Annotated in this window: 417 protein-coding genes, 3 tRNA genes, 13 pseudogenes and 1 other annotated feature (1 of these 434 running past the window's edge); of the genes and pseudogenes, 176 read left to right on the top strand and 257 right to left on the bottom strand. The window is 65.1% G+C overall.

From position 1 onward, the window contains the following. The 3 genes from ACQY5K_RS15670 to ACQY5K_RS15660 form a co-directional block, all read right to left on the bottom strand. Positions 1–2,399 carry the 5' portion of a helicase-related protein gene (locus tag ACQY5K_RS15670; protein ID WP_428117113.1) on the bottom strand. It extends 772 nt beyond the left edge of the window, so only the first 2,399 of its 3,171 coding nucleotides appear in the window; the start codon lies at positions 2,397–2,399; its stop codon lies off the left edge, out of view. A 4-nt stretch (positions 2,400–2,403) separates the two neighbouring features. Further along, positions 2,404–3,105 (bottom strand): hypothetical protein, encoded by a 702-nt coding sequence (locus ACQY5K_RS15665; protein WP_428117111.1) that lies wholly within the window; start codon positions 3,103–3,105, stop codon positions 2,404–2,406. Between the two features lie 164 nt (positions 3,106–3,269). Continuing rightward, positions 3,270–6,293: an Eco57I restriction-modification methylase domain-containing protein gene (locus tag ACQY5K_RS15660; RefSeq protein WP_428117108.1), complete on the bottom strand. Its 3,024-nt coding sequence runs from the start codon at positions 6,291–6,293 to the stop codon at positions 3,270–3,272. Positions 6,294–7,419: 1,126 nt separating this feature from the next. On the opposite strand from ACQY5K_RS15660, the gene ACQY5K_RS15655 reads away from it, so the two are divergent. Both ACQY5K_RS15655 and ACQY5K_RS15650 read left to right on the top strand, forming a co-directional pair. Beyond that, on the top strand, positions 7,420–10,569 hold the full coding sequence (locus ACQY5K_RS15655) for a choice-of-anchor R domain-containing protein (protein ID WP_428117105.1): 3,150 nt from the start codon (positions 7,420–7,422) through the stop codon (positions 10,567–10,569). Between the two features lie 87 nt (positions 10,570–10,656). Continuing rightward, positions 10,657–11,277 carry an IS30 family transposase gene (locus ACQY5K_RS15650; protein ID WP_428117103.1) on the top strand — a complete coding sequence of 207 codons (621 nt, stop codon included), beginning with the start codon at positions 10,657–10,659 and terminating at the stop codon, positions 11,275–11,277. 189 nt (positions 11,278–11,466) lie between these two features. On the opposite strand, the gene ACQY5K_RS15645 is transcribed toward ACQY5K_RS15650, so the two are convergent. The 13 genes from ACQY5K_RS15645 to ACQY5K_RS15585 all read right to left on the bottom strand — a co-directional run bounded on the left by ACQY5K_RS15645 (position 11,467) and on the right by ACQY5K_RS15585 (position 22,716). After that, positions 11,467–12,129 (bottom strand): DNA-3-methyladenine glycosylase I, encoded by a 663-nt coding sequence (locus tag ACQY5K_RS15645; protein WP_428117101.1) that lies wholly within the window; start codon positions 12,127–12,129, stop codon positions 11,467–11,469. A 296-nt stretch (positions 12,130–12,425) separates the two neighbouring features. After that, positions 12,426–13,403 (bottom strand): hypothetical protein, encoded by a 978-nt coding sequence (locus tag ACQY5K_RS15640; RefSeq protein ID WP_428117099.1) that lies wholly within the window; start codon positions 13,401–13,403, stop codon positions 12,426–12,428. Between the two features lie 556 nt (positions 13,404–13,959). Next, the gene (locus ACQY5K_RS15635; RefSeq protein ID WP_428117096.1) at positions 13,960–15,003 is read right to left on the bottom strand and encodes a TIGR03617 family F420-dependent LLM class oxidoreductase; all 1,044 of its coding nucleotides are present in this window, start codon (positions 15,001–15,003) and stop codon (positions 13,960–13,962) included. 98 nt (positions 15,004–15,101) lie between these two features. Continuing rightward, positions 15,102–15,329, bottom strand: coding sequence for a hypothetical protein (locus ACQY5K_RS15630; RefSeq protein WP_428117094.1), 228 nt, complete (start codon positions 15,327–15,329; stop codon positions 15,102–15,104). A 47-nt stretch (positions 15,330–15,376) separates the two neighbouring features. Next, the gene (locus ACQY5K_RS15625) at positions 15,377–15,844 is read right to left on the bottom strand and encodes a VOC family protein (RefSeq protein ID WP_428117091.1); all 468 of its coding nucleotides are present in this window, start codon (positions 15,842–15,844) and stop codon (positions 15,377–15,379) included. A gap of 63 nt (positions 15,845–15,907) precedes the next feature. After that, positions 15,908–16,426: a UGSC family (seleno)protein gene (locus ACQY5K_RS15620; protein WP_428117089.1), complete on the bottom strand. Its 519-nt coding sequence runs from the start codon at positions 16,424–16,426 to the stop codon at positions 15,908–15,910. Positions 16,427–16,554: 128 nt separating this feature from the next. Then, the gene (locus ACQY5K_RS15615) at positions 16,555–17,334 is read right to left on the bottom strand and encodes a hypothetical protein (RefSeq protein ID WP_428117087.1); all 780 of its coding nucleotides are present in this window, start codon (positions 17,332–17,334) and stop codon (positions 16,555–16,557) included. A 111-nt stretch (positions 17,335–17,445) separates the two neighbouring features. Then, positions 17,446–18,510, bottom strand: a complete 1,065-nt coding sequence (locus ACQY5K_RS15610; protein WP_428117085.1) for a hypothetical protein — start codon at positions 18,508–18,510, stop codon at positions 17,446–17,448. Positions 18,511–18,568: 58 nt separating this feature from the next. Further along, positions 18,569–19,345 (bottom strand): TIGR00266 family protein, encoded by a 777-nt coding sequence (locus tag ACQY5K_RS15605; RefSeq protein ID WP_428117082.1) that lies wholly within the window; start codon positions 19,343–19,345, stop codon positions 18,569–18,571. 92 nt (positions 19,346–19,437) lie between these two features. After that, complete coding sequence (locus ACQY5K_RS15600; protein ID WP_428117080.1) at positions 19,438–20,589, bottom strand: amidohydrolase family protein; 1,152 nt, start codon at positions 20,587–20,589, stop codon at positions 19,438–19,440. A gap of 108 nt (positions 20,590–20,697) precedes the next feature. Next, complete coding sequence (locus tag ACQY5K_RS15595; protein ID WP_428117078.1) at positions 20,698–21,597, bottom strand: vWA domain-containing protein; 900 nt, start codon at positions 21,595–21,597, stop codon at positions 20,698–20,700. Beyond that, positions 21,494–22,297 carry an HpcH/HpaI aldolase family protein gene (locus ACQY5K_RS15590; RefSeq protein ID WP_428117075.1) on the bottom strand — a complete coding sequence of 268 codons (804 nt, stop codon included), beginning with the start codon at positions 22,295–22,297 and terminating at the stop codon, positions 21,494–21,496. Before ACQY5K_RS15590 ends, ACQY5K_RS15595 begins: the two co-directional genes overlap by 104 nt. Before the next feature lie 110 nt (positions 22,298–22,407). Next, positions 22,408–22,716, bottom strand: coding sequence for an NIPSNAP family protein (locus ACQY5K_RS15585; RefSeq protein WP_428117073.1), 309 nt, complete (start codon positions 22,714–22,716; stop codon positions 22,408–22,410). A gap of 436 nt (positions 22,717–23,152) precedes the next feature. Between ACQY5K_RS15585 and ACQY5K_RS15580 the strand changes: the two genes are divergently transcribed. Further along, positions 23,153–24,334 carry a Fic family protein gene (locus ACQY5K_RS15580; RefSeq protein WP_428117071.1) on the top strand — a complete coding sequence of 394 codons (1,182 nt, stop codon included), beginning with the start codon at positions 23,153–23,155 and terminating at the stop codon, positions 24,332–24,334. A gap of 29 nt (positions 24,335–24,363) precedes the next feature. Here ACQY5K_RS15580 and paaK read toward each other — a convergent pair whose 3' ends face one another. After that, on the bottom strand, positions 24,364–25,662 hold the full coding sequence (gene paaK / locus ACQY5K_RS15575; protein WP_428117069.1) for a phenylacetate--CoA ligase PaaK: 1,299 nt from the start codon (positions 25,660–25,662) through the stop codon (positions 24,364–24,366). Positions 25,663–25,805: 143 nt separating this feature from the next. On the opposite strand from paaK, the gene ACQY5K_RS15570 reads away from it, so the two are divergent. The 3 genes from ACQY5K_RS15570 (at position 25,806) to ACQY5K_RS15560 (ending at position 28,228) form a co-directional block, all read left to right on the top strand. Continuing rightward, positions 25,806–26,948: an LLM class flavin-dependent oxidoreductase gene (locus tag ACQY5K_RS15570; protein WP_428117066.1), complete on the top strand. Its 1,143-nt coding sequence runs from the start codon at positions 25,806–25,808 to the stop codon at positions 26,946–26,948. Positions 26,949–26,964: 16 nt separating this feature from the next. Further along, positions 26,965–27,600 (top strand): hypothetical protein, encoded by a 636-nt coding sequence (locus tag ACQY5K_RS15565; protein ID WP_428117064.1) that lies wholly within the window; start codon positions 26,965–26,967, stop codon positions 27,598–27,600. Positions 27,601–27,949: 349 nt separating this feature from the next. Beyond that, positions 27,950–28,228, top strand: a complete 279-nt coding sequence (locus ACQY5K_RS15560; RefSeq protein WP_420445017.1) for a hypothetical protein — start codon at positions 27,950–27,952, stop codon at positions 28,226–28,228. 862 nt (positions 28,229–29,090) lie between these two features. Here ACQY5K_RS15560 and ACQY5K_RS15555 read toward each other — a convergent pair. Genes ACQY5K_RS15555 through ACQY5K_RS15545 form a run of 3 tightly spaced genes read right to left on the bottom strand, consistent with a single transcriptional unit; the run spans position 29,091 to position 30,942 of the window. Further along, positions 29,091–29,366 carry a HepT-like ribonuclease domain-containing protein gene (locus tag ACQY5K_RS15555; protein ID WP_428117061.1) on the bottom strand — a complete coding sequence of 92 codons (276 nt, stop codon included), beginning with the start codon at positions 29,364–29,366 and terminating at the stop codon, positions 29,091–29,093. Next, positions 29,363–29,755 (bottom strand): nucleotidyltransferase family protein, encoded by a 393-nt coding sequence (locus tag ACQY5K_RS15550; RefSeq protein ID WP_428117058.1) that lies wholly within the window; start codon positions 29,753–29,755, stop codon positions 29,363–29,365. Before ACQY5K_RS15550 ends, ACQY5K_RS15555 begins: the two co-directional genes overlap by 4 nt. A gap of 26 nt (positions 29,756–29,781) precedes the next feature. Beyond that, positions 29,782–30,942 carry a pyridoxal phosphate-dependent aminotransferase gene (locus tag ACQY5K_RS15545; RefSeq protein WP_428117056.1) on the bottom strand — a complete coding sequence of 387 codons (1,161 nt, stop codon included), beginning with the start codon at positions 30,940–30,942 and terminating at the stop codon, positions 29,782–29,784. A 100-nt stretch (positions 30,943–31,042) separates the two neighbouring features. Between ACQY5K_RS15545 and ACQY5K_RS15540 the strand changes: the two genes are divergently transcribed. Both ACQY5K_RS15540 and gluQRS read left to right on the top strand, forming a co-directional pair. Beyond that, entirely contained in the window at positions 31,043–32,254 is a 1,212-nt protein-coding gene (locus ACQY5K_RS15540; protein WP_428117054.1) for a nitroreductase family protein, read from the top strand. After that, positions 32,251–33,198: a tRNA glutamyl-Q(34) synthetase GluQRS gene (gene gluQRS, locus ACQY5K_RS15535; protein ID WP_428117051.1), complete on the top strand. Its 948-nt coding sequence runs from the start codon at positions 32,251–32,253 to the stop codon at positions 33,196–33,198. The genes ACQY5K_RS15540 and gluQRS overlap by 4 nt, the downstream gene beginning before the upstream one ends. Positions 33,199–33,204: 6 nt before the next feature. Here gluQRS and ACQY5K_RS15530 read toward each other — a convergent pair whose 3' ends face one another. The 3 genes from ACQY5K_RS15530 to ACQY5K_RS15520 all read right to left on the bottom strand — a co-directional run bounded on the left by ACQY5K_RS15530 (position 33,205) and on the right by ACQY5K_RS15520 (position 36,345). Then, positions 33,205–33,747, bottom strand: a complete 543-nt coding sequence (locus ACQY5K_RS15530) for an ABC transporter ATP-binding protein (RefSeq protein ID WP_428117049.1) — start codon at positions 33,745–33,747, stop codon at positions 33,205–33,207. 118 nt (positions 33,748–33,865) lie between these two features. Continuing rightward, on the bottom strand, positions 33,866–35,446 hold the full coding sequence (locus tag ACQY5K_RS15525) for an acyl-CoA carboxylase subunit beta (protein ID WP_428117046.1): 1,581 nt from the start codon (positions 35,444–35,446) through the stop codon (positions 33,866–33,868). 47 nt (positions 35,447–35,493) lie between these two features. Further along, positions 35,494–36,345, bottom strand: a complete 852-nt coding sequence (locus ACQY5K_RS15520; RefSeq protein WP_428117043.1) for an LLM class F420-dependent oxidoreductase — start codon at positions 36,343–36,345, stop codon at positions 35,494–35,496. 553 nt (positions 36,346–36,898) lie between these two features. Between ACQY5K_RS15520 and ACQY5K_RS15515 the strand changes: the two genes are divergently transcribed. Together ACQY5K_RS15515 and ACQY5K_RS15510 are read left to right on the top strand one after the other, a co-directional pair. Next, positions 36,899–37,189 carry a type II toxin-antitoxin system Phd/YefM family antitoxin gene (locus ACQY5K_RS15515; protein WP_428117041.1) on the top strand — a complete coding sequence of 97 codons (291 nt, stop codon included), beginning with the start codon at positions 36,899–36,901 and terminating at the stop codon, positions 37,187–37,189. After that, positions 37,186–37,593, top strand: coding sequence for a PIN domain-containing protein (locus ACQY5K_RS15510; protein WP_428117039.1), 408 nt, complete (start codon positions 37,186–37,188; stop codon positions 37,591–37,593). The genes ACQY5K_RS15515 and ACQY5K_RS15510 overlap by 4 nt, the downstream gene beginning before the upstream one ends. 46 nt (positions 37,594–37,639) lie before the next feature. Here ACQY5K_RS15510 and ACQY5K_RS15505 read toward each other — a convergent pair whose 3' ends face one another. Next, positions 37,640–38,755 (bottom strand): LLM class flavin-dependent oxidoreductase, encoded by a 1,116-nt coding sequence (locus ACQY5K_RS15505; RefSeq protein ID WP_428117036.1) that lies wholly within the window; start codon positions 38,753–38,755, stop codon positions 37,640–37,642. A 239-nt stretch (positions 38,756–38,994) separates the two neighbouring features. Between ACQY5K_RS15505 and ACQY5K_RS15500 the strand changes: the two genes are divergently transcribed. Further along, positions 38,995–39,738, top strand: coding sequence for a helix-turn-helix domain-containing protein (locus ACQY5K_RS15500; protein WP_428117034.1), 744 nt, complete (start codon positions 38,995–38,997; stop codon positions 39,736–39,738). Positions 39,739–39,797: 59 nt separating this feature from the next. Here ACQY5K_RS15500 and ACQY5K_RS15495 read toward each other — a convergent pair whose 3' ends face one another. Genes ACQY5K_RS15495 through ACQY5K_RS15485 form a run of 3 tightly spaced genes read right to left on the bottom strand, consistent with a single transcriptional unit; the run spans position 39,798 to position 43,038 of the window. After that, positions 39,798–41,018, bottom strand: a complete 1,221-nt coding sequence (locus ACQY5K_RS15495; RefSeq protein WP_428117031.1) for a CoA transferase — start codon at positions 41,016–41,018, stop codon at positions 39,798–39,800. A 26-nt stretch (positions 41,019–41,044) separates the two neighbouring features. Then, complete coding sequence (locus tag ACQY5K_RS15490; RefSeq protein WP_428117028.1) at positions 41,045–42,295, bottom strand: CaiB/BaiF CoA transferase family protein; 1,251 nt, start codon at positions 42,293–42,295, stop codon at positions 41,045–41,047. Between the two features lie 23 nt (positions 42,296–42,318). Next, positions 42,319–43,038: a lysophospholipid acyltransferase family protein gene (locus ACQY5K_RS15485; protein ID WP_428117025.1), complete on the bottom strand. Its 720-nt coding sequence runs from the start codon at positions 43,036–43,038 to the stop codon at positions 42,319–42,321. 146 nt (positions 43,039–43,184) lie between these two features. Here ACQY5K_RS15485 and ACQY5K_RS15480 point away from each other — a divergent pair, with 146 nt between their 5' ends. The 3 genes from ACQY5K_RS15480 to ACQY5K_RS15470 all read left to right on the top strand — a co-directional run bounded on the left by ACQY5K_RS15480 (position 43,185) and on the right by ACQY5K_RS15470 (position 45,617). Further along, positions 43,185–43,355 (top strand): hypothetical protein, encoded by a 171-nt coding sequence (locus ACQY5K_RS15480; RefSeq protein ID WP_428117022.1) that lies wholly within the window; start codon positions 43,185–43,187, stop codon positions 43,353–43,355. 159 nt (positions 43,356–43,514) lie between these two features. Then, complete coding sequence (locus ACQY5K_RS15475; protein ID WP_428117020.1) at positions 43,515–44,699, top strand: aminomethyltransferase family protein; 1,185 nt, start codon at positions 43,515–43,517, stop codon at positions 44,697–44,699. Positions 44,700–44,723: 24 nt separating this feature from the next. Beyond that, on the top strand, positions 44,724–45,617 hold the full coding sequence (locus ACQY5K_RS15470) for a MaoC/PaaZ C-terminal domain-containing protein (RefSeq protein ID WP_428117017.1): 894 nt from the start codon (positions 44,724–44,726) through the stop codon (positions 45,615–45,617). On the opposite strand, the gene ACQY5K_RS15465 is transcribed toward ACQY5K_RS15470, so the two are convergent. From ACQY5K_RS15465 to ACQY5K_RS15445, 5 genes are all read right to left on the bottom strand, one after another. Then, positions 45,598–47,253, bottom strand: a complete 1,656-nt coding sequence (locus ACQY5K_RS15465) for a M1 family metallopeptidase (RefSeq protein WP_428117015.1) — start codon at positions 47,251–47,253, stop codon at positions 45,598–45,600. The genes ACQY5K_RS15470 and ACQY5K_RS15465 overlap by 20 nt on opposite strands. Positions 47,254–47,359: 106 nt before the next feature. After that, complete coding sequence (locus ACQY5K_RS15460) at positions 47,360–48,037, bottom strand: dienelactone hydrolase family protein (protein WP_428117012.1); 678 nt, start codon at positions 48,035–48,037, stop codon at positions 47,360–47,362. A gap of 132 nt (positions 48,038–48,169) precedes the next feature. Then, positions 48,170–48,601: a type II toxin-antitoxin system VapC family toxin gene (locus tag ACQY5K_RS15455; protein ID WP_428117009.1), complete on the bottom strand. Its 432-nt coding sequence runs from the start codon at positions 48,599–48,601 to the stop codon at positions 48,170–48,172. Beyond that, entirely contained in the window at positions 48,598–48,894 is a 297-nt protein-coding gene (locus tag ACQY5K_RS15450; RefSeq protein ID WP_428117006.1) for a transcriptional regulator, read from the bottom strand. The genes ACQY5K_RS15455 and ACQY5K_RS15450 overlap by 4 nt, the downstream gene beginning before the upstream one ends. A gap of 516 nt (positions 48,895–49,410) precedes the next feature. Further along, positions 49,411–51,429 (bottom strand): HNH endonuclease, encoded by a 2,019-nt coding sequence (locus ACQY5K_RS15445; protein ID WP_428117003.1) that lies wholly within the window; start codon positions 51,427–51,429, stop codon positions 49,411–49,413. A gap of 340 nt (positions 51,430–51,769) precedes the next feature. Between ACQY5K_RS15445 and ACQY5K_RS15440 the strand changes: the two genes are divergently transcribed. Together ACQY5K_RS15440 and ACQY5K_RS15435 are read left to right on the top strand one after the other, a co-directional pair. Next, positions 51,770–51,988, top strand: coding sequence for an antitoxin (locus tag ACQY5K_RS15440; protein ID WP_428117000.1), 219 nt, complete (start codon positions 51,770–51,772; stop codon positions 51,986–51,988). After that, positions 51,979–52,401 carry a PIN domain-containing protein gene (locus ACQY5K_RS15435; protein WP_420445046.1) on the top strand — a complete coding sequence of 141 codons (423 nt, stop codon included), beginning with the start codon at positions 51,979–51,981 and terminating at the stop codon, positions 52,399–52,401. Before ACQY5K_RS15440 ends, ACQY5K_RS15435 begins: the two co-directional genes overlap by 10 nt. Before the next feature lie 1,583 nt (positions 52,402–53,984). On the opposite strand, the gene ACQY5K_RS15430 is transcribed toward ACQY5K_RS15435, so the two are convergent. The 8 genes from ACQY5K_RS15430 to ACQY5K_RS15395 form a co-directional block, all read right to left on the bottom strand. Beyond that, a complete protein-coding gene (locus ACQY5K_RS15430) occupies positions 53,985–55,136 on the bottom strand; it encodes an amidohydrolase family protein (protein WP_428116997.1) in 1,152 nt (383 codons plus the stop codon). Between the two features lie 121 nt (positions 55,137–55,257). Next, positions 55,258–56,040: an alpha/beta hydrolase gene (locus ACQY5K_RS15425; protein ID WP_428116994.1), complete on the bottom strand. Its 783-nt coding sequence runs from the start codon at positions 56,038–56,040 to the stop codon at positions 55,258–55,260. Positions 56,041–56,204: 164 nt separating this feature from the next. Further along, entirely contained in the window at positions 56,205–58,139 is a 1,935-nt protein-coding gene (gene dcm, locus ACQY5K_RS15420) for a DNA (cytosine-5-)-methyltransferase (RefSeq protein ID WP_428116991.1), read from the bottom strand. A 41-nt stretch (positions 58,140–58,180) separates the two neighbouring features. Next, entirely contained in the window at positions 58,181–58,975 is a 795-nt protein-coding gene (gene drmC, locus ACQY5K_RS15415; protein WP_428116988.1) for a DISARM system phospholipase D-like protein DrmC, read from the bottom strand. Then, on the bottom strand, positions 58,965–60,758 hold the full coding sequence (gene drmB, locus ACQY5K_RS15410) for a DrmB family protein (RefSeq protein ID WP_428116985.1): 1,794 nt from the start codon (positions 60,756–60,758) through the stop codon (positions 58,965–58,967). Before drmB ends, drmC begins: the two co-directional genes overlap by 11 nt. Then, a complete protein-coding gene (drmA, locus tag ACQY5K_RS15405; protein WP_428116982.1) occupies positions 60,755–64,156 on the bottom strand; it encodes a DISARM system helicase DrmA in 3,402 nt (1,133 codons plus the stop codon). Before drmA ends, drmB begins: the two co-directional genes overlap by 4 nt. 152 nt (positions 64,157–64,308) lie before the next feature. Next, the gene (locus tag ACQY5K_RS15400; protein WP_428116979.1) at positions 64,309–67,575 is read right to left on the bottom strand and encodes a DEAD/DEAH box helicase; all 3,267 of its coding nucleotides are present in this window, start codon (positions 67,573–67,575) and stop codon (positions 64,309–64,311) included. A 232-nt stretch (positions 67,576–67,807) separates the two neighbouring features. Next, positions 67,808–68,473 carry an O-methyltransferase gene (locus ACQY5K_RS15395; protein WP_428116977.1) on the bottom strand — a complete coding sequence of 222 codons (666 nt, stop codon included), beginning with the start codon at positions 68,471–68,473 and terminating at the stop codon, positions 67,808–67,810. 140 nt (positions 68,474–68,613) lie between these two features. Between ACQY5K_RS15395 and ACQY5K_RS15390 the strand changes: the two genes are divergently transcribed. The 5 genes from ACQY5K_RS15390 to ACQY5K_RS15370 all read left to right on the top strand — a co-directional run bounded on the left by ACQY5K_RS15390 (position 68,614) and on the right by ACQY5K_RS15370 (position 75,063). Further along, positions 68,614–70,239, top strand: coding sequence for an acyl-CoA carboxylase subunit beta (locus ACQY5K_RS15390; RefSeq protein ID WP_428116974.1), 1,626 nt, complete (start codon positions 68,614–68,616; stop codon positions 70,237–70,239). Positions 70,240–70,250: 11 nt separating this feature from the next. After that, positions 70,251–72,482, top strand: coding sequence for an acetyl/propionyl/methylcrotonyl-CoA carboxylase subunit alpha (locus ACQY5K_RS15385; protein WP_428116972.1), 2,232 nt, complete (start codon positions 70,251–70,253; stop codon positions 72,480–72,482). 64 nt (positions 72,483–72,546) lie between these two features. After that, complete coding sequence (locus ACQY5K_RS15380) at positions 72,547–72,747, top strand: hypothetical protein (protein WP_428116969.1); 201 nt, start codon at positions 72,547–72,549, stop codon at positions 72,745–72,747. Between the two features lie 9 nt (positions 72,748–72,756). After that, positions 72,757–73,905 (top strand): SulP family inorganic anion transporter, encoded by a 1,149-nt coding sequence (locus tag ACQY5K_RS15375; protein ID WP_428122732.1) that lies wholly within the window; start codon positions 72,757–72,759, stop codon positions 73,903–73,905. An 84-nt stretch (positions 73,906–73,989) separates the two neighbouring features. Next, entirely contained in the window at positions 73,990–75,063 is a 1,074-nt protein-coding gene (locus tag ACQY5K_RS15370; protein WP_428116966.1) for an alpha/beta hydrolase, read from the top strand. Between the two features lie 13 nt (positions 75,064–75,076). Here the strand turns inward: ACQY5K_RS15370 and ACQY5K_RS15365 are convergent, their stop codons facing one another. Genes ACQY5K_RS15365 through ACQY5K_RS15345 form a run of 5 tightly spaced genes read right to left on the bottom strand, consistent with a single transcriptional unit; the run spans position 75,077 to position 78,602 of the window. Next, on the bottom strand, positions 75,077–75,814 hold the full coding sequence (locus tag ACQY5K_RS15365) for an MFS transporter (protein WP_428116964.1): 738 nt from the start codon (positions 75,812–75,814) through the stop codon (positions 75,077–75,079). Next, the gene (locus tag ACQY5K_RS15360; protein WP_428116961.1) at positions 75,768–76,040 is read right to left on the bottom strand and encodes a type II toxin-antitoxin system HicB family antitoxin; all 273 of its coding nucleotides are present in this window, start codon (positions 76,038–76,040) and stop codon (positions 75,768–75,770) included. The genes ACQY5K_RS15365 and ACQY5K_RS15360 overlap by 47 nt, the downstream gene beginning before the upstream one ends. Further along, positions 76,037–76,783 (bottom strand): amidohydrolase family protein, encoded by a 747-nt coding sequence (locus ACQY5K_RS15355; RefSeq protein ID WP_428116958.1) that lies wholly within the window; start codon positions 76,781–76,783, stop codon positions 76,037–76,039. Before ACQY5K_RS15355 ends, ACQY5K_RS15360 begins: the two co-directional genes overlap by 4 nt. Before the next feature lie 11 nt (positions 76,784–76,794). Continuing rightward, the gene (locus ACQY5K_RS15350; protein ID WP_428116955.1) at positions 76,795–77,814 is read right to left on the bottom strand and encodes a zinc-binding dehydrogenase; all 1,020 of its coding nucleotides are present in this window, start codon (positions 77,812–77,814) and stop codon (positions 76,795–76,797) included. Positions 77,815–77,849: 35 nt separating this feature from the next. Next, positions 77,850–78,602, bottom strand: coding sequence for a crotonase/enoyl-CoA hydratase family protein (locus tag ACQY5K_RS15345; RefSeq protein ID WP_428116952.1), 753 nt, complete (start codon positions 78,600–78,602; stop codon positions 77,850–77,852). Between the two features lie 73 nt (positions 78,603–78,675). Between ACQY5K_RS15345 and ACQY5K_RS15340 the strand changes: the two genes are divergently transcribed. Together ACQY5K_RS15340 and ACQY5K_RS15335 are read left to right on the top strand one after the other, a co-directional pair. Beyond that, positions 78,676–79,893, top strand: coding sequence for a cytochrome P450 (locus tag ACQY5K_RS15340; RefSeq protein WP_428116950.1), 1,218 nt, complete (start codon positions 78,676–78,678; stop codon positions 79,891–79,893). Between the two features lie 17 nt (positions 79,894–79,910). Continuing rightward, positions 79,911–81,224, top strand: coding sequence for an MFS transporter (locus ACQY5K_RS15335; RefSeq protein ID WP_428116948.1), 1,314 nt, complete (start codon positions 79,911–79,913; stop codon positions 81,222–81,224). A gap of 8 nt (positions 81,225–81,232) precedes the next feature. On the opposite strand, the gene ACQY5K_RS15330 is transcribed toward ACQY5K_RS15335, so the two are convergent. The 5 genes from ACQY5K_RS15330 to ACQY5K_RS15310 form a co-directional block, all read right to left on the bottom strand. Beyond that, positions 81,233–81,514 carry an HU family DNA-binding protein gene (locus tag ACQY5K_RS15330; RefSeq protein ID WP_428116945.1) on the bottom strand — a complete coding sequence of 94 codons (282 nt, stop codon included), beginning with the start codon at positions 81,512–81,514 and terminating at the stop codon, positions 81,233–81,235. 82 nt (positions 81,515–81,596) lie between these two features. After that, the gene (locus ACQY5K_RS15325) at positions 81,597–82,175 is read right to left on the bottom strand and encodes an ABC transporter permease subunit (RefSeq protein ID WP_428122730.1); all 579 of its coding nucleotides are present in this window, start codon (positions 82,173–82,175) and stop codon (positions 81,597–81,599) included. A 115-nt stretch (positions 82,176–82,290) separates the two neighbouring features. Then, positions 82,291–83,079: an ABC transporter permease gene (locus ACQY5K_RS15320; protein ID WP_428116942.1), complete on the bottom strand. Its 789-nt coding sequence runs from the start codon at positions 83,077–83,079 to the stop codon at positions 82,291–82,293. 37 nt (positions 83,080–83,116) lie between these two features. Beyond that, the gene (locus tag ACQY5K_RS15315; protein ID WP_428116939.1) at positions 83,117–83,314 is read right to left on the bottom strand and encodes a hypothetical protein; all 198 of its coding nucleotides are present in this window, start codon (positions 83,312–83,314) and stop codon (positions 83,117–83,119) included. After that, positions 83,280–84,062: an ABC transporter substrate-binding protein gene (locus ACQY5K_RS15310; RefSeq protein ID WP_428116937.1), complete on the bottom strand. Its 783-nt coding sequence runs from the start codon at positions 84,060–84,062 to the stop codon at positions 83,280–83,282. Before ACQY5K_RS15310 ends, ACQY5K_RS15315 begins: the two co-directional genes overlap by 35 nt. Positions 84,063–84,355: 293 nt before the next feature. On the opposite strand from ACQY5K_RS15310, the gene ACQY5K_RS15305 reads away from it, so the two are divergent. Then, positions 84,356–86,857, top strand: coding sequence for a CoA transferase (locus ACQY5K_RS15305; RefSeq protein ID WP_428116934.1), 2,502 nt, complete (start codon positions 84,356–84,358; stop codon positions 86,855–86,857). Between the two features lie 41 nt (positions 86,858–86,898). Continuing rightward, positions 86,899–87,309, top strand: coding sequence for a RidA family protein (locus tag ACQY5K_RS15300; RefSeq protein WP_428116931.1), 411 nt, complete (start codon positions 86,899–86,901; stop codon positions 87,307–87,309). 54 nt (positions 87,310–87,363) lie between these two features. Here the strand turns inward: ACQY5K_RS15300 and ACQY5K_RS15295 are convergent, their stop codons facing one another. Continuing rightward, on the bottom strand, positions 87,364–87,813 hold the full coding sequence (locus tag ACQY5K_RS15295; RefSeq protein WP_419921077.1) for a VOC family protein: 450 nt from the start codon (positions 87,811–87,813) through the stop codon (positions 87,364–87,366). Positions 87,814–88,044: 231 nt separating this feature from the next. Here ACQY5K_RS15295 and dtd point away from each other — a divergent pair, with 231 nt between their 5' ends. Next, positions 88,045–88,482 (top strand): D-aminoacyl-tRNA deacylase, encoded by a 438-nt coding sequence (gene dtd, locus ACQY5K_RS15290; RefSeq protein ID WP_428116927.1) that lies wholly within the window; start codon positions 88,045–88,047, stop codon positions 88,480–88,482. Between the two features lie 27 nt (positions 88,483–88,509). On the opposite strand, the gene ACQY5K_RS15285 is transcribed toward dtd, so the two are convergent. Both ACQY5K_RS15285 and ACQY5K_RS15280 read right to left on the bottom strand, forming a co-directional pair. Further along, positions 88,510–88,929 (bottom strand): Zn-ribbon domain-containing OB-fold protein, encoded by a 420-nt coding sequence (locus tag ACQY5K_RS15285; protein ID WP_428116924.1) that lies wholly within the window; start codon positions 88,927–88,929, stop codon positions 88,510–88,512. 40 nt (positions 88,930–88,969) lie between these two features. Next, positions 88,970–90,136 carry a thiolase domain-containing protein gene (locus ACQY5K_RS15280; protein ID WP_428116921.1) on the bottom strand — a complete coding sequence of 389 codons (1,167 nt, stop codon included), beginning with the start codon at positions 90,134–90,136 and terminating at the stop codon, positions 88,970–88,972. 96 nt (positions 90,137–90,232) lie between these two features. Here ACQY5K_RS15280 and ACQY5K_RS15275 point away from each other — a divergent pair, with 96 nt between their 5' ends. Beyond that, positions 90,233–92,692: a CoA transferase gene (locus ACQY5K_RS15275; protein ID WP_428116919.1), complete on the top strand. Its 2,460-nt coding sequence runs from the start codon at positions 90,233–90,235 to the stop codon at positions 92,690–92,692. Between the two features lie 77 nt (positions 92,693–92,769). Here the strand turns inward: ACQY5K_RS15275 and ACQY5K_RS15270 are convergent, their stop codons facing one another. The 9 genes from ACQY5K_RS15270 to ACQY5K_RS15230 form a co-directional block, all read right to left on the bottom strand. Then, on the bottom strand, positions 92,770–96,246 hold the full coding sequence (locus ACQY5K_RS15270) for a DUF499 domain-containing protein (RefSeq protein WP_428116916.1): 3,477 nt from the start codon (positions 96,244–96,246) through the stop codon (positions 92,770–92,772). Positions 96,247–96,269: 23 nt separating this feature from the next. Next, positions 96,270–98,039, bottom strand: coding sequence for an ABC-three component system protein (locus ACQY5K_RS15265; RefSeq protein WP_428116913.1), 1,770 nt, complete (start codon positions 98,037–98,039; stop codon positions 96,270–96,272). Next, the gene (locus ACQY5K_RS15260) at positions 98,036–98,281 is read right to left on the bottom strand and encodes an ABC-three component system middle component 6 (protein WP_428116910.1); all 246 of its coding nucleotides are present in this window, start codon (positions 98,279–98,281) and stop codon (positions 98,036–98,038) included. The genes ACQY5K_RS15265 and ACQY5K_RS15260 overlap by 4 nt, the downstream gene beginning before the upstream one ends. Continuing rightward, on the bottom strand, positions 98,278–99,186 hold the full coding sequence (locus ACQY5K_RS15255) for an ABC-three component system protein (RefSeq protein WP_428116907.1): 909 nt from the start codon (positions 99,184–99,186) through the stop codon (positions 98,278–98,280). Before ACQY5K_RS15255 ends, ACQY5K_RS15260 begins: the two co-directional genes overlap by 4 nt. 628 nt (positions 99,187–99,814) lie before the next feature. After that, a complete protein-coding gene (locus tag ACQY5K_RS15250; RefSeq protein ID WP_428116905.1) occupies positions 99,815–102,559 on the bottom strand; it encodes a DUF1156 domain-containing protein in 2,745 nt (914 codons plus the stop codon). After that, positions 102,556–106,176 carry a helicase-related protein gene (locus tag ACQY5K_RS15245; RefSeq protein WP_428116902.1) on the bottom strand — a complete coding sequence of 1,207 codons (3,621 nt, stop codon included), beginning with the start codon at positions 106,174–106,176 and terminating at the stop codon, positions 102,556–102,558. The genes ACQY5K_RS15250 and ACQY5K_RS15245 overlap by 4 nt, the downstream gene beginning before the upstream one ends. Positions 106,177–106,436: 260 nt before the next feature. Then, on the bottom strand, positions 106,437–108,458 hold the full coding sequence (locus tag ACQY5K_RS15240) for a BbrUII/HgiDII family restriction enzyme (RefSeq protein ID WP_428116899.1): 2,022 nt from the start codon (positions 108,456–108,458) through the stop codon (positions 106,437–106,439). A gap of 5 nt (positions 108,459–108,463) precedes the next feature. After that, entirely contained in the window at positions 108,464–109,591 is a 1,128-nt protein-coding gene (locus ACQY5K_RS15235) for a DNA cytosine methyltransferase (RefSeq protein WP_428116896.1), read from the bottom strand. Between the two features lie 50 nt (positions 109,592–109,641). Continuing rightward, positions 109,642–111,303: a class I SAM-dependent methyltransferase gene (locus ACQY5K_RS15230; protein WP_428116893.1), complete on the bottom strand. Its 1,662-nt coding sequence runs from the start codon at positions 111,301–111,303 to the stop codon at positions 109,642–109,644. A gap of 212 nt (positions 111,304–111,515) precedes the next feature. Here ACQY5K_RS15230 and ACQY5K_RS15225 point away from each other — a divergent pair, with 212 nt between their 5' ends. Beyond that, entirely contained in the window at positions 111,516–112,016 is a 501-nt protein-coding gene (locus tag ACQY5K_RS15225) for a hypothetical protein (RefSeq protein ID WP_428116890.1), read from the top strand. A gap of 31 nt (positions 112,017–112,047) precedes the next feature. Here ACQY5K_RS15225 and ACQY5K_RS15220 read toward each other — a convergent pair whose 3' ends face one another. Then, a complete protein-coding gene (locus ACQY5K_RS15220; RefSeq protein ID WP_428116888.1) occupies positions 112,048–114,534 on the bottom strand; it encodes a CoA transferase in 2,487 nt (828 codons plus the stop codon). Between the two features lie 222 nt (positions 114,535–114,756). Here ACQY5K_RS15220 and ACQY5K_RS15215 point away from each other — a divergent pair, with 222 nt between their 5' ends. Genes ACQY5K_RS15215 through ACQY5K_RS15205 form a run of 3 tightly spaced genes read left to right on the top strand, consistent with a single transcriptional unit; the run spans position 114,757 to position 116,175 of the window. After that, complete coding sequence (locus tag ACQY5K_RS15215; protein ID WP_428116884.1) at positions 114,757–115,143, top strand: hypothetical protein; 387 nt, start codon at positions 114,757–114,759, stop codon at positions 115,141–115,143. Then, a complete protein-coding gene (locus ACQY5K_RS15210; protein ID WP_428116882.1) occupies positions 115,103–115,546 on the top strand; it encodes a hypothetical protein in 444 nt (147 codons plus the stop codon). Before ACQY5K_RS15215 ends, ACQY5K_RS15210 begins: the two co-directional genes overlap by 41 nt. Beyond that, positions 115,543–116,175, top strand: coding sequence for an alpha-ketoglutarate-dependent dioxygenase AlkB (locus ACQY5K_RS15205; RefSeq protein WP_428116879.1), 633 nt, complete (start codon positions 115,543–115,545; stop codon positions 116,173–116,175). The genes ACQY5K_RS15210 and ACQY5K_RS15205 overlap by 4 nt, the downstream gene beginning before the upstream one ends. A 67-nt stretch (positions 116,176–116,242) precedes the next feature. On the opposite strand, the gene ACQY5K_RS15200 is transcribed toward ACQY5K_RS15205, so the two are convergent. Both ACQY5K_RS15200 and ACQY5K_RS15195 read right to left on the bottom strand, forming a co-directional pair. Continuing rightward, complete coding sequence (locus tag ACQY5K_RS15200; RefSeq protein WP_428116876.1) at positions 116,243–116,968, bottom strand: type 1 glutamine amidotransferase; 726 nt, start codon at positions 116,966–116,968, stop codon at positions 116,243–116,245. A 57-nt stretch (positions 116,969–117,025) separates the two neighbouring features. Then, the gene (locus tag ACQY5K_RS15195; protein WP_428116874.1) at positions 117,026–118,165 is read right to left on the bottom strand and encodes a serine hydrolase domain-containing protein; all 1,140 of its coding nucleotides are present in this window, start codon (positions 118,163–118,165) and stop codon (positions 117,026–117,028) included. A 115-nt stretch (positions 118,166–118,280) separates the two neighbouring features. Between ACQY5K_RS15195 and ACQY5K_RS15190 the strand changes: the two genes are divergently transcribed. Continuing rightward, a complete protein-coding gene (locus ACQY5K_RS15190) occupies positions 118,281–119,210 on the top strand; it encodes an LLM class flavin-dependent oxidoreductase (RefSeq protein ID WP_428116872.1) in 930 nt (309 codons plus the stop codon). 36 nt (positions 119,211–119,246) lie between these two features. Continuing rightward, complete coding sequence (locus ACQY5K_RS15185; RefSeq protein ID WP_428116869.1) at positions 119,247–120,935, top strand: AMP-binding protein; 1,689 nt, start codon at positions 119,247–119,249, stop codon at positions 120,933–120,935. A 12-nt stretch (positions 120,936–120,947) separates the two neighbouring features. On the opposite strand, the gene ACQY5K_RS15180 is transcribed toward ACQY5K_RS15185, so the two are convergent. The 3 genes from ACQY5K_RS15180 to guaB all read right to left on the bottom strand — a co-directional run bounded on the left by ACQY5K_RS15180 (position 120,948) and on the right by guaB (position 124,513). Beyond that, the gene (locus tag ACQY5K_RS15180) at positions 120,948–122,930 is read right to left on the bottom strand and encodes a putative glycoside hydrolase (RefSeq protein WP_428116866.1); all 1,983 of its coding nucleotides are present in this window, start codon (positions 122,928–122,930) and stop codon (positions 120,948–120,950) included. A gap of 51 nt (positions 122,931–122,981) precedes the next feature. Then, a complete protein-coding gene (gene queF, locus ACQY5K_RS15175) occupies positions 122,982–123,350 on the bottom strand; it encodes a preQ(1) synthase (RefSeq protein WP_428116863.1) in 369 nt (122 codons plus the stop codon). 83 nt (positions 123,351–123,433) lie between these two features. Continuing rightward, complete coding sequence (gene guaB / locus ACQY5K_RS15170; RefSeq protein ID WP_428116860.1) at positions 123,434–124,513, bottom strand: IMP dehydrogenase; 1,080 nt, start codon at positions 124,511–124,513, stop codon at positions 123,434–123,436. Between the two features lie 28 nt (positions 124,514–124,541). Between guaB and ACQY5K_RS15165 the strand changes: the two genes are divergently transcribed. Next, the gene (locus ACQY5K_RS15165; protein ID WP_428116857.1) at positions 124,542–125,426 is read left to right on the top strand and encodes a YceI family protein; all 885 of its coding nucleotides are present in this window, start codon (positions 124,542–124,544) and stop codon (positions 125,424–125,426) included. 138 nt (positions 125,427–125,564) lie between these two features. Continuing rightward, positions 125,565–126,443: a haloalkane dehalogenase gene (locus tag ACQY5K_RS15160; protein ID WP_428116855.1), complete on the top strand. Its 879-nt coding sequence runs from the start codon at positions 125,565–125,567 to the stop codon at positions 126,441–126,443. Between the two features lie 24 nt (positions 126,444–126,467). Here ACQY5K_RS15160 and ACQY5K_RS15155 read toward each other — a convergent pair whose 3' ends face one another. After that, positions 126,468–127,700 carry an LLM class flavin-dependent oxidoreductase gene (locus ACQY5K_RS15155; RefSeq protein ID WP_428116852.1) on the bottom strand — a complete coding sequence of 411 codons (1,233 nt, stop codon included), beginning with the start codon at positions 127,698–127,700 and terminating at the stop codon, positions 126,468–126,470. A 99-nt stretch (positions 127,701–127,799) separates the two neighbouring features. Between ACQY5K_RS15155 and ACQY5K_RS15150 the strand changes: the two genes are divergently transcribed. Together ACQY5K_RS15150 and ACQY5K_RS15145 are read left to right on the top strand one after the other, a co-directional pair. Then, positions 127,800–128,723, top strand: a complete 924-nt coding sequence (locus ACQY5K_RS15150; RefSeq protein ID WP_428116850.1) for an NAD(P)-dependent oxidoreductase — start codon at positions 127,800–127,802, stop codon at positions 128,721–128,723. 84 nt (positions 128,724–128,807) lie between these two features. After that, on the top strand, positions 128,808–129,518 hold the full coding sequence (locus ACQY5K_RS15145; protein ID WP_428116847.1) for a pyridoxamine 5'-phosphate oxidase family protein: 711 nt from the start codon (positions 128,808–128,810) through the stop codon (positions 129,516–129,518). 15 nt (positions 129,519–129,533) lie between these two features. Here ACQY5K_RS15145 and ACQY5K_RS15140 read toward each other — a convergent pair whose 3' ends face one another. The 3 genes from ACQY5K_RS15140 to ACQY5K_RS15130 all read right to left on the bottom strand — a co-directional run bounded on the left by ACQY5K_RS15140 (position 129,534) and on the right by ACQY5K_RS15130 (position 130,839). Next, positions 129,534–129,974, bottom strand: a complete 441-nt coding sequence (locus ACQY5K_RS15140; protein WP_428116844.1) for a GFA family protein — start codon at positions 129,972–129,974, stop codon at positions 129,534–129,536. Positions 129,975–130,213: 239 nt separating this feature from the next. Then, the gene (locus tag ACQY5K_RS15135; protein ID WP_428116841.1) at positions 130,214–130,600 is read right to left on the bottom strand and encodes a type II toxin-antitoxin system VapC family toxin; all 387 of its coding nucleotides are present in this window, start codon (positions 130,598–130,600) and stop codon (positions 130,214–130,216) included. Next, complete coding sequence (locus ACQY5K_RS15130; RefSeq protein ID WP_428122727.1) at positions 130,597–130,839, bottom strand: type II toxin-antitoxin system Phd/YefM family antitoxin; 243 nt, start codon at positions 130,837–130,839, stop codon at positions 130,597–130,599. The genes ACQY5K_RS15135 and ACQY5K_RS15130 overlap by 4 nt, the downstream gene beginning before the upstream one ends. Positions 130,840–131,031: 192 nt before the next feature. Here ACQY5K_RS15130 and ACQY5K_RS15125 point away from each other — a divergent pair, with 192 nt between their 5' ends. Beyond that, entirely contained in the window at positions 131,032–131,346 is a 315-nt protein-coding gene (locus tag ACQY5K_RS15125) for a hypothetical protein (RefSeq protein WP_428116839.1), read from the top strand. Positions 131,347–131,603: 257 nt separating this feature from the next. Here ACQY5K_RS15125 and ACQY5K_RS15120 read toward each other — a convergent pair whose 3' ends face one another. The 5 genes from ACQY5K_RS15120 to ACQY5K_RS15100 form a co-directional block, all read right to left on the bottom strand. Then, the gene (locus ACQY5K_RS15120; RefSeq protein WP_428116836.1) at positions 131,604–132,026 is read right to left on the bottom strand and encodes a hypothetical protein; all 423 of its coding nucleotides are present in this window, start codon (positions 132,024–132,026) and stop codon (positions 131,604–131,606) included. 227 nt (positions 132,027–132,253) lie between these two features. Beyond that, positions 132,254–132,787: a hypothetical protein gene (locus ACQY5K_RS15115; RefSeq protein WP_428116834.1), complete on the bottom strand. Its 534-nt coding sequence runs from the start codon at positions 132,785–132,787 to the stop codon at positions 132,254–132,256. 193 nt (positions 132,788–132,980) lie between these two features. Beyond that, complete coding sequence (locus tag ACQY5K_RS15110) at positions 132,981–133,406, bottom strand: type II toxin-antitoxin system VapC family toxin (RefSeq protein WP_428116831.1); 426 nt, start codon at positions 133,404–133,406, stop codon at positions 132,981–132,983. After that, positions 133,403–133,687: a type II toxin-antitoxin system Phd/YefM family antitoxin gene (locus tag ACQY5K_RS15105; RefSeq protein WP_419921104.1), complete on the bottom strand. Its 285-nt coding sequence runs from the start codon at positions 133,685–133,687 to the stop codon at positions 133,403–133,405. Before ACQY5K_RS15105 ends, ACQY5K_RS15110 begins: the two co-directional genes overlap by 4 nt. A gap of 400 nt (positions 133,688–134,087) precedes the next feature. After that, entirely contained in the window at positions 134,088–134,993 is a 906-nt protein-coding gene (locus ACQY5K_RS15100; RefSeq protein WP_428116828.1) for a hypothetical protein, read from the bottom strand. A 105-nt stretch (positions 134,994–135,098) separates the two neighbouring features. On the opposite strand from ACQY5K_RS15100, the gene ACQY5K_RS15095 reads away from it, so the two are divergent. After that, complete coding sequence (locus ACQY5K_RS15095; RefSeq protein WP_428116826.1) at positions 135,099–135,638, top strand: DUF488 family protein; 540 nt, start codon at positions 135,099–135,101, stop codon at positions 135,636–135,638. Between the two features lie 313 nt (positions 135,639–135,951). Here the strand turns inward: ACQY5K_RS15095 and ACQY5K_RS15090 are convergent, their stop codons facing one another. The 3 genes from ACQY5K_RS15090 to ACQY5K_RS15080 all read right to left on the bottom strand — a co-directional run bounded on the left by ACQY5K_RS15090 (position 135,952) and on the right by ACQY5K_RS15080 (position 137,309). Further along, positions 135,952–136,128, bottom strand: a complete 177-nt coding sequence (locus tag ACQY5K_RS15090; protein WP_428116823.1) for a hypothetical protein — start codon at positions 136,126–136,128, stop codon at positions 135,952–135,954. Positions 136,129–136,250: 122 nt separating this feature from the next. Continuing rightward, a complete protein-coding gene (locus ACQY5K_RS15085; RefSeq protein WP_428122725.1) occupies positions 136,251–136,961 on the bottom strand; it encodes an SDH family Clp fold serine proteinase in 711 nt (236 codons plus the stop codon). A 147-nt stretch (positions 136,962–137,108) separates the two neighbouring features. Further along, on the bottom strand, positions 137,109–137,309 hold the full coding sequence (locus ACQY5K_RS15080; RefSeq protein WP_428116821.1) for a hypothetical protein: 201 nt from the start codon (positions 137,307–137,309) through the stop codon (positions 137,109–137,111). A gap of 168 nt (positions 137,310–137,477) precedes the next feature. On the opposite strand from ACQY5K_RS15080, the gene ACQY5K_RS15075 reads away from it, so the two are divergent. Next, positions 137,478–137,897 (top strand): hypothetical protein, encoded by a 420-nt coding sequence (locus tag ACQY5K_RS15075; protein ID WP_428116818.1) that lies wholly within the window; start codon positions 137,478–137,480, stop codon positions 137,895–137,897. A 140-nt stretch (positions 137,898–138,037) separates the two neighbouring features. On the opposite strand, the gene ACQY5K_RS15070 is transcribed toward ACQY5K_RS15075, so the two are convergent. The 7 genes and pseudogenes from ACQY5K_RS15070 to ACQY5K_RS15040 all read right to left on the bottom strand — a co-directional run bounded on the left by ACQY5K_RS15070 (position 138,038) and on the right by ACQY5K_RS15040 (position 148,154). Beyond that, positions 138,038–138,484: an IS30 family transposase gene (locus ACQY5K_RS15070; protein ID WP_428122722.1), complete on the bottom strand. Its 447-nt coding sequence runs from the start codon at positions 138,482–138,484 to the stop codon at positions 138,038–138,040. After that, positions 138,397–138,978, bottom strand: a pseudogene (locus ACQY5K_RS15065) (IS30 family transposase); the annotation flags it as partial. The pseudogene ACQY5K_RS15065 and the gene ACQY5K_RS15070, both read right to left, overlap by 88 nt. After that, on the bottom strand, positions 138,975–139,271 hold the full coding sequence (locus ACQY5K_RS15060; RefSeq protein WP_428116816.1) for a hypothetical protein: 297 nt from the start codon (positions 139,269–139,271) through the stop codon (positions 138,975–138,977). The pseudogene ACQY5K_RS15065 and the gene ACQY5K_RS15060, both read right to left, overlap by 4 nt. Positions 139,272–139,669: 398 nt before the next feature. After that, positions 139,670–142,225 (bottom strand): type ISP restriction/modification enzyme, encoded by a 2,556-nt coding sequence (locus ACQY5K_RS15055; RefSeq protein WP_428116813.1) that lies wholly within the window; start codon positions 142,223–142,225, stop codon positions 139,670–139,672. A 6-nt stretch (positions 142,226–142,231) separates the two neighbouring features. Next, entirely contained in the window at positions 142,232–143,101 is an 870-nt protein-coding gene (locus tag ACQY5K_RS15050) for a hypothetical protein (protein ID WP_428116811.1), read from the bottom strand. Further along, a complete protein-coding gene (locus tag ACQY5K_RS15045) occupies positions 143,101–146,397 on the bottom strand; it encodes a helicase-related protein (protein WP_428116809.1) in 3,297 nt (1,098 codons plus the stop codon). The genes ACQY5K_RS15050 and ACQY5K_RS15045 overlap by 1 nt, the downstream gene beginning before the upstream one ends. A 59-nt stretch (positions 146,398–146,456) precedes the next feature. Next, a complete protein-coding gene (locus ACQY5K_RS15040) occupies positions 146,457–148,154 on the bottom strand; it encodes a hypothetical protein (RefSeq protein ID WP_428116806.1) in 1,698 nt (565 codons plus the stop codon). A 143-nt stretch (positions 148,155–148,297) separates the two neighbouring features. On the opposite strand from ACQY5K_RS15040, the gene ACQY5K_RS15035 reads away from it, so the two are divergent. Next, positions 148,298–149,158 carry a gamma-glutamyl-gamma-aminobutyrate hydrolase family protein gene (locus tag ACQY5K_RS15035; RefSeq protein WP_428116804.1) on the top strand — a complete coding sequence of 287 codons (861 nt, stop codon included), beginning with the start codon at positions 148,298–148,300 and terminating at the stop codon, positions 149,156–149,158. Between the two features lie 56 nt (positions 149,159–149,214). Here the strand turns inward: ACQY5K_RS15035 and ACQY5K_RS15030 are convergent, their stop codons facing one another. Together ACQY5K_RS15030 and ACQY5K_RS15025 are read right to left on the bottom strand one after the other, a co-directional pair. Then, positions 149,215–150,576, bottom strand: a complete 1,362-nt coding sequence (locus ACQY5K_RS15030; protein WP_428116801.1) for a Fic family protein — start codon at positions 150,574–150,576, stop codon at positions 149,215–149,217. A gap of 75 nt (positions 150,577–150,651) precedes the next feature. Next, on the bottom strand, positions 150,652–151,671 hold the full coding sequence (locus tag ACQY5K_RS15025; protein ID WP_428116799.1) for an LLM class flavin-dependent oxidoreductase: 1,020 nt from the start codon (positions 151,669–151,671) through the stop codon (positions 150,652–150,654). Positions 151,672–151,883: 212 nt separating this feature from the next. Here ACQY5K_RS15025 and ACQY5K_RS15020 point away from each other — a divergent pair, with 212 nt between their 5' ends. From ACQY5K_RS15020 to ACQY5K_RS14995, 6 genes are all read left to right on the top strand, one after another. After that, the gene (locus ACQY5K_RS15020) at positions 151,884–153,581 is read left to right on the top strand and encodes a flavin-containing monooxygenase (RefSeq protein WP_428116796.1); all 1,698 of its coding nucleotides are present in this window, start codon (positions 151,884–151,886) and stop codon (positions 153,579–153,581) included. 178 nt (positions 153,582–153,759) lie between these two features. Next, positions 153,760–154,491 (top strand): hypothetical protein, encoded by a 732-nt coding sequence (locus ACQY5K_RS15015; RefSeq protein WP_428116794.1) that lies wholly within the window; start codon positions 153,760–153,762, stop codon positions 154,489–154,491. 6 nt (positions 154,492–154,497) lie between these two features. Further along, positions 154,498–155,163 (top strand): RES family NAD+ phosphorylase, encoded by a 666-nt coding sequence (locus tag ACQY5K_RS15010; protein WP_428116791.1) that lies wholly within the window; start codon positions 154,498–154,500, stop codon positions 155,161–155,163. 202 nt (positions 155,164–155,365) lie between these two features. Beyond that, positions 155,366–156,538 carry a thiolase C-terminal domain-containing protein gene (locus ACQY5K_RS15005; RefSeq protein ID WP_428116789.1) on the top strand — a complete coding sequence of 391 codons (1,173 nt, stop codon included), beginning with the start codon at positions 155,366–155,368 and terminating at the stop codon, positions 156,536–156,538. A gap of 113 nt (positions 156,539–156,651) precedes the next feature. Further along, positions 156,652–157,071, top strand: coding sequence for a Zn-ribbon domain-containing OB-fold protein (locus tag ACQY5K_RS15000; protein ID WP_428116787.1), 420 nt, complete (start codon positions 156,652–156,654; stop codon positions 157,069–157,071). A gap of 269 nt (positions 157,072–157,340) precedes the next feature. Then, positions 157,341–159,173, top strand: a complete 1,833-nt coding sequence (locus ACQY5K_RS14995) for a xanthine dehydrogenase family protein molybdopterin-binding subunit (protein WP_428116784.1) — start codon at positions 157,341–157,343, stop codon at positions 159,171–159,173. A 2-nt stretch (positions 159,174–159,175) separates the two neighbouring features. On the opposite strand, the gene ACQY5K_RS14990 is transcribed toward ACQY5K_RS14995, so the two are convergent. Then, a complete protein-coding gene (locus tag ACQY5K_RS14990) occupies positions 159,176–159,592 on the bottom strand; it encodes a hypothetical protein (protein ID WP_428116781.1) in 417 nt (138 codons plus the stop codon). Positions 159,593–159,899: 307 nt separating this feature from the next. Next, positions 159,900–161,066, bottom strand: a complete 1,167-nt coding sequence (locus tag ACQY5K_RS14985; RefSeq protein WP_428116779.1) for an MFS transporter — start codon at positions 161,064–161,066, stop codon at positions 159,900–159,902. A 214-nt stretch (positions 161,067–161,280) separates the two neighbouring features. Here ACQY5K_RS14985 and ACQY5K_RS14980 point away from each other — a divergent pair, with 214 nt between their 5' ends. From ACQY5K_RS14980 to typA, 3 genes are all read left to right on the top strand, one after another. Next, positions 161,281–163,680: a CoA transferase gene (locus ACQY5K_RS14980; protein WP_428116776.1), complete on the top strand. Its 2,400-nt coding sequence runs from the start codon at positions 161,281–161,283 to the stop codon at positions 163,678–163,680. Positions 163,681–163,794: 114 nt separating this feature from the next. Continuing rightward, a complete protein-coding gene (locus tag ACQY5K_RS14975; protein ID WP_428116774.1) occupies positions 163,795–165,327 on the top strand; it encodes a carboxylesterase/lipase family protein in 1,533 nt (510 codons plus the stop codon). 331 nt (positions 165,328–165,658) lie between these two features. Then, a complete protein-coding gene (gene typA, locus ACQY5K_RS14970) occupies positions 165,659–167,533 on the top strand; it encodes a translational GTPase TypA (RefSeq protein ID WP_428116772.1) in 1,875 nt (624 codons plus the stop codon). On the opposite strand, the gene ACQY5K_RS14965 is transcribed toward typA, so the two are convergent. From ACQY5K_RS14965 to ACQY5K_RS14950, 4 genes are all read right to left on the bottom strand, one after another. Further along, entirely contained in the window at positions 167,530–168,783 is a 1,254-nt protein-coding gene (locus tag ACQY5K_RS14965) for an LLM class flavin-dependent oxidoreductase (protein ID WP_428116770.1), read from the bottom strand. The two genes, typA and ACQY5K_RS14965, sit on opposite strands and share 4 nt — an antisense overlap. 45 nt (positions 168,784–168,828) lie before the next feature. Then, a complete protein-coding gene (locus ACQY5K_RS14960; RefSeq protein ID WP_428116767.1) occupies positions 168,829–169,980 on the bottom strand; it encodes a serine hydrolase domain-containing protein in 1,152 nt (383 codons plus the stop codon). A 160-nt stretch (positions 169,981–170,140) separates the two neighbouring features. After that, positions 170,141–170,758: a hypothetical protein gene (locus tag ACQY5K_RS14955; protein WP_428116764.1), complete on the bottom strand. Its 618-nt coding sequence runs from the start codon at positions 170,756–170,758 to the stop codon at positions 170,141–170,143. Positions 170,759–170,814: 56 nt separating this feature from the next. Beyond that, positions 170,815–170,943 (bottom strand): RNA polymerase sigma factor, encoded by a 129-nt coding sequence (locus ACQY5K_RS14950; RefSeq protein ID WP_428122721.1) that lies wholly within the window; start codon positions 170,941–170,943, stop codon positions 170,815–170,817. A 405-nt stretch (positions 170,944–171,348) separates the two neighbouring features. Here ACQY5K_RS14950 and ACQY5K_RS14945 point away from each other — a divergent pair, with 405 nt between their 5' ends. From ACQY5K_RS14945 to ACQY5K_RS14925, 5 genes are read left to right on the top strand one after another with little or no spacing between them, the layout of a single operon-like run. Continuing rightward, entirely contained in the window at positions 171,349–172,731 is a 1,383-nt protein-coding gene (locus tag ACQY5K_RS14945) for an ABC transporter substrate-binding protein (protein ID WP_428116762.1), read from the top strand. Positions 172,732–172,789: 58 nt separating this feature from the next. Continuing rightward, positions 172,790–175,624, top strand: coding sequence for an ABC transporter permease subunit (locus ACQY5K_RS14940; RefSeq protein WP_428116760.1), 2,835 nt, complete (start codon positions 172,790–172,792; stop codon positions 175,622–175,624). Between the two features lie 24 nt (positions 175,625–175,648). Beyond that, a complete protein-coding gene (locus tag ACQY5K_RS14935; RefSeq protein ID WP_428116757.1) occupies positions 175,649–176,413 on the top strand; it encodes an ABC transporter ATP-binding protein in 765 nt (254 codons plus the stop codon). A 13-nt stretch (positions 176,414–176,426) separates the two neighbouring features. After that, positions 176,427–177,797, top strand: coding sequence for an ABC transporter substrate-binding protein (locus ACQY5K_RS14930; protein WP_428116755.1), 1,371 nt, complete (start codon positions 176,427–176,429; stop codon positions 177,795–177,797). A 56-nt stretch (positions 177,798–177,853) separates the two neighbouring features. After that, positions 177,854–180,700, top strand: a complete 2,847-nt coding sequence (locus ACQY5K_RS14925; RefSeq protein ID WP_428116753.1) for an ABC transporter permease subunit — start codon at positions 177,854–177,856, stop codon at positions 180,698–180,700. A 76-nt stretch (positions 180,701–180,776) separates the two neighbouring features. On the opposite strand, the gene ACQY5K_RS14920 is transcribed toward ACQY5K_RS14925, so the two are convergent. After that, positions 180,777–183,176: a xanthine dehydrogenase family protein molybdopterin-binding subunit gene (locus ACQY5K_RS14920; protein ID WP_428116750.1), complete on the bottom strand. Its 2,400-nt coding sequence runs from the start codon at positions 183,174–183,176 to the stop codon at positions 180,777–180,779. A 3-nt stretch (positions 183,177–183,179) separates the two neighbouring features. Beyond that, positions 183,180–183,947 carry an SDR family NAD(P)-dependent oxidoreductase gene (locus ACQY5K_RS14915; RefSeq protein WP_428116747.1) on the bottom strand — a complete coding sequence of 256 codons (768 nt, stop codon included), beginning with the start codon at positions 183,945–183,947 and terminating at the stop codon, positions 183,180–183,182. A gap of 144 nt (positions 183,948–184,091) precedes the next feature. Here ACQY5K_RS14915 and ACQY5K_RS14910 point away from each other — a divergent pair, with 144 nt between their 5' ends. The 3 genes from ACQY5K_RS14910 (at position 184,092) to bfr (ending at position 185,733) form a co-directional block, all read left to right on the top strand. Further along, positions 184,092–184,769 (top strand): metal-dependent transcriptional regulator, encoded by a 678-nt coding sequence (locus ACQY5K_RS14910; protein WP_419921133.1) that lies wholly within the window; start codon positions 184,092–184,094, stop codon positions 184,767–184,769. A gap of 153 nt (positions 184,770–184,922) precedes the next feature. After that, a complete protein-coding gene (locus tag ACQY5K_RS14905) occupies positions 184,923–185,153 on the top strand; it encodes a (2Fe-2S)-binding protein (protein ID WP_428116743.1) in 231 nt (76 codons plus the stop codon). Positions 185,154–185,259: 106 nt separating this feature from the next. Beyond that, on the top strand, positions 185,260–185,733 hold the full coding sequence (bfr, locus tag ACQY5K_RS14900; RefSeq protein ID WP_428116741.1) for a bacterioferritin: 474 nt from the start codon (positions 185,260–185,262) through the stop codon (positions 185,731–185,733). Here bfr and ACQY5K_RS14895 read toward each other — a convergent pair. The 5 genes from ACQY5K_RS14895 to ACQY5K_RS14875 all read right to left on the bottom strand — a co-directional run bounded on the left by ACQY5K_RS14895 (position 185,730) and on the right by ACQY5K_RS14875 (position 192,792). Continuing rightward, entirely contained in the window at positions 185,730–187,064 is a 1,335-nt protein-coding gene (locus tag ACQY5K_RS14895) for a hypothetical protein (protein WP_428116739.1), read from the bottom strand. The genes bfr and ACQY5K_RS14895 overlap by 4 nt on opposite strands. A 197-nt stretch (positions 187,065–187,261) precedes the next feature. Then, entirely contained in the window at positions 187,262–188,164 is a 903-nt protein-coding gene (locus tag ACQY5K_RS14890) for a hypothetical protein (protein WP_428116736.1), read from the bottom strand. Positions 188,165–188,205: 41 nt separating this feature from the next. Continuing rightward, a complete protein-coding gene (locus tag ACQY5K_RS14885) occupies positions 188,206–189,423 on the bottom strand; it encodes a hypothetical protein (RefSeq protein ID WP_428116734.1) in 1,218 nt (405 codons plus the stop codon). 207 nt (positions 189,424–189,630) lie between these two features. Next, on the bottom strand, positions 189,631–190,923 hold the full coding sequence (locus ACQY5K_RS14880) for a DUF3179 domain-containing protein (RefSeq protein ID WP_428116731.1): 1,293 nt from the start codon (positions 190,921–190,923) through the stop codon (positions 189,631–189,633). Between the two features lie 105 nt (positions 190,924–191,028). Further along, complete coding sequence (locus tag ACQY5K_RS14875; protein WP_428116728.1) at positions 191,029–192,792, bottom strand: hypothetical protein; 1,764 nt, start codon at positions 192,790–192,792, stop codon at positions 191,029–191,031. Between the two features lie 95 nt (positions 192,793–192,887). Here ACQY5K_RS14875 and ACQY5K_RS14870 point away from each other — a divergent pair, with 95 nt between their 5' ends. Further along, positions 192,888–194,840, top strand: a complete 1,953-nt coding sequence (locus ACQY5K_RS14870; protein ID WP_428116726.1) for a flavin-containing monooxygenase — start codon at positions 192,888–192,890, stop codon at positions 194,838–194,840. A 55-nt stretch (positions 194,841–194,895) separates the two neighbouring features. On the opposite strand, the gene ACQY5K_RS14865 is transcribed toward ACQY5K_RS14870, so the two are convergent. The 3 genes from ACQY5K_RS14865 to ACQY5K_RS14855 all read right to left on the bottom strand — a co-directional run bounded on the left by ACQY5K_RS14865 (position 194,896) and on the right by ACQY5K_RS14855 (position 196,975). Then, positions 194,896–195,543, bottom strand: a complete 648-nt coding sequence (locus ACQY5K_RS14865) for a hypothetical protein (RefSeq protein WP_428116724.1) — start codon at positions 195,541–195,543, stop codon at positions 194,896–194,898. Further along, entirely contained in the window at positions 195,521–195,829 is a 309-nt protein-coding gene (locus ACQY5K_RS14860) for a hypothetical protein (RefSeq protein WP_428116722.1), read from the bottom strand. The genes ACQY5K_RS14865 and ACQY5K_RS14860 overlap by 23 nt, the downstream gene beginning before the upstream one ends. Before the next feature lie 336 nt (positions 195,830–196,165). Beyond that, entirely contained in the window at positions 196,166–196,975 is an 810-nt protein-coding gene (locus tag ACQY5K_RS14855; RefSeq protein ID WP_428116719.1) for an enoyl-CoA hydratase/isomerase family protein, read from the bottom strand. On the opposite strand from ACQY5K_RS14855, the gene ACQY5K_RS14850 reads away from it, so the two are divergent. From ACQY5K_RS14850 to ACQY5K_RS14830, 5 genes are all read left to right on the top strand, one after another. Beyond that, on the top strand, positions 196,945–198,336 hold the full coding sequence (locus ACQY5K_RS14850; RefSeq protein WP_428116717.1) for a trimethylamine methyltransferase family protein: 1,392 nt from the start codon (positions 196,945–196,947) through the stop codon (positions 198,334–198,336). The genes ACQY5K_RS14855 and ACQY5K_RS14850 overlap by 31 nt on opposite strands. 39 nt (positions 198,337–198,375) lie before the next feature. Next, positions 198,376–199,437: an LLM class flavin-dependent oxidoreductase gene (locus ACQY5K_RS14845; RefSeq protein ID WP_428116715.1), complete on the top strand. Its 1,062-nt coding sequence runs from the start codon at positions 198,376–198,378 to the stop codon at positions 199,435–199,437. A gap of 50 nt (positions 199,438–199,487) precedes the next feature. Then, positions 199,488–200,393: a phenylacetaldoxime dehydratase family protein gene (locus ACQY5K_RS14840; RefSeq protein WP_428116712.1), complete on the top strand. Its 906-nt coding sequence runs from the start codon at positions 199,488–199,490 to the stop codon at positions 200,391–200,393. Positions 200,394–200,541: 148 nt separating this feature from the next. After that, entirely contained in the window at positions 200,542–201,345 is an 804-nt protein-coding gene (locus ACQY5K_RS14835; protein WP_428116710.1) for an IclR family transcriptional regulator, read from the top strand. 9 nt (positions 201,346–201,354) lie between these two features. After that, positions 201,355–202,635 (top strand): alanine racemase, encoded by a 1,281-nt coding sequence (locus ACQY5K_RS14830; protein WP_428116707.1) that lies wholly within the window; start codon positions 201,355–201,357, stop codon positions 202,633–202,635. A gap of 49 nt (positions 202,636–202,684) precedes the next feature. Here the strand turns inward: ACQY5K_RS14830 and ACQY5K_RS14825 are convergent, their stop codons facing one another. Genes ACQY5K_RS14825 through ACQY5K_RS14815 form a run of 3 tightly spaced genes read right to left on the bottom strand, consistent with a single transcriptional unit; the run spans position 202,685 to position 206,753 of the window. Continuing rightward, on the bottom strand, positions 202,685–204,166 hold the full coding sequence (locus ACQY5K_RS14825; RefSeq protein ID WP_428116705.1) for a M81 family metallopeptidase: 1,482 nt from the start codon (positions 204,164–204,166) through the stop codon (positions 202,685–202,687). Between the two features lie 32 nt (positions 204,167–204,198). Further along, on the bottom strand, positions 204,199–205,797 hold the full coding sequence (locus tag ACQY5K_RS14820) for an N-acyl-D-amino-acid deacylase family protein (protein WP_428116702.1): 1,599 nt from the start codon (positions 205,795–205,797) through the stop codon (positions 204,199–204,201). A 2-nt stretch (positions 205,798–205,799) separates the two neighbouring features. Next, on the bottom strand, positions 205,800–206,753 hold the full coding sequence (locus tag ACQY5K_RS14815) for a mannonate dehydratase (protein ID WP_428116699.1): 954 nt from the start codon (positions 206,751–206,753) through the stop codon (positions 205,800–205,802). A 136-nt stretch (positions 206,754–206,889) separates the two neighbouring features. Here ACQY5K_RS14815 and ACQY5K_RS14810 point away from each other — a divergent pair, with 136 nt between their 5' ends. The 10 genes from ACQY5K_RS14810 to ACQY5K_RS14765 all read left to right on the top strand — a co-directional run bounded on the left by ACQY5K_RS14810 (position 206,890) and on the right by ACQY5K_RS14765 (position 218,211). Then, a complete protein-coding gene (locus ACQY5K_RS14810; RefSeq protein WP_428116697.1) occupies positions 206,890–207,762 on the top strand; it encodes an SMP-30/gluconolactonase/LRE family protein in 873 nt (290 codons plus the stop codon). Between the two features lie 39 nt (positions 207,763–207,801). Next, the gene (locus ACQY5K_RS14805; RefSeq protein WP_428116695.1) at positions 207,802–209,277 is read left to right on the top strand and encodes a M81 family metallopeptidase; all 1,476 of its coding nucleotides are present in this window, start codon (positions 207,802–207,804) and stop codon (positions 209,275–209,277) included. A 261-nt stretch (positions 209,278–209,538) separates the two neighbouring features. After that, positions 209,539–210,831, top strand: coding sequence for an aspartate aminotransferase family protein (locus ACQY5K_RS14800; RefSeq protein ID WP_428116692.1), 1,293 nt, complete (start codon positions 209,539–209,541; stop codon positions 210,829–210,831). 34 nt (positions 210,832–210,865) lie between these two features. Continuing rightward, a complete protein-coding gene (locus ACQY5K_RS14795; RefSeq protein WP_428116690.1) occupies positions 210,866–211,687 on the top strand; it encodes a phytanoyl-CoA dioxygenase family protein in 822 nt (273 codons plus the stop codon). A 257-nt stretch (positions 211,688–211,944) separates the two neighbouring features. Next, complete coding sequence (locus ACQY5K_RS14790) at positions 211,945–213,513, top strand: ABC transporter substrate-binding protein (protein ID WP_428116687.1); 1,569 nt, start codon at positions 211,945–211,947, stop codon at positions 213,511–213,513. Between the two features lie 35 nt (positions 213,514–213,548). Further along, complete coding sequence (locus ACQY5K_RS14785) at positions 213,549–214,514, top strand: ABC transporter permease (protein WP_428116684.1); 966 nt, start codon at positions 213,549–213,551, stop codon at positions 214,512–214,514. Next, entirely contained in the window at positions 214,511–215,500 is a 990-nt protein-coding gene (locus tag ACQY5K_RS14780; RefSeq protein ID WP_428116682.1) for an ABC transporter permease, read from the top strand. Before ACQY5K_RS14785 ends, ACQY5K_RS14780 begins: the two co-directional genes overlap by 4 nt. Beyond that, positions 215,500–216,504: an ABC transporter ATP-binding protein gene (locus tag ACQY5K_RS14775; protein WP_428122720.1), complete on the top strand. Its 1,005-nt coding sequence runs from the start codon at positions 215,500–215,502 to the stop codon at positions 216,502–216,504. Before ACQY5K_RS14780 ends, ACQY5K_RS14775 begins: the two co-directional genes overlap by 1 nt. Continuing rightward, complete coding sequence (locus tag ACQY5K_RS14770; RefSeq protein ID WP_428116679.1) at positions 216,501–217,289, top strand: ABC transporter ATP-binding protein; 789 nt, start codon at positions 216,501–216,503, stop codon at positions 217,287–217,289. Before ACQY5K_RS14775 ends, ACQY5K_RS14770 begins: the two co-directional genes overlap by 4 nt. A gap of 151 nt (positions 217,290–217,440) precedes the next feature. Then, a complete protein-coding gene (locus ACQY5K_RS14765) occupies positions 217,441–218,211 on the top strand; it encodes an SDR family NAD(P)-dependent oxidoreductase (protein ID WP_428116676.1) in 771 nt (256 codons plus the stop codon). Positions 218,212–218,418: 207 nt separating this feature from the next. Here the strand turns inward: ACQY5K_RS14765 and ACQY5K_RS14760 are convergent, their stop codons facing one another. The 3 genes from ACQY5K_RS14760 to ACQY5K_RS14750 form a co-directional block, all read right to left on the bottom strand. After that, a complete protein-coding gene (locus ACQY5K_RS14760; RefSeq protein WP_428116674.1) occupies positions 218,419–219,336 on the bottom strand; it encodes a succinylglutamate desuccinylase/aspartoacylase family protein in 918 nt (305 codons plus the stop codon). Further along, positions 219,333–220,421 (bottom strand): pyridoxal-phosphate dependent enzyme, encoded by a 1,089-nt coding sequence (locus ACQY5K_RS14755; RefSeq protein WP_428116672.1) that lies wholly within the window; start codon positions 220,419–220,421, stop codon positions 219,333–219,335. Before ACQY5K_RS14755 ends, ACQY5K_RS14760 begins: the two co-directional genes overlap by 4 nt. A gap of 123 nt (positions 220,422–220,544) precedes the next feature. Then, positions 220,545–221,135, bottom strand: a complete 591-nt coding sequence (locus ACQY5K_RS14750) for a DUF4432 family protein (RefSeq protein WP_428116669.1) — start codon at positions 221,133–221,135, stop codon at positions 220,545–220,547. 34 nt (positions 221,136–221,169) lie between these two features. Between ACQY5K_RS14750 and ACQY5K_RS14745 the strand changes: the two genes are divergently transcribed. Further along, complete coding sequence (locus ACQY5K_RS14745) at positions 221,170–221,943, top strand: acetoacetate decarboxylase family protein (RefSeq protein ID WP_428116667.1); 774 nt, start codon at positions 221,170–221,172, stop codon at positions 221,941–221,943. 28 nt (positions 221,944–221,971) lie between these two features. Here ACQY5K_RS14745 and ACQY5K_RS14740 read toward each other — a convergent pair whose 3' ends face one another. Together ACQY5K_RS14740 and nagA are read right to left on the bottom strand one after the other, a co-directional pair. Then, the gene (locus ACQY5K_RS14740; RefSeq protein WP_428116664.1) at positions 221,972–223,105 is read right to left on the bottom strand and encodes an aminotransferase class V-fold PLP-dependent enzyme; all 1,134 of its coding nucleotides are present in this window, start codon (positions 223,103–223,105) and stop codon (positions 221,972–221,974) included. Next, positions 223,102–224,322 (bottom strand): N-acetylglucosamine-6-phosphate deacetylase, encoded by a 1,221-nt coding sequence (gene nagA, locus ACQY5K_RS14735; protein ID WP_428116661.1) that lies wholly within the window; start codon positions 224,320–224,322, stop codon positions 223,102–223,104. The genes ACQY5K_RS14740 and nagA overlap by 4 nt, the downstream gene beginning before the upstream one ends. A gap of 293 nt (positions 224,323–224,615) precedes the next feature. Here nagA and ACQY5K_RS14730 point away from each other — a divergent pair, with 293 nt between their 5' ends. The 3 genes from ACQY5K_RS14730 to ACQY5K_RS14720 all read left to right on the top strand — a co-directional run bounded on the left by ACQY5K_RS14730 (position 224,616) and on the right by ACQY5K_RS14720 (position 227,773). Next, positions 224,616–225,485: a phytanoyl-CoA dioxygenase family protein gene (locus tag ACQY5K_RS14730; RefSeq protein ID WP_428116659.1), complete on the top strand. Its 870-nt coding sequence runs from the start codon at positions 224,616–224,618 to the stop codon at positions 225,483–225,485. Positions 225,486–225,598: 113 nt separating this feature from the next. Then, positions 225,599–227,266, top strand: a complete 1,668-nt coding sequence (locus tag ACQY5K_RS14725; RefSeq protein ID WP_428116657.1) for an RNA-binding domain-containing protein — start codon at positions 225,599–225,601, stop codon at positions 227,264–227,266. A gap of 114 nt (positions 227,267–227,380) precedes the next feature. Then, complete coding sequence (locus ACQY5K_RS14720; RefSeq protein WP_428116654.1) at positions 227,381–227,773, top strand: nuclear transport factor 2 family protein; 393 nt, start codon at positions 227,381–227,383, stop codon at positions 227,771–227,773. A gap of 108 nt (positions 227,774–227,881) precedes the next feature. On the opposite strand, the gene ACQY5K_RS14715 is transcribed toward ACQY5K_RS14720, so the two are convergent. The 8 genes from ACQY5K_RS14715 to ACQY5K_RS14680 form a co-directional block, all read right to left on the bottom strand. Then, positions 227,882–228,115: a hypothetical protein gene (locus tag ACQY5K_RS14715; protein ID WP_420445177.1), complete on the bottom strand. Its 234-nt coding sequence runs from the start codon at positions 228,113–228,115 to the stop codon at positions 227,882–227,884. Between the two features lie 272 nt (positions 228,116–228,387). Beyond that, a complete protein-coding gene (locus ACQY5K_RS14710) occupies positions 228,388–228,624 on the bottom strand; it encodes a hypothetical protein (RefSeq protein WP_428116652.1) in 237 nt (78 codons plus the stop codon). A gap of 185 nt (positions 228,625–228,809) precedes the next feature. Further along, on the bottom strand, positions 228,810–229,085 hold the full coding sequence (locus ACQY5K_RS14705; protein ID WP_420445179.1) for a type II toxin-antitoxin system RelE family toxin: 276 nt from the start codon (positions 229,083–229,085) through the stop codon (positions 228,810–228,812). Beyond that, complete coding sequence (locus ACQY5K_RS14700) at positions 229,082–229,351, bottom strand: type II toxin-antitoxin system Phd/YefM family antitoxin (protein ID WP_428116649.1); 270 nt, start codon at positions 229,349–229,351, stop codon at positions 229,082–229,084. The genes ACQY5K_RS14705 and ACQY5K_RS14700 overlap by 4 nt, the downstream gene beginning before the upstream one ends. A gap of 127 nt (positions 229,352–229,478) precedes the next feature. Beyond that, entirely contained in the window at positions 229,479–230,825 is a 1,347-nt protein-coding gene (locus tag ACQY5K_RS14695) for an ATP-binding protein (RefSeq protein WP_428116647.1), read from the bottom strand. Positions 230,826–230,933: 108 nt separating this feature from the next. Further along, the gene (locus ACQY5K_RS14690) at positions 230,934–231,713 is read right to left on the bottom strand and encodes an SRPBCC family protein (RefSeq protein WP_428116645.1); all 780 of its coding nucleotides are present in this window, start codon (positions 231,711–231,713) and stop codon (positions 230,934–230,936) included. A gap of 169 nt (positions 231,714–231,882) precedes the next feature. Further along, positions 231,883–232,353, bottom strand: a complete 471-nt coding sequence (locus ACQY5K_RS14685) for an ImmA/IrrE family metallo-endopeptidase (protein ID WP_428116642.1) — start codon at positions 232,351–232,353, stop codon at positions 231,883–231,885. 106 nt (positions 232,354–232,459) lie between these two features. After that, positions 232,460–232,750, bottom strand: coding sequence for a HigA family addiction module antitoxin (locus ACQY5K_RS14680; RefSeq protein WP_428116640.1), 291 nt, complete (start codon positions 232,748–232,750; stop codon positions 232,460–232,462). A 126-nt stretch (positions 232,751–232,876) separates the two neighbouring features. Between ACQY5K_RS14680 and ACQY5K_RS14675 the strand changes: the two genes are divergently transcribed. Then, positions 232,877–233,848: a hypothetical protein gene (locus ACQY5K_RS14675; RefSeq protein WP_428116638.1), complete on the top strand. Its 972-nt coding sequence runs from the start codon at positions 232,877–232,879 to the stop codon at positions 233,846–233,848. A 256-nt stretch (positions 233,849–234,104) separates the two neighbouring features. On the opposite strand, the gene ACQY5K_RS14670 is transcribed toward ACQY5K_RS14675, so the two are convergent. Further along, positions 234,105–236,558, bottom strand: coding sequence for an AAA family ATPase (locus ACQY5K_RS14670; RefSeq protein ID WP_428116636.1), 2,454 nt, complete (start codon positions 236,556–236,558; stop codon positions 234,105–234,107). Further along, positions 236,552–236,734 carry a hypothetical protein gene (locus tag ACQY5K_RS14665; protein WP_428116633.1) on the bottom strand — a complete coding sequence of 61 codons (183 nt, stop codon included), beginning with the start codon at positions 236,732–236,734 and terminating at the stop codon, positions 236,552–236,554. The genes ACQY5K_RS14670 and ACQY5K_RS14665 overlap by 7 nt, the downstream gene beginning before the upstream one ends. 249 nt (positions 236,735–236,983) lie before the next feature. Between ACQY5K_RS14665 and ACQY5K_RS14660 the strand changes: the two are divergent. Beyond that, positions 236,984–237,289 (top strand): annotated as a pseudogene (locus ACQY5K_RS14660) (helix-turn-helix domain-containing protein); the annotation flags it as partial. Between the two features lie 38 nt (positions 237,290–237,327). Beyond that, positions 237,328–237,864, top strand: coding sequence for a DDE-type integrase/transposase/recombinase (locus ACQY5K_RS14655; RefSeq protein ID WP_428122717.1), 537 nt, complete (start codon positions 237,328–237,330; stop codon positions 237,862–237,864). 28 nt (positions 237,865–237,892) lie between these two features. Here ACQY5K_RS14655 and ACQY5K_RS14650 read toward each other — a convergent pair whose 3' ends face one another. Further along, on the bottom strand, positions 237,893–239,998 hold the full coding sequence (locus tag ACQY5K_RS14650; RefSeq protein WP_428116631.1) for a choice-of-anchor R domain-containing protein: 2,106 nt from the start codon (positions 239,996–239,998) through the stop codon (positions 237,893–237,895). A gap of 428 nt (positions 239,999–240,426) precedes the next feature. Between ACQY5K_RS14650 and ACQY5K_RS14645 the strand changes: the two genes are divergently transcribed. Beyond that, a complete protein-coding gene (locus ACQY5K_RS14645; protein WP_428116629.1) occupies positions 240,427–240,630 on the top strand; it encodes a hypothetical protein in 204 nt (67 codons plus the stop codon). A 317-nt stretch (positions 240,631–240,947) separates the two neighbouring features. Here ACQY5K_RS14645 and ACQY5K_RS14640 read toward each other — a convergent pair whose 3' ends face one another. Beyond that, positions 240,948–242,408: a hypothetical protein gene (locus tag ACQY5K_RS14640; protein WP_428116626.1), complete on the bottom strand. Its 1,461-nt coding sequence runs from the start codon at positions 242,406–242,408 to the stop codon at positions 240,948–240,950. 176 nt (positions 242,409–242,584) lie between these two features. On the opposite strand from ACQY5K_RS14640, the gene ACQY5K_RS14635 reads away from it, so the two are divergent. Then, on the top strand, positions 242,585–244,303 hold the full coding sequence (locus ACQY5K_RS14635; RefSeq protein WP_428116623.1) for an SIR2 family protein: 1,719 nt from the start codon (positions 242,585–242,587) through the stop codon (positions 244,301–244,303). Positions 244,304–244,318: 15 nt separating this feature from the next. On the opposite strand, the gene ACQY5K_RS14630 is transcribed toward ACQY5K_RS14635, so the two are convergent. Further along, the gene (locus tag ACQY5K_RS14630; RefSeq protein WP_428116621.1) at positions 244,319–244,957 is read right to left on the bottom strand and encodes a hypothetical protein; all 639 of its coding nucleotides are present in this window, start codon (positions 244,955–244,957) and stop codon (positions 244,319–244,321) included. A 1-nt stretch (position 244,958) separates the two neighbouring features. Further along, on the bottom strand, positions 244,959–246,056 hold the full coding sequence (locus ACQY5K_RS14625) for a hypothetical protein (protein ID WP_428116618.1): 1,098 nt from the start codon (positions 246,054–246,056) through the stop codon (positions 244,959–244,961). Positions 246,057–246,242: 186 nt separating this feature from the next. Here ACQY5K_RS14625 and ACQY5K_RS14620 point away from each other — a divergent pair, with 186 nt between their 5' ends. Further along, the gene (locus tag ACQY5K_RS14620) at positions 246,243–247,727 is read left to right on the top strand and encodes a hypothetical protein (RefSeq protein WP_428116615.1); all 1,485 of its coding nucleotides are present in this window, start codon (positions 246,243–246,245) and stop codon (positions 247,725–247,727) included. Positions 247,728–247,761: 34 nt separating this feature from the next. Further along, the gene (locus ACQY5K_RS14615) at positions 247,762–247,932 is read left to right on the top strand and encodes a hypothetical protein (RefSeq protein WP_428116612.1); all 171 of its coding nucleotides are present in this window, start codon (positions 247,762–247,764) and stop codon (positions 247,930–247,932) included. Positions 247,933–248,381: 449 nt separating this feature from the next. On the opposite strand, the gene ACQY5K_RS14610 is transcribed toward ACQY5K_RS14615, so the two are convergent. From ACQY5K_RS14610 to ACQY5K_RS14600, 3 genes are all read right to left on the bottom strand, one after another. After that, positions 248,382–248,825, bottom strand: coding sequence for a hypothetical protein (locus tag ACQY5K_RS14610; protein WP_428116610.1), 444 nt, complete (start codon positions 248,823–248,825; stop codon positions 248,382–248,384). 209 nt (positions 248,826–249,034) lie between these two features. Further along, the gene (locus ACQY5K_RS14605; protein WP_428116606.1) at positions 249,035–249,943 is read right to left on the bottom strand and encodes an IS982 family transposase; all 909 of its coding nucleotides are present in this window, start codon (positions 249,941–249,943) and stop codon (positions 249,035–249,037) included. Positions 249,944–250,030: 87 nt separating this feature from the next. Next, complete coding sequence (locus ACQY5K_RS14600) at positions 250,031–250,381, bottom strand: DUF6338 family protein (RefSeq protein WP_428116603.1); 351 nt, start codon at positions 250,379–250,381, stop codon at positions 250,031–250,033. Between the two features lie 882 nt (positions 250,382–251,263). Between ACQY5K_RS14600 and ACQY5K_RS14595 the strand changes: the two genes are divergently transcribed. After that, positions 251,264–255,088, top strand: a complete 3,825-nt coding sequence (locus ACQY5K_RS14595) for a hypothetical protein (protein WP_428116601.1) — start codon at positions 251,264–251,266, stop codon at positions 255,086–255,088. 74 nt (positions 255,089–255,162) lie between these two features. Here ACQY5K_RS14595 and ACQY5K_RS14590 read toward each other — a convergent pair whose 3' ends face one another. From ACQY5K_RS14590 to ACQY5K_RS14565, 6 genes and pseudogenes are all read right to left on the bottom strand, one after another. Then, entirely contained in the window at positions 255,163–255,297 is a 135-nt protein-coding gene (locus ACQY5K_RS14590) for a hypothetical protein (RefSeq protein ID WP_428116598.1), read from the bottom strand. Between the two features lie 54 nt (positions 255,298–255,351). Further along, a complete protein-coding gene (locus ACQY5K_RS14585) occupies positions 255,352–256,545 on the bottom strand; it encodes an ISL3 family transposase (RefSeq protein WP_428116595.1) in 1,194 nt (397 codons plus the stop codon). Between the two features lie 130 nt (positions 256,546–256,675). Next, positions 256,676–256,996, bottom strand: a pseudogene (locus ACQY5K_RS14580) (integrase core domain-containing protein); the annotation flags it as partial. A 7-nt stretch (positions 256,997–257,003) separates the two neighbouring features. Continuing rightward, on the bottom strand, positions 257,004–258,395 hold the full coding sequence (locus tag ACQY5K_RS14575; protein ID WP_428122714.1) for an IS30 family transposase: 1,392 nt from the start codon (positions 258,393–258,395) through the stop codon (positions 257,004–257,006). Further along, positions 258,394–259,395, bottom strand: a pseudogene (locus ACQY5K_RS14570) (IS3 family transposase); the annotation flags it as partial. The pseudogene ACQY5K_RS14570 and the gene ACQY5K_RS14575, both read right to left, overlap by 2 nt. Continuing rightward, positions 258,979–259,093 (bottom strand) — a sequence feature (AL1L pseudoknot). It overlaps the preceding pseudogene by 115 nt. A 146-nt stretch (positions 259,396–259,541) precedes the next feature. Next, on the bottom strand, positions 259,542–261,053 hold the full coding sequence (locus tag ACQY5K_RS14565) for an IS1182 family transposase (RefSeq protein ID WP_428116593.1): 1,512 nt from the start codon (positions 261,051–261,053) through the stop codon (positions 259,542–259,544). 71 nt (positions 261,054–261,124) lie between these two features. Here ACQY5K_RS14565 and ACQY5K_RS14560 point away from each other — a divergent pair, with 71 nt between their 5' ends. The 3 genes from ACQY5K_RS14560 to ACQY5K_RS14550 all read left to right on the top strand — a co-directional run bounded on the left by ACQY5K_RS14560 (position 261,125) and on the right by ACQY5K_RS14550 (position 263,869). After that, the gene (locus tag ACQY5K_RS14560) at positions 261,125–261,457 is read left to right on the top strand and encodes a transposase (RefSeq protein ID WP_428116591.1); all 333 of its coding nucleotides are present in this window, start codon (positions 261,125–261,127) and stop codon (positions 261,455–261,457) included. 280 nt (positions 261,458–261,737) lie between these two features. Next, positions 261,738–263,003, top strand: a complete 1,266-nt coding sequence (locus tag ACQY5K_RS14555; protein ID WP_428116588.1) for an AAA family ATPase — start codon at positions 261,738–261,740, stop codon at positions 263,001–263,003. A gap of 125 nt (positions 263,004–263,128) precedes the next feature. Further along, positions 263,129–263,869 (top strand): hypothetical protein, encoded by a 741-nt coding sequence (locus ACQY5K_RS14550; protein WP_428116585.1) that lies wholly within the window; start codon positions 263,129–263,131, stop codon positions 263,867–263,869. 272 nt (positions 263,870–264,141) lie between these two features. Here the strand turns inward: ACQY5K_RS14550 and ACQY5K_RS14545 are convergent, their stop codons facing one another. The 5 genes and pseudogenes from ACQY5K_RS14545 to ACQY5K_RS14525 all read right to left on the bottom strand — a co-directional run. Next, positions 264,142–264,921 (bottom strand): M48 family metallopeptidase, encoded by a 780-nt coding sequence (locus tag ACQY5K_RS14545; protein WP_428116583.1) that lies wholly within the window; start codon positions 264,919–264,921, stop codon positions 264,142–264,144. Continuing rightward, positions 264,918–268,166, bottom strand: coding sequence for a type I restriction endonuclease subunit R (locus ACQY5K_RS14540; protein ID WP_428116581.1), 3,249 nt, complete (start codon positions 268,164–268,166; stop codon positions 264,918–264,920). The genes ACQY5K_RS14545 and ACQY5K_RS14540 overlap by 4 nt, the downstream gene beginning before the upstream one ends. Further along, on the bottom strand, positions 268,163–269,368 hold the full coding sequence (locus ACQY5K_RS14535; protein WP_428116578.1) for a restriction endonuclease subunit S: 1,206 nt from the start codon (positions 269,366–269,368) through the stop codon (positions 268,163–268,165). Before ACQY5K_RS14535 ends, ACQY5K_RS14540 begins: the two co-directional genes overlap by 4 nt. Next, the gene (locus tag ACQY5K_RS14530) at positions 269,361–271,748 is read right to left on the bottom strand and encodes an N-6 DNA methylase (protein WP_428116576.1); all 2,388 of its coding nucleotides are present in this window, start codon (positions 271,746–271,748) and stop codon (positions 269,361–269,363) included. Before ACQY5K_RS14530 ends, ACQY5K_RS14535 begins: the two co-directional genes overlap by 8 nt. A gap of 394 nt (positions 271,749–272,142) precedes the next feature. Next, positions 272,143–273,162 (bottom strand): annotated as a pseudogene (locus ACQY5K_RS14525) (IS110 family transposase); the annotation flags it as partial. Positions 273,163–273,670: 508 nt separating this feature from the next. Here ACQY5K_RS14525 and ACQY5K_RS14520 point away from each other — a divergent pair. Continuing rightward, complete coding sequence (locus ACQY5K_RS14520; RefSeq protein WP_428116573.1) at positions 273,671–274,762, top strand: transposase; 1,092 nt, start codon at positions 273,671–273,673, stop codon at positions 274,760–274,762. A gap of 170 nt (positions 274,763–274,932) precedes the next feature. On the opposite strand, the gene ACQY5K_RS14515 is transcribed toward ACQY5K_RS14520, so the two are convergent. Together ACQY5K_RS14515 and ACQY5K_RS14510 are read right to left on the bottom strand one after the other, a co-directional pair. Continuing rightward, the gene (locus ACQY5K_RS14515; RefSeq protein ID WP_428116571.1) at positions 274,933–275,580 is read right to left on the bottom strand and encodes a DUF6338 family protein; all 648 of its coding nucleotides are present in this window, start codon (positions 275,578–275,580) and stop codon (positions 274,933–274,935) included. Between the two features lie 169 nt (positions 275,581–275,749). Then, complete coding sequence (locus tag ACQY5K_RS14510) at positions 275,750–276,223, bottom strand: hypothetical protein (protein ID WP_428116569.1); 474 nt, start codon at positions 276,221–276,223, stop codon at positions 275,750–275,752. A 150-nt stretch (positions 276,224–276,373) separates the two neighbouring features. Between ACQY5K_RS14510 and ACQY5K_RS14505 the strand changes: the two genes are divergently transcribed. Further along, on the top strand, positions 276,374–276,601 hold the full coding sequence (locus ACQY5K_RS14505) for a hypothetical protein (protein ID WP_428116566.1): 228 nt from the start codon (positions 276,374–276,376) through the stop codon (positions 276,599–276,601). Between the two features lie 303 nt (positions 276,602–276,904). Here ACQY5K_RS14505 and ACQY5K_RS14500 read toward each other — a convergent pair whose 3' ends face one another. After that, on the bottom strand, positions 276,905–278,116 hold the full coding sequence (locus ACQY5K_RS14500) for a helix-turn-helix domain-containing protein (protein WP_428116564.1): 1,212 nt from the start codon (positions 278,114–278,116) through the stop codon (positions 276,905–276,907). Between the two features lie 246 nt (positions 278,117–278,362). On the opposite strand from ACQY5K_RS14500, the gene ACQY5K_RS14495 reads away from it, so the two are divergent. Beyond that, positions 278,363–278,590, top strand: coding sequence for a hypothetical protein (locus ACQY5K_RS14495; protein ID WP_428116561.1), 228 nt, complete (start codon positions 278,363–278,365; stop codon positions 278,588–278,590). Positions 278,591–278,767: 177 nt separating this feature from the next. Here the strand turns inward: ACQY5K_RS14495 and ACQY5K_RS14490 are convergent, their stop codons facing one another. The 3 genes and pseudogenes from ACQY5K_RS14490 to ACQY5K_RS14480 form a co-directional block, all read right to left on the bottom strand. Then, positions 278,768–279,190, bottom strand: coding sequence for a hypothetical protein (locus ACQY5K_RS14490; protein WP_428116559.1), 423 nt, complete (start codon positions 279,188–279,190; stop codon positions 278,768–278,770). After that, positions 279,148–279,363: a hypothetical protein gene (locus ACQY5K_RS14485; protein ID WP_420445215.1), complete on the bottom strand. Its 216-nt coding sequence runs from the start codon at positions 279,361–279,363 to the stop codon at positions 279,148–279,150. Before ACQY5K_RS14485 ends, ACQY5K_RS14490 begins: the two co-directional genes overlap by 43 nt. A gap of 230 nt (positions 279,364–279,593) precedes the next feature. After that, positions 279,594–279,764 (bottom strand): annotated as a pseudogene (locus ACQY5K_RS14480) (macro domain-containing protein); the annotation flags it as partial. A gap of 22 nt (positions 279,765–279,786) precedes the next feature. Between ACQY5K_RS14480 and ACQY5K_RS14475 the strand changes: the two are divergent. Further along, positions 279,787–280,134, top strand: a complete 348-nt coding sequence (locus ACQY5K_RS14475; protein WP_420445205.1) for a hypothetical protein — start codon at positions 279,787–279,789, stop codon at positions 280,132–280,134. Beyond that, entirely contained in the window at positions 280,131–280,634 is a 504-nt protein-coding gene (locus tag ACQY5K_RS14470; RefSeq protein WP_420445206.1) for a hypothetical protein, read from the top strand. The genes ACQY5K_RS14475 and ACQY5K_RS14470 overlap by 4 nt, the downstream gene beginning before the upstream one ends. A gap of 163 nt (positions 280,635–280,797) precedes the next feature. Here ACQY5K_RS14470 and ACQY5K_RS14465 read toward each other — a convergent pair whose 3' ends face one another. Both ACQY5K_RS14465 and ACQY5K_RS14460 read right to left on the bottom strand, forming a co-directional pair. Further along, a complete protein-coding gene (locus ACQY5K_RS14465) occupies positions 280,798–281,817 on the bottom strand; it encodes an ISL3 family transposase (RefSeq protein ID WP_428122712.1) in 1,020 nt (339 codons plus the stop codon). A gap of 16 nt (positions 281,818–281,833) precedes the next feature. Beyond that, positions 281,834–281,992 (bottom strand): hypothetical protein, encoded by a 159-nt coding sequence (locus tag ACQY5K_RS14460; protein WP_428122860.1) that lies wholly within the window; start codon positions 281,990–281,992, stop codon positions 281,834–281,836. A gap of 411 nt (positions 281,993–282,403) precedes the next feature. Here ACQY5K_RS14460 and ACQY5K_RS14455 point away from each other — a divergent pair, with 411 nt between their 5' ends. After that, complete coding sequence (locus tag ACQY5K_RS14455; protein ID WP_428116556.1) at positions 282,404–282,631, top strand: hypothetical protein; 228 nt, start codon at positions 282,404–282,406, stop codon at positions 282,629–282,631. Positions 282,632–282,934: 303 nt separating this feature from the next. Here ACQY5K_RS14455 and ACQY5K_RS14450 read toward each other — a convergent pair whose 3' ends face one another. After that, a complete protein-coding gene (locus tag ACQY5K_RS14450; RefSeq protein ID WP_428116554.1) occupies positions 282,935–284,125 on the bottom strand; it encodes a helix-turn-helix domain-containing protein in 1,191 nt (396 codons plus the stop codon). A 141-nt stretch (positions 284,126–284,266) separates the two neighbouring features. On the opposite strand from ACQY5K_RS14450, the gene ACQY5K_RS14445 reads away from it, so the two are divergent. The 8 genes from ACQY5K_RS14445 (at position 284,267) to ACQY5K_RS14410 (ending at position 291,376) form a co-directional block, all read left to right on the top strand. After that, entirely contained in the window at positions 284,267–284,497 is a 231-nt protein-coding gene (locus tag ACQY5K_RS14445; RefSeq protein WP_428116552.1) for a FitA-like ribbon-helix-helix domain-containing protein, read from the top strand. Beyond that, positions 284,494–284,883 (top strand): type II toxin-antitoxin system VapC family toxin, encoded by a 390-nt coding sequence (locus ACQY5K_RS14440; RefSeq protein ID WP_428116550.1) that lies wholly within the window; start codon positions 284,494–284,496, stop codon positions 284,881–284,883. Before ACQY5K_RS14445 ends, ACQY5K_RS14440 begins: the two co-directional genes overlap by 4 nt. A 60-nt stretch (positions 284,884–284,943) precedes the next feature. After that, positions 284,944–285,354 carry an RDD family protein gene (locus tag ACQY5K_RS14435; protein ID WP_428116548.1) on the top strand — a complete coding sequence of 137 codons (411 nt, stop codon included), beginning with the start codon at positions 284,944–284,946 and terminating at the stop codon, positions 285,352–285,354. An 80-nt stretch (positions 285,355–285,434) separates the two neighbouring features. Further along, a complete protein-coding gene (locus ACQY5K_RS14430; RefSeq protein ID WP_428116546.1) occupies positions 285,435–286,484 on the top strand; it encodes a hypothetical protein in 1,050 nt (349 codons plus the stop codon). A 49-nt stretch (positions 286,485–286,533) separates the two neighbouring features. Beyond that, positions 286,534–287,682, top strand: coding sequence for an NAD(P)/FAD-dependent oxidoreductase (locus ACQY5K_RS14425; RefSeq protein ID WP_428116544.1), 1,149 nt, complete (start codon positions 286,534–286,536; stop codon positions 287,680–287,682). Between the two features lie 39 nt (positions 287,683–287,721). Then, positions 287,722–288,501 (top strand): ABC transporter ATP-binding protein, encoded by a 780-nt coding sequence (locus ACQY5K_RS14420; protein ID WP_428116542.1) that lies wholly within the window; start codon positions 287,722–287,724, stop codon positions 288,499–288,501. 6 nt (positions 288,502–288,507) lie between these two features. Next, entirely contained in the window at positions 288,508–291,021 is a 2,514-nt protein-coding gene (locus ACQY5K_RS14415) for an ABC transporter permease (protein ID WP_428116540.1), read from the top strand. Positions 291,022–291,112: 91 nt separating this feature from the next. After that, complete coding sequence (locus ACQY5K_RS14410; protein WP_428116537.1) at positions 291,113–291,376, top strand: type II toxin-antitoxin system Phd/YefM family antitoxin; 264 nt, start codon at positions 291,113–291,115, stop codon at positions 291,374–291,376. Here ACQY5K_RS14410 and ACQY5K_RS14405 read toward each other — a convergent pair. The 3 genes from ACQY5K_RS14405 to ACQY5K_RS14395 form a co-directional block, all read right to left on the bottom strand. Beyond that, positions 291,330–291,533, bottom strand: coding sequence for a hypothetical protein (locus ACQY5K_RS14405; RefSeq protein ID WP_428116534.1), 204 nt, complete (start codon positions 291,531–291,533; stop codon positions 291,330–291,332). The genes ACQY5K_RS14410 and ACQY5K_RS14405 overlap by 47 nt on opposite strands. 64 nt (positions 291,534–291,597) lie before the next feature. After that, a complete protein-coding gene (locus ACQY5K_RS14400; RefSeq protein ID WP_428116531.1) occupies positions 291,598–292,095 on the bottom strand; it encodes a macro domain-containing protein in 498 nt (165 codons plus the stop codon). Then, positions 292,095–292,307 carry a DarT ssDNA thymidine ADP-ribosyltransferase family protein gene (locus ACQY5K_RS14395; protein WP_428116529.1) on the bottom strand — a complete coding sequence of 71 codons (213 nt, stop codon included), beginning with the start codon at positions 292,305–292,307 and terminating at the stop codon, positions 292,095–292,097. Before ACQY5K_RS14395 ends, ACQY5K_RS14400 begins: the two co-directional genes overlap by 1 nt. Positions 292,308–292,348: 41 nt before the next feature. On the opposite strand from ACQY5K_RS14395, the gene ACQY5K_RS14390 reads away from it, so the two are divergent. From ACQY5K_RS14390 to ACQY5K_RS14370, 5 genes and pseudogenes are all read left to right on the top strand, one after another. Further along, a complete protein-coding gene (locus ACQY5K_RS14390; protein WP_428116527.1) occupies positions 292,349–293,080 on the top strand; it encodes an SDR family NAD(P)-dependent oxidoreductase in 732 nt (243 codons plus the stop codon). Between the two features lie 43 nt (positions 293,081–293,123). Then, positions 293,124–293,732: an enolase C-terminal domain-like protein gene (locus tag ACQY5K_RS14385; protein WP_428116524.1), complete on the top strand. Its 609-nt coding sequence runs from the start codon at positions 293,124–293,126 to the stop codon at positions 293,730–293,732. Positions 293,733–293,849: 117 nt separating this feature from the next. Then, positions 293,850–294,518 (top strand): annotated as a pseudogene (locus ACQY5K_RS14380) (TauD/TfdA family dioxygenase); the annotation flags it as partial. A gap of 1 nt (position 294,519) precedes the next feature. After that, positions 294,520–295,017, top strand: a complete 498-nt coding sequence (locus ACQY5K_RS14375; protein ID WP_428116521.1) for an SDR family NAD(P)-dependent oxidoreductase — start codon at positions 294,520–294,522, stop codon at positions 295,015–295,017. 121 nt (positions 295,018–295,138) lie between these two features. Next, entirely contained in the window at positions 295,139–295,618 is a 480-nt protein-coding gene (locus ACQY5K_RS14370; RefSeq protein WP_428116518.1) for a hypothetical protein, read from the top strand. Between the two features lie 65 nt (positions 295,619–295,683). Here ACQY5K_RS14370 and ACQY5K_RS14365 read toward each other — a convergent pair whose 3' ends face one another. Next, on the bottom strand, positions 295,684–297,024 hold the full coding sequence (locus ACQY5K_RS14365; protein WP_428116516.1) for an MFS transporter: 1,341 nt from the start codon (positions 297,022–297,024) through the stop codon (positions 295,684–295,686). Positions 297,025–297,203: 179 nt separating this feature from the next. Between ACQY5K_RS14365 and ACQY5K_RS14360 the strand changes: the two genes are divergently transcribed. Beyond that, the gene (locus ACQY5K_RS14360; RefSeq protein ID WP_428116513.1) at positions 297,204–298,082 is read left to right on the top strand and encodes an LLM class F420-dependent oxidoreductase; all 879 of its coding nucleotides are present in this window, start codon (positions 297,204–297,206) and stop codon (positions 298,080–298,082) included. A gap of 12 nt (positions 298,083–298,094) precedes the next feature. On the opposite strand, the gene ACQY5K_RS14355 is transcribed toward ACQY5K_RS14360, so the two are convergent. From ACQY5K_RS14355 to ACQY5K_RS14330, 6 genes are all read right to left on the bottom strand, one after another. After that, positions 298,095–298,280, bottom strand: coding sequence for a cupredoxin domain-containing protein (locus ACQY5K_RS14355; protein WP_428116512.1), 186 nt, complete (start codon positions 298,278–298,280; stop codon positions 298,095–298,097). 60 nt (positions 298,281–298,340) lie between these two features. After that, positions 298,341–299,126 carry an enoyl-CoA hydratase/isomerase family protein gene (locus ACQY5K_RS14350; protein WP_428116510.1) on the bottom strand — a complete coding sequence of 262 codons (786 nt, stop codon included), beginning with the start codon at positions 299,124–299,126 and terminating at the stop codon, positions 298,341–298,343. Positions 299,127–299,318: 192 nt separating this feature from the next. Then, the gene (locus ACQY5K_RS14345) at positions 299,319–300,374 is read right to left on the bottom strand and encodes a hypothetical protein (RefSeq protein ID WP_428116508.1); all 1,056 of its coding nucleotides are present in this window, start codon (positions 300,372–300,374) and stop codon (positions 299,319–299,321) included. A gap of 163 nt (positions 300,375–300,537) precedes the next feature. Then, complete coding sequence (locus ACQY5K_RS14340) at positions 300,538–301,740, bottom strand: acyl-CoA dehydrogenase family protein (RefSeq protein WP_428116506.1); 1,203 nt, start codon at positions 301,738–301,740, stop codon at positions 300,538–300,540. Between the two features lie 50 nt (positions 301,741–301,790). Then, a complete protein-coding gene (locus tag ACQY5K_RS14335) occupies positions 301,791–302,975 on the bottom strand; it encodes a CaiB/BaiF CoA transferase family protein (protein ID WP_428116504.1) in 1,185 nt (394 codons plus the stop codon). Between the two features lie 12 nt (positions 302,976–302,987). Further along, the gene (locus tag ACQY5K_RS14330) at positions 302,988–303,401 is read right to left on the bottom strand and encodes a hypothetical protein (protein WP_428116502.1); all 414 of its coding nucleotides are present in this window, start codon (positions 303,399–303,401) and stop codon (positions 302,988–302,990) included. Positions 303,402–303,750: 349 nt separating this feature from the next. Between ACQY5K_RS14330 and ACQY5K_RS14325 the strand changes: the two genes are divergently transcribed. From ACQY5K_RS14325 to ACQY5K_RS14300, 6 genes and pseudogenes are all read left to right on the top strand, one after another. Next, entirely contained in the window at positions 303,751–303,951 is a 201-nt protein-coding gene (locus ACQY5K_RS14325; RefSeq protein WP_428116499.1) for a hypothetical protein, read from the top strand. A gap of 80 nt (positions 303,952–304,031) precedes the next feature. Beyond that, a pseudogene (locus tag ACQY5K_RS14320) lies at positions 304,032–304,265 on the top strand (amidase family protein); the annotation flags it as partial. Positions 304,266–304,312: 47 nt separating this feature from the next. Continuing rightward, the gene (locus ACQY5K_RS14315) at positions 304,313–305,446 is read left to right on the top strand and encodes an amidase (RefSeq protein WP_428116497.1); all 1,134 of its coding nucleotides are present in this window, start codon (positions 304,313–304,315) and stop codon (positions 305,444–305,446) included. A 127-nt stretch (positions 305,447–305,573) separates the two neighbouring features. Continuing rightward, positions 305,574–305,879 (top strand): putative quinol monooxygenase, encoded by a 306-nt coding sequence (locus ACQY5K_RS14310; protein ID WP_428116494.1) that lies wholly within the window; start codon positions 305,574–305,576, stop codon positions 305,877–305,879. Positions 305,880–306,245: 366 nt separating this feature from the next. Continuing rightward, positions 306,246–306,521, top strand: a complete 276-nt coding sequence (locus tag ACQY5K_RS14305) for a DUF1778 domain-containing protein (protein WP_419921203.1) — start codon at positions 306,246–306,248, stop codon at positions 306,519–306,521. Continuing rightward, the gene (locus ACQY5K_RS14300; RefSeq protein ID WP_419921204.1) at positions 306,518–307,006 is read left to right on the top strand and encodes a GNAT family N-acetyltransferase; all 489 of its coding nucleotides are present in this window, start codon (positions 306,518–306,520) and stop codon (positions 307,004–307,006) included. Before ACQY5K_RS14305 ends, ACQY5K_RS14300 begins: the two co-directional genes overlap by 4 nt. A 70-nt stretch (positions 307,007–307,076) precedes the next feature. On the opposite strand, the gene ACQY5K_RS14295 is transcribed toward ACQY5K_RS14300, so the two are convergent. Both ACQY5K_RS14295 and ACQY5K_RS14290 read right to left on the bottom strand, forming a co-directional pair. Continuing rightward, entirely contained in the window at positions 307,077–307,478 is a 402-nt protein-coding gene (locus tag ACQY5K_RS14295) for a type II toxin-antitoxin system VapC family toxin (protein ID WP_428116490.1), read from the bottom strand. Further along, positions 307,475–307,759, bottom strand: a complete 285-nt coding sequence (locus ACQY5K_RS14290) for a CopG family transcriptional regulator (RefSeq protein ID WP_419921206.1) — start codon at positions 307,757–307,759, stop codon at positions 307,475–307,477. The genes ACQY5K_RS14295 and ACQY5K_RS14290 overlap by 4 nt, the downstream gene beginning before the upstream one ends. A 139-nt stretch (positions 307,760–307,898) precedes the next feature. Here ACQY5K_RS14290 and ACQY5K_RS14285 point away from each other — a divergent pair, with 139 nt between their 5' ends. The 4 genes from ACQY5K_RS14285 to ACQY5K_RS14270 are packed head-to-tail and all read left to right on the top strand — an operon-like array spanning position 307,899 to position 313,444. Next, on the top strand, positions 307,899–308,441 hold the full coding sequence (locus ACQY5K_RS14285; protein WP_428116487.1) for an FxsA family protein: 543 nt from the start codon (positions 307,899–307,901) through the stop codon (positions 308,439–308,441). Between the two features lie 18 nt (positions 308,442–308,459). Next, positions 308,460–310,259: a 2,3-epoxybenzoyl-CoA dihydrolase gene (gene boxC / locus ACQY5K_RS14280; protein WP_428116484.1), complete on the top strand. Its 1,800-nt coding sequence runs from the start codon at positions 308,460–308,462 to the stop codon at positions 310,257–310,259. A 4-nt stretch (positions 310,260–310,263) separates the two neighbouring features. Then, complete coding sequence (gene boxB / locus ACQY5K_RS14275; RefSeq protein ID WP_428116481.1) at positions 310,264–311,679, top strand: benzoyl-CoA 2,3-epoxidase subunit BoxB; 1,416 nt, start codon at positions 310,264–310,266, stop codon at positions 311,677–311,679. A 25-nt stretch (positions 311,680–311,704) separates the two neighbouring features. After that, on the top strand, positions 311,705–313,444 hold the full coding sequence (locus ACQY5K_RS14270) for a benzoate-CoA ligase family protein (protein ID WP_428116478.1): 1,740 nt from the start codon (positions 311,705–311,707) through the stop codon (positions 313,442–313,444). A 193-nt stretch (positions 313,445–313,637) separates the two neighbouring features. On the opposite strand, the gene ACQY5K_RS14265 is transcribed toward ACQY5K_RS14270, so the two are convergent. Continuing rightward, positions 313,638–313,799 (bottom strand): VOC family protein, encoded by a 162-nt coding sequence (locus tag ACQY5K_RS14265; protein ID WP_428116475.1) that lies wholly within the window; start codon positions 313,797–313,799, stop codon positions 313,638–313,640. 227 nt (positions 313,800–314,026) lie between these two features. Here ACQY5K_RS14265 and ACQY5K_RS14260 point away from each other — a divergent pair, with 227 nt between their 5' ends. Both ACQY5K_RS14260 and ACQY5K_RS14255 read left to right on the top strand, forming a co-directional pair. Beyond that, a complete protein-coding gene (locus ACQY5K_RS14260; protein WP_428116472.1) occupies positions 314,027–314,917 on the top strand; it encodes an alpha/beta fold hydrolase in 891 nt (296 codons plus the stop codon). 41 nt (positions 314,918–314,958) lie between these two features. Next, on the top strand, positions 314,959–315,540 hold the full coding sequence (locus tag ACQY5K_RS14255) for an NADPH-dependent FMN reductase (protein WP_428116469.1): 582 nt from the start codon (positions 314,959–314,961) through the stop codon (positions 315,538–315,540). A 176-nt stretch (positions 315,541–315,716) separates the two neighbouring features. Here the strand turns inward: ACQY5K_RS14255 and ACQY5K_RS14250 are convergent, their stop codons facing one another. Continuing rightward, on the bottom strand, positions 315,717–316,835 hold the full coding sequence (locus ACQY5K_RS14250) for an HNH endonuclease (RefSeq protein WP_428116467.1): 1,119 nt from the start codon (positions 316,833–316,835) through the stop codon (positions 315,717–315,719). Positions 316,836–316,947: 112 nt separating this feature from the next. On the opposite strand from ACQY5K_RS14250, the gene ACQY5K_RS14245 reads away from it, so the two are divergent. From ACQY5K_RS14245 to ACQY5K_RS14235, 3 genes are all read left to right on the top strand, one after another. Further along, positions 316,948–317,283, top strand: a complete 336-nt coding sequence (locus tag ACQY5K_RS14245) for an FAD-dependent monooxygenase (RefSeq protein ID WP_428116464.1) — start codon at positions 316,948–316,950, stop codon at positions 317,281–317,283. Next, the gene (locus ACQY5K_RS14240) at positions 317,267–317,563 is read left to right on the top strand and encodes a hypothetical protein (RefSeq protein ID WP_428116461.1); all 297 of its coding nucleotides are present in this window, start codon (positions 317,267–317,269) and stop codon (positions 317,561–317,563) included. The genes ACQY5K_RS14245 and ACQY5K_RS14240 overlap by 17 nt, the downstream gene beginning before the upstream one ends. A 261-nt stretch (positions 317,564–317,824) precedes the next feature. After that, on the top strand, positions 317,825–317,947 hold the full coding sequence (locus ACQY5K_RS14235) for a hypothetical protein (RefSeq protein ID WP_428116458.1): 123 nt from the start codon (positions 317,825–317,827) through the stop codon (positions 317,945–317,947). Between the two features lie 62 nt (positions 317,948–318,009). Here ACQY5K_RS14235 and ACQY5K_RS14230 read toward each other — a convergent pair whose 3' ends face one another. Further along, positions 318,010–318,192, bottom strand: coding sequence for a hypothetical protein (locus tag ACQY5K_RS14230; protein WP_428116456.1), 183 nt, complete (start codon positions 318,190–318,192; stop codon positions 318,010–318,012). A gap of 257 nt (positions 318,193–318,449) precedes the next feature. On the opposite strand from ACQY5K_RS14230, the gene ACQY5K_RS14225 reads away from it, so the two are divergent. After that, the gene (locus tag ACQY5K_RS14225) at positions 318,450–319,676 is read left to right on the top strand and encodes an IS110 family transposase (protein WP_428115133.1); all 1,227 of its coding nucleotides are present in this window, start codon (positions 318,450–318,452) and stop codon (positions 319,674–319,676) included. Between the two features lie 168 nt (positions 319,677–319,844). Here the strand turns inward: ACQY5K_RS14225 and ACQY5K_RS14220 are convergent, their stop codons facing one another. Then, entirely contained in the window at positions 319,845–321,377 is a 1,533-nt protein-coding gene (locus ACQY5K_RS14220) for a DUF3179 domain-containing (seleno)protein (RefSeq protein WP_428116453.1), read from the bottom strand. 100 nt (positions 321,378–321,477) lie between these two features. Here ACQY5K_RS14220 and ACQY5K_RS14215 point away from each other — a divergent pair, with 100 nt between their 5' ends. After that, entirely contained in the window at positions 321,478–322,215 is a 738-nt protein-coding gene (locus ACQY5K_RS14215) for an SDR family oxidoreductase (RefSeq protein WP_428116450.1), read from the top strand. Positions 322,216–322,584: 369 nt separating this feature from the next. Here the strand turns inward: ACQY5K_RS14215 and ACQY5K_RS14210 are convergent, their stop codons facing one another. The 12 genes from ACQY5K_RS14210 to ACQY5K_RS14155 all read right to left on the bottom strand — a co-directional run bounded on the left by ACQY5K_RS14210 (position 322,585) and on the right by ACQY5K_RS14155 (position 334,692). Further along, the gene (locus tag ACQY5K_RS14210; RefSeq protein WP_428116447.1) at positions 322,585–324,270 is read right to left on the bottom strand and encodes a cell wall-binding repeat-containing protein; all 1,686 of its coding nucleotides are present in this window, start codon (positions 324,268–324,270) and stop codon (positions 322,585–322,587) included. A 417-nt stretch (positions 324,271–324,687) separates the two neighbouring features. Further along, positions 324,688–325,317: a hypothetical protein gene (locus tag ACQY5K_RS14205; RefSeq protein WP_428116444.1), complete on the bottom strand. Its 630-nt coding sequence runs from the start codon at positions 325,315–325,317 to the stop codon at positions 324,688–324,690. Positions 325,318–325,467: 150 nt separating this feature from the next. Then, the gene (locus ACQY5K_RS14200) at positions 325,468–325,986 is read right to left on the bottom strand and encodes a hypothetical protein (protein WP_428116442.1); all 519 of its coding nucleotides are present in this window, start codon (positions 325,984–325,986) and stop codon (positions 325,468–325,470) included. A gap of 85 nt (positions 325,987–326,071) precedes the next feature. Then, a complete protein-coding gene (locus ACQY5K_RS14195) occupies positions 326,072–326,413 on the bottom strand; it encodes a hypothetical protein (RefSeq protein WP_428122858.1) in 342 nt (113 codons plus the stop codon). Positions 326,414–326,690: 277 nt separating this feature from the next. Next, a complete protein-coding gene (locus tag ACQY5K_RS14190; protein WP_428116440.1) occupies positions 326,691–329,408 on the bottom strand; it encodes a cell wall-binding repeat-containing protein in 2,718 nt (905 codons plus the stop codon). A gap of 69 nt (positions 329,409–329,477) precedes the next feature. Next, complete coding sequence (locus tag ACQY5K_RS14185; RefSeq protein ID WP_428122710.1) at positions 329,478–329,621, bottom strand: winged helix DNA-binding protein; 144 nt, start codon at positions 329,619–329,621, stop codon at positions 329,478–329,480. A 59-nt stretch (positions 329,622–329,680) separates the two neighbouring features. Continuing rightward, positions 329,681–330,046 carry a hypothetical protein gene (locus ACQY5K_RS14180; protein WP_428116437.1) on the bottom strand — a complete coding sequence of 122 codons (366 nt, stop codon included), beginning with the start codon at positions 330,044–330,046 and terminating at the stop codon, positions 329,681–329,683. Further along, entirely contained in the window at positions 330,043–330,234 is a 192-nt protein-coding gene (locus tag ACQY5K_RS14175) for a hypothetical protein (protein ID WP_428116435.1), read from the bottom strand. The genes ACQY5K_RS14180 and ACQY5K_RS14175 overlap by 4 nt, the downstream gene beginning before the upstream one ends. After that, positions 330,234–330,398 (bottom strand): hypothetical protein, encoded by a 165-nt coding sequence (locus ACQY5K_RS14170; RefSeq protein ID WP_428116432.1) that lies wholly within the window; start codon positions 330,396–330,398, stop codon positions 330,234–330,236. The genes ACQY5K_RS14175 and ACQY5K_RS14170 overlap by 1 nt, the downstream gene beginning before the upstream one ends. A gap of 10 nt (positions 330,399–330,408) precedes the next feature. Then, a complete protein-coding gene (locus ACQY5K_RS14165) occupies positions 330,409–331,071 on the bottom strand; it encodes a helix-turn-helix domain-containing protein (RefSeq protein ID WP_428116430.1) in 663 nt (220 codons plus the stop codon). Continuing rightward, positions 331,068–331,862, bottom strand: coding sequence for a TIGR04255 family protein (locus ACQY5K_RS14160; protein WP_428116428.1), 795 nt, complete (start codon positions 331,860–331,862; stop codon positions 331,068–331,070). The genes ACQY5K_RS14165 and ACQY5K_RS14160 overlap by 4 nt, the downstream gene beginning before the upstream one ends. Positions 331,863–332,013: 151 nt before the next feature. After that, positions 332,014–334,692, bottom strand: coding sequence for a cell wall-binding repeat-containing protein (locus ACQY5K_RS14155; protein ID WP_428116425.1), 2,679 nt, complete (start codon positions 334,690–334,692; stop codon positions 332,014–332,016). A gap of 1,068 nt (positions 334,693–335,760) precedes the next feature. Here ACQY5K_RS14155 and ACQY5K_RS14150 point away from each other — a divergent pair. From ACQY5K_RS14150 to ACQY5K_RS14125, 6 genes are all read left to right on the top strand, one after another. Then, entirely contained in the window at positions 335,761–336,657 is an 897-nt protein-coding gene (locus ACQY5K_RS14150; RefSeq protein WP_428116423.1) for an IS1595 family transposase, read from the top strand. 198 nt (positions 336,658–336,855) lie between these two features. Then, positions 336,856–336,999, top strand: a complete 144-nt coding sequence (locus ACQY5K_RS14145) for a hypothetical protein (protein WP_428116420.1) — start codon at positions 336,856–336,858, stop codon at positions 336,997–336,999. Next, entirely contained in the window at positions 336,996–337,229 is a 234-nt protein-coding gene (locus tag ACQY5K_RS14140; protein WP_428116418.1) for a hypothetical protein, read from the top strand. Before ACQY5K_RS14145 ends, ACQY5K_RS14140 begins: the two co-directional genes overlap by 4 nt. A gap of 54 nt (positions 337,230–337,283) precedes the next feature. Continuing rightward, a complete protein-coding gene (locus ACQY5K_RS14135; protein ID WP_428116415.1) occupies positions 337,284–338,822 on the top strand; it encodes an IS1182 family transposase in 1,539 nt (512 codons plus the stop codon). Between the two features lie 267 nt (positions 338,823–339,089). Further along, positions 339,090–340,130 carry a DNA methyltransferase gene (locus ACQY5K_RS14130; protein ID WP_428122708.1) on the top strand — a complete coding sequence of 347 codons (1,041 nt, stop codon included), beginning with the start codon at positions 339,090–339,092 and terminating at the stop codon, positions 340,128–340,130. A gap of 155 nt (positions 340,131–340,285) precedes the next feature. Beyond that, entirely contained in the window at positions 340,286–341,449 is a 1,164-nt protein-coding gene (locus ACQY5K_RS14125; RefSeq protein WP_428122705.1) for an ISAzo13 family transposase, read from the top strand. 145 nt (positions 341,450–341,594) lie between these two features. On the opposite strand, the gene ACQY5K_RS14120 is transcribed toward ACQY5K_RS14125, so the two are convergent. Continuing rightward, positions 341,595–342,755: a hypothetical protein gene (locus ACQY5K_RS14120; protein ID WP_428116414.1), complete on the bottom strand. Its 1,161-nt coding sequence runs from the start codon at positions 342,753–342,755 to the stop codon at positions 341,595–341,597. 606 nt (positions 342,756–343,361) lie between these two features. Continuing rightward, complete coding sequence (locus ACQY5K_RS14115) at positions 343,362–343,562, bottom strand: hypothetical protein (RefSeq protein ID WP_428116412.1); 201 nt, start codon at positions 343,560–343,562, stop codon at positions 343,362–343,364. Positions 343,563–343,870: 308 nt separating this feature from the next. Between ACQY5K_RS14115 and ACQY5K_RS14110 the strand changes: the two genes are divergently transcribed. Then, on the top strand, positions 343,871–345,067 hold the full coding sequence (locus tag ACQY5K_RS14110; RefSeq protein ID WP_428114698.1) for an ISL3 family transposase: 1,197 nt from the start codon (positions 343,871–343,873) through the stop codon (positions 345,065–345,067). A 201-nt stretch (positions 345,068–345,268) separates the two neighbouring features. Here the strand turns inward: ACQY5K_RS14110 and ACQY5K_RS14105 are convergent, their stop codons facing one another. Together ACQY5K_RS14105 and ACQY5K_RS14100 are read right to left on the bottom strand one after the other, a co-directional pair. Then, positions 345,269–346,372 carry a helix-turn-helix domain-containing protein gene (locus ACQY5K_RS14105; RefSeq protein ID WP_428116411.1) on the bottom strand — a complete coding sequence of 368 codons (1,104 nt, stop codon included), beginning with the start codon at positions 346,370–346,372 and terminating at the stop codon, positions 345,269–345,271. Further along, the gene (locus ACQY5K_RS14100; RefSeq protein ID WP_428116410.1) at positions 346,372–346,986 is read right to left on the bottom strand and encodes a hypothetical protein; all 615 of its coding nucleotides are present in this window, start codon (positions 346,984–346,986) and stop codon (positions 346,372–346,374) included. Before ACQY5K_RS14100 ends, ACQY5K_RS14105 begins: the two co-directional genes overlap by 1 nt. 366 nt (positions 346,987–347,352) lie before the next feature. On the opposite strand from ACQY5K_RS14100, the gene ACQY5K_RS14095 reads away from it, so the two are divergent. After that, positions 347,353–347,787, top strand: coding sequence for an IS110 family transposase (locus ACQY5K_RS14095; protein WP_428116407.1), 435 nt, complete (start codon positions 347,353–347,355; stop codon positions 347,785–347,787). A 127-nt stretch (positions 347,788–347,914) separates the two neighbouring features. Beyond that, positions 347,915–348,340 carry a transposase gene (locus ACQY5K_RS14090; RefSeq protein ID WP_428122703.1) on the top strand — a complete coding sequence of 142 codons (426 nt, stop codon included), beginning with the start codon at positions 347,915–347,917 and terminating at the stop codon, positions 348,338–348,340. Positions 348,341–348,395: 55 nt separating this feature from the next. On the opposite strand, the gene ACQY5K_RS14085 is transcribed toward ACQY5K_RS14090, so the two are convergent. Beyond that, complete coding sequence (locus ACQY5K_RS14085) at positions 348,396–349,013, bottom strand: hypothetical protein (RefSeq protein WP_428116405.1); 618 nt, start codon at positions 349,011–349,013, stop codon at positions 348,396–348,398. Positions 349,014–349,347: 334 nt separating this feature from the next. Here ACQY5K_RS14085 and ACQY5K_RS14080 point away from each other — a divergent pair, with 334 nt between their 5' ends. Then, on the top strand, positions 349,348–350,511 hold the full coding sequence (locus tag ACQY5K_RS14080) for an ISAzo13 family transposase (protein WP_428122603.1): 1,164 nt from the start codon (positions 349,348–349,350) through the stop codon (positions 350,509–350,511). Positions 350,512–350,520: 9 nt separating this feature from the next. Here the strand turns inward: ACQY5K_RS14080 and ACQY5K_RS14075 are convergent, their stop codons facing one another. Beyond that, complete coding sequence (locus ACQY5K_RS14075) at positions 350,521–351,066, bottom strand: hypothetical protein (protein WP_428116402.1); 546 nt, start codon at positions 351,064–351,066, stop codon at positions 350,521–350,523. 298 nt (positions 351,067–351,364) lie between these two features. Between ACQY5K_RS14075 and ACQY5K_RS14070 the strand changes: the two genes are divergently transcribed. Further along, a complete protein-coding gene (locus ACQY5K_RS14070) occupies positions 351,365–351,538 on the top strand; it encodes a hypothetical protein (RefSeq protein WP_428122855.1) in 174 nt (57 codons plus the stop codon). A 97-nt stretch (positions 351,539–351,635) separates the two neighbouring features. Here the strand turns inward: ACQY5K_RS14070 and ACQY5K_RS14065 are convergent. Beyond that, positions 351,636–351,833 (bottom strand): annotated as a pseudogene (locus tag ACQY5K_RS14065) (DNA-processing protein DprA); the annotation flags it as partial. 8 nt (positions 351,834–351,841) lie between these two features. Between ACQY5K_RS14065 and ACQY5K_RS14060 the strand changes: the two are divergent. Together ACQY5K_RS14060 and ACQY5K_RS14055 are read left to right on the top strand one after the other, a co-directional pair. Next, positions 351,842–352,114 (top strand): hypothetical protein, encoded by a 273-nt coding sequence (locus tag ACQY5K_RS14060; protein ID WP_428116399.1) that lies wholly within the window; start codon positions 351,842–351,844, stop codon positions 352,112–352,114. Positions 352,115–352,180: 66 nt separating this feature from the next. Beyond that, positions 352,181–352,597, top strand: coding sequence for a hypothetical protein (locus ACQY5K_RS14055; protein ID WP_428116397.1), 417 nt, complete (start codon positions 352,181–352,183; stop codon positions 352,595–352,597). Between the two features lie 402 nt (positions 352,598–352,999). Here ACQY5K_RS14055 and ACQY5K_RS14050 read toward each other — a convergent pair whose 3' ends face one another. From ACQY5K_RS14050 to ACQY5K_RS14010, 9 genes are all read right to left on the bottom strand, one after another. Next, positions 353,000–353,281 carry a hypothetical protein gene (locus ACQY5K_RS14050; protein ID WP_428116395.1) on the bottom strand — a complete coding sequence of 94 codons (282 nt, stop codon included), beginning with the start codon at positions 353,279–353,281 and terminating at the stop codon, positions 353,000–353,002. A 394-nt stretch (positions 353,282–353,675) separates the two neighbouring features. Beyond that, positions 353,676–354,059, bottom strand: a complete 384-nt coding sequence (locus tag ACQY5K_RS14045; protein ID WP_428116393.1) for a type II toxin-antitoxin system PemK/MazF family toxin — start codon at positions 354,057–354,059, stop codon at positions 353,676–353,678. Positions 354,060–354,061: 2 nt separating this feature from the next. Next, complete coding sequence (locus ACQY5K_RS14040) at positions 354,062–354,706, bottom strand: type II toxin-antitoxin system antitoxin SocA domain-containing protein (RefSeq protein WP_428116390.1); 645 nt, start codon at positions 354,704–354,706, stop codon at positions 354,062–354,064. Between the two features lie 364 nt (positions 354,707–355,070). Then, positions 355,071–355,310: a hypothetical protein gene (locus ACQY5K_RS14035; RefSeq protein WP_428116388.1), complete on the bottom strand. Its 240-nt coding sequence runs from the start codon at positions 355,308–355,310 to the stop codon at positions 355,071–355,073. Positions 355,311–355,362: 52 nt separating this feature from the next. Further along, entirely contained in the window at positions 355,363–356,469 is a 1,107-nt protein-coding gene (locus ACQY5K_RS14030; protein WP_428116385.1) for an ISL3 family transposase, read from the bottom strand. A 34-nt stretch (positions 356,470–356,503) separates the two neighbouring features. Next, positions 356,504–356,968, bottom strand: coding sequence for a DNA-processing protein DprA (locus ACQY5K_RS14025; RefSeq protein WP_428116383.1), 465 nt, complete (start codon positions 356,966–356,968; stop codon positions 356,504–356,506). A 415-nt stretch (positions 356,969–357,383) separates the two neighbouring features. After that, positions 357,384–360,110: a cell wall-binding repeat-containing protein gene (locus ACQY5K_RS14020; protein ID WP_428116380.1), complete on the bottom strand. Its 2,727-nt coding sequence runs from the start codon at positions 360,108–360,110 to the stop codon at positions 357,384–357,386. 309 nt (positions 360,111–360,419) lie between these two features. Further along, a complete protein-coding gene (locus tag ACQY5K_RS14015; protein ID WP_428116377.1) occupies positions 360,420–363,287 on the bottom strand; it encodes a cell wall-binding repeat-containing protein in 2,868 nt (955 codons plus the stop codon). A 276-nt stretch (positions 363,288–363,563) separates the two neighbouring features. Then, positions 363,564–364,349, bottom strand: a complete 786-nt coding sequence (locus tag ACQY5K_RS14010; RefSeq protein ID WP_428116375.1) for a hypothetical protein — start codon at positions 364,347–364,349, stop codon at positions 363,564–363,566. A 533-nt stretch (positions 364,350–364,882) separates the two neighbouring features. Between ACQY5K_RS14010 and ACQY5K_RS14005 the strand changes: the two genes are divergently transcribed. Further along, positions 364,883–365,206 (top strand): transposase, encoded by a 324-nt coding sequence (locus ACQY5K_RS14005; RefSeq protein WP_428116373.1) that lies wholly within the window; start codon positions 364,883–364,885, stop codon positions 365,204–365,206. Positions 365,207–365,509: 303 nt separating this feature from the next. Here the strand turns inward: ACQY5K_RS14005 and ACQY5K_RS14000 are convergent, their stop codons facing one another. Further along, entirely contained in the window at positions 365,510–366,235 is a 726-nt protein-coding gene (locus ACQY5K_RS14000; RefSeq protein ID WP_428116371.1) for a hypothetical protein, read from the bottom strand. Between ACQY5K_RS14000 and ACQY5K_RS13995 the strand changes: the two genes are divergently transcribed. After that, a complete protein-coding gene (locus ACQY5K_RS13995; protein ID WP_428122701.1) occupies positions 366,155–367,033 on the top strand; it encodes a transposase in 879 nt (292 codons plus the stop codon). The genes ACQY5K_RS14000 and ACQY5K_RS13995 overlap by 81 nt on opposite strands. A 407-nt stretch (positions 367,034–367,440) precedes the next feature. Here the strand turns inward: ACQY5K_RS13995 and ACQY5K_RS13990 are convergent. Continuing rightward, positions 367,441–368,422, bottom strand: a pseudogene (locus tag ACQY5K_RS13990) (transposase). A 368-nt stretch (positions 368,423–368,790) separates the two neighbouring features. Here ACQY5K_RS13990 and ACQY5K_RS13985 point away from each other — a divergent pair. The 3 genes from ACQY5K_RS13985 to ACQY5K_RS13975 all read left to right on the top strand — a co-directional run bounded on the left by ACQY5K_RS13985 (position 368,791) and on the right by ACQY5K_RS13975 (position 371,218). Beyond that, positions 368,791–369,876, top strand: coding sequence for an IS110 family transposase (locus ACQY5K_RS13985; protein ID WP_428116368.1), 1,086 nt, complete (start codon positions 368,791–368,793; stop codon positions 369,874–369,876). A gap of 114 nt (positions 369,877–369,990) precedes the next feature. Next, entirely contained in the window at positions 369,991–370,179 is a 189-nt protein-coding gene (locus ACQY5K_RS13980) for a hypothetical protein (protein WP_428116365.1), read from the top strand. Next, entirely contained in the window at positions 370,163–371,218 is a 1,056-nt protein-coding gene (locus tag ACQY5K_RS13975) for an SDH family Clp fold serine proteinase (protein ID WP_428116362.1), read from the top strand. The genes ACQY5K_RS13980 and ACQY5K_RS13975 overlap by 17 nt, the downstream gene beginning before the upstream one ends. A 530-nt stretch (positions 371,219–371,748) precedes the next feature. Here ACQY5K_RS13975 and ACQY5K_RS13970 read toward each other — a convergent pair. Next, positions 371,749–372,657 carry an IS982 family transposase gene (locus ACQY5K_RS13970; RefSeq protein ID WP_428116359.1) on the bottom strand — a complete coding sequence of 303 codons (909 nt, stop codon included), beginning with the start codon at positions 372,655–372,657 and terminating at the stop codon, positions 371,749–371,751. 133 nt (positions 372,658–372,790) lie between these two features. On the opposite strand from ACQY5K_RS13970, the gene ACQY5K_RS13965 reads away from it, so the two are divergent. Next, entirely contained in the window at positions 372,791–373,384 is a 594-nt protein-coding gene (locus ACQY5K_RS13965; RefSeq protein ID WP_428116356.1) for a hypothetical protein, read from the top strand. 63 nt (positions 373,385–373,447) lie between these two features. Next, positions 373,448–373,702, top strand: coding sequence for a hypothetical protein (locus ACQY5K_RS13960; RefSeq protein ID WP_428116353.1), 255 nt, complete (start codon positions 373,448–373,450; stop codon positions 373,700–373,702). Positions 373,703–373,841: 139 nt separating this feature from the next. On the opposite strand, the pseudogene ACQY5K_RS13955 reads toward ACQY5K_RS13960, so the two are convergent. Both ACQY5K_RS13955 and ACQY5K_RS13950 read right to left on the bottom strand, forming a co-directional pair. Continuing rightward, positions 373,842–374,145 (bottom strand): annotated as a pseudogene (locus ACQY5K_RS13955) (transposase); the annotation flags it as partial. A 337-nt stretch (positions 374,146–374,482) separates the two neighbouring features. Beyond that, the gene (locus tag ACQY5K_RS13950) at positions 374,483–375,658 is read right to left on the bottom strand and encodes a S16 family serine protease (protein WP_428116350.1); all 1,176 of its coding nucleotides are present in this window, start codon (positions 375,656–375,658) and stop codon (positions 374,483–374,485) included. Between the two features lie 16 nt (positions 375,659–375,674). Here ACQY5K_RS13950 and ACQY5K_RS13945 point away from each other — a divergent pair, with 16 nt between their 5' ends. Next, the gene (locus ACQY5K_RS13945; RefSeq protein ID WP_428116348.1) at positions 375,675–375,905 is read left to right on the top strand and encodes a hypothetical protein; all 231 of its coding nucleotides are present in this window, start codon (positions 375,675–375,677) and stop codon (positions 375,903–375,905) included. 37 nt (positions 375,906–375,942) lie between these two features. After that, positions 375,943–376,581, top strand: a complete 639-nt coding sequence (locus ACQY5K_RS13940; RefSeq protein ID WP_428116345.1) for a hypothetical protein — start codon at positions 375,943–375,945, stop codon at positions 376,579–376,581. Here the strand turns inward: ACQY5K_RS13940 and ACQY5K_RS13935 are convergent. The 4 genes from ACQY5K_RS13935 to ACQY5K_RS13920 all read right to left on the bottom strand — a co-directional run bounded on the left by ACQY5K_RS13935 (position 376,578) and on the right by ACQY5K_RS13920 (position 381,119). Beyond that, positions 376,578–377,858, bottom strand: a complete 1,281-nt coding sequence (locus ACQY5K_RS13935) for an ABC transporter substrate-binding protein (RefSeq protein WP_428116343.1) — start codon at positions 377,856–377,858, stop codon at positions 376,578–376,580. The genes ACQY5K_RS13940 and ACQY5K_RS13935 overlap by 4 nt on opposite strands. Positions 377,859–377,889: 31 nt before the next feature. Further along, entirely contained in the window at positions 377,890–378,894 is a 1,005-nt protein-coding gene (locus ACQY5K_RS13930; protein ID WP_428122699.1) for a rod shape-determining protein, read from the bottom strand. 771 nt (positions 378,895–379,665) lie between these two features. Then, positions 379,666–380,145 carry a molybdenum cofactor biosynthesis protein MoaE gene (locus ACQY5K_RS13925; protein ID WP_428116340.1) on the bottom strand — a complete coding sequence of 160 codons (480 nt, stop codon included), beginning with the start codon at positions 380,143–380,145 and terminating at the stop codon, positions 379,666–379,668. Next, positions 380,142–381,119, bottom strand: coding sequence for an NAD-dependent epimerase/dehydratase family protein (locus ACQY5K_RS13920; RefSeq protein WP_428116337.1), 978 nt, complete (start codon positions 381,117–381,119; stop codon positions 380,142–380,144). Before ACQY5K_RS13920 ends, ACQY5K_RS13925 begins: the two co-directional genes overlap by 4 nt. Positions 381,120–381,165: 46 nt before the next feature. Between ACQY5K_RS13920 and ACQY5K_RS13915 the strand changes: the two genes are divergently transcribed. Then, on the top strand, positions 381,166–382,362 hold the full coding sequence (locus ACQY5K_RS13915; protein ID WP_428116335.1) for a zinc-dependent metalloprotease: 1,197 nt from the start codon (positions 381,166–381,168) through the stop codon (positions 382,360–382,362). On the opposite strand, the gene ACQY5K_RS13910 is transcribed toward ACQY5K_RS13915, so the two are convergent. The 9 genes from ACQY5K_RS13910 to ACQY5K_RS13870 all read right to left on the bottom strand — a co-directional run bounded on the left by ACQY5K_RS13910 (position 382,363) and on the right by ACQY5K_RS13870 (position 391,514). Then, positions 382,363–383,850: an MFS transporter gene (locus ACQY5K_RS13910; protein ID WP_428116332.1), complete on the bottom strand. Its 1,488-nt coding sequence runs from the start codon at positions 383,848–383,850 to the stop codon at positions 382,363–382,365. Positions 383,851–383,922: 72 nt separating this feature from the next. Beyond that, positions 383,923–384,639, bottom strand: a complete 717-nt coding sequence (locus tag ACQY5K_RS13905; protein WP_428116329.1) for a response regulator — start codon at positions 384,637–384,639, stop codon at positions 383,923–383,925. Then, positions 384,636–386,126 (bottom strand): sensor histidine kinase, encoded by a 1,491-nt coding sequence (locus tag ACQY5K_RS13900; protein ID WP_428116326.1) that lies wholly within the window; start codon positions 386,124–386,126, stop codon positions 384,636–384,638. Before ACQY5K_RS13900 ends, ACQY5K_RS13905 begins: the two co-directional genes overlap by 4 nt. Next, positions 386,123–386,833 carry a phosphate signaling complex protein PhoU gene (phoU, locus tag ACQY5K_RS13895; RefSeq protein ID WP_428116323.1) on the bottom strand — a complete coding sequence of 237 codons (711 nt, stop codon included), beginning with the start codon at positions 386,831–386,833 and terminating at the stop codon, positions 386,123–386,125. The genes ACQY5K_RS13900 and phoU overlap by 4 nt, the downstream gene beginning before the upstream one ends. A 31-nt stretch (positions 386,834–386,864) precedes the next feature. Continuing rightward, the gene (pstB, locus tag ACQY5K_RS13890) at positions 386,865–387,665 is read right to left on the bottom strand and encodes a phosphate ABC transporter ATP-binding protein PstB (protein ID WP_419923486.1); all 801 of its coding nucleotides are present in this window, start codon (positions 387,663–387,665) and stop codon (positions 386,865–386,867) included. A gap of 212 nt (positions 387,666–387,877) precedes the next feature. Beyond that, on the bottom strand, positions 387,878–388,816 hold the full coding sequence (pstA, locus tag ACQY5K_RS13885) for a phosphate ABC transporter permease PstA (protein WP_428116321.1): 939 nt from the start codon (positions 388,814–388,816) through the stop codon (positions 387,878–387,880). Between the two features lie 139 nt (positions 388,817–388,955). Continuing rightward, entirely contained in the window at positions 388,956–389,891 is a 936-nt protein-coding gene (gene pstC / locus ACQY5K_RS13880) for a phosphate ABC transporter permease subunit PstC (RefSeq protein WP_428116319.1), read from the bottom strand. Positions 389,892–390,041: 150 nt separating this feature from the next. Then, a complete protein-coding gene (locus ACQY5K_RS13875; protein WP_428116316.1) occupies positions 390,042–391,061 on the bottom strand; it encodes a PstS family phosphate ABC transporter substrate-binding protein in 1,020 nt (339 codons plus the stop codon). Positions 391,062–391,229: 168 nt separating this feature from the next. After that, a complete protein-coding gene (locus tag ACQY5K_RS13870; protein ID WP_428116314.1) occupies positions 391,230–391,514 on the bottom strand; it encodes a hypothetical protein in 285 nt (94 codons plus the stop codon). A gap of 167 nt (positions 391,515–391,681) precedes the next feature. On the opposite strand from ACQY5K_RS13870, the gene ACQY5K_RS13865 reads away from it, so the two are divergent. Beyond that, entirely contained in the window at positions 391,682–392,104 is a 423-nt protein-coding gene (locus ACQY5K_RS13865; protein WP_428116311.1) for a WhiB family transcriptional regulator, read from the top strand. A gap of 78 nt (positions 392,105–392,182) precedes the next feature. Here ACQY5K_RS13865 and tatA read toward each other — a convergent pair whose 3' ends face one another. From tatA to ACQY5K_RS13820, 9 genes are all read right to left on the bottom strand, one after another. Continuing rightward, on the bottom strand, positions 392,183–392,380 hold the full coding sequence (gene tatA, locus ACQY5K_RS13860; RefSeq protein WP_419921716.1) for a twin-arginine translocase TatA/TatE family subunit: 198 nt from the start codon (positions 392,378–392,380) through the stop codon (positions 392,183–392,185). Between the two features lie 151 nt (positions 392,381–392,531). After that, positions 392,532–392,810: a WhiB family transcriptional regulator gene (locus ACQY5K_RS13855; RefSeq protein WP_419921715.1), complete on the bottom strand. Its 279-nt coding sequence runs from the start codon at positions 392,808–392,810 to the stop codon at positions 392,532–392,534. A 184-nt stretch (positions 392,811–392,994) separates the two neighbouring features. Beyond that, positions 392,995–393,534: a TadE family type IV pilus minor pilin gene (locus ACQY5K_RS13850; RefSeq protein WP_428116308.1), complete on the bottom strand. Its 540-nt coding sequence runs from the start codon at positions 393,532–393,534 to the stop codon at positions 392,995–392,997. Further along, entirely contained in the window at positions 393,459–393,746 is a 288-nt protein-coding gene (locus ACQY5K_RS13845) for a hypothetical protein (RefSeq protein ID WP_428116306.1), read from the bottom strand. Before ACQY5K_RS13845 ends, ACQY5K_RS13850 begins: the two co-directional genes overlap by 76 nt. Positions 393,747–393,838: 92 nt before the next feature. After that, positions 393,839–394,486: a type II secretion system F family protein gene (locus tag ACQY5K_RS13840; RefSeq protein ID WP_428116303.1), complete on the bottom strand. Its 648-nt coding sequence runs from the start codon at positions 394,484–394,486 to the stop codon at positions 393,839–393,841. Beyond that, positions 394,483–394,605, bottom strand: coding sequence for a hypothetical protein (locus tag ACQY5K_RS13835; protein ID WP_428116301.1), 123 nt, complete (start codon positions 394,603–394,605; stop codon positions 394,483–394,485). Before ACQY5K_RS13835 ends, ACQY5K_RS13840 begins: the two co-directional genes overlap by 4 nt. Then, the gene (locus ACQY5K_RS13830) at positions 394,602–395,246 is read right to left on the bottom strand and encodes a type II secretion system F family protein (RefSeq protein WP_428116298.1); all 645 of its coding nucleotides are present in this window, start codon (positions 395,244–395,246) and stop codon (positions 394,602–394,604) included. The genes ACQY5K_RS13835 and ACQY5K_RS13830 overlap by 4 nt, the downstream gene beginning before the upstream one ends. 69 nt (positions 395,247–395,315) lie before the next feature. Beyond that, a complete protein-coding gene (locus tag ACQY5K_RS13825; RefSeq protein WP_428116295.1) occupies positions 395,316–396,431 on the bottom strand; it encodes a CpaF family protein in 1,116 nt (371 codons plus the stop codon). Positions 396,432–396,441: 10 nt separating this feature from the next. Next, positions 396,442–397,074, bottom strand: a complete 633-nt coding sequence (locus ACQY5K_RS13820) for a hypothetical protein (protein WP_428116292.1) — start codon at positions 397,072–397,074, stop codon at positions 396,442–396,444. A gap of 171 nt (positions 397,075–397,245) precedes the next feature. On the opposite strand from ACQY5K_RS13820, the gene ACQY5K_RS13815 reads away from it, so the two are divergent. Continuing rightward, positions 397,246–397,341: transfer RNA gene (locus ACQY5K_RS13815), tRNA-Sec, on the top strand. 238 nt (positions 397,342–397,579) lie between these two features. Here ACQY5K_RS13815 and ACQY5K_RS13810 read toward each other — a convergent pair. Both ACQY5K_RS13810 and ACQY5K_RS13805 read right to left on the bottom strand, forming a co-directional pair. Continuing rightward, on the bottom strand, positions 397,580–398,440 hold the full coding sequence (locus ACQY5K_RS13810) for a metallophosphoesterase family protein (protein WP_428116290.1): 861 nt from the start codon (positions 398,438–398,440) through the stop codon (positions 397,580–397,582). 46 nt (positions 398,441–398,486) lie between these two features. Beyond that, positions 398,487–399,437 (bottom strand): sigma-70 family RNA polymerase sigma factor, encoded by a 951-nt coding sequence (locus ACQY5K_RS13805; protein WP_428116287.1) that lies wholly within the window; start codon positions 399,435–399,437, stop codon positions 398,487–398,489. A gap of 142 nt (positions 399,438–399,579) precedes the next feature. Here ACQY5K_RS13805 and ACQY5K_RS13800 point away from each other — a divergent pair, with 142 nt between their 5' ends. Continuing rightward, entirely contained in the window at positions 399,580–401,355 is a 1,776-nt protein-coding gene (locus ACQY5K_RS13800; RefSeq protein ID WP_428116284.1) for an NAD+ synthase, read from the top strand. 58 nt (positions 401,356–401,413) lie between these two features. Here ACQY5K_RS13800 and glnII read toward each other — a convergent pair whose 3' ends face one another. Next, positions 401,414–402,427 (bottom strand): glutamine synthetase GlnII, encoded by a 1,014-nt coding sequence (gene glnII, locus ACQY5K_RS13795; protein ID WP_428116281.1) that lies wholly within the window; start codon positions 402,425–402,427, stop codon positions 401,414–401,416. Between the two features lie 256 nt (positions 402,428–402,683). Between glnII and ACQY5K_RS13790 the strand changes: the two genes are divergently transcribed. Next, positions 402,684–404,015 carry a glutamine synthetase family protein gene (locus tag ACQY5K_RS13790; RefSeq protein WP_428116278.1) on the top strand — a complete coding sequence of 444 codons (1,332 nt, stop codon included), beginning with the start codon at positions 402,684–402,686 and terminating at the stop codon, positions 404,013–404,015. Positions 404,016–404,102: 87 nt separating this feature from the next. Beyond that, positions 404,103–404,783 carry a winged helix-turn-helix transcriptional regulator gene (locus ACQY5K_RS13785; RefSeq protein WP_428116275.1) on the top strand — a complete coding sequence of 227 codons (681 nt, stop codon included), beginning with the start codon at positions 404,103–404,105 and terminating at the stop codon, positions 404,781–404,783. 71 nt (positions 404,784–404,854) lie between these two features. On the opposite strand, the gene ACQY5K_RS13780 is transcribed toward ACQY5K_RS13785, so the two are convergent. The 7 genes and pseudogenes from ACQY5K_RS13780 to erpA all read right to left on the bottom strand — a co-directional run bounded on the left by ACQY5K_RS13780 (position 404,855) and on the right by erpA (position 409,376). Beyond that, positions 404,855–405,010 (bottom strand): hypothetical protein, encoded by a 156-nt coding sequence (locus tag ACQY5K_RS13780; protein WP_428116273.1) that lies wholly within the window; start codon positions 405,008–405,010, stop codon positions 404,855–404,857. 39 nt (positions 405,011–405,049) lie between these two features. Continuing rightward, entirely contained in the window at positions 405,050–405,397 is a 348-nt protein-coding gene (locus tag ACQY5K_RS13775; RefSeq protein WP_428116270.1) for a RidA family protein, read from the bottom strand. A 24-nt stretch (positions 405,398–405,421) separates the two neighbouring features. Further along, positions 405,422–405,889 (bottom strand): pyridoxamine 5'-phosphate oxidase family protein, encoded by a 468-nt coding sequence (locus ACQY5K_RS13770; protein ID WP_428116267.1) that lies wholly within the window; start codon positions 405,887–405,889, stop codon positions 405,422–405,424. A 76-nt stretch (positions 405,890–405,965) separates the two neighbouring features. After that, on the bottom strand, positions 405,966–407,246 hold the full coding sequence (locus tag ACQY5K_RS13765; protein ID WP_428116264.1) for an ATP-binding protein: 1,281 nt from the start codon (positions 407,244–407,246) through the stop codon (positions 405,966–405,968). A gap of 103 nt (positions 407,247–407,349) precedes the next feature. Then, entirely contained in the window at positions 407,350–408,789 is a 1,440-nt protein-coding gene (locus tag ACQY5K_RS13760; protein WP_428116261.1) for a 2Fe-2S iron-sulfur cluster-binding protein, read from the bottom strand. Between the two features lie 48 nt (positions 408,790–408,837). Beyond that, positions 408,838–408,978 (bottom strand): annotated as a pseudogene (locus ACQY5K_RS13755) (2Fe-2S iron-sulfur cluster-binding protein); the annotation flags it as partial. A gap of 62 nt (positions 408,979–409,040) precedes the next feature. Then, on the bottom strand, positions 409,041–409,376 hold the full coding sequence (gene erpA, locus ACQY5K_RS13750; protein WP_428116259.1) for an iron-sulfur cluster insertion protein ErpA: 336 nt from the start codon (positions 409,374–409,376) through the stop codon (positions 409,041–409,043). A gap of 164 nt (positions 409,377–409,540) precedes the next feature. Here erpA and ACQY5K_RS13745 point away from each other — a divergent pair, with 164 nt between their 5' ends. Next, complete coding sequence (locus tag ACQY5K_RS13745) at positions 409,541–410,722, top strand: Mrp/NBP35 family ATP-binding protein (protein WP_428116256.1); 1,182 nt, start codon at positions 409,541–409,543, stop codon at positions 410,720–410,722. Positions 410,723–410,732: 10 nt separating this feature from the next. Here ACQY5K_RS13745 and ACQY5K_RS13740 read toward each other — a convergent pair whose 3' ends face one another. Next, a complete protein-coding gene (locus ACQY5K_RS13740) occupies positions 410,733–411,581 on the bottom strand; it encodes an NUDIX hydrolase (RefSeq protein ID WP_428116253.1) in 849 nt (282 codons plus the stop codon). Between the two features lie 120 nt (positions 411,582–411,701). On the opposite strand from ACQY5K_RS13740, the gene selA reads away from it, so the two are divergent. From selA to selB, 3 genes are all read left to right on the top strand, one after another. Beyond that, complete coding sequence (gene selA / locus ACQY5K_RS13735) at positions 411,702–412,991, top strand: L-seryl-tRNA(Sec) selenium transferase (protein WP_428116250.1); 1,290 nt, start codon at positions 411,702–411,704, stop codon at positions 412,989–412,991. A gap of 151 nt (positions 412,992–413,142) precedes the next feature. Next, positions 413,143–413,215, top strand: a tRNA-OTHER gene (locus tag ACQY5K_RS13730). 91 nt (positions 413,216–413,306) lie between these two features. After that, positions 413,307–415,022, top strand: coding sequence for a selenocysteine-specific translation elongation factor (gene selB / locus ACQY5K_RS13725; protein ID WP_428116248.1), 1,716 nt, complete (start codon positions 413,307–413,309; stop codon positions 415,020–415,022). Between the two features lie 75 nt (positions 415,023–415,097). Here the strand turns inward: selB and ACQY5K_RS13720 are convergent, their stop codons facing one another. Both ACQY5K_RS13720 and ACQY5K_RS13715 read right to left on the bottom strand, forming a co-directional pair. Beyond that, a complete protein-coding gene (locus ACQY5K_RS13720) occupies positions 415,098–415,364 on the bottom strand; it encodes a WhiB family transcriptional regulator (protein WP_428116246.1) in 267 nt (88 codons plus the stop codon). A 65-nt stretch (positions 415,365–415,429) separates the two neighbouring features. Continuing rightward, the gene (locus tag ACQY5K_RS13715) at positions 415,430–416,875 is read right to left on the bottom strand and encodes an NfeD family protein (protein ID WP_428116243.1); all 1,446 of its coding nucleotides are present in this window, start codon (positions 416,873–416,875) and stop codon (positions 415,430–415,432) included. Between the two features lie 66 nt (positions 416,876–416,941). Here ACQY5K_RS13715 and ACQY5K_RS13710 point away from each other — a divergent pair, with 66 nt between their 5' ends. The 3 genes and pseudogenes from ACQY5K_RS13710 to ACQY5K_RS13700 all read left to right on the top strand — a co-directional run. Then, positions 416,942–417,340, top strand: coding sequence for a response regulator (locus ACQY5K_RS13710; protein ID WP_428116241.1), 399 nt, complete (start codon positions 416,942–416,944; stop codon positions 417,338–417,340). A gap of 125 nt (positions 417,341–417,465) precedes the next feature. Then, positions 417,466–417,542 (top strand) — tRNA-Pro (locus ACQY5K_RS13705). A 59-nt stretch (positions 417,543–417,601) separates the two neighbouring features. After that, positions 417,602–418,187 (top strand): annotated as a pseudogene (locus tag ACQY5K_RS13700) (NAD(P)-dependent oxidoreductase); the annotation flags it as partial. An 85-nt stretch (positions 418,188–418,272) separates the two neighbouring features. Here the strand turns inward: ACQY5K_RS13700 and ACQY5K_RS13695 are convergent. Together ACQY5K_RS13695 and ACQY5K_RS13690 are read right to left on the bottom strand one after the other, a co-directional pair. Next, a complete protein-coding gene (locus ACQY5K_RS13695; RefSeq protein WP_428116238.1) occupies positions 418,273–419,292 on the bottom strand; it encodes an aspartate-semialdehyde dehydrogenase in 1,020 nt (339 codons plus the stop codon). 167 nt (positions 419,293–419,459) lie between these two features. Beyond that, positions 419,460–420,686, bottom strand: coding sequence for an aspartate kinase (locus tag ACQY5K_RS13690; RefSeq protein WP_428116235.1), 1,227 nt, complete (start codon positions 420,684–420,686; stop codon positions 419,460–419,462). A 109-nt stretch (positions 420,687–420,795) separates the two neighbouring features. On the opposite strand from ACQY5K_RS13690, the gene ACQY5K_RS13685 reads away from it, so the two are divergent. The 5 genes from ACQY5K_RS13685 to ACQY5K_RS13665 all read left to right on the top strand — a co-directional run bounded on the left by ACQY5K_RS13685 (position 420,796) and on the right by ACQY5K_RS13665 (position 426,512). Continuing rightward, positions 420,796–421,770, top strand: coding sequence for a peptidylprolyl isomerase (locus ACQY5K_RS13685; protein ID WP_428116233.1), 975 nt, complete (start codon positions 420,796–420,798; stop codon positions 421,768–421,770). Positions 421,771–421,835: 65 nt separating this feature from the next. Next, positions 421,836–422,543, top strand: a complete 708-nt coding sequence (gene aat, locus ACQY5K_RS13680; RefSeq protein ID WP_428116230.1) for a leucyl/phenylalanyl-tRNA--protein transferase — start codon at positions 421,836–421,838, stop codon at positions 422,541–422,543. A gap of 58 nt (positions 422,544–422,601) precedes the next feature. Then, entirely contained in the window at positions 422,602–424,587 is a 1,986-nt protein-coding gene (locus tag ACQY5K_RS13675; protein ID WP_428116227.1) for a protein meaA, read from the top strand. Positions 424,588–424,664: 77 nt separating this feature from the next. Continuing rightward, positions 424,665–425,129 carry a hypothetical protein gene (locus ACQY5K_RS13670; RefSeq protein WP_428116225.1) on the top strand — a complete coding sequence of 155 codons (465 nt, stop codon included), beginning with the start codon at positions 424,665–424,667 and terminating at the stop codon, positions 425,127–425,129. Positions 425,130–425,141: 12 nt separating this feature from the next. After that, a complete protein-coding gene (locus ACQY5K_RS13665) occupies positions 425,142–426,512 on the top strand; it encodes a DCC1-like thiol-disulfide oxidoreductase family protein (protein ID WP_428116222.1) in 1,371 nt (456 codons plus the stop codon). 39 nt (positions 426,513–426,551) lie between these two features. Here ACQY5K_RS13665 and ACQY5K_RS13660 read toward each other — a convergent pair whose 3' ends face one another. From ACQY5K_RS13660 to ACQY5K_RS13640, 5 genes are all read right to left on the bottom strand, one after another. After that, positions 426,552–427,688, bottom strand: coding sequence for a CaiB/BaiF CoA transferase family protein (locus tag ACQY5K_RS13660; protein ID WP_428116219.1), 1,137 nt, complete (start codon positions 427,686–427,688; stop codon positions 426,552–426,554). A 137-nt stretch (positions 427,689–427,825) separates the two neighbouring features. Beyond that, a complete protein-coding gene (locus ACQY5K_RS13655; protein WP_428116216.1) occupies positions 427,826–428,041 on the bottom strand; it encodes a hypothetical protein in 216 nt (71 codons plus the stop codon). Between the two features lie 61 nt (positions 428,042–428,102). Continuing rightward, positions 428,103–429,659: an acyl-CoA carboxylase subunit beta gene (locus ACQY5K_RS13650; protein WP_428116214.1), complete on the bottom strand. Its 1,557-nt coding sequence runs from the start codon at positions 429,657–429,659 to the stop codon at positions 428,103–428,105. A 189-nt stretch (positions 429,660–429,848) separates the two neighbouring features. After that, positions 429,849–430,178: a type II toxin-antitoxin system PemK/MazF family toxin gene (locus ACQY5K_RS13645; RefSeq protein WP_428116211.1), complete on the bottom strand. Its 330-nt coding sequence runs from the start codon at positions 430,176–430,178 to the stop codon at positions 429,849–429,851. Further along, positions 430,175–430,450 carry a type II toxin-antitoxin system VapB family antitoxin gene (locus ACQY5K_RS13640; RefSeq protein ID WP_428116208.1) on the bottom strand — a complete coding sequence of 92 codons (276 nt, stop codon included), beginning with the start codon at positions 430,448–430,450 and terminating at the stop codon, positions 430,175–430,177. The genes ACQY5K_RS13645 and ACQY5K_RS13640 overlap by 4 nt, the downstream gene beginning before the upstream one ends. Positions 430,451–430,587: 137 nt before the next feature. Here ACQY5K_RS13640 and ACQY5K_RS13635 point away from each other — a divergent pair, with 137 nt between their 5' ends. After that, positions 430,588–430,947 carry a VOC family protein gene (locus tag ACQY5K_RS13635; protein WP_428116206.1) on the top strand — a complete coding sequence of 120 codons (360 nt, stop codon included), beginning with the start codon at positions 430,588–430,590 and terminating at the stop codon, positions 430,945–430,947. A 51-nt stretch (positions 430,948–430,998) separates the two neighbouring features. Here the strand turns inward: ACQY5K_RS13635 and ACQY5K_RS13630 are convergent, their stop codons facing one another. Continuing rightward, positions 430,999–431,919, bottom strand: coding sequence for a 5'-3' exonuclease (locus ACQY5K_RS13630; protein WP_428116203.1), 921 nt, complete (start codon positions 431,917–431,919; stop codon positions 430,999–431,001). Between the two features lie 417 nt (positions 431,920–432,336). On the opposite strand from ACQY5K_RS13630, the gene ACQY5K_RS13625 reads away from it, so the two are divergent. Further along, complete coding sequence (locus ACQY5K_RS13625) at positions 432,337–433,275, top strand: DNA-methyltransferase (RefSeq protein ID WP_428122696.1); 939 nt, start codon at positions 432,337–432,339, stop codon at positions 433,273–433,275. On the opposite strand, the gene ACQY5K_RS13620 is transcribed toward ACQY5K_RS13625, so the two are convergent. Then, positions 433,199–433,840 (bottom strand): hypothetical protein, encoded by a 642-nt coding sequence (locus ACQY5K_RS13620; protein ID WP_428116200.1) that lies wholly within the window; start codon positions 433,838–433,840, stop codon positions 433,199–433,201. The two genes, ACQY5K_RS13625 and ACQY5K_RS13620, sit on opposite strands and share 77 nt — an antisense overlap. A gap of 128 nt (positions 433,841–433,968) precedes the next feature. Between ACQY5K_RS13620 and ACQY5K_RS13615 the strand changes: the two genes are divergently transcribed. Beyond that, complete coding sequence (locus ACQY5K_RS13615; protein ID WP_428116198.1) at positions 433,969–435,507, top strand: AMP-binding protein; 1,539 nt, start codon at positions 433,969–433,971, stop codon at positions 435,505–435,507. Between the two features lie 6 nt (positions 435,508–435,513). On the opposite strand, the gene ACQY5K_RS13610 is transcribed toward ACQY5K_RS13615, so the two are convergent. After that, positions 435,514–437,028, bottom strand: a complete 1,515-nt coding sequence (locus ACQY5K_RS13610; RefSeq protein WP_428116195.1) for a trimethylamine methyltransferase family protein — start codon at positions 437,026–437,028, stop codon at positions 435,514–435,516. A gap of 299 nt (positions 437,029–437,327) precedes the next feature. Between ACQY5K_RS13610 and ACQY5K_RS13605 the strand changes: the two genes are divergently transcribed. From ACQY5K_RS13605 to menH, 3 genes are read left to right on the top strand one after another with little or no spacing between them, the layout of a single operon-like run. Next, positions 437,328–439,427: an isochorismate synthase gene (locus tag ACQY5K_RS13605; RefSeq protein ID WP_428116193.1), complete on the top strand. Its 2,100-nt coding sequence runs from the start codon at positions 437,328–437,330 to the stop codon at positions 439,425–439,427. Positions 439,428–439,435: 8 nt separating this feature from the next. Further along, positions 439,436–441,217: a 2-succinyl-5-enolpyruvyl-6-hydroxy-3-cyclohexene-1-carboxylic-acid synthase gene (gene menD / locus ACQY5K_RS13600; RefSeq protein ID WP_428116191.1), complete on the top strand. Its 1,782-nt coding sequence runs from the start codon at positions 439,436–439,438 to the stop codon at positions 441,215–441,217. Continuing rightward, complete coding sequence (menH, locus tag ACQY5K_RS13595) at positions 441,214–442,023, top strand: 2-succinyl-6-hydroxy-2,4-cyclohexadiene-1-carboxylate synthase (protein WP_428116188.1); 810 nt, start codon at positions 441,214–441,216, stop codon at positions 442,021–442,023. The genes menD and menH overlap by 4 nt, the downstream gene beginning before the upstream one ends. Positions 442,024–442,145: 122 nt before the next feature. On the opposite strand, the gene ACQY5K_RS13590 is transcribed toward menH, so the two are convergent. Continuing rightward, the gene (locus tag ACQY5K_RS13590) at positions 442,146–442,748 is read right to left on the bottom strand and encodes a TetR/AcrR family transcriptional regulator (protein WP_428116186.1); all 603 of its coding nucleotides are present in this window, start codon (positions 442,746–442,748) and stop codon (positions 442,146–442,148) included. 67 nt (positions 442,749–442,815) lie between these two features. Then, positions 442,816–443,781 (bottom strand): ABC transporter substrate-binding protein, encoded by a 966-nt coding sequence (locus tag ACQY5K_RS13585; RefSeq protein ID WP_428116183.1) that lies wholly within the window; start codon positions 443,779–443,781, stop codon positions 442,816–442,818. A gap of 267 nt (positions 443,782–444,048) precedes the next feature. Between ACQY5K_RS13585 and menC the strand changes: the two genes are divergently transcribed. Then, a complete protein-coding gene (gene menC, locus ACQY5K_RS13580) occupies positions 444,049–445,080 on the top strand; it encodes an o-succinylbenzoate synthase (protein WP_419921668.1) in 1,032 nt (343 codons plus the stop codon). Positions 445,081–445,098: 18 nt separating this feature from the next. Here menC and pyrE read toward each other — a convergent pair whose 3' ends face one another. Continuing rightward, positions 445,099–445,698 carry an orotate phosphoribosyltransferase gene (pyrE, locus tag ACQY5K_RS13575; RefSeq protein WP_428116179.1) on the bottom strand — a complete coding sequence of 200 codons (600 nt, stop codon included), beginning with the start codon at positions 445,696–445,698 and terminating at the stop codon, positions 445,099–445,101. A gap of 158 nt (positions 445,699–445,856) precedes the next feature. Then, positions 445,857–446,963 (bottom strand): class I adenylate-forming enzyme family protein, encoded by a 1,107-nt coding sequence (locus ACQY5K_RS13570; protein WP_428116176.1) that lies wholly within the window; start codon positions 446,961–446,963, stop codon positions 445,857–445,859. Positions 446,964–447,030: 67 nt separating this feature from the next. Here ACQY5K_RS13570 and mtnA point away from each other — a divergent pair, with 67 nt between their 5' ends. Together mtnA and ACQY5K_RS13560 are read left to right on the top strand one after the other, a co-directional pair. Beyond that, positions 447,031–448,155, top strand: coding sequence for an S-methyl-5-thioribose-1-phosphate isomerase (gene mtnA / locus ACQY5K_RS13565; RefSeq protein ID WP_428116173.1), 1,125 nt, complete (start codon positions 447,031–447,033; stop codon positions 448,153–448,155). Continuing rightward, positions 448,149–450,179 (top strand): bifunctional aldolase/short-chain dehydrogenase, encoded by a 2,031-nt coding sequence (locus ACQY5K_RS13560; RefSeq protein ID WP_428116171.1) that lies wholly within the window; start codon positions 448,149–448,151, stop codon positions 450,177–450,179. The genes mtnA and ACQY5K_RS13560 overlap by 7 nt, the downstream gene beginning before the upstream one ends. Positions 450,180–450,624: 445 nt before the next feature. Here ACQY5K_RS13560 and ACQY5K_RS13555 read toward each other — a convergent pair whose 3' ends face one another. The 8 genes from ACQY5K_RS13555 to ccrA all read right to left on the bottom strand — a co-directional run bounded on the left by ACQY5K_RS13555 (position 450,625) and on the right by ccrA (position 459,465). After that, the gene (locus ACQY5K_RS13555) at positions 450,625–451,212 is read right to left on the bottom strand and encodes a hypothetical protein (RefSeq protein WP_428116168.1); all 588 of its coding nucleotides are present in this window, start codon (positions 451,210–451,212) and stop codon (positions 450,625–450,627) included. 190 nt (positions 451,213–451,402) lie between these two features. Then, the gene (locus ACQY5K_RS13550; RefSeq protein ID WP_428116165.1) at positions 451,403–452,332 is read right to left on the bottom strand and encodes a hypothetical protein; all 930 of its coding nucleotides are present in this window, start codon (positions 452,330–452,332) and stop codon (positions 451,403–451,405) included. A gap of 118 nt (positions 452,333–452,450) precedes the next feature. Beyond that, a complete protein-coding gene (locus ACQY5K_RS13545) occupies positions 452,451–454,157 on the bottom strand; it encodes an ABC transporter ATP-binding protein (RefSeq protein WP_428116163.1) in 1,707 nt (568 codons plus the stop codon). Continuing rightward, complete coding sequence (locus tag ACQY5K_RS13540) at positions 454,157–455,191, bottom strand: ABC transporter permease (protein ID WP_428116160.1); 1,035 nt, start codon at positions 455,189–455,191, stop codon at positions 454,157–454,159. The genes ACQY5K_RS13545 and ACQY5K_RS13540 overlap by 1 nt, the downstream gene beginning before the upstream one ends. Beyond that, positions 455,188–456,306, bottom strand: a complete 1,119-nt coding sequence (locus ACQY5K_RS13535; protein WP_428116157.1) for an ABC transporter permease — start codon at positions 456,304–456,306, stop codon at positions 455,188–455,190. The genes ACQY5K_RS13540 and ACQY5K_RS13535 overlap by 4 nt, the downstream gene beginning before the upstream one ends. Positions 456,307–456,411: 105 nt before the next feature. After that, positions 456,412–457,485, bottom strand: a complete 1,074-nt coding sequence (locus tag ACQY5K_RS13530; RefSeq protein WP_428116155.1) for a BMP family ABC transporter substrate-binding protein — start codon at positions 457,483–457,485, stop codon at positions 456,412–456,414. Between the two features lie 141 nt (positions 457,486–457,626). Further along, positions 457,627–458,028 (bottom strand): methylmalonyl-CoA epimerase, encoded by a 402-nt coding sequence (mce, locus tag ACQY5K_RS13525; RefSeq protein ID WP_428116153.1) that lies wholly within the window; start codon positions 458,026–458,028, stop codon positions 457,627–457,629. 75 nt (positions 458,029–458,103) lie between these two features. Then, entirely contained in the window at positions 458,104–459,465 is a 1,362-nt protein-coding gene (gene ccrA, locus ACQY5K_RS13520) for a crotonyl-CoA carboxylase/reductase (protein WP_428116150.1), read from the bottom strand. A 251-nt stretch (positions 459,466–459,716) separates the two neighbouring features. Here ccrA and ACQY5K_RS13515 point away from each other — a divergent pair, with 251 nt between their 5' ends. Next, the gene (locus tag ACQY5K_RS13515) at positions 459,717–460,898 is read left to right on the top strand and encodes an acetyl-CoA C-acetyltransferase (RefSeq protein WP_428116148.1); all 1,182 of its coding nucleotides are present in this window, start codon (positions 459,717–459,719) and stop codon (positions 460,896–460,898) included. Positions 460,899–460,924: 26 nt separating this feature from the next. On the opposite strand, the gene ACQY5K_RS13510 is transcribed toward ACQY5K_RS13515, so the two are convergent. After that, entirely contained in the window at positions 460,925–461,365 is a 441-nt protein-coding gene (locus ACQY5K_RS13510; RefSeq protein ID WP_428116145.1) for a hypothetical protein, read from the bottom strand. Between the last annotated feature and the right edge of the window lie 8 nt (positions 461,366–461,373).

The following is a 461,373-nucleotide window of genomic DNA, read 5'->3' as shown; positions in this document are numbered from 1 at the left end:
GTGTCGGTGACTTCAATCTCCATTCCGTAAGGTCGCGCTGCCACAATCTTGCGCTGAATCGCCGCTTCGAGCCGAAGGATCATTTCGAGATCGCCAGGTTCGGGGAGCATCGACACCAGTGACACCGTGTCATGCGGGCTCTTCAGCCGAACCACCCGGCCGTATCGCTGTACGACGCGCTGGGGGTTCCACGGCATGTCGTAGCTGACCACCGCCGCCGCCTGTTGGAGGTTTTGCCCCTCCGAGAGCACGTCGTTGCTCAGCAGCAAGTCGACTTCGCCGTCGGGCGGCTCGTAGTCGGGGCGAATGACGGTCACCGGGCAAAAGCGAGCCAGCAACCCGGTGCGTTGATCGGGATCAGTCTCGGCGCCGATCACGGTCACGCGTTCGCGCCCATCAGCGGCGTCTGGCAAGTGCTCGTCGAGATAACGGACGGTGTCGGCGAAGGTCGAGAAAACGACGACCTTGTCCGATGGCACCTCGCGAAGCACTCGCTTCAGCAGTTCCAGCTTGGGATCTCCTGCTGCGTCGAGTGCGTCGAGTGCGTCAGCACACGCTTCCAGCACGTCACGGTCGCCAGCGACATAGTCTCGGTACGACTCCAGGAAATCCTCAGTCGACTCGGATACGAATTCGTCCATTTCGTCGTCGAGCCAACCGGCGAGGCCCGACTCGTCGAGGTCAGCCAGAGTCGCCTGCCGGAGCGACTCGCCGCTGAGGACATATCCGTTGTCCCATGCTTCGAGGAACACGTCATGAGCCGCGAGCATTCGACGCACGGTCAAGAGGCACGCATGCCAGCACGACTCGAATCGCTTGAGTACCGCCGATTGCAGCAGTGCGCTGAGCACCGCTTCTCGGCCGGTCTCAGAGTCATCGCGTCGGTACGCGCTGGGCCGATAGCGGGCCATCGTCAGCTGGCCGAGACTGTCGGTGATGGTCTGCACAAGATCGGGGAATGCGGCATCGAGGTCGTAACGCTCTGTGGACAGCTCTGGTTCAGGGAATGCAACAGGTGTCCCGTCGGGAAACGTTGCACCCGGGTAGTGCCGCTCAATGAAGTGCCGGTCTCGACGCACGCTGACGAGATCGGCCAGCTCGAACAGAACGTCAGGATCGAGATTCTCGGCGTCTCGCTCGTTGGCACCAGCTCGGATGAACAGATTCCGAAGCGACGGAATCCCCCATGCTGCAAACGCGCGGTCATGACGGGCGAACGTCATGACCAAGTGGTATAGGTCCCACAGACCGTTGTTGATGGGTGTGGCACTCAACAGCGCTAGATCCTTCTGAACCCCGCCAAGCAAGCGCGACATAGCACGGTACCAAGTGGTCCCCGGAGTACGAAGCGCATGCCCCTCGTCGACGACTACCAATCGGTAGGCGTCCTTGTCGCTGTGGAGGTGCAGTTGTGGGTTCGCAGTTCCTGAGGTCGCGAGTTGTTCGTCTGATGCCAGCTGGTGGAAGCTGACGACCTCGGCAGGCAGACGAGCCCGCGTGAGCCGACCGCGCCAGTGCTCGACAAGCTGTGCCGGAGTGACGACGAGCGCGTGGAGGCCCCGGCGCAAGGCGTATTCCTCGACCAGTGCAAGGCCGATCTCGGTCTTTCCGGTTCCGACTCCGTCGGCGTAGATCACGCCGTGGTGGCGTTCGAGTATGCGCAGCGCTCGGTTGAACCCGTCCCGCTGGAACGCGGCTAGCTCAATGGCACCGGGCGAAGGGCTTTCAGGTTCATCCGTCTCCCCTCCGAGCAGTTCCACGAGTGCCCGCAGGTACACCGTCCGAGGATTGACGAGGCCGATGTCGGGATACAACAGCTCCCGCAACTCCGCCTTGAAGTCGACGGCTTCTTCCCAGAGTGCATCGAACCACGACACAGCCCGGCCTGCGACGTTCGGGCTGTAGTCGACGAGCCCGAGCTCGAGGTTTGAGAACAGGCCAGCACGCGTGAGATTCGCCGAAGTGACAAGCGCAGCCCGGGCATTCTCGGCATCACCGAAGAGATACGCCTTGCCGTGCAGGAAGCGCTTTGTGTAGCGGCGGACCTGGACGTGATCGTCATCCAGCCAGGTGTCGAGTGCGGCCAGCTGCGCCGCTGCCCTGCTGGGCGGGAACCGAGCCAGGTCCCGGTCGTGGCGCAGGCCGGCGAGTGTCGTCTCGAACAGCGTGTTGGGGAACTGCGCTCCGAGCGCCGGCGCGGGAGTGGCACCGATCAATAGACGCACCTGTCGGCCATCGTCGACTGCTGTTGCGAGATGCGCGAGCCCGCCGAGACTGACAAATCCGGTGGCCACCGACAGGCCGTCATCGACGCTGATGTCGTCGAGAAGGAATGTGAGCGCTTCGGCGTGGCGAGTCGAGTCTCCGAAGTTGTCGAGCAAGTCAGGACGGGACGGCACGGTCTCAGCTCAGTTCGAGCAGCCGCGCAACAAGAGCCTCGCGGTAGGCCGGCGCCACAGCATCAGTGGTGAAGTCGGCAAGAATCGTCTCCAGGTCGTCATGGGTGAGTTGCCACGCCCGTGCGACACGCGCGTCGATGTCGATGCGCAGGTGCTCGCGCTCGTCGGCCGCCAACGGGCCGTATTCGACACCAACGGCCGTAGCGAATTGTGCGAAGCGGTCATCTACCGCAGAGAGCCGAGCCGCAGCGTTGGCAACGGCCGAGTAGGCGGCGTCATCAAGATTGGGTACGACCAGCGACTCCAGTAGAAAGAAATTCATGTTGATCTCGACGTAGCGACGCACCTGCCAGTCAAAGGGCAGGCTGTTGATGATGCCGAGACAGGCAGCTTGGGTCATCTCGTCGCCGTCGACGAATGCGATATACGGCGCTTTGTTGGTCAGCAGGACCTCAGGGGGAACCAAGCAAGCGCGGGCAGTCCTGCTGTCGTCGGAGCGCGACACATCGCGGAATGCCAGCCGGGCGCGTTCGAGTTCGGAACGAACCGCTCTTCGACGCACCGCCAACTTGACATGGTCAGCGATGAGCGAACCGCTGCCTGGTCGGGGCTTGCGAATCTTCTTGAGCACTGCAGCACTGGCCGGGCACTTGCGGGCCGCCGCGCCGTGCGGTTCGTACTGGTCGAAGCTCTCGCCCTTCCACAACTGTCGACCCCCTCTGGCACTTCGCCAAAGGGGCTTGTCTTTGGTCTCATGCAGCTCGGCTACGCCGAAGCACATCCATCTTCCGCCCGAACCAAGGGGAAATCTCGAACCCGTGCGCAACTTGGCCAAGAGGTCAGCTTCGGCCTGCGACCTCAGACGCGGCGTCAGCCAACCGTCGCCAAGCGATGCGACCGCCACAGGCACCCCGATGACGCAGCCTGAGCTGCCCAGGCCTCGTTCGAATCCGCGATCCCGAGCATCGCAACAATGTGCCCAGCGGGCGGCCGTTGGCTTTGGGCGGTGACGAGTGCGACGCCGAATTGCGGGTGAGTCTCAAACGCCCACAGCCGCCGATTAATCAATGTGTCGATTCGGCGAGCCGTCATCTCGGTATAGAGCCAGTTGCGAAATCCCTCCGAACCTTGCGTCACGAACGCCGACCTCGGCAACACCACGCCGATCATCCCGCCCTCCCGGACGAGATTGCGGTACCGCTGGCAGAAGTACTTGTAGAGGTCGGGGTCGCCGCCTGTCGAAACGTACTCACCTGCCTTCAGCGCGGCCCGCTCGACACCGAGTCGCTCTCGCTCCTCTTCCAGCATGCTGGCGAGTTCGGGTCGATCATCGAGAAGTTCGTCGATCGCCGCTTGTCGCTCGCGGTTGGGGAGGCCTCGAAGCCCAGGCAAGTGCAATCCATAGAACGCAAGTTCTTCAACCGTCACTTCTTCCCACGGCGGATTGCCTACGACAGCATCGAAGCCGCTGCGCTCGCCTGCGAAGACCTGCGGAAACTCCAGCGGCCAGTGCAGGAAACGGTGCTCTGCTGCAAGCCGGGTCGCTGTTTCAAGTTTGCTGCGAATGTCATCGCCCATCGTGCCAGCGATGACATCGGAACCCGACACCTCCGCCGCCTCCCGCGCGCCGACAACCTCGAAACCCTCGGCCGTCCACAGGTCGAATAGGCGTCGCATGCCGGCGGTTGCTACCGCGGTCTCGGCGTCGGCAGCCTTGCTTGCCTCAACTTCGCTGGGTGTGCGGTCGTCGATCTCAGCTACTCGCTCCGCTGCCTCGGAGGCGTCCGCCAGCGCCGTTCGCAGTGACTGCTCTTGGAATGTGCCCTCCGGCACAACACTGGATGCTGAGGCGACACCAATGAGCGCATTCCCGACGACGACGTTGCGGCCCAAGTACGCCAGCGACAGTCCGGGGACGAATGTGGCGAGCCACAGCGACAATGTGGCGATCTCAGCGCCCATTGGACTCACATCGGTCCCGTACACACAGTGCTTGAGCAGCAACCTGCGCAAAAGGGCCGCGTCGGTGGCCTCGACGCCCGCTCGCGCTTGGGACCGCAGGCCATTGATCGACTCTCGGATCTTCGGCAACGGCGTTTCGGCGAGGAACGTAACCGTGCTCTCGGCGAGTAGGTCGATGACTTCGACCAAGAAATGCGCGCTGCCGCAGGCAGGGTCGAGCACCGCGAAGTCGAGCAGTCGATTGGCTGCGGCGACCGGGTCGTCCTTCGCAACGTGCCGTACCCCGTCGAGGTGACTTTCGAATGCAGGCAGGACCGCCTGGCGCACTAGATGCTTCACCAGCGGCACCGGCGTGTAGTAGACGCCACCGGACTTGCGACCGCCCTCGTGGGTTTGCCACAACAACGATCCTGAGACGATTTCAGGCTCGTCGTTGACGGCGGCGACGTATCGCTCTTGTCTGAGGTCGTACCGCAGCGGACGATCTGCCACGGTGAGCTGCAGACTCAGCAGCGTCTCGTAGATGTGACCGATGTGAGCGATCTCCAATGAGGAGTAGTCGACGCCGCGGCCCGTCTCTGCATCGATGCCGACCGCTGTCAATACCTCGGCAAAGCAACGGTCGTCGAGTTCGATCTCCTCGAGGAGCGCTGCACCCTCAAAATCTCTGTTTGAGAAGAGAGCGCCGTTGTAGGCGGGCACTCCCCACGCCGGGTTGCCAGTGCGGAGTGCTCGAACCAGCGTACCGAAGCTGGACCACAGACCGGTCGAAGCGTCGCTGACATCGTCTTGTGTCTGTTGCGCTTCAGCCACGAGTTCGGCCAGCGAATGCCGACGGTAGGTCGCGTCATCAGTCGGCAAGTAGCGCGAGCTCTCGGCGTAGAGCACGAACAGCAGCCTGAACAGCAGGGTGAGTGCTGCGCGCTGAAGCTCCTGCCTGAATTCATCGTCATCAAGGTCAGCGCCAGTCTGAGCCACCCAACGCTCAAGCCCGGCTGCCAGCGCGGGTAACGCATCGTGGCGAATGGTGCGGTCGAGTCGGCGTCGCAGTGCCGAGCCAAACGACTGAGCCTCATCCTGCAATTCGGTGAAGCCACCCTCAGCCAGGTAGCGAGGGGCGAGCAGTGCGAGGTATGCGCGGCGTTCGTCGCCGAGCAACTGAGCGTCGAGGTCCAGCCATTCCGCCGTCGAGGCTGCAGGGTCGCAGTCAAAGAGGCGATAACGATTCCGGCAGGCAAGCAGCCCGTATCGAGCACCTCGTGACCGGCAGTCTGTTGCCAACACGCCTTCAGGCGGGCGACCGACATCGTCAAGTCGCATGAAGTCGCTCGGATCCGCCTTGGGATGCACTACGGCCACGGGACTGCCGTCGAATCGAAGCAAGTACCCACGCGGCTCGAGGGTTTCGATCTCGTAGCCGAGCCCGGCGGGCACGGAGCGCCAATCGCCGTCCCAGCGCACGTCTTGAAGCGCTTCGGCAGCGAAGAGGCCGAACGTTGGATCATCCAGAATGCGGTGCTCGAGCATGTGCCGGGTAAGCAATCCCGACACCAGCAGACCTCGGCCTGCGAGACGCACAACTTCGGTGGCGATGTGACGCGACGCCTCCAGCGACGGCATGGCCGCTGCCCGTTCGATTGCGGACGCAAGCCCTTCGCAATCCATTGAACGAAATGGCTCAGTCGCTGCGCGTGGGCCGAGTACCAGGACGCTCCCATCGGTCTTCGAGTCGTCGAAGACGAGCAGGTATCCCAACTCCGAATTGCCGACCCGTTCGCGCCACCGGGCACGCATGAATGTCTCGCCGGCCTTGGATGCCATCGCGACTTCGAGGTGACCGAAGCGGACCGTCCGTGATGCGCCGGGGCCAGGCGGCACCTCCTGTGCCACTCTGCGCGCCACCAGCCGGCTCAGCAGCTCATCGGCGTTCACGGGTCGCAAGGGTACGTGCCGTCTGACAGCGAGTACCTGACCGTCCATGACCCTCCTCGCGAGCGCTCATGCATGCGCATGCGACAGCGGGAAGTGCCAGCTCCGAAACTAAAGACCTTGAGTGTCACGACCAAATTGATTTCGACAAGACGTGGGCCACGAAAGGCAGAATCGCACGCCGAGTTCGATGTCTCGGGCCGCTCGCGTGTGGCTCATACAGCTTCGACACATGGACGCTGGCATCAGCCCCTGAGGGGAGCCGGGTTGCCTGACCACGACCTCACCGCTTCACCGATGCCCTGAACGGCAGGGCGGGGCACAAGTGGAATCACCTGGCTGACACTGGTCGCTACACGGTGCTGGACAGAAATCGACGCCTAGCTACGCTGCGTCTCCTCCGGACTCCTTCACTCCTCCCCGACGATGTGCGGACACCCGATTTCAACGCGGCAGCCGCGAGCTCGGGGAATCAGCCCGAGACCGTTACCTGTGCAGTCGTTGCGACTCGCAGCGAAGCGAGGCTGTGGCTCGAGCGAACTCATTCCGGCGAACTGGAGGGCGTCGGAACCGTATCTTGGGGATCGACGGCCAAGCAGCGATTTCGAGCTGCGGTGGCGGGGACCCCCAACACCCAGACGAGCAAGGCGCTTGTCATCTTGGATTGGCTGCGCCGGAAGCTGCCCTCCGACCATCCGGCACACACATTTGGACGCAGTTGAACGCGGCAGGGTCACGAACCTGGGGCGTCTCGCAGGCGATCCTTATGTACGAAGCCGCGTGGGCTTCGAATTTGCGGGCGACACTATTTCTCTTCGTACCGAAGTCGACACCGTCGTGGATCGGCTCGCGCAGGTCGTCAAAGACTTGGCGACTGGGACCACCGCTAGAGCTTGCCGTCGTTGCCCGGGGTTGGTTTGCCGCGGTAGCTTTCTTTTTTGATGCAGAGGTCTTTGACTGAAGATGTTGCGGTGAATCAAGCGGTGAACGACTCGTCTTGTCCGCGCTATGAGAGCCGGGGGCGGGCCGGCTCGACGGCGCGGGACCGCCTCTCTCTCCCCCATCTCGTTGGCAGCGCTATCCGCGAGCCGATCGGACTGCTGGGCGGCTCGCGGACGCCGGTCTCGCGGTGACTCGCGCCATCCGCAACGGCCGCGCCCGCCCGCGCCGGCCGACGGGTGCGCTGGCCGCGTTCCTGCTGCTGCTCACGACGCTGGCTATGGCCACGCCCCCGGCCCAGGCGCAGGCGCAGACCACGGTGACGCTGGTGTCGAACGCCGGCCAGACTCTTAGCGGAGGATTCAGCAATTATTTCCAGGCGCAGAGCTTCACGACTGGGAGCAACACCGGCGGATACACGCTGTCTGAGGTCCGCATTCATCTGAACGATGCAGCACTTCAATTTTTCGGTCATGGGACGGCGGTCAAAATCCGGGAGAACAACCGCAGTGACCAACCAGGCGATGAGGTCGCTCTGCTCACGAACCCGGCCACCCTCACCGATGGCGCCGTGAACACCTTCACGGTGCCGGCGAACACCACCCTTTCGGCGAGCACGGTCTACTGGGTGTCCGTCAACGACGGCGTCACTGGAATACCCACCACGAGCTTCAGTTTTACGAGCAGCAACGCTCAGACGGGTCTGGCGGGCTGGTCCCTCGCCGATACACGGTTATCGTGGGCTATTGCGGATAACAATTGGGAAAGTCCGCATGTATTGCTGCTGTCCATGGAGCTCAAGGGCTACGCGAATGCGCCGCCCGCCAACAGCGCGCCGGTGTTCTCGGCCTCTTCGCTGGCGCGCAGCGTTGAGGAGAACGCGGCGGCGGGCGTGAATGTGGGCGCGGCTGTTCCGGCGGCGACCGACGCGGATTCGGGCGACACGCTGACTTACACGATGGAGGGCGCGGACCGCGGCTCGTTCAGCTTCGATGCGGCGACGCGGCGTATCAAGACGAAGTCGGGCGTGAATTATGACTTCGAGATCAAGAACAGCTATTCGGTGACGATCAAGGTCTCGGACGGCACGGCCAGCGGCACGGTGGCGGTCACTATCGCCCTCACCGACGCGGCCGAGGCGCCGTCGCGGCCTGTCGCGCCGGCGGTGTCGGCGACGTCGGGCTCGACGACGAGCCTGGATGCGAGCTGGAGCGCGCCGGGCCGCGACGGGGGACCCGCGCTGGTCGGCTACGGCGTCCAGTATCGGGCGGGTTCGAGCGGTGTGTTCATGTCGTGGTCGCATTCGGGGACGTCTACGTCGGCGACGATCACGGGCCTGTCCGCCGGCACGGCCTACGAGGTTCGGGTGCGGGCTCTCAACGGGGAGACGCCCAGCGGTTGGTCGCCGTCGGGCTCGGGCCGCACCGGCCCGCCCGCCGCCAGCCCGCCCACCCGCAGCGTGCCGTTCTTCCCGGTGCCCGACACCGATGGCGGCGGCGGCAGGGCCAGGCCGAGTCTTGTGGATTTTGAGTGGACGGTGGAACATGACATCGAGAGCCTCGACGGCGGTCAGGGCCGGCCGACGGGTTCGTGGTCCGACGGTGCCGTTTTCTGGATCGCCGACAGCGACGGCGACGGCGAGGTCTACGCCTACGGCCTGGGCACGGGCGAGCGGGTCGAGGGGAGCGAGTTCGTGCTCGACGACGCGAACCGCGCCCCTCGCGGCTTGTGGTCCCGGACGGGGACCGTCTGGGTGTCCGACAGCGGCCAGGACCGTGTCTTCGCCTACGATCTCGACAGCGGCGACCGCCTCGCCGAGCGCGAGATCGCGTTGGATCAGGCCAACGGCGATGTGCGCGGCATCTGGTCCGACGGCGGGACCTTGTGGGTGCTGGACCGGGCGCGGGCGCTTTTCGCCTATGACCTGGCGGGCGGGCATCTGCTCGCGCGCTACCTGCTCGACCGCGCCAACAGCGATCCCCGCGACCTGTGGTCCGACGGTGTCACTGTCTGGGTCTCCGATCATGGCGCCGAGCGTCTGTTCGCCTACCGGCTGCCCGTCGTGCCCGCGCAGCCGGGCGCGGTCAGCGCCGCGCAGGCCGACAGCGGCGAGCCGCGGCTTCTCGAGCGTGTCCCTCGTGAGGAGTTCGGGGAGCTTTCCGGCGCCGGCAACAGCAGTCCTAGCGGGATCTGGTCCGACGGCGACGTCATGTACGTGGTCGACGACAGGGACCGCCGCGTCTACACCTACAACATGCCCGACGCCATCGACGCGCGCCTCGCCGCGCTCTGGCTCAGCGGCGTCGACTTCGGCGGGTTCGACCGCGACCGCACCGACTATGTCGCCGTCGCCGAGGGCGTGACCGAGACCGTCGTGACCGCCGAAGCGACACAGCGCCGCGCCGATGTCGAGATCAAGCCCGGCGACAGCGACGCCGACGGCGGCCACCAGGTCGCGCTCGGCGGCCTCGCGCAGATCACCGTCACGGTGACCTCCGCCGACGCCAGCCGCACCAAGACCTACCGTGTCGCCTTCTTCGCTGTGCCCGCGGACGTCGACGCGCCCGGGCTGCACCTGGCCGGCGCACACCCGTGGGTGGCATCGGACTGCTCCGGCGACGTGCCGATCATCGTGGCCTCCGACGCCGACGCGCAGTCGGACATCTACTCAGCAGTCACCCTGGCAGGGATCATCGGCACGGACTGCATAGTGCTCGCCGGCGCCCGCGAAGCGTCCATGCCCCAAAGCCAAGCCGCACGGCTCGCCGCAGCAGCACACGGCGGCTACGTCGTCGGCGGCCCAGCAGCAGTGCCCCCCGCCAAGCTCGGTGACCGCGATATGTCACGAATCTGGGGCGGCAACCGGTGGTCGACTGCGCAGAAGGTCGGCGATCAAGCGATCCGACTGGCCGGAGGCACTCCCGCGGAGGCGTCTGCTGCCCAACCGGCGCCGCTGCCCGCAGACGTCGGCGCGCCAGGGCTGCACCTGGCCGGCGCACACCCGTGGGTGGCGTCGGACTGCTCCGGGGACACGCCCATCGTGGTGGCTTCGGATGCCAAGGCACAATCCGACATCTACTCAGCAGTCACCCTGGCAGGGATCATCGGCACCGACTGCGTGATACTGGCCGGCGCACGCGAAGCGCCCATGCCCCACAGCCAAGCGACACGGCTGGCCGCAGCAGCAGATGGCGGCTACGTCATCGGCGGCCAAGCCGCGGTGCCCGCCGCCAAAATCGCCGACCGCGACCGCATTACCCGCATCGCCGGCCCGAACCGCTGGCGGACCGCCCAAAAAGTCGGACACCAAGCACGCACACTCACCAACAGCACCCAATAAACCACGGCGAACTCCATCGGTGGTTGCAAGTGAACGGTCATGATGGCCGTTGCCAACACATGCAGCCGACCGATGGAGGTGTCGAGTATGGCAGCGAGGCTGATGCTGGCCGCGGCGGTCGATGAGCGCTTGAGGCTGCGCTGGTCGCCGCACGCCGCGGCGGCGGACCTGCGCGAGGCGGGTATGAGCGTGTGCGCGGAGACCATCTACCGGGCGTGCTACGCGAACGACGCGCGCAGCGGCCTGGCCGCGGGCTCCTGGGCGAAGCTGCCGCGGCGCTGCCGGCGCCGTCGGCCGCGCAGTGTCGCGCAGGCCCAAAAGCCCAGTCCGCTGGGGCAATACCGGCCGATAGCCGACCGGCCCGACGACGTCGAGGACCGCACGCAGCCCGGCCACTGGGACCGCGACCTCATCGTCGGCAAAGCGAACCTCACCGCCGCGGTCACGATTGTGGAGCGCACCAGCCGCTACGCGGTCACCGCGGCGCTGCCCGACGGCTACGGCGCGCCGGCCGTCGCCGCCGCGGTCACCGCGGCGCTGGGCCGTCAGCCCGCAGCGCTCGTGCGCACCCTCACCTGGGACCAAGGCCGCGAGATGGCCCGCTGGGCCGACGTCGAAGCAGCGCTCGGCATCGAGGTGTTGTTCTGCGAGCCGCGCTCGCCGTGGCAGCGACCCACCAACGAGCACACCAACGCACTGCTGCGCTGATGGCTCCCCAAAGGCACCAATCTCGACATCGCACAACTGCGCCTTGCGGTCATCGAGGACAAACTCAACCACATGCCCCGCCGACTCCACCACTGGCAATCAGCACACGACACCTACACACAACTCACTTGCAACCACCGGTAGAGCTTGCCGACGCTTGCTCGACAAGGGTGTGATCGCCATCTGCTTTCAGTCGAACCCAGCGCCCACCGGCCGCGAAAGCGCATCTCGTGCGGTCTCAATGACAGGCCGGCGGTGGCAGCCCTCGATGTGATCGTTGACGATGCCTGACGCCTGCATGAGGGCGTAACACGTGGTGGGACCGACGAACCGCCAGCCCAGCTTGCGGAGCGCCTTGCTGAGTGCCGTCGAGTGCGGTGTCGACGACATCGACATGAGTGCTTCGTGGTCGACAACAGCGGGACGTTCGGCCAGGCTCGGCTCGAAGGACCAGAAGAAGGCCGCGAGGCTGCCGTGCGCCTCAACGGTGTCGAGCGCCGCACGGGCATTGTTGATCGTGGCCTCGATCTTGCCGCGGTGCCTCACGATGCCTGCATCGCCCAACAGCCGCCGGATGTCGGCATCGCCGAAACTGGTCACCGCCTCGAAGTCGAACCCGCTAAACACCGTTCGGAAGTTCTCCCGCTTGCGCAGGATTGTCAGCCAGGAGAGCCCGGACTGAAAGCCCTCCAGGCACATCTTCTCGTACAGACGCACGTCGTCAACCACGGGCACGCCCCACTCGATGTCGTGATACGCCTCGTAGTCGTCATGGCCTTCACCCCACCAGCACGCCTGAGTCCCATTGGCCCGCCGGCGCAGGCCGGGTGGCACCTCGGCTGGCTCGTTCACGCGGTACTGGCTGCGATAGGTCGATGGCCGTTAGCGCTCGCGCCGCACTCCCTTGAATGAACCACCGGATTTCTTTGCCTTGACGAAGCGCCCAGATGAAAGGTCGCGCTTGACCCACAGATTGGTACGCGAGTTTTGCACCTGAGAACGATTGCGTACGGCGCCGACGCGTCCTTGACCCGGTTCACCATTCTTGGCCATCGTCGTCCCCTCGATCCTCGCGTGCGTTCACCGATGTACGAATCTTGGTGTCTCGCGACCGACACACTTCGAGCGCACCGGTGTATCAGATTCGATCATAAGAGAGGGGTGTCACGAGCAGCGTCCTTCCAAGCGACAGTCTCGGATTCCTCATCTTGAGTCGGTTCTTCATCCGATACGAGCGCGCGTACTGCCCATCGTGCCACCAAGACGCAGCAGACGAGTAGCACGACGGCAACAATCGCTCCCCTCAAGACGCGCTGCAGGCGCTCTGCAACACCCGTCGCGGGTCGCGATAACAAGATGGAGCCAGCGATCGGAACCACGAGCAGTGCCGGTGCGTCCGCGAACAAGTTCTCAACGTCGACGAGGAACGCCAGTACGAATGAGAATATTCCGAGTCCGACGAGCAACCAAAGAAAGACTCGCATCGGTGTCCGGAGGGCCATCCGGACACTCATGTCCAAGAAGGCGGGCACGTCGTCGCCAGCGGCGTACACCGAGATCGTGTCGTCAGTCCAACGGACAGCGTCAACGGTCGGGATCTTGACCCTGCGACCATCGGGCGCTCGAAGGTGGGGTCGCGCGGCCAAACGGACGCCATGATCGTTGAGATGAACCTCAGCGTGCCCGGACTGCGCGTCACCGAGCATCACTCGCTGCGCCGCAGTGTGTTGTGCCCGAATCCACTGGGATCGCTGTGCAACAGGATCGTGCCATGGTCGCTTGGTCGAGAGCTGAATCTTCGTCGGCACATCCACTGGAATAGTCGTGTCGACGATCACGTCCCAGTGTTGGCCGTATCCCGCGATCTCGAGTTTGGTCTTGTCGTCAACTGCGTCGACCATTTCCCCGAAGTCGGCGACCCAACTGGACACTTCATCGATGTCCTCTGGACTCGATTCTGTGAAGGGAAGACACCTCAACAGGTTTCTTGCGACCGAGTCCTTCGTCCGCCGGACTGGTGACGCAGCCCCGATTCGTTCCTCGATCGGTCGCGCAGCAGCGCGCAGGTCGCGAACTACATCCTCGGTGACGTCGAAACCGAGTCCGTCCGTCAGGTACTCGGCCATCCGCCTTTCACCCCACCGATTGCCCAGCGTGGCGTGCGCTTGCCAGATGGATGGGCTATACGCACTGATGGCGTAGATCAGTGGATCTGCAACAAGAAGGCGATGATCTCCACACCGCTCGGCAGCCGCCCACGCGACATATTCAGTCTGCAATCGAGCCAGCTGGTGCTTAAGCAGCAAGGCGCAATGCTGGCCAGCAACACCTTGAAGATCCACATCCAAGAGCACGCCCTTAGGCCGAGTCGTCAACGGCAACAGCAACCGGACGTGATCCCCCGACCGGCAAGACGGCCACGAAGCTTGTATTAGATGAAGCGGCAGTCTGATCTGGTACGAGGATGTGACTCGAACGTCATCGGCATCGTCGATGACAAGCTTCTCAACTACGCGTTCACGCCATGCCGTGGGATCGGCCAAGAGGCGAAACGTCAGGTCATACTCGTTGTGCAGGTGCGTTATGGGCACTGCGCTCGGGACAGACACCATGGACGTTCCAGAATTTTGGCTAGTGCTGAGTACTGCACGGAATTTGCCGACGCGTCAACGCTCGTCCGAATCACGCGCTGGCGACGGCGACTGCCTCTGCGATTGCTTCGCTGGACGGGGTGGGGCCGTAGAACATCATCGTCGTGCGGTCGGCGAAGGTGTTGCGTTGCGCGATCTGGCTGCCCACCTCCGACGGGGTGCCGGACACGACGACGAGATCGAGCAGATCATCGTCGATGAGATCGGTCATCTCTCGCCAATTGCCCTGCTTGGACAGCGTGTTGAGCTGGGGCTGCAGCCCGTCGTAGCCGTGGTGGTCGAGCGTACCCGCATAGGCAGGCGTCGATCCGTAGAACGCAAGCTGCCCGGCCGCCGATCGACGCGCCTTGTCGATCTGCTCGTCGTTCTCCCCCATCGCGACGATGGTCAGGCAGGCAACGGTGACATCGCCGATGTCACGCCCTGCGGAGGTCGCACCCGCAGCCAGCGCCGGCAGCGTGACGTCGTTCATGAACTGCGCCGTGTGGAAGGGATGGACGAAGAAGCCGTCAGCGGCGGCGCCGATCACCTCGACCATGCGGGGGCCGACGCCGGCGACGTAGATCGCCGGGGGATCCATGTCGATCGGGCCCGGATTGAAGAACGGCGTCATGAGGGTGTGGGTGTAGAACTCGCCGCGGTGGTTGAGCCGCTCGCCGGTCTCGAAGGTGTGCCAGATGGCGCATACCGCCTCGATGTACTCCCGCATCCGCTCGGCGGGGCGTGACCAGGGCTCGCTGTATCGCTTGGTGATGTGTGGCTTGATCTGCGTGCCAAGGCCGAGGATGAATCTCCCGCCGCTCATCCGGTGCAGGTCCCATGCCGTCACAGCGCAGGTCATCGGGTTGCGGGCGAAGGCCACAGCAATCGCTGTACCCAGCTCGATGGTCTCGGTGCGCTCCGACGCCAGCGCCAGCGGCAGGAACGGATCGTGCGATGCCTCGAACGACCAGGCCGCCGACAGGCCCATCTCCTCGAACTGAGCTGCTTCGTCCGCGCAGCCGCCCGGCGTTGAGGCCGTCGTCGCCCCGTCAATGCGGTGCGACGGCTGCGAAGTGTTGTGTGTCGTCGTCACGTGCTGCGTCCCTTCTGTGGCAGTCCGCAGCATCTTGCCGCAGCAGGGCGGCCCGCGCTGCGGTGCCCGTGCGAGCTACAGGGGGCGCAGCGGAGTGGCTACAGCAGTTCGCGTCCGAGGAGCTTGCGCTCGAGGCTGTACTTACGGGCACCCAGGACACCGATGATCCCGGCGATGGCGAACCACAGCAGCGGCACCTCGCCTCCGTGGCCGCCGAAGCCTGCGCCTGCCGGGAAGATGTGTGGCCAGATGCCGTTCGGGGCGTGAACGTCGAAGTACGCCCAGATCATCTGCACGACGAATGCACCCGCAGCAAGACGGGTCAAGATCGCGCCGGGAACTCGCGTCGGGGCTCAGCTCGATCTGGGGCCCGTCAGTCGCCTGACATCTCGGCCATCGCGGCGTCGGACCGTCGAGCCATCTCATCAGGGTCGATGTCCTCGACGTGGGTCGCGATGTGCCAGTGATGGCCCCACGGATCCTCGATCGTGCCGGAGCGGTCGCCGTAGAACTGATCGACGACGGGTCGCACTTCAGTCGCCCCGGCGGCCAGCGCTGCCCCAAATGTTGCATCGACGTCTTCGACGTACACGCTCATGTTGACCGGCGTCCCGCCCAAGCGCTTTGGCGAGCCGAACCCCATCTCGGGGAACTCGTCAGCAACCATGATGAGCGAGTCGCCAAGTGTCAGCTCGGAGTGGCCGATCTTGTCGCCCATAGGAATTCGCATGCGCTCGGCCATGCCGAGCACCTCGGTGTAGAAGGCGATCGCGTCGGCGCCGCCGTCGACGCTCAGCGCGACCGAAATGCGGGGATAGTCGTCGGGAATGGGTTGCACCATGGCCAATTGCTCCAGTGACGTGCGCGCCCGGCAGATCGGGGCGAGCGGAGTTGCGGCGCGACGCTACCGGGCGAGGAGAACCTCGACGGCTTGCGCAACGGCCACCTCGGCACGGGCAGCCAGCCCCGCTTCGTCGGCGCTGGAGAGGGGATGCTCGATCACCGTGAAGGGGTGCTTCGGCACGCCTTGCACGCGCGCCATCAGCTCAGCCGCATCGACGAAGGCACTTGTCATCACGCTGACTGCGGGCACCCCGGCCCGCTCGGCGGCAACGGCGTCGTGCAGACTGCACGACGAGCAGCTGCCTCAGTCGCCCACCCCGGCCAGCACGGCGTCCCAGCCCAGCGCCTCGGCCAGCAGCTCATGCTGCGCGGGTGCGCTGTAGTTCGTCTTGGTGCGGCGGATGACCTTTGCCACGCCGTGGTGGTCGCGCAGCAGCCGTTCGACGTGATCGAAGAATGGCCGGGTGTTTTCCTTGCCGTTGGAGATCACGCCTACGGTCGTGCCCTTCAAGGTGGCCAACCGGGCCGGTGCGGCGAAGCCGGCAGCGTTCTGTTCGTGGGTCGGATTCAGCAATTCCACGACAACCTCCCGGCGCTGTTTGGGTGTGGCGGCGGCGGCGCGACCTGGCACGACGCAAGCGCTTGATTGCACACATGCTGCCATGGGTTCGCAGCCGAGTGGGCAGCCGATCAGACAGGACGGCTGGCTCAAGTGCTGACGCGCTCGAACCCGGCAATCAGGAAGTCGAGGACCGCAGCGGCAGGATCCGCTGCGGAGATGATCTGGCTGTACTGCAGCGAGGCGCCTCCGAAGGCCGGGTCGCCCCAGTACGGATCCGAGCGGTCCACATCTGCCCAGGGTCCGACGTACACGTAAGGATGCGTGTGGGTCGGATCTCCCGGCGACAGGCCGTAGGTAGCGCGGGTGCCTGCATCGGCATCGCCGATGGACGTGGCGATGTCGAAGTGTCCGGGCCACAGCTGCACCTCGTCGGCATTGACGGCACCAGGGGCTGTGCACAGCTCCTCCAGTACCGCCTTGCCGAGCCGGAACCAACGCGACAGATGGTGGCCCATCGCAGGGCTCACCGACAGCCATCGGTCCACGTCGCCCAACTCCGGACTGTCGTGCTCACGCGCTTGCGTGCCCGGCTCGATCCCGACGAAGGAAGCTGCCGCCCGCAGCGTCGTGATGTGAGCACTGCGCTGGGTACCGGCCTCGTCTGCGAAGAGCTGATCGCCGACGATCCACACACGGCATTCCATCTCCCCCGCTCGAGCCATCTGCACTTCGAACAGCGGTGTTCCGAACCCTTCGGTCAGGCTGCGAAGACCGAATCGATCCGTGGCTATGCGCCGGGCTTCGCCGAGCACCGCAAACGCCAGCCGGTGGTAGTCCTCGAGTGACGCTAGGTAGTTCGCCGGCAACTCCGTGAACAAGCCCTCGAATGGTCGATGTTCGGCACCTGGGACGCCCATAGAGCTCACGACGCCAGTCTGACGCGGAACGCGGCCCAGCCGGTCACGCCCTGTCGCATTCGCTTCAGTACCGAACACCCGATGAGCTTCTGCTCGTCGATCGGCATGATTGCTCGGCCTCTAGCGGATCTCGCAGTCCACGCATGCCCCGACTGCAACTGTGGCGGCACGGCTGCGGGTGCCCAGCCACGGCGGGATCACCGCAGCAAAACCGCCCGCCGGTCCGCCCGCGGCGACGACGAGGAGGTCCTGCGGTGCTTCAAGCGCTGGGTACTCGCGATCGGCCCGGTCCTTGACGACGGCACCCTTGCCGACGCCAGCCCAGTCACCGCGGCGCACCCGAGCGCGTTCGAAGACGCACTGTGCGATGTCGGCCTTTGTCCAGCCCGCGTTGTCGAAGTGAGTCCGCAGCTGCGGTGGCACCACGACGACGTAGTTGCCGGGCCAGATGGAGTAGTTGAGCTGGTTGGCCCTGGTCTCGGCGGCGATGGTTTCGCACAGCTCGGCCGGGTCGGTCGTCCACTCGTTCATGATCTGGCGCGGCGCCATCGAGGCCACCGCCGTCACCGACGACACTTGGGCGCGCTCTGCGATCGTGGTTCCGAGCCGCTGGTCGCCCAGCGACACCCATCCGGTTGCTTCCTCGTCCTCGGCGATGCAGTAACCGAGCTTGCCGGGGTGGCCCAGCGTCGAGCGGTCGATGCCGCCCGGCCGCACGTCGAGCACATTTGCCAGCACGAGGCGCACCGCCCGGCCGATGACCGCTCGCGACCGGTCGGCTCCCCCGAGCACGCTGAAGGTGGCATCCATCGCCAGCTCGCGCCTGATGGGGCCGTTCACGATCAGCAGCACGGCGCAGCCGCCGGTGGAGGCCGTTGGCCCGTGGAGGCCGAATTCCGGCTCCAGCATGGCGGTGAGCGCAGTGACCACGACCGGAAAGTGCGGGGGCAGGCAGCCCGCCATCACGGCGTTGATGGCGGCCTTCTCTGCGGTGATTGCTCGGGCTCTCACGGGCTCGATGCCGATGAGGTGGTCCGGCGCCAGCATCGCCCACTCCAAGCAAGCCGCCACTGCGTCGGCGGTGGGGGGCACCACCGGCAGGCCGTCTGTCCAGCCGCGTGAGTGATACGCCTCCTGCGCGTCGGCAAGGTCGTCGACGTTGATACGGCCCGACATCAGCTGCATGGCCGTGACCCTATGGCGACTACACGAACCGGACAGCCGGTGAGAGCGCTGTGCGGCGTTAGTTGCGCTCCAACAGACCCGAGAGCAAGCCGCGTGAGTCGTCCGACATCGGTCCCGCTGCGTTGGCGAGCACCCGAGACGCCAGTCGTTCGAACGGCAGCGACTGCAGCCACACCCAGCCGGTGCCCGACACAGTCGCGAGGAACAGGCCTTCGCCGCCGAAGAACATCGACTTCAGATTGCCTGCCCGTTCGATCGTGTAATTGAGCTGGGGCTGAAGCGCCACGAGGCAGCCGGTGTCGAGCCGGATGGTCTGATCGTTCAGCTGGATGGCCTTGATCGAGCCGCCTGCGTGCAAGAAGGCCATACCGTCGCCGGAGAGACGCTGAAGAATGAAGCCCTCACCACCGAACAGCCCTGTGCCGACGCCACGCTGCCAAGCGATGTCGAGCTTGGTGCCGAGGGCCGCGCACAGGAAGGCATCGCGTTGGGCGATGAGCTCGCCTCCCATTTGCGCCAGGTCGACGGGGATGATCTTCCCCGGATAGCCGGCGGCGAAGCCCACCCTGGCTTTGCCCCGAGCGCCGGTGTTGGTGAAATGCGTGAGGAACAACGACTCGCCCGAGATGACGCGCTTGCCGGCGCCTTTCAGCTTGCCCCACATGCCCGAATCGGGTTCGGATCCGTCCCCCATCACGGACTCGAACGTGATGCCTTCCTCGATGAACATCATCGCGCCAGCCTCGCCCACGACGGTCTCGCCGGGGTCTAGCTCGACTTCGACGAATTGCATGTCGTCGCCGAAGATTTCGTAGTCGACTTCGTGGCTCTGCATAGCTGCTGAGGGCTCCTCGTTCGCAGGATGTGCGCACGCGGCGCACGCTGTCCACCGTACCCCTCTGATTAACGCCCTCTGAGGCGCTTCGCTCAGGCGGCAGCGGCTGTTGCGAGGCGATCGCCGCCGACAGGCAGTCTCGACAAGTCGATGCCGTAGAGCTCGGCGCTGTTGTTGCAAAGGATGTCGTGCGTCTGGGAGGGCGTGAGGTGCGCTGAGTGTTCGTCGAGCAGTTCCTGGCTCCACGGCCAGGTGCTGTCGGAGTGCGGGAAATCGTTCGCCCACAGCAGCCGCCGGTGGTTGACGTCGTTGACCATCTTGAACGCCACCCAGTCGTCCTGGAACGTCGTGTAGATGTGCTCGCTGAAGTACTCGCTGGGGAGCTTGGAGAGCTCCTGTCCCGGCGGCAGCCAGAAACGGTGGCGCTTGTAAGCGTGATCCATCCGGTACATGTAGTGCGGCACCCAGCCAGCGTCGGCCTCCACGCAGACGACCCGCAGCCCGGGGTTGCGCTCGAACACGCCGCCGAATACCAGCGTGCCCATGATGTCCTGGTTGGCCCGGATGATGGTCATGAAGGCGTTGGCCTTCGGGCCGCGTGTCCGGCCTTGGCCGCGGCTCGTGAGGATGTGCCACGACACCGGCAGGCCCAGGTCGACGGCGGCTTGCCAGAACGGGTCCCAGCGGGGGTCGTCGAAGTCGAACTCGGTGTGCGGATTGCCCGACATCATGACGCCGCGCATGCCGACTTCTGACATCGCAACGATGTCGTCAATGGCTTCCTCCACCGAGCGCAACGCCGTTTGCCCCACCGCCAGCAGGCGGTCGGTGTCCACCGAGCAGTAATCGGTGATCCACCGGTTGTAGGCGTCCATCGCCGCCTTCTTGTAGTCAGGGTCTTTGTGGTTGCACAGCACCATGCCGACTGACGGGTAGATCACCTCGGCTGAGACACCGTCTCGATCTTGGTCGGCGGTGCGGGTTGTTGAGTCGTAGCTGCTGCGCGGCAACTCCTCGTAGGTCGCGTTCCGCTTCAGCTCCTCGGGCTTCTGGCCAGCCGCGGCAATGAGCCCCATGTCGATGGTGCGCTTCATGCCGTCGATGACGTACACGTCGCCACGCTCTTCGGTCCACTCGACGTGCGGCGCCACGTCACGCCACTTCGGATCGATGTAGTCCGTGTAGCAAGTACGCGCCTCCGCGATATGCGAGTCGGCGGAAATGATCGGATAGTCGACGTCCACGTTCCCCTCCTGGTCTGGCCCCGCCGCGGAGCGTACTTTGCCGTTGCGAGCCGCGACCGGGCCGGCCTGGCGCAACGATCGGACGGGCCCGTGTTTCGACCGGACGGGTTAGTCCCTCCGACCGCGGCGCTGCATCGCTTCCTCGGCCTCGCGGACGCCACCGAAGTAGTCGTCGCTGCGCACGGAACGCTCGCTGGGAGACATCGAGCGTCGTTCTCGCTGAGCTCGGCTCAATGAGACGAAGGCCTCGTCCACGCCCTCGTCGGACGCTTCGTAGTTCTGCACGCTGCGCGGATCGACCCCCAAGCGGGCGCTCTCGTTGTAGGAGTCCTGGTTGGCGCCCATGAACACGAACGCCCAGCCCTGCTCGCGCCTGGCGTTGATCAGCTGATGGATGTCGGCGGCGGAGTAGTCAGTGCTGGCATTCTCGTAGCCATCGGTCACGATCACGACTGTCTGATCTTCCGGCTTCTTGTCGGCCTTGCTCCGCTGCTTCATCCGCCGGTCGGCCCGTCCGATCAACGATCCGACAGCGTCGAACAGCGGTGTCAGGCCTCGTGGCTGGTACCGCTCCAGCGCGTGCGGCTCGACCTTTTGCACCGAGACTGCGTCGACGAGCACTTCGAATGGATCAGTCGAATCGAATTGAGCGATCGTCAGCTTGCACTTGCCAGGCTCAGCCGCCTGTTCGGCGATGAACCGGTTCACTCCCCTGACGACAGCGATTTCCAGCCCGTTCATCGAACCTGAACGGTCGAGCAGAATCCATACCTTCGACCGGTCTGAAGCCGATCCCTTCTTGGCGCCCGCCGACGCGCCATCTCGCAGACCGCGCCGAATGCAACTCAGTCGGGAATGAATTCCAAGGCGCCCAGGGGAGGTTGAACGGGCAGCGCCCGAGGTGTCAGTAGATCTTGGAATCGGCGCCAGAGTCGGCGGCGCCGGTGCCGGACTCGCGGGCAGTGCGCAGGTCGCGGGCCATGCCGCGGCCGAGTGCCGCAGCGTCACCAGCGATGGTCTGCATCCGGAAGCCCTTGCCGCGGCGATCAGCCGACAGCGCCGCCGTCGAGTGAATGCCGGCAACAACGCCATGGGCTGCGCACCGCTCGGCGATATGTTCCAGCGCCGCCTTGTAGTCGGCGTGGTCATCGGTGTAGCCGGGGCCATAGCCATAGCTGATCGACAGGTCGGCGGGGCCGACGTAGATCGCGTCCACGCCGTCGATCGCCAGAATGTCGTCCAGCGCCTCGACTGCCTGCCGGGTCTCGATCATGGGGATGCAGGCCGTGGTGGCGTTCGCCACCTCGAAGTAGTTCTCGCCCGCGGCTGCGCGAGCCGCCACGAGTATCGGGCCGAAGCTGCGGGCGCCAAGCGGCGGGTACTTGCAGGCGGTGACCGCAGCTTGGGCCTCTGCGACGGAGTTGACCATCGGAATGACCACCCCGCGGGCACCTGCATCCAGCACCCGGCCGATGATGCCGGGCTCATTCCACGGCACGCGCACGATCGGCGTGCCGCCGCCCATCTCGATGGCCTGCATCATCGTCACCGCAACCCGGTAGTCGGCGACGCCGTGCTGCATGTCCACGCAGACGTAGTCGAAGCCGGCGCGCCCGGCGATCTCGGCTGAATGGCTGGAAGCCATCGAGAGCCAAGTGCCCAGCGTCTCGGCTCCCGAAGACCAGATATCCATCATCTTGTTCGGCATCAGCGTTCGCTCCCGCGTCGGGTCGTGAATGAGGAGTCTGCCAACCGGCCGTCAACCGGTTGTCGGCAGTCGGCCAAGTCTGGCGGGGCCAGGCCCCAAGGATCTCGGCGTCAGTCGTCGAGGATGCTGTGCAGGATCGAATTCTCCTGCGTCTCCACCAGCGGCGCGATCTCGGCCACGAACTCCAGCCACTGAGGATCCTCGAACAGCGCCTTGCGCTTGGCCGCCCGCTCCTCGAGCGTGTCGTAGCGCCACATGTGGATGATGTCGTTGAGATCACCGACGCCGATCGTGTAGTACCCAACGGGCTCGCCGAGGTACTTGCGCTGCGCCTCGTAGCCCTTCTCCTTGTAGATCTTCACCCAGCGATCCGCCGCCCCAACCTTGAGCCGGTACCGCCGCATCTCCACAAAGCTCATGACTGTCTCCTTCGACGCCTCGTGCTCAGAGCTGCCTGCACGACGAAGCGTCGTTCGGCCGCCGCACCGTAGCGCGCGGCAAAGCAGCGCGGCCTCGCAAGTCACGCACACCTACGGGTCCACGTCGTGACCTGACCACCCACAACACAGGGATGAGCGAGGTCAAGTGACGTGTCTGCACGGGCGCAACCCACGAAACGGGCTTGGATGTCGTTCCCGTCACCGCAGTCTTATCCAATGTTGTGGCCTCAAGCTTTATAGCTGTTTGCGTTATCTCGCACAGTTTGACAACGCAAGAAAAATACGCACACAAACAAACATTCAGCCTCAACGTTTAATACTGGCTATCGTAGGGGCGAGTTGTTTGAGTCCGTGCGGCGCCAACGATGCGCCACACAGCACGGGTCCCAGCGCAGACGAACAAGAGGGGCATCGCATGTCCACAACTCGACTCCGCAGCCCGGCCGGCGAATACGTCATCACCTCAGTCGGCGGCGAGGAAGTGCGGGCGTTCGTGCCTGCACCGCTGCCACCCGACCCGCCGCTGCAGATCGACGGGCCGCTGATCACGGCGCTCGACGAGGCAAGTCGAGCGCTCGGCCGATTCGACGGAGCGATCCGCTACCTCCCCAACAAGGACCTGCTCATCTACTCGTACATCCGCAAGGAAGCTTTGCTGTCGTCGCAGATCGAGGGGACACAGTCATCGCTGTCCGATCTCATGCAGCACGAACTCGATGCGGCGCCGGGCGTGCCACTCGACGATGTCATGGAAGTCTCGACCTACGTCGCCGCAATCGAGCACGCTGCCGCACAAATAACGGACCCGTCAGGTCTCCCGCTCTGCAATCGGCTGCTGCGACAAGCTCATGGGATCCTGTTGTCCACCGGGCGGGGCGCGGACAAGCACCCCGGCGAGTTCCGCACCTCTCAGAATTGGATCGGCGGAAAGCGGCCCGGCACTGCAGCATTCGTGCCGCCGCCGCCACTTGAGGCGCAGAAGGCGATCTCCGACCTGGAGAAGTTCTTGCATGCGGACGACGGCCTCCCTCCACTGCTGCGCGCCGGCCTCGCACACGTGCAGTTCGAAACCATCCACCCCTTCCTCGACGGCAACGGCCGCATCGGCCGCATGCTCATCACGCTTCTGCTGCTTGACCGCAATGTGCTGTCAACGCTGGCGTTCTACCCGAGTCTGTACCTCAAGCAGAACCGGTCGGATTACTACGAGATGCTGAACCGAGTGCGGTTGGAGGGCGACTGGCATGCGTGGCTGCTGTTCTTCCTAGAAGGCATCCGTTCAACGGCTGAAGCCGCGCTCAGCACGACGCAACGCCTCGAAGCGATGGCGGGGGACGATCGCAACGTCATCGAGCAGCACACGGGCAAGGCGGCGGGCTCGGCGCTGCGAGTTCACGCGACACTGATGCAACGACCTGTTCTCAATGTCGAAACCAGTGCCCATCTCGCCGGCCTCTCATGGCCCGCTGTGAACAACGCTTTGACGCGGCTCAGCGATCTCGGCATCGTCTCCGAAGTGACCGGGCAACGTCGCAATCGCGTCTTTGTGTACTCGGGCTATTTGGCCGTTCTCGAAGAGGGGACCGAGCCGTTGTAGAGCCGTAACGGCACTCGCGCTGAAGCCGGTCAGTCTCGAAGATCGCGCACGCGCATCGCCTTGCCCGCGGAGCGCTCGATTGTTTCCGGCGCCACCGTGCGCACATCCACGGCTATGCCGATGCGCTGGCGCACGGTGCTGGCGAATTCGGTGGCGATCGCTTCGTGATCGCCAGCATCGGGCTTCGGTTCCAGGACGGCAGTGATGCCTTCGAGGCGGCCGCGCTGGTGCACCTCGAGCACGAAGTGCGGCGTGAGGTGGGGGTTCGACGACACCAGTTCCTCGAACTGGCTGGGAAACACGTTGACACCGCGGATGATGAGCATGTCGTCGGTGCGGGCAGCAACCCTTCCCATGCGACGCATGGAACGAGCCGTGCCGGGCTGCAATGAGCAGATGTCCCTTGTTCGATACCGGATCACCGGCATCGCAACCTTGGTCAGCGACGTGAACACCAGCTCGCCGGTCTCGCCCTCGGGCAGTACCTCGCCCGAATCGGGGTCGACGATCTCGGGATAGAAGTGGTCCTCCCAGATCGTCGGACCGTCCTTCGTCTCGACGCACTCGTTCGCCACGCCGCCGCCGATGACCTCCGAGAGGCCGTAGATGTCCACGGCGTCGATGCCGAACACGTCCTCGAGCTCGGCCCGCATCGCCTCCGACCACGGCTCCGCGCCGAAGATGCCGACCCTCAGCGAGGTCGACGCGGGGTCGATGCCCTGCTTGCGGAACTCGTCGGCCACCACGAGGGCATACGACGGCGTCGCACACAGCACATCGGCGTCGAAGTCCACGAGCAGCTGCACTTGTCGAGCCGTCTGGCCCACCGACGCCGGCACCACCGTGCAGCCGAACTGCTCAGCGCCATAGTGCGCGCCCAGCCCACCCGTGAACAGGCCGTAGCCGTACGCGACATGGACGACATCGCCGGGCCGCACACCAGCCGCCATCAGTGAACGTTGGAAGACATGGGACCACATGTCCAAGTCCGACTGGGTGTAACCCACGACGGTCGGTTTGCCGGTCGTACCCGAGGAGGCATGAACCCGCAACACCTGGGATCGGGGCACCGCGAACATCCCGAAGGGATAGTTGTCTCGCAGCTCCTTCTTCGAGGTGAACGGGAACCGATGCAAGTCCTCGAGACTGTGCAGATCTGATGGATGCACGCCCGCTTCGTCGAACAATTGCTGGTACGTGGGCACATGCGCATAGGCATGGGCCAAGCTCCACTTCAGCCGCTCCAGCTGGAGGGCTCGAATTTCCGGGATCGGGGCGTTCTCGATGGGATGAAGGCCCCGTCCCGCAATGGGTTCGAACTTTGCCATGTAGCGGTTCCTTACGCGATTGGGTGGTGCCGGGTTGGTCAGTCGACAAGCTGGGCGATTGCTGAGCCAGTCAGTTTCCTAGTGTTGCAGTCTGTGCGCCCGCTCCCGCCGAGCGCCGCGCGCCGAAAGGACCCTCAATCCGGATGACCGACTTTCGCTTCACGATCCTGGTGGTGCCCTACATGCGCCGTCGCGGCGAGCAGATCGGCCTCGCCGGATCGATGCCAGAGCGCTGGCAGACCCTCATGGACCATGTGCGGACTCAGATGCAGTTCGCCGAGTCGGTGGGCTATGACGGTTTTGCGATGACCGAGCAGCACTTGCAGGTGGAGGGCATCGAGACCACCACCAACCCGCTGTTTTGGGACTACTTCGTGGCCCAGCACACCGAGCGGATGCGCGTCGGGCAGCTCGGCATGAACCTCACGGCTGTGAATCCGATCCAGCTTGCCGAGAACATCGCCATGCTCGACCACTTCACCGGCGGGCGGACCTTTGTGGGGTTCTCGCGGGGCAACACTCCCCGCTGGACAGGCACTTTCGGCCAGCACTTGGGCATCACGTCCACCGAATCCGACAAGTCAGAGCTGGACCAGCGCAACCGCCGGGCGCTCTATGAGAACTGGCACCTCGTCAAGTCGCTGTGGACCCAGGAGAAGGTGTCCATACAAGGCGAATTCTGGCAGGCCCCGCCCGAGATGGAGTGGCACTTTCCACCCACCGACGACTTCGACCCGACTGCGGTCGATGAGAACAAGATGTTGCGCGAGATCGGCATCGTTCCCCGGCCGCTGCAGCAGCCGCACCCGCCGGTGTACGCACCGTTCAGCTACAGCATGGAGACGTCGAAGTTCTGGGCCCGAGAGGGCGGCAAGATGGTCAGCTTCGTCGCCCCCGAGCGGCAGAGCTTCATCGGCACAGCGCTCGACATCTATCTCGAAGAGGCTCACAACTCGGGGCGTGATACCACAGCGGCCGATGCGCTGGCGATCGGCGGTCATCTCACGATGGGCCGCACGCCGGCCGAAGGCGCCGACTTGTACGCGGGATTCGAGGAGCTGTTCAACTGGGCCTACAACGCTCCGCCCTATGTCGTGCCGATGGGACGCGTGTGGCGCGGCAGCCGCGAGCAGGAGCTCGATCATGTCTCCTCGCTGCACGAGGAGTTCGGCGTCACCGAGTTCTTCTTGTGGCACCACGTCGGCTACTTCACCCAAGACCAGGAGCTGGCAATGCTGAACGAGTTCGCCGAGGGCGTGATCGCCCCTCTTCGGGCCCGTTCCTGAACCGGGCCGCCGCATCGTGACCGAAGCGACAAGCCCAAGCTCCGGAGTGGCGGCGTTGGACAGCCGCCGCCGGGCCGTGGCGGTGGCGGTGGCGTTCAAGATTGCGCTGGCGCTGTGCTTCGTGGTGGCGATCGCGGTGCCCCTCGACCACCTCGAGGGCAAGGGGATGCTGTTCCGATTCCCCCTGTTCATGCTCTCGGCTGTGGTGGTGCCGCTCGCATGGCGCGGACGATTCAGGCCCTACCCCGCAACCGCGGATGTGCTGATCGTGGCGCCCTTTCTCATCGACACGCTCGGCAATCTGGCATACGTGTACGACACGTTCGAAGCAACCGATGACGTGCTGCACACGCTCAACTGGATCCTGCTCGTCGGTGCGTTCCATGCGTGGCGCTACCGCCGCGGCGGGACCAGCCTGTCGCGCGCCGATGCCTGGCTGCTCGGCGCCAGCCTGGGAGCACTCGCCATCGTGGGCTGGGAAGCAGCCGAGTGGATCGTGGCTGAAACCGGCGCCGGCGGCGGACTGGATCTCACCTACGACGACACCGTCGCCGATCTCGTGCTGTCCACCGGCGGCGGCATGATTGGATCAGCAATCGCGGTTGCCCTGTTCCCACCCCCACGCGCCAACTCAAGTATTGAAAATTCATAAAATAACTTGAAAGGAGCTATTGGCTGTTGTAGAGACTGCGGGTGTCTCCGACTCCGCCAGCTCATCGTCGATGTCGCTGTCAGATTCGCGCCGACAGGTAGCGTGAGGTGGAACCCCATATTCGACCCGCCGCCCGCAAGCACGGCATCAGCGACGCCGACATCCTTCACGCCTATCGAAACGCCTTTGATGCACATGAGATTGAGGACATGACCATGATCATCGGAGGGGATCGCTCGGGTCGACCCATTGAACTCGGCGTTCGGCGTCTGGAGCCGATCCCAGAAATTGTCCACGCAATGCCAGCTCGGCCGAGATTTCTGCGGCATCCCTGGAATGGTGCTCGGTGATGAGGCCCACCATCGACGAGCTCATCGACAATGGCGATTGGGACGAAGTCGCGCGACGCTTCGAAGGCTTCGATGTCGAGCGGGCCGTTCACCGCCCAATCTCAGACTGGTGGCTCCGCTGTGCCGCCGGCGACCCCAAGAGTCCTGACGATCTGCTTCGAACCAAGGTGGCTGCCGCCCGCGCCGACGGCGTCTCATGGCAGCGCATCGGCGAACTTCTGGGCGTGCCCGAGGCAGAAGCCCAGCAGCGCTACGACTCGCCCAGCAAGCCCTCCTGATAACAACCACCCTCACAGCAGCACAACACGACAAGGCTCGCGGCCAAGCGGCTCAAGCTGCTCTACCAGCCTCCCGACGCCCTACGTGCGTCCGCAGCACTCGACGAATGAAGTCCACGTTGCTAGCGGCACGTTGCGAGTCGATGCCGTTCAATAGCCCGGTCAAGCGCCTGAGATTGTCGACTTCGTGCTCGGTGACTTCTTCTCGGTATGCGAAATGGGCCCATTGGTGCCTCAAGCGCAACAACTGGAGAAAGAAGCCGGAATGCCGGAATGATGGAAAGCAACTCTGCACCTGGGCCCAGTTGTCCTCAACAAACTTCAACCAGAGTGCGGGATCCCGAGACTGTTCTGGGTACTGACCCAGCGCGCGCCGCGCTACTTCACCCGCTGCTTCATCGCGTAGCGACTGGCGAAGCCACGCTATGTCGCGAGGGCTGAACTCGCGGACCAAGCGCGTCTGAAGCGCCTCGCCGAGGATTCGCATAGCTCGCTCGATGAGGTCGCGTTCGTCGTCGACGAGCGAATAGGGCCAAACTGACACCAAGGTGTCTCGTCGCATGCCGGTGATCCCGGTGCCAAGCCGAGCATTGAGTTGACGACCTTCTGCGGCCAGTCGCCTTGCTCGTCGCCTTCGCGATATCCGCTCCGGTATTTCTTCTTCGTCCGATGGCTGAGCCGGAACAAGACGGCGGGAAACTCGTTGCGGGGATCATTCCAATCGTTCTCTGCAACCACGATTGCCCAAGACCTCCTTGACCGGCGCTGGTGAGATTCGCAAGCGAATCAGCAGTTGCCAAGCCGCCGCGCATAGTAGGGCCGCGCATCAGGTCAGAGCGAGTGGAGGCAATCGAAGTTGTCGTCAAGGACTGCGTCCAACATGCGCTATACGAACGGCGCGAGACGCCGGCTCCCGTGGTTGCTGCTCGTCATCGGCGGATCCCAGCGGTCGCAAGACACGGTCATGACGACTGGAGTGCCATACGATCGCTTCGCCGATGATCTCAAGCTGTCTCTCAGCGGCGCTCTGGAGAATCCAGCTTCGGTCGAATTCCGCGCGGCCCAGCGCCGCAATCTCGACCAGCTTGTTGCACGCATCGAGAATGTCGTGGACACGCTCGGCGTCGCTGCGAGTCACAGAAGTATTGCGTCCTCGAACATTCCCCGGTGGCTCTCACGCACTGCCGAAGAATCAACAACGTCGACATGCTGGCCGAGCAATTCCGTCGAGTCCACTTGCAGGCCTGCAATGTCGAATAGGTCAGCGTCGTCGTCGAATTCGACGAGGAAGTCGTAGTCGCTCCGGTCCGTGTCCTCGTCTCGGGCCACCGAGCCAATTAGCGATATCGACCGCGCCTTGGCGCGTTCCGCGGCGATGCGGATCGCTGCCCGGTGAGTCTCGAGCACGGCGTAGCGACGGTTCACATTTTCGACTGTACCGGCGCAGTTGCCGACGATCGCCCGCAACCAAAGCAGCTCGGAGCGGTGCCGCCGCTCGACACGGTCACGGTCGGCGTGCAGTGCCACACCGAGACACCCATCGTGCAGGTCGGTCAGAGCGTTCTGAGGCGTTCGATAGCTGCGTCGAGGACGTCGTGCTGCTTGCAGAAGGCGAAGCGGACGAGGTGACGGCCTTCGGCGGCGTTGTCGTACATGACCACGTTCGGCACTGCGGCCACGCCGATCCGCTCTGGAAGGCCCCAGCAGAACTCGATGCCGTCTTCGTGACCGATCGAGCGTATGTCGGCCGTGATGAAGTACGTACCGGACGGCTCGAACACTTCGAGGCCGGTCGATCGCAGGCCTGCTGACAGCCGGTCCCGTTTGGCACGCAAGTCCTCGGCCTGGGCCTTGAAGTAGTCGTCGCCGAGGTCGAGTCCGGCGGCGATGGCGTGCTGGAACGGTCCGCCGCTGACGTAGGTCAGCCATTGCTTGGCGGTACGAACGGCAGCCACCAGCTCGGGTCGGGCGCAGACCCAGCCGATCTTCCAGCCCGTCACCGCGAATGTCTTGCCGCCGCTCGAAATGGTCACAGTGCGATCGGCCATGCCCGGCAGCGTCGCGATCGGAATGTGCTCGCCATCGAACACGAGGTGCTCGTACACCTCGTCGGTCACCACGATGAGGTCTCGCTCGATGGCAACCTCGGCGATGGCCTCCAACTCGGCCCGGCTGAACACCTTGCCGGTGGGGTTGTGCGGGCTGTTGAGCACCAGTAGCCGCGTGCGCTGTGTCACCGCGGCCGCCAGCTCGTCGGGATCGAAGCTGTAGTCGGGCGGGCGCAGGGTGACAACCTTGCGCACCGCTCCCGCCATGGAGATGACTGCGCCGTAGAGGTCGTACCAGGGCTCGAACGTGAGCACGTCGTCGCCCACCTCGGTCAGCGCCAGGATGCTGGCCGCCAATGCCTCGCTGGCTCCCGCCGTGATCAGCATCTCGGTGTCCGGGTCGACGTCCATGCCCCAGAAGCGGGATTGGTGCCGGGCCACGGCGTGGCGAAGTTCCGGAATGCCGATGCCCGGCGGGTATTGGTTCGCGGTGCCGCTGCGAATCGCCGCCACGGCTGCTTCAAGCACTTCGGTCGGTCCGTCGGCGTCAGGAAAGCCCTGCCCCAGGTTGATGGCCCCGGTGCGCACAGCCAGCGCAGACATCTCGGCGAAGATCGTCGACTGGTAGCCCTGCAGGCGAGAACTCAGGTAAGGCAGCCGTGCCACGCTGTGATCGTACGACGACGGTCAACCAAGACGGCCCAAAACTCAGCGCTGCGGAGATTCGACTCGGTATCACGACGATAGGCAGGTAATAATGGCGGCCATGCCGACACCAGAGCTGAACCCCCATGTACCCGCCCGCTATGACACCGCCGGGGTTGACCTTCCGTCGGTGGACGGCGTGCTGTCGACCACCCGCTCCGTACGGCTGCGGCTGGACCTCGAACGCGATGTCCCCCACGACGTCGTGCTCGACTGCATTGACGTCGCCGAGCAAGGTCCCGGCGGCGGCAACCAGGCCAGCCGGCGTTGGCTGCTCGTCCGCGACCCTGCCCAGCGGCAGGCAATTGGCGAAATGTACGGGTCGATTGTGGGCACCTTCATGGCACGTGGCCGCGATGCCACAGCGGGCACCGGCCATCCGATGGAACAGGTGATGAAATCCGCCTCGCATCTCGCCGAGCATCTCGGCGAGGTTCCGGTCATCGTCATTCCGTGCGTGTGGGGTGTGCACGACGACAGCGGCAAGCCCGGGCTGTTCGACTCGGTGCTGCAGTCGGCGTGGAGCTTCTGCCTCGCGGCTCGTGCACGCGGCATGGCCACCGCGTGGACCACTGCGATTCTCAACAAAGAAGACGAGCTGCGCGAACTGCTGGGCATTCCCGATGGGGTCACCCCGGTAGCGCTGCTGCCGCTGGCCTACGCGAAGGGCACTGAGTTCGGGGCCGTCGCGCGGCGGCGCGCCAACGAGATCGCCTATATCGACGGCTGGGGCCGCACCTGGGAGCACCGGGGGGACGAAGCAACGGCTCGCGCCATGGGCGAAGGACCCGGTGCCACGTTCGAGATGGACATCGATGCCTCGCCCGAACGTCTCTGGGAAATCGTCAGTGACATCAGTGTCGGCGCCAATTTCTCCGAGGAATTCGTGGGGGCCGAGTGGGCTCCCGGCTACGACTCGCCCGCTGTTGGTGCGAAGTTCATCGGTCACAACCGGCATCCGGCGATCGGCGAATGGGACATGGAGCTGACCGTCACCGAGTGCGAGCCCAACGTGCTGTTCGGCTGGGCCACCGGGGACAGCGACGACACCGCCGGCGCTCGCTGGCGTTACGAGATCGACCACCTGCACGGTCAGCGCTCTCGGCTGCGCCACACCGTCCGTCTCGGACCGGGCCCATCGGGTCTCACCGCCGCCGTTGAAGCGATGCCCGACAAGGAACCTCGCATCATCTCGCGGCGCCAGAGCGAGCACCTCGCCAACATGAAGCGGTGCATCGAAGGCATCAAGGCGCTCGCCGAGGGCAGCGCTTGAGCGAACCCTCGACAACTGGCCGGTGGGCCCCGAGCCCGACCGGCGATCTGCACTTGGGAAACCTGCGAACGGCGCTGCTCGCGTGGCTGTTCGCGCGCAGCGCCGACGGCGACTTCGGGTGGCGCTTCGAGGATCTCGACAACGCAGTCCGGCCGCAGTTCTACGACTCGCAGCTGCGCGATGTGGCCGCGCTGGGTCTCGACTGGGACGGCGAGCCGATCCGCCAGAGCGAGAGGCGCGAGCTGTACCGGGACGCGATCGCCGACCTCGAACGTCGCGGGCTCACCTACGAGTGCTTCTGCACCCGGCGCGAGATTGCCGAAGCCGCGACTGCGCCCCACGGCCCCGCACCCGAGGGGGCATATCCGGGGACCTGCCGAGCGCTCACGGCGGCCGAGCGTGCCCATCGACGATCGGCAGGTCGCCCAGCCGCCCTGCGGGTTCGCGTCAACCCCGACGATGCACTCGAGGGCCGATCAGTGACGCTGGTCGACCGTCAACTCGGCTCATTCTCTGGCACAGTCGACGACTTCGTGCTGCGCCGCGGCGACGGCACACCCGCGTACAACCTCGCCGTCGTCGTCGACGACGGTGACCAAGGCGTTACCGAGGTCGTTCGGGGTGACGATCTGTTGCCGTCGACGCCACGCCAGGTCCATCTCGCCCGGCTGCTGGGCATCGACGCTCCCGCGTACGCGCACGTCCCCATGGTGCTGGGACGAAGCGGCCAGCGTCTGGCGAAACGGGATGGCGCGATCACGCTCGCCGACCGCCGCGCGCTCGGCGAGACAACGCTTGACGTGCTCAACCTGCTCTTGCACAGTCTCGGCATCGAGCCCATAGCAACCGCGCAGGAACTGCCAGCGACTGCTGCGGTGTTCCAGCCAGCCGCACTGCCCACCGACCCATGGACGCTCCCGCTGGAGCGCACCACAGTCGCGTAGCCGGATCTACCAGTGCAGTTCGGACAGCGCGGTCTTGAAGTCCAGCTCGCCCGTCGGCTCATCCGCCAGGAGGACCGGGTTGCCGGTGGCGAGCGCACGGGCAATCGCGACGCGCTGCTGCTCGCCGTCTGAAAGCTCGTGCGGGAAGTGCCCCAGCCGGTGGCTCAGACCCACGGACTCGAGCACGTCCTCAGGCTGCGCCACCCCGCGTTTGCCCGCGACGTCCGTGCCGAACTCGACATTCTCCGTCGCGGTCAGACCCGGGAACAGATTGAAGCTCTGGAAGATGAAGCTCACCGTCTGGCGCCGCAGCGCAAACAGCTCGCTGCGCGACGAGGCGGTGATGTCACGCCCTGCGACGGTCACCTGGCCAGCCGACGGTGTGTCCAATGCCCCGATGATGTTCAACGTTGTGGTCTTGCCGCTGCCTGACGGACCGAGCACGACGACGAACTCGCCTGCCTTGACGTGGAGATCGATGCCATCGAGAGCAGTCACCAAAACCGGTCCGACTTGATAGTGCTTGGTGACACCCTCAAGATCGATCAAGACTCATCCTCTCCTCGTGCGAACCCGAACGCGTCTGGGTTCGCACCGGCACTCGGATCACTGCAACATGCGCGCTGGCTGTCCGACGAATCGACGCAGAACGCCTCGGCGCGGCTGGTCAGCAGCTTGGCCAGTAGCTGAGCGCTCGCTGCTCGGGCGGAGGCACCGGGCGGTTGGCCAGCATGCGAAGGTCGTCGATCAAGACCTTGCGCGTGTCGGCAGGATCGATCATCTCGTCGATACGCATCGTGCCCGCGGCTTCGTACGGATTCGTGGCTTCGGCAACCTCCGCTACGAGCCGCAAGCGCTCCGTCTCACGCTCGTCGGGGTCGGTGATGCGGCTCAGCTTCGAACCGAATGCGACGTTGACGCCCACCTCCGGATCCATGAAGCCGATCTCGGCGCCGGGCCAGCAATACACACCGTGGCTGGGCATCCGGGAGCCATTCATCGCCTGCCACGCCAAGCCGAACGCCTTGCGAAGGCACACGGTCAGCGTCGGCGTGGACGCGTTCTGCAGGGCGTGCATCATGCGCATGCCCCAGTGGAGCATCAGGTCGTGCTCGACGCGCTTGCCGACCATGAAACCCGGGACATCTACAAGGAACACCATTGGGATGTTGAACGAGTCGCACACGGTGGCCATGCGGATGATCTTGTGGCAAGCCTGCGGGTCCAGCGTTCCGGCCTGGAACATCGGATTGTTCGCGATGACGCCGACCGCGTACCCGTCGAGCCGTGCGAGCGCGCACACGACGTTGCGGGCGTAGCCCGGCTGCAGTTCAAAGACCGACTCGGGATCGCAGATGCGGCCAACGACCCGGCGCATGTCGTAGCCGCGTGTGCGGCGTGCGGGCACCATCGCGGCGAGTTCGGGGTCGGCGCCGTCGATGCCACGCGGCTCGGCGCGCGGCGCCGGCTCCCACGCGTTCGACGGCATGAACGACAGCCATCGACGGATCGCCGTGTAGGCCTCCTCGTCAGTATCGACCCCGAAGTCGATCTGCCCCGTGATTCGGGCATGGACGTCCACGCCGCCGACGTCCTCGAACGAGATCACCTCGCCGGTGGCGATCTCGAACACCTTCGGCGAGGTCACCGCCAGGCACGACCCGCGCACCATGACGACGTAGTCGCTGAGCGCCGACACGAACGACGAACCGCCGAACGACTGGCCGCAGATCATCGTTGCCATCGGCACTCGGTGGCGCCGACGAGCCATGTCGAACATCCCGCCCGGCTCGGAGATGCCCTCGGAGCCCATGAGATCGGGAATGCGACCGCCGCCGGTCTCGCCGAAATGGACGATGGGGATGCCCATCGCCAACGCCCGCTCGTAGAGGCGCTCCTCCTTGCGGGTGCCGATGATGGAGCTCGAACCGCGCAACACGGTGATGTCGTCGCCGAACACCGCGACAGGGCGCCCGTCGACGTTGCCGTGCCCGCCGATCTTGCCGTCACCAGGTGTGATGTCGCGCATCTCGGGGCGGATCGATCGGCTGAACGTGCCGAGCTCGCGGAACGTGCCGTCGTCGCAGAAATCGTCGATGTGCTGGCGGACCGTGCGATCGCCTTCCGCTGCCATCGCCCGAACCTTGGAAGCACCGCCCATGTCACGCCGGATCACTTCGGCGCGTGCGTCCAGGTCGGCTACTCGCTCCGCGTGACTGATCGCGTCACCGTCGCCGTACTCAGGCATCGCTTGTCTCCTTTGGATCCGGTTCAGTGGCGCGCGTCGTCGGGGTCTCAGGCGTCCGCATAGTCAGCCAGAATCTGGCCGTACGTCTCGCCGAGCTGGGCGGGACGGCGTCCCGGCACCATCACCTGGCTGACACCGAGTTCGACCAGTTGGTCGAGATGCGCTCGGTCAGTTCCGCCGGTCGTCCACATCTCAACATCTCCGGGGTCTCGTCCCGCCGCCTCCGCGTACCGGCGGACCGACTCGAACAGCTCCTCGAGCACCTCCGTAGGCCGTTCAGCGGGGAAGAACACGTCGCCGAGGTCACCTGCTCGCCGTGCAGCGCGGTCGCTGTGGCCGCCGACCAGTATCGGCACCGGCTGCTGGATGGGCTTGGGTTGGCAGTACACGGGGTCGAAGTCCACGAATTCGCCGTGAAACTCGGCTTCTTCTTCGGTCCAGAGCACCCGCAGCGCTGCGAGGTACTCGTCGGTGCGGGCACCCCGGCGATCGAACGGCACGCCGAGCGCTTCGAATTCCTCGCGAAGCCATCCCACGCCGATGCCGAAGTCGAAACGGCCGCCGCAGAGCCGGTCGAGCGAGGCGATCTCTTTGGCCAGGATCAGCGGGTTGCGCTGCGGCAGGATGAGAATGCCGGTCGCCAGGCGGATCCGTGTGGTGACGGCTGCGGCGAATGCCAGCCAGATCAACGGGTCGGCATGGTCGAGCTGGCTTGCTCCCTTGAACAGCTTGCCGCCCTCGTCGTACGGATACGTCGACGAGTACGACTTGGGCACCACTGCGTGCTCGATCGCCCACAGCGAGTCGAAGCCGACTTCCTCGACGGTCCGAGCGGTCTCCAGCGCGGCAGCGCCCTCGACGTTGCCCATCAAGTTCGCCGATATCAGTCCGAATCTCATCTGAATGCCCCCGTTCACGGCGCTCGGTCGTCGCGGCGGCGCACATCATGACCGATGTACGCCGCGCGCACCGAGCGCAAGAAATTCACTTGCCCTGCCGAGGCCACCGAACTGGCATTGCGACGAATGACCGACCGGGAATTCCTGCGCCGGCTGCGGCGTTACGCTCGCAAGCGTTGACTCACGGTTGAGTACACGCCTGATCGCGGCAAGGGCAGCCATGTCAAGGTTCAATTGGGCGACAAGGCCACGACGTTGTCGACAGGCGAACTGCAATCCGTCACGCTTCGCTCCATGTTGAGACAACTCGACATCGACAAGAGAGAGTTCTGACAGTTGAGATATGTCTATCCCTGCACGGTCGTGCGCGATCAGGGAGTCTCTGTTGCCGATCTCGGCCGCCGACTCGGCATCCGTGAGTCCAAGGCCCGGCGCTGACCCGCCGCCGTTCTGTTAGGCGGCCGCTTCGGTGGCGGCGAGGCGGTCGACGCACTTCGAGATGCCTACGCAGAAGTTGCTACTTGTAGCTACTTCTGCGGCTACGCTCGCGTTCATGAGATCCGTGGGCATCAAGGTGCTGAACAGCCGGCTCAGCGAATACGTACGTCTCGCGGCTGGCGGCGAGACGATCTTGGTGACTGACCGCGACCGCGTCGTCGCCGAGATGGGACCGCCGCGGGCGACCAGGAGCCCGCTCGTAGCCGACGCCTTTCTGGCCGACCTCGTTCGCACCGGAGTGCTGACGCCACCGCTCGTGCAGACGACAGCTCCGCCGCCCTCACAGCCGGTAGCACCGTTGACCGAGATCCTCCGCGACCTGGATGGGGTCAGAGGCGACCGATGATCTACCTCGACACATCAGTTGCGCTTGCGCAGCTGCTCAGCGAGGATCGTCTGCCGCCCGAATCCCTCTGGCAGCAGACGATCGTGTCCAGCCGGCTGACCGAGTACGAAATCTGGACCCAATTGCACGGTCGCGGCTTGGCCGAGTCCCACGGCGAAAATGCTCGGGTGCTGCTCAGCCAAGTGGGGTTAGTTGAACTCGCTCACCCAGTTCTCGCTCGGGCGCTGGGAGCTTTTCCGGGTCCGACGAGGGTGCGCACGCTCGACGCTTTGCATCTAGCGACATGTGCCTTCTTGGGCGATGCAGGTCAAGTCGTGGAACTTGCCAGCTACGACCGTCGTATGAATGACGTCGCCCGAGCGATGGGCATCTCGATTTTTTCGGATTCCCCGAGCGAGGCGTAGCAACGGTCTCACGCAGACCGGGCGTTCCAGATGCGCCGCCGTTCTGCTAGGCGGCAGCGACGGCTGCGGCCTCGGTTGCGGCGAGGCCGACCGGTGGGGCCGTCCATTCCTTGACCACGGGGAGCACCTCGGTGGCGAACAGGTCGCGGTTGCGCCGCGCCTCGGTCCACGACATGCCTGCGAAGGCCAGGTTTGGGAAGAAGGCGGCCATGCCGATCTTGTCCTTGATGACCTGGAGCTTCTCGAGCACCTGATCTGGCGTCCCGTACGGCATGAGGCGAGTGAAGTCCTCGGCTGCGCCGCGGGCTCCGTGGCGGTCGATGTACTTCGAGATGCCCTCGTAGAACTCGTAGCCCTTGACGCCCTCGTGCGGTCGCTTGGGGCCGAACTCGTAGTGCTTCATGACGGTGCCGTAGTAGTTGCCGATGTGCTCCATCGCCTTCTCTTCGGCACGGTCCGCTTTGGTGTCCACCCAGCAGAACCCGCCGGACAGCGGGGGGGGCGGCGGTGCCGTGTGGTGCTTGGCCCACTCGCCGTGATAGGCGGCGAAGTCGGACTCGACGATCTCCCATGGCTTCTGGGGGATCACGAGCAGGCCGATGCCCAGCTGCGCCATCAGCGGCATGCCTTCGGGTGAGACGGCCGCGGCGTAGGTGCGGCCCTTGAACGAGTGCTCGGGAGTGGGACGAATGTCACGGCGGGGCTGGGTCACGAACTCGCCGTCGTGCTCCACATAGCCTTGGTCAAGGCCGTCGATGAGCATCTTGGCGTACTCCAAGAAGCGCTCACGGCTGGTGTTCATGTCCACCCGGAAACCCTCGTACTCGACGCGGGCCAAGCCGCGTCCGATGCCGAGGATCATGCGTCCGCCCGAGAGGTTGTCGAGCATCGTGACTTGCTCAGCGACGCGCATCGGGTCGTGCCAGGGCAGCACGATCACCGCAGTGCCGAGCTGCAGGTTGGTGCGTCCGGCGACCCAGGTCAGGAACTGCACCGGATCGGGGCACATCGTGTAGTCGGTGAAGTGATGCTCCACTGTCCAGATCGAGTCGAAGCCGAGATCCTCGGCTTCCTCGACCATGCGGATCTCCTGGTCCCAAACCTCACGGTCCGAGAGTGCGTTCTCCGGGTTCTGAAACACAGCTGAGTATCCGACGTGCATGGTGTGCTCCCCTTTCGGATCTTCCCGAAGCTGCCCTCTAGTACGCGCTCGGGTGATCCAGCGATGCTGGTGACACTGAGGCTACGCCACAGCACTGCGAGCGTGCCGAGGCCGCTGCTGCACACATCGGCGTCATCCGACAGACTGTGCGCCCCAGAGTTCGGGTTGCTGGTCGACCCGAGCTGTCAATGCAGCGTCCGATGTGACGGGCGCAGCGACGGACCCAGAAGGGACGTGTCATGGAGACCACAGCAGTTGCTCGCAGCATGCGGGGATCGGTGGGAATGCTGGCCATGGACTGGCTCATGGACCCGTCCACGCTGGAAAAGGCTGCCCAACGCGGCATGGCAGAGGGCATGGGCGCATATGCAACCGGCCGGCTGGGCGTTTTGGGCGAATGCCCTGTCGACAATGTCATCGGCGCAGCGTTCTTCTGGGCGCCGGAGAAGATGCGCTCGATGGTGGCGCAAGGACGTGCGGTCATGAAGCCGTCCGAAGGAGCGCGGATCTGGGCCGACATCTGCGCCGAGTACGGCAGCAAGCGGCTTGTCGGCATGGAAGGTGCTGGGCGGCTCGGCGAACTGCTCGAGCGCGTGGTGGATTCGGCCGCTCCGCAGGGAGCTCCCACCTTCGTCGGCTGGCGCGACCTGCCTCGGCCCCCCGCCGGGGGGCCGGCTCACGGCTTCTTCATGGCCCAGGTCATGCGCGAGCTGCGCTTCGGCCGTCACGCTGTCGCGGTTCAGGCGCTCGGCATGGGACCGCTTGAGGCGATCCTGTCGGGTCCGGCAGGCGAGTGGAATGCCGAGTTCTTCGGCTGGGAGCGGCCGTATCCCGATGTCAGCGACCTGTCCGAAGCACGTGAAGAGATCGAGGCCCTGACCGACAAGCTGCACGCGCCCGATTTCGAGTGCCTGACGCCCGACGAGCGTGCCGAGGTGCGCGAGCTTGCCAAGGCGGCCCGCTTCCACAACCCCGACGAATAGCCGAGGTTGGGTTGGCTGGGGCTGGGCCAGCTGAGACTGAGCCAGCTCGGGCTCGACGCTCAGTCAGCGAGCAGGTCTTGGTGCTCTCCGAGGCGGGGGGCTCGCGCCACTTGCCATGGTGTTGCCGAGAACTTGTAGGGCGCGCCCGGATACGTCACGGTCGTGCCGTCGTGATCGACGGTCACCGGGAAGCCGCGGGCCACGAAGTGCTCGTCGACGAGCATCTCCTCTGGCGAGTACACGATTCCGCAGGCGAGTCCGAGCGTCTGCAGGCCGACGAACAGCTCGTACGCACCCAGGCGCTCCGCCAAGAAGTTGATCGTGTCGCGGCCGGCGCCGAACACTTCTGCGGCGAGCGGGTCGGCATCGAGGTGGAGGATGTCGATCAGCTCGTAGTCCTCGCCCAATGACAGCAGTTCGGTGTACGGGCACTCGTCGGCGAGACCCAGTTTGGCCACCCAGCCGGCCAGCGCAGCGAACTCCGGTCCGCGGCGCGGCGGCACACCGGTGTTGAGCCAGCGCCCGTCGACGCAGCGCACCTGTGTTGGCTCGGAGATCTTCGGAAGGGCGTGGCGGCCCGTCTGGCGCTGGACGTTCACCTGCTGATTCAGCCACCAGTAAGTCGCGAACTCACAGGTCGCGTTCGCGGCGGCGAGCATGGACACGTCGATGAGCTGGCCCCGACCCGAGTCTTCACGCCACAACAGCGCCGCCATCAGCGTGGCGACGGCGTAGTGACAGGCCATTTGCAGGCCCTGATTCCCGCCGCCTCGAACCGGCGCGATGGTGTGGTCGTCGTAGCCGCACGACCACACGGGGCCTCCTTCGGCAAGCACCGTGAGGTCGGTGGCCGGCGGGTCGAGTCGCTCGCGCCCGTTGTGGGTGATCGAGACCCAGACCAGCCGCTTGTTTGGCTCGGTCTCGGCAGCACCACCGAGCTGGTGCCAGTCCAGACCGAGATCGTCGAGACGTCCCTTCGGCTCGGCTTCGAGCACCACGTCAGCAGTTGAGGCCAGCTGCTTGAAATCGGTCGCTCCGTCCGCGCTGTCGAAATCAAGGACCACGGAGCGCTTGGAGGTGTTGTAATGCCACCACCACAAGGCGCCTTCAGGGTCTGCGACATCGTCGGCGTATGGCTCGTAGGCGCGCATCGGTGATCCGCCGGGCGGCTCCACCACGACCACATCAGCGCCCATATCGGCCAGCAGCTTTCCGGCCAGGGCACAACGCTCCGACGTCAGCTCGATAACCCGAAGTCCGTCCAGGGGCCGAGGGCTCACCGGTCCAGCGGTGCCAAGCGAAAACATCAGATGACCCCGTCGGCAGCCAGCGCTGCGATCTCGTCGTCGCTGCGGCCCAGCACCTCGCCGAACACGTAGCGGTTGTCCTCGCCGAGGCACGGTGCGCCGCGCCCGATCGCCCAGTCGGTTTCTGAAAGGCGGACCGGCAAACCCTCGACGCGAGCATCGCCCACATCGCGATGCGGCACGGTGACCCACAGCCCCCAGTCGGAGGTGCGGGGGTCGCCGTCAATGCGCTCACTGGGTCGCAGCACCGGCGCGGCGGGTACACCGGCGGCGAGCAAGAGCTGCGTCGCGTCGTGCTTGTCGCGGTTCGCAGCCCACGTGCCCACCAGGCGCTCCAGTTCGTCTTCGTATGCCAGCCGACCGGCCAGCCGTGACCAGCGCTCGTCATGGGTCCACGGCTCGTCGACCACCTCGGCGAAGCGCTGCCAGTCCTCCTCGTTGCGGACGGCGATCGCCACCCACTCGTTCTCGCCGTTGCACGCCCAGATGCCATGCGGTGCCATCGCAGGCGAGTGCGATCGGTTGCTGTTGGGCATCCGGTCGCGCCGTGCGGGCCGATCGTTGACCGTGAAGTCGAGCGTGGCTGCGCCGTGCAGCGTGCCTGCCGCCTCGATGCAGGCAAGGTCCACCCACTGGCCCTCGCCGGTGCGCCGCCGGTGATACAGCGCCATGCCAATCGCGATGGCCATGTAGTAGGCGCCGGTGTGATCCATGAACGAGTAGCCCCATCCGGCGGGCGGCAGATCGGGCAGTCCCGACTGGAACGTGAGCCCGGATACTGCCTGCGCTATCGGTCCCCATGACCGGAAGCTGGCGTACGGGCCGTGGGCTCCGAATCCGTTGTTCGAGACGTAGACGATGTCGGGCTTGATGGCCCGCAGCGCCTCGTAGCCGAAACCCAATCGGTCCAGCACCCCGGCGGCAAAGTTCTCGGTGACGGCGTCGCTGACTGCGACAAGGTCGGCGAGCAGTTCTTTCGCCCGATCATCTCGCAGGTTCAAGGTGATGCCGAGCTTGCCTGCGTTGTGGTTGTTGTACGAGCCGCCGGCTTCGATGCCGCGGTGCTCTCCGACGAACGGCTGGGTGCCTCGCAGGATGTCCCAACGGCCCTGCCGCACGGGGTCTTCGATGCGGATCACCTCCGCACCGAGCGCGGCCAGGATCTTGGTGGCACCAGCACCAGCGAGCTGCCCCGTGAAATCGCAGATGCGGATACCGGCCAACGCTCCGGGCTCGGGCTTCGGCCACACCGGTGAACGGTGATCGGGTGCGATCACGGCACGAGCTTGCGCATCGGCGTGCCCCTACGGCCGGGCTCATTCGCCAGAGACCGTGCTCGTTGCTGGCAGTCGCCCAGCGCGACTCGCAACGTCTGCGTCCACGCCGTCATGTCGGCTCGCCGGGCGCGTCCGCCGTCGGTCCCTGTCGGCGGTGCCAGGGGTTCGCCGACCACGATCGCCACCTGTGCTCGTTTGGGAAACTTCGCACCGCTGGGCATGGCCTCGCGTGTGCCTGCGACCCCCACGGGCAGCACCGGTGCCCCCGACTTGGCAGCAAGCCACGCAGTGCCGTCAAAAATCGGGCCGATGTCGTCGGAGGGCTGCCGCGTTCCTTCAGGAAAGACCAGCATCGCCTCGCCGTCGCGGAGCAATTGCAGTGCTGAACGCATTGCGTCCAGATCAGCCTCGCCACGTCGCACCGGGAAGGTCCCGATCGAGCGCATGAACCAACCGAGCGGCTTGGGACGGAAGAGTTCCTCTTTGCCCAGATAGCGCACCCGGCGATGAGTAAGGCTCCCGATGAGCGGGCCGTCGAGGTGGCTGCGATGAACCGGCGCATAGATCATCGCGCTGTCGGCCCGCATCCGCTCCTGCCCTCTGGCACGCACCCGGAACATTCGGTACAGCACGATGCGAATGAACCCGCGCGTCGCCTTCCACGTCTGTATCCCAGCGAATCCATCAGCGTCCAGCAGTCCCTTGAGACCGCTCACGTTCCATCTGCTCAACCGTCTCGCCACACGGTGATTCTGGCGTTTCGAACGCGCCGCGCGACGACTTGGGAACCGCGCAAGAAATGTATGCAAGAAATAGCGAATACCGCGAACGCTCCGGCCACAGTCAGACCTACAGTGAAGTCATGACCCGAATGACGATCCCCGATCATGCCGAGATCCGTCGGCAGCGGATCGCACGTCGGCGTCGGATCGACGGACACACCGTCTGCACCCGCCCATCGCAGCCAAGCGAGCTGTGCCGGCGCATGCTGAAGGTGCTCACCGCCGTGCGGCGCCCGCCTTGGGGTTACTGAGGCCGACGATCCCGCCGACTGCCAGTCGGCGGGACCTCGCCGCATCACCACCTGAGAACACAGGGACATTATGGTCTGAGCCCCAGCCACCGAGCGTGCCGCGCTCGGAATTGCGTCGTGTTGATGAGCCCGGCGCTCGTACAGCACCGGGGGGCATCGATGGCAAGGGGCCGACACTTCTACATCGAGTCGTTCGACACCGTGCAGTTGAGTTCCTACCGGGTCGAGCAATCGCCCTTTGCGAGCCGGTACGCCACTGATCAGACGATCTTCGGCGTCTACTGCAATCGGCTGTATCCCCTCAAGGCCAGCCGTGGTGAAGACCCCATTCCGCAGTATTGGAAGCTGCGGGAGGGCGTCCTGTTGTATGACGTTCCGGAGAAGCCGCTTGAGGTCAGCGGCCCAGACGCTGTGAGGCTGCTCGAGAAGGTCCTCACCTGCAGGGTTGAGACGCTCGCGGATGGCCGCGCGCGTTACGGCATCGCGTGCAGTGACGACGGCACCGTCGTGATGGATGGCGTGCTCATGCGCCTCGGGCCGGATCGCTATTGGTATGTCATGGCGAACGGCGAGTTCACGAGCTGGCTCACCGCAAGCGCCATTGGCTTCGACGTCGAAGTCTCGGATCCCAAGTCACGAGTCCTACAGATTCAGGGACCGAAGTCGCTTCAGGTCCTTGATGCAGCGATCGGTGGTGGCCTCTCAGCCGAGTTCAAGTATTTCCGTGCCGGGTTCTTTGACGTCTGCGGCCAACGACTGTGGGTGTCGCGCACTGGGTGGACTGGTGAGGTGGGAATCGAGATCTACTGCAATAGCGGTCCGGCGCCGACCGATCATGAGGCCCTCTGGGACGACTTGCTCGCCTGCGGCGAACCCTTCGGACTGGAGTTCAGCTCGTCATCTTCGATGGGGATTCGACGCATCGAATCCGGGATCCTCGACAACGGGAGCGACATCGAGCCGGATCTGACGCCGTTCGGTGCAGGCCTTGGGCAGTTTGTCCGACTCGACAAGGCCGACTTCATCGGCAAGACCGCTCTGGAAGAGGCCAGTCGCCGCCAGCTCTTGTTCGGCCTGGTGTGCGCTACCACCGCACCGGACGCCGGAATGGAGATCCACGACGGGAATGGCCCGGTTGGACACATCACGATCGGCACGTGGTCGCCCACGCTGGACACGGGCGTCGGCTATGCGCGCTTCGACCGGCCGTTGCTTGACGACGACTGGTACGCCAAGACGGTCTTGTTGGTTGACCACGACGGCCAATCGCACGAGGCGATCGTCGACACGCTGCCGTTCGTCGACAAGGAAAAGCAACTCCCCCGCGCCGTGTGGAGCGGTTGACACTGGGTTACTACGCTCGACGCCATGCCGGTACCAACAGACATGGTGGGAGAGACCATCGGGCCGATCACACATGATGTGGACGCCCGCTGGACGATGGCCTACGCAGCGTCGCTGGGCGACACCCACGATTGCTACTTCGACACGCTTGCCGATGACGGCGTGGTGGCACACCCGATGTTCGTGGTGTGCCCCGAGTGGCCGGTCATCGTGTCGGGACGTGAGGTCTCGGACCGCTGGGGCATCACACCCGACGAGATCCGGCGCTCAGTGCACGCAACACACGACCTGACGATTCACCGTCTCATCCGACCAGGTGACCGGTTGACCACCAGCCTCACCTATTCCGGGGTCGAGCAGCGCAAGCCGGGCACGTTCCAGACGATGCGGATCGACACCGTCGACGCCGACGGCGAGCCCGTGGCAACGACGTACCAAGGCGGCATGTATCTCAATGTCGCAACCGCTGGCCCTGATCGCCCGGATGCCGAAGCGCCGGCTGAACCCGAGTTCGGCGACCTGCCCGCCGAGCCGATGGCAGAGATCGCCGTGCCCGTGGCTCACGGAGCGGCACATGCCTACACAGAGTGCGCTCGCATCTGGAACCCAATCCATACTGACGCGGCAGTTGCGGAGAAAGCGGGACTGCCCGCGATCATCCTGCACGGTACCGCCACGCTGGCGCTCGGCGTGTCGGCCGTCGTCGACGCAGTTGCCGGGAGCGACCCGAACCGGGTCCGCCGCATCGTCTGCCGTTTTCGCGCCATGGTGCTCATGCCGTCGACGATCACGGTCCGGATTCACGACGTGACGCCAGTGACCGGCTTCGGAGACGCCACCGAAGCAGTTCGCTTCGACGTGCTGAACGCCGAAGGCGGCCCAGCGGTAGACCGCGGCGTCATTCTGTTATCTCGCTGACGGGCGGAGGGTCGCCCAAGGTCGACGGCACGTCGGTGTCGTAGAGCCACGCCCCGACCAGTCCCACGGCGCCCGCACCGGCCAGTTCTTCCACGACGGCCAAGAACTCGGCGGTGTTGGTCGTGCCCCCGGCTGATGATTCGTAGTGGCGTCGCAAGATGTCGAAGAACACGTCGTCGCCGACGCGGCGGTGCAGGGCGTGCAGCGTCAGCGTCGCCCGCCGATACACCGAGTTGAAGTCGAACAGCTGCGCCACCGCGATGCCGCCCGGCGGTACTGCTCCCGCAAGCGTCGCCCTCTCCAGCTCCCGAGCCATGAGAGCGTCCAGATCCTTGCCTTGCACCTCAGCCAGGTACAGGAAACTCATGTAGTGGGCGAAACCCTCGTGCAGCCAGATGCCGCTCCAGTCGTCGACCGTCACAGAGTTGCCGAACCACTGGTGAGCGAGCTCGTGGGCGATGATCTGCGGGTCGAGCGTCTGATCGCCGTGCAGCGACAGCGTCTGATTCTCCATGGCGAAGCCGAGCGTGAACGGCATCACGATCGTGCCGTAGGCGTCGAATGGATACCGGCCGAGCACACGCTCGAAGTACTCGACGGCACCGGGTGTGATCGCCAACGCCTCAACAGTCGACGTTGACGCAGCGTCGCTGAGCGAGCGCCCGATGTAGTCGCGGATGAGCAGATCGTCGCGCAGTCGATACTCGTGCCGTTCGAACTCGCCGACGTAGACCGCTGCGAGATACGTCGCCATCGGGTCGTCGGATTCCCACGTGACGGTTCTGCGACCGTCAACCACGGCCTCGTGTGTGAGCAGGCCGTTCGATGCCGCTGTGAAACGTTCGGGCACCGTGATGCGGATGGTGAACGTCGCCTTGTCGGTGGGATGATTGTTCGACGGGTACCACGACATGGAACCCGATGGCTCACTCGCTGTGAAGATCACCTCGTCGACCGAGAACCATCCGATCCGTTCGAACAGCACTCCGGGATCCTCGATTCGCTCCGGCGTGCCCGCATAGGCGACCTCGGCGGCGAACCTCATGCCGGCAGGGATCGGTTCGGCAGGTCGGATGACGAGCTCGGATTCATAGCGAGAGAACTCTGCAGCGGCGCCGTTCACGGTGACAGTGCTCACCTCGAGGCCCGACAGGTCCAGGTTGAACTCCAGCAACTCCTCGGTTGCGATCGCTCGCAGCGATGCCACCGCGTCGATGGTGTTGGCAACCGGGTTCACATCGAATTCGAGGTCGTAGTGCGTGACGTCGTAGCCGCCATTGCCCAGCCACGGATAGAAGCTGTCGCCGACGCCAGACAGCGGTGTCGGCGTTGTTGGCTCCGACGCGGCCTCGACGTCCGACGTGGCGTCCGCATCGGTTTCGGTTTCCGCCTGCGCTTCCGCTTCCGCCGACGTCATTGCTGTTACAGCCGTCGTCGTGGTCGCGGACGGCGAGACGGTCGTGGTGGGTGCCGTCGTGGTGGGTGCCGTCGTGGTGGGTGCCGTCGTGGTGCTGGCGACTAATGGCGCCACTGTCGCCACGGGCGCGTGTGTGGTCGCGGCCGTGGATTCGACACCACCAGCGCTGCACGCCGTCGCCGCCAGCGCAATGACAAGTGCGGACGCCAAGCTGCGCATCGGCGACATCATCGCAGCGGAATTCGGCGACGCGCGTTCACGCCCGCCGATACATCCGCAGGCAGGAGCGCTTGCGGACGCTTCAGATTCCTCCGGCAGGGCCGGGCTAGCTCAGGTGCTCAGCAAAGTGAGCGAGCGTGCGCTGTTTGGCGGTGCCCGCGGCATCAGCGTGGAAGCTGGCGCGGGCATCGCAGTTGAAGCCGTGATCGGCGCCGTCATAGACATGAACGGCAACGTGGGGCCAGCGCTCAGCGATGGCATTCACGTTTTCCAGCGGGATGCCGTGATCTTGCGAGCCGAAGTGAAGCTGAAGCGGCGCGGCGGGCCGCTCTTCGAGGTGCGGCAGAATCTGGCCGCCGTAGTAGCCGGAGGCTGCCGCGATCTGGTCGGACAGACGGGCTGCCGCCACGTAGCAGACTGTCCCGCCCCAGCAGTACCCGACGACGCCCACCTTGCCGCCTTCGGAGGCACAGGCCGCTGCGGCCGAGACGTCAGCCATCACCTGTTCCATCGTCAGGTCGTCAAAGGCAATCTTGCGGCCCACATCGATGCCTTCGGCGTTGTAGCCCAGCTCGACTCCCGAGCGCACCCGGTCGAACAGCGCCGGCGCTACCGCGAGGTAGCCGTCTGCGGCATACCCGTCAGCCACGCTGCGAATGTGGTCGTTCACACCGAAGATTTCCTGCACCACCACGACGCCGCCCTTCGGCGCACCCGCAGGCTCAGCCCGGTAAGCACTCAACGTCACACCATCAGAAGCTGTCAATTCGATCGTCTGTCCCATGGCGCAAATGTCTAGCGGACCCGCCCCGTCATAGTCGGTGCCGCGGCCCTGGAACGTCGCAATATCGTGCGATATCCGCAGCTAACGGAGGTCCGAACGCAGTTGACACGGGGTCCGCGAACTTGGGCGCACTCACCACAGGAGCATGAGACCTTCGACGGCGGCGGCATCGGTGAGCTGCTCATCAAAGCAGCCGAATGGACATCTGCCGATGAGGCGAGATGCGGCCAGCGCCGAGGCAAGCTGCACAGCGTCGTAGGCGCGAAGCGGGTGACGGGCTACGAGGTCGATTGCTGAGCGGAGGATGTCTTCGCCTACCTCGATGAGGACGGTGTCGCTGTCCTGGGTAGAAGCGGAGATGTCAGTAAGGAATCGCCGGCACAAGATCTGAGCGTCGGTTGCGGAGATTTCACCGACGCGATGCTTGCGCCATAACGCGGCAGGGACCTCCACAGCAGCCAGGTCGCTGGCGAGCACCGGCTCCGACACGGCTTGCACCAGGTCGCTTTCCGGCTCGTCGGCGTAGCGCTTGACGAGAGCGGATGAATCGAGGAATACCGTCACCGATTGGCGCGAACCAGTTCAGACAGCGGTGTTCCCTGACCGGCTCGTCGGCGGGCGGCGGCGACCGCGTCGTCGTCGGGTCGAACCGTGTCGCGAGCTTCAAAGTCTGAGAGAAGTCCAGCGAGTCTGAGACGCGATCTGATCTCCTCGATTGCGTTCGATGAGAGTGAGGGGTCAGTTGCCGCCTGCGCTATCCAGGTGAGGTACTCGTTCATCGAGATGCGCTGTTCCTGGGCACTCATCTTTATGCGAGCGACGAGTTCCTCGTCTGCTCGCCAGGTGATCTGCTGCATGACTGCATGATAGCACTCATGCATTCATAACGGATTGCGACCCGGGAGTCTGTCGATCGATTGGCCAGGTAGTTCGCGTGTTGGGGCCGCGCGCGATGCTGATGCAATACAGGACAGTGCGTGTCCGGCGCGGGAGTTGTCGGGCGTTTCGCGCTTTGGCGTGGGGTGCGGGTGTCGGTCGGGCGGGTCGCTCGCCTGCGGTCGCTGTTTCGTCGGCGGTGTTCGGATCGCCAGGAGAATCGATTGCGTTCGCCGTGGTGTTGCTGAGGGCCGTGGCTGCTGTGCTCAGGCCGCCAAGAGGGCGTGCGGATAGGTGGAGCGGCTTTCGGCATGCGCCTGGTGCCGTAACCGGCAGGCTTGTAGAGCTGCTGGTCAGAGGGTTGAGCCAGCCTGCGCAGTCAGACGCGTTTCCGCAGGTCAGCGCCTATCCACTAATGCTCCAAATGAGTCTCGTGTGAACTTGGCGTGGGTGTGGGGCAGTTGCGGCGGCGAGGCGGCGGACCCTGCAGACGGTGTTCAGGCTGCTGGCTGTGTCTCGTGTGGCGTAGTGGCGGTCCGTGATTTGTGTGGTGTGGCGGCGGTCGGTACCGGTGGTCTGTGCGGTGTGGCGGCGGTCGGTACCGGTGGTCTGTGCGGTGTGGCGGCGGTCGGTACCGGTGGTCTGTGCGGTGTGGCGGCGGTCGGTACCGGTGGTCTGTGCGGTGTGGCGGCGGTCGGTACCGGTGGTCTGTGCGGTGTGGCGGCGGTCGGTACCGGTGGTCTGTGCGGTGTGGCGGCGGTCGGTACCGGTGGTCTGTGCGGTGTGGCGGCGGTCGGTACCGGTGGTCTGTGCGGTGTGGCGGTGGTCACAGCGGGCGGCGCGGCTGGGGGCAGTAGCAGCAGTTGTGAGGTGTCGGCGGGTGCTGGCTGGTGTGGGGTGCGATGTTTGGGTTTGCGTGAGCGGGCGGGGTTCGGTGGCTGTGCAGGGTCGGGGGGCATGAGCCGGTAGCGGCCGTCGCGCAGAACTACGTGCCAGTTGTGGTCGTGGATGCGGTCGTGGCAGGACCAGCACACCAGCACGAGATTGTCGACGTGTGTCTTGCCGCCGCTTTTCCACGGGATGACATGGTGCGCTTCGCATTCGAGCGGCAGCGCGCCGCAGCCGATGCAGGACCCGTCGCGGGCGATCAGAGCGCGGCGCTGGGCGGCGGTGGCCGCCCGTTGTGCGACGGTCTCATACAGCGGGGTGAGCGTGTCGCCGAAGATCTCCACCCACACATCGGAGTTGCACGCCAGCCGCGCAAGGGCGCCGGGAGGAATCGGGCCGACACCGCAGATCTCTGCGAACCCACCGGGCTGATCAGTCAAAGCGGCCAAGTCGGCGCGCACGATGATCTCCGCGGCGGCCTTACGCCCCACGGCCGGCGGCACTGCCGAGAGCGCCGGCTCGGACTGATCGATCCCTTCGGCGTGGCCGTGTCGGCCCGGTCGTGGGCTGTCAGTGTCGGGCGGTCTCAGCAGGTCCGGCTGCGGCGGGAGGTTCGTGTCCGGTCGCTGGTCGGCTGGTCCGGCCGGTGCTGAGGGTGTGCGAACGCCTTGTGGTGTTCCAGGCGGCGGCACCTGACCAGCAGCGAGCCGAGCGGTCTGTGCTGGCGGTGTGCGAACGCCCTGTTGTGCTGTTGTGCCAGCGGATTGTGCTGTTGTGCCAGCGGATTGTGCTGTTGTGCCAGTGGATTGTGCGGCTGTGCCGGCGGCCAGGAGCGTGTCGAGCGCGTCGGCCATGCGCTGGTCTGTGGTGCGCTGCTCTGTCGCGGGCCCAGCAGCACCGCCGCCGCCGCTGCCGTTGCTGTCGTTGTCGTTGCCGTTGCCGTTGTCGTTGTCGTTGTTGTCGCCGCCAGCGGCCCGGTTGGGGTGCTGGGCTCGGCGGCGGTCGGCTCGGCGGTGTTGTTCGGCTTGGCGGCGCAGCCGCTGCTGGATGCGGGCGCCGGTTTCGGCGTCGAAGCTGCCGCGCATCTGCACCGACCCGTCCTCGCCGTTCCAAAAGCGCACATGACGGTTGCGGCGGTTGCGGCGATGCTGCGCCGCGAGATCGGCGGCGTCTTGATGCTGGGCTTCCCAGCGGCGAGCGGCATGGGCGAACTCGTCGGCTGGCAGAGTCTTGGCGAGCCCGATCAGCCCAGGATCGTGTTGCACTGCGCCGGGGCTGGTCTTGCGCGCTGCGCGCGCGAGCCTGGCCGCGTTCTCCAGGCTGATCTGGCCCGCCGCGACACCCTCGTCCGCGTCGGGGATCGAGGCAAGCTCGGCGCCAGTGCGCACGTTGCGCGCGGCGTCGGAGCGCGACAGGCCGCTGTGCTCGCTCAGCAGCCCTGCGCCGCCGTCGCCGTGGTCCTCGCGGCGGGCGACCAGCGCGGCGGCTTTGGTCTCGAGCAGCTCGACGCGGCTGCGCAGCTGCTTGGACAGCGCCAGGGAGCGGCGCAGCTGATCGCTGGAGGCGGCGTCGACGGCGTCAAGCGCGGAGGTGAGGTGCCCGAGTGCCTGCTCCACGTGAGAGAACATGTGTTCACTCTACGGGGAGAGTGTCACAAACACACGTTCTCGACCCAATCCGATCATTACAATTACTTTACATACCTTTTCATAGTACGACATTGCTGCACATTGGCACCGGCGAACCGCCCCCGGCCGCGGCGGGACCAGCGACCGACAGCACACCGCCAAACCCGACACGATCCTGCACCACACCTCGCCAGCCGAGGCCCACCCCCAATAAACAGCCCGAACACACTGTCGAGTCCGGTACGACACCCCCGACTCCGCGCCAAAATGCGAAGAGCCGGTTGTCGGGTCGGAGAGATTTAGATATCGTACGATATCGTCCAGATGAAGAGGTTCGAACGTGGCTGACATCTTGATTCGTGACGTTCCCGACGATGTTGTCGCGGCCGTCGATGCCAACGCAAGCAGGGCTGAGCTTTCCCGAGTCGAGTACCTGCGTCGAATGCTCGAACGCGAATGCGCACGTACACCTGAAGTGACGGTGGAGTCCTTTCGCAGGCTCGCGGAGACCTGCGCCGACGCCAAGGACCCCGAATTCATCGCCTCCGCATGGCGGTAACCGAGTGGCTTATAGACACTTCGGCGCTGGTTCGGCTGGAAATCGCGATCGACGCAAGTGAGTGGACAAAGCGAGTCCAGCGCGGACTCGTGCGGATCGCGACTGCGACGAGGCTGGAACTCGGCGTAGCGGCTCGTTCAGCCGAAGAACTTCGTCGGCGGTTTGATGAACCTCCGCTCAGCATGATGCCTGTCGAGTATCTGACACCGGCAGCGGAGGACCGGGCAGTCGAAGTGCAACTGGCGTTGGCGCGAGCTGGTCATCATCGTGCGCCGTCGATACCGGATCTCTTGCTCGCTGCATCGGCGGAACTCGCGGGACTGACCGTCCTGCACGTCGACAAGGACTTCGAACTCATCGCAGAGGTCACCGGCCAGCCCGTCGAACGGCTTGCGATAACGCCGAGTTTGTGAAGTCAACCGGAGCTGGACGGTTCGGCTGAAGCGTCACTCGCTTCGTCGAAGGCGTCAGCCAGCCATCGCAACCGTGCCGCCACCACCCTTGGGGCAGCCGTCGGCAAGTAGTCCCTGTTCGGATGCTCGCCACGGAATCCGATCGCGTCAAGCCACGGGTTCGCGAGCAGTTCAAGAGCAGCGTCGACGTCCCAAGCCGTGATGCAATCCCGTTCTGGCTCAGGGCGAATTGCACGACTTGAGCTGTGGCCGTCGCCGAACCGCTCTCTGCCACGTTCGACACCGCTCGGCATGCACCGACGAGCAAGCCACGCCGATGCTCATGTTCGGCGCGAGCGGCCTCAATTGGCACAAGATCTACTGTGCCGCCGCGAGGCTGGTCATTCTCGTCGGCGAACAATGCTTGATACTCGGGCAGCGGTAGCGGCACCAAGGCGTGCCTGGCAACAAGTTCGGCGAGCAATTCGGCGGCAAGCACGCCGATCCGTGCGCTCGTAGCGAAGTCGAGTAGCTGACCACTCGGTTCCGGACCGACCAAGAGCGCATACTCAGCTTGGTGCAACTTCCGATGCTTCTCGATCGCAGGCCACGTGACCTGACCAGATGTGAGCTTGCCCTTACTGACCGCTTTCGCATCGACGACCGCTTTGTATCGCCAACGATTCGCTGTGCGGTCGTCACCGTCGGCAGGCTGGCGAACCCCGCTGACCAACACGTCTGTTTGACCCGCTCCCGACAGCAGTTGTGCCTCGAAGCCCAAGAACGCAAAGGCGTCTCGCACCGCTTCCTCGAACTCCTTGTGCCTAGCTCCATCGTTCGCGCATTGGATCAAACGTTGAGCGATATCAGTTGCCAACGATCGGGGCGATTTCGGCTCGGGGCGGATTGGATGGGATTCATCCGTCGGCAGTTCTCCGCCTTCTGTCCCATTGCCCTCGTGAACGGAGCCCCCATCCCGGGCGGGAGGTGGCACTCCAAGATCGTCGACACTCACCGTCGTCACTTCGTTGGGCCGGTACAGCTTGATTCGATCGAGAAAGGAAAGTCCTGCGTCGGTTGCCTGGTACGTATTGCCGGGCTTTTGCTGTGCGAAGCCAGCGGACCTCAACCATCCGAGTCGGTACGCGATCTGCGAGTCCTTCTGCCATCCGAAGCCGTATCTGTCGTTGGCAGTCTTGAGTAGTGACTTTCGTGTTCGCGGTAGTCGCACCTCGTGAATCAACTCACCGACGAGCCTCAGGTTCGCGTGCATGGTTCCGACGACGAAATCCGCGCGCCGCGTTTCTAGCCAGCGAGCGCTGGGCGAGGTGAGGGCGATGCGGTCTGGAGTCTTCTCTAAGAGGCCGTACTTCTGCAGCCCCTGGATCTGAACTAACGCCACATAGGCATCCAGCGAGTAAGCCGCCATGTAGCGCTGCTGTAGTTCATCTTGATCCAGCCGGTCATCGCGGCACTGCTGCAGAATCCAAGCCAAGGTGTCGAAGTACCGCTCGTACCCACCGGCAAGCGGCAGCACGCCATTTGCGCGCTGCTCCCACGGTTTGACCTGGGGCAGCTCCGCGGCGAGGTCGTCCGTCAAGGGGTTATGACAAACCCATGAAGCGGCGTGCGTTGGTGTAGACGACCTCGTTTCGCAGGCTGCTGACCTCGTCGTCGAAGCCTTCGAAGGTCTCGTTCAGCTCGGCGAGCGCGCCGGGGAACGTGCAGTCGTAGTGGGGGTAGTCCGAACCCCACACGACCGTGTGCGCGAGGCCCATGGCCGCTACCTGCTCGAAGGCCTCGCCTTCGCCGGCTTCCATGGTCACGAAGCACTGCTCGGAGAAGATCTCGGTGGGGTCGCGCTTCAGCCTCGGCACCAGATGGCCCATGGCTTCTTTGTGCTCATCGAGACGGTCCAGCCAGTACGGCAGCCAGCCCAGGCCCGACTCGAAGAAGCCCACTCGCAGCATCGGATGGTCGTCGAGAACGCCCGAAGCCACCATCTCCATCACCGAGGCCATCTGCTCGAACGGATGGCACACCATGTGGACGTAGAACTGGTTCTCGTAGCGGGTCTTGGCGAAGCTCGGCATTCCCGAGCCGAAACTGCCGTGGATAGCGACCGTCAGGTCGTGATGCTCGGCTGCGGACCACACTCGATCCATGTCCGGGGAGAACAGCTCTAGGCCGCCGTAGCGCTCCGGACGGAAGGTGACCCCCGTCAGACCGGCGTTCGCGACCTCTTCGATGACCGCCACGGCGCCGTCCACTGACTGCAGCGGGCACACGCCCACGCCGAAGAGACGGTTCGGATCTTCCGACACGAAGTCGGTCATCCAGCGGTTGTAGGCCCGGGCGTTCTCGACGGCGACCTCGGCATCGTTGATGTCGCCCGAGATCAGCATGAGCGACGGAAACATCAGCGCGGCGGCGAGACCTTCGTCGTCCATCACCGACAGGCGTGCGGCCGGGTCGTAGCTGCCCGGCACAATGTCATCCCAGGTGACTTTGGTGCCGTACGCATGCGGGATGCACGCCGGCGCGATGCCGTTGCGCAGCTTCTTTCCTTCAGCGAACGCGGCATCGGTACCGTCGTCCATGATCCGGCACTGCATGATCTGGTCGCGGAACTTCGGATCGGCGTATTCCTGCCACACCGACGGCGGCTCGGCGATGTGCGCATCCGCGTCGTACACCGGCACCTTGCCGTTCGTCGCCAGCGGCCCAAGTCCCTTGCGTGTCTCCGTCATGGCCATGTCACGGCCTCCCCGTTGCCCCAGTGGGCCCATTCTGCCCCACCCCCGCAATCGGTGCGGAACGAAGACGGGTCACCGCCGTTCGGGATGCCGCCGAGGATCTGGAATTTTGAAGCTGAGATCAGTCGGCGTACAGCGCCCGGAGACCTCGGCTGACAGCCGGGCCGACCACGGTGTTGTGATTCTCTCCGGGGAAGACGTGCCAGGTGAGGTCGATGTTGCGGTAGCCGCGGGCCGAGAACTGGTCGTGGAACTTGGCTTGGGGCGAGTATTCGTCGGTCTCGTTCTCCCCCATCGACATGAACACCTTCACGTCCGGATCGCCGCCGGCCGCAGCGTGCTCGGCTTCGAGGCGGAACATGACCTCGTAGTCCCACCACACCGACGGGCTCGCAAGCAGGTAGCGGGCGAACATGTCGGGTGCGTTGAACAGCACGTGCAGGCCGAACAACGCCGTGAACGAGTGGCCCACGTAGGTGGTTTCGCCGACGTGGTAGCGGTCGCGCAGCAGCGGCAGCACATCACCGGCAAGCCACTGTCGAAACGACTCGGCCCCACCCGTGTCGGCGGCAGGCGCACGGATGCCGGTCATCGGCGGGGCCTCGGCCGGGGTCACCGTGTAGTCGATTGCTCGCAAGTCGAGCATCTCGCGCATATCGGTGGTGTCGTGCGCAATGCCAGCGACCACGCAGCGGGGCGTTTCCCGTGACATCGACAGGATGCGGGTGGTGTCCACCGCAGTGCCGAAGGTCCACGGCGCATCGCAGCAGACCACGAGCGGGTACGGGTTGGCGGCGTCGGCCCGGTAGCCCATCGGCAGCGCGACCCAGAGCTGGTAGCTCCGACCGGCGTCGGCTCGATGGAGGATGTGAGTCTCGATGGGCCAGGCGCCCGATTCAGCCACGGCGGGGATGTTATTGGCGGCGCGTGATCATCGTCAGGCCGTCGCCGATCGGAGGTGAGGCAGTGCTCGAATTGCCTCCATCTGCGTGATCGAAAACTCTCACCTCGGTATGTACGGAGGGATCGCCTCCTGCCCACAGTTGGTGTCGAACATAACGAATGAGCTCAGCTACCGCGTAAGCGCATGTTCTTCTTGGCCCACGCGCAGTGAGTCGCGAGCGGGCACTCCCCGCAGCGTGGGTTCTTAGGTGTGCAAAGGCTCGCACTGAGTTCTATGACTCCGGCCATCGCAGTCCGTGACTCGTCGGGTCCGAAGCCGCCCGCACCTCCGAGCAACCGAGTGACCGCTAGCCGGCCACTACCTCCCGGACGGCTCTGTTCCGGATTCGATCCAAAAATGCGGGATGCCACCCTCAGGGCACCTTGGCTCACAACGACCGGCGTAGGACCGCTGCTCGGGTCAACCAACGCCGCCACTGCAGCCATCCGAGGAGTAACGCCCGGTCCATCCGCAAGCGAGTTGGCGGTCGTCAGGCCATCTCGGTTGTCGATGTACCACTGAGCGAGGTCGACGACGAGGTCAACACGGTGCGCCCGGCCAATCGAGCAGGCCAATTCTGTGAGTCGATCGAGCGATTCGATCGTGAGTTCAGGTCCATCTAGCTTCCGGCACAGCGGCCAAGCTTCTTGAATCGCGTTGCCGCGGGCTTGACCCAACAGCATCTGCGCCTGCAGCGCCGACCACATCGTCGGTGCCTCGAGCCACGGCACGACGAGGCGTTCCTTGTTCTCGAACCAAGTCGCAACACTCTGACCGAGTTCCATTGACGAGACGGCCGCTGGTACAGATCCCTCGAGCGCCCGTCGAATCGACCGGCCTACACGCTCGGCAAGCCTCGGCGGAACTGCGTTTCCGATCTGACGAAACGCTGCCGAGGGTGGTCCCGCGAATCGAACGCGGTCCGGAAATGTCTGCAGACGCGCAGCCTCGCGGATAGTGAGCGTCCGAGGCTGATCGGGATGGATGTACCAATAGCCATCTCTTGCCATGTGAGCGGTGACGCTTCGGCTCGGCTTCTGCCAGTCGAGTCGCTTGTACTTGTCATCGAAGATGTCATCGCGGTATCGCTTCAACGCATCATCAATGTCGGAATACCGCGTCTCAGGCGTCATCGAGTCGAAGATCAATCGATCGTCGTCTCGCACTGGTCGCGTGATGTGGTCGTAAACGCGCGACCGATCGGCGCCGCTCGTACCTCTGCGGGCACGCCGCAAGAACTGGCACCTCTTCGTTGGTGCTCTGTACGGCAGCAACCCGTCGGCCGCCTCGGGCGGCCGCCAGCCGCCCTCTACGACGGGCAAATCGCCAATGGCTTGGCGCACCGTCACGGGATCGCGTAGAGATGGAGGCCACCGAAATCCGAGTCCATCAGCCAGTGCCACCAGCAGAAAACGCTGGCGAATCTGAGGCACGCCGTGATCACGCGCACGCAACAGCCTCGTGTGGACCGAATAGCCGTTGGCCTCAAGCTCCCCGACCAAACTGCGGACAACGACCGTATCGGCGGAAGTGGCCATGTCGGGAACATTCTCAAGCAAGACCGCACGGGGCTGCACCCGAAGCACAACCCCCAGAAATGCCTGCCACAAGTCTCGCCGGACGTCGTATTCCGGTCGAACTCCTGTCCGAACAAGGCTTCGAATCTTTGACACGCCAGCCTTGGAGAAAGGCTGGCACGGCGGCCCACCCGCGATGAGGTCGACGCCGAGTTTCGAAATCGTCGCAGCAACCTCGGCAACGGAATCTTGATCGTTGAGGTCTCGGCAGAGAGTGAGGCCGGGGTGAAGCCCCGCGTACGTTTCAAGGGCCACGGTGTCGCTGTCCACTCCGACCACGACGTCGTAGCCCGCATCGGTGAGACCGAGACTTAGGCCGCCAGCGCCACAAAATAGATCCGCCGCTAGGGGGCGCTGTAGCGCTCGGGAGGCGACCCACTCTTGGACAGCAACTACAGAGTCAGCTGCAGCCGGGTGCGGCGCGACCGAAATCCTGGGGCCTCGAACGGTGTCGACCCGCCGAACTCGCGGCAACACTTCCATCGGGACCGGACTGTAGGGCGTATCGGTTCTCTGTCGGTGGTTCACCACACATCCTCGCGAACGAAGGCCCCGCTCGTGATGAGGCGGAGGACGTGATCATGGGCCTGTTGTGCGGGTCGGCCAACGAGCCGTGCGCCGAGTTCCAGGTTCCCGCTCATGCCGTGGCCAGTGAGGTTTGCCGACGTGACGAGGAGATCGCGCCGATCGACGATGATCACCTTGGCGTGGAGCTTTGCAATCCGGTCGTCGTCGTCACCCCAGCTATACACATCTGGTCGTAGCGCCTCCACGGGCCATCTCGCCCGGAGCTCACCGTAATTGTGACCCGGTCCCGAGCCATCGGGGTCGTAGTTGCGGTCGATAACGAACGTGACCTGGGCTCCACGCCGACGGGCCGCCACCAATCGGTCCAGAACGGCGCGGACTCGAGCGTGGCCCAGCCAGACCGAGTATGACAACAGGATCACGTGCGACTTCGCCGCGTCGAGCATCTCACCAATGACTGGGGGAGTACTGCGCAACGGCGAGCCCGGGGGCTTGTGACCGGTCCATACAAGCTCCGCTTGCGTAGCGCTCTCCTCGACGGAGTGCTTGACCTCAAGAAGTGATCGCAATACCCGCGACAGGCGCGAATCACCGTTGGGCTCTTCGCGCCATGCGCGCAGCAGGCTCATTGTCCTGTCAAGCGACGACCCACCGAGTGCAACGTGTTCCGCGACGCGTGCCCTACTGGATGTCGGGTCGACAAAACCGTCTTGGAGAAAATCAATCAGCTGCCTCGTTCGTTCGGTTGGCTCGGCGAGGACAAACGCAGCAGCAGCCGATTCAGGCTCCACGGAAGTACCATCGGCCGAAGCGCCCTAGCGTCTCCACGAGAACCGCTCGGTCGAGGAACCGGTTGCTGGCCTCACAGGACGTTTCTGCGAGGAGTAAGCAGGCGTGGCACGCAGCGCCGTTCAGACCTACGGCACCGCTGAGCTCGTCAGCACCACAAAGGGGATCCTGCGCACACAACTGTGCGTCCTGGAGCGCTTCGACCAGCACGGCTCCAAACCGGTCCGGTTTCGCTTGGTCGACGAGACCGCCGAGGGACCCTTCTGAGTCGGAACTGGCTGTATAGATGAGTAGCCCTGCCATCGGGTCATCCCCAGATGCGCTGTAGATCCGCTCACGCAGTGCAGATGAGGAGTAACCCGCGTCGAGGCACAGTCGTCGAATTAGGGCGTGCGCCAGAGTGTGGAGAAGTATGTAACGCATTCCGGGGAATGGCCGCCACTGTGTCGCGTCGTCGGAGCGGCCGGCTTGATGCTCGTCAAACTTGACCGATAGCTCTCGCGCTCTGGAAGCGATCTCGGGCCTCTCCTCCCAACGATTGAGCGCTTGCTCATCAAGGGATAGGAAGATGCCCTCTCCTCGTAATTCCACGGCGGGTCGCCACGTCACATTCTTAGGCCCCAAGGGAGCCACGTCGATGTCGAGCTTGGCAACGTCCGCGAGGTCACCAACGTCGATACCTGCCTCTATGCGGGTGAAGCCCCGCAAGGCACGCACCTCGCGTAGCCGCGTCGCCGCTCGTACCGTTGCGAGCTTGCCGGCTTCGGTTCCCGATGGAGTGTCGATGCGGCGCACTTCGAACTCGTGCGGTGGTTGGGCCGGCTCGGGCGGATCGAGGAATGCTCGGTACTCGTCCGGTCGGAGGCGTTCGATCTCGGTCACCTCACCGCGGGCGGCGGCCAGCAGTTCTTCGGGACTGTAATTCAACAGGAGGTCGCCCAAGAGATCGAGTTCTGCTGCCTGTTCGATTCTGTCAACGGTGCTGAGCTTGACGAGCGTGTCCAAGTAGGGCGCGATCGCCATCTGAATCGGGTCCGAATACGGCGGAATCGACAGCGCTGAGGCGGTTACCGAGAAATAGGCGTTGGATGCACCGCGCAAGACGACCCGTGGGTCCTCCCCGCAGGCGGCCTCGTAGTCCGATGGCCCAAGCCAAGGCCTTCTACCGCTGCAGTCCTGGAGCTTGCCCCGTTCAAACACGCCTCCCATGCGACGGTTTGCGTCGCAGCGCTCGCAACTGACAACGAGATCGTTGACGCTGCCCGACCTCCCCTCATCGTCCAATCGAAGTGGACCACTGCAGTGCCCTTCATCTTCAACATGCACCCACCTGTGCCATGGGAAGTCGTCCAAGTGACCCTTCGGGCAGGCGGTCATGAAGCGAGCGGGGAAGGCCGACACTCTGGTCTTGCCGCTGTGGCGGTCATCGCGGGGACAGCGAAACTCGCCGACAGGCGGCCCGACCCACTGGAAACTCTCTTTTGGCGCCAACAATCGGCACTTGCCGACGGGGCAGACGAGCCACTCGGGAAATACGTACGCCGGCACACCGCCAAAAGCAGCGGGACTAGGGCGGGGAGGCCGAAACAGACTAGAGGCTTTCAGGAATGCTTCCAGTCTGGGTTCTATGATGCGATCGCTGCCCTTTACCTTCCATTCGTCAATCCCGGCAATCACGACGGAAAGCTCTGGTAGATCGACAATGGCCCCCGGACCGTGTTGGCTAACAATTTGGGTCGGACGCAACTTGCCGACCTTCGGGTGACGGGCCGAGGAAGAGCTCATGCGGTGCCGTCATTCCGGTCGAGCAAATGAATATGCACTTCGCTTTCGATCTCGCGTAGCGAGCCGGGCGCCACGAACGCCCCGAGGCCGTCGCCATCTTCCTGTTGGTCAATCAGCCAGCGGCTGTCAGGTGCAGGGCTTCCGCCGCGGCCCCGCCGCGACCACGGTAAGTCCCCGTCCGCTTTCTTGTCGACCCACTTGTCGACTAGCCCGAGTAGCTCCGCTTTGGTCTCTGCAGCTTCGTCAGCAGCAATCATGTGGGCGGCGCGATCACATACCAAGTCGATGGCTTGCCGAACCCAATTGTTGGCGGGGTCGAAATTGCCCGCCGCATTCTCGGGAGCCATGCCCGGATCGCCTTGGCGGACGAGCGAGGCAAAAACGCCGGCTAAGCCCTTGTCGCGTGCCCTCGACGAAAAGGGCGTGACGGAGGCGGGTTCCACGTGCCGGTACAGACCTTCGTGGTAGCTGCGGAATCGCTCGTAGTGGCTGATGTCGCGAGGACGTGTCCAATTGTAAACCGTTACAACTAGACCCGGCGTTTGACGGCCGACTCGGCTGGTGGCCTGTATGTACTCGGCTGTCGTCTTGGGTTGACCGTTGACAACCATCAGTCCTAAGCGGTCGATGTCGACTCCGACGGAGATCATGTTGCTCGCGAACAGTACGTCGACGGGGTACATGCCCCGCTGTGGGGTGCCCGCTGGGAATTGCCGCTCAAGTCGACCTAGGATTTCTGGGACCTCATCGGCGGTCTTGTTGCTCGTCAGCTCGTGGCGCTCGTACAGGAGTCGGTTGGCGAACTCCTCCTTCGACTGGGACGCGAGTACGCGAATCCGACCGGGGACGTCATCCTCGGCCAGCCGGACGGCGCCACCAAGCTCCCTAAGGCTGTTGAAGTAGCCGATGAGCGTCATGTAGGCATCGCCGGCCTCGGGGTCTCCCTCGTGAAGCCGTCTTGCCCTCGACAGCAATGTTGCGTAGGCCCGAACCAGGGCTGTCTTGACGGACTTGCCGGGCGCGAACACTCCCAAGTACAGGCGGCCAGGATCCTGCTCAGGCTGAGCTTCCATACCGAACCAAGAATCGGTGGAGTCCAACCCGAGAGGCGGGAAGATCATCAGGGAACGGTGAAACAAGGAGCCGACCTGTCGATCAGCGCGACGGATCGTGGCCGTTGATGCCACAATCTTTGGTGGGAACCGCTGTCCCTCCTCTTCCACCGATGCCAGCCCGTCCACCGCCGTCTCATAAAGGCCGACGAGGGTGCCGAGCGGTCCCGAAATGAGGTGGAGTTCGTCTTGGATGACGAGATCGGGTGGCTCAAACGGCTCGACATCAACTATCTCGGCTTGCGGCCACCCGCGTCCATGGTCGGCGTTATGGCGACTAGCAGGGTGCTTCTCGCCGGTCGAGATGTAACCGTGACGCTCGCAATGGCGCTGAACTCGGCCGAACAGCGACTGGACCCGGCCGTTCCACGCCATTTGAGCGAACTTGTCGACTGTGGCGATAATCAGTGATGGGGTGTGTCGGTAGACCTGCTCGTCGACTGTGTGGGCCGGAATCCCGTCTAGTCCCCAGTCATTCGCGGGAGCGAATTCGCAGCTGTCATCTGAGCAGTAGATCTTAACTCGTTGCTCGTATTCGTCAGCGAAGTACTCAAGGGGACCGAGTTGCGCTCCGCACCACGGGCAACTGAGCAACTGAGCTGGTGTTCCGCCCCGAATTCTCTTGTCGTCGCGCCATTTGTCCAGCGCCTCCTTCGCTCCGTCGTCCCAATTGCTCCCGTTGTTCGAGAAGTGGTTCGGAGTGACGCTCGTGCCTACCCAAAGTCCTATCGAGAATGGCTCGCTGCCCCACACGCCCTCTTGCGCTCGGAGGAGTTCACATGCACAAGCCAGAGCGGTCGCGCGCTGGAACTGTTGCACCGTAAGCAGCCGAAGCGTGTAGCGCATGAGAACACCGACGCCACCGTCGGCTCGATAGCCCGGAAGATGTGTGCGGATACGTCGAAGCGCAAGGACGAATGCGGCCAATCCGAGATACGCCTCCGTCTTGCCACCGCCGGTCGGAAACCACAGCAGGTCACATGCTCTCCGGCGCGGATGCGTTCGGTCGACGAGCGGCGGAAGGTTCATCAGGAAGAATGCGAGCTGGAACGGGCGCCAAGTGGCGGGGACGTCATCGGGGCTGCCCGGCGCCTCCCCTCGTCGGCGTTGAAGTGCTACCGCGGAATGGGCTCGTTGCAGAGCCATCGCCCGATTCGCGAAGCAAAACGCCCTACGGGCGAGCAGTGATGTCTCGTCGTCGGAGCGGCAAAGTAGTCGGATTCCCTCTTCGATACGTTGGTGAACTCGACGACACCCGTCAATGTGCTCGTCTGCTTGCTCCCGGAGACGAGCATCGAGGCTATTGACGCGGCTCGCCAGACCTTCGACCCAGTTCCCGTAAGCATCCGCGAGCGGGGACAACAACTCCTCCAGTTGATCGCCCGGCAAACCTTCCGAATGGCTCCCACCGAGCTTCCGCATGTCGAGCCCGGGGTCGTCGCCCCCTCGGGGGTCAACCCTCGCCAGCTCGTAAATCGGCAAAACCGTCGTTCGCACTTCGGTGGCACCGGCGCCACCCTGCGCATCCCAATCGGCCGCGCACCCGTGTCCAACTGCGCACTCGGGCCGTTCGCGGAAGAGCAATTCGTCCGCGCGGCGATCGGGGTCCAAGGCGTCGAAGTCGAGAACATCGTTCAGGGACCGTGATTGGAACACCGCGAAACCATCGGGATGACGTGCAAGCAGCGTCGGCTGAAACAGCCACTCGCTGTCGTCTGGCCGGCCGGGATTCGTGGAACGGACCCGGTTGACGAGAAACACCGACACAGCGCGGCGCTTTCCGTCAGGCAGGGTCCGGCAGAGCCATTGAATCTCCACGCCGCCATCGACCTCAAGCCGGTCCGGGTCGGCGACTGCGATAGTCAATCTGTGAGTGTGCTCCGTGCGGGCCCATTCGACGGCCTCGACGGTAGCTCCATCCCTCCTCTCGACCTCACGCTTGTGTTCGGCGTAGGTGCCCCAACAGGCAGTGATTTCAATTTCTTGGATCGAGCAGTCGATCGTGAAGGAAAGACCGATGCTCGAGGGGTTCATGGCCATCGAGATCGGTGAGGCATATCCCGCGTCAGCGTTCTCGTCGCCCGCTCCGATGTCGGCGGTGCCCTCGTCCTCTTCCTGTCCGACCTGTGTGCCTGCCGGGGCGAGCCGACCTACGAGGTACTTGCCAGTAGGACGCTGACGCAACGTCTCGTCGGGCCCATCGAACGGGCCCAGCAGCTCGCGGCTGAGCGTGTCGACGAGATCATCCCGGATGTCTCGCTGTGCCTCGATTCGTGTGTCAGCCATGTGGGTGCCTTCCAGGCTTGCCGTCGGACCATGAATCTGTCATCCCTCGGGGTAGCTGACCTCCGACCTCGCGGCATTGGTCTCTACACGGATCACATCGCTGCGTATGCACAACCTGCAACTGGATCCTCACTTTGGCACCCGTGCCTTGCTCATCTGGAGATTTGCGCGGCGGGGCTCGCCTGCGCTGCGATGCGGGCGACCGAGACGAGCTGATAGTCAATGACAGGTCGTCGATACTTCTCGAGCTCCGACGTACGCCGAGCTCGGTCAACGGAGAGCTGCTCCACCATGCGTTCCGCGTCTGCAAGATTCTTCTCCCAAATTGGCAGGATTCTTCGCGCACCTTCATCGGTGCTCGCGCGAAGCCGGTCGAGGGTGTCGCGAGTGCTGGCGAGCTTGTCGGCCGCTGCTCGTTCCCGATGCCTAAACCATGCTTGAAGCCGTTCCCACTCACGGTCGACTCGTCTGTCCGCCTCCTCCGTCACAACCGTCTGGCGCTCTTCAGCGAGACGGTCAACGTGAGCCTCGGCCGCAGCAGCTGCTCTCTCAATGCTGTCGACCGAGATTTCATCTCGAGGGATATCGCCTTCTCCCCGACGGCTGAACAGGGCGCCGCGGCTTACAAGTGCAGAGCCGACCTCGGTGCTGACCTGCCCGTTGTCGGCTACAAATACGGGCACGAGGTCCGAGCGGGGCTGGATTCCGGAAGTGTTGACCTGATGCACGAAGAGCCAGCCCATTCCCTCCGGTAGGTCGTCGGCAGACTCGAGTTGCCAAGACCCGGTAGCTCCCTCGTAGCTGTCCTCCAAGACATCGCTCACGATTGCTTCGATGATGGGGTGCCCGAAAGCGAAGAACTCGACATGCTCGACGTCGCGGAGCGCGCTCGGATGAAAGACGGCCCACCGCTTGGGGCTCAGGGCAAAGAATTCATGGAGGTGGTCACCACGAAACGGGTCGTGGAAGGTCAACTCGAACTCGTCACCGCGCGCCTTGATGTAAGTGCGCACGTCAGCGAGGAGTGCGGCTATGAACGCCTGTTGCGCGGCCGGGCTCAGTCCATGGTCCCGCCCGGCAATCTGCTCGGCGATCTCCCGGCTGTAACTCTTTACGTCCATGACGAAGTCGCGAAGCTGTGCTTCGGCCCGCCGGGCATTCTTGACTTGATCCTCGAGTCGACGTCCCAGAGCGTCTAGCGCGGCGTCGCGTTCGGAGGGCCCCCGGCGCAGGATCTTGCGCAGGTCGTCCTCGGCTTCACCAAGGATCGGGTCGAGACCCCCGACTGTTTCCTCAAAGGCGTTGATGCGCCTATCAAGGACATCGAGCACCCGTTCCTCCACCGTGTCTTCGGCGTACAGATTGAATACTCGGACTACGTGTTCCTGACCGATGCGATCGAGACGGCCGATGCGTTGTTCCACGCGCATCGGGTTCCAAGGCAGGTCGTAGTTAACCAAGTAGTGGCAGAACTGAAAGTTTCGGCCCTCCCCTCCCGCCTCTGTCGAGAGCAACACCTGTGCGCCGCTACCCAAGCGGAATGCCTCCACGGCGTCATCCTTGGCCCGCGGCTTTAGCTGTCCATGGAAGACGTTGACCCCGATCTGATGCCCTGCCGGGCTTGCCCGCTCAAGCAGCTCCTCAAGGTACTTCTGAGTCTCCCGGAACTCAGTAAACACGAGGACTTTGGTTTCTTGATCCTCTTCAAAGAGGATCGTCATGCGCCGGACGAATTCCTCGCCCTTCGAGTCGATGGGAAGTGCAGTCAGCACTTGCACTAGCTCATCGAGCTCGGCAGCCTCTGTTTCATGGAGGTTCGCCTTCGCGACCGCGTCCGCAGCCTCGTGCTCTTCGAAGAACTGCTCGAGCTCGGCGGCCGACGCGCGTACCGGAGCGGCCTTGTCCAAGAGGCGATCGCGCCTACCTGCCAGCGACTGACTGAGCGCGCGAATGCTGCTAGCCATCAGTTTTTGGAACAACACCATGACGAAGGCATGGGCGTTCTCCTGCGCCGATTCGGCGAGCGCGAATCCATTCTGGACATAGTCCTCAACGAGACTCAGTGCCAAATGTTCTTCATCGGTGAGTCTGACTCCCCAGCGATAAGCGCGCCGAGGCATGAAGCCTCCGACCACACTCTTGCGGTTGCGGATGAGGATTTCCGAGAGGAGGTGGCGGTCCGATAGATCACGGCACAGCGCTATGCGTCCGTCGTCCGAATCTTGGAGCCGTTGTCGGACTTCGTGTTCGGGTAAGTCGAGCCAGCGGCAAATGCGTTCGATCGTCGTCGCTGGGTCCTCGCCAGGAATGGGATACGTCTCGCTGAGCTGCTCAACGAGTTGGCTCAGCCCCCGCGCCGCGTGCCGGTGCTCCTCGAAGTGGTGCTCGCTCGGAAACAGGACCGGATCGAGCAGTTCAATCAGCGAGTACAGCTCGTGCGTCTGGAGTTGCATCGGTGTCGCAGTCAGGAACAGGATCGAGCGTTTCCCAAGGTGGGCGGGATCTGCGAGCTCTCGCACGAGGCGGTACAGCCGTGTTGTGCTCACTCCATTGCCATGACGAGTAGATCGGACGTGATGGGCCTCGTCGACGATGATCAGGTCCCAGTCGACTAGCCGAACCTGCTCGGAGCGCGTGCTACTGGTTATCCACGCGTCGGACACTAGGACGCTGTCGTACCGAGTGAACGGGTTGTCGGTAAACCCCTCTGTCTTCTCAAGGTAACGGACCGTGTCTGTATCGAGGATCGAGAAAACCTCGTTGAACTTCGTCTTGAGTTCGAACTGCCATTGGCGCCGGAGATTCGGTGGAACAACGATGAGGCAACGTTTCACGATTCCGCGGGTACGAAGCTCCTTCAGAATCATGCCGGCCTCTATCGTCTTGCCGAGGCCGACCTCATCGCAGAGCAAGAAGCGATGCGGGTAACTCGTAACGACACGATGCACCACGCCCACTTGGTGCGGTTTGACGTCGACCCGGGTGTGCCCGAGCGACACGAGGTCGTCGTGGAGGTGCGCGAGACGGTGGTGACGCGTCACCAGTCCAAGCCGGAACTTCTTGTACGAGCCGATCTGACCGTTCCTGAACTTCGCTACGGGGTCAAGATTCTGGTTCGGGCGTAGTGCTGCCTCGGGGACCGTTCGCAATCCACTCAGGAACTGGACCCGCCACTTCGGTGGCTCATCGCCGATTGGTTCTAGAAGGAGCCCGGGTTCGTCCGCCCCGATTCGCACCACCATCGATGGCAGCTCCACGCGGCGGAGGCTGCCGCTCTTCCAATTCACCATAGGGCTGAGGTCGATGCCGGGGTCCCAGCGCACGGTGGCTACAGCGCCATTCAACTCGTCAATAACCCCATAGGTGCCTGGCTGACTAGTGAATTCGACCAGCGCTCCCGTCACCAATTGCGCATTCATTTCACCCGCCCTCTCAAGACGTCAGCCTCGTCGCGGTAGTAGCAGCGTGGTGTGACACCTACGCCGAGTGACAAGGCTTCTGCACTCGAGTTTGATGTCGGCCACCAACTCGGCCCTCGATGAGCGATCTCCGTCGCGCACGACGGTTCCATGAGAGCAAGTGCCGCTCGGAAATCTCCGCTGTCGATGTCCAATTGCAGCGCGTGAATACATCCAGAACCCAACCGACGACCTAGGCGCCCGGACGATAGCTGATCATCGTCAGGCCGTCGCCGATGGGGAGCATCACGCTGCATGCCCGGTCGTCGGCTGCGACACGGTCGTTGAATGCCCGCATGGCTGCTGTGCCTTCGTCGTCTCGGGCGGGATCGGCAACCGTTCCGCCCCACAGCACGTTGTCCACGAGAATCACGCCGCCCGGCGACAGCCGGCCGAAGATCTCCTCGTAGTAGTCGACATAGCTGGATTTGTCGGCGTCGATGAACGCCAAGTCGATCTGGGGTTCGGTCGGCAACGCACGCAACGTTTCCAGCGCCGGTCCGATGCGCAGGTCGATGCGATCGGTCACGCCTGCTCGCTCCCAGTAGCGGCGGGCGACCGATGTCCATTCCTCGGACACATCGCAGCAGATGAGCTCGGCACCCGGTTCGAGCGCACTTGCAACGCACAGTGCTGAGTAGCCCGTGAACGTGCCCAACTCGACAGCAAGCCGGGGGCGCAACGCCGTCGTCAGCACGCCCATGAACGCGCCCTGCAGTGGGCTGATCTGCATGCCCGCGACTCGCCCGAGCGCTGCCGTTTCGGCGATCAGCTCCCGCTGGACCGCCGTCGGCTGCAGCGAGTGCGCTGCTGCGTACGACGCAACTCGATCTTCGACGAAGGCGCTCTGGCGGGACACGGCGACGAGGGTAGGTCGCACCGGCGGCGGCCCCAAGATCGCAGAGCGCGGCCCGCGCAGTAGGCATTGGCCGGAACGGTCAAGCAGACTGCGAAGGTTCGCGTCTGCGTTCGCGCTGATTGCCTACACACGGGAGTCACATGCCGGTACTGCGATCACACATCGACACGTCTTCTGAGTGGTTCGCCAAGAACTGCAAAGACATGCGCGAACAGCTCGCCGAACTCGACGAGCTGCACCAGCAGGCAGCAGCGGGTGGCGGGCCGCGGGCGATGGCCCGCATGCGCAGCCGGGACAAGATGCCGGTCCGCGAACGCATCTCGATGCTGGTCGACCGCGACTCGCCGTTCTACGAGATCAGCTCGCTAGCCGGCTACTGCTCCAACTACGCCGTCGGCGGCGGGCTGGTGATGGGCATCGGCGTCGTGAACGGCGTCGAGTGCATGATCGAAGGCAACGATCCGACGGTGCTGGGCGGCGCCATCACGGTGTTCGCCGGCCGCAAGATCATGCGAGCCATCGAGATCTCCCGGGACAACCGGATGCCGTACATCCAGTTCGTCGAATCGGCCGGCGGCGACCTGCGAGGCAACGACGACCCCGAACGCCAGATGCGCGAACAAGAGAACCACTTCGCTGAATCCGGCCGGCTGTTCTACGACGTCACCGAGCTGTCGAAGCTGAAGATTCCGTCGATCTCGGTGGTGTTCGGCAGCTCGACGGCCGGCGGCGCCTACCAGCCCGGGATGAGCGACTACAACATCTTCATCCGCAACCAGTCCAAGGTCTTCCTGGGCGGGCCGCCGCTCGTGAAAATGGCGACCGGCGAGGACTCCGACGACGAGACACTGGGCGGGGCGCAGATGCACGCTGAGATCTCGGGCCTCGCCGACTACCTTGCCGAGGACGAAGCGGACGCCTTGCGCATCTGCCGGGAAGTGGTGGCCCATCTCAACTGGCGCAAGCACGGTCCCGGCCCGACGATGCCTGCGGACCCCCCGATGCATGACCCTGAGGAACTGCTCGGGCTGATGCCGCGGGACCTCCAAGCCATGATCGATTGCCGCGAGGTCATCGCCCGCATCACGGACGGCTCCCGCTTCGAGGAGTTCAAGTCGCGGTACGGCACCACGCTCATCTGCGGTTGGGCCTCCGTACACGGCTTCCCCGTCGGCATCATCGGCAACAACGGACCGCTGTTCAGCGACAGCTCCGAGAAAGCCACCCAGTTCATCCAGCTCTGCAACCAGCAGGACATCCCGCTGCTGTTCCTGCAGAACATCACCGGCTACATGGTGGGCAAGGACTTCGAGCAGGGCGGCATCGTCAAGAACGGCTCGAAGATGATCAACGCGGTGTCCAACTCGATGGTGCCCCACATCACCATGATCTTGGGCAACAGCTACGGGGCAGGAAACTACGGCATGTCAGGCCGGGCGTTCAACACCCGCTTCACGTACCTGTGGCCGACCGCCAAGATCGCCATCATGGGACCCAAGCAGATCGCCGGTGTGATGTCGATCGTGCGGCGCGGCCAAGCCATGCGGCGCGGCATCGAGTTCGACGAGGACGCCGACCGCAAGATCACCGAGCAGGTCGAGCACTTCCACGAGCTGAAGTCACTGGCCGCCTACGCCAGCGGGCGAGTGACCGACGACGGGGTCATCGACCCGCGCGACACCCGTGACGTGGTGGCGATGTCGCTGTCGGCGTGCCACAACAACGAAGTGAACGGCGCCGACGGCTTCGGTGTCTTCCGGATGTAGGGGCGGCTGCGATGAGCGAGAACACTCCAACACAGCAACGCCCGCTGCGACGGCTGCTCGTTGCCAACCGCGGCGAGATAGCCCGCCGGGTCTTCCGCACCGCGAGCGCCATGGGCATCTCGACGGTCGCCGTGTATTCCGACGGCGACGCCGACGCACCGTTTGTCACCGACGCGGACCTGTCGGTGCCGCTCGGCGGACGAACAGCGACAGAGTCGTACCTGTCGATCGACAAGGTGATCGCTGCCGCTGTGCGCAGCGGCGCCGATGCCGTGCATCCGGGCTACGGCTTCCTGTCGGAGAACGCCAACTTCGCCACGGCTGTGATCGAAGCGGGGCTGATCTGGGTGGGGCCGCCGCCTGCGGCCATTGCAGCGATGGGCGACAAGCTGGCCGCCAAGGAGACCATGGTGGCTTCGGGCGTCCCGACGCTGCCGTCGGTCCCGGTGACCGACAACATGTCCCCCGACGACCTAGCTGCTGCGGCTTCTGACGTCGGCTATCCCCTGCTGGTCAAGGCTTCGGCTGGCGGCGGCGGCAAAGGCATGCGCATCGTGGGCTCGGCGAGTTCGCTCGCGGATGCTGTGGCGGCGGCCCAACGCGAAGCCGCGGGAGCCTTCGGCGACGACACGGTGTTCCTGGAACGCTACCTGCCAGCGCCTCGCCACGTCGAGATCCAGGTGCTGGGTGACACGCACGGAAACGTCGTGCACTGCTTCGAGCGGGAATGTTCGATCCAGCGACGCCACCAAAAGGTCATCGAAGAGGCACCGTCGCCGGCCGTGACACCGGCGCTGCGTGAGCGCATGTGTGCTGCTGCTGTCGCGGCGATCAGCACGATTGGCTACCACTCGGCTGGGACCGTGGAGTTCCTGCTGGAAGGCAGCGGCGACGACGCTGAGTTCTGGTTTCTCGAGGTCAACACCCGTCTGCAAGTCGAGCATCCGGTCACCGAGGAGATCACCGGTCTCGACTTGGTGCGTGAGCAGATCCGCGTCGCAGCCGGCGAGCCGCTGGGCTACGAACAGGCCGACCTGGCGATCAACGGCCACGCCGTCGAGGCCCGCCTGTACGCGGAGGATCCCAGAAACGGATTCCTGCCCGCAACCGGCACTATCGAGCTGTGGGTGCCCGCAAGCGAGCCCGGGGCACGCTTCGATTCAGGCATTGAGATGGGTTCCGTGGTGGGCACCGAGTTCGATCCGATGCTCGCCAAGGTGGTCATGACGGCACCGACGCGTACCGAGGCTGCGCTCGGCTTGGCATCAGCGCTCGACCGCACCCGGTTGGGCGGCGTTGTCACCAATCGCGATTTCCTCTCTGCGGTGCTGCGCAGCGACGAGTTTCTGGCTGGCGACACCACCACTGATTTCATTGACCGGACAGGGCTTGCGACCGCCTCACCGCCCGGCCGCGGCCTGTTCCTGCATGCAGCGGCGTCAGCCGTGGCGCTGGTGTCGCAGGCCCGCAATCGTGAGCTAACGACTGCGCTGGGCTTCATGACATCGGGGTACCGCAACAGCGTCATGCCCGACGAAGTGCTGCCGCTCACGGCACTTGATCCCGCGGCAGGCGATGTCGATGTGAGCGTTGCCTACCGGCGTCAACGGGACCGCAGCTACCGGCTGCGCGTAGGGCCGCTGCGGACCGACGCTCCGTTTGCGCCGCCGGAAGATGGCGAACCCCAACCGAGCGACGGCGAGGCCGACGACGGCGACGACGGAGGCGGGGACAACGGCGACGAGGGCCTGCCGGACTCCAGCGAGTTCGTCGTGCGGCCCCATTCGATCCAGATCCACACCATCGTGGACGACATGGCCGGCGGGGTGACCGACGCACCCCCCGCCGAGCAATTCGACGCCGAACTCGACGTCACTGTGCTCAATTCCTCTGGCAGCGGGATGCGAGGTACCTGGCAGATCAGCCGTCGGGGTCACAACTGGTACGTCACCGGGCCGCTCACCGGTTCAGCGACGTTGCGGGAGCGGTCTCGATTCCCCGACCCGGACGCCGAGGCTGTTGAGGGCGGACTGGTCGCGCCGATGCCCGGCAAGGTGCTGATGGTCAACGTCTCCGAAGGAGACCGGGTGAGCGCTGGCCAGGTGCTGGTGGTGATGGAAGCCATGAAGATGGAGCACCAGATTGCCGCACCGGCCGACGGCGGAGTGAGCGAGGTGCGCGCTGCCGTCGGTGATCAGGTCGACAACGGCGAACTGCTCGTGGTCATCACGGCAGACGAATAGCCGAGACACCCCGTCGAATAGCGTCGATCTGGTCGGCGTTCGAGGGGGGTCGGACAGCTTCGATATGAGCTACGACCTGCAATCCCTTCGAGGTGATGTCAGCGACGGGCTGGCCGCGGCGGCCATCACGATCACGCCCGCAGCGACCTTCGGCGTCGTGTCAGGACTTGGGGCGGCCAGCGGCATCTACGGCGCGATCGCCGTCGGACTGTTCGTGGGCGCACCGGTCAAGATCACCAAACCCCTCACCGCGATCCGGGATTAGCCCGACGCGCTGAGCGACCTGAACGCCAGTGCGCTGGCGATCGCTGTGGTCACGCTCGTCATCGCGATTGCGTGGCCGCGCAGACTGCGGCGCTCTGTTCCCCCGACGGTTGCAGGCCTCATCTGCGGCACGCTGCTCAGCGTCATCTGGCTGGGCGACGTGCCCACCATCGTTGATGTCCCCACAGGCCTGCCCGAGCTCCAGCAGCCGGTCTTGGCGTTCGACTTCCTGGCGAGTTCATTGGTACCGGCACTGACGATTGCATTGCTCAGCACCGTGCGCGGCCTGCTGTCCTCGCTCGCCGTCGACGCTCAGACCCGCACGCAAACCGACGCCAACCGTGGCTTGATGAGCCTCGGAGCCGGGAATGTCGCGGCCGGGCTCACCGGTGGGCTCCCGGGGCACATGACATTCGTCACGACCGTTCTGAACATCCGGCTCGGGGCAACGACGCGTGTCTCGGTGGTTGTACGCGCTCTGGCGCTGCTGGCAATCGTGCTGGGGCTTGCGCGCTACCTCGAGTTCGTTCCCCATGCGGCCCTGGCGGGCATGCTGGCCGTGCTCGGTTGGCAGATCATCGACTGGCGGTTCCTGGCACGTGTCGGGCGCGTCCAGCGAGAGCACCTGCTGATCATGCTCACGACGCTGAGCATCACTGTCTTCGTCGACTTGGTCACAGCGGTGGCGGTCGGGCTGATCGTGGCCGGCATGATCGGCGCCCGCCAACTGGAACGGCTGCAGCTCGACAGCGTCGTCTCGGTGCCCCTCCTCGACCAGATCTTCCTCCACGGCCAGACGCCCGACATCCACGGCATTGGCCCCTACTCCGCACGTGTTGGCATCGTAAAGCTGCGTGGCAGCTTCACCGTCGCCTCGTCGAGCAAGCTCATCCGCACGATCGGCGACGACATCGTCGGCCACGAAGTCGTGATCTTGGATTTCTCCGAGACCGACTACATCGACGACAGTGCCGCCCTCGTCATCGAGCAGCTCATCGACACCGCTGCCGGCGGCGACGCACAGTGCATTGTCATGGCGCTTGACGGCATGCCTGCCGCCACGCTCGAATCGCTCAACGTTCTGCGCAAAGTCCCTGACGAGCACATGGTCGCAACCCTTGATGAAGCCCGGGAAGCGGCCAGGCAGTTGCTGGATTAGACGCGACGCGCAGCAACAAGCCCCGGGGCTACTGTCGGCGCGACCCGGGCGGCGACGTGCCACCTGGCGGAGAGGGGACCACTCATGGGCGCGACGCAAGTACATCGACCGGGACGACTCGGCGACCCGGACATGACGCTGGGCACCGACCCGCGAGCCGATCGCCGGATGGTCGCCGCAATGGTCGGGCTTGGCCTCGACGGTCATGGCGAGCCCACGCCGGTCAACGCTGACTCGCCCCTCGAGAGCATCTACGACTACTGCAACGTGGGCGAGCCGGGCTTCCAGATGATGTTTGACATGCTGTACCAGGGCTTGGCGCCGATCGAGGGTGTCGAGCGAAACGACGTCACGATCACGGGCCCCGACGGCAACGAGATCAGCCTGTACATCCACCGTCCCGCCGGCGTGGCCGGACCGCTCCCGGCCGTCTTCCACATTCACGGCGGCGGCATGGTGATCCTCACAGCAGCCGACGCCAACTTCTGCCGCTGGCGCGACGAGCTGGCCGTGCTGGGCCTCGTGGCCGTAGGCGTCGAGTACCGCAACGGCGGCGGATCGCTTGGCAACCACCCCTTCCCGGCCGGCCTCAACGACTGTGGCACTGCGCTGGAGTGGGTCGCGGCCAACAAGGCCGACTTGGGCATTTCCACGATCACTGTGTCGGGCGAGTCCGGCGGCGGGAACCTGACGCTGGCGACCACGCTCAAGGCCAAGCGCGACGGCTATCTCGACGTCATCGACGGCGTGTTCGCTCAGTGCCCGTACATCTCGGGCATGTACGCGAATCCGCCCGCCGACCTGCCGTCGCTGCACGAGAACGACCAGTACTTCCTGGGATGCGAGAACATGGGCGCACTCGTCAAGGCGTACGACCCCGCCGGTGAGAATGCGACCAATCCGCTGGCGTGGCCGATGCACGTCAGCGTCGAGGAGCTGGAGGGCATGCCTCCCCATGTCATCTCGGTCAACGAGCTCGATCCGCTGCGCGATGAGGGACTGACGTACTACCGAAAGCTGACTGCTGCGGGGAACACGGCAACGGCTCGGACCATCAACGGCACGTGCCACGCAGGCGACGTCATCTTCCGCGGCGCAATGCCCGAGGTGTACGCCTCCACTGCGGCTGCGCTGCGCGACTTCGCCTACTCCCTATAGCTATCGCGCTCGCTCAGCTAGAACGCGTTCGGGCCACGGGGACGCCATCGCGCCGGGGATAGGCCGTAACGAACAGCAACGCTTGGGCGGCAAACAGAACAAGCGCCAACAGCCACACCCAGCGCATCCCGTCGAGGAACTCGGTGGGAGATGCGGGTCGGCCGACGACGCCGATGGCCATCTGCCGTCGCTCGATCGGAAACGCCGTCAGCAACAGTGCCAGGCCAGACGGGAATTGCAGCGCCCCTCCCAGGGACCGCAGCACACGAGCCGCTATCAGCAACTCGGCCGAAGCTGCGAGTCCTGACAGCAGCGATCCGACGGCGAAGATTGCCAGCCCCCACAGGAACATCCTTCTTCGGCCGAATCGATCAGCCATCCAGCCTGCTGGCAGCAGCACCGACGCGACGCCGATGTTGTAGGCGGTGATGACCCACGACAGCGAGGCCGCTGACGCGTCTGGGAATGCTTGAGCGATCTCATCACGAGCCAGCGCGATGACGGTGATCTCGAGCGCCACCATGAAGCCAACGAGCGACGTGACGAACAGTGTTCGGTACGCAGCTGCGTTCGAGGTGGCGTCGGGATTGTCCAAGGTCAGGCCACCGAGGGCTGAGAGACTTCGGACAGCGGCTGACTCGACGCATGTGTCGTGATCGACGACGACCTGCCTGGCCAGCTGGGAATCGAGATCACCCGGCGACTCACTGTTGGGCCAAATAGATTTCTTGCCGCTCTTGAGCCTGGTCACGAAGTCTCGCCAGCTCGTCGATATCGACGTTGGCAACATCGAAGTGTTCGTCGAGTTCCAATTGCCAAGGGTCGTCGTCGACAGTGACGGCGATGGCTTCACGAACGTTGGTTGCCGCCTCGTCAAGAGTTCGACAGAACGTGTGCACGTCTGCCATGCCTTCGATCTCGACGAGCCATGCGTCATCATCGGCATCCCGACGGTATGTCACCGCATACGCCGTCATCGCTTCAGCCATCCTTTCCCGAGACACGGTTCAAGCTGGCGCTCGATGTGGGGCGGCAAGTCCCAGCTGGCCACGATGCGGCGCAGGTCAGTGAGGGGGCCGCAGTTGGGGTAGACGCTCCCGAACAGGATCTGGTCGGGCAGTTGGCGAGCCAGCGCGGTCACGTAGTCGTCCGAACCGGGAAAGCCGTAGTGGACGTACTGGCCGGGCACGATCACGACGTTGGGCTGCCTGTAAGCGACGCCCAGCGCTTCACGCACGTACGGCCAGCCGCCGTGCTGGATCGACACAGTGAGGCCCCCGAAGTCGGTGGCGACGTGGTCCACGTACTCGGGTCGGCAGTCGTCCTGGTACGGGCCCAGCAGGCAGCTCATGGTCGTCGACACGATGAGTCCCAAGCGCTGCGCCTCTTCATAGATCGGGCAGAGCTCCCGGTCGTTGAACCGGCGGCTGAGGGGCGCTGTGGACGGATCGACCGTGACACCCCGCATGCCCAGCGCAGCGAGTTCCCCGACCGCGTTGACCGCTTCGTCGACATCGCTGGGCTCGACTGAGCCGAAACCCACGAAGTGGTCGGGATGCTCGTCGACGATCTGCACGAAGCTGGGACAAGGCTCAAGGCCCATCCGGTCCAAGTAGTGGTAGGTCGCGGACGGCGTCCAGCTGCGAGCGCCAATGGGCCGGAAGCGGAAGTCGATGACAGCGATGTCGTCCACGTCCGCGGCCGTCCCGAGGGAGGTCACTGCAATGCTGCTCAGACCGGCGCGTCAGCGGTGATGACAATCTTGCCGAAGAAGCGGCGCTCCTCCATGGCCCGGTGCGCCTCGACGCCATCGGGCAGCGGCACCAGGGAATCAATGACGGGTACCAGCTCGTGCGACTGCACCATCCGTAGCAACTCGTCAAGGTCGTCGCGTTTCCACCCGTTGGAACCTCGGATGTCCATCTCGGCGGTCCAGATGAATCGAAGGTCAGTCGGCGGGTTGTAGCCAGCGGTAGCGCCGCAGGTCAGGAGGCGCCCGCCCTGGCGCACGCATCGCAGCGAACGGGCCCAGGTGTCGCCACCGGTGAAATTGACCACCACGTCGTAGCCGCCCCCACCGAACAGGCCGCCGGTTTGTTCGCGGCAATAGCGGGCAATGTCGACCTCGGCATAATTGATCGTCTCGTCGGCGCCCAGGTCAACAAGGCGCTGGCACTTCTCGTCGGTGCCCGCTGCAGCGATCACTCTCGCACCCCGCAGCTTGGAGATCAGCAACGCGCTGGTGCCCACTCCCCCACTGGCGCCCAGGATCAACACGGTGTCGTCCGGGCCGACCTCGCCGCGGGTGATCATCATCCGGTGGGCAGTGCCATAGGCCACCGGCAGGCACGAAGCATCCTCGTAAGAAACGTCATCGGGCAGCGGGATCAGCTGCGTGTCGCTCACGGTGACGTACTCGGCATAGGCGCCCCACAGGGTGTCGCCGATCATGGAGAACGTGCCGCTCCCGCGGTCCCAATGGACCGGGTCTGCGAGCACCCGGTCGCCCACCGACCATCCCTCGACACCCGGACCGAGCTCGGCGACCTGCCCTGCGGCATCACAGCCCGGGATGCCGGGTAGCGGCACCTTGATCCCAGGCATGCCGCGGCGAGTGAACACGTCGTGGTAGTTGAGCGAGCAGGCCCGCACCGCGATCCGTACTTCGCCGGGTTGCAGCTCGGGCGTGTCGATGTCGCGATACGACAGCACATCGATATCGCCGTGCTCCGAGAAGACGATTGCTTTCATCGTTGAGCCCCTATTCGCCGACCGTCATCGGTCTGTCACACCCCCGAGGCGCGGTCTCGTTCGACCGATGCGTCCATCTCGGCAAGTACGTCGCCTCGCAGCGCCCGCACCGTGCCGGCGTAAGCACGGGGGTCGAGCGTGTCGGCCAGCTCCGCAGCTACCTCGAGCGCCCGTTCGACGACCGCATCCGGAGCCACCGCCTCGTCGAGGAAGCCGGCTTGGGTAGCGCCCACGCCGTCCAGCAGGCGGGCGTTCGCCACGCAGCGCTGCAGGTGACGCCTGGACAGGCGTTCGGTGGAAATCGTCATGGCCCAGTCCGGCAGCGTCAGCGCAATTGCCACTTCGTTCAGCCCGATCTTGACGGGCGCATCGGGGCCGACGCGATGGTCGCAGCCCAGCAGCAGCAACGCTCCCGCTGCGACGGCATGTCCGGTGCACGCTGCCACCACGGGTACCGATGAGCCGTAGGCCCGCCGCACCATTGCGCCACCCGCTGACACCAGATCGGTCATCGCAGCACGGTCGCCGCCGCGGATCACGTTGAGGTCGAACCCTGCAAAGAACGCCCGTTGGTTGCCGGCGATGACCACCGCACCGATGCCGTCGTCGGCCTCGGCTGCATCGATCTGCGCGTCCAGCGCGGCCAGCATCGGTACCGAGAACGCGTTCGCCTTGCCGTCGTCCACCTTGACGAGCAGCACGTTGCCGTATTGCTCAGCCGAGACCGTGCCATTGCCTGATTCCCCATTGCCCGATGTGCCATTACCCGATGTGCCTGCGCCATTCATCGTGCGAATGCTACGGCTGCGCCTCCCAGCGTGCCCGAGCCGAGGCCGGTGCAGGTCTGGTTAGGGTGCGCCCATGGCCGTGCCGGTTGCCGAAGTGGAGATGCCCGAACTGGAGCTCGATCCGGTGACGTGGGAGGAACAGCGGCAGTTGGCGCTCGGTCTGCTCGAGAACGGCAACTGGATTGCGCGGACTCCGCTCGGCTACGTCATCACTCGCTACGACGACGCAACCGCCATGCTGCGTGACGGCCGCTGGTACTCCGCGATCGGACTGATCGCGGACATGCAGGGCTACGACGACCCAGATTTCAGGCAGCGCAGCAGCCGCAACATCTTGGCAATGGAGGGTGACGAGCACCACCGACTCCGGCGCCTCGTCGGGCCCGCTTTCACACCGAAATCGGCGGAGCGGCTGCGGCCCTTCATGGCCGAAGTGATCGACGAGTTGCTCGACCCCGTGTGCGCACAGGGCAGCGCCGAGTTCGTGAGCCAAGTCTGCGAGCCATACCCGATTCCGATCATCTGCGAGATGCTGGGTGCTCCTCGCGAGGACTGGAAGCTGTTCGGACGCCTGGCGACGGACATCTTCCGCATCTTCAACGGCAACCTCCACCGGGACGGTCCGGCCATCGTCGCAGCGCAGAACGAGATGGAGGCCTACATGACGGCGCTCATCGCCGAGCGCCGGGCGGCGCCGCGTGACGACCTGCTGTCCGACCTCATCGCCGTGTCCGAAGCAGGCGATCGGCTGTCGACAGAGGAGTTACTGTCGCTCGCCAACTCACTGCTGCTTGCGGGCACCGACACGACTCGCAACCAGCTCGGGTGCGCGGTGGCGCTGTTCGCACAGCATCCCGACCAGTTGCGGTTGCTCGCAGATGACCTGTCGCAGGCGCCTGGTGCCGTCGAAGAAGTCATGCGGTATCTCGGTGCGATACGCGGCACCGCTCGTTACGCCAGCGAGCCGATCACCTACCGCGACATCGAGTTCCCGGCCAACACCTTCATCTTCCCGAGCCTTGTGGGCGCCAACTACGACGGCGAGAAGTTCGTCGAGCCCACAGACTTCGACATCACGCGCCGTTCAGGCACCCCCCACATGACCTTCGGCAGCGGCATCCATCACTGCCTGGGAGCCTTCCTGGCCCGGGCAGAGCTGCAGGAGGCGTTCAAGGCCATCGCCCGTCGAATGCCGAACCTTCGCCTCGACGGCAACGTCGAATGGAAGCCGCTCTCGAACGGGATCTGGGGTCCGGCGGTTCTGCGGGTCAGGTTCACGCCGGGGCACTGACCCCAGCCACTCGCCAGATGGGCCGCTTGCCCGACGCCTTCAGGGTCACGCCCGCCGCAGCCGGATTCGGCGATCCCGTGCCGGCGCTAGGCCCGGCGGCAGCTGCGGATGCGGTCGGCGACGCGGTCGACTTCGACCGTGTGCGCTGGGGCCGCGTCGTGCTCGTGGCCTTCTCCGGGGTGGTGTCGCACATCTTCGGTCGGGCCACCATCGGAGTACTGCTCCCCGCCATGGCCCCCGAACTCGGGCTGAGCGACACGCTGGTCGGCGCGCTCGGCTCGACGAACATGGGCGCCTACTTCGCCGGTGTGGTGATCGTCACGTTCAGCGCGGGCCGCGTCGAACCGTTCACGCTCTTGCGGGCCGGCATCGTCACGTCGACAATCGGCCTCGCTGTGGTGGGAACGGCGTCGTCTCCGTTCGCCTTGGTGATCGGAACTGCACTGGCGGGCCTCGGCGGCGGAGGCATCTGGCTCACCGCTCCCGTCATCGCCAGCGAGGGAGTGCCCGCGGCTCGGCGAGGCGCAGCGCTCGGCGTGCTCACCGCCACCATGGGCGCAGCATTCATCGGCGTTCCCCTCGCAACTGCGGTGATGCGCAATGTGGCTGGCAGCGACGCGATCTGGCGGCCGCTGTGGCTGGGCGAGGCAGCGATCTCGATACTGCTGCTCGTTGCGCTGACGCTGTTCGTCAAGGCGGGCCGAACCGAACGGGTCACCGCCGTCGGCGGACTTGCAGCGTTGCGGCAGATTCAGGGCTGGAAACGGGCCGTCGTGGCGTACATGGCGTTCGCCTATACGACGACGTCGTTCGCAAACTTCCTGGGTCTGGCACTTGAGCGCGACCACGGCTTCGACCGCTTGGCCGCCACGCTCGTGTTCTCCGGCATGGGAGCAGGTTCGATGGTCGGCGCTTTGGCGTTCGGCCGTCTCAGCGATCGGATAGGCCGGCCCGCCACGATGGCGACCGTGATGGCCATCAGCACATGCACCGGGGTCGTGATGGCGGCGCGCGTTCCCAATGCGGTGATCATCGTCGCCGCCGTGGTGGTCTTCGGGGGCGCGTCATTCGCCTACCCGTCGCTCACCGCCACGTTCGTGCGCGATCACGTCACAGATCGCACGTTTGCGGCTGTGCTCGGCACGATGACGATGTTCTATGGCCCCGCGTCGGTCATCGGTCCAGCGGCGAGCGGTTGGCTCGCCGACAGGACAGGCCACTACGACGCGACCTACGGAGTCATCGCAGTGATGGCCTTGACATCGTGCATCTGCATGTCGACGATGCGCCGGTCTCGGAGTGCGGCGCCGCAGACGGCGCCGTATAGCTGAGCGCTGACTCAGCCCTCCATCAGCTGCTTCTTCATCGCAGCAGCAGTCGAGAGCTTCAGCGAGCGGCTCGGTCCGATCTCGATGGACTCGCCGGTCTGAGGGTTGCGGCCCATACGCGCACCGCGCTCGGACATCGAGAATGCGCCGAATCCGGGCCACGTCACCTTGCCGCCAGCCTTCACTTCCGCTGCAACGAGATCGAAGAACGCCGACAGCGCCTTCTCTGCGTCGCCAGCCGTCACACCGGCCCGAGCGGCCACCGCCTTGATGGTCTCTGCCTTGTTCGCCACGGTCCTGTACCTCTTCTCATGGGAATCGGATTCTCACCTCAGCACACAAGAGTGCCGAAGTGGTGGATTTCGAGGGCAGTGTCTAGCGGTGCGAGCACTCGGACGCACCCTCAGCCCCGCTCGCGCTGCTCGGGTGATCTCGTACTTCGGCCTTCACGTCGAAGGCGTCTCGCACGCCGTCGCCCACGTAGTTGACCGACAGGGCAGTGAAAACGATCGCCAAACCGGGGGCCCACACGAGCCATGGCGCGATGGTCATGAGCCCCTCATTGCCTCCGAGCATGTTCCCCCACGTGGCGCCATGCACCGCACTGATGCCCAAGCCGAGAAAGCTGAGAACTGACTCGCCCAAGATCGCCGCAGCCACCGCGATCGACACAGCGACGGTGATCTCGCCCACCAAGTTCGGCAACAAGTGCCGAAACAGGATGCGCGGAATCCCGGCACCCATCGCTCGGGCGGCAGCGCGATCAGCGTGTCTGTGACGCGTATCAAAGCGGCGTCGACAAACCCGCCCCGGTACCCGGCGACAAGGCCGACAAGCGTGCCCATCACGGACGCCAGAATCGCCACCGACACACCGACCAGCAGGGAGATCCGCCCGCCGTGGAGCACGCGGCTGAGCGTGTCGCGTCCCGGGGTGTCGGTACCGAGCAGGTATTCGCGGCCCGGGCCGGCGAGGAGATCGTCGAGGTGCTGTTCGTTCGGCGGGTACGGCGCGATCAGATCCGCGCCGATGACGGCAGCAGCGATGAGCACGAGCACCGCCAGAGCCACTACCGAAAGCCGATGCCCAGGGCGGCCTGGGTCGTCACAGGTATCAGGGCGTTGCGCACTCCGTGACGCAACACCACCACCCGTTCTGAGAGACCCTTGGCGTACGCCGTGCGCACGTACTCGGCGCCAAGCACGTCGAGCAGACCCGCACGCATGTAGCGGCTGTAGACGGCGATCAGTTGCAGGGACAAGGCCATGGTCGGCACGGCGAGGTGACGCGCACGGTCGATCAGATCGAACCCTTCTTGATCCGGCGAGTAGATGCCCGCTGTCGGCAGCAGCGGCGGCGCGACGCCCAGCCAATTCGCAAGATAGAGCCCGAAGAACAGTTGCAGCATCAGGCCCAGCCAGAACACTGGGATCGAGAGACCGAAATACGACGTGGTGGTGGCGGCAATATCGATGAGCGAACGGCGGCGCGCGGCCCCGAGCGTTCCGACCGCGATGCCCACCGCCAACGACAAGGTCACCGCGACAGCGACGAGCACCAGCGTGTTCGCCAACGCTGTTCGCACGAGCAGCCAAACCTCAGCTCCGTTTTGCACCAGCGACGTGCCGAGATCTCCGGTCACGAAGTTGCCCAACCAGTGGAAGTAGCGGGTCCAGAACGGCAAATCGAGTCCCAGCGCCTCGACGTATGCGGCGCGGTCGGCAGCCGAGATCCGCGGGTTGACAGCGAAGGCCGCCGTCGGCTTCGTGATGTTGTCTGCCGCCCAGAACGCGCCCAGCGAGATCACGGCCAGGATCGGCAGCGTGACGACGAGCCGTCGGAGCGCATACCGAGCCACGAGCCGAACTCAGCCTGAAATCGAAGCCGTCACTGGTTCATTCACCGCTGAGTGTCCAGTCATACATGTCGAAGAATCCGCCGTAGGGACTCGACACGTACGCACCAGCGCCGGATACAACCGTGGCATCCCAGGCCAGCAAGTTCGGCAGCACATACAGCGGGATCCAGGGCATGTCATCGGCAAGCAGTGCCCCGAGTTCATGGACCTTGACCAGCCGGGCAGCCGGATCCACCTCCGCGTCGCTTGTTGCCGGCCACGGTGTTCCAGGCAAGCACGAGCTCTTCGCCTTCAGAATTCACCCACAGGCCGTCAGGATCAGGTCGGGTCCAGCCTTCGGCTTCCAGCAGCTCAGCAACCTTGGCGGCGTCGGGGAGGTAGCGCGCGAAGTCGTCGTTGCACCACTCGCCGAAGCCGGGGTTCCAGCCGGTGCATTGCAGCACTTCGGGGTCCGGGACGATCGAGCCGAGTGCTACGTCCGCGATGCGCTCCCGGTCGAGGGCGTACGCGAGTGCTTGACGCACGTTGCGAGTGACATCGAATCGTCGATCCGGCGCGTCCGGGTTGATCCAGAGCCCCTCGATGGATGTCCCTGCGCCGACCGCGAAGGTCAGATCGCCGGTGATGCGCTCACGGGCGCCCGGAAACGGCTGCGGGAAGGCGGCCATCGCCTCGCCGGTCTGCAGTGCGAGGATCTCCGAGTCGGTGTCTTCGCGAGGCGCCATGACGACCTCGTCCAACAGCGGGACGCGATCCGCGTCCCAGTAGTCGTGATTCGGCACAAGGATCTGCTGCTCGGAAGACCACGAGTGCTGGATCCACGGTCCGCCAGAGATCGTGATCTCGTCATTCCACTGGTCGGCGATGTCGGTGTCGGGTCCCAGTTCATGTGCCGGCAGGACCAAGTCGAACAGCGTCTGCCACGGGGCATACGGCTCGCTGAACGTGATCACTGCGGTGTGCGGATCGGAGTGCTGCTGCACGCCGAAAGCCCAAGAGCCATCGCCGCCACGACAGCGCACCAGCACCAGCGCCAGCGCCTCGCCGGACGAGAGCCAGCCAGCGGCCCGGCTGACGACGTGATGTCACGTACGTCACCGTGAATGGATGTCATGACCGCAAAATAGTGGTGACGTGTGACACGCCATGGGTACGCAGCGGCGACACACCGGCTGCATTCGGCGCTGCGCTCGTCGGCGGCGAGTACCCGTACAAATAGGCACCTACGGGACTTGTCTGGCAGAGTTTGCGAACTTGCGCCGGACGCATCGGCGCCGTGACGGGACGGAGACACTCCGAAGTGCTGGACGGGCTGCGCATTCTGGATCTGACCGACGACCGCGGGCACATGGCCGGGATGCTGCTGGCGCAGCTGGGCGCCGAGGTCGTGCTCGCCGAGCCGCCCGACGGGCATCGCGCCCGCCACCGGGGCCCCTACGTGGACGACGTGGTCGACGCGGAGCGGTCGATTGAGTTTCTGGTCTACAACCGAGGCAAGCACTCGGTGGTCATCGAAAACTCGGCTCAGATCGCCGAGCTGGCAGCCCACTGCGACGCGGTCGTCTCCTGCGACGCCTTCGACGTCGACCTCGATGCGCTGCGTGCCGCCAATCCCCAGCTCGTGACCGCCTCGATCACGCCGTTCGGCCAAACGGGTCCGAAGACCGGCTGGGCGGCAACCGACCTCACGATCGCCGCCTCAAGCGGCACGATGTCGCTGACGGGCGACCGCGACCGGGCACCGGTACGCATCGGCTCACCCCAGACCTGGCACAACGCCGCGGTCGACACCGCCGGCGCGATTCTCATGGCGCTTCACGAGCGTCAGAGCTCGGGGCTCGGCCAGCACGTGGACACCTCGGCCCAGCAGTCGTTCGTTGACTGCACGCAGTTCCAGATGATGGCCGTGCTCACCGGCGGCGAGGTGCCGGTGAGGCTTCCGGGAGCCGTCAATCTGGGCGGCTTTCTCATCCCGTGGGTGTACGGGTGCGCAGACGGCCATGTGACCGTCACGTTCCTGTTCGGCCCGATGATCGCACCCTTTACGAGCCGGCTCCTGACGTGGGTCTGCGAGGAGGGCTACTGCGACGTCGAGCTGCGGGACAAGGACTGGGTCGACTTCGGCATGGCGATCTTCGAAGGCCGCGAGTCGATGGACACGTTCGACCATGCCATCAAGTGCCTGACCGCGTTCGCGGCCTCGAAGACGAAGGCGGAACTGCTGGAGCGGGCACTGTCGGACAACCTGCTGATCGCGCCCGTCACGACGACGGCCGATGTGCTCGCTCTCGATCACCTGGGTGTGCGCGACTACTGGCAGCACGTTGAGGCGCCCCGAGCCAGCGGCCCTGCGCCGGTGCGACTGTGCGGCGCGATGGCCAAGACGACCGGCGACCCGCTCGCAGACCTTGCGGCCGCACCGCGTCTCGGCGAGCACACCGTGCGGCACCTGACAGCCGATGGAACGGCTGGACCGGCGATCACGTCGCGTCCCCGGTCAGAGCTCATCCCCACCGGGCGATCGATGAACCGCCCCCTCGAAGACGTCAAGATCCTCGATTTCATGTGGGCGCTGGCGGGTCCCGGTGCAACCCGAACTTTGGCTGACTACGGCGCAACCGTCGTCAAGGTGGAAAGCGAGTTGCACCCCGACGTGCTGCGCGGCGTCCATCCGTTCATCGGCGAGGAAGGCGGGCAGGAGAACGCGCTGCAGTTCCACTCCATCAACGCAGGGAAGCTGGACCTGACGCTCGACTTGTCGCTGCCCGAGGCCCGAGAGGTGATCCTGGACCTCGTTGCGTGGTGCGACGTGCTCACCGAGTCCTTCTCGCCGAAGGCGATGGAGAATTGGGGCCTCACCTACGACGTGCTGCGCGAGGTGAATCCCAATCTCGTGATGTTCTCCAGTTGCCTCATGGGCCAGACGGGGCCAATGCGCATGTACGCGGGCTTCGGCACGATGGCGGCCGCAATCGCCGGGTTCTATCCGGTGACCGGCTGGCCCGATCGCATCCCGGCGGGCCCGTTCACCGCCTATACCGACTACATCTCGCCGAAGCTGGGCGTGATGCTGATCCTGGCTGCGCTGGCCGAGCGTGATCGCACGGGCCGGGGACAGCACGTCGATTTCTCCCAGATGGAGGGGGCGCTGCACTTCCTGGCGACCGAATTCGCCGACGAGGAGATCAACGGACGCACTGCTGGTCGCAGCGGCAACGCGGATCGCCACATGTGCCCCCACAGCGTCTATCCCGCGGCCGGCGACGACCGCTGGGTCGCGATCGCCTGCGAGACCGATGCGCAGTGGGGCGCGTTGGCCGGACTGCTTGTGGGGGCCGCCGGCGAGAACAGCGATCTGGGGCACGCTCTGTCGGCGATTGGCGCAGGCGCTGACGTTGCGGCCCTGGACGTTGCAGGTCGCCAAGCCCGCAGCGACGCCATCGACGCGGCGATCACCACGTGGACCGAGCCCCAAGAAGCAGCCGCCATCGAGGCGACGCTGCAGCAGTGCGGCGTGCCAGCTCACCGGGTGAACGACGCTGCCGATCTCATGGCTGACCCGCAGATCGTCGCCCGCGAGCACTTCTTGTCGGTACCGCACGCCAAGCACGGCCATACCTGGGTGGAGGACAGCAATTTCGAGCTGTCGCGCACTCCCGGCCGGCCGCTGTGGGGCGGTCCGATGTTCGGCGAGCACAACATGGAAGTGCTCGAAGGCATCCTCGGTTATGAAGCCGAGAAGATCGCCGAACTCGTCATCGCCGGCGCCATCACCTGACAGCGCAGCACGGCGTGCCTGCCGCGCCCCACAATGTCGGCATGAACAACGACAGCAACGTTTCCGGCGCCGACAGGCAGAACATCTCGAGCGGCGGGCCGCTTGAGGCCGTCGCGGGTTATTCGCGGGGGGTGCGCCTGGGCAACCATGTCGCCGTTTCGGGCAGCACAACGCTCGGACCCGATGGCGTGGCGCACCCGGGCGACTGCTACGCGCAGGCGAAGGCGATCTTCGAGCTCATCGAGAGTGTGCTCAACGAAGCGGGTGCCCAGATGAGTGACGTCGTGCGGACAAGGTCGTTCGTGACCGACATCGCCATGACCGAGGACTTCGTCCGTGCCCACGGGGAAGTCTTCAGCGACATCCGCCCTGCTTCGACCCTCGTCGAGGTGTCGGCGCTCATCCATCCCGACCTCGTCATCGAGATCGAAGTCGACGCGATCATTTTCTGATACTTGTGGCACACGTTCGCCGACGCCCCGTTGCGCCGCGACGGATGAGTCCGACTACTCAAACAGGTCAGAACGCGAGCCGACAGGGTGGCGGCCGGGCTCGGGGTTGGGGACGAGCACTTCGCACTCCATGGCGTCAGGGTCCCGGAAGAACAGGCTGAGTTTGCGCCCGAAGTCCGTGACGGTGCCGTCGGTGGCGCCAGCGTCCATCAGTTGCCGCCTGATGTGGCCGAATTGGTCAAGATCGGCGGCACGAAGACCGATGTGATCAAGTCGGCCGCGACCGAACATCGGCGTCTGGTGCTCGGCCTGGTCGTTGCCTTCGATCTCGAACACGTTGAGCTCGGTACTGGGTCCGACGTTGATCACGGTCATGCGAGGCCCGCCGGGGTATTCCTCGCCGTCAAACTCGATCGTGGCCCCGAACATGTCGATGTAGAACCGCTGCAGCGCGTCCGAATCTCCAGTGATGACCGCTACGTGGTCCAGTCCGAGTGTCTGCATTGCACTCTCTTTTCGTTGCTGGCGGCTCCGCCGCTCAGAGCGCTTGGCCTGCTTCAGGTTCGGGGGTGCTCGCCGCCGCCATTGGGGGCGTTTGCGATGCTGAGCCTTTGGCCGTGGTGAGTGTAAGCACTGCATTGCGCAGAGTGGCTGTGACGACGGGAGCCGATGCCCTCGACGGCGTTGCCTATCGAGCGCCTCTGACTGCGATCAGTCGAAACCTACGCTGAGCGGGTGCGAGCTCTGGTTCAGCGGGCTTCTGAAGCCCGCGTACGCGTCGACGGTGAGGTCATCGGCGAGATCGGCGCCGGGCTGTGCTGCCTGGTGGGCGCAACGCACGACGACAGCCGGGAGACGGCGCGCAAGCTTGCGGGCAAGATCTGGAACCTGCGCATCTTCGCCGACGAGAACGGCCAGATGAACCGGTCAGTGGCCGACACCAGCGGCGAAGTGCTGGTGGTCAGTCAATTCACGCTCTACGGCGACACGCGCAAAGGCCGGCGGCCGTCGTTCGTCGCCGCGGCCGCTCCCGACCTCGCCGCTGAGCTGATCGACGAGCTGGTCGCCGAGTTGCGACGCCTGGGCGCCACGGTTGCAACCGGCTCATTCGGGGCCCACATGGCAGTCGAGTTGACGAACGACGGTCCAGTGACGCTGATGCTCGAAGTCTGAGCCGAAGCGCTGAGGCGTTGGACAGGCTCAGGCAGGGGTGAACCGGAGCAGTGCGGGGCCTTCTGGAGTGGGGTCGAAGACTGCCTGCACGGCCTGGCCGATGTGGACCGTGTCGGGGTCGCAGCCGACGATGTTGGTCACCACGCGGGGGCCTTCTTCGAGCTCGACGTAGGCCAGCACGAACGGGGTCGCCTTGCGCCACGAGCCGGGGATCCGCCGGGTGACGGTGCAGCTGTAAACGATGCCACGCCCCGATGCGGTGAACCAGGTCACTGACGTCGAGCCGCACTGGTCGCAGTGGTCGCGCGGGTACCACACGACGTGGTCACAGTCGTCGCAGCGGGGCAGCTCCAAGCGTCCCTGCGCCGTCGCGTCCCAGAAGCGCTGCGTTTCGAGGTTCGCGTGCGGCGGCGGCACCGGCAGGCCCGACGGTCCCAACTCGCTCACAGCGGCCACCTCATTTCGATCTGGCTCACTTCGATATGGCTCACAGCGATCGGCCCATCACGACGGTGGCGCTTGCCATGCGTGTCGCGAGGCTGCCGCCGGTGCCGTGTGCCAACGCCAGCTCGCAGTCGGGCACCTGCACCGCAGCGTGCGCCTCGCCGCGCAGCTGCCGCACGGCTTCGACCACCTTGGTCATGCCGCCGCGATTGGCCGGATGGTTGTTGCACAGACCGCCGCCATCGGTGTTGAACGGCAGCACGCCGCCCGGTGACTGCAGGGCGCCGTCGGACACGAAGCGCCCGCCGTGGCCCTTCTTGGCGAAGCCCAGATCTTCGAGGGTGATCAGCACAGTGATGGTGAAGCTGTCGTAGATGGACACGTAGTCGATGTCGGCCGGGGTGATGCCGGCCTCGGCGAACGCCAGCGGGCCCGAGCGCGACGCGCCGGTGTGGGTGAGGTCGATGCGCCCGCCCGAGGTGTGCTTGATCGACGTGCCCGTGCCCAGCACAGGAATGCAGTGGCGATCAAGCGATGCCGCTACAGCTTCGGAGACCAGCACCAGCGCTCCGCCGCCGTCGGTGATGACGCAGCAGTCCAGCCGGCGCAGCGGATCGGAGATCATCGGCGACGAGACCACCTCGTCCACCGTGACAACGTCTTGAAGGAACGCGTTCGGGTTGTGTTGTGCGTGCGTGGACGCGGCCACCTTCACTTCGGCGAGCTGCTCGGACGTCGTGCCGAACTCATGCATGTGACGTGCCGCGGCCAGTGCGTACCCGCCGGGCACCGACATGCCGAACTGGTTCTCGAACGACGCCTCGGGCGCAGAGCTGAAGCGGGCACTGCCGCCTGGCCCTGCCCCGCCGGTGCGGGGTTTGCCCGCCAGCGTGATGAGCGCAACGTTGACCTGTCGGGCGGCAATGGCGGCCGCAGCGTGCTGGACGTGAACCAGGTACGCCGAGCCGCCCGTCTCGGTGTCGTCGATGTAGGTGCAGTCGAGGCCCAAGTATTCCACCATCGACAGCGCACCGAAGCCAGGAGCGTCACCTGCGGAGTAGTACGCGTCGACATCTGCCAGCGAGAGCCCCGCATCGGCCAGCGCTCCTGCGGCCACCTCGCCGTGGATCTGCGGCAGCGTCCGATCGGGCAGTTCGCGCCCTGGATGCTCGTACACCCCGGCGATGCAGGCCTTCCCTCGAATGGTCACCGGCGGCACGCTAGCCGCCCCCTGTGAAGCGATGCCCGAACGCGACGCGTGCGGGGTCGTCGGTCTGGGACCGGACCGGGCGTTAGCTTCACGGCGATGCTGAAGCCATATCGAGTGCTGGACCTCACCGATCACCGGGGCGCAATGTGCACCTCGATCCTTGGCTCGCTGGGCGCGGACGTGGTCCTCATCGAAGGCCCCGACGGCCGGGGGCGGGACCACCGCCAGCAAGGACCCGACGGCACGTCGTTGGGATGGTGGAACCTGCGACGCGGTGCGCAGAGCTGTGTCATCGATGACCGCAGCGAGCTGCTGGAGCTGGCGGCCGGCGCCGACGCGCTGATCGAATCACCTGATCCAGGCCTCGGTCTCGACTACGACGAGCTGCGCGCCGTCAATCCAGGCCTCGTGCACACCACCGTCACCGCCTTTGGCAGCACCGGCCCGAAGGCCCGATGGGCAGCGTCAGATCTCACCATTGCCGCGGCGGCTTGCAGCGCTGCCATTACCGGCGACACCGACCGGGCACCGCTGCGCATCACGGCGCCGCAGAGCTGGCTGCACGCCGGATCGCATGCCGCGGTCGGCACCTCGCTCGCGCTGCGCCAACGTGACCGCAGCGGCTATGGCCAGCACGTCGACATCTCCGCACAGCAGGCGCTGATGCAGATCGCGTTTCCTGGACATGTCCACGCGCCGAATGGGTACCCGTCGGCGCGGCGGACATCGGGCGGCATCCTGATACTCAACTTCCATCTGCAGTTCGTGTACCCGGCGCAGGACGGCTACGTCTCGATCACGCTGCTCTTCGGTGACACAATCGGCCGCTTCACTGCCCGGCTGATGGACTGGGTGCACGAGGCAGGCTGCTGCGACGACGAGCTTGCAGCATTGGATTGGGTCGACTTCGGGATGCGCCTGTTCACCGAGCCCGACAGCGCACCAGCGCAGCTCGAGTTGACCAAGGCCGCGATCACCTGCCTGACCAGCTCGCACACACGAGCCGAGCTGTTCGCGGAGGCACAGAAGCGTGAACTGCTGCTCGCGCCGGTGTACAGCCCGGCGGAGCTGACCGGAGTCCAGCACTTCAACGAACGCGGCTACTGGGACACGATCGACGATCCGGCCTGGGGCAGCGTCGTCACCCCCGGTGCGTGGTGCAAGCCCAGCCGCACACCGCTGCGCTCGCTGGGCGGACCTCCCGAACTCGGCGCCCACACCGAAGCGGTGCGGACGATGCCTCGCTCCGCGCTGCTGGACGCCGCGCAGGCGCTGCGTGATGCGAACCGCGATCCCGCAGCGCCGCGGCCGCTCGACGGCATCAAGGTGCTCGACACCAGCTGGGTCTATGCCGGGCCGTTCACCACGCGGGTGCTCGCCGATTTCGGCGCGACCGTCATCAAGGTGGAAGGGCCGGCTCGTTTCGATGCCGCTCGGGGCAGCGGCGGCGGGCTGCGCGGCGACATGGGGCCTGACGCGTCGATCCAGTACGGAACGCTCAACGCGGGAAAGCTCGGCGTGACCCTGGACCTGAATGTCCCCGAAGGCCGCGACGCCTTCTGCGATCTCACCGAGTGGGCGGACATCTACGTGGAGTCGTATACGCCCGGCACGCTGGACGACTGGGGCATCGGGTGGGAGACGCTCTCGAAGCGCAACCCGAGTCTCATTCTGCTGAGCACCAGCCTGATGGGCCAGACCGGGCCGCTTGCCACGTTCGCCGGCTTCGGCAACCTGGCTGGCGCCATCACCGGCTTCTACGAGATGACCGGGTGGCCCGACCGTGCCCCCGCAGGACCGTTCCTGGCCTACACCGACTACGTCACGCCGCAGTACATGGTTCCGCTGCTGATGGCCGCGCTCGATGCTCGTGATGCCGATCCTGAAGGCCGCGGCCAGCACCTCGACTTCGCACAAGCCGAAGCGGCAGTCCACTTCCTGGCAACCGAAGTGCTCGAGAACACGGTCAACGGCGCTGCCGCGACTCGCATGGGCAACGCGGATGCGTTCATGTGCCCCCATGCGATGTACCCGTGCGACCCCGGTGACGCAGACCCTGACAACCCGCTCGAACCGCCGGACCCGTGGATTGCCGTGGTGTGCGAGACCGAGCACCAGTGGGAATCACTGTGCCGCCTGCTCGAGGCCGACGGCCAACCCGCGCCGCCCGAGCTCGGCGGCCTCAACGCAGCTGGACGACTCGCCCGCAATACCGAGATCGACGCCGCTATTGCCGCCTGGGCCGCCGGGCGCACCCCTGCTGCAGCCGAAGCTGCGTTGCAGGCCGTCGGTGTTCCGGCGCATGCCAACCAGAACGGACTGGGCTGCTTCGCGGATCCGCAGCTCATCCATCGAGGGCATTGGATGGACGTCGAGCATCCGGTGCACGACCGCATGATCGTCGAGGCCCCCAAACTGCAGCTCAGCGCGTCACCCCACGTCGTGGCCCGTTCGGGCCCCAGCCTGGGCGAGCACAATGACCTGGTCCTGCGGAACGTCCTGGGCTACGACGACGACCGCATCGTCGAGCTCGCCGTCGCCGGTGCTATCGGCTGACTCATCGGTCTTTGTCCGCGGTCTCAGTACCCATCGGAGACGCCCAGCGGACTGCCATGCTCGAAGGCCTGGCGCGGTCAGTCCGAAGTGAAACCGGTGCCTTCTTCAAAGCCGAGGACCCGCGTGTTCTCGTTGACGTTGCGGATGACGTCACTCGTGAATCCGCCCGGCTTACGGACCTCGACGTCGACACGGACAACGACCTCTGCGTCAGGATGATTGAGTACGTGGGTGAGGACCTCGTCACTCACCTGCGTGAATGCTCTCGTGGGCCGTTCGGGATCCAAAACGATGGAACCTCGAAAGACACTGAGTGTCGGCCGAGGTGGATCCGTCGAGATACCAGACTCACCGTCATCGCCATCCGCGTCGCTCGGAAAAAGGCTGTCGCCGCTGGTCGCTGAGCCGTCGCCATCTTCGGTGACGCCCACTCCGCCACCACTGCGTTCGGTGCCGTCCGTGGCAACTGCCTCGCGGTCTCGCTGCTGCTGGGCGGTCGCGAGGTCGGGACGGACGATGAGCGTCGATGGCGTCAAGACTTCTGCCCGCTCACCAGGCGTGCTTAGGCCCAAGTAACGACTTGCCGTGTCGTCGTAGGAGACGGCTGTGGCGAATCCTTCGGTCGTCCAAGCGAAGCCTTCTGGTCCGCTCGCTGCGGTGGACATCAGCACGTCTTGATCGCGTAAGCGAGGCAGATACACGTACCGCGCCATGTCCTCCCAGAGCACTGACACCGCGACATGGCCGTCTGCCCAACGCGAGGCCAGCACGCCGTCGAGCTCCTGGCGAAGGATCACCGGAGGGAACTGAACGCCCAACTCGCCGTCATTCACCAGCCTCCGGGCGGCGCTCTCGGCCATGCGCACCACAGGCGGAGTTCCACTGAGTAGGTGGTCATTGGTTCGCCTGCGGCCGCTCCGCTCGCCAACGGAGTTGTCCGAGTCGAGTTTCACCACTTCGAGCGTGACCGGACCTCGCGGTTCTTCTTGCTGCGGCACGAGGAGATAGCGGTACGCCTCGGCAATGCGCAAGCCGGCGGTCTGGTCCGATCGATCTCGCTGAGTCTCTGCCAGCTTCTTCTGCTGCGCGTCGAGGTTCAGCTCTTCGTGACGGCCGCAGATTCCGTCCCAGGCCAAGTACTCGGCCGCCGCCTGCTCCAGAGCCTCGGCGGCCCGTTGCTCAGGAGCCGCGAACACCAGCATGTTCCGGTACTGCCGAGGCCCGGCACCTCGCTGCTCCAGTATTTCCCGCGCCGCAGACAGAGCAGGCGAGTCGTCAGAGTTCAGCGTCAGCGTCGACCCGGGCTCCAACACCACCAAACGCGCGCGCGGCTCGTCGGCAACATCGGTTCCGCTTGCCGGGGCTACATGAACGCTGGCAAATGCGTCGGAATGCTCTCCACGTCGGCCGCCGCGCTCGCGCAGCCTCCGTACGATCTCGACCTGCACCTCGTACCGGTCTCCTTCGAGCAGATTCTCGATCTCATCCCGGGCAGTACGCGTGACGTTTTGCTGCCGGTCGAACCAGTACCGGTCGCGGTCCACATACAGGTACGGCGCTTCGGCGGCGAGCCGGCTCAGTGCGTCGGAGATCGGCCCGGACGGGTCACCGGCGAAGGTGGCCCCCAGACGCACCCGACGCATCTCCAGTCCCTGATTCGGGCTGCCGACTCTGGGCGTCGCTCCGATGAAGATGGTCCGAGCGACCCGGCGGGTGGCGTGCAATGCACCGAGGTGCGGGGTGGCTCGGTCGATGCGGGCTGCGTGCGACTCCTGGCCGTCCACGTCGGCGGCGATGACCGGATGCCAGTAATCAGCCAGCCTCCCAGCCAACTCGTTGACAACCCGGTCATCGCCCAGGGGGATGGAGCACGGCAGTATCAGCGGGGACTTATCGTCGCTGGCCCAGAGCGAATCGATGGTCGCGGCCATCAGTCGCAACACGCCGCGGGTGCGCTGAAATCGGTCGATCGAGGACCAGTCCTGATACAGACGGTCGAACACTTCGGGGTGAATCGGATAGGCCGACTTGATGCGCTCCACGTAGGCGATCTCGGAGCACTCGGCAGGGAAGTCGGCGCGTTGAGATCGGTACAGCCGACCGAGGGCTTCCGCTGCCTCGTCCCGATGCACGCTCGCATCGTCGGCCAGCGGCTTGAAGAGCCGTCGGCGCACGATCTCGTAGGTCTCGTCGCCGCTGGCTGGCTGCCACGTTTCCGCGAGCCGGTTGGTGACGTTGGTCAGGCGCCTCAGCGCCTCACGTCCAGCAGTTCCGCCTACCTCCAAGCTCGATGCCGCGAAGTTCTCATCATCGGCATCAGCCTCCTCGGAGGCAGGTATGGACACCACGAACAGCGCCCCATCGGTTGCCTTCGTGGCTTCCGAGAGCGTCTGCGCAAAGCTGAACTGGGAGTCGAAGCTGCCTCCGGGAAGGTCGGTCCGCTCGTATAGCTCGCGGGCGTAGGCCACCCACTCGTCGATGAGGACCAGACACGGCGAGCACACGGTGAGCACATCTCGGATGGCCTCACCAGGGTTCGTACGGTTGCGGTCGCTCTCGGCGACAAGCTCGTACGCCGCCGTGCCGCCGAGCTGCCACGCAATCTCGCCCCAGATGGTGTTCACCTTGGTGCCATCGGGTTTTGTGTGCACCTCTCCGGCACCGAAGCGGTTGCCGACCACCACTGCGCAGTTCACTTCGGGCAGGGTGTCGACACCCGCCTCACGAACGAGGTCCGCGAGCTCGGGCGGCATCTGCGACAGGTCGATTCCCGACATCAGGTGGTAGAGGGCAATGAGGCTGTGTGTCTTCCCTCCGCCGAAGTTGGTCTGGCAGCTGATGACTGGTTGTCCGCCGCGCCCGCTCACTCGATTTACAGCCAGAGTCAGCAGATCGCGCAATCCCGCGGTCAGATACGTGCGCTCGAAGAAGCGGCGGGGGTCGGCGTATTCCTCGCTGCCCAAGCCTTGGCGCACCATCTCCAAATCAGCAGCGAACTCGGCGACGCTGAACCGTCCCGAGTGAATGTCATCGTGAGGATGGATGACCTCACGCCACGGCTTCAAACCTGACGGCGCCGAGTCCAGCACGTTAAACACAGCGCCCTTCTTCTCCTCTGAGTCCTGGGTTTGTGCACGCTCGTACTGAATACGGTTCAGGTCGTACAACATTGCCTGCACCTTGGGTGCTTCCGCCGGCGCAACAGCCTCTATGAGCGTGAGGATCCCACTGAGCGTGTATTGGGTGTCGTGCAGCTGGAAGCGCTTGTTGTGCGCCCAGTCATTCCGCTTGTCGCGCAATGTAAACACGATATTACGCGCACTTCTCGGCAACTGGCGCTCAAACGTTCCCCGCCAACAGTCGGCAATCACCCGCAACAGAAACAATGGGTCGTCAACGGAATACTCTCCGACCGGTGGTCGCGCTGTCGCTGCAAAACGAGCCGCCCAATCAGCACCTCCATTTGGTCCACGCGCCATGTGCCGATCAACGAACGGCTTCAGACACTGCGCTAATATGCCAAACGCATCCCCAACCCGGGCCCGGTTACTCATTTCCGCCATTATGTGCGTCCCCTTCAATCGAACTGGAAGCCGAAGAGACCGCCGGTCTCAATAGCGTCGGTCAGACGCACCTCGTTCACAAATGGGCCAAAGTCGAATCCGCTCGGAAAGTCCGGGACCATGTCGCTGTTGAGGGTGACGATGTACTGAAATCCGTATTCCTCAGCCAGTCGCGCACCCAACTGTAGCGAGCTTGCAATCTGACGCTCGTCCACTCCATCAAAGATATGGCTGTCATGCACCAAGAATCCGGGACCGATGTTTCGCTCTTGGAGCAGCGTTGTCACCACAAAATCAAAGCAGAGAATCTGCATATTGTGGATTCCGGCGCTTTCTTTGCTCGAGATCTTCACATCAAACGTTGGACCATTTCGCGATGTATCAACAACGAGAAGTCCGTGCCGCTCTTCGTACAATTCGCTTGAGAACTCTTCAAACCGCGCAATCGCTAGATCCAATCGCTCGCGGCGATCATTGTGATCCCCAATCAGCCTGACCGCTAGCTCAGATCGGCGATTATCGAGCCGTACCTTTCCGCCCTCGATCTTCTGAGCGAGTTCAAACCGCACTTCCAGCTGCTTAACCTGTGCTTGTGCACCAGACACCTCCGCCTGAAGTGCGGCGTATTCCTCTAACGCCCCACCTGAATCGAGGACTCGCATGAGATCAGATCTGCGATTTTCCAAGCTCGCCGACTCGACTCGCCTCGACTCCATTCGTTCGCGCGCAAGCTCGGTTTCGCGCTGCAGGTAGAGCCGGCGATTTCGTAGGACAGAATTGTGGAATTCGTGAACTGAGTCATAGGTATTGTAAATGTGCGCGGGCAGCACAACATTGACTTGGCTCCACATACGCTCAAGCTGCCCGACATCAGGAGGCTGCTCATCGAGCAACATTTCTTCCATTTGCCGGATGAGGTCGCGATCAATTGCGGCTTCATCTCGGAGGTCGCGCAATCGGGTCGTCAGTTGATCGGCTTCGGACACCAATTCTGCGTACTCGTTGACTACTTGGAACTGTTGAACCGCGGCGTGCAACCGTCGAACTCGGTCCCGCGCGACAATCAGTTCGGAACGCAAGTCAGCTGAGCGACCAAGAACGTTTCCAAATTCTGGGCTACTTGCAGCCTTTTGCAGTGCCTTAAGTTCTTGCTCCTGTTTGCGAACCAACTGGACGTCACGAGCGATTGACCAGTCGAGGTCCAAGAAATACGAGATACATACTTGGCGGTCCCACGGCTGCTGCATCCTTGAGTGATCAAATGCCCGTTGAAAACCGTCGTCATGCTGCCGTCGGATCAGATACGACAGCAGAGATCGCATTGTTGGCGAATATGTAGGAGAGTCCTTGTCAAGACCGAACCACGATGAGCCAAGTCGCTCCTTCCATTGCTCAAGACCCAACTCATCACCGTCTGGTCTCGGGGCAGGCGTGCTGTCACCGAAGATCGATTCTTCCGTGTAAGCCAGACCCGGCACGCGCTGCGATACATACAACTTATTCGGCAGAATGCCGGTCCGTGAAACCCACAAGCTCTCGTCACCCACGTTGATCTCGGAAGTGAAGACGCAGGAACGAAGCGGCTCCCGTCGAAACACTGACGAATTCGGTGCATTACCACCGAAGAGAAAATGCAGCAGTCGGATCAGGCTGGATTTACCTGAGCCATTGCGAGTTTGGTGGTCCGATGCCTCGCTCGTCCGGTCGGCCAATACGACATTGAGCCCGCTGCCGAACTCTAACTGCTTGAAACGGGTGTCGTTGCTCGCAACAGATCGGATCATCTCGAATTCCGCACCAGAAAATTGTCGCTACCGAGCTTCACCACTCCTAGTGCATACAGCATGTCAAGTGTCAAGATGAACCAATCAAAACCGACCTCTCTCTTACCAATAGTCGACCGGCGTTCGCGCAGAATTTCCCACAGCCCTGAGACCGTCATAGGCTGCTGCAATGCATCTATAATATCGCCACCAATTGTGATCAAAGCTCGATCTGGGTGGATTCCCTTTGTGGGTAGAATCACTGTTTCATCTCCTCGGGGTTTTCGAAGATGTCACATTCCTCAAAGAAATATGCAATCGTGGCCCCAGCCGCGGCTTGCCTTTTCAAACTGCTCACTGGAGGCAAGATCCACGCTTGTAGCTCAGTGATGACTTCATCAGGTGTAAATGCTACGTTCCTAAGCGATCGATACTTGGAAGCAAATCTTGCCGCCAAGTCATCTCGGTATGTCGGCCGCGCGACCTGCTCCACCAGATAGCGCCGAACTTGGTTCGTGTGTCGCATTGCTTGAAGCAGATAGTCTTGCGAAATGGGATCGAATTGATTGCGTTCGAGCTTGTCATGTGGAACGGGATTGATCTGACCGATTTCGGCAGGAATGATGTCCTCGATTGCGCTCAATAGCTGTACTATATCAGCGATTTCGATAACCAGAAAATCTGCAGGCCTCAAGGGCGGGCCGAGCAGGTCTGCAAGATCCTCATCTGAAAGACCCATCACCAGATGCATCAGTGGGCCATACCCCCACGGTTCACAAACGTGGTGTGAATCACTTGACTCCGAAGCGTTGTGCAGAAAAGCGAGCGCGTAGGGAGGCAAGCCTTCGCGTGAATTGTGGATAAATGTCCAAGTGTCAAACCGGCCTCCCCAGTGTTCAATCGCTCCGTTGTAGTCATCTTCCAGCTTCTTTAACAAGTCACGCTTATTGAAATGCTTGGGAGCGTAGGCCTGGAAGAAGCGTCGCTGAGAAGGCAAGAGGCCGTCGCACTTGCGATCACCCTCGGAACCCGCCGCTGCGACGGGAAGAAAATCCCCGGGGAAAGCCAGTTCCAACACGATTCGTACGAAACTCTCGAATTCGGAGCCCTGCTTTTCGGCATAGGCGAGCCGGAAGTGCATGCGCCAGGCAGCGCGCTCGGTGCTCATGGCACCCGCTCCGCGAGTTGCGGCGACTGCTCAGTCGTTGCTTTATGAGCTAGCAAACGCATGTCGTTGTGGCCATCGAATCGAGGTGAGTAAGAGTGGGCACATGACATGCGCGCAGCGCGAGAGTGCGGCATTTGGGCCGACGGCACAGTCCCACGGTCATAGAACACGGGAAGGGTTGAGGGCGAGGGCGATTCGCGCGCCATGCGCCGGTCTTCTCTGGCTCTCGGGGCGTTGCCTACGGTGGTCGCGCTCCATGGCGGCGTGATTCTGCCCAATTCGTTCTGCGGTGTCCTCGCTGGGTTTGCGGGAGCGGGTGACCCGGTCATGCAGTGATTCTTCTTCGCGGCGCAACTCGGGAACGAATGGAGGCCTGAAGCTCATGGGTGCTCCCCTCGTTTGCGTCGCTATGGCGGTGCGGTCATGCCGGCGGGCGCCAAGTCCGCTCGCCCACAGGGACACGACCCTCCGCTCGCTGCACAGGCTACGCGAGGCGTGTGATACCGGCGCTGTCGACGAAGGTGGAGGGGGCTCTGAAAGGGGCTCGGCAGGCACCGTTGGCATCCGCCCATGCCGACCGTCGGCAGCAGGCGGCGGATGAGCCGAGCGCCAGCTTAGCGGGCCCTGCCTAGCGTAGGTCAAGGGCGAGGTCGGAGGGGCCTGTGGCCTGACGGAGGAGTTCGGGCCAGGAGGTGACGAGGGCGTTGTAGGCGAGGGCCTCGGCTTGTGCGTTCTTGCGCTCGCAGATGTGGAAGAGGCGGTACGCGAGGTCGCGCGGGGCGTCGTCGCCTGCGCCGGCGCGCCGCAGGAGAGCGGCGGCGGCCTGCTCGCCGCCGGTCATCAGGGCATGGCGCAGATGGTGCGTGGTCTCCCAGACGGTCCGACGGCGATCGGTAACGGGATCCCAGTGTTCGTCGAGCTCGTCGGCGCTGAGCAGGCGGCACTCGTTGCCCTTCTGCCACAGGATGCCCGCCTCGACGAGGCCCGCTATGGAGGTGTTCTTGGCCTTGCACAGCGTGTCGGCCTCGCCGGCGGGACCTGTCTCGTGGCCGTGCTGGGCGTACCACGCCAGCGCCCAGCGGGTGTCAGCGTCTAACTCGCCGTCCTGTTCTTCCAGCACCGCGTCAAGGGCGCGGTTGATCTCGGCGAGCGCATCGCGGACTCTCATGGTGCTGCCGTCCGCCTCGACAACCCTCGAATAGCGGGAGAACACCGCCATGCCTGGGCCGATCGACGACTGCGCCAGATCGACGGGGGCGATGTTCTCGGCCTGCAGTTCAGCAAGCGCTTCGGGGAGTTCCCGTCGCAACGCCGTGAGAAAATCACGTCGGCTGACGACCGGCGCGTCGTCAGGCCGACGGCGGCACACCAAGATGATCGAAGAGGCCAGCGAGGCCCGTCCGACTTCGCGAAGTCCGTAGGTTTGCTCCGTGCGAATCGGCCATGTCCGCACGATGGACGCGCCGCTCTCCAACAGCCCTTCCAGCATCGTCTCCCAGCCGGTCGATGCTGTGCCGGAGGCGTCAGTCTCAGACTGCTTGAACGCGTAGAAAACGGTGTAGGGGTAGCGGTCGTCGTGAACACTCCCGATGGCGCGGAACGCTTGGCGCAGGCCACGCTCGAAGTACTCGGCGGCTGCGTCCCAGCCGTCATGGCGCGCCGGTTCTGCGATCAGTTCCTGTTCCTTGGGAACCTGGAGCGTCCCAAACAGGTCGGGATGGATGTCTGAGAGGCACCGTCTCAGCCAGATATAGAAGAAGTCGGAGAGATCAGCGTACGGGATGTTGTCGTAGTACGGCGGATCGGTGCAGACAACAGAGCCGATCGTGCTGACACTGACATCGCGGGCATCTCGCTGAAGTGCGGTGCCGCCGATTGCCGCGGGCGTCCGGCGCAGGACTTCCACCAGATAGTCCAGCTGGCCCAAGAAGTTGCCCGACGATGTCGAGAACGGATTGCCCTCGGCGTACACCCAGATCATCGGCAACGCAGGTCGGGCGAAGACTTGTTGAATCTTCTCACCACCAGGGTCCCAGAAGCACTGGGAGGAAGTGCGGTTTGCGAGACGACCGAGTGCGAGAGCGAGGTAGTGAGTCACGGCATCGGCGTAGGCAATCGGACCGCCGCCGCCCTCGTCGAGGCGACGGACATCGCCGTCGAACCCTGCCTCGACGGCATCAGCAATCACCTGCTCACGAACCTGCGGCAGCAGCGCCGTGAACTTGCACATCGTGGTCAGCTGACGAGGCGTGAACAGATCGGCCCATGTCCGCAGGCCGTAGTTGGGCGTCGTCACAGCGCGGGGGTTGTGCGGTAGGTCACCGCCAGGCGCGTCGTCTGGCGTCGGGACTAGCGAGGCCTCAAGGTGATCCTCGGAGGCTTCGACATAGAAGCGACCCCGAGCGCCCGCAGCCACAATGCACACCAGCTGCGAGCCGAGGCCACCCGCTTGGGCCTGTTCGCGGACCTCCTTGAGGGGTACCGAAGTGCCGCACACCAGGCACGTTGCGCCGCGGCGGGTGACGGTGCCCTGCTTGGGGCAGCCCGAGCCATGGCGGACCCTGAAATGCACTCGCTGCGTCGCTGCGTCAACTTCGGGCGCCAGCCATGCCTCGCGGTTCTTGCGCCGTGACAGGGCGAAGGAGTTGAGCAGCGGCATCCGCGCCTCGCACGCTGGGTTGCTGCACGGCACCGTCCGCGCCCAGAGCCAAGCAATAACAGTTGCGGCATCGTCGCCGGGAATCTCCACGGTCGGGTACAGCCCGATGAGGCGGTCATGCGCGAGGTCGCGCAGCACACCGCCGTAGTGCCGCACATCCTCAGCCAGCCCGGTCGCTCCTGGGTAGTTGGCTTCAACCGCCAAGGTGCCACGCCGTTCGCAGATCGGTTGGCGACCAGCGAACTTGGGGGGAATCTCAATCAGGGCCTTGTTGATGAGCACCGCGACCGGATTGAGGTCGCCGGCATGAGCGATAAGACCCAGCCGTTGGGCCTCCAGCGGGATGCTGCCGCCACCGGCGAACGGATCCAGCACTGAGGGCATGTCGCCATCGCACGACTTCGATATCTCCGCTCTGGCCGTGGAAAGTACCTCCTCGTTTGACGAGTTCTTCCACTGCACAAGGTCTTCGATGATCTTGAACAGACGCTGGCGTTCTTCCTCTTGGTCCTCGGCTGTGGGGAACCGATCAGGATGCGCCGAAGGGTCATCCACAAGCTGGGCGAACAACACGGCTCGGCACGCCGCCAGCGGGCGTCTGGCCCACCACAGATGCAGCGTCGACGGATGGCCGTGACGTATGGACTTCTCCCGGGCCGAAGCCGTGTTGATCGGACCAAGAGGGAGGGCGACTTCGATGAGCTTCTTCTTCACGCGCTGCGCTCCGGGGTTGGCTGTGTGAAATCCGATGGCTCACGGCCGCGTGCCCACAACGAGGTCCAGTTGAAGTTCACGCTGGTGACCTCGAACAGGTTGTCCTTGGAACTCACGTCGAGCGGCCCCGGCAAGTAGCGCACATTTTCGCCGCCGTCCGGCACGACTTCTACGAGCGCAAGTATCCAGCGGTCGGGCTCGTTGAGACTGGTGAGTATCTCGTTGCGACTGACGGTGACTGTCGTCGCGCCGGTCACCCTGCCCTTGACTTCCAGGTAGCGGTAGCTGGTCACCGCGCCTGCGGTCTGGCTCGACCGGATGTCGAAACCGGGATGGTTGGAGCGTTCGTCGTTGAGGTCCACCGCGTCCCAGCCTGCGGCGTGTTCGGCGGCCAGCACCGCGGCGATTGCGCGACGTTCGGTCTCGCGCTTCGACAGCTCGTCGCCGACGACCTGTTCGGCTGCCCCTGACCCGGACGGCAAGAGCTCCGCTAGAAGGCCCGCAGGCACTACGAAGGCGCCGCCCACCACCCTCGGCGGCAGTGCGCTCACGGTCCGCTCGCGTTCCAGCGCCGCGAGTCGCGTCTTCAGGCGAACCGCGTACTCGTCGGCGCGACGGCGTGCGGTGTCGGCGTTCATCTTCGGCACCCGGCCCGCCTCGACATCGAGCTGCAGTTGCGCTGCCCGGTTGTCCCAGTAGTTGATCTCTTTGGTCAGCCGCCGATACACCGCCTCGCGCGTGCGTTCCACCCGTGAAACGGTGCGCGCTCGCACGGACGCCAGGTGCTCGGGTGCGGACACATTGATGGCGTGGTCCATCCCCAACATCTCGGCGCTGGCGCCCGCAGAGCGTTGGTGCTCCACCAGATGCGCTACCGCTGCCGCCTCGGACTCGCTCGCTGGGCGATAGTCCAGGTATCGGGCATGCGAACTCGCTGTCGGCTCGCCTGCCTCGGGAATCTCCGCGAACTCGAAGCGGCGGCTCACCACCGTGTGCGGTGCCTTCGCGGAGGGCCGGGAATCGGCCACCTCGTGCTCCAGCATCACCATCACCCTCGGCGCTGTGCCCGCATCCGCGTCGTCCACCAACACCGCACCGCGACGGATCTGGTCGCGATGGTTCTCCAAGGTCAAGTCCACAACGGCGTCCAGCAGGGGATGACCGGGTGCCAGCAGGTCGGCGTCGGGCACACCGGTGCCCTCGGTCAGGTCCTTGTCGAACGTGACACGCGTGTAGCGCTCCAGCAGCGCAGGCGCACCCTGCGCAGCCACCGTGCGGCTGTGCTGACGCACCGACAGGGGCACTCGTCGGATCTGAAACCGGCCCGGCTCGACCTCGCGCATCGCGCCGCCCAACTCGCCGAAGGCCGCCTCGAAGAACGCACGCACGTAGTGCGGCTGGATGCGCCGCAGCGCCGCTTCGTCCATGTCGCGCCGAATGCGATCCAGGTCGGAGTAGCCGATCACCTCCGATGCCAGCACCGGATCGGTAATCGCTGCGGCCACCCGTGCCGGCACGTCGGCGTCAATCACCTCGTCGAGACGACGGCGCACTTCGGGGCGGTCGCCGTACCGGATCGCCTCCAACAGCAAGCCGCGCAGCTCCCGGCCCGACAGCACCTCTCCGAGCACGTCGTAGACCTGCCCGTCGAAGGTCTCACGCATCTGCTCGATCTTCTCCAGCAGACGCACGTACACCTGCGCCTCGCGGGTCTCATCGGCCACGAGGTTCCACATGTGGCACACCTCGGTCTGCCCGATCCGGTGGACCCGCCCGAACCGCTGCTCGATCCGGTTCGGGTTCCACGGCAGGTCGTAGTTGACCACCAGGTGAGCCTGCTGCAAGTTGATGCCCTCGCCCGCGGCATCCGTGGCCACCAGCACGAGCACGTCGGGGTCTTGCATGAACCGGTGCTGGATGCGGCGGCGCTCGTCACGGCCCGTGCCGCCAGAAATGAACACAACCTCCTCGTCGGTACCCAGGAACGTCCGCAACCGGTCCACGAGGTAGTTCAGCGTGTCGCGATGCTCGGTGAACACGATCAGCTTGCGCCGCTCTCCCGATGCGGAGTGCATTTCGGGAGCGTCGCTCAGCGTGCGCGACAACTGGGCCCACTTGGTGTCGGTGCCCTCGGAACGCAACCGGAACGCGAGCCCTTCCAATTGCCTCAAGGTGCCGACCTCGGCCTCCAGCTCCGCGATCGTCACCGCTGCGGTGGCCGCATCGACCACTTCGGCGTCGACTTCGGCTTGCTCGGACTCGTCGAGTTCGTCGTATGCATCGGGGTCCAACACCGCCGAATCACCGCCGTCCGCGGCCAACAGGCGTGACAGACGCTCTTGGCGGCCCGACAGCCCCAGCCGCGACGCTCGCACCGCTTGCCGCTCCTCGGCGATCCGGCCTTCCAGACGACCGCGACGCCGAAGCAACGACTGATAGATCGCCTCGGGAGACGATGCCAGGCGCCGCTGCAGCACCGTAAGTGCGAACCCCACCGTGTTTCCCCGACGACCGTCGCCGCTGTCGCGAATCCTGTCCGCCGCGTTCATCTGCTCGCGGACGTACGACGTCACCTCGTCGTACAACGCCATCTCCGCCTCCGACAGCCGATACCGAACCGTCGAGGAACGGCGCTCGGGAAACAGTGGCCGACCCTCGAAGGTCAGCAGCCGTTCCTTCACCATCCGGCGCATAAAACCGGAAGGGTCCGTCGCGTGCACGCCGTCGCGGAACGGGCCCGCGAACTGGTCGCCGTCTAGCAGCGCGCAGAACAACTGGAAGTCTTCCTCCTTGCCGTTGTGCGGAGTTGCTGTCATCAACAGCAGGTGCTGCGACGTAGCGCCCAAGAGCTCACCCAACTGATACCGGAGTGTCTTACGAATCTCGTCGCCCCAGAAGTGCGCCGCCATTCGGTGCGCTTCGTCGACCACCACCAAGTCCCACTCGGCGCGACGCAAATACGGCTCCAGTTCTTCGCGGCGTCGAGCGATCTGATCGACACGCGCGATCAGCAGCCGCTTGCGCTCGAACACGTTCACGCTCGCAATGGCGTCGAGGTCGTCCTTCGTCACCACATCGAAATGAAGATCGAACTTGTCCCTCAACTCTTCCTGCCACTGAGCTGTCAGATTGCCGGGAACCACGACCAGTGCCCGCTCCAACGCCCCACGCAACATCAGTTCCTTCATGTACAGGCCCGCCATGACGGTCTTGCCAGCCCCAGGATCGTCTGCAAGCAGGAAGCGCAACGGCTGACGCGGCAGCATCTCCCCGTACACCGCCTCGATCTGGTGCGGCAGCGGGCGCACACGGCTCGCGTCCAGCGCCAAGTACGGGTCAAAGAGGTGCGCCAAGCGGATGCGTCGGGCCTCAGCGGCCAGCCGGAACAGCCGACCGTCACCGTCGAAAGTGAACGACCCACTGGTTTCGGGGGCTACCGGACGCAGGGTCGCCTCGTCGGCGCGGAATACCACCCGTTCCCCGAGCGTGCCGTCAGCACGACGGAACGTCAACGTCAGAGCCTGGGTGCCATGCCACTGGACAGCTACGACCGCTACGGGCGCGCCCGGCTCCACGCCGCGTAGCTGCGCGCCTGTACCGACGTCCTCCAGCCTCACAACCGCCGAACCGCCCGAGGTACGCTCGCCGCTGTCCGCCGCGTCACCCCGCGCATCAGCAGACCTTACCCGCAATCGTGAGATTCGCCGCCTGGAAAGGGCTGTGCCCGGTCCGCCATCACACCCGGAGACTGATCTCTATGCGCCGTCATCGGGCGAACAGTATCTGCCCGGTGACAGCAACCGTAGGTGCCTGCTGAATCGCGACGCATCTTGATGCTGCCAAGTGCACTCAATTCACGTTTGACTATAGGAGCCGATCACTCTGGAGGCGATTCTGTGTCTTCTTCCAGCGACGACAGGAGCTGTTCCAGTTGGTTGGCCTCTTTGCTCTTTTCCAAGTATGAACGGTATTGGCCGCGGGCGTTTGCAATGAGTTCTTCGTACAATACGAAGCGGCCTCCAAACGACATGAACGCATTGCCGGTATAGCCGGAGTCGTCTAGGAAAGTATGCTTATGCACGACTCGTGGGTTAGATCCGAGCACAAATACAACTTCAACCTTCTCATCCCCTCGACGCTGATCTTGGAGAATTGATGTCAATCCATCAAAATATTTCTGACCCTGCATCGCGAGCTCTTCGACAGTAAGATTACGACCGCTGCGTTTCAATTCGATTATGACATGCGAGCCCGCCGATTTCCGGTAACGGATGTCGAGCCGTCCTCTGATTTCGTTGTCTTCGTCGTCGGTCGCTAAAATGCCAGGATCGACCCTGCGTAGATCTTCCTCCATGTGTATATCCTCGGTTGCCCGTTCCCACGCAGGGTCCAAGAGATAGAGATTTTCGAAGAGGTGCTCCTGCACCACACGCTCCAGATCGTTTTCGTCGGCAAGGTTCTCTAATTGGCGAATGGATTCGACACGCCCGCGTAGGATGTCCACCCAAAGGCTTGCCTCGTACTCGCCTTGGGCACCGAGGAGTCTAAGGAGTTCTTCAGCGTTCACGCTTGCTAGCTTGTCGAGTTCCTGTGTGTTCTCGCGCAATCCAATCCGAGCGAAAGCGAGCACACCATGCCTGTACAGGGATGCTCTTTGAGATCTCTCGTTTTCGGAATCCATTGGAAGCGCAGCTATGGTTGAAATGATCTTGTGCGCGGCTTCCTGTTGCCACGGCGGCAATTCGTCGTGCCATTGCTTCAGGATCGGGAACTGTTCGAATGCATCCTTAGCTTTACGCTTGGGCCTCTCCGCGTTCCATTGATCCGAAGCTTTCTTGAAGGCTTCTCGCAAGAACGCGTGCAAAGCCTGGACGCGCGAATCGTCTTCGATGAGCCGTTGGCGGTCACTCGTCGCGATGTCGTCCTCGGTGTCAATATCTAAGAAATCGGCCTCAATTTGACCCGTAACGTAATTCGCAAAAACTCTCGAAAAGTCGAGCTTGTCAATGATGCCCTCGTGGATCGGTCGCTTCCTCGCCAAGATCATGATGTTCTTGAGCGAGCCCACCCCATCTTTGTCAACCAAGTCCGATGGCGTAGGAGCCGTCCCGATCCATCCACGCACTTCCCGGTCATCTCGACCGTCAATTTTGTAGTCCTCCAATACGAATCGCTTGACGACTGCTGGGAGAGCGTTTGCTGGGAGGCGCAGTTCGCCAAATTCCCAGATGTATTCCAACCGTTGAAGGTCTTGCCGATCGGCGTGCGAGAGTTGGCTACCGTCGATTTCGATCTTGAAACCACCTTCCGATCGCGGCGTTTGGTCGAGCACATCAAACCGGCGCGCAAGTCGCTTACGGAGTGCAGCAGCCGTAATGGACACACGCTTGCTCTTCAAGCGCTTCATGATGATCGTGGTACCGGAGTCAAAATACTCCGCCGGCACATCAACCTCAGGAGGGCTATACACCTTCTGCTGTTTGATGTGCTCTTTCAGATCATCAACAATGATTGTGCATCCAATGCTCACGCTACCCTTGTTCGAGTAGACGACCACTTCATCAGCAATTGAGAAGATGCTCAACTTCCCAATGCCTTTGCTACCCATAAACGGACGTTCCCACTTCTCCGAATGAGAGCCTTCAACCTGCCGTTTTTGGTATCCCGTGACGAGGAATCGGTCGTCGAGTTCGTCTCGTGTCATCCCATGGCCGTCGTCAGCTACAACTACGCTGGATTCGTCGTTCTTCCATTCGATTCGGACGAGTGTTGCGTCCGCGTCGTAGGCGTTCGCGACCAGTTCGGTCAGTACAGCGGCTGCGTTGCTGTACAGATTGATTCCAAGCGATTCCAGAACGGCCATGTCGATCGTCATGGTGAGCGGTGGTGTCTTATTCATAGCGGTCACTCTTCCTTGAGGCTGGCCACAAAAGCGCGGCCGATTGCTTCCGCAAGCGGCGGCGGCACGGCGTTGCCTATGTGCCGGCCCAGTGTTGTGAGACGTACGTCACCCTCTACCGAGACGAACTGGTAGTCCTCGGGGAAGCCTTGGAGTATGGCAGCTTCGCGCAACGAGATCGCTCGGTCTTGCTCGGGATGGCCAAAACGGCCGGCACCAAAGTTGTGGAAGTAAGTCGTGACGGTCGGAGACGGCCTGTCCCAGCGCATTCGGGCGTAGACGTTCCTGAACGCAGCTCCCGTGGTACGCCGGTGACATGCGGCTCGCAATTCTTCTGGCCAGTCATGCCAAGTGCCGCCGGGCTTGGAAACAGCAATACGCCTCAGATTGAGCTGCGACAGAGCGCGGCTGCGATGCATCGGGTCGGCCTCGTCAGCGGTGCCTGCCTCGATCGGCGGAAGATGCCCTATCGCCTGAGCGACCGTCTTCGGCGGACAGTCACGCTGCGCCCCGTCGGGGACATTGACGTGCCCCAGCAGGGAACCCACGAGAACCAGACGTCGGCGTGTTTGGGCGATTCCGTATTCCGTGCACGGGCATATCCGATAGTCGATGGAATAGCCGAGTCGGCGCAGCCGAATTGCGAAGTCTTGGAATATAGACTTGCCCCGAATCCTTGGTACGTTCTCGGTCGTGACAAGTTCAGGGCGCGTCTCTTCAACCAATCGTGCGAGTTGCCGCAAGAGTGCCCATCGACTGTCATTCGAAGAACTCGTTCCTTTGCGGTAGGACGAGAATGGCTGGCACGGAGCGCATCCGGCCAAGAGTCTTACCGCGCCGTCGGGCCAGAGATCGGACAATTCCGCGGATGTGACCTCACGAACATCCCGCTCAATGAACCGGGCTCCGGCCACGTTCGCCTCGAAGGGGAACCGGCAGGAGCCATCGAGGTCGACGCCGGCTACGACTTCGATGCCCGCCGCAGCCAGACCGCTGGACAAGCCTCCGATTCCGCAGAAGACGTCAACTGCGGCGATGTGCCCCCCGGGCGGAGGAGCGGTCCTCGGGCCGTCGGACGGTGTGAGCGCTGCACGGCGGTCTCGGATTACAAGCTGCTGCTCTCGCTCGCCCATCGACAGCCCCCTTTGCGACGCACCTCGGCTGTCATCAGCCTCCGGTGACTCTATGCAAAGAATGCCCATGTTTCGCCCGCCTCCAGCAGTCCTGGAGGCGGCACCATAATTCGCTCCATCTCGGATGGCTCGAACTTTGTCAGGCCTCCTGCGTAGGTGCGGCCGCCTGACAGGGTTGCTCGATCTCGAAGCACCCTCGTCAAGCTGCACAGCGCCTCTTCTGACAGCGATTCCATCGGATAGATGCCGTGCACGGTGTTGAGGTTTCTTGCAGCCGCAAGGTTGCGCACGAAGGCAGGCGGCCGCCGCGCCATGTAGGTGGCAAGGAGCGGAGCCGGGCTGCGCAGCTTGACGGACCACCATGGTTTCCGGTGTCGAGCGATGTAGCCACTGGCAGCACCCGCACGGCGGGCCGCTCTCAAGAACCGCTCCACAAGCGCCTTGGCGTCAGCGTCAAGGATGTCCAAGTCCTCGGGCAGATCAATCACCGCCCTCAGATCGCCGCAGCCGGCTAGTACGCCCGACACTGAGTTGAAGAGCTCCGAGGCCTTCGTCACAGCGGGGACCAGCACCGACGAGGGCAGCCGCGGGTCGCCCTGCTTGGTTACCCACGTCGCATTTGCGCCGGTGACAGCCCCTCGGTGCACCCGGCAGAAATCGCCCAGCGCGACAAAGCCACTGGGAATGGACACACGGGGTTCCAGCAGCGCGGACCAGCGGCGCTGCGCACGCAATTCTCCGGGGCTGAAGCTCTCGCCTCCGGCCAAGCCCCGCAAGTCTTCCGTATCGGTGATCTTGCGCACCCGAACCCGCTGCTGTGTCTCACCGACATCAAACGCCATGACGGTCGCCGTCGTGACGGCGTCTGCGAAGGCTTGGGTACGCGCGTCGAGGATGTGAATTGAGAGACCGCCCAACGGCCCGGCGAACAACTCCCGCGCAAGCTGTCCATAGCCAACATCGAGCCACTCGGACGAAGTAACGAATACGCCGAAGTCGCCCGTTTCGGCGAGATGCGCCGTAGCCAGCAAGAAGTGCACATGCAAGCCCGCGAGCGCTGACGCCTTCAGACCTAGATCAGCAGAGCGCTCTCGCAACCAGGATTTCCACCCTGGCGCAATGTCGTGGTGGCGTACGTAGGGCGGGTTGCCGACAAATGCCGTTGGGCTGGGAATTGACGGCAATCGCAGCGCGCGATAGTCAGTGGTGTCCACCACCGACCGCCCGTCGAAGCCCAACACGGTCAGATTTGCGCGGGCTGTCAGTGCTGCGAGCGGATCGATCTCAACCGCCATGAGTTGCGCCTCGGGCAAGTACCGGCCGACCGCACAGAGGAACCTCGCAGAGCCAGCGCCGGGATCCACTACCCGTGCTGCCCGCTTGAAGTGAGCCAACCATTCCGACATGGGCCCGACCAGCGCCGCAGGCGTGTACGTGGCGCCTAGCTTGCGGCGCTGCGCTGTCGAGCGGAGCCTGGCGAAAGACGCGCCCAACGGATCGTCTCCTGCCCGGATCGCAGTCGCCAAGTCTTCGAGCTCGCGTGGTGGTAGCGACTGACCCGCAGCTTCAATGAGCTCGGACTCCGCGCAACTCACCTCTGCGAGATCACCGCCGCGAATCAGGGCCCAAGCAGCAGCGCAGAGCGCTCGTTCGTCCCCAATTCCGGTGTAAGCGGGACTGGCAAGCGGGGCGTCCGTCAGGGTCAAGACCATTTGCTCGCATGTTCGCATACCTCACCTCCGCAATAGCGGAGGACATCCTCCGCGTTTCCACTTATCATCGCCAAGAGGTGTGACAACGATTGTTCGCTGTCGCGCCGGCGCCACGTGACGCGGCAATACTCGGCCACCTCGGTTCCTCCTGCGGGAGGCCGATAGATCAACACCTGAGTTGGGTGTTGCGAGACGCAGCGAGGAATGAACACATGAACGCTGGCGAGCGGCTGCAAACCATCCAGACGATTCACGACTCGCAGTTGCGGATCGTGCTTTCGGTGACGGGCGGCGGCGTGCTGGCGCTGAGCGACCTGCTGACGATTCCGGGCGGCTCGCGCACGATCCTCGAGGCCGGCGTCCCGTATTCGGTGAAATCGCTCTACGAGCTGATGGGCTCCGACCTCGAGCCGCATGTGTCCGACGAGGCCGCGCTCGCGATGGCCGACGGCTGCCTGGCCCGGGCGCAGTACCTCGTCTCGACACCGAGGCCCGGAACCGAGCCGTGGCCACTCGCCGGAATCTCGTGCACAGCTGCGCTTGTGACTGATCCGCCGCGACGGGGCGAAGACCGGGCACACATCGCAGCCGTGACCGACTCAGGCACACGCATCGACCGCAAGATCACCTACGGGACTGACGATCGGATCGCCCAGGACCGCGAGACTTCCGACGCACTGCTCGAGCTCATCGCGGAGATCGCCACCAGCTGAGCATCCACTGCCCTGCCGCCCGGGCACTGGATCAACGGAACAAGCCGTCGCCGATGCCCTCGGCGATCTCCTCGGGCGCATAGCCGGCATCCGCCCATACGTCGAAGTTGTGCTCGCCCAGGTAGGCGGGACTGAGATGGCGCGGGAACCAACGCTGGCCGTTCCACAGCCCGGCGAAGGCATCGACGGTGCGCTCGCCGAACACTGCATGGTCCACGGGTTGCCAAAAGCCACGAGCCGCGTGCTGGGGATCGTCGGCGAACAGCTGCTGAGAGCTCTGCACCGGTCCCGCAGGAACGCCCGCTGTTTGCAAGGCATCGGCTGCCTCGACAGCAGTGCGCCCCGCTGCCCATTCACCGAGCACTTGGTCGATGACCGTGCGGCGATCGCGACGGCTTTGCTCGGTGGACAGCGTCGGATCGTCGAGTCGGAGGTCCGCCAACAGCTCCGAGAGCCCCAGCCACTGCGCCGGCTCGGTCACCGTCACCGCTACGAAGCCGTCACTGCACGCGTACACCTCGTTGGGCACGTGGTCGGCAATGCCGTCGCGGTTGCCTTCGGGCCGGGGCGGCGACACGCCGGCCGACTGGCGGATGATCGCCGCGCCGATCGCGTACGTGCCCACTTCGAGCTGCGCCATGTCGATGCGCTGCCCCTTGCCGGTGCGTTCGCGGGCATACAGCGCACCGACCGTCGAGACCGCTGCGGCAAAGCCCGCCAGGTGGTCATTGAGCGAGAAGCCCGGACCGACGTCGCCGCGGTCGGCGAAATTCGTCAGGTGCGTGATGCCGCACACCGCGTGCACCGTCGGCGCATACGAGATGACATGCCGCCACGGTCCGTCGTGGCCGCAGCCTGACATCGTCACGTAGACGAGTCGCGGGTTCCACTCGTGGACGGTTTCCCAGTCGAGACCCCACGCGTCCAGCACTCCGGCGCTGAAGTTCTCGATCAGCACGTCGCAGGACTCGATCAGCCGCCGGGCCGCAGCCAGCGCGTCGGGATGCTTCATGTCGAGTGTGGCGCTGCGCTTGGAGCGGTTCCACACGAAGTAGTAGGGGAAGTCGGGCGAGTTGACGAGCGTGGAGCGCTCCTCGCTCTGAATGCGAATCACGTCGGCACCCAGATCTCCGAGCAGCTTCGTGGCAGACGGTCCGGCGAGCACCCAGGTGAAATCGGCGATCCGTATCCCGTCAAGTGGTCGCCGGTCATTGGCGCCCTCACTCAACGCTGCACTGACCGGGCTGCGGCTGGCCCCATTGCGGGCCTCACTCGCCGGCGCCGCCCATGACGCCAAGATCTCATCGAGAGGCGTGTCGAGGGCGGCCGGCGGGCTCGGCGGGATCGATCCAGACCTGCCGGCGTCGCTCCAGCGCACCAGACGGCCCGGGACGCGCACCGGGCCCGCCCCGCCTGTCGCTGCCCCTGCGGGCACATGCGAGCCGTTTGCAGCAGTCCTCCCTGGCGCCGCGACCTCGGCGAAGAACTCCCGGTAAGCAAACTGCGGGTTTGCGGACACCTCGGCAATATCCAGCACGCCACCGAAGGCGACATGGCGCTCCTGCGCCTCCCACCACACCTCGCGGGCGTCACGGGGCGCTATCCAGCGGCGGACAGCATCCATGACCTCGGTCACGTCCATCAGCACGTCCGGTGGGTCCGCGCCGACCCACCGCGCCACGTCGTCAAATCCGGTCTCGACCATCCATTCGAACAGCAGATCGGGTGTCGGGGTCGGCGTGATCATGACGTAGCCGCCGTCGCCGCCTCGACACTCGGCAAGGTCGTATGCACCAAGCCAATGCAGAGCGCCCTGCCGGGGAGCCACCTTGGGCAGGGGCAACACGTCGTCGAAGAAGTACTGCATGAACAGGTTCTCGATCGAGCCAGTGACCGTCTCGTGAATGGACAGGTCGACGTGCGCGCCCCGACCCGTCGAACGTGCCGACAGCGCCGCCGCGACGCATGAGGTCGCCGCCACGAACCCCGCGTAGTTGTACGCCTGCCGGCCCCACACGTTGAGCGGGCGGTCAGCCAGGCCCGTGAGCGCCATCATCCCGCCCATGGCGGCTGATACCAGATCGGAGCCCAGCCACTGCGCCCGCGGGCCCGTGCGCCCGAACGGCGTGATCGACACTTGCACCAGCGCTGGGTTCTCGGCGGCCGAGTCCGCGTAGTCGATGCCCAGTTCGGCCAACCGCCCGGGGCATTCGGTTTCGATCACCAGATCGGCTGCCGAGGTCAGCCGCCGGTAGGCGTCGCGACCCTCGGCAGTGCTCACGTCCAACCGGCAGCGGCGCTTGCCGCCGTCGTACCACCAATCGGCCACGCCACCGAGCGCGGCCGAAGCCCGATCAGCCAGCGGCAAACCCGGCGAACCAGTGCCGACCCGCACCACGTCGGCGCCCAGTTCGGTCAGCAGCTTCGTCGCGAAGCGGCCCGAATCGCCGGTCAAATCCACGACGCGCAACCCTGACAGCGCTCCCTGGACAGGCGGAGGATTACGCGGCGGGCTCATGACGGCCCGAAACTAGCCTCACGGCCGCTCTTCGAATCGGGCTAGACAACCAGTGTTGTATGTACCATGCTGCAGTCCCCACCGATGGGAATTAAAGCAGTACTTCGCTTGACGCGAGTCCTTTGACCGCATGAAGGTCGCGCATGAGACAATCTCGGCCAAGTGTGCTGTCGGCTTGGCTGGGCAGCTGCAGACGTGTGCCGAAGATGCGAGAGGATCCGGGTGGCTGTCGACTACAACGGTGTCTTCGAGGCGGTTATACAGGGGCCATGGCTCGATATCCCCGAGGCGCAGCGGAACGCCGCTTCTTCTGATCGCCACGGGCAGCTGCCGAGCGACGCTCCCGATGCATATGCGCTGCATGATTGTTTCAACTACCAGCGAGGCCACGCAGACGTATTCCGCGAGGTCTACAAGAAGTCTCGCCACGTTCCGCCACGGAAGGGCGAACGCCTGCGCGTGATCGACATTGGGGCCGGTGCGGCCACGGTCGCAATCGCCCTTGGCGAAGCCCTCGGCCGGAAGAAGCTACAGACGCCTCGATTACTTGGCCTTCGACCCAAATCCCATGATGCGAAGCCTTGGCGAGCAAGTATTGGATCACCTTGATGCCGACTTCAGATCGGCGAAGTATGTCGAATCGCTCGACACCATCGACTTCACCGATGGAGATCGGGTGCTCTTCACGTTCGGCTACGTGTCACACCAAGAGACTGTGTCGTCGCTGGACATTGACCAGTGGGCATCCCTGATCGAGCGAGCTGTCACCCAAGTCAATCGCGCTATCGAGTTGATCTACACCACGGCAGGAAACACCTACAGCCTCGAGTCCAAGCTTCCCGCGCTTGGCGAGAAACTCGAGGAGGCTGGACTGCAGCGAACCTCCGATCCCGTCTGCGTCCAAGTTCCCCGGAAGTTTCCGGCACTCGGCAGCCGCGATGGGCGCGTACAGTGGAAGCCAGATTCCGACCTGTGGAAGGTGCAGGCGCAACGCTGGGTCTTGCGGGCATGAGCATGCAGCTATCGCTACTCGCTGAGGAAACAACAGTTGCTCCCACCGGACTCGTGTACCACGAGCAGTTCTTGACAGCGCCGGAGGAGCTAGACTTTCTCGCGCAGATCGACGCCTCCGAGTGGCTTACCGACCTCTCCAGACGGGTGCTTCACTTCGGATTCAAGTACGACTACTCGAACCGCAGGCTTGACGAGTCAGCTCGCATCGGTGCGTTTCCCGCATGGCTGACGAGTCTCGCATCCAAGGTCTACACCGCGGCATCCGAAGACGTGCAGCGGCTGCTCGAGGCTCAGCAGCCTTTCGAACAGGCAATCGTGAACGAATACCAGCCCGGACAGGGAATCGCGCCTCACATCGACAGAGACTGCTTCGGTCCGGCTGTCGCGACCGTGAGCTTGGGATCGGCGATCAACATGGATTTCTCCCGAGACGCGACCGGCGACGAACACGTTCAGCGGCTGGAGCCACGCAGCCTCCTCCTGTTGCACGGAGAAGCACGCACCACCTGGCGTCACAGCATCGCAAAACGACGCAAGGACGAGTGGCACGGTCAGGTATTGGAGCGCAAGCGGCGCGTCTCCATCACGTTTCGCACTATCGCTGATCTGATACCTGCGCAGACCTGACGCCACGGACGAACTGCTGAAGTGGGAGTTCGGGACGGAGTGCTGGTGAGAACGCAGGCGCCCGCCGTTAACTCGATTGACAGCTCGCGGCCGCCATGAAATTTCGGTAGAGCTGCTCGGCGTCGGTGGCGAAGCCGTCCATGGCGCGGTCGGCGTCAGCGGCGAGGGCATCGAGCGAGCCAGGGCCGAGGGTCGACTCCAGGGCGTTGCGGTACGCGTCGATCTCGCCCCAGTTGCGCACCGTGTCGTCCTCGACCTCCACGTGATACTGCATCGACCACGCCCATTGCCCAACCCGCATCGCCTGTACCCGGCACTCCGGGGAGCCGGCCAGCACAACCGCTTCGTCGGGAGGCTGGGCCACCTGCACCGAATGCCACTGCAGGGCGTGCTGGCGATCGCCCATCTGGTTGAAAATCGGGTCGTCGCGGCCTTCGGGGGTGAGATCCACGGCCAGCACCCCGATCTCGGGCGGGCGCTGAGGGCCGCACGTTCCTCCAAGGGCGTCGGCCAGCAATTGGTGCCCCAGGCACAGCCCGAGGAATGGGCGCTGCAGTTCGCGCACCCAGCTGCGTATTGCCTGCTTCTCCGGCACCAGCCACGGGCAGTCCTCCACGTCCCACACGTCCATCGGGCCGCCCATCACCCACATGGCGTCGTAGTCCTCCAACGGCGGGATGGGCTCGCCCTCGTCGAGCTCTACCGCAGTCCATTCGACGCCGTCGGACCGCAGGAAGTCGCGTAGCCGGCCCGGGTGCTCGCAGTCGATGTGCTGGAGTACGAGAAGTCGCATCGACCCCGTTGCTACCACGCCCGGGGGTGGCTGTTCACGCCCTTGATGGGCCTGCGATCATTCCGGCGTCGTGCACAGACCGGCAAGGCTGCCAATCGCCGTATCGCGGCGCGGCTGGCGTACCTCGTGCTCGTCGTAGCCGTTGGTGGTATAGCCGAACGACAGGCCAGTAGCCGGGTCGGCCCAAGCCAGCTGCCCGCCCGCGCCGTTGTGTCCGAAGGCCATCGGCGAAACCGTGCGTCCCAGCCCGCGCATGTTCGACATCCCGTCGTCGCCTGCCAGGAAGAGCCCGATCGAGCGATTGGCGGGCATGCCCATCGGGTCGGGCAGGGTGTTGCGCACCTCACCAGTGCCGATGGCCAGCATCTCGGGATCCCACAGTCCATCCGGATTATGCAGCAGGCCCTGGTAGAAGAGCGCCACGTCGACCGCGGTGCCGAATGCCCCACCGCCGGGCACGCCGACTTCGCGCACCGACGGCTCGTTGAAGCGCAGGATGGCCTCGTTGGTGACCTCGGTCATCGGCAGCTCGCGGACGCCGAACGTCGCCTCGAGCTCGTCGGGTGTGGCCGGCTCGCCCACAAGGATCAGCTCGGCGATGCCGTCCTGGTCCTCAGGTGCCAAGCCCAGCATGCGAGGCAAGCCCAACGGCCCGGTGACCCGGTTGTGCACCTCGTCGCGGAAGTCGTTGCCTGTGACCGCGTTGATGATCTCAGCGAGGACCCAATGCGCGGAGGTGGGGTGGTACTCGTACCTGGTGCCCGGCGCCCAATTCAACCGCCAGTTCGCCATGGCCGCAAGCCGCGACTGTGAGGTATCCCACCGCGGCGGCTTCAGCGGAGCATGCGGGAAGCCCGACATGTGAAGCATCACCTGTTCGACGGTGATCTGGTCCTTGCCGTTCTCGCCGAAGGGCGGGACATAGCTGGCCGCAGTGGCATCGAGCTCTACCGTTCCCTCACTGAGCAGCTGCCACATCGTCGAAGCCACGAACGGCTTGGTTGCGGAGAAGATGCAGTACCGGGTGTCGTCAGTGGCGTCGCCGAAAGTGGCCTGCGCCACGATCTCGCCCTCGAAGCCGACGGCCACACCGCAGCTCGGCAGCAGACCCGATTCGATCTCGCGTTGGCATCGATCAATCAGCGCGTCGATGCGTGATTGCTGGATGGTTCCGTTGGACGATGTCGCAGTGCTCACGGCCTTGGCCTAGCACCCGCGGCTACCGTCTCGCTCGATTCGGGGATCGCTGCCGCACAAGGGGGAAGCAATGAGCAATGGCCCAATGAGAGACGACCCAATGAGAGACGACCCTATGAGAGACGACACCGCAACCAATGAGACGATCGAGTTCGGGCTGGCAATTCGCCGCAGCGACGACATCGCCAGCCAGGCCCGCGAGATCGAAGCGCTCGGCTACGACTACGCGACCACCGGCGAGCACGTGTTCTTCCATGTGCCGACGTCCAATGCGTTCATCTCGCTCGCAGTCGCGGCGGGTGCCACCACAACGCTCAAGCTGATGTCGTCGATCACGCTCCTCCCGCTGTACCCGGCTGCGCTGTGCGCCAAGCTGGCTGCGTCGCTGGATGTGGCCTCGGGCGGGAGATTCCACCTCGGTGTGGGGGTCGGCGGCGAGATGCCGTCGGAATTCGAGGCCTGCGGCGTACCGGTGCGCGAGCGCGGCGCTCGCACGAACGAGGCGCTCGAGATCATCCAGCGGCTGTGGACCGAAGACGACGTCACGTTCGAGGGCCGCTTCAACACGCTGTCGGGTGTCACGCTCGCGCCCAAGCCGGCCTCGCCGCCGCCCATCTGGGTGTCCGGCCGCCAAGACGCCGCGTGGAAACGAGCCGCTCGCTACGGCGACGGCTGGCTGCCGTACATGTACACGCCCGAGCGTCTGGCACAGTCGATCGAGGCGATTGCGGGGTACCGCGAGGACGCGGGCAACCCCACACCGGTGGAATCGGGCATGTTCGTGTTCTTTTGCTGCCACGAGGACAATGACACCGCCGTGCAGTACGCCGCCGAGCGACTGTCCAAGCAGTACGCCCAGGACTTCTCCCGACTCGTGCACAAATTCGCCATTGCCGGCGACCCGGACCGCTGCGTCGCACGCCTTCGTGAGTACATCGATGCGGGGGCACGCACCGTTGTGCTCAGCGCGGCCTCGCCCATGCACTACATAGAGGAGAGCGAGCGCTTCATGGCCGCTGAAGTGCTTCGGAGGATCCGCGGCTAATAGCAGGCCTCACCGAGGCGCAGGAGGGAAGACCCCATGACGTCGAAGCGGTTCTTCGAGACGATGCTGGAGGCCGAGCGCATCGACGAATGGACAGCATCAGGCGGGTGGGCGGATCGGCTGCTCGACGAGCGCATTGTGCGGTGGTCCGCCGAGCGACCCGACGACCCGGTCATCACCGACCGCTTCGGCACGATGACGTGGGGCGAGTTCGGCGACGACGTGGATGCTGTCAGCCGGGGACTGCTGGAGCTCGGCGTCCGGCCCGGCATGATCGTGCAGCTGCAGCTGCCGAATTGGCGCCACTTCCTCATCGCCACCCAGGCGTGCGAGCGAATCGGCGCCGTCGTGAACCCGGTTGCGCCGATCTTCCGGCACAACGAGGTCACGGTGATGAGCGAGCTGGGGCGCCCCGTGCTCGTCATCACAGCGGACAGCTACCGCGGCTTCGAGCTGGGCAAGATGCACGCCGAGCTGCGTGAGCGGTGCGACTGGGTGACCGAGCTGGTCATCGTGCCCGGACCGAGCGCCGATGCCGACGCCGAGCCCGACCTGCCCGGCGATGCGATGTCGTGGCAGGACCTCATCGAGGAAGGCCAGTTCTCGTCATACGACCGGGCGGCTGTGGAACTGCTGCGGCCGGGGCCCAACGACGTGTGCGAGATGATGTTCACCTCGGGCACCACTGGGATGCCCAAGGGCGTGATGCATACCCACAACATCCTCGCAGTGTCGGTGGATGTGTTCTTGGACCGGGTGTGCGCAGGCCTCGAGCCCCATCCGGGAGCAGGCGCGCCGCAGGCCTACGTCTGTCACATGGCCTCCACGCTCGGCCATCAGACCGGCTACTTGTACGGGATGCGGCTGCCGCTGCACGCCGGGGGCCACGTCGTCATGCAAGACGTGTGGGACCCGACCGAGTTCGTCGGCCTGATCGAGAAGCATCGGATCCAGCTGTCGATGGGGGCGACGCCGTTCCTGGCCGATGTGCTGGCCGTCGACGGGCTGGCCGAGCGGGACCTGTCCTCGTGGAAGCGATTCCTGTGCGCGGGCGCAGCGATACCCCGCCCAGTGCTCGAGCGTGCCACCGAGCTGCTGGGTGACTGCACGGTCATGCCGGGCTGGGGAATGACCGAATGCGGCTTGCTGACGGTGGGCATGCCCGATGATCCGATTGAGCGCCGCGTCACCGACGGACGAGCAGTGCGCGACAACGAAGTACGCGTGGTCGACGAGGGCGGCGCACCCATCCTCGATGCTGAAGGCGACTTGCAGTGCCGGGGAACGTCGCTGTTCGCCGGCTACATGGCAGGCCGGGACTTCACCGCCCAGCACTGGACCGACGGCTGGTTCGACACCGGTGACCGGGCGATCATGGATGCCGACGGCTACATCAGCATCGCCGGGCGCAGCAAGGACCTGGTGATCCGAGGCGGTGAGAACGTGCCCGTCAAGGAGATCGAGGACGTGCTGATGCGCCACCCGGCGGTGGGCGTGGCGGCCATCGTCGCGAAGCCGCACGAACGGCTCGGCGAGATCGGCTGTGCGTTCGTGCAAGCCGCCGGCGATCCGCCCTCGTTGGCCGACCTCACCGCATTCCTGGACGAGCAAAACGTCACGCGGCAGTTCTGGCCCGAAGACCTCGTGATCGTCGACGAGTTCCCGATGACGCCCAGCGGCAAGATCCAGAAGTACCGCCTGCGCGAGACGTTCGACGAGGCCTAGCGCCAGCTAGCGCTACGAGACAGGGAGCCCTTCGGTGGTGTACGTCACCGTGGGGTCCCACAGCAGCCAGTCGCTGATGCCGAGATCGGCTGCCGCGTCGATCTGGGCACGAACTTCTTCAGGGCCGTAGTTGACACGCATCGAGAAGTCCTGCAGCCAAGGAACCACGGCAGTGTTGGTACCCGCGAGCACATCCTGGAAATCGGCCAGCGAGGCGTAGGTGATGTCGTAGGGCTGCGCTTCGGGGTGCGCTACGCCGTACTCTCCGCGCCCCCAGTGCGACGGATACACCATCGGCGCCACGTAATCGACGTGGTCAGACATCGCTCCGATGTCCTGTGCGATGAATTGGCCCCGTCGAGCCGAGATGCCGAACACCGACACCCCGTGAAACACTTGCATCTCACGCAGCATCCTCCCGGACTCGGCCAAGAAGCTGACGATGATCGGTGACGGGTCGCCGCCGTCCCAACCGGGGATCCGCATGCCGGCGAGGTCGCCCTCGGGTCGGCGCATGTAGTCCCACAGGATGTCGTCGATGCCCGCAGCGGCTGCCTCAGCTGCAATGTCGAGGTTGTACTTCCGCACGGTGTCATTGTTGAAGTTGGAGAAGCCGTTGTAGTTCGACAGCGGACGGCCGTCGGGCGTCTGCAGCACCCAGTCGAGATTGCCGGTGCTCACCGCGTATCGGGTGAGCGTCGGATCGCGGAACGCCACGATGCGGCCGATCACCCGCACGCCCATGTCGTGTAGCTCGTCGATGGCGGTCCGCAGGTCGAACAACTCCTTCGAGGCGCCAATCTGGCGCGCAAGCGGAATTGATGTCGTGTGGCCGATGTAGCCGCTCTCGTCTTTGAGGTCGAGCTGGACAGTGTTGATCCGACCCTGCGCGATGAGGTCCACGATGCCCGAGCGCAAGCCGTCGTGGTCCCATGCGGCGGCGCTGACGTGCACACCGGTGGTGTGTGGGTAGCCGATCGGCACGATGATGTCGAATTCGGTGGTGTTGCCCGCGGCATCGGCAGCCCGCACCGCCAGCGGCCCGCCGGGCGGACCAGGCAGGGTGAGACTGAACGATCCCGTGGAGGTGTCAAGCACCTGGTCGCCGATCTGCAGCGACACTCCCGCCTCGATGGGCCCCGCGAGCACCAGCGGCTCGCCGAGCGGCACCGGATCGTGAACCTCAGGCAGGTCGACCACGGGGGGCGTGCCATCCAGGGTGAACGAGATCGCTGCGCGCTCGATGCCGAAGAATCGCCGGTTGACATCCAGCGTGACTTCATGGAAGCCCTCGGTCAACCCCGGCACCTGCCATACGATGCGGTCCTCGTATCTCTGCACACCGCTGACCGGCAGCCCGTCGAGCAGCATCTGGGCGGTGGCGAGATCGCCGCCTGACACCGTGAACTCCAGCACCGAGCCTTCGAGCTCGCTCGGTCGCAGTATGGAACTAGCGGTGATGCCCGAGATCGTGATCTCAGTGACGCGCAGCGCCCCCACGGCTACGAACCCGACGCCGATCGTCGCCGCGAGCAGCAAGATCACTGCAATCGCTCGGCCGCCGCGCCAACGTTCGCGAGGACGCCCCACGGCACTGATGACGGCACGATCGGCCACTCGGCGCGCACGTCGACTCAGGCCGTCGGCATACAGCGGCGCCTCGGTCTTTGGTGGCCGCCACGGATAGCCCCAGCCCTGCGCAGGATCCGCGCCCGTTGGCGCCTCGACGCCCTCAGGCACGCCAGCAGGGTCGTTGCCCACTAGCGACGGCCCCACCTCGAACCCATGCGGCGTCAGCGCCCATCGAGTGCCCCGCAGCCCGGGCACCGATCCTGCGGGGGTCGCGATGCCGGAATGCTGCAACGTGCCCAACGAGGCTTGCACGGCCTGGCTGTTCAGAAATACGGCCGCGCCGATCTCCCCGATCTCAGCCGACCCCCCGCGGACCAACAGCTCCCGCAGAATTCGCCTGTCGGCAGGCGCCAACAACGGCATCCAAGCAATTGTATTGATGCCGGTGCTCAGGGTTTCGTCACCCGCCGAGCGTCAGTCGAGCGCCGCCTGTGCCCGATGGCGCGCGGTGACGACCGTGGTGATGCCGCCACGAACGAGCCAGCGAGTCTCCACGGTGGCCTGCTTCGGCGCGACAGAGGCGACGAGATCGTCGAGAATGCGATTGGTCACGGCCTCGTGGTGGACAGGTTCGTCGCGGTAGCTCCACAGGTAGAGCTTCAGCGATTTCAGTTCGACAATCTGTCGATCCGGGATGTAGGCGATCTCGACGGTGGCGAAGTCGGGCTGGCCGGTAACGGGGCACACGCAGGTCAGCTCCGGCGTCGTGCAGCGCACCTCGTAGTCGCGCTCGGGATACGGATCGTCGAGGGCTACGAGGTCTTTGCATGGTTCGCTCGGCATCGCTGTTCTCCTGGAGCTGTTTGCCGTTCAGCCAGCCACGGCGATGCCGGTGCCGGTCAGTCGGGCACGCGGCGCCGCGCCGCTCACATTGACAGTGTGGCGTGAGGCGTGTTCTCGGCAAGGCCGAGCGGTGTGACGGCCACGAACTCGGTGCGTTCGAAGAACTCCGCCAGATTGCGGGCGTTGGTGTAGCTCATGGCGCTGCGCAGCCCCGCCATCAGCTCGCCGATCAGCTTGCCGGCCTCGCCCCGGTACGGGACTGTGCCCTCGACGCCCTCGGGGGCGCGCTGCTCGAAGTATTCGTCGTCGATTTCTTCGCCGTGCCGTTCGGCTCGCGCCTCGATCGCTTCGAAGCTGGCCATGCCCCGGATGCGCTTGCGCAGACCATGCGGGCCCTGCTCGACCTCACCCGGGCTCTCCTTGGTGCCTGCCAGCATGCTGCCGATCATGACGGTGGCGGCACCCACGGCGAGCGCCTTGGCGATGTCGCCCGCCGTGCGGATGCCGCCGTCTGCGATGACGGGCAGGGCGAGTCCGGCCTCGGCCAGGCCCACCACGACGCTGTCAGTAGCGCTGAGCTGCGGCACCCCGACCCCGGCCACGAGACGAGTGGTGCATACCCCGCCGGGGCCGACGCCGACCTTGATCGCATCGGCGCCGGCTTCGGCCATGTCGATGGCGCCGTAGGCAGTGGCGACGTTGCCGGCGATGACGTCGGTGTCGCCGAAGTGGTCCTTGAGGCGTCGAACACCGTCGATGGCGTGGTCGGCGTGACCGTGCGCGATGTCGAGCACCAGCACGTCCGCCGATGCCGCGACGAGTGCCTTGGCCCGGTCGAGCATGTCGTGGTCGGTGCCGACGGCCGCGCCGACAACGAGCGTCCCGTCGTCGGCCTCCTTCACCGCAGCGATCTGCGCAGCCTGCGCACGGATCGGCATGAAGCGGTGCACGATGCCCGCACCGCCGAGACGAGCCATCGCGATCGCCATCTCGTGCTCGCAGACGGTGTCCATGTTCGCAGCGATGACCGGCAGGTCGAGTTCGATGTTGCGGGACAGGCGAGTGCGCACCGAGACGTCGCTGCGGCTGCGAATCGACGAGCGCTGCGGCACGATCAGCACGTCGTCAAAGGTCAGTCCGGTTCTCAGGTCGCGCAGTTTCATGAGCGGCTCCAAGCTACCGTGAGCCGCCATGACCGCCCGGCGCAGAACTCTCGTGACCGTGGTTGTGCTGCTGGTGATCGTCGCTGCCGCAGCAGCGGTCGGCGTCTGGCGAGTGCTCGGCTCCTCGCCTTCCGAAGTCAGCTTGGAGGAGGCTGTCGCCGACGCCGAGCTTGTACAAGAAGACGCCACGCCGGGTTCGACGACCACGGTGGCTGCCGCAGGTGATCAGAGCAGTGACGAAGCACCCGAGGGCGGGACCGGCGATCATGACAGAGACCAGGAATATGTAGTAGTCGTCCCCGAAGACAGCGACACCGATGCAGCCTCTCCTTCGGACGACGTTGCCACGATCGATGACATCAACGGCGGCTGGGCTGTCGAAGCCGAGACGGGTTCTGTCCCATTGGAAGAGGCCACCGGCTCGTTCGCCGGTTTCCGAGTCGACGAGGAGCTGGCGAGCATCGGCGCGTTCACTGCGGTGGGGCGCACCGGCCACGTCAGCGGCACGATGGAGATCGTCTCAGAGCACGTGACGTCAGTGGAGATCGAGGTCGACCTCACCAAGCTCCAGACCGACGACAGGCGTCGGGACGGAGCGGTCCAACGAGCTCTGGGCACTTCCCAGCATCCAACCGCCACGTTCTCGCTCACTGAGGAGCTTCACATCGAAGGCGCTGCGGTCGAAGGGACAGCAATCATGCTGTCGGCGCCCGGCGATCTGACCGTGAACGGCATTACCCGACCCGTCGTCATCGACATCCAAGCGCAGCTGGTGGGCAGCGTCATCGCCGTGGTGGGTTCTGTCGAAGTCACGCTCGCCGATTTCAACGTGACCGTGCCGCAGGTGCCAGTCGTCCTCTCCGCCGAAGACCACGGCATCATGGAGTTCCAGCTGTTGTTCCGGCGCCGTTAGGCGCCGGAACCATCAGACACAGCTGCGCCGTTAGGCGTCGGAACCATGAGACACAGCGGCGCTCTGCCTAGGGACGGGTGCGTCGTTCTAGCGGGTCGGGCATGATGTGGCCCGATCCGGCCGAACGAAGGAGCACCCATGGCAACCCTCTCTGCGGAACCGCTGTCCAAGTCCTACGCCACCGTCAATGGCAAGCGGATGGCGTACCACGATTCCGGATCAGGCGACGCGGTGGTGTTCCTGCATGGAAACCCGACGTCGTCGTACCTGTGGCGCAACATCGTTCCCCATGTGAGCCCGCTCGCCCGCGTCGTCGTCCCGGACCTGATCGGCCAGGGCGACTCGGACAAGCTGGACGACACCGGCCCCGACTCGTACCGCTTCGTCGAACACCGCGAGTACCTCGACGGGCTGCTCGAGGGGCTCGACCTGGGCGACAACATCACGTTCGTCATGCACGACTGGGGCTCGGCGCTGGGCTTCGACTGGGCGAACCGCCACCGCGACCGCGTGGCTGGCCTCGTCTACATGGAGGCCATCGTGTGCCCCATGACCTGGGACGAATGGCCCGAGGCCGCTGCGGGCATCTTCCAGGGCTTCCGCTCCCCCGCCGGCGAGGAGATGGTCATCACCAAGAACCTGTTCGTGGAGGCCGTGCTGCCCGGCTCGATCCAGCGCAAGCTGACCCCCGAGGAGATGAACGAGTACCGCCGCCCGTTCGTTGAGCCCGAGCATCGGCGCCCCACGCTGACGTGGCCGCGGCAGATCCCGATCGAGGGCGAGCCGGCCGATGTGACCCAGATCGTGACCGACTACGGCGAGTGGCTCTCAAGCTCCGACGTGCCGAAGCTGCTGATCAATGCCGACCCCGGCGCGATCCTGAACGGCCCGCAGCTGGAGTACTGCCGCACCTGGCCGAACCAGACCGAGGTGTCCGTGGTGGGCAATCACTTCTGCCAAGAAGACAGCCCCGACGAGATCGGCCAGGCGATCGCAGACTGGCTGCAGACCCGCTAGCCAGTCGTTCAATCAGGTACGGCGCTAGCTCAAGCCGACTGCTTGGCGGGCGCGGGCCTCGCGCTGCTTTCGCTCGATCTGTTCGCGCTTCTCCACCGGCGTCTGGTTGGTGATCAGCTGGTAGATGTCGGTGTCGATGTCGTCCAGGAGTACCTCGCCGGCCAGCACGGCTGACTTCCAGTCTTGGTGCTCGGCGTCGCGTTCGTGGAATTCGCCCATCACCTCGTCGGCGAACAGCTCGAGGCTCGAGCAGATGTCGGTGTGAGTGTTCTTGCCGGCTTGGTTCAGCAGGATGAGCTGGTCGACGTGAGCCTCCTCATACATCTTCAGCTTCTGACGGATCGTGTCGGGTGAGCCCACGAGGCCGACGTTGTTGCTGGCCTTTTGCCCCTTGGGGGACTTCTTCCACTCCTGGTACTCGTCCCACAGATTGACCGAGCCGGGCTCCACTGGGCCGTGGGAGTTGTAGAACACGAGCGAGAACTGGAAGAAGGTCCAGCCTTCGGCCTTGGCCTGTGCCTCCTCGTCGGTCGGTGCACACATGAACGGGCTCACGACGGCCACGCCCGGGTTGGTCTGGTAGTCGCAGAGCAAGTCGAGGTGGTTGAGGTAGTTGTTGTAGTAGGCGTTCACCCAGGCCCGTGCGGCGTCGGCAGACACGAACGAGAAACCGAGCGCCCCCATGCCGCGCTGTGCGGCCATGACGATGGTGTCGAGCTGGCTGCATGCCACCCACAGCGGCGGGTGGGGCTTCTGGTACGGCTTGGGCACGACGTTGCGGGCGGGGAATTTGAAGACTTCGCCGTCGTAGCTGTGGTTCACCTTCTGGAACATCGGCATGAGGCAGCGCACAGCGTCTTCCCAGACCTCGCGCTTGTCGCGGAATCGCCGGTCGAACGGGTGCAGTTCGGTGACTGATGAGCCTTCGCCAATGCCTAGCTCGACCCGGCCGCCGCTGACGAGATCGAGGGTGGAGACCCGCTCGGCAACCCGGGCAGGGTGGTTAGTCGGCAGCTGCACGATGCCATGGCCGAGGCGGATGTTCTTGGTGCGCTGGCTGGCGGCGGCCAGGAACACCTCAGGGGCCGAGCTGTGGCTGTATTCCTCGAGGAAGTGGTGCTCGACCTCCCAAGCGTAGTCGTAGCCGAGCTTGTCGGCGAGCTCGATCTGGTCAAGCGCCTGCTGGAACAGCACGTACTCGGAGTCGTCGTTCCACGGCCTCGGCAACTGCAGCTCGTAGAAGATTCCGAATTTCATGACGTGCCCCCTCGATGACCAGCGCCGGGAATCCTACGCGTGCCGCTTCCATACACTTGTGTTCGGACTCGTTCTTTCGTTGTGGAATAATCACGACCGGTGACAGCGATCGGGTTCATCGGCCTGGGCACGATGGGCGGGCCGATGTGCGCACGCCTGGCGGCAGCCGGCCATTCGGTCCGTGCGTTCGACCTCAGTGCCGATGCGCTGGACGCCGCCGTGGCGGCCGGCGCCGACGCCGCAATCTCGGCCGTTGACGCTGCGACTGGGGCCGATGTGCTGTTCACATCGCTCCCCGCGCCCGCCGACGTCGAGGCGGTGATGGCACCCGGCGACGATGACGGTGACGGCGCGTTGGCCGCTCTGGCGTCTGGCTCAGTCTGGGTGGACTTGACCACGAGCCGTCCTGATTTGATCCGGCGCTTGGCCAGCGAGGCGCCCGACGGCGTCCATGCCGTGGACTCGCCGGTCACCGGCGCGGTTGACGGTGCCCGCAACGGTTCGCTGGCGCTGTTCGCAGGCGGTGATCGGTCGACCATCAAGCATGTGCGTCCCGTGCTGGAGCATCTGGGCAGCGTCATCGAATGCGGCGCTCTGGGCACGGGCTGCGTGGTGAAGCTGGTCACGAACCAGCTGTGGTTCGTGGGTGCAGCCGCGCTGGGCGAGGCACTCGCTGTCGGCGTCGCGAACGGCGTGCAGCTCGGCGAACTCTGGGAGGCGATCAAGCACAGCGTCGCTGACAGCTTCGTGGCCCGCCACGATGCGCCGAGCATCTTCGCCGGGCACTACGACCCGTCGTTTTCGCTCGCCTTGTGCGTCAAGGATCTGGGCTTGCTGGCGGAGCTGGCGGAATCGGTCGGCGCAGACCTGCCGATGACCACCGCGGCCCGCGACGCGTTCGAGCGCGCCGCGGAGCGCTATGGCCTCGACGCGCCCGAGCTGAGCGTGGCTCGCCGTATCGAGGACGATGCCGACCTGTCGTTGCGGCTCGACGGTGACTGGGTGCCGCACTGGGAGGCATGACATGAGCGTCACAGCGGCCCGCGGTGAGCCGAAACTTGGGCAAACCAACGTGACGGGCGTTGGCGCGCGGCGTACCGTTCGACCGTGAGCGAATCGACTGGGGTTTCGACCGAATCAGCCGTCAATGGCGCGCAGGCTCCCTCGGCACGAACCAAGTTGCGGCGTATGGCAGAGCGCGGCCGCTACGGCCATGACGACGTAGTGGAGATTCTCGATGCCGGGCTGATTGCCCACGTCGGCGTCAACACGCCTGACGGGCCGTTAGTGCTGCCGATGGCCTACGGCCGCGACGACGAGAACCTGTACCTGCACGGAGCGCTCGCGAACCACTTGCTGAATTCGGGCGGGGGTGCCGAGATCTGTGTGACGGTGACGCACCTCGACGGCTTGGTGATGGCTCGCACGCCGTTCCACAACTCGATGAACTACCGCTGCGTGGTGGTGCGAGGACTCGCACGCCGCATTGACGACGCCGCAGCCAAGGAACGTGCCCTGAAGCTCGTGACCGACCACATCGTCGCCATCTGGGACACCTCCCGGCCGCCAAGCGATGCGGACCTGCGGGCGACGCTTGTACTGGAACTGCCGCTGACCGAGGCATCGGCAAAGGTGCGAGCCGGAGACCCCGTCGACGACGCCGACGACATGGCCGGCAACTGGTGGGCAGGCGTGGTTCCGCTCACGACTCGCTTCGAGCTGCCCACCCCCTCAGCCGACCTCAACGAGGGCATCCCCACCCCCACCGCCATCGCCAGCGTCGCCAACCGCACCCCCGACACCCGCCACTACAGCTAGCGACATCGGGGCTCACTAGCCGTGATCGGCTGACTCGCTGCTCCGGGTGGGGACCGCTGGGTCGAGGTGGTAATAGTCGGCGGCATCGTCGACGAAAATGGCCCGCTCGGTGTGCAGGCCCGTGGGAAGGTCAAGAGCGCCCGCGCAGATAGCGATGGTGTCGACTTGGTCGGGCTGGCCCTCTTCCACCTTCCAAAAGAGCGATCCGCCGCATTCCCGGCAGAAGCCGTAGGCCACGTTGGGGTCGTCGGCAGGGTGGTGCCAGGCCAGGGTGGCGTCCGACACAAGCTGGAGGTCAGCGCGCTTGCATCCCGTCGCGGCCATGTAATGGCCCGTCCAGCGGCGACAGCGCCAGCAGTGGCAGTTCCACACCTGACGGATCGGTCCGTGCACCTCGTAGCTCACGCCGCCGCACAGGCAATGGCCCGACGGCACTCGCTCGGCCGCCTCGTTCATGGCAGTCCCTCCGTGATCTTGTTGGGGCACCGGTAAGGCCGCGATTGTTGCATCGCCGGGCACTGGAAGTCGCGCCCTGCGCTAGTTGTGACAACCGGGGACGTTGTCCGTGGGTTGGCGGTGTTGGTGGGTCCGTTCATTTCGCCGAGGCCAACGTCGACCTCTTCTGGCACCAAGTCGCCGACGCCGAAGGCGTCACGCTGCAAGTCGAACCGTGCGACAGGTCGTGAGGCAGACGATCAGATGACCTGGATAGGGCCGGGGTAACGACCGATGACGCTGTCGGCAGTAAGCAGCGTCAGCCCTTCGGCGTGGGCCTGCGCGATCAGGAGTCGATCGAACGGGTCGCGGTGAATGTCAGGCAACACGTCGACCGCGGCGGCGTGCGCTCCGGTGACGGGGAGTTCGACGTACCCGTGTTCAAGCAAGCCTCGCCGAAGTACACGGGGATCGACGCTGAAATCTGCGCGGCCGAGACCGTTCTTGATTGCGACTTCCCAGATCGACGCGGCGCTGAACGTCACTGCAACAGCGGGATCCTCGAGCATCTCCAGCGTGCTCTGCGAGAGGCGTTCGGGTTCTCCGGCCGCCCAGAGCAGCACGTGGGTGTCCAGGAGAAGGCTCACTCGGGACCTTCGAACAAGTCGGAGATTTCTTGATTGCCCATGCGGTCGAAGTCCTCTGGAACGGCGATGCCCGATAGGAATCCGGTGCGGCGCGCCGCAGTCGGGTTGGGTGCAGTGATCGACATCACCTTGACGAGCGGTTTGCCTGCGCGAGCGATCACGAACGGCTCACCCTCACTCGCTGCCTGAACCAGCCGCGAGAGATGCGTCTTGGCCTCATGCATGTTGACAACTCGCACGTCCAACTCCGTATTCAAACCTAGTTCAGTCACCTTAGTCTAGTTCCCTTCTGCCCAAGCTGCCGTCTTGCTGGCTGGGCGACCGAATCAGGCCGACGGAGGCCGGGACCCTTGATGATCGCAAAGTCATCCGGCAGCGCGGCAACCGATATTCCGATGGTGGATGGGGAGGGTGCGCTTACGCTGCACAGTGTGAGCACAGGAGCCGAGACCGGGGATCCGACAACGATGCTCGATGCGCTCCACAAGGCAGAGCGATGTGACGTTCCGTTGACGGAATCATGCCGGGAACTGATGCGCGCTGCCCGATTGTCCGGCGCGTCCTGGGATCAGATCGGTGACGCCGTCGGTCTGACGGGAGCGCAAGCCCGCAGTCGTTTCGTGCGGTCATCTGCCGCGGCATCTATCTCATCTGGGAATTCGGCAGACAATCCCGGCGACGACGAAGTGATGGCACTCGCTGTGTCCGAGTCGAAGGCGGTCCGACGCCAGCATGTCAACCGCTAAGTCGACCGCTGGACAATGCGAGCGGTACGAGGCCTCCAGCCGTGCTTGTATACGTCATTCACCGTGGACGTAAACAAGAACCCTCGACCGAACCTGCGAGACCGAGACTCGTGGGCGACGCTCGCGGGCTTCGGGCCAGCGGGTCTGAGCATCGAGCCAGGAATGGTCGACGAGATCCTCTACGGGCTCGATTCAGCACCGCGTGAACATGACTCTTTGGAGGCGCGTGATCAGCCACCTCAGGGTGGTGATCTTGGTTAGCTCGGCGTCCAGTAGCGGATCGGACTCTGGTCGCCACGGGCGAAATTGAGCGTGCGTCCGGACGGTCCGACCCATTCGTCGTAGATCGGACCTTCGGTCACCAGCGTTGCCGAGAAGGCCCAACGTCTGTCTTCCGAGCGCTGGAACCAGTCGCCAATCTCCACAACTGCTCGCGTGATGCCCTGATGCACCGCGACGGCGTGGCGGATGCCCTCGCACCGCACCCGCTCGGGGCGAATCCTCCACCACGCTCTCGTGGAGTCGACCAGATCGCTGGACGACATGTCGTCTCGATAGCCGTGACCGGCTCGAAACGTCCCGGACTCGATTTCCTCTCGCATGATCTGCCAAGGCTTCAAGCGAATGAGGATTACCGGGCTTGCGCTGGCATCGGCCGAACCACTCTTGCGTGTGCGCATCAACTCTCCCGAGGACCCACGAACAACGGATCCCGTCGCAACCAGCGAGACACTATTCGCCCGACTTGACAAGCTTACCCAGTGGTCGATCCAGCGCACGGTAGGGGCTTGGAAATCACGTGATGGCGGTTCAGACCCAGAAGCGAGCGGACAGGTATCGAGACGCTGCGGGGTCGATCACCTCCGTGGGGTTTGCGTCGGGTGATCGATTCGTCAGCACCAAGCGTTCAGGCCAGCGCGTCGTACCTATCAGTCGGCTCTGATGCCTTCACATAGGCCTCGCAACGCCTCACACGTCGTAGAAGACATCGCTGATGGCTCGAGCTGTCCGCCTCGAGCCGCCGCCCGGAGGCCAGGATCGGGTCGTCGAACGCCGACGGCGCCAAGGCTTCGAGTTCGTCGGTCCTCAGTCTGACTTCCAAAGGCTTCCAGAGCGACCAAGCGACCTGAATCCACCAGAACTCATTCGACGGCTCGTCAACCTCGACGCCGTTTTCGTCACCCGGGTACGGATCGCAGACCGCAAATCCGTGCGCGACGATCCCCCCGAAGTCGCCGTGACGAAAGAGAAAAACCTCGCTGCCTGCCTCAATCTGCCGGAAGTTCGTGCCCAGCGTCCAACCATTCATGAACCCGCCGGTCGTGGCCGTAATCAGGACCCGCGCGTAATACTCCTCTGCTGTCAACTCCCAATCGTCCGGGTTCCACGTCAGCAGGCATGCACGACCGTCGGGAATCTCGTCGAGCAGGGGAAGGCTCATCGTCAACTCATTCGTCCAGCTTCAGCGGCTACAAACAGCGCGACTCTTGGGTCTGCCGTTTACCCGCACACTTCCCATTGCGCTGGCGGAAGCATCGTTCCGAGACTTGTGGCGCTCAATTGCGCGGGGTCCGATGTTCGAGATGGATAGGCACCGCTCAGCAAGCAGTTCACTCGGTTAGGCGAGCCGTTGCTCAGTGGATGACGACGGCAAGTCCTTCGCGCTCGGCTGCTTCGGCGAGACGTCGGTCCAGACTCACGAACTGCAAAGGGGCACCGAGCTGTTCTTGAACATGCAATGCCGCGCCGAGCTGGGCGGCGTCGGCCGCCCGAAGCGGATGCCGTGCCAGCACCGACATCGAACGCGACCGCACGGCCAGCATCTCGACCACTTCGTGCCATGTCGCGCTGAATCCGTCCAGGCGACTCATGACGCTGCGGCGCTGCTCCCGCGACAGATCGCCATCGCGCGTACGCCGCTCTACGGCGCTGGTGATCTCTACTCGCGTCCATGCCCAGGTAGCGATGACGCCGTCTTCACGCAGCCACGACCGCGCTGCGTCAGTTGTCGGCTCGGCAACGAAGAGCGGTACGAGCGCCGAGGTATCCCAGTACCTCACGCACGATCCTCTCTCTCCTCGGCCAACGCGTCGGTGAGGCTGGTGGGGATCTGCAAGGGAGGTTCGTCGAGCACGGCCGCGGCATCTCCCTGCCCCGCTCGAAGCACACCCAACTTGATCAATCGGCTGAGATGCTCGTCCTCGGGCTCCGCGGGGGGAACAAGCCTCGCAACCGGCGTGCCGCGATCGGTCACCTGCAGCTCACCGCCTCGCCGCACCTCACGCAGGTAGCGGGACAGGTTCGCCTTCAGTTCGGAAACAGACACCGTACCGGAACTCATATGACTAGGTTAGTCAGATATAAATGACCTAATAGGCCGCGACAACGACAGCCGAGACTGCGGTGATGTGGCCGCGTCAGCTCGAATCGGGTTGAAGGACGCGGATCGGTTGAGTTCCGAGAAGGTGCGCGAGGTCGATGCCGGGATCGTTTACGAATTCGGGTGGTTCGCAGACCGGAACGGCGCGAATCGGAGGCGACTGCGGCCGTTCGGCGGATGCCCACTCGCAAGACACCTTCAGGTTGGAGGTGTAGCTGAGGCGCGAAGCCGGTGCCAAGACGCCCTCGCCATTCCTGCGAGCTCGATGATCGAGAAGCGTGTCGACGAGCGCCTGAGCGCGTCGCCGTGTCGGGCATGAGAAGACACCAGTGTCGACAAGCGACGCTTGGAGCGGCACGCGTCACAACCCGAGCGCATCCATGAAGGCTTTGGCCTCATGTTCGCTGATGGTGTCGTCCCTCAACTCGTCGATGGTCGACACGGGGGAAACGCCCTGCTCTTCTGCGAACTCGTGGACGGTCTTCGTTGTCCAGAAGTCTGACACCGGCAGACCGAGCTCAAGCTGGTCCGCTCGCAAGATCTCGATGAGGTCGACTGCGACCACTTCCGAAGTGCGTTCGTTGTAGGTGATATGCCCTTGGAGACGAGTCTTCTTGCGCAGTGCATCCTTGACCGACGCGGCCTGGTCATCGTCAAACCTCACTACGACCGAGGCACCATCGGCAGATCGCAAGCGTGCCGAATTCCTCTCAAAATCAGCCTCGTAGAGGATCCCGATTCGTTCACCCGCAGCATCGCTTCGTTCACGACTGCGTGCGGTACCGGCCAATCGGGTGCGAGCGTCTCGGTCGAGGACCGCATCGGGTCGAGCGTGTGACGGCATGATGAATGTCAACGACTCGTTGCGTCCGCCAATATCCAGTTCACTGGCCAGTTGATTCCACGCCGCAGCCGTATCGCTGTAGCCAGTCTCCGATCCCTCCAAAACGGCGAGTGCTGTCAGAGCCGTCGCTTCACCAAGCGGTGTGTCGTCGAGGTCCAGCGCATGCGTTTCGTCCAGCGAGTCGGGCAGCTCGAACTCAAGCACCAGACTGCCTTCTGAAATGCCGTGCAGCTGCAGCCGGACTGCCTCAGCAATCCCCTTCGGCAGCGGTCCTCTCAACCCAGGCTGGCGTCCGGCGATTATCGAGGCCGTTCGGTTCATAACTGCGTTAGCGCCCAGAATGAGGCGCGCAACGTCGACCGCGTCCGCCTGACCGAGGCTGGCTCGCTCCCGCGCGAGGCGAAGCACCAATCGGGTTCCCACGTGCTCATTGTCGCATGCGGCAGTCACAGCGCAACCTCAGCGCCGACAACAACGCAAGTCGAACGGCGTGCCACGCTAACGCAGCGACCAGAGAGGGTGGCCGAAGTGAGCAGCGCTGTCGAGTTGTGGACGATCGGCCATTCCAATCACGGGCCGGAGCGCTTCGTTGAACTGCTGCAACAGCACAGCATCGAGGCAGTCGCCGACGTCCGTTCGCAGCCTTACAGCCGGTTCTCGCCTCACTTCAGGCAAACGGCACTGCGACAACTGCTGGCCGAGGCCGGTCTCGGCTATGTGTTCTTGGGCCGCGAGCTGGGCGGCCGGCCCCCTGAGCCGATGCTGTACGACGACGCCGGCAATGTGCTCTACGACCTGCTCGCTCAGACACAGCGCTTCGTCGGTGGCTTGCGACGTCTGCTCGACCGTGCGGAGAAGCAGCGTGTGACCATGATGTGCAGCGAAGAGGACCCGGCGCACTGCCACCGGCGGCTGCTCGTCACCAGGGCGCTGCTGGCGGAACAGACCCCGCCGACCGTGATGCATATCCGAAGCGACGGCCGCCTCGTCCCGGAATCTGAGCTGCAGCGTTGCGACACGAACTCAGAGCAGCAGTTGACCCTCTTCGGGGACGACGGCGGCGAGTGAACGTCAGCGGCGCAGGTCGTCGCGAAGGGCTGTCACTAGCGCAGCAAGGTCTGCGATCGTCCCGTCTCGTGCGACTCGCCGGACGGTGTATCCAAGCTCCTGATCTTCGGCAATCTTCTCTCGGGCGAATTTGATCGCATCGTCAACGCACAGTCCGCGGTCCAGTGGCCGAGCCGGCGCTTTGCCGGCTGCTCGCCCCCCGGGTCTGGTTGAACGACGAACAGCCCCGGTTCGCGGCATTGGCGGCGGTTCGAAGCGGACGCACGAGAGATGTCAACCGGCCTGCTCGAAGGACGACAGCAGCGAGCGAATTTCAACGGCGCAGATCGTCGCGGAGAGCCGTCACCAAAGCTGCAAGGTCGGCGATCGTTCCATCACGAGCCACTCGCCGGACGGTGTAGCCGAGGGCTTTGTCGTCGGCGACGTTCTCACGTGCGTATCTGATTGCATCATCCACTTGGACGCCGCGATCCAACGGCAGGGCGGGCAAACCTCCAGATGCTCGTTGTTTCGGCATTTCAGCGCAATAAACGGCCTTGGCCCTGCGTCCCGTTCGGCAGTACCGGACCGCCGCCAGCGAGCGTCGTGTCGGTCATCGGAATACCTCCTCGGTCAGCGCTTTCCCGGTCGTGCGAATTGGAACGACACTCGGCGGCCCTCGATCATGTTCTCTCGGGGCTGAGGACCGAGCAGGAACGCGTAGTGGGCGTGAAGCCGCCACAAGAGGTCCCACGTCGATGAGTGTTGCGATAGGTATTCGGTAGGGATACCAAGTTCGTGTGCTCTGGCGTGCCCGATGGTGGCCGAGTGCATCGCAGAGCTCTGGAGGCTCTCCGTCAAGGCCTTGATTTCGTCGTCATCCGGTGGTGTGTGACGGAGTCGGAGGACTTCTGGGACAAGTTCGTCGGTACGTCTGATCGCGTCCTTCGCAGTCTGGTAGGCGACAGCATCTACGTCTGCCAATAGCGCGGCGTACAGCTCAAACGCGTGCGGGTTGTCACGAGTCTTACCGTCAAGATCATCTACGAGTTCGACAATCCCCTTTGCCGGGAAGTACTGATCTCGGTGAGGCAAGAGAATCTGAGGGTCGACGGGTCCAAGCGCAGACGTGTCACTCATAACGACTGCCTCAGCGGCCAAGGCCAAGAGCGTCGCGGCCGATGCAGCTGTGTCCGGGACAATCACGCGGAAGTCGTCGCGTTCGGCGTGGCACATCGTCGCCATACGGATCGCGGCTTCGGCATCTCCGCCAAATGAGGTCAACATGAGATCAAGAGGCTGACCAGGCCGTACGTCGTTGATTGCGTCCGCAAACGGTGTCACCACTGCAGAGAGGATTGGCCCCCAGAAGACGACGAGGGCGCGACCCGTGGAGTCCTCGTAAGCGCGAATCTAGATTGCCGCGCGTAACGGGCAGCTTCAGTCGCCCTGAAGAAGGCGCTCTGCGACGGCGTGCCGTCCGGCTGCGCCTCATCGGACATGCAGTCGCTCCGAACCGAGATCAAGTTCGTCACGCACCCGCCAGCGGCGCTCATCTGGCTTGATTTTGGCGTATCGACGCGCCACTCGCTCCGCCGCCTCCTCGCGGGCACGCCGCGCGCGAGCTACCCGTTCAGCGAGCGTCGGCTCGTTCCTGCGTTCCTCGGGCATGATCGGCAAGGTCTCAGACATCGGTGCTCCCTATCGAGCGGAGGCGCAAGGCGTGCAGCGCACCGCTGTTCTGGTGTCAAGGGTAGGCAGACCGTGTGACAGACAAGTGTCGGATGCACTCGCGGAACGGATGAGAATACAGGCCGACGGGTTCGTGAGACCATTGTTCGCTCCGTATCCTGCGCGGCAATGACTGTCGGTTTGGTGGAGCGTCCCCACTTGGAGAACTGGGCTAGCTGGCCCGAAGCGCAGTCGCTGTTGCCGGAACTGGTTCGACGCCTGGTCGTCGAGATGACTGAAGGAGCTGCCGACGCCCATTTTCCGAGCGGCAAGGGCGTTCATCTCGGCGGGTTCGACGGGCGCGTTCAGGGAGTACCCGGTTCGATGTGGGTGCCTCCAGGCTCGTCCGTGTGGGAATTGTCGACTGAGGCACGGCCGGGCCCAAAAGCTGGTGAGGGCTTCGAGAATCGCCCCAGTGCTCCCGCGGGTTGGGTCAAGCGGGACACGAGCTGCGTGGCGCTGTCGTTGCGGGCGTGGTCAGACACGGATACGTGGGAGGCCGACCGGGTGGGTCGCGGATGGAAGTTCTGTCAAGGCACTCGGGCTTGACCACCTCGTCAGTTGGCTCGCAGAGGCACCACTCACAGAGCTGTGGCTGGCTGATCAGCTAAAGCTCCGATCAGCACAACTCACGCCGGGGCCCCGGTGGTGGCAAGAACGACTCGACCGCACAGGAGGGTTGGCAAGCTCTATCGGTGGTTGCGACGGAGTCGAGTGTAGATGTCGTGTGCTGATGCCCAGTGGTGGAGTCGGCGGGGCATGTGGTTGAGGTTGTCCTCGATGACCGAGAGCCGCAGCTGTGCGATGTCGAGGCTGGTGCCTTTGGGGAGCCATCGGCGCAGCAGTGCGTTGGTGTGCTCGTTGGTGGGTCGCTGCCACGGCGAGCGCGGCTCGCAGAAGAACACCTCGATGCCGAGCGCGGCTTCGACGTCGGCCCAGCGGGCCATCTCGCGGCCTTGGTCCCAGGTGAGGCTGCGCACCAGCCCGCCAGGCTGGCGGCCCAGCGCCGCGGTGACCGCGGCGGCGCGCCGTAGCCGTCGGGCAGCGCTGCGGTGACCGCGTAGCGGCTGGTGCGCTCCACGAGCGTGACCGCGGCGGTGAGGTTCGCTTTGCCGACGATGAGGTCGCGGTCCCAGTGGCCGGGCTCGGCACGGTCCTCGACGTCGTCGGCCCGGTCGGCCAGCCGCCGGTATTGCCCCAGCGGGCTGGGCTTTTGGGCCTGCGCGACACTGCGCGGCCGACGGCGCCGGCAGCGCCGCGGCAGCTTCGCCCAGGTGCCGGCGGGCAGGCCGCTGCGCGCGTCGTTCGCGTAGCACGCCCGATAGATCGTCTCCGCGCACACGCTCATGCCCGCCTCGCGCAGGTCCGCCGCCGCTGCGTGCGGCGACCAGCGCAGCTTCAAGCGCTCATCGACCGCAGCGGCCAGCACCGGGTCGCGCGCCAGCTTGGGCGTTCGCTCTCGTCGCGCCCTCGCGCACGCCCACGCGTCCCCAGCACGGGCGTCATAGCCCGCCCGCCCGCCGCAGCGGGCCAGCTCGCGATGCACCGTGGACCGGTCACGGCCCAGCCGCCGCTGCGTCCGCGACGCTGCGGCCCGCCCCCAGCGACGACTCGATGAACACCCGCTCATCCAAACTCAGCCTCGCTGCCATACTGGACACCTCCATCGGTCGGCTGCATGTGTTGGCAACGGTCATCATGACCGTTCACTTGCATCCACCGATGGAGTTCGCCGACGTATTCCAGTGCCGACCATTCTCGTTCCGTAGGAACGCTGTTGTCGTTCCCCTTGCGCCATTCGACGCAAGCTGCGCGTCCCAGATGTGTTGCGCCGCATATTCGCAGAGTGATCCGAGCAACGCCATTTGCGCCGTGATCATCAAGCGAGAGATCACCAGGAAGCTTGACCTTGAATTCGCTCACGCACTTCACCTCAAGCGGTTGCGCCGAATTCCGACGAGACTCGATCCGAGCGACCACCCACCTGGCAACCCGACTCTGCACAAGCCGTCGAAGGCTGACGAGAAGCCGTGACTGCCTTGCGGCCCTCAATAACTGCAACAACCTCCGACGGAGGACGCGCCACAACCGTCCCGACGAGGCCAGGATCACGGCCCCGAGAATGATCGCAAGCACCTGAAGCACAAGTAGCTCGCGGAAGCTCATGAGGAACCGGACGCAGTGGTCCGCCCCATTGCCGATTCTCCACTGACCGCATCCATCGCTGATGCGTCGTGAGCCCCGTGATCATTCGGCCATTCGCTAGCCCTTCTGCGGTGCATGCTCGCTACCGAATCTCGCGGACCCACGGTGGCCACCTTCTAGAGCCGAGGGGGTTTGCGTGCGGCGGGAGTGGGGGTCGGGAGATCGGCGGCGGGGATGAGTGGACCGTCGACAATACGGTCGAGGAGATCGGCGGCTTGTGGGGTGACCTCGACGGTGTGTTCGAGGATCGACAGCAGTAGCAGGAGCTCTTTGGTCTGGGTCCAGCGGGTCGGGCGGATGTCGTCGAGCTCGCTGGATTTCTTGCCTTTGCGGTTCTTCATCCGATAGCCGAGCCATGACGGCAAGACTCGGAGACCGGAGACTTCGAAGTCCCAGACCTCCTGACTGACCGGGGCGAAAATGCCGGTGCCTACGGTCAACCGCTCGGTGTCCGGGTCATAGCGACAGTTCTTCAGGTCTTGAGGCATCGCAGTGACGGGTGCAACTTCACTGGCGCGACCAGCCGGCAGCTTGACGTTTGACTTCGGCGCGAAGCGCTCGCCCCAGGTGTGCCACCACAGAAGGTCGCGTCCGAGAGTGACAGCTTCATCGAGGAGGGCGGTGTCAACGGTGATCGGTATGCGCACTGGTCCGGCTAATTCTGCAAGTTGGTCGCCGAATCGGTCGCTGAACGCTGCGGTGCCTCCGAGTCCGTAGACGTAGGCCATGAGATCTTCGACCGTCACAGTCGTGTCGAACACGTCGCCGAGAACCGTCAAGATTCCTTCGGTGATGTTGCCCGTCTCGCCCGCAGGGCCGCGATACAGCGGCATCACGTTCTTGGCCCCATAGGAACCGCGGAAGTGGTGGAGGTCGGGCACGTAGGGCGAAACGGTAAGCACAGGACCCCAGCCGAGCTTGGTTGATGTGAGCGTGGTTAAGAACACTTGACTGCGACCACGAACCCGCCACAGATCGGGCCGCGAGCGGTCTGCAAGCCGGTTGTCAGCGATGATCCATTGGCGGTCAAAGCTGCGATAGCCGTAGCGCTCAATGCCCTCGGGTGAACCGTCGCGACCGATGGCATTCAGCGACCGCAGTCTTCGACCGCCGCCCGCTATGGGCTGCGGTGTGGCGACCGCGTTCCGGGAGTCGGTCGCGCGCATGAGCTCGTTTCGTCGTCGTGGCACAGACGAGAGCAGCGTCCTCCAGCGCCTCTGGAGGACGCTCTTGGACTCGGCGATGGGCCACGTGCGCTTGAGCTGGCACCCGGAGTGACTCCAGGGAAACAGGCCGGTTACTTCGGGCCAGTCGTGATACTCGTGGGCGCTCAACGGGACGAGGCGGTCCAAACCCTCACCGCTAACTCGTTCGGACCAGCTGACGAGCTTCATGCGGCGCAAGCGAGCGAACTTGTCGGTTCTGTCACCTTCGACACGCAAGTACCGCACTACGCAGTCTTCGCCAGGTGCAGCGCTGGTTCGGACGCCGACAGCGATCGCAACCGGCGTCTGGATGTCGAACACGTTCTCTTCCGTGAGGGCGCCTCGGCCCTCGCCCCCGAGATCGACGATCCACAACTCGTCGAACCCATGACGCACCAAGTTCCGCACCCCGCCCATTGAGATGCCGTCGAGATACGACGACGCCGTGATGAATGCCACCACGCCGGGCCCCGGCGGCAGTTCAGTGGCCTGCCACACCGCCCAGCGCCAAAAGTAGACGTAGTCGTTGTAGACGTTCTTGAGATGGCTGCCGAGTCCGGCCTGGCTCATCGGTTCGGTAACCGCTCGCAGCAGGGGCGAACCCTCGACACCGGGAGTCTCGAACCGGACGACACCGCCCTTTCGCTTGCCGGTATCGCCCAAGGCTTTCTGTTCACGGTCGTATGGCGGGTTGCCGATCACGACCGTGAAGCGCTTCTGAGCCTTGAGGTCCGCAGCGGCCCCGCCCTCGACGGAGATCGGGTCGACCATCGTGCCGAGTTGGCCTTGGGCTGCCTGATGCTCGAGAGAATCAGTGAGCAGCACGTTCACATTCGCATCGGCAACGCCGTGAGTGTGAAGCTCCAAGGCCACCTTGAGGTGCGCTATCGCGTACGGGCCAAGCATCAGCTCAAAGCCATGCATCTGCGGCAGCACATGGAGGCGCAAGTACTCCGGCCAGTCGGTCTCACTGCCACCGCCCGACAGGAATGACTCGCGGGCTTGGCGCAGCCAGGCCACCAGGAAGGTGCCGGTGCCCGTGGCCGGATCGATCATGGTCACGAATGGCTGATCCGCGGGCACTCCGTCGGGCACGTCGAAGCCGTTGCACTCGGCGGCCTCGGCCCAAGTGGAGGAGTCGGCGATGCCCATGGCGAGGCCGAATCGCTTGCGCAGCACCTCGTCGACTGCGCGCACCATGAAGTCGACTACTGGCTGAGGCGTGTAGAACGCACCGGCGTCGGCGCGCAGTTTGCGGTCGTACCGCTTCAGGAATTCTTCGTAGAAGTGGATGACCGGGTCGCCGCCCTTCGCGGTCGTGCCGAACTGGTCGAGGATCGCTTCGACGTTGCTGACCCGCAGATCGGCGATGAGCTGGTCGAGGCCGCTGCCGGCGAGATCGAGCACGCTGGCCTCGTCGTGCACCTGCTCGAAGAAGGCCTCCAAGAACGGGTTGGACAGCGGCACCGTGGACTACACGGGCGAGGTGCCGAAGTCTTCCGGCGAGGTGACCCGGTTCGATAGCAATCCGTAGACGAGCGTCTGCGCGCACATGTCGGCGAAGCGGGCAGCGTCCACATCGGCGATCAACTGCGAGCGAACCGTGCCGAGCATGGCCGTGAACGGACCCGATCCGGCCTCAGCAGCCAACGCTTCAGCGATCTGGTCACGGAGGTCGCCAGCGCAGGCAGCCATCTGCTCCGCCAGTCGGGAAGCAGTCGAGATGGCGGCACCGAGCGGCAGCTTGAACGCTTCACGCCACTGCGCGGTCCATGCGTCGGCGATTGCCTGATCGTCGGCAGGCCATGCCAGGCGTGGCAGCAGCTCGTGATGCAGCCGCGCCAGGTGGTGGTCGCTGCCTTGGCGAGGCCGCCACGCCAACGAGCGGATCTCGTCTGCGCGCCCATCGCGGTTCCACAATGCCAGCAGGTGCAGCTGCACCGTCTGGTCGCCCCCTGTGGTCACCACGAACAGCAGATTCTCCGCGTCCCAACGCGGTCGGTCATCGCCCGGTGCCCGTTGGCTCCGCCGGCGGGCGAATGCTTGGGCCACCCGCCGAAACTGTGTGACGGGCAGCCGTTCGCGGTCGAACTCGACAAAGAAGATGCCCCACGGCTGGTCGGCGCTCAGCGGACGCAGTTGGCGCAGCCGTCGCAGGCTCGACATTTCAGCCGGATCGATGCCGACCTCATCTGGCAGCCACTCCCATGTCAGGCGTTCTTCGTCCATGTCTGCGACATCGAGCGGCCAACCGAGCTCATCGGCCAAGTATTCGAAGAAATCGGCCTGGGTGCGAATGCGCCGCAGCACCGAACCGCTCAACGCCGGCCGTGGCTCGGACATCAGTTCAGCTCCATCCAGCAGTCGAGGCGGGGCCTTGGGGCGCTGGTGGGAACCTGTGCCGCCTTCTCGTATCCGTTCGTGATGTGGGCGAGCACGCGGTTGCGCACCTTGACCAGCTCGGCCGGATCGAGCTTCGTGCGACGCGGCGTTGCCGGCGTGGAACGGATGCTGCGCGCGATCTCGCCGATGTCTTGGTGAGCCTCATGGATCGCATCAGTGTCCGCGTCATAGAGGTACCAACGGGTTGATCCCGCTTCGAGCGCGAAAGTGCGCGTCTCGGTGTCGAGAGCGGGCAGCGTGTAGCACAGGAACACACCTCGGGCGCCTTCGGCGTTGCCATCTCGGGGTGAGGCCGTGGTCCCGGGCGATTGCGGGTCGGACGACTTCCAGGCCGGCAGGAGCGATTCGTGCCCACGGCCTGAGAACGCTCCACCGGGCAATTCCTCAAGTCGTTCGGCGAGGCCGGGGTGTTCGCGAAGCAGATCTTGATACTCCAGGTGCATCTGCTCGATAGGTGTGACCTCGCCTTCGTAGCCGGCGTTGAACTCCTTCAGCGCGTCGTAGTCGTCCTCCGGTTTCAGCAGCTTGCGGCCCTCGATCCCGAGCGTGCGCGAGATCAACAGCGTCTTGCCGCTGACCCGGCGATACAACTTCAGGATCCGATCGAGGTCCTCGGGAGGCAGGAAATTCCAGAACTTCACCTCACCGCGTTCGCTGGCGGATCCCGGGTTCTCGGCAGCAATGCTGTCCTCGATTGCGGGATTCATCCGGCGGTCCACACGCCCGATGCGCTGCATGAGCCGAACGGGGTTCCAGTGAATGTCGTAGTTGACGAGCAGAGTTGCGTCCTGAAGGTTCAGGCCCTCTGACAGCACGTCGGTCGAGACAAGCACGGTGATCTCGTCACCCGGTCGCAGCTCGGCTGGCGATGCGCCGTTGTAGTACGGCGCGAACCGGCGAATCACCTCGGCGCGGTTCTTCGACGAGCCACCGTCGAGCTGTTCGACGCCGGAGATTCCCGCCTCGCGAAGGTGCCTCGCAACGTAACGCGCGGTGTCCGCGAACTCGGTGAACACGAGCACTTTGCGTCCCCGCACCTCGTCGTTTTGCAGAAGCTCGATGAGTCGACGGAGCTTGTCGTCGTCGTCCGGCCGAAATTCCTTGGTGCGTGCCAAGAACTGGGCAATCCGGTTCAGGTCGTGGCGGACCTCGACCAAGATGGCCGAGACGTCGTAGTCGTCTCGGCTCAAGACTTCTGCCGATTCCTTGAATTCCTCTGGGACGATGTCCTCGCTGTCGGGATCGTCGCCGTCGTAGTCGTCGAGACCGAGATCAAGCTGCAGTTTCGACCGGAAGCCGATGATCTCTTGGTTGTCGAACTTCCACTGGTCCAACTCTGCGAGCTCGCGGCTGCTGAGAACGTTGGCCTCGACGAACGCAAGCAGCTTGCGCATGAGCGTGTCCAGCGACAGCGTGAACGCATGGACGCTGCTCTCAAAGCGCTTGAGAAACATGGAGCGGATGAGGCCCACCACCTGTTTCTGGCGGTTCTCGGCTAACGGGTCGATGTCCGTGCTGTCGCCGACGTAGTAGTGCAGGGGGTAGTAGATGGCGAGCGTGAACAGCGGGTGCTCGCGCTTGAACGCCTCTTCGAACATGTCCAGCACTTCGCCGTAGGACTTTCGGATCGAGTACTCCGCGACCTTCGGCGGATGCCGGCGAGGGAACATGGCCTCGCTCGCGCCCTGCGCCTCCTGACTCTTCCGGGCGTATGCGCGGCTGCGCTGCACGACCAGTTCTCGTGAGATGGCGCCGGCGCCGGCTTGTCCGATGCTCTCGTCGACGGGACTGAACAGGGCGAGGTGTTCCGGATCACTCTCACCAAGCTGTCCTTCGAGAGCACGCTCCATGTTCCGGAAGTGGGCCGTCAGGTTGTTGACGCCGAGTGTCTGAGCGAAGTACCTGTCGTCCGCCGCCGTGAACAACTCGATCATGTGACGCAGGTCCGTAATCCGGTTGTTGATCGGCGTAGCCGTCAGCATGAACACCTGCTTGGGACGATGCCCGTCGCCGCGTATCGCGGTCTGGGGATCGGGTGCGCCATTGATGAGGTCAAACATGCGCCAGTACCGAGATCTGGTGTCGTCGCCGCCTGAACCTTCGTAGATGCCGCGCAGGCCCCGGTTGCGGAAGTGATGTGCCTCGTCGATGACGACCACATCGGCGAGCGCCGCGATCCGCTCGAACCTCTCGGGGTAGACGCCAACGCGGGTGAGGTCGGTGTGGCTGAACACGGCAAGACTCGAGTAATCGGAACTGCCGTCTATTCCGCCGATGTGATCCAGCCACTGGTCGAGATGTGGTTTCCAGACAGCTTCGACGGCCGCCTTCGGAGCAAACAGCACGACCCGTTTGTTCTCGAGGAGAACGAGTCGCTCGATGAGCATCAACCCCACGAAGGTCTTGCCCAGGCCGACGCCGTCGCACAAGAACGCTCCGCCATGTTGGCGGGCGATCTTCATCAGTGACCAATACGCCTCACGCTGATACTGATCGAGCTGTTCGAATACCTTCGACTGGGTGCGATCCCACTCGGCGGCGGCCAATTCCTGGCCCCGGAAGTACTCGTGCAGCGCCTTGGCGTACACGATGAACGGCGTCAGCTCCGCGGTGTGGCGAGTGATGGTCCGCAGAACCTCTTCTGTGACGGGCTCGGCCTGGGCCCAGTGCTCATCGAACCACGACTGAAGCTGCGCTACTTCGGCACCCACCTGCACCTGAATGTTCAGCTCAATGTTCTGCGTGAGACCCGGCCGGGTGAAATTGCTTGAACCAACGAGCGCCCGGGCGCCAACCACTTCGAGCTTGGCGTGAGTGATGTACGTCTTCGCGTGGAACTTCGACTTGCGGAGTACCCGGCATTCGATCTGGCCGCTCTTCAGCGCCTCGACGATTGCGTCCACGCCCGCCAAGAACGGATTCCGATCCTTCTCGCCCTCCAAACTCCCGTCCAGGCGGCCCATGCGTTCGGAGAGCGCCTCGACAAACGCCTGCTTGGTCCGCAGCGAAACTTCCTCGCCCATGAGGATGCGGATCTTGCCGAGCTGCTGCCAGTGCCCGTCCAGCTCCAACAGCGAGCCGATCTCGAAGAATCCGGTCGCAATATCGAAGCTGCGGGAGATGCCGCACCACTGCCGCAGGTACTCCAGCCCCGTCCAGCCTGACACCGAATTGTCGACGATGAACAGCTCGCTGCCGTCGGGAGCACCGCTGCGATTCGGAGCCAGACCACTCACCGGCGCGACCATACCGGCGACATGTAACACCTACGGTGCTTGTACTCCAGCGCGGTGGGTTAGTTGTCCTCGCAGATGGCTGACATCACGTCGGCAGCGAGAGCATTGGCGACAAGCTGCGAAGCCGCGAGTACCTCGCCGTAGCGACCGTCGCACTGGAACCACACGCCGATCCGTTCGGAACTGCGGCGGATGCCGGGCAATTCCGAATGCGGGTTCTCGACGGCGTCGAAGAAACGACGCGGCTCGCTTCGCTCGAGTGCGATCCAGGCCTCGATCATCGTTCCGCCGGCCCGGCCCCGGACCGAGAACTCAGCTTCGACCTCAACCGAATGCTGGACGGCGACCACGTCGTACCGGGCCTCCCGCAGGACCGCCTCGACAACATCCAGCATCGCCCAGTATTCCGGCGAACGCGTCGGTGCGGGAACCACGATCGAGTACGCCCAGTGGCTGGCAGGCGTATCGGAGCCGTGGAATAAGAGGCGCTGGCCGTCAGCGTTCCACTGCAGCGTCGGCACCACGCTGGGCGAAGCCTGCTCGAGACTCTCCACCGCAATCACATGCTGATCCCCGGGATACAGCCCCGGCAGGTCACTGACCACGATCGTCGTTCTGCCGTCGAACCAGTCCCGGAATACTGCGACTCGCGAACCATTTGGGGACCACGATGCACCGCGCCCAACTACGCCTGCGAGCCGCTCGAACCCAACGGCGTCATTCAGTCGCAACTGCATCAGCGAGCCGCCCGAGCGATAGCTGACCGATTCGCCATCAGGAGACCAAGACGGCGCGGACTCGTGCTCACCGCCGGCAGTCAACTCTTGCTCACCGCCGGTGTCGACATCCACCACCACGATGTACTGGTCGAATTGACCCGTGGCAGATTCCTCGCCGGCGCGTGCTCGGCGTGAGAAGGCGATCCGCGTCCCGTCAGGTGACCAGGCCGGATCTTGGTCCAAGACCACACCGTCCGTGACTTGAGCGAGACCGAGGGCATCGGGCTGGACAATGTAGATGTGGCTCGCTCGCTTCCCGTCCACAATCGCGCCCTGCGAGAAAGCGATCCACTGGCCATCGGGTGACCACACCGGCGCACTCAGACCGTGCTGAGCGGTGAGAAACGGCAGGTCGCTAGTGCCATCGGCATCCGCCACCCACAGCGTGCTCCCAACCCGGAACACCATTGTCCGGCAGTCCGGCGCCCACGACAGGTAGTCAACGCCCTCCGGTTTCGTGCTGGCAAACCGCAGTGGAAGCTGGAATCGGGTCGCCGAGAAGCTGCCGGCACAGAATTGCGCGGGCGGACCAGGCTCATCGGACCGGTCTCGGCTGGGGATGTGCGGCTCCACACCCGAGACCGGGTGCTCTGGTTCACCAAAAGCCCGCGACGGCTCTGCACCGGTCTCGTCGCCGGCGCCTGCTCGCTCGTCGCCTGAGATGTCCGCCTCCGGCGGCGCCGGTGTGTCCGATTCGGCTGTCGTCGCCTCCGGCGCCGCTGGATCATCGGGAGAGGATCCGTCCGCGCTCTCGACGTCTGCATCTTCTGTCGGCTCGGCATCGTCGCTAAGACGGTCCGGACCAAGCTGGGAATTGACGGCAACCGCGGCAATGAGCAGGACGCCGGCAACAGCAGCGACCAGCCACCAGCGCTTGCGAGGCCCATCAGTGCCCTGCCGGATCTCGACCGTCGACGACCCGCCATCGATCGGCTCCAGCGGTACCAGCACCACCGGGTCTTCGGGCTCAGCAGGCACTTCTGGATGCCACCTGTCGTCTCTCCCGGACCCGCCCGCCGCTGCGATTCGGGCATAGCACCACCATGGGCCCGACCGTACTGGCGCACACTGGTGAGCGAACCGTCAGAGGGGGTTCAAAACGGCTCATCTAAGGTGGACGGGTGCCGAAACCGCTGATCGGGCTTGTCGGACGCCGACGCAAGGGATCACGAATCGGTGGCTTCCCGCCGGTGTTCACCGATGTCGACGTCGACCTGTACATCGCCCACTACGCCCAGGCCGTGAACGCGGCGGGCGGCATTGCGGTTTACCTGCCGCTCGACGCTGACCCCACAGACATTGCGCCCCGACTCGACGGTGTGCTGCTCACCGGCGGCGAGGACGTGGCTGCGAGCCTGTACGCCGACCGGCTGGTCGCCGAAGCTGGGGACGGGTCCGGTGTCAGCGCCCCGAACGCCTTCGACACGCCCGACGACGCCGTCGTGTCAGACGGACAGATACCGCTGCGCGACGCCTTCGAGCTCGAGTTGCTCGACGTCGCCGTGACCGCCGACGTGCCAGTGCTGGGCATCTGCCGCGGCATCCAGTTGATGACGGTCGCGGCCGGCGGCACGCTGCACCCCCACCTGCCCACCCACGCATTTGTGGACGGGCCGCCCGACGCAACACCGCACGTCGTGACCACCACCGAGGGCAGCGAACTACGACGCCTGTATGGACCCGAGGTCGCCGTCAACTCACTGCATCACCAGGCTGCCGACCAGCTCGGCGACGGCTACATCGCCACCGCTCACTCCCCCGACGGGATCATCGAAGGCATGGAGCACGCCGAGCTGGCGATCATTGCCGTGCAATGGCACCCCGAACTGATGACCGGCGCGCTGGCCGACCCGTCATTCCGCTGGCTGGTCGATCACGCCAGCCGTTCAGCGCCGCCCGGGACACGCCGTGTCAAATTCAAGCGAGCAGCGGAGAACTTGAGTTTGGGAACGCAGAATGCACGTCGCGTTCACATCTGGTAGCCCAAATTCAAGTCATCTTCGCAACACTTGAATTTGAGGTCGCGAACCGTCGACGGTCACGAGTACGCCGTCACTGAACTTGCGATCGCTTGCGCCACTAGACCCGCGACTGCGCTGGGGCGGTGTCGTCTTATTTCACCGTCGGGCATCCGGGCGATCCACTGATCAACGTCGGGGAGCTGGAGCGTCAGTTCCGCTACGCCCGGCGAACTCTCGTCAATTTGCGACCACGCTCTATAACCGTCTGGGTCTGGAACCGACCAGAAGATTGCCGGGCCACCGCCGATGCCGTGCCAGTTCTTCATTGCGTAGCTGCGGTATCCGGTCCACGCCAAGAACCGGCGCTCGGCGACGCCAGGTACTTCTGCATCAAATCGAACGAGCCATGAATTGCCGGACGAGTCATCTTCAGCGAGCGCCCGGTAGTCATCAGCCGTCAGTTCGGCGTCGTACCACCTGGTGGAGACGTGGCCGACCTCGCCGAACATGTCGTCGAGTTCGTGCTCGACGAGCGAGAACAGCAGGCGTACCGCGTCATTCCATATGGCCGTGCGGCGAATCTGAGCCTGCCTCAATTCTGCACGTACGCGGTCGTACCCCTGCTGAGCCGCGGCAACTCGCTCAAGGTCACGCAACGCGTCTTCGGCACGCTGAAGGATCAGCCCCGCGATCGGCTCGAGGTCTCCGCCAAGATCCGACTCGGCCAACGCGTCGTAGTAGCGCAACCGATCCTTACGACGGATGATGACGCTGGGGAACCCACCACGGATCAACTCGAGATTCAAGACCGCTCGCGCTGTACGTCCATTGCCATCCAGGAATGGATGGATGTGGGTGAGCCACGTGTGCAGGATGATGGCGCGCACCAGCACGGAAGCCTTGTCGTTGCTGTTCGACCACCGCTCCCACTCCTCCATGCCGGCCATCACCCCTGCCCATGTAGACGGCGGCGCATGGGGGGAACCAGAAATGATGACCGGTTGGGACCGAAACACGCCAGCACCGGGCATTCCGCCCAGCACGAGTTCATGCAACCGGCGGACATCCTCGAAAGTTGTCGGACCGTCACTCCGCGCTAGCTCCACCATGCGTTCCAAGGCGGCGGACAGATTCATCGCATCTTGGGAGTAGACGGCATCGTGGCCTGGGATCGTCATCCCACCTTCAATCGCCAGCCTCGTCTCGCCGACATCGAGCGTGCTGCCCTCAATGGCGTTCGACTCGGCAATCTGCTCGAATCGCTTGTCCCCGAAGTACGCCCGCAGTGTCGCCTCAGTCAGTTTCCCTTCAGATCGGAGGAGCGCGACGCTTGCGTGAAGCTTGGACACTTCCTCGGCAACCCACTCACTCGTTGCCTCCATGCTGTACGGGGTGCCGTCGAGGCTGATCGTCGTGAGCGGTGCGTTCGGCATTGCCATCGGTTTCACGGTACCGGTCGCCCGACGGCGCACCCGGACTGCTAGTGAGTCAACCGGACGAGAAAAACGGACTCGTTAGCCCTCGACGGCAGCGCGCACCCGCGGGATGACATTGCGAGCGAGCCGTTCGAGCGACGAGTTGAACAGCGACGGGGCCATGCCGGGCGAGGCACCCCAGGTGCACACGTCGGTGAAGCCGAAGCGCGTGATGAAGTCGACCAGCTCGGCGACGCAATGGTCCTCGTCGCCGACAATCCAATTCTGGGGAATCGCGCCCTTCTCCAGGTCGAAGGCAGTGAACGTGTCGGGCGTCTCGGCAAAGAACTTGGCGTACACCCCGAGCCGGTAACGCTCCGCCGGCTTGATCGGGTTCCACTCGCGCTCGGCGTCATCGGTCACGAAGACCGAGCGGATGATGCCCACGCGATAGTCGTCGGGGTCACGTCCGGTCGCCCGCAGCTCCGCCTTCCAGGGCTCCATCACCACATCGGGGGCACCCTGGGGCAACAGGTGCGTGTCGAACCGAGCGGCCCGCACGGCCGCTTTGGAGCTCATGCCCGCTATCCACAGCGGCGGTCCGCCCGGCTGCACCGGCACCGGCGTGACTAGCAGGTCGTCGAACTGGTAGCGCTTCCCATGGAAACTGAACGGCTCGCCCTTCCACGCCAATCGCAGGATCTGCACCAGCTCCTCAGTCAGCGACACCCGGCGGGACTGCGGGATCCCGAAGCCTCGGAACTCGTGGGCCGCATAGCCCATCCCGATGCCCAGCTCAATGCGTCCGTTCGAGATGTTGTCGAGAATCGCGAGGTCTTCGGCCAGCCGGATCGGATGGGCAAACGGTGCCAGCAAGATGTCGGTCGACATGCGGATGTTCGACGTGCGAGCGGCAACAGCCCCTGCTACCGGCACGAAGTTGGGGAGGTGGCCGTCATCGAGGAAGTGATGCTCGGTGAACCACGCCAGATCGAAGCCGAGCTCGTCGGCCATCTCGAGCTGGTCAAGTGCCTGGGCGTACATCTCCTGCAGCGACACCTTGCTGCCGGGCGGGCTGCGAAGATCGTGGACGACACCGAATCGGAGTGGCTGGACCATGGCCGGAGATTAGGGCCAAGCCGGCAAGCTCGGGCTGGAAGGCCTCGGCCGACCCGCCGACGCCGTGACGTCTGAATTTTCCTAATGCCGGTTCGACTATTGTGGGGAGGCAGATCAATCGAGCGCATTTGGGCGGGCCGGGACGGCTTCGCCGATTTCACGCCGCCAGATCCGGCGACGCGCCGAACGATTTCACCGGGGGGAATCCAGACATGGCAGCAGCAACGACCAACGGCACGGCGAACGGCAGCACCAGCGACGAGCCCAACTACGAGGTCATCATCATCGGTGCAGGCGTCGCCGGCATCTACCAGATGTACCGACTCGCTGAACGCGGCGTCCAAGCGACAGTGCTCGAGATGGGCAGCGACCTGGGGGGAACTTGGTTCTGGAACCGCTACCCCGGCTGTCGCTTCGACTCCGAGAGCTACACCTACGGCTACTCGTTCTCCGACGAACTGCTCGACGAGTGGCACTGGCAAGAGCGCTTCTCGGGCCAGCCCGAGAACCTGCGCTACCTGAATTACGTCGCCGACAAGTTCGACCTGCGCAAGTACATGCAGTTCGACTGCACCGTGGAAACGGCGCACTTCGACGACACCCACAACATGTGGCGGCTGCACCTTGCCGACGGTCGCGACCTGTCCTCGCGCTTCCTGCTCACCGCCTTGGGCCTGCTGTCGGCGCCGACCTATCCACGCATCGAAGGCGTCAACGCCGACGGCACCGACGTCTTCGGGGGCCCGTCGTTCCACACCTACCACTGGCCGGCTGAACCGGTCGAGATCAAGGGCAAGCGGGTCGCGGTCATTGGCACCGGCGCTACCGGCGTGCAGGCCATCGCCGCCATCGGCGAGCAGGCCGAGCACCTGACGGTGTTCCAGCGGCGTCCGAACTGGTGTGCACCGCTGCACAACAGCGAGATCTCCGACTCCGAGATGGCAGGCATCAGGGCCCGTTACGACGAGATCTTCGACAAGTGCGCCCGCACCCCTGGCGGCTTCGAGCATGAACCAGACCGTCGCGGCTTCTGGAATGTGCCGCCCGAAGAGCGTCGGGCGCTGTGGGACAAGCTGTACGGGGAGCCGGGATTCGGCATCTGGATGGCCAACTTCCGCGAGATCTTCTTCGACGAGGAGGCCAACGCGGAACTGTCGGCGTTCATTGGCGACAAGATCCGCGAGCGAGTCGACAACCCGGTAATCGCCGAGAAGCTCGTCCCCAAAGACCACGGCTTCGGCGTGCAGCGGGTCCCGCTGGAGACGCGCTACTACGAGACGTACAACAAGGCCAATGTGAACTTGGTGGACATCCAGGAAACACCGATCACCAAGATCACCCCGACCGGCATCCAGACCACCGAACAGCACTACGAGTTTGACCTCATCGTCTATGCCACGGGCTTCGACGCCATCACCGGCGCCTTCGACCGCATCGACTTCCAGGGCAGCGGCGGCCTGAAACTGAGCGACAAGTGGGGAGACGGGCCGGTCACCTACATCGGCTTGATGGTCAACCGATTCCCCAATCTGCTGACCATCGCCGGTCCACAGAGCGGCTCAGCGTCGACCAATTACCCACGTGGCATCGAGATCGGCGTCGACTGGGTGACCGGGATGCTCGACCACATCTGGGCGAACGGTTACACCCGCTTCGAGGCCAACCACGACGCCGAACGGGACTGGACGAACCACGTCGTCGAGATGTACTCCATGATGCTGATGCGCAAGGCCCAGGGCTGGTTCACGGGCTACAACTCGAACGTCGACGGCCACGAGAAGGGCACCATCCGCTACCTCGTGTACAACGGCGGCGCGCCGAAGTACAAGCGCCGCATCGACGAGATCGCCGACCACGACTACGAGGGCGTGACCTTTGGCACCGAACGTTCGCCGGTCGCCGTCGGCTGAGCCAGGACCTATGCGTCACACGACTCATGTTTCGACAATTGCCGACATCGTCGTGACATCCGTGGCCTTTGCGACGGCCTGACAGCCAAGCACCGGTGGGATTCGGTATTCCCGGCGACAGTCTGACGTTCCTGACGATATAATGTGGTAGTGGATCCGTCAGCATAGGACATGTTCTGTGACGAATGAACTGAAGGCACACGAGCAGTTCCTAGAACTGAGCGCCCAACTCAGCGACAAGGAATTCGCGGACGCGGTCGTGTCGGCTGCATCTGAACGATACGCAGACCGCTGGCGCTGCATGGCAGCAATCTTGGTCGCGCTCCAAGATGAGTGGCCAGCGGCCGATGCGGACTATTTGGACGCAGCCGCACTCGTCGCTGCGAGTCACCGAGCATTCGTCGATCGCGCGCCGTACCTTCGAAATCTGCTGCTCTTCGTCGCGGCCCAAAGCGATATCGCCCACCAACTTGGCGGCGAGCCGCGAAGGGTTCTCGACCACATCGAACAGTCGCTCATGAACCGCACGAGGCTCCAGGGCGAGGCAATCCGTGCCATCTGGGACGAGCCAATGCTGCAAGCACGGGATGCGGCCACGGCACTCGGGTCAGAACCGACGAACCGGGAGCGAGTTCGCCAGCACCGTTTGCGTTCGGAGTTGCTCGGGTTGCGTCACGGACGGGGCTACCTATATCCAGCGTTCCAGTTCGATCCCGAACGACGCTGCGTTGACACCACGGTTGGTGCGGTCAACCAACACTTGCGCGCCGTTGACGACCCGTGGGGTGTCGCATCGTGGTGGTTCAGCGTCAATGACCGCCTCAATGCCCGCCCTTGCGAACTCGTGGCAGCCGACCGCGACGACGATCTGCTTGCCGTCGCGAACGCCGTCACCGAGCCCGTCGGGTAGGCGGGATTGCCGCCAGAGCAGGCACCGTCGGCCCACTACGACGGCACGCCGCACCGATTCCGTCTTCTGAGCGGCACTCGTCTGACTCGGCTGCACAGCGCCGAGTTCTCCGTCACGGAATTCAATCCGACCGTTGCTCGCAACCCTTTGCAAGGTGGGCGCTTCGACTCGTCGCCTGACGATCCGTACTCCTTCTTGTACGCCGCGCTGGACGATCGCACCGCCGTTTCCGAGACGCTGCTTCGCGACCTCCCATTCGATGACCGCGGCGCCCGTTTGTTGCCGCGCGCCAAGCTCTCAGGCCTGCGAATCGGCTGGATGAACGCGGCCGTCGATCTGGACCTGGTCGACCTGCGCTCCGGCCGTTCGTTGGCGGCTGTCGGGCAAGACACCTGGTTGGCCGGCGGGCCAGCATCGGCCTATGGGATGTCACGACGCTGGGCAGCGGCCATTCGATCATGGGCACCATGGGCGAGTGGCCTCGCTTGGCGCTCCCGACGGGAACCCGAAGGCTTCGCCTTGGTGCTGTTCGGCGACCGTGTCTCAGACGACCGTCTCGAAGCGACCGAAGATGCCTCACCACTGCCGATTGGCGAGCGAGATCTCAGTACGGGCGTTGGGGCTCTCTACCTCGAGCAGATTCTGGCTGACTACTGCGTTGCCCTGATGTGATGATCGGCTACTGAGTGTCACACTGGCAGCGGTCCGCTCCGCGGTGGCAGTGCAGCTTCGACCCGTCTCTCGGCTCTGGCCGTCACCATCTGCAATAGGCCGCTATTGACACGGTCAGGGCCGACGCGATGCCGACTGTGCAACACTCGATGCGATCGCTGTTCGGGGACTCGGTCATCCGCTTCAGCAGGTGAGGTGAATCGTGGACATCTCCGGAGCCGCTGCCATCGTCGGCGTTGCCGAGACCGATTACATGCGAGGCACCTCGCAGAGCGTGCCCGAATTGGTGCTGGAAGCGACCATGGCCGCCATTGCGGACGCCGGGATCGATCCCAGCGAGATCGACGGCATCCTGCCGCCGCCGGGCTTCATCTCGTCCGAGGAGATCGCGGCCAACCTCGGCGCCAGCGACATCCGCTACGCCGTCACGGTGCACATGGGGGGTGCCAGCCCGGTGGCTGCGCTGCAGTCGGCGACCATGGCCATCGCTGCGGGCATCGCCACCAATGTCGTCATTACGTTGGGCTGGAACGGCTACTCGGCGATGCGGCCACGCCCCGGGACCCGTCCGACCAAGCGCCGCCTGGAGCCGGGACCGTTCGTGGACGTGAGCCGCAATTTCTATGCGCCCTATGGCGTGCGCTCGGCGGTGCAGTGGTACTCGATGTACATCCAGCGCTACGTCGACCTGTACGACGTGGCGCCCACCGACGCCGCCCAGGTGGCACTCGCGTGTCGTGAGCACGCGCACCTCAACGACAAGGCGCTCATGGGCGGCCGGCCGATGACCATGGACGACTACCTGGCGTCGCCGCTCATCACCGAGCCGATGCGCAAGTTCGACTGCTGCTTGGAGACCGACTGCGCCGCGGCAGTGGTGCTGACATCGCCCGAGCGGGCGAAGGACCTGCCGCACACGCCGGTGCTGTGGCTGGGCGGTGCCGAAGGGCACCCCTATCCCGCCGACGAGATCACCAACCGCCCCGACATGCTCCGCCTCGGCCTCGATTCCGCAGCGCCGCGGGCGTTCGCAATGGCAGGCGTGCAGCCCGCCGACATGGACTTCCTGCAGATCTACGACTGCTTCACCTACGTGGTGCTGATGGAGCTTGAGGCCATCGGCATGTGCCCGAAAGGCGGTGCAAAGGAATTCGTGGCCGACGGAAACATCTCGCTCGGGGGCCGCTATCCGATGAACACCCATGGCGGCCTGCTCTCTCAGGGCCATGCATGGGGTCTCAACCACGTTGTCGAGGCGACACGTCAGCTGCGCCACGAAGCCGGAGACGCCCAAGTGCCCGACGCCGAGGTGGGCCTGGTGACCGGCTACGGCGACCTCGGCGACGGCAGCATCGCCGTGCTGGCCCGAGGCTGAGGACCCGACGCCATGAGCGCTATCCGATGAGCCCAGTCCCGATGAGCCCAGTCCCGATGAGCCCAGTCCGATGAGCCCAGTCCCGATGAGCCCAGTCCGATGAGCCCGATCCCGTGAACACAGCCAAGCCAGCCCGCAAGTACGTGCCCCAGCCGGAGGGGCTGAACCTGGAGTTCCATCAGGCCTGCCTGGCAGCGGGACTGCTGTGCCTCCAGCAGTGCTCGGGCTGTGGGCAGTTCCGGCACCCGCCCCGCTGGTACTGCCCGTCTTGCCACATTGGCAACTACGGCTTCGCGCCGGTGAGTGGCATCGGTCGCATCTACTCCATGGCCGTCAACCATTTCACCGTCGATCGGGGCTGGGTCGACGAGTTGCCGTACATCACCGCCGTCGTGGAACTCGACGAGGGCCCTCGAGTGGTCGGTTCGTTGCGTGGCGTGCAGCCGGGCGAGGCGAGTCTCGGCCAGCAAGTGCACGTCTCCGTCGAGCCTCGAGGCGAAGAATTCGCCTACATCTGCGTCAACACGGTTTGAGAGGCCCGTCAAGGCAGCTTGACCGGTCAGCGCTGACTACCCTCCGGCCGTCGCGAACTGGGGCCTCAGCTCGGTTCCGTTTCGCCGCCTGATCATCACACGACGCCGCGTTCGGAGAGTCTCCCTGCATATGAGCATGCTCGGCACCCGCGTAGAACGCAAAGAAGACCCTGAACTCCTCACCGTACGAACCGCTCGACCCGCTGCTGGACACCGCCGAGGCTGCGCTCAACGAACGGCTGCTGTTCCCCGGGGCCGAGACCAACACGGTGTTCGCCATCCCGTCGGGCCCCCAAGACGGGCAGGACCCCTTCGCCGACTGCGAGGTCACCGTCGAGCTGGCGTTTTGCAACCCTCGGATGACAGCGGCCCCTATCGAGCCTCGTGCTGCGGTTGCCTCCTGGGACGCAGACACACAGCGGCTCACCTATTGGGCCTGCACACAGTTCCCGCACCAGACCCGGGACACCCTGTCCGCGTTCTGCGGGCTGGAGCCCAGCCAGGTGCATGTCATCACGCCCGATGTCGGCGGAGGCTTCGGTGCCAAGAACGCCCAATACGTCGAAGACTTCGTGGTGGCCAGCCTTGCCTGCCGCCTCAAACGCCCGGTGCGCTGGGCTGAGACACGCTCGGAGGCCATGGTCGGCTTCACGCACGCTCGGGCAATCTCGTATGCCGCACGCCTTGGGGGCACCTGCGACGGCAACGTGACGGCATACGAGGTGGACGCACTGCAGGACGCCGGCGCCTACCCGATGATCGGGTCACTGCTGCCCATGTTCGTCCGCACGATGGCGACGGGCGTGTACGACATCTCGAACGTGACTGTTTCTACGAACTCGGTCACAACGAACACTGCGCCGGTGGGCGCGTACCGGGGAGCTGGACGCCCGGAGGCCGCTTTGGCGATCGAGCGAATGATGGACCTGTTCGCGGCCGAGATCGGGATGGACTCCGGCGAGTTGCGCCGCCGTAACTTCATCGCGCCCGAGGCGTTCCCGTTCAAGACCCCGACTGGCGCCGATATGGATTCCGGCGAGTACGCCAAGGCCCTCGACGCCGTGCTGGAAGCTGCGGATTATCCCCGCCTGCGAGCCGAGCAGGAACGACGCCGCTCGGAGGGCTCAGCGAAGCTGCTCGGATTGGGTTGGAGCGCCTATGTGGAGATTTCGCACCCGATGGGCGCCCCGGAGTTCGGCAGCTTGGAGGTCCGGGACGACGGATCGGCCCTGGTGCTGACTGGCTCGTCGAACCACGGGCAGGGTCATCACACCGCGTATGCGCAGATCGCGAGCGACCTCACCGGCATTGCGTTCGAGCGGATCGAAGTGCGCCACGGGGACACCGACGCGGTCAAGCGTGGTGGCGGTACCGGCGGTTCCCGCTCGCTTCAGACCGGCGGGGCCGCGGTCTTCGAGGCAGCGGAGGCGGTGGTTGAACAGGCCAAGGAGGTCGCGGCCGCGATGATCGAAGCCGACCCGGCCGACATCGTGCTCGATGTCGACGCAGGCACATTCGCCGTTGCGGGCACACCGGCCCGTTCGCTCGACTGGGCCCAGATTGCGACCCATGTCAACGAGTCCGACGGTCGTGAGCTGCAAGCCGAGAGCGACTTCCAGCCACCGGCGGCCACCTTCCCGTTCGGGGTGCAGCTCTCAGTCGTGGAGGTGGACCGTGATACCGGACAGGTCACCCCGCTGCGCCATGTGACGTGCGACGACGCTGGTGTCATCGTCAACCCGATGATCGTGGAAGGCCAGGTGCATGGCGGTGTCGCCTCTGGCATCGCCCATGCACTCGGCGAGGTGTTCGTCTATGACGACGACGGCAACCCGCTGACCGGCAACTTCATGGACTACGCCATCGCGTCAGCAGCGGAGCTGCCCAGCTTCGAGCGGATCCCGCTCGAGACCCCGACCGATCGCAACCCGCTCGGTGCCAAGGGCATCGGCGAGTCCGGCACTATCGGCGCCACACCCGCGGTACAGAACGCCGTGGTGGATGCGCTGTCGCACCTCGGCGTGCGCCACGTCGACCTCCCCTGCACCCCCGAACGGGTCTGGCGGCACTTGACGCCCTCCGGGCAGCCGTCTGGGTCGTAGTTCTAGGCGAACGCCGGCAGGCCGATCCCGTCGAGGTGCTGGCTTGTCAGGTTCAGCATCGTCGTGCCGCGCTCGCGGGAACGCGGCACAGGGTCGTGTGGCCAAACAAGACCGAGCGCGTCGTTGAGGCTGTCAAGAATCTCCGAGAGGCGACCTGTGAGCTCGGGTGCACCGATCGAGACGAGCACTCCGAAGGAAATCGAGAGCTCCCCGGTGCTGGCCTGCCCCGACACCATGGGATCTATGAGGCTGTCGTCGTCGTGGAGATGGTCCGCCGTGCCGCTCACGAAATCGACAAATTCGTCGTACGTGAGAGGTCGAGCCCCGTCAGCGCCGACACGGCTGAGGGTGCCGGTGATCGTCACTTCGGTATGAGGTCCGCTCGCCTTGCCCACCACGCTCATCTCCTGCTCTTGCATCGGTTGATCTTCGCTCGGGTGTTGTTGATGCCTCGCCGGTCTGAGGGTGTGGACCCAACTGTAACGACGCACTGGCAGTCGCATGGGCACAGGGCCAAGAAGTGCTTCTTCATCTTCTTCACCCGCCAACCGCGGTCTTCCGCTTCTCGCAACAGCGACTCGTAATCTTGATTGGTGTGCCGTGATCGCTGAGGCATCAGTGCCTCCTCGGTCTGCCAGCCGCTCATTCGGACCGCGTGAAGCTAGTCATGGGGTCGCTCACAGGGCAAAGCAATTTGCCGGGATCGCTGATGTCGTCGCCCGCGGTTCAGGGCTGGCCGCTGGTGTCCAGCCGGCTGGCCAACACGGCCACGACGGCGAGACCGCCAACCGCGGCCGAGGCGAGATAGGCGGCGGCGGGGCTGACTGAGAACACGGGAAGCCAGATGATCGCGCCCAGCGCGTGACCCCCGAATCGAAGCGACAGGGTGAACGACAGCGCGCCGGCGCGGTTGTCGGGGGCAGCAACCGAGGCGAGCGACTGGAAGCTGACCACCACGGACTGCGTCGCGGCACCGGTGACGAACCACAAGATCGCCAGCGACCATGTCGTCTGTGCGGCAGGGAGCAGCGCCACGAGTCCCGAGCAGACAGCGATCGCGATGGTGGCCGCTTGTCTCCCGCCCAAGCGGTCGAGCATGATCCCCCACGCTGGTGCAGCAAACATGCCGGCCAATCCTCCGCCGAACAAGAGCCAGCCGACCTGTGAACCCGTCAATCCGATGACATCGCGGCCACTCAAACCGACCAGGACCCTTGCCCCGACGGGTCCAAGTGCACTCAGCAGCGCGGTGGCCGCTAGCAGAAGCGTCGGGCGGCGAAGCAGGGAACGCAAACGAGGCGGTGAGCTCAACGCCTGGAGCGAATCTGATGCGCCGTCATCGGCGGCGTTCGGCAGCAGCAACGCAATGGCCACACCGATGACGGCCGTCGCCACATAGGCCAAGCGCCAGTTCACGTCGGCGCCGTAGCCGCCCACAACCGGGGCAGCCAGCTGACCGAGCGCTTGACATGCTGCGTACCGGCCAACAATTCGGCCGACGCGACCCGCTGGTGCCGTCTCGGTCAGCGTCGCCAGCAGCAGCGGCGTGATGAACGCATTCATCGAGCCTTGTCCGACCCGGGCCGCCAGAAACCACAGGTACGAAGGCGCCACGGCGCACGCAGCAGTCGCTACCGCGTACAGCGCAACGGCAGGGCGCAATACCCGGGCTCGACCCCAGCGGTCGGCAATCGTGCCCGACACCAGCAAGAGTCCCGCGAACGGCAGCAAGTAGCACCACAACGCCCACCCGATCTGGCCCGTCGTAACCGAGAATTCGGTGCGCAACTCAGGGATCATCGGCAGTATCACGAAGGTGCCGAGCGGCCCCATCATGCCGCCGAGGTAGAGCAGCACCCGGCGCCACTCTCCCCTCGCCACCCGTCCGTCCATAAGCGTCCGCACGCTAGTTCCGAGCCGTCGAACGAGGTCGCTCAGCATTGGTTGCCGGTGCCTGCCCGACGGGCGCTGCGGCTCTTGGGACCTCGCGCCTAGCATCGCTCGCACGGCATCCCGGCGGGGCCCGTCTGCTCACGGGGGGAGAGCGAGCGACCCCGCCGGGTGCACACCACAGCCCAAACCGACCGAGTTCGCGAGGGGATTAGGCATGACGGCAGAAGCATCGATGCCGTCTCGTCAGACGACGCCCGCACTGCCCAATGCCGGACTGGCTCATGTGCGGGTGCTGGAGCTTGCTGGAAACGTGGGGGTTGCCTGGGCAGCGAAGCTCTTTGCCGATCTGGGCGCCGATGTCATACGCGTTGAGGACGGAAACGACATGGTCCGATCGCGTCCCCACAATGTCCACCGGTGGCTGAACTCCAACAAGCGATCCGTCCAGTCATTGACCGATGACCTGATCGGCAGCGCCGACCTGGTGATTCACGATCGCCGCGAGCTGGCTGACCTGACGCGGCACAACAGCCGGCTCGTCGTGCTTGCCATCACCCCGTTCGGGCTCACCGGGCCCTACGCGCACTACGAGGCCGCCGAGATCAACGCCATTCACGCGTCCAGTTGGGGGAATCTGTCACCGGGTGGTGCCACCGATCCAGACCTGCCGCCGCTGAAGGCGCCGGGCCATCACGCCAACATCAACGTGGCCACCGTTGCCGCGGTCGTGGCCCTCGCGGCAGTGGAGCGAGCCGCCGTGAGCCGTCAGGGCGAGCACATCGATTTCTCGGCCGTCGCCGCGGCGGCCAAGATCACCGAAGTCGCTCCTGCCGCAGTCTCGTTCTTGGGCGTGGAGGCCTCCCGGCTCGGCACTCGCACGGTGGTGCCGTGGGGAATATTCCAATGCGCTGACGGGCTGCTGCAGCTCATCTGTCCCGAGCAATCCCAGTGGGAGGCGTTCGTCGAACTCATGGGTTCCCCTGAGTGGGCTTCGCTCGATGTGTTCGCCACGGGACCGGATCGAACCCAGAACTCCGATCTCGTCAACATGTATCTCGCGGAGTGGTTCGCCGACCAGCACGTCGACGACATCTACCACGCCGCCCAGGCTGCACGTATTGCCGTGACACCGGTGAACACGATGGCTCAGCTTGAAGCCGATGGCCACTTTGCCGAGCGCGGGTTCTTCGCCACAACGCCCGACGGGCTGAAACTGCCGGGGCCCGGTTTCCAGATCGATCAACCGTGGTGGAATCTCGCTGCGGAAGCACCGGATGCCGGTGCCCACGAAGGCGAAGGCTGGCTACACAGAACGGCCGTCATCGACCATGCCGAAGCCCCCGCGGGAACCAACAGCACCCCGGCAGCAGCACTTGGGCGCCGTCCGCTGGAGGGAGTGCGGGTGTGCGACTTCACCTGGATCTGGGCCGGTCCTTTCTGCACCCAGGTCTTGGCCCACCTCGGCGCTGACGTCATCAAGCTCGAGTCCTCCGATCATCTGTGCATGTTCCGGCGGCTGCCGCTGAGTCCGCCCGACAGCCCGCCGTCGCATGACACCTCGGGCTTGTTTCAGATCTACAACACCGACAAGCGCAGTATCAGCATCGACTTGTCCCATGCGGACGCCGCGGAGGTCGTTGCACGGCTCGTCGCCGTCAGCGACGTGGTCATCGACAATTTCGGCGTCGGTGTCATGGATCGACTCGGGTTCGGTGCCCCCCAATTGCGTGCAATCAACCCAGACGTCGTCATCGCCTCGCTGTCCGGTTATGGAAGCACCGGCCCCTGTGCGGAATATGTGGCGTATGGACCTGCTGGCGGAGCACTCGCGGGGCTGTACGCCTCCAACGGCTACCAGGGCGGTCCCGCGTTCGAGACCGGTGTAGCCATCGGTGATCCGTGCACGGGGATCACCGCTGCATGGGCGGTGGTGGCATCGCTCGCCGCTCGCCGTCGCACCGGCATCGCCGCCACGATCGACGTCGCTATGGCGGAAGCCGTCGCGGCCACCGTCGGCGAAGGCTGGATGCAGTACCTGACCGAAGGCCGATCGCCGGCTCCCATCGGCAACCACGACCCGATCTGGTCGCCCCACAACTGCTACCGGGCCCAGGGCGACGATCAATGGGTCACGATCGCCTGCACCGACGAGCCCATGTGGCATTCGTTGTGTGCAGTCATGGACCCCGGCCTCGCGCATCGGCCGGGATTCGCAGACGCTGCGGATCGCAAGCGGAACGAGGCCGAACTGGACGCGGAAATCTCGGCGTGGACAAAGACACGGGATCGCTGGCACATCACCGAAGAGCTGCAAGCCGTCGGCGTGACCGCATTCCCCTCGCTGTCATCGCACGAGCTGTGGACTGGCGACGTCCACTTCGAAGCCATCGGAATGCTTGAACGGCCCCCTCACCCGCTCACCGGAGAACGTGTGGTGCCCGGCGTCCCCTGGCGCTTGAGGGACGGCCCCAACGGACTACGTCGCCCGGCACCCCTGCTCGGCGAGCACACATTCGAGATCCTGACCGATGTGTTGGGATACGCGCCTGATGTCGTGGACGAGCTGATTGCCCGACGAGTGGTTCGGGAGCCCGCCGCGGCGCAATCCGATTGACAGCGCGCGCATAGTGTGACCCTCGAAACCATGCGATCCTCGCCGCTGGCTTGGCGTGGAGGATCGCCGGGACAGTTCCGCGGGGGCAGCCCCGCACACCAAGGAGGGGCCGACATGGCCGCAGAAGTAGCGATCACCTCAGGACGACTGGCTGGTGCTGACGACCAGGGCGTCCACGCCTACAAGGGCATTCCCTATGCGGCGCCTCCGGTGGGCGACCTGCGCTTCCGGCCGCCAGTCGCGCCAGCCGGCTGGGACGGCGTGCGCGACGTCTCGGCCTTTGGCCCTGTGGCATTGCAGCAGCCCATGCCCGGAATCTTCGGCGAGCTCGGCACGCCGCCGAATCCCGCCGGCGACGACTGCCTGCGGCTGAATGTTTGGACGCCTGACCCGGGTGCGGGCGGGATGCCGGTGCTGGTGTGGATCCACGGCGGCGCCTTCTACGCCGGCAGCGGCGTGGACGACGTGTACAACGGTGCAGCCTTTGCCCGCGACGGCGTCGTCTGCGTGACCATCAACTACCGCCTCGGCGTGCAGGGTTACTGGAACCTGGCCAACCACTTCCCAGCTTTGGCCCAATCCGGCAATATCGGCATGCTCGACCAGATCGCGGCGCTGCGCTGGGTGCAGGAGAACATCGCTGCTTTCGGCGGCGATCCCGGCAAAGTCACTATTGCCGGCGAATCCGCTGGCGGTATGAGCTGCTCGACGCTGATGGCGATGCCCGCGGCGAAGGGCCTGTTCCGGGCCGCCATCCCCCAGAGCGGTGCCGCCCACAACGGCCTCAGCGCCGACACGACCTCGCTCATCGGCGGCTACGTGCTGGACGCGGTCGGCGTGAAGCCGGGAGACACCGCAGCGCTTGCAGCGGTCAGCAACGACGATCTGTTGGCTGCACAGATCGCGATCACCGACGATCTGGGCGCGACACGAGACCCGGTGAAGTACCGCGAGGCAGCGGCGGTGCCGATGGCCTTCCAGCCCGTGTACTTCACCGAGGAATTGCCGCAGCGGCCGATCGACGCGATCGCTGCCGGTTCGGCAACCGATGTCTCGGTCATGGTCGGCTCGACCAAGGAAGAAGCGCTGATTTTCGTGGTCGACCTCAAGGAGATGTTCAACGAAGAACTGGTGCAAGCCACCGTGGGAGCGGTGTTCGGCATGGCCGGCAAGGACGGCGACGCGGCGTTGCAGCTCTACAGCGAGAACCGGCCCGGCGCCGCTCCACACGAGCTGGCAGCGGCCATCGAGACCGACCGCATGTTCACCGTGCCCGCAATTCGCATGGCCGACGCCCAAGCCGCGCACAACTCCGACCTGTGGCTGTACCGATTCGACTGGGACAACCCTGAGCGCGACGGCGAATGGGGCGCGCACCACTTCATCGAGGTGCCGTTCGCATTCGACCAGGCCGACAACGACATGGGTCGCGGCTTCGTCGGCAGCAACCCGCCGGCCGACCTGATTGCGGCCACGCACGACGCATGGGTCCGGTTCGCCACCGACGGCAATCCCAACCACGGCGGCCTGCCCGACTGGCCGCGCTGGGATCCGAGCAATCGCCCGACGATGCTCTTCGACGACGAGTGTCGGGTTGCCAACGGCCCCGGCGCCTCAGAGATCAGCCTCTGGGACGGCGTGATCTAGCAGTTCCGCAAAGACAAACGCCTGCCGGCCACCGGCCGCCGGTCATTGCTTGGACTGCAACGTCGCAGTGCATGAATCGCAACGTTCGCAATGCATGGATTGCGATTGTGTTGTTGCGTTGTTTGCACGTGCTCACGTCTTCACGCAGTGCGGAGGTGCCGTTGGCTCGCGCCCGTAGAATCTCTTTGCTGAGGCCATTGAATCCGGCAGGAATCGGAACCTCCAGATTCGGTGGACGTTCGTCCCGCGCTTTGGGTCCTCCACATCCGCTGATCTCCGGTGGGCCCGCAGTTCAACATTGCGTGGGCGCGATCTCCGCACGAGGCTCACCATGACCGCATCCTCACATCTCACCGAGCGCGCAGACCTGCGCAATGTGGCGATCATCGCTCACGTCGACCACGGAAAGACCACCCTCGTCGACGCCATGCTGTGGCAGTCGGGGGCCTTTCGCGCCAACGAAACGGTTGCCGAACGGGTCATGGACTCGATGGACCTCGAACGCGAGAAGGGCATCACGATCCTGGCCAAGAACACCGCCGTGCGCTACGTGCGCGACAGCGGCGAGGAAACCAAGATCAACATCGTCGACACGCCGGGCCACTCCGACTTCGGCGGCGAGGTGGAACGAGCCCTGACGATGGTGGACGGTGTCCTGCTGCTGGTGGATTCCAGTGAGGGCCCGCTGCCGCAGACGCGGTTCGTGCTGCGCAAGGCGCTGGAGCTGCATCTGCCCGTCGTGCTGGTGATCAACAAGATCGACCGGCCGGACGCTCGCATCGCTGAGGTCGTCGACGAGGTATACGAGCTGTTCTTGGACCTCGACGCCACCGACGACCAGATCGATTTCCCGATCGTGTACACCAACGCCCGCCAGGGCACAGCAACGCTCGACCTCGGCCAGCCAGGCACCGATCTGCGGCCCATGTTCGAGTCGCTGCTCGAGACCGTGCCGGCCCCCTTGCACGACCCCGAGCGCTCGCTACAAGCGTGGGTCACCAACCTCGACTCAAGTCCATACGTGGGGCGCATCGCGATGTGCCGGGTGATGCACGGCACCATCAAGCGAGGCCAGAGCGTGGCGTGGTGCCGCACCGACGGCACGACCACCACCGCCAAGATCAACGAGCTATACGTCACCGAGAGCCTCGACCGGGTGGATGCCGACGAGGCCAGCGCCGGGGAGATCATCGCCATCTCGGGCATCGAGGACATCACCATCGGCGAGACGCTCGCCGAGCTCACCAACCCCGAGCCGCTGCCCCTCATCACCGTGGACGAGCCGAGCCTGTCCATCACGATCGGCATCAACACCTCTCCGATGTCAGGTCTCGACGGCGACAAGGTCACCGCCCGCCTCATTGACAACCGCCTCGAAGCCGAGCTGATCGGCAACGTGTCGGTGCGGGTGCTGGACACCGAGCGGCCTGACACGTGGGAAGTCCAGGGGCGCGGCGAGCTTCAGTTGGCAGTGCTGGTGGAGATCATGCGCCGCGAGGGTTTCGAGATGACCGTGGGCAAGCCCAAAGTGGTCACCCGCACCATCGACGGAAAGCTCCACGAGCCCACCGAGCGCGTCACCATCGACATCCCCGAGAGCTTCGTCGGGGCGGTTACCCAACTACTCGGCGAGCGCAAGGCCGACATGGTTGCCATGTCCAACCACGGCACCGGCTGGGTTCGGCTGGACTACATCGTGGCGGCACGGGGCCTCATCGGCTTCCGCACCGAATTCCTGACCGAGACTCGGGGCACCGGCCTCATGGCCAACGTGTTCGAGGGCTACACACCGTGGCTCGGTGAGCTTCGCACCCGCCACTCGGGATCGATCGTCGCAGACCGCAAAGGCTCGGTCACCGGATACGCCGTGGCTGGGGTGCAAGAACGGGCGTCGCTGTTCGTGGCACCCGGTGACGAGGTCTACGAAGGCATGGTCATCGGCGAGAACCCGCGCTCCGAGGACATGGACGTCAACATCTGCCGCGAGAAGAAGCAGACCAACGTGCGGGCTGCTGCATCCGACGACACCATTCGCTTGACGCCACCGCGTGTCCTGTCGCTCGAGCAAGCGCTGGAATTCATCGGCGACGACGAATGCGTCGAGGTGACCCCGAACGCCATTCGCCTCCGCAAGACGGTCTTCGACGCCACCACCCGCGGCCGCGCCCGCAAACGCCTCCAGCGAACAAGCCTCGCCGAGGGTTAGACGCTGGGGTTGGCCGGGACAGCCAGCTCCAGGCGCGGGGCCAAGTCGATGTTGTGGAAGTTCTGGAGCCGCTCGATGGTCTCCGCGTAGCGCTCGCGCTTTCTGGCCTCGCGCTCGGGGGCACGCTCGGCGAACTCGGGCATGACTTCCCGGGCGAACAGCTCCATTGACTCGCAGATGTCCTCGTGGCGGTTCCGGCCCGCCTGGCTGACGAAGATCAACTCGTCGACGCCGACGTCTTCGTAGGCGCGGACGAAGTCGCGAATCTGGTCAGGCGTGCCGATGCAGCCCCGCAGCGAGTCCAGCCCGCCTTCCTCGATGCCCGTGCCGTCGTCCGCCCTGGCCTCGTCGACCTGGGCGTTCAGCTTCTCGAAGCCCATCTCGGCGCGGTTCTGCTCGAACTCGGTCCAGATGTCGGTGCGCCCCGGCGTGTGGGTGCCGAATTGGTAGTAGTGCAGCAGCGAGTAGGCGAAGAAGTGAAAGCCGTCGAGACCACGGTCCAGGGCGGTCTGCTCGTCTTCGTGGCACATGAAACCCGTCGTCACCGCGATGTTCGGGTTCGGCGCCAGGCCCACCGGGTCGGTACACGCCTCAAACGCTGCGTAGTAGTCAGCCACCCACTGCTTCGCTTCCTCAGGATTGATGAACGCGAAGCTCAGCGCCCCGATGCCCCGGCTGCCCGCCATGAGGATGGTGTCGCGCTGGCTGCAGGCCACCCAGATCGGCGGGTGCGGGCGCTGTACGGGCTTGGGCACCACGTTGCGGGCCGGCATCGAGAAGAACTTGCCGGTGTGCCCCTCGTACGGTGCCTGCGACATCATCTTGGCGATCTCGGGGACTGCCTCTTCCCACATCGAGCGCTTGTCGGCCCGCTCGAGCTCGAAGCCCAGCAACTCCATGTCGCTCGACGTCTCGCCGGTGCCGAACTCGACCCGACCGTTCGAGATGATGTCGAGCGTCGAAATGCGCTCGGCCACCCGCGCCGGGTGGTTGTAGCCGGGCAGCACCGGCACGATGCCGTGGCCGATGTGGATGTTCTGCGTGGTCGCAGCGCACGCTGCCAAGAACACCTCGGGCGCGGACGAGTGCGAGTACTCCTCCAAGAAGTGATGCTCCACCTCCCACACCGTGTTGAAGCCGAGTCTGTCGGCGAGTTGCACCTGTTCGAGGGCCTCGTGAACGACCCGGGCCTCGGCGCCTTCATCCCACGGGCGCGGCAATTGATGTTCGTAGAAGATGCTGAAACGCATGGCGGTTCCCTGTGTCTTGCCGGAGGTTGTGCGCCGTTGGGCTGATCAGCCGGCAGCGGCGACGCTGGCGAGCGCAGAGTCCACGATGCGATTGCCTCGCGGATCGCCGGTGATGGTGCCGACCATGCTGTTCATGACGTAGGCAATCGACGTCCGCACGTCGAAGTCCACCAAGGCGATCGATCCGCCCCAGCCGCCCCAGAACATGTGGTTCGGGTTGGGAGAGGTCACCCAACCCTCGAGGTCGCGAGCAAATCCGATGCCGTGACGCAACCGCATGTACAGCACGTCGTCGACGTTGTCGATCTGCTCTTCAAGCGCCTTGCGAGCCCCGGCTTCGGACATGATCCGGATGCCGTCCACCTCGCCGCCGCATGCCAGCATCGAGTGGATCCGGGCGATGGAGCGGGCATTGCCGATGCCGCCCGCGGCAGGGATCTCGGCATCCCGCCATTCACGCGTCTGCGGCTCGGTGGCGTCGAGCAGGCAGCTCATCAGCGTCTGAGCACAGACCGAGTCCATCTCGACCTTGACCCCGTTCATCTCGAGATCCCCCGGCAGCACGACAGGCGGAATCAACTCCCCCATCCGGTGATCCTCTGAGGCCGGCAGGCTCATGTGGAAATCAGCACCCAGCGGCTCGGCAATCTCATCGCGGAACCAGTCAGCCATGCGCTTGCCGGTGATGCGGTACATGATCTCGCCCTCGAGGTTGCCCTGGGTGACGGCGTGATAGCCCGACTTGGTGCCCGGCTCCCACCACAATTCCTGGGCTGCGAGCTGGGTTGCGATGGCGTCGAGGTCGTACAGGTCGGCGGCGGTCACCGGCGGCACGTACCCGGGCAGCCCCGCTGTGTGCGACATGACATGGCGGACCAGCACGCCCTCTTTGCCGGTCTGTGCGAACTCGGGCCAGTACCGGCACACGGGAGCGTCGAAATCCAGCTCGCCCCGGTCGGCGAGCGCCAGCATCGCTGTTGCCGCCATGGTCTTCGTGGTCGAGTACACGTTGACGATCGTGTCGCGCTCCCACGGCTCGCCGTTGGGGCCAGCGTCACCGGCCCAGATATCCACCACGGACTCGCCGTCAACAGTGACGGCCGCCGCTGCCCCCACCTCGAGCCCCTCGTCGAAGTTCTGCACGAAGGCGTCTCGGACCGCCTCGAAGCCCTCTTTGCACGTCCCGTGGATCTCCATGACCTGTCCCCCTTGCGGTTCCGGCCCACCGGGCCAGCACTTCAAGGGCTCATCTTTGCAGCCGCGGCGAGTGGCCGCCCCTGCTGCTCTATCGCGCTCTCGACGACGGTGCGGCTCAGTTGACCGGCGCAGTGATCGGCGGGGCTTCGCCGAAGTCAGCTCAATCCGTCACGACACTGAAGGTTCCGGTGCCATCAATTGTGGCGCTGTAACTGACCCTCCGGATGAGGTCATCGCCGTCGACCCAGACGTCGAGTTGAATGCTGTCGAGCTGGGTGGCCGGCTCCTGGCTCGTCATCATCATGAACATGCCGAGCGACATCAGGAAGCCGGCCCCTGCGCCGGCAGGCGTGGTGTGGGTGCGGTAGCGAGCCACAGCGAACCCGTCGAGGTCCTCGCTGCCCGCGTCTACGAAGTCATAGAGACCGCCAGGGTCGTCGATCGCGACGCCGAACGTCAGGTTGGACTGGATGGGTCCTCCGGAGCCCGGTGCATCTGGCTCCCATGCGACCGGAACCAGACCCTCCCATGGTCCCTCCGCAGCCGAGCGGTACGCCTGACCGTCGACGATGACCTCGGTGTGGGAGTCCATCTGTGGGATGCCCATTTCTGGCATCGCCGGTCCAGGTGTCATCCGATACTGGAAGTTCCCGCCCGAAGACGTCGCCTCGACGGTCAATTCCCACGGTTCAGCGAAGTCGTCGAAGTCGAACGTGACCGTCGTCTGCGAGGTGGCGGACTCGCTCACCTGAATCGTGGCCTCGACGGCCTGGTGCACCGCAGCAGTCGCGTCGCGGCCGGTGCCGGTGTCATAGACGATGATTGTCGTCGCTGCTACGAGTGCGATGACGACGGCTGCAGCCGCTTGCGAGCCCGGTGGACACGGATCGCCGAGGCGTTGGGCGAGATGCCCAGAACCTGTCCGATCTCGGCATGGCTGAGTTCCTCCCACGCCACAAGCATGAGCACTTCGCGATCGGCCGCGGACAGCAAACCCAGTGCCGTTCGGAGCCATCGGGAACGTCCTCGCGCCGGCGCCATGCGGTCAAGAACGTGTCGGCGACGACCTCATCGGCGATTGCGTGGTCCATCCGGCGGCGGGCGTACGCCAGCAACGGCCGGTACGTCTCGGAATAGACGCCCCGGAACCATTCCGGGTCGTGGGCACCGGGCATGCAGACAGCCATCATGGCTGTCATGTCCGGTTCCGTCTGACTCTTTCACCGTGGCAGCGCGAGGCTGCAGGCCCCAACGGCAGCCAGGCGCGGCGTGGCATAGGATCACCTGAGTTCGTCCAGCGCAGTGTTCTGCTACGCCGGAGCCGCCGTCGGCACCGAGTCGGGCGGATGGACTGGGATCGGGGACTCCATGAAATCACCACTGCTTCGACTGCTTGCCCTGCTCTTTGCATTCGGCCTTGTTGCCGCCGCGTGCGGCGACTCGGATGACGATGCAGCCGACGACGCCCCGGCAGCCACCGCAGCCGACGACGACATGGCCGACGACGACATGGCCGACGACTCCGGCGACGACATGGCCGACGACGACATGGCCGACGACTCCGGCGACGACATGGCCGACGACGACATGGCCGACGACTCCGGCGACGACATGGCTGCCATCGACCGGACTGGCGAAGTCATCAAGATCGGCTACGTGAACAACGAAGGCGCGGCTTTCGCCCTGCCCGAGTTCCGCACCGGCGGCGAAGTGGCCATCGGGTTCATCAACGACAACGGCGGCATCAATGGGGCGATGATCGAGACCGAGGTCTGCCTGTCCGATGGCACGCCTGAAGGCGCCATCAACTGCGCCAACCGACTGATCGAAGCAGACGTTGTGTTCGCCTACATGGGCATCGAGGTGGCGTCGGAGGCCGCGATCAACCTGTGGGTCGAGGCTGGCATCCCCTACATCTCGTCTCACGCGTGGGGTCTCACCGAACAGAACAGCCCCGGCTCGTTCCTCCTTCACTCGCCCGCCGGTGCCTATGCGGTCGGCCCGGCAAAGACGTTTAGCGATCTCGGCATCAGCCACATCGCCGTCATCATGGAAGAAACGCCGGCAGGTTTGGCGTTCATCGACTCGATCGGCGCCCCGGTGCTCGCACACCACGGGATCGAGTTCGAGCGTGTCGTGGTTGACCCCGCTGCTCCTGACTGGACAGCGGCGGTCGCCACGGCACAAGCAGCGGGCGTTGAAGGCATCTGGGGCCAGCTCACCGAGCCCGGCTGCATCGGCATGGTCGGTGCCGCTGCGGCCAGCGGTTACGACAAGCCGGTGTTCGCCGGCTCGTGCAGCTTCTACATCCCCGTTCTGGGTGCGGCCTCGATCGGCACGTACACCCAGAGCGACGTGTTCTTCCCGTCAACGGCTGAATTCGCGTCGCCCGAGATCCAGGCGCAGCTCGCCGAGTACGCCGACCTGATGACCGCAGCCGGATACGAGGACCACATCGAAGGCTTCGCCGTTGCACCGTATTCCTCGTGGCGTGCTATCGAGATCATCCTTGAGACGATCGACGGTCCGATCACCGGCGAATCGGTGCTCCACGCCTTCAGGAACGCCGGTGAGACGCCCGGCTGGTTCGGCTCGAATCATCAGTGCGGCCAAGAGCCCTGGCCGGCCTCAACATCTGCTTGCAAGTCAGCGATCGCTGTGTGGCAGGTCGCCGAGAAGGATGACGGCACCGTCGGGCGCGTCCTGGTTGGCGACGGCTTTATCAACGCCTTCGAATTCAGCGGCTTCTAGCCAGGAAGCACCGCGCAGCATTCTGACCATCGAGAACTGAGCCTCCGGCCCTCGCGACGTGCAGCAATACCTCCTGTTCGCCATCGTCGGGCTCGGTTTCGGCTCCATCTACGCGGCCATCTCGATGGGCGTGGTCATCACCTACCGCGGCACCGGCATCATCAATTTCGCCACTGGCGCGATGGCGATGTGGGGCGCCTACGTCTTCGATGAGCTGAACCGCACTGGGGATCTTGTGTTCCCCGTGGTCATCATCCCCCACAGCGTGAGCCTCGGTGACGGCTTGGGCTCGGTGCCGTTCGCACTGGCGATGGTGCTGGCCGTGCTGTCGTGCAGCCTCATCGGGCTGATGGTGCATATCTTGGTGTTCAGGCCGTTGCGGCGAGCGCCGATCTTGGCGCGCGTCGTGGCATCGGTCGGCGTGCTGCTGGCGATCCAGGCGCTGATCGTGATGCAGTTCTCCAGCACACCTCGAGCGGTCGCCCCGATCCTGCCCAATGAGCCCGTCAGTCTCGCCGGCATCAACTTCTCACGCGACCGCCTGTGGATCACCGCCATCGTTGTGGTGATCGCAGTCGCATTGTGGGCGTGGTTCCGATTCACACGATTGGGCCTCGCCACGAGAGCCTCCGCGGAGAATGAACGAGCCATCAGCCTGGCCCGCTACTCGCCGCAGGTCCTCGCCGGCTCCACTTGGGTGCTGTCGGGCACAGTTGTCGGCTTCATTGTGATCTTGACCGCCCCGACGGTGATCCTGAATCCGCTGACCTACGTGCTCGCCATCGTGCCGGCGCTGGCTGCTGCGCTCGTCGGGCGGCTCTCGTCGATCGCGATCACGGTCGCCGCAGCGCTGGGCTTGGGGGTCGTCCAATCGATCGTGGTGTTCCAGACCACCAAGTCGTGGTGGCCCGACTGGGCAGTGACCGGACTTGGCGACGCAGTGCCGTTCGTGGTCATCGTCATCGCGCTCTTCGTGGTCGGTGATTCGTTGCCGAGCCGCGGGGCAGTCGAGTCGGACCCGCTGCCCGAGGTGTACCGGCCGAAGATGCGTCCTGCGGTGATCGTGCCAGTGGTGATTGGCGCCGGTGTGTTGGCCACGCTGACCTCAGGCAGCTATCGCTACGGGGTCATCACCAGCATGATCGTGACGATCATCATGCTGTCGCTGGTGGTGCTCACCGGTTTGGTCGGGCAGATCTCGCTGGCACAGGCCGGCATCGCCGGCACCGCTGGATTCGCGCTCAGCAAGCTCGGCGATGCCGCGGGCATCCCGTTCCCGATCTCGCCGCTGCTGGCAGCACTGGTGGCGACGGTCTTCGGCGTGCTGGTCGGCATCCCGGCACTGCGCATCCGCGGTGCTCAGTTGGCTGTCGTCACCCTGGCCGGGGCTGTAGCGCTCGAGAAGTTCATCTTCCGCAACGCCAGGTTGGCCGAAGCAGCCGGGAATCCAATCTCGGATCCGACACTGTTCGGCTTCGACATGGGTGTGCGCGAGGGACGCACCATCGCACGCGTCGAGTTCGCCTTCCTGGTGCTGATCGTCGTGACGGTCTGCGCGATCCTCGTCGGGAACCTGGCGCGCAGCGCGACCGGTCGACGATTCCTGGCGGTCAGATCGAACGAGCGTGCTGGCGCATCGGTGGGCATCTCGATTGCGAACACCAAGCTGCTGGCGTTCGGCATCGCCTCGTTCCTGGCCGGGGTGGGCGGCGCGTTCATCGGGTACAGCCGCGGGCAGCTCTCGGCGGACAGCTTCTCCGTGCTGGTCGGGCTGAGCTTCTTGGCGTTCGCCTATCTGGGCGGGATCACCACCGTCTCAGGAGCAATCGTTGCGGGGACCTTCGCGCCCCTGGGCCTCGGTTTCGTGATCTTCGACCGCGCCTTCGACCTAGGAGCGGCATACCAACTCCTCGCGGGCATCGGCCTGGTGCTCACGGCAATCTTCAACCCTGAGGGGATCGCAGGCGCCAACCGCAAGAACTTCGACAAGCTGAAAGCGGTGCTCGCCGCTCGAGCAGCCGCGAAGGCCGCTGGGGCAGATGGCCCAGACGCGTCTCCTTCGAGCAGCGCTGAACACACCGCTTCGGCTCCCCGGGCCATTCCCGCCCTTGCGGCACGAGATCGGCCGAGCTTCGACGATGCGCCCAATGTGCTCATTATTGACCGCCTGACGGTCCGCTATGGCGGTCTGAAGGCAGTCGATGAAGCGTCGCTGCAGGTCCGTGAAGGCCAAATTGTCGGGCTGATCGGGCCGAACGGCGCCGGCAAGACCACGATGGTCGACGCGCTGACGGGCTTTATTCCCTCTGAAGGGCGGATCGAGTTCTGCGGAACCGAGCTCACCTCAGAGCTGCCGTACCAGCGGGCGCGCATGGGTCTGTCGCGCACGTGGCAGTCGTTGGAGCTGTTCGGGGATCTCTCGGTGCGCGAGAACGTGCAAGTCGCGGACGAACGAGCCTCGATCCGGTCCGTCCTCGCTGACATGGTGGTACCGGCGCGCCCAGCGGATCTGTCCCGTGTGGATGCTGCACTGGAGCTCTTGGGACTCTCCGACGACGCCGACGCCCGGCCGGGCGACCTGCCGCTGGGCCGCCAGAAGCTGGTCGGCGTGGCCCGGGCACTGGCCGGATTCCCCCGAGTGATGCTGGCCGATGAGCCCGCAGCCGGTCTCGACACCGCCGAGAGCCGGACGCTGGGCCGAGAGATCGTCGACATCGCCGCGGGCGGTGTGTCGATTCTGCTGATCGACCACGACATGGGCCTCGTGCTGGAAGTCTGCGACTACATCTACGTACTCGACTTCGGCCAGATCATCGCGCAGGGCACCCCGGCGGACATTCGTGCCAACGAAGCCGTCATCGACGCCTACCTTGGTTCCGAGATCCACACATGAGCCCGCTCGCATGAACCCAATCGCATGAACCCAAGGGAAGCCCCGGCCCCGAACGCCAGCGCCGCCACGGCGCCTGCGCTGGACGTCCGGAACCTGGTTGCCGGTTGGGGTGGCGTGCCGGCCGTGCGCGACCTGTCCCTGCACGTCCATCCCGGCGAAGTCGTGGCGCTGCTGGGACCCAACGGCGCGGGCAAGACCACCACGCTGCTGACGATTGCAGGGATTCTCAAGCCCATCGACGGCGAGATCGATGTGCTGGGCACGCCTCTCGACGGTGCCAGCGCACATCAGGTGGCCCGCAGGGGCGCCGCGTTGCTGCCCGAAGATCGGGGCATCTTCTTCCAGCTCAGCGTGGCAGAGAACCTGCGCTTGCACCGCCACCGTCGCAGCGAAGTCAGCGAGGCTGACGTGATCGGCTGGTTCCCGGCCTTGGGCGAGCTGCTCGACCGCCGGACGGGACTGCTCTCGGGTGGCGAGCAGCAGATGCTGGCACTGGGTTGCAAGCTCATCGCCGATCCCAAGCTCTTGATGGTGGATGAGATGAGCCTCGGCTTGGCGCCGATCATCGTGGAGCGCTTGTTGCCTGTCGTGCGGCGCATCGCAGACGAGACCAGGGCTGCGGTGCTGCTGGTGGAGCAACACGTGCACGCGGCGCTTGCCATCACCGACCGGGCGTACGTGCTGAACCATGGCGAGTTGGCGCTGTCAGGCACCGCCACCGAATTGGCACAACGACCCGAAGTACTCGAAGCCAGCTACCTCGGCGAGCGAACGCTTGACCACGAGTAGCGTCGAGAACGTTATGAAACCTCGACTGCTTCCATGGCTGGCACTCTTGTGCGCGTTCGGCCTCGTCGCTGCCGCATGCGGCGGCTCGGACGACGGCGCCGATGGCGAACCATCAGCCCCGACCGTTGCCGAGGAGGCTCCCGACACGACGGACGCTGTCACCGTGACAGATGACGATCCCGACGGCGATGACGGCACGACAGGAGACGGCGGCGACACGACAGGCGACGCGGCGGGCGACGGCACGACCGCTATCGACCGCACTGGCGAGGTCATCAGGGTCGGCTACGTCAACAATGAGGGAGGCGTGATTTCGCTGCCCGAATTGCGCACCGGCGGCGAGGTGGCCATCGCGACCATCAACGCGTCGGGCGGCATCCACGGGGCGATGATCGAGCCGGTCGTCTGCTTGTCCGACACCACTCCCGAAGGCGCCATCAACTGCGCCGTCAAGCTCATCGAGGAAGACGTCGTTCTGGCCTACATGGGACTCGAACTTGCGTCAGAAGCAGCGATCCACCTGTGGCTCGACGCCGGCATTCCCTACATCTCGTCCAACTCGTGGGGCCCCACCGAGCGGAACAGTCCTGGCGCCTTCCTGCTGCACGCGGCGTCTGGTGCATACGCCGTCGGCCCGGCCAAGACGTTCGCCGAACTCGGCATCGACCACATCGCAGTGATCTCCCAGGACTCGCCCACCGGCTTGGACTTCCTGGACAACATCATCGCGCCCGTGCTCAGGCACAACGGGATCACCATGGAGCGCGTCGTGGTCGATGCCGCTGCTCCCGACTGGACCGCAGCAATCGCCGCAGTGCAGTCAGCAGGGGTCGAAGGCGTCATGGGGCAACTGGATGAGTTCGGCTGCATCGGCATGATCGCTGCAGCCGCCGCTAGCGGCTTCGACAAGCCGATCTTCGCCGGCTCATGCACCGCCTACATCAATCTCCTGGGCCCCGCCGCAGTGGGCACCTACACCCAAGGCGATCTGTGGATCCCTTCCATCGCGGAATTCGCACCGCCCGAGATCCAGGAACGTCTCGCGGCGTTCCGGCAGGAAATGGAAGCCGCGGGCTACGGCGGCCACGCCGACGGCTTCGCAATCGCCCCGTATTCGGCATGGCGCGAGATGGAGTTCATCCTGGAGATGATCGAAGGCCCGATCACGGCCGAATCGGTCACGGCGGCATTTGCCAACGCGGGCGAGACTCCCGGCTGGCTCGGGCCCAACTTGCGTTGTGGCGAAGCGCCATGGCCGGCGGAATCCTCGCATTGCGGCTCAGAGATCATGGTCTGGCAAATCATCGAGCGCGACGACGGCACGCTCGGTCGAGTGCCGGTCGGCGACGGCTTCTTCGATGCCTTCGAGTACAGCGGCTTCTAAACGCGAGCTGCCACTACGCAGAACACATCCAGACATGAGGGGCCGGCCCGACAGACGTGCAACAGTACCTCCTCTTCGCAATCGTCGGGCTCGGATTCGGCAGTATCTATGCGGCGTTGTCGATGGGCGTGGTCATCACGTACCGGGGCACCGGCATCATCAACTTCGCCACTGGTGCGATGGCGATGTGGGGGGCGTACGTCTTCGATGAGCTGAGCGACACCGGCGATCTCGTGCTGCCGGTGGTCATCGTTCGACACCGCGTCAGCCTCGGCGGCGGTTCGGGTACGGTGCCGTTCGCGACGGCCATCGTGCTTGCCGTGCTGTCGTGCAGCCTCGTCGGCCTGATGGTGCATTTTCTCGTCTTCCGGCCACTGCGACGCGCCCCGATCCTGGCGCGTGTCGTGGCGTCAGTCGGCGTGCTGTTGGTGATCCAAGCCCTGATCGTGATGCACTTCACGAGCTCAGCCCGCGTCGTCAGCCCGATCTTGCCGTCCGAGCCCGTCAGCTTCGCTGGCATCAGCTTCTCTCGCGATCGCCTGTGGCTGACCGCCGTCGTGCTGGTGACGGCGGTGGCGGTATGGGCGTGGTTTCGCTTCACACGCCTGGGGCTCGCCACGAGAGCTTCCGCCGAGAACGAGCGAGCCATCAGCCTCGCCCGCTACTCGCCGCAAGTCCTCGCCGGCTCGACGTGGGTGCTGTCAGGCACGGTCATCGGATTCCTCATCATCTTGACGTCGCCGATAGTGACCCTGAATCCCCTGACCTACGTGCTGGCCATCGTGCCTGCTCTGGCCGCAGCTGTCATCGGCCGTCTGTCGTCGATCGGCGTCACGGTGACGGCCGCGCTGGGCCTCGGCGTGTTCCAGTCCATCATCGTCTACCAGACGACGAATCCGTGGTGGCCCGACTGGGCGATCACGGGGTTGTCCCACGCGCTGCCGTTCGGAGTCATCGTGATTGCGCTGTTCGGGTTGGGCGAATCGCTGCCCACCCGGGGTGCGGTCGAGCCCGACGCCTTGCCAGAGGTGATCCGGCCCAAGATGCGCCCGGCAGTCATTGCGGCAGTAGTGCTGGCGACGGGTGTGTTGACTGTCGTGACCCAAGGCAGCTACCGCTTGGGTGTCATCACCAGCATGATCATGACCATCGTCATGTTGTCACTGGTGGTGCTGACGGGATTGGTCGGGCAGATCTCGCTGGCACAAGCGGCGATTGCGGGGGCTGCCGGCTTCGCGCTCAGCAAGCTGGGCGACTCGATGGGCATCCCGTTTCCCATCTCGCCGCTCTTGGCGGCGCTGTTGGCGACCGTCTTCGGTGTCTTGGTCGGGATCCCGGCTCTGCGCATTCGGGGGGCGCAGCTGGCGGTCGTCACGCTGTCTGGTGCCGTCGCGCTCGAAGAGTTCGTCTTCCGCAATCCCTCCATCACCGGCATGTTCGGCAATCCCATTTCGGATCCGACCCTGTTCGGGATGAACCTCGGAGTGCGCGAAGGTCGAAACCTCGCCCGTGTGGAGTTCGGGATCCTCGTGCTCATCGTGGTGACCGTGTGCGCAATCGCGGTTGGGAACCTGGCCCGCAGTGCGACCGGGCGCCGATTTCTGGCCGTGCGATCCAACGAGCGAGCCGGCGCGTCGGTCGGGATCTCGGTTGCCAAGACCAAGCTGCTGGCGTTCGGCATCGCCTCGTTCCTCGCTGGCGTGGGTGGTTCGTTCATCGGCTACAGCCGCGGCCAGCTGTCCGCGGAGAGCTTCGCCGTGCTCATCGGCCTGAGCTTTCTGGCACTCGCCTACCTGTGCGGTATCACCAGCGTCGCCGGGGCGATCATTGCGGGGGCCTTCGCCCCCTTGGGCATCGGCTACGTCGTGGCCGACCGCGCAGCATCCTTGGGGCGGTGGTACCAGTTCCTGGCAGGTACCGGGCTGGTGCTGACCGCCATCTTCTTTCCCGAGGGCGTCGCTGGCGCCTACCGGGCGAACCTTGCGAAGCTGCGGGCCATGCGCGCCGCGCGGCGCGCCGTGGCAGCTGCTCGGGAGGGCAGCCGCAGCACCGCCGAGTTGCCTGACGCCGGCACGGGGTCGGGTGAAAGCCCCGTTCCCGCTGGGCTTGCCATCGAGGAGCGCCCGGTGCGCCGGCCGAGTTTCGATACAGCGCCGGCGGTGCTCAATGTCGAAAGTCTCTCGGTGCGTTTCGGCGGTCTCAGGGCAGTCGACGCAGTATCACTGCGTCTACGCGAAGGCGAGATCGTCGGGCTGATCGGGCCCAACGGTGCCGGCAAGACAACGATCATCGACGCGCTGACTGGTTTCGTTCCGTCGCGGGGCCGTATCACGTTCGTCGACCGCGAGCTGGCGAGCGAGGCACCGCACCATCGGGCGCAACTCGGCCTGACGCGAACCTGGCAGTCGGTGGAATTGTTCGGCGACTTGTCGGTGCGCGAGAACGTTCAGGTCGCCGATGAGCGGGCTTCGATCCGTTCCGTGCTGGCCGACATGGTGGTGCCGTCGCGGCCATCGGACCTGTCGCGTGTTGATGCTGCGCTGGCGTTGGTGGGTCTTACCGACGATGCGGAGGTGCGGCCCCACAATCTGTCGCTCGGCCGTCAGAAGCTCGTGGGCGTCGCACGCGCGCTGGCTTGCTCCCCCCGGGTCGTGCTGGCCGATGAGCCGGCTGCGGGCCTGACCAACGCCGAGAGCCGGGCGCTGGGTCGTCGGCTGACCGACGTGGCGTCCGGAGGCGTTTCGATCCTGTTGATTGACCACGACATGGGCCTCGTTCTGGAAGTCTGTGACTACATCTACGTGCTCGACTTCGGCCAGATCATCGCGCAGGGCACTCCGGCGGAGATCCGGGTCAACGAGGCTGTCGTGGATGCCTACCTCGGCTCTGGGTCCCCGGCGTAAGCACGGCCGCAATCCAAAATAGGCGACGCGTTGGCGCAGCAGCCACCGACGCCGAACGGCCGCCGGCACCCAGTGGCTACCGGCGCGCGGCGGCGAGCGCGGCGTGGACGCGGGAGGGGCTGAGGGGCAGGTCGTCGATGGTGATGCCGTAGGGGGCGAGCGCGTCGCAGACCGCGTTCGCGATGGCCGCGTACGGGCCGAGCGTGCCGCCCTCTCCGACGCCGCGGATGCCGTTGAGGTTGTGGGCGGGATCGGCAATGTGGCCGAGCTCGATCGGCGGCACGCAGTCCGCCGAGATCGCCAGATAGTCCATGAACGTGCCCGACAGCAGCTGCCCGTTTCTGTCGTACACAAAGTGCTCATAGAGCGCCCCGCCGACGCCTTGGACAATGGCGCCCTGCACCTGGCCGTCCACGATCATCGGGTTGATCGCACGCCCGGTGTCCTCCACGCACACGATCCGCTGCACATCCACTTCACCAGTGCCCGGGTCCACCTCGACGATGGCGGCCTGAGCGCCGGCGGCAAACGTTCCGGTGATCGGATCGTAGAAACGGGTGGATTCGAGGCCCGGCTCGGCACCCGGGGGCAGGCGCTGCGGCTCGAAGTAGGCGACAGCGGCGACGGTGGCCAGCGAGACCCCCACTGCCGGGGCGTCGGCGGTGTGGATGAAGCCGTCGTCGATGGTCAGCCACTCTGGCTCGGCTTCGAGCAGGTGCGCGGCGATGGTCAGCACTTTGGCTCGCACCGTGCGTGCGGCGAGCGTCGCCGCTCCCGAGCCGATGACTCCCTGGCGACTGGCGAAAGCGCCGAGCCCGAAGGAGATCCGGTCGGTGTCGCCCATCTCGACGGTCACCTGATCGATGTCGACGCCCAGTTCGGCTGCCACCACCTGCGCCATCGTGGTTTCGAGACCTTGGCCTTGTGAGGTCACGCCCATCGCCGCGGTGACCGCGCCGGTGGGGTCGATGCGCACGCTGGCCGACTCGTGGCCGGTTCGGAACGGCAGCCTCGGCCCCGCCGAGGCCTTCTGGCCGAGTCCGGTCAACTCGTTGTAGCAAGCGAAGCCGATGCCGAGCAGCCGACCGTCACCGCCTGGTGCCGTTGACGCCCGCTGCAGAGCGCGGAAGTCGTCGTAACCCACGCGTTCGACAACTCCTTCGAGGCAGTCGAGGTAGGTGCGCGAGTCGTGCACCAGGCGTGTGGGCGCGGTGTACGGCAGGTCGTCGGGCGCCACCAGATTGCGGCGGCGGATGTCGAGCGGGTCGAGGCCCAACGTCGCCGCGGCATCGTCGAGGAGACGTTCCATGACGAACACGGTGGCGGGCCGCGCCACGCCCCGGTACGGACCCGTCGGCGTGGTGTTGGTCGCGACACCCAGCACGTTGCAGCGGTAATGGCCCAGCTTGTACGGCCCGGTCAGCAGCCCGCCTGCCATGAGCGGCTCAATGCCCGCAGTCCACGGCGGCGCGCTGTAGGCGCCCACGTTGGCGTGCAGCACCGCGTCGACGGCGATGAGCGTCCCGTCAGCATCGAAGCCCGCCCGCACGATGTAGTGGTGATCGCGAGCGTGCAGCGCTGTGAGCATGTGTTCCGAGCGGGTCTCGATCCAGCCGACTGGGCGGCCCAGCCGTCGAGCCAGCTGCGCGATCACGGCATCTTCGGGATACAGCACCGCCTTGATGCCGAAGCCGCCGCCCACATCGCCGACCAGCAATCGCACGGCGCTGTCGGGGACGCCCAGCACCTTTGCAAGTCCGTTGCGGTGCAGGTGCGGGACCTGTGAGGTCGCATGCAGCGTCAGCTTGGTTCGTTCGCGGTTCCACAGCGCCACCGCGCCGCGGCCTTCCATCGGTGCCCCGCCGTGGCGGTTCGTGCGGTACTCCCGCTCGATGACCAAGTTGGCGGCGGCGAGTGCGGTGTCGACATCGCCGGCGTCGAACAGTCGCGTGACGATGAGATTGTCGGGTGCAAGGTCGTGCACTGGATCGGCCGGATCGGCGGCCGCAGCGACAGCGTCGACATGGCAGGTCAGCTCTGCGTAGGTGACGTCGACCAGCTCGGCGGCATCGGCGGCCAGCGCAGCGCTCGTGGCAACGACGGCGGCCACCGCCTCTCCCTGGTAGCGGACCTTGTCTGCCGCCAGCACCGGCTGCGGCGTTGCCACGTGAGTTCGCAACGCAGATTCGGCCACCAGCGCCATGGGGGCGAAGTCCGGGTCGCTGCCAGTCGCGACATCAATCACACCGAAGGCATCGAGCGCCGCTGAGGTGTCGATGCCCACGATGCGAGCGTGCGCGACCGGGCTGCGCACGAACGCGACAGCGAGCTGCCCGTCGTAGCGGACATTCGCGATGTAGCGACCTCGGCCCCGCAGCAGCCGGGCGTCCTCACGCCGCGGGACCGACTGGCCGAACGGGGCCCCCCTCGTCGGGACCATCTCATCGAGCCGGAATGACTCGTCGAGTTGCGACACCGATCAGACCATCGAGTAGCCGCCGTTGACCGACACGGTCTGGCCGGTGGTCCAGCCCGACAGCGGCGACGCCAGCAGCAGCACCATGGGCGGCACATCAGCAGGGACGCCCACCCGGCGCAGCGGGTACATCTTGGCGATGCGGGCCATGCGTTCGTCGTCGGCGTTGCCGGTGTGATGGGCGAACCGCTCCGAACGCACCAGGCCCAGCGACACGGTGTTGGCTCGGATGCCGTTGCGCCCGAACTCCTTGGCCACCGACTTCATGAGGCCCATTGTCGACGCCCGAGTGGTGGCCACCCCTGCCAGTCGGCTCTCCCCCACCCGGCCCGAGTCGCCCATGAGCGACACGATCGAGCCCGCCACGCCCGCATCGACCATGTGGCGCACGACAGCTTGGGTGACTCGCAACGTGCCCATGACCGTCACGTCTGCCATGCGCTGGAGGTCGTCGGGGTCGATGTCGAGGAATGGGCCGGTTTCGGTGTAGGCCGCGTTGTTCACGAGGATGTCGATGCAGCCGAACTCGGCGACGGTCTCGGCGACCATCCGCTCGACATCGTCCTGGCTGGTGACGTCGCAGCGCAGCGCAAGCGCAGCCCGACCCGCCTCACGAGCCGCGGCCGCACTCTTCTCAGCGCCCTCGCTGGAGGCGTTGTACGCAAACGCGACGTTTGCGCCCTCGGTGGCAAATGCATCGGCGATGGCTTGACCCAGGCCCTGCCCGGCGCCGGTAACCAGGACGTTCTTGCCAGCCAGCTTCAGATCCATCGCGTGCTCCGTTCGGTCGCCTTGCCGCCCCGGGCGTCGGCACGCAAGTCTGCCCTGCGCAGCAGCAGCGCTCACGCGCAGAGTGGTACCGGAGGCAGTAAAGGGGGTGCAGGGACCCGCCGGGCCACCGCTATGGTGGCGTTCATGGTGTACAAGCCGGTGGAATACCACCCGGCGTTCGAGGAGTACTCCGAGACGGTGTACGAGCTGGCCGAGGACGGTGTCGACGTCATTCAGGCGCGCATCGCCGAACGGCTCGACGTGTCGCGCCCTGCTGTGTCAGAGATGATTCGCCGGATGCAGCGCGAGGGCCTCGTCACCGTCAACGATGACGCCCGTATCAGCCTGACTGCCGACGGCAGCGAGATCGCCACCACGGTGGTTCGCCGCCATCGGCTCGCAGAGCGCTTCCTCACCGACATCTTGAAGCTGAGCTGGGCCGATGCTCACCACGAAGCCGGCCGCTGGGAGCACGTGATCTCTCCGGTGGTCGAGAAGGCGCTCGTGGATGTGCTCGATGATCCCAACACCTGCCCGCACGGCAACCCGATCCCCGGAACCGACTACTCCGCGCCCGTCGACGTCAAGGCGCTCGCCGACGTCGGGCAGGCTGAGGCGTTCACGGTGCAGCGCATCCCCGAAGAGCTCGAGTTCGAGCCAGGACAGCTCGAATTCCTGGAGTCATCGGGCCTCATGCCAGGAAGGCACGGGACGCTCATGTCGATGTCGCCGGATGGCACCGCCACCGTCGAGATGGCAGAGGGAGCGGTGGGCGTGAGCGCCTTCACCGCTGCCCGCATTCTCGTTACCGCCGACGTCTGAGATCCGACGGGCGCGAGCGCCGCACTTGCACGTCTGCGTGACGGGACAGGCATTTGCACATCAGGCGTTAGCAATGCCTAACATGGGCTATCAAGGTCGGGTGTGCCGCGGAGCGGTGCACGCTGCAGCGTTCCGCCGGAGGCCTGAGATTCCATGATCGTCTGCCAGTGTCTTGCGACGAACGAGGCCGCCATCCGGCACCTCGCCGCGCAGGGTGCCGACACGGTGTCCGACGTGGCCATGGCGTGCGGCGCCGGCGCCGACTGCGGCAGCTGTGTCGCCATGATCCGCGCTGTGCTGGACCAGTGCCGTGTGGACCCGATCGACCCCGAGCACGCATCGGTGCACTCGATCGCCTTCGACACCATCGCCGTCGGCGTGTAACAGCGGCGCTGGCTCGCGCCTGCGCCGCCCCAGCGCAATGCCCCAGCGCAATGCCCCAGCGCAATTTCGCGTCGGTCATGTCACAGCAGGCGCATAGGGTGTAGCCATGCAGGGATCACCCGAGGTCATCGAGTTCTTGAACGAAGCACTCACGGCCGAATTGACGGCCATCAATCAGTACTTCGCAGCCTCGAAGATCGCCGCCAACTGGGGATACGGCCAGCTGGCGTCCAAGTATTACGAAGAGTCGATGGGCGAGATGCGCGATGCCGAAAAGCTCATGGAGCGCATCCTGATGCTCGACGCCCTGCCCAACGTGCAGCGCCTCGGCACCGTGATGATCGGCGAGACGGTCCCCGAGCAGCTCTCACTCGACCGCCAGCTCGAAGAGGGGGCCATCGAGCGGTACCGCGACGGCATCCGGCTGTGTCTCCAAGCGGGCGACGCCGGCAGCCGCGAACTGCTCGAGAACATCCTGGTTGGCGAAGAAGAACATCTCGACTGGGTCGAGACCCAGCAGAGCCTCATCGCCGACATCGGCGTCGAGCGCTACCTGCAATCCCAGATGGGCAACGATTAGGGATCGACGCTCGACAACTTCTCGTATTCCAGAAGCTTGAGTCCGAAGACCAAGGCGTTATTCTCACTCGAATCACCATGGTCTTCAACGAATCGTCTGGACAAATCCATCACGCCGTCGATTGCGCTCGTAGGAACTTTGCCGAGTGCAGACGCCAGCAACAATTCGGCCAACAGCAGCCGTTGCTCCTGCATCTCGTGGTAGTTGTTTAGCAATTCTCGTATCAACCGGTTGCCGTCGAGCGAATCTCGCCCCCACCAACACTCTTCGGGTTGCAGCCAACGGAACACTGAACAGACGATGAGCGGATCGAAGTAGGATCGCAGGATCGCCGGTATCTCAAATTGACGCCATTCCGGGACAGCGTTCGACGCAGCATGTATGTAGCGTTTGCTCTGCACGGCCGAGCCCACAGCCACGAGAGTGGGCATCGGGCTCAGCGATTCCCCAAATAAGCTGCCCGGCCGCATCTGCGAGTGCAGACCCGAACTGAGACCCCAAAACAGTGGCTCCTCATCATCTGTAGCCACGATTCCTCCATCAAGGAACGCGCTCCGTCTCATGTAGAATTCGGAGTTGGTAAGCTCACTCGCCTTGCTCAACCCTCCAAGATAGTCCTTCTCGGCTCGAAAGGGCGAAGCCTCAAAGGGCAGTAGGCTCTCGTACACAGCAACGAAATTCGCGCTTCCGAACGGATTGACAATCGTGCTTCGGTCACGGTCAGACTCCGGACGCACATGAACAGCAAGGACGCCAACACGTACGGCTGGAAGATTAGCGTCCCGTCGGACACCTTGTACTGCCGCCAACGCACGATTAAGAGCAGTCCCAGTCACGACTCCAAGCACGAGAATGCAGATGCAGTTTGACTGCTTGATCAACTCGCGTTCAGCATTCTGTCCAAAGCCATGTAGATGGTGCGCTTTCACAAGTGGCACTTGCGGCATGACCGCATCGATCAATTCGAGGACAAGTTTTTCGCCTTGCCCATCTGCTCGCTCTAGTTCATTCGATAGACCGACGGCCAAATCTGCGTCCCCGATGAAATCAGCCGTGCCTTTGCTCCTGAAGTGGCCAATCCGCTCCGCGACAGACTCGATAATATTGGGCCGCGCTGTCAAACGAGAACTTGCTTTGGCGACGTCAGAAGATTGTGCCAAAGCCCGTCGAATCAGCGGATCAAAATCAATACGTACTCCCATCGTGAAACCATGGGGTCTGTGAGCCGCGGTTGAGGGATGCGCACGCACATCGAACCCCACAGCGGATGCCTCATCACAAAAACGCCAAAAATCACGTGCCTCGTCGGCGAAGCGGATGTCGGGCATCACCAATTCAGGGTCAGGGAGAACAAGCCCACCGAATGAACGGGGATCGATTTGCGCAATCCGAGCGCGTTCAACGGACTGGCAGAATCTACAACGATCGGCTGGGTGCTCGCCCTCCGCGAATGCCGGGTCAGCCTCGCACAGCCAAATCGACGTCTTGCTAACTAATTCGCCCAACGAAGCACCGAGGTGGTGCGGGTTTACGACGAGTTTGTCGACGAATGTATGCAGTGCCCAATCAAATGCTCCATGTTCCCAAGTGCCGTGAGCAGTCGGTCTCGCAATGCTCCGGATGAACTCACTGAGAGTAGTGCAAGGACGGGTGATTGGTCCCTCGCAGCATCGCGAATGGCCCTCGCAAATTCCGACATCGTCGCCGGATACGTCGAAAGCGTAATGACGGAACCTAGTGCATGCCCTTCGGCAGCGAGCATCCGCTGCAGAGCGAGCACTATGGACATTACTGTCGAAGTGTCAATGAGAATTCCGAGGCGATCTGTTCCGTGCTCCAACAGCCACCACGCCAACACTTCGGCATCGCGCGGCGAGCGGATTGCGTCGGCGAGCCGCACGAAGGTGCCACTGTGTCGGCCGCTCGGAAGGCGATAGTGGTAGTGTTTCGGCGTCCACATCGCCCTTCCATTGCGCAACAGACTTGCCAATTCAACTTCCCGGCAGGCGAGCAACACCTCCGAATCATTCGATGCACCGCTTGGTTGGGCGAGCGCGCCACGTCCCCATTCGATGCTGGGTTCAGAACCCACTGACGCATGCACAAAGCCCGCAGACGCGTGAATCCTTTGGAGTTTGAACGCGCGAGCGATTTCATCCAGTGCCCGGTCGACCCCAGATTCATTCGCAGGAAGTGTCACCGGCCAACGAAACACGAATTCTGTCACATGCCCGAGGCCTACTGGGGAAAGACGGCGCAGTTGCTGCAGCGCTCGGGGAATCTCGACAGACTGTTGAATGTCGAGATCGACGAACAACAATGAGTTTGGGCGACGTGCAGGCGCACTCTCAAGTACGACACCGCGCGCAGACAGGCGTGCGTACATCGATTGCACGAAAGCTCGCGTGAGCCTCTCCGCAGCTGCCTCCATCGTGCGTGAACCAGTCGGCGAGGGATTGCAGTCTTTAGCAATCAGAGGGGGATGACGACATGGACGGTCGTGCCCATGAATTCAAGTTGGGAATCATACTGTACATCTACGACCGTAGGCTTCACCGATCGTTTGGCTGAGCGCCTAGCGCGTAGCACCTCAAGGTGCCCGTTTTCGTCTAGCGAACCGCTTGTCAGCCACAGCTCGCCTCCGAACGTATCCACAACATCGACGACTCGTTCATATCCTTGGCCAGCCGCTTGTCCGAAGCTTGGGAGTTCAGCTGAGACGAGTCGATAGATAATATCTCGTGCACTCGTATGCGTGTAGGCGGAGTTTGCTCGGAGTTTCGGCAGCAGTGTGCGAACGATGCCATGCCCCATGTCAGCTACAACGAAATGTAACCGATTCGAACTCCTGGTTCCTCCACGAGTGGCATAGAACTGAACATAAGATCGTTTACGGGCAAACGGGATGCTCTTGCATGTTGTCTCAAGCGCCTCAAAGGCATGTTGCAAGTTTGAGACCAACTCATAAGTGATGTCGTGGATTGCAGTTATCAGAGCATCTGCGCTGTGATCGGCACTGGTGCCGCCCTCAGTGACTGCCTCCGATCGCGTATGGTGGCTCACGAGGCCTTCGATCCAGGCGCGTGCTTGATGATCGGTCAATTCCGTGTCTAGATCTTGCTCGTTTGCATGCAAGTGCGGGTTCAGGAAGGTGAGGAATTCGCGGTCCTTCAGTACGTCGGGATCTAACGCATGTGGGAACATCCTGCGGCTGAAATTGGTATCAGTTGGCGACCAATATCCCGCCCAATCCTCGGCAGGCCAAGCCGACTCCTCAGAGCCATGATGAATGTCAGTGGTGTCGGCAGCACGTTGTTTGATAGCGAACGATAATCCTGATCGGTCGAACGCCTTACGACCCCGTGGTTGAGAAGGCGGACGAATGGACAGGCGCGTCGTAGCGAATTCTCCGAGCAACTCGTTGGAGAGGATTTCTGCCCAATGCGAATCGATTCGTTCGGGCGATGTCTTGCAAAGCTCGCGAAAATCAAGTGTCAGCCATGTTTCGTCCTCGATCCGAGCGGTGGATCGAATGAACTCAACAATGTCGTAGACGTCACTTGCCGACTTAAGTCGACGTACAATCTTCGACTGCTCAGTTTCTGCGGTCCGCGGAGAATCGCTCAGGCCAGCAGAGCCGCCCTCCGCAACCATACGCTCGCTGGTTTCGCTGGCTTGTGTGAGAGACATGTGCTTCAGGATGAACTCTCTGCGTTGGCTTCTTGTCGGCCGTTGCCTCTACAGCTCGCGATCATCTTCGCACGAAGGCCGACCGCGTCGAGGGAGGCTCTGCCTATCACGACCGAAACGTGGGGGCAACTTCAATTCATATGGGCAAAGTCATCGCTGACGCCCTGGTCCTGGCTGCCCCGGATCCGGCGGTGAATCCGGGCTCGTCTACGGGCCGCCGATGATCTCGATATCGGGGTCGAAGGCTGCGGCGGCAAACCAGAACGTGTCGAGGTGCTCGATGGGTTCGAGCAGGGTGCCGGCCAGCGGACCATCGACGGCGCGGCCCAGCACTGTCCACGTCGAGCCGGTCTGATCGTCAGTGAACGCTCCGATGCCGGCCGAGCTGGCAGCGTCGGCTTTCCGGCTGAACGTGAGCACCTCACCGTCGACGGTCGCGTTGAACACGCCGGTGCCGCCCACGTCTCGGCCGAACGCCACTTGTGAATCCTGGATCGGTGTGGCCGTCCCGGGAAGGTGGAACGCCACCGCAGTCACGCCGCCGACCTCGGTCGCGATGACACCTTCGGCAGCCAGCGCGTCAAGCACCACCGCAACGCCTTCGCCGCCGTGACGGATGGCCACCACCCGCGTCTGCGCGCCGAGACGAGGATCGGGAGTGCCCAAGAACAGGATCGGACTGCCGTCGGGGTCGTCGTAGCCGGCATACGGGTTGGAGCCATAGGAGCGCCCCGAACCAACAGGACGCGACAGCACGAGGCCATCGGGATGCTCCGCAACGAAAGTCTCGAACGACACCGTCGCGACGGGAATCAGTTCAAGCTGTGCGCCGGTCAGCTCGCCGGCGACGGCCTGGCCGGTGAAGTGGGTCCACAGGCTCTCGGTCTGGCGGTCGTACATGATCAGCGACGAGTTGTAGAGCCGGCCTGACGTCCCGAAGGTGAACGTGCGGCCGTCGAGCTGCCGGTAGTACCCGATTGCCGAGTTGCACAGCGGGCAGTAGGTGACGGTGACGGCTTCGCCGTTGACGGTGTCGTTGACGATCTCGTGCCAGATCATCACCTGTGTGGGGTAGGCCCGCGCGTCGCCTCCGAGGTTGATCGTCACCACCGCTTCTTGCCGCTCCAGCCAGTCCACCTCGGAGGCACGCTCGAAGTCGGGCGAGTCGATGGGCGGGATCCCGTCCGGCGGCGGGCCGCCAGAGATGATTTCGGCCGGGTCGATGAGCGGATCTGGCAGCAGCGGCGCATCCGCGCCCTGACGCAACGCCGAGACGGAAAAGTCCTTCGGATCGCCGGGAATCTGGGCGACCTCGAGCGGCACCAGCGGAGCCGCCATGGCCTCCGTCGTCGTCGAAGCCGGTGCGGTGGTCGCCGCAGACGCGGCCTCGGCAGTCGCTGCCGCCGTGGCCTCGGGGGCCGACGCCTCGTCGTCGGATGAGCCGGCACAGCCCAGCAATCCGATGGCGAGACCGCCGAACAAGAGCATCGGAACAGCCACAGAAGCAATCCGCCGCGGTGCCGATGACCTCAGCCGGGCTGATTGCTGCTGTCGATTCGCCATCAGGCGACGCTACTTCGGCAACCCCGAGCCGACGGGCGCGCGCTAGGCGGCGGGCAGGGCGCACCTGCGGTCCGGGAGGAACCACAGGGCCCATGCGCCGGCGGGCTCGTCGACAAGATGCCGGGCGTTTGTGCAGCGCTCGTCGAGGCCATCGTGTGCGATGACGAACTCGGAGCACGAGGTACGACCCGAAGTCAAACTCACCCGTTCGTGGCGGATCGACGGCAGCTCCATGCGGTACAGCCACATCGCGTAGCTCGGCACCATCGTGCGGTCATGGGCGAGGCAGCTCAGCCCACCAGCACGGAAAACGTCGGCGACTTCGGCGGCGGCGGTCACCTGATCCCGGGCGATGTCACCGACGCCCGCGAGGTGACGGTGGTTCGACACCGTGGCCGCCGACGCGAGCGTGAGCACTGCGGCCACCACGGCTGCACACGGGAGCATTCGCGTTCGGCTGAGATCGGAACGGCGGGCCTGCGGCGGCTCGGGTTGAGACTCCGGATCGGTCGCTGCGTTCGGCTGTCGCAGCGCGACGGCCATGAGCGCGATGCCTGCGAAGGTAAGCACGACGGCGGCCGAGGCAACCGCGGCGAGGCGACCGTCGGCGAGCGACCACGCTGGGCTGAGCGACAGGGTCATGATGCGTCGCGGTTCACCGTTGAGCATTCCGGGCACGCCCAGCACGGCTGCGTAGGCGGCCAGCGCCAGCGCCGCTGCGGTGATGAGCATGTGTGTGTGGCGGCGCGAGCGCTGCGTTGAGATCCATGCGAGTGCGACGACGGCCAGCGGCACTGCCCAGGGATCGACGTAGCGCCCGTACAGCACCGTGTCGACGCGGTCGCTGCCGACCAGCGTCCACCCGCCCAGCAGCACTACCGCCAGCGCGCCCACCGACACGAAGACCGCAACCGCCGCCACCGGGCTCTCGGGCGCACCGCGACCCCGCAGCAGGCGCACTGCCGCCACCATGCCGATGCTCAGCCCGACGAGCCCCAAGCCGACGGTGCCGCCGCCCAGCGCCAGGAGCTGCCCGGACACTGTCGCCACCGTTTGCCAGCCGCGGTCGAGCTCGGCGGCGTCGCTGAGACGAGCGATCGGCCAGGTGCCGGTCAGCGAGAGCGCCAATGCGGTCGTTCCGCCGCCGACCAGCAGACCTGCCGCCAGCCCCAGCCACGTGCGGCGTCCGGTTCGGGTAACCGCAGCCGTCACCACGACGGCGACAACCAACACGACGGCGCGCGCATGCAGCGCGACTGCCAGCGTCGCGACCAGTCCCGCCACCGCCCATGAACGCTGGCTCGAACGGCTCGTTGCGGCCAAGCCAGCACGGGCGATGGCCACCGCGATCGCGAGCAACGCCAGTACCAGCAGCGTCTCGGACCACGCAATGCGGGACGCGCTCGACAGCGACGGGTGCATCGCCGCAATCGCCGCGCCCGCAGCGCACACCCACCAGCGACCCGACATCCGCCAGCCAAGCCAGCCGGCAACCGCCACTGCCGCTGTGGCGGCCATCGAGTTGGCGACCAGCGCGATGTAGTGCACCGATTCGCCCTGTGTCGGCAGTTCCGAAATCTGCGCCACCCACACGAGCGGCGCCAGCAGCAAGCCGAAACCCGGCTGAAATGCCAAGTTCTCGGGTGCCAGCCCGTTGCTCCCGAGCCACTGGGCGATGCTCAGGTAGGCGGGCACGTCGGGCACCGCCACAGGTCCGCCCGCCGAGGAGGACACGAGCAGATGGACGGTGAGCACCCCGACCAGGGCTCCTATCCCCAGCGTGGCCGCAACGACGTCCCGTCTCATGTCGTCGTGAAGGCTGTCACAGCGCCCGGCGCCTGCCGCACGCCTGCGAACCAGCACCGCCCCGGCGCGATGAACGGTACCTCGCTTAGCATCGCATGAGCACTGAATCGAATGAAGTCGGGGGACTCATGGCGCAAAGTGAGATGGCAACGGACACGTTCACGCGGCCGGCGATCAGCATTGATCCCGAGACCGGCTTGAAGATCTTCAACACGCGTGCGGCGAAGGCGTCGGAGAAGATCCAGGGCAAGGGCTACTCGGTCAACGCGGACGAGCACCTCAAGGAGCTGCCACCGCCTCCGCCAGGCGCTGTGTTCAACGCCGAAGAGCAAGCCAAGTACCGGGAGTTCAAGGAGATCCGCCGGGGCGCCGCCGACTACATGGCGATGGAGGGCGAGTTCAAGCGCTACCTCGAAGACGTGTACTCCGAGCCGCCGGTCGAGCGCGACGCGCTCACCGACGAGTGCGAGGTGCTGGTCATCGGCGCCGGGTTCGCCGGGCTGCTGCTGTGGCACAAACTGCGCGCTGCCGGTATCACCGATGTCCGCTTCTGCGAGAAGGGCGGCGATGTCGGCGGGACCTGGTACTGGAACCGGTACCCGGGCATTGCCTGCGATGTCGAGTCGTACAGCTACCTGCCGCTGCTCGAGGAGATGGGGTACATCCCGTCGATGAAGTTCGCTTCGGGCTTCGAGATCCTCGAGTACTGCCAGACGATGGCCTCCAAGTTCGGCTTCTACGACCATTGCCTGTTCCACACGACGGTCGACGCCACCGAGTGGGATGAGGACACCGGCCGCTGGACGGTGATCACCGACCGCGGCGACGCCATGAAGGCCCGCTACGTCATCTTGGCCAACGGCATCCTCACCAGCCCGAAGCTGGCACGCATCGACGGCATGACGAAGTACCAAGGCGAGTCGTTTCACACATCTCGCTGGGACTACAACATCGACCTCGAAGGCAAGCGCGTCGGCATCATCGGCACGGGCGCTACCGCGGTGCAGGTGATCCCCGAGATCGCCCAGGTGGTCGGCGAGCTGTACGTGTTCCAGCGGACGCCGTCGTCGATCGACGTGCGCGACCAGCGAACGACCGACCCCGACGAGATCGCCGAGTGGAGCAAGGAGCCGGGTTGGGCGCGGGCCCGCCGCAAGCGGTTCGCACGCATCTCGTCTGGCCGTACCGCCATCAAGGCCAACGACGACTACCTGGCCGGCCGAGTGGCGGACTTCAAGGAACGCAAACAGCACGAGCGCAAGCTGTCGCCCGAAGAGCTGGTGCAAAAGCAGCTCAACACGAATTTCCGGATCATGGAGCAGATCCGGGCCCGGGTGGACGCCATCATCGAAGACCCCAAGACGGCCGAGGCGCTCAAGCCCTACTACCCCTACGGCTGCAAGCGCCCCACCTTCCACGACGAGTACCTGCCCACGTTCAACCAGCCGCACGTGCATCTGGTGGACACTGCGCCGATGGGCGTGAGCGAGATCAACGAGCGGGGCGTGGTGCACGACAGCGTGGAATACCCGCTGGACGTGCTGATCTACGCCACCGGATTCCAGTGGATGGCTACTGCAACGTTCAACATGATCAGGGGCCGCGACGGCATGACGCTCAGCGAGAAGTGGCAGACCGAGGGCACCAGGACGTTCCTGGGCCTGCACAGCCATGGCTTCCCGAATCTGTTCATCGTGTCTGGGCCCCAAGGCGGCGGCGGCAGCTTCAACTTCACTGACGCCATCGACCAGCACGGCGACTACATCATCTGGATGCTGACGCAGATGCGTGACAAGGCGCTCAACGTGGTCGACATCACCCCCGATTCAGAGGCGAAGTACGCCGAGCACTGCCGAGTGGCCGACATCACCACAGCGCCGCTGCGTGACTGCCTGTCGTACTACAACGGTCACGGTGACGCGCAGCCGGGCAGCTTGGCGTACTACGGCGGCGGCTACTGGCACAAGTTCCGGATTGCTGCGCAGGAATCGCTCGACCCCTACGTCTTCGAATTCAAATCCGACCGGGTAGCCCAACCCGCCGGCTAGCGCCGACGTGCCGGACCTATCTGCGTCGATGAGCAACTGTATCCGCGGTCCTCGTTCAGCTGCCTTCGATGTCCTCGGCTTCGTCTGCGCCATCGATGCCTTCGAGAAGCGTCGACGCGGCAGTCCAAAAGACCTGACGCGCTAGCAGCCGCTCAGACTCAGTGAGCCATCTGTCCAGTTCGACACCGGAGGCCTTCAAGAGCCAGCCGTCTGCGCGCTGGGGCAATCGGCGACGGGCGGGATCGAGATTGCTCCGAAGCTGTTCGTGCAATGTCGAAATCTCATCCGGCGACGCCTGTTCGAAGAATTCGGCGGCGACGCGCTCCGATGTCGAGTGAATCGCATCTTCGTCGGCGTCAGTCGTGGACCTGTCCTGCCATGAGGGCGAGAACCGGTCCTCCAGCTGTCGCAGCTTGCCGGACTGTATGGCTGACGTGCCTGGCCGCCCACCGCTGTGACGCCGGATCAAAACGTCAGTGAGCTGTTCTCGCTGCAGCACGTAGATCGAATCTGCAGCTTGACGCAGGCTTGCGGCCTGGTTGCTGACATTCGGCTCGATACCAATGAGGTTGACCCGAACACCGAAGTCTTGGGCGGCGAGGACACCCTCCAGCAAGTCTTCATCGCCAGCCAACAGGAAAACATCGCCGACGCGGCCCGACTGGGACAACGTGAACAGGTCACGATAGATCAGCGAGTCCACCCCCCTTTTGGACTCCCTTGTTGGTCAGGCGACCAAGTCTGAGTCTGACGCCTTGTAGATCGGCGACAAGGTTCTGTTCGTCAGTCGGACGTCGTTCGTGCGCTGCGTCGTACCAGTAGATGCGCAGCAACCGCCCTTCGGAGCGCTCGCCGGCGAACCGCAGGAGGCGTTCACGAAGCTTCGAGGGATTCAGAGTTAGTTCATGTCGCGCCTTGGTGCCGTGGACCAGCAGACCGCCCTCGGCGTACACGTACCCGGCATCAACCAGAATCAGAAATGAATTCATGGATCTCCCAAACAAATAAAAGCGGGAGCCATTTGCGGCTCCCGCTCAGCACCTCATCGGAGGCGCCAGTTCTATGTGCCGGGCCGTAGAGCCCGGCGAGACACCTCATCGGAGGCACCAGTTCTATGGACGACAGCCTAGCGACGCAGCCGCTTTGGGCGTGACAGCCCCGCAGGCGATTGGTGCGATGCCATGCTTTGCGGGGACTCGTCATCACCATGCGTGGATGACGCCACGCGCAGTGTGTGACATGCCAATCGATGTCGGCACAGTGCGCCGTCGGACGCTCCGCCGCGACGCCTCAGGGCGTCTCCAAGACGGGATCGCGACTGCACGTCAGCGGTTGGACCATTTGACCTGGCGGCGGTGCAGGAACGACCGCATCGCTTCCTGGCTGTCCGCGGTGAGCGAGGTCATGATCTGAGTGCGGTTCTCGAGGTCGATGCCGGCGCGCAGGCTGCCGATCTCGAGGTTCGACCACATGACTTCTTTGGTCATCCACACGCCGAACGGGCTGTTGCCGACGATCTCGGCAGCGACACCGAGGCAGGTGTCAATGAGCGCATCGTCACACACCACGGCGCTGACGAGACCGATGCGGTCGGCCTCGGTTGCATCGATCACCCGGCCGGTGAGCATCAGCTCCCACGCTCGGGAGGCACCGATGAGGCGGGGCAGCATCCAGCTGACGCCAATGTCACAGCCGGAGATGCCCAGGCGCACGAACGCCGTGCCGAACTTGGCCGACTCGCCGCAGTAGCGGATGTCGGACGCACAGGCGATGGCGAACCCGCCGCCTGCTGCTGCGCCGTTGATCGCCGCAATGATCGGCTGGCGCACGTCACGCATGTGATGCACCAATCCGGCGATTTCCTGCTGGATCGCCATGCCGCGCTGCGGCCCGCCGTGGGATTCGGTGCCCGGCACGACGCCGTAACCGGTGAGATCAAGCCCGGCGCTGAAGCCGCGGCCCGCTCCGGTGAGCACGATGGCGCGGGCGTCATGGTCGGCGTCGGTGGTGCTGAGGGCATCGTGGAGATCGCTCACCAGTCCGTGCGTCAGCGCATTGAGCCGTTCGGGTCGGTTGAAGGTGACGCGCGCCACGCCCTCCGCCGGTGCATCGATGGTCAGGTTCTCATACGACATGGAGCGTTTCCCCATTGGTTGGGTTGCGGCCGTTGTTCTGCGAGCTGCGTGGTGTCCGCACAGTAGCCAGAGGTGCCGCGGCGCTCTTGGGCCGTCCCGCAGAATGTGCCGATGGCCGAACCGGACGACGCGGGACTTACGGTGCGACGCGGCCGGTCGGCCCGAGTTGCTTCGCGTGCTGCCGGGCCAGATCCGTCAGCGGGACTGCACACGCCGCGCCGACGCATCCCGCCATACGAGCTGCTCGACGACGAGGCGCTGGATCGGCTCGAGGCGCACGCCGACTGGATCCTGTCGGAATCGGCGTCGAGTTCCGTGGCGACGACGAGGCGCTGGAACTGTTCCGAACCGCCGGGTCTGAGGTTGTCGGGGTGCGTGTGCGCTTCGAGCCCGGCTTGGCCCGGCAACTGTGCTCGACGGCGCCCGAGCGGGCCACCGACTCGATTGCAATGGCCCGGATCGTGTTCGGCGCCGAATACATGGCGTCGCACTGCGTGATCCAGGGCAATGTGAACGTCAACTCGCCGCTGGTGTGGGACGACACGATGAGCGGTGCGCTCAAGGTCTACACCGGAGCGAACCAAGGCTGCCTGATCTCACCGTTCATCATCGGCGGCGGCATGGGGCCCGTCACCCAGCCGGCCCTGATCGCGCAGGCGCATGCGGAAGCCATGACCGGCATCGCCCTCACCCAGCTCGTACGGCCCGGTGCGCCGATGATCTACGGCAACTTCCTGACCACGATGGACCTCAAATCGGGCGCGCCCACGTTCGGCACCGCCGAGTCGACGCTTGCCACCTTCGCCATCGGCCCGCTGGCCCGGCGCTTGGGCATGCCGTTTCGCTGCGGCGGTCACTACACGGCCTCGAAGGTTGCCGATGCGCAGGCCATGCAGGAGTCTGCCGATGCGATGACACCAGGGCTGCTGGCCGGTTCGAACTTCATCCTGCAGGCGGCCGGCTGGCTCGAAGGCGGGCTGACCCTCAGATACGAGAAGTTCGTGATGGATGCCGACCGGTGCGGCATGCTGCACCGCCTGCTCGAAGGCCTCATCGTCGACGACTACGAGCTCGGAGCGTCGGCGTCCAGCGAGGCCGGCCCCGGCGGCAACTACCTGGCAACTGCCCACACGATGGCGAACTTCGAGACAGCCAACTTCGAGTCGGCGCTGTGCGACGCCCGCTCGTTCGAGCAATGGTCCGAAGAAGGCAGCCTCGACATGGCCCAGCGTGCCAACCAGCAGTGGAAGCAGATGCTCGCCGACTATGAGCCTCCCCCGCCGCTCGATCCGGCCGTCGGCCGTGAGCTGCAGGCCTTCGTCGACGACCGCAACGCAGCCGTACCCGACGCCTGGTACTGAGCCCGGCTCGGTCTCACACCTTCGAACTAACTTCGGCGCATGACGCAGTCGCTCAGGTTTGGGGTCGTGCACGACTTCCGGTGTCCGCCGGGCAGTGACGTGACGATGCCGCAGGTGTATGGCGAGACGTTCGACCAGGTGGTGCTGGCCGAGCAGTTGGGCTTGGAGTTGTGCTGGTTCACCGAGCACCACTTCATGTCCGACGGCTACCTGCCCAACTTCGTGCCGGTGGCGGGCGCGGCCGCGGCGCTGACAACCACCATGCGGTTCTCCACCGACATCTGCTTGATGCCGTTCCGCGACCCGGTGCGCCTGGCCGAAGACCTCGCCGTGCTCGACAACATCTCGGGGGGCCGCATGGAACTCGGCGTCGGCATGGGCTATGCGGCGCACGAGTTCGCCGGGTTCGGCCTGCCGCTTCCCCGACGCGTCTCGCTCACCGAGGAAGGGCTCGACATCCTGCAGCTGGCCTGGTCGGGCGAACCCTTCAGCTACGAGGGCAAGCGATACACGTACCGAGACGTGCGAGTCACGCCCGATCCGGTGCAAGACGGCGGTCCCCCGCTGTGGATCGCAGCGACGAGCGAGGCGGGCGCGCTGCGGGCGGCCCGCTTCGATACGAACCTGCTGCCGCAGGGACCGAAAGCGGCCGTGCTCGAACCATGGAAGCAAGCACTGGCCGCCGACGGGCGCGACCCCGGCGACAAGCGCGTGGGCATCATCCGCGGCGTGTACGTCACCGACGGGCGCGACACCGCTGACGATCCGACCTGGGAGGCGGTCGCCGCCGCAGAGCGCTACCGCCGGAATGTGTACATCGGCATCATCAAGGCCAGTGCCGACCACAAGTCGACCGCGGCCGAGCGCTCGGCCCGGACCGGCCCTCGTGTTCCCGATCCGCTGAACCCGCTGGTGTGGACTGCCGGCGATGCCGACCATTGCGTGGCCGAGCTGACCGACCTGATCCGCGATCACGACGTCACCGACCTGGTCAGCTGGGGCGGCCCGCCCGGGCTGCCGCCGTCGGTGATGAACGCCTCACTGGAACGCTTCGCGAACGACGTGGTCCCCCGCATCCGCGAGAATCTCGCAGAGCGATAGGCGGGAAACTCGACAGTGCGACACTTCTCACGGCACAACAGGGGGGCCTCATGACCGCCAACCGACCTGCAGGTCATGTGCCCAACGTTCCCGCGTGGAGCGTCATCGGCCTGCCTGAATGCACCGCGTTCTCCATGATCCATGCGCGCGGTTCCCACAGCGATGTCACTCTCGGGGAGCTGAGAGCCGAGCTGACTTCGGGCCCGGACACGCCCGACCATCTTGAGCGGGCTCGCATCGTCAACGTCGGCGCCGACATCGGCAACGACACGGCCGTGTTCCTCGGCTATTGGACCGATCCCGAGTCGTACCGCAGATGGGCGAAGCGCTCCGAGGCGCTCAACCGGGCCGGTGTGCTCGTCGAGACCGCCTTCATTCCCGGCGAACGGTGGGAGACGATCCACTCGACGCCGAAGGAAATGCCCGGTGTGCGCAACCTGCTGAAGGTCGAACGCACCGATATCCACGAGTACTGGGGGGCGGCCCGCGACCGGATGCCAGCCAGCGCCGAGGACGATCTGGCCGCCGAGCCGGGAGAACCGCTGCCCGGCAACCTGTGCTTGATCCGTTCGGGCCAGATCTGGGCACATTGCGAGGAAGCCGAGCGGGCGCTGTACTTCGCCGATGTCGAGCCGCACCTCACTGCGGGGATCGACTTTCTCGCCGAGCATCCCGAGACCGGCTGCATCTCGAGCCGGCTCCTGCGGGAACAGACCATCGACGGCGAAGACTTGGAATCGACGAGCTTCGTGGGCTGGTTCACCGATCTCAAGTCGCTGGAGGACTGGTCGAAGTCTCACCCGACGCACCTGGCGATCTTCCATTCGTTCTTGGGGATGGTGGGTGAACTGGGCGCCGAGGTCAAGCTGCGTCTGTGGCACGAGGTGGCCGCAGTCCCTGCCGGTGGTGTCGAGATCTCGGGAACGGAGCCGTCGCCGCTGACCGCTGTCGCGTAGCTGAGGTACATCGCTCCACCTGCACCCGGCCGACCAGCGGTTGAGCTTCGGTATCGTCGGATGACTACCTATCGACTGGGCCGCTTTCTGAGCGAACGATTCGAACCGGGCTGCCACGCAACGAATTCAAACTCGAGGAATTCAGACGATGAACAAGAAGACGTCCTCGGAGTCGGGCAACACCGCGCCGGAAGGTTCATCGAACACCTATCCCATTCGAGCCGTGGAACGAGTGTGCGACATCCTCGACCTCCTGCAGCGGTCACGCGAAGGGGTTTCGCTGCCTGAGACCGCGGCGGTCACATCACTGCCGAAGAGTTCGGCATTCCGGTACCTGTCAGCTCTCGAGGCTCGGGGTTATGTCGAGCGCGATGAGCAATCCGCTCTGTACCGAGTCGGGCTCGCCTTCCAACCGCACAACACACGTCAGCTCGAGACATTCCTTGCGCAGGCCGACGGTCCGCTCCAACGACTCCGCGATGACACCGGCGAGACCACGAACTTGGGCACGCTCCATGGTTCGACGGTCGTGCACAATCTCGTTTTCGAGAGCAGCCAGATGATGCGCTTGGCGGCCCGGGCCGGTGATCGCGCCCCGATCCACTCGACAGCCCTCGGCAAAGCGATGGCGGCCGAACTGCCCAAGGATCGTGTTCTGACGATCCTGAACGCCGTCGAGATGACGCCCTTTACCGACGCCACGATCACGACGCCCCAGGCGTACTTGTCCGTGCTCGAGATGGTTCGACAGCAGGGGTATGCGATCGACGACTGCGAGAACCAGGCCGACGGTCGATGCGTCGCGGTGGCACTGCAAGGAATGCCCTTTCCCTGTGGCATCAGCGTGAGTGCGCCAGCGCGGCGGCTCACCACCGACATGGTGCCGGCGGTCGTCAAGAAGATCCGCAGCGTCGGCAAGCGTCTCGTTCGTGATTTCCTCACTGAACGGTGAGACATCACCATGGGTCCTGAATCGCAGGCAGTAGTCGAGGCGACTTCCGACACACCGCAGCCATCGTCGTCCAACTCAAAGGGTTTGCCGCTCGCCTCGGGTGCCGGGACCGGGTGGTGCGTGTTCGATGCCGACGTGCCATACCCGATCGCGTTGCTGTTCGAATCGGCGATCGATCACAACAGCAAGGCGATGAAGGGTTTCTGCGAGCGCAACGACGTTTCTCTGGCACCCCACGGCAAGACGACCATGGCACCGGCGCTCTTCCGTCGCCAGCTCCGCGATGGTGCCTGGGCCATCACCGCTGCGACGACGTGGCAGGCCAAGACCATGAGGGAGGCCGGGGTCGACCGGGTCCTCATCGCCAACCAGGTCGTTGTCCCGGCCGAGATCGAATGGCTGGCGAAGTCGCTCGATGAGGGTTTCGAGGTGTACTGCTATGTCGACTCCGGTGAGGGTGTCGACATCATGAATGAGACCCTGGCCCGCACCCAGCCGGCCCGCCGACTGCCGGTGCTGCTCGAGCTGGGGATTACGGGAGGGCGCACCGGCGCACGCAGCATCGCCGACGGCTTGCTCGTCGCCGCGGCTGCCGAAAGGTCTCCTTACCTCGCTCTCACTGGAACCTCCGGGTTCGAGGGAATTCTCGGGCCGATGGGCGATCGGCCCGTCCAAGAGGGGGTCGATGAGTTTCTCGATCAGATCGTCGAGCTGACGCACGCGGTCGATGCCAAGGGTTGGTTCGAGCCGACGCCCGAAGTGATCGTCACCGCCGGCGGCAGTGCGTACTTCGATCAGGTCGTCGACCGTTTCTCATGCGTCGACATCGAATCTCCTCTTCGAGTGGTGCTCCGCAGCGGCTGTTACATCAGCCACGACGACGGTTCGTTGCACGAGGTTTCCCCCATGGGTGTGACCCCACGAGCCGGCCGCGATGATCGGCTCGTGCCGGCCATCGAAGTTTGGGGTGCTGTGCTCTCACGGCCTGAGCCCACCCGAGCCCTGGTGGGCATCGGCAAGCGCGACGCCTCAACTGATGGCCTGCTGCCGATTCTCAAGAAGGTCCGTCGTCGCGGATCCACAGACATCGAGACCGTGGCGGGGGCTCGGGTCGTCGAGATCAACGATCAACACGCCTATTTGGACCTCGAGCCAGCCGATCCTCTCGCAGTCGGTGACCTCGTCGGCTTCGGCATCTCGCATCCGTGCACCACATTCGACAAGTGGCGCGCAATCCCGATTGTCGACGACAACTATCGAGTCATCGAGATCGCCGAGACACTCTTTTGACGGTCGAGATCAGCGCTGCCAGTACTGAGCGCTGCCAGTACGAACGGGTTCAGTACCGGGTGTCGCGCTCGTAGGGGAACATCGGTCGACGTCGATACGCGTAGTCGAGAACGCTGACATCGGCGCTCGTGCAGCCAGGGGTGTTCAGCCGGATCATCTCGGCTGCGATCGGTTCGTACGCCGCACGCGGCGAGTGAACGCCCTTGGCAACGATGATCGGCTGCGTCGCAGGGTCGAGGCCGGCGCTGATGAGTTCGGCTCGACTGGTGTTGCCCCGAGGATGTGACGTCAACAGCACCATGTGATCGTCCTGGGTGTGGACCAGCGCCCGTGGACCGGCGTCATAGAACCGGAAGCCGCCGTGAGTGGGTCCGGCATCCTCGAACTTCCCGTCATCGAGCATCCGAACAACCCCCCGAATAGCGACCGCGTCGCCATGGAGGTCATCGGTCTTGCCGCCCACGTCCAATTCGACGTCGGCGCCGACACCGGCATCCGCACAGGCGGCAACGGAAGCCGGATCGCACAACGAATGGAACAATCCGCGCACTGCGAGACGCTGCGCCGCCGCCAGGACATGGGTGGAGTCACCCGGGCTGCCAGCGCCGACGTTGTCACCAACGTCGAGGAGGACGACGGGGCGGGCATCAGCGGTTGCGGCGCGACGAAGCGCTGTGTCGATCTCAACCCCATCGCCTTCGAGTTCGGTGCGAACCTCCCAAGCGGCGCGAGCGAGTTCGCGAGCGATCTCGCCGGCAAGATCGGCATCGCCGTCGGTGACCGCCAAGAAGGCCATCCCCATCTCGGGAACATCGGCATAGGGGAAGCCCTCGGCGATGCTGACCGAAAGAACACCGGGTCGGGTCGCGGCCTGCGCCGCCATCGCGACGAGTTCGGCCATCGGCGAGTCGGTCGTCCCCTGACGCAAGATGTTCACCGCCAACGGCGGCTTCTCGAGCGCCATGACCGGATGAATCTCGCCGCGAACGACGCGGAATGCCAGATCAGCGCACTCTCGAGCACGCAGGCGAGGGTCGAGATGCGGGTTGGTCATGTACGTATTGACGACGGTGGCGCATTCGACCATGCGCGTCGAGACGTTGGCATGCATGTCATAGGTGACAGCGATCGGAACGTCGGCCCCAACGAGTCGCCGCACGCGTTCGAGGATTTCGCCGTCGGCGTCACGGTGGACCTCAGACGCGGCGGCACCGTGAAGCGCCAGGAGAACCGCATCCCAGGGGCCGTTGTCATCGAGAGCGGTCAGCAGTCGCTCCGCAATGGTTTCCAACGCCTCAGCGGTGATCGTTCCCATCGGATTGAGGTCGAAATACACCAACGGCACGAGTTCGACATCTGCGTCCGCCTCCGCTGCTTCGATGAAGCCCGCCAGGGTGGCCTGTGACTCGGCGTACTTTGCGATCAGACCGTCACCAACGTCGGGTCCGCTGGCCAGGAACTGCTCGAGGCTGGCGGACACCGGAGCGAACGTGTTCGATTCGTGGTGGAAGCCGAGGGTCGCGACGCGCATGAGATTCCTTTGGTGTGAACAGAGACGACCGACTAAGCGATTGCGCTGCTCGAGCCCCTTCGCAGGACTCGGCCAGGGCGATCGGTGCCGATGACTCCATGATCCAACACAACCGAGCCGTCGACGATCACCACGTCGATGCCAGTCGGCGGATCGGCGATCTGGCCGAATTCGGAGTTGTCGATCACTGTCTCGGGGTCGAAGATCACGACGTCGGCGACCGCTCCGATGGCGAGGGTCCCGCGGTCGGACAGTCCCAGCCGCCGAGCCGGCTCGGCGGTCATCTTGCGCACCGCATCGCTCAGTTCGAGCACTCGCCTTTCGCGGGCGTACACACCCAGAACTCGAGGGAAGGTACCGAAGTTGCGCGGATGCGGGCAGGCCGTGGGTTGGTCAAGCGGAATTGCATTGCCGTCCGAGCCGATGACCGACAGCGGATGAGCCAGGAACTTCTCGACGTCGTCCTCGCTGCGATAGAAGAGCACCACGGCCAGCTCGTTGCCGTACCGCTCGCACAGTTGCAGGGTCAGTTCGTACGGTTCGATCCCTTCGCTGGCCGAGAGCTCGTCGAGCGTGTTTGCGATGCCGTAGCCATCTGGACAGCTGCTCACGACGAAGCGGTCCCACAGCCAGGGAATCCCGTCGAACCAGCCCTCGGCCATGTCGTCGAGGGCACGTTGGCGTACTGCGGGGATCGCCAGCCGGGCGCGCATCGCTTCGGTGCCGCCTGCGGGCAGCCACGGCGGGAGGTACTGCGTCAACGACGACGATGAGGCGTCGTAGGGATAGACGTCGAAGAAGATGTCGATGCCTTCCGCGCGGGCCTCGTCGAACATGGACAGAAGTTCTGCTCCGTGACCCCAGCGTTCCGGGCGGTTGATCGCCAGATGACTGAACTCGACCGTCACGCCGGTCTGCCTGCCGATTTCGATCGCCTCAGCCACCGATGCGCGTTCGTCGGGGGCGATCGCTCGTGAATGTGTGGCATACAGCGCGCCGCGGGCGGCCAGGACTCGAGCCAGTGCTGCTACCTCGTCGAAATCGCCGTACGAGCTGGGCACGAGGGTGAGCCCGGTGCTCATCCCGAAGGCTCCTTGTTCCAGCGCGCGATCGAGGTCGCGTTCCATCCGACTCATTTCCGCGGCGGTGGCCGGTCGCTCGTCGACGCCCATCGCCGCCACGCGCAGCGTTCCGTGACCGGCGAGCGGCGCGACGTTGATCGACAAGCCCTGGTCGTGCAACGCATCGGCATAGCCATCGAGATCGGTCCACCATGGCGTCAACGGGGCCGTGGCCCCTGCGAGGTGATCGGCGTGAAGGTCGAGTCGTTCGGGTTCGATCGGGAAAGCTGCGAACGAGCAGTTGCCCACTACCTCGGTCGTCACGCCCTGGCGCAGTTTGCTCTCGCCGATGCCGTCCGCGACCAGTGTGAGGTCAGAGTGTGTATGGATGTCGATGAAGCCTGGGCACACGACCCGACTGCCGGCATCGATGGTTCGGACCGCCCGCGCATCGGCATCGATGCTGCCGAGAGCGGCGATGCGGCCACCTGTGATGCCGACGTCGCCGGGTCGTGCCGGGGCTCCCGTGCCGTCGATCAGCGTGGAATCGCGGATGATCAAATCGAACATGCTCAGAGGTCGGTGGCATCGAGGAGGCCGCGGATGTACCCGAATGCAAAGAGGCGCCCGAGCATGGTGTAGCCGGGTTCACCATCGTCCTCGCCGACCAGCTGGGGGACGTGGTCAGGTCGTATCGGACCATCGAACCCGACCTCGCGATACGCACGCATCGCTTCGGCCATGTCGGTGTGGCCCGTGTCCTGCCACGTCTCGATGAAGGACTCTGCGGTGCCCGTGACATCACGGAAATGGACATAGGCGATGTGGTTGCCGAATTGCCTGATGGCAGCCGGAATATCGATGCCCATCTCGGAGAATGTGCCCTGGCAGAAGGCGATCGCATTGGATGGGGACGGGACCAGGCCGACGAGCCGCTCGAACCCGTCGACGCAATGCATGACCCGGTCATTTCCCAACAGCGACGGGAGCGGCGGATCGTCGGGGTGCATGGCCAGCACGACGCCTGCGTCCTCGGCGACAGGAATGATCTCGGTGAGGAACGCTTCGAGGTTTGTCCAAAGCTGCTCGCGCGTGGCCCCCGGCTCGAGCGAGGCCCGAAACGGCTCGCGGCCAGGGATTCGGGCGCTCTCGAGGTCGTTGAGGTCGAAGGCGGTCACCTTGGCCCCACCCCGTTCGAGCGCGTCGACGCTGGTGCGGATCCAGTCGGTTCCGGCCATGAAGTTGTAACAGATGAGCGGAACGCCGATCTCGCCGAGATGCCGGGCGAGGGCCTTCATCTGGTCCATCTCGGTGCCGTCGTCGTGGCCGAGCTTGATGCGTTCAATTGGCAGGAATCCCTCGACGACGCCCAACCGCATTCCATAGGACTCGATTCGGGCCTTGACCCCGTCGAGCAGGGTGAGATCGGGCCCGGGGTACCGGGCGACGACCTCGTCCACGCCGCATTGGGCAGCCAGGGTCAAGTTCTCGTCCGAAAGCGGCGTCAATACCGAGGCAAGTTTCATCAGCCGTCGCTCAGAATAGGTAACAGACGGCGGTTGAGTGCTCTTTGGCGGGGCGGCTCGATGCGGCGCTTGGCCAAGCCTGCAAAGACGAGCGTTGTCGAGGCTGACGTTGTCAAGGCTGTCCTAATGTGACGACGTGACCCCTGACGTTGTCGTGGACTGTGCCTGCGACCTCGGGGAAGGGCCCACCTGGGACGCTGCCCGGCAACGGTTGTTGTGGCTCGATATCGACGGCCAGGTTCTCCATCAATTGGACAGCTTGGGACGTCATACGGCTATGGACCTCGATCAGCGTGTCAGCGTCATCGTGCCCGATGTCGAGGGTCGCCTTGTTGCCGTAGCCGGCCTAACTGTGGCTCGGATCGACGAGGTCGGCCACGTCGGCCCGGCGATTGCCACGCTGCCGCCCGATGGCGACGGCCTCGCAAACGACGGTCGATGCGACCCGATGGGACGCTTGTGGGTCGGCACCGTCGATCGCTCCACAGAGCCGAAGGCGGGACTGTTCTGTGTCGAGGCCGATGGGTCCCTCAGACGGCTCCGAGGCGGCGTGGCCATGTCGAACGGGGTCGACTGGAGCCCCGATGGCCGCATTTGCCATTACGTCGATTCGCTCACCTACCGAGTCGACAACTTGTATCTCGACGACGAGGGCCTGCCGATTCGGACCGAAACCCTTGTCGATGTCGACTCGATACCCGATGGCCTCAGCGTCGATGCCGAAGGCTGCGTCTGGGTGGCCCTCTGGGATGGCGGCGCTGTTCACCGGTACACACCGCAGGGACAGCTCGATCGTGTGGTTGAGGTACCCGGCGGCTTCATCACGAGTTGTGCCTTCGGGGGCCCCGAGGGGACCACGCTGTTCATCACGAGCGCTCGCGGCGGCCTGCCGGAGGCCGAACTGCGGTCTCAGCCACACGCGGGCGCGCTCTTCGCGCTCGATGTCGGCGTGCCGGGCCGCGGGTATACACCCTTCGGCGGTGTGGCTTCGAGCCAAGCTGGCCGATGATGAGCGCCTCACATGAGAGTTTCGGCTAGGTATTCAGACATGCGCATCGGGCTGATTCAGATCACTCAGGAAACGAGCAGCTTCAACCCGACGCTGACGACGCTCGCCGATTTCGAGTCGTTCGGGATCTACGAAGGGGCCGAGATCCTCGAGCGTCTGCACTCTGGCGGCCCCGTCGGCGGCTATCTCGACGCCATCGGGCGCTGCGGCGTCGAGGTCGAGACTGTTCCCATCATTCGTGGCAACACTCGATCGGGCGGCCGGCTGTCGACGGAAGCGTTCGAGTTCTTCGACGCCAAGGTTCGAGACGGGCTCGGTGGTGCGGGAGAGCTCGACGGGCTGGTCATGCTGCTGCACGGGGCGGCCTCGGCTGAGGGCATCGACGACGTCGAAGGAGCCCTCCTTCGCACGGCCCGCGGCCTCGTCGGGTCGTCACTTCCGCTGGCGTTGATGCTCGATCACCACGCCAACGTGACCCAGGAGATCATCGACCACGCCGACATCATCGTGGGATTCCGCACCCAACCACATGATCAGTTCGAGACCGCCCGTGACCTGACCCTGCACGCGGTGCGGCTCTTCGCCCGCCAGATCATCCCCGTGGTGGCGTGGCGAAAGCTGCGGATGCTCACCCATCAGGAGCAATACCTCACCTCGCGCGGCCCGATGAAGATCCTGTTCGACCGGGCGAGGGAGATGGAGCGTGACACGCAGGTGTTGGCCGTGTCGCCATTCCCGATGCAGTGCTGGCTCGATGCCGACGAAGGCGGGTGGGCGATCATTGTCGTGACCGACGACGATCCAACTCTGGCCGAATCTCTCGCCGAGGAGCTGGCCGAGCTCGCTTGGTCGATGAGGACCGACTTTCAACGCACGGAGAGCCGGCCAGTCGACCAAGCCGTCATTGATGCTGACCGAGCAGAGGGGGGCCTGGTCATCCTCAGCGACACCGGTGACTCGGTGCTGGGCGGTTCGGGGGGCGACAGCACGGTCATCCTCGAGGCGATCTTGCGGCTCGGCATTCGGGGACGCGCACTCGTTCCGATGATCGACTCTGTCTCCGCCCGTCGACTGTCACAGGCCGGCATCGATGCGACCGTGACGGTTGCGTTGGGCGGTCGCTCAGCCCCCTTCTTCACGCCGCTCGAGGTGACCGGCGTCGTACGGGCCGTCTCCGACGGCATCGTCGAGTTGACCGGCCATACGCAGACCCGGATCGAGATGGGGCACACGGTGGCCTTCGAGGTCGGCCCGGTGACGCTGTTGGTGAGCGAATTTGCCGGTGTCGCGGGCATCGATCCGGCTGTGTATCGCCATGTGGGGTTAGAACCGGCGGAATATCAGATGGTCGTCATGAAGACCGCGTCCAACTTCCAATACATGGCCCCGCTCACGTCGGCGATCATCCGAGTTGCCACGCCCGGCCCGACACAGTCCGACATCGCAGCGCTGGCGTGGCAACGAGTTCCACGACCGATCTTTCCAATGGAATCACTGACGACTTGGCGCGGCTGAACCGATCGCGTCGCAGCTGCATGCCGTCATGGGTGTGGGCATCGACGAATCCCGGCGCGACCACCAGCCTTCAGCGCCCGCTTGCTTCTCGCCCACGAGGAACGCTGGTTTCAGAGTGTGGAACCTCCGTTGCAGTCATTGATATGGTGTGTTGCGACGCGCTCAGTTGCGCGCTCGCTTCACTACTCGACCACGGCGCGTGTGAGTCAACGATCCCATCTCGGGCGAGACCTGAACCGTTCATCGCAACAAAGGTGGCAGATGTCAACCGAGGCCATTCCCTGCTACGACCAGAGCCGGCAAGAGCACGCTCGGCGCAAGAAGGTGATCGCTGGGGGCGTCAACTCGAATGTTCGTTTGCACGGCACGCCCGTGCCGCTCACCATGGTCCGTGGCGACGCAGCGCTGCTGTGGGATGTCGATGACAACGTCTACATCGACTACGCGGCCGGCATGGGCCCCATGGTCCTTGGCCACAACCACCCAGCGGTGACCGCCGCTGTGAAGCAGTCGCTCTCGACTGGCCAGCTCTTCGCTGGGCAACACCCGCTCGAAGCCGAGTTCGCCGAAACCCTCGTCGGCGCGCTGCCTTGGATCGAGAGCATCCGGATGGGCATGAGCGGAACAGAGATGGATCTGTTGGCCGTCCGAATCGCCAGGGCAACGACCGGCCGACGCAAGGTTGTGCGTTTCACCGGCCACTATCACGGTTGGCTCGATCCGCTCTTCGTCGACATGGCCGTCACCGCTCCGCCGATGGGACCCGTGCCGCTTACAGCGGGTCAGTCGGCCTCGGCTGCGGCCGACGTGATCTTGTGCGAGTGGAACGACATCGCACAGGTGGCCCAAGCCCTCAAGTCCGGCGATGTGGCATGTGTGCTGATGGAGCCGGTGATGTGCAACACCGGGCTGATCCCACCGTCGGCGGGCTATCTCGACGACGTCAAGACGTTGTGCCATCAGCACGGAGCGCTGTTCGTCGTCGACGAGGTGATTACCGGATTCCGCCTGGGACTCTGCGGTGCCCAAGGCTTCTACGGAATCCGCGGAGACATCTCGATCTATGCCAAAGCGATCGCGTCTGGGTTCCCGCTCGCCGTGCTCGGAACCAGCGCCGAGCTGCTCGCCGGTGTCGGTCGTGGAGAGATCAATCACTCCGGCACCTACAACACGGGTGTCTCTTCGGTGGCGGCGGGCGTCGCCACGCTGCGGGTCCTGATCGACAGCAACCCGTACCCAGAGATGGATCGCCTCACTTGTCGTCTTGTCGATGGCCTACGCCAGCTGGGTCACGAACTGGGGGTCGGCCTCGCCGTCGATCACATCGGCGGTTCTTTGTGCCAGACCCGTTTCGGAACACCTGGAGCTGTGGCGTCGCGAGCGGACTTTGCTGCCAACTCCGACAATGAGCTTCTCGCCTGTTTCCTGGCGAGCCTCCAGGATCACGGAGTGAGACCGACGAGTCGGGGCTTGTGGTTCGTGTCGGCCGCACATGACGACGCCCTGATCGACAAGACCCTCGCAGCTGCCCGACACGCCCTGAGCCGGTTGTAGTTGCGATCGTCGGGGATTCGAGAGCGGACCGCAGATGAGGCAGTCGTACGAAAAAGACGGCTACGTCTTTCCGCTCGAGGCGATGACGCCACATCGCGCGGCCGAGTATCGGACGATGTTCGAAGCGGTCGAGGCCGCGCACGCCGACGACGCCCTCATGAGCAGAATCTTGCGGGGAAACCCGAACATCGTGCTCCCGTTCATCGACGAGATCATGCGCCTGGCGTCGGTGCTCGAGCCGGTGAAGGCGATTCTGGGCGACGACCTGTTGGTCATGAGTGCCAACTTCTTCATCAAAGAGCCCGCGACGCCCGCGTTCGTGAGCTGGCACCAGGATCTGACGTATTGGGGATACGACGACGCACACGAGGCGACCGCGTGGGTCGCGCTCAGCCCGTCGACAACCCAGAGCGGCTGCATGCGGTTCATGCCAGGAAGTCATCGGTGTGAGATCGTCGAGCATCGCGACACCTTCGACGAGTCGAACATGCTCTCGCGAGGTCAGGTGGTGGCGGTCGAGGTGGACGAGGCGGACGCGGTCGATGTGACGCTTGCGCCCGGCGAGATGTCTGTGCACCACGGCCGGTTGTTCCATTCGTCGAATCCAAATGCTTCTGCCGACCGACGCATCGGGTTGGCCATTCGGTATGCCGCCCCATCGATGCGGCAGGTGTCGGGTGTGGCGACGTTCGCACATCTCGTGGCGGGCGAGGACAGATACGGGCACTTCCGGCTGTTGCAGCCGCCCACAGATGTGCTGGCGCGCCGCGACGTCGCGAACGCTCTGGAGGCGATCGCATTGCAGGAACGGATCGGTTACGAAAGCGCCGCTGACCGAGGCAAGCGCATCACCTGATTGTGGGCCCACGGCGTTTGACCGGGGGTGATGATAGAACTACGGTTCTAATCAGTGAAACTCAGGTTTCAGTGATGACGCCTCTCGAGGCGGCAGGAATGCCACCGAGAGCGGCCGTCAAGGGCCAACACTGTTTGAACAGTCACTGGCAACGACGTGACAACTCTGGCGTGAAGACCCAATTCAACGAGCTGGCCGGTGCAATCCTGAACGGATTGTGAGGCAGCGTGAATACACGATCCAGAAAGGATCACCTCATGAGGAACTACAAACGAAGTTGGCTGATTCTCAGTGTGCTCATGGCGTTCGCACTGGTCGCAGCGGCGTGCGGATCAGACGACGACGGTGGTTCGACCGCAGATACGGCCGCTGCCGCCCCCGATGAACCCGCTGACGCCCCCGATGAACCCGCTGACGAACCGGCCGAAGTCCGGGAGTTGACTCTCGCGGTCGCGCAGGAGCCGGCGAACTGGGATTACGTCACGAACGGAGCGACAGCCATCAAGACGCCGCTCCTCTACAACGTCGTCGAGACGCTCGTGGAGAAGCAAGCCGACGGCAGCGTCGCTCCCATGCTCGCCGAGTCATGGGACGTCAACGCGGACGGGACCGTCTACACGTTCACGATCCGCGAAGCCAAGTTCCATGACGGCAGCGATCTCGACGCCGTTGATGTGGCCTATTCGCTCGAGTACAACCGAGGGGGCGAGGGGGACATCACCACGCCGTTCGACGCCGTTGACACGATCGAGGCGACCGACGACCGAACGGTCGTCGTCACGCTCACCCAGCCCAGCCAAGCGTTCCTCAATGGCATGGCCCGGATCAGTTCAGCAGTCGTGCCCGAAGGCACCGGCGACGACATTGCCCAAGGCCCCGTCGGTACTGGCCCCTACGTGTTCATCGAGTGGAAGCCTGACGTCTCGGTCGACATGGATCGGTTCGCCGACTACTGGGGTGACCAGCCGTTCTTCTCCGACGTCACGTGGCGCTTCATCACCGACGAGACAGCGAGCCTGAACGCATTGCTCGCAGGGGACATTGACGGCGTGGCAGGAATCCTCGGCGAGGGCATCGATCGCGTCGACGAAATCGACGCGGAGGAAGACTTCAAGATCCTGACTGTCTCAGGATTCGAGATCTCGTACCTCAGCCTCAACGCGACGGCGGAGATCTTCCAGGACCCGTTGGTCGTCCAAGCGGTCAACCATTCGGTAGATCGCCAGCCGATCGTCGATGCCGCGTTCGCCGGACTCGGGAAACTGACGTGCACCTTCGTCAATCCGCCGAACGAGCCGTGGGCGAGCGACTACTGCCCCTACGAATACGATCCGGCGAAATCCCGCGCACTGCTCGAGGAGGCCGGGGTCCCAGGCTTGGTGATCCCGTTCAAGTACCTGACGATCGCCGAGTTCCCGCCGATTCAGGAAGTGGTGACTGCACAGCTGACCGAGGCCGGCTTCACCGTCGAGCTCGAAGGCCGTGAGCTCACCACCTACATCGATGAGATACTCGGCGAGACCGCCGACTACACGTTCACATCGTTGAGCGGTCCGAGCACGATCGATGCCTGGAAGTGTCCTGGCTTCTTCACCCTGCACTGCGACCCGGTCTTCGATCAACTGCTGAACGACGGGGACGCGGCCGTCGACTCCGCGGTCACGACCGAACTGCGGCGACAAGCGGTGGAGATGCATGCCGACGCCGGCTTCCTGATTCCGATTGTTGCGAAGCTCCAAGCTGTCGCAGTGCGTGCCGACCTCGAGGGTGTCAAGCTGTTCACCGCTGGTAGTGAATTCGACCTTGGTTACCTGACCCTCGAGTAAAACGAGGAACCAGGAATCACGGAATAGGACGATGAATGGTTCGAGTTCTGGTTCGCGCCATCGCCTCGTTGCTGGCGTCCGCCTTCATGGGCTCAATCATCGTCTTCCTCCTGTTGCGGATGCTCAAGGGTGACGTCGCAACCGTCATCCTTGGGCAGACCGCAACGCGCGAAGCGCTGGAGGCGCTACGCGCCGAGATGGGGTTGGGCGCACCCCTGTTGCAGCAATACCTGGAGTGGATAGGCGGCGTACTCCAAGGCGATATGGGTACGTCCTATGCCGCAGAGTTCGACATCGCCCACGAAATCTGGGTGCGCGTGCCCTTGACCTTCACGTTGGCTTTCGCGTCCTTGATCATTTCGGTGATCGTCGCTCTCGTGCTCGGCACCTTCTCGGCCATCCATGTCAAAGACTGGCGTGGCACCTGGGTGGACATCCTGTCCCAGATCGGCATTGCAGTTCCGTCGTTCTGGTTGGGCCTGTTGATGGTCACCTTATTCGCCGTGCACTTGGGATGGCTGCCCGCAGGTGGATACGTCCCGCTCACAGAAGACTTCGTGAGGGGTGTCAAATCGTTGACGCTGCCTGTGTTCGCTCTTGCGATACCGCTGAGCGCAGTGCTCGTTCGCTACGTGCGGTCAGGCATGCTTGAAGTCTTGGACGAAGACTTCATCAGAACGGCCCAGGCCAAGGGTCTCACGCTCCGACGAGCTGCGTGGCGCCATGGGATTCGGAACGCTTCGATTCCGCTCGTGACCATCACCATCCTTCAACTGGGCTCGTTGCTGGCAGGTGCGGTGGTCATCGAAAACGTGTTCACCTTGCCGGGCCTCGGCCGCATGTTGGTCGTGGCCGTCGGGGGGCGCGAGCCATTGTCCGTCCAGTCGCTGGCGCTCGTGCTCATGCTCATGATCCTGACGCTGAACTTCCTGATGGACATCGCCTACGGGCTCTTGGATCCGAGGATCCGCGACAGCGGTCGATCAGCCCCCATGGCATGACCGACCAACCTCCATCGCCTGAGGTTTCGGCGCCTGAGGTTTCGGCGCCTGAGGTTTCGGCGCCTGAGGTTTCGGCGCCTGAGGTTTCGGCGCCTGAGGAGTTGGCGCCGGATACCGACGAGCTCGAGGTGTTCGAGCGCGCCGGCAGCGCCTCGAAACGGTGGGTCCCTCCGCAGCTCGTGATCGGGGGCGTCATCGTTGCCGTCATCGTCGTCGTCGGTCTCATGTCGCTGTTCTGGACGCCGTACGACGTCGACAAAGTCGACGTCCCGAACCAGTTCTTGCCCCCGGGATCCGACGGCTATCTCCTCGGCACCGACAAGCTCGGTCGCGACATGACGAGCCAGATCATGGCCGGCGCACGAAATTCGTTGCTGGTCAGCGTTGTCTCGACGATCGCGTCGATTATTCCGGGCGTGCTGTTCGGTTTGGTTGCCGCCGGAGCCCGCCCCTTCCAGCAGCGGCTCATGAGCCGCGTGACCGACATCGGCATCGCCCTCCCCGGCATCTTGGTGGCACTCGTTTTGGCCACGTCGCTCGGACCGGGTAACACGACGGCGATCATCGCCATCATGTTCTGGCTCATCCCGACGGTTGCCCGAGTCACCATCGGGCCAGCGCGCCAGATCCTCTCACGCGACTTCGTCGAGGCCTCGCAGGCGTACGGCCGGACTCGAAAATTCATCCTCTTCCGACACGTCCTGCCCAACATCGGCCCGCTCATCATCGTCCAGGCATCCGTCATGTTCGCGATCGCCATCCTCGTCGAGGCCGCGTTGTCGTATCTCGGCATCGGTGCGCAACGACCGACCCCGTCGTGGGGACGTCTGCTGAAGGAAGCCCAGCCACTCCTTGATCAGGCCCCCTATCTCATGATCATCCCCGGGGTCTCGATCATGGTCGCCGTGATCGGCTTCAACCTCCTCGGCGATGGCCTGCGCACCTATCTCGATCCGCAGCAGACCACCAAGGGTGCTGGTGTGTGATGCTCGAAATCAACGATCTGACCATCACGATCGGGGCACACCAGATCGTGTCGATCGAGCATTTGTCGATTCCGGCCGGTCGGCGCCTCGGGCTCGTCGGCGAGTCCGGGTCGGGCAAGACGATGACCGCGATGAGCATCATCGGTCTTTTGCCCCGCGACGCGGTGGTGACCGGCTCCATCACATTCTCAGGCGTCGAGATGGTCAACCGCTCCGAGCGTGACCTCTCGAATATTCGAGGTGCAGAGATCGGCGTCATCTTCCAGGACCCGCTTCGGGCGCTCAACCCGACGATGCGAGTCGGCAAACAGGTCGCGGAGGCGTTGCGACTCCACAACACGGTGCCCTCCAATCAGGTGAAAGGGCGAACCCTGGAACTGTTCAAGCAAGTCCAGCTGCCTGAACCCGCGGTCTTGGCTCGCAGATATCCCCATCAGCTGTCAGGAGGCCAACAACAGCGAGTTCTCATTTCCATGGCCATCGCCTGCGACCCCAAGCTGCTGATTGCCGACGAACCGACGACTGCACTGGATGTCACGGTTCAGAAGGAAATCCTGGAACTGCTGGCGCGCCTGAGCGCCGACAGAGGCATGGCGGTTCTGTTCGTCAGCCATGACTTGGGCGTCATCGAGGTGATCTCGGATCACGTCGCAGTCCTCTACGGCGGGAGCCTCGTCGAGACGGGTCCAGCCGACGACATCGTTGCCTTGCCGCGCCATCGTTATACCGAGGCGCTCATCAGCGTCAACCCCGGCCACCCCGAAGACATCAGCGCCTCCCTCGGCAAACCGCTCGTCACAATCAAGGGCTCCGTGCCCCCGCTGGGTGCGTTCTTGCCGGGCTGTCGATTTCGAGGCCGCTGCCCACACGAGATCGAGCAGTGTGCAGTTGAACCGCCGATTACCGAGATGACGAGTGAGCATTCATTCAAGTGCTGGAACCCCGTTGACTCGACGATGCCCATTGGTTCGGGCGACGCTGAACTGGCGAGCGAGCGCCAATGACCGTTCTGCTCGAGGCCGACGAGCTCTTCTTCGACTATCACGCTCACCTGCGGCGGCGCGACCCCAACGCGGATTGGACGCTGCGAGACATCAACGTCACGATGACTGCAGGCTCGACGGTCGGCATCGTTGGCGAGTCCGGATCCGGCAAGTCGACGCTCGTGCGGCTCTTGTGCGGCTTGCTCGTTCCCTCGAAGGGTCGCATCACGTTCGACGGCCGATCAGTGACGGAATGGCTGTCCGAGGATCGTCGCGAGTTTCACCGCCGCAACCAGATCGTCTTTCAGAGCCCTGCCAGCTCGCTCGACCCGCGGTTGCGCATCAAGACGTCATTGTCCGAACCGACGAAGGCGCTGGAACGACGCAAACCCGAGGCAGCGCAAATGCGGAACTGGCTCCAGGATGTGGGACTGAGCGGCGAGGTTCTCTCTCGCTATCCGCATCAGCTCTCAGGTGGACAACTGCAACGGATCGCCGTGGCCCGGGCGCTTTCGGTGAGACCTGATGTTCTGTATGCAGACGAGCCCACGAGTGCCCTTGACGTGTCTGTCCAGGCCCAAGTGCTGAACCTGTTGATGGGGTTGAAGCACCGCCATGGGTTGACGCTGGTGCTCGTTTCTCACGATCTCGCCGTGGTCGCGCGCGTGTGCGAACAAATCATCGTGCTCAAAGACGGGCACGTCGTCGAGGCCGGTGGGACCGCTGAGGTGATGACCGATCCCAAGACCGACTACACCCGCACGCTGGTGGAGGCCTCTCGAGCCACGAGCTTGGTGAGGACCTAAGAGGTCGCAGTGGGAAGGTCACGGTTCGGGAAACGACTGTCGCGCCCTCTTTGTGCAAATTTGCCGTCTGTGGCGGCATTTCTGCGCAAAGTCGAAGCAGTCGGGGCTGGCAGGCATCACCGCCTATCCGCTCGTGCACTCGGAGGTCGAAATGGGAAGACTTGACAATCGCGTCGCACTGGTGACCGGAGCGTCGCGTGGCATCGGTGCCGCGGCCGCTGAGGCGTTCGCCCGCGAGGGCGCCAGTGTCGTCATCAACACCATTCCCGACGAACGAATGGATGCCATGGCGTCCGAGGTCGTGTCGCGCATCACCACCGCGGGCGGTGCCGCCATCAAGGTGGTGGCCGACATCACTGTCCCAGCGCAAGTCGAGGCGATGGTCGTCGACGCCCAGAAGGCCTTCGGCGATGTCGATGTGCTCGTTGCCAACGCTGCATATGCGAAACGCTCGGCGTGGAACGAGATTTCAGTCGAGCAATGGGACCGCACGATGGCGGTCAATCTTCGCGGCGCGTTTCTGTGCTGCCGGGCCGTGCATCCAGGAATGCTCCGCAAGGCACGAGGAAGCATCATCACGGTGACGAGTGTCACCGTCGACCTGGGCATGGCGGGGAGCCTCGACTACGTGGCGTCGAAGGCGGGGGTCATCGGTTTCACTCGGGCCTTGGCTCGCGAGGTCGGCCCGGATGGGATCCGGGTGAACAGCGTGATGCCCGGCGCAATCAGAACAGAGTACGAAGTCGAGCTCGAGACAGAGACAGAGGATGAACTCGCCAAGCGGCTGGCCGAACTCCAGTCCCTTCCGCAACGGGGCTATGCCGAAGACCTCGCGGGCACATTCGTCTATCTGGCCTGCGACGACAGCGCCTTCGTGACCGGCCAAGTCGTTGCCGTGGACGGTGGTTGGATTCACCACTAGGCGAGTTCGGCCCGGATGATCGCCGTTGACACGTGCTCTGCGTGACCGGCCTCTGCGGATGTCGCTCTAGCGGCCGCTTGGATAGGCGACGTCTCGGAAAGTTGCTGTCACGCTTTCTGCGTGCAAATTTGCCGTCTGTGGCGGCATTTCTGCGCAAAGTCCAAGCCGTCGGGGCTGGCGGGCATCGCCGCCGATCCTCTGAGGCTCTCAACCGTCAGCGGTAGCCAGGCAGACGACGAGATCGTCGCGGACCACCGGTGGGCGTCTCTTGACGGCCATCACCCAGGCGTCGTCGGGAGCGCGCACCTCCTCGAGTACCTGCCCGCCGGTCGCCACGACGGTTCCCAGCAATTGACCGGCTTCGACCTGCGCTCCACCCGCCAGATCCGTCAGGAACTGGCCCTCGTGACGAACCGAGATCATGTCGCGATCCAGATCGCCTCCGCCGGTGACGTCGATCGGTGCGGTGGCCGGTTCGGGCGGTGCGCCGGTGACCATGTCCATCATGGCGAGGACGCGTCGAACGCCGGTGACGTAGGCGTCGACCGATGCGGGGCTCACCGGCCCGCCACCGGGGCACTCGACGTAGACGGCCTGATCGACCACGCTGACCGAACGGCCTTCCGTGCGGCCCGGGTGACGCCACAGGAACTGCGCGCCGAACGCCGAGGCGGCCTGTTTGGCCAGGGAGTCAGCCGTGATCGTGTCTGCTTGGTAGCCAGCCAGGAACGGCATGTCGTAGTCCTGCCCCGACGTGTGCAGATCAATCAACAAGTCCGCTCCGGAGAGCACCTCGGTGAAGAGGTGGTGTGCAATCTGGGCGGTCGCACTTCCGCTGGAATCTCCCGGAAAGACCCGTGCCAGATTGCCGCCATCGATGGCGCTGGTGCGACTATCCGCGGAGAATGCGGCCTCGTGACAGATCGGCACGATCGCGACGCTGCCGCGGGTCAATCGGGTCTCGTCGATCGCCAGCCGGCCTGCCGCCAAAACGCCTTGGGTCTCATCGCCGTGGATTCCGCCGAGCACCACGACGTTGGGACCGTCTTCGGCGGCCGAAGCAGTCCACACGTCGAATCCGCCACCGGTTCCTGCGGCGACCCTTCGCTGCGTGTGATCGATCATGGCGAGACCTCGAATTCTGCGAGCACGGACGCAATGTCGCCGGTCGCGATGTGGCGCGGAGGGTTGTCCCCACCGAGTCGTGCGGCCGACACCGCATCTTTGTGCCCTGCGCCGGAAAGGATGACGACCACGTCGTCGTCGGCCGCAATCCGGTGCGCTTCCAGATCGGACAGAACCCCGGCGAGTGCGGTGGCGCCCGCCGGCTCGACGAACAGCCCCTCGTGACGGGCGAGGATCCGCTGGGCATCCCAGGCTTGTTCGTCGGTCACCTCGACCACGTGCCCCCCGGTATCGGTGATCGCCGCGGTGGCGTCGAAGTCGAACAGGACCGGCACTTGGAGCCCGGAGATCGTGGTGGTGAGCGCCTCGTCGAGCGGATCGAGCGTGCCTGCGAGCGCTCGATTGAGCGTCGGGCAGCCGGTGGGTTGCACGCCGATCAAGCGCGGAATCTCTTGGCCCGCGCCCACTCCCACGCCCATGCGCCGGTAGCCCCGCCAAATGGATGCGAGCAGGCCGCCGCCGCCTATCGGAACATAGATCGCAGTTGCCGTGGCACGTTGTTCGATCAGTTCGAACGCAATCGTTTCAGCGCCGCGCATGGCTTCGGGGGCGTAGCGCGCACCGGTGAGGAACGCGAGCCACCCTTGCTCGGCGGCCATTGCGGCGATGCTCTCCGCCACGTCTAGCGCCCCGCCGGTGGCGGAGCCGAGTTCGGCGACGATGTTCGTCGTGGCTCCGTGGGCCAAGATTTGCTGCAACTTGCCATCGACGATGCCCGAGATGGTGAACAAGATGACGGGGTAACCGGCTCGGGCGCCGTAGGCCGCGATCGCAGCCCCACCGTTGCCTGAAGAGGTGCCGATGGCACCGACAAGCCCGTCCCGGGCAATGATTGCGCTCGACATGGCCGCGATTCGGTCCTTGAACGAGCCGGTGGGGTTCTGAAACTCGGCCTTAAAAGAAACCGTGGGGCCACCGGGCTGGCCCAGCCGCGAGCAGGTCGCGTTCAACAGTGGTGTGTCGCCCTCGCCGAGGCTGACCAACACCGACGGATCAATCCCGAGAAGCTCGGCAAAACGCCACATCGCGGGATGGTAACCGAGGGGCAAAGATCGAACGATCGGGAGGATCGACGGATCGACGAGCCTCGGTGCCCGGGCGCCCGGATCCTGGGCATCCATGCGCTCGGCGTGTGTGCGAGCCCCGGGTCAGCTGTGGCGTCGAAGATGCTCCGCGACTGCGTCCGATCCGCTGTGGGCGCCGATCACGAGGTCGTACTCCCGTGATTCGCCGGGTTCGAGCACCACAAGCTCGCCCTTGGCCCGGACGTCACGACGTCCGGCAGTTCCGTTGGTGCTGGGTTCCAATCCGACGACATAGCTGCCTTGGCCGAGCATGCGCCACAGGACGAGATACGGCAACGTGTCGCAGCGGTAGTGCTCGTACACCGCGAGGTCCTCTTCAGCGTTGACCACCGTCGCCAAGACGCGGCCGTCGGCTCCGGCGCTGGGCCGTATCTCTGTGACGTCCTCGGCGACACCCGGCTCCGGAGGACCGAAGCGATCCCAGCCGGGCGTCAACACGTGATCACGGCTCGCTACGGAGGCGTGGCCCACGTCGAACGCACGGTCGACAATGATCTCGAATGCGAGGCCGGCGCCGCTGCGGAACTCCAACAGGCGCGTGCCGCGCCCGGCGCCGTCGGCGAGCGTCACGAGCCGGACACCGGCCACCTGCGACATCTGACCGACGTGGGCCAGCAATCCGGAGCGATCGAGCGGTTGACCGTAGACGTCCATCAGTTGGCAACTTGGGCGCAGGTGTGGGCTACGGTTGCGCACTTTCGACACGCCCGAAGCAGCCGATCCGATGGCCATTCCTCTCGACCAGATCACGTCGATGCCGGCGTTCTCGCCGTACTTTCCGGCGCCACCGGCGCGCTATCGAGGTGCCAAGTTCCAGCACGTCTACTTTCGGGCGAGCCTCGACGCGATCGACAGGGTGCTGCCGGAGTGCTTCGAGCCGAGCCCCGACGGCATGTGTGCCGCGATCGGCCTGACCGTGCCGTGGTCTGCCAACTACGGCGCGTTCGACGAGAGCGTGCTGTCGGTGAAGTGCACCTATGACGGCACCGAGGGCTGGTTCGCACCCGTCGTGTTCCTCAACTCCAAGTCCAGCATCCCAGCGGGCCGCGAGATCTACGGCACGCCAAAGGTGTACGCGGACTTCGAGATCGGGTTCGATGAGCGTGTCATGTACACGAACACGATCGTCGGCGGAACGACGCTGATGAGCGTCCGTTCGACGATGCATCGAGAGGCGACAGCCGACGAGATGCCGCCGGGCGATCCGGCTTGGCGGCTCAAGGTCATCCCGCGCGCCGACGGCAACGGCCTCGACGTAATGCAACTGATCGACGTCACCAACACGACCACCGACGTGGTGGTGCATGTGTGCAGGGCGGGCGACGGCGTAGTGCAGTTCAACCCCTCGCCCGTCTACGACCTGTCGGACTTCACGCCGCTCGAGTACTTCGGCGCTTACTACATCGAGCTGGACATGACCGAGAACTGGGGCGAGATCGTCAAGGATTTCTTGGCGGATTGATCTGCGTTCTTGGGGCTCGTCGGGCTCGTCAGGCCGCTCTCTCGATGACGGCGAGGAACCGGTCGAGTTCTTCTTGGGTGTTGTAGAAGGTGGGGTCGCAACGGATGCCGTCGAGAAAGCTGCCGCAATAGATGCGTTCGGCCTTCAGCTCCAGGTGAACTTCGGCGGCATTGGGGATTCTGAAGAACACGATGCCCGCCCGATCGGCGGCCGGCAGCGGTGTCCAGATCTCGACGCCCAGCCGGCTCAGCGCGTCCAATAGATACTGCGTCAGGTCCCTGATTCGCCGTTCGATGAAGGGTCGTCCGATCTCGTTCAACAGATCGACGCCGGCCAAGGCTCCTGCGACGCCGACAAGATTGGGGATGCCCCCTTGGAATCGGCTCGCTTTGTCGTGCAGCTCGCAATTGCGTACGTCCCACTCGTCGACGTTCGCAGCTGACATCCAGCCGACGGTGGGCGGCGTCGCACCAAGATGCTGATCGGCCACGTAGAGGTATCCGACACCTGTGGGTCCCATCAGCCACTTGCTCGTGGTGCCGGCCAAGAAATCCACGGGTGTTGCACCGACGTCGACGTCGATCACGCCCAGCGCTTGTGCCGCGTCGACGACGAGCGGAGCCGCGGCGGCCTGAGTCATGTTCGTCAGCGGTGCCAAGTCGTATCGGAAACCGCTCCCGACGGTGACAGCACAGATGGAAACGCATGCGGTCTCGGTGTCGATCGTCGCTTCGATGTCTTCGAGGGCGACACGTCCGGCTCGTTGCTCGACGAACCGAATATCGGGTATCGCAGACTTGCTTGCGAGCCACTGATACGTGCTCGACATGAACGCCAGATCGGTGAGCACCACGTTCTGCTCGGGCGTCGGGGCGAGAATCTGTGCAGCGAGATTGAGACCGGCAGTCGTGGATTCGGTGATCACGATGTTGTCCGAGGTGGTGTGGAGCAGCCCTGCCAGCCGCTCCTTCAGCAAACCGAACCGTTCGTATCCGACGTGGAAGGCATCTTCGCCGCCTCGTGCGCATTCGTCGACGACGTTGTTCATCGCGGCGGCCACCGGGCGGGCGAGCGGATGAATGCTGCCGTTGTAGAGATACGTCCAGTGGTCCACGACCGGGAACAAGTCGCGCAGGTCGGAAATCGTCTGCTCGTCGGTCATCGGAACGCCTCGGGTTCGGTCGAGTACACGAGCCGACCCCCGACAAGGGTGTGCTCGACGTTGCCATCGGGGTCGAGCACCGCGATGTCAGCGTCCTTGCCCGCAGCGAGACTGCCTTTGCGGTCGAATATCCCGAGTGTTCTCGCGGGTGCTTCCGTTGCCATCACCAGCGCGACATCGACAGCAACCGAAGCGACGGCTGCGAGATTCCGGACGGCGCTCGACATCGACATGACGCTCCCGCAGAGCCAACCGCCCGCAAGCCTCGCCACATCTTCGTCCGCGCTCGTCACCAGCTCCTGGCCGTCGCTCATCCGATGGACGCCGGGTTCCAGACCGGCTGCGTACATCGCGTCGGTGATCAACGTCAGCTTGGCTGCGCCTTTGCACCGCAATGCAAGCTTCACCAGTGCGTCGTTCACGTGGGCACACGTCGAGTCGCACACGATGTCGGCTGTGAGGTCGTCGTCGAGGAGTGCGAGTTCCTCCAGTCCGACTCGCCTGGTTCCGTCGTAGCTGTTCGAATTCTGCAGTTGCCTGGGTTCCATGGCGTTGAAGAGATGGGTGACGTGCGAGGCGCCGGCGGTCCGAGCCGCTGCATAGTCAGCCGGTGTCGCGTCCGAATGGCCCAGTGACACGACGGCGCCTGCGGCAGCAAACCGTCTGATCGCCTCGATCGCCCCGCCTTGTTCCGGCGCGATCGTGACCATTGCCAGCGCTTCGCCCGACGCTTCGAGCAGCATCTCGACAGCATCGGGGGTTGCCTCGACAACGAAATCGGGACGCTGGGCGCCGTATCGGGGATTGAGGAATGGTCCCTCGAGGTGGACGCCTCCGATGGTGGCGCCATCGCTGACGAGCCCGGAGGCGGCTCGGATCTTGGCGGCCGAATCGACCATCGCGGATAACTCGTTCGTCATCAGCGTCGGCAAGAAATAGGTGCACCCGCCGCTCGTGACATGTTGGGCCATGCCGACCGGGTCGTCCTCGGCGTAACAGCCACCCGACCCATGGATGTGCACGTCGATGAAGCCAGGCGAGATGATCCGATCGGGTACGTCAACGCGACGTGCGTTCGCCGGAATCTCGATCCCGCTGCGCTGGCCTGCGGCCAGAATCTTGTCGCCTGCGATGAGGACGACGCCCTCGTCGGTGACGGTTCGATCGATCAGAACTCGGCCTGCGATCGCCAGCGGGCGCACAACGTCTGCCGACATCTACTGGCCGCCCATGGGCGAGCCGTACACCTCATCGGGCGGCGGCGACACGTTGGACTCGCCCATCACGCATCCCCCCCGGAACTCACCTTGCTTGGTGCCGGCCCTCACGCTAAGCGACGAGCTTGGCGGCGATGCCCGACAGCCCCGCCGTTCTCGACTTTGCGCAGAAATGCCGCCACAGACGGCAAATTTGCACAAAGAGTGCGCGACAGCAGCTTTTCGAGACGTCACCTATCCGCGTGGCCTCCAAACGACAAGCTTGGCTGCGGCATCGGCCCTATGGTTTGGGAATGACGACCGTCATGACTCGTGTGGACGTGGCGTCGTACGAAGAACAGGGCTATCTGGTCGTACCCAACGTCCTGTCCGAATCGGAACTCGAACCGATCCGCCGCGGGCTCAAGCAACTGGTCGACAAGGCGTCGGCCGTATCCGAGAACGACGACGTGTACGACCTCGAGGACGACCACACCCCGGCGGCCCCGAAGGTCAGGCGGATCAAGAACCCTGACGCAGTCATGCCGAGTGTGGCGGCGCTGCTTCGCCATCCTGTGTTGCTCGATGTGCTGACCCAACTGCTCGGACCAGGAGTTCGTTTCCAGACCAGCAAGCTCAACATGAAGGCTGCCCGCGGTGGCTCAGCGGTCGAGTGGCATCAGGACTGGGCGTTCTACCCGCACACCAATGACGATCTGCTTGCCGTCGGGGTCCTGCTCGATGACGTTGACGAGGCCAACGGGCCGCTGTGTGTGCTGCCAGGAACTCACCGCGGTGTGATCTTCGACCACCATGCGAATGGATACTTCAGCGGAGCCATCGACCCGGTCCAGAATCCCGTCGATTTCTCGACGGCGGTCCCGTTGGTTGGCACCGCGGGTTCGATGACGTTTCACCACGTGCGAGCCGTGCACGGCTCGGCCCCGAACCGGTCGGCGCGCCCACGGAATCTGTTGCTGTTCCAGTTCGCAGCGGTCGACGCGTTTCCGCTGGTGCATCCGATCGGCGACATCGCCAGCTTCGATCGGATGATCGTTGCCGGCGAGCCCACCATCGAGCCACGGGTGACGGCAGTGCCGGTTCGGTTGCCGCTTCCGCCTGCACCCCTAGAAGGCTCGATATACGAGATTCAGCGGGCAATGGCAAACCGGTTCTTCGTCTGAAGGTTCGCGTCGCCGGCTCAGCGAACCCGCCAGCGGTAAACCACGGTTTACAAACTTATACGCACTGCGATATCCGAATTCGTAAAGCGTAAACGAATGCGTATAATCACCCCATGGCACCTCACGATCTCGAAGAGTTGGTCGCCGGTGGTGAGACGTACACCGTCGAATTCAAGCGTGACGTCAATGACGACGAACTCACCGAGGCTGCGGTGTGTCTCGCAAACGGCGACGGTGGTTGGCTCTTGATCGGCGTCGAAAATGACGGAACCACCGTCGGGGCTGCTCCTCGGCACGGAAGCACGACCCAGAGCCCGCGGGTGGAGGCTCTGGTGGCCAACAAGACCTCGCCCCCTCTCATGGTCGAGGTGAGTGTCGAACAGTTCGACAGCGTCGACATCCTGGTTGTTCGGGTGCCCAAGGCACCCTCTGTTGTGGCAACGACCTCGGGCCGTTATGTGCGACGCGCGATCGATGTGGACGGCAAGCCGCAGTGCCTGCCCATGCTCCCCCATGAGGCCCAAGCCCGAACCTCCGCGCTCGGAGTGCGCGACCTGTCGACCCTGCCGTTGGCCGATCTTTCGGTCGACGACTTGGACACCGCCGAACTTGACCGCTTCCGTCGCCTCGCTGCGGGAGGCGGCGATGCGATTCTGGCCGAACTCTCCAATCGCGACCTCCTGTCCGCGCTGGGACTCCGATCCGTTGAGGGGGTTCCTGCGCTCGGGGCGGCGTTGCTGTTTGGAACCGCCGATGTCTTGACGACGTTCGCGCCGACACACGCTGTCGTATTTCAAGCTCTCGACGAACACGATGCCGTCCAAGCCAACGAGACCCTGCCCGTCCCGCTGCTGCGAGCAATGCTCGAGCTTGCTGACGCAGTGAGCCGCTACAACCCAGAAGAAGAGATTGACGATGGGCTCTTCAGGCTCGGTCTCCCGCGCTACTCCCAAGTCGCCGTCCGAGAGCTGATCGCCAACGCTCTCGTTCACCGCGATTACTCACTCAGCGGACAAGTCAGAGTGGCCATCGAAGGAACCACCCTGTCAGTGAGCAGTCCTGGCGGCTTCCCTGATGGCATCACCATCGACAACCTGCTCACTGCGCCACCGCAGGCACGCAACCCTTTGATTGCCGACGCGTTCAAGCGAGCCGGACTCGTCGAGCGAACGGGGCGCGGCGTGAACCGCGTCTACCGGTATCAACTGGCGCTGGGGCGGCCCCAGCCGGATTATTCGCGGTCTACCCGAGCATGGGTCGAAGCGCAGGTGCCGGCTGGCGCGGCGGATCGAGAGCTCGCTGCGTTTGCCGCCGCCGCGGCACGGGACAACAACGCGCTCAATCTCCAGACATTGCAGGTGCTGCACGAAGTGCGCGCTGAGAGCCGGATCACCTCCGTGCGTGCGGGCGAGCTGTTGCACCTCGCAGCCCAGCAAGCGAGGTCGGTGCTCAACGGCCTCGCAGAGCGCGGACTGCTCGAAGCCCGAGGCGAGGGCAAGGGACGCACCTATCACCTCGCCGCAGAGCTCTATCGGCAGATGGGCGAACCAGCCGCGTACGTCCGGACTCGCGGCTTCGTCTCGATTCAGCAGGAACAGATGGTGCTGACGTACGTTGCCGAACACGATTCCATCGGACGAGCAGAAGCCGCCGATCTCTGTCGTCTCGGGCCCGATCAAGCATCACGCCTTCTGCGCAGAATGGTTGAGGCGGGCGCACTGCGCATGACAGGCGCACGCCGAACCGCCCGCTACCACGATCCGGCGTCAGCCATTGGGTAAGTCGACGCGGTCGTAAGCGCCCGTTGAAAAGTTGGCCGCCACGATTGCGCTGAGCGCCGTGACGGGGTGGCTGGACAGCGGCCGGGATGCAGGCAGGTGCCGTAGGGTCACGCCATGGATACTGCTGACCGCCTCGAACTGCACGAGCTGCCGGGCCGCTACGGCGACATCATCGACGACCGCGACTGGGAGCGGCTGGGGACCATCTTCACCGACGACGCCGTGTTCGACCTGACCGATCTGGGTGCGCCACGGCTGGAGGGCTTGACGGCGATTCGGGATTTCATGGCCGACGAGGCCGAGCATCCCCGCACCCACACGATGACCAACATCTACGTGAACGAGACGGCGGACGGTGTGGAACTGAAGTTCCGGATCCTGGCGCTGCTCGGCGGCGGCAAGGTGGGCACCGCGTCGTACCACGACCTGGTGGTGCGCACGCCCGACGGCTGGCGCGTCAAGGACCGCATGCTCAAGCGCCGCCGCACCCAGGTGTACCCGGACTGAGACGGTTCGGTCCTCGGGGACGGGGTCAGTCGGTGGCTGGAGCGCGGTCGGCGAGCCACTGTCGCCAGCGGGGCTCATCTCGCGTCGGAACTCTTGCAGGCGAGATGGTTACGTCAGCGCAGGCTCGAGCCGGATGCTGCACACTCGTACGCCTGGAACCGACTCGACGGCCTGGCGCGCTGAGCACAGCGCTTCATCGAGCGACGGTGCCTCGCGGTCGAACTCGACGGTGTTGTGGCCGATAGTCGCATCGGTGCAACCAGCCTCGTAGAGAGCTTCGAGTGTCTCCCACCTCAGCAAGTCCGTCCCGTCGGTGACGATCTCAAAATGGTGTGTGGCCATCAACCGTCTTGCCTCCGCCCGCACTTGCCGATCAGCGACAGCAGCCTACGCGCCTCGTTGCCAGCGCTGGCCGGCGTGCTCGATATCGACTTGCTGCACTCCCTGTGCCCTCGCGGGCAGCGCGCTATCCCCAGGCGTGACCGGCGCGGCCCTTGGGTCGCTTGATGGTCCAGCCAGCAACCACGAGTGCCTCGATCGCCTTGCGCACATCCTTGTCCGGATGTTTGCCTTGCGACACAGATTGAAACTACACAAAACATACTGACAATCACTCATGGTTTTGGGGCAAGACTTCTGCTGGACCACACTGCCGCGTCGACACGGTGTTCGAGTTGACCGACTTGGGTGTACGTCGTGAGACTGTTCGCCTTGGCGGAGACGGCGTTCTCGCCGATGTATCCCTGTCTTGCAATCTCGTCGATGATGACGGCATAGACATCGCCGGCAACGTTCGGCTCGTCGCCGCCTGGGTCGTCCCCGCATCCGGCGAGGCCCAATCCAAGCAGCATCGCAACGACAAGGCCGAGCGGCCAGGGGCGGAACCCAATGCTGGCTCGTTTCGGATTTCGGCGGTCGTCGACACGTCATTCGCCGGTTCGGTGCAAGCGAGACAGGTGGTTCATGATGCGCTCTTCCTGCTGCGAGCCGCTCGTCAGATGCGCGTATCGATTGTCCGTTCCGGACCTGCGGAGCGTCAAGATCGGCAAGCATCCCGTCGATGAGAGATGCGGACCACCTCAACCTGCCGATTCGCTTCATCGATGCGGTAGATCACGCGGTACGTCCCCAAGCGAGCGCCCCATAGCCCATCAAGTTCGTCCCGCAGCGGCACACCGATACGCCGAATGGCATCGGTCAACGGCCCCGTGATCAACTCAATGGCAGCGGCGGCAACTGGCTCCGGAAGCCGTTCCGCAAGTTCCACTGCTGCTGGCCGCGCGACCACGAGGTCGTACGACTCGCCCATCATTGGGGCCGAAGCGCCCTGACAGCTTCCGCTCCGCGCACGACATCACCTTCGTCCATGGCTCGCAGACCCTCGGCAATCTCGGCCATCGCATCCGGGTCGGACAGGATCGCCAGCGTCTCCTCCATCGACCCAAGATCCTCGGGACTCATGAGGACGGCCGCAGGCGTTCCGTTGCGAGTGATGACGATCCGTTCGTGGTGGCTGTGGACTCGCTCGACGAAGTCAGAGAAGCGGTCCCTCACTGTTCTCAACGATTCAGTGGACATGGTCACAATTGTGCCACACGTCAGCCCGTCTTCGGAGCGAGGTCGACGAGCCAGGCGCGCCAGCGCGGATCGCCTGTTGGGGGATGGAAGCAGTCGAATGGAGGGTCGGCGCTCTCGACGGCGAGGGTCAGCTCGTCAGCATCTTCGGCGGCACGCTCGGTCCCGATGATGTCCAGAGTCGGTCGATGGGAAGCACGTACAGACGATCGCCGAGCTTGAGGGCATGAGTGCCGGTGTGCAGCAGTACGCCTGCGGCGAATGTGCCGGGCTCGGTTTGATCCGAACGGTCACGCAGCCAAGCGACATCGCGCAGCTGGCTCGGGGCCGGCGAAGCGGACGCCTTTACCTCGACGGCGACGACGCTGCCATCGGTTCGTTCAAGCACGATGTCGACTTCGCGGCCGGTGTTGTCGCGGAAGTGGTACATGTCGATGGCTTCATCAGCAGCGGAGATCTGTTGAGCGATCTCGTTGACGACGAATGTCTCGACAAGCGGGCCGGTCATCGTGGCGGTCGGCGTGCGCAATCCGCTCGCATCGAGGCGCAGCAACGCTGCCGCCAATCCGGTGTCAGCCATGTGCAGTTTCGGACGTTTGATCGCTCGGCGAGCACGGTTCCGCGTCCAGGCCGGCAGCTCATGGATCAGAAAGACCGTGTGCATCCACCCGAGGTAGCCCTCGACGGTGCGACGATCGAGGCCGATGCGCCGAGCCCAGTCTGAGAGGTTTACCTCGGTGGCTGTGCTGGCCGCCGCAAGCCGGATCAGCCGGGCGAGCGCTGGACCTGCTCGCAGGTCGCCCAAGTCGACGACGTCTCGGTTCAGCACCGTCGTCACGTAGCTGTCGAACCAGCGCCGTCTCGATGTCCCCGTCAGCTCGAACGGTTCGGGATAGCCGCCACGACACAGGAACCGCAGGTAGGCGTCCCGTGCCGTGCCCGCGGAGGTTCCCAGCCGCACATCGTCCCTGAACCAAGCTGTGATGGCTGATTCGAAATCGGCTGCGACAATGCCGGCACGGCCGGGTGCCGCCGGATCGTCGACAACGTCGGCATGGGCAGCGATTTCCCTTTGCGACAGCGGCCGCAGCTGCAGGATCGCCGCACGGCCAGCCAGCGATTCACTGATGGTCGGAACGGTGAGAAAGTTTGTCGACCCTGTCAGCAGGAAGCGTCCCGGCCCACCCTGGTCGTCGACTGCCATTTTCACAGCACGGACCAAACGATCACCTCCGAGCTGAATCTCGTCGATCACCAGCGGATGCGGCTGGTTGTGCAAGAACGTCTGAGGGTCGTCGAGAGCAGCCGCCCGCACCAGCGGATCGTCGAGTGTGGTGTAGGTGCCTCCCCGTTCTGCAGCGACAGCTTGTGCCAGCGTCGTCTTGCCGCACTGCCGGGCTCCGTGCAGCACCACAACCCGGAACGTGTCGAGCGCGGCGCCGATCTGCGGCTTCAGGTCACGCGGGACCATCTCCATACACGAAGCCTACCGCCAAATCACCACTTCGACAGATAGTTGATGTATAAATCAACATCTTGTCAATGTCTAAATCAACTCCACCGTTATGATGAATTAGCCAGGGCCCTACGGCGACTGTGCAGGCGGGGCCTGTTCAGCGAGCCAGGCGCGCCAGCGCGGGTCGTCGCGCTCGGCCGCTGCGGCGCCGTCGGGTCCGTAGAGGTAGAGCCAGACCGAGACCATCGTGAACCCGCCGCCGTCCTCTGATGTGAGGAAGGCGGTGCCGGGCGCTGGTTCGTCGACCAGCAGGGTGATCCGGCGGGGGGCAGTGTCGATCACCGTGCCTGCCAGCTTCGCCACGTCGTCGGCTGCCACTTCGAGGCGATCGCCGACCTCGGGCATCTCGTCGATGCCCAACCCGCCGGTGAGGATCGCCCAACCCTCGTCAGGGCTCACCGGCCACATGACCATCGGCAATGCGGACGTTGCGGCCTGTCCGGCGAAGTGCTCCAGGTGCAGCCCGAGGTTGGCCATGAACAGCTTCCAACCGTCGATCATGGCCTCGTACTGCGGGTCGTCGACGCCGAAGCCGGCGTTGTGCAAGCTCACGGTGCACGTGTTGTCGTCATGCGGTTCGATGGTCCACTCGAACGTCAGCCCATCGACGCCTTCGCCCCCGTCGAAGAGCACCCGGTGCGGCGGCTCCCACGCCGCCACCCGGCCGGCAATCTGCATCTCGGGCTCGGGCCCGAACGACGCCGTCGCCGCTCCCCCGGCCTTCTCTTCGATGGTGTGCGGCACATACCACGACGAGATCCCCGGCCCCGTCGCCACTGCCCGCCACACCGTCTCAACGTCGCCGATCACCTCGACCGAAAGATCAATCACCCGTCCCGTATCCGCCATGCCCACAGCCTGCCTTACGATCCCCGACGGCACACCCGCTTAGCGAGGGAACGGGGGACTCGGCGCTGGTTTGCTGGTCAATGTCATCGCCCGAACTGCTGAAGCCGGTACGACCATCAGCTGCCGGGGACTGCTGGTCCACGCAGAGTTCGCCGTTGCCCCAACAAGCTCATGGCTTGGGGGGGAACTCGAAGGGCCAGCGCAGGTCGTTGCCCTCTGAGCGTTTCCACCAGCCCATGTACTGCAAACGGCCGACAATAATGCCTGGAGCGATGCCGATCGCCGTAGCAAAGCGTTCAACGTCCTCATTGGTGTGCAGCGTTCCCAGAGTGGCCTCGTGCTCACGAGCAATGAGCACCTGCTGCGCGTAGGCATCGGCCTCCTTCTCCACGCCTCCGGCCTCCTGCTCCTCCCCATCGTTTATGAAGGTGCCCTTCTTCGAGTGCAGCAACACATGGCCGATCTCGTGAAAGAGCGTGAACCAGGAGATGTCGTGGCGCTTGTGGCGGGTGCTGATCTGAACAAGCGCCTTGCTCGGCGAGAGCCATCGTGTTGCGCCGTTGAGCCGCGTCCTCGCTATCTCCGGTTCGACAACAAACGCGACGCCAGCGCTCGCGCAAAGAGCCTGTGCCGTCCGCACCCACGTTCCAGGGTCGCGCTCGTTGGTGAATCCGCGAAGTTCGTCAACGACATCAAGAAGCGCTGCATTGCTGAATGGAGCGCAATCGATCTTGGTTGCCTCAATCTCATCGTTCCTGTTCCGCGCAGTACGTGAGGTGCGAGCGGTAGGACATCTCCAAGCTGTTCCAGAGGTGTGCCGGTACGCCGGTGACCCGCTCCAGCCCCAGCGCTGTCTCGGTAGTGATCGGTGCTGCGCCCTTCACGATCTGATTGACGTGCTTGGCCGACAGCCCCGTACGAGCAGCAAGCTCGGCTTGGGTCATGTCGCGCTCGTCAAGCCATTCCGCCAACGTCTCGCCCGGCGGGAAGACCGTGTCGGGTTCGTAGGCATAGCGCGGCTTGCTATGGGTGCCCATGCTGATTTCTCCTGAATGTCGTCATCAGTGGTAGTCGTCAACGTCTGAATCGTCAACGTCTGAATCGTCCACAGTCTGATCCGTCCGCTGCTCGTCCAGCGATACCCGAGTATCCGCATCGAAAAGATGAAACGGGGCCTACTGGTGCGCTTCAACGAACCGCTCTCCTCCGGCGAGGACCCCACCGTCGACCTGGTGGTCGCGCTCAACCGCGTCGAGGCCCCCGGCCTGTGGATCCCCAACCTCGACCGCAACCGATGGGACCCGAGCCATCCCGAACGCCACGTCGAACTGTTCACCTCGGGCTGGCCGCAGCTGCGACAGACCCGCCAGCACGTGGTGAGAGTTGCCAAGGCACATGCGAAACAGTTCAGCGAGCCTGCTGTCTGCTCGTTCAACATCGCAGCGCTCGCTTGGGAGTGCATCGAGTTGGCCGAACCGCTGGATCGGGCCCTGCAACAATTCTTCGACTACGCCGCCACCTCGCTGGCCCAGCACTTGACGGCGGATCCCGCAGGGGTCAGCGCTCCCATCAAAGTCGCTGACCGCAACCGCGCGGTGCAGCGCTTCCGGACGGTCGCCGACGCCCGAGATCTTGCCATCGAGGCCGGCGACGATGACGCCAAGGTCTACGAGATATTGGCTGCTGCGGGAGTCTTCTGGAAGCTCGTCGGACCACCGCCGTCCACAGTCGCCACCATTCATCAAGCCATCACAAGCGGTGACCCCAGGTCGATCACCAAGACCGGCACATTGGTGGCAGGGATCACTTCCGGCACAACGTCCATCAAGCCAACTCGTTCCTACGGTGGCCAGCATGTCGCCGCACATCGCCGTCGGAGCTCAGGGCCGTGGTACGGCCGCTTTGCCGATCGTCTTCGATTCGAAGGCGACACGAGGCGCCATGTCGTCGGGCTGCGGGTTCCGCGTCGGCCACACCACGGCGGTGTCAGCAGCCCGAATCCCAACAAGAGACGAAGGCTCGGATATAGGCGGTGGCGGTGCCGGAGAGCTTGCACCAGTCCCGTAACGCGTCGGCGGCGCACTCGGGGCCGTTGTCCATGCGCAGATGCCCCGGTGCGCCCCGCCGTCTCCTAGTTCATCATGGACAGCGACTCCTCCAGCGCAGTCGATGCTTGGTCGCTCGACACGCAGGAGGAGTCACCGCTCCCAAAGGTGGACGGATCAAGCCAGGCCAGAAGACCCCCGACACCACCGCGCATTTCAGTGAGCGCAAAACGCGACTACCGATGACCGCTCACAATCCGTCCTCGCGCTCCTCGGCCATTCGGACATCCTACTTAGAACACTTGTTCGTGTCACCGAAGATGCTGGCGCACGTAGAAGGAGTCCGCTACTTGTCCACGAGACTGAACTGTTGGTGTCCGCACCCGCATCTGAGGGACTCGGGCGGAGAACCGGCTTGGCCCGACAGGTGGAGCCACGACTCACATTTCTCGCAGGTGAAGATCGCGAGGAATGCCCGACCTGCTCCAACGACGGGTTCGAAGTCCTGCCGACCGAAGTTCTCCCACTGGTTGTAGTGAACGGCCGGGTTCACGGCCCACGACTCGCTCTCCTGAACCAACTTCGCGTCGTTAAACTCTTTCTGAGCTGTCTTGACTTTGTCGCTGGCATCTTCATTGTTCCAGGAGTTGGCCGCTCGAGCCGCGTCCTTCAAGAGCTTGCCGTAGCGGGCCTTCACAGCGTTGAGGAACTCGCCAAGACCCCAGCCGCCGCTGGCGCGGTAGGGAACCTGTGCACCGAGTTCTTCGGCGATCTCGGCGAGGGACTGTTCCATGTTCCTGCGCAGCCTCGCGGCGGCCGCGTTCACATCTCCCTGATTGAGGTCCTGGCCGATGCGTTCCCAGACGTCAGCACCCTCCATCATCGAGGGGCCGTCGTTGACGTTCCAGGCGACGAACCGCGCTTGCTGCTTCTTGGCGACGAGGCCCGAACTGACCATTTTCCTGGCCCAGACCTCGTCGTGGGTCGTCACGATGAACTGCACATCCGGAAACTCGGATTTCAGCATCGAGCAGAACTGGTGACGGTGACCCACGTCGACGGACATCACGACGTCATCGAGTACTGCCAGTCGAAAGTCTGCCTCGAGTTGTCGTTCCATGAGCGCGAGGTACAGACACACGCCCATGCCATCCTGGTGGCCTTCGCTGTGGTAGGCGGCGGGCGGGAACATGCCTTGGCCATAGAAGTCCACAGACAGATCAAGCTTCTGCCCGCTCGGCGACAGGTTCGCCTTGAAACTGTCCTCGTCGCCGGCGTTGAGGCATCGATACAGGCCTGCGAAGCGCTCCCCGACATCGGCGTAGATCGAGGCCAATCCGGTGTCGAGTGCGGCACAGTACGTGTCGTGCACTGCCTTGGCGGCCGTAGCGGCCGCCACGGCACCAGCAGCCGCTGAGCGCGCTTGACGGAGAGCTGACCATCTCTCCTGGGCGATCGTGACAAAGCTGTGTGCATTGGCGACGCCGCTCTGATCTGGCCTTTCGTCGACTACGGAGCTGACCGCCTTTGCTGCGTCGTTCGCAATCGTGCGCATCGACTCAACGCGAGTTCGAAGCTGGTCCAACTCCTCGACGGTGACTATCGAGGCCAAACGCTGACTCGCGCCGGCGAACAGATTCCGCACCGAGTCGAGGTCGTTGTTGGCCTCACCCGCTCCCACTCCCTTGCCGACAGCAGCCAACGGGACGACGACGTCTGACACGACAATTTGGAACTTGGCCGCGGCGGCGTTCGCGGCAGTCGACCGCGCATTGTCGAGTGACGCGGCATCCTCAGAGTGCCTCAACTTCTCTCGGAGATGCTCCTCAAGCGCGGCCTGATCGGTCCACCGCGTGTCGCACAGCGGGCAAACGGCGCCATCTACAAGACCGAGCCCGGACTCGACGAGCGACCGCGACGCCAATGCGATATGTAGGCCGTCGTAAGCCTCGTAGTTCGCGATGCGGGATTGGAGGGTGTCCAGTGCTTCGGCTGCCGAATTGAATGCACCGTCCATCGCGGCTCGGGCGGCGGCGATGTCAGCGGCGGCGGACGACTTGTTGAACGCGGGTTCTGTCTGGTCCCCCGAGGCAACCCCGGCGGCGAGATCGGTGTCGGGTCGCAGTTCGGGCAGCTCGTCGAGATCCAGGATCAGGCGCTGCAGATTCACCGACTCGCGAACCTGGTCAATCAGCAGCTCCGGAGTATCGATGTGCCGCCTGAGCGAGTCTTCGGCGGTACGGACCCGTTCCGCCGCACTATCGCTGGCAGTCTTCGTCTTCGTCTGGGCCGAACGCAAGACTTTCCTGATCTCGCCGAGCCGCTCAAGCCGAAGCAGAGCCTGGATCTCCTCCGACCGCTTACCGGGCTCAGCCAAGACGTACTGGATGATCTCGCGCCGGGAGAGGACCAACTCGGGGTGTAGGGCCACACGATCAACGGCGTCTCTCACCTCCGGCACGTCAGGTTCGAGCTTGAAGGACTTGGGGTCCGCAACGGACCGGGAGAGGGTTGCCGACTTACCCGAGTGCGGCTCAGTGACTTTCAGTTCGACGACGGCACTGCCAGGGTCGTCCCGGTGAAGGACGTGGGGTCCGTGGTGCCGCAGCGAAACCCCGCCCCGTCCCGGCCCTCGCAGTCGAGCGATATTGCCCGTAAGAGCGAAATCCAGCGCGTCCACCACACCGCTCTTGCCGGACCCGTTTGGCCCCAGGACAATGAAGCTGTCGCCATTGGGCTCGATGCAGAGGTCGCGGATTCCGCGGAACTCGAGAATGCGGAGCCGGTCGATGGTCAGCATCCGGCGGCACCCCGCGTTGCGTCAGTAATGAGTGACGCCAGCTCGTCCGCGCTGGATGGACCGTCAGATGAGCTGAACGCTTCGCCTAGCTGTGCGGCCAGCTCATCTGTGATGCAGTCGACGTCGGCGAGACGTATGAGAAAGTCGTCCAAGATCTCTCGTTGTAAGTCCGACACAGCTGGCCTCGCGTTCTTGTCCGGAAGCACAGAGGCTAAGGGCCAGTTGAAATCACATGCACTTGATTTCTCGCCGGGTGTCGCCAGTGATGCCGCTCCCTGAGTGGCCAAGTCCAGCCCAGCTGGAAGAACACCGGGGATCGAGGTCTGCTAGGTGTTGTGGACATAGAGGTTGGTAGCAGCGTGATGGGTTGAGCCTCCTGTGCGAGCGTGGTGTTGACGACAACCACGAACACAACAGGAGGCTCGATGTCGCACGCTAATGCCAGGTTGACGCCCGCTGGGCGGCGGGAGATGGTGCAGCGGATCGAGGCGGGCACGACCCAGGCGGAGGTGGCCCGCCAGATGCATCTGTCGAGGGGCACGGTGGCGAAGTGGTGGGGCCGGTGGTGCTCTGAGGGCGAGGCGGGGCTGGCGGACCGTTCCAGCCGGCCTCATCGGTCGCCTCGGCGCACGGACCCCAAGGTCGCCGAGCGGGTGTGTCGGCTGCGCCAGAGCACCAAGCGCGGCCCGGTGTATCTGGCGGCGCGCACCTGGGTGCCCCAGGCGACGGTGTGGCGGATTCTCAAGCGCAACGGGCTGAATCAGCTGTCGTGGATGGACCGCCCCACCGGGGCGGGGGCTGGCGGGTCCACGGACGGGGCACGCCCAACGCCAAGCGCTCCAGGCGCCGCCGCAGACGCCTCGGTTACACGTACCTGCACGTCGCGATTGACGACTACAGCCGGGTCGCCTACGTCGAGGCCCACGACAACGAGACCGCCGACACGCTGTTGGGGTTCTGGCGGCGAGCCCAGGACTGGTACTGGTCCAACAACATGGCCGTAGACGAGGTCCTCACCGACAACGGACCGAACTTCACCTCGAACAAGTTCGCCGAACTGCTCGCCCAACGGCGAATCAAACACCGCCGAACCCGCCCTTACCGGCCCCAGACCAACGGCAAGGCGAAGCGGTTCAACCGCACCCTGGCCGACGAGTTCCTCTACAACTACCGATTCAGATCAGAGACCGACCGCAGGGTCCGCCTGCGGCGCTGGGTCCACGACTACAACTGCCACCGACACCACACCGCAGTAGGCGGCCCACCCGCATCACGCGCACACAACCTCACGCGCACCGACATCTAGCAGCGAGGCGCCGTTCGGGGGGTCAGTTTCAGTCGGTGGGTGCGGTGTCGAGGGGGACGGGGTTTTTCTGGCTGGCGCCGGGGGAGGCGTATATGCCGATTTGGATGGAATAGTTGGTGGAGTCAGGCTGGAAAAACGTCCAGGGGTCGTTGGTGATGGTGCGGCTCCTGGTTCTGGCGTCTGGGTGGATTTGCCACCCCGATTTGGCGTCTGCGGTGGCGTTGATGACCCCGTCGAGGTAGTAGGCGCCTGTGTCTTTGTTCGGCTGCATGGAGAACACCACCCAGTACCAGGTGCTGGCGGTGAGGTTGGCGGGGATGCCCGACGGCACCCAGAACGACTCCTCGTAGTCGTCGAAGCTGGTTCTTGGCCCCCAGACGTCGGCAGGGGTTTTGAGGGTGAACAGCTCGGTGCCGGGGGCGGAGGAGGCGTCGGAATATATCGATACCTTCGCGTTGGCCGCGAACGCCGACACCTCGGTTTGTGAGACGGCGGCCTCGATGCGGTTCAAGACATAGCCGCGGCTGTTCGGGCCGGTGTAGAACGGCACCGTCCGGTCCAGCCCGAGCCTCCGGTCTCCCACGTCCTGCGTCGAGTCCGTCGTGCCATGCGTCACCCGCACCCTGGGCAGGGCCGAGGGGGTGGCCAAGTGCAAGGTGGTGGCCATCTCCTCTATGTGGGACACGTCGTCTATCTTCAGCTTGTACGCACCGGTATAGGTCCTATTTTCCAGCTCGTAGTCTGATCCTGATTTGACCTGGATGGCGGCGGTGGGCACCACCATCACGTAGTAGTCGATGTTCGGGAACGCCTCGAACTCGAAAAACGACAGGCCGTCCTCGTTGGTGTCGCTCACCGCCGAGTACAACGAGCCCGAGCCGCTCGGCGCCTCCATAATGAAAATCTCGCCGCCCCGCTCATCGCCCGGCGCGTGATCGCCGAACCACGCCTGCACCCGATACCGCTTACGATTCCAACGATTCGCCTGCCCATCCCGAGCTGAGTTGGACGTAGCGGGCAGGCCCTCTAGCTTGAACAGGTCCCGATCAGCCCTATCCGACAGGACCCCCGACGACAAGGTGCCGAGCTCCAGGCGGCCCACCGTCGACGAGCCAGCCGCGAAATCGGTGCCCGCAGTGTCGTTATGCGGGTCTGGGGGCTTTTCCCGTCCGCTCAGGCCGAATATGGGTTTTTTGCCGCTGGGGGAGTTGATAGTCCACCCGGCCGCGCTCGAAGAATCCAAAGCATTGCTGGTCGTGGCCTGCAAGACAATTGCGGAACCAAAGGCAATGAACTGCAGCCAGTATTTCGTGCTGGGCGCGAGACTCAGCTCAAAACCCTGACCTGAGTACTGCTGAAGAGTAGTACCACTAGAAGCGCTCACCAATCTGTGTATCTCGCTGCCGATAGACCCGTTCGAATCGGCGTGCAGGTAAACTTGGACCCTCCGATTGGTGAGTTGCGCAAGGACCGTCGCCTTGGTCAGAAAGTAGCCGTGCGGGTGGGAACCCGTCGTAAACGACACATCGGTGGAACCGCCATTGGAGAGCGTAAAGAGCCGTTGATCCTGGTCGCCGCCGGCATGGGGCTGGCCTAGGTTCGACACCAGCACCACCTCGCTGTTCTGAGCGGCGAACTGGAGGCCCTCGTCGTCCTCGTCGTCGCTGATGATCAGCGGCGGGTCCAGCAATGGCTCGTCGCGGGCGCCGACCCCAACGCCACCGCGCTTGCCCAGAACCGGGTCGGTTGCCGGAGTGCTGGTGCTGACTTGGGAGGTGGCTTCGTCGGTCCACGGTCCGCTCCACGGCCCGTGGGGGCCGCCGCTGCGGTAGCGGGACCGCACCCGCACCTTGTACTCGGCTCCCTCGGTGAGGCCAGTGAGCGTCAGCGACGTCACTGAGCCGGAGGGATAGGAGTTGCCGCGTGTGGCCTCGTTGTCGGCCTTCCACGACAGATAATCCAACGACGCCTCAGCCCACATCACCCGATAATCCGACGGGGTTCTCGCAGGCGGATCCCAGCTGATCGTCAGCTCACCCGCCGCGTCACTGGCTAGGCGTACCTCAGCAACCGACCCAGCCGTTGCGCCTGCTGGGGCTGTGGGCGGCCCCAACGCGACCACCCCCGCGGCCATCGCCGCCGCCAGCAGCGCCGCACGCCAACGCCGCCGGCCGCGTCTTGGCTCGGGACGGTCCGGGCGGTGCCAACTCGCGGGGGGGCTAAGGGCATGTGAGTGCTCCTGTGCAAATCACGGCCGCCTGGGTGCAGCCCGCGGCCGACGCGCAGCGCTGTCAACGCCACCCGCTCGTCGCTGCCAACCGGCACGGTCCGATCCATGACCACACCGTACTGCCGACATGATCATGCTGACAAGCAGGCGTCGCCTCGAACCCGGGCGGCGCGGCGGCCGTTCCCGAGGCCGTCAGCGGGCTCACGGCGCCGGCACGCGACAGCGGCTCGCTGCAGGCATCGCCCGTACTTGGACGGCGGACGGGTTCAGAGACAGGTGCTTTGTCGAGCCGGACCTGAGCGCGCTGCCCGCTTTGCCACTCCGATGCCGGTGTGCGCTCAGCATGGACGGTCTGTCTGCGGCCCGGTTTCGTCGGGCGGCCCGAAGCAGATCACTTCGTCGCCGATGACCAGCACCCCTCCGCCGTCATCCTGCTCATCGCCGACCTCGACATCCGCGTCGTCAACCACGACACCGGAGAACTCATCCGAGCCCTCAACCCCGACCGCGACAACCAACCACAACCCAAAACCTGACCCCGCGCAGGTTCACAAGGTTCCGATGTCTCGCGACATCACATCGGTGGGGTGTTGGCCAGTCGCGTTTGCCCAGGTCAGACGGGGCAAATTTTGGCCGATCAGCGAATCTCCACATTATTTTAGGCGAATCTCCACATTGGCTCTGGGTCCCGTGGCAGCCCTCTCCGGCCTTCCAGGTTGGGGGTTGCTTCGGGAGTGTAGGTCTGCCCGAGCGCTCGATGTCCCTCGGAGAGGCTGGATACGGGATGTTCGTACCGCGTTGGTGATCCGGAATCGGATTCGTTGTGCTTGCGGGTCCTGCAAGGTGCGCCGTTTCAGGCTGCGTCGCGGATGTCCGCGAGGATCGGCTCGTAGTCTGCGTCCCACACCTCGAAGAGCAGCGGGTTCTCCCCCTGGGCCAGTTCCGTCAATCTGCTGCTGACGCTGCGCAGTTCGTTCGGCAGGGCGTCCAGTAGCCGCGCACCGCAGGCTGTGTCGTGCATGAGCGGGGGCAGCATGACTTCGAGTTCATGGGCGCTGACGAACGCGGTCGGGATCGACTTGGGCTGAACGAGGTCGTCGAAGAACGGTGCGCCGAGCCAGTAGTAGGGGTCGCGGGTGACGACCAGCCCGCGCATGGGCCGCCCGTTGAGGCTTGGGAAGCGTTCGTGTCCTTTCTCAAGCAGCTCGGCTGTCTTGGCGATCTGGTCGCACGCCTTCTGGAGCTTCCTTGCGACATCGCTGTCCTCGGAGAACTTGCCCGCCCGAGTGTCGAGCGTGGGAGCGATCGCCTTGGCTTCGACGAGCACGACGACTTGCGGCGTCTCGACGATGTAGTCGACACTGAGCTTGCCGCCGCCGTAGGAAATCTCTGGCGTCACGGTGGCGAGCTCAAGGAGCCCGAGTTGCTCGCCGGCGTAGTCCTCGAACCGAGCACCGAGCCTTTTGGTGAAGGCATTGAACGCCTTGTTCGGATCGGCATCGGCCCGCAGCGCGTCCCTCACGACGAAGAGCAGTCCCTGCGGCGACAGGCGCTGCAGTATCGCCGCCGGGCACGGAACGACATACTCGTCGCCGATTGCGATGATCGGCCGTTCGAAAAGCGGATTGAAGCCCCACAAGTCTCCCGGGTCCGCTGTCATCTGACGGCCCATGCACGCGAGTTCGTCTGCTGGCGCTGCCAGCCATCGGTCGATGACATCGAGGCCATGCTGCGCCGAGTCGGGCGCGAAGATCGGCGCGTAGCTGTCGCTCAGCAGTTCGCTGCGAGGAATGCGCCCTCCCCTGCTGATGGCAAAGGAGAACATCGCGAAGCCGAGATACAAGAACCGGGGCAGCGTGGTGCCGAGCATGTCGCGCATCTCGTCCTCGTCGAACACCGCGTCGCCGAATCGTGGATCGGTGCCGTAGAGGCACAGCGAGCGCGCCAGCGACGCCATCGGGGAGAGCTGAAACGGGAACTGCACGTACGCGATACGCGAGAGCACCGTCCGCCAGACCGCATCATCGATCTGGCCGTCCAACACGGGCTGCCACAAGTTGTGGAACCCGTCGACAAGGTCCTGCACATCGCTCGGTCGAACCGGCTTACTGCGATGGTTGGTCCCGCTGGTGACACAGATACCGGCCACAGCGAACAGCATTCCCTGACGGACTTGGGCCAGCTTCGCCTGCGGATGGTCCAGCGCCATGTCTCGCGTCACCGAGACATCTTGTGCCGCCTGGGCCGTGATGGCTCTCAGCAGACGATCGCGCGGAAAGCTGCGCACGCGCTGACGCAGGGCCGCTGGCTTCACAGTGCTGTTTCTCAGATGATGAGGCATGGTGACGCGACGACCTGGCCGACGGAACTCTCCATGTGAACGGTAACGACAACGCCGGCGCCGTCCGGGGGATTTTCTGGCCGCTTGAGCCCTTCGGCAACTGGGTCACGCGCAGCGCCTATCGAGGGCGGCATCGCTAGGTTCACCTGATGCCTCTGGTCCCCATGGCGTCGCTCGCGTCGAGCATGCATGCTGGCCCCGGGAGCTACGCGCTGCTGCTGGGCTCGGGTATCGGCCGCAGCTCGGGCGTGCCGACGGGCTGGGATGTCACGATCGACCTGATCAAGCGCTTCGCGGCTGCGCTGGGGCAGGATCACGGCGGCGATCCGATCGGCTGGTACCGGAGCTACACAGGAGGCGAGCCGGACTACTCGGTTCTGCTCGAAGACCTGGCACCGTCCCCAGAAGACCGCAGGAATCTGCTGGAGGGCTATTTCCAGCCGACAGATGACGAGCGGGAAGAAGGCATCAAGATGCCCGGGCCGGCGCATCGCACAATCGCCGATCTGGTCAAAGCCGGTGTTGTCCGCGTGATCGTCACGACGAACTTCGATCGGCTGCTGGAGCAGGCGCTCTCCGAGATTGGAGTGCAGCCGACCGTCATCTCCAGCGCCGCACACGCGCAGGGCGCTCTGCCGCTGGTTCACAGCGGTTGCACCATCATCAAAGTGCACGGCGACTACCTGTCGCCGGACCTGAAGAACACCGTCGAAGAACTCGACAGCTACGACCCAGCGATAGATGCGCTGCTCGACCGCGTGTTCGACGAGTACGGACTCGGAGTATGCGGTTGGTCGGCCACTTGGGACGCAGCACTGCGCAACGCGCTGCTGAGAGCGCCGAACCGGAGATTCGCAACCTATTGGATGCACCGAGGCGACCTGACGGCCCAAGCCGATGAACTGGTCGCGCACCGCGGCGCGATCCAGATGCAGGTCACCGATGCCGACACCGCATTCGACGAACTTGCTCAGACCGTTGCAGCGCTCGAAGAAGCGACGGACCGCGATCCTCAAGGCACCGCGACGGCGGTTGCTCGTCTCAAGCGCTACCTATCGGACCCCGTGCACCGCATCCGCCTGCACGATCTCATGGTCCAAGAAACGGAAGGTCTGATTGACACCGTTGCAGACCTGCCCACTACCGGTGTCGACGTGGATGCGGTCTTTCCCAAGCGGATGCACAAGTATGAGATGGCGACTACTCAGTTGATGGCACTCCTCGCTACAGGGGCGTTCTTCTCTCAGGATGATGATCGCGACCAGACCTGGGTCGCGACTATCGACCGGCTCGCGAGGCGTGAGATGGCCCAGTCCGGCTACGACGTGCTGCTCAACATGCAGCAGTATCCGACGCTGCTCGCGATGTACGCGGTCGCCTTCGGTGCAGCTGCCGCCGGCCGAATTGATCCCGTTGCCCGCGTTCTCGGTTCTGTCAAGGTCGCAGAACACGGGTTAACGGTTCCAGTCGGCGTCGCGGCCAGCTCCTTTCAGGTTCTCGACTACGACAGGATGCGGGCAACAGTGCCCGGACTCGAACGGCATCGGGTTCCGTTTTCTAAGCGTCTCTTCGATGCGCTGCGCCCGACCGTGACAGAAATCATCCGCGACGATCAGCGCTACAAGGAGCTGTTTGACCAGATCGAGTACCTCTTCGGACTCGCGTGTTACGCCGGAATCGGGGTTGGCCCCGTCGGCCTGGGCGCACATCGACGCCCTGTAGGTCCCGTCGAGCCCCCGGACGGCTTGATTCAGAGCAACCGAGATGCACTCATCGAAGCTGGTGTGTTCACCGATGCCAACCATCTTGAGGCGTGCCGCGCCGCCTACAACGAAGAATTCGAGAGCGCCCATAGGCGCAGGTGGTAGCGCCTGCGGACGCGCTCACTGCCAGTCGGCCATGTCTCTCTGATACTCCGCGTATTGCCCCAATACCGACATCAGGCCGTCCGAGATCAGCGTGAACGCTTCGTCGAAGTGCTTGTGCATGGCGACGACATCGACATTCGCGCCGTAGTTGCCATCCTTGACAAGAGGCAGGGGTGCGTCCTCGAACGGGGCGTCTTTGCCCTTGCGAACTTGCGCATAGCGGAAGCTCTGCCCATTGGGGTCAAGTCCGTGGATTTCCAGCAAAACCCTGTTGGTGTCTGAGGGCAGCGTGTCCAGTCCAAGCTCTGCGAGCATCCTGTCGAGACGAAATGCGAGCTTGTGAAGATTGTGGACTGCCTCATCCGCGAGCCACTCGTCCACGCGGTCTTGCTCAAGAGCCTTGTCGATTCGCCCGTCGGGCAACCTCGCGGCAGCTTCCCGAATCGCGGCCTTCAGGACGAGTTCGAGCGCATGCCGGCAGTTGTAGACGAGCGGCACGAACAGAGCATCATTCGGCCCCCTGTCGACCCAGTGGTCCACGATCAGCTGCGCCGTGTCGGCAAAACCCATCGCCAAGGCGCGGTCGTCGAAGTTCCACATGATCGCGTTGTTGCGGAACGGCTCATCGGGACACGCGGGACCGAAGATCGCCATGTCATCTCTCCATATCGTCGGTCCAACCGAACTTTGCGTCCAGCGGATTCCACACCAGATCGCGGTCGGTCCGTTGTACCTGCAGCAGGAACTTCTGGATGTCGAGATCGGGCGGCTGGAGCGACATTTGCGCAATGACGCGATCGGCCATCCGGGCAAGCTCGGGCAGCAGGCGTTCGGCGGCCTGCACCTCGCTCATGGCGCCGCGATTCGCCTTGGCCAAGAGGTCGACCCAAGCAGCGAGATAGTCGCCGTCTCTGTGAGTCATCCAGATGCCGAGGTCGTCGATGAAGCCGTCATACGGTGCAGGTGTGCTCTGGGTGACGCGCTTCATCGCGAAGAACAGCCGACCGCTCAGCCGAAAGGTGTGATCCTGTCGGCCGAATATCGCGTTCTTGATGCGGCAGCAGATCGCGTACCACACCTCGCACATGGTCCACAGGTTCGTCTTCGGAAGTTGGACGCTCATGTCGAGCAGCGCGTACCGCCACGCAAGCGATCCTCCCTGAGGGTGGCTCTTGTTGAGGTGAACGATGAATTCCTGCGCCGTGCCGAAGCCGAGGTCCAGCTTCTCGAACTCGTTCAGGCTCCAGTGCTCCCCGAAGTGCAACTCGGTGTAGTCGCGGTCGCTGGGCGCAAGCTCGGCATAGAGCGTCTCCAAGTCATGCCCATAAGGACTCTTCTTGAGGTCGTCCAGCGTGAAGGCAGGCTCGGCCGGAGCGAGCAGCAGCATCTTCAGTGCCTGCTCGATCCCGTTGTAGGCAGCGGTGACGAACGCCCATGCCTGCACCGCCTCGTGCTCTGCGTACGTATCGGGCTGCACCGGGTTCTCGGCGACGAGCTTGCGAATGAGCGTGCACGCCGTGAACATCCTGTGAAAGAACATGGAGTCGATGGTCACGGTGGGCACCGTATCCATGCGGCCAGCGAGCGGTCCCTCAATTTGCGCGATATGCCCAGCTTGTGCATGGACCGTCCCGCTGACGACCTCGGTGACTCGTGGCACGACAACAGGCCGTCGCTCACTGCGCTTTGCCATGTCCTGCAGGTCGGTGCCGGATGCCGACATCTCATTGAGCACTTGGGGGGTCCTCCGCATCGATGACCATCCAGGATGTGTCAGAGAAACCTGACACGGGACAAAACTCCACGTCGAACTCTGTGCTGCTGTGGCAGAGTTGCGGGCCTGTGGTGTGGGGAATCTGAAACGGCGTCACCGGTAGGCAGGGTGTTGAGGCACCTCTTCCGTTGGGCATCGGACTGGCTCGATGACGCTTCTCAATCGGTGACGCCGCACGTCCACGCGGGAACTCAGGCGGTTGCCGACGAACGGCGAGAGCCAGCGTTGATCGATCTATCGGAAGAATGGGGCTTCACGTTCGAACTGCTGGAGGAAACGCAGGCTTGGCGCGAGCGATCTGTCCATGAGATCTTGCTGCGGGACAGTGACCACGTTGACGCCACCGCTGCATGCCAGATCCGGATACCCCTTGAGCTCGTCAGCCGCTACGCACCAGGAGCACAGGTTGGCGACCGTCTGCGCCTGCTCCTGCCATTCGCGGTTCGTCCGAAGAGTCTCCTCCTCAACGTCGGCCTCGCAGGGGCCGATGGGAGTCCGGCATCACTCGTCCTCAAGCGAGACTCTGCCCAAATTCAAGCCGGATACATGTCGCATGTTGATGGTCGTCCGCTTGAGGAACAGCCTCTCGGAGGATCACTGTGGGCAGGTGTCTCGAACTACACGTCTTGGGCTTGGCGAGAGCACTATGTCGGCCCGGAGAAGCGAGCGCGGAGGCTTCGTTGGCTTGGTTGGGGCCGCGGATGGCGAGCAGATGCTCTCGCCAGCTATCTCAACGCCGATCTGGAGCTGGGCATCAACGCTCGACACGTCACAGATTGGCTGGGCCAGACGGAGGACGCTCGGATAGCGCTGGTCGACGCCCTGCAGGAGGGTGAGGACCCGGAGTCTTCCTCGGAGTGGATTCTCCTAGCGGTCCCATTCATGCCAATCCGACCACACGGGATCGCAGATATCGACATACTCGTCGCCGAGTTCTGCAACGCCGTCGACTCCATGAGCCCTCGTGCGCGACGTTTCCTAGCTGAACTCGGCCGTCGATGGCACGTGATCATCGACACAGTGGTGCCCGTCGACCGACCATGCACTGTCAAGTTGTCTGAGCAGCGTCCGTGGCGAGACGCTCCGTCGCCGTACCTGCGACAAGAGATTGAAGTGGGCGATGCGACGACCACCCATGTCGAGATCCGTGCCTCAGATCATGGCATCGTGCTTGACCGATTGCGCGTCGACGACTTCGCAGGCGAACGCGTCGATGTCAAGGTCAGCGACGATGCTCGGGAAACAGCTGATGCCATCGCTCTGTACGCCGACGCGAGCACGGCACCCGGCATCGTGGGAGTCGGCCTTCGGGCACGGCTTCGCCGCGGCTACTGGCGCCCGATCTGGTGGCTGCAACTGCTCATCACGATGGCCGGTGCCACCATGCTGTGGCTGCCCGGGACGTTTGCTCACCTAGTCGAGAGCTTGGCACTCCTGACGTTTCCACTCACGCTTGCTGGCGCCGTCGTCCTTACCCGCGAATCCACTTCGCTGGCCGAGAGACTGCTCCGGCGCAGCCGCACGCTGCTGATGGCCTCCATTGCCGCGCTGTGGGCCGTGGCGCTGGGTCGACTGCTGCTGCACGCCGAGGTTGGGTGGGCCGAATCGGCCTGGGCATGGGTGCGTGACACCATCAGCTGGATGGGCTGAGGAATACACTGAGTTCACGGAGCCAGGAGGCACGATGGCCAAGAATGGCGCAAAGGGCGGCGGCCGGAACGGTGCCATAAGAGGCCGCACTCAGTTCCAGAATCCGAAGAACGGCAACTGGACCAAGCGCGATGCGTCCTCGGGCCGCTTCATGGCGATGAAGAGAGCTGGCGGCCCGTTCAAAGGCGTGCGACGCGAGGACTGAGCAGCGCGAAACAAGCCCCGGAGCTGGGCTCCCGGGGCTTGCCGGTTGGTGGGATGTTGGCCAGTCGCGTTTGCCCTGGTCAGACGGGGCAAATTCTAGCCCGGATCTCGATCTCCACATGATTTTAGCCGAATCTCCACATTGGCCCCGAAGGGACAAAACCCCTGGTCAGAGCGTTGCGCGGCGCATCGAGATCGAGCGGGAAGTGCACAAATGCACTTTCGGAGGGTCAATTTCAGCGCGAAACAGCCGTTATCGGGGCACTTGAGCGCTCTCGCGGCGGCCAGGGTTATGAGTTCCTCTGCTGTCTTGGCTGCAGCCAAGCGCTGCAGCCGTCCCATACACGGCAACGGACGTGTGATTTGCTCGAGCGAGGGTGCTGCGGTCGCTCAGGTGTCTGATGTCCATCCGATGGGGCTGAACGTCGAGATGTGCGTCGATCCTCGAATTCACTGCCACGGCTTCGCCTCGTCCGAATGCTCGGGGAGTTCGTCGTCGCATACCTCTGACCGCTGGGACACGAAGGCTTCGGCAGCGTGTCTTCGGTCAGGACCGCCAGATGTCATCACGGCTCCGAATGCCGATCCGACCAGCCCGGGACACTCGCGCCCTGCCTCCCCGATGGCGTTGTTTCCTGCCTTGGAAGCGAATACGGCTGCTTGCAGGTCGAGATCGTTGTAGCGGATGGCTCCTGCATCAATATCGCTGAAGAGCGACGGGCTGCGGTGCAAAGTGAGAAGCGGGCCGTCGGGGGCCTCGCAGGTAGCGCAGTCCAGTGAGGCGCCGGCTGATGCCGTTTCTGGGGCAGGGCCGATGTAGCGGGATCCCGGCGGGAGCGGAGACTCGTGCTGGTGGCGTGGCCGCGCTCGGTGGGCCTTGCGACGCCGACTCATGGATTCGCGTTTCCTCCGTCGGCGTCCTGCTCGATGCTCGACGACGCCTCAGCTTTGGCTCGCCACACATCCCAGACATCGGCGCTGAAGGGTTGTCGGCCTCGTAGTTGAAAGGTCCGCCCGTCGCGCACTCGTGAGACGAGTTCGCGCAGCTTCATCGCTTGGTGCCATGGAAAGAGCTGCTGCGCTAGATGATTAGTTCCAAGGGGTCAGTGGTCGTAGGCGGTGAGTGAGCGTGCTGGTCGGCTGTGTCGGTGGGTCTCGTTGTGCCAGATGGCGGTGGTGAGGGCGAGGAGCCGTGTGAGGATGCGCACGGCGACGCCGGAGCGGGTGCGTCCTTTGTGGCGTTCGAGGCTGAGCTGGCCTTTGAGGGTCTGGTTGATCGATTCGATGATCTGGCGCAAGGGCCGCAGGAACCTTGCGCCGGGCCGTGGGGCCTCGGATCGGGTGGCGGGGCGGAGCAGGGTGATGCCGGCTTGGTTGAGCTGACGTTCGAACGCGGCGCGTCTGTAGCCCTTGTCGGCGATGAGTGTCTGGCCGGGCCGGGCGATCCCGGCCGCGGCGATCATGTCCGCGCAGACTTCGCGTTCGTCGGCTTTCGCGCCGGCGAGCGCGAACGCGATCGGCAGCCCCGCCGGCGTGGCCACAAGGTGCAGCCGCAGACCCCAGAAGTACCGCGAATGCGACGCGCACCAGCCGTATTGGGCCCATCGGGCGAGGCCGGAGCGTTTTTGGGTCTCGCGGCTTCGGCCGCACTCGACCGGGGTGGAGTCCACCAGCCACACGTCGTCGTGCCACGACTCGCACTCGCGTGCGAGCCATCCCATGACACGAGCGATCATCTCGGCGCTGCGCCGCAGCCGCTTGTTGTAGCCGTCGCGGTTGGGCAGGTACGCGAACCACGGCCGCAGATGCGCTTTCGCGTAGCGCACGAACTGCGACTCGTTGTCATAGCCCAGCAGCGCCGAGATCACCGCCAGGGTGATCAGCTCCGCGTCCGACAGCTTCGGGGCGAACCCCACCGCAGGCCGCTGCGGCACCCAATGAGGGTTCTGCGCCAACAGGTCATCGATCCGCACATACAGTGCGGTCGCAAGGGTGTCCAAGTCCGGGTTCATGCTCCGGTCCTCCGAGATCGAGGTGTTGTTTCACACCCCGAGCTTGGACACCCTCACCCCACAACCGGTGGACCCGACCCCTTGGAACTAATCATCTAGCGCACCGCGGGGGACATGGGTGACCTGCATGAAAGCGATCTGAGAGGCATTGACGACGAGGTAGCCGAAGTCATCAAGCGACACCCATTCGGCAGTTGGCGAGCCGTTGGCTGCTGTATCGCGTCGCCCATTCTCCGGCAGCGCAGGACGTCGCTCGATCGGGGAGCGCAGCACCAGGTCGCGGTTGGCGGATTCCTCGAATTGCCTGTTGAACGAATAGACGGACCCGCGAACGGCAGTGCCGTTCACCAGAGCGCACTCGACTGCGGCTCGGGCGAACCCGTTCTCTCGCTCCGCGGTATGCGAATCCTGGGGAAACGATGAGCGCGATATGGACAATTCCCGCGGCGCTCTGATCCAGAGTTACTGCTCCTTTGAAGGAGCAGGCTGTGGGGCGTCCTTGACCACCGGCTGCAGCGCCGGAATTCGCTTCGCCGGTGGCGGCGGATCGACGCCCGGCACGCGCATCTGGCCAAAGCGGTGTTCTTCTCTGGGACCGCCACTGCGTCGAGACATGTCAGGCACTCCTGTTCTGTTCTCAAATTAGCGGCCAGTCACGCTGCCCGGGGGTCCAATAATGGCCTGGACCGAGACTTTGGATTTCGCCGATCAACTGAGGCAACTTGGGTTCGCCGATATGAGCACAGCGGTGACCGTCGAGGCCCCGCCTGGACAGCGGACCCTCACATCACCCAGGTCCCAGCTTCGATGAGAAGAGCCAATATGACGCCGCCACGGCAAGGCCACGTGACGACGACGTTGACGGGGCCCGCAGCGAGCGCACCTCGCCGTACAGTCGACTGCCTCTTCACGCGTGGTGCGACCCTCATCGACAGCACGAATAATCAGCCTGAGGCTGCGTTCGTAGGGAACGGCGCGATAACCGTGCAGTCGGTCAAGCACCTTGAGGGCATGAGCGTCATCCGTCGCGATTGTCCACCCACGTTGAAACGAGATGGCGGGGCGATGCCACCCAGACGGGCAGGCGAGCGTCAAAGATTGTGATGGGAGGTTCGTTCAGTGGCAGCAAATAAGAGGCGCAAGCGACAGCCAGCTCGCCGAGATGGAGGTCGGCAGCAGCCCAAGGTTCAGGGGCCGTCAGCCGGCTTCCCCGAACCGAACGCGCCTGATGACCAAGGTCAGGGTGAAGCCCTCGTTCACCAATGGAAGGGCAGCAGGTCGGGAGCACGAGCAGGGCGTGGGTTCCACTTTCAGGACGCGGTGGGTGCGTGGCTCGCCGCGCTGGTTGCGTCGGGCAGAGTCGATGCGGATGCGCTGGTGCCCGAGGGCTTTGAGGACATGTCCCTCGAGGGTTCACGCCCCCGGCATGTCCAAGTCAAGTCGCGGCAGCGGCATCTGGGCCACTTTCCCGTCAGAGCTGCGTGCGGGCATGTCCTTGAGGCGTGGGATCGGCACTCGACTCGGCTCGAGGACGGTTCGGCCGTTGTAGTTGTTCTTGAGCGCGGCGTCGTGGACGAAGACGACCTGAACGATTTCGATCAGACGCTCGAGAATTCGTTGTCCCCTCATTCGGCGCTGCGCGCCGCTCTCTGGGACTCAGCTTGTGCACGCGAGATGAGCGGCGCTGACTTTGACGATCTGCTGTCACGGACGGTGCTTGTTGGCGTCACCTGGGATGAGGTGACCGCCGGAACTGTCGCTGAGCTAGCTGAGTGCGTGACTCTTCCACCATCCGCGATGCGCCGTGTCGCGCGACTGCTTCGCGTATGCGTGGCCGACGCCGTCGACCACAATGCAGCAGCGAGCTACGAGTACCGCCGCTGTCTGGGCAGAACCGAGTTGGTCGGCATCATCAACGATGCCGCGCAGCACATTGACATCGACTCGCTCGAATATGCGCTCGGAAACGGCATCTGCGAGGCACTGGAATTTGGCAACACTGGCGACGGCGACGATCGGTTCTACGAAGGGACCGCCACCCAGCCTGCACATGTGGCTGCCGGTCTGGTAGTTCCCCGCCCGGCGCTCATGGATCAAGTTCTTTCCGGGCTGGACGAGCGCTCCGCGTCGGTGATCACTGGTCCGTCCGGTGTCGGCAAGAGCGCTGTTCTGTGGACTGTGCCGTTGGCGCTTCCGGGTGTGCTGTGGTTCCGTGTGCGCCGCCTCGCCGAGGAAGACGTTCCGCATCTGATCCGCCTCGCCCGCGCATATGACGTGAACCAGGAGACACCGGTCGCGTTCTTGGTCGACGCTGCTGGGGCGGATGGTCTGAGTGCCTGGGCCCGGCTACGGGCCGAGGCATCGGCGGTTCCCGGTTTGTTGCTGGTGGCTTCAGCGCGCTCGGAAGATCTGATGACTCTTGGCGACCTTTCCAATTGCGCGACGATCGAAGTACGGCTCGATGAGACCGCGGCAAAGACCATCTTTGATGGCCTCGTGCGCCGCGGCGTGACGACCGCCCCTCACTGGGCCGAGGCGCTCGACCAAGCCGACGGCCTCACGCTGGAGTTCACGCACTTGCTGACCCGCGGACAACGACTGGACGATGTCATCGGCGACCAGATCCGGCGACGCATCGCAGAGCACCGTCATCTCGAACTCGACGTGCTGAGCCTCGTCTCAGTCGCCGACAGATGGTCAGCGGCGATCTCAACCAACGATGTCGTCGCTGCGTGCGGAGCCACAGTGTTCGAAGTCCGCGAGGCGATCAGCCGGCTCGCCGATGAACACCTGGTCACTGAGCACGACGGTGTCATGTCGGGCCTGCACCGACTGCGCTCAACAGCCATCAGCGAGGCGGTTCACGCTCAGCCTCCGCCCGACATCTTGAGCACTATCAAGCGAGTTATCGGGCTGATCCCGACACCGCAGATCCATCGCTTCGTCGCCAGTCTGCTGCGCGACATTCCTGCTGCGCGAGATGTCGTCATCGACGCCGCTAGCGCCGAGCAGCCGTCGATGGTCCGCATCACGGCGTGTCTCTATGGTCTTCGCCTCGCTGACTCCTACGAACTTGCATGGACTTGGAAAGAGATCGCCGATCTGCATGAGGTCCCAGCTTCATGCTGGACGCTGCTGTTCGGCTTCACCTCTGCAGGCTTGAGGCTTCCAGACTTCCTCCCAGCCCAACTGCGCGAAGCACAGCAAGCGATGGAAGCAACAGGCGGGCGGTCTTCCCCAGAAGCGCTGATTGCGCGCGTCGGCACGGCCGGTATCGCTGACCTCTTGTCGTCAACGGGCGACGTTGACGAGGCCACCCAGATGCTCGCGGTTCTCAAGGATGCCGACTCTGTGCTCAGCTGCGCCGTGAAAACGACCGTGAATGAATCGTGCCCGCTGTTGCACGCCCTGAGATCGGCACCGGTCAACGCGCTCGCCGAGTGCCTCGCCGCCGCCCGTTCCTGCAATAAAACGCTCGCCGAATCGCTTGTTGAACTGATGGGAGGCGAAGATGCCGTTCTCCGACGGATACGCGCTCAGAATCCGTGGATCACCGAGCTCGACGTCAGAACAGAAGATGGCAACGCGCTCGCATTCGGTCGGTTCCTGCATGTCTCAGACGCGGTCCAGGACGACCCACGCGAAGCAGCTGTCGCTCTCGGGCAGCTTCTGCTTCGATGCCTGCCTCGCATCGAGTCGGTCAACATTCAAGCACTCCTGCCCGGTGGACAGGAGATACGCATCAACGGCCTTGTTCACGGAATCAGCGAACTCCAGCGCGAGTACGACCACTCAGCATCCGCGACCGCTTGGAACCAGGCCCAGACCCGGGTGGCGCTCACGCTGCTGGGCGAGACAGACACGGTCCGGCTGAACTCCGCACGACCTCTGCTCGGGCAGGCCGCCGATTTGACCTACGAAATCGGCACGCGACTCATCACTGGTCAGCTCGCCCGTCGCGGACTTAAAGGCCTCACTGGGAAGATCGCCAAGCTCCACGAAGGCGGACGATCTATCCGGCCAGCACTGGGAACGATCGAACTCGGTGACACAACAATATCCGAGCAAGCAACCGCTATCACGACAGACGATCTCTCCGCGCTGATCACCGACTTGACAGGCAACGTCTTCCGGAGACTCCAACAGCCGGACGAGTACCGGACACTGGCGGCCTATATCGCCGACACCGTGATCGGTAAACACCTCGAAGGCGCCATCAACCAACCATGGCGACTGCTCGGCATCAACGGGCACCCGTCAAGCCTCGACCGACTGCGTGACGTGCTGCTGGACATCTACGCCGTCGTCCACGAGATGGCTATCGGCCGCACCAACGTCACCCAGCTCGCCCAAATTGCACGCTCCATAGGTACAACGCAAGCGCTCCAACGGGCAGGCGATACCTGTCGGCAGCACGAAGAGCGCTATATCGGAGAACGGCGCGATGCAGTACGAAGAGCCTGCGACGCCGCGGGCATACGAACGTCAATCGTCACACGTCCGCAAGAACCATCAGTTCTGCTTGACCTCGCCATCACCGTCGAAATCCCCTCCCTCCCAGAGTGGCCGGATGCTGTCTCAACGCTCGAAACAGCACTATCCGCCCAGCAGCCGATCATCGAGGCCTACCTGCTGATACCGCTCCGCAATGGTCGTCCAATACCGAACCTCACTATGAGACTCGGCAGTTCTCTGTACCCGGCGCTCGACCTCGGCGAGTGGGCGGCGCTGCTGCCTGATCCCCATCCCAGCGAACTCGCGGATACCTTCACGGAGGCCCACAACGCGCTCCAGACGCTTTCGGGAATCCAACTCCTCCCCGAGGATCAGCAAGAGCACCACATCGCTCAGGAAGCAGCCGAGGCCGCCGCGTCTCAGTTGGAGTCAGCATGGAAACGGCTCGCCGAATTGCGCCCGGACGCACTCATCGAAACGTTGATGGCATACCTGACGTCACTCGCACACCAGATCCAAACCGAAGGCAATGGCACACACGTGGGCAGGAGTTTCGCCGAGCAAATCGCCCTCGGTGTTGCCCAACAAGAAGAGACAGAACACTTCACGAATTTCGTCGGCGCGAGGCTCCTGGCCCTGCAGTGGGATATCAACGCGCAAGTAGCGATCGAACTTCTACTGCGTGAATGACGAAGATATTTCTCTACCTCGAGCATGAGGTGCGTCTGGCTCTTTCGCGGAGTTTGGCTGGGAAATGAACCAAGTCATGCTGTGTTCTCGGGGTTGTTGTTGGTGGTCCGGCGGTTGTGGTCGAGCCGTCGTGATCGGGCTCGTTGGAGGCCTTGGCGGCGGGCCTCGCGGATCGGTTCTCCTCGTTGGTGGTGTGTGTCCCGTGTCATCGTTTGTGAGCCTTCGTCTTTTTTTGGGATTCGGGCTGCTGGGCTCGGCGGTGTTCATGTTAGGAGGAGTCCGCGGGCTTCGAAGTTGGTGTAGTTGGTGAAGCCGTGGGCTTTGCGGCGCAGGACCTGGAGCAGGTTGTTGGTTCGGTCGATGCGGCCGTTGCTGGGCCGCCCGGCGTGGTGCCAGTCGAGTATCTGGTCGTGCCATGCGAGGAAGGTGTCGACGGTGTCGCTGAACTCTGGGATCTGCCCGGTGCGGTAGATGTCCGCGAACCGGTCGAGCGCTTCGAGGGCGCCGTCGCTGTCGTCGGCGAGGTACAGGTTGTGCAGCTCGCCGAGCGCTTCCCACGCGGTCCGCAGCCTGGGGTCCGCAGCGAACAGCTTGTCGAGCCGTTTCTGCTCGGCCGGGTCGAGCTTGTCGGGTCGGCGCATCAGCAAGAACCTGGACCTGAACACGTCGCGGTCGAACGCGGGCACTGAGCCCTCGGGTCGGCGCTGGATGTCGCGGCGCACCGCGGTGAGCCCCGCCGCGAACCATCTGATGACCCGGTACCGGTCCAGCACATGGCGGGCGTGGCCGAGCCGCACCTCGATCGCGGCCTTGTACGCCTTGGAGCCGTCGGACACCACGACCTTCACGGCTTTGCACCATCGGGGCCCTTGCGCGGCCAGAAACCCCGACAGCGCCTGGGCATCGCGGTGGGGCACCATGGCGAGCACCTCGCCGGTGTCGCCGTTGACGATCACCGTCACGTAGCGGTGCCGCTTGCGGATCGAGGTCTCATCGACCAGCAGCACCCGGCATCTGCGCCGCCGGCGATGATCGCCGACCAGCTCCGCCCAGGCGACGACCAGCGCGTTGACCAGCTTCCAGCCAACCTTGTGGCGCTTCGCTGCCGCGTTGACCGTCATCGCCCGCGCATCGGCCACCAGACGCCGCGCCAGACGCGCCGTGACTGATCCCTCGAACGCCCGATGGTCCTCGACGAAACGCCGCCCGCACGGCGCGCACACCAGCCGCCGCCGATCCCACGCCAGCGTCACCGGCCGCCCCGACACCTCCAAGTCGCGGATCTTGTTGTCACGGCGGTCATGAACCTTCCCGCTCGGGGTCCCGCAAGCGGGGCATCCGGGGCGGCGAACCGTCGAGCACACCCGCACCACCAGCTGCTCCGGCGCGTCGACGACGATCCCCTCCACTTTGATGCGCGGCAGCCACAGCCGCACCGACATAACATCACGCTTCATCGAGGCCCTCCAGGGTTCGGCGTCGCAAACACCGATCCCCCCAGGGCCTCGACCCTTACGAGCGGACCCTCAACCCACCCTCATCCCAACAAAAGACGAAGGGCTGAACCGCTCTGGCTTTGTTGGAGACTCATTGGTTTGGTTTTCCAGCCCCGGCTGGGGTGGTCTTGTGGGCAGCGTAGAACGCTGCTTCGAATTCTGCGGGCGGGGTGTCGTTGCAGTGGCCGTGGAGCCGTTGCTGGTTGAACCAGTGCACCCAGCCCAGGGTGGCGAGTTCGAGCTGGTCGACGTCGTGCCAGCCGTGTGTGTCGGGCCCGTAGGCGCATTCGGCCTTGTAGAGACCGTTGGTCGTCTCGGCCAAGGCGTTGTCATAGGAATCGGCGACGGTGCCGATGCTGGGGCGGGCGCCGATCTCGTCGAGGCGTTCGGTGAATCGCAGCGACGTGAATTGGCTGGATTCAATCGGTGGTCGCAACACCGGGTTGTTGTAGCGAGCGTAGATGTTCGTCGAGGGCTTCTGCTGGGGTCTTCCATCCGAGGGTCTTGCGTGGCCGGGTGTTGATGGTCGCGGCGACGGCGTCGATCTCTTCGCTGGTCCATCGGGTTAGGTCGGTGCGGTTGGGGAAGTATTGGCGCAGCAGTCCGTTGGTGTTCTCGTTGGTGCCGCGCTGCCAGGGGCTCTTCGGGTCGGCGAAGTAGACCGCGATGTCGGTCTCGACGGTGAATGCAGCGTGCGCGGAGAGCTCCTTGCCGCGGTCCCAGGTCACCGAGCGGCGCAGCTGCTCGGGCAGTGTGGTCATCGATGCTGCGAGAGCGTTCTTCATGGTGATAGCGCCGTAGCCGGCGAGGGCTGGCCCGTTCTTGGTGCGAGGGACGACGCCGTAGCCGTGTTCGCGTGGCAGGTGGATCAGCATCGTGAAGCGGGTGGTGCGCTCGACAAGGGTGCCGATCGCTGAGCGCTTCAGACCGATCACCAGATCGCCTTCCCAATGTCCGGGCACGGCCCGGTCTTCGACCTCGGCGGGTCGTTCGCTGATCATCACCTCCGGGGTGACATGGGCCCAGGCGGTCTGGCGGGCTCGGGCCCGAGGAACCCTCAGAGCCCTCCCCGAGCGCAGGCACGCGACCAGCTCACGCTTGAGCGCACCCCGGCCTTCGACGTAGAGCGCCTGATAGATGGCCTCGTGGCTGATGCGCATGGACTCATCATCGGGGAAATCGACACGCAGCCGGTTCGAGATCTGCTCGGGACTCCAGCCCTGCACCCAGCTGCGGTCCCCACGATGGGGCTTGTTGCGGCCCTGCCACTTCGGGCCCTCAGGCCCCAAGGCGCGACCGCCGGGCGCCCGAACCGCGCCCGAGAGCCGCTCAGCCACATAGCTGCGAAGCCGATCATTGCTGGCGAGCTTCGCTGGCCTCGGACGACGAGCGCGCCGCTCTGCGTGCCACTGCGCGATCGTCGCTTTGTACTCGAGCCGGAATGTTCTCGTCGACGCGTTGCGGCGAAGCTCCCGCGAGATCGTCGACGGGCTGCGATCGAGCCTGCGGGCGATCTCACGCACACCGAGGCCCTGGGCCCGGAACAACGCGATGTCCTCACGCTCGGCAAACGACAGAAACCGGCCCGACACCGTCGGGGACAAACATGGGTTCACCCCGCCAGCGTGACGGAACCACCGGAACCCAACGGGGGATGACACCCCCGCTTGTGCCGCCGCGTCCCCGGTCTTGTCGCCGTCGGCGATCGCCGCCCAGAACCGAACCCGGTCCTGCCGCCACGCGACTGTCGGACGCCCCGGCGACGGGATCTGACCCCGATACAGCTGGACCTCGCGCTGGCGCTCCCGCATCGTCGCCATCACCGACACCTCCATCATCGAGGTGTTGCGACGACCGGTTGAATCCGGCTTGCGATCCGGCGTCGGAGTGTGCCACGAGCCCGACCAGGCGGCGGTTGCCGCGTGAGCGGCGGGCCATCTCCAATGCGTCGAGGACCATCTCGGTGCGCATGTGCGAAGCGACGCGCCAGCCCACGATGCGGCGGGAGAACGCGTCCACGATGAAGCACACATAGGCCATGCCTGCCCGGGTCGCGACATAGGTGAGATCGGTCACCCACAACGCGTCGGGCCGATCCGCAGTGAAGTCGCGGTTGACCAGGTCGGGAGCGCGAACCGCGTCAGGATCCTGACGCGTGGTGAACATCTTGCGCCGCCGGCTGACGCCGCGTACGCCCAGCTCACGCATCAGCCGGGCAACCTGGTCCCGGCCGATCTCGTGACCCGCGCGCCGGGCGGCCTTCCAGAGCTTGCGTGCCCCGTAGACCTTGCGGTTCGCGACCCACAACGCCAACAAGATCGGCATCCACACCGCGTCCGAGACCGCCCGCGCGGACGGCTCGCGCTCGCGGCGCTTGGCCGCGTAGTACGTGCTCGGGGCCACCCCCAGCGCAGTGCAGATGGGCTCGACCCCGAGCTCGCCACGATGAGCGTCGACGAACGACACCGTCACCTCAGTGGGCGGTCGAGCCCCTTACGCGAAAAAAGCCGACGCCTTGCCCAAGATCTCGTTCGCCCGACGCAGCTCCCGGTTCTCGGCCTCCAGCGCCTTGATCCGCTCAGCCTGCTCGCTGTTCACACCAGGGCGCAACCCAGCATCGATCTCGGCTTGGCGCACCCACGACCGCAGCGACTCCACCCCGATCCCCAACTGGGCCGCGACCCGCCCCGCCGTCCCGTGATCGGTGCCCAGCTCCTTGCGGAGCTGACGCACAGCACGCACAGCACGCTCCTTTTCCGCCTCGCTGTACCGACGCGTCGTCGGCTTCCCAGGCGACATCTCATGTGGCATGACTCCATCCTCGTATCCAAGATCAGGAGCCTTCAACCAACCCAGGGCGATTCAGTGTCTTGGGCTTGGTTGGGCTGTGGTCGTGGGTTGGGGCGCGGCGGGGTTCGGTTGTGGGCTGCGGGTTCGGCTTGTCGGTGGGGGTTGGGTCAGGTGATGGCCCAGGTGGTGCCGTTGTGGTGGAGTCCGAGGCTGGTGAGGCGTTGGAGGTTGACTGCTGCGGCGCGCAGCCGCAGCCAGTGCCGGTTGTTGGCGGTGCCGAGGTAGGGGCATCTTCGGTTGCGGCGCACGATCCACGCGATGGTTCTTTCGGCCATGGGCCGCACGGTGCGGTATTGGTGCTGGAACCGGTCGGTGCGGGCTTGGACGCGTGCTGCTTTGAGCAGTTCGTGGTGGGGGTGGATCTTGATGACGCGTCCGTTCTCGGCGGTGGTGCAGCGGTCGCGTTGGGGGCATCGGGCGCAGTGTCGGCCGAAGCGGGCGTTGCCTTTGGGGGTGATGTGCACGGTGTGGCCTTCGGGGCAGGCCACGGTGCCGGAGAACTCGCCTGTGTCGGCGTCGATGCTGTAGCCGCCCTCGACGGCGACGCTCAGCGGCGGCGGCTTGATCACCGCGTCCATGGCGCGCTCGACGAGATCGGCGCGAAGCTGCCCGGTGCCATAAGCGCTGTCGGCGAGCACCGTGGTGCCGGCGGGCTCGCCGTCGAGCAGCCCCATCGCTGCGTCCGCGTCGCCGGCGTCGCCGCCGGTGAGATCAGCAGCGGTGACCAGCCCGGTGTCGGGCTCGGCCGCGATGTGGGCCTTGTAGCCGTCGCGGTAGCTGTGAGAGGTCTTGTGGGTGTGACGCGACTCGGGATCCACCACGCTGATCACCCGGCCCTTCGCGGTGCCGCGGGCGATCCGCCACCGTCCCGGCCCCCCGGCGGGCTCCACGTCTTGGCCCGCGACCAGCCCCAACAGGCCCACCGCGTCGGCCTGAGCAGCGTCGAGATCGAGATCCGCCGCAGCCGCAGCCAGTTCCACAGCGTCGTCGACCAGCTCGGACACCAGCCGCTCGGCGTCGGCGGGATCGCACCAGTCCACCACCGGCGCGGCCGGGCCCAGATTGCGTTCGCGCACCGGCACCTCGCCCAGTTCGGGAACCAGCCTGCGGACCCGCCGGATCTGGTTCGTCACCATCGTCACAGTGTCCTGACGGGCCACAGCGTCGTCGAGCACCGTGGAATCGAGCACCCGCCGAGCGCTGCCAGCCACAGCGCCCGTCACAGCGATCAGCTCGCGCACCGCGTCGAACACCCGATCCGGGCGGCCGCTCGCGCGCAGCTTGTTGCGCCACAGAGTCAAAACCGTGGGATGGAACGCCGCCTCGGTCAGCGCCAGCCCTGCCGCGGCCTTCCACCCCACATCGGTCTGCAACCGCCGACACGCCTCACGGTCCGACAGGCCCTCGAGAGCCTGCAGCACCATCACCGCAGCGATCACCTCGCCCGGCACCGACGGACGGCCCCGACCCGACCCGAACAGATCCTCGAACAACTCGTCACCGAACAGCCGGCCACGATGCTCGGCCAACAGCGCATACACCGACCCCGGCGGCACAAGATGCCCGCACACCGCCGCCGCGTCCAACAACACCCGATCCTGAACCGCTGAGCCCTGCACCCCGACATTGTCCCGCGCGCCCCCACCCCGCACGCGGAAATCGCGCCCAATAAATCAGCAGTCTCCTCGGGGTGCTCGTTGACACGCCCGAGCGGCTGGTGGTGGGGACCTGGGAAGCGCTCGGCGAGTTGCTCGGGCTCTATCTCGCCGACGACCACGACGCCGCCATGGCAGCACTCGACCGGTTCGCCGACATCTACGGCACCGGGCTGCTACCCGAGTTCAGCGACACCGTCGACACCTTCTTGGCGTGGTCCAACGAGATCCTCGCCTGGCACCACACCGGGCGGCCCAGCAACGGAGGCATCGAAAGAACCAACAACCTGCTCCAAGTCCTGCGCCGCAGCGCACACGGCTTCACCAACTACGCCAACTTCGAAGCCCGAGGACTCCTCGTGACATAGTCAACCCCGTCGAAACCAGCAGCCCATCCCACAAAAACGCGAAGGGCCCAGAATCCAACACCCACCTCCGCAAGACCCGTTACAGACCAAGATCCAGGGCGTTTCACGCCCCGCAAACTTCGTCTTCGCGCTCTCCCACCAAACCCCAACCCGGCGAACCTTCACCGAGGCCCACAACGGCCTCCTACACTCGCCTAACGAGACAGTGTCGCGAAAACCTTTGCACCCGCTCACTACACGCCAGATTGTTGGCCACGGGTAACAACATCATGGAGGTCTGATGCAGATCCAAGAACTCGAAATCACGAGCTTGTTCGGTGCGTTCGAGCGATCTATACCTTTCGGCACGCACAGTGAAGAGGAACAAGCACTGTCGCTCGTGCTGCTTCATGGCCCAAATGGAAGCGGAAAAACTACGTCCCTCAGAATGATTGATGGGATGATGACACTAAATTTTGATGTTCATCGAGCAATTCCATTCGGTCGTTGCGTTCTTCGATTCTCAACCGGCGAAGAGATATCAGTGACTCAGGACGCCCCTGCAGCGCCTCTTCAAGTGGAATTCGGGGAGTTTTGCCTGCAACTACATCCGAAACAATCTGGTCCATTAGAGCCGACCGATGCTAAAGTTGTAGACGAGTTTCGCCAGACATTTTTTGCCGTTACGCAGAAGATAAGTTTTGAGTATATTCACACTTGGAGACAAACTCCTTCAGGATTCCTCGACGAAGAACAATACGAGCGCGACTTATTCATAGATCACTATGCCCATAGCGTGAGATCCCCGTCGCGGAGACGACTGAAGCATCCGGGATCGCACCTCGCCGATCGCGTCGCAAAATTCATCGCTGAAGCCCAAGTCGACTATAGGCGGTTCTTTCGTAGCAATGAACCCGATTTTCTGTCGGCGATCATTCAACGACTCCAAGCCGGAACTCGACCAGAAACTACGGCCTCCAACCTACTCAACCGGCTGAGTACGGTACGGGGGCAGGAAGACGCATATGAGCGGTTGGGAGTGGAAAGAGACCGATGGGACTTTGACCTAGCTCGCAGCTTCTTGGAGCAGTTGTCGGATCCAGCCTCGACAGAAGGTCTATCTGTAATGACCGCTGCCGCTGAAGTACTCGAAACACGCGCTAGAGAGCAGAAGCTCCTCGCTGAACGGTTACTGACGTTCGAACGTACAATGAACAGCTACTTCCGCGACAAGGAAATCAAGGTAGAACCCAGAAAAGGATTCTCAATAACCAATGTGTCCGGGGAGAATTTGTCGGAGGACAGCCTAGGCTCCGGCGAATACCATCTACTGTATCTGATGGTTGCTGCGTTAACAACACAACGCAGAGGTACCGTTCTCGCGATCGATGAGCCCGAGCTGTCTATGCACATATCCTGGCAGCGACGCATTATCGATTCTTTGCGCGAGTGCTCCTCAAATGCGAGCCCACAATTGTTGTTAGCTACCCATTCCCCAGACATTGTTGGAGAATATCGAGACTACCTCGTCCCATTCGGCAATACTGACGAATTGCGACGCGAGTGACGACAGGTTCTACCAGCCAATTGAGACGCTCACTACCGGGCATCGCTTCATCTCTATTGATGGATCGATCGCTACGGTGCCTGTTTGTTGAGGGTCCTAGCGATCGCCTATTCCTGAGATGGATCTTGGGTGAAAATGCATCGTGCGAGGTTCTTGAAATCGATTTTGTCGACGTAGCGCCTCTTGTAGGGGGAAACCGAGCGCGAGCAGTCAATTTGGCAGACTATTTGCGAACGTCGCTCAGTTCATGTGATGAATCCCTCAACCGCGTTAGAGTTCTCGTGGATGCGGATTTTGACCATCTCGACTGTAAGATGGCCACACTTCCGCTAGTTTTGACCGATGGCCGAAGCATGGAGTCGTACTTCTTACGGTTGAGTTCGTTCGAAAAGATTTTTGGCCTCGCTCTGATGGCCGAACACGTAGATGCAAAAGAAGTGCTCGAGTCAACGGTCGAAGCGGCGACAATATTAGCAGCTGCCCGTGAGATCGATCGACAGAGATCTCTTGATCTACCATTTCAAGCTCTAAATCTGAAGGCATTTATCGATGTCGATGCATCCGGAATTCCAACTCTGCGACTGATCAATATGCTCTCGCAGCTACTGACTCAAGCCGGATTCAACGGCTCAGGCGTTAATGAGGTCGCGAGCGCAGTTAAGGCTGCTGCTGCCATCCTTAGAGAACGTGAACCCTTGCACGTCGTGCATGGCCATGATTTGGAGCGGATTCTGGGGGAGATCCTGCAAGCACTGCGTTATCCCCGACAGCAGGTATCACAACTGATTCGCTCAACGTTCGAAGTTGCATATATTGACGAGTATCCAATGCTGTCTGCCGTTATCTCATTTGCTACCGCATCATGAATGACCGTCTAGATGTGAGGCAAACCGTATGAAGGCCGCGGCTCAACTAACTCTTGACGAGTCACATGTCGGGGCGAGAAATAGTACCGACATGATTTCTTAGCGGCCCCCGACTGTCCGCACAGCTGCGCACCGGCAATCGGGCTACACATATCACCATTTGGGTTTGTCAATGTGAAAGCTAACGTTTGAGTCCGGTGCATAATAATTCCTTGGTCCCACCGAATAGTCCTAGATCCGGGGTAATTTCCACCGTCTTGAACTACCACTTATCAGAAGCGACCCTTGTCTAGGATTTCGGCGTCGCTAGTGGTGCCGAGCCAGATGGTCTTGCCTATAGCGGCCAAGGTGGTCTTGTGAGTTTCGTAGCCGGGCATGAGGCGGGCGACTGTGGACCAGAACTCGGGAGTGTGGTTGGTCTCGTGGAGGTGGGCCAGCTCGTGCATGAGGACGTAGTCGATGAGGCTGGGTGGGAGTTGCAGGGTGGCCCAGTGGACGTTGATGCGTTGGGGGCCGCTGGAGGGGCGGGCTGAGCCCCACCGGTAGCCGAGATCGCGGACCTCGACCCTTACCTCGTCCTCGCCCATGCGAGCGACCCAGGGGCGCATCCTTCGGCGGAGCCATTGGCCGCCGACGTCGGTGTACCAGCGGCGCATTGCGGCAGCGCCGTTGGCGGCTTCGGCCGACGACAGATGGAATCGGCCCCGGTCGAGACGGACAGGGACGGAGGCGGGGCCTTCGCTCTCGGTTGTCAGGGTCAGGCGGTAGCTGCGGCCGAGGTAGGCGAAGCCTTCGCCTTCGACGAACTGTTTCACGACTGCGGGGCCGGTGAGCGCGTCCTTCTCGGCCAGCTTGCGATACACCCACGAGCGCTTGGCAGCCACGAACTGCGTGGCGCGTTCGACCGTCGCACTCGGCGGCGCCTTGAGCAACAGCGAGGCATCGCGCTCGACCACGATCTCGATGGTCTTGCGATCGCTGGACGGCTCCACTTGCAGCACGAGGTCGCCAACGACCAGCGACGACAGATCATGCAACGCGGCGGCAGTCATGACAGTCGGTGCTGGTTGGCCTTGGCGAGGGCGACCAACTCGACGGCCAGTTCGTCGAGGCTGGCGTAGGCGAACAGGTTGCTTCGGTCGAGCGTCTGCTTGATCGCCTTGCGCAGCTCGTCCTGCTTGGTGGCGTTGTCCCAGAAGCCAACCACGCCAATGATCCGGCGAACCTCGGCCACCAGCCCGCTCGTCAGCGCAACCAGCCGTTCGCTCGCGTCGGGCTCCGAGTTGGCGACCTTCTCGGCCATCTGGTTGTGGAAGGGCAGCTCGGTGGTCGGGTCGAGCCCCGTGTCTTCCTCGTCGGTTCGGCCGGCGTTGATCTCGGCGACCAGCTCCTCGAACTCGAGCGCCATTTGCTCCCACCGTTCTTCGAGCCGTTCGAGGATCTCGTCGACTCGCTGCGAGAGCCGCTCGTAGTAGACGGGATCCTCGTCGATGTGCTCGCGGATGTGGTGGCGCACGGCGTGTTCCATCTCGGAGGCCTTCGCCCGATCCGAGCCGATCCCGTTGATGTGGGCGCTGAACGCCGGGTCGGTGATCCTCACCGGGCGGATCTTCTGGCTGAGGTCCAGCACGGTGATGTGCCGATCGATCAGCCGGCGGACTTTCTCCTTGTACTTGTGTGGATCGAAATCACCGTCGGGGGTGTCGCGATAACGCTGCCGGGTCAGCATCTGAATCTCGCCGAACAAGTTGACGTCCTCGACGAACGGCAGCACTTCGGGCCTGGGCAGCACCGTGTCGAACGTCGTCAGGAAGGTCCGCAGCGCAACGTCAAACCCAGCCCGCAGCCGTTCGTCGGCCAACACCTGCACGCAGGCTTCGATTGCATCGACGGTCGCTTCCGGCTCGACGCCGCGCTGCACGAAGATCTGGCGCACCCGTTGGCGTTGCGGCTCCAGCTTTTCGATCTCGGCGGTCAGCGGGCGCAGCGCCCCGTCCACGTCGGGGTCCAGTTCGCCGTCGGTGTTGGTGTACGCAGCGAGTGCCGTCGTGAGCTGAGCAGACACGCCGTAGTAGTCGACGACCAGCCCGTAGCTCTTCTTCGCCGCAGTCCGGTTGACACGCGCAACCGCCTGCAGCAGCTCCGCCTCTTGGATCATCCGGTCGAGGTAGAGCACCTGGGCCTGCGGGACGTCGAACCCGGTCAGCAGCATCGACTTGACGACAAGCAGCGCAAGCGGGTCGTCCTTCTCGCTGCCCGGCCCCAGCGGCAGCTTGAAGCTCTGGATGCGCGCCTGCTGGCGGGCCTTGTCGGTCCACGTGGCGTAGTGCGGCGGGTCGTTGTGGTCCCCCGAGATGACCGGCGCGAAGTCGAGTTCGCGGATCAGGTCGATCTGCCCGGCGGCGGTGCGCATGAACAACTCATCGGAGTCAAGCGAGTCGCCGGGACCATCGAGCAGGCCGGGCAGCCGTTGTTCCAGCTCGGCAACCAGCTCGTCACGCGCACCCCGCAACGCCTCGTGGTACCGCACGCATGCCTCTCGGCTGGTGGCGACGATGATCCCCTTGAACCCGTCGGGCATCACCGTGCCGATGTAGTGCCGGAGGATGTCTTTGGCCTTCGCCGCGATCAGTTCGGGCGCCTCGAGCACCTGTGCGGTCGTGGCGTACTTGCGCTGGAGCGTCTCACGCTGCTCTTCGGTGAGTTCGGCGAACCACTGGAAGAAGACGTCGTCCATCTTGGAGGCGCCCTTGACCGCAGCATCGGTGGTTCGGCCCTCGTACAGGATCGGCACCGTCGAGCCGTCGGCCTCGGATTCCGACAGCGTGTACCGGTCGAGGTAGCCGCCGAAGATCTCCAGCGTCTTCTTCCGCTTGCCCAGGATGATCGGCGTGCCGGTGAAGCCGATGCGGGCGGCGTTGGGCACCGCGTTCATCAAGTTGGCGTGCAGCATCGACGCCTGAGAGCGGTGCGCCTCATCGACCATCACCAGGATCGATTCCGACTCGTTCAGCGTCTCGAACGTCTCCCCTTCGCCCAGCCCGTCGGCGCCATCGGCAGCAGTGTCGCGGTACTTCTGGATCATCGCCATCACCACACCCGGGCCGGGCTGGCGCAGCAGCGCTCGGACCTCGGCAGCGCTTCGGGCGACCTTGATGGTCTCGCCCACCAGCGCTGCGGTGCCGCTGAGTTGCGCTTGAAGATCGGTGCGGTCGGTGACCAGGACGATCTTGAAGCGTCGGAGCTGAGGGTGGCTGCGCATCGCCCGGATCAGGAACACCATGGTCAGGCTTTTGCCCGACCCCTGGGTGTGCCAGATGATCCCGCCCCGGCGATCCACATAGCCGTCGACGGCGCGGGTGTCGCCGGTGAGCAACCGCCGCAGTGCCTTCTGGACGCCGCGGTACTGCTGGTACCGGCCGACGAGCTTTATGGTTCGACCGGCGCCGTGGTCCATGAACAGCGTGAAGTGCCGGATGATGTCCAGCAGCCGTTTCGGGGCCAGCATCCCGGCTGTCAGAAGTTCTTGCTGCGTGACGGCGTCGGCGGGTTTGCCGAGCGTTGCGGCGACTTCGTCGATAGTCGCCGGGCACGGGTCTTTCCAGGCCAGGTAGTGCTCGGGCTCAGCGGAGAATGTCGCCGCCTGGGCTCGCTCACCAGTGGTGGCGATGGTGAGCTGGTTCGTCCAGAACAATTGCTCGGCGCCCTCGTTGGCTTCACCGTCGCGCTGGTTGGCGTAACGGCGGAGCTGATCGATCGCGTCGGTGATACCACTGTCGTGGCCGGGTGACTTGGCTTCGATCACCACCAACGGGACGCCGTTGACGAACAGCGTCACGTCGGGCCGAATGTTCGGCGCCTGCCCCGGTGTTGCCACCGAGAACTGCGACACGGCAAGGAATTCGTTGGCCGACCAGTCGTCCCAGTCGATGTAGTTGATGGTTTGATCCCGGCCACCGTCCCAGCTGTCGAGCCCGCTGACGGTGGTGCCGCCAAGTAGCAAGTCGGTCGACAGCCGGTTCGCCTCCAGCGGCTTGGCCCCCGCCGGCATCGACCGCAGCTCCGCCACCGCCGCGCTGATCCGGGCCTCGTCCAGCCACGGCAAGCCGTCCGGGCCGCGGTTGATCTTCTTCAGTGCCGAACGGAGTCGCCGCTCAAGGAGCACATCACGATCCGACGCGCGGGCGTCAACGCCGTCCGCCTGTCGCTCGGACCAGATCAGCGTTTCCCACCCCAGCGAGGTCAGATGCTCCAGTAGCGGCCGCTCGACCTTCTCCCACTCCGGGCCAGAACTCACGCCGCCACCGTTCGAACGCGCCCGGATAGCAGGTCACCGGCGAGTCCGGCGCGCGTCGCCTGAAGTGCTCGGCAAGAATCCTTCTCGGCTCGTATGGCGCCACGAACGGCCGATGTCGCAGCGACAATCTCCGATTGGATATCAAGACTTGGCAGAGCAACCTCTGTCGCGGCAACGATGCTGGAATTGATGTTGGCCTGAGTCCCCGTCTGGCCGCTTCGAATGAAACCCTGCTCATGGTGCTCAAGAAGCATCACGAGGAATTCCGGGATGACGGAACCATCGTGGTCGATTCGCACGAAACCATCGTGGTAGCAGGCTTCAATGCCAACCACAATGGCGACTCCAATTGTGGCCGCGATGCTCATGATCACATCGCCGGGACAAACGTAACGGCTCCGGGCCACACCGGCTGGCGAGAGGTGGTCGCGAGTATGGAGGAGCAAGTCATCCGCTGCTGTTACGTCCGATATTCGGATCCAGCCGGGTCCATCTGACGAGAACCAGGCGGGGTTGCCGATCGGCCGCGGGCTGGCACCGCGCTGCACAGTCGCGAAGTCTCCGATCCGGCAATGCCGCCAGCCCTCGGAGTGCGCACCCTCGAACTTTCCGTCAAGCAGGTCGCGACGAAGCCCATACTCGATGTCTAGAAGTTTGACGATGACGCGTTCGGTGGCTCGGATGGCTTCGTCAAGAGTGTCGAGGATTTCTGCAATCCGCTGCTGCTCCTCCAACGGTGGTACTGGGACTCGAAATTGCAAGTAGTCCCGGAAATTGAGATTAATAATTCCAGTAGTTTGCTGCTGGACCTGCCAGATCCTCGGCTGCTGATAGAGATCCTGGAGTATGTGATACACGAATCGAGAGTCGACACTTGGAGCCGGCCTGAGCGTGCGGAAGAAGTTCGATACAAGATACACCGACTCTTCGTCGGGAGGAGCGAATCGGGCAACCCGGCCGACAGGAACACCTGGCCCGCCACCGGCCGCCTCCAGGATTAGGTCGCCTGTCCTCAGCCTCTTTTCTCTGACCTTAGCGTCGGGCACGAACCTCTGCGCCGCCGTGGAGTATTCAATCCCATTGAACGAGAGGTTGGTTGCCCGGAGTACCCGGCATGCACGCAGCCCATGGCCCAAGCTGTCCTCGCCCCACTCGCCCGCGAACTCTGTGTCAAGCAAGTCTCTAACTGGCTGCTCACCCATATCCAAGTTCCATGAGATACACATTGAGCCGCACAACGGCGTCGTCGCGCTTGGCTTCAAGTTGGGGCAGGGTGGAGCCGTACTTGCTGACGAGGTTGTCGTACCAGTCAAGAGTCCGGCGCTCAATGTCCAAGAAGTGGTCGGCCATGAGTGCCTCGATTCGGCCTCGGAGCGCACCGATGGCCTGGGCGGGTGCCTCCACCGCTTCCATCGCGTCGAGGGTTTGACGGGCTGTTGTGAGGAGTGAGGCGTCAATCGCCCTCAGCGACTTCCTCTCCTTGGTTCGCTCCGATTTCATCTTCTTCATCTCGGCCGGAGTAGGGGCGTCGTCGTCGGGCTCCTCCTCGTCGTCGCCGGAGGCCTCGGCAGCTTTGATCTCGGCATCCAGGCTGGCGAGCGCGGCCGCGAACTCGAACCGGGAGGCCAACTGAGCTCCGGCAAGGAGCGTGACGGCGAACTGATCGGCAAGATCGGGGGCGTTCTTGTCGTCCTGGCTGGCTTCGGCGGTCGTGAGCCAGGCCTCAATCACTGTCTTCCAGTCCCGGCTGGCCACAGTTTGGAGTTCGTGAACGCTGCCCTCCCACCATGTAGCTGCCATGCCCGCTGCGACGAAGCGGTCCATCCCGGCAGGAGCCATGTGAGCGGTGAAATTCTTGACGAGCTGGCGACGCAAGCCGGCGAGGCTGGCCAGGTCGGGCAGGGCGAGGAGCATCGGTTCGACGGTGTCGGCCCACCATTGGGGCCACGGGCTGGCGGCGGCCCGCTGGGTCACGGCGTAGCCGATAGCGCCGTGCGCGGCCTCTCGTCCTTCGGGAGAGGCAATGTTGTGGCACCACTTGGCGTAGCCGTCGCCACGGTCGGCGAACAGGACTTCTAGGGCATTCAGTCCAGCGCGCTCCATCAGGTCCGCGGCGTCCTCGATCTCGGCCATGGGCACGCCGCCGTGGAGGTGGGCACGCACGTCGTGGGGCTCGGGTGGCGGGGAGTTGTCGGCGTAGCGGCGGATGTTGCAGTTGAAGTTGTTGTCGGCCAGTTCGTCGATGGTGACGATCTTGGCGAAGCCGTCCACGTCAGCGAAGTCCCGGTAGGCAGCGGTGATCTTCTCTTCATCGCGGGGGCGAAGGTGATTCTGCGCACGACCCTCGCCGTAGTCGCGATCGGCGTTGATGAACAGCACCTTGCCTCGTCGCTCGGGCGGCTTCGAGCGCTTGGCCCGCAGAATCAGGATCGCGGCGGGGATGCCGGTTCCGTAGAACAGGTTCGGGCCGAGGCCGATGACCGTGTCCAGCAGGTCGTCCTCGATGATCTTCTGACGGATAGAGCCCTCGGCGCCGCCCCGGAACAGCACCCCGTGCGGCATGACCGTGGCGACGATGCCGTCGTCCTTGAGAACGGCCAGCATGTGCTGCAGGAACATGAGGTCGGCCTTCTTGCCTCCCTCGGGGGTATAGCCGTAGCGGAACCGCTCGGTGTGGGTGAGCGAGTCCGTGTCGTAGTTCTGGCTGAACGGCGGGTTGGTGATGACACGGTCGAACCGCTTCAGCTCTCCGCCGCTGGTGTGCTCTGGATTGGTGAGCGTGTCGTTGTTTTGGAGGTCGGCGTCTCGGATGCCGTGCAGCAGCATGTTCATCTTCGAGATCGCCCAGGTGGTGCCGTTGTTCTCCTGGCCGGCAAGCGCTAGGTCGGCGGGATCGCCACCGTTGTCGACCACATGGTTGCGGGCGTAGATCAACATGCCGCCCGATCCCGAGCACGGGTCGTAGACGCTCATGCCTTCCTGCGGATCGACGAGGCGCACCATCAGCTGTACCACCGGACGGGGTGTATAGAACTCGCCGCCCTTCTTGCCCGCAGAGTCGGCGAAGTCGCGGATCAGGTATTCGTAGGCCGCGCCGAGCAGGTCGGGGAACTCGAAATCCTCGTTGCGCAGCCGGTACTTGGTGAAGTGGTCGATGAGGTCGCGCCACTTCTTGTCCGAGACGGTCGTAGTGCCAACCCGCCGGTTGAAGTCGATGTGCTGCAGCACGCCTTCCAGCGACCGGTTGCGTTCTTCGAGAGCGGCGAGCGCCTTGTTCAGCCCGTCGCCGACCTGGTGGTGGAGCTCGTCGCGCAGCGCCGACCAGCGAGCCTGCGGCGGCACGAAGAACGCGTCGTTGTAGTAGTCGGCGTCGTCGGCCCGCTGCTCTGCTTCCTCCGGCGAGCGGCCCTGCGAGAGCTGGTCCTCGATGACCCGCCGGCGCTCCTCGTCGAACACATCGCTCGCCCGCTTCAGGAACAGCGCGCCGAAGATGTACTCCTTGAACTCCGACGCATCCATCTTCCCCCGCAAGATGTCCGCGGCAGCAAACAGATGCCGTTCGAGCTGAGGCAGTGTGAGCACGAGGCGAAAGTACAGCGCCTGGTCTGCTCCCGTGCGATCCGTGCCGCCATCGTCGGATTCGTTCCCAGCTACCGGACGACCGTCGCCTGAGATTCGAGGCGATCTGCAACCTCACGCCTTCACGTGGATTGGCACGTGTCACGGATCACCGGCCCGCTAAACGCACTCGTGATGCTCCTATGGTTCGTCAAGCGGCGGGTTGGAGTGTGTTGAGCCAGTCGCGGTAGGCGGGTATGAGGGGGTGGTGGGGTGCTTTGCCGCGTTCGATCACCGAGATGGTTGCGGGCCAGGTGTTGAGCTGGTCGGCGGCGTGGGCGAGGCTGAGGCCTGCTGCTTGTCGTCGGTGTCGCAGCTCGCTTGGGTCGTCGGCGCTGTTGGTGTGGTGGGGGTCGGCGAGCAGGGCGAAGACTTCTCGGGCGATGTAGCGCTTGAGGCATCGGATGATCTCGCGGCGTGATTTGCGGTCTGTTTGGCGTCTTTGGGCGTAGGCGCGTGTTCGGGGGCAGGTGGCGAGGCGGACCATGGCGATTCGCCACAGGGCGTGGTTGGCTTGGCGGTTCCCGCCGGGGTTGAGGCGATGCCGGGTGGTCTTGCCTGATGACGCCTCGACGGGTGACGCGCCGCACAGCGCTGCGAACGCGGCTTCGGTGGTGAGCCGGGCGGGGTTGTCGCCGGCTGCGATGAGCAGGATCGACGCCGTGTCGGCGCCGATGCCTTTGGCGGCTCGCAGCGCCGGGTTGGCGGTCAAGGTGAGCTTGTCGAGATGGCGGCGCAGCGCGGCGAGGTCGGCGTCGAGGGTCTGGTATTGGCGGGCCAGGATGCGCAAAGCGATCTTTGCCGCCTCGGCGGGCTCGGCGGGGTCACCGGGACGGAACCGGGTGCAGCGGGCCGCCCGCTGCGCAGTGGTGAGCGGCTCCAGGGCGCTGCGCAGCCGGTCCGGAGCGGTGACGATGAGATCGCGGATCTGATTGGAGATGCGGGTGCGATGGGCACGCGTCGAGCACAACGCGACCCGGATCGCCCGGATCGACTCCACGATCCCGTCGCTGCCCTTGGGAAGCCCAGCGGCGTCGCCGTTGAGCGCGGCGCGTGCCGCGGCCTCGGCGTCGACGGTGTCGGACTTGCCGCGGCGGCGACGCATCTGGCGGTTCGGCCGGTTCACCTCGACCACCTCGACGCCCGAGCCCACCAGGTGGCGCGTCAGCCCCGCCCCATAGGAGCCGGTGCCCTCCACGCCGACGCGCACCAGCGGCCCGAACGACCCCAGCCACTCTGCGAGCCGGCGATACCCCGCCGGGTCCGCCCCGAACGACGCCGTGGCGAGCACCCGGCCCGCCTGGTCGGCCGCCGCAGCGACGTGGACCTCCTTGTGCGTGTCGACGCCCCCGTAGACGCCGACTGACTGATCAGCCATGATGAACCCTGCCTTTCTCCCAACTGGGTGAGCTAGGCACCGCCGGCCGGGACGGCGGACAGGACGGTCAAGGTGGTCTCCAAGGCTCCTATGAGGTCACGTCCGCCCGACCGGTCGGTGCGCGCCAGCAGCCCGGGCACCGAGCCGACAGATCAGCCACAAGGCACCAAGCCCGTCACACCCAGGGTCACACCCAGGCCCGAACCACTGGCCCAAACAGCATGGCCGTCACACCCCTGCTTTACGGTGCCGCGATGTTCGTGGGTCCTGCCTCTGAGACCGCGCCTACCTACTTCCGCGTCGACAGATACCAATGCGTTACCGGCTTGCTCTTACGCATGCCATCGAACGATGAGGCGACCCACCTCGGGCAAACGCGACCAATGCTGTGCCTGAAATACTGGCCCTTCACAAAATGTTGGGATGACGGGGGGTTGAGGGTCCGTTTGTAGGGGTCGAGGCCCTGGGGGGATCGGTGTTGTTGGACGCCGAACCCTGGAGGGCCCCGATGGCGAGTGATGTTATGTCGGTGCGGCTGTGGCTGCCGCGCATCAGAGTGCGGGAGGTGGTCGCCGACGCGCCTGAGCGGCTGGTGGTGCGGGTGGTGTTGTCGGTGCGCTGCCCGGGGTGCCCGGGGTGCGGGACGCCCAGCGGGCGGTGCCATGACCGCCGGGAGCGCGAGATCCGGGACCTGGAGGTCTCGGGGCGGCCGGTCGTTTTGGTGTGGTCCCAGCGGCGCATGGTCTGCGACGGCTGCGGCCGGCGGTTCATGGAAGCCCATTGGGCGTTCGAGGGCAGCGTCACGGCGCGGTTGGCTCGCCGGCTGGTCAACGACGCCCGCTCGATGCCGGTCAACACGGTGGCTCGCCGTCATGGGGTGAGCTGGGGGCTGGTGAACGCGCTGGTGGCGGCATGGGCGGGTCTTGTCGGCGAGGTGCTCGCCATGGTGCCTCACCGCAGCCAAGCAGCCCTTTCGGCGTTCTTGGCCTCCCAAGGGCACAAATGGTGCCGAGGCGTCAAGGTCGTGGTGTCTGACGGGTCCAAGCCCTACAAGGCAGCCATCGACGCCCGGCTCGGCCACGCCCGCCACGTGCTGGACCGGTACCGGGTCATCAGATGGTTCCAAGCAGCGCTGGTCGCGGTGCGACGCGACGTCCAGCGACGCCCCGAGGGCTCGGTGCCCGCCTTCGACCGCGACGTGTTCGGATCCAGGTTCCTGCTCATGCGCCGACCCGACAAGCTCAGCGAAGCCGAGCAGGCCCGCCTCGGCGAGCTGTTCGCCGCCCGCCCCCGGCTCACCGCAGCCTGGGACGCGCTCGCCGAGCTGCACGGCCTCTACCTTGCCGACGACCACAAAGGCGCGATGGCCGCGCTCGACCGGTTCGCCGACATCTACAGCACCGGGCTGATCCCCGAGTTCAGCGACACCGTCGACACCTTCCTCGCCTGGCACAACCAGATCCTCGGCTGGCACCACGCCGCGCGGCCCAGCAACGGCCGCATCGACCGCACCAACAACCTGCTCCAAGTCCTGCGCCGAACCGCACACGGGTTCACCAACTACGCCAACTTCGAAGCCCGCGGCATCCTGCTGACATAATCAACCCCGCCGAGCCCAGCAGCCCTCATCCCAACATTTTGTGAAGGCTCCACATTCTTGCCGCTACTGGCGGTAACTGCGTCACAGGACGTCCGCGGCTGGCTCGGATCGCCTCGGTGGATTCCGCGCAGCTGGCGCACCTTGCCAGTTCGCGCGTCCGTGGGCGGCGGCTACTGGTAGGTGATGGTGAGATACCTCATGCGCGATGCCGGGATGATCATGTGCTCTTGCTCACTCAGCGGGAGCGCATGTGCCGGCGGCGGGCCGAGGTATCGCGCGTAGGTCAACACCAAGTCCCTATCTGCAACTTCCGCTGTGTCTGTGCTGTACCAGAACAACGAGCCTTCGACGACCTCGCCGCTCTCGAGCGCCACGCGTACCAAGTGAGGCCGATCGCCGTACTCGCGGCTCCATTTGTGGTGGCTGACGTACTGCCAGGACGAAACATCGATGTCATCGTCGCTCTGCCGCTCAGGCAAAATCCTCGCTGACAAGAAAGCGAGCAACAGAGCAGCCCCGTACACCCCGGTCGCCCACGCGCCCAGCACGGGCAAGTTGTCCCGCGAATAGCTGCCGAAGTCCCTCAACAGCTCACCGACATTGGGAGTCTGCGCAGGAAGAATCCAGCGGATGATGGCGAACACCCAGAGCGCCGCCGCGACCGCTGCAAAGCCGATGGCGAGCGTCGCAGGCGCGAGCAACAACCGCTGCCGCCGTCTCACTGGGACCGAACACCGGATGTTGCGCTCGTACCGGTACAGCATTCCCGGCGTTATGAAGACCGCCGTCAGCAGCAACGCGACCAGCGCTGCAGACACGGCCTACTCGCTTGCTGAGTCGGGGTCCTCCGGCTCCTGCCGCGGTGGTGGCGGTGCCTTGGCGTTCGGGCCGGGCAAGCCTCGCACATCGCCCGAACCCGGCCAGCGAGGGCTGCGCCCTTCGCCGCCCTCGAGCGCCTGACGGCGGCGAGCAGCCGCTTCTCGAACTTCACGGGACTTCGAATGATCTGGCATCGTCTTCCTTTCGACTGTGCTCAGTCTCGCGCGTGCCATCCCTGCGAACGCGTCGAATTCTCGCTCGATTCGCAAGCAATGGCGCCTCCGGCTCGAAGGCGCCAGTGACCTCGAATTCATCGAACTCGGCCTGGAGGCTCGGGGCGACATCTTGTGTTTCGCGCGTTGCTCGGGCGAGCGCCGCCGGGCGCACTGAATGCTGAAGGTTGCCGAAAGTGGTTTGGGTTATCGCGTTCATCTGGCGGAGCCGCACCAGAGCGGTCGGCCACGACACTCCGAAATACCGCTGAATGCGAATGATGTCGACCGGGTCAACCAAGCGCGGCGGCAGTCTGATCTCTTCGGCGAACCCCACATCGGGATGGTTCAGGAAGGCGCCCGAGGGCGCTCGGGACAGATCCGACCCCAGCGAAGCTTGGTAGGCGGTGATGTCCAGCGCTTCGCACACCGGACCAAGATCGGGGATCGGCCCGACACCGAGGCCCAGGTGGGTACGTACTTCCCTCGCCTTGGGTCGAACGTCGTCCTATTGGACGTACTTCGGTCGTTGGACGAAATCAATTCCTTGGGCGGACGGGCGTCCAATACAGTCGGCGTCGTGGCGAAAGCGACCGTGCGGCTCTACGACGAGGACCGCCAGCTCCTTGAGCGGCTCGCGCCCAAGTTCGGCGGCAGGGAGGAGACGTTGCGCGAGGCTCTGCGTCGCCTCGCGGCCGATCAAGATCGCCGGGAGGCGCTCAGCGCCTTTCTTGCGGAGTGGGCCCGAGAATGCGGACCGCCTGATGAGGAAGCAGTCGCAGCGATGGCCGAGCGCTACGGACTGTGATCCTCGACGCCGGCTTCTTGATCTCAGTGGTTCGGGGCGAGGATTCGGCACAGACCCTTCTCGCGACGCGCGGGCTCGACCCCCCGTTGCACACCACACACCCAGTTCTCGCGCAGGTCTGGCGTGATGGCGCCCAGGGTGCACCGCTGGCCCTGAGCCCTCTGCGAGCCGGGGTCGCCCGTGTGAGGAATACCGCGGTCGCCGGCACCGCCGGTGCTGCACGCATGACCTCTTCGCTTGGTGGCTCGGGAGCCTCTTATGAAGGCGCTGGAGGGGGAGGCGGTGCTTTGGCGTTCGGCGCCCTCAATGTCCGGAAACAACGCCGGTGACTTCGAATTCGTCGAACTCCATCGCAAGGCGAGGCGACTCTTGCTCGACATCACCGAGCGGCTGGCCGAGAATCTGCACGATTTCGGGAAGCGCTAGCCCGGCGAACGCGGCTGCGGTCGGGGGCGACATCACTTCGGTGACGACTGCCTGTCGCAGCATCCGCAGGAACGATCTAGGGAATCGTTCGATCCCCGACGGCTCGACGCCTTGGACGTCGTCGCCATCGATCTCGTAGCCGAGCGATTGCGCCAACGACCTCGGGCGCACAGAGTTCCTGAGTTCGGCGTACGTGTCTTGCGTGATCGCATTGATCTGGCGAAGCCGCACCAGCGCCGTGGGCCATGACGCCTTGAAGTACCGCTGGATGTGGATGATGTCGACAGGGTCGAAGATGCGAGGCGGCAATCCGAGCTCTTCCACGAACCGTCGAACACCCGCGCTGGGCATCAGGAACTCGCCGGCGAACCCATCAGCGAAGCTCTCGCGCGGACCGGCACCATGGCACAAGACCCGGTTGGTCTCGTCGCTGTGGAACAGCGCATGCGCTAGCTCATGGGCGACCGCGAATCGCTGCCGACCCGGCGTCATGTCGAGATTCACCAAGATCGCGAAGCCCATCTCGGGGTGCTTGAGGAACGCCCCTGAGGGTGCTCGACGCAGATCGGCACCGAGTGGCGCACGGTAGATCGCGATGCCCAGCGACCCGCATATCGGGTCAAGATCCAAGATCGGGGCAGAGCCCAGGCCGAGGTGGGCGCGCACCTCCTCCGCCTTGCGGCGGATGTCGTCCTTCTGGGTGTACTTCTGCCGATGCACGAACGGGCTCTGGGTGAGGCCCCGGACGGGTTCGTTCAGGATTCCGGCCAACTCAGCGAATCGGTCCAGGAATTGGACGAACTCGCCGACACCCAGAGCAGCGACAGGATCGACCGCCTCGTCGGCGCGCAGCAGCATGCCGACCAAGCCGTCAGTCGCCGACTCGACGTCGCGATCCTCCAGTAGATCAACGGGTTCGATGCCGTAGAGCCGCGCCAATGCGCTCAGCTGGCAGTCGTTGGGGACGCGCGCACCGGTTTCCCAGTACGACACCATCACGCGGCTGACACCCAAAGCGGCCCCCACATCGTCTTGGGAATACCGCGCTCGCTTGCGAGAGCGAGTGAGAACCTCATGCAGCAGACTCACCTCATCGTCCCCCTCCAGCCGACCTTGTTACAGAATCCACCACAGAACAGAAAGAATCGTAACTACCTCTGCTTGTGCCCCCGTATCGCAATCGAGGCTTCGATCTACACAACGCTGAGCACAGGCCAAACCTGGCGTGGTAGCCGTCGACACCCAATGACGCCGCTCGTGTCGACGCCTCGCGCGACACAACTCTTCGGAGAATTCACTTCCTTGGGCGGACGAGCGTCCAATACAGTCGATGGCATGGCGAAGGCGACCGTGCGGCTCACCGATGAAGACCGTCAACTCCTCGAACGGCTCGCTCCGGAATTCGGTGGCAAGACGGCGACCGTGCGCGAGGCGCTGCAGCGACTTGCGGCCGAACACGACCGCAAGTCGGCCTTCGACGCCTTCCTGAAAGCGTGGGACGAGGAGGACGGCCCCCTCAGCAACGAGGAGATCTCCGCCGTGGCCCAGCGCTGTGGCCTGTGATTCTCGACGCCGGCTTCCCGACCTCTGTAGATCGTGGAGATCGCAGCTGGGGAACCCCGCGAGCAGGGCGTGCATCAACGCGTTGTCGGGCAGGTCGACGCCCAGAGCGTTTCGGGCGCCATGTGCCACTTCGTAGTAACCCTTGCTCGCCGGGCGTCGACATCGCGTCCGTTGCTGTTATGGACCGTGGGTGACCATGCCGTCCGCCCACAGCACGGAAGCGCGATAAAAGGCCACTGCGTGGGCGACCTCATGGTCACTGAATCGCTGGGACTGATACGGCTGATCAAACGGGTAGCGGTTGAATTCAATGAAGGGCTCTACGCCTCCGCCGACGCGGGTCCTGCCGATCTCCCTGAAGTCCGGGTCGGTTGCCAGCAGATGCCGGTTGATCTGATCCCGCTCGATCATGCCTGAGACAACCAGCCAAGCATGATCCTCACCATCGGGAGCCGTGAGCCGAACTTCCCAGACGTACCAGTCTTCGCTGTCTTCAGGCTCGGGGAGCGTCGCTCGGCTGGCCGACGACGATTGGAAACCGACCGGGGACTTGCTCGTCAGGGACCCGACCGGCCCGCGGTCGGCCGACTCGCCTCCCATTCGCGGGCAGCCTCGCGGGTGGTCCTGTGCCCGACTTGGCGGATGGTGCCCTCGCCGTATTCGCTGCGCAACTCGTTCTCGCGGCGGTTCAGGTCGTTCGTGATGCCACTGTGCTTGATCCGGCGGTCCGGGCCGACGAATTGATACTTGTAGGTGTCTCGATCGCTTGACATGTTCTTCCTCCCCACACTGGTGAAGCGCATCGTGCAAGACGCACTTCGGCCGACACATTCGATGGTAACGACCTGACCGTTTCGCGTCGTCGCTGTCCGAGTCCGGCGATCTCTGGCCCGGCGCGAACAGTTCGCACCGTTGACCCTCGCCGCAAGTCGTGAGCATCCAGACACAATAGATAACGAAAATACACGACAAAGAAAAGATTATTGCGAAACCCCGTCCTTGGGCTGTCGAACACGAACATCTGCCCGAGGACGACTTCCTTGCGCTTGCAAGCCTGCTCGTAGGCCTTGAAGTTGGCCGGGAACGCCTTCTTGAACTGCAGCGCAATGCCTTTGCCCATCACGCCGACCGTGTTGACGAGCGCACCACGCTGAGAATTCGCTTGACACGACAAATCATGTGGCTACGGTCGTGACATGAGCGAACTCGGGCCGCTGCTGGAGCGAGCGTGCGAGCTGAACAAGCTGTTCGCCGAACGCGGGGACAATGCGGTCATCCGCTACCTGAGGCTGCTCCCTGCTCATCCAGCGACCGACGAGCGTCTGCTCGACGTCGTCATCGAAATGCCCCCATATCGCCCCGCTCTTGTCTGGTCCCAGGAAATCCTCGAGCCGCTGTACACAGCCGTCGAATACTCACTCGGCGAGTTGATGCCGGTCAGCTGCCGATTCATGACGGCCGAAGACCTGAAGGATCCGATCCAGCGCGAAGGGGAGCCGGTACCAGTGCCCACCGAGATGGCGAGCGGTACGTCTCGACAATGATCGATCCGACGGAACTTGTCGCAGTCGCCAGGAACATGCTCGAGCCGCCTGGCGGCAATCCTTCCGAGGCGGCCGTTCGTCGATCGATGTCCACCTCGTACTACGCGCTCTTCTGGGCGCTCAACGCGGAGGTCGCGGCCCCGTTTCAGTCACGAGTTCACGCCGCCGCCCACCGCCTCGCGGAACACGGCGTCGCCGTCGACGCGTGCCGGCGTCTCGCTCGTCCCCACTCAACGGTGCCGTGGCTGACGGGTTCAGTGGTGTGCGATTCTGCGTTGCGAAGCTTCGCCCTTGCGTTCATCCAACTCCAGCAAGACCGTCTTCGAGCTGACTACGACACCAGTCAAGTGCTGATCGAAAGCGAAGCTCGAGCGAACCTGGACCGCGCCGAAAGCGCCCTTGATGCGTTGCGGGATGCTCGGCGCCGCGTGCCCGAACAGGTCCAAGCACTTTGCGTCGCAAGCATCGCTCGATCTCCGAGCCGTGTCATTCACAGCTAATCGAGTCGTGCCGACGACAGTTGTAGCCGTGGGTCCAGTGCCCGCGGTGGCTCCCCGGCCAGCGATAGCTGTCCCTGACCCGGTCCACCTCTCCGAAACGTCGCGTCCAAACACATGAGCCTTCGTCTTTTGTTGGGATTCGGGCTGCTGGGTTCGGCGGGGTTCATGTTAGGAGGAGTCCGCGGGCTTCGAAGTTGGCGTAGTTGGTGAAGCCGTGGGCTCGGCGTCGCAGGACTTGGAGCAGGTTGTTGGTGCGGTCGATTCGGCCGTTGGGGGGCCGCCCCGTTCGGTGCCAGTCGAGGATCTGGGCATGCCAGGCCAAGAAGGCGTCGACGGTGTCGCTGAACTCGGGGATCAGCCCGGTGGCGTAGATGTCGGCGAAGCGGTCGAGCGCTGCCATCGCGCCTTTGTGGTCGTCGGCGAGATAGAGGCCGTGCAGTTCGCCGAGCGCGTCCCGGGCTGGGTTGAGCCGTGGGTGGGCGGCGAACAGGACGTCAAGGCGGGCCTGGTCGGCGGCGTCGAGCTTGTCGGGTCTGCGCATCAGCAGGAATCTCGCCCGGAACACGTCGCGGTCGAAAGCGGGCTTGGAGCCTTCGGGGCGGCGCTGGACGTCTCGGCGGACCGCGGTGAGCCCTGCTTGGAACCATCTGATGACCCGGTACCGGTCCAGGACGTGGCGGGCGTGGCCGAGCCGCGCGTCGATCGCTGCTTTGTACGCCGCCGAGCCGTCGCAGACGACGACCTTCACGGCTTTGCACCATCGGGGCCCTTGGGCGGCCAGGAACGCGCTGAGCGCCTGGGCGTCGCGGTGGGGCACCATGGCGAGCACCTCGCCGGTGTCGCCGTTGACGATCACCGTCACGCAGCGGTGCCGCTTGCGGATCGAGGTCCCCTCCACCCCCAGCACCCGGCATCTTTGCCGGCGGCGGTGCTCGCCGACCAGCCCCGCCCATGCGACCACCAGCGCGTTCACCAGCTTCCAGCTCACCTGGTGGCGTTTGGCTGCCGCGTTGACCGTCATCGCACGGGCGTCTTTGACCAGCCGGCGCGCCAGACGCGCCGTGACGCGGCCCTCGAACCCCTGATGGCCCTCACTGAAACGGCTGCCGCACGGCTCGCACACCAGCCGCCGCCGCTCCCAGATCAGCGTCACCGGCCGCCCCGACACCTCCAAGTCGCGGATCTTGTTGTCCCCGCGGTCATGAACCTTCCCGCCCGGGGACCCCGCAATCGGGGCATCTGGGGCGGCGCACCGTCGAGCACACCCGCACCACCAGCTCCTCCGGCGCGTCGACGACGACCCCCTCCACTTTGATGCGCCACAGCCACAGCCGCACCGACATAACATCACTCGCCATCGAGGCCCTCCAGGGTTCGGCGTCTCCAAACACCGATCCCCCCAGGGCCTCGACCCCTACAAACGGACCCTCAACCCAACCTCATCCCAACAAAAGACGAAGGGCCACCAAATTTGGACGCGAGTACGGACTCAGCTTGGCGTTCGCTGAACTGATCGGTGCTGCTGTCCACCATCACGCACAAGTGCATACGACGAGTCGCAATGCCACCGACCGCCTTCGCACAGCGTGTGCGGCGGAGCGAATCACACTCACCGTCATCGAGACACGATCTGGCACCTGATCACACGCCACCAGTGGTCTCGAACACCAGGATGTCCGCATCCGGCCACTTCACTGTTCGCGGCCTACCAACTCTGAGCTCAAGAAACCCAGGCAACGCGGCGACACAGGCCCAATACAGTCGATGGCATGGCCAGGAGAACGGTGCGGCTCGACGATGAACACCGCCAACTCCTCGAACGACTCGCTCCGGCATTCGGCGGCACGACCGCCACGGTTCGCGAAGCGCTGCGTCGCCTCGCGGCTGATCAAGATCGCCGGGAGGCGCTCAGCGACTTTCTTGCGGAGTGGGCCCGAGAATGCGGACCGCCTGATGAGGCTGCTGTCGCGGCGATGGCCGAGCGCTACGGACTGTGATCCTCGACGCCGGCTTCTTGATCTCAGTGGTTCGGGGCGAGGATTCGGCACAGACCCTTCTCGCGACGCGCGGGCTCGACCCCTCGTTGCACACCACACACCCAGTTCTCGCGCAGGTCTGGCGTGATGGCACCCAGGGTGCACCGCTGGCCCTGAGCCCTCTGCGAGCCGGGGTCGCCCGTGTGAGGAATACCGCGGTCGCCGGCACTGCCGGTGCTGCATGCATGACCTCTTCGCTTGGTGGCTCGGGAGCCTCTTATGAAGGCGCTGGAGGGGGAGGCGGTGCTTTGGCGTTCGGCGCCCTCAATGTCCGGAAACAACGCCGGTGACTTCGAATTCGTCGAACTCCATCGCAAGGCGAGGCGACTCTTGCTCGACATCACCGAGCGGCTGGCCGAGAATCTGCACGATTTCGGGAAGCGCTAGCCCGGCGAACGCGGCTGCGGTCGGGGGCGACATCACTTCGGTGACGACTGCCTGTCGCAGCATCCGCAGGAACGATCTAGGGAATCGTTCGATCCCCGACGGCTCGACGCCTTGGACGTCGTCGCCATCGATTTCGTAGCCGAGCGATTGCGCCAACGACCTCGGGCGCACAGAGTTCCTGAGTTCGGCGTACGTGTCTTGCGTGATCGCATTGATCTGGCGAAGCCGCACCAGCGCTGTGGGCCATGACACGTTGAAGTAACGCTGAATGTGGATGACGTCCACGGGGTCGACGATGCGAGGCGGCAATCCGAGTTCCTCCGCGAACCGTCGAACACCCGCGCTGGGCATCAGGAACTCGCCAGCGAACCCATCAGCGAAGCTCTCCCGTGAACCGGCACCATGGCACAGGACCCGGTTCGTCTCGACGCTGTGGAACGACGCATGCGCCAGCTCGTGGGCGACCGCGAATCGCTGCCGACCCGGCGTCATGTCGAGATTCACCAAGATTCCGAAGCCCATCTCGGGGTGGTTGAGGAACGCCCCTGAGGGTGCTCGACGCAGATCGGCACCGAGTGGCGCGCGATAGATCGCGATGCCCAGCGCCCCGCATATCGGGTCAAGATCCAAGATCGGGGCAGAGCCCAGGCCGAGGTGGGCGCGCACCTCCTCCGCCTTGCGGCGGATGTCGTCCTTCTGGGTGTACTTCTGCCGATGCACGAACGGGCTCTGGGTGAGGCCCCGGATGGGTACGTTCAGGATTCCGGCCAACTCAGCGAATCGGTCCAGGAATCGGACGAACTCGCCGACACCCAGAGCAGCGACAGGATCGACCGCCTCGTCGGCGCGCAGCAGCATGCCGACCAAGCCGTCAGTCGCCGGTTCGACGTCGCGATCCTCCAGTAGATCAACGGGTTCGATGCCGTAGAGCCGCGCCAATGCGCTCAGCTGGCAGTCGTTGGGGACGCGCGCACCGGTTTCCCAGTACGACACCATCACGCGGCTGACACCCAAAGCGGCCCCCACATCGTCTTGGGAATACCGCGCTCGCGTGCCGACGCCTCGCACGACCAAGCGTTGCCAAGAATTCACTTCCTCGGATGGACAGGCGCCAAATACTGTGGACGGCGTGGCGAAGGCGACCGTACGGCCATCCTGGGTGGCGCTATTTCGCATGTTGGACCGCCACGGTGGCGCTACGTTGTCGCCATGGCGAGCATCCAGGTGAAGAGCGTGCCGAGTGACGTGCACCAGACGCTGCGGCAACGTGCGGTGGGGGCAGGCCAGTCGCTGCAGGAGTACTTGCTGCAGCTGCTCTGCGAGCAAGCGCGCACACCGACGCTCGCCGATGTGCTCGAGCGTGCTGGCGGACGAGCCGGCGGCAACATCGGGCGAGCTGAGGCGGTCGAGGCTGTGCGTGCCGATCGCGACTCGCGATGATCGTGGCCGATGCCAGCACAGTGGTACTTGCGCTCGGCGATGACGGATCTGACGGCGACGCAGCCCGGCAGCGGCTCAGCGGCGAACGCATTGTCGTACCCGAACTGCTCGACGTGGAAGTGGTGTCGGCGTGGCGCAAGCACGAAGCCGCCGGCCGAATCGATGCGAGACGCGCTGAGCTGGCCCGTCGAGATCTGTGGGACCTCCCGATCGAACGCATCTCGCATCGCAGCCTCATGGAGCGCTGCTGGGAATTGCGGGCGAACGTGACCATGTACGACGCCGTCTATGTCGCACTCGCCGAAGCGTTGGACGCGCCGCTCGTCACTGCCGATGCCAAGCTCGCCGGCGCCCCCGGCATCGACTGCAGCATCGAGCTGATCTAGGGCCATCGGACACAGGGGATCGCCGCGCCCGGTGACGGCCTGGCTGCAAGAATCCCGTTCGTGACAGATGGACCTAGGTGGCCGCACGGCGGTGCACGTCTCAACGAAGAAGCCGCCAGGCCGATGCGGCGCATTGGCGCCCGTCTCATGGAATCAGCGATTCTGGCTCTGTCCTACGTGTTCTGGTACATCGTGATCGCCTATGCGGTGTGGTGGCTCATCGCGCTGGCACGAGGGCAGACACCGGGCAAGCAGATCTTCGGACTGGTCGCCGTGAAATCCGACGGGACGCCGTTCGGCTGGGGCCGGATGTTCGTCCGGGAGGTCTTCAAGGAGATCTACTGGGCCTTCACCCTTGGGCTCGGCATCGTCATCGACCTCATACTCCTGGTGTTGAGCGACCAGCACCGCACCGTGGCCGACCGGGTCACGGGCAGCACCATCGTCCATGTCTCGACGCTGCAGTCGTAGACGACCCGGCTCTGCTCGTCCGGGCCCGACTGCTGACCCCAACATCATGGCTGTGACACCCCCTTCATACGTTGCGTCGCATGACTACAACCACACCTCAACTCGTTCCGATCATTCCCCGCTATGGCTCCGACAAGCGTCCGGCTCGGTTGGTCAACGGCGCAGACGATGCGGTGCATGCCTGCCTCGCCCAAGGCGAGCCACTCGAGTGGCCGGATCTGGTAGCTCGGGCGTGTGACGAGATGTTGGCGCGCTGCACGGGATCCCGCGTCACTGCTCGGCCAGGCGGCCGGCAGTCGCGCCCGGTGAAGCGCGCGGCCCGGTCACCGGACGGCGACCGTCGCATCTGCATGGCGGCGGAACTCCTAGGGACGCTCGTGACCCGGGTCGCCTCGTGCTCGGTGGTCGACGAACTCTGCCGAGCCGCGTTTCCGGGCTGGTGGGACGCCGCGCTCGACGACTATGCCGCCGACACTGGCGAGCCCGGGACACCTGATCCGGTCCTGTATGACCACGAGGTGCCTCTCGCCTCAATCAAGGCGTCGGAGGGGCCGTGGCCTGCCGGCCTCGATGTCGCTTGCCTCGAAGTGAGCAATTTCGCGCATCTCGTCGGTGCCGCCAGCTCGAATGGGCTCGCCCTCGCGCACACCGCGCCTGGCCCGGTGGTGTGGCCTCCGCCGGAGGATTCTCAGGCGGTGAGGACGACCCGACAAGAACTCCGCAAGACCCTCACCCAGACCACGACCAGCCAGCAGGAGCACACTGAGATGCTCTTCTCCTGCTTGAGCGCACGCGACGATCCGGACTCGCCAGATCCCATTCAAGCCGAGATCGACCAGGTGAACGCTTCGTTGCGGGAGTGGGACGAGAAGGTCCTGCCGGTCGCACGGCGTCTGGCTACCGCCACCTACGCCCAAGCCTGGGAATGGACCAGCTCTGACCCGCAACGATGGGACCCGGGTGTCATCGCGTACGCGTATGCCGAGGCGTACCTGTCGGTTTACGACCTTCGCCAAGTCACCGACATCTGCGACATGACGAGTGCTGCGTGCCGCAGCTACGCCTGGTGGTGGTGCCACGACCGCACACTCGACCTGTCCGGACTACGTGAGTTGGCAGTCTCGTGGTAATGCGGAACGTGTACCGGACGTCCGGCAAGAGAGCATCTACGTTGCACCCATGTCGAACGTCGAGGTAGCGGTTGTCGGAAGAGGTCTGATCGGCAGCGCTGCTGCGAGGCATCTGGCAGAGGCCGGGCGTTCTGTAGCGCTGATCGGACCGGGTGAGCCGGCGGACTACGCAACCTCGGAGGGTCCGTTCGCGAGCCACTACGACGAGGGCCGCATCACGCGGATGATTGATCCTGATCCCACCTGGTCCCAGCTTGCGATCCGGTCGATCGCCAGGTACGCGGACATCGAGGAACGCTCGGGTGTGCCGTTTCACACCGGTGCCGGACTCGTCTACGCCTCGGCTGAGCCGCGAGCGGATCTCGCTCTCGCGCTGGAACTCGACGTCGACGCGCGTGAGGTCACGGCGACGGAGGTCGCTGAGCGCTTCGGGATCGACATGTCGGGTGCGGAGACGATCATTCTCGAGTCCTCACCGGCCGGCCACATCAACCCGCGACGCATGATCGTCGCCCAGAATCAGCTGGCGAATGCAGCGGGCGGCGTGATCGTGGACGCGCCTGTCTCGGCGGCAGCACCGACACGCAGTGGCGTGCAGCTGACCGTCGGGAACGACACGATGCTCGCCGACAAGGTCCTCTTGTGCACAGGGGCGTGGGCAGCTGAACTCGTCGCGGTCGACCTTCCGCTCGAACGCACACTCCGAACGATCCTGCTCGCCGAGCTCGCCGACGGCCCGCCGCTTCCGAGCCTCATCTCTCGGGCCGAGACCGATTCCAACCGCGACGTCTACTGGGTGCCCCCGGTTCAATTCCCGGACGGGCGAACCATGTTGAAGATCGGCGGCTACGACCGCTCCGTCGGGCGCGCCACCAACCCCGCCGACATCGTGGACTGGTTCCGCAGCGGCGGCAGCCCCACCGAGGCCGACGGACTCGAAGACCGGCTGAGAGCGCTCCTGCCCGACCGCACGATCCGTTCCCGAGACGTGAAGCCCTGCGTGGTCACGGACACCCCGCACGGTCTCCCGTGGATCGACTGGATCGACGATCGCGTCGCAGTAGCGATCGGCGGGTGCGGTTCGGCGGCGAAGTCAGCCGATGAGATCGGGCGACTGGCTGGGACACTGTTCAGCGACGAAGGCTGGAACGACCCGGTACTCAAGCTCGCGACATTCACGCCGTCGAACACTGGTTGACGCGAACGCCTAGGTCAGCAGCACCGCTAGCGTCACGCTGTGCCAGAACCTGAGACTGCAAGCGTTGACCGGCCCGACACGGCCGGCCGAAGTGGCCCTCCTGTCGCCTACACGGAGGGTGCGGCCCGGTACTACGGGAGTGGCGCGGCCGAGGTACGGGCCCTCGACGGTGTGGACGTGGCCTTCGGTGCCGGAGAGTTCACGGCCATCATGGGGCCGTCGGGGTCCGGCAAGTCCACCCTGATGCACTGCATGGCCGGACTGGACACGGTCACCTCCGGCAAGGTCTTCATCGACGGCGACGACGTGACTGCAATGTCCGACCGCGAGCGCACCATGTTGCGGCGCGACAAGCTCGGCTTCGTGTTCCAGGCGTTCAACCTGGTGCCCACGCTCAGTGCCCGCGAGAACATCGTGTTGCCCCAGCGTCTCGCAGGCAACGATCCCGACGAGGCGTGGCTCGACGAGGTCGTGGCCACCGTCGGCCTCGGCAACCGCCTCAGCCACAGGCCCAACGAGCTCTCCGGCGGCCAGCAGCAACGTGTAGCCGTGTCTCGGGCGCTGGTGTCGAAACCGAAGATGGTGTTCGCCGACGAGCCCACCGGCAACCTCGACAGCACTACCAGCGACGAGATCCTCGCGTTCATGCGCCGAGCGGTCGACGATCTCGCCCAGACCATCGTGATGGTTACCCACGACCCCTCCGCGGCGGCCTACGCGCACCGCGTGGTCTTCCTGGTCGACGGCAAGATCGTCAACGAGATGGCGGACCCCACCAGCGACGCGGTCCTCGATCACATGAAGACGCTGGGGAACTGATCGCAGATGCTCACCATCGCACTGCGGGGGATCGCCAACAATCCCTTCCGCTATGCCGCCACGGCATTGGCCATCGTGCTGGGAATCGGCTTCTTCACCGCCACTTCTGTGATGACCACTTCCTTTGAGGACTCCCTCAACAGCACGATCGCGGAGGCCTTCGAGGACGTCGACGCCGCTGTGCGCTCGGCCAACATCATCGAGACGCCCTTCATCGACATACGTGAGCGCATCCCGCCGTCGGTCGCCGACCAGGTTGCCGTCGTCGAGGGTGTGGAATGGGCCTATCCCTTCCTGGCGGGCTACGCGCAGGTGGTCGCGGCCGATGGTAGGACCGTCGGGGGAGCCGACGCCAACGCACAGGCGGTCGCCTGGATCGACGATCCCGCTGCCAGCCCGCTGACGGTGGTGGAGGGGCGCGCCCCCACCGCCGTCGACGAGGTGGCGATCGACGTGGACACGTTCGACGAGGGCGGCTTCGCGCTGGGCGACTCCGTGCGGGTGCTGCCGCTGCCGCCGCAGCAGCGGTTCACCGTCGTGGGAACCATCGACGACGGGGGCACCTTCGGCGGCCAAGTCCTCACATTCAGCTACGAAGGAGCGGCCACCGTGTTCGGCGACGACTCTGTGGACCAGGTCTTCGTCGGAACTGCCGCCGGCATCTCGCCCGATCAGCTCGTGCAGCGGCTGAACGAGCGCCTCGGCGCCGGCCTGGAGGCAGTCACCGGCGACACCCTCACCGCAGAGTTCCAAGAGCTCGTTGGATCGTTCACCAACATCATCGAGATCGCGTTGCAGGTCTTCGCCGGCGTCGCGCTGTTCGTCGGCGCTTTCGTGATCTACAACACCTTCAGCATCACCGTGGCCCAGCGCACCCGCGACATGGCCCTGCTGCGAGCTATCGGCGCCTCGGGCCGGCAAGTCACCGTCAGCGTGATGGCAGAGTCCGCCGCCATCGGGGTGGTCGCTTCCGCCGCGGGCGCGGCCGCCGGCATCGGAATCGGCTGGGGGCTCCTTGCGCTGCTCGGATCCTTCCTCGGCGACCTCGACCTAGGCCTTTCGATCCCCCCGGGAGCGCTGATCAACGGAGTGTTGCTCGGCACGCTGATCACCGTGGCGGCCGCGTACTTCCCGGCCCGCCGCGGCGCCAAGGTGGACCCCATCGAGGCGCTGCGCGAAAGTGCCGCGGAGACGGGCCGGCCCGTCCGGGGCCGGACGTACGCAGGCCTGGCCGTGCTGGGCGCCGGCATCGCGGCCACGATCTGGTCCTCGGTTGCGGGTGAGGAACGCCTCCTGGCCGCGAGCCTGCCGCTGGTGGTAATCGCCGTGGTCCTGCTCGGGCCGACGATCGTTCGGCCTCTCAGTCGGCTGCTCGCAGCGCCCGCAGTGCGCAGGGGCTCGATAACCGGGGAACTGGCTCGCGAGAACGCCTCTCGCAACCCGAAGCGCAGCGCAACCACGTCGTTGACGCTGATGATCGGCGTGGCCCTGGTGGTCACTGCCACCGTGTTCGCGGCCACGCTGAGCGAGCTGGTCGCCGGCGACCTCGAAGACGAGATGCTGGCCGACAGTGTGGTGACCATCAGCGACGCCGTGGCGGGTGCAGGCGGCGGAATGGACCCAGCGATCGCCGATGCCATTGCGGCCCTCGACGGTGTGGAGGCTGCCGTGGGAACCCGCACGGCCTTCGCCCAGATCGGCGACGGCTTCGAAACGGTCACCGGCGCCGACACCGCGCAGATCGCCGCGGTGGCCGACCTCGGTGTCATCGACGGCAGAGTCTCCGGCCTGGGCGCAACCGAAGTGGCGATACGCGAGCCCGCCGCCGACAGCGCGGGCCTAGCGGTCGGCGACACCGTCACCGTGCGCTTCCAGCAAGGCGCAGCCACGTTCACCGTGGCCGGGATCTATGACCAAGGCTACCAACTCACGAACGACTGGCTCGTCGACAACTCTGCGCTCGACGCCAACGTGAGCCGCAGCCTCGATGCGCGGATCCTGGTGCGAGCCGACGGTGCCAGCGAGGCGCTCCTGGCTGACATCGACACAGCCCTGGCCAGCGATCCGACGGCCCGCATCAGAAGCCGGGACGACTTCATCGACGACCAGGCGGGCCAGATCACCAGTTTGCTGACCCTGCTCTACGCGCTGTTGGGCATGTCGGTGGTGGTGGCCCTCATCGGCATTGTCAACACCATGTCGCTGTCGATCTACGAGCGCACCCGCGAGCTCGGACTGCTGAGAGCCGTGGGGATGACCAGCCGCCAGCTACGGCGCACCGTGCGTTACGAAGCAGCCATAATCGCCCTCATCGGGACGTTCGCCGGCCTGATTCTGGGCCTGTTCTTCGGATGGGCCGCATTCGATGCCCTCGGCCTCGCCTACTCCGACTTCGCCATCCCATGGGCGGCGCTGGTCGCCATCAGCGTCGCAGGCCTGGTTGCCGGTCTGGTCTCGGGCGTCCTGCCCGCACGCCGGGCCGGACGATTGGAAGTACTCGACGCCATCGCTTCGCAGTGACGCTGCGCTGACAGACCCGAAGGCTGGAGCGACCCGGTACTCAAGCTCGCGACATTCACGCCTTTAGAAAACGATGCCGCGTTGACGGTAAATGGTACCTACGGTCGCCGGTGTGAGTGAGATTCGAGCGGATCCAGCCGAACTCACTCGAATGCCGTCTAAAGGCTCCCCAATAGAAAGGCTTGAGGTGTTGCTCAATGCGTCGCGCATGTACGACAATTCGTCCATGGAGGAAGTGACTTGGCGGAAACTGCGCAACCAGACACGTGGGTTTCTGGATCGCGTGGCCGGCGGCGAGTCGATCTGCATCACCACGCATGGTCGCCCGGTTGCTCGACGCCGAGGTGGGTCTTGACGGTGTCGCTCTCGAACCAGCAGCCGCCGCGGGCTTCAAGGTGCGGAGGCTTGGGCACCCGCGGCAAACCAAGCAGGCCTTCGTAGAACGCCTGCGCTGCGTCCTCGCCGCCGGGCGGCATCGCCAGCTGGACGTGATCGATGGCGACGATCTTCATTCGGCTGCCGTCCGATTCAGCCTGTTGAGGTTGATCAGGATCCACAGCTGACGAGTCGACCCGCTCAACCGTCGCCGGTAGCCGCACGCGTTGTCGCCATCGGCGTCTCGGACAATCTTGCGCGCTCCGCCGGAACAAAAAGATGGATATTGACATCACTGCCCAACGTCGCGAGGCGTTCCTCGATCAACGGCCGGACATCGCTCCAGCTCAGCCCACCGTTTCCGCAGCCCAATGGCGGCATCGCCAGCGACCTCAACCGCAGTCGTTCTATCCACTCTCGGAGATCCTCGAGGCCCCCGACGATGTCCCCGATCCTCGACGGGTTTCGCCAGTGGCGTTCCGTTGTCTCGCCCGTGCAGTTGTCGAACACGAACATCATTCCGGGTTTGACTTGATGGGCGTCACACGCACGCTTGTAGGCCCGGAAGTTCTGCGGGTACGCATGCTTGAACTCAAGCGCAATGCCCTTGCCCATTACACCCACCGTGTTCATGGTATTGACAAGCGCGTCTACGTCGGCGTCGAGCAGATTTCCTGTCGCGTCGATGAATTGGGGCATCAGAAATGCCACTCCTGGCGGACGCCGACAAATGTCTCGACGCCAACCGTAGCCAGCGCTTGTGACGCTTCCAGGCTGCGCGCCTGCGATCTAGTGGCGACGCCAAGGAACGCAGTCCAAGGCACCAGGCGGTAGACGAGCATTTCCGACGTAGAGGCTGTAGAGCATTTGCGGGTGTGCCGGGGGCGCGGTGCACATCGGTCATGCTTCAAGCCTGCATACCGGGGCGACCGATCGGCATGAAGGAGCAACCGTGAGCAGTGTCGTGGTGACGGGGGCGAGCTCGGGGATCGGCGAGGCGATCGCGCGGCGATTCCTGGCTGACGGTTGGTCGGTGCTGACGGGGAGCCGGAGCACGCCCGATCTCGACAACGCCGAGTGGCTGCGCACCGATGTCGCGCACCCTGCCCAGGCTGACGCGCTAGTGGCCGCAGCCGTCGAGCAGTTCGGGTCGCTGGACGCGGTGGTCAACAACGCCGGCGTGCAGGTCGACAAGACCGTTGCGGACACCACCGACGAGGAGTTCGATCACGTCATGGACGTCAACGTGCGGGGCGTGTTCAATATGTGCCGGGCCGGCGTGCGTCAGATGGCCGGCCAGCCCGGCGGCGGCGTGATCATCAACATCGCCTCGGTGGCGGCAACTCATGCCGACGCCGGAATGGCCGTCTACAACGCCTCGAAGGGTGCCGTCGAAGCCCTCACCCGTGCCATTGCCGTCGACCACGGACATCAGGGCGTCCGCTGCGTCGCGGTCAGCCCTGGCTGGATCGCCACAGCACTGGCCGACGCCGTGTTCGACCTGCAGGCCGATCCCGCAGCCGCCCGTTCCGAGGCCATCGGCCGCCATCCTGTCGGTCGGCTCGGCACCCCGGACGACGTCGCCGAGGTCGTCGCCTGGCTGGCGGGGCCAGCGGCCGGCTTCATCTCAGGCAGCGTGTTTACTGTGGACGGCGGCCTCACTGCACAGAGCCCCATCGGATGAGGTCCGAACGGCAGAGACGTGTGACCACGTTGCGCCAAGTGCGATGCCGGGTCAGGGACTCGGACTGCCGGTGTACAAGCTGCTCGGCGGGACCCGCACCGAGCGCATCCGGCCGTATGCCACCTGCTACCCGGGCGACATCTACGACGGGCCAATGTCCGCTGTGCTCGACGAGATCACCCGCCAGGCCGCCATTGCCGCCGACCAAGGCCTCACCGCGGTGTCGCCCGTGCGGGTCGGCGGCGCCGAGTTCGCGGCGGGCCGATGGGAGGCGCGCGAGTGGCTGACCACCGGCGGCGTGTCGCTAGTGCAGCCCGGCGTCAGCCGCGCCGGCGGGTTCACCGAGCTCATGCGCATCGCCGAGCTGTGCGAGCTGCACGGAGCGCAGCTGACCCCGCACAGCTTCGCCACCGGCATCACCGATGTTGCCAATTTCCACCTCCAAGCCGCCGCGCTGACCATCCCGATGGTGGAGTTCCGTTCGTCGCGGCTCGGCCCGTCCCGCCTGCGCACCGAGCTGGTTCACCCGCCCGAGCCCGAGATCGTCGACGGGTGTGCAGCCCTTCCCACCGGCGCCGGTCTCGGTGTCGAATTGAATGACGAGTTGGTTGCAGCGCACACGCTGGACGCTGCCGGTGGCCGGAGCGACTGAGCAGTGAACGAACCGTCGACTGGAGTGTCGACGGCAGACGCAGTGACGCGACTGGCAACAACATCTTGCGCTACCGCCCAGCCGGAAGCTGCAACGGCGACCGCAGGTGAGCCGTCAATGCCAGCTGGATCCGAGGCATCGACAGAGCACGGGGCCGTTGGCGACATCACCACCTACAACCCGCACCTGGGCAACCGGCTTGGCATCGCCGACGCAGCCGCGGTGGCGGACGCAACTATCGACGGGCGCCAAGTGCATGTCACGTTCACCGACGCCCAGTGCCGGACGTTCACCAGTCAATGGCTGCGGCATTGCTGCTGGTGCGTCGAATGCGGGAACCCAGCAGACGGCATCTGCTTCACGACCGTGGCCAGCTTCCCCGCGGACATCGTGCCGACCCTGGCCGAAGCCAGCGACGGCGCCGCCGGCCAGCTCGACGCCTACCGGCTGCTGCGCGACTACGGCATCGTGCGCATTGACAACCTCGGCACCGAGCCTGAGCAGACCGAGCAGCTCGCCAACCTCGTCGGCCCCATCGACGAGACGACGGTCTATGGCCGCATCTACGACGTGCGAGCCGAGCCGGTGGCGAAGCTGGGTGCCAAGATCGTCATGGCCCAGGCACCCCACATCGACGATGCCTTCTACTACTCGCCGCCGGGTATTGACATCTTCCACTGCCTGGCCAATACCGACGTGGGCGGCCTGAGCACCTACGTCGGCGGCTTCGCCATCGCCGAGTCGCAGCGGCTCGACCCGTGGTCCCACGACCAGTACCTGCCGCTACATGCTCAACATCGCCGGGCACCCCGTCACGCTCAAACCCATTCCTGCCAGCGACCTCGAATCTCAAACAGAGGAGCTGTGGGCCGAGGCATTGTCGATCAACCTGCTGTCGGCGTTTCGCACTGCAAGGGCGGCGGCGCCGTCCCTGACGGCATCCCGCGGCGCCATCGTGAACACGGCATCGATGTCAGTGTGGCGAGGCGGCGGCTCCAGCTCGCCCTACAGCGTCGCGAAAAGCGGAATCATCACGCTCACCAAGGAGCTGGCACGCGGCCTCGCCCCCGAGGTGCGGGTGAACGCCATCTCCCCCAGCTACGTACACCCGGAATCCACCAACTTCCCGATTCGCTGGGAGACCGTTTTCGAAGACTCCAAATCGCTGCCGCTGGGCCGCCCCGGCACCGCCGCGGAGTACGCCGACGCGTGCCTGTTTCTGTGCGCCGGCGCCAGCTACATCACGGGCCAGACCATCCACGTCGACGGCGGATGGAGCGCCTAGCTGGACGGCTCCACGGCTCCACGGCTCCACGGCTCCACGGCTCCACGGCTCCACGGCTCCACGAACAATGACAACCGCACCGGCACCAATCGCCGGCAACCATCAACGGAAACGCAGCCCAATGACCAAGCCCGAGAAATGGTCCGATCCGGACAAGAAGCTGTTCCCTCACCAGGTGGGATTCACCGCGCCGCCAATGGACTTCGACGCCGCGCCCAGCGACTTCCTGCGCATGTGCCCGGAGACCGTCGGCGTACACGGGCGCCTGCTGCACGCTCCCGACTACGCGCACCGGCTCAGCGACCGTGCCGGACTCTTCCACCTGCTCGAAGAGACCGTGCACTGCCTGTCCAACGGCGGCGCCGACGTCGTCGGCCAGGTCGGCACGAATTGGGTGCACGCCAGCGGCACCGACGGTGTGCCGCGGCGCTTCGTCAGCCTTGGGGCCGACATCGAAGAACAGATCGGCGTCCCGGTCATTTCCTCGGACATCAGCCTGTACTGGCGAATCTTCCGCACCCTCGGCGTAGCACCGCTGGGTCGGCAAGGTTCGCTGCTGGCCTCGCTGCAATCGTCGGCGGATCCCGAAGCGGATTCCTGATGCGGGGGGAGGCGGTGGCGGTTCCGGTGCTTTGTAGTGGATGATTCGCCGACGAGCGCCGTCGGTCAGCCGCCCATCGCTGCGGCGGGTTGCGGCCGCCGCGTCGCCCGGCGCACCCCGGTGAACGTCAAGAAGGTGGCCACAACCAGCGCCACGCCGAACAGCGCATTGGCGTAGTTCACACCCCGGTACTCGAATGTCGCGTACAGCGCACCCGAGGTCAGCCCGGCCAATGCGCCCGAGCCGATCATGGCGAAGTCGCCGACGCCTTGCACTGCGACTCGTTGGTGGATGGGGTACAGCGTCACCAGCAGGCTCGACGCCGCGATCACCCCGAAGCACCAGCCCAAGCCGATGAGGAAGTTCCCCATGAACACACCTACCGCGCCCGCCGGCGGGGTGACTGCCGCCCACCACGCTCCCCACGTACACAACCCACCCGCGATGTACAGCATCGGGTAGTTGCCGATGCGGTCGGTGAGTTGCCCAATGATCGGCGAGAACAGGTACATGCCCAGAATGTGGAAGCCCATCATGAACCCGATGGCGTTCTGAGACTGGCCGCCCGCATCCATGTGCAACGGCGTCAGCGCCATGACGCCCACCATCGTCACCTGGCTGACGATCATCGCCAGCACGGCCAAGCGAGCCTGTGGCTTGTGCCAGATCAATGCCAGCGCGCCGCGCGCCGTTGGCGTCGACACGTCCGCGTTCGATCGGCTGCGGGAGCCATTGCGTGATTCGCTGAGATCGTTCGCTACCTCCAGCGGGTCGGGCCGCAAGAACAGCTCCACGATCGCGGCGGCAACCAGGAACATCACAGCGGCGAACACGTACGAGCCGGTCTTGTCGGGCAGTCCCAACGTGCGTCCGATGTCGCTGGCGGCGCCCGACACCACCGAGCCAGCGGTCGAGCCGAACGTCGTGGCCCACACGATCATGCTGATCGTGCTGGCGCGCCGGTGCTCGGGTGCGAGGTCGGACGCTGCGTAACGAGTCGCCAAGTTGGCAGCGCTGCCCGCTCCCGCGCCGAAGACGCCCAGGCACAGCAGTGGATAACTCAGCAGGATTGCGCCGAACACCGCAAGCGTCGAACCAGCGGCCCCCACGAGGTACCCGAAACGCAGCCCGACGCGCCGCCCCTGGCGGTTCATCAGTCGCGACATCGGCACGGCGACTGCCGCCGCACCGATCGACAGGCAGCTGGCGGCAATCGTGGCAAGCGTCGAGCTGCCGGTGATGTCCTTTGCGAGCAGAGCGCTGACGATGTAGGTGGCCACGAGGCCGAAGCCGCCGGCGGCCTGGCTGGCAATCAGCACGACAACGGTGCGCTTTTGGATGCGCTCGCGGTCCGAATGCGAGTACGCGGAGCCGCGCTCGACCGCAAACACTGTGCCCCCCGACATCACAACAGCATGGCGTACGCGCTGGCACGTCACACGGTGAGCCCGCCTGCAGGTGCTGCCGACACAAGCGGCGGTCCCACAAGCCCGCAGCGCTTGGCCCCCGCAGTCGGCGCGATGGCCCGCTCACGCACCGGCGACGACACCGCAGCAATCCGAGGAACGCGCGTAAGGTCCGCGACATGCACGTCGGCATCACTCCCATCAACTCGGCCGCCTACCTCGACCCGGGATTCCTGCGATCGTTCGCGCAGCAGCTCGAAGAGCTTGGCTACGAGTCGGTGTGGACGTTCGAGCACGTCATCGTGCCCCACGACTATGAGAGCCGATACCCGTACCACCCCAGCGGCAAGCTGGGCCTCCCGACAGGTTCCGGATTCACCGACCCGTTCATCGCGCTCACCTACGTCGCCGGTGCCACACAGCATCTGCGCCTCGGCACCGGCGTCAACATCGTCACGCAAGCCAACGCGCTGTACTTCGCCAAGCAGGCGTCATCGCTTGACCATCTCTCGGGCGGACGGCTGGAACTCGGCATCGGCGTGGGCTGGCTGGAAGAGGAATTCGACGCGATCGGCGTGTCGTTCGGGCGTCGAGGCGCCCGAGCCGACGAGTACATCGACGCGATGACCGCCGCCTGGAGCGGCGATGACGTCGACTTCCATGGCGAGTTCGTGGACTGGTCCGGCTTCTCGATGCTGCCCACACCGGCGCAGCGGCCGCGCATGCCGCTGCTCATCGGCGGCACAACTCCCCCGGCGATCCGCCGCCTGGTGGCCCGCGGGGACGGCTGGTACGTCATCCACAAGGACCTCGACGACTTCAAGCGACTCATGGACGAGATGCGCGCCGAATGCGACCGCCAGGGCCGTGACCCCGCCGAGCTGGCACTGACCGCCTACTGGAACTTCCACCGCGAGGGCGTCGACGGCCTCGAGGTGTACCGCGACCATGGCGTGCAACGCCTGCTCGTCAACACCGCGGCATTGCGCATGGGCCAACCCGAAGCTGCCATCGCTCAGTTCGCCGAAGAGGCCCTGCCGGCCTGCAACGAGACCTAGCCGCGGCTGTGTTCAGCCATCGTTGATGGAGATGCGGATACTGCCGCTGGGGTGCAGAGAGCAATAGCCGGAGATGACGGCCACGTCGCCGAAGGTGCGCTCGAAGCGCTCGCCGGGGACAACCTCGTAGGGGCCGATGTCGTGGGCGGCTGAGTCGCGGTTGACGATCACCAGCACGTCTCGGAGTTTGAAACTCAAGTCGGCGGGGAAGATCTCGACGTCCTCGCCAGCGGCCAGCCGGTTTGTCGACTGGGCATGTCAGTCGTCGGACCAATTGCGCTCGGACTGGGCGAAATAGGTGTGCCGGGCGGTGCGCGAGCTGTCGCTCTTGCCCATGTAGCCCACGGCGATGTGATCGAGATGGTTGATAGCGCGGCCCAGCGGCATGGCCTGTGCATTGATGGACGCCTTGGAGGCTGTGACCGGCACTGGCGGCTGGTTCACGACGGCGGCGGCCAGCTGCTCGGCAGCGGGCACCAGCTCGTCGTCGCTTGACACCGTCTCGGTGAAGAAGCCGAACTTCTCCAACTCGGCCATGCCGTAGGTGCGTCCCAAGATCAGCATTTCCTTGGCGCGGTGCGGCCCCACCAGGTTCACGAGCGCCGGCACTGAGTGCCAGGTGAGGTTGAACCCGATGCTGACCTCGTTGAGCGTCAGGCTGATCGACGGGCTGCCGATGCGGAAGTCGCAGGCTGCGGGCAGCACCCCTCCCCCGCCGATCATGTAGCCGTGGCACAGCGCGATCGTGATCGGGTTGAGGTGCATCAGCGTGTCGTACATGCGGGCGCCGTGCTTCGAGCCCAGCATCGCGTCGAGGCTGGTGCCAGCCCGCTGCTTCAGATCGGCGCCTGAGGAGAGGCTCTTGCCTTCGCCCCGCACGATCACGACCCGCACCGAGGTGTCGGCGTCAAGCGCCAGACACGCTGCATGCACATCGGCCACCAGCTGGCCGTTGACGGCGTTGTGAACCTCAGGCCGGTTCAGCACCAGATGCCGCACCGGCCCATCGCCGTCGATCCGCACTGTCTCGAGTTTCACTGTCATCGCTGCACTCCCGGGTCAAGGCCGCCGTTGGGGCGCGCAGTTTGACATGCCGCACCGGTGCTCGGCCCGGGCGACCCGGGTCTCGGGATCGAGGCGGCTGTTCGGGGCGGCTGTCGCAGAGACATCCCCAGATGGCGCCTGCATCGTCCGGGCATCCTGGGGTTCGGGATCGGGGCTACTGCGGCCGCCGATCTATGAATCGTCGTAGTCGGGCGCGGTGCCGGAACCCTGGTCAAAGCCGGGACCCTCGCCGGGGCCGGAGCCCATCATGTCGCTGAAATCACCCACGATCTCATCGGCGGGGGGTGCGGTGATCGTGATGTCGGCGTCGTAGTCGAAGAAGTCGATCATGATGGCGAATCCGGGGAGCTCCTCGGCATCGGCGCCGAGATCTTCCGCGAGGTCGCCGAACATCGACCCCAGATCCAGGCTGACTCGCCGCGTGAGGCCGTCGCCGTCGATCCAGATGTCGGTAGCCAAGCCGTCGCCGAACATCTCCGCGGGGAACAGGGCCGCCCCGTCACCGCCGTCGGGCCCAGCCCCCTGTGATGCAGCCCCCTGTGATGCAGCTAAGGCCGCAACGTCGAGGGTGTAGCGGATGTGTGTCATCGGCTCGCCGTCGACTTGCTCCGAGCCGAAGGTCTCGGCATCGGCCACGAATTCGATCAGATGGGTGTTGTCGTTCGGCGCAGGGCAGCCGCCGGCGCGAGGAGCCTCACCGGGCAGCGGCGAGGGGCACAAGATGCCCATGCTCGCTGCTGCTTCGGCATCGAGCGTGAACCAGCCGTCGGGCGGTGCCCCAAGGGCCAGACCCTGCAACTCTTCGGGAACGGCAAACCGGACGTAGGTGGCGCCCTCGACCATCAGGATCTCGAACGCGAGACCGCCCGCTGCCGGGTCGTCGACGCTCATCGTCATCGCCATATTGGCGTCGGGGTCGACCTCAAACGACAGCGTTATCGCTGCGAATCCTCCGAAGTCAGACAGCATCTCGCCGCGCACCGAGCGCCCCGCGCTCGACTCGAACGCATACGTGAGCAGCTCCAGCGGATCCGTGGGCAATTCGGCAGCCACGACGGCGGTCGTGGCGGGGGCCGCCGCAGTTGTCGGCGCGGCGGCGGTGTCGTCGGCCGACGATTCGGTCACCACTTCGTCGACAGCCTCGGCTTCGATGCTGCTCCCGCACGCAGCGACAGTCAGCGATGCCGCCGCGACGACCGCGGCGGTCGTGGCCCAGCGAGCCTTCACGCAAATCAACTCCTTGCCGGATCGCAGGCAGCGTCCACGACAAACCTCAGACACGAACCGGCCTGCGGCCAGTGTCTCATACGTTCATGTCCGCACAGGGTCAGATATTTCGCGTTGTTGGCGATGAATCGGCGCCAACGCAGCCGCTGTGACAACCGCCGGGCTACAACGGATGGGCGCCAGGGTCCATGCCGAGACGGGTGCGGCCGTAGGCCTCGCCCACCGTGTCGAGATCGGCGACTTGGTGCTGGCTGGCCATTGTCACGTCTCGGAATGTTTGCTGCAGGCGGCTGCCGTCGAACACGGCTCGTCCGCCGGCCGCTGTGGTGACACGGTCGAGTGCCCGTCGGCACAGCTCGATGGCGTAGCTGCCTTGATACTTCGCCTGCGCCCGCAGCTGCTTGGAATCGGCCCCGTCGGCAGCTTGGCGCAACAACCCCAGCGTGTCGTCGATCAGCAGTTCGGCCGAGCGCACCTCGGTGTTTGACTCAGCCAAACGCATGTGCAGGCCTGGCCGTTTGGATTTCGGCGACCCCATGTAGCGGTCGTCCTGGGTGCCGAGACGGTCGGCGGCATCGTCGAGCCCGGCGCGGGCAAGCCCGAGTGCCGCCGCGGCCACATGCACCGCCAGCCCGGGTAGGACCGGCGTGCGGTACACGGTGGTGCGGTGGCGGCTCGACCACGGCGAACGGCCACCGAGCAGATCGCCAGAGTCGACCGTGCGGTGCGTCGGCACGAACGCCCCGTCTGCAACCACGTCGCATGAGCCCGTCCCACGCAGTCCGATGGCATACCAGTTGTCGTCGACTTCGATGTCCTCACGCGGGATCACCACATGGAGCAGGCGGGGCCGCTTGCCTTCGGCTAGTACCTGGGAGCCCAGCAGGAACCACTTGCCCCACACCGCACCGCTGGTGAACGGCCAGCGGCCATCGACGAGCCACCCGCCGTCGCATTCGGTGGCTGAGCCGACCGGCGCCAGCGAACCCGGCACGATCGCATCGGGATCGACCCCGTACACCTCGTCCTGGAGTTCCTCGGTCATCGACCCGAGCATCCAGCTGTGCCCGACCAACACCATCAGCACCCACGCCGCAGCACCGTCGTATAGGGCGGCCTCGCGCACGTTGGCGACCATGTCGGCGAATTCCCGCTCGTCGCCTCCGGCGCGCTCGGGCACCAGCAGGCGCAACGCGCCGGCGTCACGCAGTGCCGTCATGGCACCCTCGGCCAGCCGGCGATGCTCCTCATTCCACGCGGCATGTTCGGTCAGAACGGCGCCGGTGAGCTCGTCGATGCGCAGGTCCGGGCCTGAACCGTTCGAGCCGTTCGAGCCAGCCGAACCGGACACATCGGTCGCGCTCATCTCACTATTCCTACTGCACTTCGGTCTTCACGTCTGCGGGTTCGCTGCTCTTACTTCACGATTCCTGCGGCGCGCAACTCGGCGATGGCGTCGGTCGACCTGCCCAGCTCGGTCAGGATCGCGTCCGTGTCCGTGCCCCGCTCGACGGCGGGGCGCAGCTCGGGCACGCCGCCTGCGATGAGCGCGGCGGGGCGGTTCTGACGGATCCGGCCGACGATCGGGTGGTCGACCTCCCGGATCACTCCCGAGTGCTGCACCCCGGCGTCGTTGGCGACCTCGTCGGGACGCAGCGCCGGCGCTACCGGCACGTCTGCAGCGATGAGCCGCTCGACAACGTCGTCACGGGCCACATCGGCCACCACTTCGCCGAGCGTGTCGATCATCTCGCCGAAGTGCGCCGCCCTCGGCCCGGCCTCGGCGAAGCGGGGGTCGCTCAGCAGGTCGGGCCGGTCGAACGCATCGGCCACGCCCTTCCAGTGGCCGTCGGTGAGCGGCATGACAGCCACGTAGCCGTCCCTGCAGCCCAACAGCCGGTAGTCGGCCAGCAGGTTGGGACGATGGTCGGCGTCGTCGGCCAGCACGACGTGCTCCATCATCGCGTCGGGCCACATGAAGCTGACTGCGGAGTCCAGCAGCGACAGCTCCACATGCTCGCCGCGGCCGGTTCGTTCTCGTGCATAGAGCGCGGCGCACACTGCCTGGGTCCACGTCAGCGACGTGACCTTGTCGGGGATGAAGCTGCGCACGAACTGCGGCTCGTCGTCGCCGCCCTGAACGCTGGCGATGCCCGACCAGGCTTGGATGACCGCGTCATAGGCGGGACGTTTCGAATAGGGCCCGTCGCGGCCGAAACCGCTGATCGACACGTAGATCACGTCCGGGTTTCGCTTGCGCACGTCGGCCTCGCCGATGCCCAGCCGCGCGGCCACCCCCGGTCGGTACGCCTGCACGAAGACGTCGGCGGCGGCAAGCAAGTCAGCCATGATCTCGCGCCCCGCCGACGAGGCGATGTCCATGCACAGCGAACGCTTGCCGGCGTTGAGGTTGGCAAACCAGCCCGACATGCCGTTGCGGCTCGACCCGAACATCCGCAGCGGATCGCCGACGACGGTGTCCTCAACCTTGATGACCTGCGCACCCTGGGACGCCAACAGGTGCGTGCCGCCTGGCGCGGCGATGAACGTGGCGATCTCGACGACGCGGATGCCCGCCAGCGGTCCTGGTCCGTTCGACATCTCCGCCCGCAGCTAACAGGTCAAGTTGCCACGGCGGATCATCGTCGGGGACCACCGCAGTACCCGGACTCCCCGGATTGCGGCCATGGAGTTGATTCCGCCGAGAGTAATCAGGCCCGAGGAGTTGATTCCGCCGACCGAGATGAGGCCGATGCTGTTCAGTCCGCCGATGGTGACCACGCCGATCGAGTTGGCACCGCCGATTGCCACTACGCCGATTGCGTTCCAGCCACCGATCGCGACGATTCCGATGGCGTTGTGTGTGCCGACGGCGAAGGCGGTGACGTCGGACGCCGGAACGTCGTCGAGGACGCCCCATTGAGTGAACGCGAACAGGATCGCCATGCCCACGGCGAGCGTGAGTGCCCACAGCCACGCGGCGCCGTTCGCAGAAATTCGGGCCTCATCGGCCGCAGTGCTGGCCATCGCCGGCCCCCCCCAGGTGGATGCACCACCCGCTGCGAAGCTAGCAGTCGGCTCGAACGTCGATTCTGGTCCGCGGCGGGCGTGACTGCGCCAGGTCCGACCAGATCTACATTGGCGCTCGCAGGGCGGCGTGCGATGACCGTCGCCCAGCGACATTGAGCGAGGACGAGCACTATGGACGAACTTCCCGACTTCAGCGGCCTGCGGGCGCTGTTCATCAACTGCTCGATCAAGTACGACCCGGCACAGGCCCATACCCGGCGACTGATAAACCGTGCTGCCGGGGTGATGCGCACAGGGCGTCGACGGCGGGATCATCCATGCCCTCGAGCACACCATCGCCTTCGGCATGGAGAAGGACCACACGCTCAACGGCATCGCCGACGACTGGCCGCAGATCCACGCCAAGATCATGGAGGCCGACATCTTCGTGATCGGCACACCCATCTGGCTGGGCGTGAACTCAAGCGTGGCGACGCTGGTGGTCGAGCGCATGTACGCCCACAGCGGCGACTGCAACGCCAAGGAGCAAGACCCCGAAGCCGACTGAACGCGGCTCTGTTCCGCGCACAGCGACGGCGCGAGGCGCGAGACTGCGCGCTGCGATGAAGCGGGAAGCCAGGGGGACTTGTGACGGCGACGATTGCTGAGCTGGCGGCGGGTTACCGGGACGGGTCCCGCAGTCCGGTCGAGGCCACCGAGGAATGCCTGGCTGCCATTGAGGCGCTGGACGGGCGGGTCGGTGCCTGGCAGGCAGTGCACGCGGACGAGGCCCGGGGGGCGGCGGAGGCTGCCGATGCGGTGCTGGCGCTGGCGGCGGGTGAGCCGCTGGGGCCGTTGTGGGGTGTGCCGTTCGCGCTGAAGGACATCGTGGACGTCGAGGGCCGGGTCACGACCGCTGGCTGCGCGGAGTGGGCCGACCGATCTCGCCGGCCACCGCCACGATCGCGCAGCGCTTGCTGGATGCCGGTGGGATCCTGCTGGGCAAGACCAAGACCGTCGAGTTTGCGATGGGCGGTTGGGGCACCAACCAGCACATGGGCACACCGTGGAATCCGTGGGACCCCGAAGTGGCCCGCACGCCGGGCGGCTCGTCGTCGGGTTCGGGCACGGCGGTGTCGTCGGGCATGGTGCCATGCGCGGTGGGCACCGACACGGGCGGGTCGGTACGACTGCCAGCCGCGATGTGCGGGATCGTCGGGCTCAAGACCACCGAGGGCCTGCTGCCGATCGACGGGATCGTTCCGCTGTCGCACACGCTGGATACGCCCGGGCCGCTGACCCGGTCGGTGCTCGACGCGGCGCTCATGTTCGACGCCATGTTGGGCACGCCGCCCGCTGCCGTTGAGCGGGACTGGCTGGCGGGCACCGGTCGCTACGGGGCACTGCAAGCCGGAATGGGGGGCCGCCGCATCGGCTGCCTGACCGACACCGAACGCATGGGCGTGGATGCCGCCCAGCTCGCCGCCTACGACGCTGCGCTCGAGGTGCTGTCCGGGCTCGGCGCCGACGTGGTTCCCTTCGACCTGCCGACATCGTTCGAGGAGTTGAAGAACACCAGGTTCTTGATCGTGACGGCGGAGTCGTACCACTACTACGGCGCGCTCATGGAGGACCCGAACTCGAAGGTGGACGAGCGGGTGCGAGCGAGAGTCCTGGCGGGCGCCAACATCTCGGCCTCCGACTACATCGCGGCCACGCTCCAGCGACGCATCGACCTTGCCGAATTTGCGGCAGCGTTCGAGGGCTTCGATGCGATGGTGACGCCGACCACGCCGATGCTGCCATTGCCAGTTGACGAAGCCGACGAGACGACCACCCCGGCACTGTTCACCCGGGCAGCGAACTTTCTCGCGCTGTGCGGCACGACTGTGCCGACCGGTGTGTCGCCCGGCGGATTGCCGACGTCGATGCAGTTCGTCTGCCGGGGCGGCGACGAGACGCTGTCGCTCGCACTAGCGGCGGCGTACGAGGCGGCGCGGGGCCCGATGCCAGCCCCGCCACTGTGGGCAGGGCCGGCGACTGAGGCCCCAACCGATCGCTGATCCCAACGAGTCAGAGCCGAACCTGTTGCGTCACGCGCTGCGCAGAGTTCATCCGCGCCGTTCGTGGTAGAGATGCCCGCGTGATCGTGCTCCCGCTGCACGCTCGGCGAGCCAGGCAGACGCACTCATGGGCAAGGCAACGGTGATCGGCAGCTTCGAATGCCAGGACGGCAAGGGCGACGAGATGGCGGCCGTGCTGGCCTCGATGGTCGAAGCCGCCTCCGAAGAACCCGGCGTGGAGATCTACTCGTACCACCGCGGCGAGGGAAACACGTTCTGGTTCTTTGCCCTCATGACCGATGCCGAGTCGATGCAGCACCACGGCCAGTCCGAAGCCATGCAACAGGCGATGGCTGCGTTCATGACGCTCATGGCGTCACCTCCCCAAATGCAGATGACCACACCGATCGCCGCCATCGGCCTCGACCTCTGAGCGCGACGCGTCTGCGCCACGTGTGAGCAGGTGGCACGTGCTCAGCCAACAGCCGGCCGGTCAGCACCACCTCGATGCACTCAGGATCGAGCTGAGACAACGACTCGGCGCGGCCCCGGAGTTGGCTCGGCACCATGAGCTCTCGGTTCGTGCTTCCCGCCGGTGTCGGCGCCGCAGCCAGCCATTCCTCGCATTGCGGATCCGCTGTTCGACATTCAATTCGGCCACGACTCAGTCCCTCCCGGCATCGCCAGTTGCGCCGACGTTCTTCTACTAGCCGAGGTTGCGCGCCCGCTCGGATCGACGCATATCCGAGCTTCCGAAACTCATTCTTGATGTACGTCAAATTGACGTACAGTCTCTGCCGTGAGCACCAAGTCAGAACGTTGGACACTGCGGGTGACGCCCGCGCAGAACACGATCGTGCGCCGAGCGCTCGACGCCACCGGGGTGTCGCTCAACGAGTATGTCGTCAACTGCGCCTTGGAGTCGGCTGCCAACGATCTCGCCGACCGCCACGTGTTCGCAGTATCGCCCGACGCGTGGGCAGAATTGCAAGCAGTTCTGGACCGACCTACGAATCCCAAACCCCGAATCTCCGCGCTGCTTGCCGAACCCTCCGTGCTCGACGCCTCCGAGTGAGCGGATACCAGGGTCCACAACTGCTGGCGCCCTCACACGACGCAAACAACTTCGACTGCGGTGACGACGCACTGAACGACTGGTTACGTCGGCGCGCTCCACGCAACCAGCGCGAAGGTGCAAGTCGAACGTGGGTCGTCACCGACGGCACCCGCGTCGTCGCGTTCTACGCGTCGAGCGCCGCCGTCGTTGCTCGCACCGATGCCACCAAGCGGGCGGCGCGCAACCAGCCGGATCCGATTCCCGCGATGCTGCTGGGCCGCCTCGCAGTCGACCGCGAACACCAGGGCGCTGGGCTCGCCGCTGCGATGCTCGGCCACTTCCTGCTCAAGGCGCTCGAAGTGGCTGAGATCACGGGCCTTCGAGTCGTGCTCGTGCATGCCAAAGATGATCAAGCCGCCAGCTTCTACGGCCACTTCGGGTTCGAGCCCTCGCCCATCGACGACCTGACGCTGATGCTGTTGCTCAAAGACATCCGCGACTGATCGTTCGGGCCCACCCCTTAGGGCCGAGCGTTTGGAACAGGTCCACTAGGTGACAGTGGGGGTTGCGGGGCTAGGGGAAGGATCTGACCTCGACAAAGCCAACCGCCGTGAAATCGCCGTCGAAGGCCAACGCTTCGGTGATGCGCTCGCGGCGCATGATCTCGAAGCTCGTGGCGTCCACGTAGGAATACGGGCGCTCATCGCGACCGTGCAACCACACCCACGCCCGCTCGTCGACCGCGTTGTCCACCACGACTACCGACACTCGACTCGAGCGCGTGATCATGTCCACGAATCGAACCGCTGCGGCATGACCGGCCCGCCGCCTCAGCCACGTCCACGTCTCGCCGAGCACCAAGTTGGATGTCCGCACCGGGCTCTGGTCCTGTCGCCACAGTCGGGCGGCGTCGGCATGTCGACGGTCGCGCGGCACTTGAAGACCGACCCAAAACGAGGTGTCGGCGAACCTCACTGAGGCAATCCGTACACCACGGCATCGATGTCGTCGTCGGGGTCGACATCGACAGAACCGACGAGCTCATCGACCGCATCGGGCGAAGCCTGAAGCCGGGTGCCCAATGAATCGCGCACCGCGTCACGAACCAAGGCCGAACGCGACGTACCGAGGCGCGCCGCTTCCGCCGACAAAGCCTCATCGACCTCGTCGTCGATATAGAGCTGTATACGCCTCATGAGCACTGTATACACCATTCCGACGTGGTATCCGCTGCCGACGATTTCGCTGGCCGCCACCTCCTCGCAGTGTTGTCGACGGCGTGCGCTGAACTGCAGACGGTTTTGGATCGATCCGTTGATGAACGAGTTCAGCGACTCAGCGACTCAGCGAGGCTGTGAGGCTCTGAGGCTCTGAGGCTCTCGTACGCTGGGAGCCGTGCTCGCGGTGCTGATCCTGTTGCTTGTGTCGGTGCCGCTGCTTGAGCTGTACGTGATCGTGCAGGTGGCAGGCGGCCTCGGCGCCGGTCAGACGATCGTGCTGCTGCTGGTGGTGTCGGTGGTCGGGGCGTGGATGGTGCGGCGCTCGGGGCTCGGCGTGCTGAACCAGATCCGAACCCGTTTGGAGCAGGGCGAGATACCGGGCAATGAACTGGTCGACGGGCTGCTCATCGTGCTTGCCGGGGCATTGATGCTGACACCGGGATTCATCACCGATGCGGTCGGGCTGCTGCTGCTGTTCCCGCCCACCCGGATGGCCGTGCGGTCGGTACTGGTGCGCCGCTACTCCAAGCGCATCACCGTCGCCGGCTGGTCTCCCGGCTCGGGCAGTCCGGGCAGTCCGGGCGATCGGCGCGGAACCGGCGATCGGCGCGGAACCGGCGGTCGGCGCGGACCGGGCGCTCCTGGTCGCTTCGGCCGGACGCTCGACGCCGAGAGCTTTCCGGGCGACGACGACGGGCCGCACACGGACGCCGTTTGACAGCACGGCATCACAGCTATGGCGCCGACGCCGTTCACCCGCACGGTTCGCCTCGGGAATGTGCCCATTGCCACCACGGGCGCGCCGACCCCAGATGCAGCGTGCGAAGCTCTGCGAACCGTCAGACATGGAGGAGCTGTGGGCGAGCCGACCGTCGAATTCCAGACGCACCCGAGCCGGTACCGCCACTGGTCGCTCAGTGTCGACGGCCCGATCGCCACGCTCACCATGGCCGTCGACCCCCACGGCGGCCTGCGCGACGACTACGAGCTGAAGACCAACTCCTATGACCTGGGCGTCGACATCGAGCTCGCAGATGCAGTCCAGCGACTGCGGTTCGAGCACCCGGGCGTCAAGACCGTGGTCGTCACCGGCGGCCTCGACAAGGTTTTCTGCGCCGGTGCCAACATCGGGATGCTGGCCGGCGCCAGCCACGGTCACAAGGTGAACTTCTGCAAGTTCACCAACGAGACCCGCAACGGCATCGAGGACGCGACCGAAAACTCCGGCCAGGCATGGATCGCCGCTGTCAACGGGACGGCGGCCGGCGGCGGATACGAGCTGGCGCTGGCCTGCGACGAGATTCTCCTCATCGACGACAGGGCATCGGCGGTTTCGTTGCCCGAGATTCCTCTCCTGGGGGTGCTCCCGGGCACCGGCGGGCTGACTCGGCTCGTCGAGAAGCGCCACGTGCGCCGCGACCTGGCCGACACGTTCGCCACCCGCTCCGAGGGATTGCGGGCCAAGGCCGCACTCGAGTGGCAACTGGTCGACCACATCGCCCCGGCGAGCGGATGGGATGACCTCGTCGGCGCCCGCGCAGCGACACGAGCAGCCCAAAGTGACCGACCCGACGATCAGGCCGGCATCGAACTCGCGCCGCTCGAACGCACCGTGAGCGACGACGCCATTGCCTACACCGCGGTCCAGATCGCCATCGACCGCAACAACGGCACCGCGTCGTTCGTGGTGCGCGCCCCGCAGGGCGAGCAGCCGCGGAACGGGAGCGAGTTCGCGGCGGCAGGCGCAGGCGCTGGCACAGGCGCATGGATCCTCCGTGCCGTACGCGAACTGGACGACGCCATTCTGCATCTGCGATTCAACGAGCCAGAGATCGGCACCTGGGTGTTCCGCACCGACGGCGACCCCGATGCGATCGCGCAGGCCGAGTCGATGTTCGCAATCGATGCACACCATTGGCTGGTCCGCGAAACCCGGCTCTTGTGGGCACGAACGCTGTCGCGACTCGACGTCTCGGCGCGATCGCTCGTCACGTTGATCGAGCCGGGCAGCTGCTTCGTCGGCACCCTCGCAGAGCTTGCCCTCGTGGCCGACCGCTCGTTCATGCTTGAAGGCACCTGGGAAGAACTCGACGATCCGCCGGCGCCGGCAACCATCCGCCTCACCGAGGCCAACCTCGGCTGGTACCCGATGGCCAACGACCTCACCCGGCTGCGGACCCGCTTCTGGGGTCGCGACGACGCCTACGACACCGCAGCGGCGCTGGCAGGCAAGGATCTTGCGGCCCGCGACGCCCTCGATGCCGGGCTGGTGACGTTCGCACCCGACGACATCGACTGGCCCGACGAGATCCGGGTGATGCTCGAAGAACGCGACAGCTTCAGCCCGGATGCCCTGACCGGCATGGAGGCGAACTTCCGGTTCGTCGGCCCCGAGACCATGACCACCAAGATCTTCTCGCGGCTCTCCGCCTGGCAGAACTGGATCTTCCAGCGACCGAACGCCGTCGGGCCGCAAGGCGCACTCCAACGCTTCGGCACCGGCTCCCGGCCCGACTTCGACCCCAAGCGAGTGTGACCCGATGACGTCCGTCGACATCGATGCCAAGATCCCGAACAACGTCAACCTTGCGGGTGATCGCCGGCTTCAGCGAGCGCTCGAACAATGGCAGCCGAAGTTCATCCGGTGGTGGGAAGAACTTGGACCGTCTGCGTTCCAGCGCAACCGGGTGTACCTGCGCACCGCCATCGACGTGGGCCAGGACGGCTGGGCCAACTTCGGACACGTGGAGATGCCCGACTACCGATGGGGCATCTTCCTCGCCGATGCCGAGCCCGGCCGCACGATCGCATTCGGCGACCACAAGGGCCAGCCGGTGTGGCAGGAGGTGCCCGGCGAGTTTCGGTCAGACCTGAGGCGCCTGCTCGTGGTCCAGGGCGACACCGAACCGGCATCGGTGGAGCAGCAGCGCCACCTCGCGCTCACGGCACCATCGCTGTATGACATGCGGAACCTGTTCCAGATCAACGTCGAGGAGGGCCGCCACCTGTGGGCGATGGTGTACCTGCTCCACGGCTACTTCGGCCGCGACGGCCGCGACGAAGCCGACGAGATGCTCGAACGCCACTCGGGCGACAGTGACAACCCGCGCATCCTGGGCGCCTTCAACGAGGAGACGCCCGACTGGCTTTCGTTCTTCATGTTCACCTACTTCACCGACCGTGACGGCAAGTACCAGCTGGCGTCGCTGCGCGAATCGGCGTTCGATCCCCTCTCGCGCACGTGCGATTTCATGCTCAAGGAGGAGGCCTATCACATGTTCGTCGGGGCCTCGGGGGTGGGCCGGGTGGTCCAGCGCACCGTCGAGTTGATGCGCCAGCACGACACCGACGACGTGCATCCCTATGGCGGCTTCAACCTGGACTTGCTCCAGAAGTACGTCAACTTCCATTACGCGGTGTCGCTCGACCTGTTCGGCTCGGAGACGTCGACGAACGCCGCCAATTACTTCGCGTCGGGCCTCAAGGGCCGCTTTCAGGAGGAGCGTCGCCGCGACGACCACCTGCTCAAGAACGTCCATCGCCTGGTTCCCGAGTGCAGCGAGGGCAGGATCGGCAGCCGTGAAGTCACCCAGCTGGCCGCACTCAACGAAACGCTGCGTGAGGACTACAGCGAGGACTGCCGCAAGGGTCTCCAACGCTGGAACCGCACGCTCAGCGACGCCGGCATCGACTTCGGGCTCGAGCTGCCGCACATCGGCTTCCACCGCAACGTCGGCACGTTCAGGGACCACCACGTGAGCCCCGACGGGCGGCTGCTCGACGATGCGGAGTGGAGCGCGGGCGTCGATGACTGGCTGCCCAGCGACGACGATCGGGCGCATGTGCAGTCGGTGATGACCGGTGTGACCGAGCCGGGCAAGATGGCGGGATGGGTGGCGCCGCCGACGCGTGGCATCCACCGCAAACCCATCGACTACGAGTATGTGCAGGTCTGAGTTCGCGAGAGGGCTGGGGGGTCCAGTGGCCGACACCGACGAGTTCAACGCAGCGGCCTGGTTGGTGGACCGCCACGTCGACGAAGGCAGGGGCGACCGTGTCGCCATCCGCTGCGGGGGCCGGTCGACGACCTACGCCGAGTTGCTGGCAGAGATGTGGCGCGCCCAGTGGCTCCTCGACGACCTCGGGGTGCGGGCCGGGGACCGAGTTGCGATGGTCGTCCAGGACGACGAGACATTCCCGGCGCTGTTTCTTGGCGCCCTGCGCGCCGGTGCGGTGCCCATCCCGTTGTCGACGATGCTCGAAGGCACATCGCTGGCGGGAATCGTGGCCGACTGCGGGGCCCGGGTGCTGGCCATTTCCGACACGTTTGCGGGCGTCGCGGCTGACATTGCGGCTGCGGCGCCGGAGTTGCTGCACATTGTGGTGAGCGGCGACGCGACGTCGGTGGCGGCAGCGCTCGGCCGCGATATCGACGTCCGGGCCTGGTCCTACGCCAACAGCTCTACCAGAGCCACCGACACCACCGACAACGCCAACACCAGCGCGGCCAGCGCGGCCGACGACAACGCCAACACCAGCGCGGCCAGCGCGGCCGACGACGACGCCAACACCAGCGACGCCGGCAACGTCATGGAGGCTCCGGTCGCACCCACCACCCGGGGCTCGCAGGCCTTCTGGCTCTACTCCAGCGGGACGACCGGAACGCCCAAGGGCGTCATGCACTTGCACGGGAATCTCCCCGCGACCGTCGAGACGTATGCCTCACGAGTGCTCGACGTCACCCCCGACGACCGCTGCCTGTCGGTCGCGAAGCTCTTCTTCGCCTACGGCCTGGGCAACTCCCTCACGTTTCCGTTCGCCATGGGCGCCACCGCCATCCTTTGCCCCTCGCCGCCGACCCCGGCGCTCATGGCCGAGCTCATCACTGACGAGCGGCCGACGCTGTTCTTCTCCAGCCCCGGATTCTGCGCCGCCATGCTCGACGCCAATCCCCCGCCGTCGACCTTCGGCACCGTCCGGGCGACCGTGACGGCGGGCGAATCCCTGCCGGCCAACGTCCAGACCCGCTTTGCCGAGCTGACCGGAAGCCCTGTGCTCGACGGCATCGGATCCACCGAGCTGCTGCACATCTTCATCTCGAACTCGCTCGACGAACAGGTCCCGGGCTCGAGCGGTCACGTCGTTCCGGGCTACGAGGCAGAACTCCGAGATGACAACGACAACCTCGTCACCGAACCCGACACCCCGGGCTACCTCCACGTCCGAGGGCCATCGGCCGCCACGGGCTACTGGCAGCGTCCCGAAGCGACCGCGGCCGCGTTCCGCGAGGGCTGGGTGCGCACCGGCGACGTGTACAACCGGTCTGCTGCTGGCCACTGGACGTTCCTGGGCCGCAACAACGACATGATCAAGGCAGGAGGCATCTGGGTTTCCCCCGCCGAGGTCGAGAGCGCGCTTATCGAGCACGAATCCGTCCTCGAGGCCGCCGTGGTGGGCGCCCGGAACGACCAGGGCCTCGAGACCGTGGTGGCGTTCGTCGTGACCGCAACGGGAGCATCGATCGACACGGCACTGCTCGAACAGCACTGCCGCAACCGGATGGCAGCGTTCAAGCGGCCTCGCCAGATCCACGTGGTCGACGAGTTCCCGAAGACAGCGACGGGCAAGATCAAGCGGTTCGAGCTCCGCAACCGGCTCACCGAGGCGAACGCCCGAGGGCGGATCGAGGCACCGTGGCGGATTCGGCAGCAGCCTTCGTGAGCGGCGGTGCTGGCAACAGCTATGCCGTCATCAACAACCCTCTGACGGGAACGCCGTACGGGACAGCGCTGTGTATGTGCATCGTTGTGGCAGTGCTCTGCTGGGTGGTCGCGATAGCGACAAGCGACCGCTCCTGGCCGAGGGCCTGTTTCGCTATTGCCGCCATGCAGGGCGCGGGTCCGACAGGGAGTGCTCAGCTGGGGTCGGGCATCTCGGCGGTGCCGTAGCCCTCGTCGAGCATCCACTTGGCATAGTCGGAGCGCCGCAGGGTGGGATCGGTGCCGAACAGCCGCGTGTAGAACACGATCGATTCGTCCAGGTTGTCGACCTGCAGCCCGATGTGCATCCGTCGCATAGCCCGAACGATAGGTCACCCGCCGAGAGTCGCATCGGGGCTGCGTTTGCAGCCGCCGGTGTGCAGAGTCTTGACCCACAACTTGTGGAGCCTGCGACCGACACATTCCTTCGAGCCGACGTTCGCACGTGTCTGGGCGCAGCTGGCAGCGCACAATGGTCGGCGCCCGTCACCGTTGCGACGAACCCGGCGCGACCGGCGCGACGCCCCGAACAGGAGCCTGACGTATGCCCCATGCACCCGCCAACGGCATCGAGCTGTACTACGAGACCCACGGGGATCGGGCCGATCCGGCGCTGTTGTTGGTGAACGGGTACTCCTCGCAGATTCTTGGGTGGTTCGCCGGATTCCGGGAGCGTCTCGCGGAACAGGGACGGTTCGTTGTCAGTTTCGACAATCGGGACGTCGGGCTGTCGACGCATCTGGACGGCGTCGAGGTCGACCTGCGTGCAGTCACAAAGGCTGCGGCGGCGGGAGAGCCGCTGCCGCCGGTGCCGTACACGCTGTCGACGTTCGCCGACGACGCGGTTGGACTTCTCGATTACCTGGACATTGATGCGGCGCACATCGCCGGCGTGTCGATGGGAGGGATGATCGTCCAGCAGATGGCCATCGATCACTCCGACCGGGTGCTGACGATGACCTCGATCATGTCGACGACGGGCGAGCCCGAGTATTTCGAGTCCTCGCCTGAGGCCGGCGCAGCGCTCATGGCGCCGTGGCCGACCGATCGCGACGAGTTCATCGCCGCCGGCGTCGCTTCGCGCAAGATCGGCAGCAGTCGCCGCTACTTCGACGCCGATCTCGCTGCCGAGCTGCTCGCCGCGTCGTACGACCGCATGTTCTACCCCGAGGGTCTCAGCCGGCAGATGTCGGCCGTTCGAGGATCACCGCCTCGTGCTGCGGGACTCCGCCAGCTTCGTGTCCCGACACTGGTGATCCACGGCCGCGACGACGAGCTCATCCTGCCCAAGGGCGGTGAGCGCACCGCCGAGCTCGTGCCGAGCGCCAACCTGTTGTTCCTCGGAGACATGGGTCACGATCTGCCGAAGCCGCTGTGGCCGCTCATCATCGACGCCATCATCAGCCACACCGCTCACGCCAGCCCACGTCCATGAGATCGACCTGAACCGGGACATGACGAAGTGAAGCTCCTGACATGAAACTCCTGGCTTTCGCCGCCTCCACCAGCAGCCAGTCGATCAACCGACAGCTCGTCGACTACGCCATCCGCCTGCTTACCGATGGGCTGGTCGAGGGCGTCCCGGCCCGCGAGGTGGAGGTCCGCACAATCGACCTGAACGACTTCGAGATGCCGATCTACAGCATCGACCGCCAGAACGCTGACGGGATCCCCCAGCCGGCCCACGACTTCTACGACACGATCGGCGCCGCCGACGCGCTGCTGATCTCGTTCGCGGAGCACAATGGCTCCTACACGGTCGCCTACAAGAACGTTTTCGACTGGGCGTCACGGATCAACATGCGCGTGTACCACGACAAACCGATCGTCATGCTCTCCACTTCTCCCGGTGGTGGCGGGGGCGGCTTCGTGCTGCGGTCCGCAGCCCACCTCGCCCAGTATTTCGGCAACGACGTGCTGGCCAGCCTGTCGATCCCTAGGTTCGACGAGAACTTCGACACCGCAACGGGGACCCTCGCCAATCCCGAGCTCGACGTCCAATTGCGAGACGCTCTCGCGACGTTCGCCACCGTTGTTGCCGAAGAATCTGATTCCTGAGTCCTGCAGCCGTCGCTGTGCCCGAAGGCCGGGTCACTCGCCGGCCACCGATTCGATCGCTCGGAGATAGCCGCTCGGGATGGGGGCATTAGCGAGTTCGGCCGGTGTGAGCAGCCCGGCCGTCCCAGCCGAGTACACCCTTGACCGAGACCGGCCAGCGTTCATCGGCCACAGCATCAGCTGCCGGGGGGCCTCAGTTCGTAGCGGCCCGTTGACCGGTTTCGGTGGATGATCCAGCCGTCGTCGTGGATGTGGTGGTGGCAGCCGTTGCAGACCAGCACCAGGTTGTTCAAGTCGGTGCGTCCGCCCACCTTCCAGGGGATGATGTGGTGCGCTTCGCAGTAGTTGGGCGACTTGCCGCAGCCCACGCAGCCTTGGTCTCGGAAGGCCAAGGCGACACGTTGGGCATCGCTCGCAGTGCGTCGCCTCCGGCCCAGGCGCATTTCGTCGGCCGCGGCCCTGAACACTGCGGGCAGGATGTCGGCGTCACACGCCCGTTTGATGAGCTCGTCGATGGGAATGGGGGTTCCATCGCCAAGACGGGCACGCTTGAGCTCGCCTTGCACCACGTCGTAGTCGGCCACGATCAACAGCGCTGTGCCCGAAGGCCGCTTGCCGTCAAGCTCGAGGATCAGCTCGGCGATGGCGTCGGCCGTGCGCTGCTGCGGGCTGCGCCGCGCTGCAGGGTCTTCGCTGCGCCACAGCTCGCGTTCCTTGGCGGAGATCGCCGAGGCGAGCTGCGCACCGGTGATCGGATCGAATTCGGCGCCCAGCACCACCATGCCATTGTCCGAACTGGTGAACACCCGCCCGGAGCGCTGCTCGCGCTGGTGATCCAGCAGCGACTTGCCGTCGTCGATGCTGACGTCGGCCTGGTGGCGCCGCACCGTGCGTGCGAACTGCTCGTAGCTCTGGATGCGTGCAGCGTCGGCCAGCATCTCCTCGTCGATCGGCCCCTCGGCCGCGGCCCGGGCGATGAGCCGCGCATGCGCGAGCGGCATCGCCCCCTCGTCCAATGCCCGCCGCACAACATCGAGGGTGCGCAACTGCACCCCAAGCTCTACGTCTCGCTTGGCATCGCGGCGGGGCGCACCGAGCACATCGCGGGCGGCCCGCTCAGCGCGTTCGGCATCTTCACGGCGAGCGATCTCGCCCAGCACAGCGGCCTTCATCGCCGCCAACGCGGATTCCGCCTGCCCGATCACCCGCAGACGGCCTCGCAACCCCCCGTCAGACAACCCAGCCGCGTCCGCCGCAGCTACGCACACCCCGCCCGTCACGCCGGTCGTTTCCATGCATGCAACCGTAGAATGGAGGTGTCACAAGAACACTTGAAACCTACTGAAACATCAATACACTGCCGTCGCCACTTCAGCCGAGGCATTCGGTTCGTCGGTACGGTGCACCATGCCTGACGCAACCGTGCTCGTCGTCGGCGCAGGACCCGCCGGGCTCGCGATGGCGATCCTGCTCGCACGCATGGGACTCGACACGATCGTCGTGGAGCGTCGCAGCGGCGTGAACCCCCATCCTCGGGCTCGATCGGTCAACGTCCGAACCGCCGAACTGATGCGCCAGTGGGGCCTGCTCGACGAGATCGACGCCGTGAGCCGGCCACGCCGGCGATCGGCTCCTCGACAGCTACGAGACCGAGCGACCCCCCATAGCGGCCTACAACGCGCAGCGCTCTTTCGAGAACGCCCGCAGCGTCGGACGGATCCGGGGGGTGTTCGAATCCGGTGATGCGACCGCCGAGCAGGTGCGCGAGGCCCTCGAGGCGTCGGCGCGCTACGGGAACTGGCTCGGCATGGACCTCGGGCTCCACTACGAACAGGGATGCCTGATCGGTGACGGCACCCCGCCGCCGCAGGTGAACGACCCCGTGTCGGACTACGCCCCCACCGCTCGGCCGGGCCAACGAGGCGCCGTGCTGATCCGACCCGACGGCCACGTCGCCTGGCGCGACCCCCATGCAACGACCGCCGCCGCCATGGCCGCGCTCGACACCCTGCTCGCGCAATGAGAGAAAGGCAGAACACGGGAGGCGATGATCAAGAGCTCATCAGCTTCCACCTCGCCCAGGACATCATCGAAAAGAACGGCCTCGCGGGCAGAAAGGGCGCCCCCGAAACGTTCGATGCATGGGGATTCGTGCACCTCGTAGAGCGAATCGCCCGCCCGACAGACGACTCAGTCGTGGACACAGTTCAGCGACCTCCTCGACCTCTGTGCCTACGTCGAGCTCGACGATGCAATCCGGCGACGGCGCCTCATCGATCGTCATGTGAAATTCGGGAAGGCTCCGCAGGCCGCTGAGACGTTCGGGCACAGTTCCGACGAGAAGAATGCCGAACTCGTGAAGACGACCAAGTCGAGGGCCAGCCTCGTCGTCCAGATGGATCCATAGGCAGCTCAGCGCCACGAGCTCGCCGGCCGCGCAGGGGTCAGAGCCAAATGGCCACCTCCGACTCACGCCTCGATCAGGATGCGACGGTTGTCAATCACGGCCGTAATCTCAACCTCCCCTCCGAGCTGGCCGACGATCGACTTGAGCAATGCAAGCGACAGACGGTGTCGCAGCCACTCCTTGCGCGACCCGTCCACTCCTGTAGCGACCACGCACTTCCCATCCGTCCCAAACATCTTTTCCATACACGAGAACGTAGAAGCGGGGTGTCACAGCCATGATGTTGGGGTCAGCAGTCGGGCCCGGGTCTGACCCAGGGTGTCACGGGCTTTGTGCCTTTTTCGTGATTTGTCGGCTCGGTGTCCTGGCTGCTGGCGCGCACCGGCCGGTCGGGCGGACGTGACTTGATAGGAGCCTTGGCTATGCACCGTGGCTGTGCTGTCCGCCGTCCCGGCCGGTGGTGCCTTGATCACCCGGTTAGGGAGAAAGGCAGGGGTTCATCATGGCTGATGAGGCGGTCGGCGTCTACGGGGGCGTCGACACGCACAAGGAGGTCCATGTCGCTGCGGCGGCCGACCAGGCGGGCCGGGTGCTCGCCACGGCGTCGTTCGGGGCGGACCCGGCGGGGTATCGCCGGCTCGCAGAGTGGCTGGGGTCGTTCGGCCCTGTGGTGCGCGTCGGCGTGGAGGGCACCGGCTCTTATGGGGCGGGGCTGACGCGCCACCTGGTCGGCTCGGGTGTCGAGGTGGTCGAGGTGAACCGGCCGAACCGTCAGATGCGTCGCCGCCGCGGCAAGTCCGACACCGTCGACGCCGAGGCCGCGGCACGCGCTGCGCTCAACGGCGAGGCGGCCACCGTTCCCAAGGGCGGCGACGGGATTGTGGAGTCGATCCGGGCGATCCGGGTCGTGTTGTGCTCGACGCGTGCTCATCGCACCCGCATCTCCAATCAGATCCGCGATCTCATCGTCACCGCTCCCGACCGGCTGCGCAGCGCCCTGGAGCCGCTCACCACTGCGCAGCGGGTGGCTCGGTGCGCTCGGTTCCGTCCCGGCGACCCCGCCGAGCCCGCCGAGGCGGCAAAGATCGCGTTGCGCACCCTGGCCCGCCAATACCAGGCCCTCGACGCCGACCTCGACGAGCTGCGCCGCCATCTCGACAAGCTCACCAACACCGCCAACCCGGCGCTGCGAGCCGCCAAAGGCATCGGCGCCGACACGGCGTCGATCCTGCTCATCGCAGCCGGCGACAACCCCGCCCGGCTCACCACCGAAGCCGCGTTCGCGGCGCTGTGCGGCGCATCACCCGTCGAGGCGTCATCAGGCAAGACCACCCGCCACCGCCTCAACCCCGGCGGGAACCGCCAGGCCAACCACGCCCTGTGGCGCATCGCCATGGTCCGCCTCGCCACCTGCCCCCGAACACGCGCCTACGCCGCCCGCCGCCAAACAGAAGGCAAATCACGCCGAGAGATCATCCGATGCCTCAAGCGCTACATCGCCCGAGAAGTCTTCGCCCTGCTCGCCGACCCCCACCACACCAACAGCGCCGACAACCCAGGCGAGCTGCGACACCGACGACAAGCAGCAGGCCTCAGCCTCGCCCACGCCGCCGACCAGCTCAACACCTGGCCCGCAACCATCTCGGTGATCGAACGCGGCAAAGCACCCCACCACCCCCTCATACCCGCCTACCGCGACTGGCTCAACACACTCCAACCCGCCGCTTGACGAACCATAGGAGCATCAAGAACACACGGCATGTTCTGAATATCGGCATAAAGCCAACGTCAACGGTCGCCAACAGCAGCTCCGCAATTCGAGACGGATCGGTGTGCCTCGACGACTCCGCCGATCAGAAGGCGGCGCGGGCAGAGGGCTCCGGGGTCAACCCGTGGCCTAGGGCTCCCACAACAGCGTGTCGGCCATGAATTGGCTCCAGGCGAACCAGAACGACTGGTGACCGTCGATCTCCGCACCGTCAGCGTCGACGGCTCGCAGCCCGCCGCCGTCGAGATGCAGCGTCACACCGCCGAGTTCCACCGTCCCGCCGTTTTCGAGCGCAGCCACCGCTGCGGCGACAGGAAACCCAACCGGGGTGCCGTCGTCGAGCACCACGCCGAACACCTGGTCGTGGACACTGAGGCGACCGTCGACGTCGCCGACCGGGAAGATGGGCCCGTTGTCGTCGCGGCCGCCCAGCGGGTTGAACGGGTACTGGCGGCCGATCCCCCCATCGGAAGCCACGATCGTCGTGTCGGGATGGGCGGCCTGCCACTCACCCCAGGTGGTGGTGACCACAGTGGCCTGAGGCAGCACGATGCCTTGCTCACGAAGCGGCCCCGAGACCGCCCGGCCGGTGAACGTGTTGAACACCGACTTGGTGACGAGGTCGTACATCACCTTGTTCGACCGTGACAGCAACCCCGATGTCCGCAGAACGGGCACTGCTACGCCATCGGGAACCGCATCGGTGAAGTAGGCCGGCGCCGAGCCGCACAGCGTGCAGTAGGGCATGCCGATGCGGCGCCCCCCGAGCGTGTCGTTGACCATCTCGTGGATTTCCATGATGTGGCGCGGGTACGCCCGGGCCTCATCGCCGATGATGACGGCGAACACGATGCCGTCGTCGGGGTACCACGAACCTCCCGAGGCGTCGGTGACCGCAGGGTCGTCGAGCGCTGGGATGCAGCCCCTCGGGCACGGGCGGGCGTCGCCGAGTTGACGGTTGTCGATCAGCACCCCGCCCCAGCTCACGATGCGCCAGTCGATCTCGGAATCGGCGTCATCGAAGAACGGCTGCCAACCCGGCTCGACCAGCGTGAACAGCCGCTCCTTATAGTCGTTGTAGCCGTCGAAGGCGGGCAGATCCCACGCGAATAAGTGATCGGTTACCGACTGCCACGAACTCCTCGCGGCCACCGGATCGTCGGCCAGCCGGGCGCCGGTCAGCGACTGGAAGGCCGAGACGGCCCCGTCCGCGATGTCGCCACGGGGGAAGAACCTGAGCAGGTCCGAGAGAATCCAGGCCAGTCTCGGATCTCCCGACTGGGCGAGCCTTGCGACGGAAGTGCCGCTGAATCCGACTTCGCTTTGGAAACTGGACCAGACAAACTCGAGGTCGTCGATTGCGGTCTGTGCGATCGGGCCCGTCGGCACCTCAGGTGGAAGCGGGAACGCGTACCCGAGGTGATTCCGCAGCGCCCCGCTCTCTCGTGGGTCCAGCAGCACGGCATCGGAATCCGACTCTGCCACCGTCGCCGGAGCGCCAGCCGAAGTGGTGGCCGGAGCGGTCTGCTGGACGGGATCCTCGGCCGCCTCAGCCACCGACGTCGGGGTCACGGTAGATGTCGGTGTACCCGTGTCGCTAGCGGCACAGGCCGCGGCCAGCAGTGCGGCTCCGATCAGCGGGGCGAAGAAGCGGAACCGCACGCGGCCACACTATGACGCGGTGAGGCGGTAGATGCCGCCCCTGCTCACCACAAACTCCCGCCGTCGAGGCGGGTCCTCGCTGGCTCGTAGCGTGCCGCTCATGCTGGAAGGCAAGCGAATCGTGGTGACCGGGGCCGGCGCAGGCATCGGCGCAGCCATTGCGGCCGCTGCCCGCCGATACGGGGCCGTTGTGTTCGGTGCCGACATCGACCCCGATACCGCCGTCGACGGGCACTACAACGTCGCCGACGAGGCCGATGTGGCCCGGCTGTTCGAGGCAGCCGCCGCCAAGATGGGCGGCATCGACGGGCTGGTCAACAACGTCGGCATCGCAGGCCCGACGGGCGGGGTGGAAGATCTCGACCCAGCGGCGTTCGATCACTGCGTGCGCGTCAACGTCGGCAGCACCTTCCGATGCACTGCAGCGGCGGTGCCATTGCTGGGCGAAGGGGGCTCGATCGTCAACATCGTCTCCACGGCGGGCATCTTCGGCTACCCGCTGCGCAGTCCCTATGCCGCCTCGAAGTGGGCAGTGGTGGGGCTGACCAAGACCTGGGCAATGGAGCTCGGCGGGCGTCGCATCCGCGTCAACGCCGTGTGCCCCGGCACCGTCGAAGGCCCGCGCATGGAAGGCGTGATCGAGCGGGAAGCAACCGCCACCGGCGCCAGCCCCGCAGCGATCAAAGCCGGCTACACCGCCCAGGTGTCGATGCGCACGCTCGTTACCGGCACAGACATCGGCGAAGCCTGCGCCTGGCTGCTCTCAGACGCAGCCCGCTACGTGTCAGGCCAAGTCCTCAGCGTGGACGGCAACACCGAAACCCTCCGCACCGTCTGACGCATCGTCGAGCGGACGATCACAGCCCACGGGCTCGACCGAGGTCGAGTGCTCCACGCTGCCAGCGAGGATGACCCGGGCAGTGCGTGTGCTCTTACGGTCGCCAGCGTCCACGGTGCCATGCCAAGCCTCGGCAAGCTCTAGCGGTGGTTGCAAGTGAGTTGAGTGTAGATGTCGTGTGCTGATGCCCAGTGGCGGAGTCGGCGGTTTCGGTGCCGATGGCGGGGATGCCCATGTCCTGGTAGGTGGCCATGGGGAAGTAGGGCACACCGAGTTCGTCGAAGGACCGGCTCGGGAAGCTCGGTGAGACCTTTTGTCCGCAAGATCCCCAGCAGCTCATCGGCGCGGGTACTGCACATCGGTGCGGAGCTACTCGCCGATGTCGCCGGCGAGCAGCTTCACCACATCCACGGCAGGTGCCAGCAAGCCGAGCGTGCCGACCGTGGTACCGCCGCCCCCACCGGTAATGGCCAGACGCAGCAACGTAGGGACGCCAATGAGCTCACGCCGGTCGTTGAAAGCCGGGCCGCCGCTATTGCCTGGGGCAATCGGTGTGTCGGTCTTGATCCACGTCACACCTTCGATCTCGGTTGTGCCCGAGTAGCGACCCGTGGTGAGCGTCATGGTGTCGCCACCGATACCCGGGTAACCCAACGCGGTGATCATCTCACCTGCCCGCAGCGGCTCGTCGGCAATGGTCACGGTCGGCAGCGTCTCCACGTCGGGGTCCATGGCGAGCAGGGCGAGGTCTCGTGCCTCGGCTGCCCGTACGATCGCCACAGGCACGAAGCGCTCCGGTGCCTGTTCGAAGGTGCCGCCCAGGTACGCCCGAATGCGGCGGCACTCGCGCCCTTCACTGTCGAAGACCACATGGTGATTGGTCACAATGTGACGGCCGTCGCCGATGACAAAGCCGGACCCGGATTTGATCGTGCCGCCGGCGACGCTGACGCACCGAACTTGAACGACCGATTGAGCAATTGCGTCCCAGTCGGGTGTGTCGCCACCAGAGCCGGAGCTGTCGGATCCCCCCAAGCCGCGGACCGCGCCGTTCGCCACTGCGGAGAGCGCGTCCGTACTGATGGTGGCCGACAGGCCGACCGCGGTCACGGTCAACCTCGCCGAGCTGCCGCTGGCGAGCGCCCAATCGCGCCCGAATTCGGCAAGCGTCTCGGGTACGGGTTCGTTCGGGTCGGGCGCGAGCAGCAGCGGCTGGCAGGGGCCGCGGACCGCACCCGCGGCCAGGCCGCCAAACGGGATCGTCCCGCTGGCGACGGCGACGTCGGTGACGGGGTGGCAGCCCGCCGTGTTGAAGACACGTCGGGCGATCAGGGTGGCCGTCTCGTAGCGGTCTGCGCCGGCAATGCGGGTCGTCTCGATGCCGAGGTCTTCGATCTCTTCTTCGACCTCGGCGGAGATGGCTGCGTAGCCCCCGAGGATCGTGACCGATTCGACCTCTCGGTCCTCGTCGGCCAGGAACCGCTCCGCCTGTGTGTGGAGCTCGTCGGGCGTGGTCAGGATGAGCGGGGTTTCCTTGGTGACGCTGGGGGCGGCTGCGACAGCGTCGGCGAAGTTGACCCCGGAGGCGAGATAGACGGTCTCGATCGTGTCGGGGGCGAATTGGCGCGCTACCCGGCGGGCGGTCTCGTAGCGGTCGTCGCCGGCGTACCGGTCCACCCGGAAACCCATGGACCGCAAGGTCTCGGCGACGCCTTCGGACACAGCAGCCGGGCCGCCCAAGATAATGACCTTGGCACTGGGGTGACCGGCACATGGCCCGAGGTAGGCCCGAGTGACCGCCGGCAGGAATGTCTGCTTGGTCAAGAGCAGGGGTCGGTCGAGCGCAGCACCGGCCAGCGCGTCGGGCCAGTTCTCGCCCGACGCCAAGGCCACGCTGTGCGAGCCGATCTCGGTGTCGCATGTGCCGCCTGCGACGTTGGCGGCGAGCTCGTACACGCTGAATCCGTTGACCCGCCCGGTGGAGATGCTGGCGCTCTGTGCGGCGGCGGGCTGAGCTGTGAGCAGCATCGAACCTGCCAGGATGACGCTCAGCACGCCGAGTGTTGCTCGATGTCCGCGGCACCGCGCCTGATTCGTCACCGTTGCCTCGCGCCTGCCCTCATGCCGACTTCGCACTCTACGCAACTGGGCTCCGATTACTGGGCAGCGTTGATGTGTGCGGACGCTCGGCACCGGATCCTCGTGATTGGGCGCATAGGCCCCCACCAGCGTCGGCGCTGCGGGTTCGGAAGCCGGTGCCAAGCCCCCGCTTACGCCGCTCACCCGGAAGACCTCGTCGTAGCCAGCCAGGGCAGCCAGCCATGGAACCCGCCTGCGAGGCCGCATCAATCCCACTCGAGGACAGCTTGTCTCAGCAGCAGCATGGCTCTAGCACGCGATTCGGGAATCGGCGGCGATGGTATCTCGCCATTCCTGCGTCGGGACCACAGCAGTCGCTCAATAGGTGAGGAGCTACGGGTTGTTCCCGCTCGGGGATTCGGGGACCTCGATGCCGCGGTGCAGCCCTGCGGCGGTCTCAAGACGGGCGAGTCGGCCGGTGTGGTCCAGCAGTATCGCGTTGACCTCCCGGAAGCCGGCCTGCATCTCCGCACGCAGCTCGGCTCCGAGGTTCTCGATACGGACTCCCTGAGCGTCGATGCGGTTCCCGAGCGAGCTGAACTGCCACATCATCAGACCGATGAGCGCGCCCAGCAGCGTTGTCGCCAGCCCGCCGAACACGCTGATCACGGCATTCGGCGACATGCCCCGCCGCGCCGCCGCGCCGCCGGCGGGCGCCGAGCCGGCCGCTGACCCAGCCAAGCCAGCCGAGCTGCCGGTGCCAGTGTCGCAGGCCCGCGAGCCGTCGGGCGTGGGCTGTTCGGCCGGTTCGGTCATGGCGGCGGTCGTCTCGACGGGACTGGGCATCGGGCCGATCTCGTGACCGGCGCGCCGGACGGCCTTGCTCAGCTTGCGCGCCCCGCAGACCTTGCGGTTCGCGACCCACAGCGCCAACAGAACCTGCATCCGCACTGCGCCGCGAACTGCCCTCGCCGATGGCTCGCGCTCGCGGCGCTTGGCCGCGTAGTACGTGCTTGGGGCCACCTGCAGCGCAGTGCAGACGGGCTCGACCCCGAGCGGTTCACAGCTTGTCTCAGCAGCAGCATGGCTCCAGCACGCGATTCGGGAATCGGCGGCGATGGTATCTCGCCATTCCTGCGTCGGGACCACAGCAGTCGCTCAATAGGTGAGGAGCTACGGGTTGTTCCCGCTCGGGGATTCGGGGACCTCGATGCCGCGGTGCAGCCCTGCGGCGGTCTCAAGACGGGCGAGTCGGTCGGTGTGGTCCAGCAGTATCGCGTTGACCTCCCGGAAGCCGGCCTGCATCTCCGCACGCAGGCCACCGATCTCGGCACGCAGCTCAGCTTCCAGTGCGCTCATCTCGACGCGCAGCTCGGCTCCGAGGTTCTCGATACGGACTCCCTGAGCGTCGATGCGGTTCCCGAGCGAGCTGAACTGCCACATCATCAGACCGATGAGCGCGCCCAGCAGCGTTGTCGCCAGCCCGCCGAACACGCTGATCACGGCATTCGGCGACATGCCCCGCCGCGCCGCCGCGCCGTCGGCGGGCGCCGAGCCGGCCGCTGACCCAGCCAAGCCAGCCGAGCTGCCGGTGCCAGTGTCGGAGGCCCGCGAGCTGTCTGGCGAGCCGTCGGGCGTGGGCTGTTCGGCCGGTTCGGTCATGGCGGCGGTCGTCTCGACGGGACTGGGCATCGGGCCTCGCTGAGCATCGCGGCGCTACATAGCGCGCATCAGGTTCCGGGTCGGTCGCCGCACAAGCCGGGCAACGAGGCTGAACTCACCATAACCGTCCGCCCCGCAACACACGAACCTGTTTCTGATTCTCGCTGTGATTCACCCCGGCGACACCACCAGTCTTCTCACAGTCATAGGAATCGCCGACTGACCCGACCGAGGGGGTGGCACCGGTCTCGTCGAGTCGCTCGCCGTAGCGGATGCTGGTGAACCGGCTGCCGACGGTCGAGCCCCTTACTCGAAAAGAGTCGCCGCCCGCCGCAGGATCTCGTTCGCCCGCCGCAGCCCGCGGTTCTCCTGGCGCACATGCACGACGTTGCGAGAACGTCGCTGCGGCGTTGATGTCGAGTCCGTCCCGCAAACCCGACAAACCCCACACTGCCACGGAGGCTCAACCTGTCACAGCAGCAGAACTGTCAACAAGGTCCATGGGCATTACACCTAGAGCACCTGTAGTGCTAGCTCGTTATCCACAGGCTCGCATACGCCAAACTGGGCCGCGTGGTCACTCACCGATGTAATCCCCCAAATCAGGTGACAGGGACCCGTTAGTTGAACCAACTACCGGATCCCCGTCAGCGGAAAAGCCACCTACCCGATGCCAGGCAGCTACGAAGTGTTCTCCAAGTCTCGCTGCGCTCATGTCGGTCTCATTCTCGATGTCACGGCACAGCGTTGATGTAGGCGTCGGCTTGCCAGGTGGCGATGTCGTCGTCGGGCCCGGAGCCGTGGAGCGAGATAGTGCCTACGAATCCGCCTGCGCCGTAGCCGCCGTCTGCCAGCCCGACGACCGACGCGCTCAAACCCAGGCCGCTCGGGGCTTGCGGGTTGGCGCCGTAGACGTCGATCAGCCACGATCCGCCGCTGAGCACGCTCATGCCTCGCAACTCCCAGACATCGCCGTTCAGCCGGGCCTCGCCAGCGGCAGTTCCCGTCACGGTTCCCCTCGCTGTGTCGGTCGACCACAGCGCATTGAACAGGTCGGGATCTTCCTCGCCGAGGCCGCGCACGATCTGGATCGACAAGAACGCGCCAGTCAGCGCCTCCCGGTCGGGCGGCATGTGCACGTAGTCCTGGGGTTGGTCCGAGCGGAACGACCAATTCGTGACACCGCCCTGGGTGGGATCGTCGTAGCCCGGCAGCCCCTCGTGCCCCCGTGCCTCCAAGGTGGCCGGCTGCGCCATCCAGAATCGCCGGTGCTCGTCGGCCACCAGCACGGTCGTTATGGAAGAACGTCCGAATGGATCCACGGCGCGCACGACAAGGGGCTCGTCGTCGGGCAGCGCCGAGACCACACAGCCGGGGCCGCCGTCGCCTTCGGTGCGCGACACGCCGTCGGCGTCGGCGCCATACCAGCCCAGCTCGGGCAGGTCGACCACAGCCAGCGGCGAACGCCGCCACGACGTTTCCGCCACCAGCCAACGTGCCCCCACGTAGGTGGAACGCGGGAAGCACAGCCAGACGCGCCCAGAGGCCGAGCCGCCGCCCGATCCCTCAGGGTTGTTGTCCGGGAACGGCCCGCCGGCATCGGCCCTGTGATGCACCAGCCCGTCCAGCGCCAGCCGCGTGGCGAACGCCCCGACTCCCCGCCGTGCACCTGGCGCCTTGACCGTGCGGCTGGGATTGGTGCGGTCCGTGGTCTGTGCGCCCACCAGAATGGGATTGTCGGGAACCTCAGCCGATATCAGCCGACCGCTCACCGCTGCGGACGCCTCGGCCATCAAGCCGGGGTGAATGACCGACGGCCCGCCGAAGGCCACGACGAAACCGGGCTCGAAGCAGTGGCCGTCGTTGAGGGCCTCGCCGTAGGCATCTGCGTCGGCTGCACCGCGCCGCCCAATGCCCCCCACCGCATCGATGCACCGCCGGCTTGCCGTGAATGACTGGCGCAGGAAGTCCGATACCGACGCCGGCAGCTCACTCGCCCCAGCGGGCACCAGCAGAATGGGCACCGCGGATCGCTTCGGCCACGGCACCCCGGTGGTCGACGGGCTTGTGGCCGAACGCCGCGCCGCGGCAACGAGCCCGGTCTCGGGCGCCGTCACTGTCCCGGCCATGCGTTCCACCACATAGGGCTGCGCCTGGGCAGACGGGGCCGTGGCCGCTCCGCACCAGGCACCGGCGCCCAGTGCGTCAGGCCAGCCGCGAGCGCGGTCGCCGTGCCCGCTCGAGGCCACCAAGCACACCGTGGAGCGGGCGAAGTGCTCGCCGTTGCGGCTCGGCCACCACCCGCCGAAATGCTTGGCCATGGCGACGCTGGTGGCGTAGCGATCCGGCCCTGAGACGCGCAGCATTTCGGCCCCTGCGATATTCGCTGCCGACGCTGCAACCTGCTCGGGAATCTGCGCTGTTCCGCCCAGCACAATCAGGTTCTCTGCGTCGAGCAGGCTGAGCGCCACCGCGGTCTCGTCGGGAAGGCTGTCGCTGCCGTCAGCCAGCAGCACCGGTACCTGCCAGAAGCTCGTCCACCAGCCCGCAGCGAGCGCATCCACCCCGCCGGTGAGCACCACGGTGCGGCCCAGCAGCTCGCACTCGCGTGCTCGTGGACGCCACTCCACCACCGAGTTCGCGTAGAAGGTCATGGTGGCTGCGCCGTCGGAGGCGGAACGGTCGGCGCATCCGTCCACGCCCCCAGGAATGGGCGCTGTGCCCAGCGCTGTCGCGACCGCTGCAGCCGTGCCGTACCGCGAGGCGCCGCTCACCCGGAATACCTCGTTGTAGCCGATGGACACCAGCTCGGACTCCACCTCGACCGGAACCGCAGCCTCGCCGCCGACCACGATCGCCTGGCGGGCTGCGTTGCAGCCGCCTTGGCGAAGGTCGTGCGCGGCCAGCCGAGTGGCGTGATTCAGCGACCGAGCCCCCGAACGGGCCGAGCCGGTGAGCAGGATGGGCGCTGCCAGCGTGTCGACCCGGTTGAAGCCCCCGATGGGATCGAACAGCGGATCGCTGGCCGCGACCCGCCGCAGATACGGCTCGCTGGAACCGCCCGTCGAGTCCGACAGCGCCGCCGCAGCCAGCGCGTCGGCCGGTGAATCCGACGCCACCACGATGATCGACCGCGGGCACACCCCCAGGCCCCACCAGCCGTTGGCAGCAGCCAGGCTTCGTCCGTCGCCCGAGGTGGCATCGGGTGAGTCGAACGGGAAGCCGCCGCGGCCGCGCATGGTCAGCGCAACCGCCAGCGCGGTCTGGTACCGGTCGGCGCCGAAGATGCGAATGCCGTTCGGCCAGGCCTCGAGCTGCGGCGCCGCCAGATACGACTGCGGCCACTGGCTCGGTGGCACCGGCCCAGGCCCCGCAGCAGCCGCCGTCTGACCGCTCGCACTCGGCACCGCCAGCAATGACGCCGCCGTCATCGCCGCAACGAGCGCGGCCACCCATCGAACCCGCCTGCGCGGCCGCATTCTGTCCATCACGCGACAGTCTGTCGTGTAGGTGTCCCAAACTCACCGCGCCGCGGCGGCGCGACCCTCGTCCGTCAGTTCGTACAACCGTAAACGGCCGTCAACTGCCGACTCAGCGTCTGTGACCAGCCCTCGTTCCTCGAGCCGGATTAATGCTTCCGAGATCTTCGGGCGGCTTCTCCCCAGCGCGGGCGATCCGCAGTGGCCACGAGTTCAGGTATGACGCCAAATTGACGAGACCCGACCTACGAGGGCTCATTGCTTGGATCGGTGACTGTATTGATGATCGCTTGCTCAAAGGGCCGTTGCGCATCCAGCAGGCACTTCGCTTCCTCAGACGCAGCGACGCGAACCCTGTGTGCGAGCTGGGTCAGCCAGTCCGGCAGCGGTCCGATGCGCGCCGAGTCATCGAGCCTGCGGTTCGAGTAGTCGTACTTGTAACCGAAGTGCTGCACCCTTCTCGACAAGTCGTCGAGCCATGGCGAATCGGCGCCGTCGATCTGAGCCAGCAACTCGGCCTCATCGTGGGCCGTCAAGAACGCAGGGTGGTACTCGAGACCTCCAGGCACCACCGCCGTCTCCTCAGCCAGCAGCGACAGTTGAACGCTCACGCCGTGCGCTGCGCATCCCGACGCTGCTTGATCTGTTGCCGAATCGACGACTGGGCATCGAACCGGGATTGCGGCACCGACATTAAATTCCTGAGCAGGCGGTCGTCCGCACCGAGGAGCGCCTCAAATTCTGGCTCGCTGGCCTCACCCAGGGCCTCAATCCATTCCTCGTGCAGATTCGCCTCCATCAGAACCGGTGCCGCATTGAACAAGCGTGAGACACCACGCACACCGGGCCCGAGTCGAGCAGGACCACATCACCCTGCATGAGCATCCGATGGACCGGCACCTCCTCGGGAGGACACACGTACCAGACGTCAAAGGGATCCTCAGGTTCGTCGAGTTCGCTCAACGTGTCCCCGTCAGCTACGCCGGGCGATCACTCGCTCGCCATCAGGGCGTTCAACAACCATCCAATCCGCGTGTGTGTCCTTCCGCCAGCTAGAACTCCAGCGGTCCAGCAGCTCTTCGACACTCAGTCGCCCCTGCGCGTGCTCAAGGATGTCTTCGTCAAGGCCAAAGCGATAGATCTCAGCGGCCGTGACGGTGTGTTGCTCGACAAGAGGCATCATCAGCCAACCGACCGGATCGCCGATCGGCCCAGCCTTCTCTAGAAGATCCAAGAACGCAGCAAGTTTGCTCAGCGACCGCAGGCGCTCGGGCGCAAGTGCACCTCCCGATCGCCACTTGCGTACCGCTGAGATTGAAACCCCGCACAACCGGGCGACGTCAGTCCATCCGAGTCCACGATCGACCGCCAGCTCTTCGAGAAGCGCCTCGCTGCCGCCCTGCGCCTTCCGATTGGTCAAATGGCTCAGAGTGGTCGCTTGCGGTGCACGGTGGCTGTGCACCTCATCCACGCTGGAGAAACGAGGTGTCGCGGTACTCGCCCAACGCATGCAACCCCAATAGGACTCATTGAGGTCGGCGATCGCCTCCGATGCAGCAGCCGTGCCGATCTCGGGCATGAACCCCGAGCCAAGCTGGCGGGACTTCGCTGAGGTTTGATCGGTGATGAGCGTCATGGCTCCTCCCGAAACAATTCCCGCGCACGATCGGTGATCGAGCGTTGGAAGAGTCTCCCTATCGGTTCGTGTAGCTCGTCGAGCACGGTAGCGACCGGCTCGGTGTCGAAGTCGATCATTTCAGGGCCGCTGGTGTCGCGATACGAGTCGACGTCAATAACAAAGAAAGGGCCGTCTGGCGTTTGCCTCCGTCGGCGCAGAGGCTTGTCCCCGACGACTCCCGGGCCGACCATCGCGGCATAGCGGACCAGCATGTGATGGTTGCCGTTGTGTAGTACGGCCGCAGTGGTGAAGCCTGCAGGTGACATGTCAGGCACCGTCTTCAGGTGGCTGAGGACATCTGCAGCGACCCAATCGCTCCACTGGGATGCGTCGGTGATGGTCTCGGGAACGCGAATTTCGTCGATGTACCGCAGGCCTACGCGCTCGACGCCAGCCACTCGCGCATTGCTGGCAACCACACTGATCGCTTGCATGATCAAGGTTCGGAACGCTGACCACTCGCTGTACGTGGTGGTCTCGATCGCCAAGGACGTTCGGGTAACGACGACCGAGGATGTCCGATCGCGATTGGAGAACCGCAACAAGCGCTGGGTTTCATCGCCATCGTCCGTGTCGTCGTCTGCCCACTGCACCGTTCCCGTGGCGGGAATTGGCAACGAATCAGAAAACTGCTCTACCAGACGGTTCAAGATGTCATCATCCGTCAGACGCGGCACTAGTGGGAACCGGATTTCACAGGTGACGAACTCCAGCGGTGCGTTCGCGTACACCTCGCGCGTGTAGCCCATCTGCCAGACACTATAAACCCAAACCCGCACCAGGACGGGTACCGAAACTCACACCGGTTGTGACGGGATTCACCGCGGTCACCAGCACCGAAGCGCACGCGCTGGGCTCGCACCTGGCACCCGACGACGTCAGAGCGTGGGGCTGGCGGGGTTAGGCGGGTGGCTTGACGAGGCTGCTGCGGGCGATGCGCACCCGCGACGGGCCGTTCTTCTCGTCGTCGTCTTGGGGCGGCGCGTACCCAGTCGCAATCGCCGCCACAGCCTCGGCACTCTCGTCGGCAGGGGTATTCGGGTCGTCGAATACCTGATCACGGCCGGCCGGCGTGGCCACCAGGTCCCGCACCCGCGGCAGCATCGTCGCATCCGACGTGCGGGCCTCGTAGCGCACCACCTTGCCCGGCGCGACGAACGGCTCCGGGAAACTCAGGTCCAAAGCGGCACGAACACTGTCGGTGCTGGCCACATCAGAGCGGCTCACCACAGCCCGCAGGATGTCCTCGAGCAGCCCGTCGTCGTCCACGTTGTCCACGTAGCCGTTGAACCGCACCTCGATCGCCGCCTCAGTCACCCCGCCGCTCAGGGCAGCCGTGATCTGCCGGTCGTTCGTGTCCAGGCTCAGCTCGGTATTGCGGATCGAACCGCATCCCCCTGAAGAATCGGGCGGAGGCTCCATCTCGAACAGCGCATTGAATGCGCTATGAGCCTCCAAAGCAGCCCGCAGATCCCGGTTACGGGCCTTGCCGTTGTCGAACCGCACGAACGCGGTCTGGTCGTCGCTGACGACCCGCACATCGATGTCCACGCCACCGCTCGGGGTCCAGTCGCTCGCCACGTCGAAGATGATCGACCACGCATTGCCCGCGGCCCCTTCGGCGTCACCGCCCGCCCGGCCCGAGATGAACGCACTGTTGCCCTCACCCGAGATTGCCGGCGGCACCTGCGCCACCGCCTCGCTGCTGTGACGCAGATCGCTCATCAGCACCGAGGTGATCCGCGGGTTCTCGTCGGGCGCCATGGCCAGATGCGTGCGCTGAGCGCTTGAGTTGCCTTGGGAGTCGGTGACAGCACCCCGCCTGATCACCACCCGATCGCCCGTCTGAAGCGCCTCGGCGAAGATCAGATTGCTCGACACCGGGTCGACGCTCACGGACTGATCCGGGTTGTCACTCCGCAGGTCGACGTCTTCCACGTTCAGCGGGCCGCCGTCGGAAATCCTGACGTCGGCGGTGATCCGGCCGACAAACATGAACACCTCAATCGTCGGACGGGGCCTGGCCGTCGCACGCGCTGTCACCTCCGCCGAAGCGGGCCGGACACGCCGTTCGCTCGCACCTGCGCCGACCGTGGCGTCCGGCACGATCGAGATGATGTCGCGGTCATTCAGCGGGTGCGCGAAGTTCACCGTCACCTGCTCGGGGTCGCACGGGTCGACTGCGCTGACCACTGACACCGGGTTGCCGCTGCCGAGCAATGGCGGCGCGCCGTTCAGCCACACGATGTCGCGCATGATCGACGCCGCCGAAGCATCGCCGCTTGCGACCGACGCGTTGAAGTAAAAGATCACGGCGTAGTCGCCGGGGGCGGGCACGTCGCCGGCATCGATCTTGCCGTCCCCGTTCGTGTCCTGTGCAGCTCCGATTTGCACGCTCAGCGCATCAGCGGAAGCTGATTCGCGCAGCGCCGAATCCACCACGTCGGAGCCCACCGCAGCGGTGCCGCCGATGGCCACGATCTTCAGCTCCAGGTTGTCGCCGTCGGCGCCTACGTCGGGGGTGGCTGCCAGGTAGTCACGCACCGAGGTCGGCAGCGTGTCGTCCACCAGCAGCATCGGCACCAGGTCACCGTCGGCGAATGTGGCGGCCAGCACCGGAGCAGCTGCTACGCCGTCGGGCAGCGCATCACTGTGCACCAGCGCGACGGTGTCCTCCGAGACCGGTCGCAGGTCCGCGGCGCAGCGGCCCATGGCCAGCTCGGCCAGCTCCACCGACGTGCCCGCAGCGGAATCGCCAGCGATGCGGTCGATGTCGTCCACGCCAGCCGCAACCAACGCAGCCTCGACGCTGTCAGCCACCGAATCGGTGCCGCCCACGATCACGACATGCTCGATGTCCTCAGACCGCAGGAACTCCGCCGTGGCCGCCGGCAGGCTCCGCCGAGCAGTCAGCAGCACCGGCACCTCGAGCCGGTACGCCAGTGGGCCCACCATCATGGCGTAGGCCAGCGAGACATCCCCGCCGTTCACCAGGATCGCCGCCGGCTCGTCGCTGCCGCACCACGACGAGCCTCCGCCCAGCTCCGAGCCGATCGCAGCGGCGGTCGCATAACGATCTGCGCCTTGGATGCGGCTCACCTCTGGCGAATTGGGCAGATCCTCGATCTCGTCGAGCACGGAGTCGGCCACGGCAGCTGATCCGCCCAGGATGTAGACAGTTTCGACGCCGTTGTCCTCGATGAAGTCGGCCACACCGTTGTGCAGCTCGTCACGAGGTGTCAGCAGCACGGGAGCGTCCTCATGGCCGGCGAGGCCCGACACCGCCACGGCATCCACCAGCGTCGCGCCCGAGGCAACAAAAACAACCGGCACCTGCCCCAGGCCGCCCTTGCCGGCCGCAAAGTTGCGGGCCAGCCGCCGAGCGGTGTCGTAGCGGTCACGGCCGCCGAACTCACGGGCGTCGCCGACCCCGTCGCTGTTGGTGTCCACCAGCAGCTCCCGCGCAGTGTTGGCCGCTTGCGCCGGCGAACCGGCCACAACGGCCAGCACCGAGGCGCACAGCATCGCGGCCATGACCCCTGCCAGAAAGCGTCGACGGCGGTGTGGTGCAGTGCTCACGGGTCCGTGCCTCTCGATTGAAGCGGCGCCCGACGCGACTGCGAATCAGAGTCGTCCAGCCGTTGAACACCCGATCCGGCCTGCGGGCCTGCCAGTGATGCTAATTCGGCCCCCGTACACCCGACCACCGCCCGCCGGTTCTGTGCTTGACGCGCTTGAGCTGCCGAGCCGAAGCGTTACATTCGGTGGGGTGGGCAAACGTGAGCAAGTCGTTGGCCGGCTCAGGGCCGAGATCCGAGATGCAGCCGCGCGCAACAAGGCAATCGCGATCCCGCCGTGAGCCGCAGCGACACAGAACGGGTCGCGGACATCCGCGCTGCGTGCAGCCGGCTGGCTGAGATCGTCACTTGTGGGCCCGCCACCACGGAGGCGAATCAAATTTTGGGGCCTATATCGGGTGTTAGCCAAAGATGGGGACTCATACGCGTGGCTACACAGCGAGAGTGTCGGGCCGCTAGCTCGTCACGGGTTCCGAGTCTCCTGGCCCCATGAACGCCTTGAGTTGCAATTCTGCAACGTGCGGCGTCGTGTCACCAAACGCGTTGAACCACGCTCGACGCACGCCGTCCGTTGCATACCTGCCGAACGGTCGAGTGTCATGGTCCGGCGTTCCCGGTCGCTGCGGATACGGACTATTCGTCGCGACGTTGACCAGAAACCGAATTGCGTCCGCTACGTCCTGACGGGATCGCGAGGCTCCCCAATCAACCCGGATCAGATGGAGACCGTTCCAACGCCATTGCCGATCGCTCAAGCGTCGGACGCATCCAGTTCCGTGATCATTGCTCCCAATTCTTCCAACGTCACCGAATCATCGAATGAGCGTCCGTCCCGAGCGAGGGCGTCAGCTTCGGCTTGTCCCCGCTTGAGCGCTTCACGAGCAATCGCGTGGTCGCAGCATGTGGGCCGCTTGTTGCGGCGAAGCAGCCTTAGAACGGACACGGAACGTAGGATCTGGTTGCGGTTGTCTCACTCATGCGCGCAGTATTACACAATCCGAGTTAGCACACCACGGCAGCGAGTGCTAAACACCCGTTTCGTGTAACACCCCCTCTCTACCGTAGGGGCATGGGCAAAGCACCAGGCCGCAATGACCGCAAGGGAATGACGCTGATCGAGTTCTTCGACCGTTTCCCCGACGACACCGCAGCGGAGCGGTACCTGGCCGAGGCACGCTGGCCTGACGGGCCGCGTTGCCCTCATGACGGCTGCGGGTCAGCGAACGTGCAGATGGTGAAGTCACGCAAGCCGCAGCCGTTCCGCTGCCGGACGTGCCGCAAGCATTTCAGCGTTCGCACGAACACCCCGATGCACGCATCGAATCTCGGGTTCCGAGTGTGGCTGCTGGCGATGTACCTGATGGTCACCAACCTCAAAGGCACTAGCTCGATGAAGCTGCATCGTGACCTGGGGGTGACGTACCGGACGGCGTGGCATCTGTCGCATCGCATCCGCGAAGCATGGACCGATCAGCAGACGTTCAGCCTGTTCGCCGGACCGGTAGAGGTCGATGAGACCTACATCGGCGGGAAGGCCAAGAACATGCACGCCCACAAGCGTGCCCAGTTGACCGGCCGCGGCGGGGTGGACAAGACCGCAGTGGTCGGCGTGAAGGACCGTGCCACGAATCGGGTGATTGCCGGTCCGGTCGCGGACACCACCGCGCCGACGCTGACCGGCGCGGTCGAGACCACCACCGAGCAGGGTGCGACGGTGTTCACTGACGAGCACAAGGCGTACACACCGCTCGCCAGCTTGGGATACGCACACGCAGCGGTCGCTCACTCGGCTCGCGAGTTCGTGCGCGGCCCCGTTCACACGAACGGCATCGAGTCGCTGTGGTCGATGTTCAAGCGTGGCTACGTCGGGACGTATCACCAGATGTCGGTGAAGCATCTGCACCGCTACGTGAACGAGTCACCGGTCGCCACAACCTGCGTCCTGAGCACACCGACACGCAGTTGACGCTCACCGCACTGGCGATGAACGGCAAGCGGCTCCCGTACGCCACGCTGGTCGCTGGCACGGCAGGCACCACTGCGGAGCCGGACCGCACCGAGCCGTGGTAACCGGGCAGGCTCCCCCGCTCGCTGCCGGTCGCGTACTGTTGTCCACGACATGGCGAAGACAACCCGCCGTGTAGAGCAGACGAGGGAACCAGCGATGGGCGACAAGAAACCCGATCCGGCACGCGACGACACCGGCCGTGACCTTGCCGAGCCGATCCCCGACAGCTTCGACAACGTGGTCGCCGCGGTGATGCGCACCCCAGCGAAAAAGAACTGGCGCTACCAGACCGAGCGATGACCTCCCCGAACTGGGCGAACCGGTCGTTGTTCCATCACGACAACCTGCCCGTGCTGCGAGGGATGAACAGCAACAGCGTCGATCTGATCGCGACGGACCCGCCGTTCAACAAAGGCAAAGACTTCCACGCCACACCCGACAGCCTCGCTGCGGGTGCGAAATTCCAGGACCGATGGCGTTGGGATGACGACATCGAGGGCGAATGGATTGACCAGCTAGGAGACTGCTGATTTATTGGGCGCGATTTCCGCGTGCGGGGTGGGGGCGCGCGGGACAATGTCGGGGTGCAGGGCTCAGCGGTTCAGGATCGGGTGTTGTTGGACGCGGCGGCGGTGTGCGGGCATCTTGTGCCGCCGGGGTCGGTGTATGCGCTGTTGGCCGAGCATCGTGGCCGGCTGTTCGGTGACGAGTTGTTCGAGGATCTGTTCGGGTCGGGTCGGGGCCGTCCGTCGGTGCCGGGCGAGGTGATCGCTGCGGTGATGGTGCTGCAGGCTCTCGAGGGCCTGTCGGACCGTGAGGCGTGTCGGCGGTTGCAGACCGATGTGGGGTGGAAGGCCGCGGCAGGGCTGGCGCTGACCGAGGCGGCGTTCCATCCCACGGTTTTGACTCTGTGGCGCAACAAGCTGCGCGCGAGCGGCCGCCCGGATCGGGTGTTCGACGCGGTGCGCGAGCTGATCGCTGTGACGGGCGCTGTGGCTGGCAGCGCTCGGCGGGTGCTCGATTCCACGGTGCTCGACGACGCTGTGGCCCGTCAGGACACTGTGACGATGGTGACGAACCAGATCCGGCGGGTCCGCAGGCTGGTTCCCGAGCTGGGCGAGGTGCCGGTGCGCGAACGCAATCTGGGCCCGGCCGCGCCGGTGGTGGACTGGTGCGATCCCGCCGACGCCGAGCGGCTGGTGTCCGAGCTGGTCGACGACGCTGTGGAACTGGCTGCGGCTGCGGCGGATCTCGATCTCGACGCTGCTCAGGCCGACGCGGTGGGCCTGTTGGGGCTGGTCGCGGGCCAAGACGTGGAGCCCGCCGGGGGGCCGGGACGGTGGCGGATCGCCCGCGGCACCGCGAAGGGCCGGGTGATCAGCGTGGTGGATCCCGAGTCGCGTCACACCCACAAGACCTCTCACAGCTACCGCGACGGCTACAAGGCCCACATCGCGGCCGAGCCCGACACCGGGCTGGTCACCGCTGCTGATCTCACCGGCGGCGACGCCGGCGACGCGGACGCAGCGATGGGGCTGCTCGACGGCGAGCCCGCCGGCACCACGGTGCTCGCCGACAGCGCTTATGGCACCGGGCAGCTTCGCGCCGATCTCGTCGAGCGCGCCATGGACGCGGTGATCAAGCCGCCGCCGCTGAGCGTCGCCGTCGAGGGCGGCTACAGCATCGACGACTTCGACATCGACTACAGCATCGACGCCGACACAGGCGAGTTCTCCGGCACCGTGGCCTGCCCCGAAGGCCACACCGTGCACATCACCCCCAAAGGCAACGCCCGCTTCGGCCGACACTGCGCCCGATGCCCCCAACGCGACCGCTGCACCACCGCCGAGAACGGACGCGTCATCAAGATCCACCCCCACCACGAACTGCTCAAAGCAGCACGCGTCCAAGCCCGCACCGACCGGTTCCAGCACCAATACCGCACCGTGCGGCCCATGGCCGAAAGAACCATCGCGTGGATCGTGCGCCGCAACCGAAGATGCCCCTACCTCGGCACCGCCAACAACCGGCACTGGCTGCGGCTGCGCGCCGCAGCAGTCAACCTCCAACGCCTCACCAGCCTCGGACTCCACCACAACGGCACCACCTGGGCCATCACCTGACCCAACCCCCACCGACAAGCCGAACCCGCAGCCCACAACCGAACCCCGCCGCGCCCCAACCCACGACCACAGCCCAACCAAGCCCAAGACACCGACACACCAACCGACTTACTCAGCAGTCTCCTAGAAGACGACTGGCCCGCTGTGTGGACTGTCGTGGCTGCTGCGCGGTCCAGTTGGGGTGACGACCTCGGCGCGTTCCTCTGCTACATGGCCGTCAGGCTTGTAGAAATGCACCGTATTCTGAAGCCGACCGGCTCGCTGTAGCTGCACTGCGACCCCACCGCGTCGCATTACCTCAAACAACTACTAGACGCCATATTCGGCAGACACCAGTTCCGCAACGAGATTATCTGGCACTACGGAAAAATGAGCAATACCAGCTCCAACTTCCCAAGGAACCACGACATCATCTTGCGCTATACCAAGAGCGACGACTTCTGCTTCAATCCGATCAAAGGTGACGAATCAGAATACAGAAACCGCTACCTGCGACACCTTGATTCAAACGATTGCGTCACATATGGCAGAGTCAAGACCTCAACCGACAAACTGATACTAGGGCGTATCAAGAAAGTTGAGAAGAGCCTTGGGCGGGCTATCAACGACAACGACGTGCTGTTTGATTTCAACCTTGAATTCAAGATCCAATCGGATGTCATCTACGTTCCGATCATCAAGGGCAACGCGAGAGAACGAACTGGCTATCCTACACAAAAACCGTTAGCGCTATACGAGAAATTTGTCACGGCTGCCAGCAACCCCGGCGACATCGTGCTAGACCCATTCTGCGGTTGTGCCACAACACCGATTGCGGCGGAACGCCTGGATCGTCAATGGGTCGGTATCGACATCTGGGACCGAGCACACGAAGTAGTCATCGACCGGTTGCGCAAAGAGGGACTGGCAGCACCGGACACAGACGAAGATCGGCTGGTCACGTTCGGAGACATCACCTACACGATGGAGCCGCCTGTACGCACCGACGACGGGGAGACAGCGGCACCGTTCCTGCAAGTCACCGAACGCTACGCGGAACCGGACGGCCGGCGAATGTCCCGCGCCGCCATGGTCGAATATCTCCTCGCTCAGCGCGGCTCCGCATGCCAAGGCTGCGACCGCACCTTCGATGATGCCCGGTATCTGCAACTGGACCACAACACCCCGCGGTCGGATGGCGGCATCAACCACATCACGAACAGGGTGCTGCTGTGCGGTCCCTGCAACCAACTCAAGAGCAACATCTACACACTGAGCGGGCTACGCCGACAGAACCGCAAACACAGCTACATGGCCGATCAGAGGTAGGGCTGGGGCTGTCCGAGCCCGACACTCTCGCTGTGTAGCCACGCGTATGAGTCCCCATCTTTGGCTAAGGAGCCGCCATACGTTAACTCGCGGGATGTAGTGTTGGGTGTGTGGAGTTGTCGGTGGCCGATGCGAGGGTGTTCTTCGAGACCGTTATGCCGCATCTGGGCGAGCGGCAGCGGCGCGTCGTGACCGGCGCGATGGCTGAGGCGCTGGGTCGTGGCGGGCAGGCGTTCGTGGCGGGGGCGTCGGGGGTCTCGACGTCGACGTTGTCCAAGGCGGTACGTGAGGTGCGCGCCGGGGCGGAGCCGTGGGATCGTCAGCGCGCCGAGGGCGGCGGGGACCGCCCGGCGGTCGACAAGCAGCCTGGTCTGCTCGAAGCGCTTGACGAGCTGGTGCATCCCGGCACGCGGGGCAGCCCGATGTCGCCGCTGCGCTGGACGCTGAAGTCGACGTATCAGCTCGCACGCGAGCTCGCCGGGCAGGGCTTCAAGGCGTCCGCGGAGCTGGTGCGCCGGCTGCTGCATCAGATGGGCTACTCGTTGCAGGCGCCGGCCAAGCAGAACGAGGGAGCCGGCCACCCCGACCGCGACGCCCAGTTCGAGTACCTCAACCGGCTGGCCTCGGAGCGCCTCGCCGCCGGCGACCCCGTGATCAGCGTGGACACGAAGAAGAAAGAGCTGATCGGGCCCTACGCCAACGGCGGCGCCGAGTGGCAGCCCGCCGGGGAACCCCAGCGGGTGAGCGTGCACGACTTCGCTGATCGGGCGCTGGGCGAGTTCGCCAAGGCCATCCCCTACGGCGTCTACGACGTCGCCAACAACGCCGGCTGGGTCAACGTCGGCGACTCCGCCGACACAGCCGAGTTCGCCGTGGAGTCCATCCGCCGCTGGTGGAACACCCTGGGCCGCGACCGGTTCCCGACCGCGACCCGGCTGCTGATCACCGCCGACGCCGGCGGCTCCAACGGCTACCGGCCCCGCGCCTGGAAGTGGTTCCTCGCCCAACTCGCCGCCGAGACCGGCCTCGAGATCACCATCGTGCACTACCCGCCCGGCACCAGCAAGTGGAACAAGATCGAACACCGCCTCTTCAGCTTCATCTCCATGAACTGGCGAGGCCGACCCCTCACCGACATCGCCACGATCATCGAGCTCATCGCCTCCACCACCACCCAAACCGGACTCACCGTGCAAGCCGCCTACGACCCCGGCTGGTACCAACGCGGCATCAAGATCACCAACACACAAATGGAACAACTGCCGCTGTGCCCCCACCACTGGCACGGCGAATGGAACTACACCATCACACCCAACTGAACACGCGACCTAACTCGCGGCGGACCCTAACGCATCAATTCCATAACTCTTCAATGTGGATCGAAGCCTCATTAGATTTCATACAGACGGGTTATTGTCGGCGGCTTGGTCGTAGCCAAGATACGATTCTCCAGGAAAACGCACTTCAGACGGCACCGTTGCTCGCCGCTATAAGTCCATAGAAGTGAGTTCCCGCCTCGGATGTCCTTATGGCAAGATCCAAATATCGACGCGACATTGGAAACGTCCGAAGTGCGATAGTGGGGCCGCAGCTCCAGCGAGTGGTCACATACGTAGAGTCGTCGCTCTCGTAATCCGGCGCGCAAATTACTAGCTCTTCGTCTGATTCAATAATCAACATCGATCTAGTGGTGCTGATCGAGATGGGATTGCGGTCGTAGTAGCCCAACACGCTAGCTTCTTGTGAGGATTTGCGTCCTAGTGGGTCCTTGTCAAGGCTCACTGCAAGCACTTGTCCGTCAGAGAGAAACACCAATCGGCGTCTCGCAAACATGACGTAGTCAATCTTACTATCAGACAATTGTTGACCGTGGGTGCTGTCGATTATATGCGCTGGTTCGAGACTAATAAGGGCCGAACGTCTATTGAGATCATCACTCGGCGACGTGTCGAGTATCTCGCCATTCAAGTATTGGTAACTAGATCTACCGGTGAAATTAAAGAGACCGCCGCTGCCATATGTCAAACGCTGAGACTGCTCTGCTACCAGCACTCTTTGCGGTGAAACATCTCGAACGGACTCATAGTTGTTGAATGTGACAATCAGGCCTTCATCGCCGCACGATGCGGCGAGTGCACCGAGACTCGCGGCTGAACAATAGCAGGGAAGAGCAAGCGTACGTTCCAGCACTATCTCGTTCGACCATTCGTCTACAGTTCTCGGAAGATCGAGTTCAAACAAACCTCCGTCTGTTGCAAGGTGCATTCTGTCGAGATAAATCATCACATCCATAAGGCAATCCGCTTCGATCGTTGTCCGAAACCTATTGTGCGGAATAAGTGATGCGTCGATCTTGATGTTGACGTCGGTGCCGAGCCCCGAGAGATATTGAGCGGATGTATACTGGAAGCGCTTGGCTCCGATACGGTTAGAGTGAAATAGCAAGAAGCAAACGCCGTCCGCAACAATTGGCTCGTCCCATAGTTCCCTTCGAATAATCGACTCGATGTCGTTGATGGAAAAGACGATCAAATCGCCGTCGAAAGTCCATGCATATAGCGATGTGCGGTAGACGAATACATCTTCGATTGGAAAGCCCTGTAGATGAACGTCGACGTAGTTCACAGCTAAACCTTGAGACGTCGAATGCGAGCGCCTTGGGCCTTTGTGATCAAGCGGTTGGTTATCCAGGACTGGATTACTTGGCCCGGAGGTCGATACCTCCACTGATTGCGGCCTGATTTAGCTGATACTGGATATCCGTGCCATGTACCACTCGTTTGCGGCCCAACGAAATAGGCCAGTCGTTCACCGCCGGTTCCCACGACACTCATTGACGGCCGGACGGACCAGAGATTGGCAGCATCATCTCTCCATCCGTGTTTGAGGGCTACGCAAAATGTAAGATACTCTTGATGGACTGTGAATGTGGGCAACCACTGGCTCTTGTTATGCGTGCCATCGCGATGATATCCAACTGCAATATAGGCATCGCAGCAGTTGTTGCCCGAATAGTACGTTCCTGCCTGTTGAGGTACCGCAGTCCGCGCGAATGTTGTTTGGCTCAGCATTGGTTCGAGTTGCCGCTTTTCGGTTCGCTCGTGGAAGTTACATGGGCATACGGATAGGTGGAGCAGAGGCTTGCGCCTAGAGGTTAGCTGTGCTGTTCTCGTTTTCCCATCAGGTCTGTCTCTCACGAAAGAGCGTAACAATCAAGTATCTACGACAGGGTCAAGAGTAGGAATGGCTGGGCCAGCGGCGGGCAGTGATGCGGTCGCGTTGGTCTTGGTCGCGGAATGCGACTGTCGATGTGGGGGTGCGGAGCCAGGCGATCTGGTCGTCGCCTCGGCGTTCGTACACGGGGAAGCCTGATGGGTCGATGTTGATGCGGGCGAGGTGGTCGTCGTCGACGGTGTGGGATTCGATTCCCATCAGCGGCAGCACCGAGTCCCCGAGCCGGCTCCGGATTGACTTCTCCAGGTGCTGACCTCACAGGTCACCCTCGCCGCGCTCGGAGATCGTGGCGAAGTCGTCCTCTGGCGCGCGGACGGAACCGTCGTCGACTACGCCCACCAGCAGCGTTCCGCCGAGTGGAGAGTTGGTGAACCCAGCGATGGTCTTGATGAGAGCGTCTGGCCCTTCGCCTTTTGTTGGGATGAGGGTGGGTTGAGGGTCCGTTTGTAGGGGTCGAGGCCCTGCTGGGATCGGTGTTGTGAGACGCCGAACCCTGGAGGGCCTCGATGAAGCGTGATGTTATGTCGGTGCGGCTGTGGCTGCCGCGTGTCGAAGTGCTGGGGGTGGTGGTCGACGCGCCTGAGCGGCTGGTGGTGCGGGTGCGCTCGACGGTGCGCCGCCCGTGTTGTCCTGATTGCGGGACCCCGAGCGGGAAGGCTCATGATCGCCGTGACCGGGAGATCCGCGACTTGGAGGTGTCGGGCCGGCCGGTGACGCTGGTGTTCGAGCAGCGGCGCATGGTCTGCGGCGTCTGCGGCGGCCGGCGGTTCATGGAGGACCACCCGGCGTTCGAGGGCCGTGTCACGGCGCGTCTGGCCCGTCGGCTGGTGGCCGACGCGCGTCAGATGACGGTCAACGCGGCGGCGAAGCGTCACAAGGTGGGCTGGAAGCTGGTCAACGCTTTGGTGGTGGCCTGGGCGGGTCTGGTCGCCGACCATCGTCGGCGGCAAAGGTGTCGGGTGCTGTTGGTGGACGAGACCTCGATCCGCAAGCGGCACCGGTATGTGACGGTGCTCGTCAACGGCGACACCGGCGAGGTGCTCGCCATGGTGCCCCACCGCGACACCCAGGCTCTGAGCGGCTTTCTGGCTGCCCAGGGGCATAGATGGTGCCGCGGCGTGAAGGTCGTGGTGTCCGACGGCTCCAAGGCGTACAAGGCAGCCATAGAGGCGCGGCTCGGCCACGCCCGCCATGTGCTGGACCGGTTCCACGTCATCAGATGGTTCCAAGCCGGCCTGATCGCTGTGCGCCGCGACGTGCAGCGTCGCCCCGAAGGCTCCAAACCGGCATTCGATCCCGAAGTGTTCCGATCCAGGTTCTTGCTCATGCGTCGGCCCGACAAGCTCGACGCGGCCGAGCAGTCCCGGCTCGACGCGCTGTTCGCCGCCCACCCGCGGCTCAAAGCAGCATGGGACGCGCTCGGCGAGCTGCACCAGCTCTATCTCGCCGACGACCGCGAAGGCGCCCTCGAAGCGCTCGACCGGTTCGCCGACATCTACGGCACCGGCGACATACCCGAGTTCAGCGACACCGTCGACACATTCCTCGCCTGGCACCAGCAGATCCTCAACTGGCACCAAACGGGACGGCCCAGCAACGGCCGCATCGAAGGAACCAACAACCTGCTCCAAGTCCTGCGACGCCGAGCCCACGGCTTCACCAACTACGCCAACTTCGAAGCCCGCGGCCTCCTCCTAACATGAACCCCGCCGAGCCCAGCAGCCCGAATCCCAACAAAAGACGAAGGCTCGAGCGTCTTCGGGGCGGCCGCCCTTGCGTTGCTGGCCAATGTCCGAGCTTGGTCGCGTCAGCCGGTTATCCCGTTCCTAAGGAATGCGTTCCGACGGCGCAAGAAGCCGAAGCTTGGCGCTGTTGCGCAAGGACTTGGGCTCGACCGACTTGGGCTATGACGCTGACGGTCGGGGGAGCTCGACGACCACTCGTTGCGCGTTGTCCAGCAGGCGGGGGCGGTCCGGCTCGCGAAGGTAGATCATTCGTAGCCGTCGTTCGGTCATGCCCGCGAGACTTGCGATCTCAGCAATCGACAGCCCTTCGTGTTGGAGTGCCTCGATCATTCTTCGTATGAGGCTTGGCTCCTCCGGTTCAAACTCTGCCGGTTCGCGTCTCCGCCCTCCCGGCTGGGTGCTGAGTTCGATCTCCAAGTGTTTTCGCCACTGTGGGTCAATCGTTCCTACGTCGAGCGCTCGTCGAATGAGGAAGGCAATTGAGACACGCCAGCGCTGCTTGAGTAGAACGAGGCGTCTAAACGTTATGGACCGCAGTTCTCGGCGAGCCTCGTCCTGCGGCATAAGCAGTTCGGCCGCGAAAGCGTCAGCCTGCACCTCGAGTATTGAGCGTTCCGCGTCATCTGGGGCGATCACGGCCTCATGGCGTAGTACTACGTGCCCGAGTTCGTGGGCGAGCGTGTACCGCCTACGGCTGGCCGGGTGGGAGTCGTTGACCGTGATCACCCAGTCGCACAACGTGCCTGGATGAGACGTCGCAGATTGCTTCGGATGGAAACAGTTCATGAGCACGACTGGAATCCCAGTGCTCTCGATCAGTTCGACAAGATTCGGGAGGGGACCAGCGGGTACACGCCATGACCTCCGCACATACGCCGCCGCGTCAACCGGTCCAGTGCCAACCGGAACCCGAGGGATTTCGAGTGACGGTACGAGGTCGATTTCGGCGAGGAGCGAATCGACCTCAAGAACGCGCATCTTGACCTGGGCGTTAGCGAGATGGTGTGGCTTCGCCGGAAGCGTTTTCATCCTTCGGTGAACCATCGCCGAAACCGAATCGTCGAGTGGCAGCCTGCCTCTGAGGAGGAACGATTCCGGGACATCGCACGCATCGCACCAGTACGGAATTAGGTCGGACGGGATGTCCTTCTCGCCGTGCTCAACCTGCGACACGAAGGGTTGGCTCTTCCCCAACTTCTTTGCCAATTGACCTTGAGTAAGGCCAGCTCCGACTCGGGCGAGCTCGATCAGTTTGGGTTCCACTACTCCGCCGAAGTCCCAGCTTCTGGCTTGAGATCTATGGCTCGCCTTGCGGAAACCGCCGCTGGGGCTGCCGGTACCGAAGGCAGCGGCAGGATCGGGGCGACCGGTGCCATGCCACCAGATGCAAGTTCCTCGAGGTCAACAAACCACTCGACCCGCTGCTTGTGCATGGGCCCTGCGCAGTACTTGACGACGACGGACTGGCCGGCAAGACCGGTGCGCCGCGAGTACGTCGTTCCGGCGGTCACATAGATGAGCGGCTCGAGGCCGGGGAGGACGGCTTGCCGGCTAATCATCTCCTGTTGCTCAGATTGATGATTGGAGGATCGAAGGTTGGCGCCAAGCTTCTTGACGCGAATGGCGTAGATGTCATCGATAGTCCAAAAATGCTGATTCTTGACGGTCACCATGCGAACGCCTGGGTGTGACTCAAGGTCGGCCATGCCATTGACGGCGAAGTCGAAGGCTATGACTGGTTCTGTTCGCGCTTCAGTGAAGCCTTCCCGGGCGGTCACCGCGCGGGCGCGATCGCTCGACGAGGCCAAGGCGTCAAAGAGGGCCGCAGCCCGCTCCGGTCCAATCGTGGTGCGGAAGTGCTCTTCGGATCCAACCATGAAAGATATTATAAGCAGCTTCATAACCCGAACGGCGGACCTATCAGCGGGCATCGCGTCGGTGTGGAGCGATGCGAACGGCCGATTCACACTGGAGGAGCGGGTCCGAGGCAGCCGCACGCTGGAACCGACCATGCGTGTCATGTTTTGGGGGTGGCAGCGCCGGCGGGGATGGCTCACACCGACGTGCCCTGCTGTGGCCGGTTCGGCTGTGGCGGTGGCTTTCTAGTTGAGTGCCTCCCCGCCGGTTCGATGCCTCGGCGATATCGCTTGATTGGAGCGTGAACACCCCTCATCGAGGTGGCCCGACGCATGTGTGCGCACCGCCGAGGCCAGCCTGGCACACCCGACCAAAGGAGGCACAACATGACTGTGGTGGGCATCGACACCCACAAAGACACTCTTGCTGCGTGCGCTGCGGACAACACCGGCCGCCCGTTGGAGCATCGCAGCTTCGCGAACACGCCCAAAGGGCATGCCGAGCTGGCCGGCTGGGTCCAGCACCACAGCGCGACCCTGGTCGCCATCGAAGGCTCAGGCAACTACGGCCGACCCGCCGCAACAGCGCTGAGCGACGTAGGCGCGCCGGTCGTCGAGGTGCCCCCGCAGATGACAGCAGTAACACGCCGTCGCCAGCGCACCGGCGCCAAGACCGATCCCGGCGACGCGCCTGGCGATCGCCCGAGTCGGTCTTCGTGTGCCCTGCCTGCCCCCGCCGCGGCCCGGCGGCGGCACCGAGGAGCTGCGCTGTTTGGTGCGATACCGACGCGAACTCGTCGCCGACCGAATCCGCCAGGCTAACCGACTGCAGGCAGATCTCGAGCAGCTGCGGCCCGGATACCACCACCGTTTGGGACGGCTCAGCACCACAGCGGCCTACGACCGCGCCGCCAGGCTGCTGCGCGGCGACCTCAGCAGCCGTGCATAAATCGCCCGCAGCGGCATCAAAGCACTGCGCGCCCTGCAGCGCACCATCGACGATCTCGCCTACGAGATCCGCGGCGCTGTCGATGCGACCCGCACCACACTGCGCTGCATCGACGGCATCGGCCACCTCGTCGCGGCCGACATACTCACCGAAGTCGGCGACCCCGCCCGATTCGCGACCAAAGCCGCGTTCGCGATGGCCAACGGCACCGCCTCCATCGAAGCCTCCAGCGGCCGCGTCCGTCGGCACAGGCTCAACCGAGGCGGCAACCGCCAGCTCAACAAAACCATCCACACCGCCGCTCTCACCCAAATCGCCCACAGACACACCGAAGGCCGCCGCTACTACGAACGCTGCCTCGCCCGCGGCAAAACCAAACGAGAAGCCATCCGCGCCCTCAAACGAGGCATCTCAGACCGCATCTGAACCCACCTCCACGCCACCAACTTGACATAGGAGCTCATCTAGGACGTGACTTACGTCACACGTCTCTAGGCCAGTCTGCAGGCTCCCCCGCGATGCCGACGTTGGCTCGTAATTCGAGCCAAGCTATGAATTCGGCGCGTAGTTCGGCTGGGAAGTTGCGGCGGTAACCAGGACCCGTGTTGAGAATTTCCTTTCCATCCCACACGCGAAACTGAACTGGGATTTCGATTGCTTGGTCGCCATAGTATGCAAATGATGTGGACACTAGAACTTGTGGGGCACTCGTGTCCCGCTTCAAGTGCTTTGGGTTTGGCGTACCGCCATCGAGACTGTGCCTGCTATCTTCTTGAACCCATTCACGGCCATCAATCGTATGGTGGTATACGTTGTCACCGTAGCGTTGCTTGAGGCTGCCAGCGCGAAAGGGTTTCTTGCGGGCAAACCTCGGACTTTCCCAGTATTCGTCATACGAGAGAATCTCTTGAACCCGCATCGCGTATATCATGAGATTCTTTCGGCATCGTTGCTTGGAGCCGATACCGACTACCCAATCTCCGGGCTGAGCAGTTCGTCTAATCCCCGGTTTGCAAGTGGCCAAGGTGCATGCACCGTGGTACGGGTTTGGCGCGAACCCTATGTCATATGGCATGACATAGGTATACAGGCCGCCCATTCAATTGCATCCGATGCGGTCAATTGGCTGGTTCGGTCGGGGAACTCCAGACGCAGTATCAGAAATCTGCTCCCCATTTAGGGCCACCAGAATTTTCTCTGAGTTCCATGCTACGACTGCATCGGCATACTTTTCTAGCGGTTCGGGCACGTCACAGTCGGCAAATCCTGGCGCCCACACTCCTACGATAGTCTTGTCGTGTTTATTCGCATACTCGATCTCCCAATTAACCCAGTCATGGTTCTTAGGGTGCGCCACAGGTTAACACGCGAGGTGTAGTGTCGGGTGTGTGGAGCTTTCGGCGACCGATGCGAGGGTGTTCTTCGAGACCGTCATGCCTCATCTGGGCGAGCGTCAGCGGCGTGTGGTGAGCGGCGCGTTGGCCGAGGCGCTGGGCCGCGGCGGGCAGGCGTTCGTTGTGGGGGCGTCGGGGGTCTCGACCTCGACGATGTCCAAGGCGGTGCGCGAGGTGCGCGCCGGGGCCGAGCCGTGGGATCGTCAGCGCGCCGAGGGCGGCGGGGACCGCCCGGCGGTCGACAAGCAGCCCGGTCTGCTCGAAGCGCTCGACGAGCTGGTGCATCCGGTCACGCGGGGCAGCCCGATGTCGCCGCTGCGCTGGACGCTGAAGTCGACGTATCAGCTCGCACGCGAGCTCGCCGGGCAGGGCTTCAAGGCGTCCGCGGAGCTGGTGCGCCGGCTGCTGCACCAGATGGGCTACTCGTTGCAGGCGCCGGCCAAGCAGAACGAGGGAGCCCAGCACCCCGACCGCGACGCCCAGTTCGCCTATCTCAACGCGCTGGCCTCGGAGCGCCTCGCCGTCGGCGACCCGGTGATCAGCGTGGACACCAAGAAGAAAGAGCTGATCGGGTCCTACGCCAACGGCGGCGCCGAGTGGCAGCCCGCCGGGGAACCCGAGCGGGTGAGCGTGCACGACTTCGCTGATCGGGCGCTGGGCGAGTTCGCCAAGGCCATCCCCTACGGCGTCTACGACGTCGCCAACAACGCCGGCTGGGTCAACGTCGGCGACTCCGCCGACACAGCCGAGTTCGCCGTGGAGTCCATCCGCCGCTGGTGGAACACCCTGGGCCGCGACCGGTTCCCGACCGCGACCCGGCTGCTGATCACCGCCGACGCCGGCGGCTCCAACGGCTACCGGCCCCGCGCCTGGAAGTGGTTCCTCGCCCGCCTCGCCGCCGAGACCGGCCTCGAGATCACCGTCGTGCACTACCCGCCCGGCACCAGCAAGTGGAACAAGATCGAACACCGCCTCTTCAGCTTCATCTCCATGAACTGGCGAGGCCGACCCCTCACCGACATCGCCACGATCATCGAGCTCATCGCCTCCACCACCACCCAAACCGGACTCACCGTGCAAGCCGCCTACGACCCCGGCTGGTACCAACGCGGCATCAAGATCACCAACACACAAATGGAACAACTGCCGCTGTGCCCCCACCACTGGCACGGCGAATGGAACTACACCATCACACCCAACTGAACACGCGACCTAACTCGCGGCGGACCCTAACACCCGATATAGGCCCCCAAATTTGAATTCGATCTGGGTCTGGCGGTTCCACAGATCAAGGGTGCCGTACTTCGCTGCAGGGTTAATCTTGCGCGTGACGACAATGGCAGCGGGGACAGTTGCTCCCGCGGCCACGAGCGCGTGGTGAGCTGAGTGAAGACGTGCCCCGGTAGTAAAGGTGTCATCCACAAGCAAGTAGGTCTTGCCTGCAGCATCTTCGTCTGAAATGAACCCCGCTTCACTCGCCCGGTTGAAGCTCATGCTGCCCGGTCCTTTGACCAGAGGCCGGGTGAATGGGGCGAACGCAGCGGGGAAATTGGTTTCAATAGCGACTTGGAGCGCCGGCTCGTAGCTGTGATGGGTAGACGGCACGGCAACGGTGGCCTCCCAGGCACCGACACTCCCCGCGAGCGCGTCACCGTGCTCAACGAGGTAGCGAGCAGCTATTGCCGCTACAGCTCTCGACTCTCGATCGCGAATGACCACGTCCGGGTGCTCCTTGATGGCTGTGAGTTCGGCCGTCACGGAACTCTGCGGTCTAGGACTGCGGCGACATCGGCGACGCACTCAACGAATGAGACGAGCGGGTGATCCGCGAATTCTTGGGCCCATGATTCGTCGGCGAGGATCGGCGCCCACAGAAGCACCGGCTTAGCCTGTTCGAGTGTCAGTTCTGCTTCGATCCGCGTGCCGCTTTGGTCGCTCGACTCAATGACAAGACTGGCTGCGCTGGGACCTGGGTGATGTGAGGGTCCGCCGTTGAGGCGGGGGCCTCGCCGATTCTTGTGACTCATCACAAAGTCGAAGAGTCGGGAGGCCCCTCGTGGGTGAAGTTAGTTCTGTGGTGTTGCTGGGCGCGGATTGCGTGGAGATCACGCGGGTTCGCGTCGAGGGCAGCGAGATCGTGGTGTGGGTGCAGACCCCTGACGGGCGGCGGGTGCAGTGTGGGGGTTGCGGTGAGCGGGCAGTGCTTGGACGATCTCCTCAGCGCCCCTGACCACCGTTGCATTGCACGAGCCTTCAGCCATCTGCTCGGCCCACGGTTGCGCGGTCACCAACGATTCCACGAGAAAGACTCGCTTACCGTGCTTGAGTGCCGCCTGGGCCTGAAGTCGTGCTCCCGAGCTCTCCGATGCCTCGACAACCACCGTCGCCAGTGAGAGTCCTGATCCGGTGAGATTGCGAGCCGGAAAGGACCACGGGCCAGTACGCACACCGGGAAGAAACTGTGAGACGCATGCACCCGTATCAGCAATTCGGCGGGCAAGCGGGCGATTTGCAGCCGGATACACCCTGTCAATTGGCGTCCCGAAGACAGCGATCGTGCGACCACCAGCTTCGCCTCAACGAGCACGAGAGCTTCCGGCGTCTCGACGATGTAGTCGACGCTCAGCTTCTGGCCCTTGTCGTAGGCGATCTCGCTGTGCACGGTGACGTGCTTCAGTTGCTTGAGCTGCGCGCCGATGTAGCGCTCGAACCGTTTTCCGAGCGCGTCGGAGAAGTCCCGGATTGTCGTGCTGATCAGGCCGCGGTCGATGGCGTCGCGGATGATGAAGAACACGCCCTGGGGTGACAGGCGCTGAAGCACACCCAACGGGCTGGGCATCACACAGGTGTCATCTTCCAGGAGTGCTATTGGGTGCTCGAAGAACGGGTTGTAGCCCCAATGGTCATCGTCGTCGGCAGCATTCTCGCGTCCCGCTGCTGCAAGCTCTTCGACTGGCCGTGTGAGCCATTGGTCAGCGACCGCGAGAGCTTCCGCGATGGTCAGCGGATGAACGATCTGGTCGAACCGCGCTGGGTCGAATACGGCGCGGTTGATGGCGCCGTCGTTTTGGATCGCAGCCACGTACATCAGGAAGCCGATCTGCAAGAACTGCTCCACCGAGGCACCGACGATGCCATGCCACTGGTGCTTCTCGATAGCGGATGGATCGAATCTGGGGTCGTCGCCGTACAAGCACAGCGTTCTCATGAGCGGCGGCCACGGCTCGTTCTGGAAAGGCATCTGCAGATAGGTCGTTCTCGACAGCATCCGCTGCAGTGCGTCGTCTGAGTCGGGCCTGTCGAGACTGGGGTCCCGAACGTTGAACAGTTCGTTGACCAGTTCGCCGACAGCACGGTCTGTGACGCGCGCCCTCCGATGGCTCTTGCCTATCGTCACGCAGATGCCGGCGAGCATCAGCGAGTAGCTCTCCGATATCGGAGCAAGCTTGCTCTCATCAGGGCTGGGTCTTGCACGCCGTGATCTCGTCTCGCTCGCGTTCATGCGGCCGATGGCGCGCAGCAGTGCGTCTCGCGGGTATCTGCGTACGCGCCTGCGCATCTCGCCAGCGCTCAGTCCTCGTTTGCTGTCATCGGTCATCGCTGGCTCCGTCAGCGCACACTCGCGTGGCGCCTCCTCATCCGATGTCACTACTCGTCGGTTCTGTGGGCGTCTGTCGTGTGCTCAGTGGCGTCATGGGCTGGTCGCGTTCTTTGTGCGCTTGGTGCTGCTGAAGCCGAATGCCCAGCCGATGATGTCGTCAATGACACTGCCGAGAGCACCGCGCATTTGCATGGGGTAGAGCGAACTGTGGCCATCTCGATCGGCGGTGCGCGCAGGCCATTGGCCCCGCAACAGGCTTGTGACGTACACAGTCACGACGACGACTGCTCGCAGTGCCTTGGGCACGGCGTAGACGACGGCAAGGACCAGAGCCGCAATCTGCAGCCAGGTCGGGATGTCGATAGTGATCATGGGAATCCTCCTTGGGGGTCTTGTGGTTTCTGTTTGCGGACCCGAGGATGGCCGCTTGCTGCCATATTGCCGAAGGATGTCCACAGCTGGGAGGGCAAATTACGCCGACAGTGGAGAAAACTCGACAGCGCGCCGCGGCACACTTCGCGCCCCATCGACCCATCCGAATCCCAGCACTCCAATTCCTTGCCCCACCGACCCCGGGACGCCAGGCTGCATCGGATGCCGACGAGACGTTCAGGGCGGGCACTGTGACCAGCGCATACCGTCGAAACGCGTTCCGGATTCGACCCAAACGCGTTCCAGAATCGGCGTTCGCGCGCTCCACGCCCAATCAACGCAAAGCTGTGACCAGGGCGTTTACCCAATCGCACCAACCCCCCACAAGGTGGCTTTAGAACGGCTCCTCGTCGATGAGCCCCATCAATTGCAGCCCGCGCATACGTACTTCGTGGAGCTTGTCAGGGGGAAGGTGGCCTGTCAGGTCCTGAAGATCCGACCTGGGGATTGCTTGCAGCGCGGGAATTCGAACCCAGCACTTTTCGGGCACGTTCCCTTCGCCTGCGGCGAGCTTCACGCACAGGCTTGTTCGGAACCGTGTCGACTTTGAAGTCGGGCAGCCCAGAACGACGCGCCACTCTGGATTGTTGTTGTAGTCGGCTGCGCTGAGAACGACGAACGGCCTGCGGGCGTCGTGCACATTGCGGGGTTGGCCGTCGTCGAGCGACAACGCTTCGTCGGCGACGTAGTAGACGCCGCCGGTGACAGGCTGATTCACATCTAGTCGTCGAGCAAGATCCGGTTCGCTCGCGCACGGGCCGCGCGCAGCGGGATCAGGATTTCCTCGCTGCAGCCCCGTGGTGCTGGCTCTTCGTCGACATGGCTGTTGAGCATGCGCTGAAAACGCCGCAAAGTCGCTGTCGCGTCCGGGACAGGAGGCGTATCGCCCAAGTCGAGGATGACGTTTCGCTGCCCGTCAGCTTGGGCTTCCTGCATCGGCGCTGTCTCGTAGGTGAGATTCTTGAGGTGGGTGGGGCTGAGATCACCGTACTCAGCCAGAACTGCGTCGAGGTGCTCAAGGAAGCGGTCTGCCTGGTCGGAGCTATTCCGGATGAGCGGCGGGGCAAAAAGGCGGTATTCCGGGTTGCCGTAGGCGTTGAGGGTCGGCTCGACGCTGATGTCGCCTGCTGCTCTCAACGCGTTCTCGACACTGTAGAGATCGTCCGAGAACGGTCCGTGTTCGCGCCACTGCCACACCACACCCGATCCGAGAACGCCAACGTGCTCGACTGACCGCAGATCCGTCAGATAGAGGAGCTTCGCGACCTTCATGCGAGTCATTCGCTGCTGCCTGGTCGATGCGAGCCCCAAGAGCGTCTTCATCGCCTTCGACGCGAGGGAGGCGTCGGTGCGCAGAAGGGCCATGACGCCAGCGTAACCACTGCAGAACGCCACGCCTCGACAACTTGGACGGCTAGAGATCAAGTCGTTGTAGCGACCTCCTTGGGGAGAGGGCCGCGCGCCGACGCCCACATTCGCGAGCATGCCGGGACCTCTGAGACTCCCGATGCCTGCCGAGTATTGGGTGCTGGGAGACTGCTGAACAATACCCGAATGGCCACCTTCGCAAGTACAAAGGCACTGGTCAGAGGCTTGCGGTGATGGTAGATCCCGAGTAGATCAGCAGCCGGCTGGGGGCCGGCTGGCGCCACCATTCGGATATCCTTTCGCCGCCTTCCCGGTCTCGCCGGAAGGCGGCGATCTGACGCGCGACGACCTCTTGCAAGCGTCAACCGTCGAGTCGTATGACTTCGAGAGCCCATATTCCGCCGATGAGCTGAACTCGATGCCGCCGGCTCAGGCCGCATACAAGATCGCCCGATGGCGTCCCGATCCCGCCAGATTCCATGTGAGCGCCCGTCATCTCGCCCGCGCCCTCGAGGAATCCATCAAGCACTCGCCCGATCGATGGCTGGCGGACCCGCTTGGAGTCGCGACGGCGCTGCGGCACCCCGTCTACATCGGCCATTACTTGAGCCTTCGTCTTTTGTTGGGATTCGGGCTGCTGGGTTCGGCGGGGTTCATGTTAGGAGGAGTCCGCGGGCTTCGAAGTTGGCGTAGTTGGTGAAGCCGTGGGCTCGGCGTCGCAGGACTTGGAGCAGGTTGTTGGTGCGGTCGATTCGGCCGTTGGGGGGCCGCCCCGTTCGGTGCCAGTCGAGGATCTGGGCATGCCAGGCCAAGAAGGCGTCGACGGTGTCGCTGAACTCGGGGATCAGCCCGGTGGCGTAGATGTCGGCGAAGCGGTCGAGCGCTGCCATCGCGCCTTTGTGGTCGTCGGCGAGATAGAGGCCGTGCAGTTCGCCGAGCGCGTCCCGGGCTGGGTTGAGCCGTGGGTGGGCGGCGAACAGGACGTCAAGGCGGGCCTGGTCGGCGGCGTCGAGCTTGTCGGGTCTGCGCATCAGCAGGAATCTCGCCCGGAACACGTCGCGGTCGAAAGCGGGCTTGGAGCCTTCGGGGCGGCGCTGGACGTCTCGGCGGACCGCGGTGAGCCCTGCTTGGAACCATCTGATGACCCGGTACCGGTCCAGGACGTGGCGGGCGTGGCCGAGCCGCGCCTCTATCGCTGCTTTGTACGCCGCCGAGCCGTCGCAGACGACGACCTTCACGGCTTTGCACCATCGGGGCCCTTGGGCGGCCAGGAACGCGCTGAGCACCCCGGCGTCGCGGTGGGGCACCATGGCGAGCACCTCGCCGGTGTCGCCGTTGACGATCACCGTCACGCAGCGGTGCCGCTTGCGGATCGAGGTCCCCTCCACCCCCAGCACCCGGCATCTTTGCCGGCGGCGGTGCTCGCGGACCAGCCCCGCCCATGCGACCACCAGCGCGTTCACCAGCTTCCAGCTCACCTGGTGGCGTTTGGCTGCCGCGTTGACCGTCATCGCACGGGCGTCTTTGACCAGCCGGCGCGCCAGACGCGCCGTGACGCGGCCCTCGAACCCCTGATGGCCCTCACTGAAACGGCTGCCGCACGGCTCGCACACCAGCCGCCGCCGCTCCCAGATCAGCGTCACCGGCCGCCCCGACACCTCCAAGTCGCGGATCTTGTTGTCCCCGCGGTCATGAACCTTCCCGCTCGGGACCCCGCAATCGGGGCATCTGGGGCGGCGCACCGTCGAGCACACCCGCACCACCAGCTCCTCCGGCGCGTCGACGACGACCCCCTCAACCCAACCTCATCCCAACAAAAGACGAAGGGCCAGAAATCAACTGCGCAAGATCGAGGCCGATCTTCGAGGCAACTCGCGTACCCACCACCGCCACGGCTCGCCGGTCCTGCTCACAGAGGTCGCCCTTGACGAACAGCAGCGGAGGTCCGTCATGGACCAGCGTGAGATTGACTGGGTACCCTGGTCCGGTACTAGTAACCACCGAGACGCCCTCGTCGGCGAGTCGCAGAATTTCACGCGTCCAAGCATCGCGGCGCTGTGCTGCCCCGCGCACTCCGTCCTGGAGCCACTCATAGTCGGACTCATCAAGATGACTCCCGCTCGGATCGAGCATCAGTTCGTCGAGCAGAAATGTCAACCGGCCCATGTTCGACCCGTTCATGAACGTAACGAGCTCCTCACACAGCGCGGCGAGAAGCGGTTCGTCTTCAAGTACCTCCGAGACGTCGACTGAGTTCATTTCGGCCCTCCACTCAAAAAGTGGTAACTCTCCCCGGTTTCGGACAGCGGCAGATCGCTGTTCGCCGCCGCTCCTAAGTGCGGCCCTGAGCGTAGATGGCCGGTGCTACAAGGCGCGGTGGTCATCGTATTTCCAGCGATCAAGTTGACCTCTGGCTCGGCACCCCAGAGTTCATATCAATGGGTCTCAAACGATTGGGCCGCTAATTCGCTGGCCGCGTCAACAGCCTCGGCGAGAGTCGCCGGAACTAGCGCTGACGCCCGTGCGGGACTTGGCCTGGAGGGGAGTCCGGCCACGGCTTCGCCAGCGGAAGTCGGGGAGGCCCGGGGCGGGTGCCCCGGGGCTCCTCTCGGTTTGGACTGGCCGGTGGGCTCGCTGAACTCGGGGTGCAGTGGGCCAACCGTCTCAGCGGGGGCTACCGCGGTGTGGTGCCGCCGCTTCCGATTCTCAGATTCGTCTGGGCGCGATTTTTGCTCTCGTCCTCGGTGGTGGTGTCAACGTCGTCCACATAGCCGTCGGCGATGGTGTCCGCGTCGACGTCGTAGCGATCACCGGACTTCGGCAACCAAGTCACATCTTCGGTCGAAGCCACATAGCGAACCGACCGGACCGGTCCGGAGACATTGCTCGCGCTTCCGAGACCGATGTCGGACAGCGCGGCCGTCGGCACACGAACCACTGTGGCTGCGAACACATCGGTGAGCAGTTCGCTGCTGTTCACCAGCTCCACATAGCCACTGAACGTCGCCTCAATGGCCATCCTGGTGTTGCCCTTGCGGACCTCGTCCCCACTCGCAGTGATGGCCGCCGCAACGGTGAGCGCTTCGTTGGACGGTGCGCATGCGTTGTCCACGTTGTCGACGCTGACGTCCCAGAGGCTGTTGAACCCGCTGTGCGACCTCAGCGCAGCTGCCAAGTCGGCGAACTTCGGCTTGCCGTTGACGAACGTGATGAACGCACGCTTGCCGTTCGCATCCACCAACACCTCAATGCCGACGGGCTTGTTCGCGTCGTAGGTGCTGGCCATGCGGAAGTCGAACGTCCAGCCGTTGCCGTTGGCGCCGCCCGCGTTCCCGTTGGGCTTCGTCGTGAAGAACACGTCCTCGGCATCGCCGTCCGCGCTGTTGCCTCCGGTCAGTGCCGCCGGTACCGCGTACTTGGCTTGCACATCGTGGAACTGGCCGCTCACCCGGACGTTCGTCAGACGCACGGAGGATGTCGGCGAGATAGGTGCGGGACTGGCCTGTTCGTTATTGAGATTGCCAGCGTCGTCCATGATCGCGTCCTTGGCGATCTTGACCCTGTCGCCGCGCTCCAAGTTCCTGCTCATGGTCACGGTGAAGGTGTGTTCGGTGACCCTGCCGTTGGCGGTCGACACCGCGTCGCCGGTGACCGTGCTGACCGACAGGTCGGCGCCCGAGCTCACCGTGACTTCGGAGTCGGTCAGCTCTTCGCCATTAGCGAGGCCAGAGTCGGTGCTCTGGTTGTCCTTCGCGATGACCGTGAACGAATCCTGCCCGATAATCGAGATGATCTCGAAGGTGGGCTTCCGCACTTCTTTCCTGACGACCGAGGTTGAACTGCGGGCGAGCGGACGCCTGTCCGATTGAGCACCGAATTCGATCGATGTGTCGGCGATGGAAATCTGTTGGCCGACTTTCAGAGGAGATGCAAGATTCACCGTCACCACATCGGGGTTGCAGTCCGTGGCGCTTCCGCCAAAGCCCACACCCGGCGGCGTGTCACTTTGGCCCATGAGCACAGCGGGCACCCCGCCGATGCGGAGCACATCGAGCAGCCTCGCTCGCAACTGAGCGGTCGCGGCCGAGGCGTTGTCGGCGTCACCCGCAATGTCATCACTGAAGCGCAGCTCGAACGACGTCTCACCGGCGCGTGGCGCGTCGTCCATCTGGCCGTCGTTGTCCCAGTCAGTGGGCGAGACGATGCTCACGGCGAGCGCTCTCGCCGAGGCTGCCGCATCGAGCGCTGCGCTCATGGCGCCCCGGGTGACGGCGGCATGTCCGCCGATGGCCACGATCTCCATGTGCAGCTTGTTGCCCGCCGTGTCTTCCTGCGCTGTGGCGGCCAGGTAGTCGCGGACCGAACCTGGCAGCGAATCACCCACGACCAGCATCGGCACGAGCAGGCCCGAGCGGTACGAACTCGCCAGCACCGGCGATGCGGCAACGCCGTCGGGCAGGCCGCTCTCGGCCACCAAGGCGACCGTCGTGTCCGACACTCCGCCGAGGTCGCCGCGGCAGCCGTTGGTGGCCAGTCTCGCCAGCGACGCCGAAGCCTCCGCCGGTGTGTCGCCGCTGATGCGGGTGATGGTGTCGACCCCGGCTGTGGTCAGATCGCCCGAGACGTTGGCGGACACGCTGCTGGTGCCGCCCACGATCACGATGTGCTCGTAGTCCTCGTCGTTGATGATGTCCCGTGTTGCATCGGGCAGCTCGTCGTGTGCGGTCAGCAGCACCGGCAGCTGCAAGCGGCTGGCGATCGGGCCCACGAGCATGGCGTAGGCCAATGAGACGTCGCCGCCGTTGGTCAGGATGGCCGCCTTGGCGGTGCCGCCGCACCACACGTTGCCCCCGGCGATGCCGCCGCTGAGCGTGGCGGCAATCGCGGCTGCGGTGGCGTACCGGTCGGCACCTTGGATGCGCGCCACCGTCGGCGCGTGATCGAGCGCCTGGAGCGACTCGAGCACCGCCTCGGATACCGCGGCTGGGCCGCCGAGCACATGGATGTTCTGAACGCCGTAGTCCTCCAGGTAATCGGCAATTGCGCCAGGCAAGCTGTGCCTGTAGGTCAGCACCACCGGAGCATCCAAGTACCCCGCAAGGCCGGACACGGCTACCGCATCCACCAGCGTCTCGCCCGATGCCACGAATGCCTCGGCCACGCCACCCAAGCCCTTGGATCTGCCGAAGTTATGGGCCAGCCGCAGCGCCGTGTCGTAGCGATCGCGCCCGCCGAATTCACGTGCGTCAGCCACGCCGTCGTTGTCGGTGTCGACGAGCGCCTCGCTGGCCGTGTTCGCGGCCTGGACCGGACTGCTCATCACCGCCGCCAACACGGAGGCGCCCAGCAGCACCGCCGAGATCGCAGCAATGGTGCGCCGGGGGCGTCGTGTGTTCGTCATGGCCTCGTAGCTCCTCGCTCAGCGTCGAGCGTTCACAGGAAGCGCTCGCCGGAAACCGCCGCGCGGTAACACTTGACTGCCGAGGATACGCCGTAGACCGGCTTCTCGGGTGACACATTCTGCGCCGAAAGGCTCTAACTGCGCACCACAGCAGTTTCCCTGCGGAGATCCCGGCGGTCCTGGCCGGGTCGACGGACGACCAGACGCGAAGAACCCCGGGGCTGATGCCCCGGGGTCCCTCTCAGTCTGGGCTGTACCGGTCGGGCAGGAAAGCCGCCCAGCGGTTCAGGTCAGCTGTGCAGCTAAGGCCTAGTTGGTCTCCGGCGCGAAGGCGGGTGCCTTCACGCTGCTGCTCTGGCCGATGCGCACCTGCGACTTCGCATTGCGGCCCTCGTCGACGCCGACCGTCCCATCAACATCTGCGGCATAGCCGCTCGCAACTTGATCGTCGTCGGTCGTGCCAACAGCCGTGTCCACCAAGTCCCGGACCTTGGGCAGCAAGTCCGTGTTGTTGGTTACCAGCTCGTAGCGGACTGTGGTCGCCGGGGCGCCGCTCGCGAGATTAGCCACGTTAGCAAGAGGCTCGTTGGTACCGCCGGCCGCCACCAGCCTCGCCGCGAGGTCGGAGCCCTCGAGGCCATTGATGGACCCCGCAATAGCGTCCGTCGAGGCGAAAACTGCAGCCGCGACCGCGACGTCGTTGTACCGCGCCCTGACTCGCATGAAGACATCGTCAGCCAGATTCTCCGTAACGTCGATGGTCGCGACGTAGGTGTTGAACCTGACCTCGACAGCAACTGCCGTCATGCCGCCAGTGGTCTTCTCCGACGAACCACGGGTGAAGCCGGCGATCTCCAGCGGGTTGTTGGCTGTCGCACCACATGCACCGCCATCAGCGGCAGCAGGCAGCGTCACCTTGAACAAGGCGTCGAAAGCACTGTTGCCTTCCAGCGCCGACTGCAGGTCAGCGAACTTGGCATTGCCGCTGTTGAACCGCACCGACACCAGCTGGTCCTTGGCGTTCACCCACACGTCTATGTCGACTGCGGCCTTGGCGTCATCTTTCCAGCCAGTCGCCCTGTCGAACGCAATATCCCAGCCATTGCCTGCGGCACCGTCAGCGGCTCCGCCCATCTTGGCCATGATCTTGATGCCGGCGGTGCCCACCAGCGGGGCAATCCCAGCCGGCACCGTAGCGGCGGCCTGCGCCGTGTGCTTCTGCTCGCTCATGGTGACCGCAGTGATCCGCGGACTCGCTTGAGCAGCCAGCACGGTGAAGGTGCGAGCACGGCTCTTGTTGCCTGCCTCGTCAACCAAGGCACCGCTCTTGATGGTGATCCGGTCGCCTGCGACCAAGTCTGCGTCGGTGCCTGTCGGCGCGCCGTCGGCATCCGCCGTGTTCGCCGCGATGGTCTCGTTATTTGCGAGTGTTAGACTCGCTGCCGGAACCTTCGTGGTCGTGCTGGTGATCATGATCTCGTCGGCATCAACCGTGTCGTTGTTGTTCATGGTATCGAGGCTCATCGAGTCGAACCGCACCAAGGCAACGTCTGAGACGCCGGTTGCGGTCGCGTCGATGGCGATGACATTCACGACTGGAGCGGTGGTGTCGCGTGCCATAGCAGGCACGGTGACCGACGCACCGGCAACCGTCCGACGGTCCATGGCACTGCCGAACTTCGCGCCGCCCGCAAGCGAGATCACGTCGCCAGCCTTGAGCTTGGAGGCAAGGGTGACCTCGACAGCGTCAGGAGTGCAAGCGTCGTCTACTGCACCATCTTCGTCGTCACTGATGACACCGGTAGTGTCAAACCGCGCCGGCGCACCGTTGATCTTCAAGTTGTCGCGAATCAGGTTGGTCAACGCCGGGTTGTCCGTGACGTCGGCGACGATGTTGTCGCTGAACCGCAGCATGATTTCATCGTCACCCGCTTGCGGAGGCTTGTACTCGGTGGGGCTGCTGCCGGGTACCATAATTTCGCCGGTGATCTGCACGGAGAGCGCGTCGGCGGAGGCTGCAGCAGCAAGCGCAGCTTTCATGACGCTCGGGCTCACCGCAGCGTCGCCGCCGATGGCGACGATGTTCAGGTGCTGCTTGCTTGTGCCAGACAGCGCCGGCGTCGCGGCGAGATAGTCGCTCACCGAAGCGGGCAGCGTGTCGCCCACGATCAGCATCGGCACCAAGGTGTCGGTCTGGTAGCTCGACGCCAGTATCGGTGACGCGGCCACGCCGTCGGGCAGGCCGCTCTCGGCGACCAACGCCACCGTGTTGGCCGACACGAGGCCAAGGTCGCCGCGGCAGCCGTTGGTGGCCAGCTTCGCCAGCGCAGCCGATGCGGCCGCGGGCGTGTCGCCGTCGATGCGGGTAACCGTGTTGACTCCTGCGGAAGTCAGCGCCGCCGACACGTCGTCGGACACGCTGGACTCGCCGCCCATGATCACGACATGCTCGATGTCCTGATCGGTGATGAAGTCTTCGGTAGCCGAAGGCAGCTCATCGGAAGCGGTGAGCAGCAGCGGCAGCTGCAGGCGGTTCGCCACCGGGCTGATCGCCATCGCGTACGCCAGCGACATGTCGCCGCCGTTCGCAAGGATCGCCGCGGCTTCCGCGCCGCCGCACCATGCTGCGCCACTGCCCAGCTGTGAGGCAATCGCAGCAGCCGTCGCGTAGCGGTCGTCGCCATAGATGCGGGTCACCATGGGCTTGTTCGCCAGCCCCTCGATGGCCGTCACCACCGCGTCGGACACAGCAGCAGGTCCGCCCAGCACGTGGACGGTTTGCACGCCGTAATCCTCGATGAAGTCGGCCACGCCGCCGTTGAGGCTTTCGGAGGGTGTCAGCAGCACGGGTGCGTCCAGGAAGCCGGCCAGACCGGCAACCGAGATCGCATCCACCAGCATGTAGCCGGAAGCCACGAAGGCCACCGGCACTCGGCCCAGGCCTTCGGCCTTGCCGAAGTTCGCAGCGAGGCGGTTCGCCGTGTCATAGCGGTCGCGTCCGCCGAACTCACGGGCGTCGCCGACGCCGTCGTCGTTCGTGTCGACCAGCGCCTCGCTGGATGTGTTTGCGGCTTGGGCTGGAGCGCCTGTCACGACCGCGAGCACCGATGCCATGAGCAACGCTGCCGCAATCGCAGCCAGGGAGCGCCTGCCCCGCCGCTTCGTTCGAATAGTCAAGGTTCCGTTTCTCCTTGTTCCGTACAACGGGAAGTGCTCCCGCTATGCAATGTAAAACCGCGCCGGCCGGCAATCTGTGACAGCGCCGGCCGGTTGACGAGCCCGCCTCGCGGCTTTCCACGCATCGGACTCACCTGTTGATCCATGTGCTGGACCAAGACCTCAGCCTACCGGTCTGCGCTGCGGGGCGATAGGGGATTCTCGCGATTCGTCTCGGTTCCGCAATCAGCCGAGCACGCAGGCGCCGCAGCGGACGTCAGGTACGGAGCCGGCCGCTCAGAAAACGGCTGCCAGCAAGTCGCTGAGCCGCTGAAACATGCCGGCTTCGGCGGCCACGATCTCGACGGCGATCCCGGCGCCCGCCCATGACAACCGCCTGTGGCGCTTGGCAGCGAGGGCATGGTCTGCCTCGCGCAGCGCAGCGGCTTGCTTGCGGTCCGCCTCGCGCAGTTCCGCGGCTTGCTTGCGGTCCGCCTCGCGCAGCACGAACAACTGGTCGAATCTGGACTCGAGCTTGCCGAGATCAGATCGGAGTCCGCCAACGTCGGCCCTGAGCGCATCGATGTCGGCCTTGGTCGCGGCCCTGAGCGCACCGATGTCGGCCTTGGTCGCGGCCCTGAGCGCACCGATGTCGGCCTTGGTCGCACCGATGTCGGCCTTGGTCGCGGCCCTGAGCGCATCGATGTCGGCCTTGGTGGCGACCTTGAGCGCACCGATGTCGGCCTTGAGCGCATCGATGTCGGCCTTGGTCGCGGCCCTGAGCGCATCGATGTCGGCCTTGGTCGCGGCCCTGAGCGCATCGATGTCGGCCTTGGTCGCGGCCCTGAGCGCACCGATGTCGGCCTTGGTCGCGGCCCTGAGCGCACCGATGTCGGCCTTGGTGGCGACCCTGAGCGCACCGATGTCGGCCTTGGTCGCGGCCCTGAGCGCACCGATGTCGGCCTTGGTGGCGAGATCAGACAGCGGCGCAGGCGCCAGGCACGACATCAGGTACTCCGCAAGCGGTTCGTCAATCTGCTCACGCAACCAAGCGTAGAGGCGAGAACGATCTTCTTCAGACACAACGCACTCCTCGCAGCTCATGTCCTTGGCCGCCGCTTACCGTAGACACGTCATGCAACGTACCCACAATCATTTTCGATATATTTGCGTTACCTTGGCTACCGGCAACGCGGTGCAGCGAAGTCAGCCCACTCGACCATCAGCTCGCGGCGCTGCTCGAAGAGGTCGCCACGTACATAGGCAGCTTCGGTGCTGTTGCCCACGACATGGGCCAGTTAGCCCTGATTGTTCATGAGAATGCCTGATCGGCGTTTGGGGGACTGTCAGAAATTTGAGCCTTCACAAAATGTTGGGGACTTATACGCGTGGCTACACAGCCCGCTGGTTGCGCGTAACGGTGGGCAGCGCGTAGCGTGCCGGGTGGAGGCACCGGGAATTGAACCCGGCGGGATGAGTTTTAGAGGCCCTCCCGGCCACCTGGCTGCCCCCACAGAATCGAAGCCCACCAGCTCCGATCCTGAGGCCCCCGTCCGGTTCGCTGGGCGGGGGCCTCGCAGCGTATGCGTGTAACACCCCCTCTCTACAGTTGGGGTATGGGCAAGGCACCGGGCAGGCACTACCGCAAGGGGATCACGCTCACCGAGCTGTTCGATCTGTTCCCCGACGAGGCCGCAGCCGAGCGGTGGTTCGTCGCTCAGCGCTGGCCGAACGGGATGCGCTGCGCGCATTGCGACTCCGCGGACGTGTGCGAGCGCAAGAACCGCAAACCGCAGCCGTACCGGTGCCGGACGTGCCGCAAGGACTTCGGCGTGAAGGTCGGCACGGTGATGCACGGCTCCAAGCTCTCCCTGCGGACATGGGCCATCGCCATCTATGCACGGCGAACTCCATCGGTGGTTGCAAGTGAACGGTCATGATGGCCGTTGCCTACACATGCAACCGACCGATGGAGGTGTCCAGTATGGCAGCGAGGCTGAGTTTGGATGAGCGGGTGTTCATCGAGTCGTCGCTCGCCGCGGGATCTGTACGTTTGCTGGCAGATCGTTCGTCATCTTTGGGTCGGCTCTGGTGCCGAGTTGACTTCTGGGCCTGATGGGCCGATAATGAGGGCGTCCTCCGGTGCTGTTCTGGAGGAAAGACGTGAGTCCCGGAGTGCCAGGCCGAGGATGTGCCGCAAGGCAGGTCGACTAGGACGGGAGCCGGGGCTTTCGCATCTCTGTTCATCCGTTGGCCACCTCGATGATCCCGGCGTTTGCGAGCCGGTCGAAGATGGTGTTGCAATTTCCCAGCAGGTGTTCTGCAGTGACACCGCAGATGGCATCAGCAATCCACAGGAGTGGCTCGGCCTTCGACCGCCAGTCGTAACGAAACGGCACTCCGCCGTCGGCTGCGAATACGTCCAACAGAGTTTCTTGGTCGCGTTGGTCGCTGGTTGCATCGCCGGACTCGATGATCAAGTGTGTGACGCCATCACGGGCCAATCGGCGAGCGTGGGCAGCGAGCAGGTCCCGGCGCGCAGCAACTTGGCCACGCCGCGCCACGGGCCGCCACAGCACCGAGGCCACCACCTCCGCTTCCTCAAGCACGGTCGCCATCCGTTCGATCGCTTCGGGACCTTCGCGGCGGTAGTGAAATGGCGAGATCCGTTCGCCGACGACTCCGGCAACACGATGGCGCATGTTCGACCACTCGAGGACCACGGAGGCGGTGACTATGTAGCGGTGCTCTGTTGTGGCGCCCGTGGCGGACAGTGGCGCGGTCTTCACATGGATGTCGACATCGAGCAAGTTGCGGGACCGGAGGCTAGACAGGCCCCGCTGGGCCGTGTCGGCTGAGACGCCGTACCAGTTCGGGACGTACTCGAGCTGTGCTCTACCGGCGACGGGGAGCCGCTGTGGGCCAAGCTGCGGGCGGGCAACGCCGCCGCGAACCACATAGCGGATCATCTCGAAGTGCTCGACCGCTCGATCGGCCAGCTCCCCGACGCGTTCGCCGCGGGGCACCGGCGCGGCGACGACCCCGCAGCAGCGGCACAGCCGATGCGGCTGCGAACCGACTCCGCGGGGCGCTCCGCGCTGATCGCCCAAGGCTGCAGGGACCGCAACATCACGTATTTCATGACCGCACGCCACAACACCCAGATCACCGCCGCTATCGCGGCTGCGCGCACCGATCCCGACCGCTGGCAGCCCGCCACAGGCGGCCCCCAGTCGCGTCGCGCTCGCTCCCAGGCCCACCGCCGCGCACGCGCCCAGGTCACCGAGCTCACCGAAGCGGTCGACTTGTCGCACTGGCCTGCGCGCACACGGCTGATCGTGCGACGCGAGCCGGGCCACCCCGGCGCGCAGCGCACCTTGTTCGACTCGCCCAACTGGCGCTACTGGGGGTTCCTCACCGACGCCGCCGGCGACCCCGCACGCCTCGACGCCGACATGAGAGCCCACGCCCAAGTGGAAGACACCATCGCGAGGCTCAAGGACTCCGGGCTCGACAAGATGCCGTTTCGCGCCTGGGCCGCCAACGCAGCCTGGACAGCCCTGTGCGTCATCAGCCTCGCACTGGTCAGCTGGTTCCAAGCCCTGCGCCTCACCGGCGCGCTCGCAAACCCAGCACCCAAACAGCTCCGCTGGCAGCTCTGGCACACACCGGTACGCGTCGTGCGCACCGCACGACGCACCACCGCACGCCTGCCTGACCACCACCCCGGCACCCCAGCACTGCTCGCCGCAGCCGCCCACACCTGACACCGCCACAACGGCCCCGAGCAACACCCCACCTGCCGACCCCGCACGCCCCCACACCCCCAACGCGCCCACAACCGGCCCCGACACCAGCACCGCCTGCCCGAGCCGACCGCCGCCGACCCAAAAACAAGCCACCACAAGCAGCTCAAACCCTCAAAACACCCGCCTCGACATTCTCATGAAAAATCAGGGTTAACAGGAAGCCCGACGGGGGCAGCCACAGCCAGGACAACGCGATGGGACACGCCAAGGGGTTCATCGGCCATTCGTACCATTCGTCGTTCACAGCGGCTTCACCCTGAGCCATCCGACGACCTCCCGGCTTCTCCTGGTGATGACTAACGCCGACGCCGTATGGGGCTCTTCTGGGACTGTCGGAATTTTTGTGTAACCGGCCGTGATGGTGTTCATCGGATGTGGTCGGCGATGCGGTCGCCGTAGTGGACGGTCAGTGTGTTCAGGATGGTTGTCCAGCCGTTGGTCTTTGCGGTCAGGTTGGTTCGGTTCTTGGGTTTGGCGGTGGCGACAAGGTAGAGGGTCTTCGTTGCTGTTTGTTCGTTGGGGGAGTGTCCTCGGTGGCGCACTGCCCTGCGGAAGCGGGCGTTGAGGCTCTCGACGGCGTTGGTGGTGCAGACGACGCGGCGCAGCTCGGGCGGGAACTCCAGGAACGGGGCGAACTCGTCCCAGGCCTGGCGCCAGGAGCCGATCATGGCGGGGTAGGTGCCTTCCCAGTCGCCGGCGAAGGCCTCGAAGCGTGCCTCGGCGGCCTCGACGGTGGAAGACGTGTAGATGTCGCGCGTGGCCTTGGTGATGGGCCCCCAGTGCTTGGTGGATGCGTAGCGCAGGCTGTTGGCGCCATGTGCACCGCGCAGGTGGGCACCGTCGCGTCGATCAAAAGCACCGCGTGCACCGCGTCGAGGGGCCGGTTCTGCCACACCGCCATGTCCGCGACGATCCCGTCGGTGATCTACCGGGATCGTCTCCCGGCTCACCGAGGTGTCATAGATCTCTTCAAGATGCGCCCCGATCTCTCCGGTGGTGAGCCCCTTCGCGTACAGCGAGATCACATTGCCCGACAGCCCGTCGAGACGGCGCCGATGCTTGGGCACCGTCACCGGGCAGAAGGACCCCGCACGGTCACGAGGCACCCGCAGATCGACCTCGCCGATCTCGGTGGTCACCCGCTTGGGGGTCGACCCATTACGAGAGTTCGGGGTCCCGCGGCCCTCGACCGCATGACGCTCATAGCCCAGATGCTCAGTCATCTCGACCTCGAGACCGGTCCGGGGGCACCTGGCGCACCAGCCCGGTCAACAAGCCGCCGTCGCCGGTCAGCTCCACGCCCTCGGCGCGTGCCTGGGCCACCAGCCGCTCGGCCCAGTCGGCCATCGCTGCCTCGCCGGCAGCTTCGCTCACCGGCACAGCCGGCATGTCATGATCAGTCACAGACATGATCCTTCCCAGCCCACAGCCCACAGCTGCGGACCCTCAGATCACGCCCGATACACAAACTTTCCGAGTGTCACTGTTGGGTTTGCCGGTGCCCTCGGCCAGGGGGTTACGGTCCGGTTCCATGCTCGGCGCTGACTCCACCAGACTTGTGGCCTTGCGCCTGTTGTCAGACCTGTCGCGTCGAGTGTGGGGCCGGCAGGAGCGCTCCTGTGGTGAAGGGAGCCTGACTGTGTCGACTCGGTTGTGACGAAGCGCCCCTGCCGTTCCCGGACCCACCGGAGTTTCACTTCGGCCAGGAGCACAGCATGACACCGCCAGTCGGGGGCATCGACCCTCATCAGGACACCTTCACCGTGGGGATCGTCGACGCCCACGGCGTCGAGATCACCCATGAGACCTTCGACAACACAGCGGCTGGTTATGTCGCAGCGATCGATCTGCTCGACGCTCACGGCGTTTGCCGGGTCGGTGTGGAGGGGTCAGCCAAGTGGGGAGCGCACGTCGCGATCGCACTGGCCGCGGCGGGGTTCGACGCCCGCGAGGTCCCGCCGTCCCGCTCAGCAGCTCAGCGCCGCTCGCGTCAGCTGGGCAAGACAGACGCCGTCGACGCCGTCGCCTCGGCACGGGCGCTGGGGGCCGAGCCGACCCTGGGACCCGTCCAGGCGCTGGAGGTCTATGACCCGCTGGTGGCCAAGATCGAGGCCGTGCTCGAGCACCGCCGAGCCCTGGTAGCGGCCCGCACACTGGGTTTGCACCATGTCGCCGACCAGATCGCGAAGCTCCCGACCGAGATCCGCGACCAGCTCACCAGCCACGGCAAGATCGAGAGCCGGCTGCGCCGCCTCGCCGACATCGACCCCGACATCGACACGACGCCCGCCGGCAAGTACCGCCTCGAATGGCTCCAAGCCTTCATCGACCAGGACCGCACAGCGCGTCGCGAGATCAGACGCCTTGAGCGCCTCATCGACGAGCTGGCAGACCACCACGGCACCACCCTGCGCGACGAAACCGGCATCGGCCCCATCGCAGCAGCGACCCTGCTGTGCGAGGTCGGCGACCCCCACCGGTTCAGCCGCGAGTCAAAGTTCGCCCGCTGGAGCGGAACCGGCGCCGTTGCGCTGTCATCGGGCGAGGGCGCCGCCAACCCGGTCAAGCACCGGCTCGACTTCAGAGGCAACCGGCGCATCAACAGCGTCCTCTACATCGCGTCGGTCACCCAGCAGCGCAGCCAGCCCGAAGCCGCTGCCTACCTCGCCCGCAAAGCCACCGAGGGCAAGACCCGACGCGAAGCCCGACGAGCCCACAAACGCCAGCTCGCCAACCGCATCATCCGCCGAATGTGGCGCGACGAAACCGCCAGAAACTCCACTCTCACACTCGCCGCTTGACAAGGGAGCGTCTGACAGGCCCACTGACCGGCCAACGGGGGCTGTTGCCAGACGGGGGGTGCGGACCCAAAGAGGTCGTAGTACCGTTCGGGTGAAGCGTCCCGGAGGGGTGGCATGAGCGATATCGATGCTGAACTGGAATCGAAGCTCAAGAAGCACGAAGCTGGAGTCGCTGATCTCGTTGCTGCGTACGAGGCCGCGGAAGCCCCGTACTTCGCCGCCGTAGCTGCGTCTGCACCGCTAGTTCCTCGTTACGTTGCCTCAAACTCGTCGGCTTGGGTGCCGAGTGCCGACATGGGGTGAGCAGATTCGTGAGCTCCGGAACCTGAAGCAGGCCGCTGACAAGTCGCCCAAACCAGGTGACTCCTCGCCTCACGATCTGCTCCGCCGCAAGTACCTCAATGCCCTCTCGGAGCACACGGGTCGGGCCACGATCTTCTACGGCACCTGCTGGCTGGAGAACAAGCCGGCTCCAAACGGCGATGCTCTGTCTCTCAACCTCGGCGACAAGCAAGGGTTCATGGAGGCTGTGTCCAACGTCTCTGAGCGAGAACTTGACCTGATCCTCACGAGTCCCGGTGGCAGTCCCGAGGCCGCTGAGGCCATCATGGGGTACCTCCGTTCGAGGTTTGATCACATCCGAGCTGTGGTGCCGGTCGCTGCGATGTCGGCAGCGACCATGATGTCGTTGGCGTGCGACGAGATACTCATGGGAACGCACTCGCAGCTCGGCCCGATCGATCCACAGTTCACCTTGCACACGCCCGAGGGTCCGCGATCGGCTCCGGCTCAGGCCATCTTGGACCAATTCGAGATGGCGAAAGCCGAATGTCAGGTTCCTGGCAACATCGGAGCGTGGCTCCCGCTGCTGCGTGCGCTCCTGCCTGGCCTGATAGCGCAGTGCATCCATTCGCGTGAGCAAGCCGAGCGTTTCGTCGCCGAACAACTCGAGGCGCACATGCTCCAAGGCGATCGCGACAAGTCAAGGGCCGTTGCGGAGTGGTTCGCTGACTTCTCGGAATTCAAGTCTCACGGAAGACCTGTCACAATCAGCGATGCTCTGGGGCAGGGTCTGAAGGTGACTCGTCTCGAAGACGATCAAGAACTGCAGGATCTCGTGCTGTCGGTTCACCACGCAGTGAGGCACACCTTCAACAACACGGGGACAACCAAGCTGATCGAGAATCATCACGGCCGGGCGTACCTGGAGATGACCGGACAATTCCTCATGCAACAAGGGCAGCCCGCGCCTCAGATCCCGTCAGGAGCGCAGCCGAATCCGAATCGTGAGCAACGCCGCAATAACCAGCGATCAGGCAACCAGAAGGGGCGCGGCCGCTAGCTGTTCTGGACATAGAGGGCACTTCCCCCGTTGGCCAGTCAGTTAGTTGGTCAAGGCGCCCCGGCGCTGGGGCGCGGATCGGGTGGCGGACCAGACCCACATCGCCGACAAGAGCTATCGCAAGAGCGATGCGGTCAGGGGTGCTGCATCTGCTCCGCAGCCCGTACGAGCGCAACGAGTGCCGAAAGGTGATCCTGCCGTTGACGGTGCTTCGCCGCTTCGATTGAGTGCTGGCGGACACGAAGGAAGCGGCGCGGTCCGGGTTTGGCGAGCGCTGCCCGTTTGCTGAGACCGCCTTAGCGTCCGCGATGTGATCGTTTCGCCCGTGCGGTCAGGCGCTTGTGATCGATCTCCGAGCGGATGGCTGCGGTGGACTGTCTTGCGTTGATGGCAGCTTGTTCGATGATGTCCCATGTGGCAGTGGGGATCATTTCCCGTGCCGGATGGGATATCACCCGCTGCAAGCTCTCCGCTTCGTCTGGAGTCGCTCCGATGCTCTTCCTCAGTACTAGATGATTAGTTCCAAGGGGTCAGTGGTCGTAGGCGGTGAGTGAGCGTGCTGGTCGGCTGTGTCGGTGGGTCTCGTTGTGCCAGATGGCGGTGGTGAGGGCGAGGAGCCGTGTGAGGATGCGCACGGCGACGCCGGAGCGGGTGCGGCCTTTGTGGCGTTCGAGGCTGAGCTGGCCTTTGAGGGTCTGGTTGATCGATTCGATGATCTGGCGCAAGGGCCGCAGGAACCTTGCGCCGGGCCGTGGGGCCTCGGATCGGGTGGCGGGGCGGAGCAGGGTGATGCCGGCTTGGTTGAGCTGACGTTCGAACGCGGCGCGTCTGTAGCGGTTGTCGGCGATGAGTGTCTGGCCGGGCCGGGCGATCCCGGCCGCGGCGATCATGTCCGCGCAGACTTCGCGTTCGTCGGCTTTCGCGCCGGCGAGAGCGAACGCGATCGGCAGCCCCGCCGGGGTGGCCACAAGGTGCAGCCGCAGACCCCAGAAGTACCGCGAATGCGACGCGCACCAGCCGTATTGGGCCCATCGGGCGAGGTCAGAGCGCTTTTGGGTCTCGCGGCTGGTGCCGCACTCGACCGGGGTGGAGTCGACCAGCCACACGTCGTCGTGCCACGACTCGCACTCGCGTGCGAGGCATCCCATGACACGAGCGATCATCTCGGCGCTGCGCCGCAGCCGCTTGTTGTAGCCGTCGCGGTTGGGCAGGTACGCGAACCACGGCCGCAGATGCGCTTTCGCGTAGCGCACGAACTGCGACTCGTTGTCATAGCCCAGCAGCGCCGAGATCACCGCCAGGGTGATCAGCTCCGCGTCCGACAGCTTCGGGGCGAACCCCACCGCAGGCCGCTGCGGCACCCAATGAGGGTTCTGCGCCAACAGGTCATCGATCCGCACATACAGTGCGGTCGCAAGGGTGTCCAAGTCCGGGTTCATGCTCCGGTCCTGCGAGATCGAGGTGTTGTTTCACACCCCGAGCTTGGACACCCTCACCCCACAACCGGTGGACCCGACCCCTTGGAACTAATCATCTAGGGTCACGGGCATGTAATTTGAGGTCGGGCAAGGCATGACGATCCACGATCCGCGAACAGACACCCGAAGGGAGCCAAGCGAAGCCGCGCTCGGCCGCGCCGCGTTCTCTCTCATTCGCTCAGCGTCGGCCTGTGCCGCGTTCTGCGAGCACATCGAACACAACGAGCCGGCGACCACCCAGCAGGTCGTGGCAGCCGCAGAGTCGATGCGGCAGCTAGCTGCACAGCTCGCCGACCAGTCTGGCCTCTCATTGCGTCAGGCCTATGAGGACCGAATCCGAGCCGTCGAGGCATCCAGCATGTTTCGCCACGTCTCCACAATTGAGCGGGTCGAACTCGTAGGTGCCGACGCGCTCGCCTCGTCCCGACGCTGGGACGAAGTCCAGATTGCGCAACTCGCTCACGATCGGCAGTTCCACCCTGACGTGTTCGGCCTCTCGAAGATTGAACAGCTGCGGCACTACACGTTCCACGTCACCAAGCTGGCTGGGATGCTTGCTGACGCTGTCGAGCAGGAAAGCTGGAACGCATTCCGTGACGAGAGGCTCGCGGACGTCGCAGTCTTCGGCGTCAAGCTCGCGACCGTGTGCAACGAGCGCCTACCGTCCGCCGACGTTGATCTGACGTAGCGTGCCGAGGCCCAACGCGGCCATGAGGCTGCGTTAGCGCCAGCCCGAAGAAGATCTGGAGGTATGCGTGTGACCGGTTTCTGGTCGTCGGAGACGATGCAATCGCGCTTGGTGGACGAACAGCTGGTAGCGCCGTTCGACCCGGACCGCATCTCGAATTGCAGCTACGAACTCAGCATGGGGCCGCAAGCGCTCCTCACAGGCGAGGAACAGATCCGCCGCGACCTCGACAACGGAGAGCAACACCAAATTGCGGGTTATGCCATCGCAACAATCGTTGGTATCGTCATCACGCTGGTCGCGCAAGCACTGTTCTGAGACTTAGAGTCAGGTGCAGCGCATGGCACGCCGCGAGCATCGTTGTCAACTGATGCTCGGCCAACTCATGCGATGTCTTCCGCCCCTTACGGCCATCGTTGCAGGATGCTTGGCGAGCGGGTCACATCACTTACCTGCCTTTGGTGATCTGGCCCCAGTGCTTGGTGGACGCATAGCGCAGGCTGTTTCGGACCATGTGCACCGCGCACGTCTGGGCTGTCGCTCCGGGCCGGGCGGCGCGGATCGAGGAGGGCAGGCCCGCCATTACCGTCGCGGCACACGATCAACGCGTCGGCGGGGCCGCGGTTTCGCAGCTCGGTCAGCATCGTGGCCCACTGCTCGGCGCGTTCGCCGCCGGCGGGCCCGAGCCACAGGCCCAGCACGTCGCGTTCGCCGGCGAGATCCACGCTGATCGCCACGCACACGGGCCGGTTGGCGGGCTGCGCGGCGTACACCAGTTCGGAACGCTGACCGGCAGCGCCAACTCCGAGACATTCGGACAACGCGTACAAGAGCGCCTGCTGATCACCGAGCACCCCATCGTCAGGGTCCATCCCGAAACCGGCGAACGCGTCCTCTATGTCAGTCCGGCCTTCCTGAAGTCGATCGTCGGCCTCGCTCGAAGGCGACCCCATCACCCCGGCATAAGCCCTCGCCGCATCACCGCCGCTCGAACGACACCTCCGGGTGAGGCAAAAGCCCAGGCGAATCAGCGTCGAGCCACGCCCTTGTGGCCGCATTGTCACTGACGTAGGCCTCCCAGAACGCAACCGCGGCCGGTCAGGACTGGTGGGCAGCGATGGCTTCCAGGGCTTCTTCGAGGGAATCGACGCCGACGACGGGGACCGATGGCTCGGCGACAGCGGCAGCTTCGTCGGCTTGGGACGACGGCACCAGGAACAGGTCGGTGCCGGATCGAACCACGGCGTGAGCCTTCTGTGGCACGCCGCCGATGGGGCCCACCGAGCCGTCGTGATGGATCGTGCCGGTGGCGGTCACGTCGAGGTCGCCCGTGAGGGGTTCGGGCGTCAGCGCATCGATCACCGACAGGGTGAACGCCAGGCCGGCGGAGGGACCGCCGATGTTGTCCACGTTGAGCCTCACATCGATCGGGAGCTCGGCGAATTCGACGTGAGTCGTGACGATGACGCCGAGCAGAGTGACGCCGTCGCGATCGGCGAGGGTGACGGTGACGGGGCGGGTCTCGCCATCGGGGTCGAGGGCAGTCAGCACGACGACGGCACCTGGTTCATGCGAGCGGATCATCTCGGCCAGCCCGGCTGCGGTCATGACGGGATCGCCGTCGACGAACTGCACGATGTCGCCGGACCGCAGGGCATCCTCAGCAGGTGAGTCGGACATCACCCGCTCCACTCGGGCACCGATCGGCGTCATGATCTCGTAGCCCAGATGCTCGAGGCCAACCGCCACGGCGATCTGCGTGGACTGATCCATCTGGAGGCGTCCGTCTTCACGGTTCTCCGCGACGGTGCGCTCTCCGAGGATTTTCTCTACCTCGACGACTTCGAGGGCACCGTCCAGCCAGCCGCCGATGACTTCGAACAGAGAGGGAACGAAGCTGGCGCGAACGCTGACGAGGCTGATCGAGGCGTCCGACGCGTACTCCGGATGATCGACGACGTGGACGAACTCCTCGACGTCGAACGTCCCGCCCGGCGACACGACCACCTTGTCCTCGAAGGTCAACCGCAGCCCGGCGATGATCACAATTGCCACAGCCAGCTGCGCGAAGAACGCAACGACGAACCACAACGGCATCTGCGTCGTGTCGTGCGGTTGGGCGGAGACGGTGGCCGGTTCGTCCTCAGGCGGCGCGTCGGATTGAGCGTCGATGGCTTCGCCGCGCTCGTCGTTCCCGTCGGCTGGCCTGGTCGGCATCGCGGCGCGGCTTGCGGCGTCGGCTCCGTTGGGCTCGTCCGCGGGCGGATCGGTCACAGGCGCACAGCGTGCCATGAAGCCCGCCGCGGCCAACCGCGAACCGGTTGCTCGCGGATTGGGGCGGCGGATCGTGCATATTGGGCAGGTGAAAAGTTGGCCGTACAAACCGACGGCGTTATGGCGCAGGCTGGTCGCTGTCATTGGCCTGGGGGCGTTCACCGCGATCTGCGCCGCTGCGCTTGTCGCAATCGTGGTCATCGCCGCCGCAATCGGTGCGCTCGTGCTCGAAGCCGTCATCGGATGAACGACACCGACACCCGCTGGCCCGACGCGACCACCAGATGAACAACACCTACGCGCGCCGGCTCGACGCGGTGATGGCTGGGCACCGCGGCGACGACGCTGGGGCGGAACAGCTGCTGGCCGACGAGGACCCGTCCGTTCGGGCTGCAGCGCTCGGTGCGCTGGCGCGCTGCAAGGCTCTGACGGCTGCGCACGTCTTGACGGCGCTGCGGGATCCGGCGACGCAAGTGCGCTGGCGGGCCGTCGAGCTGGCGCCACCGGACATTCCGCTCGTTCACCTGCTCGCCGACGAGGACCCATCGATCGTGGAGGCAGCAGCGACAGCGCTCGGTGAACGCGACTGGGACGCGACGCCCGTCAGCGAGCTGTGCCAAGTCGCCACCGGCCACGACGACCCGTTGTGTCGAGAAAGCGCCATCGCCGCCCTCGGAGCCATCGCCGCCGGACTGGACAACGACGACGAAGGCGAACCACGTCACCACCCGGCGCGAGCTGCGGCACTCGAAGTTCTGCTCGCTGCGATGGACGACCGGCCCCAGGTCCGACGGCGCGCGCTGTTGGGTCTCCACCAATTCGCCGACGAGAGCGCCGAAGCCGCCGTGGCGGCCGCACTCGAGGACAACGATCGCCAAGTCCGCGCCGTCGCCGGCGAACTTCTCGGCGTGCCCGTCCGCTAACGCGCGGCGTCGAGGCGAGCCCGCAATTCGAACATCAAATCCGACACGTCCTCGGCCAGCACTTGAAGCAAACCGCGCTCATCGCCGCCGATCTCGCTGCGCCCGTACAGCCGCAACGTCCGCAACGGCCCACCGCCGACCGGTTCGCCGATGTCCATGCCGACACGCGGCAACCCCGGCTGCGTGCTGCCGTCAAAGTCAACGGGATCGATCCCCGCTGCCAGCTCCACTAGCCGGTCGCGGCTGAGGTCGCTCTGCGCGACAGCGGCTTCCAGCAACGCATGCAGTCGCAGTTGCGACATCCAGCCCAGACGCGTCCGGACATCGGGCGTCATCGCAACCGCTGGATCGGCATCCAACGCTGCCCAGGCCTCAATGAACCCGTCCATCACGCCCGATGCGCCCAGCGTCCACGGCGGCCCCGGATCGATCAGCAGCTCGACAGCGTCGGGCAGCGTCACATCAGCGGCCAGTGCCGCTCGGCGTACGACCGCCAAACCCGGCGGCAGCACTTCGAGCACATCGGCTGCCCGCGACTCGGCAACCTCGACGAGCACGTGAGGACATTGCCGGTGCGCAACCGCGTCAGCGATATCCACGACCGACGCATCGAGATCGACCACCTCGATGTCCTCCACGTCGAGGTCGAGCATCGGCGGATCGACGACGGGTCCGGCACCGCTCCACGCCCGCGCCGCCAAAGCGACCCGGCGCCCCAGCGGGGAGCCATCCACGATGACGCACCAGATGGCACCGAGCCCAGCCGTGCGGTACTGCTCCAGCAGCGCCACCGTCGTCAGCTCGATCGGCGTGGCGAAGGTGAGCACGCCCTCACGCCGTTCGTCACGCAGCGTCGCGGTGGCAGCCACCACGGGATACGGCTCGACGCCGAACTCCACGACGTCGCTTACGTAGGCGAGCGCCGCCACTGAATCCCGGAACTCGATCAAGCCCCGTCGAGCGTCAAGCCGCATGCTGGCGTGATCGACGACAGTGAGTTCGACCTCATAGCGGCGACCCAGTCCGCCCCGTGCATTGACGGCGTCCCAGTAGGCCTCGACTCCGGCGAGAGCCGCACGGTCAGCTCGGGCTGCGGGCCCCGACAGATCCACCAGCACGCCCAGCCGCAGCGTCCCGACGTCGAAGCCGATCACTGGATCGGGTTCGGGCACCGGCGTCGGAGGCGGCGATTTCTCCGGCGCCCCCGAACACCCTGCGGCCGCAAACACAGCAGCCAGCACGCCGAGCGCAAGTCGTCGCAACGAGCCGATCTTCACTTCGGCGACACGCCAGAGCCCGGCGGCTCAGCTATCGACCTGGGATCGTGTGCGATGCGTTCAGCGCGTCAAAGTTCTCGAGCGCCCGACCGGCGCCGAGGACAACCGTCTCGAGCGGCGTTTCCGCCCGCAGGACCGGTACATGCATCTCACTGGCGATTCGCTGATCCAAGCCTTGCAGCAGTGAACCGCCGCCGACCATCAGCGCACCGACATGAATGAGGTCCTGCGCGAGCTCGGGAGGTGCCTCGCTGAGGCACTCCAGCACAGCACCCACGATGACCTCCACCGTGTCAGCCAACGCTGTGCGCACCTCGGTCGGTGTGATGAGGAACGTGCGCGGCAGACCTGTGGTCAGGTCGCGGCCCTTCACTTCAGCATCAAATCTGTCGTCGACGGGCCAGGCCGAGCCGATGCTGATCTTCAGCTCCTCAGCCGTGCGCTCGCCGATGGCGATGCCGTGAATGCGGCGGATGTAGCTCATCAATGCGGCGTCGAAGTCGAACGAGCCGACCCGGACAGCCTTGAGCGACACCATTCCTCCGAGGGACACCATTGCGATCTCCGCGGTGCCACCGCCGACGTCGATGACCATCGACCCGGTGGGCTCGTGGATCGGCAGGCCCGAGCCGATGGCCGCAGCTATCGGCTGCTCGATCAGGCGCACGTCTGATGCTCCGGCGCGGCGGGCGGCCTCGATGACGGCTCGGCGTTCCACGGGCGTGATCAGCGACGGCACGCACACGGCGACGCGAGTTCGGCCGAAGCGACCCACCCCGACGCCTTGGAGGATCAATCGGATCATGCGCTGAGTGACGTCGAAATCGGTGATCGCGCCGTTGCGGAGAGGCCGCGCCGCGATGATGGAGCTGGGGGTGCGCCCGATCATCTGCCACGCTTCGAGGCCGACCGCCAGCACCTCGCCGGTCCGCTCGTTGAGCGCGATCACAGACGGCTCGTTGAACACGATGCCGCGTCCCCGCTCGTACACCAGCGTGTTCGCGGTGCCGAGATCGATCGCCAGGTCACGAGACAGGGGGACGCCTCTGGTTGCGTGGACGCTGACGAGAACGAGGAACAGCGCGCTTGGGTTTGTCCTCGACAATGGAGAGATCGGCCCGCCGGGCCTCCACGAGACGAACCAAGCCGATGAACCGGCTGGATTCTGGGGGACGCTCCGCTCCGGTGCTTGAGTTCATTTCCGTTGACTGATGGTCCCGGGCCGCACTACCGCCGGGAGCACCACCTCGACCACGAGCCGACACACCACCACTGCCAGAGGCGCTCCTGCTGACTCGAGCGGGAGGAACCTCGTGTGGTTCGTCGGTCTCGAGGCTGAACGGCCTGAGAGGCGGGGGGAACGATCCTCGCTCGATCAGCCGAATGCTGGCCGGGGGGGCGTCGGCGAGCCCTGCGTCCGTATCTGTCCCAACCGGTTGCGACTCGCGACGGCGCGATCTGCGGCTCTTCGCCTTCCTCGCTTGCTTTCGGGCGGCTCTGCCCGTGCTGGGCTCTGGCGGGGCGTCCACACCGCCGACGGCCCCCGAGGCGCCCGCGCCAGTCACTGCCGCTTCAGCCGCGCCGTGATCCGGAGCGCCGCTGCGGCCAGGTCGAATCTTCCTCCAGATGCCTGGCGGTCCTCCTGGGCCGTCTTGCGGGCTCTTCGGTGCAAGGTTGGCGAGCCGGCGACGGAACGGCTCGATCTCGTCGTCGGTCACCCGCTGGTGCTTCATTCGAGCGCCAATCCCCAGCACGAGCATCCCGAGAATCGGCACCACCACCGCAATCGCAAGAAACAACAGCGGACTCATGTGCAGGACGCCTGCGAGCCGGGTACCTGCGAGATCGGCTGGGACCGCAGACCCCAGTCCTTCCCGCCGTCGTGTACTTCCTGCTTCCAGATCGGCACGGTCGCCTTCAGCGTGTCGATGCCGAAACGGGCGGCCTCGAACGCCTCGCCCCGATGCGGCGCCGACACGGCCACCACCACCGAGCTCTCGGCGAGCTCCAGCGTCCCCACCCGATGCAGCAACGCGGCCTTCACCATCGTGGGCCACCGCCGCCGCATCTCTGCCACGATGTCGGCGAACCGCGGCACCACATGCTCTTCGTAGGCCTCGTAGGTGAGCTGGCTGACGCCCGTGCGGTTCTCGGCGTGGTTCCGCACCGTACCCGAGAACAGCACAACGGCCCCCGCGCTCGGATCAGTCGCCCAGTCATAGACGGCCGCAATCGGCAACTCCTCAGCCGTCAGCTCGACCCAGATGGATCCGCGCGGCGCAGTCATGACTTCAAAGCGTAGGAGCGCCGGAGCCAGGCCACAGCAGCCCAGCCTCCAGCGGCCATCGCGGCCCCAGCACCGATCAGCGTGGCGTACTGGCGCTGGCGAGCATTGAGGTCGTCCCACGGCATGCCCGTGTCCGCAATCACGAACGCCTGCGCACTGCTGTACCGGGGTTCCCAGCCCACCGACCGCAGCCGATCGTTGGCCACCACCCAGCTGTACCGGGTGTACGCAAGCATGCCCTCGGGCGCCGTGTGCCCCACCCGGCGCGCCACATAGCGATCCAGCCGCTCGGGCAGCGGCAGCGGGACACGGATCTTGGGCCGCGCCCCCAGCAGATCGCGCAGCTCGCCGGGAGCCAGCCAGCCGTCGGGCGCCACGTTGAACACGCCCGAGAGCCGCTGCTGCGTCGCCAGCACCACCGCCGCAGCCAGATCGTCCACGTGCAAGAACTGCACCGGCGGATCGTCACTGCCGGTGCGAATCGGTGCCGCAGCCAGCATCGCCTCGCCGATCGGCCCGCCGACTCCGCTCGACACCACCGGCGCCGGCCGCAGAATCGCCGCAGTCCGTTCCCCGCCGTCGGGCGAACCGCCATCACGCCACTCCAGCACTCTGCGCTCGGCGTCCGCGTGACGAACGGCGAAGGCCGCCTCCGAATTGGGCCGCACCGGCACGTCCTCAGAGATCGGCGTCGGGTGATTCGGCCACGCCCCGTACACGCTGGCGCTCGACACCAGTGTCAGGTGCCGAACGTCGTCCGTCGCCGACAGCAGACGGCGCAATCGCTCCGAGGACGTGTCACGCGTCAACCGCAGATGTACCAGCACCTGCGAGCCGCCCAGCCCGCGTTGCTCGACATCGAGATCGCAGACATCGTCGAACGTGGCTTCGAGCCGCCGCAGCACATGTGTGCCGATGACGCCGCCAGCGCCCGAGACCGCGGTCCCAGAAGCCCCATTCCGCACGCCGCTCATCTGTCTACGATGCCCCAGCCGACGCCCTCAGCCGTACCATTTCGATGTGGCTGACGATGACGACGACACAAACCCCTTCTCAGGCATCCCGTTCCTCGGCGACATCGCCTCGATCCTCGGCAGCGGGAGCGAGACTCGCTGGGACGGCGCCCGCCAGACAGCGGTCCATCTCGCAACCGGCGGCCGGTCCGAGCCCAACGTGGACCCCGTCCAGCGGCACCGGCTCGGCGAGATCGTCCGGGTTGCCGAGCTGCACGTCGCCAACGTCACCGGCCTCGATCCCACCACCGACGGCCGCCCCCCTCGCACCGACCCGGTCACCCGCTCCATGTGGGCCAACGACGCCGTCGACGCCATCCGCCCGCTGATGGACCGGCTTGCCGACCGGCTGTCGGCCGGCGAGGACACCGGAACGCCCAGCCTGGATCCCTTCGAGGGCCTGCTGCGCATGATCAGCCCCATGATGGTGGCGATGAGCGCCGGCATGATGGCCGGCCAACTCGCCACCCGGGCATTGGGAAATTCGGACCTCGCCGTGCCCCGCTGGCACGACGTGATCCGGATCATCCCGTCCAACATCACCGACTTCGCGCTCGAATGGAGCCTCGAAGTCGACGACGTCACGCTGTGGGTCGCCATCCGCGAGCACGCCATGCACTCGGTGCTGTCGGTCCCCGGGGTCCACGCCGAGCTCGACGGCTTGCTGCACGACTACGTCGACGGCTTCCATCGCAGCGTCCGCAGCCTCGAAGAGCTGGCGTCGCTCGACGCGCTCGACATGACCTCATTGGACCTGTCCACCCCCGAATCGACCGACCAAATGCACCGGCAGCTGCAGCAGATATTCGGCAATCCCGAGCTGCTGCTGGGCGTGTCACGCGACGACGCACAGTCCGAGACCGTCGCCCGGCTCGAAACACTGCTCAGCGTGCTGGTGGCCTACGTGGACGACGTCATCGAGCAGGCAGGATCGCGGCTCATCGGCGGCTTCCCGGCGTTGCGCGAAGCGCTCCGGCGCCGTCAGGTCGCGGCGAAAGGCGAAGAATTCGCCGATCGACTGCTCGGCGTGCGCATCAGCCCCGACGCCCGTCACAAGGGCCGAGCGTTCGTCGCCGGTGTGATCGAGCGAGCCGGCCGCGAGAGCCTCGCCCACATGTGGGAGACGCAGAAAGCGCTGCCGACGCCGAATGACATGCTCGCGCCAGGCCTCTGGCTCGCCCGCATCGACATCGAGCAGCCCTGATCAACCGTCCCGATGGCGGCGCCTCCGGGTGTTCACCCTCGTCTTCATCCGGGTAGCGATCACCTCGGACGGCGTCCGGCGGCCCCGGGCCAGCGCCCACAGCCCCCCGGCGTACAGGAACACCGCCGCCGTCGCCGCCACGCCCAGCAACGTGACGCCGGCACGCAGCGGCAGGATGCCGTTCGGGGCGATCACCGGCACCAGAGCGCCGATCACCCACATCAGCTGGAAGCGCGTCTCGAACCGGGCGAATGCACGGCCGTGATCCGCAGGCAGCTCGTCGCGCTGCACGATCGCGTCGAAGCAGAGCTTCCCCATCGACGACATGAACCCGATCACCATGGCCAACCCGAGCACTGAGACTCGGTCGCCGGCGGTCGCCACGAACAACGACACTGCTGCGGCGAGGCTCAGCACGCTCACGAGCAGCGCTTCCTCGCGCACACGACGGCGCAGCGGCGGCGCCAGCACTGCACCAGCGAGTTGCCCGAGGGCGCTCGCGGTGAACATGAACCCGAACCACCACGGCGCCGCATCATCGGCCCGAAGCCAGAACGCGATCAGGAACAGCGTGAAACCGGTCATGGCCCGAACGACGCCCATCGCCGAGCCTGCCAGCAGCATCGCTCCCCGCCGCACCTCCGGCTCGACGGCACCCGATTCGGCCCCGAAGTGTTGGGGAGGCCGGCCGCGGCCTGCTCCAGGATCAACGCCCCGGCCGTGCGGGTCGGCCAGCGGCTGGTCGCCATAGCCCGGCTCATGCGGGTCGCGGTAGCCCGGGTCGTATGGTTCGGCCAGCGGCGAGTCGTACGACGGGTCCCACGGTTGACCCGTCTCGGCCTGCCACTCGACGCCCTGCGCCGGCCGTCCGAAGTCGTGGCGGTGTCCGCCCGGCCGTTCCGCCTCCCGACGCGGCAGTCGCGGCGGCCGGATCGCCTGGCGCGGCAGCCGGGCAGCCGGGAACGTCATCAGCACGAATACCACCGACGCCAGCACCAGCACCCAACGCGACGAGATAAGGCTCAGCAGCAGTCCCGGGCCCGCAGCAATCGCACCCCCAAGCCCGCTCAGCAGCATCAGCTTGGAATTGGCCTCCACCAAGTCGGACTGTTCGCGCACCAATCCCGGCACCACCGCGCTCTTCGCGACGTGATACGTCTTGCCCGCCACCAGCGCGCCGAAGGCCTCAGGAAACAGCAGCAGCGAGTTGAGATGGCGCACCATCAGCAGCGCCAACACTGCCCGGGCCACTCCGGCGCCGATGATCATGCCGCGCCGCCCACCCCGGCTGCGATCCACGAGCGGCCCGATCAGGGGCCCGACCAGCGCAAACGGCGCCATGGTCACGATCAAGTACAACGCCACCTTGGGACGCGCCGCCGCAGGATCGAGGTTGAAGAACAGCGATCCGGCCAGTGCGATCGCGATCAGCGCATCCCCAGCCGCCGACAGCAGGTGCGTGCGAGCAAGCCAGGTAAACGGCTGCATCAGCTCACGCTCAACTCGGCCTGCACGCACACCAGAAGACCACGCCCCGGTGTGGTGCTTGAGTGATCCAGATCAGGCGTCCTCGGTTTGGGGTGCAGTCCGCTCGTACCGGTAGCCCAAACCCCGGATGGTGGTGATGCGCTGCGGATTGGACGGGTCGTCCTCGATCTTGGCCCGCAGGCGCTTCACATGCACATCGATCGTCTTGGTGTCGCCGACGTAGCTGTAGCCCCACACGTTCGCCATGAGGCTGTCGCGGGTGACGACCCGGCCGGCGTTGGAGAGCAGGTAGGCGAGCAGCTCGAATTCCTTGAGCGCCAGCGTGACCAGCTCGCCGCGCACGCGCAGCTCGTGCCGGTCGATGTCGAGCGACACCTCGCCTTCGGACAGGCTCGAGACGTCGCCGTCGGGTTCGTCCGGCTGACCCGATGCCCGGCGCAACACCGCTCGGATGCGGGCCACAAGCTCGCGCAGCCGGTACGGCTTGGCCACGTAATCGTCGGCGCCCACCTCCAAGCCCACGACGGCGTCGATCTCCTCGGCACGGGCCGTCACCATGATGAGCGGCACACGTGACGTCTTGCGGATCTCCCGGCAGACGTCCAGGCCGGACATGCCGGGCAGCATCACGTCGAGCAGCACCAGATCGGGCTCGGATTCGTTGATCTCGGCAAGCGCCGCGTGTCCGTCGGCCGCCGTGCGCACCTCGAAGCCCTCGCGGCGCAGCCCGACCATGAGTGCCTCAGTGAACGACGGCTCGTCATCCACTACCAGTACCGAAGTCGTCATCGGCGTACCTGCGCTGTCGAAGAGGATTCGATGTCGGGCGTCGGAGCTTGCGGTACCGAGTCATCCGGCACCGAAGCCACCGGCGCCGGGTCTTGCAGCGCCGGGAACCTCAACGTGAACGTCGTGCCCAATCCCTCGCTGGATTGCAGCACTACCGCGCCGCCATGGTTCGCAACCACGTGGCGCACGATGCTGAGCCCGAGTCCGGTGCCCCCGGTGGCCCGAGCCCGCGCCTTGTCCACCCGGTAAAAGCGCTCGAACACCCGCTCGGTCTCGTCGCCAGGAATGCCGATGCCCTCGTCAGCCACCACGATGTCGACCCACTCCTCGATGGGCGTGCCGGATTCCGACGGCGAGCGCGACGAATCCGCAACAGGAATGCGCGTCGCCGGAACGTCCTCGCTAGTGAGCCACGTCGGCGGTTCAACGTCGTTTCCGCGGGCAACGCTCAATCGCACCTTCGAACCGGGATCGCTGTACTTGATGGCGTTGTCGACCAAGTTGCCCACGGCCCGAAACAGTTGGCCTCGGTCGGCGTGCAGCGTGATCTGGTCGCCGGCATCGGCATCGGCATCGGCAGCATCGGCACCAGCATCGGCATCGGCATCGGCACCAGCACCAGCTACGCCAGTCGGCCGAACCAGCTCGACGCCGCGCTCGCGAGCGTGCTCGGAGTACTGCTGCGCCACCTCGCACAGCAACGGCACCACGGGCACCGGCTCCTGCCGTATCAAGCCCTCCATCTCGACACGGCTCAGCTCGAGCAGATCGTCGGTGATGTGACGCACCCGATCAGCTTCGGTGCCGATGCGGTCGACGAGCCGGGTACGCACGCTCTGGTCGTCCTCTTCGGCCAGCGTCTCGGCCAGCAGGGAAATCGCGCCCACCGGCGTACGCAGTTCGTGACTGAGATTCGCCACGAAGTCGCGCCGCACATCGTCGACTCGCGCTCCCTCGGTGCGGTCCGCGATAACCGCCACAGCACCCAACGCGTGCTGGGTGCCCGACACCGGATGGGCACTGACCTCAATCACCCGGGGAGGCGGACCGGTCAGCTTGACCGTGCGTGTGCGGCTGTGCCCAGCGCTCGCGGCGTCAAGCAACTGCGTCACCGCTGCGCCGACCAGCGCCATGGCATCACGAGCCCCCAGCATCTCGTCGGCCAGCGCGTTCGAGGCGCACACCGCGCCGTCCTCGTCGACGAGCACCACGCCAACGGTGAGCTCGTTCACGGCCAGCTGCCAGCGCGCCCGGTCGCGATCGGCCAGGTTCGCGTTCATGGCCGCCGTGGTGGCCACCGACTCGAGATAGCCGATCCAGTCCTGGAGGCTGCGGTCGCCCTGGTCCACGTCGTGGCTCGCGTGATCTAACCGGTGAGCGATCCGGCCGAGTCGCTCGGCGGTCGAATTGCGCGCCCGCAGGTGCATCACGACAACGACAGCGATGCCAGCGACGGCCAAGGCCAACCCTGCCAGCGCAGCGATCACTGGCTCTCGTCCTGCTCCCGTCGGGCGCGCGCCCGGTTGGCGCCGAGGTGCTCGGGCATCTGGCCCGTCACGAGGAACTCGACTCGCTGAGCCATGTTGACCGCATGGTCGCCGATGCGTTCGTAGAAGCGACCCACGACGGCGAGCTGCACCGCCTGCTGGGTCGTGATCTTGTGATCGTTGCGAGAGTCGAACACCGCATCGAGGTACTCGTTGTGCAAGTCGTCGAGGACATCGTCCACGTCGCCGATCACCGCGGCCAGACCAGCGTCACGGTCGGAGTACGCATCCATGGTCATCGTGGTGAGCCGCACCGCCTGTTGGCGCATGCGGTCGATGAACCCGCGCACCCGCGGCTCCAGCTCAACCCCATGAATCCGGCTGATGGCCTTGGCGATGTTGGTCACCAAGTCGCCGCTGCGCTCGATCTCGGAGATCATCCGCAGGTCGGTGAGGATGGTGCGCAGATCGACCGCCACCGGCTGCTGGAGCGCCAGCAGCTCAACGCACTTCTCCTCGGCTTCGAGGCTGAGCAGGTCCATCTCGTCGTCGGCGGCGATGATCTGGTCGGCGCTGGCGATGTCGCCCGTCAACAACGCGGCGGTCACCGCCGAGATGCCCTCGATCACCATTCCGCCCATCTGGACGAGGTCGGCACGAACTTCGTCCATCAGCTGATGGAATTCGGTTCGGACTTCTTCGGTCATGGTGAAATGCCGGCGACGAGGCCAAGCACCGCTAGCCGACGCGGCCGGTGATGTATGCCTCGGTGCGCTGATCGTCGGGGTTGGTGAAGATATGGCTGGTCGGTGCGAACTCGACGAGTTCGCCGGTGCGGGTCCCGAGTTCGTTGATCTGAATTGAGAAGAACGCCGTCATGTCGCTGATGCGAGCAGCCTGCTGCATGTTGTGCGTCACGATGACAATGGTGTAGTCGGTCTTGAGCTCAGCTATGAGTTCTTCGATGCGCCCGGAGGCGATCGGGTCGAGCGCCGAGCAGGGCTCGTCCATCAGCACCACATCGGGCTCAACCGCAATTGCCCGCGCGATGCACAGCCGCTGCTGCTGGCCGCCGGACAGCCCGTAGGCCGACGACTTGAGGCGATCCTTCACCTCATCCCACAGCGCCGCTCGGGTGAGCGACCGCTCGATGATGTCATCGAGCGTCGACTTGCGAGCACCGGCGAGCCGCGGCCCATAGGCGATGTTGTCGTAGATCGACTTGGGGAACGGGTTCGGCTTCTGGAAGACCATGCCGATGCGGCGCCGGACTTCCACCGGATCGACCTCGGCCTGGTACAGGTCGACGCCGTGGTAGTTGACGGTGCCCTCGACTCGGGCGCCCTCGATGAGGTCGTTCATGCGGTTGAAGCACCGCAGGAAGGTTGTCTTGCCGCAGCCGGACGGGCCGATGAGCGCCGTCACCTCGTGCTCGGCCACATCGAGCGTCACGTCCCCCAGCGCCCGGAAATCGCTGTAGTAGACGTCGACGCCAGAGCACTCGAACACAGTGTTCGCGTCTGGGCGTGTTCCGGTCATCGCTGCGTTGGCGACCGCGCTCACGTCGATGCGCGCCCGGCTCACAGGCACCTGCTCACGCTGTTCGGTCACACGCTGTTCGGTCACACGCTGTTCGGCCACACGCTGTTCGGCCACACGCTGTTCGGTCACACGCTGTTCGGCCATCAGGGTCTTGTCGGGAGTCACCGAGCCACCACCTGTCGGGTTCGGTTCAGCGTTGCCGTTCGAACTCACCACTGCTTCTCAAATCGGTTACGGAGGTAGATGGCCACGCCGTTCACCATCAGCACGAGCACCAGGATGACGACGCTGGCCGCGGCTGCGTTCGTTCCCCAATCGGAACCCGGCTGTTGGGCGAAGTTGAAGATCAGCACCGGCAGTGCGGTGTACGGGCCGGTGAAGGTCTCTGCGACGTTGGCGTCACCGAAGCTGATGAATCCCGTCGCGGCACCCACCAGGATCAGCGGAGCGGCCTCGCCCAGAGCGCGCGCCAGCGACAGCACGGTGCCGGTGAGAATCGTGGACATCGCTGCGGGCAGGACTTGGCGTGAGAGAACCTCCCATTTGGTAGCCCCCACACCGTATGCGGCCTCGCGCAGCGACGACGGCACGGCCTTGAGCGCCTCGACCGAAGTGATCACCACGATCGGAAGCACCATTGCGGCCAGCGTCATGCCGCCCGCGATCACTGTCTTGCCCTGGGTGAAGCCGCTGAGCGTCTTGACGAACACCGCGAGGCCCAGCAGGCCGTACACGATGGAGGGCACACCGGCCAGGTTGCGGATGTTCAGCTCGACGAGCCGGGCGAAGCGCGAGCCTTCCGCGTACTCGACGAGGTAGATGGCGGTGGCGATGCCGATCGGAATCGCGAACACGCCCGTGACCAGCGCCACCTGCAGGCTGCCGATGATGCCCTGCCAGACACCGGCGTCGGTGGCCGAGCGTTGCGAGAAGCCGTGCGTGAGGAAGTAGCCGAGGTTGCCGGCGAGCACGTCCCAGCCGTCGACGATCATGACGCCGAGCAGCACCGCAAGGAACCCGGTCGCGAACACGGTGGCACCAATGAGCAGCCACCTGAACGCGCTGCCGGCCAGATCTGCGCCGGGACGTCGCCGCAGCGTGTCCGCCGCGCTGGTGGCGATTCCCGCCGGTGTCGTCAGCACGGTCATGACGGCGATCCCGTAGCTCGTGCGGCCCGTGCGACCGGTGCAACCCCTGCAGTCCGTGCGACCCGTGTGGCCGCTGCGGCCCGTGCGACCCCCGCGGCTCCTGCGAAACTTGCGGCCCCTACGGCCCCTACGGCACGCATCAGTACTTCTCCCGCAGGCGGCGAACGATCTGGTCGCCGATCATGTTCAGGCCCAGCGTGATGACGAACAGCAGGGCGCCCAAGAAGTAGAGGCTCTGGAACGCCAGATCGTTGCCGGCCACCTGGTCGGTGCCCAGACCCAGCGAGGCCATCGCCGAAGTTATGGTGCCGCCCGATTCGAACAGGCTGAGGTTGAACAACGATGTGTCCCCGCCGCCCGACGCGATCGTGACGACCATCGTCTCGCCGATCGCACGGCTGAAGCCCACGATGGTGGCCGCCATGAGGCCCGACATCGCCGCGGGCAGCACCACCCGGATCGAAGTGGTGATCCTGCGGGCGCCGAGCCCCGCGGAGGCTTCGCGCAAGGACGCCGGCACCGCCCGCAGCGCATCCTCGGCGATGGAGGCGATGAGCGGGATGACGAGCAGCCCGACAGCGATGCCCGCAGCCAGCTTGTTGAAGAAGTTGATCTCGCTCCAGAATTGGCTGAGGAGCGATGGGGTGATGAAGCTGATGGCGAACACGCCCAGCACCACGCTGGGCACGCTGGCCAGCAGCTCAAGCGTGGGCTTCATCACCCGCCGCACACGGGGGTGTGCGTACTCAGAGAGGTAGATCGCCGAGCCGAAGCCCGACGGCACGGCCACCGCCATGGCGATCACCGAGATCTGCGCCGAGTTGACCAGCAGCGTGCTGAGGTCGAACAGGCCGCGGCGGGGGAACCAGCCGATGTCGGTCAGCTTGTCGAAGACGACTTGGCTGATGAATGTCCACGCCTCGGAGGCGACCGTCCAGATGATGAGCGCACTCACCAGCACGGTGGCGGCGGCAGCGAGCAGAAACATCCAGCGAGCAACGGCCGAGCGTGCCCGGCGACCCGGTGACGTCCGCAGATCGACGGTGCTCAAGGTGCTGGCCGGAGTCGGGCTCATGTGTTCGTTTCCTTGGCAGACCGTGCCGACTATCTGCGTGCCGACTTTCTAGTGGTCACAGGTCTGGTCGAGGTGTCTATCGGCGGGCGACGCCACCGCACGGGAGACAGGTGGCTTCACTGCGCAGGGCCTGATCCCGCCGCCGGTCCACTAGAAGGTGCGGCCGGCAGTGCGGTTCTCCCAGTTGGAGCGGGCCTGGGCCAGGTCGGCGTCGGACAGGTTTACGTAGCCGGCCTCGATCACGTACGGCTGCCCGTCGTCGCTCAGCATGAAGTCCACGAACGCCTGCACTGCGGGGTCTGACGCCCGGGACACGTCGACATAGGTGTAGAGGAAGCGGCTGATCGGGAACTCGGCCGAAGCAATCGTTGCGGGAGTCGGGGAGACGCAGCCGTCGCCGCCGTCGATGTCGAGCAGCCTCACTTTGTCGCGGTTCTCATCGGCGAAGGCGAAGCCGACCCAGCCGAGGCTGTACTGGTTGCCGGCGATGCCGTCGATGATCACGTTGTCATTGGCGGAGGCGTTGTAGTCGGGACGCACGGCGAAGTCAGGATCGGCGTGGCCGCCTTCGGCGCGGCCTTCCCACACGTCGTCGAGAGCGATCTCGATGAAGCTGTCGAAGGTGCCCGACTCTTCGCCTGGAGCGAAGATCTCGAGTGCGCCGCCGGTGAACGGCCCGGTGCCGCCCGCGTCGGCGTTGAGCGTGTTGGCGTCTGCCCAGGTCTCATAGCCAGTGGCCTCGACCCCGATCAGGCTGTACAGGTCGGCGAAGTTCAGGCAGTCGACCGTGTCATTGTCCGCAGCGGTGATAACCGAGATGCCGTCGATGCCCACGCGCAGCTCGATGAACTCGATGCCGGCCTCAGCGAGACATTCGGCTTCGGCGTCCTTTATCTGGCGTGAGCTGTTCCAGATCGGAACCTCGCCGGCACACGCGGCCTTGTGACCGTCACCTGAACCCGGGCCGGCCACTGACAAGGCGACGTTCGGGTTCTTGGCCGCGAAGGCCTCAGCGATCAGGTTGATGACCGGCTCGACTGTGGACGATCCGGTGATGTTGATCGATCCGCTGCTCGACGCTGTGTCATTGGCGGTTTCGCTGCCTGACGTGTCGTCGCCGCTTGAGCCGCACGCGGCAGCGAACAGAGCGAATGCAGCAAGCAGCGCCACGACCAGCTTCGTGCCGCGGCGCGATGACAAGAGAGGGTTTCGCATCGTCGTCGCGAACGTTACGCAGACCCGGTGACATCGACGGTGGCTGACGGTGAACGACCGGAACGGATGCCGTAAACAACCCGTGAACGCGATGAGGGCTTCCGCGGAGACCGAAATGGCGGCCTAGATCGCCTCGTCTTCTTCCTCGGGCATTCCGAGGTCCCAGCGCAGCTCGTAGTTCTCGCGTTCGGCGTCGCGAACGACGCGTTCGCGGTTGCGGCGGAACTGCGGATCGTGGGGCGGAAGCAGCTGCAGTCGGGCGTTGGTCCGGCGCCGGAATTCGTCGACGGCCGCCAGGTCTCCGTAGAGCCCTTCGACCTCCCAGTGGGGCGCCACAGGACCCAGATACACGATGCGAATGCCGACCTCAGGGGGAACGTATTCGGCTGCGGGCGCGATGTCGGTCACGGGACTCCTCGGGGAATATCTGCCGCTTGCTGCGCCCGCAGGCTAACGGGGCAGTTCTCGCGCGGATCACTCGCGGCACGTCCTCGATGGCTGAGATAAGAGTCCGGTGAAAAATCGCTCTTCAGGGAACCGTCGGCGCGATTCGAGCGTTAGTTCTCATGATGGCGATGTACGACAACGCTCTTGTGAACGGAAGCCTCACCGAAGGCCTCCCGGCACTGCTGGCCGGCTCGATCCCGTCGGGCGGGCGGCGACCCACCTCGGGAGAGCCTGCTTCGGTTCGGGTCACCCCGGTCACCATTGACTGCGGAGAACCGCAGCACAGTCCGGGCTCGGAGAGCCGGGCAGCCGCTTGGGTGACGCAGCGAAAGTGCGCCGACACTGATCCAAATGTGTTCTTTCCCAGCGATGGGGCCGGCGTGATTGCTGCTCAGCGGATCTGCCGTGAGTGCCCTGTCAGCGAACCGTGCCGTGAATACGCACTCGCCAACAACATCACCCATGGCGTGTGGGGCGGCACCTCGGAGCGGCAGCGTCGCCGGATCCTGCGAGACCGCCGTCGTGCTGGCAATGCATCCAACGCCGCCTGAACCGTCGGCGCATCGCACGACGCTCCTCCCAGCGGCGCCGCAGACCAGCGCCGCAGACCAGCGCCACAGACGGGCGCCTTAGGACGTGGAGGGCTTGCTGTCGCCTGATGAGCCGTTGCCGGCGGCCTTCTCGACCTCGGAGACGCCCTCTCGGAACTCGCGCTGTGCCTGGCCGAGCGAACGTGCCAGCTTCGGGAGCTTGGCGCCGCCGAAGAGCACCAGCACGATCACGAGGACGATGATCAGCTCGGTCGGGCCAACGGTGTATCCCAGCACGTTCGCGAGCGTACCAGTGCGGCCCACCGGCCTGTACCCGCACCGGCAGAGCTACTCAGCCAGCAGCAGCCCGACGAACCAGAGCCCAAACCGGCAGAGCTACTCAGCCAGCAGCAGCCCGACGAACCAGAGCCCAAACCGGCAGAGCTACTCAGCCAGCAGCAGCCCGACGAGTCAGTGCCCGCTGGCGCCGGACACGGCGGCGCTCGCGCTCGCTCATGCCGCCCCAGATGCCGAACTTCTCGCTGTTGCCAATCGCGTATTCCAAGCAATCGTCTTTGACGATGCAGCCGCGGCACACCCCTTTGGCCTCACGTGTGCTCGCGCCGCGTTCGGGAAAGAATAAATCCGGGTCGACCCCGAGGCAGTTGGCGTGGTCCCACCAGTTTCCCGGCGGTGCTTCGACCGCATCTTCCGTTACGAATGCCATTGGTCCTCCCCGGCATTTCGTCAACCCGTGCGCTCGCCGGTGATGCAATCGCCCTCGGTGCGGGCTGTTGCCTGGGGTCGCTCACGTGTCCGTTGAGATTCGCTATATGTAATTACATACCTGTGAGTTGCAATTGAACCTCATGGGTGAGACATGCGCAAGCGGCAATTCTTGAACGAGGGGCCTAGTGGGTGACGGCCGGGAGCTCGCTCCACATCGCCACGGACTCCCACAGATGCACATCGCCGACGAGCGTGCCGGCGAGCGGCACCTCAGTCGGCGCCTGGTAGTGGACTGTGACACGCACCAGTTCTCCCTCAGTTCGGCGGGAGATTTGCAGGCGCGAGGGGTCGAGCGGCGTCGCTTCGACGACGGCGTCCCGAACCGCATCGGCTGACGGGTCCACGGCGGCGATGCGCGCACCGACCCGGGCCGCGTGGGAGACCAGCACGGCATCGCGCGCGACCAGTGCTGTCTGCACGACGCACATCAGCAGCAGCACCAGAAACGGCAGCAGCAGCGCGAACTCGACCGTGGCCTGCGCGTGCTCGGTGCGGCTTGTACCCTCCGGTGCCGCGGACGCCCAGCTGGGGCCCTGCGCGCTGGAGACCTCCGCGCCCGCGGCCCCTCCAGTAGGGGCGTGCGCGCTCAGGACACCGCCTTCACCAGGTAGTTGAAGACCGAGTCGAGCAGACGGCCGATCTTGCCGGTGGTGGTCGCCCACGCCGTGACGGCGGCCACCACCAGCGCGATGGCGCCGGTGAGCAGGGCGTACTCGGCCGTTGTCTGGCCGGACTCATCGGCCGTCGGCTGCAGGCGATGCGTGCGGCGCACCGGCCCCGACCGATGAACCAGAGCGGCGCGGCGGATACTCCGGCGGGTCGTCCGATGAATGGTCGGCTGGGCGGCCTCGTGGAAGGCCGGGTGGATGTTCATGTGGACTCCTTGCAGTTGTTCGGTTGAGACAATTCGGTTGAGACAATTCGGTTGAGATGGGCGATGGGTCGCATCCCAGTTACGGCGGGGCCTCAGCCCCCGAAAGCCGCTGCGAGCACTGGCACGATGGCGATCAGGCCCAGTGCGGGCAGCACGCAAAACACCAGCGGAAAGAGCAGGAGCACCGGCAACCGTCGGACTCGCCGTTCGAGACGTCGGCGCACGTCGTCTCGCAGCTCGCGCTGGAGGCGGTCCAGTTCTGCAGCCAGGGGCACGCCGGCTCGCATCGAGCCGGTGACCGCAGAGGCGAAGGCCCGAGCGCGAGCGCCACAGGAGGCACCGAATTCGTCCAGTGCCTCATCAACAGGACGGGGTCCCGACGTCAGCGCAGCCAGCCAGCGCCCGGTTGCCGTCCCGCCATCGTGGTGGCCCAGCGCGAGTTGTAGCGAGGCGGTGATGGACAGGCCCGAGGCCACTGCGACACTCATCACCTCGACAAGGCCCGGCAGCTCGGCTGCCACATGATCGGGACCAGGCGCCGGATTCTGACGCCGGCTCAGCAGACCACGTGAATTGTGTTCGGGAGGTTCAGTGGAGGTTCTGGACGGCACCGGGACAAGCAACGCTGTTCGACGCCGTGCCGGATCGGGCGCGGTGAGCCAGCCCATCCAGCACAGCGCAGCCGCGGCAAGCAATCCCACGACGACGGGATTCGTCAGCACAACGCTGTCCAGAATCATGAGCGCTCAGCCCCAGCGTTCGACGAGGTGACGGCCACCGCCGACGTGCCGGCGATCGCGGTCGGTTCAGCCCCAGCGTTCGACGAGGTGGCGGCGGCGTCGTTGGGGGTGCCCTTCATCTCAGCGAGCGGGCAACCAGCCAGCGCATCCAGGTGATACCCACCAGCTCGAGCACGGCCGCAACGCCGGCACAGATCCAGCCCAGGGGCGTCGACGTCAACACTCGTGCCGCAGCGCCGCCCTCGGCCAGCAGGAACAGCCCCACCGTCCACGGGAGCGCCGCAACCACCCACACCGAAGCCCGCGCCTGCGCTGCGTGGACCCGTGCTTCGGCGGCGACATCGGCCCTCGCGCGCACCGTCGCCGCGACATGATCGAACAGCTGGGGCCGAGCCCCGACGCGATCGGACGCCAGCGCTACAGCGGTCGAGAGCAGCGCCGCCTCGGAGGTCTGCTCGTGTGCGGCCCAACGGTGCACCGCGCGACTCAGCGTGACGCCGCGCTCGTGCTCGGCAGTCACTCGGCCCACCGGTGCCGACATCGGTCCCGAACCCGCCGCGGAACGCAGCGCCTGCAACAACGTGTCGCCGCCTCCGATGCGGCGCGACACGGTCGCGCAGTAGTCGCCCATCTGCTCCGAACGCGCAGCCACACCAGCGCGTTCCGCGCGCAAGCGCCGGTGACGTGCCAGCACACCACGAGCCCACGGTGAGGTGACGACGCCGACGAGCGCCACAAGCACTATCAGCCCGACCATCATTCTTCTCCCTCGGCACTCGTCTCCTTCTGGGCTATCGGCACGACACAAGCCACGGCTGCGCTGCGGGCGTCAGCTCGCCGCCGACAGCACCCCAGACCCCTCCGGCGCCATGTTGCGGACGCGCCGTTGCGAACCGTCAGCTTCGACTTCGTAGATCGCAGCGACACAGCGGCGGCCGTCGGAGCACCGGCGCATGTGCACCAGCACGTCCACCACCGACGCAATGTGCGCACCGACATCGCCCAGCGCACCCCCGGCGCGTGCGAGCTGTTCCAACCGCCACAGCGCGTGCGCGGGATCGTCCGCGTGCAACGTCGACACCGAGCCGCGGTGACCGGTTGTCAGCGCTTGCAGCAACGCCGCCGCTTCAGGCCCGCGTACCTCGCCGACCACGAGACGATCGGGCCGCATGCGCAGCGCCGTGACGACGAGTTCGGCCATCGTCACCGCGCCGACGCCGTCCACGTTCGGCGGCTGCCCCTCAAGGCGCGCCATCCCGGGGCTGAGTCGCGGCAGCTCGGCGGCTTCCTCCACCACCACCAAGCGCTCGTTGTCAGCGACAGCGGCCATCAGGCTCGCAAGCAGCGACGTCTTGCCAGTACTGGTCGGGCCGAACACGATGAGGTTCGCGCGCTCCGCGACGAGCCGGCGCAGACACCCAGCATCGGCGCGGTGCGCCAGCTCGTCGAGCGAGCGCACCTCGGCGGGAAAGCGGCGCAGCGTGATGTATGGGCCATCTACCGCCACCGGCGGGACGGCGATGTGGCAACGGGTGCGGTCGTCGAGGCGCACGTCCACCATGGGCGAGCGCCGGTCCACACGGCGCCCGGTCGGGCCCAGCAGGTATTCCACGAGACGATGAACCTCGGCCGCACTGACCCGACCGGCGACCGAGAGGCTGCCGCGACGCTCGATCATCACCGGACCAGCACCGTTGATCATCACCTCGGAGACCTCGTCGTCGGCCCAGATCTCGGCCAGCGGCCCGATTCCCGACAGGCGGGCCAGCACCTCGGACACGAGTTCGGCTGCGTGGGTTCGATCGAGCAGCGGTGCAGCGGTGTCCACAGCAGCGGCGATGTCGCGGGCGAGCGGTGCCGCCGCGGGCAGGAACTGCTCGTGGATCTCCTCGACGAACGGCCGGCGCGACGGGTGGCGGGCGGCGGCGCGCGCAACCCGGTTCACAGGAGCCGGCTCACAGGAGACTGTCCAGCGACCGCGCCGACTTCGCACAGCGGTCCAGCAGCAAACCGGCGTCGGCCCAGCGAGAAATGGAGCGGTCCATCGCCACCACCGCATCGGCATTGCGGCCGAGGGCTGCTTCGATGTCGGCGAGACCGAGGGCTCGCTGGGTGTCGGTCAGAACGACAACGTCGTCGACGTCAGCCACAAGCTCGCGGGCACGATGCAGTGCTTGGTAGCAGCACGTCATGGTGAGCAGGCGGCGCACCCGTGATCCGGCAACGCGCTCAAGCGCCGTGCGGCCGCTGCCTGCGTCCACGATGTTGACCCGTGGCTTGCCTCCCAGCAGCGACCACAGCGTTCCCAAACGAGCGGCGTCGATGTCGCCGGTGCCGCGCGGCAGCAGGCTCACTCCGGGCGAGATGTCCACCGACAGCGCCGAGGCAGCACCCAGCGAGAGTTCGCTGGCTGCGGTCCACTCGGCGACGCCGGGGAGGCTCGGCGACGTTCCCAGCACGACGCCGAGGTCGCCGGTGAGATCCACCAGCACGACATCACGGCCGGCGCGCTTGGCGCTGTTGGCCGCCAGCAGGGCGGTCACCGTATTGCCGACGCCACCCTTCGCACCTACGTAAGCATAGATCATGAAGCTCCCCGATGTTCATTGAGAATGACTCAAACAATTCGATGGACAGTGACTTTGGCCCATGCCTCCTATTGCGATCAACTGGTTTTCGCGATGGCCTGCGTCACACGAGCGCGCGGCGCATCGAGCGTGAATTGGCATCGGGGCGGGTGTTGGGCAATGATGACCGGCGGAGGTGTCTGAGCGCCTGGTGGGCTCCCCCGCCTTCAAAGCGGGCGGGACGGGCGATCCCCGTCCGGCGGGTTCGATTCCCGTCCACCTCCGCCATCTTTCTCATGATCGAAAATGCGTGCGGAGTCGATGCCAACCGCGCCTAGCATTCGGCCTGCCGATGCCGTCGGCCCATGTATCAAAGAGGACGCTGCTCAATGAAGAAGTTGCTGCTCGCCGTGATCGTCGGCGCGCTGATTGTCGTCGTCGTCCGTCGCCTGACGGAAGCCTGAGCCGACCGCCGCGCATCACCGAGCGCTGGGCCAACTGCCGCGTTCGAGGCCTGAGGGTGCTCTCAGGCCTGTATTGCTGCGGGCATACGCACGGTTTCCACCGAGAGCGTTGCCGGGTCGAGCACCGCCAGGCTGCCGGGCTCTGCGTTCGCGGCCAGACCCTCCACGCGGGTCGGCGGGGGCCGTTCGTTGCCCGAAGCAGCCAGCTCTGAGGTGTGGCGGTGATGCCAGTGCCCGTGCACGACGATGCGGGCACCGGTGCGCAGCGCTGCGGTTCGAACCTGCACAGCGTTGGCCGCGCCGATGTGGGAGTCGCCCGTCCGGGCGAAGTTCGAGCCCTCGACGGTCAGCACGCCGCTCGGCACGTCGTGAGACACAAGCACGTCGAGCGGCTCGTCGCCAAGTGCGGCAAGGTCGCGGCGGCTGATCGTCTCGCGCACAAACCAGTGCAGGCCGCGCCGGCGGTAATGCCAGCCGGGTGACCACGCACCGCCCAAAGCGCCGAACGCAACGCCGGCCCATCGCCACCGCGCGCCGCGCGCCGCCCACCACAGCAGCGGCGCGATCTGCAGCGGCGCGGCGGGCCCCCACAGCCCGTCAGGGTCGGGATCTTGTGAGCCACCGCCACGATGCGGCGCAGCGCGCGCGGCCAGATCGCCCAAGTGCTCGTGGTTGCCGTCGACGAAGACCCACGGAACCCCGCCGTCCGACACCGCAGCACACATCTCGGCGCTGCGCTCATCGCCTGGCCGCCAGCCCAAGTCCCCGACCTGGAGCACCACGCCGCAACCCCCCGACACAGCTGTTGCTGACGCACGAGCGGCCACCTCGGCATTGCCGTGGACATCGCCGCACAGCAGCACGAGTGAGCTGTCGCCTGGCACCGCTGCGGCGAGATCGCTGACGTCAGTGACAACAGGCACCGGCGACGCTCCTCGTCGAGTGACCCAGATCTTGTTACGACCGCGCTTACACCGACAGCAGGTCGCGTGCGCCCGTATCGGTGCTGGGATGGCGCAGCTTCGACATCGCCCGCGCTTCGATCTGACGAATGCGCTCGCGGGTGAGCTGGAAGTGCTCGCCGACCTCTTCGAGCGTGCGAGGCTCGCCCCGATCGAGTCCGTAGCGGAGCTTGAGGATCTCGCGCTCGCGCTCGTCCAGCGGCGACAGCAGACGCACGATCTCGCTGGGCAGCAGCGTTGTCGCAGCAGCCTCGAACGGCGACTCGGCCGCGCGATCTTCAACCACATCGCCCAGCTCGGCGTCGCTGTCCTCGCGCAGCGGCTCTGACAGCGACAGCGGCTCGGCGGCGAACCGCAGCGCCTCGGTGACCTTCAGCTCGGGCATGTCGACTTCGATTGCCAACTCGCCGAGCGTCGCCGGCCGGCCGTACTTCAGCTCGAGGCGCGAACGCGCCTTCTGCAAGCGGGCCAGCGTGTCGCCGGCGTGCACGGGCAGCCGGATCGTCCGGCCGGTGTTGGCGATGCCGCGCGTGATCGCCTGGCGAATCCACCACGTTGCATAGGTGGAGAACTTGAAGCCCTTGCGCCAGTCGAACTTCTCGACCGCGTGCATGAGCCCGAGATTCCCTTCCTGGATGAGATCCAGCAAGGGCAGCCCCGACGCTTGATACTTCTTCGCGATCGACACCACCAAGCGCAGGTTCGACTGCACGAACGTTTTCTCGGCACGCGTCCCCTCACGCTGGATGCGCATCAGGCGGCGGCGCTGCGTGGAGCTGATGTTGGAGGCGTCTCCGTTGGGACCGCCCTCGAGGGATTCCTTGGCGGCGAGGCCCTTCTCGATCTGCTGGGCAAGCCGGACTTCGTCGTCCTTGGTGAGCAGGGGATACTGGCCGATGTCGGTCAGGTACAGCCGGACGAGATCTTCCTCGTCACGTTCGACCCTCTCTTTGGCCACCCCGCCACCTCGCTGGTCGTTTCGCTGCTGTGAATACGGCAGTGAATCCGGCAGTCACTGCGTGTTTCCCCCGGTGAGGTGGCAGCGTATCCACGACTTCGGCTGTTGCCTCCGCGCGACCTTGCATCTCTAAGGTGAGCTGATGGGGCATTTGCGTGTGGGGCTGGCGCAGTTGAACCTTTGGTTGGGGGACCTTGACGGGAACGCCGAGATGATCCGGGCGGCGTACGACGAGGCTGTGGGGCTGGGTGCGCAGGTGGTGGTGTTCAGCGAGCTGACGGTCACGGGGTACCCGCCCGAGGACTTGCTGCTCAAGCCTGCGTTCGTGAAGGGCGCAGCGCGGGTGCTTGGGGAGATCGCGCGGCACACAGGCGAGGTGCCGTCGGTGGTGGGCTTTCCTGAGGACAGTGGACAGACCGGGCCGGTGCGGTTGTGGAACTCCGCCGCGATGTGCTTGGGCGGCGAAGTACGCGGGGTGTTTCGCAAGCACTTGCTGCCGAACTACGCCGTGTTCGACGAGCAGCGCTACTTCCTGGCGGGAACAGCGGCCGGGCCGTTGATGCAGATCGACAGCGTCAGCGTGGGTGTCTCGGTGTGCGAGGACCTCTGGGGGCCTCCGCTCACGGCCGACGCGCCCGCCCACGACGGTGGCCTGCCGTCGGCCGTCGGCAGCGCGGCAGATACCAGCCCGGCGCTCGCGCAGGTGGCGATGGGGGCGCAGCTGCTGGTGAACCTGAACGGCTCGCCGTACCGGCGCGGCAAGCAGACCGACCGGGAAGCCATCGCGCGGACCCGCGCGTCGACGCTGGGTGTCCCCGTTGTCTACGTGAACCAGGTGGGCGGTCAGGACGAATTGATCTTTGACGGCAGCTCGTTCGTGACTGACGCCGCCGGCGAGGTTGTGTGCCGGCTGCCTGCGTTTGCGGAACAGGTGGCCGTCTGCGACGTCGAGGTGAGCAACGGCGGCACACCGGCGCGTCCGGGGCGCGTCACGAGGACGCGCGACGGTGCTGTCAACGTGCTGTCGAGTCGGCTCGCCCCGCTCGCTGAGGTGTGGCAGGCGCTGGTCACCGCGACACGTGACTACGTGCGCAAGAACGGATTCAGCGAGGTGGTGATCGGACTCTCGGGAGGCATCGACTCGAGCGCCGTGGCGGCGATCGCAACCGACGCGCTGGGTGCCGAGCACACCCATGGCGTGTCGATGCCGTCGCGCTACTCCAGCGATGGCTCGCGCAGCGATGCGGCGGTTCTGGCGGCCAACCTCGGTATCGACTTCCGGACCATGCCGATCGAATCGGCTCACGCTGCGCTGGGGGGCATGCTTGCCGGTGCGGCGCCCGAACCCGAGCCTGGCAGCGACGATGAGGCGGCTGCGGGCCTCGCGGATCAGAACATCCAGAGCCGTATCCGCGGCGTGGCGCTGATGGCACTGTCCAACCGATTCGGCTGGCTGGTGCTGACCACGGGCAACAAGACCGAGACCTCCGTGGGCTACACCACGCTGTATGGGGACACCGCCGGTGCGTACGCGGTGATCTCCGACGTGCCGAAGCTGCTGGTGTACGAGCTGTGCGAGTGGCGCAACCGGCAGCCTGGCGGCGAACGGATCCCGCGGGCGTGCATCACCAAGCCCCCGTCGGCGGAGCTGCGGCCCGACCAGCGCGACGACCAGAGCCTGCCGCCGTATGAATTGCTGGACCCCATCGTGGAGGCCTACGTCGAAGGCGATCTCACCGTCGCTGAAGCCGTGGAAGTGGGCGCGAAGCATGGCGCCTCGGCCGAGCTCGTCGAGCGGGTGACCCGCTTGGTCGACATCGCCGAGTACAAGCGCCGACAGTCGCCGCCGGGACCGCGCATCTCAGCCAAGAGCTTCGGCAAAGACCGGCGGATGCCGATCACCAACCTGTTTCGCTGAGCGCTTCCCAGCCAGAACTGTCGGCTCAGCTCAGCGCTTCCCAGCCAGAACTGTCGGCTCAGCTCAGCGCTTCGCCGATGGTCTGGGTGATCAGGCTGGTGACCACGTAGGGGTCGGCGTTGGCGTTGGGTCGCCGATCCTCGATGTAGCCGCGACCGTCCTGGTGGACCTGCCAGGGGATGCGTACCGAGGCACCGCGGTCGGACACGCCGTAGCTGAACGTGTCGTAGCGCTCGGTCTCGTGCTCACCCGTGAGCCGCAGCTCGATGCCGTGGCCGTAGCCGGCGATGTGTTCCGCGGGCTTGCCGGGGGCGCCCAGCGACTTCGCTGCGATCTCCACGGCCTCGTAGTTCTCACGCATGGCATTCGTGGACACGTTGGTGTGCATGCCTGCGCCGTTCCAGTCACCCTGCACGGGCTTGGCGTCAAGGCTGATCTCGATGCCGTGCTCTTCGCCGGCGCGGTACAGCAGGTAGCGGGCAAGCCAGATCTGGTCGCCCACAGTGAGCGGATCGACGGGGCCGATCTGGAATTCCCACTGCCCCGGCATCACCTCGGCATTGGTGCCCGAGATGGCCAAGCCGGCATCGATGCACCACGTGGTGTGCTGCTCGACGACGTCGCGGCCGTAGATGCGCAGGGCGCCCACGCCGCAGTAGTACGGGCCTTGAGGTCCTGGGAAGCCGTTGGGCGGGAAGCCGTAGGGCCACTTCGTGACCGGGTCGAGCATGGTGTATTCCTGCTCGAGGCCGAACCAGAACCCCTGGTCGCCGTAGTTGTCGAGCACTGCGCGTTGGCGCGCACGAGTGTTGGTGGGGTGCGGCTCCATCGTCTCGGTCGTGAAGGTCTCGCACATCACCAAGATGTCGTTGCCGCCCCGGAGCGGATCCGGGCACGAGTACACCGGTTTGAGCACGACGTCAGAGGCGCTTCCTTCAGCCTGGTTGGTGCTCGAGCCGTCAAAGCCCCAGATGTCGGGCTCGTCGCCGTCGGCGAGAACCTTCGTCTTGGAACGGACCTCAACCGTCGGCTCAGTGCCGTCCGTCCAGATGTACTCAGCCCTGTAAGCCACTGCATGCTCCTTCGCTCAAAGGGGCGGAATCAGTACGCCGACGGACCAGCACGCGTGTCTGGCTCGGGGGGTGGCTGAAACCGAGTCCGTGCGCACGATACAAACGAGCGGGCGTTTCCGGTCCGTTGCCCGAATGTGAACAGCGCGTGAAGGTGTCGCTGGACCCTCGCTCGCGCGCTGGCGCACCGCAGAGAATGGAGCTTCAGCCCGGAGCCGCCCGCACATCGGGACGCTCCACCCGAACAGGGAGTCCGATATGGAACGACCGCAGGACTACGTGCTGCGCCGCGTGACTGAGCGCGGCGTGCGGCTCGTCCGGCTCTGGTTCACCGACGTCGCCGGGCAGCTCAAGTCGTTCGCCATCTCCCCCGCCGAACTTGAGGCCGCCTTTGAGAAGGGCATGGTCTTCGACGGGTCCTCCATCGAAGGCTTCAGCCGCATCGCCGAAGAGGACATGGTGGCCCAACCCGACCCAGAGACGTTCGAGCTCATGCCGTCGAGCGGCTCCGACGACGCCACGGCCCGCATGTTCTGCGACATCTCCGGTGCTGACGGCACGCCGTTCAGCGGCGATCCCCGCGGCGTGCTGCGGCGTGTCATGAATCGCGCCCACGCCGCCGGGTTCACCTTCTATGTCGCTCCCGAGATGGAGTACTTCTTGTTCGAGCCCGAACGGGTGAACGGGGTCCCGGTGCCGCTCGACAGCGGGAGCTACTTCGACCTCACGACCGCGGACATCTCCACCGACATCCGCCACCGCACGCTGAGCGCGCTGGAGGCCATGGGCATCCCGGTGGAATACTCGTTCCACGAGGACGCCCCGTCTCAGCACGAAATCGACCTGCGATACGACGACGCACTGACGATGGCCGACAGCGTGATGACGTTCCGGCTGCTCGTGCGCGAGATCGCCTTCGAGCGCGGCGTGCATGCCACATTCATGCCCAAGCCGCTCGCCGGCGTGCAGGGCTCGGGCATGCACACCCACCTGTCGCTGTTCTCCGAGGGCCGCAACGCGTTCAGCGACCCGAGCAAGCCCGACGGGCTCTCCGAGGTGGCCCGCGGCTTCGTCGCGGGACTGCTGACGCACGCACGGGAGATCACCGCCGTGACGAACCAGCTGGTGAACAGCTACAAGCGGCTGATCGCGGGATACGAGGCGCCGGTGGACATCTCGTGGGCACGCAGCAACCGGGCGGCATTGATCCGGGTGCCGCCGACACGCACGGGCGGCGAGGAATCGACCCGCGTCGAGTACCGAGCGCCAGATCCGGCGTGCAACCCGTACCTGGCCTTCGCCGTCATCCTCGCCGCCGGCCTGCGGGGCATCGAGGAGGGGTACACGCTGCCGCCCGAGACTCCCCCGTCGATCACCGGTTACAGCGACCACGGAGGGCCCGCCTACGGGCACAATCTGCCCTCCTCGCTCGCAGAAGCACTCGACGAGATGGAGGGCAGTGCGCTCGTCGCCGAGACGCTGGGCCAGCACCTGTTCCGGTGGTTCCTGCGCAACAAGCGACGTGAGTGGGCGGCCTACCAGACGCAGGTGACGCAGTTCGAGCTGGACAACTACTACGCCTCGCTGTGAGCGTCACGTGGATTCGCGCTCCAAGCTTGAGGGTGAACCGGTGTCCGGACCGGTCATGACCTCGCCCCTCGTCCCAGGAGCCTGAAGGTGTACGCCGTCCATCCCGCCGAAGCGAGTCCAGAGCTGGCGCAGTTCCTGGATCTCGGCGGCTACGCCTGGAAGCCGGTCGTCGGCGTCGACGACGTGGCTTCCGGCGCGCCTGCGGAAGGTTGGGGCGGTGCCATCGTGCGGCTCGACGACGGCTCCGGCAGCGGCACCGATGCGGCCTGGGAAGTCGTGCGGGCGCTGCGGGAGGGCGCTGTGCCCACGTCGCCGCTGTTCTTGCTCGTCCGCGGCAACGCGCTGGACGAGCTCACGCTGCGTGACGAACTGTTCGACGACTTCTGCTTGGACCCGTTCCATCCGCGCGAGTTCGAGGCGCGGCTGGCGCACCTCAACGCGGGTCCCGCAGACGGCTCGACCGAGATCATCGAATACGGACCGCTTCGCATCAACCTCGATACCTACGAGGCCGTCGTGGACTCGAACCCGCTCGACCTCACCTACATGGAGTACGAGCTGCTGCGGTTCCTCGCCTCCCAGCCGGGGCGAGTGTTCACGCGAGAGGCCTTGCTGAATCAGGTGTGGGGCTACGAGTACTACGGCGGAGCGCGCACCGTCGACGTTCACATCCGACGTCTGCGGGCCAAGCTCGGCGAGGAGAACGCGAACCTCATCCAGACCGTGCGATCGGTCGGCTATCGGCTGGGCACGTACCGCTGGCGCTGATCGGTTCGCTCGCCCCGGTGCTCTCGCCCTGGGTGCACGGGGGCAGGGGCACCCCTCGTTGGGTGGTGCGGCTAGAAGTTCGTTTCGAGCAGGGAGCTGCCTTTGTGGCGCGACTCTGCGTCGTCTCCGAGGAGCTTGCCGAACACCGCAGCAACGCCGACCAGTGAGATCGTGATGATGAACGGGCTCGCCAGGAGCACTATCACGATGAGGATGCCGCCGAACATGGGGCGCAGCGTAGTCGGCGGGCGGGGCGGGTCAGGGAGCTATTCGGGCAGGTGCGCTATGGCTTCGATCTCTACTTCGGCGCCAAGGGGCAGGGCCGCGACGCCGATGGCGCTGCGAGCGGGACGGTGCTCGCCGAAGGCCTCGGCGTATATCGAGTTGACCAACGAGAAGTTGCCGATGTCGGTCATGAAGACCAGGCACTTGACGACATCATCAAGCGTCCCCCCGGCCTCGGTCAGCGCCTCTTCGACGTTGACGAGCACCTGGCGAGCCTGGGCTGCGACGCCGTCCACCAGCGCGCCGTCTCGCAGCCCGATCTGGCCAGAGACGAACACGAAGTCGCCGGCTCGGTACCACTTCGAATAATGAGCGATAGGTGCAGCCATCGAAATGCCTCCGTTCTCAGCCGATCAGCTCTCCGAGATGCTGCCGGCGTTGGACGTGATGTGATCCAGCGTGATGAAGACCGCCAGGCGGCGCTGGCGAGCCATCACGCGGTCGTATTCGTCCCAGTCCTCGTGGGCGCCGCCGGCTGAGCGGAACACTTCGCGCAGCAGTTCACCGATGTCGGCGTCGGCGATGCCCTCGACGGGATCGTCGAGTCCGATGAGTTGCGCGTTGCCGTGGACAGCCACCCAGTCCCAGCGGTGGCGGAACGCCACTGCTGCGCGGGGGTCTGCGCGAAGCAATCGGGCCTTGCGAGCTTTGCCTGCCACGACGCAGGCGACGCTGGTCTCGCCGGTCACTGGATTGTCCATGACGCCGGCGTTGATGATCGACACGTGCGGGCTACCGCTCGTATCGAGGCAGATGAAGCTGCACAATCCGTCTTCGGTTGCGCTGAGGCGGCGGAGTTTGTCAATTGCTGATTCGGCCATTGCGGGGGGACGCTAGCGCTTAGCGGCCGGTTGGTAGGTGGGGTGGGGTTCCTTGGCTTTGCCAGGTGGCAATGCGTTACGCCGTGAGGAGTGCCGCCGGAATAACACCTATGCCGTCGCGGCGACGGTACGCGTGGGATCCAGTGGTAATGACGGCAGCGTCAAGCAGGTCGGGCCCGAGACGTTCGCTCAGCCAACGCAGGTGACGCACATCACGTTCCTCTACTGAGGAAGTGAGCTTGACTTCGAGCGCCACCACTGTGCCGTAGCCACGCTCGACGATCAGATCGACTTCACGCTCGCCGCCATGGGTGCGCAGGTGATGAACCCGTGCTTCGTTCTGTTGCGCATAGACCTTTACCGACAGCGTGACGAGCGATTCGAAGAGAGCACCGAGCAATGGTCCATCGCGAGCAATTGCCGGACCGCCAGTGGTGCCGGCGAGAAGTTCATCGGCGTCGCAGCCGAGCAGCCGAGCAGCCAACGCAGGATCGGCAAGATGATGGGTAGGTGACCCAGCTAGACGGCGCAACGGGTTCCGGGTGGGGTGCCAAGCCGAAACCTCGTCGAGCAGCCACAGCTGTTCCAGAGCCGTCCGGTACGGCAGAGTGGTGGATCTCGCTGGTTTGCGGCCTTGGGACGTCGCCGCTGCGTCACGCACGGTCTCGAACGATGCTGTCGTTGAGGTTGCTGCTGCGTAGGCCATCAGCCAGCGACGCAACGTTTGGGGATCACGTACACGACGGTCGAGGTCATCGAAGTCGTGCTCTGCGATCCGGTCGAGATATCCGTCGAGGGCAGACCGCCGGAGACGACTCGAGAGGCTCCGGATTCCCGGGAAGCCCGACCGCATGATCTCCTGTGCGTAGTCGACGATTGTCGCATCGGTCTCGCCCGTCAAGTCGGGCCGGGTGCCACTCAGCAATGAACCGAGACTGACCGTGGGCACAATGGGCATTCGTTCCGCCAAGGACATCGGTCGCATGCGAACGGTCACGATTCGACCTGCCCCTGAATGCGTCGGCTTGCGGGTAGGCGTTGCTGAACCGGTCAACAGGAATCTGCCGGGAGTGCGGTCTGCGTCCACTGCTCGCCGCACCACGTCCCATGATTCGGGCATTCGCTGCCACTCGTCAATAAGGATTGGCGGCTCGCCCTCGATCAATCTCTGGCGTCGAGCCCGGATCAAGGCGTACTGGTCTGCGTCGTCGAGCCGGTGAACGGTCTTGGCCCGCCGCAATGCAGTCTCCGTCTTGCCGACACCTCGAGGTCCCTCAATGGCGATCGCCGGCAGCCCCTCGGAAAGCTCGTCCAGTTCTTGGTCGACAATTCGAGGGATGTAGCCGTCGGGTGACATAGTTCAACACTACAGTTTCGACTGCTTTAACGCTATATATTCGACGCGGTGAGGACTACGTTTTCGACATGTGGCGCCGAAGGAATCGAACCGTGGGACCCCGTCAGCGGCCGGTTGGGAGGTGGGGTGGGGTTCCTTGGCTTTGCCAGGTGGCGGCTGCTACTGCGGCGAATACTGGCTCGCCGGCGGGGACTGGGGGGAGGGGGGAGGGGGTGATGGTGACTTTGATGTTGGGGGTTTCGGCGGAGCGGGCTATTCCGAAGCTTCGGATGGTGAGGTCTTGGACTTCGCCTTGTTCGTCGACGGCGAGAGACTCGGAGGTGACCCAGCTCCAGGCCATGTGGGCTGCGCCGATGACGTAGCTGCGCAGAGTGACGGAGTCGAGGGGGTTGCCGGCGTCGATGTCGACATTGATCTGGTTAGGGCTGACTTCGGCTCTTGCAGTCGCACCGTTCGGCGATGTCACTTTGGCGGTGCCTGTGCCGGAGCTGGTGTGGGTGGTTGCGGTTGTGTTGCCGGTTCGCACTTGCTCTAGGGCGGTGGCCAGCATTTGGGCTTCGGCCCATGTGGCGGCGCGCAGAGCTAGGGAGGTGGGCGGGCCTGGTACGTCTACCTCTTCGATGGTTGCGGCGGGAAGCACGGTCTTGAGGATGTCGGTGGCGCCTGGTGTGCGGGCAATTCGAATGATGCCGGTGCCGTCGGCTCGGAGGCCGGCAGCTAGTGGGGGGCGCTTGGGGCCGCGGCGGACAGTGTCCTCGCGGGACCACAGGACTCGCACCGGGCGGCCGAGTTCGTCGGCGAGACAGCGGGCTTCGTTGCCGACGCCGGACGCGGCCTTGCCGCCGAACGCTCCTCCGTTGGCGAGCGGATCCGATGGCTCGGCGCCGGGCTCGCACCACGCGGCATCGGTCTCGAGATACCCGGGCTCGGTCCAGCACGTCGCCAGGCTGATGTCCCACTGCTCGCCGGGTAGTGCATCCGGCACGGCGATGGGCGGGATGGGTTCGAGCGTGGTGCGACGGCCTTGCACCTTGCCTGCGGATCGGCGCGCCTGCGTCAAGGTTTCCGCAACGACCCAGCGGTCACGGTCATCGTTGTCGGCTGACGCTGCTATTGCGAAGAGCGCGTCTTGGGGGGCGCCGTCGGCGCCGAAGGCGACGGCGCCGAGCACCGTGGTGGTATCGGTGTGCTGAGGGCCGCCGGTCTCGAGCTGTGCTCGTTCGGCCGCAGCAGACCGGTCGATGTCTGAGGCGCGGTCGGGCGGTCCGGCAGAGCTGCCCGCGGAGCCTGTCGAGACACGCTCCGCGGCCTCGCGGATGGTTTGCCATCCGGTGCAGCGGCACAGGTGTGCAGCGAGGGCCTTGTCAACGGTCGTGCGATCGCGCAGATCAGCGCCGCGGCGTTCGTGGCCGACGAGCCGGCACACGATGCCGGGAGTGCAAAAGCCGCACTGTGAGGCGCCACAGGCGACGAACGCCTCTGCCCAGCGCTGCTGTTCGTCGTGGCTCAGACCTGCGGCAGTGGTGATGTTTCGACCGGCCACGCGACGCGCCGGAGTCACGCACGCGACGCGCGGGGCATCGTCGACCAACACCGTGCAGCAGCCGCATTGGCCCTGGGGGCTGCAGCCGTCCTTGACCGCTTCGATGCCCAGTCGATCGCGCAGTGCACCCAGCAGCGTGTCGCCGTCGTCGGGAACTTCGACGGAACGGCCGTCGACCGTGAACTGGATCGTGGTGTTCGGTGCCGACGCAACTTCCGCCGATGGCCCCGCAGGGTCGGCTTCGGGCAGGCTCAGCTGAAGGAGTTGCCGCAGCCGCAGGTGCGCTGCGCGTTCGGGTTGTCGATCGCGAATCCCGAGCCCATCAGGCCGTCGGTGAAGTCGAGCGTGGCGCCTTCGAGCAGCTGCGCGCTCGTCGGGTCGGACACGACCTTGATGTCGCCGTACGCCTTGGCCATGTCGTCGGACGCAACCTCGGAGTCGAAGAACATCTCGTAGCTGAAGCCTGAGCAGCCGCCAGGCCGCACGGCGACGCGCAGGGACAGTTCGGGTTCGCCCCCGGCCTCGGATTGCTCCTGGGCGATGAGCTCGTGAACCTTCTCAGCGGCGGTATCGGTCAGCGTGATCACAACAGGGTCTCCCGCATCAGCCCGACATGGGCAAACGTTCCAGTAGTGATGCTAGTGCCCCAGGCAGCGAATGCACAGGCGCGAACCGTCGGCGGGCCCCATCCGCTCGCTGCGGCAGGCCCCGGCCGGTGAGCCCGCGCACGGCGGCGTTACCCTGCGGGAGCGTGAGCGTGCAACCCGACGACGAGGCGATCATCGCCATCCTGCGCGGCGTCATGGATCCCGAGCTGGGCGACAACATCGTCGATCTCGGCATGGTGCGCAACGGCTATCGCGACGGCTCGACCGCGCACGTCACCGTGGCGCTCACCACCGCAGGCTGTCCGCTTCGGGCCACCATCAAACGCGATTGCGAATCACGCGTCGGGGGGCTGCCAGGCATCGAGAAGGTTCGGCTGCATTGGGATGAGCTGAACGCTGCCGAGAAGGCCCGCGTGATGGAACGCGCCCGACGCACCGCCCGCGACAACGCCACGCCGACCCAAATACCCGCCAGCGCACGCGTGCTGGCCGTGGCGTCGGGCAAGGGCGGCGTGGGCAAGTCCTCAGTGACGGTGAACCTCGCCACCTCGCTGGCCGCGCGCGGCTTCGTCGTCGGCGTGCTGGATGCTGATATCTGGGGCTTCAGCGTTCCTCGCATGCTGGGCATGGAGGGTCGGCTCGCGGCTCGCCCACCGCGCGAGGGCGAAGACCGCGGCAAGATCGTGCCTGACGAGCGTCCGATGGGTTCCGGTCGACTGAAGGTCGTCTCGACCGGGCTGCTTGTCGAGAACGAGGAGACAGCGCTGATGTGGCGCGGTCTCATGCTCGCCAAGGCCGTCGAGCAATTCCTGCATGACGTCGACTGGGGCGAACTGGACTACCTGCTCGTCGATATGCCGCCAGGCACCGGCGACGTGCAGATGGCGCTGGCTCGGCTCCTGCCGCAGGCCGAGATGCTGGTGGTCACCACACCCGCGCTGAGCGCACAGAAGGTGGCCGTGCGAGTTGCCGACATGGCGCGTCGCAGCCACATGCCGATCCTCGGCGTGGTCGAGAACATGAGTGCCTTCACAACACCGGACGGTCAAAGCTGGGCATTGTTCGGCGAAGGCGGCGGAGAGCGCCTCGCTGCCGAGCTGGATGTGCCGCTGTTGGGCTCGATCCCGCTGGAGCCGGCCGTGTCGGCCGGTGGTGACACGGGCGAGCCGGTCACTGCGTCGGACGTCGGCGGGGCTGCGGCGGCAGTGTTCGAACAGATCACCGAGCGGCTCGTCGCCGAGATCATTCCGCCAGTGGACATGGGCACGTGCACAGCTCGCATGGAAGGCCCGATCTCGGTCGCGCTGGGGCCTCGCCGGAGCTAGCTGTGGGCCCCTAGGGCGTTGAGCCTGTGGATGGGGGGTTGGCGAGGGCTTCTTTGTAGCCGTCGTCGTCGGGCATCAGGGTTGCGATTGTTCCGTCGGGGTTGACGCGCAGGGCTGGGAGGATTTCGGGGATCTCGCCGAGGTTGTCGGCCCACGCGAGCAGCTCGTCGACGGTGTCGACGTTACGGAGAGGCTCCAGGTTGACCAGTGTCGGGAAGATCATCTTGAACTTGTCTTCGGCGTGCTGCGCGAAGGCGTCGGCTGGGCGGATCCAGGTGCTCTCGACGGTCTCGGCGCCGTCGTGGAGCGGCTCTTGCTCATCGGGCGCGTGGGCCACGAAGAAGCGTGTGTCGAAGCGACGCGTGGGGCCGATCGGCGTGACCCAGTGGCTGACGTACCGGAGCTCGTCGAGATCCAGTACCAGACCCTCGTCGGCGCACATCTGGGCCAGTCGCAGCTCGCCGTCATAGACGCTTGCGCGCAAGCCGCTGAACCGGTCGGCTGTCGCGGGACCGTCGAACGAGATGTGGTCGCTTCCGCGTCTGGCCAACAGCACGCCGGCCTCTTCGAAGCACTCGCGCACAGCGGCGACCCAGAACGCAAGGCCGCCATGGTCGACGTTCATCCGCTGCGACGCGGCGGCGTCGTCAAGCCCGACGCAGACCGCCTCGAGACCCGGGTCCTCGCGGTCGACGGGGTCGACGGCGCCGCCGGGGAACACGAACTGTCCGGGGACGAACTCGCTGCGCGGATTGCGGCGCAGCATGAAGACCTCGAGCCCATCGCTGCCATCGCGCACCAGCATCACTGTGGCCGCGGCGCGCAGCGGTATCTCGACGGGAGCGGGTGAATCGGACACGGCAGCTCCAGTCGTGGGCGGGGCCGGGTGGACCCTATCGGCGAGGCAGTTGGGTCTCCGGTGCGAGATCGGCGCGTCACCTCGGCGTTCGTGAGGGAGCCCGCCGCTAGTGTCCGATCGATGAGGCCGCCGTCGGTAAACGACCTGGCGCTGCGGATCGCGGACGTGGGCTTGCCCCATCCGCTGCTGGTCATCGCCGCCCGAGCTGCCATCGCAGCGGGAGATCCCGACTCGGCCATCGACGAGGCGCGCCGGCTGCGCCGCAGCCTGCTCGGGTCAGCGATCAACGCAACCGGCGTGCTCCTGCACACGAATCTCGGCCGAGCACCGCTCGGGAATCAACACAGTCGAGCACCGCTCGGCGCGGCAGGCCTTGACGATGGACCGGCTCGGGCCAGCAATCTGGAATTCGATCTGGTGTCGGGACGTCGGGGGTCTCGGGCCTCGCACGCCTCGCTGCTCATGGCGACGCTGACCGGTGCCGAGGCGGCCCTCGTGGTGAACAACTGCGCAGCGGCGGTCACGCTCGTGCTCGCAGCACTCGCTCGAGATCGCGGGGTGGCGGTTTCACGGGGCGAGCTGGTGGAGATCGGGGGCGGCTTCCGCGTGCCCGACGTCATGGAGCAATCGGGCGCACGGCTCGTCGAGGTGGGCACCACAAATCGAACTCGCGCCGCTGACTATCGCGCCGCTGCCGAGCGTGACGACATCGCGCTGCTGCTGAAGGTGCACCCCTCCAACTACAAGATCACCGGCTTCACCGAAGAGGCCTCGGTAGCCCAACTGTCGAACATCGGGCCACCGGTGGTCGTAGACCTCGGATCGGGCCTGCTGGATGAGCGGTGCCCGTGGCTGGGGTCGCGACCGGATTGGCTGGCGGGTGAGCCCGGTGCCCGGCAAACGCTGGCGGCCGGCGCTGTCCTCGTCACGTTTTCGGGGGACAAGCTGATGGGCGGTCCGCAGGCGGGGATCATCTGCGGCAAGGCGGACCTCGTCGCGGCATGTGCTGCGCACCCGCTCATGCGGGCGTTCCGGCCAGGCTCGCTGGTGCTGGGGGCGCTGCAGTCGGTGGCGTTGGCCTACCTGCGCCGAGACGCCGACGCGGTCCCGTTCTGGCGGATGGCGAGCGCATCAACTGACGAGCTGATGGAACGGGCCTCCGCACTGGGCATCGGTCGCCCATCCGCCACGATGGCGCTGGCCGGCGCCGGCTCGTTGCCCGGTCAGGAGATCCCCTCCGCTGGCATCGAGCTCGATGGCGATCTCGCCGCCTCGCTGCGGGCGTTCGACCCACCCGTGATCGCCCGCGTCAACACCCAGACCACGGTCGTGGACCTGCGAACCGTCGATCCCGCCGACGACCAGATCGTCGCCGAGGCAATCCGGCAGTCGCTCACCCGGCGCAACTAGCCAACGTCGTTACGCACTCGAGCAATTGCGGAGTTCCCTGCGGCCGACCGCTGGCGCACTCAGCTTCACATGGATCGAAAATCGATAGAAACACCTTACATATCGCCTGCCAGCATGACGAGAGCCGCACCCCGAAAGATGCGGCTCTCGTGGGCCTAGCGCTGGTGCGCCGAGCTGGACTGATACCCCTGCCTCGGACGGTTCGATTCCGTCTAGGTCCACCAGCGACCTTACGGCCGCGGTGTCACGCTACACAAGGAGATTCCGTCGCAATGCCATTCGGCAGATCGCGCTTCGGCGGGGCATGCTGGCGGTGTGCACATCATCGCCACCGCGGGGCATGTGGATCACGGCAAGTCCACGCTGGTGCGAGCTCTCACCGGCACCGACCCCGACCGGCTCGCCGAGGAGAAAGCACGCGGCCTGACGATCGACTTGGGGTTCGCGTTCTGCACGCTGGACTCGGGCCGACAGATCAGCTTCATCGACGTTCCGGGCCACATCCGGTTCGTGAAGAACATGCTCGCTGGAGTCGGAGCGGTGGATGCGGCGCTGTTCGTGGTGGCCGCACCCGAAGGCTGGAAGCCGCAATCAGCCGAGCATCTGGCCATCCTCGAGCTGCTCGGCATCTCCAATGCCGTCGTCGCGCTCAGCCAGGTCGGCCTCGTCGATGACGAGCTGGTGGAGCTGGCCGGGCTGGACATCGCCGACCACACCACTGGGACGTTTCTCGAACACGCGCCAGTCATTGCGACCGACGCCATCGACGGCACCGGGCTGGACGAGCTTCGGGCTGCACTGGATGCGCTGTGTGCGCAGACGCCCACAGCCACCGACCGGGATCGTCCCCGACTGTGGATCGACAGGTCATTTGCCGCGACCGGCGCCGGTCGCATCGTGACCGGGACGCTGGCAGGCGGCACCGTTGCGGTCGGCGACGAGCTGGCGACCGCTCCGGGCGACCGCAGCGTGCGAGTTCGAGCCATCCAGACGCAAGGCGCGGTTGTCGATCGCATCGGACCGGGCCACCGTGTCGCGTTGAACCTGACCGGTGTTGACGCCGATGACCTGGGCCGCGGTGTCGCCGTCGTGCGATCCGGCCAGTGGCACCTCTGTGGGCGCATCGATGTCGAGCTGACTGTGCTCGACAGCCTGGGCAGTGATGTCACCCGGCGGGGCGCCTACGCGCTCTACCTGGGTTCTGGCGAATGGCCCGTCCGCCTCCGGGTGCTCGGCCCAGAGCGCATCGCGCCCGGCGAGACCGGCTATGCCCGGCTCCACCTGCCAGTGGGATTGCCGCTCGTGCTCGGGGACCGCTTCGTGCTGCGGGACTTCGGTCGGGGCCGCACCGTGGGCGGCGGCACGATCCTCGATGTGGATCCGCAGCTGCGAGCCTCGGTCGCGGTGCCCGATGCGCGACCCGAGCGCATCGTGGCCGAGCGGGGCTGGGTCACCGTCGACCATCTCGAGCGACTGACCGGACAGCGGTTCGAGCCTGTGTTGGGTGCATGGACGGCACCGGCCGAGATGGTGGACGCGCTGCGCACCGACCTGGCGGCCCAGGTCGACCAAGCTGGTCCGCTGGGCCTTGACGTAGCAGTGCTGGACGAACGCCAGCGGATCGCCATCGGCACGCTCGAAGGAGTCGTCGTCGATGCCGGTCGGGCCCGCCGAGCCGACGCCGTCGACGTGCTGGCAGACCATCGGTTGATCGCCGAGTTGGCGGCATCGCCGTTCTCTCCGCCCGAACCGGCCGGCGTTTCCCGCCAAGAACTGCTGGCTCTGGTTCAGCGCGGCGAAGTGGTTCACACGGACGGAATCTGGTTTGCCGCCTCAGCGATCGAATCGGCCGCCCAGCGCGTCGCTGAAATGCTTGCCGCGCAGCCCGACGGGGTTACCGTGGCAGAGATCCGCAAAGCGCTGGGAACGACGCGCAAATACGCACTGCCGCTGGTGGGGCACCTGGATCGCACCGGTGTGACGCGCAGGCGGGGCGACGTGCGCATTGCGGGGCCGAGGCTGCCCGGCTGATTGCGGCCGATGCGGCCGATGCGGCCGATGCGGCCGATGCCGCGCCGCCGCAATGATCGGTGTGAGGGAGAAGGGCTAGTTGGCGTCGCTGCGCATCAGCAGAATGTTGCGACGCTCGATCTCGTTGCGGCCGCCCCAGATCCCGTGCGCCTCGCCCACGTCCAGCGCGTGCTCGAGACAGGCGCTCGCGACCGAGCACTGGTTGCAGATGGATTTCGCCCGAGCCTCGCGTTCTGCTTTCTCATCGCGTCGCTCGGTGCGGGGCGGCGGAAAGAAAACTTCCGCCTGAGGGCCTCGACAGGCTGCCTTGTCCTGCCACTCCTCTACCAGCAATGCGCTCATGCGTCCCCCTGTTCGGAGAGGACTTTAGGCGCAACAAAACGGCTTGACAAGAGCAAAACGAAACCTCATTCGGTTTCGGAAACCGTTTCATCAGCGCGCTTTCGACGCATTTCCCGGTAATCGATAGCTGCTCCGTCAATCGGCTCGACTTCCAGGACAACTCCGCTGAGGCCGCTCACGCGCAACGATTCGCCCGCTCGCAGGGGTGTCAGACGGTTGACGCGAGCCCGCCACTGCGCACCGTGAACCTCGACCGTCCCGTCGGGATCGATGTCGGTCAGCGCCGTGCCCTCCGCCCCAACCATCCACTCGCGGCCGACTGTCGCGGTGCCGTAGCGAGTGCGGATCAGTGCCGGCAAACCCGACAGCACGAAGACTCCGACGAGCACGATGCCGACGAGCAGCGGGATCCAGCTCATCGAGTGCTGACCGAACAGGCCCAGTGACCCGATGATCAACGCGGCACCGCCGGCCACGGTCCAGAACCTCGGGACACCAGTCTGGGCGTCCACGGCGAATGCCACGAAGGCTCCGACCAGCAGCACAAGTGCCCAGATGCGAATGTCGAGCGTGCCCAGTCCGAAGGCGGCGAGCAGCCCGCACACCGCGCCGACTGCGGCCGCGACACCCACGCCGCCGGTATAGAAGTCAAGCAGCAGCATCGACAGCGCAACAAGCAGCAACAGGTACGCAACTGCCGGGCTCGCAGCGGTATGGAACAGCCCGTCGAGCAGCGGCAGCTTCACAAACGAAACGGCGACATCCGGCGCGATGGCACGCTGAACCAAGCCGTCGTCATTGGTGAGGTTCTGGGTGATCGGCGCGATGTTTCCCATGTCGGACATCGCCAGGATGAACTCGCCCACCGACGGGGCCGTGCTGGCAGTGAGGCCGGCAGTGACCGCTTCGGCGGCTTCGTAGCGGCGGCTGCGCTCGCCCGCGTGCGGTCCGGCGCTGTCGTGGCTGTGGAGCTGTGCCGGCTCCGGTTCGTGGGCATGCACCAGGCCCCCGACCGAGGAGAAATCGCCAAGCCGCCCGCCAGGCGCGATCGCGGCGAATTGCACTGAGGTCACCAGGTGGGCGGCACCGCCGAGCGCCTGCGCACCGCTGGGCCCGACCCACACTCCGACGGGCAGATGGGCGAGTCGAACGTTGTCCAGCAACTCCACCAGCTCGTTGTCGTCCAAGGTGGTTCCGGTACTGTTGAGCTGCAGCACTGCGCCGATGGCATGGCGACCGTCAGCGACGGCCAATTCGCGGCTGATGTACGACGCCATGATCGGATCGATGAGTCCATTGACTTCGATGACGACGATCGTGCGCGGGCCCGCGTCAGCCTCATGCGCCGGAGTAACGGGATCGGTCTCGGTGGCGTCAGCGTCGGTGTGATCCTCGTGTGCTGCTGCCATCGGAGCAGCAAGGCCCCCGATGGCTGCCAGGAAGACCACGGCAGCCGCGAACCGGGCCAGCACTGCGGTACGACCAGTGCGGCGACTGCGGATTGCGCGCAATGAGGCTCCAAGTGCTCGGGAACGGCCCGAACTCTAAGAGGCCGAGCGGCACTACCCTGCGCGTTCGTGACCGAGGTTCTGCTGGCCACCGATGCCGACTGGGTGGTTGAGGAAGTCGCAGCCGCTCTTTCGGGGCCCGACGTGACGTTGCGCGTGGTTCGATCGGGCCAAGAAGTGCGGCCCGCTGTGGAGGCCAGCACTCCGGACTTGGTCATCCTGGACTTCCAGATCGGCAACATGGGCGGCATGGCGTCCTGCCTGGATCTGCGTCTGGAATCCGGGATGGGTCGGCTGCCGCGGGTGCCGGTGCTCATGCTGGCCGACCGCGAGGCGGACATCTTTCTGGCACGCCGCTCCGACGCCGACGCGTGGCTCGTCAAGCCGCTGAATCCGATGCAGCTGCGCCGGACAGCGCTCGGACTGCTGTCGGCCGGCGCCTCCGGCGACACTGCTGACGCCAGCTGAGCCGTCCGGGGCCAACAACCGCTGCGCCGAAGACCGCGGCGCTGGCCGGATCGTGTGGCGTCGGGCGAAATCGGGGTAGCACCGCAGCGGGGCGGAGCGGTAGCTTCAGGCGCCACAACCGCACACGGGCAGTGGCGCAGGTTGGTAGCGCGCTTCGTTCGGGACGAAGAGGTCGTGGGTTCAAATCCCGCCTGCCCGACCAAATCTGTGAATACCGCGAATCCCTCCCCTGACGGCGCTGCCCGCCGCAGTTCAACGGCATTGCGCCGGGTGGGTTTTGTGGGCTTGGGCAACGTCGGCGGGAAGCTCGCCGGGTCGCTGCAGCGCAACGGGTTCGAGCTGGTGGTGCGCGACCTTGACGCCACCGCCATGGCGCCGTTCCTCAATGCGGGCGCAAGCACCGCTGCGTCGGGTGCCGAGCTTGGCGAACAGTGCGACGTGGTGATCACCTGCCTGCCGACGCCGGAGGCCTCAGCGGCAGTGCTCGAAGCGCCCGACGGGGTACTGGCCGGCTTCGCCGCAGCAACCGCCGACAGCTCCGGGCCCAAGATCTGGGCCGAGATGAGCACGACCGACCACCACGAGGTGCAACGGCTCGGCGTCGATCCTCAAGGTCATGACGAATTACTTGGCCACGGCCAATCTCGTTTCGGTGTGCGAAGCACTGGTGACCTCACACGCTGCCGGCATGGACCTCGCCACCGCGTATGAGGCGATCCAGATCAGCTCGGGCAACTCGTTCGTGCATGAGACCGAGAGCCAGGTCATCCTGAACGGCTCGCGCGACATCAACTTCACCATGGACTTGGTGTGCAAGGACATCGGGCTGTTCGCCGAAATGGTCGACGACGAACCTGAGATGCCTGGCGCTGAAGTCATCGTCCGGCGCGGCAAGGATTTCTAGGCCGCCGAGAGAACCTCGGCACTGTGTCTCATGCCGCCGAGAGAACCTCGGCGATCTGGACTGCGTTGAGGGCGGCGCCTTTGCGGAGGTTGTCGCCGACCACGAACATCGCCAAGCCATGCTCGACGGTCGGGTCGCGGCGGATGCGGCCTACATAGGACGGATCGCGGCCGGCTGCGTCGAGCGGAGTCGGCACATCGACGAGCTCGACGCCGGGCGCTGCAGCCAGCAGCTCAGTGGCGCGCTCAGGCGAGATAGGCCGCTCAAAGCGCAGGTTCAGCGAGAGCGAATGGCCGGTGAACACCGGGACGCGAACGCAGGTGCCCGACACGGCCAAGTCTGGAATTCCGAGGATCTTGCGGCTCTCGTTGCGGAGCTTCTGCTCTTCGTCGGTCTCGCCGAGGCCGTCGTCGACAAAGTTGCCTGCCTGAGCCAGCACGTTGTGCGCTATCGGGCCGGGGAACTTGTCGGGCGTCGGGTAGCTGACAGCGGTGCCGTCGAAGGCGAGCGCTGCAGCATCGGGTGACGTCGCGGCGAGCGCACGTTCGAGCTCGTCCACGCCCGCAAGGCCCGCGCCGGACACGGCCTGGTAGGTGGCAGCCACCATCGAGACCAGGCCGGCCTCGGCATGCAGCGGCGCCAGCACCGCCATGGCGGCCATCGTCGTGCAGTTGGGATTGGCGATGATGCCCTTCGGGGCGTTGAACACCTCTTTGGCGTTCACTTCGGGCACGACGAGGGGCACATCAGGGTCCATGCGCCATGCAGAGGAGTTGTCGATGACCGTCGGTCCCTGGGAGACCACTCGCTCGGAGATCGCCAGCGACGTCGTCTTGCCAGCGGAGAACAGGGCAATGTCGAGACCGGTGAAATCGGCTGCTGCAGCGTCCTCAACAGTGATTTCGGATCCGTTCCACGACAGCTTGCGGCCCGCAGAGCGAGCGGACGCGAACAATCGCAGCCCGTCGATCGGGAACGCCCGCTCGGCGAGGATGTCCCGCATCACGGCGCCCACCTGACCGGTGGCTCCGACGATTCCTACACGCATGGGGTTGAGGCTACCGAGCGGGATTCGCGGGGCTTGGGGGATTCTTGGGCGAGGAGCAACGGCGCGAGCGGGGCGCCTGGTCAGTCCAGGCCGGGTTTGCTGCGCCTGGTCAGTCCAGGCCGGGTTTGATTCGCCTGGTCAGTCCAGGCCGGGTTTGATTCGCCTGGTCAGTCCAGGCCGAAGGCTGTGTGGAGGGCGACGGTGGCTCGGTCGACGTCGGCTTCGGCGACGACGCAGGAGATGCGGATAGGGGAAGTGGAGATCATCTCGATGTTGACGCCCTCGCTCGCCAGTGTCTCGAACATGGTGGCAGCAACGCCGGGGTGGCTGGCCATGCCTGCGCCGACCAGCGAGACGCGGGCGATGTCGACGTCGGTGTTCGCGGAGGCGAAACCCACCGTGGTCACCATTCCCTCGCAGATCTGGCGTACTTCGTCGGCGCTCTCGGCGGGGATCGTGAAAGAGATGTCGGTGTGGCCGTGGTCGCCCACGTTCTGCACGATCATGTCGACGATCACGGACGCGTCAGCGAGGGTGCGGAACACCTTCGCTGCGATGCCAGGCTCGTCGCGCACGCCGACCAGCGTGACCTTGGCCTGAGAGCTGTCCGGCACGATGCCGGTCACGATCGGACGCTCCATCTCGTTTGCCTGCATGCCTGACTCCGTGTCGACGACCCAAGTTCCCGGTTCCCATGTAAACGCGGACCGCACGTGCAGGGGAACGCCATACGTGCGGGCAACCTCGACCGAGCGGGCAGCCGGCTTGGGGCAGCCCATCGCAGTCATCTCCAGCAACTCGTCGAAGCCGAGACCCGGCAGGCGCCGAGCGGTCGGGCACACACGGGGGTCAGTCGTGAACACGCCCGAAACGTCGGTGTAGAGCTCGCAGGCATCGGCGCCGAGGCCGTGCGCCAGAGCAACGGCAGTGGTGTCGGATCCGCCGCGGCCCAAAAACGTCACGTCGTTGTCGGTGGAGACACCTTGGGCGCCCGCGACGACCGCAACACGGCCAGCTGCGACGGACTCGGACACGCGGCGCGGCGTGACCGAGACGATCTTCGCATTGCGGTGGTTTGTATCGGTGAGAAACCCCGCCTGGCTGCCGGTATAGGAATCGGCCGGCACTCCGGCGGTGTGCAGCGCCATGCACAGCAGCGCGATGGCCTTGCGCTCCCCCGCGGTGACGAGCATGTCCATCTCGCGGCCCGCAGGCTCGTCGCTCACCTGGCCCGCCAGGCGGATCAGCTCATCGGTCTCCGAGCCCATCGCGCTGATGACGAGCACCACGTCGTCGCCGCGGCTGCGGCAGTGCTTCACATGTTCGGCGACTTCGCGCATGCGCGCAGCACTGGCCACCGACGTTCCGCCGAACTTCTGCACGACCAACGGCACGGCGGGCGAGGGTACTGGCGGCGGCGTGTTGCCCTTGCGCTCGGCTCTACGGGGCAGCGGAAGCTCGGTAGTGTGACGCCGGTTTTCAGTGCGTGGAGGACGGCCGTTCATGAGCAGCGAGAAGCGACAACGACAACGCGAGAACCGGATGCGTGCCTCGGCCCAGGCGCAACGCCGTCGCCAGCGTTCCCGCAGGACGCGCAAGGGTCTGCGGTTCGCGCTCATTGTCGCTGCCGTGCTGGTCACGCTGTTGCTCTACACCCTGTTGAGCAGCGGCGATGACAACGATGAGACCACGACGACGACAGTGCCCGAAGCTGACGCAGCACCTGCGGACAGCGATACCGGTTTCGTAACCGAGGAGCCTGCAACCGAGCCAGACAACGAGCCAGACAACGAGCCGGCCAGCGAGGATGCCGATGAGCCCGCAGCAGACGCTGACGCCGAACAGAGTGCGACCGAAGCTGACCCCGATGCCGAGACCGCAGATCCGGGTTGTCCCGCAGCTGACGGCAGCGACGGCCCCCGCAGCCAGTTCGCCCAGGAGCCGCCGGTCTGCATCGACATCGAGACGCTGTATGCGGCCACGTTCTCCACCGCCATGGGCGACTTCACGATGGTGCTCGACCCGCTGCTTGACGTCACGAGCGTGAACAACTTCGTGGTGTTGGGTCGCTACGGGGCCTTCGACGGCACGCTGTTCCACCGCGTCATCGCGGACTTCGTGATCCAGGGCGGCGACGTAGAGCTTGCGTACGGCACCGGCGGGCCGGGGTACCGCTTCACTGGAGGCTTCCCCGATGAGGACTGGTACCGGATCGGATCGGTGGCCATGGCGAACGCCGGAAACCCGGCCAGCAACGGATCGCAGTTCTTCGTGATCACCGGCGACCATGGCGCAGCGCTGCCGCCGCTGTACTCGCCTCTGGGCCACGTCATCGACGGCATGGACGTCGTGCTGGCGATCGAAAGCGTGCCGATCGGTCCTCGAGATGCACCGGTTGACGAGGTCGTTGTCGACCGGGTGACGATCGCCGAAGCCGCCGAATCTCAGATCGCTGCGTACGAAGACGCACGCAGCTAGCACGCGGTCGTATTGCGGCGTCGTCGATCCGACACAGCGGCGGGATCAGGCGTAGGCTCGCGCCGATGCAGAGCCAGCCAGAAAACGGCCTCACCGAGCCGCCTGCTACCGCCTGGTCGTTCCCTCCGGCGACGACCGCTGACGAGAACGGCCTGGTCGGCGCAGGTGCCGACCTCGAGCCCGGAACTCTGCTGGGGGCGTACCGGTCGGGTCTGTTCCCGATGCCGCTCGGCGACACCGTCGGCTGGTGGTCACCCGATCCCCGCGGCATCCTGCCGCTGAGCTACCTGCGGGTCAGCCGATCCCTGCGACGCGCATGCCGCCAGTTCGACATTCGCATCGACACTTCCTTTGAAGAAGTGCTGGAGTCGTGTGCCGACCCGGCCCGGCCGCATGGCTGGATCAGCGACGACATGCACAGCGCCTACCTGGCACTGCACAAGATGGGCTGGGCGCACAGCGTGGAAGCCTGGCTCGACGACGAGCTCGTCGGTGGCCTCTACGGGGTGGCGATCGGTGCTTTCTTCGCGGGCGAGTCGATGTTCCACACCACCAGCGATGCCTCCAAGGTGGCGCTCGTGGCACTGGTCGATGCACTCAAGGTGACCGGCGGGGCACTGCTTGACGTGCAATGGACGACGCCGCATCTGGCTGGCCTGGGTGCCGTGGACATCGAGCGGGAGGGCTATTTGGAGCTGCTGGCCGAAGCCATCACGCGGCCGTTGCCCGAGATCTGGTCGCGTCCCATGGTCTTCCGCATGCTTGAGGGCTGACCGCCCGAGCGTTTTGCACAGCCGTGACTGCGTCTGATGCACCGCGGCGCGAGCGGCCGTGACTGATTCTGACGCACCGCGGCGCGAGCGGCCGTGGCTGATGCGCACCTACTCAGGGCATTCGACTGCGCGGGCCTCCAACGAGCTGTACCGCTCGAATCTGGCGAAGGGCCAGACCGGCCTGTCGATCGCCTTCGACCTGCCCACACAAACCGGCTACGACCCTGATCACGTGATGGCCCGAGGCGAGATCGGCAAGGTCGGCGTGCCGGTCACCCACCTGGGCCACATGTCCCAGCTCATGGACGGCATCGCGCCCGATGCCATGAACACGTCCATGACCATCAATGCCACGGCGCCGTGGCTGCTCGGCCTCTACATCGCACACGCGCAGAATGCCGGTGTCGCGCCCGCGGCGCTGCGCGGCACCACTCAGAACGACATCGTCAAGGAGTACCTGAGCCGCGGTACCTACATCTTCGGCCCCGAGGCCAGCCGGCGGCTCATCACCGACGTGGTCGCCTACTGCTCGCAGCACGTGCCGCTGTGGAACCCGATCAACGTCTGCAGCTATCACCTGCAAGAGGCCGGGGCGACGCCGACACAGGAAATCGCCTACGCACTGGCCACCGCCATCGACGTGCTCGATGCCGTGCGCGACAGCGGCAAGGTGCCCCCTGAACGCTTCGACGCAACCGTGGGCAGCATCTCGTTCTTCGTGAACTCGGGCATCCGGTTCATCGAAGAGGTCTGCAAGGTTCGGGCCTTCACCCAGATGTGGGACGAGATCTGCGCACGGCGCTATGGCGTGACGGATCCGAAGATGCGCCGGTTCCGCTACGGCGTGCAGGTCAACTCGCTGGGTCTCACCGAAGCGCAGCCCGAGAACAACGTGGCCCGGGTCACGCTTGAAGCGCTGGGGGTGACGCTGTCGAAGCGGGCCCGCACCCGTTCGCTGCAGCTGCCTGCGTGGAACGAGGCACTGGGCCTGCCGCGACCGTGGGACCAGCAGTGGTCGCTCCGGATCCAGCAAGTGCTCGCGCACGAGACCGATCTGCTCGAGTACCCCGACATCTTCGACGGCTCGGTGGTGGTGGAGGGCCGCACCGCTGAGCTGGTGGCCGCTGCGCAAGCCGAGCTGGATGACGTGCTCGAACTCGGCGGAGCGTTCGCCGCAATCGACGAGCTGAAGCGGCGGCTCGTGGTGAGTCACACACAGCGCATGCGACAGATCGAGAGCGGGGACCTGACCGTCGTGGGCGTGAACGACTTCACCGAGACCGCTCCTTCGCCGCTCGACGGCGACGAAGCGATCCTGCGCGTGGATCCCGAGGTGGAGGCCGAGCTGGTTGCCGACCTCGAACAGTGGCGGGGGGCCCGAGATCCCAACCGGGTGGTGGCAGCGCTTGACGACCTGCGCGTTGCTGCTTCGGGAGACGTGAACATCATGGGCCCGACCATCGAGGCCGCGCATGCGGGTGTCACCACCGGCGAGTGGGCGCAGGCCTTGCGTGAAGTCTTCGGCGAGTACCGCGCGCCGACCGGCCTTGGAGGAGTCGGCGCAAGCAACGCTGGTCTGTCGGCCGTCGCCGAGCGCTGCGCGGCGATGGCGGGAGGCCCGCCCCGAGTGCTGGTTGCCAAGCCAGGCCTCGACGGTCACTCCAACGGCGCCGAGCAGATCGCGGTGGCGGCGCGCAATGCCGGCATGGAAGTCGTCTACGAGGGCATCCGGTTGACACCCGAACACATCGCTGCGACCGCACGCGACGAGGACGTCGACGTGGTGGGTCTGTCGATCCTGTCGGGCAGCCACCTCGAGCTGGTGCCTGAGGTGGTGGCCGCCCTGGCCGGCGAAGGCGTGACAGCGCCCGTCGTGGTCGGCGGCATCATCCCGCCCGGCGACCACGAGACACTGCGGGACGCTGGCGTGGCCGCGGTCTATACGCCGAAGGACTACGAGCTCTCGGCGATCATGGCCGATATCGCCGATCTGGTCGAACGAGTCCGTTCCAGCGGTCAAGGGATCCGGCCGGACCAATCGTGAGGACAACCGCTCTTCGCCGAAAGCGTCGCCGGCTGGCCAGGCTGGCTGTTCCGGCCTTCTTTGTCCTGTACCTGGTCATGATCCCGCTCAACTCCGTGCTCGAATCTGAGCATTCTGAAGTCTTTCCCTTCTTCCGTTGGAAGCTCTTTGCAAATGTCCCCGATTGGCAGACAACTGAATATGCACTTGTCATCGATGCCATAGATGGCCAACCGACCGATGAACCCCTCTATCTGATTCCGAGCCCGGACATCCGGGACTGGAAGGCCCTCCGAACTTCAGCAGTGGCGTGCACCAAGGACAGAGCCTGCGAGGACACGGTGACCGATGTCCTGTTCCCCATCGTTCAGCGGGCTCTTGGTGATCGCAGTATCGATTTCAGCATCATCGAAGCCGACGTCGACCTGCGTGATGTTCGAGACGGGATAGATGAACTTGCCGACGGAGACGCGACCAGAACCGATTTCTATCAACCGCGCACGGTCATCGGCCAGTGGAATACTGACACTGGCCGCATTCTTCCGTCCACGCAAGCAGAGTAGGCAGTCGTGCGAATGGCTCGGTCGACGCGCTGGATCCGCAAGTCACTGCTGCAAGTTGACGCCGCTGAGCGCCGTTCTCCGGCCGATCTCGCTCGCGCGGCAGCCGATATTGTCCTGCTGAGCCGCTTCTACTATCTCTTTCTTGCGTTCAACATCGGCACCTCAGGGCTCCAGTTTGCTCGGGCCTATATGGGGCGGCCTCCCACGGCGCCGATCTGGCCGATCACGGCGCTGCAACAGTTCACCGGCACGGGGTGGTTCGCAAACGACCATGCCGTGACGGTGGTCGGTTTGCTCTTCGCCATCGCGGCTGCGAGCTTTCCGAGGTCGTTGGTGTGGCGCCTGGGCAGCTTCGGCTATCTGCTGCTGCACGTGGCGCTCAGCAATTCCTACGGCTCCATCAACCACGGAAACCACGTCATTCTCTTCGTCGGCTTCGCTTTGTTGTTCTTGCCGCGTCGCAATGAAGGCCGGCGTATGGCGCGAAAGAACGTGCTGTCATGCCTCACCGTCTTCTGGTTTGCGCAGGGTCTCATATTGCTGCCGTACACGTTGTCGGGCTTCTGGAAGATCTGGTATAGCCGCCTTGAGGTGTTCTCGCCTGACGCAATGACGAGAATCCTTTTGGATCGTGCGCTGCTCGAAGCGGACAACATACCGGTCCTCTTGCCGTTCATTGCGCAGCACAACGCGCTGGCACAGTCGATGTGGTGGCTGACGCTCTATATCGAGATCTTTGCGTTCTTGGTGGTGTTCCGGCCCCATCTGCATCGACCAATTGGCGTTGTTCTGATGCTCTTCCACATCACGAGCGACTGGCTCATGAACATCTCGTTCTCTCTCAACATCATCATGCTGGGTTTGTTCTTGGTGCTGTCTCCCCTCGCCCCCACCCGATTTTCTCTCTCCGGCGTCATCCGGTCGCTGCCGATCGTCGGCATACCGTTTCGGGTTGTGAAACGGCGTCAATTGTCACAACAGCCGCGCGAGCCGCGTCACGTCTGGCTGGTTTATGACGGCGAGTGCCCGATGTGCAACAACTACGCCCAGTATCTGCGGCTGAAACAGTCAGTCGAAGAGTTTGTTCTGGTTGACGCCCGGCAAGGCGGCCCGATCGTCGACGAGGTCCGACAGCTGCCGCACGATCTGAATGACGGGATGGTGGTAAGGATCGGCAGCCGGTACTTCGTCGGTCACGAAGCGCTTCATGTGCTGGCGCTGTTGTCCGAGGATCGTGGTGCGTTCAACAAGTTCAACCGGTTGGCGTTCAGTTCGCCGTTGGTCTCACGCGTCACGTATCCGATGCTGAAGTTCGGACGATGGGTGCTGCTGAAACTGAAGGGCGTGGCGCCGATCGATCACGAACACAGCCGCCCGCTGTGAGCTACAGCGTCACCTGAGGCTCGTTGCCGTCGGGCCAGCTCACGCAGCGGGCCAAGGATCCGTTTCGTCCGAGCTGGCCAGATCGGCGTTGTCGGCACCTTCGTCGCGGCCGACCCAGCGGACCGTTCCCGGGGTAGCGCTGAGCCGCGCAACCACGTTCTGTTGCACCAGGCCGTCCACCTCGACGAACGCCTCGCGTTCGACGATGTGGGGGTCGGCGGCGAGCTGGCTCATGTCCAGCACGGGTGCGGCGGCTGCTTGGGCTTCGTCGAACGCCGCGACCGCTGCGGCGAGCGTGCGCTGCGACACCCAGTCGGCCATGACGGCGTCCATCTCGGCGCGGTGCGCCATGCGGCCCTCAAAGGTGGCAAAGCGCTCGTCGTCACCGACGCCGATCATGGCCATCACCCGGGCCGCGACCGAGTCGCTCGACGTGCTGACGGCCAACCAGCCGCCGTCGGAGGCCTGGTAGGTGCCGCGGGGGACGCTGTAGGGAATGCCCGAGCCCAGCCGGGGCTGCAGATACCCCTCGGAGTGCCACGCGGTCATGAGCGGGCCCATCACCTGCGACATGCATTCCAACAAGTTGACATCAACCACCTGGCCGACGCCGCTGCGCAATGCCACCAGCGTCGCGAACGCCCCCGCGAGGCCGGCCACCTCATCGGTGAGTGCCACGGGCGGCAGCAGCGGTGCGCCGTCAGACTCGCCGTTCATGGAGGCGAAGCCGCTCATGGCCTCCGCCAGCGTGGCGAAACCGGGACGGTCGCGGTACGGGCCGCTCTGGCCGAAGCCGGTCAGCCGTGCGATCACCAGCGTCGGGTTCGCCTCGATCAGTTCGTCGGGCACGAGGCCCAGCGCTTCGAGCTTGCCGGGCCGGAAGTTCTCCACCAGCACATCGGCGACGCGCAGCATTCGCCGCAGCAGCGCCAGGTCGTCGGCCGCCTTGAGATCGAGCGTGACGCACCGCTTGTTGCGATTGACCAGCCGCCACCACAGCGTCTCGCCGTGAGCGTCCCGCCATCCCATGTTGCGGACGGTGTCACCTCCTGGCCGTTCCACCTTGATGACGTCAGCGCCGAAGTCGGCGAGGTATCGGGCGCAGTGCGGCCCCGCGAACACCGACGACAGGTCCACCACCCGCAGATCTTCCAGCGGTAACGGCGCAGATTGCATCAGACGATGCTGACACGCATTGCTCGCCCCATGCCAGCTCCCACGGCTGCGTTCGTGAAAACAAAAGCTCTCACGTCGCGTCCCCCGGATTTATTTTTTGCCCCAGAAAAACAAAACCAGCTGCCGAAGCAATCAGATCAGCGGTAGCGGACTGCGGGCCAGGAGCTTGGCGCGTGCCAGGGGCGGCCGCTGAAGCGCCACTTGCTCGGCGGCCCGGCGGGCGGAGCCTCGACGGGACGGGGCCACAGCAGCTCCAGCGCAGCGACGATGGCTGCTGCCTCTTGCGCCGTCGCAGCGGGGGTGATGGCCGCCTGCGACGCGATCACGACAGCGCCAGTGTTGAGGCCAGTCACCCAGCGCTCACAGTGTCGATGTGTTTCGCGGGGCTCACAGTGTCGATGTGTTTCGCGGGGCTCACAGTGGGACGTTGCCGTGCTTGCGGCGTGGAAGTTCTTCTCGCTTGGCGCCGATCATGTCGAACGCGGCGATGACCTTCTGGCGGGTTTCGGCGGGGTCGATCACTGCATCCACGATGCCGCGTTCGGCTGCGATGTACGGGTTTGCGTATTTGCGGCTGTAGTCGTCGACCAGTTCGGCCTTGCGGGCATCGGGGTCGGCGGCCTGTTGCAGCTCGCGCCGGTAGAGGATCTCCACAGCGCCCTGCGGACCCATGACGGCCAGCTCGGCGGTGGGCCAGGCGAAGCTCACGTCGCAGCCCACCGACTTCGAATCCATCACGACGTAGGCGCCGCCGTAGGCCTTGCGGGTGATGACCTGCACACGCGGCACCGTCGCCTCGCAGTAGGCGTACAGCAGCTTGGCGCCGTGGCGGATGATGCCGCCATGCTCCTGGTCGACGCCGGGCAGGAATCCGGGCACGTCCACGAACGTGAGCAGCGGGATGTTGAAGGCATCGCAGAAGCGCACGAAGCGGGCCGCCTTCTCCGAGGACTCGATGTCGAGCACGCCGGCCATCACCATCGGCTGATTGCCGACGATGCCGATCGAACGGCCGTTGAGTCGGGCGAAGCCGCACACGATCGAGCCAGCCCAGGCGGCGTGGTACTCGAAGAAGTCGCCGTCGTCGACCACCTCGGCGATGACGTGCTTCATGTCGTAGGGCACGTTCGGGCTTGGCGGCATCAGGTCGCACAGCATCTCGCACGTGCGGTTCGGGTCGTCCGTGGGCTCGATGATCGGCGCCGGATCGAGATTGTTCGACGGCAGGAACGACAGCAAGTAGCGGACGTCGTCGAGCACGGCCTTCTCGTCGGCAGCGACGAACGTGGCTACACCGGACTTGGTGCTATGCGAACCGGCGCCGCCGAGCTCCTCGAGGGTCACATCCTCGCCGGTGACGGTCTTGACCACGTCGGGACCGGTGATGAACATGTGGCTGCTGTCGCGCACCATGAAGATGAAGTCGGTCATGGCCGGCGAATACACCGCCCCGCCGGCGCACGGCCCCATGATCACGCTGATCTGCGGGATGACGCCCGAGGCCAGCACGTTGCGGCGGAAGATGCCGCCGTAGCCAGCCAGCGAGACAACGCCCTCCTGGATGCGGGCGCCAGCGCCGTCGTTCAAGCCGACGATGGGAGCGCCCACCGATTCGGCAAGGTCCATGACCTTGTGGGTCTTCTCGGCGAACACCTCGCCAAGGGCGCCGCCAAAAACGGTGAAGTCCTGGCTGGCGACGAACACCTTACGGCCGTCGATGTTGCCCCAGCCGGTGATGATGCCGTCGGTGTAGGGGCGCTCTTCGAGACCGACGTCGTGGGCCCGATGGCGGGCGAGCATGTCGAGCTCGCAGAACGTGCCCTCGTCGAAGAGGTACTCGATGCGCTCGCGGGCCAGCATCTTGCCCTTGTCGTGCTGCCGCTGGACAGCCCGCTCGGTGCCGGCGTTCAGCGCCTCTTCCCGGCGCCGGGCCAACTCCTCGAGCCGCTCGGCCATGGTCGGCTCAGACATCTCGCAGAGCCTACGAGATCACCCCCAGCGATCTCGCAGAGGACATCAGGACGGCCCGCGACGGTGAGCGGTTCGATTGCCGAAGGTGTGGCTGTTTCAAGATTCAACCTTTAAACAGCCGCACTCGGATTCCTGGCTCAGTTCCCCGACCGGCACAGGTCAACCATGAGACTCATCCGCTGACTCTCGTCAGATGCAGGCGACGGCTACTTCCAGGGCGCGGCAGATCTGCCGCATGCGTTCATCGCTCAACCGGCCCAGTCGTTCCACAAGGTGTGCCTGGGGTGCGCCTTCGATCGAATCCAGATTGACCGCTGAAACCCGCAACACAGGATCATCTCCGGGTTCGAGCACGATTTCGCTGGGCAAACCCCTGATCGTCGTGGTACACGGAGCAACAATCGCCGTGGCGAGCCGATCCAACGCACTGTCCCGCAACAGCACTACCACCGGGCGCCTGCCCAACTCGGGCGACTCGAGCCACCAGACTTCGCCCCACCGAGGACGAACAGTGGTCACCGCGCGGACTGATCCGCGTCAGGGTTCTCGCGACCCGGCGTGTCTCGCCACTTTGCCAGCACAAACGACTCCAAGTCGCCCCAAGCATCGGGCGTGTTCATGGGAATGCGGTCGTACGCCTCGTAAGCAGCGTCGATCTCGGCCTGCCGGTGACGATCGGCAAGTGCTTCCAAGGCTTCCTCGATCATCGCTGCGTCGGAGGGCCAGTCTTGCAAGCCACGAGCCTGATCGAGAAGATCTGCATCGACCGTCGTGCTTACTCGCCGCCTCATGCCACAAACGTAGCATTTGTATGCCACACGCTAGAAGGCTGAACTTACTGACGGCACAACGGCAACGCCGGTCCATCGGACGGTGCTTCGGGATGCTGCGTGGACAGGGATGTGGGGCTGGGACCTAAGCTGCGGGCATGGAACTGGGGCCTGTTCATCACGTATCGATCAACTGCGCCGACGTGGACACGGCAGCGCCGTTCTATACGGACGTTCTCGGCATGAAGCAGCTTGACAGGCCGGATTTCGGCTTCAACGGTCGCTGGCTGCAGACACCTGGCGGCGGCGAGGTACACCTCATTGAGGTGCCCGACTGGGTGCCGCCGAAGGGTCAGCACTGGGCATTCAAGGTCGCGGACATCGACGCCACGGTGGTTGAACTGCGTGAGGCCGGCGTGAGAGTGAAGGATCCCGTTCCGCTGCCGGGAACCACTGCGCGCCAGACGTTCTTCTTCGATCCGGCGGGCAACATGATCGAGCTGAACCAGCCCGCCTGATCCCAAGTTCGCTCCAAGGCCAGTTCCGCTCTCACTCCGCGCTCGCGTCAGCTAGGTGTCGGCGCGGTAGGCGGCCAGGTTCATCACGCGCTCGAAGAGTGCGCCTGCGCCGATGTCGTTGCACAGGTCCTCGAAGCCGTGGTGCGGGCCGCGCCAGCACAACTCGTCGACCGAGTCCGAGACCGGGGCGTCGGTGCGGACGGTGGCGATGCGTCGGAAGAGCAGCGCCAGGTCACGCTCGGCGGCCAGCGTCGCGGCGAGACCGGCGGCACCACGGACCTTGGGCGCCCAGTCGTCATGCGAGACCGGGATGTCCTCGATGTGGCCGTAGTGCGACAACATCATCGATGTCGACTTGGCACCCCAACCGCGCAGGCCCGGGAAGCCGTCTGCGCTGTCGCCCACCAGGCCCAAGTAGTCGGGGATGGACTCGGGGCTAACGCCGAACTTGGCTTCGACGCCCGCCGCGTCGAAGACGTCGCCCGCACGGCGATCCCACTGGACGACCTTGGCGCCCACGCATTGGCCCAAGTCCTTGTCGGGCGTGCAGATAAACACCTGCCGGACGCGGTCGTCGCCTGCGGCCATTGCGGCACCCGCCGCCATGGCGTCGTCAGCCTCGAATTCGATCATCGGCCACACGGTGACGCCCATCAGCTCGAGCGCTGCCTCGGTGGGATGGAACTGGGCCCACAGGTCGGGCTCGATGGCTGAGCCGTCCTTGTAGCCGTCCCAGAGGTCATTGCGAAACGACTCGACGACATGGTCGGTCGCCACCGCAACGTGGGTAGCGCCTTGCTCGAGCAGCATCACGATGTTGCCGAGCACGCCCCGCAGCGCGCCCACCTCGGCACCGTCGGCCGCTGCACGGCGAGGCACCGCGAAGAAGTGCCGGAACAGCTCGTAGGTGCCGTCGATCAGATGAACGTCGAACTGGTGAGCGGCTGGTGCCGAGGCCCGTGCTGCCTCCATAGGCGCGACCCTAGAAGCCGAGCAGATGCCGTAGTGCCCCAGCGAATTCACTTGGAGCCGCTACTCGTAACCGCTAGGCATTCATGCCTCGGCGGCCTGCTCACGACTCTTCGAAGCGTTGGTAGACCCGATGCCGCTCAGACCACCATCCCACTGCAACGACGTCTGGACGTCTACATTCGATGGTTGTGTCGAACGCAGTTCCTCCTACCCCACACCGCCGCCACGAGCGACGGCGGCCCGGTGAAGTGCGAGACGCCATCGAACGAACGCTCATGGACGCCGCGGTACCTATGCACGCGAAGGAAATCCATGCGGCAGTTGAAACTCGGGTTGGCGCAACCGTCGCCGAATCCTCCGTGCGGAGCTATCTCAGGCTCAACGCCCGCTCAGGCGGTCAATTTAAGCGGGTCAGCCGTGGCGTCTACACGTTGGCGTGAGCCTCATGCCGTTATCGGCAACGCATCGCTGTATCACGGTGACTGCCTTGAGTGGCTTGCGGCGCAACCTGCCGAGTCAATCCACGGCGTCGTTACTGACCCCCCTTACGGGCTAGTGGAATACACACCCGCTCAGCAGGAGAAACTGCGTAATGGCCACGGGGGTGTATGGAGGATGCCGCCATCCTTTGACGGTCACCAGCGCTCTCCGGTCCCACGATTCACCACGCTGAGCGACAACGATCTCGACCATCTGGTCTGCTTCTTCCGACGCTGGGCCGATGTCTTGCTGCCGGTCCTAGTGCCCGGTGCACATGTGCTTGTCGCGTCGAATCCCCTCCTCTCGGATCTGGTTGCGAGAGCGATCCGCGAATCTGGCCTGGAGCGCCGAGGCGAGATCGTGCGACTGGTGATGACCATGAGAGGTGGCGACCGCCCAAAGAACGCCCACGACGAATTTGCGGACGTGACGGTGATGCCGCGTTCAGGCTGGGAGCCGTGGCTGCTCTTCCGCAAGCCACTAGAGGGACGTGTTCAGGACAACCTCCGAAACTGGGGCACCGGCGGCCTCAGGCGACTCTCGGAAGACAAACCCTTCGCGGACGTGATTCCGTCAGCGCCAACGAGACCTTCTGAGCGAAAGCTCGCACCGCACCCGAGCCTTAAGCCGCAGGCATTTCTGAGACAGGTCGTTCGCGCGATCCTGCCGCTGGGCCGCGGCATCGTTCTTGACTCATTCGCTGGCTCGGGATCCACGCTGGCCGCCGCAGAAGCCGTCGGCTATCACAGCGTCGGCGTCGAATACGACTCCGACTATGTCGAACTGGCGGCGAGTGGAATCAAGCTCCTTCGCGACTACGACGCGGAACGCCAGCGTCTTCCTCGCAGTAGATCCACCCCGATCGCAGCTTCTTGAGACCGTCCTTGTGCAACGTGGCCGTTCGAGTACCTAGCGCGCCGCGCTCATTCTTTCTGAAGTCATCCTCTTGCACCTGAGCGAGATATACCTCAGTGAATCGCAACAGCTCGCGCGCCACCAACGGTTGTGTGACGGTGTCAACCTTGTAGACGAAGACGCATAGCCACTGATTGCGGGCACCGTGGGCGTCGACAGCGCCTCCTCGCTTCACCGTCGTCTTGATCTCGACCCCCGCATCGCCGGACTTCACGCTGTCATCGGGATAGGTGCCTTTCCGGATCAAATCAGGATGTCCGTTGGGGTAGATGTTTCGCGTCAGCGTCCGCGCATGGGCGGCCAGACTTGCCGTGAGCATGTCCGACAGCATCCCCGAGAGAGAAGCCCTCAGCATCATGTCTTCCAAGCGGCCGAGCCCCTTCTCGGCAAGTCGCTCGTTGACGTCACCGAAGAAGTCGTAGACGTCCTGCATGGCGATCGCAAAGTCACCCTTACGGAGTGCGTAGGAAAATCCAGGGTTTGGATTGAAGTCGTCATCACAGACCTCTTGGCGGACGATCCCCATGCCGGCACAGGCTAGGTCAGCGCCAAGGGTCCGTTCTAGAGTTGGCATGATCGCGTCACCGGGGTGACCCGAGGCTGATGGGCGACTGCGAGAGCAGACGATTCCGACCGACGACTTTGAGGGGCGACATGAAGGTTCCGTTTACTGTTTCCGACTTCCTGTACCGGGCCGAGAACGTCTACCCGGACCGGGTGGCGCTGGCCGACGAACCCGAAGCGCCCGGCGGCGGGCTCGGAGAGATCACCTACGCCCGGTTCGGCGAGCTGGTGCGTGCCCAGGCCGCCAAGCTGGACCAGCTGGGCATCACCCACGGCGAGCGGGTCGCGATGGTGTCCCAGAACGCCGGCCGGCTGATGACATCGTTCTATGGCGTGTCGGGCTACGGCCGCGTCTTCGTGCCGATCAACTTCCGGCTCAGCCACGACGAGATCAGCTACATCATCGATCACTGCGGCGCCACGATGCTGCTGGTGGACCCCTCGATGGAGGACACCTGCAAGGACATCGACGTCGAGCATTTCGTGGCGATGGGCACCGACGCCGACGACCAGATCTACGCGACCGGTGTCGAGCCGGCACCGTGGACGCCCGACGAGGACGTCACCGCGACGATCAACTACACCTCGGGCACCACCGCGCGCCCCAAGGGCGTGCAGCAGACCCACCGGGCGCTGTGGGTGAACGCCACCACGTTCGGCTGGCACTCCGGCGTCAGCGACCGTGACGTGTACTTGCACACGCTGCCGATGTTCCACTGCAACGGCTGGGGCATGCCCTACGCCGTCACCGGCATGGGCGGCAAGCACGTCGTGCTACGCGAGGTGCGCGGACCCGAGATCCTGCACCGCATCGAACAGCACGGCGTCACGCTCATGTGCGGCGCTCCAGCCGTGGTGTCAGCAGTGCTGGACGCCGCAGCCGACTGGGAGGGCGAGATCCCCGGCAGCGGACGTGTTCGGATGGTGGTGGCGGGCGCTCCGCCCCCCACGCGCACCATTGCCCGCATGGAGACCGAGCTGGGCTGGGAGTTCATCCAGATCTACGGCCTAACCGAGACGGCGCCGCTGCTCACCATGAACCGCACCCGGCCCGAGTGGGACCATCTCGATGCCGATGACAAGGCCCGCAAGCTGAGCCGGGCGGGTGCCCCGGCGATCGGCGTCAGGATCGACGTCGACAGCCAGGGCGAGATCTTGGCCCGTGCGAACGTTGTGCTCGAGGGCTACTGGGAACAGCCCGAAGCAACCGCCGAAGCCATCACCGACGGCTGGTTCCACACCGGTGACGGCGGCTCGATGGACGCAGAGCACCACGTCACGATCTCGGACCGCAAGAAAGACGTGATCATCACCGGCGGCGAGAACGTGTCCTCCATCGAGGTGGAGGACGTGCTGTTCAACCATCCGGCGGTGACCGAAGTGGCGGTGATCGGCGTGCCCGACGAGCGCTGGGGCGAGACCATCAAGGCCCTCGTAGTGATCGACGCTGCAGCTAGCGCAGTGACCGAGCGCGAGCTCATCGATTTCTGCCGCGACCGGATGTCGCACTTCAAGTGCCCCACCAGCGTCGAGTTCCGCGAGGAGCTGGCCCGCACGGCCACCGGCAAGCTGCAGAAGTTCAAGCTCCGTGCCCCCTACTGGGAAGGCATGGAGAAGCTCATCAACTGACCGCGGCTAGAGCGGGGGCGCACCGCCTTCGGCTCGACGGCGCTCGACGAAGTCGGTGAGCTCAGCCCGAATGGCGTCGTCCATCGGCGGTTCCTCGTAGTCGGCGAGCAGCTGCTTCCAGATGCGGTTCGCCCGCTGGGTGGCGTCGAGCGCGCCGTCCTCGTGCCACGTCTCGAAGTTGCGCCAGTCCGACAGCATCGGCTCGTAAAAGGCGGTGTCGTAGCGCTCCAGGGTGTGGGCAGAGCCAAAGAAATGGTTGGCAGGTCCGACCTCGGCGATGGCGTCGACGGCGAGCGAGGCATCGTCTATGGAGATGGGCTGCAGCACCGCCCGCAGCATCTGGATCATCTCGGCGTCGATGATCACCTTCTCATACGAGGCACACAGACCGCCCTCGAGCCAGCCCAGGCCGTGCAGCACGTAGTTGATGCCGCCGACCAGGCACGCCCACAGCGACATCTGCGACTCGTAGGTGGCCTGCGCATCAGGAGCGTTGGAAGCGTTCGCGTTCGAGGCACGCAGCGGCAGGCCATAGCGCCGCGCCAACTGGCCGCTGATGATGGTGGCCTTCACGTACTCGGGCGTGCCGAACGCCGGCGCCCCTGACCGCATGTCGACATTCGAAGTGAAGCTGCCGTACACCACCGGCACGCCCGGGTTCACGCACTGCGCCAGCGTGATGCCCGCCAGGGCCTCGGCATTCTGCAAGGTGAGCGCTCCGGCAATCGTGATCGGCGCCATCGCTCCCGCCAGCGTGAACGGCGTGTACACGACCGGCTGGCCGTGCCGGGCCAGCTCGATGGCTCCTTCGAGCATCGGCTTGTCGTACACGAGCGGCGAGTTTGCATTGACGACCGTATGGATGGACGGCTCTCGCAGCAGCGTGTCATGGTCGATGCCGCGGGCGATGCGAGCGATCTCGATGGCGTCGCTGACACGGGTCCGGCCCAACGAATAGCAGAAGCCCGGCTTGGTCGACAGCGTGTACATGGCCGAGACCGCGTCCAGATGGCGGGTGCGCACTTCGAGATCGATCGGCTCGACGGAGTGGCCGGTGCAGGTGTCGGCGGCATCGAGTTGCTGCTGCAAGCGCAGCATGTTGCAGTAGTCGACGTAGTTGCCCGAAACCCGGCCGCGATCCAAGTCCGACACGTTCGGTGGGCTCCCGACCATGCCGAACACGACCCAGTCGTCGCCGAAGATGACGCTGTTGGCGGGGTCGCGCGCATGCATCGTGAAGGTCGACGGCGCCAGTGCCACCGATTCAGTGACCATTTCGGGCGGGAAGCGGACCCGCACGCCGTCGTCGGACGTCGCGCCCGCCGTGCACAGAATCTCCACCGCTTCAGGCAGCAGGAAGTTCATGCCGGTCTCGGACAGCACCCGCAGCGATGCGTCGTGGATGCGCTCGACTTCGTCGCCGCTGATGAGTTCCAGCGGCTTGAAAATGTTGCGTGCCTGCTGCCGGGGGGCCGCAGCTGCAGCGACCGAATCCTGTCGCCTACGGCCTCGACGCGTCATGTCGCCTCGCCACTGTGTGGAAGCGCTCAGTGGAGGCGCTCAGTGGAGGCGCTCACTGTCGTGAGCCGAATTGCACGACTCACGATCTCGAACCGTACGGTCCTGTATGGAACGCGTCAAGGAAGGCTGCGCATCTCAGGAATGCAGTCCTGTGAGGATCGTTGCCTGCTCAGGCGCTCCCGCTCGGCCATCGGGTCATCCCACCCAGCGTCCAACCGTTCGATAGTGGGACGTCTTGTGGATTGACAAAGCGAGGACTCTTGGAGTCATCACTCTCATAATGCGTCTACGCTGGGGCTGTGCGGGTCTGCGAGCTGGCAACGGCGCACGCGGTGAGCGTTGACACGGTGCGTTACTACCAGAAGATCGGGGTTCTGCATCCGCCCACTCGCCAAGGACGGGTGGCGCAGTACGACGAGAGCCACGAGCGACGGCTCGGTGAGATCCGACGCCTATCGGAGGCGGGCTTCTCACTGGCGCAGATTCGACGGCTCGGCGACGGCCACGACGACCCGATGCTGGTTGCGCTGGGCGGACGCCACAGTGACACCCTGACCTTCGACAAGTTGGTGCAGCAGTCCGGGCTGGACCCAGAACTCGTCCGGCTGGCGACCGACACCGGCCTGGTGCGACCGCTGTACAGGTCCGTGAGCAGTGATGACGCGTCCTCGACTGCGGATGCCGGCCGTGCCGCGGACGACGCGCTCTACAGCACCGGCGCGCTGACGATGCTGCGCGCGGCCTCCGAGCTGCTCACCGCCGAAATGCCGCTCGACGATCTCGTCGGCCTCGCGCTGCGGCACGCATCGAACATGGAAGCTGTCGCTGCGGACGCGGTCGGGCTGTTCGCGGACCGCTTCGCAGACGTGCCCGCGGCGCAACGCGCCCATCTGGCCGCTCGCCTGATCCCGCTGGTCACCGATCTGGTGGCACAGCATTTCCGCGAAGCACTCGTCGAACACGCCACCGAACGGGTCCTGGCCGGCAGCGACGATGAATCGGTGGGACGTGCACCCTCGGTGGTGACGGTGACCCCGCCGAGCGCACCTGCCGCAGCGGGGTTCCGCAGCGGCGCGTCAGCGGGCCTGCGAGCCACCCGCACCCTGACATTGGAATGCCGGGAGCTGCCCAGTGCGCCCGATCCGCTGGAGGTGTTCGCCGCAGCCGAGGGGTCGCAACGGGTGTATTGGGCATGTCCCGACGACGATCTGGAGTTCTGTGCCCTCGGCAGCGTCTTCGAAGCCAGCGCTGAAGCGGGCGCTGGACGCTGGGCCTCTGTTGCCGAGGCGCTGGGCCTGCTCGATGTCACCGTGACCGGCGACAGCGGTCATCCGATCGGACCGCTGCTCGTCGGCGGCTTCTCGTTCAGCGCAGACCCGCCCGAGGCTCCTTCGGCGTGGGAGGCATTCGGCACAGGCGCCTTGACGCTGCCAGAGCTGCTCTTGGTGCGCCACGGCGGCCGATCCTGGCTGACATCAGCGCCGGGTGCCAGCGTGTGGCCGGTCATGGCAGCGGTGCACGTCGCCGCGGACCCTGAACTCGCGGACACGGCAGCCAGCGATCTGAATGCGGCGGCACTTGCGTTGCTCGGCAGCAGCTATCAAGCCGACGACAGCTACGTCGCGCTCGTGCGGCGCGCCCTGCGCAGGATCGCCGAGGGAGGGCTCGACAAGGTCGTGACGGCTCGCGAGCTGCGCATAGCGTCGCGCCTCGAGCCCATCGCAGTGCTCGACCGGATGCGGACGCGATATCCATCCTGCGCGTCGTTCGCATTCGGACGCGGGCCGCAGACGTTCTTCGGCGCCACGCCTGAACGGCTCGTGCAATTCGACGGCACACGGCTGCACACCGACGCCCTGGCCGGCTCGCGGCCCCGCCACGGCGATCCGGCACGAGACCGGGAACTCGGGGCCGAAATGCAACGCGATCCCAAGGAGCTGACCGAGCACGCGATGGTGGTCACCGACGTGCGCGACACGCTGCGTGGGTGCGGTGTGGCGCTCGATCCCCCCTCGCCGACCGGCGTCATGGAGCTGGCGCGCATCATGCACCTGCATACGCCGATCACCGGACGTGTCACGGCGGGCTCAACGGTGCTGGAACTCGCGGGCGCACTGCATCCCACGGCGGCGGTCGCGGGACTTCCACGGCGCATTGCCCGCGACTGGATTGAGCAGCACGAAGGCTTCGACCGCGGCTGGTACGCAGCGCCGGTCGGCTGGACGACGCTGGACGGGAACGGCGAGTTTCGCGTTGCACTGCGCTGCGCGCTGACTGGTCCATCCGAATCCAGGTTGTTCGCGGGCGGAGGCATCGTGACTGGCGCAGATCCGAGCGCTGAACTGGCCGAGACCGCCACCAAGCTCGAAGCCCTCCTGTACGCGCTCGAAGGCGACTGAACCACAGCATGCAGATCTCCGAGCGCGATTCTGCGTACGTGGCCTGCCGCTCGCTGTGCGAAGGGCTGGTCGCAGCCGGCGTCACCGATGCGGTGGTGTGCCCGGGTTCGCGGTCGATGCCGCTGGCGCTCACCGTCGACGCCACCGCCGGGTTGCGAACTTGGGTCAGGATCGACGAACGATCCGCTGGCTTCTTCGCACTCGGGCTGGCGAAGGGTTACGGGAAACCAATGGTGCTGGTGTGCACGTCGGGCACCGCGGCCGCCAACTACCTGCCAGCGGTCGTCGAGGCGCACTACTCGGGTGTGCCGCTGGTGGTGCTGACCGCCGATCGGCCGCCGGAGCTACGCGGCTGGGGAGCGGGCCAGACCATCGACCAGCACTCGCTGTATGGCAGCCACGTGCGCTGGTTCTGCGAGACCCCGGTGCCCTCGGAGTTGCCGCCGTCGCAAGCTCGGCGCTGGTTCGCGCAGGCCGCAGCCCGGGCGGCAGAACAGGCGACCGGGCTGAGCCCCGGCCCGGTACACCTCAACGTGCCGTTCCGGGAACCGCTGGAGCCAGTTGCAGTTGCGGTTGCGCCGAGCGAAGGCCTAGAAGCGACGCAGGACTACGTCGTGCGCTCTGCGCGGGACCTCTCCGCGACGTCATCAACCGGTACCGACGCGCTCGTGGACTTCGCTGACGCGCACGAGCGCGGTGTCGTGATAGCGGGGCCGATGCATGACGGCGTGCTCTGGGCTGATGCGGTGGCGGAGTTCTGCAGGCGCAGCGGATGGCCCCTGCTGGCCGAGCCGTGCTCTCAGTTGCGCCGAGAGCTGCCCGGCGTCGTCGTCACGAATCATCACGACGTGTTGCTCCGCACGACATGGGCTGACACCGAGCCGCCCGGAGCAGTGCTACGCGTCGGCGGAGCGCCCACATGCAAGCCCTTGAGGCTCTGGATTGAGCGACATCGTCCGGCGTTTGCACTGATTGACCCGGCGCGCAGCTGGATCGATGCCAGCTTCAGCGTCTCGTTGCACCTGGGTGTGGGGCCCGACGTGTTGGCCGAAGCGGCCGAACAGCTGACCGGGTCCGGCGTCGGGTGGGCGCGGCGATGGGCCGACGCCGATGCACGCGCAGCCGCAGCGATAGACGGCGTGCTCGATGCTGAACCCCTGCAGGAAGCGGGCGTGGCTCGGCAACTGGGACGCAGCCTGCCAGCGGGCCATGCGCTGTACGCGTCGAACTCAATGCCGGTTCGAGACATCGACACCTACCTGCGTGCTCGCCCCGAACCATTGGCAGTACACGCCAGCCGGGGCGCCAGCGGCATTGACGGCGTGATCTCGGCAGCGGCCGGAGTGGCCGCATCGGGCACGCCTACCACCGTGCTGGTCGGGGATCTGGCATTCCGCCACGATCTCGGCGGCCTAGTGGGAGCGTTCGATCCAGCGCCCGCGCCGATCGACCTCACGGTCGTTGTGGTCGACAACGGCGGCGGGACGATCTTTTCGTTCCTGCCCGCCTACGGGGCAGTCGACGCTGACGCATTTGATCGTCTGATGACGACGCCGCCCGCTCGTCGCAGTGCAGAACTCGCCGGCGCTCTGGCAGCCGCCGTCGGCTTCGAGCACCATCACGTTGCGTCATGTGCGCAGCTGCATGACGTGCTGGGTTCGACCCAGTCAAACAGCGGCGTACGCGTCATCACGATCGACATCGACCCAGACGCCAACCGCGACCAGCACCGGCGCCTCGCTGCCGCCGTCGAGCTGGCTGCGGCCGGCGCCAAGCCGGGCTCGCAGTGACACCAGCGCCCACAGCGCTGCAGCTCCCGACCACGGTCACCGGCAGCGGGGCACCCGTCATCGTGATTCACGGATTCACCGGCAGTGCCGCTGCAATGGCACCGCTGGTGGACCGGCTTGAGGGTTACCGGCGCGTCGCGGTGGACCTTGTCGGGCACGGCCGCGGGCCATCACCGCCAGATCTGGCGCCCTACAGCCTCGAGGCCACGGCCGCGTCGCTCGCCGAAGTGGCGGTCGCAGTGCCTGATGGGCCGTGCCACGTCGTCGGCTACTCGATGGGCGGCCGAGCGGCCCTCGCCCTCGCCGCGGCGCATCCGGAGGTGTGCCGCTCGCTCAGCCTCATCAGCGCCACCGCCGGGCTCGACGATGCAGGCGAACGCGCTCAGCGCCGCGAGGCTGACGCCGATCTCGCCGACCGGATCGGCCAGCACGGCCTGACCCGGTTCGTGGAGGACTGGCTGGCCCTGCCGATGTGGGACACGCTGCGCGCTCGTCTCGACCCCGACAAGTGGGACGCCTCGATCCGCCAGCGCCGACAGAGCAACCCCATTGGTCTGGCGAACTCGCTGCGTGCCGCGGGAACCGGCTCGATGACGCCGCTGTGGGATCGGCTGGTTGGCATTGCGGTACCGACACTGGTGGTGTGCGGCGAAGTGGATGCCAAGTTCGTCACGACCGGCCGCAAGATGGCGAGCCTGCTGCCCGACAGTGAGCTCGTCGTGCTGGCCGGCGCAGGGCATGCCGTCCATCTTGAAGACCCCGACATCTGCGCAGCGGCTATCCGCCAGCACCTCGATGCTCACTGACCCCGGGCATTTCAAGGGGAGATGGAGAGCGCACGGCCGATCGAGGCCAAGCCCGCGTCTGACGCTAGTTGCTGCTGTTTCGCCCCGTCATCCGCGAAACCCATCCTGACAAGGCGGCGGATTCATTCGGTCAACGCGGCGGAGATCCGTGCCCGCTCTGTGGGACTCGGCGCACGACCGATGAAGATCTCGAAGTACGGAACGATAGAGGCGACCCTGGCAGCCATCGGTTCGTCAACCTCGAGCTCGAACCAACCCATCTGCATGTAGTACAGGGTGCGCGCTCGGTGCAGGGTCATCGACGGGTCAAGCCCCTCGGGCTCGAGCATCGCCTGAATGGCGGTGACCCGCCGCTCATCGGCCGCCCCAAGTCGCTCGCGCAGCGCAGGCGCGGCGCGGCCCCAGTGCCGCACAGCGACATCGAGATGGGGATCGAATCGCTCCCAGCCCAGCCAGCAACTCGACAGTGCGATGTAGCGGTCCACGATGTCGCCCGGCGACATCGCCGCTCCGACGATGGCACCCGAATTCGTTGCGTCCCAGGCGTCGAGCAACCGCTCCAACAAGGCGTCGCGGTTGGCGAAGTGCCAGTAGAAACTGCCGCGCGTGACGCCCAGTTCTGCAGCCAAGGACAGCACCTTGACAGCGCCGATGCCGCGGTCAACCAGCGCGCGCAGCCCCGCTGCGACCCAGTCCTCACCGCTCAGGCGCGTCCCTTCGACCACCAGCCGACCATAACGGCCCTTGATGCTTGCCCGCGCGGGCGGGAGTCACCGAGATCGACTCCGCGGCTCAGCGGGCCGCGTTGACAAGCGCTTGTGCGATGGCGGCGGCGAACTGCGGGAGCCTCGGACCCCAGCGCGAAGCGACATCGGCATTGACGGTGACGATGTTGCCGTTGCGAACCGCGGTGATGTTGCCCCAGCCCGGGCGGGCAGCCACGTCGTCGGCGCTGTAGCCCACGAGGTCGGTGATGACGATCACCTCAGGGTCGGTGTCGACGATGTATTCGGGCGTCAGCTGTGGGTAGCCCCAGCCGTCGCTGTCAGCGGGATCCGCGATGTTCTCGACGCCGAACTCCGCGTACACGGCGCCGATGAAGCTCGCCGAGCTGATCGAGTAGTGGGTGTCATCGAGCTCGTGGTACAGGCGAACCGGCGTGGACGGCCCTGCGGCGAATGCGGCCGCCATGCCGCCACGCATCGTGTTGATCAGCTCGGCGGCTTGGTCGGTACGCCCGGTTACCGCACCCAACCTGATGATGCCCGCGTAGCCGGTCTCGATGTCGAACGGAGCGGCATCGACATAGACCGGCACGGCGGCGGCGGACAACGCTGCGACGATCTCGTTGGCGTCATTGGCGATGACGACCAGGTCGGGCTCGAAGGACAACACGGCTTCTGCATTCGGATCCCAGCCCGACAGATCGGTGGTGGGTGCGGTGGGCGGATAGGTCGAGTACTCGTCGACTGCGATCACCTGGCTGCCCGCACCGATGGCGAACAGGATCTCGGTGCTTGACGGTGACAGCGACACGATGCGCTGCGGCGGAGTCTCCAGCGTCCAAGTGCCGTGCGGGCCTTCGTGCGTGTACCAGAAGCCTGGAATGGCGGTCGATGTCGGGGCCGCCGACGTTGCCGTGGTGGGCGCGGTCGGCGCGGTGCTCGGCGCAGCCTGCGTCGGCTCGGCGGGGCCCGTGCAGCCGGCCGCGAGCGCGACCGCAGCGACCAGCGCTGCGGTGATCCGGATGGGTCTCATGTGCTTCTCCTGTCGTTCGAGGTACAGCAGCTCGAACGACAAGTGATCGCCGCACGCACCACCCCTGTCCTCGAGGGTGTCTGGTTTGCTTTCAGCGCTCAGGGCGACCGGACTTCGCGCCGTTCCACTGCTGGACGGCGTTTCACCGTTGCGGGTCAGTGCCGGAATCTCACCGGACTTCGCCTGGGTACTGAAGCCACAGCCTAGATGGATGCCGCCGTGCTGGAATGCGACATCAGTACCGTCAGCCCAATAGCTTGCAGCGCGGTGCAGGTGACTCTTCGGGAATTTGAACTGCCGCTGACGCAATCGTTGCGGACAGCTCACGGTCCCATCGGGCTGCGACGCGGCATCGAGATCGAAGTCGGCGACGAGGCCTGCGTGGGCCGGGGCGAAGCCGCGCCGCTGCCGGGCTTCGGACTCGAGAGCTATGACGAAGCGCTGGCTGCGCTGGATCGCTGGGCTGACAATCCCGACCGAGACCCGCCGACCGAGCCGTGTGCAGCAGCCGCGGTGGAATCTGCACTGACCAACCTGGATGCAGAGATCGAGGGCGTGAGCCTGGCGACGCTGCTCGTCGGCAGCGCTCCGAAGAGCCGCCGCATCGCCATTCAGGCGCTCGTCTTCGATGCCGAACCAGAAGCCGCGGCCCAGCACGCTGCACAAGCCGCGGCGACCGGACATGTCGCGGTCAAGCTCAAAGTCGCGGCGCGCGAATCTGACCGCAGCGAAGCCACGGCGACATCGCCGAGCACGGACCTGGCACGCATCGTCGCGGTGCGTCGAGCACTGCCGGCGGGCGTCGCGCTGCGACTGGATGCCAACGGCGGCTGGGACCGCTCGACGGCGGTGCGGGTGCTGCGCCGCGTCGGTCACCTGGACATCGAGTTCATCGAAGAGCCCACGCCGCAGCCGGCCGACTGGGCGCAGATCAGCCGCACTGTCGGATTGGCGGTCGCGGCCGACGAGCACTTGCGTGACCAGGCGTCACTCGACCGGCTCGTCGAGGTCGGCGCCATCGAGGTGGCGGTGCTCAAGCCCGCCGTGCTGGGAGGCCCCCACGTCACCTACGACCTCGCCCGCCGGGCGTCGATGCGAGGCGTGCGCTCGGTTGTGTCGTCGTTCATCTGCGGCCCGACCGGTCTGCGCGTCGCCCGCGACACCGCGGTTGCCGTCGACCCCCACGGTGTGCACGGCATCGGCACGGCACCGTTGTTCGTTGACCCGCTGCCCGAAGATGTCACGCCCTCGGGTGGCTACCTGCCGGTTCCCACCGGTCCGGCGTCAGCCGCCGGCTAGATGTGGAGCGACGCCTTCTCAAATGCCGACGGGCGGGATGCCCAGCTCGGAATAGGTGGCCATCGGAAAATAGGGAACTGAACGTTCCCCGAAGACTTGGCGCGCTCGGTCGCCACGGTCGACGAGCGTGGCGGCGACGACGACCCGTGCACCAGTGTCCTCGACGGCTTCAAACGCACGCAGAATCGAACCGCCGGTTGTCACCACGTCGTCGATGAGCAACACACGATCGCCGGACGCGATCTGCTTGCCTTCGACCAGGCGATTTGTCCCGCGATTCTTCGGTTCCTTGCGCACGATGAACCACTGCGAGCCGCTCACCACTGCGATTGCGGCGGCAAGTGCATCCGCTCCGAGCGTCAGGCCGCCGACAGCATCGAATGGGATCTGGGCCGCCTCCACGCGCTCGGTAATCGCCTGTGCAGCGGTGCGAAGGTCCGCCCCGGCAGAGAGTGATTCTTTGCCATCGATGAAGTACTGCGACATCTCGCCCGACGCGAGCTGGACTGCCTCGTCCAGCTTCTTGAGGCCGGTGTCCCGCAGGATTCGCAGCAACTCTGCCGAATGGTCGACATCTGCGTCGTCCACGACCGTTACTCGCGAACCCGGTCCGCTCACGTTCCATCTCCCTCGTGCCCTAGCGCGCAAAGTTCAACGCACAGAACCCCTCGCGGTCGAGAGTCTGACATCTGACCAGACCGCTCACGCGCATGAATCCCGCAAACGACACCGGGACGCACTTCGCCGAAGGGCCGATCGCGAGCTGAGAACCGTACTCAGATGCGCCAGCGCTGGGTCTTGCCCAGTGGCGTCTTCGGCAGCGCTTCGACGAGCTCGATTGCGCGCGGCGCGCAGTACGCGGGGAGCTGGGACTTGACGGCGTCGCGGAACTCGTCGATCGATGGAGGGCTGGCGGGTTCAGCAGGGACCACCACTGCGGTGACTGCTTGGCCCCATTCGGGGTCGGGGCGGCCGACGACGGCGACTTCGGCGACGCTGGCGAGCTGGGACAGGATCCGCTCGACAGCGACCGGCCAGACCTTCTCGGCGCCGCTGGTGATCATGTCGTCGACTCTGCCGAACACTGACAGGCGGCCGTCGTCAGCGACGTTGCCGGCGTCTCCTGTAGCAAACCAGCCGTCCGCTGTGCGGGGGTCGGTGCCGTCGCGGTAGCAACGCAGCAGCATCGGGCATCGCAGTTGGACTTCGTCGTCGACGGTGCGCAACTCGACGCCGTGAAGAGGCCAGCCCTCATAGACCACGCCGCTGAACGTCTCGGTCAGGCCGTAGGTGGCGACGGTGTTCGGGGGTCGCTCGGCGGGCATGGCCGAACCGCCGAGCAAGATGGCTCGCAAGGCCGACGCGTCGATGCGTTGCAGCGCTGTGGGCACGAGCGCTGTCAGCGTCGTTCCACGCTCGGCGGCAGCGGCAACCGCTTCGGCGTCGAAGCCGTCGTGCATCTCCAGCGGGGTGTCGGTCAGCAGCGCTCGCACCACCACGGCCAGCCCTCCGACGTGCGCGAGGGGCAGGCATGCCAGCCATCGGTCGGTACTGGGGTCGACTTCGAGGAACGAGCTCGTTGCCATGGCATTCGCGGCGATCGCGTCGTGCGTGAGCACTGCTCCCTTCGGCTCGCCGGTACTGCCGCTCGTGGCCATCACCAGCGCGTCGTCGGGCTCGACGGGCCAGCCGCCGCGTCGACGGTGGCGACCAGTGGCGTCCACCACGTAGCTCGCACCCATGCGCTCGACGAGCGACTGCTGGGCCGCCGTCGGCAAGCGCTGATCAACCGGCAACACCGCGTCGCCGGCGTCCCAGGCGCGCTGCATTTCGGCCACGAAGCGGTCGCCTCCGCCCAGCGACAATGCCACCAGTCGATGCACGGCGCGGACGCTACCGGCGGGTGTCGGGTGCGTCCGCAGGATTACTGCCGCGAGACTGGGCCGCGACATGGCCGCCTCGATACCTGCACTGACGCCCACGCTGCGCTGGACCGGCGACAGCGTCGAGATCATCGACCAGACGCGACTGCCGTCGGAACTGTGCCTGCTGGACGTGCGCGATGCCGCCACGGCAGTCGACGCCATCGAGCGCCTCGCCATCCGGGGCGCGCCCGCTCTGGGAGCGTTCGGCGCTCTCGCTGTCGTCGTCGGCTTCGACGAAGCAGCACCTCGCTCGCTCGACGACGCTCGATCGGTACTCGAGCGACTGCGCACTCAGATCGGCGATGCCCGTCCGACGGCGGTCAACCTGCGCTGGGCGATCGACCGCACGATCGACACAGCGCTCAATGCCGCAGCACTGAACGCCTCTGCACTGAACACCTCAGACATGGCAGACACGGCGACCTTGCGAGAACGACTGCTTGTCGAAGCGCAGGCCGTCGGTGCCGAGGACGCCAAGGCGTGTGCCGAGATAGGACGACTCGGGCGCGAGGTCCTCGCTGACGCGACCACCATCGCGACGCACTGCAACGCAGGCCGGCTGGCCACCGCGGGCATCGGCACTGCGCTGGCCACTGTGTACGCCAAGGCCGCAGCCGGAGATCCGGTTCGAGTGCTCGCATCAGAGACGCGGCCGCTGCTGCAGGGCGCACGGCTCACAGCGTGGGAACTCGCCGATGCCGGTGTCGACGTGTCGGTGGTTGCGGACGGCGCGATGGCCTCGCTGATCGCCGGCGGCGACGTCGACGCGGTGATCGTGGGTGCAGACCGGATCGCCGCGAATGGCGACACCGCCAACAAGGTGGGCACGTTCGCCCACGCGCTTGCCGCCGCAGACGCAGGCATCGGCTTCTACGTGGCGGCGCCGACCACGACCATCGACCCGGCAGTCCAATCGGGGGATCACATCGTGATCGAGCACCGAAACCCTGACGAGATTCACCACGCTGGGCCGTCCAGGCTGACACCCGAGGGGGTGCACGCCATGAATCCCGCGTTCGACGTCACGCCGAACCGTCTCATTACTGCGATCATCACCGACGCGGGCGTGCTGCGGCCTCCGTTCGATGAGGCGATCGCCGAAGCACTCCGAACCGACCTTGCTGCACAGACTGGGAACGGCACATGCTGAACCGCTGGTCGGACACCGAAGCGGCGAGTTGGGCTGACTTGGGCGCGCTCGGAGAGATCACCTACGGGTCGCGCTTGGTCGGCGCAGATCCTGCTCTCGTGCTCCACGGCGGCGGCAACACGTCGATCAAGGGCGAGTCCGCCGACGCCTGGGGCCAGCCGGTTCCGACGCTGTGGGTGAAAGGCAGCGGCTGGGATCTGGCCACGATCGAGCCACCGGGATTCGCGCCATTGCGACTCGAGCCTGTGCGGCGGCTCGCGGTGCTCGAGCAGTTGAGCGATACCGAGATGGTGAACCAGCTGCGCATCCACCTGCTCGATGCGAGCGCACCCAATCCGTCGGTCGAAGCGATCCTGCACGCGCTGTTGCCCCAGCGAGCAGTCCTGCACAGTCACGCCGATGCCGTCCTGGCGCTCACCAACACCGACGACGGTGCCGACCGCGTACGTGAGGCCTGGGGCGATCAGGTTGTCGTGGTGCCGTATGTGATGCCCGGGTTCGATCTGGCGCGTCGCTGTGCGATCGAATGGGAGGCGCAGTCACACGACGGAACGACCGCGATGGTGCTGGCGAACCACGGCGTGTTCACCTTCGGCGAGACCGTACGCGACGCCTATGACTCGATGATCGAGTTCATCAACGACGCCGAGCGCAGCCTCGCCGATGCCGGAGCGCCGTCATTCGGCGGCGGCGATGCGGGCGGGACGGATGCGGGCAGAGCGCGTGGCATCAGCGCTGACACGGTCGAGGCAGTGGTGGAACTGCGAGCAGCGATCTCCGCTGCGGCAGGAACGCCGATGCTGCTGCGCGCCGTGCGCGACGAGCGTGCCGAAGCGTTCTGTGCCAGAGACGACGTGGCATCGGTGGCGTGCCGTGGACCGGCAACGCCGGACCACATCATCCGCACGAAGCAATTCCCGATGGTGGGCCGCGACGTCGACGCGTTCACGGCTGGCTACCGCGAGTATTTCGAACGCAACCGTGCACGGCGTGACCAATACGGCACACACACCACGCTCACGATGCTGGACCCCGCGCCGCGGGTGGTGCTGGACCCGCGGCTCGGGCTGTGGACGGCGGGCCGGCGCGCCGTCGACTGCGACATCGCCGCAGACATCTACCTGCACACCATCGATGTGATCTGCGCCGCTGAAGCGCTGGGTGGGTACGCGGCGCTCAGCGAAGCCGACCTGTTCGACGTGGAGTACTGGGAACTCGAGCAGGCCAAGCTGGCGCGAGCCGGCACGCCGAGGGCGTTGGCGGGCCAAGTGGCGCTGGTGACGGGCGCTGCGTCGGGCATCGGGCGCGCAGCCGCCGACGCGCTCGCGTCCCAGGGAGCCGCCGTCGTCGGCTTCGACCTCGCGGAGTCTCCCGACGACAGCTCCGACGCAGCACGGCACCACGTCGTCGGCGACGTCACCGACATCGATGCGCTCAATGACGCGGTGAGCGCGGCCGTCACGTCCTTCGGGGGCATCGACATCGTGGTGGCGGCCGCAGGCATCTTCGGCCCGGCTGCACCCCTCGCGGATCTGGCCGACGACGCCGAACTGGCCGCCGGATGGCAGCAGACATTCGCGATCAACGTGGCCGGCGCCGCCAACACGCTGGCCGCCGCGCACCGCGTCCTTTCGCACTCCCCTGTGGGCGGCCGTGTCGTCATCGTCGGCTCGAAGAATGTGCCAGCACCGGGCCCCGGAGCAGCCGCCTACTCCGCGTCGAAGGCCGCACTCACCCAGCTCGCTCGTGTCGCGGCGCTGGAATGGGCGCCGGACGGCATCACCGTCAACACGATCCATCCCGACGGCGTGTTCGACACGGGCCTGTGGTCCGACGAGCTGATCGCCGAACGCGCCGCGGCATACGGCCTCACTCCCGGCCAGTACCGGCGGCGCAACCTGCTGGGCCGCGAACTCGCATCAGCCGACGTCGGCGCGCTCATCGCACAGCTGTGCAACCCCGCATTTGCCCACACCACCGGCGCCCAGATCCCTCAAGACGGCGGCAGCGATCGAGTTGTCTAGTCACTCGGGGCTTGCGGACTCTGTGACTCCGAGAACGGGTTTAAGACCGTCACACCGGCCGGTTCGAAATGGCGGGTGTTCCCGGTGACGACAGTGAGGCCGTGTTCAAGAGCTGTGGCAGCAATCAGGAGATCAGCATTGGCGTGTCCGAGGACTTCGGACAGCTGTCCGTTGGTTGGCAAGCCACTGAGTTGCGGCCGAATGCCGTTCACGCCGACGCCGCGCCGAGAGGATGTCGGTGTCGAGCAAGAACATCACAAGTCGATCGTTCTGGCAGGCACACGAAGTCGCTCGAACTCGCTGTCAACGGTGGGAAGAGAGGCAAGTAGGCGCCCAAATGTCGGCGCTGATGCGTTGTCCAGCCGACAGAGACGGCAGGCATCCCGGCAGCCCCACACCTCAGCCGGGGAGCCGAGGGCAAGCACCGTTACTACGCCTACCGCGTCTAGAACTGGCCAAGCTGCGAGAGCGGAGTCGCCAAGACCTCTGGCACGCGGCTGTGATGTCTCACCCACTTCGCCACTTCGGGCGACAACATTTCGAGCAACCGCAGAATCCTGTCGTGGTCGTGTCGAAGATTCCTGCGAATGATCGGTTCGTGGTGCGCGATGCGGTTGCGTAGCGTGCGGAGACGGTCGAGTTGGTCGTATGTGCCCGCGCGGGCTGGCACCGGGTTGAAGGCCCGATGCAGCACTGGCCGCCATAGCGAGCTGTCGTTGCGCTTCGTGAACAGTCCAACCCAAAAACCGAAGTTCGTCGCTGCGACGATCCCATTGGGGGTTTCGGTCTTGCCTTCCCGGCGAAGGGCCTGCTTGGCACTGTCGATGGCCTGCCTCTGGCCGACGGTAAGGGAGACGGCCTCGTACCAGTCGTCACCATGCTGATCCGACAGCAGGGTATGAGCAGTGTTCCGGAGTGTCACTTCGAGGCCTTGAATGGGTCCAAGAAATGCCGAAGCAAGCGCCATATTTCGAACGTAAAGGCGCAAGGCTCTCTCCTCGCTGCCGCGAGCAAGCCTGATGTACGTTGCCATACGGTCTGTGGAGATTGTCTGACGAAGTGCCGCACGAGCGCTGATGCCGTATTCGTAGGAAGCGACGGCATTCAGCTGGCTCTCGGACGGTAGGCTCATGAGCGTAAGCTCCTCTTGGCCTCTCGGCGAAGCTGCTAGGGGCAGACCTTGGGGGGGCGACACCGTGTATGGTGCCGCCCCCCGACTTCTCCTACGAACTTTGCGCCGAAGCGCCCTCGACCAGGTGGCCTTGGGCAGGTACCGCATCTGCTTGCGAAATCCTCAATGCCGGTGTCGCGGCCAAATCGTCATCGCCGTACACCATTCGCAACGCGAGATCCGCCATTTGCAACCACTGTTTCTGCTCAGATGCAGAAAACGGTCCATCCGTCGGCAGTTTCGACCACAGTCCCCTCAGAAGAGGGTCCGTGGGTCCGATCACCTCAACTGCCGCCAGCCGACCATGCATGGACTGCTCGTTCTCGGCAACTTCATCATCGTTCGGTGGAGTTTGTGGTGTTTCCTGAGGCCCGAGTCCGCTAGCAGGTCGCACCAAACGATTCCTGCCCGCTCGGAAGAACCCCGCATAGGTAGCGGAGCGCTGCAAGACCTGTCGCGCCTTGGCAATCGATTTTTCGGTGACTCCGAGTGACCGGAGTTCTGCCTCAAGACCCGTGTCGGGAGGAAGCAGCTTCTCACAAAATATGTCGTATACCTGCCGGTAGAGCGGAACATGCAGAAACGCGTCCACTGCTGCACCGTCTTGCTGTTCGGGGTCGACGATTGCTGCCCCGAGCTCCGTCAACGAAATCGTCTTGGCGCGACGCTGAACCAAGTTGAACATGCGCGCGGCCGAGATGGTGGATCGGAACTTGCTGCTCGCGACGGTGGTACCGAGCCATGCCGCGAGTTGCGCCAGCTCACACTCACGTCCGGCGTTGGCGTGGATCGCACGCGCAGCTTCGACGGCCTCATCAAGCGCTACATAGGGGAACGCAACCGTGGAACGCCTCGCTCGATCCTCCGTACTGGAATCTTCGGCTGGCTCGTCGCCGGTCGCTACCGAAAAATCAGACATTTGGCATCTCTTTGTGAGGCCGATCCCGCCTGTGACTTCAGCAGGATGCGTATTGCTGTGCATTGTCTACCAATGAATCAGACAGAAAGCAACACTGTTTGCAGTGCCATGTCCTATCGGCGCTTGCGGGAAGACGCCAAGTGCGCGAGGCCAGCGTGAAATTCTGAAGGCGGTCGTGCCGCTAGTGCGTGGCGCTGGGAGTGGCGCCGGCCATCAGCAGGCCGATCTGCTCACGGGTGGTCGCGACGGGATCGACCACCGCGACGATGCGCCCTTCGTACATCACCGCGACGCGGTCGCTGAGGGCCATCACCTCGTCGAGTTCGGCGGAGACCAGCAGCACGCCGGTGCCGCCGTCGCTTCTCTCGCGGATGCGGCGCCAGATGAACTCGATCGCGCCGATGTCGATGCCGCGCGTCGGCTGGGCGGCAATGAGCAGGTCGATGTCGTCGGAGAACTCGCGGCCCACGATGAGCTTCTGCTTGTTTCCGCCCGAGAGGCTGTCCGCAGGCGTGTGCACGCTCGGGGTGCGCACATCGAACGTCGTGACGACATCTTGGGCATGCGCCTCAATACGGTCGCGGCGCAGCATCCCCGCTGCCGCGAACGGCCGGCGGAAGTAGCGGTTCAGCACCGAGTTGTCCGACACCGAGTAGCTGCCGATGAGGCCGTGCTTGGCGCGATCCTCGGGGATGTGGCCGACACCGATGACGGCGACACGCCGCGGCCGCGCACCCGAGGTGTCCTGCCCGCTGATCGTCACGCTGCCGCCGGTGATGTGGCGCAGGCCAGTGACGGCCTCCACCAGCTCGCGCTGACCGTTGCCCTCCACCCCGGCTACACCGACGATCTCGCCCGCTCGCACTGCGAGGGTCAGCTCATCGACAGCACGCTGGCCGCGGTCGTCGTCGGCGCACAAGCCGCGGATGTCAAGCACGACCGGCCGTGCGTCGTCAGACGGCTCGTCATACGGCGATTGCGTCCCAGCAGATTCGGATTCTGGCATCACTGCGGCCGTCGCGATCGGGCCTGCGACCGCGACGGCTCCCGACTGGATGCGATCGCCGCTCAGGTCGACCTCGCGGCCGACCATCATTTCGGCCAGCGCGGCCTCGCTGGTCTGCGACGGCGTGGTGGCACCGACGACACGGCCGTTGCGCAGAACGACAATGTCGTCAGCCGCTGCCATCACCTCACGCAGCTTGTGGGTGATGAACACGATGCCGACGCCATCAGCGGTCAGGCTGCGCAGCACGTCGAGCAGGTGATCGGTTTCTTGGGGGGTCAACACGGCGGTTGGCTCATCAGCGATCAGCACACGTGCATCGCGGTACAGCGCCTTGAGGATCTCGACGCGCTGCTGCGCGCCCACCGGCAGGTCCTCCACCGCGGCGTCGGGTTCGACGTGAAGTCCGAATCTCTCGGACAGCTCCAGCACACGCCGCCGTGCCTGCGCGAGATCGAGCATGCCCAGCCGGTGCGGCTCGGCACCCAGCACGATGTTGCGAACGACACTCATCGGTGGCACGAGCTGGAAGTGCTGGTGCACCATCCCGACACCACGCGCAATGGCGTCATGAGGGCCCGCTAGCTGCACCGTTTCGTCGGCGATGACCACTTCGCCAGCATCGGGTCGGTGCAGCCCGAACAGCACGTTCACGAGGGTGCTCTTACCGGCGCCGTTCTCGCCCAGCAGTGCCAGGATGCGGCCAGGTCGCAGCTCGACCGACACGTCCTCATTCGCCACGACGGCACCAAATCGCTTGGTGATCTCTCGCCCGGCCAGCAGGACCTCGGGTTCGCGCTGCGACCGGGCCGTATCAGACCCAGGCTGCGCGGCAGCGGCATCGGACCCCGGCTGCGCGGCGTTTGCGGGAGATGAAGCCATCAGTGAACCTTGTAGGGCTGACCGAGCGCGGCGGGGTCGCGCATGTGCCCAAACAGGCCTGCAGCTGCCACCACGATGATCGTCACCACGAACGGCAGCATCCCCACAAACTGCGCCGGAATGTCGAAGGTGTCGTTCAGCTGAAACTGGTTCTGCAAGGCCGTGGTGAAGCCGAAGAACAGAGCCGCGGCATAGGCGCCGAGGGGTGTGCGGCGGCCGAAGATCATCACGGCAAGCGCCAAGAAGCCGCGACCGCCCGACATCGCACGGGTGAATGTGCCGACAGCCTCGAGGGCCAGGTATGCGCCGCCGAGACCGGCCAGCCCTCCCGCCAGCGTCACATTCAGATACCGCAGCCGGATCACGTCGACACCGACCGTGGCGGCTGCTCCGGGGTGTTCGCCGATGGCGGTGGTGCGCATCCCCCACACTGACCGCAGCAGCAGCACGTGCAGCACGACAACGAGAACGAGCGTGACGTAGGTGAGCGGCGGGCGGTTGAACAGCGCCCTGCCGACGACCGGCAGGTCGGCCAGCGGTCCGAGTTCGATCGCCTGGTACTTAAGCTGGCCGAGCGAGCGCCCGCGGTCGTAGAAGAACGACGTGAGGCCGAGCGCGGCGATGTTCAGCACCGTGCCGGCGATGATCTGGTCGGTGCGCAGGCCGATCGACATCGCGGCCAGCATCCAGCCCATTGCGAGCCCCGCGGCCACGCCAGCTACGACACCGGCGAACAGCGACCCGGCGATTGACGCCACCGTGAACGCGGCGAACGCCGACATCAGGAACTGCCCCTCGATCCCGATGTTCACGATTCCTGAGCGCTCGCCGAGCATCCCGCACATCGCTCCGAGCACCAGCAGCGTGGCCGCACGCACGGTCCCCGACAGCACAGCAGTGGTCTGCGGGCCGTTCCAGGCGTAGAAGCCCCACACGCAGACGACGACCGAAACGGCTCCCGCCACAGTCCAGATGCGCGCCCCACTCCAGCGCCGCCGCACAGCGGCCCCCGACGACGCCTCGATCGCCGTCATCGGCCCCAGCCTGCGCCGAGGGTGACACGGCGATCATCGGCGTCGCGGAACCGCATCAGCCAGCGCACAATCATCGGCGCAGCGACGAACAGCAGGATCAGCGCCTGGATGACGTCGATGATCTCCGGTGCGACACCCGACTCGAACTGCATTTTCGCCGCACCGGCTTCCATCACCCCCACCAGGAGTCCTGCCGGGATCACGGCTACCGGGTGGGTCCGCGCCAGAAGTGCGATGGTGATGCCCTCGAAGCCGAGGCCCACGTTCACGCCCGCTTCGAACCGCCCGTCCACACCGAGCGACTCGACAGCGCCGCCGAGGCCGGCCAACAGCCCCGACACCGCCATGACCGACGCCATGATCCACCCCACCGAGATGCCTGCGTACCGGGCAGCGTGACGGTTGGCCCCGACGCTGCGCACCTCGAAGCCGTAGGTCGTGCGCTCCAGCAGGAACCAGCACGCCACAGCGGCAACTACCGCCAGCAAGAACCCTGCAGGCATCCAGCCCCATGTTCCGATGACGGCCGAGTCCTCCACGAGCGGGGTGCGGGCGATGATGTTCGAACCCGACGTGTCCCGCCACGGATTCGCCGCCAGCCAATCGGTGAGATTGCCCGCGACGAAATTGAGCATGATCGTCACGATCACCTCATGCGCTCCCGAGGTGGCCTTCAGCACGCCCGCGATCGCGGCCCACGCTGCTCCCGCAGCGCCGCCGACGATCAGCGCCAGGGGCAGGTGAATCACCAGCGGCAGTCCGTCAATGCCAAAACCGACACCTGCCGCGAATGCCGCGCCCACCAGCAGCTGGCCCTGTCCGCCGATGTTGAACAGCCCCGCTTTGAAAGCAACCGCCACCGCCAAGCCGCCGAAGATGAGCGGTGTGGCCTTCTGCAACGTGCGCAGCACCGCATCGCCGTCACCCAGCCCGCCGAGGACGAGCGCGCCATAGGCACTGAGGACGGAATGGCCTTGCACAGTGATGAGCAACGCGCCCAGCACCAATCCGAGCACGACCGACGCCACGGGCACCGCTGCTGCGCTCAGCAGCGCCGAGCGGCCCGAGCGCTCAGGCGTGTCCGCGTCGGCGCCCCCGGAGGGCGCTGAGGTCACGCTCGAACTGTTCACAGAGGTGCGCCGGGTCGAACGGGACAATGCGTGGTGGGCTGCACCTGAATGAGGCCCCCTCCCGCGTTGTCCTCGCCGCTCGGCGTTCGATCAGGACGGCGGGTAGCCGGTGGCGATGCTGCCGTCGTTCAGTCCAACCAGCACCTCTTCGAGCGTTGCCCGCATGTCGTGGGTGACAACGTCGTCAAAGTCATGGAAGGGCGCCAGGCCCACGTCTCCGAGATAGTTGCCGCCGGGGAACTCACCGGCCTGCGCGGCTTCGATGAGTGCAGCCACACCTGGGGTGATGAGCTTCATGGCGCTGGTGACCAGGCACGGCTGGGCCTCGGGCACGGTGTTCCACTGGTCGGTGTCGACGCCGACGCAGAAGGCGCCGTCTGCGGAGGCAACCTCGATCAGCGCACCGTTGCCCGTGGCACCACCGGCGCCGAAGATGATGTCCGCACCCTGGTCCAGTACCTGACGGGCTGTTGACGCGCCCCAGTCGGGATCGCCAAAGGCCACGTCGAGGCCACCCGGGTGATACGTCGAGATCGTCTCCACGTCGGCATTGGTGTGGCGCGCCCCGTTCTCCCAGCCCTCCTTGAAGGCCACGACGGGCGGCACGAGGTCGGTGCCCAGCACCGCGCCCACGATGTTCGTCTCGGTAAGCATTCCGGCGAGCGCGCCCGCCAGGAAGCCTGACTTGTCCTCAGGGAAGATCAGCCCTGCGAGATTCGGCATCGCCTCGGGCTGGAACTGGTCGACGCCGATGAAGAACACGTCGGGGTTGGCCTGCGCAGCCGCAAGCGTCGCGTCCCCGAGACCGAAACCGACGGTGATGATGACGTCCACGCCATCCTCGAGGAACAGCCCGATGTTGTTCTCGTAGTCCTTGGCCTCTTCGGTCTCGATGTAGTTGACATCAGCACCGAGCGCGGCAGCTGCTTGCTGCGCGCCTTCCCATGCCGACTGGTTGAAGCTCTTGTCGTCGACCTTGCCGGTGTCGGTGACCAGGCCGATTCTGAACTCCGGCTCCGGCTCTGGCTCGTCGGCCGGTGGCGCCGTGGTAGCCGCTGCTGCCGCCGCGGTGGTCGAGGCGGGTTCGTCGCTGCTGGTGCATGCTGCGCCGAACAGCGCCAGTACAGCAATCAAAACAAACAGGCGCTTGGTGGCTCGGATCATGTGGAGACCTCAGAAATGGAATTTCGGGGCGACGACGGCGTTCCGCACGGGCACAGGCGTCACCAAACTTCGACGAGCTTGTCGCTGGGCCCACGCTAGTGCGCAACGGCGACCTCAACCGCCTGAGCAGTGCAGCGGCGGCTACTCCTGCACCAGCTCGACGAGCGTGCCCAGGTTGCCTTTCGGATGCACGAAGGCGACGGTGGTGCCGCGCGAGCCAGGACGGGGCTTTTCGTCGATCGGTCGAGCGCCGGCGGCGATCATTGCTGCCAATGCCTGCGCGCAGTCGTCCACCCGGTAGCCGACGTGGTGCAGGCCCTCGCCTCGACGCTCCAAGAACTTGGCGATCGGCGAGTCGGGCCGGGTGGCCGCAGTGAGCTGGATGTAGCTGTGGGCCACCTTGATCAGGGCTTCTTCGACACCGTCGGACTCGACGATCTCGCGGTGCGCAACCTCGGCCCCGAATGACTCGGCGTAATAGGCGACCGCGGCATCAAGGTCCTTCACGGCGATGGCGACATGGTCGATCTCGGTCAAGATCATCGGCTCGGCTCCTTGTTGTCGGCGGCTTCGGTTGTCAGCGGCTTCGGTTGTCAGCGGCTTCGGTTGTCAGCGGCTTCAGGCGTTGGCGGCTTCAAGCGACGCGGCATGGCGTGCGAACAGCGTGATCTTCTCTTCGCCGATCTGTTCGCGCTTGTCGGGATCGGTGATGCCCTGCCCGGGTCCGGACGCCAGGCACAGCACGCCGAGCTTGCCTTCGTGCAGGTTCCCGTGGACTTGCCACGCCGCAAGACCGGTCTCGTTCAGCGTGTACGTCTTGGACAGGGTCGGCTGGATGCGGCCCTGTCCGATGAGGCGGTTCATCGCCCATGCCTCGGCGTAGTTGGCGAAGTGGCTCGCCACGATCTGCTTGAGTCGCATCCACAGGTGCCGGTTGTCGTACTCGATCATGTAGCCGGTGGTCGCGGCACAGGTCACGATCTTGCCGCCGCGCTTGGCCACGAACACCGACGCGCCCATCGTGGAGCGGCCGGGATGCTCGAACACGATGTCGGGGTCGTCGCCGATGAGGCCCCGCACCGTCTTTCCGAGGCGGCGCCACTCGCGCTCGTCCTGGGTGTTCTCGTCGGCCCAGAAGCGGTAGCCGTCGGCGCTGCGGTCGATGACATGGTCGACGCCGAGCTGGTTCAGCAAATCGACCTTGTCGGGTGAGCTGACCACGCCGACCGGCACGCCGCCGCCGTTGAGCACGAGCTGGCAGGCATAGCCGCCGAGACCGCCTGAGGCGCCCCAGACGAGCACGGCGTCGCCTTGCTTCATGCGCGCCGCGTTGTCGCCGACCAGCATCCGGTATGACGTGGATGCGCACAGCGCATTCACGGCCGCTTCTTCCCAGCTGAGATGCGTCGGCTTGGGCATGAGCTGGTTGGCCTTCACTACTGAGAGATCAGCAAGACCGCCGAAGTTGCTCTCGAAGCCCCAGATCCGCTGGTTGGAGGCCATCATCGAATCTTCGTGGGCGGCCGGGTCCTGGTCGTCGACGTAGTTGCAGTGCACGACGACTCGGTCTCCGGGACGCCAGTTGCGCACCGCCGAGCCGACCTGGAGCACCACGCCCGACGCGTCGGAGCCCAGCACGTGGTAGTCGAGCGCGTGGCGGGCGCCCCAACGACTCTCGCGGCCGAGCCGGTCCAGGAAGCCGAACGTCGGCAGCGGTTCGAAGATCGAGCTCCACACGGTGTTGAAGTTGATCGAGCTGGCCATCACCGCCAGGTACACCTCGTCGGGCGCCAGCTCGGGCGTCGCGACCTCGCCGATGTGCATGGCTTCGCGAGGGTCCTTGTCGGCCGAGGCGCGGCCCTCGAACATCGTTTGCTCGTTGCGCAGTACGTGCGCCGCCCTGAAGCTCTCCGGGATCGGCATTGCCTCGAGATCGGAACCGGACGCACCGGCGTCGATGGCATCAGCGAACTGCTTCACGAGCCCGAACGCTAACGGTGCTTCATCTCACCGTTGACCACGAAGATGCAGCGAACCGCCGACTCCCGACATCGTCGGGACTGGCGATCCTGGCTGGCTCGAACGCCGGGGTCGCCGGGCGACCCAATCACCGGCAGCGGCACCGGCAGCGGGCACCGGCAGGGGTAGGGCCCGTTTCGTACACTCGCGCAGCACACAGCAGCGGGGCACGCCGGGGTGGCGGCACTGCGAGCCGGATCGAGGGGGCTGCAATGGCTGGTTCGATGATCGTGGGAGGGGCTCGGACTCCCATCGGAAAGTTCAACGGCGGGCTGGCCGGCATGACCGGCGCCCAGCTCGGCGGCGTGGCCATCAGCGGCGCACTCGACCGCGCAGGCGTCGGGGCGCAGACCGTCGACTACGTCGTGATGGGTCAGGTGCTCCAGGCCGGCCAGGGTCAGATCACCGCCCGCCAGGCCGCGACGCAGGCCGGCATCTCGATGGAGGTGCCCGCCATCACCATCAACAAGGTGTGCCTGTCGGGCCTCAATGCGATCTACATGGCCGACCAGATGATCGCTGCGGGCGACGCCGACGTCGTGGTTGCCGGCGGTATGGAGTCGATGACCAACGCGCCCTACTTGCTGCCCGACGGCCGCAACGGGATGCGCATGGGGCCGGGCACGGTGCTTGACGCGATGGTCCATGACGGGCTGTGGTGCGCGTTCGACGGCGGCCACATGGGCGACGGCACCGAGCGTGACGCCTCCGCGGCGGGCATCTCGCGAAGCGTGATGGATGCCTACTCGGCGCAGTCTCACGAGCGTGCCGCATCGGCTCAGAAGGAAGGCCGCTTCGAGGACGAGATCGTGGCGGTCACCGTTCCGGCTCGCCGCGGCGAGCCGCTCGTGGTGCTCGAAGACGAAGGCGTACGGCCCGGCACCACACCTGAGAGCCTCGGCGGCCTGCGACCGGCGTTCGCGGCCGACGGTGCCGTCACCGCCGGAAATGCGTCGCAGATCTCCGACGGCGGTTGCGCAGTGATCGTCATGTCGCCCGAAGCAGCCGCCAAGCACGGCGTCGAGCCGCTGGCCGAAGTTGTTTCCTACGGCATGGTTGCCGGACCTGACACCTGCCTGCTGCGCCAGCCGGCGAACGCCATCCGCCGGGCCCTGCAGCGCACCGATCTGGAGATCGGTGACCTTTCGCTCTTCGAGCTCAATGAGGCGTTTGCCGCGGTGGCGGTGGCCTCCACCGAGGATCTGGGAGTCTCGCCCGAGATCGTCAACCCGAACGGCGGCGCGGTGGCCCTCGGCCATCCGATCGGTATGTCAGGCGCCCGCTTGGCGCTCACACTGATTCACGAACTCCGTCGCCGCGGTGGCGGTGCAGGCGCTGCGGCACTGTGTGGCGGTGGGGGCCAAGGCGACGCCCTCATCTTGCGTACCGCATGAGCGGCACCCACAACGCAGACACCGACTCAGGCCGCCCAAGCGCGCGGCAACACCTCCGTCGCGACCGGCAGCGGCCATAACGCCGCGGAGACCGCGTCGTTGACCGCCTGCGCGTCCGCTGGCGGAACCTCCAGGTAGATCCGACTTGCGCCCAGCTGCTCAGTGAGCCGGGCGAACGGCGCTGCATCGGCGACGATGGCACCGACAACAGCGGGCGGTGCGCAGGCAATCGCCAGCAGGGCTCCACAAGGATCGACAAAGACCGCCGCGACGCCGCCCGACGCTGCACCAGCGCTCAGGCACAACGCGCGGGCGTGACACGGGCCGGCGACCAGCACCCGGTCGTCCGGCGAGGGCCGGAACACTGCCACCGGCAGATCCGGCTTGGCCCTCCGGTTGGCTGGCGGCACCGCCGCGGGCTCGCTGTGGGATCGGTGAGCATCGAATTCGGATTCGAAGGCAGCCATGGCACTCC

Origin of the sequence: Candidatus Poriferisodalis sp. (genome assembly GCF_965262965.1) — a bacterium.
Classification (GTDB): Bacteria; Actinomycetota; Acidimicrobiia; order Acidimicrobiales; family Poriferisodalaceae; genus Poriferisodalis.
Note: the sequence above shows the minus strand (reverse complement) of the source record. Positions and strands in the feature narration are given on the sequence as shown.

Coding starts and splice junctions, on each gene's coding strand:
- ACQY5K_RS15650 (WP_428117103.1), top strand. CDS start 10,657: ATGGCAGCGAGGCTGATGCTGGCCGCGGCGGTCGATGAGCGCTTGAGG.
- ACQY5K_RS15640 (WP_428117099.1), bottom strand. CDS start 13,403: ATGGCCGAGTACCTGACGGACGGACTCGGTTTCGACGTCACCGAGGAT.
- ACQY5K_RS15625 (WP_428117091.1), bottom strand. CDS start 15,844: ATGGTGCAACCCATTCCCGACGACTATCCCCGCATTTCGGTCGCGCTG.
- ACQY5K_RS15610 (WP_428117085.1), bottom strand. CDS start 18,510: ATGCAGCTGATGTCGGGCCGTATCAACGTCGACGACCTTGCCGACGCG.
- ACQY5K_RS15605 (WP_428117082.1), bottom strand. CDS start 19,345: ATGCAGAGCCACGAAGTCGACTACGAAATCTTCGGCGACGACATGCAA.
- ACQY5K_RS15590 (WP_428117075.1), bottom strand. CDS start 22,297: ATGCCGAACAAGATGATGGATATCTGGTCTTCGGGAGCCGAGACGCTG.
- ACQY5K_RS15585 (WP_428117073.1), bottom strand. CDS start 22,716: ATGAGCTTTGTGGAGATGCGGCGGTACCGGCTCAAGGTTGGGGCGGCG.
- ACQY5K_RS15580 (WP_428117071.1), top strand. CDS start 23,153: ATGTCCACAACTCGACTCCGCAGCCCGGCCGGCGAATACGTCATCACC.
- paaK (WP_428117069.1), bottom strand. CDS start 25,662: ATGGCAAAGTTCGAACCCATTGCGGGACGGGGCCTTCATCCCATCGAG.
- ACQY5K_RS15570 (WP_428117066.1), top strand. CDS start 25,806: ATGACCGACTTTCGCTTCACGATCCTGGTGGTGCCCTACATGCGCCGT.
- ACQY5K_RS15560 (WP_420445017.1), top strand. CDS start 27,950: ATGAGGCCCACCATCGACGAGCTCATCGACAATGGCGATTGGGACGAA.
- ACQY5K_RS15540 (WP_428117054.1), top strand. CDS start 31,043: ATGCCGACACCAGAGCTGAACCCCCATGTACCCGCCCGCTATGACACC.
- ACQY5K_RS15525 (WP_428117046.1), bottom strand. CDS start 35,446: ATGCCTGAGTACGGCGACGGTGACGCGATCAGTCACGCGGAGCGAGTA.
- ACQY5K_RS15520 (WP_428117043.1), bottom strand. CDS start 36,345: ATGAGATTCGGACTGATATCGGCGAACTTGATGGGCAACGTCGAGGGC.
- ACQY5K_RS15515 (WP_428117041.1), top strand. CDS start 36,899: ATGAGATCCGTGGGCATCAAGGTGCTGAACAGCCGGCTCAGCGAATAC.
- ACQY5K_RS15510 (WP_428117039.1), top strand. CDS start 37,186: ATGATCTACCTCGACACATCAGTTGCGCTTGCGCAGCTGCTCAGCGAG.
- ACQY5K_RS15505 (WP_428117036.1), bottom strand. CDS start 38,755: ATGCACGTCGGATACTCAGCTGTGTTTCAGAACCCGGAGAACGCACTC.
- ACQY5K_RS15500 (WP_428117034.1), top strand. CDS start 38,995: ATGGAGACCACAGCAGTTGCTCGCAGCATGCGGGGATCGGTGGGAATG.
- ACQY5K_RS15480 (WP_428117022.1), top strand. CDS start 43,185: ATGACCCGAATGACGATCCCCGATCATGCCGAGATCCGTCGGCAGCGG.
- ACQY5K_RS15475 (WP_428117020.1), top strand. CDS start 43,515: ATGGCAAGGGGCCGACACTTCTACATCGAGTCGTTCGACACCGTGCAG.
- ACQY5K_RS15470 (WP_428117017.1), top strand. CDS start 44,724: ATGCCGGTACCAACAGACATGGTGGGAGAGACCATCGGGCCGATCACA.
- ACQY5K_RS15465 (WP_428117015.1), bottom strand. CDS start 47,253: ATGCGCAGCTTGGCGTCCGCACTTGTCATTGCGCTGGCGGCGACGGCG.
- ACQY5K_RS15460 (WP_428117012.1), bottom strand. CDS start 48,037: ATGGGACAGACGATCGAATTGACAGCTTCTGATGGTGTGACGTTGAGT.
- ACQY5K_RS15450 (WP_428117006.1), bottom strand. CDS start 48,894: ATGCAGCAGATCACCTGGCGAGCAGACGAGGAACTCGTCGCTCGCATA.
- ACQY5K_RS15445 (WP_428117003.1), bottom strand. CDS start 51,429: ATGTTCTCTCACGTGGAGCAGGCACTCGGGCACCTCACCTCCGCGCTT.
- ACQY5K_RS15435 (WP_420445046.1), top strand. CDS start 51,979: ATGGCGGTAACCGAGTGGCTTATAGACACTTCGGCGCTGGTTCGGCTG.
- ACQY5K_RS15430 (WP_428116997.1), bottom strand. CDS start 55,136: ATGGCCATGACGGAGACACGCAAGGGACTTGGGCCGCTGGCGACGAAC.
- dcm (WP_428116991.1), bottom strand. CDS start 58,139: ATGGAAGTGTTGCCGCGAGTTCGGCGGGTCGACACCGTTCGAGGCCCC.
- drmB (WP_428116985.1), bottom strand. CDS start 60,758: ATGAGCTCTTCCTCGGCCCGTCACCCGAAGGTCGGCAAGTTGCGTCCG.
- drmA (WP_428116982.1), bottom strand. CDS start 64,156: ATGGCTGACACACGAATCGAGGCACAGCGAGACATCCGGGATGATCTC.
- ACQY5K_RS15400 (WP_428116979.1), bottom strand. CDS start 67,575: ATGAATGCGCAATTGGTGACGGGAGCGCTGGTCGAATTCACTAGTCAG.
- ACQY5K_RS15390 (WP_428116974.1), top strand. CDS start 68,614: ATGCCGGTACTGCGATCACACATCGACACGTCTTCTGAGTGGTTCGCC.
- ACQY5K_RS15385 (WP_428116972.1), top strand. CDS start 70,251: ATGAGCGAGAACACTCCAACACAGCAACGCCCGCTGCGACGGCTGCTC.
- ACQY5K_RS15380 (WP_428116969.1), top strand. CDS start 72,547: ATGAGCTACGACCTGCAATCCCTTCGAGGTGATGTCAGCGACGGGCTG.
- ACQY5K_RS15370 (WP_428116966.1), top strand. CDS start 73,990: ATGGGCGCGACGCAAGTACATCGACCGGGACGACTCGGCGACCCGGAC.
- ACQY5K_RS15360 (WP_428116961.1), bottom strand. CDS start 76,040: ATGACGGCGTATGCGGTGACATACCGTCGGGATGCCGATGATGACGCA.
- ACQY5K_RS15350 (WP_428116955.1), bottom strand. CDS start 77,814: ATGAAAGCAATCGTCTTCTCGGAGCACGGCGATATCGATGTGCTGTCG.
- ACQY5K_RS15345 (WP_428116952.1), bottom strand. CDS start 78,602: ATGAATGGCGCAGGCACATCGGGTAATGGCACATCGGGCAATGGGGAA.
- ACQY5K_RS15340 (WP_428116950.1), top strand. CDS start 78,676: ATGGCCGTGCCGGTTGCCGAAGTGGAGATGCCCGAACTGGAGCTCGAT.
- ACQY5K_RS15335 (WP_428116948.1), top strand. CDS start 79,911: ATGGGCCGCTTGCCCGACGCCTTCAGGGTCACGCCCGCCGCAGCCGGA.
- ACQY5K_RS15300 (WP_428116931.1), top strand. CDS start 86,899: ATGAACAACGACAGCAACGTTTCCGGCGCCGACAGGCAGAACATCTCG.
- ACQY5K_RS15295 (WP_419921077.1), bottom strand. CDS start 87,813: ATGCAGACACTCGGACTGGACCACGTAGCGGTCATCACTGGAGATTCG.
- ACQY5K_RS15275 (WP_428116919.1), top strand. CDS start 90,233: ATGCTGAAGCCATATCGAGTGCTGGACCTCACCGATCACCGGGGCGCA.
- ACQY5K_RS15270 (WP_428116916.1), bottom strand. CDS start 96,246: ATGAGTAACCGGGCCCGGGTTGGGGATGCGTTTGGCATATTAGCGCAG.
- ACQY5K_RS15265 (WP_428116913.1), bottom strand. CDS start 98,039: ATGATCCGATCTGTTGCGAGCAACGACACCCGTTTCAAGCAGTTAGAG.
- ACQY5K_RS15255 (WP_428116907.1), bottom strand. CDS start 99,186: ATGAGCACCGAGCGCGCTGCCTGGCGCATGCACTTCCGGCTCGCCTAT.
- ACQY5K_RS15240 (WP_428116899.1), bottom strand. CDS start 108,458: ATGAATAAGACACCACCGCTCACCATGACGATCGACATGGCCGTTCTG.
- ACQY5K_RS15235 (WP_428116896.1), bottom strand. CDS start 109,591: ATGGGCGAGCGAGAGCAGCAGCTTGTAATCCGAGACCGCCGTGCAGCG.
- ACQY5K_RS15230 (WP_428116893.1), bottom strand. CDS start 111,303: ATGGTCTTGACCCTGACGGACGCCCCGCTTGCCAGTCCCGCTTACACC.
- ACQY5K_RS15225 (WP_428116890.1), top strand. CDS start 111,516: ATGAACGCTGGCGAGCGGCTGCAAACCATCCAGACGATTCACGACTCG.
- ACQY5K_RS15220 (WP_428116888.1), bottom strand. CDS start 114,534: ATGAGCCCGCCGCGTAATCCTCCGCCTGTCCAGGGAGCGCTGTCAGGG.
- ACQY5K_RS15210 (WP_428116882.1), top strand. CDS start 115,103: ATGATGCGAAGCCTTGGCGAGCAAGTATTGGATCACCTTGATGCCGAC.
- ACQY5K_RS15205 (WP_428116879.1), top strand. CDS start 115,543: ATGAGCATGCAGCTATCGCTACTCGCTGAGGAAACAACAGTTGCTCCC.
- ACQY5K_RS15200 (WP_428116876.1), bottom strand. CDS start 116,968: ATGCGACTTCTCGTACTCCAGCACATCGACTGCGAGCACCCGGGCCGG.
- ACQY5K_RS15190 (WP_428116872.1), top strand. CDS start 118,281: ATGAGAGACGACACCGCAACCAATGAGACGATCGAGTTCGGGCTGGCA.
- ACQY5K_RS15185 (WP_428116869.1), top strand. CDS start 119,247: ATGACGTCGAAGCGGTTCTTCGAGACGATGCTGGAGGCCGAGCGCATC.
- ACQY5K_RS15180 (WP_428116866.1), bottom strand. CDS start 122,930: ATGCCGTTGTTGGCGCCTGCCGACAGGCGAATTCTGCGGGAGCTGTTG.
- queF (WP_428116863.1), bottom strand. CDS start 123,350: ATGCCGAGCGAACCATGCAAAGACCTCGTAGCCCTCGACGATCCGTAT.
- guaB (WP_428116860.1), bottom strand. CDS start 124,513: ATGAAACTGCGCGACCTGAGAACCGGACTGACCTTTGACGACGTGCTG.
- ACQY5K_RS15165 (WP_428116857.1), top strand. CDS start 124,542: ATGACCGCCCGGCGCAGAACTCTCGTGACCGTGGTTGTGCTGCTGGTG.
- ACQY5K_RS15160 (WP_428116855.1), top strand. CDS start 125,565: ATGGCAACCCTCTCTGCGGAACCGCTGTCCAAGTCCTACGCCACCGTC.
- ACQY5K_RS15155 (WP_428116852.1), bottom strand. CDS start 127,700: ATGAAATTCGGAATCTTCTACGAGCTGCAGTTGCCGAGGCCGTGGAAC.
- ACQY5K_RS15140 (WP_428116844.1), bottom strand. CDS start 129,974: ATGAACGAGGCGGCCGAGCGAGTGCCGTCGGGCCATTGCCTGTGCGGC.
- ACQY5K_RS15120 (WP_428116836.1), bottom strand. CDS start 132,026: ATGCGCACACGCAAGAGTGGTTCGGCCGATGCCAGCGCAAGCCCGGTA.
- ACQY5K_RS15115 (WP_428116834.1), bottom strand. CDS start 132,787: ATGAGCCTTCCCCTGCTCGACGAGATTCCCGACGGTCGTGCATGCCTG.
- ACQY5K_RS15105 (WP_419921104.1), bottom strand. CDS start 133,687: ATGAGTTCCGGTACGGTGTCTGTTTCCGAACTGAAGGCGAACCTGTCC.
- ACQY5K_RS15080 (WP_428116821.1), bottom strand. CDS start 137,309: ATGTCTGAGACCTTGCCGATCATGCCCGAGGAACGCAGGAACGAGCCG.
- ACQY5K_RS15075 (WP_428116818.1), top strand. CDS start 137,478: ATGACTGTCGGTTTGGTGGAGCGTCCCCACTTGGAGAACTGGGCTAGC.
- ACQY5K_RS15050 (WP_428116811.1), bottom strand. CDS start 143,101: ATGTCCGAGCCACGGCCGGCGTTGAGCGGTTCGGTGCTGCGGCGCATT.
- ACQY5K_RS15030 (WP_428116801.1), bottom strand. CDS start 150,576: ATGGCAATGCCGAACGCACCGCTCACGACGATCAGCCTCGACGGCACC.
- ACQY5K_RS15025 (WP_428116799.1), bottom strand. CDS start 151,671: ATGGTCCAGCCACTCCGATTCGGTGTCGTCCACGATCTTCGCAGCCCG.
- ACQY5K_RS15020 (WP_428116796.1), top strand. CDS start 151,884: ATGGCAGCAGCAACGACCAACGGCACGGCGAACGGCAGCACCAGCGAC.
- ACQY5K_RS14990 (WP_428116781.1), bottom strand. CDS start 159,592: ATGCAAGAGCAGGAGATGAGCGTGGTGGGCAAGGCGAGCGGACCTCAT.
- ACQY5K_RS14985 (WP_428116779.1), bottom strand. CDS start 161,066: ATGGACGGACGGGTGGCGAGGGGAGAGTGGCGCCGGGTGCTGCTCTAC.
- ACQY5K_RS14980 (WP_428116776.1), top strand. CDS start 161,281: ATGACGGCAGAAGCATCGATGCCGTCTCGTCAGACGACGCCCGCACTG.
- ACQY5K_RS14975 (WP_428116774.1), top strand. CDS start 163,795: ATGGCCGCAGAAGTAGCGATCACCTCAGGACGACTGGCTGGTGCTGAC.
- typA (WP_428116772.1), top strand. CDS start 165,659: ATGACCGCATCCTCACATCTCACCGAGCGCGCAGACCTGCGCAATGTG.
- ACQY5K_RS14965 (WP_428116770.1), bottom strand. CDS start 168,783: ATGCGTTTCAGCATCTTCTACGAACATCAATTGCCGCGCCCGTGGGAT.
- ACQY5K_RS14960 (WP_428116767.1), bottom strand. CDS start 169,980: ATGGAGATCCACGGGACGTGCAAAGAGGGCTTCGAGGCGGTCCGAGAC.
- ACQY5K_RS14950 (WP_428122721.1), bottom strand. CDS start 170,943: ATGCTTGTGGCGTGGGAGGAACTCAGCCATGCCGAGATCGGACAGGTT.
- ACQY5K_RS14945 (WP_428116762.1), top strand. CDS start 171,349: ATGAAATCACCACTGCTTCGACTGCTTGCCCTGCTCTTTGCATTCGGC.
- ACQY5K_RS14935 (WP_428116757.1), top strand. CDS start 175,649: ATGAACCCAAGGGAAGCCCCGGCCCCGAACGCCAGCGCCGCCACGGCG.
- ACQY5K_RS14930 (WP_428116755.1), top strand. CDS start 176,427: ATGAAACCTCGACTGCTTCCATGGCTGGCACTCTTGTGCGCGTTCGGC.
- ACQY5K_RS14915 (WP_428116747.1), bottom strand. CDS start 183,947: ATGGATCTGAAGCTGGCTGGCAAGAACGTCCTGGTTACCGGCGCCGGG.
- ACQY5K_RS14910 (WP_419921133.1), top strand. CDS start 184,092: ATGGTGTACAAGCCGGTGGAATACCACCCGGCGTTCGAGGAGTACTCC.
- ACQY5K_RS14905 (WP_428116743.1), top strand. CDS start 184,923: ATGATCGTCTGCCAGTGTCTTGCGACGAACGAGGCCGCCATCCGGCAC.
- bfr (WP_428116741.1), top strand. CDS start 185,260: ATGCAGGGATCACCCGAGGTCATCGAGTTCTTGAACGAAGCACTCACG.
- ACQY5K_RS14890 (WP_428116736.1), bottom strand. CDS start 188,164: ATGGAGGCAGCTGCGGAGAGGCTCACGCGAGCTTTCGTGCAATCGATG.
- ACQY5K_RS14885 (WP_428116734.1), bottom strand. CDS start 189,423: ATGTCTCTCACACAAGCCAGCGAAACCAGCGAGCGTATGGTTGCGGAG.
- ACQY5K_RS14875 (WP_428116728.1), bottom strand. CDS start 192,792: ATGAGACGGGACGTCGTTGCGGCCACGCTGGGGATAGGAGCCCTGGTC.
- ACQY5K_RS14870 (WP_428116726.1), top strand. CDS start 192,888: ATGAGCACTGAATCGAATGAAGTCGGGGGACTCATGGCGCAAAGTGAG.
- ACQY5K_RS14860 (WP_428116722.1), bottom strand. CDS start 195,829: ATGAATTCATTTCTGATTCTGGTTGATGCCGGGTACGTGTACGCCGAG.
- ACQY5K_RS14855 (WP_428116719.1), bottom strand. CDS start 196,975: ATGTCGTATGAGAACCTGACCATCGATGCACCGGCGGAGGGCGTGGCG.
- ACQY5K_RS14845 (WP_428116715.1), top strand. CDS start 198,376: ATGACGCAGTCGCTCAGGTTTGGGGTCGTGCACGACTTCCGGTGTCCG.
- ACQY5K_RS14840 (WP_428116712.1), top strand. CDS start 199,488: ATGACCGCCAACCGACCTGCAGGTCATGTGCCCAACGTTCCCGCGTGG.
- ACQY5K_RS14835 (WP_428116710.1), top strand. CDS start 200,542: ATGAACAAGAAGACGTCCTCGGAGTCGGGCAACACCGCGCCGGAAGGT.
- ACQY5K_RS14830 (WP_428116707.1), top strand. CDS start 201,355: ATGGGTCCTGAATCGCAGGCAGTAGTCGAGGCGACTTCCGACACACCG.
- ACQY5K_RS14825 (WP_428116705.1), bottom strand. CDS start 204,166: ATGCGCGTCGCGACCCTCGGCTTCCACCACGAATCGAACACGTTCGCT.
- ACQY5K_RS14820 (WP_428116702.1), bottom strand. CDS start 205,797: ATGTTCGATTTGATCATCCGCGATTCCACGCTGATCGACGGCACGGGA.
- ACQY5K_RS14815 (WP_428116699.1), bottom strand. CDS start 206,753: ATGAAACTTGCCTCGGTATTGACGCCGCTTTCGGACGAGAACTTGACC.
- ACQY5K_RS14805 (WP_428116695.1), top strand. CDS start 207,802: ATGCGCATCGGGCTGATTCAGATCACTCAGGAAACGAGCAGCTTCAAC.
- ACQY5K_RS14800 (WP_428116692.1), top strand. CDS start 209,539: ATGTCAACCGAGGCCATTCCCTGCTACGACCAGAGCCGGCAAGAGCAC.
- ACQY5K_RS14795 (WP_428116690.1), top strand. CDS start 210,866: ATGAGGCAGTCGTACGAAAAAGACGGCTACGTCTTTCCGCTCGAGGCG.
- ACQY5K_RS14790 (WP_428116687.1), top strand. CDS start 211,945: ATGAGGAACTACAAACGAAGTTGGCTGATTCTCAGTGTGCTCATGGCG.
- ACQY5K_RS14785 (WP_428116684.1), top strand. CDS start 213,549: ATGGTTCGAGTTCTGGTTCGCGCCATCGCCTCGTTGCTGGCGTCCGCC.
- ACQY5K_RS14780 (WP_428116682.1), top strand. CDS start 214,511: ATGACCGACCAACCTCCATCGCCTGAGGTTTCGGCGCCTGAGGTTTCG.
- ACQY5K_RS14775 (WP_428122720.1), top strand. CDS start 215,500: ATGCTCGAAATCAACGATCTGACCATCACGATCGGGGCACACCAGATC.
- ACQY5K_RS14770 (WP_428116679.1), top strand. CDS start 216,501: ATGACCGTTCTGCTCGAGGCCGACGAGCTCTTCTTCGACTATCACGCT.
- ACQY5K_RS14765 (WP_428116676.1), top strand. CDS start 217,441: ATGGGAAGACTTGACAATCGCGTCGCACTGGTGACCGGAGCGTCGCGT.
- ACQY5K_RS14760 (WP_428116674.1), bottom strand. CDS start 219,336: ATGATCGATCACACGCAGCGAAGGGTCGCCGCAGGAACCGGTGGCGGA.
- ACQY5K_RS14755 (WP_428116672.1), bottom strand. CDS start 220,421: ATGTGGCGTTTTGCCGAGCTTCTCGGGATTGATCCGTCGGTGTTGGTC.
- ACQY5K_RS14750 (WP_428116669.1), bottom strand. CDS start 221,135: ATGGACGTCTACGGTCAACCGCTCGATCGCTCCGGATTGCTGGCCCAC.
- ACQY5K_RS14740 (WP_428116664.1), bottom strand. CDS start 223,105: ATGACCGACGAGCAGACGATTTCCGACCTGCGCGACTTGTTCCCGGTC.
- nagA (WP_428116661.1), bottom strand. CDS start 224,322: ATGTCGGCAGACGTTGTGCGCCCGCTGGCGATCGCAGGCCGAGTTCTG.
- ACQY5K_RS14730 (WP_428116659.1), top strand. CDS start 224,616: ATGACGACCGTCATGACTCGTGTGGACGTGGCGTCGTACGAAGAACAG.
- ACQY5K_RS14725 (WP_428116657.1), top strand. CDS start 225,599: ATGGCACCTCACGATCTCGAAGAGTTGGTCGCCGGTGGTGAGACGTAC.
- ACQY5K_RS14720 (WP_428116654.1), top strand. CDS start 227,381: ATGGATACTGCTGACCGCCTCGAACTGCACGAGCTGCCGGGCCGCTAC.
- ACQY5K_RS14715 (WP_420445177.1), bottom strand. CDS start 228,115: ATGGCCACACACCATTTTGAGATCGTCACCGACGGGACGGACTTGCTG.
- ACQY5K_RS14710 (WP_428116652.1), bottom strand. CDS start 228,624: ATGCTGCTTGGATTGGGCCTCGCCGGATGCGGGGACGACCCAGGCGGC.
- ACQY5K_RS14705 (WP_420445179.1), bottom strand. CDS start 229,085: ATGATGGGCGAGTCGTACGACCTCGTGGTCGCGCGGCCAGCAGCAGTG.
- ACQY5K_RS14700 (WP_428116649.1), bottom strand. CDS start 229,351: ATGTCCACTGAATCGTTGAGAACAGTGAGGGACCGCTTCTCTGACTTC.
- ACQY5K_RS14695 (WP_428116647.1), bottom strand. CDS start 230,825: ATGGAGATGGTCCCGCGTGACCTGAAGCCGCAGATCGGCGCCGCGCTC.
- ACQY5K_RS14690 (WP_428116645.1), bottom strand. CDS start 231,713: ATGGCGGATACGGGACGGGTGATTGATCTTTCGGTCGAGGTGATCGGC.
- ACQY5K_RS14680 (WP_428116640.1), bottom strand. CDS start 232,750: ATGGGCACCCATAGCAAGCCGCGCTATGCCTACGAACCCGACACGGTC.
- ACQY5K_RS14675 (WP_428116638.1), top strand. CDS start 232,877: ATGAAACGGGGCCTACTGGTGCGCTTCAACGAACCGCTCTCCTCCGGC.
- ACQY5K_RS14670 (WP_428116636.1), bottom strand. CDS start 236,558: ATGCTGACCATCGACCGGCTCCGCATTCTCGAGTTCCGCGGAATCCGC.
- ACQY5K_RS14650 (WP_428116631.1), bottom strand. CDS start 239,998: ATGGCCGCGGGGGTGGTCGCGTTGGGGCCGCCCACAGCCCCAGCAGGC.
- ACQY5K_RS14635 (WP_428116623.1), top strand. CDS start 242,585: ATGCCTCTGGTCCCCATGGCGTCGCTCGCGTCGAGCATGCATGCTGGC.
- ACQY5K_RS14630 (WP_428116621.1), bottom strand. CDS start 244,957: ATGGCGATCTTCGGTCCCGCGTGTCCCGATGAGCCGTTCCGCAACAAC.
- ACQY5K_RS14625 (WP_428116618.1), bottom strand. CDS start 246,056: ATGCGGAGGACCCCCCAAGTGCTCAATGAGATGTCGGCATCCGGCACC.
- ACQY5K_RS14615 (WP_428116612.1), top strand. CDS start 247,762: ATGGCCAAGAATGGCGCAAAGGGCGGCGGCCGGAACGGTGCCATAAGA.
- ACQY5K_RS14610 (WP_428116610.1), bottom strand. CDS start 248,825: ATGAGTCGGCGTCGCAAGGCCCACCGAGCGCGGCCACGCCACCAGCAC.
- ACQY5K_RS14605 (WP_428116606.1), bottom strand. CDS start 249,943: ATGAACCCGGACTTGGACACCCTTGCGACCGCACTGTATGTGCGGATC.
- ACQY5K_RS14590 (WP_428116598.1), bottom strand. CDS start 255,297: ATGACACGGGACACACACCACCAACGAGGAGAACCGATCCGCGAGGCC.
- ACQY5K_RS14585 (WP_428116595.1), bottom strand. CDS start 256,545: ATGAAGCGTGATGTTATGTCGGTGCGGCTGTGGCTGCCGCGCATCAAA.
- ACQY5K_RS14575 (WP_428122714.1), bottom strand. CDS start 258,395: ATGCGGGAGCGCCAGCGCGAGGTCCAGCTGTATCGGGGTCAGATCCCG.
- ACQY5K_RS14555 (WP_428116588.1), top strand. CDS start 261,738: ATGCAGATCCAAGAACTCGAAATCACGAGCTTGTTCGGTGCGTTCGAG.
- ACQY5K_RS14545 (WP_428116583.1), bottom strand. CDS start 264,921: ATGACTGCCGCCGCGTTGCATGATCTGTCGTCGCTGGTCGTTGGCGAC.
- ACQY5K_RS14535 (WP_428116578.1), bottom strand. CDS start 269,368: ATGGGTGAGCAGCCAGTTAGAGACTTGCTTGACACAGAGTTCGCGGGC.
- ACQY5K_RS14520 (WP_428116573.1), top strand. CDS start 273,671: ATGGCGAGTGATGTTATGTCGGTGCGGCTGTGGCTGCCGCGCATCAGA.
- ACQY5K_RS14495 (WP_428116561.1), top strand. CDS start 278,363: ATGGCGAAGGCGACCGTGCGGCTCACCGATGAAGACCGTCAACTCCTC.
- ACQY5K_RS14490 (WP_428116559.1), bottom strand. CDS start 279,190: ATGGGAGGCGAGTCGGCCGACCGCGGGCCGGTCGGGTCCCTGACGAGC.
- ACQY5K_RS14485 (WP_420445215.1), bottom strand. CDS start 279,363: ATGTCAAGCGATCGAGACACCTACAAGTATCAATTCGTCGGCCCGGAC.
- ACQY5K_RS14475 (WP_420445205.1), top strand. CDS start 279,787: ATGAGCGAACTCGGGCCGCTGCTGGAGCGAGCGTGCGAGCTGAACAAG.
- ACQY5K_RS14470 (WP_420445206.1), top strand. CDS start 280,131: ATGATCGATCCGACGGAACTTGTCGCAGTCGCCAGGAACATGCTCGAG.
- ACQY5K_RS14460 (WP_428122860.1), bottom strand. CDS start 281,992: ATGGCGAGTGATGTTATGTCGGTGCGGCTGTGGCTGTGGCGCATCAAA.
- ACQY5K_RS14455 (WP_428116556.1), top strand. CDS start 282,404: ATGGCCAGGAGAACGGTGCGGCTCGACGATGAACACCGCCAACTCCTC.
- ACQY5K_RS14445 (WP_428116552.1), top strand. CDS start 284,267: ATGGCGAGCATCCAGGTGAAGAGCGTGCCGAGTGACGTGCACCAGACG.
- ACQY5K_RS14440 (WP_428116550.1), top strand. CDS start 284,494: ATGATCGTGGCCGATGCCAGCACAGTGGTACTTGCGCTCGGCGATGAC.
- ACQY5K_RS14430 (WP_428116546.1), top strand. CDS start 285,435: ATGACTACAACCACACCTCAACTCGTTCCGATCATTCCCCGCTATGGC.
- ACQY5K_RS14425 (WP_428116544.1), top strand. CDS start 286,534: ATGTCGAACGTCGAGGTAGCGGTTGTCGGAAGAGGTCTGATCGGCAGC.
- ACQY5K_RS14415 (WP_428116540.1), top strand. CDS start 288,508: ATGCTCACCATCGCACTGCGGGGGATCGCCAACAATCCCTTCCGCTAT.
- ACQY5K_RS14410 (WP_428116537.1), top strand. CDS start 291,113: ATGGTACCTACGGTCGCCGGTGTGAGTGAGATTCGAGCGGATCCAGCC.
- ACQY5K_RS14405 (WP_428116534.1), bottom strand. CDS start 291,533: ATGAAGATCGTCGCCATCGATCACGTCCAGCTGGCGATGCCGCCCGGC.
- ACQY5K_RS14400 (WP_428116531.1), bottom strand. CDS start 292,095: ATGCCCCAATTCATCGACGCGACAGGAAATCTGCTCGACGCCGACGTA.
- ACQY5K_RS14385 (WP_428116524.1), top strand. CDS start 293,124: ATGCCGGGTCAGGGACTCGGACTGCCGGTGTACAAGCTGCTCGGCGGG.
- ACQY5K_RS14375 (WP_428116521.1), top strand. CDS start 294,520: ATGCTCAACATCGCCGGGCACCCCGTCACGCTCAAACCCATTCCTGCC.
- ACQY5K_RS14370 (WP_428116518.1), top strand. CDS start 295,139: ATGACCAAGCCCGAGAAATGGTCCGATCCGGACAAGAAGCTGTTCCCT.
- ACQY5K_RS14365 (WP_428116516.1), bottom strand. CDS start 297,024: ATGTCGGGGGGCACAGTGTTTGCGGTCGAGCGCGGCTCCGCGTACTCG.
- ACQY5K_RS14360 (WP_428116513.1), top strand. CDS start 297,204: ATGCACGTCGGCATCACTCCCATCAACTCGGCCGCCTACCTCGACCCG.
- ACQY5K_RS14350 (WP_428116510.1), bottom strand. CDS start 299,126: ATGACAGTGAAACTCGAGACAGTGCGGATCGACGGCGATGGGCCGGTG.
- ACQY5K_RS14340 (WP_428116506.1), bottom strand. CDS start 301,740: ATGAGCGCGACCGATGTGTCCGGTTCGGCTGGCTCGAACGGCTCGAAC.
- ACQY5K_RS14335 (WP_428116504.1), bottom strand. CDS start 302,975: ATGTCGAACGGACCAGGACCGCTGGCGGGCATCCGCGTCGTCGAGATC.
- ACQY5K_RS14330 (WP_428116502.1), bottom strand. CDS start 303,401: ATGGCCAGCACTGCGGCCGATGAGGCCCGAATTTCTGCGAACGGCGCC.
- ACQY5K_RS14325 (WP_428116499.1), top strand. CDS start 303,751: ATGGAGAAGGACCACACGCTCAACGGCATCGCCGACGACTGGCCGCAG.
- ACQY5K_RS14310 (WP_428116494.1), top strand. CDS start 305,574: ATGGGCAAGGCAACGGTGATCGGCAGCTTCGAATGCCAGGACGGCAAG.
- boxC (WP_428116484.1), top strand. CDS start 308,460: ATGGCGCCGACGCCGTTCACCCGCACGGTTCGCCTCGGGAATGTGCCC.
- boxB (WP_428116481.1), top strand. CDS start 310,264: ATGACGTCCGTCGACATCGATGCCAAGATCCCGAACAACGTCAACCTT.
- ACQY5K_RS14265 (WP_428116475.1), bottom strand. CDS start 313,799: ATGCGACGGATGCACATCGGGCTGCAGGTCGACAACCTGGACGAATCG.
- ACQY5K_RS14260 (WP_428116472.1), top strand. CDS start 314,027: ATGCCCCATGCACCCGCCAACGGCATCGAGCTGTACTACGAGACCCAC.
- ACQY5K_RS14255 (WP_428116469.1), top strand. CDS start 314,959: ATGAAACTCCTGGCTTTCGCCGCCTCCACCAGCAGCCAGTCGATCAAC.
- ACQY5K_RS14250 (WP_428116467.1), bottom strand. CDS start 316,835: ATGGAAACGACCGGCGTGACGGGCGGGGTGTGCGTAGCTGCGGCGGAC.
- ACQY5K_RS14245 (WP_428116464.1), top strand. CDS start 316,948: ATGCCTGACGCAACCGTGCTCGTCGTCGGCGCAGGACCCGCCGGGCTC.
- ACQY5K_RS14230 (WP_428116456.1), bottom strand. CDS start 318,192: ATGGAAAAGATGTTTGGGACGGATGGGAAGTGCGTGGTCGCTACAGGA.
- ACQY5K_RS14225 (WP_428115133.1), top strand. CDS start 318,450: ATGGCTGATGAGGCGGTCGGCGTCTACGGGGGCGTCGACACGCACAAG.
- ACQY5K_RS14215 (WP_428116450.1), top strand. CDS start 321,478: ATGCTGGAAGGCAAGCGAATCGTGGTGACCGGGGCCGGCGCAGGCATC.
- ACQY5K_RS14200 (WP_428116442.1), bottom strand. CDS start 325,986: ATGCCCAGTCCCGTCGAGACGACCGCCGCCATGACCGAACCGGCCGAA.
- ACQY5K_RS14175 (WP_428116435.1), bottom strand. CDS start 330,234: ATGGAGGCGAATCTGCACGAGGAATGGATTGAGGCCCTGGGTGAGGCC.
- ACQY5K_RS14165 (WP_428116430.1), bottom strand. CDS start 331,071: ATGACGCTCATCACCGATCAAACCTCAGCGAAGTCCCGCCAGCTTGGC.
- ACQY5K_RS14160 (WP_428116428.1), bottom strand. CDS start 331,862: ATGGGCTACACGCGCGAGGTGTACGCGAACGCACCGCTGGAGTTCGTC.
- ACQY5K_RS14150 (WP_428116423.1), top strand. CDS start 335,761: ATGGGCAAAGCACCAGGCCGCAATGACCGCAAGGGAATGACGCTGATC.
- ACQY5K_RS14145 (WP_428116420.1), top strand. CDS start 336,856: ATGGGCGACAAGAAACCCGATCCGGCACGCGACGACACCGGCCGTGAC.
- ACQY5K_RS14140 (WP_428116418.1), top strand. CDS start 336,996: ATGACCTCCCCGAACTGGGCGAACCGGTCGTTGTTCCATCACGACAAC.
- ACQY5K_RS14125 (WP_428122705.1), top strand. CDS start 340,286: ATGCCGCATCTGGGCGAGCGGCAGCGGCGCGTCGTGACCGGCGCGATG.
- ACQY5K_RS14115 (WP_428116412.1), bottom strand. CDS start 343,562: ATGGGAATCGAATCCCACACCGTCGACGACGACCACCTCGCCCGCATC.
- ACQY5K_RS14110 (WP_428114698.1), top strand. CDS start 343,871: ATGAAGCGTGATGTTATGTCGGTGCGGCTGTGGCTGCCGCGTGTCGAA.
- ACQY5K_RS14100 (WP_428116410.1), bottom strand. CDS start 346,986: ATGGTTGGATCCGAAGAGCACTTCCGCACCACGATTGGACCGGAGCGG.
- ACQY5K_RS14095 (WP_428116407.1), top strand. CDS start 347,353: ATGACTGTGGTGGGCATCGACACCCACAAAGACACTCTTGCTGCGTGC.
- ACQY5K_RS14085 (WP_428116405.1), bottom strand. CDS start 349,013: ATGGGCGGCCTGTATACCTATGTCATGCCATATGACATAGGGTTCGCG.
- ACQY5K_RS14080 (WP_428122603.1), top strand. CDS start 349,348: ATGCCTCATCTGGGCGAGCGTCAGCGGCGTGTGGTGAGCGGCGCGTTG.
- ACQY5K_RS14050 (WP_428116395.1), bottom strand. CDS start 353,281: ATGATCACTATCGACATCCCGACCTGGCTGCAGATTGCGGCTCTGGTC.
- ACQY5K_RS14040 (WP_428116390.1), bottom strand. CDS start 354,706: ATGGCCCTTCTGCGCACCGACGCCTCCCTCGCGTCGAAGGCGATGAAG.
- ACQY5K_RS14035 (WP_428116388.1), bottom strand. CDS start 355,310: ATGGCCGATGTAGACGGGGTGCCGCAGCGCCGTCGCGACTCCAAGCGG.
- ACQY5K_RS14025 (WP_428116383.1), bottom strand. CDS start 356,968: ATGAACTCAGTCGACGTCTCGGAGGTACTTGAAGACGAACCGCTTCTC.
- ACQY5K_RS14020 (WP_428116380.1), bottom strand. CDS start 360,110: ATGACGAACACACGACGCCCCCGGCGCACCATTGCTGCGATCTCGGCG.
- ACQY5K_RS14005 (WP_428116373.1), top strand. CDS start 364,883: ATGGGCAAGGCACCGGGCAGGCACTACCGCAAGGGGATCACGCTCACC.
- ACQY5K_RS14000 (WP_428116371.1), bottom strand. CDS start 366,235: ATGATCCGCTATGTGGTTCGCGGCGGCGTTGCCCGCCCGCAGCTTGGC.
- ACQY5K_RS13985 (WP_428116368.1), top strand. CDS start 368,791: ATGACACCGCCAGTCGGGGGCATCGACCCTCATCAGGACACCTTCACC.
- ACQY5K_RS13980 (WP_428116365.1), top strand. CDS start 369,991: ATGAGCGATATCGATGCTGAACTGGAATCGAAGCTCAAGAAGCACGAA.
- ACQY5K_RS13970 (WP_428116359.1), bottom strand. CDS start 372,657: ATGAACCCGGACTTGGACACCCTTGCGACCGCACTGTATGTGCGGATC.
- ACQY5K_RS13965 (WP_428116356.1), top strand. CDS start 372,791: ATGACGATCCACGATCCGCGAACAGACACCCGAAGGGAGCCAAGCGAA.
- ACQY5K_RS13960 (WP_428116353.1), top strand. CDS start 373,448: ATGCGTGTGACCGGTTTCTGGTCGTCGGAGACGATGCAATCGCGCTTG.
- ACQY5K_RS13945 (WP_428116348.1), top strand. CDS start 375,675: ATGAAGCCCGCCGCGGCCAACCGCGAACCGGTTGCTCGCGGATTGGGG.
- ACQY5K_RS13940 (WP_428116345.1), top strand. CDS start 375,943: ATGAACAACACCTACGCGCGCCGGCTCGACGCGGTGATGGCTGGGCAC.
- ACQY5K_RS13925 (WP_428116340.1), bottom strand. CDS start 380,145: ATGACTGCGCCGCGCGGATCCATCTGGGTCGAGCTGACGGCTGAGGAG.
- ACQY5K_RS13920 (WP_428116337.1), bottom strand. CDS start 381,119: ATGAGCGGCGTGCGGAATGGGGCTTCTGGGACCGCGGTCTCGGGCGCT.
- ACQY5K_RS13910 (WP_428116332.1), bottom strand. CDS start 383,850: ATGCAGCCGTTTACCTGGCTTGCTCGCACGCACCTGCTGTCGGCGGCT.
- ACQY5K_RS13905 (WP_428116329.1), bottom strand. CDS start 384,639: ATGACGACTTCGGTACTGGTAGTGGATGACGAGCCGTCGTTCACTGAG.
- phoU (WP_428116323.1), bottom strand. CDS start 386,833: ATGACCGAAGAAGTCCGAACCGAATTCCATCAGCTGATGGACGAAGTT.
- pstB (WP_419923486.1), bottom strand. CDS start 387,665: ATGACCGGAACACGCCCAGACGCGAACACTGTGTTCGAGTGCTCTGGC.
- pstA (WP_428116321.1), bottom strand. CDS start 388,816: ATGACCGTGCTGACGACACCGGCGGGAATCGCCACCAGCGCGGCGGAC.
- pstC (WP_428116319.1), bottom strand. CDS start 389,891: ATGAGCCCGACTCCGGCCAGCACCTTGAGCACCGTCGATCTGCGGACG.
- ACQY5K_RS13865 (WP_428116311.1), top strand. CDS start 391,682: ATGTACGACAACGCTCTTGTGAACGGAAGCCTCACCGAAGGCCTCCCG.
- ACQY5K_RS13855 (WP_419921715.1), bottom strand. CDS start 392,810: ATGGCATTCGTAACGGAAGATGCGGTCGAAGCACCGCCGGGAAACTGG.
- ACQY5K_RS13845 (WP_428116306.1), bottom strand. CDS start 393,746: ATGAACATCCACCCGGCCTTCCACGAGGCCGCCCAGCCGACCATTCAT.
- ACQY5K_RS13840 (WP_428116303.1), bottom strand. CDS start 394,486: ATGATTCTGGACAGCGTTGTGCTGACGAATCCCGTCGTCGTGGGATTG.
- ACQY5K_RS13835 (WP_428116301.1), bottom strand. CDS start 394,605: ATGAAGGGCACCCCCAACGACGCCGCCGCCACCTCGTCGAACGCTGGG.
- ACQY5K_RS13830 (WP_428116298.1), bottom strand. CDS start 395,246: ATGATGGTCGGGCTGATAGTGCTTGTGGCGCTCGTCGGCGTCGTCACC.
- ACQY5K_RS13820 (WP_428116292.1), bottom strand. CDS start 397,074: ATGATCTATGCTTACGTAGGTGCGAAGGGTGGCGTCGGCAATACGGTG.
- ACQY5K_RS13800 (WP_428116284.1), top strand. CDS start 399,580: ATGGGGCATTTGCGTGTGGGGCTGGCGCAGTTGAACCTTTGGTTGGGG.
- ACQY5K_RS13790 (WP_428116278.1), top strand. CDS start 402,684: ATGGAACGACCGCAGGACTACGTGCTGCGCCGCGTGACTGAGCGCGGC.
- ACQY5K_RS13780 (WP_428116273.1), bottom strand. CDS start 405,010: ATGTTCGGCGGCATCCTCATCGTGATAGTGCTCCTGGCGAGCCCGTTC.
- ACQY5K_RS13775 (WP_428116270.1), bottom strand. CDS start 405,397: ATGGCTGCACCTATCGCTCATTATTCGAAGTGGTACCGAGCCGGCGAC.
- ACQY5K_RS13770 (WP_428116267.1), bottom strand. CDS start 405,889: ATGGCCGAATCAGCAATTGACAAACTCCGCCGCCTCAGCGCAACCGAA.
- ACQY5K_RS13765 (WP_428116264.1), bottom strand. CDS start 407,246: ATGTCACCCGACGGCTACATCCCTCGAATTGTCGACCAAGAACTGGAC.
- selA (WP_428116250.1), top strand. CDS start 411,702: ATGAGGCCGCCGTCGGTAAACGACCTGGCGCTGCGGATCGCGGACGTG.
- ACQY5K_RS13720 (WP_428116246.1), bottom strand. CDS start 415,364: ATGAGCGCATTGCTGGTAGAGGAGTGGCAGGACAAGGCAGCCTGTCGA.
- ACQY5K_RS13695 (WP_428116238.1), bottom strand. CDS start 419,292: ATGCGTGTAGGAATCGTCGGAGCCACCGGTCAGGTGGGCGCCGTGATG.
- ACQY5K_RS13685 (WP_428116233.1), top strand. CDS start 420,796: ATGAGCAGCGAGAAGCGACAACGACAACGCGAGAACCGGATGCGTGCC.
- aat (WP_428116230.1), top strand. CDS start 421,836: ATGCAGAGCCAGCCAGAAAACGGCCTCACCGAGCCGCCTGCTACCGCC.
- ACQY5K_RS13670 (WP_428116225.1), top strand. CDS start 424,665: ATGATCCCGCTCAACTCCGTGCTCGAATCTGAGCATTCTGAAGTCTTT.
- ACQY5K_RS13665 (WP_428116222.1), top strand. CDS start 425,142: ATGGCTCGGTCGACGCGCTGGATCCGCAAGTCACTGCTGCAAGTTGAC.
- ACQY5K_RS13660 (WP_428116219.1), bottom strand. CDS start 427,688: ATGCAATCTGCGCCGTTACCGCTGGAAGATCTGCGGGTGGTGGACCTG.
- ACQY5K_RS13650 (WP_428116214.1), bottom strand. CDS start 429,659: ATGTCTGAGCCGACCATGGCCGAGCGGCTCGAGGAGTTGGCCCGGCGC.
- ACQY5K_RS13640 (WP_428116208.1), bottom strand. CDS start 430,450: ATGAGGCGGCGAGTAAGCACGACGGTCGATGCAGATCTTCTCGATCAG.
- ACQY5K_RS13635 (WP_428116206.1), top strand. CDS start 430,588: ATGGAACTGGGGCCTGTTCATCACGTATCGATCAACTGCGCCGACGTG.
- ACQY5K_RS13630 (WP_428116203.1), bottom strand. CDS start 431,919: ATGGAGGCAGCACGGGCCTCGGCACCAGCCGCTCACCAGTTCGACGTT.
- ACQY5K_RS13620 (WP_428116200.1), bottom strand. CDS start 433,840: ATGGGGATCGTCCGCCAAGAGGTCTGTGATGACGACTTCAATCCAAAC.
- ACQY5K_RS13615 (WP_428116198.1), top strand. CDS start 433,969: ATGAAGGTTCCGTTTACTGTTTCCGACTTCCTGTACCGGGCCGAGAAC.
- ACQY5K_RS13610 (WP_428116195.1), bottom strand. CDS start 437,028: ATGACGCGTCGAGGCCGTAGGCGACAGGATTCGGTCGCTGCAGCTGCG.
- menD (WP_428116191.1), top strand. CDS start 439,436: ATGCAGATCTCCGAGCGCGATTCTGCGTACGTGGCCTGCCGCTCGCTG.
- ACQY5K_RS13585 (WP_428116183.1), bottom strand. CDS start 443,781: ATGAGACCCATCCGGATCACCGCAGCGCTGGTCGCTGCGGTCGCGCTC.
- mtnA (WP_428116173.1), top strand. CDS start 447,031: ATGGCCGCCTCGATACCTGCACTGACGCCCACGCTGCGCTGGACCGGC.
- ACQY5K_RS13560 (WP_428116171.1), top strand. CDS start 448,149: ATGCTGAACCGCTGGTCGGACACCGAAGCGGCGAGTTGGGCTGACTTG.
- ACQY5K_RS13555 (WP_428116168.1), bottom strand. CDS start 451,212: ATGGCAACGTACATCAGGCTTGCTCGCGGCAGCGAGGAGAGAGCCTTG.
- ACQY5K_RS13550 (WP_428116165.1), bottom strand. CDS start 452,332: ATGCACAGCAATACGCATCCTGCTGAAGTCACAGGCGGGATCGGCCTC.
- ACQY5K_RS13545 (WP_428116163.1), bottom strand. CDS start 454,157: ATGGCTTCATCTCCCGCAAACGCCGCGCAGCCGGGGTCCGATGCCGCT.
- ACQY5K_RS13540 (WP_428116160.1), bottom strand. CDS start 455,191: ATGACGGCGATCGAGGCGTCGTCGGGGGCCGCTGTGCGGCGGCGCTGG.
- ACQY5K_RS13530 (WP_428116155.1), bottom strand. CDS start 457,485: ATGATCCGAGCCACCAAGCGCCTGTTTGTTTTGATTGCTGTACTGGCG.
- mce (WP_428116153.1), bottom strand. CDS start 458,028: ATGATCTTGACCGAGATCGACCATGTCGCCATCGCCGTGAAGGACCTT.
- ACQY5K_RS13515 (WP_428116148.1), top strand. CDS start 459,717: ATGGCTGGTTCGATGATCGTGGGAGGGGCTCGGACTCCCATCGGAAAG.
- ACQY5K_RS13510 (WP_428116145.1), bottom strand. CDS start 461,365: ATGGCTGCCTTCGAATCCGAATTCGATGCTCACCGATCCCACAGCGAG.